Source organism: Deefgea chitinilytica (assembly GCF_016881405.1).
Classification (GTDB): Bacteria; Pseudomonadota; Gammaproteobacteria; order Burkholderiales; family Chitinibacteraceae; genus Deefgea; species Deefgea chitinilytica.
This window is the reverse complement of record NZ_WOFE01000001.1, coordinates 1-461,373: the sequence shown is the minus strand read 5'-3', so window position 1 is coordinate 461,373 and position 461,373 is coordinate 1. Positions and strand designations below refer to the sequence as shown.

The following is a 461,373-nucleotide window of genomic DNA, read 5'->3' as shown; positions in this document are numbered from 1 at the left end:
CTCATTACGTAATGATGAACATCGAATGCAGCCAAGCTACCTTGGACGAAATCGAGCACGCGTTCAAATTCAATGATGCAGTTTTACGTCACTTGACACTCAAAACTGATACCGCCGTAACCGAAGCTTCACCAATGATGAAAGAAGAAAAATCTAAATCATTGCCACAAGCAGCTGAAGGTATTGCCGCCTAATTCGGCCAAAATTGAACTTACGAAACCAAATTTTAATTGAAGGTACGTTGATAACGAATTCAGCGCTGCGTACAACACCGAGCGGGATAGCCGTGATTGATGGAACAATTGCCCATCTTTCATCGCAATTAGAGCTAGGGAAAGCACGAAAAGTTGAATTTGAAATTAGTTTTTTAGCCATGGGAAATGTAGCGCAAGCAATTGCTCAACTTCCATCGAATCCGTTGATTAAATGCAAAGGATTTCTTGCCGCCAAAAATCAACGTACACGTCATATATTGGTTTTGCATATTGATGCATTTGAACTTTTGAATTGAGGATTAACTCATGTCTCGCAATCTTTTCAAGCGGAAAAAATTCTGCCGCTTCTCAGCTGAAGGTATCGCACACGTTGACTACAAAGACGTTGCCTTACTAAAAGACTTTATCTCTGAAAACGGCAAGATCATTCCTGCACGTATCACTGGTACTAAAGCAAAATACCAACGCCAATTGTCGACTGCGATCAAAGTAGCACGCTTCTTGGCTTTGCTTCCATACACTGACCAACACTAATCGAGAAGGGAGAACTTTTCATGCAAATTATCCTACTCGAAAAAGTAGCAAACCTAGGCACTTTGGGCGATGTGGTTAAAGTTAAAGACGGTTACGCACGTAACTTCTTGATCCCACAAGGCAAAGCAAAACGGGCAAATGACGCTAACTTGGCTGAATTCGAAGCACGTCGTGCTGAGTTAGAAGCAAAACAAGCCGAAATCTTGGCGCAAGCACAAGCTCGTGCAGCTAAACTTGAAGGTTCAGAATTCACAATCAGCCAAAAAGCTGGCGTGGATGGTCGTTTATTCGGCTCTGTAACAACTCAAGATATTGCTGATGCAATCACTGCGACTGGTGTCGAAGTTAAGAAATTTGAAGTGCGCCTACCTGAAGGCCCTTTCAAAGCAATCGGCGAATACGAAGTGGCACTAGCATTACACCACGACGTTGTTAGCACAGTTAAATTGCAAGTTGTTGGCGAAACTGCTTAATTTGCACATGACTAAATAATAAAAGCCACGATTTTATCGTGGCTTTTTTATTGCCCAAAAATCAGCCTTTTACTGTGCCACCAAGCCCTTAAGCACTCGAGAAACTGCAACTAAACCAAAAGTAGCCGTCACCGTCATCGCTGCACCAAAACCACCTGCGCAGTCCAATCGAACGCCCTCACCCATCGCTGGTTTAGCCGCACAAACCGAACCATCTGCTTGCGGATACACCAATTGCTCGGTAGAAAACACACACTCAATATTAAATTTTTTACCCACTCTAGGAAATTGGTACTCTCTTCGCAGTAAAGCACGAACTTTTGAAGCCAAAGGATCTTGAATTGTCCGACTCAAATCATCGACCAAAATCTGCGTAGGGTCGATTTGTCCGCCGGCACCACCCACGGTAATAATCTTGAGCTTATTGCGACGACACCATGCAATTAATGCCGCCTTGGTTTTCACACTATCAATACAATCGATCACAAAATCGAAACGCCCCTGCAAATACGCAGCAAAATTATCTGGCGCGATAAAATCTTCAATCTGCTGAATCTGCAATTCTGGATTAATCGCCAGCATACGCTCAGCAAGCACAGCCACCTTCATGCGGCCATACTGCCCCTCCATCGCCGGCAATTGTCGGTTGGTATTGGATATGCAAACATCATCAAGATCAATTAACGTCACATGCCCAATACCTGATCGGGCAAGCGCCTCACCAGCCCATGAGCCAACCCCTCCCACGCCGATCACACAAACTCGCGCCTCACTAAAACGCGCCAAAGCCTCTGCACCATATAAACGTGAAATACCTGCAAAACGCTGCCGATACGCATCAGAAAAAGTCATACTCGAATTCCAAAATAATACAGCCCCAAAGGGGCTGCAAAACAACTAGGGGTATACACCGAAATCCAATACAAAATAGAAGCTACAAAGCAATACCCTCATTCAACCTTTGGCGAAGGTTTGCGACGAGTGGTACTCTTTTTAACCACGGCAGCAGTATTACCGTCAGGCACAACCTCCGCAGCATCTTTTTCAGCTTTTGGTGGTTCGGTAGGCCGCACACCATCAGCATCTGCACGCTGAGGACCACCAGGCATACCAAACCCAGTAAATAAATTCTTAGCTCTATCCTGCAATTGCTGCTGCATATCAACAAACATGCTAGTACTACTTTCTAAATAGTTACCCATCATATTTTGAATTGCGGGCCCCTGGAACTTCATGAACTCACCCCAGAGATTATTATTTGCAAAAATAGGATTATCACTGATGATCGTCGATTTAGCCTGATCCTGCAATCGACTCTGCATTTCAGCAAACAACTGCATGTTTTTCTCTAAATAATTCCCCATCAGACCCTGCATTGCATGGCCATAAAAACGAATAATCTGAGTCAACACATCGTAAGAAAACATCGGCATGCCGCCGGCTTCTTCTTCCAAAATAATTTGCAGCAAAACACTGCGTGTTAAATCTTCGTTGGTTTTTGCATCCAAAATCGAAATATTTATACCATCAAGCACCAATTGTTTTACATCCGTTAGCGTAATGTAGCTACTCGTATGCGTATCGTACAAACGACGATTGGGGTATTTTTTGATCACTCTTTTTTCAACACTCATTGCCTCAACCCCTCCCCAATTATTTAATCACGCGAACCATCTACTGAGGATAGCCCTGTGTGAGTCACGATGCAACATGACGCACCGCACAAATTTATATTGACAACACTAAAAAACACTTCCAAAATGACATCGGATTGTGCAATGCAACATTTAACCAGATTGAGTCTGATTCACCCAAACATCTTTCAGGAGTATTAGCATGACAACAGCACAGCAACAAATCAATGACTTCGCTACCGAACAACTCGAGACCGCTTTGCGTTTTGCTCGCATCTCAATCGATGCTGCCGAACGTATTGTAAAGCTTCAAGTTGAAACTGCAAAAAACACTTTCGAAGACTCTGCACGCAACGCAAAACAATTTGTGACCGTGAAAGATGCGCAAGCTGCTTTTGCTGCCCAACAAAAAATCTCTGAAGCGACATTAGAAAACTCTATGGCCTACAGCCGTAGCTTGTATGAAATCGCCTCGCAAGCACAAACTGAATTTAGCAAATTGATTGATGAGCGCAGCGTTTATTTTAATAAAAACGTTGTATCAGGCCTTGATCGTTTTGTTAAATCTGCACCAGCAGGTTCTGATGCGGCAGTTGCAGCGGTTAAATCTACCGTACAAGCTACCGCAGCAGCCGTAGATAGCATGACCAAAGCCGCAAAACAAGTCGCTGAATTTGCCGATGCATCTGTCAAAGCAGCCTCTACCGCTACGGCTGATGCAGTAAAAACTGCCGCCAAGAAAACCAACGGCACCAGCAGCACAGCACAATAAACCGAAACATCATCAAGCAAACAAACGGGCACTAAAAAGTGCCCGTTTTTTACTTACTCAAGAAAAGCATCATCACTGATGACTACTCTTCAACAACCTCTACAGGAGTAACAACTTCTGCAGGTGCGCTAGCAGCAGCCTCGTCGTTCAGCACCGCTTTGATTGACAAACGAATACGGCCTTTTTCATCTTGCTCAATCACTTTAACACGAACAATCTCACCTTCTTTCAGGTAATCGCCCACATTATTAATACGCTCATTTGCAATTTGGCTGATATGAACCAAGCCATCTTTACCAGGCATGATCGAAACGATAGCACCTACATTTTTATCCAAGATCTTAACAACTGGACCTTCATAGATACGACCAATTTCAACTTCAGCGGTAATTTCTTCGATACGGCGACGCGCTTCTGAAGCGCCTTCTGCAGATACCGAGGCAATCGTAATCGTGCCATCTTCAGTGATATCGATCTGTGTACCGGTTTCTTCGGTCAATGCGCGAATTACCGCTCCGCCTTTACCAATTACATCACGAATTTTTTCTGGATTGATTTTCATCGTGTAAAGACGTGGCGCATGCTCGCTCACTTCTTCACGCGCACCATCCAAAGCACCTTTCATGATACCGATAATATGCACACGACCTTCTTTTGCCTGATCAAGTGCTACTCGCATGATTTCTTTGGTAATACCAGTAATCTTGATATCCATTTGCAGCGCAGTGATACCATTTTCAGTACCTGCAACTTTAAAGTCCATATCACCAAGATGATCTTCATCACCCAAGATATCAGACAATACCGCAAACGAATTGCCTTCTTTAATCAACCCCATTGCAATACCTGCAACGTGGTTTTTCATTGGCACACCCGCATCCATCAACGCCAAGCAGCCGCCACACACCGAGGCCATAGAGGACGAACCGTTCGATTCGGTAATTTCGGAAACGACACGCATTGAATAGGCGAAGTCTTCTTTGCTTGGCAACATCGCAACCAAAGCACGCTTAGCCAAGCGGCCATGACCGATTTCGCGACGCTTTGGCACGCCAACACGACCTGTCTCACCCGTTGAGTACGGAGGGAAGTTGTAATGCAGCATGAAGCTATCGTTATACCCACCATGCAAAGCTTCGATTTTTTGCTCATCGAGCTTGGTGCCCAAGGTCGCAGTAGCGATTGCCTGCGTCTCGCCGCGCGTAAACAATACCGAACCGTGAACGCGTGGCAATACACCCGTACGAATCGAAATTGGACGCACAGTACGCGTATCACGACCATCAATGCGCGGCTCACCCGCTAGAATTTGACCACGAACGATTTCGCCCTCCAAACCTTTGAAGATGCCTTTAATTTCATTAGCCAATAAGGTATCGGTTTCTTCAGTAATCAATGCTGACTTTACTAACTCCCAAGTTTCATTGATTTTTTGAGTGCGAGCTTGCTTTTGGCGCAACTTAAAGCCTTGTGACAAACCTTCAGCCGCGATCTCACGAACTTGCGCAATTAAGGCATCGTTGGCAACTGGAGCAGTCCAATCAAACAATTCAGGATTTACTTCATCCGCCAATTCATTAATGGCGTTAATAGCCACTTGCATTTGCTCATGGCCGAAAACTACCGCGCCCAGCATAATACTTTCAGACAATTCGTTTGCTTCAGACTCAACCATCAATACTGCTTGGCTAGTACCCGCAACGACCAAATCCATTTGGCTGTCTTTCATTTCTGACATCGCAGGGCACAATACATACTCACCATTGATGTAACCAACGCGCGCCGCGCCGATTGGGCCATCAAACGGAACACCAGACAAAGTTAAGGCTGCAGAAGCGCCGATCATGGCAGGAATATCTGAATCAACTTCAGGGTTAATCGACATCACTGTTGCAATAATTTGGATGTCGTTAAAAAAACCTTCTGGGAATAATGGACGGATCGGACGATCAATCAAACGGCTTGTGAGCACTTCTTTTTCAGATGGTTTACCTTCGCGTTTGAAGAAACCACCAGGAATTTTACCTGCCGCATAGGTGCGTTCTTGATAATCAACAGTCAGCGGAAAAAAATCTTGACCCGGTTTAACCGAGCGAGCAGCTACGACAGTCACCAATACCGAGGTGCCATCCACATCAACCATAACTGCACCAGTGGCTTGGCGAGCGATTTCACCTGTTTCGAGGGTGACCGTATTTTTGCCATAAGCAAAAGTTTTAGTAAATTTATTGAACACTCGTTGTCCTTTTCACAATGTTTGCCAACGACCTTGGCGCTAATTTGCTTCCGCTGCGATTGGATCGTCAGGTTTATGCCTGCACATCGCCGATTCCGGCACAACCGAACTTTATTTCACCGCCGGAATCGCTATTGGGCAAAATAAAGCTTTAAAACAGGACGCTACATAGAAAAAAAGCCGCAATCGTTTGACTGCGACTTCTTTGATTGAGTCTTACTTACGTAGACCCAACTCAGCGATCAAATTGCGATAGCTATCGGCATTAGTACGTTTGAGGTAATCCAGCAAACGACGGCGGCGAGAAACCATAGCCAACAAACCACGACGTGAGTGGTGATCTTTCTTGTTCACTTTAAAATGTTCAGTCAAATCGTTGATGCGAGCAGTCAACAATGCAACTTGTACTTCAGAAGAACCAGTATCACCTTCCTTGTGTTGGAATTTTTTTACTAATTCAGCTTTTTGAGCAACAGAAACAGACATTCAAACTTCTCCAAAAAATCACCCAAAGGTGATTAGACAAGCATAGCTTGAGCTTTTAACACCCAAGCTAGCTCCATTAACCTTCTACGCCACATGCGTAGAAAGCAGTCGTTTGGGTCGCAGCACGCCATCAGCGCCCACCTCACCCAAACCGATGAACATGGGATTATCTAACTTTTCACCGCTGCCGTAAAGCCTTAACTCACCCAACGGAGGATGAATGGCATCTAATATTGGCATGCCGTTTTTCATCAGTGCGGTTTGCGCAGGATTCAGTACAAAGCTAGGCAATTCTGCAATCAATTGCTCTGCCGGCAACAACTTCGCCTCACGCTCCGGCATAGCAAGTTCAATATATTCATCCAGCGTAATAGCGTCTTCCAACTTAAAGCCGCCAGTCAACGTGCGTCGCAAGCCAGACAAATAGGCACCACATCCCAACGCTCGCCCCAGATCTTCAGCCAATACTCGGATGTAAGTGCCTTTCGAACAGAGCACATCCACAACAAGCACCGGAGCCTGATAAGACACAACCGTTAGTTCATAAATGGTGATTGACCTCGATTTGCGCTCCAGCACCACACCTTCACGGGCATATTCATACAAAGGTTTACCATCAACCTTTAGCGCTGAATACATTGGGGGGGTTTGCACAATTGAGCCTAAAAACTGCTGCAATACTGGCGCAATTTGCGCCAAATCAACTGGTGGTACACCACTATCGCTAATCTCACCTTCACCATCGAGCGTTGTCGAGACCTGACCAAATGTAATTGTGGCGCGATAACCCTTATCCGCATCCAGCATGCGCTGCGCAAACTTGGTCGCCTCACCGAAACACAAAGGCAATAATCCCGTAGCAAACGGATCAAGCACGCCAGTATGCCCGCCCTTTTCGGCCTGCAACAACCAACGGCATTTTGATAAAGCCCCATTACTTGAAAAACCAAATGGCTTATCCAGCAACAAAACTCCGTCAATTTTACGCTTGGCCATCGTCGTCAGGCGCTTTTGGCAATGCGTTTGCTTGCTGAATTTTTTGCGTCAAATCCATACCATACTCAATCGACTCATCATACTCGAAGTGCAATTCAGGCATTTTGTATAAAGAAAAACCTTGCGCGATTTGCGCACGCAAAAAACCTTTAGCACGCTCAAGTAAATGCGCGATTTCAGGACGATGACTTGCATCGCCCAAAAAGGTATAAAACACTTTCGCGTGGGAGTAATCACGCGACACTTCAACATCGGTCACCGTAATCAGCGATGCATGTGGATGATCGAGCTCAGCACGAATTACCGTCGCCAAGTCTCGTTGAATTTGCTGAGCTACGCGATCAGCACGAGTAAATTGTTTATTAGCCATTATCTTGTGAGGAGTGAGGCGCGAGGAGTGAGGTGAACAACCTCTCAGCACCTGATTAATTAAAAGCAAAAAGCGCAAGCTCCACAAAGGGCCTGCGCTATTGTGTCGGGATGAGAACACCTCACACCTCACCCCTGACACCTCACTTCATTACAGCGTACGAGCAACCTCGACCACTTCGAAGATTTCCAATTGGTCGCCCACTTGGATATCGTTGAAGTTTTTCAATTGCAAACCGCACTCGAAACCTGCTTTCACTTCTTTTGCTTCATCTTTAAAGCGTTTCAGATTTTCCAATTCGCCCTGATGGATAACCAAGTTATTACGCAAGACACGAACACCCGCCGAACGCTTAACCAGACCTTCCATCACCAAGCAACCTGCAATCGTACCGACTTTCGATACAGCAAAGACTTGGCGAATTTCAACCATACCAATAATGGTTTCACGACGTTCTGGTGCCAACATACCAGACAAGGCCGCTTTTACATCATCAACCGCATCGTAGATGATGTTGTAGTAACGCAAATCAACGCCTTCGGTTTCTGCCAGTTTACGCGCGGCAGCGTCTGCACGAGTATTAAAGCCAATAATGACCGCTTTCGAAGCTAAAGCCAAATTCACATCAGACTCAGAAATACCACCTACAGCACTATGCAAGATTTGTACGCGAACTTCTCCAGTCGACAACTTCTGCAGACTTTGAGAAAGCGCTTCCGAAGAACCTTGTACGTCGGCCTTGATGATGATCGGCAAGTTTTGCACATTGCCTTCAGCCATTTGCGCAAACATATTCTCGAGTTTCGATGCTTGCTGGCGAGCAAATTTCACATCACGGAATTTACCTTGACGGAACATCGCGATCTCACGCGCTTTCTTCTCATCCGCCAACACCATTGCATCCACACCAGCCGATGGCACTTCCGACAAGCCTAAAATCTCAACAGGCATTGATGGGCCTGCTTCTGTAATCGGCTTGCCGTTCTCGTCCAGCATCGCGCGGATACGGCCGTACACTTGACCAGCAAGGACGGTATCGCCTTTACGCAAAGTACCAGACTGAACCAACATCGAGGCCACAGGGCCGCGACCTTTATCCAAACGAGCTTCGATAATAATCCCTTTTGCAGGACCCTCTACCGGCGCAGTCAGCTCCAGCACCTCAGCCTGCAACAGAATCGCATCGAGCAACTCATCGATACCCAAGCCTTTTTTCGCTGAAACATGCACAAACTGAGTATCACCACCCCAATCTTCCGGCACAACCTCTTGCGCTACCATTTCTTGACGAATTCGCTCGAAATTAGCTTCTGGCTTATCGATTTTATTCACTGCAACGACAATCGGCACGCCTGCGGCTTTTGCATGGTGAATCGCCTCAATCGTTTGCGGCATCACACCGTCATCGGCAGCAACCACCAAAACCACGATATCGGTCAATTGCGCACCACGGGCACGCATTGATGTAAATGCCTCATGACCAGGGGTATCAAGGAAGGTAACAACACCCTTGCCGGTTTCAACGTGATACGCACCGATATGCTGAGTAATACCACCCGCTTCACCCGACGCCACTTTGGCGCGACGAATGTAATCCAGCAACGATGTTTTACCATGGTCAACGTGACCCATTACCGTTACCACCGGAGCGCGTGGCGTTAATGCGTGCTCAGTTTTATCGCCTTCTTCCAAATAAGTATCTGGGTCGTCTAATTTTGCAGCCACTGGCGTGTGGCCCATTTCTTCGACCACAATCATGGCGGTTTCTTGATCCAGCACCTGATTAATCGTAACCATCATGCCCATTTTCATCAGCGCTTTCACCACTTCAACGCCTTTAACCGCCATTTTGTGCGCCAAATCTGCGACTGAAATGGTTTCTGGCACTTCGACTTCACGGGTTACTGGCTCAGTAGGGGCAACAAAAGCATGAGCATTATCTTGCTGTGCAGCTGAATTATTACGTTTACCGACTTTTCTCGTCTTCCAATCATTACCAGTATCGCCACCGCGAGTTTTGATGCCTTTCTTTTGACGGCCATCATTCCAAGCGCCTTTCTCCTCTTTCTTCGCAGCAGAATTGCCTTTTTTATCGGCAGATTTTGCAGCGACTGGCGCGGGTGCCGCGGCTTTTTCCGGCGCATGAATTGGCGTTTCTTTCGGCCGACGGAAATCTACACGAGCCCCAACGCGCGGCGCTTCATGACCAGGTTTCAAATGCGGCTTCACAGCAGGTTTAGCGGTTTCAGTCGGCTTAGCTTGCGCGGGCTGCTGTTTCGGCTGTTGTGCTGACTGCTGCGGTTTTGCCGCCTGTGCCGACTGTTGTGGCTTAGCCGTTGCTGTATTTGCTGGTTTTACTGCCGCAGCAGCTTGCTCAACAGGTGTCACTGCTTCGGCAACGACAGCAGCAGCCTCTGGTGCGGCTTGCTCAGTCGATTTTTGCTCGCGATTTTTCTTTGCAGCCATTTCCGCAGCTTGGCGCGCGTACAACTCGCTTTGACGACGCGCTTCAGCTTCACGTGCTTGACGTTGCGATTCGTCGATCACCGTAGTAGCAGGAGCTGCTGGAGCTACTGGCTTAGCAGCAGGCGCAGCTTGGGCTTCAATAGGTTTCGCGACCGGTGCTTCTGGGGCTTCAAAAACCCGCTTCTTACGCACTTCAACCTGAATAGTCTTAGACTTACCTGTGGCATCTGTTTTACGAATCTCAGAAGTCTCTTTACGTGCCAGCGTCACTTTTGGCTTATCGCCTGCTTGACCATGCTTTTGTTTCAAATGACCTAATAAACGCTGCTTATCATCCGAGCTCAAAACATCATCGGCACTATTTTTATTCACGCCAGCCGCTTTCAATTGCTGGAGCAATTCTTGCGTTGGCATTTTTAATTCGGCAGCAAACTGGCTGACTTTGGGTTCACTCATAAATTACTCTCCCGCGCCTTAGGCGAACAAATGTTCGCGCGCTTTCATGATCAGTTGTTTAGCGGTGTCTGCGTCGATACCAGTCATTTCGGTTAATTCATCGACCGCCAAATCTGCTAGATCGTCACGGGTACGTATATCATTGTCAGCCAACTGTGCAGCCAACTCCGGAGTCATACCCTCAAGCGTCTTCAGGTCTTCGGACTGATGCTCTAATTTTTCTTCGCGCGCAATAGCTTGCGTTAACAAGGCATCACGAGCACGAGAGCGCAGTTCGTTCACGGTTTCTTCATCAAACGCTTCGATTTCCAGCATTTCATTCAGTGGCACATAGGCCACCTCTTCCAATGTATTAAAACCTTCTTGCACCAATACACTGGCTACATCTTCATCAATGTCCAACGCTTGAATAAACAATGCGCGGATTTTTGTGAATTCTTCTTCGTGCTTTTCTTCTGCTTCATCGACGGTCATGATGTTGAGCTTCCAACCAGTCAACTCCGCCGCCAACTTCACATTCTGACCGCCACGGCCAATGGCCATCGCCAGATTTTCTTCATCAACTACCACGTCCATGCTGTGCGCATCTTCGTCCAAAATAATTGAGCTGACTTCTGCTGGCGACAAAGCATTAATTGCAAATTGCGCCGCATCGGGCGACCACAATACAATATCAACACGCTCACCAGCCAGCTCATTACTCACAGCATTAACACGGGTGCCACGTACGCCGATGCAAGTGCCTTGTGGGTCAACCCGTTGGTCATTGGATTTCACCGCGATCTTGGCACGCATACCTGGATCACGTGCTACGCCTTTCAATTCGATCAAATTGTTTTCAATTTCAGGTACTTCCAACTCAAACAATTTGGCCATAAATTCCGGCGCTACGCGCGACAACACCAATTGCGGGCCACGACCATTGCGATCAACGCGCAATAAAAATGCCTTCACGCGATCACCGACGCGCAAATTTTCTTTCGGAATCATTTGATCACGCGGCAAGATGGCTTCTAGCTTACCCAATTCGAGAATCGCATTACCACGCTCAATGCGCTTGATACTGCCAGAAACAATATGCTCACGACGCTCCAAGAACTCATTCAAATTTTGCTCACGCTCAGCATCACGAATTTTTTGCAAAATCACTTGCTTGGCGGCTTGCGCGCCAATACGGCCAAATTCAATCGGCTCGAGCTCTACTTCCCAAACATCGCCTACTTTCAAATCGGCGCTGTAATCAGGCGCATCTGTAATGGCAATTTGACGCGATGGCTCTTCGTGGTCGTTGTCTTCAACCACATCCCACACACGAAAACTACGATGCGCGCCAGTATGGCGGTCAATTGAAACCCGAATTTCAACTTCTTCTTCGTAGCGTTTTTTAGTTGCAGAAGCGAGCGCAGATTCGAGTGCACCAAACACAACTTCTTTTTCTACATTTTTTTCGTGTGCAAGTGCTTCGACCAGCACTAGAATTTCACGATTCATAAATTAGTCCTCCGGCATCAAACAAAAGCCAAATTAACAGTATTTGCCAAATAGGTGACACAGCTTAAAACTGTGGTTCGATCCGTACCCGATCAATGCTAGACAGCGCCAGTTTTAATTCTTCGCCAGCCACATCAATCACCACGTGATCATCCACCAAACCCAACAGCTTGCCGATTAAATTACGGCGACGATCAGGCAAGGGCAACCGCAGTTTCACCTTCACCATCTCTCCGGCAAATCGCTCAAAATCCGCCGGTTTTTTGATGATGCGATCCAATCCCGGTGAGGACACCTCAAGACGCTCATGGGGAATGTTTTCCACCATGAATACGCGCAACAAGTGATTGCTCACCAATACGCAGTCATCAATGGTGACACCGCCTTCTTTATCGATAAAAATGCGCAATAAACCTTTCTCGCCCATTTCAAAATCGACTAATTCATACCCTAAACCCGGCAAGGTATTGTCCAACACGGATTGTAGATTGACCGCCATACTTCCCTTCTCAAAAACCACAAACAAAAAATGGGCTGCAAACTATTGCGCGCCCATTCGTTAAAACCCTTTGAAAGCACTCCCGCACGATTTTTTACGGGATTTTCCCGATTCTAACAGAAAAGATAAGCTGGCGAAATAGTCCTTTGAGAAAGATGCACTTGTCTCACCGATGCTTTTCCCCATAAAGTACATGAACGATTGGAGACAAATCATGACCTTTCCTTGGCTGGCCAACTACCAAAATGGTGTACCGCATACCGTTAATCTTGACGAATTTGCTTCTATCCCCGAAGTATTTGCACAAAGCGTTAGCAAATACCGCGATCGGGCAGCCTTTATTAACATGGGCAAAAGCATTAGCTACCGCGAACTAGATCAGTTATCAATTCAGTTTGCAACCTATCTGCAACAGACGCTCAAACTACCTGTAGGCTCGCGCGTTGCAGTGATGATGCCTAATTTATTGCAATATCCCGTCGCCATTTTTGGCATCCTTCGCGCTGGCTATGTAGTAGTAAACGTCAACCCGCTCTACACGCCCCGCGAACTAGAACACCAACTGAATGACTCAGGCGCAGAAACAATTCTGATCTTGGCCAACTTTGCCCATACACTTGAAAGCGTCATCCAAAACACCCCAATAAAACACACCATTGTGACCGAATTGGGCGATTTATTTGGCTTTCCAAAAAAACTGATTGTCAACAGCGTAGTACGCTACGTTAAAAAACTAGTTCCCAGCTATACCCTATCAGGGCATACAACACTAAGCCAAGCACTTCAAAGAGGAAGTAGCAATACCCTAAATCCAGTTACATTATCCCATGCCGATATTGCATTTTTGCAATACACCGGTGGCACCACCGGGGTCGCCAAAGGCGCAATGCTGACCCACGGCAATATCGTGGCTAATATGCAGCAAGCCCACGCTTGGATTAGCCCTGTTGTCACCGACGGCAAAGAAATGATCGTCACTGCATTGCCGCTCTACCATATCTTTTCACTGACCGCCAACTGCATGGTCTTTACCAAAATCGGCGCAACCAATTTACTAATTACCAATCCGCGCGACATACCTGATTTTGTAAACACACTAGCCAAGTACCCCGTTACCTGCCTCACTGGTGTGAACACCTTGTTTAATGCATTGCTGAATAATCCAGAATTTGCAAAACTAGATTTTTCCAACTGGAAATTGGCTCTTGGCGGCGGGATGGCCGTTCAACATGCCGTCGCCGATAAATGGAAAGAAATCACCCGAATTCCACTGGTTGAAGCCTACGGCCTAACCGAAACTTCTCCGGCGGCCATGATAAATCCAATGAACACCACGGAATTTAATGGCATGATTGGCCTTCCCATCCCACTCACCGATGCAGAAATTCGCGACGAAGCAGGCCATCAATTAGCCGCAGGCGAGCGCGGTGAGCTATTTATTCGCGGACCTCAAGTTATGAAAGGCTACTGGAATCGCCCCGATGAAACCGCGCAGATACTCGGCAAAGACGGTTTTCTAGCGACTGGCGACATTGCAATCATGAAACCGAGCGGTTTTTTCCAAATCGTCGACCGTAAAAAAGACATGATTTTAGTGTCTGGTTTTAATGTATATCCAAACGAAATCGAAGACGTCGCAGCCAACCATCCGGGTATTTTAGAAGTAGCCTGTATTGGGATTGCTGATGACAAAACTGGTGAAGCAGTCAAACTGGTCGTCGTCAAAAAAGACCCGCAACTCACGAGCGAACAAGTTATCGAATTTTGCCGCGGTCAACTGACCAATTACAAAATCCCACGCGTCATTGAATTTAGGGATAGCCTACCCAAATCGAATGTAGGTAAAATTTTGCGTAGAGAGCTTCGCAATTAAAAATTTCGCCCCAAGGATCAACAATGAATCTATTGCCGTTTTTTAAACTCATGGCTGAGCGCAGCGCATCGGATCTGTTTTTAGCCGCAGATTCGGCAATAGTCATTAAAATTCAAGGCACTTGCCATCCGGTCAACAATCAAATCCTCAGCGCGGATCACGTCAAGCAACTCGCCTATCAACTCATGGGCCCTACTCGCGTCGCCGACTTTGAGCGCGACCTTGAAATGAACTTTGCTTTTCCCGTCGCAGGAATTGGTAATTTTCGGATTAATGTATTTAAAAGCCGTGGCACTGTTGCATTAGTAGCACGCTTTATTAAACCGAAAGCCGATACACTCGAAGAACTCTTCATGCCCGAAATTCTCAAAGATTTGGTCATGGAAAAACGCGGCATTATTCTCGTCGTCGGTGCCACTGGCTCAGGCAAATCCTCCACCGTTTCGGCAATGCTCGAGCATCGCAACGAAAATCACAGCGGACACATTCTGACGATGGAAGACCCGATTGAATTTATCTACAGCCACAAAAAATCGCTGGTCAACCAACGCGAAGTCGGCACAGACACCCACAGCTACGATGACGCATTGCGTAACGCGATGCGCGAAGCACCCAATGTATTGATGATTGGCGAAATTCGCGACCGCGCCACGATGACCTACGCGATGCAATACGCCCAAGCCGGTCATCTGTGTATCTCTACCTTGCACGCAAATAATAGCTACCACTCGCTGAGCCGGATTGTGAACTTTTACCCACAAGAAGCCCGCGAATCGCTGCTGTACGATCTCTCCACCTCACTCAAAGCCATCATTTCGCAGCGCCTAGTGCGCTGCAAAACCACTGGCAAACTCAAGCCAGCGGTTGAAGTGATGCTCAACACCAATCGGATTGCCGAATTGATCAAAAACGGCGAGCTATCCGAGATCAAAGAAGCCATGGAGCAATCGCTATCTGAGGGCTCGCAAACCTTCGAGCAATCACTGTATCGAATGTACCGTGATGGTGAAATTGAACTGGACGAAGCATTGCGTAACGCCGATTCGGCCACCAATCTCTCGTGGATGGTCAATAACGCACAGTCGGTAGAAGAACAGGAAGCCGCTCGCCATGCCGCTAAGAACAAACCAGCAGAACCGGACATCTCATTCGATTTATCGCTACATTAAGCGTGAGGCGTGAGGCGTGAGGCGTGAGGCGTGAGGCGTGAGGCGTGAGGCGTGAGGCGTGAGGCGCTCAAATTGTCTCGCGCCATTTTTATTTTAAATGAGTTTGATATGAAATTATTTGGCATCCCCAACTGCGACACCGTTAAAAAAGCCCGCAACTGGCTGACCGAGAATGGCTTTGAGTACGAGTGGCATGATTTCAAAAAAAAAGGTCTTAGTGCCGAACAAGTCCAAGCCTGGATAACAGCGATGGGATGGGAGCCTTTAATTAATAAACAAGGTACCACATGGCGTAAATTGGACGACGCAACTAAAGCCAGCGTTATTGATGCAAACAGCGCGATCATCGTAATGATCGCCAATCCATCCGTCATTAAACGCCCAGTATTAGTCACAGATAGCCAGACGCAAGTAGGTTTTAAGCCGGAAATCTACCAAGCGATCCTTAATAAAAAATGAGATGTATATAGCGAAACACAAACAAGTTCATTGCCTACAGTGAGATACTGGAATTACCGTTTTCAGACAAGAGCAGACACTGATTTGTATTGTTCAGGTGCTAGAGAGATTTAACATGGGAAAGAGAAAAAGAGCACCTATAGCTATAGAGTCCAAAGAACCACCCGCTCGTTATCAAGAATGGGTTAGCTATATCTTTTCTTTTTCAGCTGATTCGTTTTGGGGCTTAGGTGCTGAATCCGAAATCTCAACATTTGACGCTACAGATGCAGAGCTGGTGGATTTGACTGCATACATGCTTGAAAATTGCGGTCGGGAGTTTGCTAGTTATTCAAATGAAAAAATAAGCACAGCTTTGGACTTCGTTTTTAACAATTCCTATTCTGACATTGCTTTCAGCCTTATAAGTGACTCCGTTCCATTGGAGAGTCGCATGCGCTTAATTAGGTCCATCTACTGCCTTTACCGCGATTGCTTTGATGTGAGGTGCGCCGAATTCTTGGGACACCTAAATGAAACGACGGACAATTCTTTAAACCAAGTCTGTTATATGCTGTGGGATATCTCCCCAATTGCATATTTAGGTGACAGAAAAAACAAGCAGCAGCTATACGACGCAATGATTGATATTCTTGAAGAATGCATGAGCTTGGCCAATCCCGCTTGCGTGGAAAGTGCACTTCATGGACTTGGACATTTGTATAGCGTAAGCGAGGACAGAATCGAAAATCTGATTGCATCAAAGCTTAAAAGCAGAGTTTTTATACCAACTAGCCTTAAATCATATGCTGAACTAGCAATGAAGGGACGTGTTCAATAACTTTGCGCTTCAAGGATACAATTCCGCTATGAGACGATTTCAGCCCTCAACAAAAAAGCCGACACAAAGTCGGCTTTTTGACTCTTCAAAACAGTAACAATTATTTCAAATGACCGCGAATTACCGATAGCATTTGACCAAATACACGTGGTGTACCGCAGAGTACGTCACCTGATTCAAGGAATTTTTCTTCGCCGTTCAGATCCGTCACCAAACCACCGGCTTCTTGCACCAAGAGCGTACCCGCAGCGATATCAACCAGCTTCAAGTCAAACTCAAAGAAACCATCAAAGCGACCACAAGCGACATAAGCCAAATCCAAGGCCGCTGCGCCCGGACGGCGAACGCCGGCGGCTTTTTGTGCCATATCGCGGAAAATATTCAGGTAGTTTTCTAGATTATTGAATTTGGTGTACGGGAAACCAGTACCGACGAGCGCATCGGACAATTCACGCACTTTCGATACGCGGATGCGGCGGTCATTCAAGAATGCGCCAACACCACGCGTCGCAGTGAACAAATCGTTGCGATTGGGGTCATACACCACAGCTTGAGTAATCACGCCTTTGTGTTCCAGCGCGATTGAGATGGCGTATTGTGGGAAGCCATGCAAGAAATTAGTCGTACCATCAAGCGGATCGATAATCCAAACGTAATCAGAATTACCGCGCTTGCCCGACTCCTCTGCTAAAATCGCATGATTCGGATAAGCTTCTAAAATCGTTTCGATGATGGCTTGTTCAGCAGCACGATCAACTTCAGTCACAAAATCGTTGTGACCTTTTTTTTCAGGTGTAATTAGGTCCAGATTATTCGACGCACGTTGAATGACGGTGGCGGCGCGACGCGCAGCGCGCACCGCAGTGTTCAGCATTGGATGCATGACTTCTCACTATTAAAAAAGATCAAAATGGTTGCTGCGTATTCTACCCGTCTCGCACGGACTAATAAACCCGATTATGAATAAAGAATCAAATCAAATAGTTAAAACTTGATATTTAACCCACATTCAGCTCGATTTACCCGCCACACCCAGCGAAAGACTCATGATGACCAATACTGAAACCGCCTGCCTCTCGAATATCCGCGTCGTACTCTCACATACTAGCCACCCCGGCAACATCGGCTCGACCGCCCGTGCGATGAAAACCATGGGGCTCACCCAACTCTATCTGATCAATCCAAAAGAATTTCCTTCCGAAGTAGCCGATGCGCTAGCCTCTAGCGCGCGCGATATTTTAGCGAACGCCAAAGTCGTTAGCTCGATGGAGGAAGCGCTGGTTGGTACGACGCTACAAGTCGCGCTCACCGCGCGCCGCCGCGAACTGTCGCAACCGCTGCAAACGCCGCGCCAGCTTGCGCCTGAGCTGGTACAAGCAGCAAGAACGGGAGCCGCGGTCGCCTTGGTGTTTGGCGCCGAAACCAGTGGTTTAACGATTGCCGAACTTGAGCAATGCAACCGCAGAGTCACGATCCCAACCAACCCTGATTATTCGAGCCTAAATTTATCACAAGCGGTGCAAGTACTGGTGTACGAGCTACGCACCGCCTGCTTTGAAAATGATTTTGATGATGTACGTTATTTGGAAGAAAACCGTGAGCGTGCGCCACATCAGGCAGTAGAGCTCTTTTTTGAGCATTTGGAAGAAGTACTACTTACGATTGGTTTTTTAAAACCAAATGCGCCAAAACGATTGATGCCGCGCCTACGCCGACTGTTTGTGCGCGCGCAAATGGAGCGCGAAGAACTCGACATCATGCGCGGCATTTTGCGCGCAGCGAGTGAATTTAAAGAGAAAAAGTGAGGTGTGAACACCCTACTTCTCACTCAAGAATAACAATAGGTATTTCATTGCAAGCTATACTAATCAATGAATACAATGAAATACCCTTTGATAATTATACTGGTGCTTTTTCACCACCGAACTCTTCATACGCCAGCAAAGCCTCAGCGCCCGTCATCACGCTGGGGCCACCGCCCATATACACCGCAACTTGTAGCATTTCCATAAATTCAGCGCGTGTCACGCCCAATTTGACGCAGGCCTGCGCATGAAAACCAATGCAGCCTTGGCAGCGCGCGGCAATTGCAATACTCATCGCCATTAATTCTTTTTGCTTTTTGCTCAAAGCACCATCACCGTGCGTGGCTTTAGCTATTTGCATAAAGCCTTGTTGGGTTTCCGGTATTTCTTTGGCAAATTCACGTAATTTACCGCTGATGTCTTGCACAAGTTCACGATAACTTTCAGTCATGCTTAAACTCCTTATTAAATATAAAAATATATAATATAATTATGAAATATAAAATAGACAAAAGCAAACAGGCTTCCGAAGAAGCCTGTTTTAAATCAAAAATAATCCGCAATTAAGTGCGCGGCAGCGTTACGCCTACTTGACCTTGATATTTACCATTACGATCACCGTAGCTGGTTTCGCAAACATCATCCGCATCCGCTTCAAAAAACAGCACTTGGGCCACACCTTCGTTAGCGTAAATCTTCGCTGGCAACGGCGTAGTATTCGAAAACTCCAACGTCACATAACCTTCCCACTCTGGCTCAAAAGGCGTCACGTTGACGATGATACCGCAGCGCGCATAAGTTGATTTGCCCAAACACACCGTAAGTGCATTACGCGGAATCCGGAAGTATTCTACCGTGCGCGCCAGTGCAAACGAGTTAGGCGGAATAATGCAGTAACCCTTACCCGATACATCGACGAAACTACCTTCATCGAAATTTTTTGGGTCAACAATCGTGCTATTGATGTTGGTGAACACTTTAAACTCATCCGCACAACGGATGTCGTAACCATAGCTGGATGTACCATACGACACAATCCGCTCACCGTTGACTTCTTTGACCTGCCCCGGCACAAACGGCTCGATCATGCCGTGCTCTTGCGCCATTCGGCGGATCCATTTATCTGATTTAATACTCATTACACTCTACTCTTTATCGTTTGGTTGAGGCACGGGAAGCTGACTGATCCGTATGCGCAGCACTCTTTGGTGCAAAGTATAAATGATTCCACCTTGAACCTAATGCATTTGTGCTCATATTAAAGTAGTTAACGCAATTGTCACACGCCTGTAAATATTCTTCCCGTATTGTAACGGTATTAGCTGCTCCCGCTAAGCCTGCAATACCAGAGAATGACAGCCTGTAATGATTTTGGATTTGTGACAAAGCAAACCTTGCCCATTTACCGCAGATTGTCGACAATCAATTAAGGCGACTTAAATAACAACGATTCGGAGCCCCTAATGAGTTTAACCCCTTGCCCAGCGCTGGTCTTATCTGGCACCGGCAACACCGTCCTAGATACCGCAGCATTGGCTGGCTCGATGTTTGTGTTGTATTTCTACCCCAAAGACAGCACCCCCGGCTGCACCACTGAAACCGGGGATTTCCGTGATCTATACCCGCAATTTTTAGCCGCTAACTGCCAAATTTTCGGCATTAGCCGTGACTCATTAAAAAGTCATGAAAACTTCAAGGCTAAATTGCAGCTGCCTTTTGAATTGATTTCCGATCCTGATGAAGTCGCTTGCGAAGCATTTGGGGTGATGAAATTGAAAAACATGTATGGAAAACAAGTAAGAGGTATCGAGCGCAGCACCTTTGTTATCAATGCTGCTGGCGAGATACTAAAAGAATGGCGCGGCGTTAAAGTGCCAAATCATGCAGCAGAAGTACTCAGCTTTGTGCAATCCCAGCAGTAACAACCGAGCGGCCTTTCAGCCGCTTTTTTATTGAATCCAAAGACCGCGTAAAAATAGATGGCCGATTGTTGTGCGAATCTATCGATGTATCCAAGCGCAGCCACAACAAAACGTCCGCTATTTTGCATTAAATACTAACAACAAGGAGTGCATCATGGCCGCCCGTAAACGTAAAGCCCCTAGTGACAGCAAACTTTTTGTGCTGGATACCAATGTATTGATGCATGACCCCACCTCGATTTTTCGCTTTCAAGAGCACGATGTGTTTGTGCCGATGATGACCTTGGAAGAGCTGGACTCCAATAAAAAAGGGATGACCGAAGTAGCCCGCAATGCTCGACAAGCCAGCCGCTTTATGGAGGAGCTCGTCGCAGGCATGGAGCATAACCTGCACGAGGGTGTGTCGCTGAGCAAAAGCAGCAAAGACCAAGCAACTGGGCACTTATTCCTGCAAACCGAAGCCATCACCAGTGCCCTACCCACCCAATTGCCGATGGGGAAAGCCGACAACCAAATCCTAGGCGTACTGCATCATCTGCAGCAGATGTTTCCAAAACGCGAAGTTATTCTCGTTTCCAAAGACATCAATATGCGGATTAAAGCCCGCACTTTAGGTCTATCTGCCGAAGACTACTTTAACGACAAAGTGCTCGAAGACACCGACCTGCTCTACACCGGCATGCGCGAAATCGACCAAGCCTTTTGGGAGCGTAACGGCAAAGACTTGCAAAGCTGGCAAGAAGGCGGGCGCAGCTATTGGAAAATTAAAGGGCCAGATGTACCCGAGCTCTATGTCAACCAACTGCTTTACCAAGCGGGTGACACGCCATTGCAAGCACGCGTCGTCAATATTGATGGCAAAACGGCCGTGTTTGAAAGCCTAAAAGATTACACCCACAGCAAAAATGCCATCTGGGGGATTACCGCCAGAAATCGGGAGCAAAATTTCGCACTCAATTTATTGATGAATCCTGACGTTGATTTTGTTTCCTTGCTCGGCCAAGCCGGTACGGGTAAAACGCTACTCACCCTCGCAGCCTGCTTAGTACAAACGCTAGAAAGCAAGATCTACACCGAAATCATCATGACCCGCGTCACCGTTCCCGTTGGTGAAGACATTGGCTTCTTGCCGGGCACTGAGGAAGAAAAAATGATGCCTTGGATGGGTGCACTCGAAGACAATCTGGATGTTTTAAATCAAACCGATGCCGAAGCCGGCGATTGGGGGCGCGCCGCCACGCGCGATTTGATTCGCTCGCGGATTAAAGTTAAATCACTGAATTTCATGCGGGGGCGCACTTTCCTGAAAAAATTCCTGATTATCGATGAGGCGCAAAATCTAACCTCGAAACAAATGAAAACACTGATCACCCGTGCCGGCCCTGGTACCAAGGTCGTCTGTTTGGGCAATATCAGCCAGATCGACACGCCCTACCTCACCGAAGGCTCATCGGGTCTAACTTATGTGGTAGATCGCTTTAAAGGTTGGAGTCATTCCGGCCATATCACGCTCACGCGCGGCGAGCGTTCACGTCTGGCAGATTACGCAGCGGAAGTACTCTGAGGTGTGAGGTGTGAGGTGTGAGGTGTGAGGTGTGAGGTGTGAGGTGTGAGGTGTGAGGTGTGAGAAATATTGCACATGTATTTGCATCGGCACCAAATTGTCGACATGAAAAAACCGAGCCTATGGCTCGGTTTTTTATCACAGGTATATCTATAAAGCCAATATTAAACAATAGCTATAGGGCAATACCTTAAATTAAGGCTAACAACAATACTGCGGCACGTGCTGGCAAACGGGCGTTGTCGGCCACTAACCATAGATTGACCGAACGTCCATCACTCGAAACAGACAATTGATTGAGCCAAACTTTATCACCACCAATCGCGTCTTGCGGCGTCGCAATGCCAGCGCTTCCTTCTGCTTTCATATGGTACAAGGTCGGTGTATCAGCGATAGCAGCCTCGACTTTCTCCAAGCTCACCGCCTCAGCCAGTTGCACACTCAAACTCACCGCATGACCAAAAAAGACCGGAACACGGCTAACCGTCAAGCAATTGACTTTCGCCCCTACAGCCGCCAATTCTTGCGCGATCCGTGCTTCTTCACCGCGTAAAGCCGTCGGCAGCACGTTAAACGCCAAACGTTTTGGATACCCTGCCAATTCAACCTCTTGCTGGGCAAACAATTGCCGCGTTTGCATCGCGAGCGCATCAATCGCAGCTTTGCCATCTTCTGATACAGAAACCATCGCAGTTGCCGCCGCAAAATCAATTTTTGCAATGCTTTGCAAAGCAGCCAGCGGAGCAGAAATCATCGAAGTCAATACATGCGGCAAGCCAATCACTTGACCGCGCTGTGGTTTACCCGTTTTGCTTGCAGTTGCCCCAGTCAAATCGATGACGGCAACCCCTGCATCGGCAGCGAGCTGCGCGTACTGTGTGGCTAACTCTGGCGCACCGACAAAGAGTGCAGCATCGACTTTGCTCCAATCAAATGTCGCAACGTCAATCATCGGCAAGCTCTGATTGCGTAACTCTACTGAGCTGGCATCTTCATCATCAGACAACGGGTAAAGTGCAGTTAAGGCCAAAGGCATTTCACCCAACACATCCAATACCGCTTGCGATGCAGGGGTATCGGCCCCAACGAGAGCAACTGAAATTGCTTTAGACATAAACCCACTCCAAGTATATAAAAACCAGCCCAACGCACCACAGGGCGCGTCGGCGAATCGGGCATTTTACTCGGTCTAGGCAGATAAAACGAGTTTCACTATTCGGTAAATTTCCTAATCCAACTCCACTTACGGGGTTTGCGCACTTTGGTAGATTTCTTCACGAGTTAATGCAAATAATTGCTGCAATTGACCCGATTTTTCCAATTTGGCCAAGCCCGCATTAAATGCCGCCACCCAACGTTCAGCGTTTGGATTTTTTTTATTAAACACCACATGCAACGGCGCTTCCCAATAGGCTTTTTTCTGGCAAGAAATTTTGGCGCGCTCCGCCTTAGTCAGGTGCATTGCCATTAAATACGGCGCGACTTCGGCATCAATCGGAAACAAATCAATATGACCCGCCAAGAGTTTTTTGAAATTGGCTTGATCACTGGCGGCCGCATCCACTTTCAACACGCCGCTGGTTTGTAACTGAGTAAAATCTTCTGAATAATAATTACCGGTGGTAATCCCAATCGCATGCGGCGCTAAATCGGCCATTTTTTTCCACGGATAGGCTTGGTTACTGCGATGACAAAAAACCATTTGTAATGAAATCACAGGGTTGGTGTACAACAAATCTTTCTCACGATCGGGGTTTTTAGCCCAGCCAAAACTACCGTCATATGCGCCGCGGCGAGCTCCTTCAATCGCTCGATTGTTGGGAACTGATTTCAAAATCACATCGATCCCTTGTGAATCAAATACCGCCAGCACTGCCCGAGTTAGTAGGCCTTGATAAGGAATTTTCTCGCCCATATACGGCGGATATTCCTGCAAAGTGAGTGTTACAGTCTCGGCGTTGGCTAGGCCAGCCAACATAGAACAGCTCATCACTAAAACTAGCTTAGCTTGCACGATACCCTCCTTTGCTCATAGCGATCAAACTGATACCTCAATTTAGCTGCCCAAAATAAAAAAGGCCGACATCTTTCAATGCCAGCCTCTTTTGCTATGACAAACGGTATTCAATACGATTACATCGCAGCGACCACCGCAGCGCCCATCGCAGAGCACGATACTTTGGTAGTGCCCTCTTCATAGATATCGGCGGTCCGTAAACCATCGGCCAATACTTTTTTCACTGCATTTTCAACTCGTTGCGCAGCGGCTTCGTTATTGAAGGTATAACGCAACATCATTGCCACTGACAAAATCGTTGCCAGAGGATTGGCCACGTCTTTACCCGCGATATCGGGTGCTGAACCGTGGCTAGGTTCGTATAAGCCTTTATTGTTCACATCGAGTGAGGCGCTTGGCAACATGCCGATAGAACCCGTCAACATCGATGCTTCGTCGGACAAGATATCACCAAAGATATTACCCGTTACGACCACGTCAAATTGTTTTGGCGCTTTGACCAATTGCATCGCCGCGTTATCAACCAACATATGGCTGAGTTCAACATCGGGATATTCTTTGGCCAGATCAGTCATGATCTCTTTCCAGAACTCAGTCGTTTCTAACACATTGGCTTTGTCGACCGAGCACAGTTTTTTGCCGCGTTTTTGCGCCGCTTGGAACGCCACGTGACCAATACGGCGGATTTCGCTTTCAGCGTACAGCATGGTGTTGAAGCCTTCGCGCTCGCCGGCTTCGTTGGTGCGAATACCGCGTGGCTGACCAAAATAAATGTCGCCAGTCAATTCACGGACAATCAAAATATCCAAACCAGAGACTACTTCAGGTTTCAGCGTTGAAGCATTGGCCAATTCTGGGTACAAAATTGCTGGGCGAAGGTTAGCAAAGAGATTCAAATCTTTGCGAATCGCCAGCAAGCCGCGCTCTGGACGCAACGGGCGATCGAGTTTGTCGTATTGCGGGCCGCCAACGGCGCCGAGCAAAATCGCATCAGCTGCACGCGCTAAATTTTGCGTAAACTCAGGATACGGCGAGCCGTACTGATCGTAAGCAGCGCCGCCCAAAGGCGCTTCTTGCAATTCCAAATCCAAACCGTCTTTTTTTAAAACTTCGAGCACTTTTTTAGCTTGTGCAACGATTTCAGGACCAATGCCATCGCCGGGCAGAATTAATACTTTCATGATGTTCTCGTGGGTTTAGTCAGTTAATTATTATTTAGCAACGAAAAGGTATATAAAAGTAAGTCATATAAATAAAGACTCACAGAGCAATACCCATTTAATACATCCCGATATTCAGATTTGATGTTGATGATTTTTCAGTGCCTACGGCACGTGTTTTACAGTCGCAATCCGCGACGGGGACTTACTTTCTTTGCTTCGCCAAAGAAAGTAAGCAAAGAAAGGCTACCCGGGCGCGCATCGGTCCCCGATGCCCTCGGTCAGTCGTGAGCCAAACGATAATACTGTTTGTCTCCCTCCCTCACTCGGTGCGCTTAGACGGGATTTTAAGCCCCCAGCTCAACCATCGCGGCACAGCATCAACACCTAATCTGAACATAGCCTAATACATCTAGATATTTACAATCGGCAAATGTAGAAAAAGAGGGGCGAGCCCCTCTTTTTGCCAAGACCATTCGCTTAGAACGATACTTTATAATCAACATCGCAATCGGTCATCACGATCACGCGTGGGTGCGTTTGCAGCAATGACGCAGGCACCAACGTAGTGATTGGGCCATTCAAGGTTGCATCCAAGATCGCTGCTTTTTCAGCGCCTTTCACCACCAGCAAAATGGCTTTGGCTTGCATAATCGTGCCCATACCCATCGTAACCGCGTGCGTTGGCACTTCGTCGATGTGGTTAAAGAAACGCTTGTTAGCTTCGCGAGTTTCTTGTTTCAAGGTGACTTTATAAGTACCACGAGACAATTGCGTGTCTGGCTCGTTAAAACCAATGTGGCCGTTGCCGCCAATCCCCAATAATTGCAAATCCACTGGACCTTGCTCAAACATCATGCGATCGTAGTTGCGGCACTCGGCATCAACGTCAGTTGCATTGCCATCTGGCACGTGGGTGTTTTCACGCTTGATATCGATATGATCAAAAAGATTGCGCTGCATAAAATTGCGATAGCTTTCTTGATGCGTTACTGGCAAACCAACGTATTCATCCAGATTGAAAGTTTTTGCGCTAGCAAAACTCACCAAGCCTGCTTTATACGTTTTTACAATTTCTTGATACAAACCGACAGGCGTACCGCCGGTGGCCATACCCAAAACGGCGTTCGGTTTCGCACGAACCATAGAAATAATAAGGTCCGCCGCTGCGCGGTCTAAATCAGCTGAATTTTTGAATTTATGCAGAATCATGCTTGTAGTTTCCAATAGTAGAATTCGACCGTAATAGAATACGACAAAATTCAGACAATAATATTGATACAGTCTAAAAAAACGGCCCAAATGAACGGGCCGTTTCATTTAATTGCTATTGCAAATAGTTTTATGGCAAGGCGTCGAAGCTGCAGACAGTACAAAACGTACGACAAAGCGAGACAACGATGCAAGAAAACTTTGCTTATTTCACAAATAACCACGGTTGAGCAGCTTGATGCTTGGCTTCAAAGGCTTTGATTTTGTCGCTATGCGCTAATGTCAAACCAATTTCATCCAAGCCATTCAATAGGCAATGCTTGCGATGCTCAGTGATTTCAAACGGAAATACTTGACCACTGGGTGTGGTAATCGTTTGTGCTGGCAAATTAATATTTAAACGATAACCTTCGGTTTTTGCTTCTTCAAATAATTGATCAATCACGGCAGCAGGTTGCACGATCGGCAATAAACCATTTTTGAAACAATTATTAAAGAAGATATCGGCAAAACTCGGCGCAATCAACGCACAAAAGCCATAATCTTCAATCGCCCACGGTGCATGCTCACGCGATGAACCACAACCAAAGTTATCCCGAGTCAGCAAGATTTGCGCGCCTTGATTGCGTGGCAAATTCAACTCGAACTCAGGATTGAGTTTGCGCTGGCTATTATCCATGCCAGGTTCACCATGATCGAGATAGCGCCACTCGTCAAATAAATTCGGGCCAAAACCAGAGCGTTTGATTGATTTTAAAAATTGCTTTGGAATGATCGCATCTGTATCCACATTCGCACGATCCATCGCGCAAACCAAACCATCCAACTCAGTAAATGCTTTCATTTCGCCGCCTTTTCGATGGCTTCGCCACCTTTTTTAATATCTTGCCCGATACCTGAAATGGTATTGCAGGCGCTCAGAGCGAGTACAAGACTACATAACAGTAATGAACGTAGCATGTTTAATCCTCAAGCAAAATTACGCACGTCAACGAAATGCCCCGCAATCGCGGCAGCGGCGGCCATTTCAGGGCTCACCAAATGCGTACGACCACCTTGCCCTTGGCGACCTTCAAAATTTCTATTCGACGTTGATGCACAACGCTCACCCGGCGCCAAACGATCAGCATTCATCGCCAAGCACATCGAACAGCCTGGCTCACGCCATTCAAAACCGGCTTCAATAAAGATTTTATCCAAACCTTCTGCCTCAGCTTGCGCTTTGACCAAACCAGAACCTGGGACGATCAGCACCAATTTCACGCTATCGGCTTTTTTCTTTCCTTTCACTACACCCGCCGCCGCACGCAAGTCTTCGATCCGGCTATTGGTACAGGAGCCGATAAATACTTTATCCAGTTTAATATCGACCAAAGGGGTATTGGCTTCTAGGCCCATATATTGCAAGGCACGTGTGTAGCTACCCTGCTTAGTTGGGTCAGACTCTTTAGCAGGATCAGGCACGGAGCCACTGACACCGAGCACTTGCTCTGGTGATGTACCCCAAGTGATTTGCGGTTCGATCTCGGCAGCATTCAGTACCACCACCGAATCAAACTCGGCACCTTCGTCAGAAACAAGGTTTTTCCAGTTTTCTACCGCGGCATCCCACTGAGCATCGGTCGGTGCAAAAGGACGGCCTTTCAGATAATCAAAGGTTTTTTGATCAGCCGCGACCATACCAGCACGCGCACCGGCTTCAATGGCCATATTGCATAAAGTCATCCGGCCTTCCATCGACAAGGCGCGAATCGCTTCACCGCCAAACTCAATCGCGAAGCCCGTACCACCCGCAGTACCAATTTTGCCGATAATCGCCAAAGCGATGTCTTTCGCCGTTATGCCACGACCAACTTGACCATCCACGCGTACCAGCATTGATTTCGATTTTTTAGCCACCAAAGTTTGCGTCGCGAGTACATGCTCAACTTCCGACGTACCAATACCATGTGCCAACGCAGCAAATGCGCCATGCGTTGAAGTATGGCTATCGCCGCACACTACAGTCATGCCAGGTAAAGTCGCCCCATTTTCTGGACCAACTACGTGCACGATGCCTTGACGGAGGTCTTTAAACGGGAAATAAGCCAGCGCGCCAAATTCTTTAATGTTCGCGTCGAGGGTTTCAACTTGCAAACGAGAAATAGGGTCTTGAATCCCTTTTTCCCATTCATTAGTTGGCGTATTGTGGTCAGCCGTCGCCACCACCGAAGAATTGCGCCAAGGTTGACGATTGGCCAACTTCAAGCCTTCAAAAGCTTGTGGGCTCGTCACTTCATGCACCAAGTGGCGATCAATATAGATCAAGCAAGTGCCGTCGGCTTCTTCATGCACAACGTGAGACTGCCAGAGTTTGTCGTAAAGCGTTTGAGCCATCATATCGTCGCAAATAAGGCTATCAGGGAACTGACAAAGTTAGCACAGAAGCACTTTTGCGACAACCCGCAATACCCTATTTACCCAACCTCAATCGCAACTTTTGACCGATTTCTCATGCTTGAATGATAATCAGCAGCGATGCAACAGGAGCAGTGAATGAAAGCCTTCATTTTCACCCTCGGTTTACTCTGTAGTGGTCTAAATTTTGCTGCGACCTGTCAACAGGTCGCACAAACAATGGCGCAGCAAAAACCGATATCCGCCGATGAATTGACCCGTATTCTCAATTCACTCAATCAAAAGCAGCGCTTACCCGAGCAATTCATCACCAAAAAACAAGCGCAAAGCGCGGGCTGGCAACCCGGTGACAGTTTGTGGAGTACATCGCCCGGTAAATCTATTGGCGGCGACCGATTTGGCAATCGAGAACAACGCCTACCAACGGGGCGCTATTTTGAAGCCGATCTTGACTATCAAGGCAAAAAACGCAATGCCAAGCGATTGGTCTACCAAATTAATGGCACTCGCTACATCACGACTGATCATTACGCTACTTTCACCGAGGTTCCTCAATGCCAGTAGTCCATATTCGATTTGAGCAAATTCAATCACTGCAAGATATCTATCAACAACTGGGTGAACAAGTTGAATTGCCCGTCGATTTCGGTCGCAATTTAGATGCTCTCTATGATTTTTTGGCAGCCAGTCTAGCAGGCCCCGTGCAGATTGATTGGCCAGATCAGCTCGCGTCTCGCGATCAACTTGGTCAAAAAAACCTGCAGGCATTATCAGATATTTTTGCGGATCTGACGGCAGAACGTGACGATTTTCAAATCTTTTTGAATGGGTATCCACCAATAAGCCATACAGAATAATAATTAGATCAACATACATTACTCCCTCGCTAAATAAGTCGACCCATATTGAATAGCGAGGGCACTAGCAGCATACCTAACAAAATTAGCTAGATTACGAAAGGGAATAAAGCACAATTAATCGCATGGAATAGTGCCGTGCCTCAATCAATCGCGGCTTATATGATGATTGGCACTGAACTCATCACGCCCTTTGACAGGAGCACCTCCATGACTAAAAAACTAAGCCCTCGCGATATTCGTAAACAACTTGGCATGAATCAACACGATTTCTGGAGCCAAATTGGCGTTACGCAAAGCGGCGGCTCTCGCTATGAAAGCGGTCGCAATATGCCAAAGCCCGTCGCCGAGCTATTACGCGTGGTGCACATTGAAGGGATTGATTTAGCGAGCTTACGCAAAGAAGAAATCAGGGCGCTCGAAATCTTGCGCAGTGAACGCCCTGAATTACTACACGAATTCATTCAAAAAGCAAAGCAAGCGCAAGTCAGCGCTTAAGCGCTGAGCTTAACAACCAAACCCAAGCCCTCAATCCGCGCAACGAGTTGCTGCATCCATGCCAACGGTGCAGCAGTCAGCCGTGGCGCTTCAGCTTGCAATGAGGGTCGCGCCAAACCGTACAAGAGTACGCCTTGCAAAACCACCCCCTGCGCTATTTGTTCGGCCAAAAAAGCAAGATAAGCCTCCACCTCGGCAGAATCAGGCAGCACGCCATCCACTGCAAACATGCAGGTTTGCACCCAAGTGGGACACAATGCCGCAGCGGTCGCCAAACGGCGCGCCACTTGCTCACGATTGAGCTTAATTTGATTTACAAACTCGAAACCATCCTGCGGCGCACGGTCAATCTTAAACCAGACTTCACCGTTGATTGTGGCCATTTTCTGCAAACCTGCTTGAACGCTAGCCTTATCCATTTGGCTGCCGTTGGTAATCAGCACAGTTTTAATTTGCTCACGCAAAGCAAAACGCGCAATGGCGCGCTCAACCACTTCAATGCACGCTAAAAACTGGGCTGATGTCGTCGGTTCGCCGTTACCCGAAAAGGCAATATCATTCAAACGGCGTGCCCCCTCGGGCACTGCGCGCTGCATAAAATCACCCTGTACGATATCGTGCAACATCAAATTAAGCTCGTGTTCAAGCTGCTCAACATGGGTATCTGGCGCTGAGCCGCGCTGCAAATCAGGCACCTGGCAATACACACAGCGCCAATTACAGGCATTATTCGGATTCAGATTAATCCCTAGCGATACACCACCCGCGCGCCGCGACACCACCGGATACACATAAGTTAATCCAGCGATATCGCGCGAATGATCATCAACGCGCAACGGTGTCACTACTGGTATTTCAAGCGCCATGTTCAGGCGCTCGCACCAATAAGACCGGCGTTTTGGTAATCCGCAATACGCCTTCAGCTACACTACCAAGTAAGAGATGCGTTAATCCACCATAGCCATGCGTTCCCATCACCAATAATTCAGCCTGCCATTTTTCGGCTTCATCTACCAAAGAGCGTGCAATTTGCCCACCCCAAATTTCGAGCAAATCCACCTCCACCGTCAACCCCACCTCGCGCAATTCCTCTGCACGCGAATCGAGCAAAGTCTGACCTCCTTGGCGCAAAGAGGCTTGCAGTTGTGGCACATCCAAAAACTCATTGGCGCTCCACGCAAATTGGGCCAAATCAATCACATGCACCAAACGAACCACTGCATGTTGCTCATTGGCAAGGCGCTTGGCCTCCTGTAAAGCCGCTGCACTGGTATCACTGTGATCAACTGGCACTAAGATTCGCTGATACATGATGAGGCTCCTTCCAGAATTGATAATTAAGTCTAGACTATTGCAGCTTAAGGGTGTCGAGCATACACTCAAATCAGAGACTTTGAATTAATACGACTATGCCACGGATTAAACTTGAATTACCAGCGTGCACGCTGTTTGAGTGCGAGATTGCGGTCAGAATTAGCGATATTAATTACGGCAATCATTTGGCTAATGATGCACTATTAGGTCTATTGCACGAAGCACGGCTTCAATGGTTACGTAGCCTAGGTTTTCAAAATGAACTCGACCTTGGCGGCGCAGGATTAATCCTCTGCGATGCATCACTGGTATTTTTACATGAGGCATTTTACGGTGATCTGTTGCATATTCGCCTAGCGGTTGACGAAATCAGCAGAGCTGGGTTTGAACTTTATTATGATGTGACTACACAAGATCGATCCATCGCTAAAGCAAAAACCTCGATGGCCAGTTTTAGCTATACCAAACGAAAAATAATCAGTTTGCCCGAATCTTTCCGGCAAATTTTAGTAAGCTCAGGAGCACTAGTGTCATGAAGAAATACCCAAACAATAGCCCAGAAGCAATGGCGCGCATTTTAGTCATGCAAATGATGTGTGATGGCAGCTTTGATCCTGAAGAAATCGACGAACTTGAACATTTAGATGCTTATAAAATCATCGGTATTACCCGCAAAGGTTTTATTCAAGTTCTACAAGCGTACTGCAATGACATCACTGATGAAGCCGATGAAAACGGCCAAATTCGTTTAATCGACAAACAGCGTATTGATGATTTGCTTGAAACCATCGACGATCCTCAAAAGCGCTTGCAATTGGCAGCCTTAGCACTCGACATCGCCAAATCGGATCAAGAAATTTGTGATGCAGAACTAGCCGTATTTAGTCGAATGCTTAAAAAATGGCATTTAACGCTCGATGATCTGGCGCTCGCATTTGGTGACTAAGCATGAGTAATGCTTGCCGATTGGCAAGCAATAGAACTACAACAATAACAAGAATTCTAAATACTCGGGTGCACCATGAGCATGATCGCCGAATTTCATAAATCCTTTGAGCGCAATTTTATTCCGAGCTTAGGCCGTAAATTTGCATTCATTGGATTGTTCTTTTTTTTTCCAGTCTGCATGCTGATTGCGGTCTATGGCGCCGAGTCAACCCTGCAAACTGCACTGAACAACGTTGACAATAGCAGTGCTCAAGTTATCTTAAATGAACTCAGCCAGCTTAAACGTTATGCTTGGATTAGCCTCGTTTTAACAAGCTTGCTATGTCTTATCCAAATAACCTATTTCCATTTCTGGATCACAAAACCGATACAGCTCATCAATCAAGTATTTGACGATGCTGCCAGCCACGAGGGCGATTTATCCAAAAACATCCCCGCCCCCTACTCCGACGAAATTAGCCAGCTCGCGCTGACTTGTAATCGCTTTTTAGGCAAGCAACGCGATATTGTTTCTAATGTACAAACCATGACCGTAGGCATGGCGCTAGAAGCGGCGAAATCACAAAAAGATATCAAAGACTCAGCATCGGCCACGACCCAGCAAGACCAACTGGCAAGAAAGGTCGTCGAGGCCAGCAATAGCACTACTGAGGGCATTAACCAAGTTTCTAATCGGACAGGCGAAATCTCGCAAACAACCGCGCAAAATTTAGTAATGGCTAGACAATCGTATGCGGAACTACAAGATGTCACCAACCGCATTAATGCCATTACCCAGAAAATAGGTAATTTCAATCAAACCGTAGACGGTCTAAATAAACGCTCTGCCAGCATCAAAACCATTGTCGATCTCATCAAAGAAATTGCTGGGCAAACTAATTTACTGGCGCTCAATGCCGCCATCGAAGCGGCACGGGCTGGTGAGCAAGGGCGCGGTTTTGCCGTGGTGGCCGATGAAGTACGCAAATTAGCGGAAAAAGTAGGCGTTGCCACCGATGAAATTTCCGGCGATATCGATAGTATGCTGGGTCAAGTGGCTGAAACCTTATCCGAAACCGTGATGATCACCAGTGATGCCAACCGTACGCAAGAAGTGGTTGATAAAGCATCGCAACAGTTTGCGCTACTGATGAGCGATTTTGAAATGACGGCACAAGCGCTATCTGGAATTGCTGCGACCCTGGAAGAATTTACCGTCTCCAACAATCTGGTCAACGCAAATGTTTCGGAAATTCATCAGCTCTCGCTCGGCGTGAACGAAAAAATGAATCGCTCCGCGCAATCATCAAAAGACGTCGCCGAAGCGGCAGAGAAAGTGCAAGCAATGATTGGCCGCTTTACCGTGGGACAAGGAGCACTAGATCAAACCATCACTCAAGTGTGTGAATACCGCGATCGCGTTGCCGAAAAAATTGAAGCACTAATGAATCGTGGCGTGAATGTGTTCGATCAAAACTATCAAGCCATCCCTCAAACGGCGCCACAAAAATACAAAACCAGCTACAACCAGTATTTTGTGCAAGAAATTCAGCCTATTTATGATGAGCTAGCCAAGCTGGCTTTAGGGGGGCGCTTCTCTTTGGCAGTGGATACCAACGGCTACGGACCGACTCATAATAGCTGGTACTCCAAGCCTTTAACCGGCGAGAAGGCCGTTGATTTGATCAACAGCCGTGACCAACGGATTTTCAATGATCCGGCAGGGTTACGTGCAGCGAGAAATACTGAACGATTTTTGCTGCAAACTTATCTGCGCGACACTGGCGAAATCATGACTGAAATCGATGTGCCGATTATGGTGGCAGGACGCCATTGGGGTGGTTTACGTTTAGGTTTTGATGGTGCTGCAATTTTAAGCAACACCTAAGCTCAAATGGAAAAAAGTAGTTTTGGCGCCATCCTGCGCACCGATTGCCGGATTTTAATTTTAGGTAGTTTGCCCGGAGATGCCTCGCTGAATGCGGGGCATTATTACGCCCATCCACGAAATGCTTTTTGGCTGATTATGAGCCAATTATTACAAATCGGGCTCAATACACTGCCTTTTGCACAGCGTTACGACATACTGCAAGATCATAGGATCGGTTTATGGGATGTCGTCGCACAAGCAAAACGGCAAGGTAGTCTGGATGCCGCGATTCAGCAAGCGACACTCAATCCAATTATGCAGCGCTGCGCATCTTTATCTGACCTGCAGTTAATTGCTTTTAATGGGCAAACCGCGGCCAAACTGGGCAAACGGCAAGTGCCTGAGTATATCCAGCAAGCTGTTTTACCCTCTAGCAGTCCGGCGCATACCCTGGCAATAGACAGCAAAACAGGCTATTGGTTACAGGTGTTAAGACCCTATCTGACAAATTAACGCTCATCCTTGCTCGAAATCCAGATTGCAAACATCAGCCAAATCGCATTCATTAGTGCCAACACAAAACCCAGAAATCCCAGCAAAGGCATGCCAAACAGCGTTGGTCCAGTTTTTATTGTCATCGCAATCGACGAACCAATAATCAAGGCCCCTGTCACAATACCCATCGTTAAGCGATTAGCACTTTTGGCAATTAAATTACCAAATCGATCGAGCCTTTTGAGGTCTAAATCTACTTTCAGATTGCCGCGCCGAGCTTGTTTAATCAGCTTACCAATATCACGCGGTAAACCGGACAACACGCCAAACGCTTCAAATAAATTGTCTTTGCCGTTTTTGAGCCAAGTTTTCGGACTGAGACGCTCCAAAATCACTTCTTTCACAAATGGTGTCAGATGCGGCACCATTTTAAATTCCGGATCAAGCTGACGGCCTAGTCCTTCCAAAGTAATCAAAGCCTTGAACAGCAACGTCAAATCTGATGGCAAAGTGATTTCATGCTCGCGCATCATCACTGCAACATCATTGAGCATATGGCCAAACGGCACGTCTTTAAGCGGTAGGTTTTCGTAATTGAACATAAAGTCGGCAATGTCGCTGGCAAGCTTGTCTTCATCCACCACCGTATCGCCCGTCCACTCCAGCAATACATTCAAAATGCCGTGCTCATCGCGCTGCGATAAAGCCGCGAGTAAATCCACAATCTGATCCCGGCGTGGATGCGGTAATCGCCCAACCATGCCAAAATCAAGAAAAGCGATGCGATTACCTGCGAGATACTTCACATTGCCAGGATGCGGATCAGCGTGAAAATAGCCATCAATCAGCACCATTTTCAACACCGCATCTGCGCCGCGAGCAGCTAATACTTTTCTATCCATCCCCGCCGCATCAGCCGCCTGTAAATCATTACCGGCAATACCACCAATGTAACTCTGAACATTTAAACTCTCACCAGTCCATTCCCACCAAATTTTGGGAATCTCAATCTCATCGTGACCAGCAAAGTTTTGTACAAAACGCTCTAAATTGCGCGCTTCCGTGGATAAATTCAGTTCACGGCGTAAAGACTTGGCAAACTCATCCACAATCCGTACCGGTTGATAGCGGCGCAAATCGGGGAATTCAAATTCAGCTAATGTGGCGATATGTCGCAAAATCCTCAAATCAGCTTCAATCTTCGAAATAATTCCGGGACGGCGGATTTTTAATACGACTTCAGTACCATCTTGTAACTGCGCACGATGCACTTGCGCAATCGATGCAGAGCCGATCGGCTGCGAATCGAGTGCTTTAAAAATATCATGTGGATCGGCACCTAATACCTGCTGCAACTCTGGCAAAATCACGGCAAAATCCAGCGGAGGAACGTCGTTTTGCAGCTTCTCAAACTCGGCAATCCACTCTGGTGTAAACATATCCACACGGGTGGCCAGCACTTGACCGAGTTTGATAAAGGTCGGCCCCAATTCTTCTAGTGCTTTGCGGACGCGAACCGAGGGATCCATTAACTGAATTTCATGATCTCCAGGTAAATGCAAAGCATCGCTAGCGCGCTCAATCCCTTTATTCAAGCCCAATTTTTGCACTAAATTACCAAGGCCATAACGAATCAAAATCGCTACAATCTCACGCACCCTTGGTAAATCGCGCATCACAGTGAACGTTTCTTTTAACATTGGGTCTCAAATTCCTTAAGCCGATCGATTAAATTTAGATTTTCTTGATTTTATGCTTTACAGCCCTATTCCACATACGTACAGTTCTTGCCCATGAAATGGATTGTCATTATCACCACACTTTTCTCTCTCACCGCGGCCAATAGCTTTGCGGATGAAGACATGCCGATTGGCGATACGTCACCCAGTGCGTGGTTGGGTAGCGGCGATGCAGCAGCCCCAACTACCGCAAAAACGCGCGCAAAAAAAACAGCTGCGCGCCCAACTGATAAAACCACCGACTACACCCCCGCGCAAGATTTATTACTATCAGCAATGAGCTTAATCGGCGTGAAATATACTTGGGGCGGCAACACGCCTGAGTCGGGTTTAGATTGCAGCGGTTTTATTCGCTACGTATTTCAAAACTCGATGAATATGACCTTGCCACGTACTGCGGTTGAAATGGCACAAACTGGTAAAACCATCGACAAAACTGAATTAAAGCCTGGCGATTTAGTTTTTTTTAATACCTTGGGCCGTACTTTTTCGCACGTAGGCATTTATCTAGGCGACAATCGATTTATCCATTCTCCCCGTGCAGGCCGCAGCGTCGAAGTGGCAAACATGGGGCAAAGCTACTGGACTAGCCGTTTTACAGGCGCTCGTCGTATTGCCGATAGTGGCGCAGAAGGTCTGAACGTCAATGCCATGCTCGCAAACTCGAGCAATGAAGCAAGACGCGTTTCTACTTCGTCACGCGTAGTGAATACCGCCACCGCGAGTTCTCGCACTGAGTGCAAAAAAGTCATTACTGGCAAAGGTAAAAACAAAAAAACGGCAATGAAATGTGCTCAAGTCAAAATTAACAACGCTGACACAAACGCAAAGCCCGCCAAAGCCAGCCGCGGAGCAAAGGCAACAACTTCAAGTGCGCGTAAAACTGCGGCAAAGGCACCTGCCAAAAAGAGCGTATCACAAGCCCCAAAAACGCCTAACAAACCAAATACGAAATCGAAAACTCCAGCGAAAAACACTGCCAAGAAATAAATAAAAAGCCATTCAAACATGAATGGCTTTTTATTTACCGCAATCTTTTTTAGCTGGACAATTGATGTGCAGGAACAATAATCAAACCCGCACGCTGCCCCGGTGGCACATCTGGATTTGGGAAAATAATCCGAGCATCCGCTTCGGTCACCACAAACTCCTCACCCTGATCGACCGCCAACACCATGCCGACTGGCAATGGCGTAAAGTTGTCAGTTTTTCCATCAATCGCAAATTGGAAATCATGGCTTTTTTTCGGTATTTCACGCGAGACACGGAAGATCTTCACATGAGCAGGAACCAGCTCAGGCATCGGCAACTCACCTTGTATCAAACCTTGCAAATAAGCCGCCATTTTGGACAAATCAATACCTTGATTATGCCCAAAAGGTCGCGCGCTACCTAATTCAACGGTAAACGACGCAGCATCGCATTGCCGACTCGTAAAGAAAGAAAATGTACTCGACGTCGTCGATTGCAATAACACTGTATCAACGCCAGCCAAAGACAAACGAGCAATTTCCGTTGCTGAAAATGGCTTATTCGCTTTGGGTAAGGGATAAATGGCAAACTTTTCTATCAAAGAGCCATGAATTGCAGTGTGTAAATCATAATGAAACCGAGGGCGGTTTTCTCCACCGGCTTGAAAAAAACGCATCACATGCATTTCTAGCATCGCAGCGCGGCGTTTTTCGACTCCATCATCCACGTCCGGTGTGCGACTAAACAGTCGATTCATATCTTCTTCAACAAATCGCTGACCTAGGCGCAACGCCGCCACATTACCAAAGATAAATAAAACCCGTGCCCGTACTTTGATCGCACCAGCACAAATTTGCTCAATCAATTGTTCAACCAACTCAACCGGTGCCGTTTCATTACCATGAATACCGCAGGAAATCACCACATCAAAAGTATGCTTAACCCCATCTTGTGGCTCAAACCGAATTACGCCCTCATCCATCACTTGAACGCTAGCGCCACTCTGCAAACAATACGGCAACGCAATCGCGGTATGACCAGCGAGGGTTTCTTGTAAAAAACTACTCATGCGCAAATTCCTCAACAAACATCTCAGTCGTCAGTTTTGATTTTAGCAGGCTAGCTAGCTTAAGTAATAACCTCAGCCCTTAAACTAGGCGCAGTCACCGCACGCACACCATCCTGCAAATACCAAACTACTCCTTATTCATCGCGCCCATGTAATTGAAATGGATAAATCGAGCCTAAGCGCATAATTTGCGTTAATTCATCCAAAGCAGTCCGAACTTCATTTAAAAGTTGCGGATCAAATAAATCACTTTCCAGTAAACGATCACGGTAATGGCGCTCAACCCAGCTGCATAGCTGCAAATACAGCGTGTCATTCATCCAAACGCCAGCATTCACTTGTGCTGCCTCTGACTCAGTCAGCGCAACCCGCAGCCGCAAACAAGCAGGGCCACCGCCATTTTGCATACTTTGCTTGAGGTCATAGACCAATAATTCATCAATTGGCCCACCACTGCTTTGCAAAGACTGCAAATAAGCCCAAACCGCAGGGGTATTTTTGCATTCCTCTGGCACCAGCAATCGCTGCTTGCCGTTCGGTTTCGCCAACAATTGGCTGTTAAACAAATACGATTTAACGGCATCAGCCACACTCACCGAATCACGCGCCACTTCGATCAGCTGCAATTGCCCTGCCATTTTTTCATTCAGCTCAGCATACACCTGCTCTGACCGCAAAAATGCGTCCTGATGGCAAAACAACACGTTCTGATTACCCACCGCAATCACATCGTTATGAAACACGCCCGCATCAATCACCGCCGGATTTTGCTGCGCCATCACCGTGTGACTTGCCGCCAGACCATGCCGCCGAATCACCGCTTCGCACGCTTCCCGCGTTTGCCGTGCCGGATACTTGCTCGGCTCGACTTGCCCACCCCAATGCTGCCGCCCGTACACAAAGAACTCGACTCCCGCCTGACCATAATCATGACAAAACCGAGTGTGATTTGCCGCCCCCTCATCACCCAAGGCCGCCATCATCGGCAAGGCTTCATGCACAGTAAAATGAGCGGGGTTTGAAAAGATAGCTTTTAAACTACGAAATGTTTGCCGATGCTCAATCGCACGATGAAATTTATTCTGCAAATTAGCGACGGTGAAATGTACCCGACCATCTTGCGTATCGGCCGAGGGGCTAACCGTCGCAGCATTAGCCGTCCACATCGACGATGCCGAACTCATCGCCGATAAAAACCCTGGCGAGGTATTGGCAAGAGACTTAATAATTTCTTGATCCGTACCCGTATACCCTAGGTCACGCATCAACCACAGCGCCGGACGTTCTTGCGGCGGCAACACGCCTTGCTGATAACCCAGATCGGCCAAGGCTTTCATTTTTGCCAAACCTTGCAAAGCCGCTTGGCGCGGATTGGCCGCTTGTTTTGCATTGCCCGTTGAAGCGACATTACCAAACGAGTGGCCACCATAATGATGTGTCGGCCCGACTAAGCCATCAAAATTGGCCTCAAAAGCGCGTTCATTGCTGCTCATAAGCTCATTCCTGCGGGTAATTGCGACGGTAAAATCAACTTCTCAGCTTCCAAAGAGGCCACCGGATAGGCGCAATAATCGGCGGCATAGTAAGCACTGGCGCGATGATTGCCCGAAGCACCAATACCACCAAATGGTGCAGCGCTTGAGGCACCTGTCAGTGGCTTATTCCAGTTTACGATGCCTGCCCGCGCTTCGCGCCAGAATATGTCGTATTGCTCACGCGAATCCGACAATAACCCCGCTGCCAAGCCAAACTGTGTTTGATTAGCCAACGCCAAGGCTTGCTTAAAATCGTCAAAGCGCAGCACTTGCAATAGCGGGCCGAAATACTCCTCGTCAGGCAAATTGTTCACCGCTGTGACATCTAAAATTCCTGGCGACAACAATGCCGTTCCTGACTGAATCCGCTCCATCGTCAGCAATGACACGGCGCCCATTTGGCGTAAACGCTCTTGTGCCGCCAATAAAATATTGGCAGCCGTCACCGAAATCACTGCGCCCATAAAGGGCTGCGGCTCAGCATCCCACGCGCCGACTTTTAACGCTGCAGTGACGCTGATTAAGCGCGCCAAAAAGGCATCGCCCCACGCACCATTGGGAATCAACAAGCGGCGCGCACAAGTGCAACGCTGCCCCGCCGAAATAAACGCCGATTGAATCACATGATGAATGGCCGCATCGACCTCAGCAACTTCCTCGACGATCAGCGGATTATTCCCGCCCATTTCAAGCGCCAAAATTTTCTGCGGCGCGCCGGCAAATTGCCGATGCAAGGCGTAGCCGGTATTCGCGCTGCCGGTAAAATACAAACCATCCAAATCAGGTTGCGCCGCCAAAGCGATCCCCGTTTCGCGGCCACCTTGCAGCACATTGAGCACGCCATGCGGTAACCCCGCCGCCATCCACAATTCAGCGGTTTTTTGTGCGGTCATTGGCGCCAGTTCAGACGGTTTAAACACCACGCAGTTACCCGCGATCAAGGCCGGAACAATATGTCCGTTGGGCAAATGACCAGGAAAATTATACGGACCAAACACCGCTACCACACCGTGTGGACGATGCCGCAATACCGCGTGTGCATCACCCTGCTGGGATTCTTTGGTGCCAGTGCGCTCATCAAAGCTTTTCAGTGAAATTTCGATTTTATTCACCATCGTGGTCACTTCGGTCAACGCTTCCCAACGCGGTTTACCAGTCTCAAGACCAATCACATCAGCAAGACTAGCCTGATTGGCTTTCAATAAATCGGCAAAATTGCGTACCAACGCAATCCGTTCCGATAAATCCAAGTCGCGCCAAGGCGCAAATGCCGCACGCGCAGCCTGCACCGCCGCACTCACGTCGTCCGCGCTAGCTGCTGGGCCTTGCCAAACAATGTCCTGCGTCACTGGATTACACGAAGAAAAAACTTCACCTTGGCCCAATTGCCATTGACCATTAATTAATTGCATAGGTATTACCCTCTAAGCTTTTGCTGACAATGGTACGGCACGAATACTATCGCCATTTTCCAAATTAAGACGTTGTAATACTTCACTCGTTAAAGGCAAAGCATCTTCCAGTGGACGGGTCATCGCCAAAGTCACTCGGAAATCGCCCAAGCGACGGTTACTCACTAACCATGGGGTGGCATTTTTGGGCTCGGCGGCCACGGCCAGCGATTGGTAGATGGTTGATTGCCGCACAGCACGAATGTCGGCCAAACTGCATTCCAAACTGGGGCCAGCATCAAAAATATCGACATAACCTTGATAACGAAAGCCCTCCGCCTCTAGCATCGCTCGTGCTGGCGCAGTGGCAGGATGCACATTGCCGAGCGCCGCTTGCGCTGCCTCTGACAAAAAGCAGGTATAAATCGGATGCTTAGGCATCAATTCAGCAATGAATGATTTACTGCCGACGTAGGATAAAAAATCCGCTTTAGCAAAATCCATCGTAAAGAAATGTCGGCCTAAACTTTCCCAAAACGGCGATTGCCCCGCCTCATCAGAAACGCCGCGCATTTCAGCGATGACTCGATCTGAAAACCGCTCAGGAAACTCAGCCATAAACAAAAACCGGCTTTTTGACAGCAAAGCGCCATTGCCATCTTTGCGATGTGAGCTCGCCAAAAACAGCGAGCACAACTCACTCGAACCGGTGAGATCTGAAGTTAAAAATAGCGTTGGAAGTTGCTTATAGATATTGAGTTCACGCGAAGCGTGCACCGATAAGCCAACACGATAGTTATACCAAGTGTCGTGCATGCCGAGCGCTGCCTCGATACCACAAATGCCTACAATTTCATGGGTGGCATCGTCTTCTAATACAAATAAATAACTGGCATCGGCCAATTCAGGGGTGGTGTTTAGGCTATGTAAACTGGTTTGGATTCGCTCATTTAAGCGCGCGGGATTGGGCTGCAAAGTGGTCACGCCAACGCCTGCCGTTTTTGCCAGCGCCAACAATGCGTCTCTATCATCAAGGCCAATCGGGCGTATCAACATGGTGTTCAACTTAATTAATCGTTAAATCAATGTAGCAAAGTGTGGAAAAAACGCGTATCGGGAGTTTCCCATGCAAAATAAAGAGTGCCACAGCGTTATTGCACAACTGCGAAATCAAGTCGGCTGAATGACTAATATCTAACAGCAACCGTATTTAATTGCGATGAATTAATCGGCCATTAAGGTGCGGCCACCTTCAAAACGCGGCGCAAAATAGCTGTTGGCTAAAGATTCGATCCTTACTTTGCCATTGGTGGAAGGCGCATGAATAAATTTATTGTCACCCAAATAAATTCCTACATGCGAAAAAGAACGGCTCGTCGTTTTAAAAAATACCAAATCGCCCGCTTGCAATTGTTCTTTGGGGACTGGCCGTGCGACTGAGGCGATTTCAGCGGCTGAGCGTGGCAAATTCACACCCAAAGCGTTTTTATACACCAGCAAAACGAGACCACTGCAATCAAGACCTGCCTCGGGATTGGTGCCGCCAAACTGATAATTAGTTTCCAATAAGCCCAAGGCGTACATCACAATTTCACGCCCTGCGCCATCGGCTTTAATGTTGGCTAAGGAGGGTATTGGCTTGGCAGGTTTGCTGGTAGCGGTTTTGGTTGAAGTACACCCAAGCATTACTAGGCTAAGCAGTAATACAGTGCAGATCGATTTAAGCATCCGACAGCACCTTGATGTGCTCTGTCACACTGCGCGCCAACGCCGATAGATCGTACCCCCCCTCCAGCATTGAAACGATGCGTCGTTCACTGTATTGCTCGGCAATAGTCATAATTTGCTTGGTGACCCAAGCATAATCGGCCTCGACCAAACCCATCGAACCCATATCGTCTTCCAAATGGGCGTCAAAACCAGCAGAAATCAAAATCAATTGCGGCTTGAATTCATGCAATGCAGGCAGCCACTGTTGCGTAACTACATCACGAAATTCAGCCCCTTTGCTGGCTCTAGGCATTGAAACATTCAACATATTCGGCCCTTTTGGCACCTCGCCCGAATACGGAAAAAACGGATGCTGAAAAATACTAACCATCAAAGCGCGTGGTTCATCAAATAAACAATCTTCAGTACCATTGCCGTGATGCACATCAAAATCAATAATGGCCACACGCTCCAAGCCATACACGGCCATCGCATGTTTGGCAGCAATCGCGACATTGCTTAAAAAACAAAAACCTAGCGCATTTTCACGCTCGGCATGATGTCCGGGCGGGCGCATAGCACAAAACACATTCTGTGCTTTGCCTTGCATCACCAGATCAACGCCTTGGATGCCCGCTCCCGCAGCGTGATAAGCTGCGTTGAGGGTATAGGGGTTCATCGCGGTATCGGGTTCCATATGCACATGACCTTGCGCAGGACTCGCGACTGCTAATCGATCTAAATATTGCGCGGTATGAACACGTAATAATTGTTCGCGCGTAGCAGGCTGCGCGGTAATATGTAACAAATAATCCCAAACTCCTGCGGCAATCAACCTATCCTGAATAGCAGCTAGGCGCTCAGGGCACTCGGGATGTCCCTTACCCATTTCATGCATCACACACGACGGATGACTAATAAATGCTGTTGCACCACAGGAACCTGACACAGACTTGCCCCTTACTCACGAATAATATTTATTGTTAAGCGTATGTTTGAAATGCAGCGAGCACCTCTCTCAGTCAAAAGCATTTAGATGCAGCACGCTCGCAAACACGCACTATCAGTTTACGCCGCACAGCAAAAGAGGGAAAGAATGAATCATTTAGGCCAACACAGCCTGTTGCAACAGGTGCACGAAGCCGAACAGCAACTCAACCGTATCATCCTTGGCAAAGCGCCGATTTTGCGTTTAGCTTTAAGCTGCATCCTCGCTCGCGGCCACTTACTGATTGAAGACGTACCTGGCGTTGGCAAAACCACTTTGGCGCACGCGATTGCAAATGTGTTAGGACTACAATTTGCGCGAATTCAATTTACCAGCGACTTGCTCCCAGCGGATTTGTTGGGAGTTTCGGTCTACGAGCGCAGTGAAGAGCGCTTTCGCTTTCATCCGGGACCGATTTTCACGCAAGTTTTGCTTGCGGATGAAATTAATCGCGCCACCGCCAAAACTCAATCGGCGCTGCTCGAAGCAATGGCTGAACAACAAGTCACCATTGATGGACAAACCAGTGCCTTACCGCATCCTTTTTTTGTGATTGCCACTCAAAATCCACAGCAGCAAATTGGTACTTTTCCTTTACCCGAGTCTCAATTAGACCGTTTTCTACTCCGAGTGCAGCTAGGCTACCCAGATCCCAAAGCCGAGCGAGATTTATTGCAAGGTATTGATCGGCGCGAATTATTGGCGCAAATCAAACCCGTTTTGAACGCCGAACAACTGATTGCGGCTCAAACCGCAATTCAATCCATTCAAGTTGCCCCCGCGCTACTTGACTACATTCAAGCATTATTGGCAGAAACACGGGAAAGCCAACAGTACACATGCGGATTATCGCCCCGCGCAGCCTTGGGTTTAGTCCAAGCCTGCAAAGCATATGCGTGGCTTGATGGGCGAAAAATGGTGATTCCCGATGATGTACAACAAATTTTTCCAGCTTTGGCAGGTCATCGACTGATATTGCGTCTGAGTGGCCGCAGTGACCCTGACTCAGCCAAGCAAATTCTTAAACATATTGCCATCCCATAAGATATTTCCATTTCATGATGACATTCAGATCGTCTTTCATCGGCCAATATCTTTATCCAATCTGGCTTCGATTTATCGACCATCGCCACCCGCCCAGCGAAGGGCGGCAGCGTATACGGCATCAAAGGCTGTATATTTTTCCGACTTGGTATGGTTTGGCTTATTTGATCACCATTCTGACGCTCTTGGTGGGATCGCTCAATTATCAACTCAGTCTTGGCTTTTTTTTCGCCTTTCTCATGATTGGTGTCGCACACGCCGTCATGTTACGCAGTTACGCTAATTTACTGGGTCTAGAATTCAGCACGAATTCGAGCCAAGCGGTTTTTGCCGGAGAAGACGCCTATTTTCCAATCACGCTACACAATCTAAAACCACAGTTTCGAGCTGGCATTGAAATCAATACTGGTAATGGCGAAGATGCCTTTGTATCTCAAGTGCCAGGTTTAGATCATCAAATAGTGTCCATAGCCATACCAAGCTGGCGACGTGGTCGACTCAAACTGCCACGCCTACGGATTGACTCTACGCAACCGCTCGGTCTTTTCCGCTGCTGGACTTATCTGAATCTTCAACAAGAAACGCTCATCTACCCTGCGCCAGAAAAAGATGCCCCCCCACTGCCTGAACATTTGCATGGGCAAGATGGCAAAGAATTTAATCTCATCGGAAATGACGATTTTTATGGCTTGCGTCCATTTCAACGCGGTGATGCTCGGCACGATATTGCTTGGAAACACAGCGCACACGGTGAGAACCTACTGATACGCCAATATCAATCACCTCTGGGCAAGTCCCTTTGGCTCAACTGGGATGAAATGCACGAGCTACAAACCGAACAACGCTTAAGCAGATTAACCGCATGGATTATTGCCGCTGAAGATGAACAACGTCCATATGGACTCAAATTAGGCCATAAAGAATTTGCGCCAGCACTGGGGAGCGAGCACCAATCAACATGCTTGCAAGCACTGGCGCTGTTTGGTCAAAGCGAGCCCCTATGAACATCAAAAAAACAGGCCGTACACTTCACCCACGTGAATTGCAACAAATCGGCCTTTTGATGGGGCTGGTTTGCTTCCCCCATTTATTGATGCAGCCAATCTGGCTGGCTGCCGTACTGACAATATGCCTGATTATTTTTTGCAGCTTAACACCGTTAATTCGCAGCAAAATCCCAGCTTGGCTGAGCATTTTTTTAGCCGTAATTAGCCTAGGCGTGGTGTTTAAAGCCCATGAAACACTGATAGGCCGCGAAGGTGGCGTTGCCATCTTGGTCGCGCTGAGCATCATTAAACTCTACGAAACACGAACTTTACGCGATGCGCATTCAATGTTTTTATTAGCGCTATTCACCACCGGCGTCGGATTTCTACAAGGACAAGCGCCATGGCAGGCGGCGATTGCCTTATTGGCTGTTTTTGCAATTTTTAGTATCGCGCTCAAACTAGAAAATCCTAATTTATCACTGGGTATATCAAGCAAGAAATCAATTCGACTAATTGCTGAGGCAATACCCATTGCACTTATCTTATTTGTTTTATTCCCCAGATTACCCGCCCCACTTTGGTCCACGCCCAGTGAAAAAATAGGCTTAAGTGGCCTCTCTGGCGAACAAATGAGCCCGGGCAGTCTCAGCCAACTCATTCAAGATGACAGTATTGCCTTTCGTGCAGAATTCAAAAGCCTAACCCCTAGTCAAGATCAATTGTACTGGCGCGGTCCCGTGTTTGATGTATTTGATGGCGAACGCTGGCTACCTGCCAAAAATAGCTATGGCGCAGTACCTAGCATCATTGCACAGGGCCCCAAGGTAGACTACCAAATCACGCTCGAGCCACATCAACAAAATTGGCTGCTCGCCCTAGATTTACCGACGACGACTCCCAGTGATGCCATTGTCGGACAACAATTGCAACTATTACGCAGCACACCAATTACACAACGACTGCGCTATCAAGCGACATCTACACTGAGTTGGCAAACCCAAGGCGATATCGGCGTCGCCGCCGCACTACAATTGCCAGCCAATCTCAATCCTAAAACCCGTGCCCTTGCCGCAACTTGGCTGAATTTGCCACCCGCCGAGCGAGTTCAAGCGGGATTAGATTGGCTCAAATCGAATGGATTTAGCTATACATTGAGCCCACCACTCCTGCGGCAGCGCGACCGAATTGACGAATTTTTATTTGCCAGCAAACAAGGCTACTGCGAACATTTTTCCAGTTCCTTCGCATTTTTAATGCGTGCAGCGAATGTTCCAGCCCGAGTCGTCACCGGCTACCAAGGAGGATTACTCAATCCCAGCAGCAATTACTACATCATCCGCCAAGCCGACGCGCATGCGTGGATTGAAGTTTGGCTGGCGGGACAAGGCTGGCAGCGGGTCGACCCTACTTTTGTGATCTCGCCAACCCGAATTGAACGCGGTCTTGGCACCAGCTTTCAGGGGGCAGGCTTACCCATGATGTTACGTAGCGATCATTTTTGGTTAAAAACATTGCGATTAAAACTAGATGTTTTCGTCAACAACTGGAATCAGTGGGTGATAGGCTACGACGATAAACGCCAACTAGATTTACTCAAACAACTCGGGATTGATGAATTTTTATCTCTGCGCTTTTTTCTATGGCTAGCGGGCGGAATTGCCCTAAGCTTGGGTGGTTTTGCGCTATGGCTGTTGCTCAGCAATCGGCCACCACCCGTTGATCTAGCTAGTTTACTCTATCAACGGTTTTGTACCAAAATGAGCAAATACCAGCTACACAAAGCGCCCTCTGAAACGGTCTTGCAATTTGCTCTGCGCTGCCAATTACAATGTCCAGCACAATCAACAGCAATCATGGAGATCACCCTGCTTTATCAAGAAGCGCGCTACGCCCAAAATACAGAAGCGCTACAGCAATTAAAACAAGCGATTGCTCGCTTTCCTTAAATCAGAATCAGTAAATTAATTTATGATTGAGGCTGAAACACGGCACACGTCCCTCCTACTCACTCAAACACCGACACCATCATGGCCCGATTTTTTATTGAACCAGCTTTTTCTCACCAAAATCCTGCCAAAATTGGCGTGTTATTAGTCAATCTGGGCACGCCAGAAGCGCCAACTGCCGCAGCCGTACGCCCTTACTTACGCCAGTTTTTATCGGATCCTCGCGTAGTGGAGATTCCAAAGCCGATCTGGTGGCTGATTCTAAATGGCATTATCTTGACAGTACGCCCCAAGAAAAGCGCCGAAAAATATGCCAGCATCTGGAGCAAAGAAGGCTCCCCACTCAAAGTATGGACTGAAAAACAAGCCAAATTGGTCAAGGGCTTGCTTGGGGAATCCTTTCCGGGACAATTAGTCGTCGATTATGCGATGCGCTACGGTAAGCCCTCGATCGAATCACAAATTGCCAAACTCAAAGCGGCCAACTGCCAAAAAATCATCATCGTGCCGCTTTACCCCCAATACGCCGCCAGCACCAGTGCCAGCGTTAATGACGAAGTGTACCGTGTACTGCAAAAAACGCGTTTTCAACCCGCCATTCGCACCGTTGCCCCATTTTTTGACCACCCTGAGTATATTGCAGCACTCGAACAGCAAGTGCGTCAGCACTGGCAAAGCAATGGCCGAGGCGATCACTTACTACTAAGCTTTCACGGCGTACCGCGCTATACACTCAACAAAGGCGATCCTTACCACTGCCATGCACTCAAAACGGGTCGATTATTGGCTGAAGCATTACAACTGAAACCTGAGCAATATACAGTCGCGTTTCAATCGCGCTTTGGTAAAGCAGAATGGCTCAAGCCCTATACCAGCCAAGTGATTACTGAGCTTGGTAAAAAACAAGTCGGTCAACTCGATGTGTTTTGCCCTGGATTTGTAGCGGATTGCCTCGAAACATTGGAAGAAATCGCTATCGAAGGACAGCATGATTTTGTCAGCGCAGGTGGCAAAAAATACAATTTCATCCCCTGCCTCAATGACAATCCACGCTGGATTTCGACATTAGAAACACTGATAAAAACTGAGCTGACAGGCTGGCTGACAAACGGTAAAGCTGACATCAGAAATAATAGTGAATTAAATCAATCACTTGACAAGGCAAAGGCTTTAGGCGCTGTAAATTAGGCTTGGGAAATTACAAAATTAACGCTAAACTCTGCGGTAAGCTTAATCTTACAAAAGAGGAACTACCCAATGACCACGAAACTGTTCTTAGCTGAAGACGACCTGATTCTCGCCGATGCACTGAAATCCAGCCTTTCACAAGCTGACTTCCAGTGCGACTGTGTCAATGATGGCGCCTTAGCTTTGCAAATTTTGTTGCACAATGACTACGACGCGGTCGTGCTGGACATTGGCCTACCCAATATGGACGGCCTGACCGTATTGCGTAATGTGCGCCAACACAAACCCTCGCTGCCAATCTTGATTTTGACCGCTTTAGACGGTTTGGAAGAGCGCGTTGCGGGTTTGGATGCCGGCGCAGACGACTATTTGGCCAAACCATTCGAGTTCTCTGAACTGGAAGCTCGCTTGCGTGCACTATTGCGCCGCAGCCAAATTCTGCCGCAATCAGTACAACAGCTCGGCAATTTGCGTTTAGATCGCGCAGGTCAACGCGCGTGGTGCAATGATACACCGCTTGATTTGTCAGCTCGTGAGCTCACCGTCCTTGAGATTCTGATGTCGAATATCGACCGTGTAGTGACCAAAGAGCAAATCGTCAGCGAATTGGGCAATGAAAACGCCGAAGTCGGCCTCAATGCGATTGAGGTTTATGTTCACCGCCTCCGTAAAAAATTAGACCCAGCTGGCGTTGTCATTCGTACCATCCGTGGCCTAGGTTATTTACTTGAAAAGCAACAAATTATTCCTGCAGATGCCAACAACTAAGACTTCCCTACGGCAGCAATTGCTGCTGTGGTTACTCCTGCCCCAACTGGTTTATTGCCTAGCTGGGGCAGTACTTTTTTTCACGGTGACATTGTTCTACGCCAATCGCGTAATCGACACGCGACTTGTCGAAACGGCGGAGTCATTAGCCAGACTAAGCCAAACTCATCATGCAGACATCCAACGCCTAGCGCCAATGGTCGTGCAGCAAACGGATCATCGTTTTTATGCAATTAGTCAACAAAGTGGCAACGTATTACACGGTAGCCCTGATTTTAAAAACACTGCAGCCCCATACCTAGCAGAAATCAATTCCAGGGCTGAACCATTACTGTTTGATGCCGTGCTCAACGCGAAGCAATTTAGAATCGCAGCCCTACGCGCCACGACGGCCAACGCAGAACCGATATTAATTCAAGTTGCGTTTGACTTAGACCAGCGCAATCGATATGCCAAGCAAATTTTAATTTCGACAGCCCTACCGCTTGCCTTATTAATTATCATCACCTGCTTACTGGTTTGGTGGGGAATTGGTCGTGGCTTACGCCCACTAGCGCAACTGCAATCGTTAATGGAACTTCGCAAGGCGCAAGATTTGTCGCCACTCTCACTACAAGATGCACCACGAGAACTGCAGGGACTTTCTAGTGCACTAAATCATTTACTATCGGGCACTGAAGAGAGCATCAATCGCCAACGCCGGTTTATTGCCGATGCCGCGCATCAACTACGCACGCCCTTGGCAGGCTTGAAATCGCAAACTGAACTCGCAATGCGGGAAAGCTCACCTGAAGGACTGCGTGAACGGCTTAATATGGTGCACACCAGTGCCACGCGCAGCATTCACTTAGTCAATCAATTATTAACACTGGCTCGCTCGGAACCCGGCAGCCAAACCGGCATTCCAAAAGTGCAAATGGATTTAGCCAAAATCATTCGTGATCTCACCGCAGAACTAGTGCCCCGCGCATTGGCGGCGCGGATTGATTTAGGCTGCGATTGCTTTGTCCCAACGGCGATGATGCACGGCAATTCGGCGCTATTACGCGAAATGTTTATCAACTTGGTGGAAAACGCGATTAAATACATTCCTCGCGATGGCAGCATCACCGTGCGCCTCACTGAAGATGCGCACAATTACATCGTGGATGTTGAAGACAACGGGCTAGGCATTCCTGACGAAGACAAAGCTCGCGTGTTTGAACGCTTCTATCGCCGCGAGCAAACCGGCAATGGCTGCGGCCTTGGGATGTCTATCGTCAAAGAAATTGTCGAGCGCCACGCAGGCACAGTTGAACTACTTGATGCCCAGCCACACGGCCTGATTGTGCATGTCGTACTCCCCAAAACAGAGCTACCAGCTTAAGTCATCCCTTGCAAAAAAATCGCCCCAATTTAATTGGGGCGACACGATAATTGCACTTAATCACCGGTCTGCATGAGCACAGTTGGCCGGCCACCGCGCGATGGCTTAAGCCAATACGACGGGTAAATCGGGCGTTAAAGCTTGTCGCTGTGCGGTCGCCGATCCCAGCAAGGCAAAGCCCAATAAACGTCCATCTGCAGCGCTAAACTTTGCCAGCATCCCTGTCTCACTAGGCTCCACATGCCATTCACCGACTGCGCCTAACGCCGGAGGTGCCACCACCGTTGGACAAGCAGGGGTTTTGACCATCACCGGCATTGCAGGGTATTTAACGCTAGTCTCGGTACCAGCTAGCGTAGCAGCCAATGCCCTTGCCTGCTGCATAATTGGGAAGACAAATGGCAAGTTCAAACCAAGCACCTCGGCACAATCGCCGACTGCATAAACATGGGGTTGGCTTGTTTGTAAATATTGATTCACCACCACACCACGATTGACCGACAGCCCCGCCGCCGCCGCGAGCTCAGTTCGTGCGCGCAAGCCTACCGCCGATAACACCAAATCAACGACGAGCGAGCTTTGGTCACTGAGCGTCACTTGCAATCCAGCATCCACTGTTTCAACGCTGTGTGCGGTGACACCCCAGTGGAACTGAACACCTGCGTCGCTTAATTTTTGTGCCAAGTACGCCCCGGCCTCTGGTGGTAATAAGCGCGACAAGGGCCAAGTCGCCGGATCAATCACAATCGGTGTAATATCACGCGCTAATAAGTCATTCGCAAACTCACAACCAATCAAACCCGCCCCCAAAATGGCGACTCGCCGAGCACCATCTAATTGACGATTAAATTGTGTGAAGTCGTCCAAATCATTCACGGACAACACCGCTGCTGCGGCCTGACCGTTCAGTGGCAAGCGAATTGGATCCGCGCCCAGTGCTAAAACCAAATCGCGATACGGCAATATCGTATCATCGCCAAGCACCACCTCTTGATGTTCGACATCAATTGAAACTACGGTGGTATGCGGCAGAATCGTTGCATTCAGTTCTTCGGCCATCTTATCAGCCGTTTTCATAATGAGTTGCTCAGCACTCTTGTTGGCAGACAAAGCATTAGACAGCATCGGTTTAGAATAAAACCCGGCATGATCACGAGACACCAGCATTAATGCGCTAGTTTTGTCTAATTTGCGAAATTCCCGCGCCAAATTGTATGCCGCAAGGCCGCTACCGATAATAATCACTGGCGCTGACATTCTAGTTTCCCTATCTAATTCAATCCATAAAAAAAGCCGACCCAAGCCGGCTTTTTTGACATTTTGCGCTGTTAAATCTGCACCATATCAAAGTCCGCTTTCGCCACGCCACAGTCAGGACAGGCCCAGTCTTCTGGAATATCAGCCCATGCCGTACCCGGCGCAATGCCTTCATCGGGCAAGCCCGCTGCTTCGTCATAGATAAAACCACATACCACACATTGCCATTGTTTCATTGTGCACTCCTAATTAGGTATAGCGCTAAGCGCCTTATTATTAAATTGCTTGGATAAGATACCCATCATTTATTTAAATTATCTAATGCTGCTTGATAATGATTAGCGTGGCGTTCTTCTACTTTGGCCAAAGCGGCAAATCGCTTAGCGGCTTTTTCCAGCACAGCTTTAAACATCTCTGCGTGCTCTTTTGATTCAGCGATTTGTTCGTCGATTTCTTTTACCGCAGCATGTTGGCCTTCTTCAACCGCAATATGGCGGAACTTTGGATACATCTCAGTGTATTCATACGTTTCGCCCTCAATCGCAAATTGCAAGGCTTTGGCCGGTGTCATCTTGGCTTTAGGGAACAACAGATCAAGGTGACCAAATGCATGCATGACTTCTTGATCAGCGGTCGCTTCGAACGCTTCTGCCGTTGCCACATCACCCATTTCGCGGCACAACTTCGCGAAGTAGCGATATTTAATATGCGCCATTGATTCACCGGCGAAAGCCGATTCAAGGTTTTGAATGGTCAAAGAATCTGGATTATGGAATGGTGATGCCATGAAATACCTCTTCGTTGAGATCAGAAAGCCAGCTGATGCTGACTCCTGATCCATATTAATTGCGAACGAAGACAAGAATACGACGACTCGATTGATATTTCCAATGACTTATTTACATTCAATAGTTAGCAAAAAACTATTGGCTGACCAGCGCAGCAGGCAAACGATGGATAGGCTCTAAATTCGACTGCAATATCGCTTGGCGTACCGCCTCAATCGCCGCGTGTCGCGGAAAGTTTCGTCGCCATGCCAAAATCACCCGCCGCGATGGAACTGGCTGAGCAAATGGCAGAACACTCAGCAAGCGCTCATCAGCCGCGCTGACCGAAGTGGCAGGTAACACGGTTACACCAATTCCGCCCGCGACCATATGCCGAATCGTCGTCAATGAAGATCCTTGTAAAGTCCGCTGCAAACTCCCCACCGACATGCTTTCTCGATTCAAATCGGAACAGGTTTGCAGTACTTGATCGCGAAAGCAATTTCCAGGCGACAATAGCAGCACATTTTCTTCGGACAATTGTCCAGAAGCGATCGATTCTAACTGCTCCCACGGGTGGCCTTTGGGGGTTGCAACCACAAAATCTTCGTCATACAAGGCTTGAGTGCTAATGCCGCCTTCGTGAAACGGTTCAGCCAAAATCGCCAAATCGATCTCACCTTGTTTAAGCATCTCGCTCAAGCGCGCTGTGTAGTTTTCTTCCAGCAATAATTGCATTTGCGGCGCCAGTTCGCGCAGCCGAGGAATTAAATGCGGTAATAAATAAGGTCCAATAGTGTAAATCACACCGAGGCGCAACGTGCCAGCTAGTGGATCTTTACCCTGCTCGGCCAATTGCTTCACCACCGAGACTTCTTCAAGCACGCGCTGCGCCTGCTCAATGATTAATGAGCCAGTTGGTGTGACAGTGACATCGCCAGCGGCACGCTCAAATAAGGCAACACCAAGCTCTTCTTCTAATTTTTTCACCGCCACCGATAATGTTGGCTGCGATACAAAACAGCTATTTGCAGCGCGGCCAAAATGACGTTCGCGCGCAACGGCAACGATATAGCGAAGTTCAGTCAGCGTCATTTAAAGCCCCCGACGGCGGATTTCAACCAATCGTGTCCGCGCCAACATCGACAACAGCAACAAAAAGCCAATAAACGCAACTAACAACCAAAATGGCATCGACATCCCAAACAAAGTGAAATCCGCGACCGAACAATCACCAACCGGACGAATGACGGCAGAAATCCAGCCAGGTAAAGCATTTAAATCGATCGGAAATGGCAAACTGGCAGCACAGCTAATCCCGCTTTCTTTCGGCCCAAACTGTAGCAGTAAATGCCACACCGTAATCGCTGCGCCCCAGAGCGCAACCAAAGCATATACCGAAGAAAAAATCATTACGCCACGCCGTGTGCTGGGCCGCCACAGCACGGCCAGTAAACTGAGTAAGCCCAAGGCAATCACAATCAGGCGCTCATACACACACAATAAACAAGGCATGAGCCATTGATAGAATTGGTGATAAAGCGCAAAAGCCATCATACCAACGCAAACCAAGAACAAAACAAAAAAGCCAACTCGCCACCGCAATAAAGCCATGCCCGAACTCCGGCAAGATAGAAAAAATCTATTCTACGCTGCTTGACTGGGAATTTGCAGCCAAAAAAACACTGAGTTCGGACTCTTTTGCCATTGCATCGCGATAGCCCAGCCGAATTAATTCCCGCAAGTACCTGCCACTAAACAATAAATAGCTCGCCAGCACCGAGCCTTGCCGGCGAAAAGCCCCTAAGCCACCCAATAAAAAACGCATCCCTAAAGAAAAATCACGACTAAAACCCAAAGTCAGGCGCTCCAAAGGTTGTGACGGCGAAATCGTCAGCACTTCAATCGGCCGCAATTCTAATCCTGACTGCAAGCGTATGGCCTCAGGGATATGAGACAAAGTGCGATTAATCCGCATCATTCGTTCCAAGTCGGTATCAAGGCTATCCAGAAAAACACTATTCATTAATTGCCCAGTCACTTGGGCCAATGTGGGATAAATCGTGCTGCGTTGCCGCGCTGGCCCGCCTTCAAAATTGGGCGCCACCCCAATCACCAGTACACGCTTCGCGCCCAAATGGATTGCTGGGCTTAAGGGCGCAATTTGCCGCACCGAGCCATCACCAAAATATTCGCGATGAATCCGTTCCGCAGGAAAAATCAAGGGTATTGCGCTAGAAGCCATTAAATGTGAGATATTCAGCTCGGTACGGACACCGATTCGCTTTGCTCTGGCCCAATCTTGCAAGTCCGGCGCGGCTTGAAAAAAAGATACCGATTGCCCGCTGGTATAGCCCAAGCCAGAAATAGATACTGCACGTAAGACGCCCGCGTCGATATTGTGCTGAATTTGCGAAAAATTCATCCGCGCCGACAAAAACGCCCGCAGTGGCTCATTATCCAAAAAAGCCCGTGGGTTATAACGGCCTAATCCACCTAGTAACAAAGCCCCCAGCCAATGCCCCGCGGCACCAGCAAGCCACGGCAAGCTGCCGCGGTAAATGTCTTCAGGATGCAAACCTTGCCACATCCGCGCCAACATAAATACCGTTTTGCGAAACTCCGCCGCGCCAGCCGCCATCGCCGCCGCATTGATTGCGCCAGCTGACGTACCGCAAATTATCGGAAAAGGATTAATCGCATGTTGTGGCAATAAATGCGCGATCGCCAACAAGACGCCAACTTGATACGCCGCACGCGCACCACCACCCGATAAAATCAGCGCCGTGTCGGGCGCCACAGAAAGTGCCTGCTTCATCTCGACCACCTCCTGCACCACTGAAATCAGGGCGGCACTTTGCTACCCTTACTTCACGTTAGTCTGAGATTGGCAATCTGCCCATCATGCAGCGCAACAATCAACAACAACTAATCTAACATGATCGGGATTGGATAATTGGCGGCACTAAACATCGGCCATGACACAGTTACGCCCACTCGATTTGGCGGCGTACAGTAGTTGATCGGCGCGTTGGAAAAACTCGATTTCAGTCTCGCCCGGCTGCAATTCCACCACGCCCAAGCTGACCGTCACTCGAAATGAGTCAGGCAATGCAAAATCAAAATGAGCCACCTTCAATCGCAGTCGCTCAGCTAATTCTAAAGCCTGCGCTTTCGGGCAATCATCTAGCAAGATCACAAACTCTTCTCCACCCCAACGCGCCACAGTATCGCCAGCCCGTGCGCTGGCTCGCAGCAGTTGCGCCACCTGCTGCAACACCGCATCACCAGTGGTATGGCCAAATTGATCATTGACCTGCTTAAAGTAATCGATATCAACCAAGATGCCCGACACGGGCCGTGGCCGTCTGCTCAGCTCACTGAGTTTTTGTGTCAAGACCACTTCAAAGGCACGTCGGTTCAACAGCCGAGTTAAACCATCGGTTCTAGCCAAGGTTTCTAAATAACGCTGACTACGATTGATACTATACATTGCGATACACAGCACCAATAAAGTCACGAGCGCTGAAATCAGCAGATTAAACTGAAACATTCTTTGCACTGGCCGCAAATCGGCGGTTTCATTTTGCTCCACAATCAAATACCAGCCTAATTCAGGAATAAAACGCGTATTGAGCAGTATCAATTGGTCATTCAAGCTATAGGTAACAGCAATTGGCTCGGTTTGATGATTAAGAATTTTTGCTGCAACTTGGCTAATTCCCGCTTGCTGCAAGATTGAGGCTCTGGTTTGCTGGGTATCTCCCGTCAGCATCACTTGCCCAGCTTGATCCACAAAATAAACCCGTCGCTGAAACCGCGCCTCGTAGTTTTGCAGCAAATGGCGCATGCTATCGAGCGTAATACCGACCCCAGTCACACCAATAAACTGACCGGCATAATCGAAAATCTTGTAATTAATAAAGATCGTCATTTTGTCGCGATTTGCTAAATCAGGATCCACATTGGTTTCAAATTCTTGAGGCATATTCGCCACGCGAAAAAACCAAGCGTCTCGCTGATCGTCTGGCGCGACGGATTTAAGAATGCCACCACCGTAGTAATAGCGCAGCGTTTTAGCCGACACCAAAAAGCTACTATAAGTGCCATTTTTGTGTTTGACTTCCTGCAAAAAGCGCGTCAATTGAGTCGGATCTTGCTCCCCTGCCAGCAACCAATCGCGCACAAAAGTATCGTGCGCCATTTGTGATGAGATAAAAACGGGACGCAACATGTCTTTTTGAATTTCAGAATAGATATTGTCGCCCGTTAAGGGCAAAGCACTACCGATCAGCCCATCACGCAATGCATCTCGCGAAACGACATAACTGGCAATGCTGGTACTTAAAAAGCCACCGACCAATAAGATCGCCACCAACAGTAATAAACGTATTCGCTTGGGGATTCTAGGCACAACCAGTCCTCTACTAACTTATAAAAAGGATGTTGACGCGCATAATCAGAGCCTCAACACTCACCGGGTTACTATAGGTGAAAGCAAAGTAGCGAATAATACCCAAATTTAACTGGGTACCTTGAAAAAAAATCGAGCGAGCACAGGCTTTCAGCACGCTAAAAAACTGGAATTATTACAATGCAATAGGCGTGTCATCGATGTTTCGGTATAATGCTTTTTTGGCGAAAAGGATTCTCTTCATGCGTATTGTGCAAAAAGCCCTAACGTTCGACGACGTTCTACTGGTACCCGCTCATTCAAATGTTATGCCACGCGATGTCTCGCTGGCTACACAGTTCACGCGCGGGATCCGCCTGAACCTCCCCCTCGTTTCTGCTGCAATGGACACAGTCACTGAAGCGCGCTTAGCCATAGCAATGGCACAAGAAGGCGGCATCGGTATCATTCACAAAAACATGACCCCTGCGATGCAGGCCAAAGAAGTAGCAAAAGTAAAACGCTACGAGTCAGGTATTGTGAAAGACCCCGTCACTGTAGCGCCGACTATGTTAGTTCGTGACGTGCTAACGTTAACACGTCAACACAAGATTTCTGGCTTACCCGTGATCGACAATGGTCAGTTAGTTGGTATTGTGACCAACCGCGACCTGCGTTTTGAAACTCGCCTTGATGTGCCAGTGTCATCGATCATGACGCCAAAAGAAAAACTGGTAACGGTAAAAGAAGGTACCAGCATCGAAGACGCTCGCACATTAATGCACGAGCACCGCCTAGAGCGTGTGCTGGTTGTCGACGATGCCTTCACCCTCAAAGGTCTGATCACCGTTAAAGACATTGTCAAAACCAGCGAACACCCACTGGCAGCCAAAGACGAGCAAGGCCGCTTGCGCGTTGGCGCCGCCGTTGGCGTTGGCGCAGGCACTGACGAGCGCGTGAAATTACTGGTTGAAGCCGGCGTTGACGTCATCGTCGTCGACACAGCGCACGGTCACAGCCAAGGCGTACTGGATCGCGTGAAATGGGTCAAAACCCACTTCCCACAAGTGCAAGTGATTGGTGGCAATATCGCCACTGGCGCAGCCGCTCTAGCCTTGGTTGAAGCTGGCGCGGACGCGGTCAAAGTCGGTATTGGCCCAGGCTCGATCTGCACCACGCGTATTGTTGCCGGTGTTGGTGTACCGCAAATTTCTGCCGTAGCCAATGTAGCCGAAGCACTCGCAGGCACTGGCGTGCCATTGATCGCTGATGGCGGTATCCGCTTCTCCGGCGATATTGCTAAAGCCATCGCCGCAGGCGCTCACATGGTGATGTTGGGTGGTTTGTTCGGTGGTACCGAAGAGGCTCCAGGCGAGGTTGAACTCTACCAAGGTCGTTCGTACAAGAGCTACCGCGGAATGGGCTCGCTCGGTGCAATGGCTGGCGCAAATGGCTCTTCAGATCGCTACTTCCAAGACAAAACCGCTGATGCAGATAAATTGGTACCAGAAGGCATCGAAGGCCGCGTACCATACAAAGGTCCTTTGACTGCGGTGATCCACCAATTAGTCGGTGGTTTGCGCTCATCAATGGGTTATTTGGGTTGCGCTACGATTGATGATGTTCACGCCAAAGCGGAATTCGTACAAATCACCGCAGCGGGTATTCGTGAATCACACGTTCATGACGTGCAAATCACCAAAGAAGCACCAAACTATCATCAAGATTAATATTATTAAATATTGAGTTTGACTTAAAAACCGCTGCGAGTCAGCGGTTTTTTTTGGCGGTGATAAACGTAGTCAATACTGTTCGAACAAAAACCAGAACTAAAAATTCCCCTTCCTAGCCTTATTGCCATACTCAATTCAAACAACCCACAAATCTAATGCGTATATAACCCAAAGCCTTTAGATAGAATAGATACAGCCAATTACCCCAGCTAAATACGATAACGATCCAAGGTTTGCTGCACCGAATCAGCTAAGGCACACAACTGATCAGCCGAAGTAGCCGCCAGCCTTGCCGCGCCACTGGTATCCCCTGCCATTTTAGCAATCTGCTCAACCTGCTGAGCGATAGCAGTACTAGCCGTACTTTGCTCACCAATCGCAATCGATATATCGGAGACATACCCCACCACCACCTCCGAAGCACCACGAATTCGCAAAATTGAATCCCCCGCGTCACGCGCGTAATTCACCCCTTGGCTAACCGAATTGACCACTTGATTCATTCGACTTACAGCACGATCAGCGCAATCGCTAATTTGATTCACCGTTTGCGTAATTTCCTGCGTTGAATTGCTAGTGCGTTCAGCCAATTTACGCACCTCATCGGCCACCACCGCAAAACCTCGACCTTGCTCACCGGCACGTGCAGCTTCAATCGCGGCGTTCAAAGCCAGTAAATTCGTCTGATCAGCAATATCTTTAATTACCCCTAACACAATTTGAATTTGCTGGCTTTGCTCACGCAAAGCACCGATTTCTAATGCGGCATCATTGACAGTACTCGAAATTCCATTAATTTCATCCACGGTGGCTCGTATTACTTTTTCACCCTCAACAGCCAACTGCCCAGACGACGTTGCGTTATGATCGGCGTCCCTCGCTCGTTCGGCCACATGCGAAATACTCACCGTCACCTGTTCAACTGTCGCGGCCATATGCTCAGCAGCCTCACTAGAATGCCCAGCTGTTCGCGACAAATCACCCGAAGCATCCACCATTTGATGCGCAGATCTGGTCATTTCACTGATATTGCGACTAATACTGGCAAAACTTTGCTGCACTGTGTCGAGCAAGCGGTTAAATGCCGTCACAAGCTCGCCAATTTCATCCTTGCCAGCGGCAGGCACACGGAAAGTAAAATCAAGTGAGGATTCAACATGACTGACCGCTCGCACCGTCTGCCGTAACGGCCCCCGTATAGCCCGCAAAATCCACAAGCCCAAGCCTAGCACCAGCATCGTTGCAACAATCGCTAAACTCACAAATAAAGTAATTGACTGGCTAGAACCCTGTCTAGCCGTAACCACACTCGCGCTAGCATGCTGCTGATTAAACTTCACCACAGCTTGCAAATCGGCCGCCAAGCGACGATTCAACGCCGCGCCCTGCCCATTAGCTAATGCAAATGCACTCGTGGCATCAAGTGCAGTCGAGCGCTGTATAACCTGTAAAAATACCGCCTGATACTGACCATAACTCGCCTGTAATTTGTCAAACAACAACCGCTCCTGCTCATTGAGTAAGAAGCCCTGATATTTTTTGAACAACTGTTCAATCTGCTGATTACGCAGCGTAATTTGTTCAGCCACCTCCGCCTTTTGTTGATCATTCGGTGCCAGAATATGAGCAAACATAGCTATACGATTTTCACGGATCGCAGCATCTAGCTCACTCATCAACACCAAGGTCGGAATAATATTGGTATCGAGCGACTCAAATTGATCCACATCCTGCTTCAGTTTATAACTGCCTAAACCGGCCAAAAACAGCAAAGCCATTAAGGTCACCGCAATCATTGCAATTAAGCGCTGGCTAATCGTCACTGCATGGCTCCTTATCATTAAGCTGAAGTAGGTTCAGCATAGTCAAACATGGCTAAAAACACATCGCCAACACCACAAGCCGGCCCAGGCAACAGACAAGCGCAATTGAATCTTGCAAGCTTTGCAAAACCTAACAAAACACTGACAATCAATTTATACTAGGCAAAATTCACTCCATCCGCACCACCATGCCCAAGATCTCACTCAGCCTGATCACACTCAGTCTCACTCTAATCAGCACAACCCAAGCACAAGTCCCTACCCACTGCACCGATAAAGAATACGCCATCATCGATGCATGGATGGGTAAAACCATCGCCACCGACTCAGGCTACAAAAACACGCGGCAAGGCAAAGTGCTGTCATTGTGCGCCGACCAAGCCCGTGAGCCATTTGGCCGCGTTAGCTATCGTTACGGTCTACCCGGCAAAGTAGAAATGAACGTCGACGCCACCACCCAAGCCCCGTTCACCATCGCCAACCTCAGCACCGGGCCACACACCGGCATGGATGTAGTTGGAATTTATCAAGGCGAATTTAGCTACTACGTCGCCATCAATGGCGGCCAAGCCAGCGGGATTGAGCTCACCGTGTTTAAAGGCCAGAAAAAACTAGTAGAACATTTTTCTGGTAATCACGAAGGGGAAGATTTTCAAGTGGGCGCAGCCGAGCTGGACTTGAGTGGCAATAAAGCGCGTTCACCCGTGTTGAAAATGGGGAAATTGAAGCATTCACTGTTTTAATCACTGGCGCATTGATGCCACCCTAAGCAAAGGCAAATAGCGCTTCTACGTCCGCATAGCCTGCTGCGCAGGCGGTGAACCGGCGGTTTCGCCCGCCGAACGAGCAAGGGGCAGTCTTGCCTTGCCCCTTGCAACCCCAGCGCGCCCGATCACCGCGAAACCCCGCTTGAAAAAGCCACGGCGAGGCGCCGCAAAACTCGCTGCGCGCTACCGTCGCGCAGCTCAAACAGGTTGCGGCTTAAAACCTCGCCGAGTCATTTTCAAACGGCGCGGCTCCACGGGCAATCCGTCCTAATTGCAACAGGGGTATATCAACCAAACCAAGTTCAAAATTCATCGCCAGAGCAACACCATCGCATGTATATGCCGCAATGATGGGTATGCATGAAATCCCCTGCAGCTGCGCCGAGCGAGGCATGCCGTAGCTTGGCGGTTTACCGCCTTAGCGAAGGCTGTGCCCTTGGGGTAAACAAGCGACAAGGGAATTCGGCGGGCTCTGTTTTGTTAAAACCCGACGCCTTGCCGATTGTCCGCAGCGAGGGCATCGGCGTAGCCGACGCAGATGCCGGGGGCTGCTTTGGGGGGCAGGGGTATTTGCAGAAGCAAATACCCCTGCCCGTCTGCGCGACGGAACGCGCATTGAAAACATCGCGCCAACGGCGCAAAAAAATATAAAAAATGCAAGTCAGACTAGCCGCGAGCGTAACCAGCGAATTAGATTATGGTAAGCTTTATGAAAATCAAATACGCACTCAATTCAAACAAATTAAACTTGGATTTAAAATATGCCCCCAGATTTACAGCAAAAGGAAAATACTGCAGAGGATCAAGTATCCATTACACATAGGAACACAATACACGATGGAGACTATACTCTTGTATCTTTTCTCAAGGAGCACTGGCTTCCTACAGTTGCCGCACTTCTATTAACCGGAGGTGTTTTCCTTGCATACGCTTGGAATTTTCACGCAAAAATATCCGATCAAAATGCTGATTGGGGTACCTTTGGCGATTTCATTGGCGGGACACTAAATCCTATTTTTGGCTTCATTTCTGTTATCTTGCTTTTTTATGCCGTAACACTTCAAAGAAAAGAGCTTAAAGGCACAAAAGAAGCGCTCGAATCTCAATCGAAATCAGCTGAAATGACAGCCGAATTACAACTATTAAAAACAATGCTAGAGTCTTATGAAACAGAGTCAAAAGCAACAGACGAAATTAGAAGTAGAAGTATAGCCACAATAAGTCAAATCGAGAAAGAAGTTAACATTTTGACTTTTGAGGTAGCCAATTTAGAAAAAGCCTCAGCACAAAGAGCAAAAGAAATGGAAGAGCTCAAAGAAAAAACAACCGAATTAACTGGATTTGATATTGACACGATCCAAGACATCCAAGAGGCATACAAAAAATCAGCTTCCTTAAAAGATCACAAAAACAAAGTTGAAGAAATTATTGAATCAGCAAAAAAAACCAACTCAACTTTACAAGACCTTACAATGCAACTCGAAGAGAAACACACACAGTTAAAGCAGCTAAGAGAATCAATAGATCAATCAACAGACAGTCAGATTTATTTAATCAAAAAGACTCGCTTCATTAACATCCGGATGGATTATTTATTTAATAGCTACCAGCAGCAGTTAGAAGAACAATCCAGAAACACTAGCACACATTAGCATCATAGATTCGCAGTCGCCAACGACACTACGCTGCACAAACCAACACCCTCCAGCATATTGCCGCTCCGTGTCGAATACGCACTACCCTTCACCTACCAAGCAATGTATATGCGCCCAGACCAATATCAGCAATAACTACAGCCACATATGCCACCAACAAAAAAGACCGCCATCGGCGGTCTTTTTTATCATCTCAAACTACAAACCCAATTACTCAATCACGGGCGGATTACGTAATTTGATGTGCAATTCGCGCAATTGCTTCTCGTCCACCGCATTCGGTGCATTGGTCAACAGCTCCGTAGGGCGTAGTCGCCAACGGCACTACGCCACAAGAATCACACCTTCCAGCGTATTACCGCTATGCATCGAATACACCCTACCTTTCGAGGTATTTGCTCATAGCCCTTGATTTACAATACTTATATGACAATACATCAATATTATTTCTTGATCGTTGATCTGGGGCTTAAAACCCCGTGTAGCGAAAACCGCAGCGAGGAGAGAGACAAATAGCTTCATCATTTGGCTCACGACGAAGCAAGGGCAGCGCGGAGCGCTTTTCGCCCGGGTCGCCTTTCTTTGGCCCACCTTTCTTTGGCGAAGCAAAGATAAGGTGGGTGCCGCGCGGCATCAGCGCGACTCAGCTCATTAAAATCACTAGAAATTCAGTCTAAAGCTAAAACCAAAAAGAACATTTCATAGGGTATATCACCACAGTCATTACCGAAAAACAGCTACATTGATATACCTAAGACAACAAAAAAGGCGACCTCAGTCGCCTTTTTTTTTAAAACTCAAACTCAATCAGCAATTACGCCAAATTAACCTGCGGTGCATTACGCAAACGAATATGCAATTCGCGCAATTGTTTCTCGTCCACTTCGTTCGGTGCATTGGTCAACAAACACTGCGCACGCTGCGTTTTCGGGAAGGCGATGACATCGCGGATTGATTCTGCGCCGGTCATCAGCGTCACCAAACGATCCAGACCGAAGGCCAAGCCGCCGTGTGGAGGCGCGCCGAATTTCAGGTTGTCGAGCAAGAAGCCAAATTTGTTTTGCGCTTCTTCTTCGCCGATACCGAGCGCGTCGAACACGGTTGATTGTACGTCAGCTTGGTGGATACGCACCGAGCCGCCGCCCATTTCCCAACCGTTCAAGACCATGTCGTAAGCGCGTGCTTTGCATGCGCCCGGATTGGTTTTCAGTAATGCAAGGTGTTCCACTTTGGGCGAAGTGAATGGGTGATGGCAGGCGTTCCAGCGTTTGCCGTCTTCGTCGTATTCAAACATTGGGAAGTCAACGACCCACAATGGTTTCCACGATTTGGTGAAGTAGCCGCCTTCTTCGCCGCGCTCGTGACCGATCTTGATACGCAGTGCGCCGATCGCTTCGTCAACGATTTTGCGTTTATCCGCACCAAAGAAGATGATGTCGCCGTTTTGCGCGCCAGTGCGTTCGATGATGGTTTTCAGCGCTTCGTTGCTGAGGAACTTCACGATCGGTGCTTTCAGACCAGAGTCTTCTGCGTTGCTAATGTTCGACACATCTTCCACTTTAATGTAGGCCAGACCTTTCGCGCCGTAGATGCCAACGAACTTGGTGTAGTCGTCGATGTCTTTACGGCTCAGTGTTGCGCCGCCCGGTACGCGCAAGCCGACTACGCGGCCACCGTCCATGTCGGCTGCGCCACGGAAGACTTTGAATTCTTCCGTTTTCATCACGTCGGTGAGTTCGGTGAATTTCAAGTCAACGCGCAGGTCCGGTTTGTCCGAACCGTAGTAGAACATCGCGTCGTCATACGCCATGCGTGGGAATTCGCCCAGGTCTACATTGATCGCTTGTTTGAAGACATGGCGCGCCATTTCTTCGGTGATATTCATGATTTCTTCTTCGTTCAAGAACGAAGTTTCAATATCGATCTGAGTAAATTCTGGCTGACGATCAGCGCGCAAGTCTTCGTCACGGAAGCATTTAGTAATTTGGTAGTAGCGATCGAAACCGGCCACCATCAACAATTGTTTAAATAGCTGTGGCGATTGTGGCAAGGCGAAGAATTGACCGTCGTGAACGCGGCTTGGCACGAGGTAATCGCGCGCGCCTTCTGGCGTAGAACGAGTCAGCATCGGGGTTTCGATGTCGATAAAGCCTTTGGTGTCGAGGAAGTTACGCACCAGCAGTGCCACTTGGTAACGCAAACGCAGATTGCGTTGCATCACTGGGCGACGCAGGTCGATGACGCGGTTGGTCAAACGCACGTTTTCAGAGAGATTTTCATCGTCGATCTGGAACGGTGGCGTTTCGGCTTTGTTCAACACGATGATGTCTTTGGCCAACACTTCGATTTGGCCAGAAATCATTTTAGCGTTGGTCGTACCTGCTGGACGTGCGCGGACGATGCCTTTGATTTCCAGCACGTATTCGCTGCGCGATGCATCAGCGGTGGCAAATGCATCTGGGGTATCTGGATCGACCACCACTTGCACGATGCCTTCGCGGTCGCGCAAGTCGATAAAAATAACGCCACCGTGGTCACGACGACGATGAGCCCAACCTTGCAAAGTCACAGTCTGGCCGAGGTATTGCTCGTTAATCAGACCACAGTAATTAGTACGCATCAAACACTTCCTTAAAATAAAACGCTGAATATTTCACGGGTTTGCTCCCCGTTTGCGGCATGACCGCAGGCATTAAATCACTTCAGTCAATCAGCCAAGGGGCGCTTCGCCCCTCGCTTTTAATTCTTGGCTTTCATTGGCTAGCGTATTGTACTGTCTAGCGCCGCTATGCCATACCCTAAAACCATTTCAAGCGCGGCAAATCACTTTTTTGCGACGTCACCCAGCGCTGGCGCAGCAACCGTATCTTTTGGCGTTGGCATCACTACCCCCAGCGAAATCACATACTTGAGGGCTTCATCGACTGACATATCCAGCTCTTTGACATCGGCGGTTTTGGCCATAAACAAAAAGCCCGAGGTTGGATTCGGCGTCGTAGGAACAAACACTGAAATCAGCTCGCCACCCAGCTTGTCATCAATTTCGCCGCTGGGCACGCCCGTCACAAAGCCGACAGACCAAGTACCTTGATGCGGGAACTGCACCAGTACCGCTTTGCGAAACGCATTGCCCGAATCCGAAAACAACGTATCGGAAACCTGCTTCACGCTCATATAAATCGAGCGCACGATAGGAATCCGTTTCACAATCGAGCCGCCCACTTGCAGCAAGCGTCGGCCCAAGATATTGGTGCCAACAACCCCAGTAATTAACAGCACCAGCGCAGTAAGAATAACCCCAAAGCCGGGGATATTATTCATCCCGGTAAATTGCGGAAAGAGCTTGGCGAGGCTTTGTAAAATCCAATAATCAGGACGAATTTGATTCGGTACATAAGCGCCCAGTTGATCCATCGTACCGATGAGCAAATTCAGAACCCACAAGGTAATCACCAAGGGGATCCAGATTAGTAAACCCGTCAACAGATAGCGCTTGAGTAAAGAAGTCACATTTTTCCTAATCAATTAAAACTAATCGGGACTTGCGGTGGATGAGCCACCCTTAAAGTCGGTTTGATACCAGCCAGAACCTTTTAGCTGAAAACCCGCTGCCGTCACGCACTTTTCATATTGAGGCGCATCACAAGCCGGGCATTGCGTTAAGGGATCAGCCGACATTTTTTGCAAATGTTCATCTTGGTGGCCGCAAGCGGCACAGCGATAAGCATAAATTGGCATAGCAATCTTCACCTGCAACAACAAAGTGGGCGATTATACCTTGTTCAAACGCGAAGGTCGAAATCGTCCATCAATCCGCTGAAACCAAACGATTTAGTCCGCCTCATCCAGCAATTGGCCACCCCACCCCCAGCCGGCCAACGGCGCTTCATCAATGGTCACAATCACATACTCAGCCGGTTTGTTCGCTACCCGTACCATGGTCTGGGTAAATTCAGCGACGATTTGCTGTTTTTGTTCACGGTTTAATTCACCCGCTACACGTAAATTAATATACGGCATCTCAATTCCTTACAAAGTTTTCACTAAAACGCAACACAAAAACACTAAGCTACTCGGCATTTGCAATACTCGGGAATTCCCTAATGTCTATTCGTCCTTTTCTCGCCGCGCTCTGCCTGATTGCAATCCCTAGTTACGCCGACATTACCGTCGGTTTGCTAACCACACGGGCCGATGAGCAAACCCTTGAAGACTGGCAACCGGTGCTGAATGATCTATCCGCTGCCATTGGCCAACCTGTAAAGGGCTGGGTAAGTAGTGACCGCGACGCCATGTTGAAGAAAATCCAAAACAATGAAATCCAAGTCGCTCGACTCGATAATAAACTGGCGCTCGACGCGGTTGAAAGCGGAAAAAGTGATGTGTTTGCCAGTTTAATTCAAAGCGGTAATCTTAAAACTTATCGCAGCGTGATGCTGGTGCCAAAAACAAGCCCAATACAAAATGCCGAGCAGCTATTAGATAAGCCAAAACAACTACGATATGCCTCGGGAAAACCATCGAGCACCGCTGATTTTTACATTCCACAATATCATCTGTTTATGAAACGCAATATTCTGCCGGAGCACTATTTCAAACAGATCATTGTTGGCACAGCAGAGCAATCGTTTGTAGCGCTGGCAAAAAAACAGGTCGATGTCGCTGTCAGTAATACATTCGACTTAGAGCAGCTCAAAGAGAAATACCCTCGCGATTTTGCGCAAATGAAAGTGGTTTGGCAATCGCCCGACTTCACCTTCGACCCCTTAGTAATGCGCCGCGACCTACCCGCTAATGTCAAAAGTAAAATCAGTCAGTTTTTCCTCGACTATGGCCGCACCGGTAACAATACCGCTTTAGCGAGACAACGCTTGTATTACGCCGACCAATTGGCTGGTTTTTCCCCAGCCGATAATCGTAGCTTGCGCCAAGTAACGGATTTGCAGTTATTCCATGATTTGTTCAAGCTCACGTTTAATACTAAGCTCGACCCCAAACTCAAAGCGGAACAAGAAAAAGCCTTTTATGGTCGCTACAATCAATTAGTTAGCGTACTGGGCGGCGCCAAGTAAGCTATTTAATTCAAGTGTATTGGCCTCTAGCCATTATTAATTAAAGGCTAGAGGCCAATACATCACAACAGATCCCAACCTCCACTTCCCTACTGCTAATTACGTTTAACTAAATACAAATTGCTCAAATTTTAAGCAAGCCAATTTTTCCGATACAGATCAAAACACTATCTCGGTTACCCACAGCTTATTCAAGCAATACACCTCACTATTGGGCATAACTCAAACCAAACGGCCTATTTTTTCACATCGGCGATACCCGCAAGCCGCTTCCTTGCTAAGTCAAAGACTTAGCTCAGTTACCCACAGCCAATGCCGTTTTTTATCCACGCCATCTGGGGATAACACGCTAATCGCCCAAATAGCTTGCGCCAAGCTCAATTAGCCAGAACGCAAATGAGTCGCTAAACTCTCAATCAATCACACTGCAAACGCCCATCGCATTTAAATAGGACGCACCATGAATTTAGAAAAAGTAATTTTTGGCTTCTTTATTTTGCTAGCATTTACGCTCAATTTTGGCTTTGTGATTGGCGAAATTGATGTCGCTCACCAGCATGATGTCAATGAGCTATTTGCCGCCATCGTGGTGAATTTGATTGCCACAGTGATTAAATTTGGCGACCGCACCCAAGTCGGTGCCTTGCATCTGGCGACCAGCTTGGTAGCCGATTTGCAACTCATCGCCGCTGCCTTGGTATGGTGGAATGCGCTATACATTACTCAACTGGGCATGACGCCAGCCACAACGACAACGATTGTTTCGCTATCCGCGGGTGCGCTCGCGGCCAATTTGGTGTCAGTGATTTTGCTGATTGGTGAAACACTGCAACACCGTCGCTAAACCGCACCATAGTCTGAAACCCACATGCCTAATATTTTCTTCCTGATGCTTCGGCGCTTACGCACGCCGATTATCACGCTCATCTTGATCTACGCCATCTCTGTCATGGGCTTAGTGATGATTCCGGGTGTCGATGACCAAGGCCAACCGTATCGGATGGATTTTTTCCACGCTTTTTATTTTATTAGCTACACCGCAACGACGATTGGTTTTGGTGAAATCCCGTTCCCATTTACCAACGCGCAACGCATGTGGGTGGTCATTTGTATTTATTTGGCTGTGGTTGGCTGGACGTATACGCTGGGCTCTATTTTTGCCTTATCACGCGACCAAGCATTCGCCAGAGCAATCCAATACACGCGCTTTATTAATAAAGTTAAAAACTTCACCGAGCCGTTTTATTTAATCTGTGGTTACGGCCAAACTGGGCGCTTATTGTGCAAAGTACTGGATGAGCAAAATATACGTTTTGTCGTCATCGATCTACGTGAGGAACGGATCAACGAAGTGGCGCTGGCCAATTATCATTTTGATGCGCCTTACCACGCTGGCGACGCAGCCAATCCAGAATTGCTTAAAGTGGCAGGGCTGAGCCATCCGATGTGTGTCGGCGTATTGGGCATCACCGGCGATGAAAATACCAATCTATCGATTGCAATCAGCGCCTACGTACTGCGGCCAAAAATGCTGTCGATTTGCCGCAGCAAAAATCAAGAAGTCAGCGACAATATGGCGTCGTTTGGCACCAATAAAGTCATCAATATGTTTGAAGCGGTCGGCGCTCAATTTCATTTGGCCTTACATGCCCCAGCGGCTTCACAACTAAAAACGATTTTATCTGACTTTCCTGGCAACCCAATTCCCACCCCCATCGTGCCACCGAAAGGCCATTGGGTCATTGTTGGCTACGGTCGTTTTGGCCGAGCAGTACATGCTGCGCTCAGCTTAGAAGCAGGAATTAGCGTGCACATCATCGATCCAGAACCGCAAGCTGAGCTTGACCCCGCCCAATTTCATCTGGCGCTCGGTGTTGATGCGGCGTCCTTACAAGCGGCAGGCATCGAGCGAGCCGTGGGCTTATTGGTCAGCCATGATCACGATGCGAACAATCTATCGGCGATTGCCACTGCGCGCATGCTCAACCCGAATTTATTTATCGTCGCGCGGCAGAACCTCGCCAGCAATCACCTGCTCTTTGAAGCCTTTAAACCCGATTTCACATCGATTCGCAGCGAAGTTGTCGCTCACGAAGCGCTACGCGCAATGGCGAGCCCAATGCTGTCTCGCTTTGTGAAGCACATCGAGGCTCAGGATGAAGCTTGGGCGGCGGCGCTCACCAAAAACATCGAAGTACTTTGTCAGCATTGCGTGCCCGAAAATTGGAGCATCAAACTCGACGCCAACAACATCGCGGCAGTGCACGCCTTTTTAGCGCGGCCAACGCCGCACTTACAACTAGCCCATTTTGCGCACAGTGTGCTCGAACACGGCGCGCCATTGCATTGCATCGCCCTGATGCGCTGCCACGCTGGCGAAGACATTTTATTACCGAGTGACGATACCGAATTAAACTTTGGCGACGAGATCTTATTTATCGGCGACGATGCCGCTTGGCAATCGCACGACGCAATGTGCAGCGAAGTGAGTTTGCTGGAATACGCCCGCACCGGAGTCGAGCAACCACAAAGCTGGTTATTCCGCAAAATTGCCACATGGCGCGAAAACCGTGCCTTGGAGCTCAACACCAACGCCGAAAATTTAGACTAAATGCCGCGGCTGACCGCGCAAGAACGCATCCACATTGCCAATCAATTGATCGGCTAGCGTTTGCATCGTTTCGACACTCGCCCATGCCACATGCGGTGTAATGATCAAATTGGGTAATTGCGCCTCGAGCAGTGGATTACCTGCCCGTGGAGGTTCAGCGACCAAGACGTCGATCCCCGCCCCAGCAATTTGCCCCGCTTGCAACGCAGCCAATAATGCCGCCTCATCAACCAAACCACCGCGCGCGGTATTGATTAAAATCGCTGATTTTTTCATCTGCGCCAGCTCAAACGAACCGATCAAGTTTTTCGTGTCTTCAGTCAACGGGCAATGCAGGCTCAGCACATCCGCAGTTGCCAAAGCCTCATCCCAAGCCAAATAGCCCTGCCGCACTTGCGCGGCACCTTTTCGCTCGACAAAAACTACCTCCATGCCAAACGCCCGCGCCAAGTTTGCCGTCGCTTGCCCCAATGCGCCCGAGCCCATGATCGCCATGCGGCTACCCGCCAAATCATGCAATGGCTCGGCAAACAGACAAAATCCAGCCGCAGATTGCCACTCACCCGCTGCCAATCGCTGCCGATACGCCAGTAATTGACGCCGTAAAGCCAGCATCAACATCAAGGTATGCTCCGCTACGCCATGAATAGCATAGTCTCTGATGTTACACACCCCTACTGTATATTCACGCGCCGCGACAATATCGATTTGGTTATAACCCGTAGCGGCAACCGCAATCAGCTTGAGATCAGGCAGTTGCGCCAGCATGTCTCGCGTGATCGGGACTTTGTTGCTGATTGCGACTGTCGCCCCCTGTAAGCGCTCAACGACTTCATGAGGCGACGTTTGGGCATATGAAATCCAGCGATGCGGGTTTGGGATCGTTTTCAGCGAAACCGGCAAGGTGGCAGCATCCAGAAATACAATCAAAGGTTCGATCATTAAATTGACTCAATCAGAATTTAAAACAGCATTAAAATATTCAGCAGCAAACTGGCACATGGCCTGCGTCAGCAATAGCGCGGGTCGCGTTTGCCGCGCCCAATGATGCCAATACAGCGGCACACTGGCGTGCAATTCGCGCAACGGGAGTACCCGCCCAGCCGCGATATCAGCTTCAGCTTGTGCACACGGCACGACGGCATAGGCCAATCCCGCCTGCGCAGCCGCATACAACGCATGGCTTTCGGGAATCACAAAACACGGATATTGATCTTCGAGTAAAGCAAATTGCTCGCGCAATAAGCGGCGATGCAAACTCTCTTTACGACTATCTATTCGGCCATAAACCGCGGCAGGTGCTGCCGCTAAACTGCTAGCATTGATGCCTTGGGAAAAATACTGCGCCACAAATGCTGGACTCGCCACGCCAATATAAGGCAATTCACCCAACGGTATCACCCCACAGCCAGCAAAAGGCAAGGGCTGCGTACTGATACATCCAATCACCTCACCAGAACGCAACAAATCCAGTGTGTAGGCTTCATCATCAATCACACATTCGAGCAATAAATTAGTCTGCACCAAACTCGGCGCGAGTGCCGGAATCAGGCCAATCGCCAAACTATCAGCGGTAATCCCCACCCGTAGCGTCGTTAAAGCGGCTGATGTCGCGTCACTTTCTTGGGCAAAATCGTTTTCCAGCAAGCGCACTTGGCGCACATGCGCGAGCAATTTCTCGCCCGTTGCAGTCGCACGCAGTGGGTTTTCGCGCCGCAGTAAAACCTCACCATGGCGCTCTTCCAATTGCCGAATCCGCTGCGAAATCGCCGATGGCGTTAAGTGCAAACGTTTGGCCGCGGCATCAAAGCTGCCACAACGCAAAATCATATCGAGTGCTTCAAGTAGTTTGTAATCAAACATAGCGTTTAGACCCAAGAATTCACAAGGCTTGGAGCCTTGCAAGTGCAATTAGGTACGGCTCCTTAAGCGAAATTGAGGGTGGAGCAGAATTTATTGTTTTACCACGATTTCACAATCTGTTTGAATAGCAAACTTAAGAATTATCCGCCGAGCATTGCCATGACCATACTGTCGATCAATATCAATAAAATTGCCTTACTGCGCAATTCTCGTGGCCGCAATTATCCCGATGTACGCGCATTTGCTGCGCGTTGCCTCGATTTGGGCGCGGGCGGTATTACGCTACACCCCCGCCCCGACCAACGCCACGCCCGCTATTCGGATGTCACCGAGCTGGGCGAGCTGTGCCAATCTCGTGGCGTTGAGCTCAATGTCGAAGGCTACCCAACGCCAGAATTTCTAGCTGTAGTCAAAGCCAATCGGCCTGCCCAATGCACACTGGTACCCGATGCGCCAGATCAAGTGACATCTGATCACGGCTGGGATTTACAAAAAGATGGCGAGTTTTTACGGCCAATTTTGGCTGAACTGAAAGCACTTGGCATTCGCAGCAGCCTATTTATCGATTACGACACGCAAGACATGGCGCTAGCGAAAGAACTCGGTGCTGATCGCGTTGAGCTCTATACCGAGCCCTACGCCGAAACCTTTGGCACGCCCGAGAACGACACCATTTTGGCTGGCTTTGCCGCCGCAGCCCAACGCGCACAAGACGCAGGGTTAGAAGTCAACGCAGGGCATGATTTGAATCTGCAAAATCTGGCGCAATTTTTGACTATCCCCAATATTGTCGAAGTCTCCATCGGCCACGCGGTCATTGTGGAATGCCTTGAGTTGGGCATCAACGACGTACTGCGCCAATACGTAGCAATCTGCCGACCTAACAGTAAATAAATGATTCAAATCCACTGTTACCGGGCTGCTCTCGTTGAGTTGGGGCTTAAATACCCCGTTCAAGCGTACCGAGTGAGGGAGAGAGACAAACAGCTTTACCGTTTGGCTCACGACGGATCGAGGGCATCGGGGACCGATGCGCGCCCGGGTCGCCTTTCTTTGCTTACTTTCTTTGGCGAAGCAAAGAAAGTGAGTCCCCGTCGCGGATTGCGACTGTAAATAGTCGTGCCGCAGGCGCAAAAAAAATCACAATCAATAATATCAATAGGACATCACTGTGAAACCATTGAATGCCACACAAACCCTCAGCATCGCCCAACAATTTGGTACACCAACTTGGATTTATGACGCCGCAACCATTCGCGAGCGCATCGGCCAATTGCAAATGTTCGACACGATTCGATTTGCGCAAAAAGCCAATTCAAATATCCACATTCTGAAATTGATGCGTGAGCAAGGAGTGAAAGTCGATTCAGTGTCGCTCGGTGAAATCGAACGCGCGATTGCAGCCGGCTTTGCCACGGGCAAAGACGCTGACGATATTGTGTTCACCGCCGACTTACTCGATCGTGCGACTTTAGCCCGCGTTGTTGAGTTAGACATTCAAGTCAATTGTGGTAGCCCGCAAATGTTAGAACAACTCGGGCAAGCGCATCCCGGCCACCGCGTTTGGTTACGCATCAATCCCGGTTTCGGCCACGGTCACAGCCAAAAAACCAATACTGGCGGCGAGCAAAGCAAACACGGCATTTGGCACGACCAATTGCCAGAAGCCTTAGCACTAATCGAGAAATACAATCTGGATTTAGTCGGCCTGCACATGCACATCGGCTCGGGCGTGGATTACAGCCATTTGCAAGAGGTCTGTGCCGCGATGGTGGCGCAAGTCAAACAATCGGGGCGCGATATTCGGGCGATTTCAGCGGGTGGCGGTTTGTCGATTCCTTACCGCGTGGGCGGCGAAACCATCGATACCGCGCATTATTTCAGCCTCTGGGATGCGGCGCGCAATGAAATTGCGGCGCATCTAGGGCATGCCGTACATTTGGAAATCGAACCTGGCCGTTTCCTTGTTGCCGAAAGCGGCAAATTGATTGCTGAAGTTCGCGCGAAAAAAGACGTTGGCAATAACCACTTCGTGCTGGTTGACGCTGGTTTTTCAGACCTGATGCGCCCTGCGATGTACGGCAGTTACCATGAAATCAGCCTGTTGCGAGCTAATGGCGTAGTTGCGGGCGGCGAAACGCGCCCTACCGTACTGGCTGGCCCACTGTGCGAATCGGGCGATGTGTTTACGCAAGAGGAAGGCGGCGTGGTCACGCCACGTGATTTGCCAGCGGCTGACATTGGTGATTTTGTCGTACTGCACGACACCGGCGCGTATGGCGCGAGTATGTCGAGCAATTACAATACCCGCCCACTGATTGCCGAGGTGTTAATCGACGACGGCACCGTGCGCCAAATCCGCCGCCGCCAGACGATTGCAGAACTCTTGGCGCTGGAGTTGTAAAGCAGAACAATTAACAGCGCATTTGATTGTCATTCACTCAAATAGGCGACACAATCTGTGTTGCCTATTTTTTTACTAGGATCGGCTGACGCGGGGTTTTCCGTCGCGCAGGCGCGAATGTTACGACACATCAAAGCGAGCGCGATCTTATTTAGTCCAGCCTTAAACACTCAATACTGAATACAGCAAAGCCAAGCAAGCTTTGCATCAATACCGATTACTAGAACCATCCCAAGGATTTTTATGATCTCCATCAGCGGATACGGCACGCTCGTTGCGGCTTCACTCGTCCTGCTATTTGGCCGAGTATTAGTCGAAAAAACGGCGCCACTGAAAGCATTTACCATCCCCGAGCCGGTTGCGGGTGGCTTGGTCGTCGCGCTATTGATGTTATTCGCGCAGCAAGTGGCAGGCGTCACCATTAAGTTTGATACCTCACTACAAACCCCATTGATGCTGGCCTTTTTTGCCACCATTGGACTATCGGCCAATCTGGCCACCCTCAAAGCGGGTGGCAATGTGATGCTCAAATTTCTTGGCGTAGTGCTTGGCCTCTTGGTGATGCAAAACGTCATCGGCATTAGCTTGGCAAGTTTGCTGGGGTTAGAACGGCATTTAGGTTTACTGGCAGGCTCAGTCACTTTGTCGGGCGGTCACGGCACGGGAGCGGCATGGAGCAGTGTATTTAGCGAACAATTTGGTATTCAAGGCGCCACCGAGCTAGCAATGGCATGTGCTACTTTTGGTCTGGTACTTGGGGGCTTAATCGGCGGGCCGGTTGCGAAATACTTAATCCGCAAAGTCACTATACCCAGCGCGTCACACCATCAGGATCAAGCGCCAGTCGGTTTTGAAGAGCCACAAGCCACACGCCTGATTACGGTTAATTCATTTATTGAATCTTTAGCGCTGATTGCCTTAAGTTTAGCAGGCGGACAGATGCTGGCAGAAGCCATAGCCGGTACGTCATTTGAACTACCCACTTTTGTGTGCGTGCTGTTTATTGGCGTATTGCTACGCAATGTGCTTAGTGGCTTGGGCTGGTACCAAGTCTTTGAACGCGAAATCTCAGTACTGGGCAACGTGAGTTTGGCGCTATTTTTAGCGATGGCCTTGATGAGTTTACGGTTGTGGGAATTAGCACACTTAGCACTGCCCATTTTACTCATCCTCAGTATCCAAGCCGTAGCAATGGCTGTCTATGCGATTGTTATTACCTTCCGTGTGATGGGTAAAAACTATGATGCAGCCGTACTCGCGGCTGGTCACTGCGGTTTTGGGCTGGGCGCAACGCCAACCGCGATTGCCAATATGCAAGCTGTGACGCATCGTTTTGGGCCTTCGCATTTGGCCTTCATTGTCGTACCGATGGTCGGTGCCTTTTTTATCGACATCGCCAACGCCTTGGTCATCAAACTGTTTATGGCGCTCCCGATTTATTGATGCCCCACGCTGACCTTGCTGTGCAACATAGAAGCAGGCTTGTCCACGAACGCAACCCGAATACGCAGAGCAATTGATTTTGTTAAGCGTGTATTCGCGGGCAAGCCTGCAGCAACGAAATTCATTTCGTTCTATGCTAAAGCAACGCACCCAATATCAACAAAGGTATATCACTGCAGGTAATAATAAATAAGGTGTATTGAGCAATACCCCAAGGCAAGGCAAATCAACTTACTCCATGCGGAGGCAATGTTATAATTGCAGTATTCTATTTCCTGCCCTGCCCCTACTTATGCCTACTCACCTCACCATCCCCGACCTTAGCCAAGCACTTGACCTTCTGCGCGCGGGAGAATTGGTCGGCATCCCCACCGAAACCGTCTACGGGCTCGCTGCCGATGCCAGCCAGCCGAACGCAGTGGCCAAGATTTTCACCGCTAAAGGTCGACCGAACGATCATCCAGTGATTGTGCATATCGCAGGGATTGAGCAACTCAAAGACTGGGCACAAAACATCCCAGAAGCTGCCTATCAACTGGCTCACGCTTTTTGGCCAGGCCCCCTCACGCTGATTTTGGAACGCCAAGCGCATGTGAGCGATTCAGTGACGGGCGGACAAAATACCGTCGGCTTGCGCGCGCCTGCGCATCCGATCACCCATGAATTATTGCGACAATTTGGCGGCGGTCTTGCTGCCCCCAGTGCCAATCAATTCGGCCACGTCAGCCCCACCACGGCTGAACATGTACGCCATGAATTCACGACTGATCAACTGAAATTGATTTTGGATGGGGGCGCCTGCCACGTTGGCGTTGAATCAACGATAGTCAGTTTAGTCGGCGGCGTTGCCAAATTATTGCGCCCCGGCGGCATTTCGCGCGCGGCAATTGAAAGTGTGCTTGGCACACCGATTGAACACCACACCGACCAAGCCAGCGCCCAGCAGCGCGTATCGGGCCTACTTGATTCACACTACGCACCGCGCACACCGCTGCTACTTGGCTCGCTAACGGCACTCTTACGAATCGCCGCTCAAGAACAAGCGGCAGGCAAAAAAGTGGTATTACTCACACAACAGGAAAATTCCGAAAATCACTATCCGCAGCACCAAATGCCCGCCAACCCCACCACCTATGCCCAAGAAATTTACGCAACTTTACGTCGCCTAGACCAAGATAAATTTGATCTCTTGCTGCTCGAAACCCCGCCGCAAGGCGCAGAATGGCTAGCAATTCACGACCGCCTCAATCGTGCAGCGCAGCAAAAATTAGATTAAATTTTTTCAATCCGTGTGCGCTGTCACACTTCCTTACCGCTCATCCTGTCAGCAAGACCGCTCCTCTTTCCTACGCAAAGTGGTCTTGCTCGCAGTAAGTAAATACCTTTACTATCCCAACTAAACAGACCAAACACCCAGCACAGGCTCGCCCATGAACCGCACACACAACGGCTTTACTCTGATCGAAATGATGATCGTCGTCGCCATCATCGGCATCTTGGCTGCAATTGCGATTCCAAACTACCAAGACTACGTCCGAAAATCCCGCCGCACAGATGCCACAATAGCTATTAGCAAAGTTCAACAAGCACAGGAAAAATGGCGGGCGAATAATACTAGCTATTCAAAAATTCTTGGAACCGATGAATTAAATCTTACTTCAGGCGCAACAACAGCAAGTATGTCCAGCGAAAATGGGTATTACACTCTCAGTATCGCCAAAGATGGAAGTGGCTGCACAGGAAATCCGGACGGCACAACCTATTGCATTAAGGCAACAGCAGTATCTGGAAAATCACAAACAGCCGACAAAGCAGGCACAACAGATTGCTCTACGATCTATATGCATATTCTGAATGGCAATGCTAAAGGCACTCCCGCCGCCTGCTGGAGTAAATAAGTGTCGCCTTTTAAAAATCACGGTTTTACTCTGATCGAATTGTTAATAACAATTGCGATCCTTGGAATTGTATTAGCAATTGCAATTCCTAATTTTAACGATTTTCTAGAGAAAAAAAGACTTGATGGTGCTGCAAATGAATACTTAGCAATTCTACAGTTCGCAAAATCAGAAGCGCTCAAACGGAATACTGCAATACATATCATTGCAACGCGTGTTTCAGCCAGTGACTGGCGTATTACAGCTGCGACGGCATCAACATGCGCTGTGGGTGATGCGTGCGACCTAAAAACTTTTAGTTCTGCCACTGCCAACTCGATTTTGACAGAAAGCGCAATGACTGGAATAAGCGGAACAACCATAGAGCCTGTTCGTTTGCTACCTTCATTTACCAGTACGCAGTCCGTTTTATTCAGCACCAACAACTATTCAATTCGTGCAGATTGGACAGTGACTGGATTAACTAGTCTATGCATTCCAACAGGGGCAGTTAGCTTTGGGGGGCATCCAGCATGCTAATGACAAAACAAAAAGGCATGTCGCTAATTGAATTGCTCGTATCTATGGCACTAGGGCTTTTATTGCTGGGTGCGGCATCAAGCATGGCCTTAAGCAGTTTATTCGCCAATAGAGATGGGCTGCGTAATATGGCATTAGAGCAAGAAATTCAGCCCATTATGTCTCTGATGGTTCGCGAGCTGCGCCGCTCTGGCTATAGCCAATTTGCAACCGATGATACGACCACACCAGCTAAATATTTTAGAAAAATAAACATGCCGGGTGCGGCTGTAACAACAGTGAGTGGTAAAAAAATATATACCGGTGAATGCATCATTTTCCGCTACGAACGCCCAGGCTCAATCAATAACACTTTAACCTCGAATGAAGTCAGTGGCTTCATGCTAAATAATGGCCAAGTATTAATGCTAAATTCGCCTACTAATTTATCAATTAATACTTGCGATGCATCCGACTCAGCTTGGGTACCGATGAATTCGATTGAACGTATTAATGTAACCGAACTAAAGTTTATAGCAACCACAGAAACCGTAGCAGGTGCTGATTTAATTAATCAACTTAACATCAGCATAACTGGATCAGCAAAGGGTGCGGAATTTTCTTCCACACTCAGCGAATCAATCCAACTGCGTAATTTGCCTAGAGTATATTAAATATGTTGATTAAACAAAACGGTATTGCAACGCTAGCCGTAACGCTGATTCTGGTATTAATTGCGACGGTTGCGACTTTATATGCCAATCGCCAAGCATTTATTTTCCAAAAAACCTCAGCGAATTATTATGCAAACAATAAAGCATTTGAAGCAGCAGAAGCTGGGGCAAATGAATTTGCCGCGCGGATTCAAAGTGATTTGAATATCATTTCAACTGGCGGCACTGGCACTGAGATCATCACGCCAACAGTTGCAACTGGCGCAACAGCTTGTCGCGACAATTTTTTTAATGCTTATAGCTTTGTAAGTGACTTTGCGGATTCGACATCGCCAAATCAGTTCGCTAGTGATCGATATTTTTCTAAACGTCTAAAAGAAAACGGCGCCCCAGACTCTTTAGGATTAGGTTTTAGAGTTCGGGCTGTAATGAATGGGCTTAGCATGACCATCACTAGCACAGGTTGCGCTGATGACTCCACTGCGACACCGAGCAATACCGCCCCCGCTTGCGTCACTGCAGGGCAACCTACGGCAACAGTTTCGGTAGTTCTACCACTGAAAGGTCGATTTAACCCAAATAAAGCTGGATTCTCGGTTAAAGGTTACGCAGACTCACGTGGCTCAATTACTAGTAATAATAGTAATCCACCTACCACTGGATTTTGCCCTATTGTCTCAGGAGACTCATTCACCCGTAATGGTGCAACCGATGGCACAATTACACCTTACAGTGACATTGCGGCTTTAACCCAAGACCAATATTTTGAAATGTATTTTGGCTCGCCCAAGAGTGAAGTGAAAGCAGCGGCCACGGCCGCAGGAACTGTCTTTAACTCGAGTGGCTGCCCTACTGTAACAGGGAATCCTCTGACTGTTTGGATCGAAGGTGACTTTAATCCGGGCTCATGTACCATTTCTGCTAAAAATGTGATCGTAAATGGAAACATTATTGGCAATAGCTTGAACTTACAAGTTAATGGCCTTCTTTATGCCAACAACCTTTACAGTAAAAGCGGCACCATTTCTGTGTTGGGTGCTTTAGCTATTGCTGGTGACCTTGATGCTGCTGCTTTAGGACAAACATTTTCTAATTTTGATGGCACACAACCAAACGCCGTTAATGGAAAAACAGATGCCACAAATGGAGCACTATTCTCAACCCACTCAATGAACGGTTCAACTCACGTTGTTTACGATCCAACCAAACTCGGCAACCCAATTCCCCCAGGCGGCTCGGCATCACAATTTAAAGCAGGACTATGGCGTGACTTCTAAATTCAAAAATAATGGCTTTAGCCTGATTGAAGTATTAATCACAGTAATCATTTTAGCTGGAGCAGGCATTGCGCTGACCAAGTTTCAAGCTATTCAAATGCAAGGCACCAGTGATGCACGTAATCGCAATGAAGCGTTGGCCTTGGCACAGGGCTTATTAGACGACTATCGAAAAGATTTTCAAACAGGGAATATTGCTGACAAGGCAGCTACCGACGTCACAGGCAAATCAGCCACTTTCTCTGTTAGTGGCGAAGTAACAGATTTATCGATTGTGACTGGAGAAACGATTCCAGGTCCAACGCCAGTTGCCGCACCTTTTCCAAAACAAGTAGTTGCCAACGTTAGCTGGGCGAATGCCCAAGGACAATCACAGGAAGTGGTACTTTCCACCATCCTTAGATATAACGCACAATCATTTGCAGTTCCAGTTGCTGCAACACCGACACCAACTGCAGGCCCCACGGCAACACCAACACCTACTCCTGCACCCGTTGCTGCATGGAGTTCATCCACATCGTATTCAAAGGATGATCAGGTTAGTTTTAATGGCCACACTTACAAGTGTGTGAATCCTACGGGATGCAAACCTCCTGCCGATCCAAACTGGACACCAGCAGTGGTCTGGAATGACTGGTCAAAGCAGTAGGTCATTTAATAAAATCCGACAAAAGTATTAAAACTATAATCCTACTGAGTTAACATACGCCCCTGCCCCCTGCATGGGGCGTTTTTACTTTTAGCGAAGGAATCACATGCGCTTTTACTTCCCCCTCGTCATCATCGACGAAGACTTCCGCACCGAGAACACCAGTGGTTCCGGTATTCGTGAACTGGCTGCGGCAATTGAGGCCGAGGGCATGGATGTGGTTGGCTATACCAGCTACGGTGACCTGACCTCCTTCGCCCAGCAACAAAGTCGTGCATCAGGTTTTATTTTGTCGATCGACGATGAAGAATTCGGCGCCGGCTCGCAAGAAGAAACGCATGAAGCCCTGACCAGTCTGCGCGATTTTGTGGCCGAAATCCGTCGCCGTAACCCTGATATTCCAATCTATATCTACGGTGAAACACGTACAGCACGCCACATTCCAAATGATATTTTGCGTGAACTGCATGGCTTTATTCATATGCACGAAGACACGCCAGAATTTGTTGCGCGCCATATTATCCGCGAAGCGAAATCGTATCTGGATACCCTCGCGCCGCCATTTTTCCGCGCGCTCACACATTACGCCAATGATGGTTCATATTCATGGCACTGCCCGGGTCATTCAGGTGGCGTAGCGTTCCTAAAATCACCCGTTGGGCAAATGTTTCACCAGTTTTTCGGTGAAAACATGTTGCGCGCCGACGTATGCAATGCGGTAGAAGAACTCGGTCAATTGCTCGATCATACTGGTCCGATTGCTGCGTCAGAGCGCAATGCTGCGCGTATTTTTAATGCTGACCATCTATTTTTTGTCACCAACGGCACATCTACGTCGAACAAAATTGTTTGGCACTCCACCGTAGCGCCGGGTGATGTCGTCGTCGTCGATCGTAACTGCCATAAATCGATTCTGCATTCGATCATGATGATGGGGGCGGTGCCTGTGTTCTTGATGCCAACGCGCAATCATTACGGCATTATTGGCCCAATCCCAAAAAGCGAATTCACCACCGAAAACATCCGTAAAAAGATGATGGAAAACCCATTTGCGCGCGAAAAACTCGCGGAAGATCCTGACTTTAAACCGCGTATTTTGACTATCACGCAATCAACGTATGACGGCATTATGTACAACGTTGAAGACATCAAAGGCATGCTCGACGGTGAAATCGACACGCTACATTTTGATGAAGCATGGTTACCACACGCGGCTTTTCACGAGTTTTATGGTGATTACCACGCGATTGGCGAAGATCGCCCGCGCTGTAAAGAATCGATGGTGTTTTCTACCCAATCCACACATAAATTGCTCGCGGGTTTGAGCCAAGCATCGCAAATCTTGGTGCAAGACCCAGAAAACCGCAAGCTCGACCGTGATTTGTTTAACGAAGCTTATTTGATGCACACCTCAACTAGCCCGCAATATTCAATTATTGCGTCGTGTGATGTGGCTGCGGCGATGATGGAAGCACCAGGCGGCACAGCACTGGTAGAAGAATCACTGATGGAAGCACTGGATTTTCGCCGTGCGATGCGCAAAGTGGACGAAGAGTATGGTGAAGATTGGTGGTTCTCAGTATGGGGCCCAGATGATTTAACCGACGAAGGTCTAGATCATCGCGACGCATGGATGCTCAAAGCTGGGGATAATTGGCACGGCTTTGGCGACATCGCCGATGGCTTTAATATGCTTGATCCAATCAAAGCCACCATTCTCACACCGGGTCTGGATTTGAATGGTGACTTTGACGCACAAGGTATTCCAGCCAGCATTGTAACGAAGTATCTGGCTGAACACGGCGTCGTTGTTGAGAAATGCGGCCTATACTCCTTCTTTATTATGTTCACCATCGGCATTACCAAAGGCCGCTGGAATACCCTATTGGCAGCCCTGCAACAATTTAAAGATGAATACGACCGCAATGCGCCGCTCTGGCGTGTATTGCCTGAATTTATCGCGCAATATCCGCAATATGAGCGTTTGGGCTTGCGCGATTTATGCCAACAAATTCACGGTATTTACAAAGAGCACGGCGTAGCTCGCCTGACGACCGAGATGTATTTATCCGATATGATTCCGGCGATGAAGCCAGCCAAAGCGTTCGCCAAAATGGCACACAAGCAAATTGATCGCGTCGCCATCGATGATCTTGAAGGCCGCGTCACCGCGGTCATGCTCACACCGTATCCACCGGGAATTCCGCTCTTGATTCCGGGTGAAGTATTCAACAAAACCATCGTTGATTACCTGAAGTTTGCCCGTGACTTCAACCAGAAATTCCCTGGCTTTGAAACCTATATTCACGGTTTAGTCGCCGTGACTGAAGGCGGCAAAACCAGCTACTTTATGGATTGTGTCCGAACATAAATTTACCGAGTCAAAATCAACTCAACCGCCAGCCTATCTGGCGGTTTTTTTATACTGATTTAAAACTTTGCTGACTATACTGCGCTAAAGCAATAGCAAAGGCTCAGCATGTTCAGTTGCGAAGCATTCGAGCAAGAGATAGCTCGACTTGACCATATTATTCATTTTGGGCAGGCAGAACAGGCCATCAGTTCGCTCAAACGCTTACTGCGTGAACATCGTGCCACACCCCAGCGTGCCAGCCAAATTCATTATTTATTAGCTCATACCGCCTGGGCGCGAAATGATTTTAGTAGTGCCAAACGTGAGATTCGGCGGAGCTTAAAAGTACCCGCAACGGAAAATCCCTTTTATTTCAAAGCAAAGATGCTATCTGCCGACATCATGAATGCGATGGGCAATTATGCAGGTGCACTCAAAGTGAGCCTTGAATTACTCGAACAAGCAGACCCCAAGCAAGAACCCCACCACTTTGCAATAGCGTATTTAGGCATTGGTGATTTTTATCTACTTAATAATGAAAATCAGCGTGCTTTAATTTGCCAGCGTTATGCGTATTCATTTGCCAAACAAAGCAACGATGTCAAAATCATATTAAAGTCCGCACTCCATTTACTTAATAATCTAACCTCCGGCAAAGAATTTGCCGAAAGTATTGATATTATTTCGTTTTGCTGGAGTATTATCCAAAATGGTTTTAATGATCCGGCGTGGATTGCTGAATTACATCATTACACTGGATTATCATTTATCGAAACTGGTGATTTTGAACGCGCAGCAGAATCTTTACACCAATCGCTCACCATTCATATTCGTGAAAACTTGCTGTGGGGACAAACTCAAAACCGAATTGCGCTAGCGACTCTATATCAACGCAGTGGCGATTTAAAACAAGCTTGCTCTATGTTGGAGTCAACTATTTTGCTCGCATCGAGTTTCGATCAAGGGTTTTTACAAAAAAAAATCTGTCTACAATTACGTGATGTGCGAATTATGCAGGGAGACTTTGCCGCCGCCTTAGCAGCGCAAGAAACCTATCATAAAATTGAAGTCAACTATCAAGCGAAGCTAGCAAAAAATATCAAATCATTGAGCCAAGCACAATTGAGTGAGCTGGACAAAAAACAAGAAATCATTATTTTGCAATTAGAAAATAAGTCATTACAACATGAGGTTAAACAACTGCAAGCCTTGCTTGATTTTAAAAATAATAACCTTGACCCACTCACACTACTTCCTGATCGCAAAGCATTTATTTCACATTTACCATCGCAAGCACATCAACCTATTTTTGGTTATTTATTTTCAATTGATAACTTAATGGAAATCAATGAAACCATTGCTTATGATGTAGGCGACGAAATCTTAATGCGCTGTAGCGAATTATTGCAATCATTGCGACCACAGCTCTCATTACAAATACTTACCTGGTTTCGATATAGTGGCCAACAGTTTATTTTACTAAGCCCAATTCAAGCGCCACAGAATCTCAGCGCTATTTTTGATGATGCATTCAATCAAGTAACATTCAACAGCCAAATCCAGCCGCAATTACGTTTAATTTATGCGCCGATTCAATTACACCATCAAGCGATAGCAACCCTAGTCAATACCACGCCTTGCTGGACTTTAAATTTAGCAACTCGGGGGCCAAATGCTCAATAGCAAAATCACGCCCCTGCAACTCGAAGCATTACTCGCCCTACTCGAGTCTGACCCGGCGCTAGCCAATCAAAAGCTAAAAGTTCTCGTCAAAGACAAAAATCATAAAGCCTATAAATTAGAGCTGCAGATTATGCTGGGTTTAAGTGAGGCTTATTTATGGCAATACGTCACCGCAGAGAAAATTCTGCGAATTGCACTACCGAAAGCGGCAAGCGAACACGTATTTTTTGCCGCAGGCCTAGCCTATGACGAACTTGCTTCAATTTACTTAATCAAAAGCCAAATTGACCTTGCGATGCGCACTTGGCTGAAAGGTTTACAGCTTGGACTACAGCAGCATGATATCAACACGCAATTACGCTGCAACCTTGGGCTAGGAAAAGTATTCTACGGCATGAACGATTTTCGTAATGCCAAACGCTACCATTTAGCGGCGACGGAGCTCTCCTATTTAACCAAGTCCAGTGAGCAAATTTGCGAAGTGTACCTCTGCCTCGGAGTTGATTTCATCCGCCTATACGAATTTGACAAAGCCTATGCGGCGCTCAAAATCGCAGAAGAAAATTTAAACACCGCCCAGCACCAGCAGCGCAATTTTTGTGAAATTCGAGCCTATCTTGGGATAGTGCATGCGGGTTTGGGGCAAATGAGCTTGGCACTCCAATGCTTTGAAGAAGCGACCCTATCCGCTCAACAACACAATTACACATGGGGACTTGCGCTAGCCCATATTGAACACGCAAAAGTACTGGTTTTATTGCAGCGCTATGAGCCAGCAATTGAATTAGCCCAACAGACCGTTGCCGCCGCCAAAGCGATGAACTCCATGGCTTTTTCTACCCAAGCCCATGAATTAATGTACCAAATCTACAAAGATCAGCATCAATTTGAATTGGCACTGCAGCAACATATTATTTTCACTGAACATTACTTAGAAAAAATTCATCGCAGCCAAGACCATCAACTGACCAGCACAACCATTGCCCTGCTCAAGCAAATTCATAATGTGCAAGAGCTAGAAGTGAGCCTGCAAGAGAATGTTCACTTAATCAATCGCTTAGAAAAGCATCAAGAACTGATTCGACTCCTCACATCAAAAGCCGAAACGGATGCACTCACCGGACTCTACAATCGGCGAGCACTTGATACACGGCTAGAGCGCGAAATCGAATTAGCGATTCAGTTGCAACAACCATTTTCAGTGCTTATGCTCGACCTTGACTTCTTTAAACGCATCAACGATCAATTTTCGCACCAAGCCGGAGATCGTGTTTTAAAAGAAGCAGCGCAAATCTTCACCCAAAGTTGTCGCCAAGGCGAATTTGTTGCTCGTTTTGGCGGAGAAGAATTCATCGTGTTACTGCCTGGTGCAGATCTTGCTGCAGCATTGCGAATTGCTGAACGCATTCGTGCTGCAATTGAATCCTGCATATGGTCGAAAATCGTCCCTGCCTTAAAGCAACAAACCGTCAGCATCGGCGCAGCTTGCCGCAGCAGCGATGAACTCGCTGATTCCTTACTCGCCCGAGCAGATGCCAAATTGTACGAAGCCAAACACAGCGGGCGTAATAAGGTGTGTGGCTAGTGACTCGCCGATTCCCACGCTCAGCCTTGCCTCAACCACTTGGCTCCAAAAAAGTTATTAATTCCAATCACTTGAAGAAAACGCACACCGCAGCCATGTAGTCTGTAACTGACTCAATTGGAGGAAAAAATGCGTTTTGACAAACTAACAACCAAATTCCAGCAAGCCTTGGCCGATGCCCAAAGCCTTGCCAATATGAATGACAATGCTTACATCGAGCCACAACATCTGCTATTAGCCTTACTCAATGATACCGATTCAGGTACCACAGCATTGCTGGCTCGGGCCGGTGTTAATGTTCAGCCCCTACGCAATGCGCTGGATCTGGCATTAGCGCGGATTGCTAAAATTTCTGGCTCAGACGCCGACATCACAGTTGGCAAAGATTTAGCTCGCCTATTGAATGCCACCGACAAAGCGGCGATGCAACGCGGCGATCAGTTTATTTCCAGCGATTTGTTTTTAGTCGCGCTGTGTGATGACAAAGGCGAAGCGGGCCGTTTACTCAAAGAAAACGGCGGTAATAAAGCAGCGCTACAAGCGGCTGTCGATGCGGTACGCGGTGGCAATGCCGTTGACAACCCAGAAGCCGATAGCCAACGTGAGGCGCTAGAGAAATACTGTCTGGATCTCACTGAGCGTGCGCGGCTAGGCAAGCTCGACCCCGTAATCGGCCGCGACGATGAAATTCGCCGTGCGATCCAAGTATTGCAGCGCCGCACCAAAAACAATCCGGTACTGATCGGTGAACCAGGCGTGGGTAAAACGGCGATTGTCGAAGGACTCGCACAGCGAATTATCAATGGTGAAGTACCTGAATCACTAAAAGGAAAGCGGGTATTGTCTTTAGACCTAGCATCTTTGTTGGCTGGCGCTAAATACCGCGGTGATTTTGAAGAACGTCTCAAAGCCGTGTTGACTGAGTTGGAAAAAGAAGCCGGTCAAGTGATCGTGTTTATCGATGAATTGCACACGCTGGTTGGCGCGGGCAAAGCCGAAGGCGCGATGGACGCGGGCAATATGTTGAAACCCGCTTTGGCGCGCGGCGAGCTGCATTGCTTGGGCGCAACGACGCTCGATGAATATCGTAAATACATCGAGAAAGATGCAGCGCTAGAGCGCCGCTTCCAAAAAGTAATGGTCGACGAACCGAGCGTGGAAGCAACGATTGCGATTTTGCGCGGTTTGCAAGAAAAATACGAAATCCATCATGGTGTCGAAATCACCGATCCGGCGATTGTGGCAGCGGCGGAACTCTCACACCGCTACATCACCGATCGATTCTTGCCTGATAAGGCCATCGATTTGATCGATGAGGCAGCAGCAAAAATCAAGATGGAAATCGATTCCAAGCCCGAAGTGATGGATAAACTCGATCGCCGAATGATTCAGCTCAAAATCGAACGCGAAGCGGTCAAACGCGAAAAAGACGAAGCCAGTAAAAAACGTCTCGCCTTGATCGAAGACGAAATCGAGCAATTGAGCAAAGAGTATTCGGATTTAGAGGAAATCTGGAAAGCCGAAAAAGCCAGCGTGCTCGGCAGCCAAGCGATTCGCGAGGAAATCGAGCAAGTCAAAATGGCAATGGACAGCGCACGCCGCGCCGGTGAATGGGATAAAGCATCCGAATTACAATACGGCCAGTTGCCGCAATTGGAGGCCAAACTCAAAGCGGCAGAGGCTTCCGAAACCACGGGTGGTACGAATAAACTCTTGCGCACGCAAGTGGGCGCCGAAGAAATCGCCGAAGTCGTCAGCCGCGCTACCGGCATTCCGGTGAGCAAAATGTTGCAAGGCGAACGTGAAAAATTACTGCATATGGAAGACGTTTTGCATCAACGCGTGGTCGGCCAAGATGAAGCGGTGCGCTTAGTATCTGACGCAATCCGCCGTTCGCGCGCAGGCTTGGGCGATCCAAATCGGCCTTATGGTTCGTTCCTGTTCTTGGGACCAACCGGGGTCGGCAAAACCGAGCTATGTAAAACATTGGCGAACTATTTGTTCGACTCGGAAGACCATATGATTCGCATCGATATGAGCGAATTTATGGAGAAACACTCGGTCGCTCGCTTGATTGGTGCGCCACCGGGCTACGTCGGGTTTGAGGAAGGCGGTTACTTAACCGAGTTGGTGCGCCGTAAACCGTACAGTGTGATTTTGCTTGATGAAGTCGAAAAAGCGCATCCGGATGTATTTAATGTGCTGTTGCAAGTGCTCGACGATGGTCGCCTCACCGACGGACAAGGGCGCACGGTCGACTTTAGAAATACCGTGGTGATTATGACGTCAAATCTCGGTAGTGATCACATTCAGCGCTTGGCCGATTCGGACTATCAAATCATCAAAATGGCGGTGATGGCCGAGGTCAAAACGCACTTCCGGCCGGAGTTTATCAACCGGATTGATGAAGTCGTCGTATTCCACGGTCTGGCGCAAGAGCAAATTCGCCACATTGCGCGAATTCAATTGGATAAATTGATGAATCGTTTGGCGAGCATGGAAATTGGCCTGACGGTTTCCGATGCGGCACTCGATCTGATCGCCGAAGCCGGTTTCGATCCAGTCTATGGCGCACGACCGCTAAAACGCGCAATCCAAAGCGAGCTGGAAAACGTATTGGCAAAACGCTTGTTAGCAGGTGAATTCGCCGCCAAAGACACCATTGCAGTCGATGCCAAAGACGGCGTGATGGTGTTTAGTCACTAATTCGGTCTAGCGTAAAATAAAATACGGCGCATTTGCGCCGTATTTTTTATGTATATGAATATAGCCTTTAATAAATAATGGCTACATTCAAATACCCACTAAGCTCGCGTATCGATATTTTGCCCAAGATTGGGTGGATTAACCGGTGCGGGTTGTGGGATCGCCTGCAACAAACTCAATGCGCCTTGCGCTTGAATATCCATGCTTTTTCGCAACATGATCAGAGCCGCAGAATTATTCACCGAGGCACTACTGGCCGCATTCACCATGCTATCGCTCATGCTTACTCCCCTTCTTGGTATTACCACCATATTATCGGCCTTTTTTCGACAAAATGAAGGGGTGAACGTTTGACTAATGATAAAATGCGCCCATGAACGCTCCAGCCTATATCCATCTTCGCCTCCATTCCGAATTTTCAGTTTCTGACGGTATTGTCCGTTTAGAAGACGCGGTCAAACGCGCCAAAGCCGATAAAATGCCCGCGCTGGGCATGTCCGACTTGATGAATTTATTTGGCCTAGTCAAACATTACAAAGCCTGCCGCAATGCGGGGATTAAGCCGATTATTGGCTTGGACGCTTGGATCGAAAATCCAGATAACCGCGATAAACCCTTTCGTGCCCTGCTGATTTGTAAAAATCGCGAAGGTTATGGCCGCTTGTGTGAGCTTATCACGATGGCGTTTCGCGATAATCAATATCGGGGGCGTGGCGAGCTGAAAAAAGAATGGTTCACCACAGGCGACAATAGCGGACTGATTGCTTTATCAGGGGCAGAGCTTGGTGAAATCGGCCAGCAATTTTTAGCCAATAATGCCGAACTGGCCAGCTCCGCCGCTGAGTGGTGGGCCGCACAGTTCCCCAATAGCTTTTATCTCGAAATCCAGCGCACCGGCACAGCAGCCAGTGAAAACAGCTTGCAGTGCCATATTGATTTAGCAGGTGAGCTTGGCCTGCCGGTCGTTGCGACACATCCAATCCAGTTTATGGATCCGGACGATTTCAAAGCGCATGAAGCGCGTACGTGCATTTCGGCTGGCTTTGTCATGAATGACAAACGTCGCCCCAGAGAATTTACCGAAGAGCAATATTTCAAAACCACGGCGCAAATGCAGGAATTGTTTGCCGACGTACCCGAAGCGCTGGCCAACACAGTGACGATTGCACAACGCTGCAATATCGAAATCGTATTGGGCAAAAATGTACTGCCCCCGTTCCCAACACCAGAAGGCATGACGCTGGATGATTTCTTGGTGTATGAGGCCAAACGCGGCTTAGAGAAAAGACTTGCGCAGCTATACCTAGACGAAGCTGAGCGTGAAGCTGAACGTCCGCGCTATTACGAGCGACTCAAGGTGGAAACCGATACCATTATTAATATGGGTTTCCCCGGCTACTTTTTGATCGTTGCCGACTTTATCGCATGGGGCAAAGTCAATGGCTGCCCAGTGGGGCCAGGTCGGGGTTCGGGCGCGGGTTCGCTAGTTGCGTATAGCCTTGGCATTACCGACATCGACCCCACCGCCTATGCCCTGCTGTTTGAGCGTTTTTTGAACCCAGAACGCGTATCAATGCCCGACTTTGATATTGACTTCTGTCAGGAAAACCGCTGGCGCGTGATTGAATACGTGCGCGAAAAATACGGCGCTGATGCGGTCAGTCAGATTGCGACTTTCGGTACGATGGCCGCCAAAGCAGTGGTGCGCGACGTCGGCCGCGTGCTTGATTTGCCGTATATGTTTTGCGATGGTGTTTCCAAACTGATTCCTGCTGCGCCCGGCAAGCAATACAGTTTGGATGACGCACTAGAAATGGTGCCAGAACTGGCTGAACGCGTTGAGCGCGAAGAAGAGCTCAAAGAACTGTGGGAGCTTGCCAAAAAACTCGAAGGTCTTACCCGTAATATCGGGATGCACGCCGGTGGCGTGTTAATTGCGCCGAATAAAATCACCGATTTTTGCCCTGTGTATCAAGCGGCTGGCGACGATGCCTCGCCCGTGTCGATGCTCGATAAAGACGACGTTGAAGCCGTGGGCTTGGTCAAATTCGACTTTTTAGGTTTGCGAAACCTAACGATTATCGAACTCGCACTGCAATACATCAAAAACCAAACGGGCGAATACCTCGACTTAATGAGTTTGGGTTTTAACGATCAAGCCGCGTATCAAGTATTCCGCGATGCCAATACCACCGGCGTATTTCAGGTCGAGTCGGACGGGATGAAGCGCTTGCTGGAAAAGCTCGCACCCGACCGTTTTGAAGACATTATTGCGGTATTGGCTTTGTACCGCCCAGGCCCGCTCGGCTCAGGCATGGTCGATACCTTTATTAATCGGAAAAAAGGTCTCGAAGCACCCGATTATTTCCACCCCGACTTGGAAAAATGCCTTGAACCGACTTACGGCGTGATCGTGTATCAAGAGCAGGTGATGCAGATTTCACAGATTATTGGTGGCTATACGCTCGGTGGCGCCGATATGCTACGCCGTGCGATGGGTAAGAAAAAGCCAGAGGAAATGGCTAAACACCGCACCACGATTGCCGAAGGTGCCGCCAAGCAAGGCTACGATCCCAAACTCGCCGAAACTTTATTCGACTTGATGACCAAGTTTGCTGAATATGGTTTTAATAAATCACATACAGCGGCCTATGCGGTGGTGTCGTATCACACGGCGTGGCTCAAAGCACATCACACTGCGGCGTTTATGGCCGCGACGATGTCATCCGAGCTGGATAATACCGAACAGCTCAAAGTCTTTTACGACGATTGCCTCGATAAAAAGAACAAACTGGTCATCTTACCGCCCGATTTAAATGAAAGTTTTTACCGCTTTGTCCCCGTTGGCAAAAAACAGATTCGCTATGCATTGGGCGCAATCAAAGGCGTTGGCGAGAGCGCAGTCAATATGATTGTGGCCGAGCGGGAAAAAAATGGCCCGTTCAAAGATTTGTACGATTTATGCAGCCGCACCGATAAAAAAGAAGTCAATAAACGCGTACTCGAAGCACTGATTCGCGGCGGAGCCTTGGATTCATTAGAGCCCAATCGCGCCAAATTGATGGCCAATGTCGAGCAAGCCATGGCTGTGGCCGAAGCAGAAGTCGCCAATGCCAATCAATGCAGCCTATTTGACATGCTAGAGCCCGCTGCCGCACCGCAAATTGAACACATCGAAGCCCAAGCGTGGGACGATAAAATCAAGCTCGCCGAGGAAAAAACGGCGATTGGATTTTATCTATCGGGCCACCCGTTTGATGCGCACGCCAAACCAATTAAAGGACTGATCAAAACCCGCCTTGATCGCCTGCAGAATCAGCGTGAACCGCAATTTATTGCGGGGATTGTGGCAGGGATGCGGATTAAAAATGGCGATCGTGGTCGGATGTGTTTTTTGCAGCTTGATGATGGTCACGCCAAAGTTGAAGTGTCTTTGTTCTCCGATTCTTTCGAAGCCAATCGCACCAAACTCAAAGAAGATACGCTGCTGGTGATTGAAGCCAAAGTTTCCGAAGACCGCTTTTCAGGCGGGCAGCGCATTATTGCCGACCGGGTGTTTGATTTAGCCGAAGCCCGCAGCCATTTCGCCCGCGCCTTGAAAATTACGCTGGATCATCAAGCCGACGCTGAAAGATTAAAACAAATCCTCGCCCCGCACACTGCCGAGCACGGCTGCGCGGTGGAAATCGATTACCAAAACACCAAAGCACGTTGTCAACTGACCTTAAATCACGCTTGGCGGATTATATTGCGTGATGAGCTGTTGGCTGATTTGCGTGAATGGTTAGGCCCACAAGCTGCCGAACCACGCTTTTAAATGTATTGCCCTCTAAGCCAGATTAAATGGCGTTTAGAAGGCAATACGTCTACTATTTCTGATCTTGCAATGCTCATTTCCTCACTACGGAATTGATCGCAATTCCTACCTTGATTTAAATCAATTTCTTACGCACCTTCTGCCACTTTTCACATTCCATTTTGCCAATTAAAGGCATAAGATATTGTCATGAAAGCGATATTTACCAACACAATTATTTTTAAAGCAGTTTGATTCTAAACAATTTTGTGTAGTGAGAAATATTGAAGAACATCTTCTGGAATATGATGTACATCAAATTTTAGAATGACAATATTGTTACGATGATTTAATGCGTATTAAAGAACACATTGCCCAATCCGGCAGTGAACTGATGTGCTTTCAATCGACCAATTGAAAGCTTCGGCCCAAAGATTGTCCAACAGACATCGCCCATAGGAGTCTCACCCAAATGAATGCCCCTCAAGAAAACCTGCAAATCAACGCTTGGCGTAATTTCACTGCAGGCGAATGGCAAGAAAAAGTACTGGTTCGCGAATTTATTCAAGCCAACTACACACCGTATTTGGGTGACGATACTTTCCTTGCTGGCCCGACCGAGCGCACCACCCAATTATGGACAGAACTGTCTGCGCTTCTTAAAGAAGAACGCAAACGTGGTGTTTTAGAAGTCTCAACTTCAGTGGGCTCTAGCATCACCGCACACGGCCCAGGTTATATCAATAAAGAACTCGAAACCATCGTTGGTTTGCAAACCGACGCCCCACTACGCCGCGCGATCATGCCAAACGGCGGCTTGAAAATGGTAGAGAATGGTCTAAAAGCCTACCACTTTGAAATGAATCCACAGATCAAAGATATTTTCACTAAATATCGTAAAGATCACAATAACGCCGTATTTGATGCCTATACCCCAGAAATCTTGGCCTGCCGTAGCTCAGGTGTGATCACTGGCTTGCCAGATGCCTATGGCCGTGGCCGTATCATTGGTGACTATCGCCGTGTGGCGCTGTACGGTGTAGATTTCCTGATTGCCGACAAAAAACGCGAAAAATCTGAAATCGACAACGTACCATTTACCGAAGCCATTATCCGCTTGCGTGAAGAATTGTCAGAGCAAATCAAAGCGCTGTCTGAACTGAAACAAATGGCGAAAAACTACGGCTTTGACATCAGCCGCCCTGCCGCAACTGCACAAGAAGCGGTGCAATGGCTGTACTTCGGTTACCTCGCGGCTGTTAAAGAACAAAACGGCGCAGCGATGTCGATTGGCCGTATTTCAACTTTCCTTGACGTGTACTTTGAGCGTGATTTGCGTGAAGGCACCATTACCGAATCACAAGCCCAAGAATTGATCGACCATCTGGTGATGAAATTACGTATCGTGCGTTTCTTGCGTACCCCAGAATACGATGATCTATTCTCTGGCGACCCAACTTGGGTTACTGAATCAATCGGCGGCATGGGCGAAGACGGTCGTACACTGGTCAGCAAAACTAGCTTCCGTGTATTAAACACGCTTTACAATCTTGGACCAGCACCAGAGCCAAACTTGACTGTGTTGTGGTCGACTTCATTCCCACAAGGCTTTAAAGAATTCTGCGCCAAAGTATCAATCGACACCTCGGCGATTCAGTACGAAAACGACGACTTGATGAAACCAAAATGGGGCGATGACTACGCAATTGCCTGCTGCGTTTCCGCAATGCGCGTCGGTAAGCAAATGCAATTCTTCGGTGCTCGTGTGAATTTGGCCAAAGCCATGCTCTACGCCATCAACGGCGGTGTGGACGAAAAAACTGGCAAATTGGTTGCTAAAGGCTTCGAACCGATTAAAGGCGACGTGCTTGAGTATGATGAATTGATGAGCAAGTACGACAAAATGCTCGACTGGCTCGCCAAAACCTATGTAACGGCACTCAATGCCATCCATTACATGCATGACAAATACGCATACGAACGCATCGAAATGGCACTGCATGATCGTGACATCTTGCGCACGATGGCCTGCGGTATCGCTGGTCTGTCAGTGGCTGCTGACTCACTATCAGCCGTTAAACACGCCAAAGTACACATCAAGCGTAACGAAGCAGGCTTAGCAGTCGATTACGTGATCGAAGGCGAATACCCAGCCTACGGTAATAACGATGATCGCGCTGATGATATCGCCGTTTGGTTATCAACTGCGTTTATGGAAAAAATCAAAGCACAACCGGTGTTCTACCGCGATTCAATGCCAACTCAATCGGTATTGACGATCACATCGAACGTGGTTTACGGCAAAAAAACCGGTAACACCCCAGACGGTCGCCGCTCAGGCGCGCCATTCTCTCCGGGCGCAAACCCGATGAATGGCCGTGATACCAACGGTTTTGTCGCTGCGGGCTTCTCAGTGTCGAAGATTCCATACGAATCAGCATTGGATGGCGTGTCTTGGACTGCGTCGATGACACCAGATGCATTAGGTCACAACGCCACCGACCGCGTGAAAACACTGGCTGCGTCAATTGATGGTTTGTTTGGCCCACACGGCGATGAATGCTCTGCTTGCATGACCTCAGATAAAGTGGATGAAAAATTGGCTGAAATCGAACAAGACGCCAACCAATTGTTCCACTTGAACATGAATGTGTTGAATAAAGATACCTTGATGGATGCGATGGAGCACCCAGAAAACTATCCACAATTAACGATACGTGTTTCAGGCTACGCCGTGAATTTTGTGAAATTGACTCGCGAACAACAGATGGACGTGATTAACCGCACTTTCCACGCGAAGTGTTAATTTGACTTAGCATGGCAATATCTCATAAGGGTATTGCCATCTAAGCAATAGTTTATAACTGCTACAACCACATACCCAAAAGGACAAATGATGGCACAGCTATTTCACTTGAACATGAATGTCTTAAACAAAGAAACACTCGAAGACGCGATGGAAAATCCAGACAAATACCCACAACTCACCGTGCGCGTATCGGGCTACGCCGTGAACTTTGTGAAACTAACCCGCGAACAACAACTCGACGTAATTAATCGCACTTTCCACGACAAGTGCTAATTGAATACGCCTCGCCCCAACGGATCGCTGGCATGCCTGCGGTCCGTTTTTACATCCCGCGTTTAGTTTATAAAATTGACGCTTGGAGTAACACGCATCAGTTAAAATCAAAAAAACCACTCTGGAATTCACATGCAGAACAACAAACCCGCTGGTGAAATCGTCCCTGCTGCTTTTGATGCCGATGGCAATCAAATTGGCTACGTCCATTCAATCGAAACCGGCGCCGCAGTCGATGGCCCTGGCATGCGCTTTGCGCTGTTTGTGAGTGGTTGCCAATTTCGCTGCCTGTATTGCCACAATCCCGACACTTGGAAGCTACACAACGGCAAGCAATACACGGTTGACGCCATCGTCGCCGAAATCGGCAAATACGCTAGCTTCCTGCGCATAGCCGGTGGGCTTACAATTTCGGGCGGCGAGCCATTAATGCAAGCGCATTTTGTCGGCGAAATTTTCCGCCGCGCCAAGCAGCAGCTCAAAATTCATACCGCACTCGATACCCAAGGCTTCTTGGCCGCGCATTTGCCCGATGAATACTTCGATAACATCGACTTGGTGCTGCTCGACATCAAGCAATTTAACCCCGAAAAATACGAAGCGCTGACAAGCAAACCGCTGCAACCGACGCTCGACTTTACCGAGCGACTGATTCGCCTGCAAAAGAAAATCTGGCTGCGCTATGTCTTGGTGCCCGGTATCAGCGACGACGAGCAAGACGTCGCCGGTTTGGCACAGTACTTAGGCGACTTGAACCGCCAAGCCCCAGATCTAATCGAGCGCGTAGAAGTGTTACCGTTTCATAAAATGGGCGAAGACAAATGGGCCGAGCTCGGCATGAAATACGAACTCACCGACACCCGCCCGCCCAGCCAAGAACTCGTCCACCGCGTCCGCGAGCAATTTCGCGCCCAAGGCCTGTTCTGTTGTTGACCCAATGCCCACGATGAAGTGGGCATTTTTATCTTGAAGCAAAATACCTACAGCGCTTCATCCACCTCAACAAATTCAAAACCTATTGTCCACGAAAAACACGAAAATAAAATTTAGATTCTGTTGAGGTTTGCTGTTTTGCCTTTATTCGTGCTGTTCGTGTCTTTCGTGGACTCTGTTTTTGACTTTATAAAATCAATAATCACACAAGCACCGATGCAGAATTTTTATCCGATTCGCGCTGACGCACAACGCTGGCCAGCAAACTTCAGGTATATTAACGCCCACATTACATTGCCCTGAATCAACAAGGATGAACCATGGCCGGAGCCAGCCTTTTAGTATTACTCGACGACATCGCCGCGGTACTTGACGACGTATCGGTCATGACCAAAGTGGCCGCCAAAAAAACCGCCGGCGTCCTCGGCGACGATTTGGCGCTCAACGCCCAGCAAGTCTCCGGCGTACGCGCCGAGCGCGAATTACCCGTCGTTTGGGCTGTCGCCAAAGGCTCATTTAAAAACAAACTGATTTTAGTCCCCGCCGCATTATTAATTAGCTTTATCGAAGACCAACTCAAAGCCTTTGGCTATCCCATCCCACTGATTATGCCGCTCTTAATGCTCGGCGGTTTGTATCTGTGTTTTGAAGGCTTTGAAAAAATCGCCCATCCTTTTTTGCACAGCCATGCAGAAGAAGAAGCCGAACATCAAGCGCTCAGCGAAGCAGTCAACGACAGCGAAGTCGATCTGGTCGCCTATGAGAAAGACAAAATCCAAGGTGCCATCCGCACCGATTTTGTACTCTCAGCCGAAATCATCGTCATCACGCTCGGCACCGTGGCCAGCATGGCATTTATGAGCAAACTCACCGTCTTAGCCGGCATCTCCGTCATTATGACCGTTGGCGTTTACGGTCTAGTGGCAGGCATTGTCAAAATGGACGACGCAGGGCTGTATCTGAATCAGCGCCCCAGCGCCTTCTTGCAAACCATTGGCCGTGGCCTCTTGGCTGGCGCGCCCAAATTGATGCGCCTCTTAGCGATTGTCGGCACCTTGGCGATGTTTATGGTCGGCGGCGGCATTATCACCCACGGCATTGATTACCTACACCACACCATCGAGCACCTTGGTCACGATGCCGAAACCATTCCGTATTTTGGCCACACGCTGGCGATCTTAACGCCCTCGTTGTTAAATACAATTGCAGGTGTGGTGGCGGGCGCGGCGACCTTGCTCGTGGTGACGGTGCTTGGGAAAATCATCGGCCTATTTAAAAAATAAGCCTCATCAGTAAAACGGCCTTCAGTGCGAAGGCCGTTTTTTACGGCTTAGTATTAATATTTTTGGAGGTATGACTTGAAAAGCATTCAAATTCATCAGCTACAAACAAATACTTCTAATCTAAAAGACACTCTACGGTCAATAATTTGCCCCACTACTCCCTGTGTTAAGTAACGGCTATTACAAGTTCACACAGTGCGAATACCTCACAACAAATCTAACGCCTTCCGAACCTGCCACCAATGAGCTTGGACTTCACACACGGTTTCTTTGCTGCAACTGGCATATTCACACCCACAAAAAAACCAGCATCAATGGGCTGGCTCAACATCCAATATCGACTGCACACCTTCAGTAGCAAGAGCGCACAACATCAACAACCATTCAAAAACAGTATATTCACGCAAACAAGCAACACACTTTCTTGAAACTGTCTCAAATTAATACAAAATATTAAAAAAATATTGCCGAATAAATTCAACAGCTTATAGAAAAATGAGAACGTAATCACAGCTGTATAAGAATAATCTGTTTTGAAACCAGAAGAAATTATTTTACGTTGCGCGATGTCAATTGCGGTTTTCTCCAATATGACACCACTTCATTAATGAAACGGGTAAAACATGTTCAAATCTAAAATTGCATCACTTGCTGTTTTCGCAACACTCACCGCAGCCTCGTCAATTGCATCAGCCACAGTCATTACATTTGACGAGCTAATTTCAGATACAAGCAATCAAATCAGCATTAGCTACCAAGGCTTCAACTGGGACAATGTATATGCGCTGAATGGCACTGTTGGCGGATATGAAAGCACAGGCTATGGTCATGGCGTGGTATCAGGCAACAACGTCGCCTATAACGGTTATGGCAGCCCAGCCTCATTTTCAAGCAACACAGCCTTCACGCTGAATGATCTGTTCATCACCAAAGCATAGAACGCAGGCATTACGCGCATCGAAGGCTACGTTGGTTCAACACTCACATACAGCCAAGACATTTTCTCGTCGACGACTGCACCAACCCTCGCCACCCTAAATTGGACTGGCCTGAACCGGGTAACCTTCTCAGATGGTAACTACACAAACCACTCCGTATTCGACAACATTCGCGTCAACGAAGCAGTAGCACCAGTACCAGAGCCAGAAACCTACGCCTTGATGGGCATGGGTTTGGTTGGCCTGCTGGCAGCACGTCGCCGCAAAGCAAAATAATTCGCAACACCCAAAGACCCGCTACGCGATACCAGTCGACAGCGGGGTTTTGCTCTTAGTTTGCTTTACCTCAGTAACCCCCCTCCAGTCGACTAAAACAAGCCAGTCCGCCGCCAAACGCGTAAAATAAGCCCGATTCAGGGCTGTGCCCTACACCACGATGAAATCAATACTGTAATGTCCGAAATCAAGACCCAAACTCCAAATCCCCCTTCCCACCGCTTCTGCATTGCCCCGATGCTCGACTGGACAGACCGTTTTTATCGGCGGTTCGCTCGTGAGTTGAGCCAGCACACTTGGTTGTATACCGAAATGGTCAATACCGGGGCGATTATTCATGGTGATCAGATGCGTCATTTGCGCTTTGATCCGGCGGAAAATCCGTTGGCGTTGCAATTGGGTGGCTCAGAACCCGCCGACTTGGCCAAATGCGCCAAAATCGCTGAGCAATGGGGCTATAACGAGGTCAATTTGAATGTGGGCTGCCCGAGTGAGCGCGTGCAATCGGGTTCGTTTGGTGCATGCTTAATGCTAGAACCCAACCTCGTCGCTGATGGCGTGAAAGCAATGCGTGACGCGTGCAATATCGATGTGACGGTGAAGCACCGCATCGGCATCGACAAAATTGAAGATTATAGTTTTGTCCGTGATTTTGTCGGCCATGTTGCTAAAGCTGGTTGCAATACCTTTATCGTGCATGCGCGCAATGCGATTTTGAAAGGCTTGAGCCCAAAAGAAAATCGCGATATTCCGCCGCTGAAATATGATTATGCCTACCAACTAAAGCGTGATTTTCCGCAACTCGAAATCATTATTAATGGTGGGATTACGACGATTGCCGATAGCCAAATACATTTACAACACGTCGATGGCGTGATGGTCGGGCGCGAGGCGTACCACAATCCGTGGATTTTAACTGAGGTCGATGCGGCAATTTATGGTGCAGCGCATATTGCCAAAACGCGCCGCGCTGCGATGGAGAACCTACGTGGGTTTGTCGATGCGGAACTGAGTGCAGGTACACCGCTGCGCTATGTGGCGCGGCATATTTTAGGCTTATACCAAGGCATTCATGGTGCACGACATTGGCGCAGAATGTTGTCAGATGCGTCACTGCTGAAGAACGCCGATTGGCGCTTAATCGAAGAAGCCCTTAATATTGTCGAATCCCGTCAGGAATCGTCCAATGTTAGCCAAAACGCTTAAAACTTGTTTACTCGCTTTACTGATCAGTTCTGCGGCACACGCCGACGAGATTACTTTGCTGGCCACGATGGGCAGCAAAGCGATTTTTCAAGTCAATGGCCAAAAGAAAACACTGCAAATTGGGCAAACCGTGGGCAGCGCAAAAATTATTTCGATTGCCGCTGATTCGGCGGTGATTGAAAACAGTAATGGCCGACAACGGCGGCTTGGCTTGGGCGAAGGGTATATCGCCTCGACACAAACGCAAAGCGATGGCGACAGCAGTTTAGTTTTGTCACCGAGCTACGGTGGGCATTATTTGGCGGATATCTCGATTAATGGGCAAACTCAGCGCGGCGTGATCGATACGGGGGCGACGCATTTATCGATGTCGAGTAAGGCCGCCGATCAACTCAATATTAAATATCGCAACGGAAAACCGATGCGTTCACAAACCGCCAACGGCGTGATTAATTCTTGGTTAGTGCAAATCCCTCAACTCAGAATCGGCACCGTTACGTTGTATAATATCGATTTGAGTGTACGCGACAGCAGCGATACAGGCCCAGTACTGATCGGGATGAGTACACTGAATCGTTTTCAAATGAAGCGCGAGCAAGATTTGATGATCTTAAGTAAAAAGGCATATTAAGAGTGGCAACAAAGCAAAAAATCGTATTGGCGAGCAATAATGCCGGTAAAGTCAAAGAATTCAACCACTTATTAGCGCCTTTTGATTTTGAAGTGATTCCACAAGGCGAACTAGGCGTTCCAGAATGCCCTGAGCCGTTTACAACCTTTGTTGAAAACGCGCTTGCCAAAGCACGTCACGCGGCACAAATCACAGGTTTACCCGCATTAGCCGATGATTCTGGCCTCTGTGTGCATGCGCTTAGTGGCGCACCAGGCGTGCTGTCAGCGCGCTTTGCAGGCGAGCCTAAATCCGATGCGCGCAATAATGAAAAATTACTGGCTGATATGCAAGGCCAAACTGATCGCCGCGCTTGGTACTACGCGGCTTTGGTCTTGGTGCGTGCCGCCAATGACCCGCAACCGTTGATTGCTGATGGCGTGTGCACAGGTGACATTTTGCTTACGCCACAAGGCGATGGCGGCTTTGGCTATGACCCGCTTTTTTGGCGCGCCGATTTACAAAAATCAGTGGCTCAACTGAGCGCGACGGAAAAAGCGACGATTTCGCATCGCGCCAAAGCACTGCAAAAACTAATCGAACAATTGAAAGAAACCGGGTTGTAACCGCGTAAATGCAAGGTTAAGCCAAAGGATTACACCATGAGCACCGCTGAAAGTCGCTGGGCGCGTTGGGTGCGAGACGACGGTTCCGTCGTTTCTTGCACCGAAAAAGTCAAAGTAATGAATGAAAACCTCGATGAACTACAGCAAATGGCGCAAGACTTGTTTGAAGATGGTTTACTAATGGAAGTCTCAGAAACACAAATGCGAGATGTGCTGCTGAACCTAGTCCAGCAACTGCACAATCCTTACCAAAAATAAGCACCAAAATGCAGCACCGACTTGAAACTGCAGCAATCAACTACAGTTAAGCAAAAACCAGACTTTATTCTGTCTTTCCTATTTCAACTACTTGTACAGAGCAAATTCCATGTTAAAACATAGCCTTCTTGCCATCGCGCTCATGCTCCCAATCGGCGCATACGCCGCGAGTGCCAAAAAACCAGAAACCGGCTCACCATTTACGAAAGCGCGCAATCAAGCTGCGGGCAATCTCAGCACTAATATTGTCACCATGCAAAAAATGGTGAACTTATGCCGCAACGACAAAAACGCAGACAACATCAAAACGTCGGTGAACAACTGGCAAACCCGTAACAAGGCTTTTTTACAAATGCACTTTGGTTATGTCTCTGCCTTGGTTGAATCAGTGCAAGAAAAAGCAACCCCAGAAGAACTAGCCAAATTCAAAGAAAATCTGGTGAAGGTCAATACTGAGAACGCCAATACCATCGTGAAAACCTTGGTTGATAAAGACGGTAAAGATTTAGCGTGTGAAAAATACTTCACTTACCTTGATGGCGGCGAAATGGACATCAAGCCAGGTAAACCTGACTACGCCACGCTGAAAGAAATGCTCGATTTTGCCAATAAAACCCCTAGCGATAGCAAAACCAAAAAATAAGCCGCCACCGCCAGCATGTGGGCTGGCGGCAAGCTGCACCAGTTTTAATCACGACTTTCAAGAGCCCCCAAGGGCTCTTGCGCCTTTTTAGCGACACTATGCAAACCGTATCTTTCTCGCAATCGGGCCTCACCGCCCTACCGCCACTCGCGCTCTACATTCACTTTCCATGGTGCGTGCGCAAATGCCCTTATTGCGATTTCAATTCGCACGCAGTCAAAGAAGGCATCCCAGAAAATGCCTACATCGATGCGCTGATTACTGATTTGGAATCCAATCTACCGCAAGTGTGGGGACGATCGGTGTCTAGCATCTTTATGGGCGGCGGCACACCGAGCCTGTTTTCTGCTGCCAGCATGGATCGATTGCTCGAAGCGATTCGGGCGCGCGTCAAGCTCAACCCTGATGCCGAAATCACGCTCGAAGCCAATCCTGGTACGTTTGAAATCGAGAAATTTGCTGGCTATGCCCAAGCCGGAATTAATCGACTCTCAATCGGCATTCAAAGCTTTAACGCTGAGCATTTAACCGCGCTAGGTCGAATTCACAATCGCGACGAAGCGTTGCGCGCGATTGAAATCGCCGCGAAGCATTTTGATAATTACAACCTCGACATCATGTACGCACTGCCCAATCAAACGCTGCTTGAGGCCGAAGCCGATATCGACCAAGCGATTGCCTGTGGTTCAACGCATCTATCAGCCTACCACCTGACGCTGGAACCCAACACGCTGTTTCATCGCTACCCACCCGCGCTGCCCGACGAGGACCTCGCCGCCGACATGCAAGAAATGATTGAAGCCAAACTCGCCGCCGCGGGCTTTGAGCATTATGAAACCAGCGCGTTTGCAAAATCAGGTCGCCGCAGCCAGCACAATTTAAATTACTGGCAATTTGGCGATTACCTCGGCATCGGCGCTGGCGCGCACGGCAAAATCAGTTTTCACGATAAAATCATCCGCCAAGCGCGCTTCAAACAACCGAGTGAATATCTAGCTAAAATGGCCGCGGGTTCAGCGATTCAAACTGAAGAAGTGATTGAAAAATCAGCACTACCGTTTGAGTTTATGCTCAATACTTTGCGCTTAATCGGCGGCTTTCCGATTGCGCTATTTACTGAGCGCACTGGTTTGCCGATGACCAAAATCATCCACGAAATTGAGCGCGCCTGTGCGGAAGGTTTATTAGAGCGCGATTTACATCACGTCAAACCGACACTCAAAGGCCAACGCTTTTTGAATGTGTTGATGGAGCGGTTTTTGCCAGATTGATTTTAGCCATATGATCGCCATATAAAAATATCGACTTAACATGCAGAGCCAAAATAAACTAGCTTTGTTTAGATTTGGTGTTGATGCTGTGCCGCGCTCGTTGAGCAGGGGCTTAACAAGCCCTCAATATCAAGCCGACGAAGTCGGTGCAGATATAGGGTCGCCTTTCTTTGCTTACTTTCTTTGGCGAAGCAAAGAAAGTAAGTCCCCGTCGCAGATTGCGACTGCAAAACATTGTGCCGCAGGCACATAAAACAAACAACATAAATTAGAAATGCATGTATATGCACCAATAAATTATAAAATAATGGCTATAGCCATATACCCACTGGATTAAATGATGGAATGGCCTGTTTCAGCACTCACAGCAAGTGAAAAATACACCCTAATCACCGATTGCGTCGTGCCGCGCCCGATTGCTTGGGTCAGTAGCGTCGATGTACTCGGCAAGGTCAATATTGCACCGTTTTCTTACTTTAATATTGTCTCCAGCGACCCGCTGATTGTATCGCTCAGTGTCAATCGCCGAATAGCAGACAATGGCTGCTGCGAACAAAAAGATACCGCGCTCAACCTACTCAGCGGTGGCGATTGTGTGATTCACATTCCATCGCACGACCACGCGCCTGCGGTGCACGCCACGGGTTCAAGCACGCCGCCGAGTGACGCGCAAATTGATGCGCTCGGTCTGCAGTTCTGCGCAGCACAAGCCGTCAAAACACCGCGCATTCAAAACTGCGCCGTCGCACTCGAAGGTCGTTTATTGCAAAATATCGAAGTCGGCAATCCAGTCGTTGCCGATCTGATCTTGGTTGAAATCGTCCACATCTTCGCCGCCGACGATCTGATGCATAACGGCCATGTTCATCCAGAACCGTATTCGATTAATGCGATGAAACGCCCTTGAGTGTTGAGCCGGAACGAAACTAGTGAGCAAAATTAATCGTTTATTTCTACGACTAAATCAGTCAATAAAAATACATCCAGGGTCAATTTTTGCATCTCTACAGGGGGCGGCATTCTTATTATTTAGTAGCCTCAACCTTTTGGCTGGAGTGTTGTTTTTAGTTTTGCCAGCGGAACAAACGACACACCTTTTTTTTGATTTTCAATATTTACTATTTTTTTGGCCAATTTTGCTGTTTATTGTGTTTATCAGACGCAGCCCACCCGACTTCACTAGTAGTTGGCGTGCTACATTTTCAGTGAGTATTTACGGCATCATGCCCTTTCTAATCCCAATGATTAGAAACTTTGAACTGACGTAAATAAATTCAATCATTTCTCTCACTTGGAGCTTGTTTATGTCGGCATCGCCGCTTACTTTCTCTACCCAATACAGCGATCAAGACTGGCCAAAAATCACCGCTTGGTTGGCTAATTGTTATTGGTCGCCGGGTATTGCACAGCAGCGTGTTGAACAAGCAGCCCAAGCCTCCACCTTAGTGATTGGTGCGTTTATCGATGATCAGCAAATTGGCTACGCCCGCATGATTAGCGATACAGTGAGATTTGCTTACTTGGCCGATGTTTATGTTGATGAAAATTATCGTGGTCGGGGTATTGCTCAGCAGCTCACACAGCGATTACTTGATCACCCGATACTTCAAGGTGTAACAAGAACTTTGCTACAGACGACTGATGCCCATAGCCTCTACGAAAAGTTGGGTTTTATCACTGTTCCATACCCAGAGAAACTAATGGTTCGCAACAATCCACAGCCACTTGATTTCACTCAAGCCGCAAATTAATTTACGATCTGACTTACTCTAAACGACTTATCACTAGGAAAAAACATGACCAAAGAAATCATCCATTCAGACAATGCCCCAAAAGCCGTTGGCACCTATTCGCAAGCGATTAAAGTCGGCAACACCGTGTATTTATCCGGCCAAATCGGTCTTGATCCAGTGAGCAATGTCTTGGTTGAAGGCTTTGAAGCGCAAACGCATCAAGTGTTCCAAAACCTACGCGCTGTGTGCCAAGCGGCGGGCGGCGATTTATCCGACATCGTGAAACTGGGCGTGTTTGTCGTGGATTTGGCCAACTTTGCCAAGCTTAATGAAATCATGGGCGAATACTTCACCGCGCCCTTCCCTGCGCGCGCAGCGGTACAAGCAGCGGCCTTGCCAAAAGGCGCGATTGTTGAAGCTGATGCGGTGATGGTGCTGGCGTAAACATGAATATCAGCGGCTATTTGATTGCCAAATACCTGATCACCGCCGCTTTAGTGGTCGGGATTTCTGAGATTGCCAGCCGCTATGAACGTATCGGCGGGCTACTGGCAGCGTTGCCGCTGGTGACCTGTTTAACGCTGATTTGGCTGTACGTCGAAAAACAGCCATCCGACAAAATCGCCGCACATGCGTGGTATACGTTTTGGTATGTACTACCGACTTTGCCAATGTTTTTAACTTTTCCGCTGTTACTCAACCGCTTGGGTTTTTGGCCTGCGCTGGGGATTTCAGCAATCGGCACTGTGGCGCTGTTTTTCATTTACGCGCAAGTGCTAGCGCGGTTTTTTCAGATTCAGTTGCTGTAAATTGGGTGGATTCAGATTTGGTATGAGTGCTGTGCCACGCTCGTTGAGCTGGGGCTTAAAAACCCGTCCAAGCGCACCGAGAGAGGGAGTGAGATAAACGTTTTATCGTTTGGCTCACAACTGACCGAGGCGACGCCAAAGCTTAGCGGCGCGGGGTGCAGAGCTCATCGGGGACCGATGCACGCCCGGGTCGCCGCTCGATGCTTCTTTCTTTGGCGACGCAAAGAAAGAAGTCCCCCTCGCGGATGGCGACACCAAAACACCGTGCCGCAGGCACTTAAAACCATCAACACACAATCTGAAAAAACTGTAAATAACGATGTATCTACCTCTAAACATTGAAATAAAAGACCTAGCTGGCAATACCCAAAGGACAGCCAATGACTTTTCAAAATCCATCAGATGCCGAAATCAAAAGCATACTTGAAGCAACCCATCGCATCGCCGTTGTCGGCTTATCGGATAAGCCCAATCGTGCCAGTCATGGCGTGAGCAAGTTGATGCAGCAATGGGGTTTTAAAATCGTACCGGTCACACCAAAGCCGCAAGCTGAGATTTTGGGTGAAACGGTCTATCCCGATTTGGCCAGCGTGCCGGGCGAAATTGATCTGGTCAATGTATTTCGCCGCAGCGAAGAAGCGGGAGAAGTCGTCGATCAGGCGATTGCCCGCGGTGCGAAATTCATCTGGCTGCAATTGGGTATCGTTGACGAAGCCGCCGCCGCTCGCGCCCAAGCGGCGGGGATTCCGATAGTGATGGATCGCTGCTTGATGGTGGAATACAGCCGACTGTTTACTGATTAAGGCATCGCCGCAGTAGCGATCAAAGTTTTGCCTGCCAATCAGTGATAAAACAGTCAAATTCGCGGCATTTTATCGACGCGAGCAAGACAGCACTTGCTCCGTTTTTACAGAGGCGTTAGCCTAGCTCTATCGTTTTTTTCAGCGACTCACGCCTGAACGTTATGACATAAGCAAAATCATTTCAGGCCTAAAATTTTTCGTTTTACCCCGCCGATGGACTCTGTTTCAATTGGCTCTCTTTTATTGTTAGATCGAACTATGAAACTCAATTTCAGCAAGATGCATGGCCTTGGTAATGATTTTATGGTGATCGATGGCGTGCGCCAAGCGGTTACACTGAGCAATGAAGCAATTGGTCAGCTCGGCCATCGCCAATTTGGGATCGGTTTTGATCAATTACTGCTGGTTGAAAAAAGCACTACGCCCGGCATCGATTTCCGTTATCGAATTTTTAATTGTGATGGCTCTGAAGTGGAGCAATGCGGCAATGGCTCACGCTGTTTTGCGCGTTTTGTATTCGATCAAGGCTTGACCGACAAAACCGAAATCGCCGTTGAAACGGCCAAAGGCGTCATTTATCCGCGCCTCGAAAGCAATGGTCTGGTCACCGTGAATATGGGCGCCCCGCGCTTTGCGCCGAGTGAAATTCCGTTTGAAGCGCCAAATGAAGCCATTATCGACCCACTGATTGTCGATGGTCAGGTCTACGATATTTCGGTCGTGTCGATGGGCAATCCACATGCAGTGCAAATCGTCGATGACGTTGAGACTGCGCCGGTCGCCTTGCACGGCACACTGATTGAAAATCACAAACGCTTTCCACAAAAAGTAAATGCTGGCTTTATGCAGATTGTTAGCCGCAGTGAAATCTGTTTACGCGTATTCGAACGTGCCGCGGGTGAAACGCTGGCTTGCGGTACCGGTGCTTGCGCGGCTGTGGTAGCAGGTATTCGTCGTGGCCTACTCGACGAGACGGTGCTGGTGCACACCCGCGGCGGTGATTTGACGATTTCATGGGCAGGTGGTGATTCTCCAGTGATGATGACCGGGCCAGCGGTTACGGTTTTTGAAGGCAGTATTGAATTATAAGCAATATTTAACAATGGCTAGGGCAATATACCCACACCATAACAAGAATCGAACCCAATAAAAAGGATAAGAAATGCAAGCCAGTGAAGTGGTGCAGTGGTTAAAGCAAAATCCAGAGTTTTTCGATGTGTTTGCCGATGATTTGGCGGAAATTTATGTGCCGCACAATCATCGTGGTCATGCCGTTTCCTTGGCGGAACGTCAATTACTAACCTTGCGCGATAAAAATCGTACCTTGGAAGCACGCTTGGGCGAACTGCTGCAATTTGGTGTCGACAATGACAATATTTCCGACATGCTGCACCAACTCACTGTTGATTTGATGAAAGCCGCCGATGTACCCAGCATTATCGGCACCTTGGAATACCACCTCAAAGAAAAATTTGCCGTCCCGCATATGGCCTTGCGCCTGTGGTTGCCCAATAGCCAATCAAATTTGCTGGAGTTTTCACCAGTGGATGAGAATATCCACAAACTCGCCGACAATCTGATTACGCCGTATTGTGGCCCCTACGTGACCGACGACGTACTGAACTGGTTTGCACTCGAAACTGGCACGCTCAATTCATTCGCACAGTTTGCATTGCGTACTGGCGGCGCACCATTTGGTATTTTGGTGTTGGCCAGCCCTGATGCCGAGCGTTTCTACCCTGATATGGGGACGCTGTATTTGCAACGACTATCTGAGCTCGTGTCTGCTGCTTTACGCCGCGTTGTGCCGCAAGTGCACGCTGAACTCGAATCCGAAACGGTGTAAAGACTCGCTTTGAAAACAGCAACAAAATCATCAGAGAAAAACAGCGCGAAAACGCCGCTCGACCCACAAACCGAGCAGCACTTCGCGCATTTTTTTCGCTATTTATCCGGTGAAAAAGCCAGTAGCGCTCACACACTGCTGGCGTATGAACGCGATCTGGCACTACTAGCCCAGTATGCCAAAGGTAGCGATTTAGCCACGCTGACCCCGTTAACCATTCGCGGTTTTGTGCGGCAATTGGCCAGCGCAGGCTTATCTGGTCGCTCAATTGCCCGAGTTTTATCGGCGTGGCGCGCGTTTTATCGCCTAATGTGCCGTGATTTGAAATGGCCGATCAATCCTGTTGAAGGTGTCAAAGCGCCTAAATCGATCAAAGCACTACCGGCTGCGCTCAATAGCGACGATGCCGTTGGTTTTTTAGAAAACATGCCCGACGCCGAAGCGCTGCAAGCGCGTGATAAAGCGATTTTTGAACTCGCTTATTCCTCTGGACTGCGGGTGAGTGAACTGGTCAGTTTGCAATTAATTGATTTAGATTTGCATCAAGGCTTGGCGACAGTCACGGGCAAAGGCAATAAATCCCGCATTGTGCCGATTGGTCATATGGCGCAAGAAGCGATTCGGCGCTGGTTATTGCTGCGTACGCAATTAGCGCATCCCAGTGCACATTCCGTATTTGTCAGCAATAAAGGTACGCCGCTGACGACCCGTGCGGTGCAGTTGCGCCTCAGGCAATGGCAAGAAACGCTCGGCATCACTGAGCCACTTTACCCGCACAAATTGCGGCATAGTTGTGCCAGCCATTTATTGCAATCTTCTAGTGATTTGCGCGCGGTACAAGAATTACTCGGCCACGCCAGCATTGCGACCACACAAGTGTATACACATTTAGACTTTCAGCATTTAGCCGCTACTTACGATAGAGCACATCCCAGAGCAAAAAAGCCTGACGTATAAGACGGCAGGCTTTTAGGATGAATGCTTTACAGGATATACCCATCAATCTGTTGTATATTCAAACAAGTCGTAACCCATTTGCTGCTCAATCAATTTGGCGCTGCGAATTTTGCTTTCATCACCACTACTGTGAACGACCGAAAACTCGCGTAATGGCGTGTAGCAGCCTTTGACAGCCACAACGCGTTGCGATTGTTTTAGCGCAGCAATACTCGGCAACAGCAATGCCGCTTGATATTGGGTTTCACCATTACCTAATGGCCGCACCAAGACCGGCTGCGCTTTGGCGCTCATCACTTGCAAGCCCATTTCGGTCGCACCATCATGACGCTGCTGTAGCCAACGAATAGAAGCCACCATCCAACCTGCGTCGCTAGCCGCACGAATCGCGACGATTTCACCGGGCCTAGCCTGCTCACTCGGTAAATCACGCGCCAAAATGGCATAGCCACCAGGGCTTTCATTGATGACCTGCCATGGAATAGGCTGCATTTCAGCCACATCAATCGCTGCAAACGCCGCACTCAGATGATGAGCACCTAAACTAGGCTGCAAAGGCATGCCGCCATTCAGGTGCAAGACCGAAATCGGCAAACCTAGCACCACTTCAACCGAGGATTGCGCCGGAATCCGCTGATACAAACGCTGCGGGGAAATACTCCATTGCCGAATAACACGCCGCAGTAACTCCAGCCACATTTGCACCTTTTGCCGGTCGTGCGCCAGTGGAACTTTGAGCTCGACATTACTCTCTGCTTTATGCAGTTTTTTCGCCAACTCAATCGTGTCAAATAACAGGCATTGACCCGTTAAATGATCCAAAGAACGATGACCGACAAACTGTGGTGGCCGATCAAGATCGAGCTCGATCAGAAAAAAGCCCGCCGATGAATTGAGCTTACTCACAGGCTGAAAATGCGCGTATAAAGCATAGCCTTCAATTATCTCAATAATTTTATCCAGCTCAGGCCCAGAAAAACGTTGCGGGTCGGCCAACGCCAATAAGAGAATTTGCTTGTAAATCGTTGCAATCGAGCGAGACGCCTTCTCTTTCGGATTATCGCTTTTGCGCTCATCCAGATATTTATTTTCCACCGCGTAGCGAAATACCTGATGAATTTCCCCCCACACCCCCATCGGTAAGGGCTGAAATAAACGAGTACACACTTGAAACGTACGCCAAAAACAGTACAGCACTGACTGCATTAAAATCGGGATCATTTTGGTCGAGGTGAAGAAAGAAAATTTCTTTTCCACCTTGTCCATCAAGGCCTGTTTCCAGCCTAATCCCATTTCCAACCATAAATTAAGCGCCAATTGCGCGGCTTGTCGTGCGCTGTCTTTCATCGGCAAACCGGGTGAAGCGTAGGCGGTTTCAAAAGCACCGGTCAGCATTTCTAATGAATTCTGATATTCATCGAGTAATTTGGCGCGATCTTCGGCCTCGAGCTTCACTCGATTTAAAGTAGCCAGCGCATCGAGCAGCAAGCGCCCCGCTTCCATCACATTACCAGTGGGCAAGCCGATCAGCCATTCGCGCAAGTGCAATGGATTGGTTTCAACCGAACGAGCTAAGTTCGGATCAGGTTCAGGTAGCGTAAGTTGTAAAGGCATCGGTTCTTAATTGAGTTACCAGCATTTCTCTAGGGCATTTAAAGTGCCAGCGAGCAAAAATTGCGCTTGCGCGTCAGTCATCGTATAGGGTGGCATAAAATAGAGCGTATTGCCGATGGGGCGCAATAAAATTTCTTCTTTGAGCGCCGCCACAAAACACTCGCTAGCAAAGTTTGGCGATACATCGCTGATTTCAAACGCCCAAATCATGCCGCACTGGCGCCAGTTTTGAATTCGTGGGTGTTGCGCCAAAGGTGCAAAAATTGCATTAAACCGAGCAGCTTTGGCTTGGTTTTGCGCAATCACCGCATCGTCTTTAAAGATCGCCAAGGTCGCCAACGCTGCGGCACACGCCAAGGCATTCCCGGTATACGAATGCGAATGCAAAAATGCCTTGACCGTTTCATCAGCATAAAAGGCAGTATAGACTGCATCGCTACACAATACAGCAGCCAAGGGCAAATACCCCCCGGTAATGCCTTTGGATAAACAAATCAAATCCGGTTTAATCGCCGCTTGTTCACAAGCAAACATCGTTCCAGTGCGGCCAAAACCGACCGCGATTTCATCCGCAATCAAGAGCACACTGTATTTGTCGCATAGTATCCGTGCCTGAGCTAGGTAAATCGGATGATACATCGCCATACCCGCCGCACCTTGCACGAGCGGCTCGACAATCAACGCTGCAATTTCATGGTGATGCGCAACCAGTACGCGCTCTAAATCTTGCAAGGCCCACAGTGCGACATCTTCAGCTGTTTGTTCACCCTGCGCTTGGCGTGAATCAGGGCTTTGCACTGAAAAATTTTCACGAACTAATGGCGCATACGCAGTGCGGAAAATGGGCACATCGGTGACCGATAGCGCACCCACGGTTTCACCGTGATAGCTGTCTTGCAAATACACAAAGCGGTTTTTTTCCGGCAACCCCAAGTTTCGCCAATAATGCGCTGCCATTTTGAGCGCAATTTCAGTCGCCGATGCGCCGTCTGAGCCGTAAAACGCGTGGCCAAGGCCGGTTAATTCAGCAAGCTGCTCAGAGAGTTCGACCACCGGCTGATGCGTAAATCCCGCCAACATCACATGCTCAAGTTGGTCCATTTGCGCGGTAATCGCCGTTTTAATACGCGGTTGATTATGGCCAAATAAATTCACCCACCAGCTCGATACCGCATCCAGATAGCGATGGCCATCCATGTCATACAACCAAACGCCATCACCGCGCGCTATCGGGATCAGCGGCAGCGTTTCGTGGCGTTTCATTTGCGTGCACGGATGCCAAACTGCGTCTTGACTGCGACGCAACCAGGCTTGATTTTGAAAGTTTTGATGCATCAACTGTTATCCATTGCGACAATCGGCTTATCTTACAGAACTTCGCGCCGCGGCTGTAGTCCGCATTTTTTCTAACTCAACCAACAAGCCAATCAGCAAAGCACCCACGCTAATCCACAGCCAATACACGGCAGCAAATGGACTTGAGCCAAATAAATGATTCATTGGTGCCCAATAAGTAAACAGGCCTTGCAGCACCAGCATCACAGCGCTACCGAGCCACACTGATGGATTACTGCACCAACCCAAAGACCAGCAACCGCCAGTTAAAGATCGACAAGTAAATAAATAGGCAATTTGCGCGACCACAAACGCATTCACTGCAATCGTTCTAGCCTGCCCAACGGGCACTTCCTGCGCTAACGCCCAGTGAAACAGGCCGAACACCAGCAGTAAAAACAAAAAACCCACCAAAACCATACGAAAAACCAAGGTTTTACTCAATAAGGCGGCACGTGGATTGCGAGGCAGTTGCTGCATCACCGTAGACTCAACCGGCTCAAACGCCAACATCATCCCCAACAGCAAAGCGGTACTCATATTGATCCACAAGATTTGCAGCGGCGTCACCGGCAGCAAGGTGCCGCTTAAAATCGCAACCAAAATCACGCAACCTTCGCCAATATTGGTCGGCAAGGTCCATGTGATGAATTTCTGCAAATTCGCGTAAACGCCGCGCCCCTGCCGCACAGCGGCGACCAAAGTGGCAAAATTATTGTCCGTCAGCACCATCGCAGCAGCTTCTTTGGCGACTTCGGTACCGCCCTGCCCCATTGCGATGCCAATCTCAGCAGCTTTCAGTGCCGGCGCGTCGTTCACGCCATCACCAGTCATCGCGACAATTTCACCATTGGCCTGTAATGCGCGCACTAATTGCAATTTTTGCTCGGGAGCGACACGCGCAAACACCGCCACATTACGCACAATCTCTTGCAATTGCTCAGGGCTATTTTTGGCTAACTCTTGGCCAGTAAGAACTGTCGTATTGGCTTGCATCAAGCCCAATTGCGTCGCAATCGCTGCGGCTGTCACCGGATGATCGCCAGTAATCATTTTGATGCGAATACCCGCGGCTTGGCATTGGAGAATCGCCGCTTTAACCTCTTGGCGTGGCGGATCGATCATGCCGATCAAGCCCAAAAAGCGCCAATCACAGCCAGAATTGGATGCGCTTAAATCAAGCTCAAGATCAAGCTTAGCTGCGTCATTACCTCGCGCCGCAAAAGCCAACACGCGCAAACCCATGGCAGCCATTTCGCTGACTTGAGCAGCAACCTCGTCACCCAAAGCGCACAAGGGCAAAATGACTTCCGGCGCGCCTTTGAGATAATGCTGGGCGATGCTCCCTTCAGCTGAGCAATGCAAGGTTTGCATGCTTTTGCGCTCGGCGCTAAACGACACCGCATCTCGCCGTGGGGCTTGTTGGCGAATTACAGCTACCTCGAGCCCAAATTGCTGCGCCATTACCAAGAGCGCTGTTTCGGTTGGATCGCCTGTGAATGTGCCATCAGAAAGCAACACAGCATCATTACACAGCACAGCAGCCTGGATTAATCTTGACGTATCTTGATCTAGATCTTGATTATCAAAGCCTCTATCAACATACATCAATTTCTCAACTTTTCCCGCCACGTACAATGCCGTCACCGTCATTCGGTTTTCAGTCAAGGTGCCAGTTTTGTCCGAGCAAATCACGGTGGTGCCGCCCAAGGTTTCTACGGCGGGTAAGTGGCGAATAATCGCGCCTTGCTGGGCCATTCGCGCCACACCAATTGCCAGCGTAATCGTCACCGCGGCAGGCAAGCCCTCGGGAATCGCGCCAATGGCCAGCGCGACTGCGGCCATAAACATGTCATAGGCACTTTCGCCGCGCACCATGCCGACGGCAAACGTCAGCACCGCCAAGGCGATGATAATCCACAGCAATTGATTGGCAAATTGCGTGATTTGCCGCGTCAACGGCGTGATCATCGCGTCGGTTTGCAATAAACTCGCCGCAATTTTGCCTGTTTCGGTATTGAGTCCGGTCGCAACGACCACGCCTTTCGCATTACCACGCAGCAGCATCGTGCCGCCAAACACCATATTGCCGCGCTCGGCTAATTGCGTTGCCGCATCCAGCGCTTTGATATGCTTATCAACGGGCAAAGATTCCCCGGTCAACATCGCCTCATGCGCAGCCAATTCATTAGCGTGAAATAATCGCAAGTCAGCAGGTACTTTGTCGCCAGCGCTCAAGTGCACCACATCGCCCGGCACCAATTCTTCGACCGCCAAACGCAATGCCTGACCATCGCGCACCGTATGCACGTCTTGCCCTAAATGCTCGGCCAAGGCCAGCAGCGCTTGCTCAGCGCGACCTTCTTGAATCAAACCCACTACCGCGTTGATTACAACCACACCCAAAATCACTGAAGCATCGACCCATTCGCCCAGCGCCAGCGTCACCGCGCCAGCGAAAATCAACACCAAGACCAAAGGCTGCGCTAGCTGATGCCAAATACGCTGCCACAATGATTGCGCAACGGCGGTCGGTAGCTGATTTTTGCCAAACTCTAGTTGCCGTGTTTGCGCCAAGGCATGACTTAAGCCATGTTCTGCATGCGATTGCCAGTGCGTCAAGACTTCATCCGAACTCATTTGATGCCAAATCTTCACAATTGGCCTCCATAGGCTGGAATGCTCTAGTTAGTTTAGACTGCAGCGATCTGAATGGAGATCAACAATGGACAAAATACTCGACCTACGTAGCGATACTGTGACTCATCCCACCCCAGCGATGCGTGCCGCCATGGCCAATGCCATTGTCGGCGATGATTGTTATGCTGATGACCCAACCGTGATCGAGCTTGAGCAGCAAGCGGCAAGCAAACTAGGTAAAGCGGCGGCACTGTTTGTTCCGACTGGTACGCTGGGCAATCAATTGGCGATTTTCACGCACTGCCAGCCTGGTAATGAAGTGATCGTTGGTGACGACAGCCATATTGTTTATCACGAAGTCGGCGCGGCGGCGGCGATTAGCGGCGTGCAATTGCGCACACTCGACAGCGACCATGGCACGCTCGATGCCGCAAAAATCAGCCGCAAAATTCGCCACGGTTTTGACATCCACGAGCCAAAAACCGGCTTGATTTGCATCGAAAATGCGCATTCAAATGGCCGCGTGATTCCACTGGCAACAATGCAAGCCATTTGGCAAGTGGCGCAAGCGGAAAACGTGCCGGTGCATTTAGATGGTGCGCGGGTGTTTAACGCCGCAGCGCACTTGAACGTCGACGTGCGTGAAATCACTCAATATTGCGATTCGCTGATGTTTTGCCTGAGTAAAGGCTTGGCCGCGCCAATTGGCTCGATGCTACTAGGTAGCGAAGCGTTTATTGCCAAAGCGCGCAAAAAACGTAAATTGCTCGGCGGCGGGCTGCGCCAAGCTGGCGTATTGGCGGCACCGGGCTTGATTGCACTCAATGACATGCCACAACGTTTAATTGAGGATCATCAGAATGCTCAAGCACTTGCTGTGCAATTAGCTGCGATTGAAGGAATCGAAATTGATTTATCTGCGGTGCACATCAATATGGTTTGGCTGCGTTTCACTCGCGAAATTGACGTTGATTTTCTGATGCAAACACTCGCGCAAGCGCACATCAAAGCTAATCCACCAGAACACGGCTGGATGCGACTGGTAACGCATTGGCAAATTACTAGCGCAGATTTATCAACTATCGTCAGCGCCTTGAAGACCGCTTTAAGCTAATTTTTTAAACGCTAATTGGGCGAGTTGCATGCATAAACTTGCCTTTTTAGCCAACCCCTTACTTTAATCTTTGTTTAGATTTTCATTTACTGACTTAGTTACAATTTTGATACGAGGCTAAGCTATTTTTTTGCACTGAATAAGCATTCAACTACAATAATAATGTCAACACAAAACCAACCAAAGGGCTTACACATCATGAAAAAACGTTCAGTTTTAGTTGCAGCGATTCTTTCACTTGCTAGCGTAACTGCCATGGCAGCGAATGCAAGCGCCCCACTTAAAGGGGAGGGTGGTAACGACAAAGCGGTTAAACCTCTGAAAGGCGAAGGCGGCAACGACAAAGCTGCTAAACCACTGAAAGGTGAAGGCGGTAACGACAAAGCTGCTAAACCACTGAAAGGCGAAGGCGGTAACGACAAAGCTGCTAAACCACTGAAAGGCGAAGGCGGTAACGACAAAGCTGCTAAACCACTGAAAGGCGAAGGCGGCAATGACAAAGCAGCGAAACCACTGAAAGGCGAAGGTGGCAACGACAAAGCAGCTAAACCGCTGAAAGGTGAAGGCGGCAACGACAAAGCCGTAGCCCCATCGAAATAAGACCAATGCAGCAAGCTGCAAAAACGATCGCTTGTATTTGCGGCATGCACAATTAAAGTAAAGGGTGACTTAAGTCACCCTTTTTTATTCGGAGTGAAAAATGCAAAAAATCATTCGGTTGCTTTCAATCTTGATGCTCAGCGCCGCATTCAATACAACTTTTGCTGCACCGCAAGTCATCGTCACTTACACCCCACCCGTGGATGAAAACTTAAAGCCTTACTATGAGTTTTTAAAATCACGGCAAGCACTGGAAGCTGCAGCCGGTACCGCAAAACTCCTGCAATGGCCAACACCGCTGACGCTGGAAGCCAAGCAATGCAATGAAGTCAATGCAATGTATGTGCCTGGCGAAGCGCGCGTGATTATGTGCTATGAAATTTTCAAGGACTTAGTCGAAAAAGTAGAAGCTCAGCTAGGCCATCACGACCAAAAATATCGTGATGATATTAAAAAACATGCCGCCGTTTTCTTATTCAGACATGAATTAAGCCATGCAATTTTTGATATTCTTAAAATTCCATTGATTGGCAATGAAGAAATTGCGGCAGATGCCGTAGCTTTCCATTATTCCCTAGAGCAAAAAGACATGGCCGAAGTCAAAAAGCTGCTACAAGGCGCCAAGTTCTATTTCATGCGCAGAAATGAAAATTTTGGCGACGATACACGCTACGATTTTGGTGCATTTTCAGATATTCACCCATTATCTGAACAACGCTACTTTAATATGCTTTGCTATACCTACGCCAAATTTCCAGAAGAAGCTGAATTCTTAGTGAAACAAGAACTACTGCCGCAAGGGCGAGCTGATTACTGCCCTCGGGAATGGAAACAACTGCAAGATGGGGTTCATCGCTTAATTCGCCCCTATGCTGTAAAAGCAAAAAAATAGTCTAAGGCAAGCTCAAAACGCTTGGGTGAAATAGAGATGATTTCACCCAAGCATTTCACCCAATTCCAGCAGAAAATTGAGCTGCGATTCACGCAATATTAAATGGCTTGATTCACCATTTGCACTAACTGCGCCTCACTCAGCTCACCCACTACTTTTTTCAGCAAACGACCATCTTTACCAATCACAAAAGAGGTCGGTGTCAGTTGCACCTCACCAAAAGCCTTAGCAATCGCGCCAGTTTGATCGTAAACCACCTCAAATGGCAGCGCGGATTTAGCTAAATAATTTTGAATATAATCCAGATTGTCGTAACTCATGGCCACTGCAATCGTCACCAATTTATCCGAGCCTAAGCTCTGCTGTGCTTTGACTAAGCCCGGCATTTCCGCCATACAACCGGTGCAGCTGGTTGCCCAAAAGTTAACCAAAACGACTTTACCTTTGTAGTCATCGATTTTGATCTGTTTACCAGCAAGCGTCGTCATCGCCTGCGCGGTGGGCAGCGGCGCGCCCGCAGCAAAATAATTCCAGCCCAGTGCTGCTATCGCCACCGTTGCACATCCCAAAATGACTTTCAAGTTTGTTTTCATTGCTCATGCCCTCGACAGCCGACAAAGATACCACAAGCGACTCGGTTCTGTTGACGTTAGCGAGTAATGGCACAGCGCATCGCATTTTTTTGTTACGTATTGTCCTTTAGTCAATGTAAATAATGGATTTGAAAGCAATACCCCTACACTATGATGAAGCAGTCAATTTTAATTAAAAAAAACACAATCAGCACTTGAAATACGTTGCGCTCGCCCTGACTATTTAGCACTCAAGCAAGTCGAGTGCTAAATGGTTCACAGATGAACTCACTCGTTAGCAACAATCTTTATATTTAACGACTGTTCAATACTCAGGAGTTTTAACCCATGAAAATTCGTCCATTGCATGACCGCGTAGTGATTAAACGTGTTGAAGCTGAAGTTAAAACCGCTTCTGGCATTCTCTTAGCGGGTAGCGCAGCTGAAAAACCAGATATGGGTGAAGTGATTGCTGTTGGCGCAGGCAAAGTGTTGGAAAACGGCACGGTTCAAGCGCTGTCAGTCAAAGTTGGCGATAAAGTTTTGCTCGGCAAATACGCACAAAGCGTCAAAATCGACGGTGAAGAATTAGTTGTTGTACGTGAAGAAGAAATCTTCGCGGTAATTGAATAATTGTTGGCAGTAAGCCTGTGAGCTTGGCGAATTGATCTTGGCCTATCCAAGACTAATTCGCGCTACATATACAAATTATTGGAGAAAAATCAAATGGCTGCAAAAGAAGTAATGTTTGGCGATAGCGCTCGCGCAAAAATGGTTGCTGGTGTGAATGTATTGGCGAATGCCGTTAAAGTAACTTTAGGCCCGAAAGGCCGTAACGTAGTTCTCGAACGCTCTTACGGCGCACCAACGATCACCAAAGACGGTGTATCAGTTGCTAAAGAAGTCGAATTAAAAGACAAATTCGAAAACATGGGCGCACAAATGGTCAAAGAAGTTGCGTCCAAAACTTCTGACATCGCAGGTGACGGTACAACGACTGCGACTGTGCTAGCACAAGCCATCGTGCAAGAAGGCATGAAATACGTTGCTGCTGGCATGAACCCAATGGATTTGAAACGCGGTATCGACAAAGCCGTAGTGACTTTGGTGAGCGAATTGAAAAACATCGCTAAACCATGCACAACCAGCAAAGAAATCGCTCAAGTTGGCTCGATCTCTGCCAACTCAGACGAAGTGATTGGCGAGAAAATCGCTGCTGCGATGGAAAAAGTAGGTAAAGAAGGCGTGATCACCGTTGAAGACGGCTCAGGTCTGGAAGACGAATTGGATGTAGTTGAAGGTATGCAATTCGATCGCGGCTACTTGAGCCCGTACTTCATCAACAATCCAGAAAAACAAATCGCCTTGCTCGACAACCCATTCGTGTTGTTGTACGACAAAAAAATCAGCAACATCCGTGACTTGTTGCCAGTTCTCGAAGGCGTAGCCAAAGCGGGCCGCCCATTGCTGATCATCGCTGAAGACGTTGATGGCGAAGCGCTGGCAACATTGGTAGTGAACAACATCCGCGGCATCTTGAAAACAGTTGCAGTTAAAGCGCCAGGCTTTGGTGATCGCCGTAAAGCGATGCTCGAAGACATCGCTATCTTGACTGGCGGTACTGTGATTGCCGAAGAAGTTGGCTTGTCACTGGAAAAAGCTGAATTGTCAATGCTCGGTCAAGCGAAACGCATCGAAGTGGGCAAAGAAAACACCACGATCATCGACGGCGCAGGTGATGAATCAGCTATCAAAGCACGCGTTGCGACGATTCGCCAGCAAGTTGAAACTTCAACCAGCGACTACGACAAAGAAAAACTGCAAGAACGCGTTGCTAAATTGGCTGGCGGTGTAGCGGTAATTAAAGTCGGCGCAGCGACTGAAGTTGAAATGAAAGAGAAAAAAGCCCGCGTAGAAGATGCATTGCACGCAACACGCGCTGCGGTGGAAGAAGGTATCGTGGCTGGCGGCGGCGTAGCATTGCTCCGCGCACGCTCTACGATCACTGAATTGAAAGGCTCTAACGCTGATCAAGACGCAGGTATCAAAATCGTTCTGCGTGCGATTGAAGCGCCATTGCGCCAAATCGTTCAAAACGCTGGCGACGAGCCAAGCGTAGTCGTAGCGAAAGTGCTGGAAGGCAAAGGTAACTTTGGTTATAACGCAGCGACTGGCGAATACGGCGACATGGTTGAAATGGGTGTTCTCGACCCAGCTAAAGTAACACGCTCAGCGTTGCAACACGCTGCTTCGGTAGCTGGCTTGTTGTTGACCACCGATTGCATGATCGCTGAATTGCCAAAAGAAGATGCTCCAGCAATGCCAGATATGGGCGGCATGGGTGGTATGGGCGGCATGGGCATGTAATTAGCGGCATAAGCCGATATACTGCTTAATTTTAAAAACGCCATCGCAAGATGGCGTTTTTTGTTTTACATCACAAACAATGCAGCTGATCGAGAAGCAAAAGCAGAAATTCAATTGCCTCATTTCTCACCATCCTGTAAGCTTTTCCACTTGTTGGCAAAACATAGTCGATTTTCAAATTATTGGACCATGCAGTGAATCCGCAGCTTCTCAACCTCGTCAATGGCGATGAATCACGCTATCCGCATCAGCTCGCACAGCAGCATCCACGTGTGCTCGAGCTCATCATCGCGTCAAGCCACAGTGATAGCTTTAGCAGCTACCTGCAAACTTTGCTGCTTGATGACAGAGGCAACCGGCAAGGTTTTTCCTCGGCGGTCATTAATGAAATTTCTTATCTGATCGAGGCCAACGAAGAGCGCCAGCTAGGCTACAGGCGCGCCGATGCCGATGTTTGGGGTCACGTGAAAGAAGCACGTGAACACTTAGAAGAAAGTGGAATTGCGTTCGATAAAAAAAGCTTCTTTGCCGCCGCCGAACGCGGCGACACGATGAAATTGGTCTTATTTCTAAAAGCAGGAATGAAGATCAATTCAACCGACCACCATGGAAAAACCCCACTGATTTGGTCTTCCTCATTTGGTCAATTGCCCTGTGTCGGCTTATTACTGGCCAATCAAGCAGCAACAGAAATCCAAGACTCTGGCGGCTATACTGCCCTGCACTGGGCTGCTGCCAATGGTCATGCCGAAGTGATGCAGTTATTACTCGAGCATGCCGCCGATGTAAATAGCCTTAGCAAAACCGGACGCTCACCGCTCATTCAAGCTGCTGCACGCGGGCAGCGCGATGCAGTCATGGTGTTGATGGAAGCAGGCGCCAATATCAATCACCAAGACAATGAGGGCGAAACCGCCTTGCACAAAGCGCTACAACAAGGCCATGTCCATGTATCGCAAGCACTTATCAATCATCATGCTGATCTAGAACTGTGCAATAAAGCCAATCTGAACGCCTACAGCATTGGTTTGCAGCATCCGAATTTAGCAATCCGTAAATTATTTAGCGAAAAACGTTTGATCAAGCAAAAATAACTCGCGTTATTTTTTCAGCATCAAACGAATATCTCGACGCGCTTCTGCTTGCACCCAACGAATAACTGAATCTTCATCCTGTGGTGTCAGCGGCTCAACTTGCAGCGGTTTTCCTTCTTCGGTCATTGCCACCATGGTGAAATAGCAACTATTGGTATGTCGCTCGGTTTGTTCGCGAATGTTCTCAGCAACGACCCGAATGCCAATTTCCATCGAAGTACGGCCAGTGTAATTAACGCTGGCGAAAAAATGCACTAATTCACCGACAAAAATCGGCTGCTTGAACGTCACCTGATCCACCGATAAAGTCACCGCATACGCGCCCGCATAGCGACTAGCGCAGGCATAGGCCACTTGATCCAGCTGCTTTAACAAAGCACCACCATGCACTTTGCCAGAAAAGTTAGCCATATCAGGCGTCATCAGCACCGTCATTGTTAACTGATGTTTAGGTAAGTCACGCATCAAAGCCACCCTATGTATATGTACAAAGTCCTTTACAATTAAAGGCCAGAAATACATACCCAATAAAAAAACGGAGCACACTGGCTCCGTTTTTTTCAATCACTAAAAATCAAACGCCAGCATTATGCGCTTGCTGGTCAGCATGGTATGAACTGCGTACCATCGCGCCAACGGCGGCATGTTTAAAGCCTAGCTCATAAGCACGCTTTTCAAAGACTTTGAATTGATCCGGATGCACATAGCGCAACACTGGCAAATGCCCGTTCGATGGCTGTAAATACTGGCCAATCGTAATCATATCGATATCGTGCGCGCGCATGTCTTCCATGACTTGGAACACTTCTTCATCCGTTTCACCCAAACCGACCATAATGCCGGACTTGGTGTTCACGTGTGGATACAAACGCTTAAACTCTTTAAGTAAGTCGAGCGAATGCTGGTAATCCGAGCCCGGGCGCGCTTGCTTGTAAAGGCGTGGCGCGGTTTCCAAATTATGGTTGAGTACGTCAGGCAATGCGTCTTTAAAAATCGACAACGCCAATTCCATCCGACCGCGGAAATCGGGCACCAACACTTCAATCTGTGTCGCCGGGCTCAATTCACGGGTTTTTTGGATGCACTCAGCAAAGTGCGCTGCACCGCCATCACGCAAATCATCACGATCCACCGAGGTAATCACCACGTACTTCAATTTCAACGCGGCAATGGTTTCACCCAAATGGCGTGGCTCGTTTGCATCGAGTGGATTCGGACGACCATGCCCCACATCACAGAACGGACAACGACGGGTACAGATGTCGCCCATAATCATGAAAGTTGCCGTGCCCTTTCCAAAGCACTCGCCAATATTTGGGCAAGTTGCTTCTTCGCAGACAGTATGCAATTTTTGTTCACGCAGAATTTCTTTGATTTCGTAAAAGCGGCTATTATGGCTGGCAGCTTGTACGCGAATCCATTCCGGTTTTTTGATTTTGGTTTCGAGCTGAACAATTTTAATCGGGATGCGGGCGGTTTTAGCTTCGCCTTTGAGTTTCACACCAACTTCTTTTGAAGCGGGTTTTGCCGCCGGCGTCGCGCCAGCAGCCACGTCTTTGATTTGATCTGTGATTTGTTCTGTCATAGCGTCCGAATTACCGCACTATTTATACGGGTAATTGCTTGATTTGTTGAAGAATTTTGTCCGCCATTTTACCGAACAAATCGGCAGGTGTCTTGTTAATCCCTAAATCCACCATCCGTGTGACTTGTAAACCTTGGTAACCACAGGGATTAATCAAGGAAAATGGAGCCAAATCCATGCTTACATTCAAGGCCAAGCCGTGATAGCAGCAGCCGTTTTTAATCCGTAAGCCCAAGCTGGCAATTTTAGCTTCGTATTCACCCCATTCATTCTTGAGCTGAACGTACACGCCCGGCGCATCCACTTTGCCATACGCATCTATGCCGTCTTCAGCGAGCACACCAATCACGCTATTTTCCAGCAAACGCACCAAATCACGCACACCCAATTTATGCCGCCGTAAATCAAGCAACAAATACGCAACCAATTGCCCCGGCCCGTGATAAGTGACTTGCCCTCCACGATCAATCTGCACAATCGGTATATCACTAGTTTGCAGAATATGCTCCGGTTTGCCCGCCAAACCTTGCGTAAACACGGGCGGATGCTCCAGCAACCACAATTCATCGGGCGTGCTGGCATCACGATTTACGGTAAACGCTTGCATCGCTTCAAACGTTGGTAAATAGTCAACCTGCCCTAGCTGTTTGACGATCACATTTGTAATCACATCAGCCACTTAAAGCACCATACGAACCATAGGATGCGCGCGCAGTGCAGCATCAAGCGCGTGCACTTGATCGACATGCTCAAACGTAACCATCAAAGTTAATGCGTGGTAGTTGCCGCTACTTGAGGCGCGGATTTCAATTTTTTCTTCCTCAAAATCAGGCACATGCAAAATAGTTACTTGCAATATTTCTTGCACAAACGTGTCTTGCGCAATGTTTTTGTGGCTGACTGCTTTAACGGGAATCAACACCGGAAACGTCACTAAATCTTCGAGCTTTTGACTCGGAATATCGGTAAATCCAACCATGCCTAATTACTCCAATCGATTATTCATACTACTTAGGGCAGCGCAACGCAGCCCCGCAGCGGTTGCCCGCTGTACTATGTTGGGCTTGACGGCCTTGCTGGCATACGCTATACCTGCAACTTATTTAATCAATGCGACGGCGCATGACCGTCCGCTTAAATTCCTGATAAAACCCAAGCATTTTTTTATATATGGGGCCAACTTGCCCATTTCCTACTGGCTGACCATCGAGTAACACAATTGCGAGAATTTCTTTCGATGACGATGTCAGCCACACTTCATCGGCTTGCCGCAACATCGCTTCCGTCACATCACCTAATTGCAAAGGTAAGCCATATTGCCCCGCCAGCTCGATCAACAAATCATAGGTTATCCCAGTCAGCATCAACTCAGATGGCGCGGGGGCATAGATTATGCCTGTTTTTACGATAAAAATATTGCTTGCCGCACCTTCGATCAGCAAGCCATCCCGCAATAAAATCGTTTCTGCAACGCCTGCATCGGCTGCTTGCTGCTTGGCGAGTACATTCGCAAGTAAGGAGATGGCTTTAATATTGCAGCGCAGCCATCGCACATCAGTGGCAGTAACCGCACTCACGCCTTGCTCGGTCAAGACCGTGGCAGGCGCTTCTAGTTGATCGGCAAATATAAAAACAGTCGGTGACACTTCCGCTGGAAAAGCATGATTACGCGGAAAAGCCGGCCCGCGTGAAACTTGCAAATAGATCGATTGATCATCAAAAGTTTGCTGCGCCACTAAAGATAAAACCAACTCCCGCCATGCTTCTCGCGAATGTGGATTTGGAATACCAATCGCGGCTAAATTTTGCTCAAGCCGAGATAAATGCTCATCCAAACGAAAGACCACCCGGCTATAAACCGGAATCATTTCATAGACGCCATCACCAAATAAAAAACCACGATCCAAAACAGATATTTTTAATTGATCCAGCGGTGCAAACTCGCCATTCAAATACGCAAGATATTGCGGTACATGCATGATGGACTCTCCGATGTAATGTGAGCGCTGCTCTCAGCATAGTTGGAAAATTAGCTGTTCTCAGTCTATACTAAACGCGCAATTTCAAACGATCGTTTCAAAAGGAAGAATCATGAGTGATTTAGCTACACGGTTTAAAACCGCACAAGATGAAGTAGTAAATTTAAATGATGCACCCGATGTACAAACCAAGCTCAAGCTATACGCCTTATATAAACAAGGAAGTGAGGGCGATGTATCGGGCGAACGCCCTTCGGCCATTCAATTTGTTGCCCAAGCAAAATATGATGCTTGGGCCAAACTAGCAGGAATGAGCAATCAAGATGCTATGCAGGGGTATATTGCTCTAGTTGAAGAATTAAAAGCTAACGATGAATAAACTGGTGAGGGGTATTCCCCTCACTGAGGATGAAGTAGCAAAGTTTTATTTTGTTCTTGCATCAACTGAAATGCCGCAGCGGTGATCGGTCGGCTAAATAAATACCCCTGAATCGAATCGGTGCCCGCCGCAGATAAAAACTCTAGCTGTGGCTGCATTTCTACCCCTTCAGCCAATACCGACATTCCCAAAGTTTTACCTAAACCAATAATCGCCATCACAATCGCGGCGTCATTAGCGTCGGTACTAATATCTCGTACAAAACTTTGATCGACCTTTAGCTTGTCAAACGCAAATCGTTTTAGGTACGCCAAGCTTGAATATCCAGTCCCAAAATCATCTAGGGACAACTTCACCCCCAATCGCTTAATGCCTTGCAAAGTCAGCATGACCTGCTCAACTTCTTGCATCACCACCGACTCGGTCACTTCAATTTCTAGATATTTCGCAGGTAAACCAGCATTATCAAGCGCACTTTGAATCAGCTCGAGTAAATTGGCTTGATGCAATTGCAATGGAGAAACATTCACCGCAATTGTAATGGGCGGCAACCCTGCTTGCTGCCAGCCAGCAGCGATCCGACAAGCCTCTTGCATCACCCAATTCCCTATCGGCACAATTAAGCGTGATTCTTCAGCAATTGGAATAAATTTAGATGGCGAAATCAGACCTTTCTCAGGGTGATTCCATCGAATCAGCGCTTCCGCACCAATAATACAGCCAGTTTTTAGGCTCACCTGAGGTTGGAAATACACCTCAAACTCGTTATTTTCCAGAGCCCTGCGCATACTGGTTTCTAAAATCAAGCGCTCTGACGCTCGTGCGTTCATATCTGCCGTAAAAAATTGATAGTTATTACGGCCACTCGCCTTGGCCTGATACATCGCCACATCAGCGTTTTTAATTAAAACGTCTGGATCTCGGCCATCATCAGGAAACACGCTGATACCAATCGAAGTCGACGTCGCAAAATTGCCCGCATCCAATGAAAACGAATCATGAAAAGACGATAAAATTCGGTCGGCAATATTTCCTGCGACCAAGGGATTTGGCAAATCAGCCAACACCAAGACAAATTCATCACCGCCTAAGCGGGATAATATATCTTGCTTACCGACAATTTGCCGTAAACGCCCAGCTACTTGCGCCAACACCATATCACCAGCCGAATGACCTAATGAATCATTGATGGTTTTAAAACGATCCAAATCTAAAAATAACACAGCCAATTGCGTATTATGTTTTTCAGCATTGGCAACCGCTAGCCGCAACTCATCCCGCAATAAATTGCGATTAGCTAAACCCGTTACCGTATCAAAATTAGCAAGTTCAGTAATCCGATCTTGCGCCTCTTTACGCTCGGTAATATCGGTCATCGTACCAATTAAACGGCTTGGTTTACCACGGGCATCAAAATCAACAAATTTACCGCGTGTTTGAAACCAACGAAAATCGCCTAATTTTATCTTGCGACGAAACTCAACAGCAAATTGCGCTGAATTACCAACATAATAATCTCGATATGCAGAAACAGCCTGCTCTCTATCATTCGGGTGCAGTTGGTCTTTCCATTTATCAAATGTTTCAACTAGCTCTCCGGGCTGATAACCCAGCAATCGATCATACTCAGGGCTGGTAATTGCAGTACGGCGACCATCTAATGGCATATCGAATAAACCGGTGCTAGATGCTTCAAGCGCTAAACGAAGTTGCTGTTCTGATTTAACAATTGCCTCTTCTTGCATGCGACGTTCAGAAATATCGCGAACAACAGCACAATTGTATTCTTGGCCTTTAAATAAAATATAATTGGAATGAACTTCACACGGAAATTCTTCACCAGTTCTGGTTTTTAAAATAATTTCATCAAATAAATGTCGATGTTGGCGTAATAAATTCCAGAATTTCGGCCAGCTTTCCGGCTTAAAGTTAGGATTAATATCACGAAAGCGCATCGACATTAAATCTTGCTCGGAATACCCGAAACGATGACAAGTCGTGGCATTGATATAGCGAATATGTCCGGCCGGATCGAGCCAGATTGCCATATCTGCACCATTCTCAATCGCAACTTTAGTCAAATATAAATCAGCTTCCGTTCTTTCTAAACGGCGAAGCTGGCGCAAAACATAAATTAATAAAGCAGATCCGCCCAACAGCAAAGTAAACGCCATGCCTATGGTGATAAATGTTTCTTTCCACCATGGGGCTAAAACATCATCGCGATTAATGCCAACCGAAACACCTAATGGCCAGCCTTCTACACGTCGCCAACCATAAATCCTTGTGATATTGTCGATCTTGCTGGTTTCATAAAACACACCACTTTCCGTGCCACTGGAAACGCGGTCAAAAAATTCTTTATGAGAAATATCTCGACCGATTTCTTCATCTAATCGTGGATAGCGCGCCAAGGAAATACCATCATCGCGAAATAAGCGAATAACCAGATCTCGGTTTTGATTAATCGATGAATAAAACTTATGAAAATAAGCCGGATTTAGACCCGCAATGATCGCCCCAGAGAAAATTGAATTTTTATCAAGAACGCCAGTGACAAATGGAATGATCGAATCGGTTCCGGTTGGATCGGCTTGTTGCTCCGCGATATAAAATGGCGCTTGCGGCCGAGAGCGAATTACTCGGAAAAACTGGCTGCTTGATAAGTTGTGAGTTTTCACAGGGTACATCAAGCTAGACGCTGTCAACACACCACTACTATTTGCCAATCCCATGCTACTCAGTTGGGAGTACTGGCCGACAAAGCGCAGCATAAAAGCATGCAAACAGGCTGAATCTTGCACCGCCAAACAAGATTGAAAAATTTCATCCTGCTCGATTGTATTTAACGCTGACAACGTCCCTTCCATCGTGCGACCAACATGCTGATCAAACGCACGCGCTAGCAACAGCATCTCCTGCTCAGCCTTCGCAAGCGTAGCCTGATAACTACGCCAGGTTGACACGCCTTGAATCACCAAGGCAGCAACAAACACGCAGATAAACAAGAAAACGAGGACTTTACGAATCCAGCCAAAAGAGTCACCTGACTCTTCATAATGCTGCTTAGAAAGGTTATTTGACACGCAGTCTTTCTCTATATGATCGATTCAGTTAGTTTTTCTAACAGCAGTATATTCACTTTATCATAATGCAAAATACTCACGACATATCAAACCAACTTAATAGCGTGCCCATCATCGCAACAAAGCAATAATTTGTGAAATGAATTGTCATTTACAACATGCAAGTTTGAGAGCCTCAATCAAAACAAAGATAGTAGCTTAGTTATGCCGGGCACGGAACTCAGAAACACAGCCAAACCCAGCAACAAATTATAAGCTAAAGTTACAATTTGCCACAAAAGCATTTACCCACAAAAAAACCGCCACATCGATGGCGGTTTTAAGCGCTCAAGCTCGCTTACTTGCGAGTAGTTGATGCCGCAATTCGATTGCGCTCATCCAAATTAATAGGCTCCTTGTCCCACAACAAAGCACGGCCGTCAATTTGACCTTGTTTGAGCTCTGGATTTTTTGCCAAAACACCTTCAATAAATTGCGTGTACTCTGAAACGTAAGTCGTATCTTTACCAAACATGTGCATCTCCTCAGTGCAATCTTAATTTCCCGTATTATAACCGAGGGCTGTCGCAGGCGGCGGACTTGTTTAACAATCCGCTTCGTTACCAGCAATCCGGATGATGAAATATCCACTCGATACTACGCGCAAGCGGCTATTTTTACCGAGAAACCTGGGTATATAACCCAGGGCTTTATTCTTTAATGACTACGTGGCAATACATCAGTCCGCCATCGCTTCTTCTAAAACTTCAATAAACCGCGCATTTTCAGACGGTAAGCCGATCGATACTCGCAAACTATTATTCATGCCGTAGCCTGCCAATGGCCGCACAATCACACCGCGTTCCAGCATAAATTGATTGAGCAGCTTCGCATCGCCGCAATGGAAGGTGACAAAATTACCGCTCGACTCAATAAAACTAATCCCAAGACGGCGAAAAGCCGCGGTAATTTGCTGCATCCCTTCATTATTCACGCGTACCGATTCTTGCAAAAACTCCAGATCATCCAAGGCAGCACACGCAGCCGCTTGCGCCAGACTATTGACATTAAACGCTTGGCGTACGCGATTGAGCATGTCGATGATTTCGTTACTGGCCAGCGCAAAGCCCACCCGTAGCCCCGCCAAACCATACGCTTTGGAGAACGTCCGCACGACGATTAGGTTTGGAAATTGTTTCAACCAAGCAATTGAATCACTACGTTTTGCTGCTGGTAAAAACTCGGTATACGCCTCATCAAGCACCACGATCACGTTCTTTGGGCACAACTCCATAAACTCAATCAAATCGCCCGGCCGTGCCAACGTGCCGGTTGGATTATTCGGATTAGCAATCCAAACAATTTTGGTCGACGGCAAAATCGCCGCGCGCATCGCCTCTAAATCGTGACCATAATCAACCGCCTTCACGCTGATGCCCGTCGCACCCATCGCTTGCGTCGCCAATGGATACACCGCAAACGCGTATTCGGAATACACCGCCGAATCACCCGCTTGTAAAAACGCATGGGAAATCAATTCGAGCACATCATTCGAGCCATTGCCCAAGACGATTTGATTGAGCTCAACGCCAAATTTCTGTGCAATTTTGGCTTTCAGCTCAAAACCATTCCCATCCGGATAACGCGCCAATTCAGCAATTTCTGCCTCAAGCGCCGCACGCGCTTTTGGCCCCATGCCGAGTGGATTTTCATTGGATGCCAATTTAACGATATCAGCTGGATTTAAACCCATTTCGCGCGCCAATTCGGAAACTGGTTTACCGGGTTGATACGGCGCAATCGCACGGATGTGTTCGGGGGCAAGCGTACTCAGTGACATGATCTTTCCTATTCTTTTTCGAATGAAATTAGCGTGGTGAATTAAGTAGGGATAATTTGATTCAGGACTTTTACCAAACGCAAACTGGCCGGCAAGGCAAACTGCGCGAGCTGACGTACTTCGGATTCAACTAAAATCTCAAATCCATTCCGTAAATAAAACCGTACCGCGGCGGGGTTACCGCTATCGACGTCCACGTGCAGACTGGCATAACCCGCTTCGCGCGCGGCGTAACACACTTGCGCCAGCATACGCTCACCCAGTTTCTGACCACGATGCGCAGCATCCACAGCAATCGTGCGTAAATACCAAGCATTTTTGGGTACGTGTGGAAATAAAAAATCAAGCTGATACTGCCGTTCACGCAAGATCGTAAGATCTAATGCCAGAGTACCTAGCTCAAACTCATCATTTAATTGAAGTTGCGCGCCATACCCTGCTGCATAATGAAAAACTAAGGCAATCAGCTCTTCATCGGCATTACGTAGCACCTGCGCGTTACGATAGCTATAACTGCCGGCCTCGGCTTGCCAAAGCTGCGCCAAGTTAAGCAAGATCAGTTCTGGCGGTAATGCAAACCAATAATCATAAAAAGGGGCGTCAGACTGATAAATCAGCGCCGCCGCCCTCTTTGCATCAGTTGCCAAGGCTAAACCTAAGTTTTCCACCACTCACCTACATTGCTGGTCGGTTTTTGCTGCAACAAATCCAACAAATCAGCAGACTCATCGGCACTCAATAACTTATCGGCATCGCTGTCTTTAACAAAGCCTTCATTCACTGCCTGCGCGACCATGGCACGTAGTGGCACAAAATAATCTGCGGTATTGAGCAGGCCAACTGGTTTTTCATGTAAGCCAATTTGCCCCCAAGTCAGGATCTCAAATAGCTCATCAAATGTGCCAAAACCACCGGGCATCGCAATAAACGCATCACCCAGTTCAGCCATTCGTGCCTTACGGGTATGCATCGAATCAACAACCTCTAATTGGCTGCAAGCGCCATACCCCAGCTCACGCTCAACCATAAATTGCGGAATCACACCAATCACTTTGCCACCGGCATCGAGACAAGCCTCAGCGACCGCGCCCATTAAACCAACGTGACCGCCGCCATAAACCAAAGTAATGTCACGCTCGGCCAATTCGCGGCCAAGCTTTTGTGCTGCATGGCGGTAGACTTCTTTATTACCGAAACGTGAACCACAAAATACCACGACTGATTTCATTGAGTTTTCCACATTTTAAAGTGCTATTTTTTGTCCACGAAAAACATGCTCCGCAGGAAAGTCCCTTGCGGATGCGACAATCACGAAAAAGTCCAAATGCAAAATAAATGCTGCATACACTTTGCATACCACTGGCGGGCATAAAAATGGAACTTAACTGATAAAACAGTAATGCCTTTTCTTGCCTTTCGTGTTTTTCGTAGACTCCCGTTTAATACTTGTGCTGTTATGAAGCTGCAAAGCCATTAAACGGGGTGAACATCACAATCAAATGACAGCTTGTGGGTAAGAGCCCAAAACCTTTACAAATGCCGCAACATCTTGCAATTCTTTCAGCGCTTTTTGTAAATGCGCGTCTTCAACAAAGCCATCAACATCGGCAAAAAACACATATTCCCACAAACCAGTTCGACTTGGTCGCGATTCGAATTTGCTCATTGAAACGCCATTACGTGCTAGCGGCTCAACCAAAGCATGCAATGCGCCCGGACGATTCGGCGCTGAAATCACCAGCGAAGTTTTATCTTTCCCCGAACGCGCCGCATTTTGATAGCCAAGTACCAAGAAGCGCGTTGTGTTGTTTGGCTCGTCTTCGATGTTTTCGGCCAATTTAACTAAACCAAATTTCTCAGCCGCTGAATCGCCAGCAATCGCCGCACTACTTGGATCAAGGCTAGCTAAACGCGCCGCTTCGGCATTACTCGCTACCGAAATTCGCTCTACCCCTTCAGGTAAGTTTTTATTCAACCATTCATGGCATTGCGCCAAGCTTTGCGCGTGTGAATAAACACGTTTGACATCGCTCAATCCAGCAACTGCACGCAAAAAATGATGATGAATTCGCAATACGACTTCGCCACACACTTGTAGTGGCGTGGTCACCATGAGATCTAAAGTTCGACCAACTGCACCTTCAGTTGAATTCTCAACGGGAGCAACCACATAATCTGCGCCACGCGCTTCCACCACTCGGAACGCTTCATCAATTGACGCGCAAGCCTGCATCGCCGCCGCATGACCGAAATGCTTGACTGCTGCCGCTTGGCTAAAGGTGCCTTCAGGCCCCAAAAATGCGATTGTGAGTGGGCGCTCCAGCGCCAAACACGCCGACATAATTTCACGGAACAAGCGCGCACAAGTTTCGCCCGACAGCGGTCCAGGATTCAGTTCTTTAATCCGCGTCAGCACTTGTGCTTCGCGCTCAGGGCGATAAACGACGCCACCGCCCTTGATTTCACCAATGGTGCGCGCGTGTTCGGCGCGTTGATTAATCAGTTGCAATACCTGTAAATCAATCGCATCAATCGCATCGCGATGCTGTTTTAACAAATCATCAGACATGAATAAACTCAATGATTGGGTTTGAATAAGGCGGCGTCAACAATCGACCACAAATGAATAATCCAGCCGAGTAGAATCCACCACAACACAGCGGCAGCAACAAACATCAGCGCCGCTTTTAGCACACGGCCTTGCAGCAATTGCCCCAAGCCAGGAATGAAAAAACTCGCCAATGCGGCAATCACATTACCGCCAGAACCTTGTCCCGCCATGATGTTAGCCCTTCGTTTTTGCAAATTCGTTCATATACGCTGCCAGTGCTTGGCAACCTTCGAGTGGCATCGCGTTATAAATTGAAGCGCGCATACCGCCCACCGAGCGATGGCCTTTTAATTGCAATAAATGCCGCGCTTCAGCGCCAGCCAGGAATTCTTTATCGAGATTGCTATCAGCGAGTGTGAATGGGATATTCATCCGTGAGCGATTGGCCAACGCCACCGGGCAATGATAGAAACCATTGGAAGCATCAATCGCGGAGTACAAGACATTGGCTTTGGCGATATTTTTTTGCTCCATCACCGCCAAACCGCCATTTTTCAATAACCATTTGAAAACTAAACCAGCCACATAAATACCAAATGTTGGCGGGGTGTTGTACATTGAGCCGTTATCTGCAAAAGTTTTATAATTCATTAAAGTGGGTATATCACTACGAGCCTTACCCAACATATCCTCTCGAACAATACTAAGAGCAACGCCAGATGGACCAATATTTTTTTGCGCACCTGCGTAAATAACTGCAAATTGGCTAACATCAATTGGGCGCGACAAAATATTAGAAGACATATCGCAAATCAGCGGTACACCATCGCTTTGCGGAATGTGATTGAATTCAACGCCGCCGATGGTTTCATTGCTGCAATAATGCAAATAAGCCGCATCTGGTGTGCGTTGCCAAGTTGACTCTTCTGGCACATAGCTAAAGTTTTTATCTTCACTGCTGGCGACAATATTCACTTTGGCATAGCGTTTTGCCTCAGCAATTGCGCCTTTTGACCAATGGCCTGTGTGAACAAAATCAATCGTGCTATCCGTTTGCGCAAAATTAAGTGGCAACATTGAAAACTGCAACATCGCGCCACCTTGCAAAAACAGCACTTTATAGTTATCGGGAATTGCCATTAACGCGCGCAAATCGGCTTCGGCTTCACTCAAAATTTGCCCAAACTCAATACCGCGATGGCTCATTTCCATCACGCTCATGCCCGAACCATGCCAATCAAGCAATTCAGCTTGCACTTGGCGCAACACTTCAGACGGTAAAACGGCAGGACCAGCAGAAAAATTAAACACTTGGGTCATAAAGCGATTCTCTTAAAACAATATTTTGAATTGACAGCGAATTAGCTGAGTAAAAAATGCGCGCGTGCTGTTGCTACCGGTTTGCTTTCATCATCTTGCCACGCCGTCATCAATACATTGGCAACACGTTTGCCTTGGCGAACAATTTCACAGCGACCATACAAATCCTGCGCCCGCGCCGAGCGGAGATAATCGATAGAAAAATCAACAATGCGCGGGATTCCCGCTGATTCTTGTGCCCACATCAGATGGAGTACCGCTGCGTTTTCTAAGAAGCCACCAATCACACCACCATGAATCGCGGGCAATAACACATTGCCAATATTGTGTTCAGCAAAAGGTAATAAAAATTGTGGCTGACCATCTCGCTCAAGCGCTTGAATCCCTAATAATCTTGCATAGGGTATTTTCTCCAAGGCATCAGCCAGATTAGCGAAGCAAGCAATACCCTCACTCATGATACAGACTCCTTATTCGAAGCCATTCGCGCAAATGTCGAGACTGAATGCGCGACCGGTTTTTCTGGATCATCTTGATAAGCCGTCGCGCGCATAAAGGCGATCGCCTCAGTAAGCCGATAGCATTCAGCGGTGCAATACAAGGGCAAATCGGGTTTGGCGGGGCGTAAATAATCAATCCGAAGATCAAGCGTTGCGGCAGCTTCGGGGGCAGACAATAAGGTATACAGTGAAATACCACTTGCAGTATCAATCAGGGAAGTCACCACACCGCCATGCAAAACCCGCGTTGCGGGATTGCCGATCAGCGCGTTTTGAAATGGTAACTTCAAGGTGACCTTACCGCGTTCCGCGGTCACCAATTCCAGACCTAATGTTTTGCAATGCGGCAGCGCCATAAACCATGGCGCGACTTGAGCAAAGAATTCAGGGTGTGCAACCGGTAACCACAGTCCGCTCATAAATCGCCTTTATTCTTCGCTAGGATTGGCTTCTTCTGCGACATCAGGAGCGACGACTGTCGCATCACTCGCAACCCCCGCTTCGCTAAATTCAGCGTCTTCTGGCTCATCAACCTCAGCTACTTTTTGCAAGCCAGATAAGTGCTCGCCTTCGTCCAGATTAATTAAGCGCACACCTTGTGCAGAACGACCCGTTTCGCGAATTTGATTCACCTTGGTGCGAATCAATACACCGCCGGTGGTAATCAGCATCACGTCGTCCGATTCTTCAACCAAGCTTGCCGCAACTAATTTCAAGCCGGTTTTATCAGTCAAGTCCATCGCGATCACGCCTTGCGTGCCACGGCTGGTATGGCGGAAATCGCCCACCGGCGTACGTTTGCCATAACCGCCGTCGCTGGCGGTCAATACCATTTGCTCGTCCGAATTGGCGACCAGCAGCGAAATAACTTTTTGACCTTCGCCCAACTTCATGCCACGCACACCTGCGGCAGTACGACCCATGGCACGGACGTCATCTTCGGCGAAACGCACTGATTTACCGGCATCAGAGAACAACATCACTTGATCAGTACCATTGGTGAGCGCCACGCCAACCAAGTAGTTACCTTCATCTAGATTGATCGCGATAATACCGTTGCGTTTTGGCCGCGAGAAATCAGCCAGTGAGGTTTTCTTCACGGTGCCATCGGCGGTCGCCATAAAGATGAAGTGATCTTCAACAAACTCGGCCACCGGTAAAATCGCGTTGATTTTCTCGCCCTCTTCCAAAGGCAACAGATTCACAATCGGTTTGCCACGGCTAGTGCGGCCACCTTGTGGCAATTCATAGACTTTCAGCCAGTACACCCGACCGCGCGAGCTAAAGCACAAGATGTAGTTATGCGTATTGGCCACAAACAGGCTGTCGATAAAGTCATCGTCCTTAGTCGCTGCCGCTTGCTTACCGCGCCCGCCGCGTTTTTGCGCGCGATATTCTTCGACCGCAGTGGCTTTCATATAGCCGCCATGCGTTAAGGTCACCACCATATCTTGCGGCGTAATCAGATCTTCGAGGCATAGGTCTTCACCATGCGCGATGATTTCTGAACGACGTTCATCACCAAAGTTCGCTTTCACTTCCAGCATTTCATTGCGGATGATTTCAGTCACACGCTCTTCACGCGCCAAGATATCGAGCAAATCGAGGATTTTCTCAACGACTTCTTTGTATTCAGCAATAATTTTATCTTGCTCAAGCCCGGTCAAACGTTGCAAACGCAATTCCAAAATCGCCTGCGCTTGCACATCAGACAGACGATAGCCCTCATCGGATAAGCCATAAATTTCCGGCAAACCTTCTGGGCGCGAAGCATCCGCGTCGCTTCGTGCCAGCATTTCACCGACCAAGCCGGATTTCCACACGCGACTCATCAGGCCAGTTTTGGCATCGCTCGGTGTAGGCGCAGCCTTAATCAAGGCTATGATTTCATCAACATTCGACAGCGCAACCGCCAAGCCTTCCAACACATGACCGCGATCGCGCGCTTTACGCAACTCAAACACGGTGCGGCGAGTAACAACTTCACGACGGTGTTTCAAGAAGCATTCTAAAACTTGCTTCAGATTCAACAGGCGGGGCTGACCATCCACCAAGGCGACCATATTGATACCGAAACTATCTTGCAGTTGCGTGTGCTTATAAAGATTGTTTAGAACCACGTCAGCCATTTCGCCGCGTTTCAGTTCAATGGCCACGCGCATACCGGATTTATCCGATTCATCGCGTAAGTCAGAAATACCTTCGATGGTTTTCTCACGCACCAACTCTGCGATACGCTCTAAAAGACGGGCTTTATTCACTTGGTACGGCAACTCATCGACGATAATCGCTTGGCGATCACCATTTTTACCACACTCTTCAAAGTGGGTCCGCGCACGCATTACGACACGGCCACGGCCTGTGCGGTAGCCTTCACGCACGCCATGAATGCCATAAATAATACCCGCCGTTGGGAAATCAGGCGCAGGGATGTAATCAATCAACTCATCGATGGTCAGCTCGCTATTATCCAATAGCGCTAAGCTAGCATTGATCACTTCACCTAAATTATGTGGCGGAATATTGGTCGCCATACCGACAGCGATACCTGATGATCCATTCACCAATAAATTTGGAATCCGCGTTGGTAAAACGGTAGGCTCAAGTTCTTTCTCGTCATAGTTCGGTGTGAAATCGACCGTTTCTTTGTCGATATCAGCCAACAACTCGCTGGAAATCTTTTGTAAACGACACTCGGTATAACGGTAAGCAGCAGCGCGATCGCCATCGATTGAACCAAAGTTACCTTGACCATCAATCAAGGTGTAACGCAGCGAAAAGCCTTGCGCCATCCGGACCAAGGCTTCGTAAGCGGCAAAGTCGCCGTGTGGGTGGTATTTACCCAACACATCACCAATCACACGCGCGCATTTGACGTAAGGTCGATTCCAGACGTTACTGCTTTCATGCATCGCAAATAAAATACGGCGGTGAACGGGTTTTAAACCATCGCGCACATCAGGTAGCGCACGGCCTACAATCACGCTCATAGCGTAATCTAAATAGGAATGGCGCATTTCCTCTTCGAGGCTGACAGGGATCGTTTCTTTGGCAAAACTGAATTGTTCGAGCATTGATAAGGCCGATTAGTGAAAAACGTAAGGACTATCAAAACCAGGACTGAAACTAACTTTCAGAACTAGCGGATTTTTAGGCTTTTTGAAACTTTGTTACAAAAAATACAGACTAGTCAGATTCAAATAATCTATAGTGATGTTCAAGTTTACCACGCAGAAGCAATCGAACCAATTATTGCGTCATCGATATGCCTTGGCGTTGTGTGCTGTTACAATTTTGTTAAGTTGCGACTAAGCAAGCTTTTTATTTGCGCCAAATTTGCCTAAGACAGTAGAATACGGCTTGGGACATATTTATGTGTTTATGTAACGCCCATTCGCTTACATTTATTTGATTTAATAAAACGGGGAATTCACATGCTGACTATCAAGCAAACTCTGACATCATTCGCTATCGTTGCTGCTTTTGCTGCGACTGGCGCACAAGCTGCTACAGAGATTTACGTAACAAACAGCACTAACGTGTCTGAAGCTAATCCAGAAGGCGCAGTTAAGATTTCTGATGGTACTTGTGTACAAACTGGTTCATGGACTGCAGAAGCTGCTAAGTCAGTTAAAGGTTGCCAAGGCTATGTAGCTCCAGCAGCTGCTCCAGCTCCTGTTGTTGAAGCTAAACCAGCTCCTGTTGTACCTGCACCACAAAAAACTGCTAAAAAATTCGAATTGCGCGCAGACACTCTGTTTGCATTCGACAAAGCTGACTTGAAACCAGCTGGTAAAGATGCATTGGATGCATTGTATGTTGAAGTTCAAAACATGAACCCAACTGATGGCGTTGCTGCAGTTGTTGGTTTCACTGACCGTATCGGTAGCTTGAAACACAACCAAGGTCTTTCTGAGCGTCGTGCAAACACTGTACGTAACTACTTGATCAGCAAAGGCGCACCAGCTGACAAGATCACTGCTGAAGGCCGCGGCCCAGCTGATCCAGTAACTGGCGACACTTGCAAAAACGTGAAACCACGCGCTAAATTGATCGAATGCTTGGCTCCAGATCGTCGCGTTGAAGTAACTGTTTCTGGTTCTGCAGTTGTTGTTAAGCAATAATTTGCTGCACTAAGTATCGAAAGCCCCGCCATGGCGGGGCTTTTTGTTTACATTTGTAATATTGAGGATGAATAGATGAGCAAGTTTACCCATCATTTTTTGAGTATTTTTGCGTCGATGCTCCTTACATCTCCGACAGTATTTGCTAGCAATGTTGCAAAATTACAACAACAATTAAGCGAAACCAAAACACTGCAAGCCAACTTTACCCAACAAGTCAGCGGTAAAAATAACAAAATACAGTCCTCCGCTGGTCAAGTTAGTTTGGTACGTCCGGGTAAGTTTCGTTGGGTATATAGCAAGCCCTACCCTCAAGAAATTGTCAGTGATGGCAAACAAGTCTGGCTATATGACATTGACCTAGCCCAAGTCACAATTAAGCCAGTTGGAAAAGCACTGGATGCCAGCCCTGCCGCGGTTTTAGCGGGCAATAACAAACTCGACACCAGTTTTAATACCGCAGAACTCCCCAATAAAGATGGCCTGTATTGGGTCGAATTAACGCCAAAACAAAAAGAAAGCAGCTTTGCCCGTATTCGAATTGGCTTTAATGAAAATACGCTATCGCGCATGGAATTAGACGATCAATTTGGGCAAACAACCCAGATTCAATTTACCCAATTAATTCGCAACAAAGCCATCGAAGACAAAGTATTTACTTTTACTCCTCCTGCAGGCACAGACATTATCCGTGAGTGATCTATTTTCCAGTCGACCAGTGCAGCCGCTTGCCGAGCGCTTACGCCCGCAGTCGATTGCTGACGTTATCGGCCAACAGCATTTACTCGCAGCGGGCAAGCCATTAGCGCTTGCCTTAGCGAGCGGCAAGGCTCACTCGATGATTTTCTGGGGGCCGCCTGGTGTTGGTAAAACCACGCTGGCACGCCTGCTTGCTGCGGCGTTTGATTGTGAATTAATTGCACTCTCAGCGGTATTTTCTGGAGTCAAAGATATTCGGCTCGCGATGGATCAAGCCGAACGCAATTTACAGCTCAATCGGCGCAGTATTTTATTTGTTGATGAAGTGCATCGTTTTAATAAAGCGCAGCAAGATGCTTTTCTGCCTTTTGTTGAATCAGGACTAATTACCTTTATTGGTGCAACGACCGAAAACCCGTCTTTCGAAGTCAATGCTGCTCTTTTATCACGTGCACAAGTCTACGTACTGCATTCACTCAGCCACGCCGACTTAAGCCAACTGATTCAACGCGCAGAAAGCCAGCTAGATTCTGCTATCAAAATTGCTGCCGACGCCATTCCGGCGCTGATCGACCTTGCCGACGGCGATGGCCGGCGATTGCTCAATCTGATTGAACAGGCCAGCCAAGCCGCCATCGCCAGTCATCGCAACGAAATCAATGCTGAATTTCTCGCCAATGCACTCAGCATCAGTAGCCGACGCTTTGATAAAGGAGGAGATTATTTTTACGATCAAATTTCGGCACTCCATAAGTCGGTACGTGGCTCTAACCCTGATGGCGCTTTATATTGGCTAGTGCGCATGCTCGATGGCGGAGCTGACGCACGCTACTTAGCACGGCGGATTGTGCGCATGGCGTGGGAAGACATTGGTTTAGCCGATCCGCGCGCGATGCAAATCGCGAATGATGCGGCAACCACCTATGAGCGACTCGGCTCGCCCGAAGGCGAATTAGCTCTTGCCCAAGCAGTCATTTATCTCGCGGTCGCCCCGAAATCTAACGCAGGATACCTAGCTTATAAAGCGGCCAAAGCGTTGGTTAAACAAGACAAATCACGCGAGGTTCCGCTCCATCTACGCAATGCGCCGACCAAATTAATGGCTGAGCTTGGGCATGGTCACGATTATCGCTACGCCCACGACGAGCCCGAAGCATACGCAGCCGGGGAAACCTACCTGCCCGACGGCCTTGCTGTGCAATTTTATCAACCAACACCGCGCGGATTGGAGCAGAAAATTGCACAAAAAATGGCACACTTGGCCGAGCTCGATGCTGAGTGGCAAAAACAACAAAGCAAAAAATAAACAAAACAAATAGGTATATTGAGCAAATCATTACTAAACAATAATTAGATCAATATACCCCTAAAATTGTATTTTTAACTCAATAGATACCGAGCTAGCACAGCCTTGGTGTAAAATCTCTGCATCCATTAAGTATCAATTCAAAAGACACTCATATGCTCGATATTCAACTGCTTCGTACCGACCTCGCTGCGGTAACCCAACGCTTAGCTGAACGTAAATTTGTTCTCGATGCTGCCGCATTCCAAGCACTGGAAGACGAGCGCAAAATACTACAAACCCAGATGCAAGATTTGCAAGCCAAGCGTAACTCCACTTCAAAGCAAATTGGCGCCGCCAAAGCCAAAGGTGAAGACGTTAGCGCGATCATGGCCGAAGTGGCCAACTTAGGTGACGAACTCAAAGCCGCTGAAAGCGCCTTCGCTCAATTGGATGAGCGCATCAAAACGCTGTTGCAACACATCCCTAATCTGCCCGCTGCTGATGTTCCTTTCGGTAGCGATGAATCTGGCAATCTTGAAGTGAGCCGTTGGGGCACGCCACGTGAATTTGATTTTGACATTAAAGACCACGTCGATTTAGGCGCACCATTGGGTTTGGATTTTGAAACCGGCGCTAAACTGTCCGGTAGCCGCTTTAGTGTATTGCGTGGCCCAGTAGCAAAACTACACCGTGCTTTGGCTCAGTTTATGCTTAATGTGCACAGCAATGAGCACGGCTACGAAGAAATGTACACGCCCTATATCGTCAACGACAGCGCCCTATTCGGCACCGGCCAGTTACCCAAATTCGCTGAAGATATGTTCAAAGTGACGCGTGGCGGTGAAGAAGGCAACGTTGATCAATACCTAATTTCAACCTCTGAAATCACGCTTACCAACACCGTTGCTGGCGATTTACTCAAACTTGAGCAACTGCCGATCAAACTTACCGCACATTCACCGTGCTTCCGCTCTGAAGCTGGCTCATACGGTCGTGACGTGCGCGGCATGATTCGTCAGCATCAGTTCGATAAAGTTGAAATGGTGCAAATTGTTCACCCAGAACAATCCGAGGCCGCGCTCGAAGAACTGGTTGGCCACGCAGAAAAAATCCTGCAATTGCTTGAATTGCCATATCGCAAAGTCTTGCTCTGCACCGGCGATATGGGCTTTAGCAGCCAAAAGACTTACGATCTCGAAGTATGGCTACCAGCACAAAACACCTTCCGCGAGATTTCGAGCTGCTCGAATATGGGCGCTTTCCAAGCGCGTCGTATGCAAGCGCGATTTAAAAACGAAGCCGGTAAAAATGAATTAGTGCACACACTGAATGGCTCAGGCCTCGCCGTCGGCCGTACTTTGGTTGCGGTGTTGGAAAACTATCAAAACGCCGATGGTTCCGTTACCGTACCGAACGTATTACGTCCATATCTGGGTGGTTTGGAAAAATTAAGCGTTTAATTATTTGATCACCCACGCCAAAAGCGCACGATGACGTGCGCTTTTTTTGCGCCTACAGCTTGAGTCAGCTAGTCTAGGTGGGATCTATTCATTCCAAGGTAACGATATGACTGCTACCAGCTTCTGGCTCATCCTAGCGGCACTGATGATTGACTGCGAAATATTCACAACGACTTTTTATTTACTCGCAATTGCGCTGGGCTTTTTGATTGCCGCGATTGCCGCCAGCCTAAATCTAAGCATTGCAATGCAAATAGGCTTATCTGGTCTCTTTGCATTGTTGGCGGTATTCGGTGTGCGACAGTGGAAAATCAAGCATCCACGCGTCGATACGCCGATTGATGCCGATGATATTGGTCAGCGTGTTGAAATTGAATCTTGGATTGATGAACAACACGCCCGCGTGAAATACCGTGGTAGTTATTGGAATGCTGTACTAGCCCCCAATACCGAGCAAACAGACCATAGTTACTGGACTATCACCGCTCGCCACGGCGCAGTCCTAGAAATCAGCCCTCAATCACTCAAATAATCTTTTGGAGCACGCCATGCCCTATGAATTTATGCTAGCTTTTCTTGTTGTGGTCATTATTTTTGTCGCTAAAACCTTCAAAATCGTCCCTCAACAAAGTGCACTAGTGATTGAACGGTTAGGTCGTTTTCATGCGGTACTTGCACCAGGCTTAAGTATCGTCATTCCATTTATTGATCGTGTTGCCTACAAGCACTCGCTCAAAGAAATTCCGCTCGATATCCCAAGCCAAGTCTGCATTACGCGTGACAATACCCAGCTGCAAGTCGATGGAATTTTATATTTCCAAGTGATTGATCCACGCATGGCCTCCTATGGTAGCTCTGACTATGTACTAGCAATCAGCCAGCTTGCACAAACCACTTTGCGTTCGGTCATCGGTAAACTAGAGCTAGACAAAACCTTTGAAGAACGTGATGAGATCAATCGCTCAATTGTGGCTGCACTCGATGAAGCAGCGGCAAGCTGGGGCGTAAAAGTACTGCGTTATGAAATTAAAGACCTGACGCCACCGCAAGCCATTTTACATTCGATGCAGCAACAAATCACCGCAGAACGTGAAAAACGCGCCTTGATCGCGCAATCAGAAGGCGTTAAACAACAACAAATTAACTTAGCAACTGGGCAGCGCGAGGCGGCAATTCAACAGTCGCAAGGCGAAATGCAAGCCAATATCAACCAATCCGAGGGCGAACGCCAAGCGCAAATCAACCGTGCTACCGGTGAAGCCGAAGCGCTACGTTTGGTTGCTCACGCGACTGCTGAAGCCGTGCAAGTCGTGGCGTCAGCCATTCAAACCCCTGGCGGCATTGAAGCCATTAACCTCAAAGTCGCCGAACAATATGTCGCCGCCTTTAGCAATATCGCCAAAACTGGCAATACCATGCTACTACCGAGCAACGCTGCTGATGTCGCAGGAATGGTCGCAACTGCGATGAATGTCGTGAAATCTGCAAACTTGCAAAAAACCAACTAAAGTAAATGCACTAACGCAGGAGCTTTCCCATGGCAGATCAAAAATACCGTTTGGTGACCCGCAGTGATTTTGATGGTTTAGTGTGCGCAGTACTACTGAATGAACTCGACCTGATTGATGATATTCTGTTTGTACACCCCAAAGACATGCAAGATGGGAAAGTGCCGATTACCGATCGCGACATCACCACCAACCTCCCCTATGTGGCTGGCGCCCATTTAGCATTCGATCATCATTTATCCGAAACCATCCGTAATCAAGGCCATAAAAATCACATTATTGATCCCAAAGCGCCCTCTGCTGCGCGCGTTGTCTATGATTATTACGGTGGTAAAGAGCGCTTTAGCGACATCAGCGACGATATGATGCTGGCGGTAGATAAAGCCGATTCAGCCGAATTTACCCGCGATGAAATTCTCAACCCCAAAGAATGGGTGCTGCTCAATTACCTAATGGATGCGCGCACTGGGTTGGGTCGCTTTAGAAGCTTTAGGATTTCAAACTATCAATTGATGATGGATTTGATCAAATACTGCCGCCATCATGGCATTGATGAAATCCTAAAATTACCCGATGTCATCGAGCGCATCGAGCTGTACATGGAACACGCGCCATTAGCTAAAGAGCAAATCCAGCGCTGCAGCCGAATTTATGACAATCTCGTCGTTTTAGATCTACGCGAAGAAGAAACGATCTACGCCACCAATCGTTTTATGATTTACGCACTGTACCCACAATGCAATATCTCGATTCATGTAATGTGGGGATTGCAAAAACAAAACACCGTATTTGCCACCGGCAAATCGATTATTAACCGCTCCTCACAAACCAATATTGGCGAACTGATGCTGCAGTACGGCGGCGGCGGCCATGAAAACGCGGGGACTTGCCAAATTGCCAATCATAAAGTCGATGAAGCGCTGCGAGAACTCGCACTTAAAATCACGTCCGATGGTTAATCGTCACGACGTTTCCACATAAAAAATGCCGCAAAACGCGGCATTTTTTATTCACTCGGATAACGCCGCCCCTGCGTCGCCAGCAAACCTTGCCGGCCTTCACAAGGAAAATATTCCACTTCATGATAAGCCACATCAGCCACTTTAATTTGGCGATACATCTCACCTAAACTAACTATTTGATAACCCTGTGCCAACCAACCATCTAATAGCCGCGCAAAATCATCAATCGCTTGCACACCTTCAAAATCAGCCGCCACATTATAAACATGACCAAACGTTGCCTGCTGGCTCGTTAACGCCAAAATCACATCAACACGATCAGCACCAGAAAATGGCTGAATCTCTTCAAGCATTGGCAAGGTCACAGGCAACTGCATACACCGAGACACTTCAGCATTTGAAACTGGGAAAAAAGGTGTTGCACCACGGGTATCACTTGAAAACTCAAACTCAGCAAACTGCTCAGCCCTATACACCCCACGATTTCCTTGCCAAGACTTGGTAGAAAACGCAACCGGCTGCCCACCAGTTAATCGGGAAAACTGTGCAATATCATCTTGCAGCACCTGAGCCGTCGCAGTTGGCGACCAATTAGCAATCTGCTGCTGCCATTGATACTGCTGAGCTGGCCGCACACCATGCTCAAATGACGAAGACTGCAATGCTTTCATGGCGTTCAACGCTGCTTTTTTTAACGCCGCCGAGGGCAAAAAACTGCCGCGTAATAAAGAACGCCAACCAAAACGCGCTTTTAGCGCTTGAAGCCCCGCGCCAGGAAAGCGTCTTAAGCCACGCGCCGGACGCAAAAAAGTACCATTTTTTTCACAGCCTAAAGACCAGAAAAAAGTCGCACCACACTCACGTTCTAACAGTAATTGGTTCAAGCGAGGCACACCAAGCTCAATAGCTGATAAATTATCAACATCAATTTTTAAAGCAATTAGTTTCATTTGAAATTCGAAAATTGGCGGGAGCATTGATTAGGCGCCATGACTGCAGCACCTATCATTCGGACGCTAGTGTACTACGAGTCGCTGCCAGATTTCTTGTAAAGACCATCGAGCCGCCGCTATATGCAGCACAAAGCAACACCACAAAGCCAAGCTAGCCTGTGCTTTTAAGCAAAAGACACATCCAATCCATCTACTTAGCTGTGAACTTGAACAATCTCCAAACCTAACTCAAACAATGTCGAAGACTCAAGTTTGTGACTGCGTTTAACGCGCACGCGAGCGGAAAAAGGCTCACTGCGTAATATATGGGATCGTGCTGGCATTAAAAAAATATCAAATTCTTCCTCTGGGCGAGGCACATAGCTGGTTCGCACGGTCATACCCGTCACACTCAAATCAGTGCAATCCCCATAAAACGGCAAACCCAAATCCATAGGGCGAATTTTTACCTTATAAGAGACCTGCATCCGCAAGGCACCACGCTGATCTTGTTCGCGCATCCCAACTTTCATAAGCACACCTTATTGCAGGCCATCACACTAAGCCAATCAAATCACAAAGAGGTTTGCAGCTTAAATTGAGTCTGGAAAAATGCAAAGTGCCGACCATCAGCCAAAACCAAACTCATCGCAAACCACAGTCGGTATTTCGCACCGTACCAATTGAGAAGCATTCTGCAACAGAGTTCACCAAGCCATACCCCCTAGCATGAACGACAAACAGGCCACTAGAAAAAAAACTGCAAAAAACAACACCGTTTTAATCTACTGATTCATATAGATTTTCAGAAAAAACCAGCCAACACCAGCAACAAATATCCGATTTTTGTCGCAAAATGAGTTGACGCCCGAATCGAGAAATGATTTAATTCGGCCTCTCTCGAACGAGGGGTCGTTAGCTCAGTTGGTAGAGCGTCTGCCTTACAAGCAGAATGTCGGCGGTTCGATCCCGTCACGACCCACCACTTTTTCAAAGTGTAGCTCGGGAAAAATTGCAGCGGAGTGGTAGTTCAGTTGGTTAGAATACCGGCCTGTCACGCCGGGGGTCGCGGGTTCGAGTCCCGTCCACTCCGCCAGCAAAACAAATAAGTAATTTGGGTCGTTAGCTCAGTTGGTAGAGCGTCTGCCTTACAAGCAGAATGTCGGCGGTTCGATCCCGTCACGACCCACCAAGTTTCAAAATTAATTGTCCATCAGATTAATATTTGAAACAGCTAAATAAAAGTTAAGTACCACTGCGGAGTGGTAGTTCAGTTGGTTAGAATACCGGCCTGTCACGCCGGGGGTCGCGGGTTCGAGTCCCGTCCACTCCGCCACCCTTTCAAGGGTCGTTAGCTCAGTTGGTAGAGCGTCTGCCTTACAAGCAGAATGTCGGCGGTTCGATCCCGTCACGACCCACCAAGTTTCAAAATTAGTTGTCCATCAAATTAAGTTTAGATACAACTAAGCAAAGTTATGCACCACTGCGGAGTGGTAGTTCAGTTGGTTAGAATACCGGCCTGTCACGCCGGGGGTCGCGGGTTCGAGTCCCGTCCACTCCGCCAATTTCCTTGTTGTTTCCTATCTTCAAATCAAAAAATTGATACCTAATTTTTAGCATTCACGTTAAGATTGCTAGTATTAACAATAATACCAGTAGCATTCTCTGATTGCTTATGACTCATAAAATTGCATCATCCAACTGGGCTGCCACAAGCAAAAACAAGCAAGTGCGTACGCTTGTTTATATTGCACTGGCGCTTAATGCATTCATTTTATTGATTTTTTCTATTTCAGAAAGTCAATTAAATGTATTTAGTCAGATTTGCATCGCTATTTCGCTATTTTTACTATTTGCTACTCTTGCTTACGCCCAAGTGGTATTAAAGTCCAAGAAAGAAAAGCCCACTCTTGAACAACACACCACCATCGTCCCTCCCGCTGAAGCAGCCGAAGCCTTACAGGCTTTACCGGATTTAATTTGGAGGATTGACTACGCTAGTCGTCGAGTGACCGCACAAAATCAAGCGCTCGGAACAACGCACCCCGATGGGATTGAACATACTAAATTAGCCTCCCTATTTCCTGCCCGTGTTTCACGCCAGTTTTTAGAGAGCTTAATTAAAATCCAAAATACGCAAACACCGCAGCATTTCGAATACCAACTCGATAATACCGATATTACATTTGAAGCCCGTTTATCACCACTAACAACACGCAGCTGCGTGGTCATTATTCGTGATATTTCGAGTACCAAGGCCATCGAGACGGCACTATTTCAGCAACAGATGTTTACCCAACAAATCTTGGACGCCAATCCAAGCCTGATTTTCGTTCGCGATCAACATAAGCGCTTCTTATTGGTCAACCAAGCAACTCAGGCATTACTGGGGCATGAGCTGCTAGTTCAATCCCATATGGGGCTAGACGAAGATACCTCTATCTTAGCCAAGGGTGACGATGAGGTTTTACGCAATGGCAGCACCATTCGCCTCGAAGATCACTGCACCCTTAGCAATGGTCGTACCCACTGGTTTGATCTCACCAAGATTCCACTTGAGCGCGAGGGGCAAGTCTATATTTTGACCATCGCCATCGATATCACCCATCTAAAAGAAGCCGAACAAGCGCAAGCTGGCACCAGCCATCTGGTGCGTGCCATGGCCGATGTATTACCACAGCCATTTTTATTGGTTGAAGACGAAATTATTCAATTTGCCAATATGGCCGCCTGCCATCGCTTGGGCGTTACGCCGGAAAATTTAATTGGTGAATGTTTAAGCCAATTTGCCCAAGGCGAACATCAATACGCCAACCTCACCCACCTAAAAAATATTGCAGGTGAAGCCATTCATTGCTCACTGCATAAAGTAGACCGCGGCAATCAAAACACGCACCTCGTCACCCTGCAATAATATCGTTTCTGCTATAGCCCACGGTGTGCGTGCTAAAATTGCGCCTTTAGTGCCTTTTAAGCCCCCGCCGCAATGAATCTGGACTTTCGCGCCCTGCGCGCACAACTCGCTGACTGCCAATCTGCCGACTATCACTCGCTTTCTCGCCTGTTGCTGCAATGCCATGAGCGGCAAAAAAAGCAGCAAGACTTTGCCCAGCAACATGCTGACTTGCTCGCAGGTATCGCCAAATCACAAGCCAAAACCGCATTGCGGCGCGAAAAGCTCCCAATTCCCGATTACGACGACAATCTGCCGGTTAATCAACGCCGCGATGAACTAAAAGCCGCCATCGCCAAGCACCAAGTCGTCATCGTCTGTGGTGAAACCGGCTCAGGTAAGACCACCCAGCTGCCCAAAATTTGCTTGGAACTCGGTCGTGGTGTGCATGGCTTGATTGGTCACACGCAACCGCGCCGCTTGGCAGCACGCTCAGTCGCCAGCCGGATTGCACAAGAACTCAAAACCGAAATGGGCAGCGCCGTTGGCTACAAGGTGCGTTTTACCGAAAAAAGCTCACCAGCGAGCTATATCAAATTGATGACCGATGGGATTTTGCTCGCCGAAACGCTATCAGATCGTTTTTTAAATCAATACGACACCATCATCATCGACGAAGCGCACGAGCGCAGCCTAAATATCGATTTCTTGCTCGGTTACCTCAAGCAACTGTTACCGCGCCGCCCCGACCTCAAAGTCATCGTCACCTCGGCAACGATTGATTCGGATCGCTTCAGCAAGCATTTCAATAATGCGCCGGTGCTAGAAGTTTCTGGCCGCACCTTCCCGGTTGAAGTGCGTTACAAAGAACTATCAAGCAGCGACGAAGACGACCAAGAAATCGAGATGGAAGAAGCCATCGCCCAAGCGGTTGATGAGCTGTGGCGCAAAGACGGTAGTGGTGACGTTTTAGTGTTTTTGCCCGGCGAGCGCGAAATTCGCGAAACTGCCGAAGAACTCAGAAAAGCCAAACTGCGTGATGCTGAAATCCTGCCACTGTTTGCACGATTATCCAATGAAGATCAGCAGCGCATTTTCCGCCCAAGCAGCACTGGGCGACGTATCGTGCTGGCAACCAATGTAGCCGAGACTTCGCTGACGGTACCCGGCATTCGTTATGTGATCGATAGTGGTCAAGCACGAATTAACCGCTACAGCCCCCGCGCGAAAGTCGAGCAATTGTTGATTGAGAAAATCTCAAAAGCCTCAGCGCGACAACGAGCTGGGCGTTGCGGCCGCGTAGCTAGCGGGATTTGCGTGCGCCTGTATTCGGAACAAGATTTTAATTTGCGCGCAGAGTTTACCGACCCCGAAATCACGCGTTCGAGTTTAGCCGGTGTCATTTTACGGATGGCAGCGCTCAAACTGGGCAACGTCAATGATTTTCCATTTTTAGAAGCGCCATCGAGCAAACTCATTTCCGACGGGTATCAGCAGCTACGTGAATTAGGTGCTGTTAATGACAACGATACCCTCACTGATATCGGCAGGCAACTCGCTCGACTGCCCGTTGACCCGCGTGTGGGCCGGATGTTGATTGCGGGGCGTGACGAAGGCTGTTTGAAGGAAATGCTGATTATTACTTCAGGGCTATCGCTACAAGACCCACGCGAACGCCCGTATGAAGCGCGCGCGGCGGCCGATCAAGCGCACGCCAAATTTAATGAAGAAAAATCCGACTTCCTCTCTTATCTGCGGCTGTGGGAATTCTTTGAAAAACTGTTAGCCGATAAAACGAGCAATCGCCAATTAGTACAAGACTGCCACCGCAATTTTCTATCCTACTTGCGTCTGCGCGAATGGCGCGAATTACATAAACAGCTTTCCGATATGGTGATTAGCGAAGAAGCGGCCGATTCGCGGCACCGTCATGCGCCCTTCCGCTTGAATGAAAAACCGGCGACGTTTGAGCAAATTCATAAAGCATTGATTACGGGTCTGCTGGGTAATTTGGGCTTCAAACAGCCCGAAAATGACGAATACCTCGGCGCGCGTGGCATTAAATTTAATGTATTTCCCGGCTCTAGCTTGAAAAAAGCGCGGCCAAAATGGATCGTCGCGGCGGAACTCGTCGAAACCAGCAAGCTCTACGCACGCTGTGTGGCCGCGATTGAACCTGAGTGGATAGAAAAAATCGCGCCGCACCTGATCAAAAAACAGTACTTTGACCCGCATTGGAGCAAAGACAACGCGCAGGTCAATGCATCGCTACGTATAACGCTGTACGGCTTACCAATTGTGGCACGCAGAACCGTACACTACGGGAGTATCAATCCCGCCGAAGCGCGCGAGATGTTTATCCGCGAAGCCTTGGTGCGCTTTAACTACAATAGCAAAGCCAAGTTTTTCGAGCACAACTTTGCGATGTTGCTCGATGTGGAAGAGCTCGAGCACAAAACGCGCCGCCAAGACGTCTTGGTCGATGAAAACGCCCTGTTCGCCTTTTTTGACGCGATCATTCCACACGACATCGTCAACGGCGCAGGCTTTGAAGCTTGGCGCAAAGGCGCAGAAAAACTCAAACCACAGCTGCTGTTCTTACAAAAAGACGACCTGATGCAGCACAACGCCGCAGCCGTCACCGAAGAGCAATACCCAGAATTCATCCGCGTCCACGACATCAAACTGCCGCTGTCGTACCGCTTTGAACCGGGACATGTACTCGATGGCGTCACGATGACGCTGCCGCTGCATTTGCTCAATCGCGTCAATCACGCGACATTTGATTGGCTGGTGCCGGGCCTCATCCGTGAAAAAATTACGCTACTGATTAAATCGCTACCCAAATCGATTCGTCGCCTCTGCGTACCAGTGCCTGAATTTGCCACCAAAATGCTGATCGCGCTCGACACAGCCAGCCGTGAAGAACCCCTATTGCCGCAACTGGCGCAAGCCACCACGCGCGGCGTTGGCCAACCTGTCAGTGCCGATGAATTTAGTCAAACTGATTTACCGCTGCATTTACGGATGAACTTCCGCGTCGTCGATGACGCAGGCCAAGAACTCGCCCAAGGCCGCGATTTGATCGCGATTCGCGCCCAGCTCGGCGAAGCGGCGCAACTCACCTTCCGCGATACCGCTGATGAAACCACGGGCATCGAAAAATCAGGCATTACAAAATGGGACTTTGGTGACCTCCCCGCCAAGATCAATTTCAAGCGCCACGGCAAGTCGATGACCGGCTACCCCGGCCTCGTTCCTGATGAAGATGAAGCAGGTAAAGAATGCGTAGCGATTCGTCTGTTTGACACCGAACACGCCGCCAACGAAGCCCACCGCGCTGGTGTCGTCCGTCTGCTGCAATTTGAATTGAAAGAGCATCTGAAGCAATTACCGAAGGCGCTGCCGAACTTTAACCAGCTCGCAATTCATTATCGTTCGCTCGGCAATAGTGACGAGCTGATGGCGGACGTCATCGCCTGCATCTGTAACCGCGCCTTTTTGGGCGACGACGAAGCGCCGCGTAAAAAGAAAGACTTTGACGAGCAAAAAAGCCGCGCCAAAGTACGCCTACCCTCGGTACGAGACGCGGTGCTACGCACACTGAACGACATCGCGCCCGATTTTGTCGCACTCGGCACGCTGCTCGCCAAAGGCGGCAATATCCAGAATGAGCTGAAAGCGCAGCTCGGCGAGCTGATCTATAAAGGCTTTCTCACCGCCACGCCATGGGAGCAATTACCGCGCGTTCCCGTTTACATCAAAGCCATGAAAGTCCGTCTAGAGAAACGCGCCCAAAACCCGAACCGCGACGGCCAACGTGGCGCAGAAGTGGCTGAATTGATGCAGAGGTATCTGACTGAAATCGATAAATGGCAAAGAGAAGGACGAGATACCTCGACGCTATTGCCATTTAGATGGATGATCGAGGAATTGCGAGTTGGCTTGTTTGCGCAAGAATTACGAACGCCATATCCGGTGTCGGTGAAGCGATTGGATAAGATTTGGGGTGAGATTACGAAGCGGTGATCTTTCTTACTGCGCAGTGACAAGACTAGGGAATAGCGAATCGTGGAAAAATATCCTGTTACATCAAAAAGATGCCCTTGCTGTCAATCAGCTAGTGTTGAGATTATTGATAACAACGTTAGCTTCAAGCGGAGGCCTTCACACCAATGCGGTCAGTGTGGAGCAAAACTGAGGGTGCACATGACAATCAAAGTGCTGTGGTCAATTCCTGCCCTAGCTGTATCGCTCTTATCCATCTGGATCTTTATTCCTATGCTTCAGTCACAAGAAATGTCAGGGGCAATCCGAGCTGCACTGATAGGAGGACTAGGCGGCATATGCTTTTGGTTGCCTATGCATGTATTAATACGCGGAATGGTTTTTCGGTTATGGCAAAAATAGAGCCGTTGGTTGGGCTAAGCCTACGCAGCCCAACATTTACCGCAAAAGACCGCCAAGCATGGCGGTTTTTCTTTACCTGCATCAATTGATCACACTCGGATTAGCGGCTATGCGCCGCGGCACTTAATTTTCTTGCTTCGCCAAGGAAAGTAAGCAAAAGAAGGCGACCCGGGCGAAAAGCGCTCCGCGCTGCCCTTGCTTCGTCGTGAGCCAAACGATAAAACTGTTCGTCTCCCTCCTCGCCGCGGTTTTCGCTACACGGGAATTAAAGCCCCAGACCAATCATCGCGATATATACCTGCTGTAGTCTTACTCAAAAAATTGATCGCAAAAACCCGGCTTCCCCTTGTTCCTCGCTAGGCTTGGTACAAGAGATTTCACGTAGCTCAACGAAGTTTGAAATTAAGTCGATGTATTGCCTTCTAAACATTGAAATTCAATGCCTACAATTAAATACATCAACATCCAATTCGATTCGTCATTCCGGCGCAGGCCGGAATCCAGCGTCAATGCCACCCGCAACGAAGCTCTGGATACCGGCCTGCGCCGGTATGACGACAAATACAAAATCCAGTTCTGATTGGACAGCACCAACCCGATACCAAGTAGCGACGTAGATACCGTCTTGCCAGTCAAGCATTTTGGTACTCAGCTTGATACTTTTTTTGCGTTTTCAGCACGCCGAAGCACAGGTGAACCAGTTTACGCATGCAAGCACCGAGCGCCGACATTTTACTCTTGCCTCGGGCAAGCAAGCGCTCAAATAAGGCTTTGACGTGCGGGTTGTGCTTGGTCGCCACAATGGCCGCCATGTAGAGCACTGCACGAACCTTTGCAGGGCCAGCTTTAGACAGTTTGGCGCGTCCAAAAATCGATGAACCCGATTGCCGTTCCACGGGGGCCAAGCCCAAATACGCCGATAATTGTTCCGCCGTATTGAACTGATGTGTGTGCATCACCGACAGTAATTGCGTGCCACTTTGTGGGCCGACTGCGGGGATGCTTTGCAGCAAATCGAGGTCGTTTTTCAGGCTAGGATGACGGTCGATGTGATCGTCAATTTGGCTTTGTAGCTTTTTAAGTTGTGCGTTTAAAAAGGCAATACTGTCGTGAATCGACTGATGAATTAACTCGGGCGTAACGGTCGATTCGGCCTTTTCTTGGCGGTTTTGCTCGCGGAGCAAGTCTTGCAGAATCGCTTCGCGGCGAGCCAGAAGTCCTTTTAGAATGCGGGCTTCAGGCGGTGGTGGCATCCACGCAGTGGGTTTAATCATCGCACAGTAACGCGCCAACACTTGACTATCTACACCATCGGTTTTGGTGCGCACCGCGAGGCCTTGGCCGAAGTGTTTAACCTGAGCAGGGTTAGCAATCGAGACGCAGGCGCCAGCGTCATGTAGTAGCGTAGCGGCCAGTTCGTGATATACGCCAGTGGCTTCCATCGTAACGTGCAGCAGATCGTGCGGAATATGATTTTTAGTGAGCCAACTGAGTAAATCGGCGAGTCCTTTGGTGGTGTTAGCAACCACTTTGGCTTTGCCTTTGAGTGGTTCAAGTTGGGTCAGTAAATAGCAATCGATTTTGGCTTTAGCGACATCAATACCGAGATAAAACATAACAATTCTTCCTGTGAAAAGCCTAATTCGCCCACTTGCCTTGTGCATGCAGGGTCAACGCCCTTGGCTACCGTTCAGTGTCTGATTTGGCGAAAGAAGTGAGGCAAAGGGTTTAATCTACGCAGCAAGGTCGATGCCTTCAGGGTGGGCTCAAACTCACTTCGCCTCATGTGGTAGTAGCTAACCACCACGGAGAGAAAGATACAAGGTTGGGCTAAGCTTGCGCAGCCCAACGTTTACCGCGACAAACCGCCAAACATGGCGGTTTTTTTACCTGCATCAATTAATCACACATGGATTAGCGGCTATGCGCCGCGGCACTTACTTTTCTTGCTTCGCCAAGAAAAGTAAGCAAAAGAAGGCGACCCGAGGCGAAGTCGGCTCCGCCGTTCCCTCTCTCGTCGCGAGCCTAGGTCTCGCTCCTCGCTCGGCCTTCGCTTTAACGGGATTTAAAAACCATCGCCCAACCATTGCGATAAATACCTGCCTTGGTATTGCCCTGCATCTCATTCTAATAATTGCCCACGCCGATATACCCCGCCGCTCATTAGAACGGATTGCCCGTGGAGTCGCGCCGTTCGGGAGGCTGTTGGCGAGGTCTTAAGACGCGACTGTTTGAGCTGCGCGACGCTAGCGCGCAGCGAGTTTTCGCGTCGCCTTGCCAATTGCTGGACGGACGGGGTTTCGTGGCGATCGGGCGCGCGCGGGTTGCAAGGGGCGGCGCAAGACCCGCTCCTTGCTCGTCCGGCGGGCGAAACCGCCGGTTTACCGCTTGCGCCAGCAAGCCAGCCTTGTAGAGCAGGATACAGCTCACGCTGATTTCCAGTTGAAAAATGAAAACAGATTGGCGGGTTACGCCTTCGGCTAACCACGCCCTACGCTATGAAATTCACACCGTTTCAATCCATCCCCAAAGCCCCATTTCACACCGAAAAATAAGTGTTATCCCTTACTCCAAACCCCATTCACTGTGCCCCACTTCACACAATCCAACACAGTAAGAAAAGCTTGCAAGAAACATTTGTTAATTCAATCCACTGCATGATAAATTACGCGCGCTTAGTGCCAAGATAAATCAATATTATCAGAAACTTATAAGCAAATTTGTGCTGCAACCGCACATCAAATTGCCTAAAGCTAAGCCACCAAACCACAAAAACTCGGAGCAGACGACATGAAGAAAAAACATATATCTAGCCTGATTGCCACTAGCCTTTTCGCTGCCAGCGGCGCGCTGGTGATGCCACAAATGGTATCCGCCCACGGTTCAATGGAAGTGCCGGTAAGCCGCGGGTTAAGCTGCTTTAACGAAGGCCCAGAAACCCTCAAGTCTGCTGCCTGCCAAGCGGCCGCAGCGACTTCTGGCAAGCAAATGTTGTACGACTGGCCCGGTGTGAATCAACTACCGAATGGCGATCACAAAGCATTTGTGCCGGATGGCCAATTGTGTGGCGGTGGTAAACCGGATTACGCAGGTCTGAATTTGCCGCGTAACGACTGGGCGACCACGCCGATTGCTCCGGATGCGAATGGTAACTTTGATTTTATTTTTTACGGCACTGCACCACACCAAACTCGCGACTGGCAGCTTTATGTGACGCGCGATGGTTGGAATCAAAATCAACCACTGAAATGGTCTGATTTAGAAAATTTCTGCACATTGGGTAATCTTCCAGTTGATAGCAATAAGCGTTACAAACTGACTTGCAAGTTGCCGAAAAAAACCGGCCAACACATCATTTATCTGACTTGGCAACGTAGCGACAGCACCGAAGCTTTCTATTCTTGCTCAGACGTGAACTTCACTGGCGGCGTGAATACATTTAAAGAAATCGGTCAAATTCGTGCGGCACAAGATTTGACTGCGGGCACGAAAGTGTCATTCCGTCTGTTTGATAACAAAGGCTTTGACGTTGAAAACATCCAAGTGACTTTGGGTTTTGACAATGTGACTGGTCTAGAAACCAATTTGATGGCGAATTGGCCGTATGCTTTAGCTCAAAAAGTGAATGAAACTTCACGCAATGTGAGTATCGGTGTCTTGCAAACCAATGGCACGATCAATCCGGTGAAAAGCGCGCAAGATAACCGCGTTTACAACCGCAGCGGTTTGGAATTGACTTACCAAATTGATATTGCTTCACCGGGCGGCACTACACCGACACCAAAACCAACCGTGGCACCAACAGCAACGCCAAAACCAACGATTGCACCAACGGCAACACCAGTGGTTACCGCTACGCCGAAGCCCACTGTCGCACCAACAGCAACACCAGTGGTAACAGCAACGCCAAAACCAACCTTGGCACCAACGGCAACGCCAGTTGCGACTGCGACACCGAAACCAACGCTAGCGCCAACTGCAACACCAGCACCAACGGCAACAACGCCACCAGACAGCACTGTTTGCGCAGCAGCCTGGAGCTCTAGCAAGCAATACACTACACCGAATATCAAAGTTTCATACAACGGTAAAAACTACAGCAATAAGTGGTGGACCGTCGGTGAAGTGCCATCGGCTTCTGGCCAATGGGGCGTTTGGAAAGATGAAGGCGCTTGCAAGTAATACAGTGCAGATTGGGCACTGATGCACTCAGTGCCATTGTGTAGTCGTAAAAATAGCCCGCAGGTATCGCGGGCTATTTTTATGCTTTCGATTTGATTAAGCAGTTTGCATCGCAGCCAAGGCCAATTGATGCAATTGCGGATTTGCCGCAGCAATCACCCGCCCAACCGAGCCTTTGACTAAGGCTTGGCCTTGCCAATCCGTCATCACGCCACCTGCCGCAATCACAACGGGCGCAACGGCAGCAAAATCATGCAGTTTCAGACCTTCTTCAATCACGATATCCAAACCTGCGGTCGCGACCAAGGCATATTGATAGCCATCGCCACCATAAACGGTGAAGCGGCCACCTTGCTGCAGGCTATTAAAAGCGCGTAGGCCTGACTCAGAAAAATATTGCGGCCCAGTCGTGCCAATCCGCGCACGCGCCAGCTCGGTAATTTGGCTGACCGTGATGGTTTCCCCGTTCAAAGTACAACCCTGCCCGACCACGCCCACCCAGCGTTCATTGGCAATCGGCTGATTGACCACGCCCAACACCGGCTGACCACGGTATAAAAGACCGATTAAGGTCACAAACAATGGCCGACCCGTAATAAAGGCTTTGGTACCATCGACCGGATCAAGTACCCAAACCCAATCTGCGTCTTCACGCTCGGCACCAAACTCTTCACCAATAATGCCTTCATCAGCTCGTTCGGCGTTAATCAAGGCGCGCATCACTTGCTCAGCTTCACGGTCGGCTTGCGTCACTGGGCTAGCATCGAGTTTATCGTCGATGGCTAAGCCGGTACGGTAATATTGACGAATCACTGCCGCGCTAGCATCGGCCAATTTTTGTGCAAATTCAATTTGCGCCTGACTTGGTTTCACAAAATTCTCCTTAATTAAAATTGCGTACTGATTTTGCTATTTTACGGGGAATTGATGACAGTCTGTAGCGCGTTTTAACTGTGTTATTTTACTTCGTGCTCTGCATATTTCTTACTCAATAAGAATCAATATTATTAGTATTTTTATTCATTACGCTTGTCGTAATATATTGTTGATAATTGTCAATATCCGCGTAAAATCATTGAACAATCAGTGTTGCCAACCCCCGAACTCATCGCAAGGAGATCAGCATGCAAGGCGATAAAAAAGTCATCAAAGCGTTGAATACCGTTTTAGCCAACGAGCTAATTGCCATCAATCAAACTTTTTTACATGCACGAATTTACAAAAATTGGGGTTATAAAGCACTCAATGATAAGGCCTACCACGAATCGATTGACTCGATGAAACGGGCGGACAAATTGATCGAGCGCGTTCTATTTTTAGAAGGCCTGCCTAATTTGCAAGATTTGGGCAAATTGTTGATCGGTGAAGACGTTGCTGAAATGTTGGCCTGTGATTTGAAATTATTTAGCGGATTTCTTGGCACACTGAAAGACGCCATCAAAACCTGCGAAACAGCGCAAGACTACGTCAGCCGAGATTTGCTTGAAGACTTGCTCGAAGATGAAGAAGAATACATTGATTGGCTAGAAACGCAGCAAACACTGATTAAAGACATGACATTGGCGAACTATCTGCAATCACAAGCGTTTGGTGAGTAAAGACCAATACAAAAATTTCCAGCAAGGCGCGCCGTCGATGACAGTACATGCAGTACGGCAAGACGTAGCAACGCAGCCGGGAAGTTTTTGATTACATTTGAAGGAGAATCATCATGAAAGGTAGTCCAAAAGTCATTGCCGCTTTAAGCGAACTACTCGCTGCGGAGCTGACCTCGGTCGATCAATATTTTGTTCATAGCCAGATGTATCATAACTGGGGCTACGATAAACTATTTGAGCGGATTGACCACGAACGCCAAGATGAAATCGGTCATGCCACTCTACTGATCAAGCGTATTTTATTTTTGGAAGGCATCCCGAATGTGGCAGCACGCACGCCGCTACGCATCGGTAGCAATGTGCCAGAAATGCTGCAATTTGATTTATTGACCGAATACGAAGTGGCCGCCGCGCTGAAAAAAACCATTGCGCTCTGTGAAAAAGAGCAAGATTACGTCACCCGCGATATGTTGATGACCTTGCTCGAAGATACCGAACAAGATCACGCGCACTGGCTAGAACAGCAATTGTTCCTGATTAAACAAATCACGCTCGAAAATTACTTACAATCACAAGCTTTTTAATCAAAGGTATCAAGCTGTAGCCATTATTAAGCAATGGCTACAGCTTGATACTACAGCAATCCAACAGTTTTACCCAAATTCAATATTTCAGCTGCACCAACAAAGCATTCCCACTACACTGCGTTTTTTGATTTCAGTTAGTTTATTTTTATGACCAGCAGCGTCATCCTAAAAACCATCTTCAGTAGTTTTTTGTTACCCCCCGGCCTTTTTATCCTCTTATTAATGCTGGCTTTTGCCCTGCGCCACCGAGCCCCGAAGTGGAGTCCACGGCTATTTTGGAGCACATTAGCTGCGATGTATTTACTCAGTACACCGCTAGTTGGCAATCAAATTTCACAATTAGTGGAATCACAAATTCAAAATCAAGCCAATCCTGGCATCACCGCCAGTGCGATTGTCGTCTTGGGGGGCGGCTCTCGATTTGGCGCCAAAGACATGCTGGAAGGGCAAACCATCAATAATATAACGCTGGCACGCGTCCGCTATGCGGCCAAAGTCCACAAATTCAATCACCTACCGATTTTAGTCTCTGGTGGCGCACCTCAAGGCGGTATCCCAGAAGCGCAATTGATGCGACAAAGCTTGCAGAAAGATTTTGGGGTAACAACAACTTGGCTGGAATCTGCGTCAAACGACACCGATGACAATGCCAAAGAGAGCGCGAAATTATTACTGCCGCAGTATGCGGAGATTATTTTAATCACTTCCGCCGAGCATATGCTGCGTGCCAGCCGCAGTTTTGAACAAGCGGGCTTCATCGTCCACGCTGCGCCGACTGATTTTCATAATCACGAGCCATTCAGTGTGATGAGCTTTTTTCCCAGCGCTAAAGTGCTCGCAAGCAGTAGTAGCGCCAGCCGTGAATTGCTCGGGCAAATTTGGTATCGAATTTTAGGGCATTAAGGGTATATGAATGCAGCCAATATTTAACATTGGCCACATTCATATACGTCATAGATGTGGAAAATCAGGGTTCCAAGCCACTTCCCACAAGTGGCCATCAGGGTCGGCAAAGTAACCAGTGTAGCCGCCCCAAAAAGCGGTGTGGCCTGCTTTGACTAAGCGCCCACCGCCTTGCGCGCCAATCGCCAATAATTGATCAACTTCTTCAGGGCTACGCACATTGTGCGCTAGGGTAACACCACGAAAACCACCACCAGCACTAGGTACGCCAGCATCTTCTGCCAGTAATTCATGGGGATACAAGGCTAACCAAGTCACCCCCATTTCAAAAAAAACCACGTTCTCGAGTACCGTGCGTGGTTTCAGACCAAGAATGTCGCGGTAATACACCAATGAGCGCGCTAAATCAGTGACGCCTAAGGTGATAAAACTAACCCTAGGCTCCATTTAAACACCACCTGTGCTGCGCTTAGCCAATTCGTAGACCGTTTTACCCTGCAATTTGAAATACTCTGCAGCGTGGTAGAGGTTTTCAGAATGCCCAACAAACAGCAATCCGTCATTTTTCAAGAGCGGCGCAAACCGTTGTAGGATTTTAAGCTGCGTGGGTTTATCAAAATAAATCATCACATTGCGGCAGAAAATCGCATCAAACGGCCCACGCAGCATCCAATTTGCTTCAATCAAATTAAGTTTGCGAAACACAATCATATTGCGCAATTCGCTCTTAAGTTGGTATCGGCCATCGGCTTGCTTATCAAAAAATTTACTGACGCGCTGCGGCCCCAATTTTTGCACTTCAAGGGCTGGATAAATACCCTGCCGTGCCACATCCAGTACATTGGTATCTAAATCAGTCGCGATGATTTTAACGGGCGGGCGTAAGGAATCAAACGCTTCACAAGCCGTAATCGCAATCGAATACGGCTCTTCACCAGTACTCGATGCGGAGCACCAAATATTGATCGTACCAACACTACGCCAGTTTTTCAGCTGTTGGTTCAAAATCTCAAAATGATGCGCTTCACGAAAAAATGAGGTGAGATTGGTGGTCAGTGAGTTAGTAAACAACTCAAATTCTTTCTGATCACCGCGCTCTAGTACCTGCAAATATTCATTAAATGTCTTTAGATTGAGCGCACGCAAGCGTTTAGCCAAACGGCCATACACCATATCGTGCTTTGAGGTGGCCAAAGAAATACCTGCGTAGTTGTAAATCTTGACACGAATTTTTTCAAAATCCGCTTCAGTAAATTGAAATTCACGATTACTACCTAGCATGGCGCTGATTCCTAATAAAGATCACTGAATACAAACAGCATAGCTGATTTACAGGCCGAGTTCGCCCCAAATTGCATCGATTCGCGCCACCGAAGCCGGATCACGCTCAATCACCCGCCCCCACTCACGATTTGTTTCACCTGGCATTTTATTAGTGGCATCGAGCCCCATCTTGCCACCCAAACCAGAAATCGGGCTGGCAAAGTCCAGATAATCAATCGGCGTATGTTCGACCAAAGTCGTATCACGCACAGGGTCCATCCGCGTAGTGATCGCCCAAATGACTTCTTTCCAATCGCGGCAATCAACATCATCGTCAACGATGATGATGTACTTGGTATACATAAACTGACGTAAGAACGACCACACACCAAACATCACCCGTTTGGCATGCCCAGGATATTGCTTTTTAATCGATACAATCGCCATCCGGTAACTACATCCCTCTGGCGGCAAATAGAAATCTACAATTTCTGGAAACTGCTTTTGCAAAATCGGGACAAACACTTCATTCAGTGCCACCCCCAAAATAGCCGGTTCATCTGGCGGTTTGCCCGTGTAGGTGCTGTGATAGATCGGATCGGGGCGCGAGGTAATCCGCTCCACCTCAAAGACCGGAAACCAATCTTGCTCATTGTAATAACCGGTATGGTCGCCGTAGGGGCCTTCTAAGGCGTGCAAAAAGCCATTGAGCTCTTTGAGCGGCACACCGTGCTCTGATACGCCGCGATAGCCCGTCTCGCATGGTTTAAGCACGCCTTCGAGAATAATTTCGGCAGTCGCAGGCACTTGTAAATCAGAGCCAATACATTGCACTAGTTCTGTTTTACTACCACGTAGCAGCCCAGCAAATTGATATTCACTCAAAGTATCTGGCACCGGCGTTACCGCACCGAGAATGGTAGCGGGGTCACAACCCAGCACCACGGCCACCGGATAAGGTTGCCCAGGGTTTTGTTTGGCATGTTCACGAAAATCAAGTGCGCCACCACGATGCGCCAACCAGCGCATAATCACTTGATTGCGGCCAATCACCTGCTGGCGATAAATCCCCAAATTTTGGCGTTTTTTATTCGGGCCTCGCGTAACTACTAAGCCCCAAGTAATCAACGGTGCCACATCGCCCGGCCAGCAATGTTGAATCGGTAGTGTACTTAAATCGACATCTGAGCCTTCGAGTATATTCTCTTGGCAAATTCCTTTACGAATCTCTTTCGGTGCCATATTGAGCACTTGTTTAAGCAAAGGCAGCTTTTCCCAAGCATCTTTAAAGCCTTTTGGCGGCTCAGGTTCTTTCAAATAGGCGAGCGTCTGGCCAATTTCCCGTAATGCAGACACATTTTGTGCGCCCATGCCCAACGCAACACGCTGCGGCGTACCAAACAAATTACCCAAAACCGGCATGCTGAAACCGGGTACATTCTCAAACAAGACCGCAGGCCCCGCCGCGCGCAATAAGCGATCACAGACCTCGGTCATTTCTAGCTTGGGTGAAATCGGTGTTTGTATCCGTTTCAATTCACCTTGGGCTTCCAATTGCGCCATAAAATCGCGTAAATCACGGTATTTCATGCTGACTCCAGCCAAAAAAATGCCCGGCATAAACCGGGCTGGTTTTGATACTGCGGAAATTTATGCAGAAAGTGTCATTGTTGCAGTGTGGCTCGCTCCAGCAGCCAAAGTCAGCGCATTATCAAAAACATCGCCGCGTTCAACACAAACAAACTGTCGATAAGCATCACTGCCAATATCGGCAATATTTTTTGCATGCTCACCTGGATTCCAAACGACAGCACTATGTGCAGAACTTGCAATACGAATGCTGCGCGTACCATCAACGATGGTTTGCACTTCGGGTACGTCAAGATAAACCCGATCCGTTGAGCCAGTAAAAACAACATCCCCTTGCTGCACTAGGCGACGTTCCACACCGATCGTATCGATGTAATTCAAATCCGCCAATCCAGTGACCACGACTTGGGTATAGTCTGAAATGGCAAAGTAAGTATGGAACGCGTAGGTATACGGTACTGATGTATCGCTCAAATTCTGAGTCGTCATGCTCAAATCAAGTGCTGTACCCACTACAATCGTAAACTCAAAATTGAACGCATAAGGCCACATTGCACGAGTCTGCTCGCTGTCTTGCAAACTCAGTACGATTTCCGTTCGGCCATCGGCCAAATTACGCGCTGACTGCAAGGTCCAATCCGTGCTGCGCGCAAAGCCATGCGATGGCAGCCCCTCTGGATGACCACCAAACCACGGCATGCAAAGCGGAATACCGCCACGAACAGCTTTAGCCGGCTCAAAAATCGCATTAGGTGATAGCCATAGCAAATCCTGGCCGCCCGCTGGAACAAATGAAAGAAGATGAGCGCCTTGAATGGCAATCACAGCCGAACCCAATTGATTTTCCACCACCAGCAGCGGCAATCCCTCACCTACTTGCTTAAAATGAGCGCCTGAAGTCGTTAAGTGGACGCCATTTACATTGGCCAATACCGTAGAAAAATCTTGTTGAGTCATTCAAAAAAGCTCCATCGTTAAGCGCTCATTTTAAAGTAAAGCCAACAAAGCGGCTATGATTCTTTGTTTGGCACCCAGACCAACGCATCGCCCGTTAACACGACAACGCCGCGCACGATGCACTCGGTCAGTAATTTAACGCGCTGTTTTTCGGGGTAAATCTCGATAATCGTAGCTCGGGCTGTGACGGTTTCACCGATGTGGACAGGTTTCAAAAATTTGATGTTCTGCCCCATATAAATGCAGCCGGGACCCGGCATTTTCATCCCAATCACGCTGGATAAAAAACTAGCGGTTAGCATGCCGTGAATAATTCGACTACCAAAACGAGTTTGACTCGCAAACTCTTCATCAATATGCATCGGATTGTTGTCACCCGTTAGGCCGGCAAACAGCACAACGTCGGTTTCGGTGACCGTTTTCCGGTACTCTTCAAAATCACCCACAGATAATTCATTAAAATAACGAGCCATGCCAAACTCCTCTAATGATCACATTCCAAACGGAATCATGACATCCTATAGGAGTTTGTGGCTCAATTTATTAAGACAACACAATCACTTAGGGCAAATTACTCGGTGGTATACCTTGGATGCTTCGCTCGGGATCGAACCAACGTGAAATCCACTTAAATGAACGACGCCATGCATCTTGTGCTGCAGCTGAATTCGATTGTGAAACGGCTTTCGCACCAGAGGAATTACTTGATTTTTTAATCGGAGCGATATCTGCGCTGGCAAAGTCATGCTCGGCATCGGAGTAGCTGACTTTATGAAATAGATCTTGACCCGACTTGAGGCCCAATTCACGACAGTATTCAGCAGCCGCAGTTTCACCCTCTTCGCCAATCAACAACAAAGTTGGTGCAGCAACTCGATAGTTTTTCAAACCTAAAAACAAGCGGCAATTCGGATAAAAAGCCACTGCTGATTTTACGCCTGGATTGCTTCTGTTCATCAATGACAATACTGTAGATGCACCTTCTGCCCAGCCAATCACAGCAATTTTGCTCGCATCAACTTCATTGCGAGCTTTTAACCATGCAATTGCAATCTGTGCATCATTGGCACGTAATCCAATACTTTTTTTATTGGTACGCCCGACACAACCTTGCCGTTTACCTTTTGGACCCAATACATCCAGCATCAAAACACCAAAGCCCATCTCTTGCAGTAGTGACGCCATTTTCATGGTTCGTTCATAGCTAGGCGTTTGCTGTTTCGCCAAGCGATTACAGCCATGCAGCAACAAAACGGCAGGGCCAATCGGCTTATTAGGCGCTAAATAGACGCCCGACAGAGAAACTCTGCCAGAATTAATTGTGACTGTTTTAGCCGCGACATGAGATGTCACGCATGTAAAAACGATAAACAGCAGAAATTTCATTTATACAATCAATCGGAAGGCAACAGGGAATCGGTACAGCAAGCCTTTGCTAGTACTTATTGCGGCCAAGATACAGCACACAATATGAGTAATAAACAACAAACCAGCCACTATCGAGCCGAGCAAGGGAATCCACCCAAGCACGCATGACAAAAGCAAAATATTAATCGACCAGTTTAGCGCTTCTTTACCCGCTAAATAAACAAACTGGTCTTCTTTCTTCAACAAAACAGCAAGTAAGCCAGGAAAAAAACTAAAAAACAACGTGAAAACATACACCAGAGTCGCCCAATTTTTGGCGTCAGTTGATACAGGCAAAGTCAATTTAAAATCTGAGTGCTGCATTAATCTATCAACGGCAAAATTCGGAGGGTGACTTTACCACAGCGGCGATCTTCATAAAAGTTCATCCAAGCCCAATCCAAGCGCTTTCGAATATTTATCAATAAATCCACAGCCCGATGGTAAAAACACTGGCAGAAATTCAGTTTGTACACTAAACCAATTATGAACCTAGTGCACTGCAACAATTTCAATCAATGAGGTCAATAGCATGAGCGATACCACCCAATACTCAATTGATCAGCGTGGGGTTGCTACTGTGACATTGAATCGACCGGAACGTTGTAATGCTGTCGATGAAATAATGGTTGCTGAATTAACCGCAATATTGACCGCATTACGCCTCAATAGCGAAGTACGGATGCTAATTTTGGAAGCCAGTGGCAATTGTTTTTGCAGTGGCACAGACTTAGCTTGGATGAAGCGAGGATCGCTTTCGGATCCAAATCACAATTTTGAAGATGCACTTCGTTTTGCGCGCTTACTTCGTACCCTTGATAGACTACCTATCCCAACCATTGCTCGAGTACATGGTCCAGCACTTGGCGTTGGGCTTGGCATTATCTCATGCTGCGATTTAGCCATTTGTACTGAAGATGCCTGGTTCTCGATACCAGAAACAAGACTAGGCTTAATTCCTGCGGTGGTCGGCCCATATATCATCAGTCGTATAGGCAGTAGCGCAGCACGACGATATTTCTTAACTACTGAAAAATTTACCAGTTCAACCGCGCATAAAATAGGCTTAGTCCACGAAATAGCGGCTGATGTGCTCAGCATGGATGTACAAATTCAAAACTGGATCAGCGATATATGCCAAAACAGCCCTCATGCATTAGCCGCTGCGAAAAGATTAATTACTTCTGTCGATCATCGACCAATCGATGATGCAATGATTTCAGACACGGCTCACCGAATAGCACATATTCGGACGCATGAGGAAGCTCAAGAAGGCGTCAATGCGTATCTTGAGCAACGCTCACCCTATTGGGTATCAGCTATAAGCTCGGTGGCATAATCCAAGGACGTGGTCGCGGTATAGGCCGTTGCTCTTCTGATTCTGCAACTGAGAGCAAACGCAAGGCTAACTCAGATTGAGGATAGCTTGAGCTGCTTTTATTCAACAAAATTTGTGCTTGGTCTGACAAATTTTGTCCAGAAGACATATCAAAAATATTCGACATTTTATGCTCCTCCATTCGAAAGTTATTGCGTTGAGGAACCTTACAAAAACAAGCTTACAATTACAATATCGGAGCATTTGCACAAAAATACAATCTTTTTTTCAATAAAAAACGGCTGCTTAAATTCGCAGCCGTTTAAATTGAAAATGAGCGTTTTTTACTGAGCTTGGGGGGCTTTTAAGTGATACTTCACTTTAGTCTCTTTTTTAATCGCATCAATAAAAGCATTCAACTCAACTTGACCATACATTTTGGCTAGACTCTCTTGCATCTTAAACTGACTTTCGGCGGATAATTCTGGGGCAGGCAGTGCAGCAGTCACTTTATAGATAGCATAACCACGGCCAGGAACTGCAGAACCAACGTAAGCGGGTAATTTTGCAGGGTCGGCTTTAAAGATCGCTTTCAAATCAGCATCTGACACACCTTGCTGGGCAATCCGGGTAAACCCTTTTGTCTCACCCCAAGTCAAAGGCACAGCAGCGCCAGTTTTTAGGCTAGCAAGTTTCTTCTCACCGTCAGCCAAAGCTAAAGCAAGTGCTTTTTCCTGTTTTAATTTCTGAGAGATTAAAGCGGATACTTCTGCTAAAGTTTGTGTGCTTGCCGGCTTATGCTCTAACACGCGCGCGGAAATGAATTGACCTGGTGCAATCTCGATGGCTTCAGTATTATGCTTCGCTTTTAAGACATCATCTGAATACACAGCTTCAATCAATTTTGGATTATTCAATATCGAATCAGCAGTTCCTGTACGCGTTACCCAATCACTCTGCTTTAACGTTAGTTTCAATGCATCGGCAGTCGGCTTTAAACTATCAGACTGCTGATAAACTAATTCTGTAAATTTCTCTACTTGCGCTGGAAATGCCGTTTGAATTTTTTGCAATTTGAGCTTTTCCACAATAGCCGGTTTTACGTCAGCCAAGCTTGCAGATTTAATTTCATTTAGTTGCAAAATATGAAAACCATATTCTGTTTCTACAATGCCACTGATCTCACCTTTTTTCAGGCTAAATGCAGCTTGATCAAAGGCTTTAACCATTGCGCCACGAGCAAAAAAGCCTAAATCACCGCCATTCACTGCCGAACCTGGATCCTGAGATTTTTGCTTTGCAAGTTCAGCAAAACGCGCGGGAGCCGCTTTGACCTCTGCCAAAATAGCTTCAGCTTGCTTACGAATGGCAGCTCGGTCAGCCGGTTTTGCTGCTTTATCAACAGTCAGTAAAATATGACTAACACGGCGTTCTTCTTTTACCAGCTCTTGCTGATGCTCGGCAAAATACTGGGCAACTTCTTCATCTTTGATTGTTTGTGCCGCAGCTAAATCAGCTTGCGACAACAATACATATTCCAATTTAACCATTTCTGGTTTTTTAAAGTTGGCTTGATTTTCATCGAAGTATTTTTTGATTTCAGCATCAGAAATCGTGACCTGAGATAAATACGGCTCAGGAGAAACAATCGTAGTAGCAACCTCACGCTTTTCAGCCATCAGTTGATTGAGTTGCTGCATCGACGCTTTCGAAACAAAACCGGTTTGCACAGTCCCATCCATCAATTGTCGCATGACAATATCCTGGCGAACTTTTTGTTCAAAAATTGCCGGCGTCATTTGCTGTGCGGCCAATAACTCTTGATAACGTTGCTGATTAAATTTGCCATCAACCTGAAACGCAGGGATTTGTGCGATCGCATTAAATACCATGGCATCTGGCGCTGCTAATTTCAGCTGAGTTGCTCGCTCTTGCAGGAGTTTCTGGCGAATCAATTGCTCAACCACCATTGGCTTCATTTCGTCAGAAATTGTTTGATTGCCAATCGCTTCCGCAACATCACGATCCGTAATAGTGTGGGCACCTACCTTAGCAAGATAGGGCTGATTTGCATCACTCATGGCCTCATATCCAGTGAGCCCCACCCCAACGATCAAGCCCAGAGAAACCAATCCCAATACTACGGTTACTGCTGTTCTATTCTTTTCGACAATATCAAACATACTTGGAAAACTCCTGCTATTTGTGCGCGTTATCATGCCATATTGCGGCGGTGCTGTCTGTAAGCAAGATGCTTTAAACAACAAAAAGGGCAAACTGACGTTTGCCCTTTTGAATTTTTTGGCGGAGTGGACGGGACTCGAACCCGCGACCCCCGGCGTGACAGGCCGGTATTCTAACCAACTGAACTACCACTCCCTTGACAATCTACATAGCAAAGACGTTGCCACGTAATTCGTCATTTCATTCTACCGACGCACAAAAACTTATTGAACTGCGTCTTTTAAAGATTTGCCAGCACGGAATTTTGGCTGTTTTGCAGCTGCGATAGTGATGCTTTCGCCTGTACGTGGATTACGGCCTGCGCGCTCTTCACGCTCAGAAACATAGAAAGAACCAAAGCCAACCAAAGTCACTTCATCGCCATTTTTAAGGGCACCAGAGATGGCTTCAATAGTTGCATCTAATGCTTTACCCGCAGCGGCTTTAGAGAGACCAGCAGATTCAGCGATAGCGTCGATGAGTTCAGATTTATTCACTTACATCCCCTTTCAATTGATTGGACTACACAGTATTCTTTTTGCTATAAGCTTTATATCAAGCCGCAAAAATACATGTCAACCTGACTTGATACTTTGTTGGGTAGTTTCGACGTAATTGCTTGTTTTCTACTACACCAACATAAGTATGACTAATGTTTAGTACTGGTTTGGGTCACTTCAGTACTATCTGCAACCGGCACTTCTACAACAATGGCAGCAGCCGCTTCCGGCATATGTTCCAGAGCGTGCGCCAATACATCATCAAACCATTTGACGGAATGAATAGCAAGTCCTCGTTTCACATTGTCGGGAATATCTGCCAAATCTTTGACATTTCCCTCAGGAATCAACACGTGCTTGATCCCACCACGGTGTGCGGCAAGTAATTTTTCTTTCAAACCGCCAATGGGTAACACTTCACCTCGCAAGGTAATTTCACCCGTCATAGCAACATCACAGCGTACAGGTATACCTGTCAACACAGATGTTAGCGCGGTTGCCAAGCCAATACCTGCCGATGGACCATCTTTCGGTGTTGCGCCTTCCGGCAAGTGAATATGCATGTCATTTTTTTGGTAAAACTCAGGATCAATCCCAAGACTCACCGCCCGCGTGCGAACGACCGACAAAGCCGCTTGAATCGATTCTTGCATTACATCGCCCAGTTGACCTGTCTGAATCATTTTGCCCTTACCAGGCAGCTTCACAGCCTCAATGGTGAGCAATTCACCACCAACTTCGGTCCAAGCCAACCCTGTAACTTGCCCCACTTGGTTTTTTAACTCTGCCACACCGTATTCATAACGATGCACACCGAGGTACTTATCCAAGTTTTTGTTAGTCACGCTCAGCTTTTTATCGCTCGGTTTCATCAACAAGGCTTTCACTACTTTGCGGCAAATTTTCGCAATTTCGCGATCTAAACTACGCACGCCAGCTTCACGCGTGTAGTAGCGAATAATATCGCGAACAGCAGAATCGGCAATCAGTAATTCCCCTTCTGCAACGCCGTTATTTTTCATTTGCTTAGGTACGAGATATTTGAGCGCGATATTCACTTTTTCATCTTCGGTGTAACCCGAAAGACGAATAATCTCCATCCGATCCAATAGTGGCGCTGGAATATTCAGTGAATTCGCGGTTGCGACAAACATCACGTCCGACAAATCGTAATCAACTTCTAAGTAATGATCGCTAAACGCATGATTTTGTTCAGGATCCAAAACTTCCAATAGCGCTGAAGAAGGATCGCCACGCATATCGCTGCCAAGCTTATCCACTTCATCTAGTAAAAACAGTGGGTTTTTCACGCCAACTTTGCTCATACTCTGCAAAATTTTACCCGGCATCGAACCAATATAGGTACGACGGTGACCGCGAATTTCAGCTTCATCGCGCACACCACCTAAAGCCATCCGTACAAATTTACGATTCGTAGCGCGAGCAATACTCTCACCCAACGAAGTTTTACCGACACCTGGAGGGCCAACTAGGCACAAAATAGGCGCTTTGAGCTTTTCTACGCGTGTTTGCACCGCAAGATACTCAACAATCCGCTCTTTCACTTTATCCAAGCCGTAATGATCTGCGTCGAGAACAGTTTCCGCTGCGGCCAAATCTTTACTAATCTTGGTTTTTTTCTTCCAAGGCAAACCCAACATCGTTTCTACATAATTGCGAACGACAGTTGATTCAGCTGACATCGGCGACATCATGCGCAGTTTTTTCAATTCAGCTTCGGTTTTTTCCTTCGCTTCTTTGCTCATTCCTGCATTTTTAATTTTCTTTTCTAATTCATCCAGATCTGCGTTTTCATCTAATTCGCCGAGCTCTTTCTGAATCGCTTTCACTTGCTCATTTAAATAATATTCGCGCTGGCTTTTTTCCATTTGGCGTTTTACACGGCCACGGATACGCTTTTCAACCTGCAAAATATCGAGTTCAGATTCTAGTTGCTTGAGCAAATGATCCATTCTTGCCGCAGCGTCTTCCATTTCAAGAACGGCTTGTTTTTGTTCCAACTTGAGCGGCAGATGCGCTGCGACTGTATCGGCCAAACGACCTGCAGTATCAATACCGGCCAAAGAAGTCAAAATTTCTGGCGGGATTTTTTTATTCAGTTTGACGTACTGATCGAACTGAGACAGCAAAGCTCGGCGCATGCCTTCGGCTTCGTGATTGCTTTCATCAGCCAGCGGTTGTGGTGTTGCGATGGCTTGATAAAAGCCATCTTCGTCTTGCAAAGACTCAACCAGCGCCCGTTGCACGCCCTCAACCAAAACTTTAACCGTACCATCTGGCAACTTTAAAAGTTGCAGTACGGTGGCGACGGTACCAACAGGGTACAAATCCGCCATCGTCGGTTCATCTTTGGACGCATTCTTTTGAGCGACCAACAGAATATGCTTACCACCTTCCATTGCTGCTTCGAGCGCTTTGATCGACTTGGGGCGGCCAACAAAAAGAGGAATAACCATGTGTGGGAATACCACAACGTCTCGCAATGGCAACATTGGGAACGAAGTAGATTCAACCGCGAGTAATTGATGCTCAGACATATTGGGATGACCTGATCGAGAGTATGTTCACAATATGTGGTCATTGCGATTAAATTCAATCGCAACGCCATAAACAATCACGCCCGCATTCAGCTTCCTAGACTGAGGAAACCGCTGCGGGCGATTTAAAGGCAAGTATTACTTACTTGCGACAATCGTTTCAGCAACGACAGGAACAAATTCAGGTTTTGCTGTACCTGTAATAACTTCTTTATTCACGACGACTTTGGCAATACCCTCCATCGCGGGCAACTCAAACATTGTATCTAGCAAGGTTTGCTCAACGATAGAACGCAAACCACGCGCCCCCGTTTTACGCTCCATCGCTTTATGCGCAATTGCCGCCAACGCTTCAGAACCAATTTCTAGCTCAACTTCTTCCATTTCAAACAGTTTTTGGTACTGTTTAATCAGCGCATTTTTTGGCTCGGTTAGAATCGTCACAAGTGCCGCTTCATCGAGTTCAGCCAAAGTAGCCACCACCGGCAAGCGGCCAACAAACTCAGGAATCAAACCGAAACGAATTAAATCATCCGGTTCAACTTCATGTAGTAACTCACCAATATTCTTGCGCTCATCTTTGCTTTTTACTTCAGCACCAAAACCAATGCCGCCTTTAACTGAACGATTGCGAATAATTTTATCCAAACCTTCAAAGGCACCACCACAAATAAACAAGATATTCGTCGTATCTACTTTTGGCAAATCTTGATTTGGATGTTTACGGCCACCACTTGGTGGCACTGAAGCTACGGTGCCTTCAATCAATTTCAGCAGAGCTTGTTGTACACCCTCACCCGATACATCGCGAGTAATGGAAGGATTCTCCGACTTACGAGCGATTTTATCGACTTCATCGAGATAAACGATACCACGCTGTGCTTTTTCAACATCGTTATCGCATTGCGCTAGCAATTTAGCAATAATATGCTCAACATCTTCCCCAACATAACCTGCTTCGGTTAATGTCGTTGCATCAGCAATCACAAATGGCACATCTAGCAATTTAGCCATGGTTTGTGCAAGCAATGTCTTACCAGAACCCGTTGGGCCAATCAGCAAGATATTCGACTTTGCTAATTCAACCTCATTACCCGCTGCGCCCTTCGTAGAAAGACGCTTGTAGTGGTTATACACCGCGACTGACAAAATTTTCTTGGCGCGCTCTTGGCCAACCACGTATTGATTGAGTTCATCACGAATTTCGGTCGGCTTGGGCAATCGCTTACCTTCACTGGTCGTAATTGGACCAGCCGCTAACTCGGCGACTTCTTCTTTAATCACATCATTGCACAAATCAATACATTCGTTACAAATAAAGACCTGTGGGCCTGCAATCAGTTTTTTCACTTCATGCTGACTTTTGCCGCAGAAGGAACAATACAATAATTTTTCTTTATCTGACATGAACAGCCATTCCGAATAAAACGCGCCGAGGAAAGAAAAGCCGCCAGACTAGCTGGCGGCTACGAGAGTTTCGGCGAGAGATTAACCTGCCAAAGCCGCCCGAGAAGCTAATACTTCATCGACGAGTCCGTAAGCTTTTGCTTCTTCGGCGTTCATGAAGTTATCGCGATCGGTGTCACGCTCAACTGTTTCAATATCTTGACCAGTGTGCTTTGCGAGCAGCTCATTCAAAGTGCGCTTGGTCTTAATCAATTCACGAGCATGAATCTCAATATCCGATGCTTGGCCTTGCAAACCACCAATTAACGGTTGATGAATCATAATACGAGAATTTGGTAAGCTAAAACGTTTCCCTTTAGCACCACCCGACAACAAGAAAGCGCCCATCGATGCTGCCATGCCAATGCACAAAGTAGAGACATCGGGCTTGATAAACTGCATCGTATCGTAAATCGCCATCCCCGCTGTGACAGAGCCACCCGGTGAGTTGATATACAGCGAAATGTCCTTATCTGGGTTTTCTGATTCCAGAAACAGCAACTGGGCCACCACAAGGTTCGCCATTTGATCATTCACTGGACCAACCAGAAAAATAACCCGCTCTTTCAGCAAGCGTGAATAAATATCATACGCACGCTCACCGCGGCCGCTTTGCTCAACGACCATAGGTACTAAACCGATATTTTGCGGATCAAATTCCATATGGGACATTCCAACCTCTCAGTTTTAATTAAGTACTAAGTAGATAGGCAAAAGTTTTCTCGTTTTAACTCAAAAACTTTTGCTGCACTAACTTATTGACCTTGCTGACCCATCAATTCATCAAAAGCTATAGCTTGTTCGGTTACTTTAGCTTTTGAAAGTACAAACTCAACCACATTGTCTTCAAGTGCCATATTGGTTGGGCCTGACAAACGATCTGGGCTTTCGTAGTACCAAGCCACAACTTCGCTCGGATCTTCATAGTTTTGTGCCAAATCTTCAATAATGGCTTTAATTTGCTCTGGTTGAGTAGACAATTTTTCTGCTTCAACCAATTCAGACAATACCAGACCCAGATGAACGCGGCGACGTGCTTGTGCTTCGAACAATGCAGGTTGGAATGGTACAGTTTTCGGATCAATACCGCGCTGTTGCAAATCAGCTTGTGCGCCTTCTACCAAACGACCGATTTCCAATGAAATCAATGAACGTGGCAATTCGATTGGTGTTGCTTCAATCACAGCGCTCATCGCATTTTCTTTAACGCGAGATTTCAAGCGGAAACGAACTTCACGCTCTAGATTACCTTTGACTTCAGCGCGCATTTTTTCTACATCGCCATCAACAATGCCTAGGCTTTTCGCAAAGTCAGCATCAAGCGCTGGTAAGTTGGCTGCGGCAACATTTTTAACTGTGATAGCAAATACGGCTGTTTTACCCGCTACATCTTTGCCATGATATTCAGCAGGGAATGCAACAGTTACGTCTTTAGTTTCATCTTCTTTCATACCAACTACACCAGCTTCAAACTCTGGCAGCATTTGGCCGTTGCCGATAACGAAAGCGTAGTTGTCTGATGAGCCACCAGCAAAGGCTACACCATCAATCGTGCCTTTAAAGTCGATAATCACTCGGTCGCCCGCTGCAGCGGCACGCTCTACACGCTCAAAGCGAGTACGTTGGCTACGCAAGATGTCGATAGTTTTGTTAACTTCAGCATCGCCCACCACCAAAGTTGGCTTTTGAACTTCAACAGCGCTCAAATCACCTAGTTTGATTTCTGGATAAACTTCAAATGTCGCCACAAATTCAAACGGGCCGTTTTCAGCAGCGTCTTGTTTAGCTTCAAAGCGTGGATAGCCAGCAACTTGGAGCTTTTGCTCAACAACCGCTTCACCAAAACTACGCTCAACCGTTTCACCCAACACTTCTTCCTGAATGCGGAAGCCGTGGCTTTGGAAAACGACATTCAATGGTGCTTTACCAGGACGGAAACCGTCGATTTTAGCGGTCTTAGCTACGCGCTTGAGGCGGGCATCAACTTGCTTAGCGATTTCTTCGCGTGGTACCGCAATGGACAAACGACGCTCTAGCGCGCTCAGGGTTTCCAGTTGTGCTTGCATTACCAGTATTCCTCAAACGTATCCGAGTGATCTTACTCGGAAGAAAATTAATCAATATAAATTAATAAGAAGTGATCTGCTAAACCGAGATTTTTACGCCAACGTTTCTGACAAACACTTCAAAACCAACTGAGAAAGCGCCAATCTGACAACCTTACTCAACGAAGCTGAGCATTATAGCAAAATCTATAACCAATGACCATCTACCGCCCAGCGTGAAATCGATACACAACAGTACTAATCAAATCCACATTGCTTGCAATGTTTGGTTTGACGTTCATTTTTCAAGCGATAAAACCATATTTTTAATCGACGCAAAAAAGCCACTTGCTTTCGCTAAGTGGCTCTTCAGTTTGATGCATTGCATCTTTGTTCTGGTGGGGGATAAGAGACTCGAACTCTTACACCTTGCGGCGCTGGAACCTAAATCCAGTGCGTCTACCAATTCCGCCAACCCCCCCCAACAAGACCCGCATCTTACAGAACAACCTTCAGCTCGTCTAGCTATTTTCAAATAAAAATCAGCAAAAACCTAATAAGTTGATGAATTCAATCAGCATTCAATATTATCCAAGTCAAGCGACGTGATGCAGCGCAATCCATATTATGTTCTGTTCAGACGCTATTTACTCAACACATCTTGGCGCAATTTGACTGGCAAAGCTATACTCGCGCAACGCTCATCAACACCTAGACGGGACTTTTATGAAAAAAATCGAAGCCATCATCAAACCCTTTAAACTTGACGAAGTGCGCGAAGCACTATCCGAGCTGGGGATCTCTGGTCTAACAGTGACTGAAGTAAAAGGCTTCGGTCGCCAAAAAGGACATACCGAATTGTACCGCGGCGCTGAGTACGTGGTTGATTTCTTGCCAAAAGTAAAAATCGAAGTCGTATTATCCGATGAACAAGTCGATACCGCCATCGAAGGCATTATTAAAGCTGCCCACACTGGCAAAATCGGCGATGGTAAGATTTTCGTGAGCCCCGTTGAGCATGTGGTGCGAATTCGTACTGGCGAGACCAACGATCAAGCAGTTTAATTTGTGAGGTGGCAGGAGTTAGAGGTGAGGCGTAAAAGCTAGGGCAGGTATATTAATGCAGCCATTTATAAATATGGCTTGTATTAATATACCCAAACCATAAAATCACCTCACACCTCACACCTCACACCTCACACCTCACACCTCAACCGGATCCACATCCAGAGTCCAACGCACTTTTCCCAGTTTTAAAGCCTGTATCGTCGGCAAAGCCTCACCTAACACCGCCTGCAATTGCGCCTTCGACTTTGCCGCAATTAAGAGTTGCGCCCGCTCAACGCCTGCCTTTTTCAACATCGTTGCTGCCACCGGCTGATTCAGCACCAAATCCGGCTCTGGCGAAATACATTTGCGAATGTCGGATAGCGCCGCCAAGGCTTGTTCCAACTCTGGCGCATCGGCGCGAAACAAAGCCCAAGCATTGGCTGGCGGCAAGAGCAACATATTTCGCTCAGCCAATGTTCGATCGGCAAATGGCGCATAATCGCGCGCCAGGAGTTGGTGGTAAAACGGATGATCAGAAAACGCGGTTTGGATAAAGACTTCGCCCGGATTTTCCCGCCGCCCTGCTCGTCCTGCAACTTGCGTCAGCAGCGCAAACAAGCGCTCCTCCGCCCGAAAATCAACGCTATAGAGCCCCGTATCGGCATTCAGTACAACGACGCAGTTTAATTGGTCAAAATCATGGCCTTTGGCCAGCATTTGCGTGCCGATCAAAATATCCGCGTCTCCGGAATGCACCTGCGCCAGCGCAGCGTCAAGCTCACCTTTTTTGCAGGTTGAATCACGGTCAATCCGCAGGATCTTTTTACCCGGAAAATGCTGCGGCAAAGCGTCCTCCAATCGCTGCGTACCCTGCCCGACTGGTTTCAAATCATGATTGCCGCAATCTGGGCAAGCTGCGGTGATCGCTTCTTCATGACCGCAATGATGACAACGCAACCGTCGCTCTTTCAAATGCAGCACCAGTCGCGCCGAGCAATGCGAACAACTCGCCATCCAGCCACATTCGCCACATTGCAGCACCGGTGAAAATCCACGACGATTTAAAAAAATCAGCACTTGCTCGCCACGCTCAAGCGCAGCATGCATTGCCGCCAGCGCCATCACATGCAAGCCATCAACTAAGCTAACGTTTTTAGTTGGTAATAAGACGATTTTGGGCAACACCGCACCGGGCACCGCGCGCTGGGTGAGCGGCAGCAATCGATAGCGTTTGGCTTTCGCATTAGCCCAGCTTTCGATGCTCGGCGTTGCTGAACCGAGTACAATCGGCACATTCGCTTGCCGCGCCCGATACACCGCCACATCGCGCGCCGAATAACGTAGCCCTTCTTGCTGCTTAAACGACGGATCGTGCTCTTCATCGACGATAATCATGCCCAGCTTGGGTAGCGGCGTAAACACCGCTAAGCGAGTCCCCAACACGATTTGCGCTTCGCCGCGCAGCGCTGCCAACCAATTAACCGCCCGCTCGGTATTATTTAAACCGCTATGCAATGCCGCCATCCGCACACCGGGAAAGCGGGCGCGAAAACGACCTTCGAGCTGCGGCGTGAGATTGATTTCTGGAATTAAAACTAAGACTTGCAAACCACGCGCCAACACTTGAGCAATCGTCTGCAAATAAACCTCAGTCTTACCGCTGCCGGTAATGCCATACAGTAAAAAAGGACTAAAGCCACTGGCTTGCACCAGTTCAGCCACCGCAGCACTTTGCTCGACGTTGAGCGGTAATGCCGCGCTGGCGAGTCCCACGCATTTTTCCTCAGCGGCAGACTGCACCCAACCTGCCTCATGCCAAGCTTTCACCCAACGCCAAGCGCTATCGTGTAAGCGGCGCAGTGCTGCTGGCGTATGCGGCACCAATAAAGCTTCTGCAACACGCCGCTGTGCAGGTGCACGCTTGGAAATTTGACTTAGTAAAGATTCCAGCGCCTCCACAAAATACACCGTAGATGCCGCTGGCTCGGAAAACAGCGAATTCGCACGAAATACCGTAGGCAGTGCTGCTGAAATTACCGCGCCAATTGGGTAGTGATAATAATCAGCAACAAACTGGCAAAGTTGCAAAGTATTTTGAGGTAAAGCAGGTAAATCATTGAATACAGCAAGAATTGACTTTGGGGTGCCTGTAAAATCGGCGGCGTCAGCACGCAATTGCATCACCACACCCGATAAGCGCCGCGGGCCAAATGGCACCAGTACCCGTGAGCCTACAGCCACCGTAAAGTTTGCCACCTCATATGCGAACAGTTTTTTCAGTGGCACGTCAAGCGCAACAAGGGCAAAACTCGCCACTTTTTCTCTCTTTTTCACGAAAAAATATTAACACAGGGTTATGCACAGTTTCTGTGGATAATTTTGTGAACAACTTGTCAAAAAACCGAAAATCCTCAATAAAAATGGGGTTACGGTTAAGTTGCACAAAAATTAAACAACAAAATTAAATCAATAAAATCAACAACTTAACTTTGTCAACGTTTTACATCATTTTTTTAAAAGGGGATTGACAAGTCAAAAACCCAGTCAATCCTTAATGTGTATAACTTACTGTAATTTCGCAATCTAAGACTACATAAATCATCGATAAATCATTGATTTTCATGTTCATTACAGTTTAAATACAAGCTGTAAGTTTTACTTTTTACCTGAAAATCGATGCACTGCGGCAACCAAGGCTGCCGCATGATCAGGATTGGTAAATTGCGAAATACCGTGTCCTAAATTAAACACATGTCCGGTACCGCCACCGTAACTCGTGAGAATGCGTTCGACTTCTGCTTCAATCGCAGCCGGCGGTGCAAACAGCGCCACCGGATCAAAATTACCCTGCAATGCGACTTTATCACCCACACGACGGCGCGCTGCGCCGATGTCGGTCGTCCAATCCAAGCCAATCGCATCGCAACCGGTTTCAGCAATATCTTCCAGCCACTGACCACCACCCTTGGTAAACACAATCACTGGCACGCGACGGCCGTCGTGTTCACGTTTGAGGCCAGCCACAATCCGCGCCATGTATTGCAATGAGAACTCTTGATATTTGCCGAATGGCAATGAACCGCCCCAGCTATCAAAAATCTGCACCGCTTGCGCACCGGCTTCGATTTGCGCATTCAAGTAATCAATCACCGTCAGGGTATTGACCTCTAGAATACGATGTAAAAGATCTGGACGCGCATACATCATGGTTTTGATCGTGCGGTAATCGCTCGATGAGCCACCTTCAACCATATAACACGCTAGCGTATATGGGCTACCCGAGAAACCAATCAAAGGCACACGATTATCGAGCGCCTTACGAATCGAGCTCACCGCGTCGGTCACGTATTTCAACTCGGTGCCAACATCTGGCACGAACAGTTTGGCAACGTCTTCTTCGGTACGCACCGTGCGCTCAAATTTCGGGCCTTCGCCTTCAGCAAAATACAGCCCCAAGCCCATCGCATCGGGCACAGTCAAAATATCCGAAAACAAAATCGCTGCATCAAGCGGGAAACGATCCAGCGGCTGCAAAGTCACTTCAGTAGCCAACTCGGTGTTTTTGCAAAGCTGCAAAAATGAACCTGCGTTTTTGCGCGTAGCGCAATATTCAGGCAAATAACGTCCTGCTTGGCGCATCATCCACACCGGCGTGTATTCAACAGGCTCACGCAATAAAGCGCGCAGGAAAGTATCGTTTTTTAACATGGTTTACTCTTTTTCAAATTCATAAAACTGTGCGCCTAAGATCCAGCATCTCATCTGAACGGCGAATCAGCCTAAAAAACCGCCAGTTTGGATTTCAATCGTGGCAAATCAATGCATACGCAATCTCGCCATCATCAATTCAACGCCGCTAAAGCCCACTTGCCCTGCCCTTGGCATTCGAGCACTTGTTGGTGATATTCAACAAGACCTGAGCGATGTCCAACACTAATCATCACGCCGTCTTTCATCGTCTCGGCAACTGCACGATAAAGTCGCGCTTCACCATCGGCATCGAGCGCCGACGTCGACTCATCCATTAAAAGGAAGTCCGGTTTGACCAAAATCGCCCGCAGTAAAGCAATCCTTTGTTGCTCACCCAAACTAAGGACATGTGACCACGAATCGACTTCATCTAGCCGCGACATCAAATGACTTAAGCCGGCCAATGCAAATAAATCGGCTATTTGGGCATCATCTTGCTGAACATCATTTGGGTAATAAAGAGCAGCGCGCAAGCTACCCAGCGGCATATACGGTTTTTGCGACAAAAACAAACTGGTAGTATTGCTTTGAACAGCATACTCACCTTGAGCATAAGGCCATATACCTGCCAAAGCACGTAATAAAGTAGATTTGCCAGAGCCTGATTTACCGCGAATTAACAGCGAATCACCCGGTTTGAGCGAAAAATTGAGTTGTTCCAATAGCACTTCGCCGTTCGGTTTGCTCACCGATAGGTTGCTCAGTTGCAATCCATTCGCAATCGGTTTTGGTGTAATACGTGGCAGCGCATTCGCACTGTTAATACTGCTTTCAAAAGTCGTTAAACGATCAATCACTGCCTTCCAATTAGCTAACGTGCTAAAGCTGCCAATAATAAAATCCAGAGCACCATAGACTTGGCCAAACGCTGAATTAATTTGCATCAAATCACCCAGCTGGATTTCTTTGGAAAAAAAACGCGGCGCAGCAACAATCAGCGGAAAGATGATCGCTAATTGCCCCCAAAATGAAGTAAACCAAGTCAGTCGTTTATTCATTCGCATCAGCGACCAAAAATTGCTGACCACATTGACAAAGCGATAACCCAAGCGCTCTTGTTCATCTTTTGCGCCGCCATAAATCGCAATCGACTCGGCATTTTCACGCACTCGCACTAAACCAAAGCGAAAATCGGCTTCGTAGCGTTGTTGCATAAAATTGAGACCAACCAAAGGGCTACCCAGCAAAATCGTGATGATTGTACCAATCAAGGCATAAATAATCGCAATCCAAACCATATAGCCAGGAATCGTCACCGCCGTATCACCCAGCATGAATTTCAACGGGCCAGAGAGGGTCCACAAAATACCAACAAATGACACCAAGGTGACTACCGAGCGCAATAAACCCAACGAGAGCGACAAGGAAATCGATACAAACTGCCCTACGTCTTCAGCTATTCGTTGGTCTGGGTTATCCGTGTCTTTATCGGTCAATTGCAAACGGTAAAAATTGTTCTCTTTTAACCATTTTTGGGTGTAATGCAGAGTTGCCCATTTGCGCCAGCGGATTTCCAGCATTTGCTGAAACCAAATCGCGTGCACCGCAATCACAATATAAGCAAAGGCCAAGTAGGCAAACTTAATCAGCGCCGCCTTAAAAGCCACGGCATCGACGTTTTGTAGCGTGTTATAAAACTCACGATTCCAGCTATTAAACTGGACATTCATATACACAATGCCCAGTGACAAGCCAATCACCAGCGCGAGCAAACCCCAAGCATAGAGTTTATCTTCAGAAACCCAATATGGTTTGGCGATGCGCCAGAAATTACGAAATAAATGCCGCACAGTCGGTGCTTTGTCTTTCATAAAGCTCATTGATTTTCATCCAAACACAAAATTCACTTTAAAAAAACAGGGGCTAAGCCCCTATTTTCCGACGCATTATTTACACGGCTTCTGAGTCCAAGCTCGGCTATTGCCACGGCGGCATTGCCAGTCTTGCTTGACTGAATCAATCAGCCAAACTGATGTTGCATCATTAAAGCTCATACTTAACTGAAAACGCTGGGTACGTACTGAATCGTCCAGCAAGCCTTGCAATTGCGTTTCGATCTGCACTTGCTTAAAGTTTTCTGGCCCCGCAGCAGTTTGCTTAATGACTAATTGCTGATACTCGCCAATGCCCAATTCATTCGAAATGCGGTTTTGCAAGTATTCATACATTACCTGCACAGGGGCAGAACCGACTTGCCCAGTAAAAATCGGTTTACGTACTTCTTCAGCCAACACTGAGCCAGCCAAAACGACCATCATTGTTGCAAGTATCAGTTTCATTAGATCAACCTCATGACTTCAATCAAGTTTCAAATAGTCGGCCTTAGCCACAAAGCCGACTCACTATTATTTTGCCCAACTGTCTTTCAAAGTGACTGTGCGGTTAAATACCGGGGTACCACCTGCTTGATGATTGTAGCGATCGGTAATGAAGTAACCTAAACGCTCAAACTGGAACCGCGTTTCTGGCGCAGCACTCACGACGCAGCTTTCCACATAGGCAGTGATGGTTTTCAGCGATTCTGGATTGATGAATTGGGTGAAATCGACATACTGTCCGTCTGCACCGCGCACTGCATCTGGGCGCGGCTCAGTAAACAGGCGTTCGTACAAATTCACCGTCGCAGCCACCGCGTGTTCGGCAGAAATCCAGTGGATCACGCCTTTTACTTTGCGGCCTTCTGGATTTTTACCCAAGGTTTCGGTATCCAAACTGCAACGCAATTCAATCACTTTGCCGTCAGCGTCTTTCACCACTTCATCGCACTTAATCACGTAGGAATAACGCAAACGCACTTCCGCGCCCAAAGTCAGGCGTTGCCAGCCTTTAGGTGGTTCTTCGGCAAAGTCGTCTTGCTCAATCCAGATTTCACGGGCAATCGGGATTTCACGCTCGCCCATTTCTTCGTGGTGCGGATGGAATGGCGCGCTACGTGAACCGGTGACGCCTGCTTCAAAGTTAGTCAGTGTGACTTTAAGTGGGTTTAACACCGCCATCACGCGTGGGCTGCTACCTTCCAGTTGCTCGCGCACCGCGCCTTCGAGGATGGCAAAATCGATAATATTTTCGCCTTTGCTCACACCAATACGCTGTGCGAAAAGCTTAATCCCTTCGGGACTATAACCACGACGGCGCATCCCGCTAATGGTCGTCATGCGTGGATCGTCCCAGCCCGACACGTAGTTGCCAGTGACGAGTTGATTGAGTTTGCGTTTCGACGTTATCGAATACAACAGTTCAAGTCGCGAAAATTCAATCTGCTGTGGATGGCATGGGATAGTGATGTTATCCAAAACCCAGTCATACAAGGGGCGATGGTCTTCAAACTCCAGCGTACACAGACTATGGGTAATGCCCTCTAGCGCATCAGAGATGCAGTGTGTGTAGTCATACATCGGGTAAATGCACCACGTGTCGCCAGTTTTAATGTGTGTGGAGCGTTTGATACGGTAAATCACTGGATCGCGCATATTCAAATTCGGCGACTGCATATCGATTTTAAGGCGCAGCGTTTTGCTGCCGTCTTCAAACTCGCCAGCACGCATGCGCGTGAACAAATCGAGATTTTCCGCCGGCGTGCGATCTCGGAACGGGCTGTTGCGGCCTGGCTTTTGGAAGTCGCCACGGTAGTCGCGCATTTCTTCGGCGTTTAATTCGCAGACATAGGCTTTGCCTGCGTTGATCAATTCAACGGCGTAACCATACAGCAATTCAAAATAATCTGAAGAATGGCGCACATCGCCATTCCATTCAAAACCCAACCAGCGTACGTCGTCTTCGATCGCTTTGGCGTATTCGTCGTTTTCTTTTTCCGGGTTGGTGTCGTCCATGCGCAGATTGCACAGACCGTTATAATCTTGGGCGATGCCGAAATTCAGGCAAATCGACTTAGCATGGCCGATATGCAAGTAGCCATTTGGCTCAGGCGGAAAACGCGTCTGCACCGCAGTGTGTTTGCCGCTCGCAAGGTCGGCATCAATAATTTGGCGGATAAAATTACTGGTCACAGGGGCATTTTCTGCATGGACTGCGGGGCTGTTTTTTTCACTCATCGCGGCTCAAACTCATGGGATTTTTACTCAAGGCAACGATTCTACCAAAACAGCGACCAAATCGCCCTGCCAATCTGAAATCTAATGCTTTTCAATGCAAAAAATCGCGCAATTTTGCAGCTCAATTTGCGAGAAAACACTTCTGCGTGATTGCCTACCGTACAGATCAAAAATCCACCCACTGCACTCACCGCATAAGGTGCTGTATGTGTCTATTTGGCAGGGTTTGTTCGGCATAAACTAGAGTTACAAATTCACGGAGCAATATCATGAATGCCGACTATCGCAATGCCCCGCAAGGCCATGGTTCGATTTCATTATCCGATGGCTCAATCTTTACCCTCGATCCGTATCCCAGTACAGAACTCAATGACCGCTATATTGATTGCCACCTAACTCCAGCATGCTCAATCTGTAGCCAATTGCATGCTTACTGGCATACATGTAGTCATTGGACTAGCAAGCTAGGTTCGCGGTTGATGCAGCACAAGACATAAATATCAGCCATAAAAAATGGCGGAGAATTTCTCCGCCATTACATGTATCAACCGATAAGCCTTATCAATTAAAGCCTACAAAGCAATACCTTAAATATCCTGCCCTTCTACAATCCCATCATGATGCTGATCGGCTGGTAGCAATAAATTCAAAACAATCGCCAATACGCTCACTAGCCCGACGCCGACTAAGTTGAAATTACCGACTTGCACCATCAAGCCACCAATACCGCAAGTGAGCACAACAGAAACAATCACTAAATTACGGGGCAACATTAAGTCAACTTTGCTATCGATTAGCGTTTTCAAGCCAATTGAGGCAATCGTACCAAATAGCAAGACCATAATCCCCCCCATGACCGGCATTGGGATCGACACCAAAATGGCGTTGAACTTACCAAAAAACGCCAAAATCACCGCCAAAATCGCCGCATAAGTCATAATGACCGGATTGAAATTACGCGTAATCATCAAGGCGCCAGTCACTTCGGCATACGTTGTAATGGGAGGTCCACCGATCAAACCAGCAAAACACACCCCCATGCCATCACCACTCAAAGTTCGATGCAAGCCTGGGTTCACGGTGTAATCTTGCCCCGTCACTTTGCCCAAAGCCATTACGCCACCAATATGCTCAATGGTCGGCGCAATCGCCACCGGTAACATAAACAGCGCCGCCGCCCAATTGACTTCTGGAGCCACAAAATGCGGCATCGCAAACCACGGAGCATTAGCAACCCCAGACAAGTCGATCACGCCGAGGAATACCGCCGCAATATAACCCGCAACGACACCCGACAAAATCGGCACTAAACGCAACATACCGCCAGCGAATACCGAGACGATAATCGTCGTCGTCAAAGAAATTGTAGCCAGCAATAATGACACCCCATACGGCACCAACTGCTTACCACCACCCTGCCCCATCGCCATGCCTGAAGCAGCCACTGCTACCGACAAACCAATCACCATAATCACTGGGCCAATGACCACCGGCGGCAATAATTTATGGATAAATCCCATGCCGCGCCATTTGATTAAACCCGCAATAATAAAATACATAAAGCCCGCAAAAAAAAGGCCAAACTGCGTGGCGGCTTGGCCCCATGTTTGCATCGCGAAAATAATCGGTCCGATAAAGGCAAATGACGAGCCCAAAAAAATCGGCACTTGCCGACGAGTAATCAATTGAAACATCAAAGTACCGACGCCAGCTCCAAGCAACGCCATGGCCGGATTAAGGCCAGTCAGTAGCGGCACCAGCACCAGCGCACCAAAGGCGACAAATAAAATTTGCGCGCCGGATATAAATTGTTTTACTTCAGAAAACATAAGCCCTCCCAATTGCAGCGCTAACTGGGAACAGACCCAGTAGCGCCATTCTAATTATTTATTAATCGTGCCAAAAATCTTGTCGCCCGCATCACCCAAGCCCGGAATGATGTAGCCTTGCTCATTCAAATGTGAATCGAGCGACGCAGTCACGATCTGCACATCGGGATGTTTTTCATTCATCAGCTTCACGCCTTCAGGCGCTGCGACCATCACAATCGCGATAATTTCTTTGCAACCATTGCGTTTGAGCATATCCACCGTCGCAACCAAAGAGCCGCCAGTGGCCAGCATCGGATCGATAATCAACGCAAGGCGGTCTTCTAAATCGCCGACGAATTTTTCAAAATACGGTACGGGTTGCAAGGTTTCTTCATCCCGCGCTAAGCCCACCACGCTGATTTTGGCCGACGGAACCAAGTCGAGCACGCCGTTGAGCATCCCCAAACCCGCGCGCAAAATCGGCACAACGGTGAGTTTTTTACCTTTGATTTTTTGCACTTGCACATCACCACACCAACCTTGGATCGTTACATCCTCCAGCGGCAAATCACGCGTTGCCTCATACGCCAACAAACGAGCCAGTTCTTCGGTGAGTAAGCGAAATTTATTGGTCGAGACTTCGGCTTCGCGCAGCAAAGCCAATTTATGTTGAACCAAAGGGTGATGAACGATGGTGATTTGCATGATGATTCTCGCAGATAGGAATGCAGACATTGTAGGCATTCCTAGCGAAACCGCTATTGCGGAAAATACGACGAATGGCTTTTTGTTGATTTAGGTCGAATCAATTGAGCGATGATTTCAATTAGATAATGCGGCGCAGATTAATAAATCCGCTTTACCCAAAGCACCGTGGGCATTTCAGCTTGAGAGCGATCAAGCAAAGCGCGGTGTTGCAAGAACACATTGCCAAAACGCGCACCCATATCCGCCCAGAAAAACTGACTATTCACCGCCAACATCGCTGTTGGAATGTCAGCTTGCATCTCTTTGGGTAATTGCTGCACAAAGTCAGCAGGATTAGAGAAGTATTTACTTCTACGCTTTACCAATGCTTGCTCAGCAGCCGATACAGTCACTTTCGGCCCCCAGGCGGATAAGACTTCAGCCGACACAAAATTTAAATTCAAGGTCGTCGGCACTGGCAACGCCACAATACTTGGCTCAATCTGCCGTACTAATTCAATACTAAAACCGTCAACTTGAGTCAATTCATTCACATCGACCAAGGGCAAAATTTTGCTTTTGCCTGCCACTAAAATCGCTTTGCTTTGCAAATGTTTCACTAGTGCATCAGCCAGCACCACGGGCTGACCTAAATTGAGCAGGAACTTTTTAAACGCGGCGACCCCTGCTGGATTGAGCTGACCGTCTTTATCGAGCAAATTTGCGAGATTAAATCGGCCATTGAGTTCAGTCAGCCGACCACTCATGGCGCCGTTTTCGATTTTGATTTCGGGAATCGGCACCGCCCACGGTTTGAGCAAATGGTCAGGCTGACCCGCTCTAGCATCGTCGCGCAGCGTGAGCCGGACTAATTGCAGTACCGACCACGTGGCCGCACGCGCTTCGGCGGTTTCTTTGCGGATTTCGAGTTGCTGCAAAGCTCGCTGCTGCCTCAGCATCAACAATCCAGCCACCGAGGCCACCAAAGCCGCGACCATGAGCGCAGCAATCATCGCCACGCCGCGCTGTTTGAATTGAACTGGGATCATGGGATTAAAAACACGCGTTCGTACTCACCCAAATGCTGCTGAGTGGCAAGCCGCACCCGAATCGCCCGTGGTCGACTGGCTGACTCGCCCCATTGCTGACGCCATTGATTTTTGTCGTCTAAAAAATCAAATTCACAGCGACTGAGGTTTTTGAGTAATTCATGCGAAACCGCCTGATCCGCTTTAGCCACATCGGGCTGCGCAAACAGTCGCAAGGTGAGTGATTGAGGACGGCATTCATACACACCATGCAAGGGCGCACGGTCGCCGTCAAAGCGAATAAATTCCAAACTGCTTGGCACTTCTACTAAACTGAAACTGCGCAGCGGCGGTTGAGATTGACCTGCACTATCAGTCCACGGGCGAGGCGCAATTTGGCTTAAATCACTTTCGATGCGCTCAAAGGCTAGCGTCAACTCGCGCCAATGGGCGGTTTCGGCAACAACCGCGGTACGCGTATCAACCACCATATTGACGCCGCGATAGGTGATCAAACTCATGATGGCAAAAATCGCCAAAGCCACTAACACTTCGAGCAAAGTAAATCCACGTGACATCGGCTTAGTCCACTCGGGCAGCATAAAATACCTGCTGTGCCAGTATATGCTCAGGACGCTCTGCTAGTGCTACGCTCAGCTCGATACGTCGGAAACTATAATTAGGTGTCGGGCTAATATTCATCGTGTAGACAAAATTTTCTCCGCCCTGAGTGATCTTTCCACTGGTCGAGCCTGTTTCAGGATAAGCACGCATCGCCAGCATTTGATTAACCTGATTACTCGCCACCCAACTGGCCAAGGTTCGGCTGCGATAAGTGATTAAGGTATCGGTCGAACCCATTACCAATTTAGCGGCTGCCGCAAGGGTAATCCCCAGCACCGCCAAGGCAACTAAAACTTCAACCAAGGTAAAACCCTGCGTTTTTGTCCGCATCAGCGTTGAACCTGCTGCACCGCAAAGCGCCCCATCACGTCACCGCTGATGCGCCACTGCGTTTGACTGCCATTGAGGAAGACTTCAAATGATTCAATCACGCCATCAGCCGGCAGGATAATTTTTTCACCTAAGGGGCGATTTTGTTGATTAATGGTCTGCGCGCTCACTTGGACACCATCAGCCAACTGAGTGGCGCGCAAGCCTTCGCCCGCGTTGAGCACTTCCCATTCTTGACGCTCATTTTTCATCCAAAACTGATAGCCTGCGCCGTCCGACGTCCAAGCCACGGCGCGCCCTCTGGCTATCGCCTCATCGCGCGCACTTTCAAATTGCAACATCAAACGATCCGCCGCCGCTTGCGCCCCATCACCACGATTGAAATGAAACACCGTAAAGCTGGTCGCAATTAAAATAATTGCAGTGACGACAAGGATTTCAAGCAAGGTGAAGCCGGATTGTGATCGCACAGAATTCTTCATTTTAAGTGCCTGCGGCACAATGTTTTACTGTCGCAATCCGCGACGGGGACTTACTTTCTTTGCTTCGTCAAAGAAAGTAAGCAAAGAAAGACGACCCTATATCTACACCGACTTCGTCGGCTTGATATGGAGGGATTTTAAAACCCCAACCAGACGAGTGCGGAACAATACCAACACCCAATCTAAACATCGCCATAAAAAAGCTAGATTTTGCATAGCGAGAACCGCAAAGACAAGGCATTGCGAGGAGAAAAACCGGAGTTTACATTTCGTAAATGAGGATTTTTCCCCGCAGTAATAACGCAGGATTTGCGATTCGCAGTAGCAAAAATCATTGCTGCCAAGAACCAATCAGATTTTCAGGCTTATCCGCCCCCGCTTGGCCTTCTGGCCCATAACTCAACACATCCACTTCGCCATGGGCGCCGGGATTGAGGTACACATAATCCTGCCCCCATGGATCTTTCGGCGCTTTTTCGAGGTACCCCCCCGATTTCCAATTCATCGGCACCGGATCAGTCGTTGGTTTTTCCACCAAGGCTTTCAGGCCTTGCTCAGTCGTTGGCATGCGACCGTTATCTAATTTATACAGTTTCAGTGCCGACATAATCGCCGACACGTCTTGTTTAGCGGCAACAATCCGCGCTTCGTTCGGCCTATCCATAATTTTCGGTACAATCAATGCGCCCAAAATCGCCAAGATCGAAACCACGACCAAAATTTCAATTAAAGTAAAACCACGACTTTTTCTCACACAAACTCCACGAAGGTATACAAATAAGAACTAATAAAAATAAGGATCACACTCATATACTGCCAAGCATTTGCTAGTGAATTATTTCACTAACTGGTTCATCTCAAAGACTGGTAGTAATATCGCCAACACAATCACCATCACCACGCCGCCCATCACTAGTACCATCAAAGGGCCAAGCAAACTGGTAAATGCAGTCACTTTACGATCAAGTTCTTTAGTTTGCTCAATTGACGCACGATCCAGCATCTGCGCTAAGCGTCCGGTCGCTTCGCCACTGGCGACCAAATGCAGTAGCAGCGGTGGAAATTCATCGGCTGCTTTCATCGCGCGTGCTAGGCTCACGCCTTCGCGCACTTCGGCGGCCACTTCACCCACCGCACTTTGTAATTTCAAATTGCTCATTACGCCTTCGGCAGCGTCTAATGATTTAAGCAGCGGCACGCCGCTCCCCACCAAAATCGCTAAGGTACTGGCAAAACGCGCCGTGTTTGCCAATCGATCCAGATAACCAAGGACCGGCCATGTTAAGCGCCAAATATGAAAGCGCAATTTCAATTCGGGCTTTTTCAAGGCGTAAAAGCCAGCCACACTCGCGAACAAGCCGATCAACAACACCCAGCCGCCAGCGCTTTTGATCGCGGCACTGGTCCACAATAAGGCACGTGTTAGTAGCGGCAGCGTTTGTTTGACCGATTCAAACACCTGCACCATTTGCGGCACCACCCAAGTCAGCATCCCTAAAATCACCAAGGCCGACACCAACATCACCACTGCAGGATATATAAAGGCAATCGCAATTTTGCTATTAAGCTCGCCACGCGCCTCAAGGTAATCGGCCAAACGCTGCATCACGCCCGCCAATTTACCTGACTCTTCACCAGCCTTGACCAAGGTACGATACAGCGTCGGGAACACCCGAGGAAATTGGGCCATCCCGCTCGACAACGGCAAGCCCGACATCACATCAGCACGCAGTCCAGCCAGCACTTGCCGAGTTTTTTCTTGATCAGTTTGCTCAGCCAATACAATCAACAGTTCATCAATCGTTAGACCCGCATCCAGCAGAGCAGAGAATTGCCGCGTCAGCGTCGCTAATTGTTGCCCCGACAAACTCAACTTTGCTGATTGGTTCTGGGCGGCAGCTAATTCAGTCAGTTGTGTCGCCAGCAAACCTTGCTCACGTAATAAATTACGCGCGTGGCGAGGTGTATCAGCGTCGATTTGCCCAGACTTTGTTTTACCACCGGAGATTGGAACTGCTTGATATTGGAATGCCGTCACAAAAATGTCGCTCGAAAGACAAGCTTGCGCCTTTCATGTCTAAAATATTTTAATTAAAAATGGATGAATGCCATATTACATTCATCTACATGTGTTTCAATACTGAATTGCTCCTGAATATTTCAAGGATAGATAAAACTGAAATCCCCGCATTTTCTATTCTGGACTTTTGAACAACACTCAATTGGCTCAAGGTTTACATCGAAAGACAATGATTCCAGCCTGCATTCAGACTCTACATCGCATCGAGTACCGCAGTTTACCGCGCAATAATGACGAACATAAGTAAATCAAATGCTTCTACAGGGAATTTAAGGCGGCCGCGCCACTTCACTATGCCTTTTTCAATTAAACATCTGGCGCTTGCAGTTCAATACCTTGCCATCGCCCTCTTTATCTGGATCGCTGTCGGTTTGTTTTGGCAAATGCTCACGCCCAATCAAACCAGCTCAGTGCTACGCTTAGCACAGCCAGCCCCCAACACACAGTCGTTCAACCCTGAAGCGGTGTTACGTTTATTTAAAACAGGCAGTGCCGTCAGCAATGACAGTCATGGGTTAAGCTTAAAAGCGCTGATTTCGGGGCGGGATGGGATTGCGATTATTGAGGGGCTTGAAGCCAGCGCAGTGGCCGTCAAAGTGGGCGCAGAAGTCGGTCAATATGGCAAATTAGTGGCGGCAATGAAAGACCACATCGTACTTGAGCGCAGCGGTGTACAAAGCAAAGTCTATTTACCCGCATCAGCACCCACTTCGCTCAATCCAGCCGCGATCAGTACTGCAGCGCCAATTCAAGCCAATACACCCACAAACAATACCGAGGCAGCAACGATCACTCTAAGCCGTGGCCAACTTACGGGCATTTTGCAAGGTGGCAATCTAGCCAACTGGAGCAAAGGCTTGGGTACGAGCCAAGCTGGCGGTATCTTGGTGGAACAAGCCAATCAACAACAACTCGCACAAGTCTTGCAACTCCGCGACGGCGATATTCTAAAAGCCATCAATGGCCGACCGCTAAACAAACTCGACGACCTTTCTTTACTTTATGGCGCTTTTAGCCAGCAAACTAATCTGTCTTTGCTCATCCAACGCCAAGATAAACCGCAAACCATTAGCTATACCGTCAATCCTTAAACCCATGAAAAAAATATTAATTGCCGCACTTCTTTGTAGCCAGATTGCTTTTGCTGCTGACGATAACGAAAAAATCATGCTGAATTTCGTCAATTCAGACATTGAAACCACGATTAAAGCGATTAGCCTGATTACGGGTAAAAATTTCATTATTGATCCGCGCGTCAAAGGCACCATCAATATTGTTTCTACGCAACCTGTAGCTAAAGATCTGGTTTATCCGATTTTACAATCCGCACTTCGCCAAGCAGGATTTTCCACTGTGCAAGGTAATGGCGCGATCAAAATCCAACCCGAAGCTGACAGCAAAGCGTTGAGCAATAAAACACTCGTTCGTGGTGAGCTTGCCTCTGGTGAGCAAGTGATTACGCAAATTTTTTCGCTCAATAATGAAAGCGCCAATCAAATGGCAACGATGCTGCGCCCCTTGGCGACGCCATCTAGTCTAATTAGCGCCTATCAATCCGGTACTAGCAACACTTTAGTTATCACTGACTACGCCGATAATATTCGCCGCTTGGCAAGGATTATCGACAACATCGACCAGCCCAAAAATACTGACGTATTTACAGTCAAACTGATCAATGCATCAGCCTTGGATGTAGCACAAAATATTGCCCGCTTAATGCCAGAGGTTTCGGTGCAAGTCGGTGGCGCACCAATTCCACCACCGGACGGCGTGCGCCGCTCGATTGTGGTGCCTGATCCACGCGGCAATCGCCTGATGATCCGCGCCTTGCATGCGCCACAAGCCAGCCAGTTACGGCAATTGATCAAAAGTCTGGATGAAGCGGCCACCACCGACAGTGCGATCAATGTCATTTATTTGCGTAACGCAGATGCAGTGAAGCTCGCTAGCACGCTCAAAGGTATCTTGACAGGTCAAGATGATGCCGCCAGTACAGCCAACAGCAATAATTCGATGAGCAATACCAACAGCAGCACCCCATCGAACAATGTGCAAACCAATACCGCCACCAATGTGCAAATTTCTGGCGCAAGCGTGCGTATTCAAGCAGACAGCACTACCAATTCGCTGATCATTACGGCACCACAAAATATCTACAATAATCTGCGCGCGGTGATCGAAAAACTCGATGTACGTCGCTCACAGATTTATGTCGAAGCGATGATTGCGGAAGTGAATTTATCCAAACTCTCTGAGTTTGGCTTCCAATGGCTGGTTGCTGGCGGCAATGACAAATTTGGCGCAGGCGGGGTGACCAATCTCAATTCAGGTCCCGGCGGTCTTGGCAATATCATCAGTAATATTCTGGCCAAAACACCAGCAGGGATTCCGGCGGGAATGACGCTGGGCTTATTCAATGGAGATCCGCGTGATGGCACTGCATCGCTGGGTTTATTGGCTAGTGCTTTACAAGGCAGCGGTAATGGCAATGTGCTTTCGACGCCCAATTTGCTGATGCTCGATAATGAAGAAGCCAAAATTACAGTAGGGCAAAATATTCCAATTATCACCGGCTCGCAAAATGGCACTGGCGCGAATGCGAATCCTTTTGTGACCGTTGAGCGTAAAGACGTCGGCATTAAGCTACGCGTTCGCCCGCAAGTGTCTGAAGGCGGCGTGATCACGCTGAATGTATTCCAAGAAGTCTCTAGCGTTGATTCCTCGCTCAATACCAACGGCGCCGGATTGGCCACCAAAGTGCGTACGATTGAAACCAAAGTGCTCGTCGATGATGGTCAAATCGTCGTTCTGGGTGGCTTGATTGAAGATCGCGTCAGCAATAATGACAGTCAAGTACCCGGCTTGGGCGACCTGCCCTATTTAGGCCATCTATTCCGCTTTGAAAATCGAAAGTATGAAAAAGTTAATTTAATGATTTTCTTACGCCCAGTAGTCATTCGCGATAGCGCGGCCAATAGCCAATTGGCGGATGATCGCTATCAATATCTGCGTCAGCAACAAGGTGATTTCAAAATCGGCGAACATTGGTTTTTACAAGATATGCCAAAGATTCAGCTGCCAGAGCGACTTCCTGAAGCAGGTAAATCGGTCTATTCACCGCAACCGAAAGCGTCATCCAACGACACAGCACCAACGACCAGCACGAGCCCACAATAATGAAGTCGATTGTTTCTTATGCTTATGCTCGTGAGTTCGGTGTTTTTGATGCCGAAATCACGGACGGCACAACGTCGATTGTCATGCGCCAAGGCGGCAGCATCGCCGCGCTGGGTGAATTGCGGCGCCAATTGGGGCAAAGTCGTCTGGTAGTGCTGACCGAAGCCGAGTTTAATGCCAAGCTCACGCAACACTTCAATAATCATCATGACGGTAAAGCCAGCGCGATGAATATGGTCGACGACATTGAAGAATCGGCTGACTTAGCGCGACTGATTCAAGACATGCCCGAAGTCTCTGATTTGATGGAGGCCGAAGAATCATCGCCCGTCATTCGACTGATTAATGCGATTTTTACCGAGGCATTGCGAGAAAACGCGTCCGACATTCACATCGAGCCCTTTGAAACGCGTTCGGTGGTTCGTTACCGTGTCGATGGAGCGCTCCGCGACGTGGTCGAACCCAACCGTGCCCTGCATGCGGCCTTAGTTTCACGAATTAAAGTGATGGCGGCGCTCGATATTGCCGAAAAACGGATTCCACAAGATGGTCGCATCAATTTACGCATCGCGGGTCGGCCAGTCGATATTCGCGTGTCAACCTTGCCCACCGGGCATGGCGAACGTGCGGTGCTGCGTTTACTCGATAAATCGGCGGGTCGCCTACAATTGGCCAAACTCGGCATGGCGCAAAAAACGCTGCAGTCACTAACTCAATTACTCGCCTCGCCGCACGGCATTGTTTTGGTGACAGGCCCAACAGGTTCGGGAAAAACGACAACGTTGTACGCCGCGCTAGGTAGTATGGATGCCAAAAATAGCAATATCATGACGGTAGAAGACCCGATCGAATACGACCTCGACGGCATCGGCCAAACACAAGTCAACCCACGTATCGATATGAGTTTTGCGCGAGCACTGCGCGCCATATTGCGGCAAGACCCTGATGTGATCATGATCGGTGAGATTCGCGATTTAGAAACCGCGCAAATCGCGGTGCAAGCCTCACTCACAGGGCATTTGGTATTGGCCACCTTGCACACCAATGACGCCAGTAGCGCGATTACGCGGCTAGTCGATATGGGGATTGAGCCCTTCTTACTCGCTTCATCGACAATTGGCGTGTTGGCGCAAAGGCTAGTTCGCACCTTATGCAATGAATGCAAGCAACCGTATACACCAACAGACGATGATTTAAAAGAGCTTGGAGAGCATACCCCTGCAATATTATATCGTCCTAGCGGTTGCCCGCATTGCGCACAAACCGGCTATCGCGGCCGCACCGGCATTCACGAATTGCTCGTCGTTGACGAAGCGATGCGCACCCTAATCCATAATGCCGCCAATGAACAAACCATTCGGAGCTATGCCGAAAGCTTAGGAATGACCAGTTTGCGCCATGATGCGATTGAGCGTGTTGTTGAAGGCGTGACCAGCATCGAAGAAATGCTACGAATTACCCGTCATCAATAGGTGCAAGCGAACAACTGTTGGCAAGCCAACCGTGAGCATGCCATTTGCAATTAGATTTGACTGAATGTGCAATTTTAAATACCCTACACTATTGATTATTGGTAATCCACCATCTGAATTGATCATGATTTTCTAGTTGGTCAATCCATTTCAAATTCCAAGAGGACACATCATGCGTTACGTTTATATTGCGCTCATTGTTATTCTGACTGCCGTTGTTGTGCTATTTCAATTTCAAAATCTCACCGCGGTGACGATTTCTTTATTTACGCTTAGCATTACCATGCCCGCCTCACTGCTCGTTTTTGCCGTGTATGCACTAGGGATGGTCACTGGTGGTGCGCTACTTTCTTTATTACGCACCTGGATTAACCGAGCAACACGCAAACCGTATTAATCCAATTGGGTTTTACGCTTTTTATTTATTAATAGGAATTAAATTACCATGAGTAATATTTGGGATTTCGCTTGGCTCATCATTGAAGCGTTTATGTTTATTGTTTACTTATTCGTGCTATTTCATATTTTTGGCGACTTATTCCGCAATCAAGAAATGAGCGGAATTCGTAAGGCCATTTGGGTCATTGGTTTAATCCTGCCTGTTCCTTTCGTTGCTCTGATTTATATTTTGTGCCACGGCCGCGGTATGGCACAACGCCAACAACAAATGCTGGAACGGATGAAATCAGATACTGATAGCTATATTCGCCAAGTAGCCGCTAAGTCGCCAGCTGAACAAATCAGCGATGCAAAAGCATTGCTGGATGCGGGCACGATTTCAGCCGATGAGTTTGCAAAACTCAAAGCCAAAGCACTGGCTTAAACCCAAGCAATCAATTTCATCCTCAACACAAAAAGCCACCGACATGTGCGGTGGCTTTTGTTTGCACAGGCTTTTTGCTCAGCATCAGCGCCAAGACAGTACGCGCCCTAAAATTGAATCTGATAACCCTCTGCTGTAGCCGGTACTTGCAGCAACAACGGAGCGAGTTGTTGCCGAACTTGTTCATCGGGTTTCAAATTAATGCGGCCTTGCGCCGCGCCTGACCATTGCAGATTGCCATTCCCAGTAACCGCAATTGCGCTGGCACCAGCGGGAGCAATCTGCCAGTTGGCTCCGCCATCAATCACATTCAAATTAAGCCGCAGCACGGTAATCGGCGTCAGCGCTGGCACTAGCTGACTAAACACTGGATCAAGCACCAATTCAGCCTGATCACCGGGCTGCCGTGACAGCCGTGCACTGCGTAATTGCGCGCGTCCGCCTAAACCCCAGTTAGCCACTTTCGGCATCGCTCGAAAGACGCCCTCTAGCGGAAATGTGACGTCAACATTTTCAAGCGCTGCTCCACTTAGCCCCAACACCAACCGAGCTTGATTGCTCATGCCCAACGCTTCAGCTCGAAGTTGCCACGCCAAGCGAGCACTCAATAACGCTTTAGGTTCAAATTGCCACGACAGATTTTGTTGCAGCACCACACCTTGCAAACCCAAAGCACTGGCTCGACCACCCCAAATACTGCCATTGGCCTGCACCAAGCTCACCGAATTGGGTAAAAACCAACCGACGATACTCATCGGCATTCTGGCAAGCAAGACCAAAAGACTGAAGATCACGAGCAGCGCGATGATGGCCTTGCGATGAATATGCATCTTTGTTTTTACAGGTTTCATGTCCGCTCCAACACTAACACTAAAGCGGCAGCGCCATTATCTTGCTTAATTTGAATTGAAATCACTTTCGCAGCCAATTCGGTTTTCAAACTATTGGCCAATTGCAAAGCTTCATTGACTGAAGAGTGCGAACTACGTAACTCTAGCTGCGTCGTGGAAATCGAGCGGACATCCGCGCTGATTTTTTTGGCTGATAAAGCAGCAAATACTGCGCTGCGTAAATCACCAGTCGCCGTCTTACTGCGAACGGCATCCGGCTTACTACCGCGCATCGCAAACAAATACCCTTCCAAACGTGGCACGTTGCTAGATAATTTGGCAATCTGTGTGTTCAACGGCGAATAAATGGCGAAATACATCAGCGCAAATAGCACAGCAAGCAACCATACCGTTAACATCAACCGTTCACGTGGCTGACGTTGCTGCCAATACGCTTGCGCTTGCCGCTGCCAAACCTGCATCACCGCGCTCATGGTTGAACCTCAATCGTTACTCGTCCATCCGGCATTGCGTTGCGCTGTACTTTTGCCCCTTGCGCTGTCAATTTAGCCAACAACGCCGCGGCTTTGTCTTCATCTAGCAGCATACTCACCTTGCCCGCTTTCACTTCCACGCTATCGATGCCCAAGTCCAAATCAATCTGTCCAGCTGTTTTATACAATAAATCCAAAGCATCGCCTGACGCGTTTGACCCTCCGCGATTGGCCGCATTTTGCAGACTTTGCCATTGCAAAATCGGATCAACCACAGGCACCCCTGGAAAAATACTGGCAAAGGTCTGCCGAATTTCTTGGCGCAAAGCCAGCTCCTGTTGCGCCAAACTACGCCATTGAATCAACAAACTCAGTAAATAAATAAACGCACACCCAATCAAGACGTATACCGCCATACGCCAATCATTCCAATTACTAGAGAGCGATACCTTTGCAGGTTGATAAAATGACACTGCATTTTGCTTGGGCAAAGCCAATTCGGATACCGCGATGCATTGAAACGATTGCTCAGGGTATAGCGCCAATAATTCGGCCTCATTGTCTAGCCATGCAGACTCTTGCTCAGAGCAAAAAACGATGCCTACACTCGACTGCGTATAGCTCAAGCGATGCGGCAATAAGTAATGCTCTGGTAAATAGCGCTCAACCTGCAAGCCCGATTGCGCCACCCATTCAGTGATTGCAGCCAAGCGTGTTTTTTCAATCAGCCAAACTGTCGTCGCACCATCCTCAGCTGCACCAGCCACCCAGTGCAAATCACTAAATGCACCTAACACGCGATCTTCCAGCGCTTGGCTAATCAATAACTCACGCTGCTTTTTATTCACCGCGGGCAAATTCAAGCGATGTGATGTCAACCATACGGCAGGAATGGTCAAATCAATACTGATGGCGGCAGGCAAGCTGCGTAAATCGTGCCCCGAAGCCACTACGGTCGCATTCGCATCAAACCCCAGCCAATCGTGAATTAGCTTTTCTCCTGCTCCCATCCGAATGATTAATCGCTCTAGCCGATCCAAAATAACAACCTCAATAAAAAAAGCGGCTAAGCCGCGAGCAAATTAATTGTACGCAACTTTTATGTCAGGAAAATGCGAAGCGCAAAAATCAGCTGCAATTTGTCACGGACATTAAATCAAGCAAGATGATGTGCACTTTGCCTAGCGCTCTAATTCAATCTGTTCGCAACAAACTCAGATTGCGATACGAATGAATTTTTTTTGACAGTTTTAATAAGTTTTTAAGTCAATCTTTATAGCTAGCAATCAAAATAGCATGCCAAGCAAAGGCAGCTTTACAGTCAAAAATATTAAAGTATAAAGCCCAAAACCATTCAAATTAATACCTACAAGCAAATACCCAATAGGTTCCTTCAAAATCGAGCACCATCAAGCGAACAGATACGCCAAGTAGCACAATCTTTCATATCCGAGTGTGGATGCACTCAACCTTCACTGACTACAGAAAATTTAAGTTTGTAAAACAAGAAGGGCTTATCTAAGTTTTTTAAATAGACCCGCAGTACACCTTTAAACCGCAGCAAGAAAGGCGTCATATTGAAACTCAAAACCATCATCCCCGTCGCGATTGTGACCCTGCTGTGCCATATTGGACTGAGCCATGCTCAAGAAAACGAGCTCAGCAGCACCCAAGCTTTTGGTGAACTGACACCGGATTTTATTACCAGGATGAATACGCATAATGACTGGCGAACTTGGATTACCAGCCCAGTTTGGACACACCATTACAACCGTGACATGGTTCATGATGGTGATTTATCAGAAAACAATCCCGGAATTGGCATCGAACGGAGCAACGGTTTATGGCATTGGATGCTTGGCGGCTATCGCAATTCAATTCGACAAAATTCGCTATACGCCCAATTGGCTTGGACCCCCTTGCAGTTGGAATTTTGTCAAAATGGGAATCTATCACTAGGCGCCACAGCAGGCTTATTGACTGGATACAAAACGAAAGTAAACAAATACGATGTCATTCCAGCTGGCGGATTATTTATCTCACTGGAAACACCCTACCACTTTGGCGTAAATTTAGTAGTTGTTCCCACGATCAAATCCGTCGATCTCGAAGGATTTGTTGCGGCACAAATCAAAATTCATTTTTGAGCGCCGCGCACCTTTACGACGATGCCAGCAGAGTTAAGCGATCAAGTACCAAGTTTTCCCAATCAGCCGGCATCAAGCGCCGCTAAGAGACCGCCTGAATCCGTTTAGCGATCCAAATCGCCAACAAACCAGCCACACAACTCAAAACACCAATCCAGCCATAATGATGCAAATGGCCTTGCGCGTCTTGCGTCAGCAGCAGTCCAGCGAAAAGTGAGGCCGCGCCAGAGGCAAAATTTTGCATCGCAGAGTTAAATGCCATCAATCGTCCCCGCAATTGCGGCTGCGTTGCGGCAGTCACCATGGTGGTCGCAGGAATAAAACGCCCACTGACAAAGATAAAAAATAACACCGAAATAGCCAAATGCCATGGCAAGCCAATTTTAAAATTTTGCGTGACGAGCAAAATCGGTACAAAACTCGCAACAATCAAGCACGGCAACACGGTTTTGGCCGAGTAACGATCAGTAAAACGACCAATCATCGGGCGACTAAAAATGGTCGCCGCGCCGCCCACGAGGTAGAAATACATTAAATCACTTGCCGGCAAACCCACATTGGCAACCATAGTAGGCGCAATAAATGGAATCACCATAAAGCCCGAAATCATCAGCATCGCCGTCAAGCCAACCGCCCACCAGTGGTTCCGCACGGTCAATAATTCGCGGTAATTATCCAACCAATTTGCATCATGATTCAGCGCTGCCAAGTGCGCCCGAACCGGAGGAACATAACCTACCATCGCGATCGCGACCAAGGCACAAATTCCCGTTAAAGCAAAAAACGGCATCCGCCAGCCACTTTGCGCCGCCAACCACAAGCCCAAAGGCACGCCAGCCACGGCTGAAATCGAAAAGCCCAGCATCACCCAACTCATCGCTTGGCCTCGGCGCTCAGGCGGAATCAAATCGCCGACAATCGCCATCGCAATTGAGCCGATCACCCCACCAAATATTCCGGCCAACACCCGTGCCGCCAATAAAGTATAAAAACCATTACTGAGGCCGCAGGCCAGCGTTGCCAACATTAAACCAGCATAACAAAACAGCAAGGCATGGCGTCGATCGAAGCGATCCGCTTGTGAAGAGGCGAGCAAGGCTGAACATCCCGCCGCCAATGAATAAGCCGAAACCAATAAACCGAAATGCGCGGTATTAATCTGAAATTCAGCCATCAGATAAGAAGCCAACGGCATCATGATCATAAAATCAGCGATGGTGGTAAACATCACCAGCATCAGCGTAATCAGCATGGCGAGTTCTTGACGGGAAGAAAGTGGCATCGGGTAAACCTACAAACAGTGTTTTTGCAGTCTACCCGAATCGAAAACTATGACAATGGAGAATTACACAAAAGAAGTATCTATACAAAACCATTATTTAATAATGGTTTTATCAATATACCCCTATCCTTAGCTAAGAGATTTATAGAGGTTAAACACGCTCAGCAATGAAATCAAGAAGCCAACCATCCACAGCAATGTGCGAGCATGCAATTTATGGCACAGCCAAGCCGCAAACGGCGCAGCAAACAAGCCGCCAACAATCAAACCTGCCACCAGCAACCAGTGATCCATTTCCGCCCAGAGCAAAAACGCACCCGCAGTTGAAAAAGCGATAAAAAACTCAGCCGCATTCACCGTGCCAATTGTTTTACGCGGATCATTGCCACGTCCAACTAAAGTCGACGTCACCACAGGACCCCAGCCACCACCGCCGACCGCATCAACAAAACCACCCAACAACGCTAAAGGGCCAACGTGTTTAATTTCATTTGAATGTGGTTTTGGGTGCGTAGCCAACCACGCTTTACGCAGAATATATAGCCCCATCACTAATAAATAGGCAGCGATATAGGGCTTAATCAGTTTGCCATCAATGCTGGTGAGCAAATATGCGCCGACCACGCCGCCTGCCACCCCGGGAAACACCAAACGCTTAAACAGCGCCTTGTCCACATTTCCGAACTTCAAATGCGACAGACCCGAAAACCCCGTCGTAAAGACCTCAGCCACGTGCACTGCCGCTGACGCCGAAGCAGGGCTGGCACCAATCCCAATCAAAAAAGTATTCGAGCTAATTCCATACGCCATCCCGAGCGCGCCATCAATCGCCTGTGCCGCAAAGCCCACGCCTACCGCCAGCCAAAACATCGGCGAAGTCAGCACATAATGTACCGCGCTGAAGGTACTTTGCTGCAATGGCTCGTTCACGTGTTGCAAGGCATAACCTAGCGTTGTCACGATGACCAATAAGACCAAACCAATAAAACGTTTTCGCTGCCAAAATTGTCGTTGGCTACCTATGGCCTCATCCAGTGGCGGGATGCCAATCGCCTGATGCTCGATGTTTTCTGGCGTAGCCGATAAATCAGGATGACGAATTTTCATGATGCAACTCGAATAAAAATTGATTCGAGAGTGTAAGCGAAATACAAATTCCAAATTAGAACAATTAATTGCCTGCTTATAATCATTTAAACTATAAAAAAACCGAGCAAAGCTCGGTTTCATCGATATCACATTCAAGCAACTTATCTTTTTAGACTCTCATCTGATACTGCCTGTTTCACGCTCGCAATCCCCTGCTGGACGTGCTCGCCAGCTTTACTGGCTAACTCAGCCGCTTTTACCTTGGCTTGGTCACCCAAATCGGCAGCCTGCAGCAACGCTTGATCGGCAACCAAACCTACTTTATCAGCCAATTCAGCTGTTTTTAACGCAGCTTGATCTGCCAAAACTTCAGTCTTGCTCGCCACTTCGCTCGCCGTCTCCTTAGTCGCATCCCACGCTTGGTCGACAGCAATCACCGCTTGGTCGCCCAAATCCGCAGCTTTAAGCACCACCTCATCAGCCACTTGGCCAACTTTATCCGCGAGCTCCGCGCCTTTCAAAGCAGCCTGATCGGCCAGTAGCTCGGCTTTTTCGGCTAGCTCCACCGATTTGTCCTTAACCGAATCCAAAGCCTGCTCAGCAGCGATGGTGGCTTGATCGCCCAACTCAGCCGCTTTAAATGCAAGTTCATCAGTGAATTGGCCTGCTTGATCGGCCAATTGCGCGGCTTTAACTGCAGCTTGCTCAGCCGCCACTTCAATTGCTTGCTCTGCAGTTCCTAATACTTCTTTTACCTTATCAAAAATGCCAGTCATTGAAACACCTCATCAGATTGAAAAAACACTGCAGCCCAGAGCACAGAATATCTCGAAACTAGCCACCTTAAATTAAATTTTCACGAACTCCAACTCACACGCATTTTTAATGCACAGCACAAAAAATAACTTGCAGCGATATCAATTTAGGTATTTAATTTCTGTAAAGACAGAAACAAAGGAAAATCATGAAACTCAGCCCGACTATGCAAAAATATATCGTCCATTGGGGTGAAATGGGCACGCGCTGGGGGGTGAATCGGACGGTCGCGCAAATTCATGCGCTGCTTTTTTTAGTCAATCATCCGATGACCGCCGATGACATCATGGAAACGCTCAACGTCGCGCGCTCCAACGTCAGCAACAGTCTCAAAGAGCTGCAAAGCTGGGGTTTGGTCAAAGTTCAACACGAACTGGGCGATCGGCGTGACCACTTTGTGGCCTTGCAAGATGTGTGGGAAATCTTTCGCGTAATTACCGAAGAACGCAAAAAACGTGAACTCGACCCTACACTCACCGTGCTGCGCGAATGCGCGATTGAAGCTGAAACCGACTTTGAAATCGAAGCCGCCACCCGAAAAAAAATGGATGAAGTGCTGGAGTTTTTAGAAGTGCTGATGTACGGCTACGATGACTTCAAAAAATTACCCCCCAGCACCGTGATCAAACTGCTCAAAATGGGGAGCAAACTGGGTCAATTGGCATCGCTGTTTGGCAAAGACGATACGTAATTCAGTCATTCAACTGAGGAGACTTACCATGCCGCACTATGAGATCTTTTATGATGATGCTTGCCCGATGTGCCGCTTTGAAGTGCTGCGCTTACTTCGCAAAGATGTCAATCGCCACTTTACTGCGATTGATATTAGCCACCCGCAGTTTGCAGCAAGCCAATATGGCGAAGGCTTGGAGATGAACAAGATGCAGCAATTGCTGCACGTTCGTCGCGATGATGGCGTAATGCTGATTGGAGTTGATACCATTGCTGCACTGTATCGCAGCATTGGCAGTCGCTGGTGGACTGGGCCGCTCACTTGGCGGCTGACTCGCCCTACTGTTGCACGATTGTACGCCTGGGTTGCGCGGCATCGCTATCGGATTAGCGCCCTGCTCGGCTTTGCACCACGTTGCCATGATGGAATCTGTCGGCTGTAAACATTTGCCCAGATATTTCTCTCTAAACAGAAATAAAGGAAATAAGCATGCATATCCTTATTCTCGGCGGCCGTGGACTAATTGGAGCGGCATTAGCCACTGCACTACGACTGCGCGGTCATCAAGTTGCAATCTTGAGTCGTCACGCCAGCAATTCCGACGAGATTTCCGCCAATTTTGCTGACTTAATACAGCCGCAAGATTGGCTGCCACATCTTAACAATGTCGATGTGCTGGTCAATGCGGTGGGGATTTTTTGTGAAAGCGCGACACAAACATTTGCTGATCTCCATGTGAAAGCCCCGCTCGCTTTGTTTGCCGCTTGCGAGCAATTGGGCTTAAAGCGCGTTATTCAAATCTCGGCACTCGGCGCGGCCAGTACGGCCATTACGCCGTATTGGCGTAGCAAAGGTGAAGCGGATGAAGCTTTGATGAAAAGCCAGCTGGACTGGACTATCGTGCGTCCTTCCTTAATCTACTCCCCCAACGGCACGAGCAGCCAAGTGTTTTGCCAAATCGCCAGCTTGCCGCTATTACCCGATTTACAGGGACTGAGCCAAGTTCAGCCGGTACATTTAGATGATGTGATTGCGCTGTTAGTCAAATTAATTGAAGCACGTGCCGCCAACCATCAAATCGTCGAAGCCGTTGGAGCAACAGCGATGCCCTTGCATCAATGGTGGCAAGCATTACGCAGTGCAATGAACATGAAAAACACAATCAGCATCAAGGTATATCCTTGGCAGCAATATTTAGCAATGCGTGTGTGTCAATACATGGGTTTTTCTTTACTCAACGCCGATAGTTTAGCGATGCTCAAAGCGGATAATACCGGCGACGAGAATCCAATGCGCGAATTACTCGGGCGTAGTCCCAAAGCCGCCGTACCCGATGCGGCACAGAGCGAAACACAACGGCAAGCTGCATTACTCGCCTGGCTTTTACCCCTTTTGCGCTGGTCTTTAGCCGCCGTATGGTTGCTCACTGCCGTGGTGAGTTGGCACTTTCCGCGCGCCGATAGTTTCGCCTTGCTTGGCCAAGCCGGAATGAGCGCGACATGGCAGCCACTGCTGTTTTATGGCTCGGTCGCTCTGGATGTGGCTTTTGGTATTGCTTGCCTACTCAATCGCTATTGGCGCTGGCAAATCGTTCTAGTGCTGTTTTACAGCGTCATCATTGCGATTCAAATCCCTGAATTTCTGTGGCATCCCTTTGGGCCGCTACTGAAAAATCTACCAATTTTGGCTTTACTACTGATGCTTGATCAACTCAAAACACCGCGCCACAGATAAGGAGCACAACATGGAACACTATTTACTGATTAAATGGCTGCATATTTTGTCGGCCACGCTGATGTTTGGAACTGGCTTGGGTACGGCGTTTTATATGTTTGTCACCAATCGCAGTGGTAATGTACAAGCGATTGCCGTGATTACGCGCTGGGTAGCGCGCGCTGACTGGTGGTTCACCACGCCGTCGGTCATCTTTCAGCCGATTTCTGGCCTATTGATGGTGTATTGGCTGGCTTATCCACTGAACTCGCCTTGGTTGTTGTGGTCTATGCTGCTGTATGCGCTGGCTGGTGCATGCTGGCTGCCCGTCGTGTGGCTGCAACTGCAAATGCGCGATATGGCGCAAATCGCAGCGCGCGATCATACCGCGCTACCGGCACGTTATTGGCGCTTTGAGCGTATGTGGACTGTACTGGGGTTTCCCGCATTTATTAGCTTAATCGTGGTGTATTGGCTGATGGTCAACAAACCGATCTAAGATTTCACGCAAACATGTTTTAATCTTTTTACCAATTCTCAGGAAGCAGGCCATGCACTCAGCACAACATAGCAAAACAGCACTCATCACTGGCGGCACTGGATTTATTGGCAGTGAGCTAGTCAAGCAAATGCTTGCGGCGGGTTACAGCGTCCATCTCTATAGCCGCCAAGCTGCCGCAGCCATTAAAAAGTTCAACGGCAAAGTCAGTGCTTTTGAGCGCTGGGATGAATTAACCAACGACACGCAGTTTGATGTCGTCGTCAATTTAGCGGGTAGCCCGGTAGTTGGGCCACGCTGGTCGGCGGCGCGCAAGCAAGTTTTACTCGATAGCCGCGTTGGCACGACCGAGGGACTAATGTCATGGATTGCCCGAGCAACTGTTAAGCCGAGCGTTTTGGTGAATGGCTCAGCGATTGGTTATTACGGCTGCCGTGGCGATGAAGCGCTCGACGAATCTGCGCCGCCGCAAGACGAATTTATGTCTGAACTGTGCCAAAAATGGGAAGCCGCGGCACAAAAGGCTGAAAATTTCAGCGTACGCGTCGTGCGATTGCGGCTAGGTTTGGTGTTTTGCTCACATGATGACAAAGGCGGCGCGCTACCTAAACTGATCACGCCGTATTATTTTGGCCTTGGCGGTCGTATGGGCGACGGGCAACAAGTGATGAGCTGGGTGCATCGTGATGATGTGATCGCCGTGATTTTGCGTGCGATGAGCGACGCCAGCATGAGCGGCGCATACAATCTCACTGCCCCAGAAGCACCGACGCAAGCGCAATTTGCCACAGCGGTCGGTCAAGCCTTGCACCGCCCGACTTTTCTGGTCACCCCAGCGTGTATCATTGATATGCTGGCTGGCGAAATGGGGGCACTATTTACCAAAGGTCAGCGCGTCGTACCTAAGAGGTTACTTGACGAGGGGTATAAGTTTAAATATCCAACATTAATAAGTGCTTTAGACTCATACCTAGGAAAATAATATTATCTATTTGGCCCGAGTTTGGATCAATTGTACGCAGAGCTGTTTGCAAAACCACGCCGAGTAAAAACACTGATCACAAAAAAGCCGCCTGAAACGAAGGCGGCTTTTCTGCTGTCAGCGGCTTAATTACAAAGCAGCACGATAAATCGCGCAGACTTCTTCAAACGTCGGCTGTTTAGGATTGGTCAAACCGCAGGCGTCTTTCAGGGCGTTGGTTGCCAAAGTCGGGATGTCTTCTTCTTTCGCGCCCAATTGCGCCACACCAGTAGGAATACCGACATCCACCGAAAGCTTGCGAATCGCCGCCAAGCACACATCAGCCGCGGCATCGTCGGTCAAACCTGTCGTTGTTTCACCCATCGCACGGGCAATGTCGCCAAGTCGTTTGGCAGCCACTTGTTTGTTGTACGCCTGAACATGCGGCAACAAGATGGCGTTACAAACACCGTGCGGTAAATCATAAAAACCGCCCAACTGATGCGCCATCGCGTGTACATAGCCGAGCGACGCATTATTAAACGCCATGCCTGCCAAGAATTGCGCGTAGGCCATTTGCTCACGCGCCACGATGTCGTCGCCATTTTTTACTGCTTGGCGCAGTGATTGGCTGATGATTTCAACGGCTTTCAGTGCACAGGCATCGGTAATCGGCGTCGCGGCGGTGGAAACATAGGCTTCCACGGCATGAGTGAGCGCATCCATACCCGTTGCCGCAGTGAGGCCAGCGGGTTTGAGCAACATTAGTTCAGGGTCGTTCACTGATAAAATCGGCGTGGTGTGTTTATCGACAATCGCCATTTTCACGTGGCGCGCTTCATCGGTGATAATACAGAAACGCGTCATTTCACTGGCGGTGCCCGCGGTGGTGTTAATGGCAATCAGCGGCAATTGAGGCTTAGCTGATTTATCTAGCCCTTCGTAATCTTTAATCTCACCGCCATTGACCGCCACCAGCGCAATGCCTTTGGCGCAATCATGCGGCGAGCCGCCGCCCAATGAAATCACGCAATCACAACCATTGGCTTGCAATAGCGCCAAACCTGCTGCCACATTCGCCGTGGTTGGATTAGGTTGCACGGCGTCAAACACAACGGTGGCGATACCTTGGGTGGCGAGTAGATCAGTCACGCGTTGGACAACGCCGATTTTGACCAAGGGCGCGTCGGTCACGACCAAGGCCTTTTTATAGCCATAGCCTTGCATCGTTTTGGCCGCATCAGCCAAACAGCCAGCGCCCATCAAATTCACACTGGGAATAAAAAAAGCAGTCGTAGTCATGATCTTGCCTTCATCAAAATTGAAATGGTGTAGGCACAGACTACGCTGATTTTTTACGTAAGAATTTGCGCTAAATCATGCTTAATAGTAAGCAAAATGGCTCTGTAAACTAATACACATTCAGCTTGATTTGCTCAATACCAGCCTCATTTGGCGGGTCAAAATCTAAACAAAATGCTGCTTAGCCCAATCCACAATCAGGGGTAAAAATGCTGGAGCAAATGCATCTTCAGCCGCGATGAAATAGCGCACTGTCATCCACCACGTCCACTCGCTAGGTAATTGCATATTGAACCTTGCTGAATCCAGCATCGTATGATCTGCTTGCGGAACAACGACAACTTGGTGTTTTGAATTGTTCTTAACATTGAGCAAGCTTGAAAACGCTTGCGCATTGTCCTTTGCATCTACATTTAAATCATCCTGCCCCCAAATCGCCAATAAGGGAATCTGCAGCGCGGTCAGCTGCTGGCTTGAGTTGGCATCGATATTGAGCGCGATAAAATGATAGCGTTCAGCAGACAGCGGTACTGTATTGGCACCATTGGGGGCAGGAAATGTGGCTAAGTACTGTTGAAATTGTTGGCTATATTCTGCAAAACTGAGCGAAATGGATGGTTGCGGCGCAGCACGCTGCCATTGAATGACCTTATCAATTTCTAACGCATTTAATCCCGCGCGTCTTAGGCGCTGTCGAGTAAAAAACTCACCTTGCGCCCGCCAATCCAGTGCCGCCCCGACGGTAATTAAAAACACGGGAGCTGGATTCATCGCGGCCACCTTGGGTAAAACCCAGCCGCCTTGTGAAAATCCCAGCAAGCCGATGTTTTGCGCTTGAACATCCGCTCGCTGCGCCAACATTTGCATCGCGGCGTGGGTTTCCTGCGCCCTTTGCTGTATCGATTGTTGCAACCAATCACCAGTTGAGTCGCCAGTGCCCGGTTTATCCCAAGTAAAACAAGCAATACCGGCCGCTAAATACGCATTGATAATTTGCGTGTAGCGATCCACTCCCCTTGTTTGCGGCCCATCGCCGTGAACCAACACCACCACAGGAAATGGCCCCTGCCCCGCAGGCAATAATAGTGTGCCAACGAGCTGATTTTGATCGTGCTTAAAACTAAGCTCAATCTGCTGCTGCGCTTTGACTTCATGCCGCTCAGCCAAAAACAACAAACCAAGCAGCAATAAGCAAATAAAAACACATACTCCCCAAAACCGCTTGCTCAATTTAATTTTCAATTTAATCCGTACCCATACAATAAAACCCGATGTATATCACTATAAAGCTTGCCAATGATTATCTACGTAGCAATACCCACAAGCTTGGATTACTTTTTTGGCGCTAAGCCTAGATCATCTAGCCGCATCAGTATTTCAGTTTTTCGTTCCGCTTTGATGACTTGCCAATGAATGTTTTCTTGCGCGCCCAGCATCGCATACAGCATATTGAGGGATAAATTGGGTATCGTGGCGTGCAGTTGCGCGTAAATCTGAAATGGATCAGCCGCCATAAATTGCTCGACACTGACAATGCCCACTTTCGCCAACATGGCTTGGCTTTTCGGACCAAGGCCTTTGAGGTGCTGCAATTGAGTCATTGTGTCCTCCATACTGGACAGCAAGGCAGCAACGATGGGATTTAAAAGTAAGACAGCACTTCAAGCGGCATCCCCTGACGTAGCTCCCCTTCTCCCAACGCGAGTAAGTTTTGCCCAAACACCACCGCGCCTTGGATTTTTCTAAATTTTGCTAAGCTGCGTAAGGGCTCTGAGTCAGGTGATTTAGCCGCGGTATCTGGGTCTAAGGTCGTTAAAATACAGCGCTCGCACGGTTTGCCGAGCTGAAACTCCACATCGCCAATTCGAATCCGCTGCCATCTGTCCTCGGCAAACGGCTCGGTATTGGCAATCACCAAATTTGGCCGAAAACGCAACATCGACATTTCACGCCCGATACGGTGATTGAGCTCACGCAACGAGCCTTCGCCAATCAACAGCAAGGGATAGGTATCGGCAAAGCCAACTGGAATTTCAGGATGATGCTTCACGCGGCGATGGCTCTCTGGCCCAGTCCACATCAAATGCACTTGCTGCCCCAAATACGCCGACAACCAAGCATCCGCATCCAGCGCCCCCCGCCGCGCTAAAAATTCGTTTTCCCAAACATCGGCGATGTGGGTTTCGCTAAAGTGACCAAGTGGCACAAATAAATCAACGCAGTTAGGCGCTTTCAGCCATAGCCCATCACCTGTTGGTTCGGCACGAATCAGTAATAAGCGGGGCTCAGTCCGGCCCGTGATGTATTTGCCCTCGTTCGTTGCCACCATCCATTCACGGTCAAACTGCAAACCGCGCATCGTTAACAAACTATTAGTCAACGCTTGTGCGCGGCAAGATTTAAGGGGATAGCGGTAGATTGCAGACAACGTCATCGTCATGGCGTGATTCCAGTAAGGGCAGATGTGGTCGCAGTGTACCAATATCGCGGCGCAATGGCGCGTTGTTGCTGTACTTCAATACGCTCACCAACAGTAAAACCAATTGCGCCCATTTGATCAGTACGCAGCAATTGAGTCCCCGCCGCGGCATAGCGTGCTTCCACATCGGGATGAGGATGGCGAAAGTGATTCAAAAATCCTGCTGAGAACACCGTGTATTTGGGCTGCAAGGCTTGGATGAACAGCTCAGATGATGAGTTTTTACTACCGTGGTGCGGTGCAATCACAATATCGGTTGGCGGCAAACCCGCCGCGACCAGCTCGCCTTCTTCAAGACGGCCAATGTCAGCCGGAATCAACAAGCTGTGGTGAGCATTATTGATCCGCAATACACAGCCTTTGGCATTATCATCCCGCGCCGGATATTTTGGCCGCAACCACAGCATCGAAAACTGCACGCCATCCCATCGCCATGATTGACCCGTTTGGCACGCCTGCTGGACAATCGGCGTTGCTAATATAGGATGCAAAGGCGGCAAACTATGCACAATTTGAGCAATCGGCACAGCGCGCCCGCCGTCTTGTCCCAGCAACACCGGCGCAGCGCCGATGTGATCCAAATCGTTATGCGATAAGATGAGTTTATCAAGAGCGTGAATGCCCGCCTGCCGCAATACGGGCAACAGCACTCGTTCGCCATTTGCAAATTGGCCAGTATCAAACAATAAAGCGTGATTTTGGGTTTGCACCAGCACGCTTAAACCCTGCCCGACATCCAAAACGTGAGCCGTAAATTGATTCACTGGCAGCGTTGGTTTAGGCGTAAAAAATAGCGGTAATAGCATCACCCAACCCAGCCAACGTGCAGGCATGCCACGGGGTAATAGCAGCAAGGCAATACCCAGCATAGCGATTGGCAATATACTCATCGATGGCGTATTGATTTTCAAATCAATCATAGTCCAGCTTAAACACCATTGCAGCATGACATCGACCCAAGCAAAAATTCGCTCGGCCCAATGTAATAATGTCCCCGTCGGCTCCAACAAACCCAACAAAGCCAGCGGCGTGACCAACATACTGACCAGCGGAATCGCCACCGCGTTGGCCACGGGCGATACCATTGGAAATTGCCCAAATGCCACCAGTAAAATCGGCAGCGAAGCCACCGTTGCTGCCCACTGCGTGCCGACCCAGACTTGCCATTGCTTCACATCGCCAATCCGATTGGCTCCCGCCCAAATCAAAAAACCAACCACCAGAAACGACAGCCAAAACCCCACTGACAGCACCGCAAATGGATCAAACACCACCACAGCCAGTAATGCAGCCGCCCAGATACCACTGACCGCCATCGGTTTCGCGCGCCACAAACACAGTGCCGCCACCAAGAGCATTAACACGGTGCGCTGCGTCGGCACCGCCATGCCAGCCAGCAGGCTATAGATCAGCGCGGTGATGACACCCGCAATCAACGCCGCACGTTGCGCCGCAAAGCGCTGCGCTAGGCGCGGTATTCGCCGCCACGCAAACAGCACAACTGATGCTGAAATCGCCGCCAGCAAAGTGATATGCAGGCCAGAAATCGAAATAAGATGGGTAATTCCTGTCTGCGCAAAGCGCTGCCATTGTTCTTTTGGAATGCCGCTTTGATCGCCAATCGTCAAAGCGACAATCACGCCTTGATACGACGCATCGGGCAAAGCTTGCACAATCCGCTCACGCAATGCGGCGCGTATCCGCAGTAACCAAGCAGCTCCCGCCAATTCATTGATCCGCTCGGCGGATTTGATGCTGCCAATCGCTGCGATATTTTGTTGCAAAAACCAACTTTCCAAATCAAAGCCAGCGGGATTGACGCTGCCATGAATCGGTTTGAGTTTCAACTGCAAACGCCAGCGCTCGCCAGCTAAAAATGGGCCGTGCTTATCACTGGCATTCACTTGAATGCGTTGCGGTAGCCAGCCATTCGCAATTAGGGCTTCAGGTGTAAATACAAATCGCGGACCAAAACGACTCGCCTGCGGCAAATCACTGATATAGCCTGTCACCCAAAGCGTTTGGCCGACTAGATTGCTTGGAATTCGCTGCGCCATCCGGATTTCAGCGCGCCAATGCGCCCAGGCAAATCCCAAACTGATTGCGAGTAAAGCAATTGCGACCCATTGAATGACGCAATGCCGCGCACGCAACATCACTAGCGCAGTACCCACGCCCACAGCCGCCCACCACCACGGCGGTAGGCTGGCTTGTTGCTGCAAAACAATCACGCCCGGCACAAAGCTGGCGATAAATAGTAGATAGCGGCTCAACATTGTTTTAGCTTAGCCGTCAAAGCTACAAATCGCCTTGCAACAATATGGCGGGGTGATAAACTCATTGCCATGAAAAATTATGACGCTGATTTGATTATTGTCGGTGGTGGCTTGGTAGGCGCGGCGCTAGCTCTGGCGCTAAAAAACACCTCGCTATCGATTATTTTGCTCGAAGGCCGCGAGCCTGTCCTCGATTTTGATCTGGCGACATGGGATCAGCGAGTCTACGCCATTAGCCGCGCTAGCCGAAAATTACTCACGCAAATTGGCGCGTGGGAGCGCATGCGTGCCGAGCGACTGTCACCAATCTCTGCAATGAAAATTCGCGGCGATGAGCCCAACGCAAAACTCGAGTTTAATGCGCTAGAAAGTGGCGTTGACGAGCTGGCCTACATCGTCGAAAACCGCGAACTGCAACGCGCTTTATGGCTCGAATTAGCGAGCAGCCCCAACGTCGAAATTATTACGCCCACTGAGCCTGAATCACTGGTCATCGACCACGACGGCGCGACACTCACGCTCAGCAACAATCGTGCACTGCAGGCTCGTTTGGTCGTGGGTGCCGATGGTGCCAACTCATGGGTGCGCCGCCATATGAAGATCGACGCCAATAGCAAGCCGTATGAGCAATTTGGCGTCGTCGCCAATTTTGCCTGCGAAAAACCGCACTACGGCGCGGCACAGCAATGGTTTAAATCCGACAGTATTTTGGCGTGGCTGCCGTTACCGCAACAACAAATGTCGATGGTCTGGTCGTGTAGCGAAAACCAAAAAGACGAATTACTCAGGCTCAGCGCCGAGCAACTTGCCGCCAAAATCGCTCAAGCAGGCAGCAAAGCACTCGGTGAACTCACACTAGTGACACCACCAGCGGCCTTTCCACTCAAGCTCACCCATGTCGCAAGCTGCGTTGCAGCGCGCGTGGCCTTAGTCGGTGACGCCGCTCACACCGTGCACCCGCTCGCTGGTCAGGGCGTTAACCTTGGCTTTGGCGATGTGGCAGAATTAGCTAACTTACTGACAAACACGCATCCGGAACGAATCGGCGATGTACTGGTCTTACGTCGATACGAGCGCGCACGGCGTGAATCGGTGCTGTTAATGCAAACAGTGTGCGATGGTTTGCAAAAACTATTTAATAACCAAAATTCAATTTTAAAAAGCCTGCGTAATTTCGGGCTAGGTTTCACCGACTCATTACCATGGATCAAGCGACAACTGATTCGCCACGCCATGGATTCTTAATTTGTGAGGTGTGAGGTGTGAGGTGTTATTCGAGAGTATATTCACCTAGATCTTATAGTAAAAAGCCTTCATGCATATACATATGACACATATCAAACAGCGAGCAGACTTGTACCCCTAACTCCTCACACCTCACTCCTCACTCCTCACTTAGATAACAAGGATTAGCATGAAACATTTTACTCGTACCCTGATTGCCGCAGGCATGATTGCAATGACGGCTTGCAGCGCACAAGCAGATGCGCCACCGAAAGATTTAAAAGCCAATTTAGCCAAAAAGCTCGGCCAACCAGTTGATACCGTGCGCGAAACGCCGATCAAAGGGCTGTACGAAGTCGTACTAAACAAACGCCATATTGTGTATTCAGATGCCAAAGGCGAATACGTGGTTGTGGGTGATTTAGTCAACGTAGCGTCGAAAAAAAGCCTGACCGAAGCGCGCATGGCTGAATTGAACAAAGTCGACTTTGCCAAACTGCCGCTCGCCGATGCGATCAAAGAAGTTCGTGGTGATGGCAAACGTCAACTGGTGGTGTTTTCTGATCCAGACTGCCCATTTTGCAAACGCCTTGAACAACAAAGCCTTGCTGGCATCGACAACATCACGATTTACACTTTCCTAATGCCACTGGCTAGCTTGCATCCTGATGCGGCACGTAAATCAGAATTGATCTGGTGCGCAGAAAACCCAACCAAAGCTTGGCAAGAATTTATGCATCAAGGCAACCTGCCGACTGGCGGCAAAGCCACTTGCGACAATCCAGTCGCTCGCAATGTGAAACTCGGTGAATCACTCGGCATCAATGGCACACCGGCTTTGATTTTTGCTGATGGCCAAATCGTGTCTGGTGCGCAACCGAAAGAAGAAATCGAAAAACTGCTCGCGAAACAAAAATAAGCGGAAATCATCATGAAAAAGCCACCGAACTCGGTGGCTTTTTTAATCTTTGCAGTAATTCGCAACTAATTTTTGGTCAAAAAATCCAACTGCGCCGCCAAAAAATCATCCCGATGCGATAAAAATGGCGCATGGGCCGCGCCTTGATGCACGAACAATTGCGCATCAGACAATTGCGACTTCAACCAATGTCCCGCGGGTAGCGGCGTTAGCGTGTCGCGGTCGCCGTATTGCAGTAATACAGGGCACAAAATCTGGCTGATTTGCTCACGCAAATCGGTATCACGCAAAATCACCAAGCCCTCACTCAACGCAGCTACACTCGGCTCGCCATGCTTGAACAAATCGGCGAGTAACTCCTTGGTTACCGCGCGCGCGCTGGCGTCGCCCATCGCTTGCAAACTAATAAATCGTTTCAAGGTACCTTGCCAGTCAGATTGCAAGGCTTCGGCAAACTGCGCCAACACCGTCGACGGCATCGCGGCGCGCCAATCATCCCGTTGCATAAAACATGGGCTGGAGGCGACCAAGGTCAATGATTTTACTTTCTCGGGCTGCTGCAGCGCCCACTGCGCCGCCACTGCGCCCCCCAAAGACCAGCCAATCACTTGAGCGCCCCACGGAAACGCCGCATCGACCGCATCAACCATCATCTGCAAACTCAAGGGCGATGCAGCAGGCGAAGCACCATGTCCGGGTAAATCGACCAAATGCACGCAAAAATGCTGCGCCAATTCATCGACAATCCCATTCCACACAGTACTATTCATCGCCCAACCGTGCAGCAACACCACATCCGGCCCACGGCCCCGCGTTTCAATCCACATTCATTTATGTCCAAAAAACCAAGGCGTGCAGTTTACCGCATTCAATTGATCATGATCACCGTCAGATTGGTGATGACACTTGCAAAGTCGTCATCAAACTGGTGCGCTGAATTTCAGACAAACGCTCACCCGCCAAAGCCACCGTCGCCTCGCCCATGGCGCGATATGCGGCTTGATGTGATTCTGGCAACACCGACAAATGCTGGGCGACGGTTGCTGCATCGCCGCGAACAATTGGCCCCGTCAACGCGCTTGCAGGGCTCAGAACTTGAACATTACTTAATGTCTGCTGCATCAGCCCCAACACCAAGCGATTAGCCGTCTCTGGCGCAATACCTGCCTGATTTGCTGTTTGCAATGACAAATCAGCTAATGTCACAAGGTAATTGGCCGCCATTGAGAGCGCTGCGTGATAAGCGACTTTGCCGCCTTCAGCCAAGGCAAACGGCACGCCGCCGATGTCCAGCGCAAATTGTTGCAGCACATCACATGCCGCCACGTCCCCCTCAATCGCACACGGTGTCCCTGCAAAGGTCACTACAGCCCGCGCTGGATCGGCAAAAGAAAATGCGGGATGCAAGCTAGCGATGTGCGCGCCTTGCACTTGCAGCGGCGCAAGGATTTTCGCCTCTAGCGCCCCGCTGGCATGAAACACCACATCACCTGGTTTGACCACCTTTGCAGTAGCCAACTGCTGCGCCACTTCAGAAATCGACGAATCGGGCACGGCCAGCAGCCACAAATCGGCGGCAGGAAAATCAGTCAGTTGCAAACACACCTGCCCCGCACCAATAAAATCCAGCGCCTTGGCTGCCGACGATGCAGAACGCACCAACACGCCACCGATTTGATACAGCCCAGAATCCACCGCCAAACGCGCCACACTTTGCCCCAAGCGGCCGGGGCCAATCACATTCAGAGTTATCATATCAAACCTTATCTATGTATTGCCTTCTAGACATTACTAAACAATGATTGCAGAGGCATACCCATTTAATAACTCAAAACCAGCTGTAGCATATTACACAGCGCCGCGACTTCTTTATCGGTATGCGCCGCGTTCAAAACAAGCCTTAGGCGCGGCGTTGGCACGGTTGGTGGGCGGATGGCAGCGACCCAGAATCCAGCGTCGAATAGCGCTTGCGATACTTTTACTGCAGTTTCAACATCGGGCAGAATAATCGGCTGAATGGCGGTGCGTGATGGCAATAATTCGCAGCTATTCGCCAACGCAGCGCGGAACTGCGCGATATGCCGATGCAAGGTTTCGCGGCGCGCGGTGTCTGACTCAATCACATCCAAACTGGCGAGCATCGCGGCGGCAATCAGTGGTGGTGCGGCGGTGGTATAAATATAGGGCTTAGCCGTATTGATCAAATAGTCAATCACCACCTGCTCTGCAGCGATATACGCCCCTGCAACGCCCGCCGCTTTTCCCAGCGTTGCCATGTAAATAATGCGCGGCGACGCCAAACCCAACTCCGCCAAAGTGCCGCGCCCGTCGCCCAAGACGCCAAAACCATGCGCGTCGTCGATATAGAGCAGCGCATCGTAAGTTTCAGCCAGCGCCAGCATTTCCGCCAGCGGCGCGATATCGCCGTCCATGCTAAATACGGCGTCGACGATGATCAGTTTGCGTTTGGCGGTGCTTGCTGCAAGCAAGCGTTCCAGCGCTGCCACATCGCTATGCGCAAAGCGTTTAACCTCGGCGCGCGATAAAGCCATCGCATCGTTCAGCGAAGCATGATTGATTTTATCGGCAAACACCGCGTCACCACGACCAACTAAGCCCGTCACTACGGCTAGATTGGCCATATAGCCGGTTGATAAAGTGATCGCTGCAGGTTTACCCGCCCACGCCGCAAGACGCTCTTCCAGTGCTTGTTCCACCGCAAAATGCCCCGCCACCAAATGCGATGCGCCACTGCCAACGCCCCAGCGCGCGGCGCCCGCCTGTGCGGCAGCAACAACGCTAGGGTGATTAGCCAAGCCAAGATAATCATTACTACAAAAATTAAGTAATTCGCGCCCCGCCACCGTCACCCGCGCGCCTTGCGGGGAATCGAGCACTCGCCGACTACGATATAAATGATTATTTTTACGCTCCGCCAAATCAACGGCGAATTCTTGAAACAGACTCGGCGTGCTCATGCCCTGCATCCCAAAAAATGATGGCTACCATTCTAATTGGATTTAAGCACTACGGTGAAAAACCAGCCTAGACTTACCAATACAGTCATAGTCGGATGTCATTTCACTGCTAATTTGAAAGTCATGGTGAAATTCACACCGCTACATCGGGATTTTATTGCTTATTATCATCATTGACACAAGCCAAAAGCCCCCTTTCCAAGTTATCATTCGGCATTCAAAAATTTACTAATCATTGAATCTGCATAAGCCAGATTTATGAATGGATTGATCTAATGAAGCGTGTTGATGATTTTCGTGTGAAGTTTTCTACAGCAAGTGATGCAGCAGAATATGTTCCTATCATGATTGGTGGTATGGGCGTGGATATTTCGACCGCCGATTTGGCGCTCGAAGCTTGCCGCTTGGGCGGCATCGGGCATATTTCCGATGCAATGATTAATACTGTTACTGATCGCCGTTACAATACCAAACACGTCAAAGACAAGCTCAAGCAATACAAATTCAACGTTGCTAATTCGGATAAATCAGTCGTGCAATTTGATTTGGCTCAGCTCGAAGAAGCCACTCGCCTGCACGTTGAAGCCACCATGCAGCGCAAGCAAGGCAGCGGGCTGATTTTCATCAATTGCATGGAAAAACTCACGATGAACGCGCCGAAAGACACGCTGCGAGTGCGTATGCGTGCGGCGCTCGATGCCGGCATCGACGGGATTACGCTGGCAGCCGGTCTGCATCTAGGTTCATTTTCACTGATTGAAGACCATCCACGTTTCCGCGAAGCCAAACTCGGCATCATCGTCTCGTCAGTGCGTGCACTGCAATTGTTTATCAAAAAATCAGCACGTAGCAATCGCCTACCTGATTATGTGGTGGTCGAAGGTCCATTGGCTGGCGGCCATTTGGGTTTTGGCATGGACTGGGCCGAATACAAGCTCGAAGACATCGTCGCTGAAGTCATCGCGTGGATTAAAGAGCAAGGTTACGACAATATGCCGGTGTTTGCCGCGGGTGGCGTATTTACTGGCTCTGATGCGGTCAAATATCTTGAAATGGGTTGCGGCGGCGTGCAAGTGGCCACGCGCTTTACCGTAACCAAAGAATGCGGTTTACCGGATAATGTAAAGCAAGAGTATTACAAAGCCTCGGAAGACATTATCGAAGTCAATCAAATTTCGCCAACGGGCTACCCGATGCGAATGATGAAAAACACGCCAGCGATTGGCTCAGGCATTCGCCCGAACTGCGAAGCCTACGGCTACTTGCTCGATGCCAACGGCAGCTGCTCTTACATTCAGGCCTACAACAAAGTTATCGAAGAAAATCCAAACGCGAAAAAGATTTCTGAGATTCATGTGTATGAAAAAACCTGTCTGTGCACACACATGCGTAACTTTGATTGCTGGACTTGCGGCCACTACACCTATCGCCTGAAAGACACCACCAATGTGTTGCCAGACGGCCGTTACCAGTTGTTGACTGCTGAGCACGTGTTTAAAGACTACCAATTCAGCACCGATAACCAAATCGCGCTGCCAGAACTGGATGAAACTGCCGTTTAAACACCTCAAAATCAATAAACCCGCTTTTGAGCGGGTTTATTTTTGTCTAAACACTATATTTTAATAATAAAAGCTTTATCTAAAAAAACAAACAAGTATTGCCATCTAGCCATTGTTAATTAAAGGCTAGATGGCAATACCTACAAGATTAAGCGAGCTTAGCAAGTTGCTGATCTTGTTCCAAAATTGGCAAAAGCGACAGCAAATCTTCAGCGCACAGCGGCAAGCGCAATTCATTCGATGCAATTCGGCCCTGATGATGCATGATCGCTTTGGTCGGAATCGGGCTTGGTGCGATAAACAGCGTTTCCGATGCCAAGCGCAGTGCATCGCCAATCGCTTCGCCAGCCAAACCCTGCTTCACCCAATTGGCCACTTGCTGCGGCCACACATTGCTCGCCACCGACACCAAACCCGCAGCCCCCAGCACTGCGTGCTCGGCAAACAACACATCGTCACCCGAATACCACGCAATTTGCGGATATGCCGCTTTCAATTCTGCAAAGCGCGCCGCGTTGCCGCCCGATTCTTTCACTGCCCAAAGATTAGTGTGCCCAAGCAAGCCTGCAATCGCGCCCTCAGCCAGCGGCACGCCAGCGCGCGATGGGATGTTGTACAACATGCAAGGTTTGCTGACTGCATTCAGTAGTGCTTCAAACCAGCGGCGCTGGCCATTCACACCGGGTTTGGCGTAAATCGGCGTCACCAGCAGGTAACTCGATACGGGCTGCGTTTCACAGAAAGCCAACCACTCAAGCTGACTCGGCAAGTCCAAGCCGCCGACGCCGACCATCAGCGGGATTGCCAAGTTCAAACTACAGGCGTGCTGCACCACAGCTTGGCGCTCGGCGATGCTGAGATTGCTGCCTTCGCCGGTTGAGCCGAGCAATACCACGCCATTGCCCACAGATTCTTGTTCACGCAGTAGCTTGGTAAATGTAGCAAAGTCGATTGCGCCATCAGCGAGCATCGGCGTAATTATCGCGGTCCACAAAGCAGTATTTTGAGGGGTCAGTACAGAAGTCATGCAGTTCTCCAATTTAAAGACGATTGGAGAGAGGAAAAGTGCGGTAATGATGCGGCTGCAAAAGGCAGGCCTAGGGAAAAATCATCACCAAGAGCACTCCAGTGGCCGATGATTTGGCTACTGACAGTCCAGAGGATTCAGCCTCTGCAACCAGCATTGAGCGCATCACAACGCCCAACACTTCGGCCTTGCACCCCCTAGTACTGCGTCGGCGGAATGTGATTTCCTCGGCAATACAACCTGGGCAAGGCGCCTCTCTTGTCGTTCAGACCTCTATTGCAACCGATTCATCACGCAGTGTCAACCGCCGCCCTCGCCTTTCTAGCGTACATCGATAATACTCATGACTATGCAAAGTAAACCGAAACTCCCTTGGCCAGTTCGCGCCGAGCTTTTTTCGCAGCTGGCGACTTTAGAGCGTGCAGGTCTGTCGGCTGCACATGCGCTCGCCTCGATCAATTTGCCCACGCGCTATCAAACTAATTTGGAAATGATGCGCAAAGCGCTCAAGCGCGGCAAAACGATTGCGCAAGCGGGCGCGCAAGCAGGAATATTTAATTCACTGGAAACCGCGCTGATTGCCGCCGCCTGCCAAGCTGGCAGCCCCGCCGCGACCTACACGCGCTTGGCCGAACAAGCGGCACTGCACGCGCGACTCGCCAAACAAATCCGCGCCAAACTGGCGCTGCCTGCGTTGATGCTACTGCTGGGCTTACTGATCAATCCACTGCCCGCGCTTATCATGGGTACGCTCAGCGTTGGCGGCTATTTATTCGGCATCTTGATGCCACTCATATTGATTGCTGCGATGTATATGCTGGGAAGAAGCGTATTGAATGCTATTGAACAAGACACCCACTCCAGCATGGCTCGCCTGCTATTACAGCTACCGCTCTTTGGCGCTTGGTACAGACGCAGCAAACAACGCAATTTTGTCGATAGCTTAGCGCTGCTACTGCATGCAGGCGTATCGATGTTTGCAGCGATTCCGATTGCGCAATCGACGATCCACTGCGGGTATTTAGAAGCACAGTGCAAGCCACTGCTGCGGCAATTACAACGCGGGCAGAGCCTCACCGAAGCGCTGACTTTCGTGCCGTGGCTAACGGATGCTACGCTGATCGCGATGGTTAAAACTGGCGAAACCAGCGGTACGCTACCCGAAATGCTGCAGCGCTTCGCCACGCAGCTCAACGCCGATCTCGAACACACCGCCACGCAATTCGCTGCATGGCTGCCGCGAATTATTTATGCGCTAATCGCAGCTTGGATCGCATGGGGAATCCTTGCTAGCGGGGCTTTTATGCCACAAGTACCATCCGACTTATAAAGAGAACAATTTGCTGTTTTAGCGAAAAAGAATAATCAACTTGCTTCACAGCAGCCGAAACGCATAGTAAACCGCCATCCCAGCAACAATACCCAGCATCAATTTTTTGCTGCGCCAGACCACCACGCCCGTGCTAATGGCTCCGGCGAGTTGCGGGCTGAGTACTTGCCATTCCCCGTGCGCAATAAAAATCTCAGGAACGATAATCGCCGTTAATACGGCGACCGGCACATACGCTGCGGCTTGGCGCAATTTGGATGGAAAACGCTCGCCAACGCCGGGCAGAAAGAACGACACGCGCAGGCCGTAAGTCACCAGCGCCATGCCAAGCAGCAAGAGTAAACTCCTCAGTATATCCATCAAGCCTTTTCCTTAATGTGCATAGCAGCAAATACCCCTGCAAATACCGCCAGCAATAAGCCCAATTTATACGGCAAGCCGTGCGCCAGCAAAGCCGTTACGCCCGCCACCAGCGCACAGGCGACTTGCGCGCGCGTCACCAATAAGGGCACCACAATTCCAGTAAATGTCGCAACCATCGCAAATTCCAAACCCCAGTGTTGTAGCGCGGGAATATTCTGCCCCAGCACAATACCGAGCGCGGTAAAACTCACCCAAGTCGAAAAATTAACCACGCCAGAGCCGAACATCACCGCATCCAGCGGCGCAATCTGGCGGCTGGCGGCGCTTTGCACCACGGCAAAAGTTTCGTCGGTCAGAAAAAACGCCAAGGCCGCACGGCATAAAAAAGGCAGATGCGCAAACGGCAATTGCAAGGTGGCGCTGTAGAGCGCGTGGCGCAGATTCACAATCAGCGTGGTCAACACAATCACCGGCAGCGCCGCGCCAGCGGCAAGCAAACTCAGTGCCAAAAACTGGCTGGATCCGGCATACACAAACACCGACATCGCCAGCGTCGCCCACGGAGACAAACCTGCCGGCCCAGCGAGCGTGCCAAAAATCAAAGCAAACGGTGCAACGCCCATTTGCAGCGGCAAAGTGTCTAACATGCCGATTTTAAAGGCTTGCCGAGCAGAAAAAGTGGCTGTCAATATTGTCATCTAGGCATCGTATTGGAAATCAGCGTAGCTGACTAGATACAAACTAAAAACTGACAATAAAAAAATGGGCGCTATTGCGCCCATCTTAGATAGCGAAAAATAACAAAACTATTTTTTGCCTTTCAAATTTTGATTCACACTATTGAGCAAAGTGAAATCAGCATCATCCTGAGTGATTTCCCAAATCATCACGCCACCGAGTTGGTTGGCTTTCACAAATTTAACCTTTTCAGCCAAAGAAATCGGATCGTCGTAAGTGAGTAACTCTTTTTTCCCCGCATGGTACATATAGGGTGCATTGCCCGCTTCTTTGCTTCGATACGCTTTCCAGCCGCTGGCTTTAGCGTAACGCAACTGGAAATCACCCCACGTTGCCACGCCCTGCTCGGCTTCATCTTTTAAGCCGGGTCCGGACATCGGCTGTGCTAAACCATCGCCTTTCTCACCTGCTGCTACGCCCCCCAAACCACGAACATAAAATGGTACGCCAAGTACTAATTGTGCGGGTTTCGCGCCTTGCGCGAGGAAATATTCCACCGCCTTGCTAGTCGACAGCACATTACCATCAGGATCGCCCGGCACGGCGTGCAAACTGGCTTGCAAAGTCGATGTTTTACTCCAAGCGCCCGCGCGGTCATACGCCATCAAATTGACCCAATCGAGCAGCGGCAGCGCCGATTTCATATCGTACCCGCCCATGACCCAGCCACCATTATTGGCGGGAACTGCAACGGTCAAGAAATACGTTTTTTTATCCGCCTTGCCTGCTGCATCCAAGCCCTTGCGTAAATCACGCAATAAACTTACCCAGTTTTGCAAATCAGCCGGCGACGCATCTGCCGCGTAATCACCGCCAGTTACTGGATGCTCCCAATCCAAATCCAAACCCACGCATTGCGAATCGCGCATGATGCCAATCGCCGATTGCACTAACTTATTACGCCCCGCTTCAGTGCGTGCGACTTTGGCGATATTACGTGACCCAGTCCAACCACCAATCGCCCACATGCAATTAAAATTAGGGTTAGTTTTTCTGGCACTCGCAAACTGAGCCTTCCATAAATCAGCACCCGCTTTAGTCGTCGCAGGAATAAACGCCGAGCCATCAGCAGCGACTTCGATAAACGATAAAATACCCACATCTAGTTTGGCCAACTGCGGACCAACTTTGCTCACGACGCTAGCATCGCGCCAAGTTGGTAAATAAGAAATGAGTTTTTCTGCACTGATTGCAATCGGACTCATTACACAGAGAAATAATAAAGCAGTAATCCGACTTGCAATAATATAGTTATTTTTTTTCAAAATCACTCCTAAATAAATCAACCAAATAACGCATCCAGCATATTAATTTGGGAGTCATCCACAGCGCCAGTTAGCAGCCCAATTTGCAACCAAGACAAAACATACTGCAAATAGCTTTGTGCCAGATCCCGTCGAGCTTGATAAAGCTGTCGATCGGCATCTAAAGAATCAATTAAAGTACGAACACCAGCCTCATAGCTTTTCTTAGATGCAAACGCATAATGTTCACTCGATTGCAAAGCTAAACGAAGTGCTTTGATTTTTCTTTCTGCATTTGCGTAAAGAAAATACTGATTCTCAAGTTCATTATTCAAATCACTCGTTGCAGCTTGAAAATCATATTTGCTTTTTTCTCTCAATTCGGCAACTTGTCTCTCGCGATAAAAATCACGACCGCCACTAAACAATGGAAAGCTAAGTTCAATCCCTAATCGATTGGTCTGACTGCCATCATCAAAAGAATTAAAATATCGATTGTAATTTTCGCGTAAAGCCACGAAATCTAATTTAGGAAGAAAATTAGCTCTCGACTTTTTTAATTCATACTCTGTTTGCTCAAACTCACTCTTCTTCAAGGCCAAATTTGGGTTATTAAGACTCGCTCTACTTTTCAACTCATCCAGAGGTAAAACAGGCAAAAGTGCAGAATCAAATCGCTTTATTTTTTTCAAACCAACGAAATTCAACCCTGATAAAAGTTTTAACTTGCGCAAAGATGTTTCTTTTCGATTGATCGCCTCCAGTAAATCAACTTCAGCAATATCTTTCTTGGACTGTGCTGAATAGACATCGGTAACAGTACCAACTCCAGCAGCTAATTGTCGTTCAGCACTTAATTGCTGAGCTTCTAAGGTTTTAATCAACGCTTTTGATAAGCTAATGTTTTCATCTTCATAAATTGATACAACGTAGGCTCTAACTACATCTAGCAAAAGTTGATTTTTGTTCGCTTGCAAGCTTTGACTAGCTGAGTCTGCACGCTCAATTTCTTGTTGATAGTTATACCATGCTGGTAAGTTGATTAATGGCTGCCTTAATGTGGCTTGATAATACTGGCGTTCATATTTGACTAATGTCTCCGTGCTTCTGCCATTACGATGTGAGCTTTGAGTATCACGATCACTATCAATGTTTGCGACTAAATTAATTGATGGCAATAAACCAGCCCTCGCGATCCCAACTCCTTTTTGCTCAGCTTGATATTGATGAACTGCTGCTTGATAATTAGGCTCGAAATTTAATGCTGCTTGAAAAGCTTCTTTCGGTCCTATTTCTGCTGCCATAGCTGAATAGCAAACACAAAACAAGCACAACAAAAAAAATTTTTCAAACAAAGAATAACTAGGCATTTTACTCTTCCTTCATCGCCGAGCTAATTCTATTTTGCAATGGCTTTAAAAAATAATTCATTAAGCTACGCTCACCCGTTTTAATTATAACATCAACAGGCATCCCAGGAATAATTTTGTTATTTTTTAACACCTCCAATCCATCTGGATTAATTGCAATTTGTGCAGAGTAAAATGCTAATTTAGTCTGTGGGTCAATTACACTATCTGCAGAAACTAAAATCAAACGCCCATTCACAGTAGGAGTTGAAACATGATTAAATGCTGAAAATCTCAATTGCACCTCATTACCAAGTTTGACTTTATCAATTAGATGAACTGGAATTTGAGCTTCAATAATCAACGGTTCCTCTGATGGAACTAAATCTAAAATTGGACTACCACTTTGTAAAACTGCACCTATTGTGTGGACCGTTAGTTGAACCACTGTTCCTTCTAGAGGCGCAACAATCACTGCATTATCTAATTCAAATTGCAAACTACGCATTCGATCTGTTGAGACGGCAACATCCTGCACAATTTGCGCTAATTGAGTTTCGACTTCTTTCTGATAATCTTGAGTACGACGAATAATCTGTAAACGACGTTCAGCAAGATCTTGCTCCAATCTAGCAATTTGCCCGATATCATCCGAAATACCAGCATTGATTGCAGAGACACTTCGTTCTAATTCAAACATCCTCGTTTTTGGCACGAAACCATCTTTCGCTAAATCTCGAATACTTTCTAATTCAACTTTCAATGTTTTTAATTGCTCCTCTTTACTGCTTTTGACATCCTTAAGGCTACGCTGCTGTGCAAGTAAACCTTCAATATTCTTATGTAAAATATCGACTTCAGCTTTCAAAGATTGGCGCCGTGTATTGAATAACTGTCGCTGTAAAGACATCGCATCACGTGCAATCGGATTAGATGCGCTTAACTCTTTAGGGAAAAGCACTTCATTTTTTTGTTCTCGCTCAGCGCGTAAGCGAGCCTCTATTGCTAACGAAGTCAGAAACTGAGTTTCTACAATACCTAGCTGGGCTCTAGCATTCGTATCATCGAGTTTAATCAAAGGATCATTTTTTTTAACCCGCTGACCATCTTTAACCAAAATCTGGGCCACTTTGCCTGGCACTAAAGCCTGAACGGTTTTACGACTTCCCGTCACTTTTACTACACCCTGGGAAACAACCCCTTGGTCTAAAGGTGCGTATATTGCCCAAACAAACAATGCAACCACTGTAACTAAAACTGCAGATACTCCATATCTCAATGGATGACGCACTAAATCTGACCAAAGCATTGCCAACATCAACCGACTCCACAACATTTACAGCACAAGAACCAATTCGATAAGAATCAAAAAGAAAGCGAAACGATATAGTACAATCTGCATGAGAACAAAACAAACTAATAATCGCAACATGCCGCTTGGTTTTAAATTCGTCAAAAAAACACAACAAAATTAAATTCAGCAAGTATGTACGAAAGACTTTTTCGACTTATGTTTGTTCATTTAAATTAAAACTAATATTATAATTTTAGATCTCAGAACAGGCTCAAACACGTTATGAATATAATTTTTATCCATCAAAATTTCCCTGGTCAATATAAAAATATTGCTGCTTTTTTATCAGCATCTCCAAATAACCAAGTACTAGCGATTGGCGATAGAAAAAATATACATACTCAAGATCCCCGCTTGCAATACGGCTTATATGGCACTCCCAGCCCGGTTCATAATGACATTCATCCTTGGCTAGCGCCATTAGCCAATCACACCCAGCGAGGAATTGCAGCGGCCCGTGTTTTAAGAACAATCAAAACAAAAGGCTTCAAACCTGATCTGATTTTTGGTCATCTCGGATGGGGTGATTGTATGTTTGTAAAAGATGAATTTCCTGATGTGCCATTTATTGGATTTCTGGAGTTCTTTTACAATGCTCAAGGAGCAGATTGCAATTTTGACCCAGAATTTCCTTCATCATCTGAATTAAGTCATAATTTACGGTTAAAAAATGCCACCCAATTAGTCAGTCTTCCTTTAATGGATAGTGCAATTAGCCCAACACATTGGCAAGCAAAACAGTACCCACACTTTATTCGCGAGCAAATAAATATTATTCACGAAGGAATCAATACAACTATCATTAAACCTGCCGAACAGCCAGTTAGCCTGCAAATCCTTAGCAAAGGGCTGCAACTGACACAAGACAACGAGATTGTTACATTTGTAAATCGGAATATGGAGCCTTATCGGGGTTTTCATACTTTTATGCGTGCTTTACCTGATTTTTTGCAGCAAAGACCTAATGCTCATGTACTCATCGTTGGCGGGGATAATGTCAGTTATGGGACTCCACCTAAAAATGCGAAAACGTGGCGAGAAGCACTTTTGAATGAAGTAGGAAATCAAATTGATAGTTCTCGAGTTCACTTTCTAGGCAAAATACCCTATGCAGATTACTTAAAAATTTTACAGCTCAGCACTGTTCACGTTTATCTTACCTATCCATTTGTACTATCGTGGTCAATGCTAGAAGCAATGTCAGCAGGATGCTTCGTGATTGGGTCAAACACAGGCCCTGTTACAGAAGTGATTCAAGACGGTATCAACGGGTGGCTTACTGACTTCTTTGACAGCCAAACGTTAGCAAAAAAAATGGCGCATGCAATTGAATATCGCCGAGAGTTACAACCACTCAGACAAGCAGCAAGACAAACCATTATTGAAAAATATGACTTGCACACGCGCTGCCTACCTCAATATATTGAATTAATCAATAAAACAATAAAAAAATAATTTATCTACAATTAAAGCCAAAATAAAAAACCCACTTACGTGGGTTTTTTATTTTCCAGAGATTTAATCGATTAAGCCAAGATTAAATCTGTTGCTGCCAAATTAGTCACGTCATGCACCACACCTAATAGATGTAATTCATTTCCTTGAATCCATTTATCGGCCACATTACCCTGCACTTGATTTGTGAATTGATATACGAAGCTATCATTTCCATTATCAACCACAAAAATACGTTGTTCACCAGCAGTAAACAGGCCACTTGCTTTATTACTTAACGTATTTGCAACTTGTCCAGCATCTCCTGCATTCCAAATGTCTTGATGGAATACCACGACTTCACTAGCTTCATTGAACAAATAACCCGAAGTAACTGTTTGCTGTTGGAAAACACCATCGCCGCTGGCAATTTTGCCTAGCCCTTCACCACCGGCATCCGCACCGGCAATTTTACTAAATTGCTGGAATTGCAATTTATCGGAACCTTTGGCAAAGAAGTAAATATCATCGGTACCTACTGTAGTATTGAAACGGAAAGTATCTGCGGCATTATTGATATTGTTGATATTGCTATCACCAAATAACACGTCATTGCCTTTATAACCAATCAGCGTATCCGCACCACTACCGCCCACCAAGGTATCATTACCTTCAGCACCACCCAAGATATTTACGGCGGCATTACCAGTAATCATGTCGTTACCTTCGCCACCAACACCTTTGACTGCGGTACCTAACAGATTGAGTTTCAATGGGCCATTATCTTCATTATTACCCGCAATAATGGCGTCACTTTCCAAACGTTCTTCTACATCGTAATTCACAAATGAATTGATCGTCACACCCCATGAACCGGTTACGTTGATCACATCATCCATCGAATCGACAACGAAGGTGTTATTGCCACTGCCCCCCACCATCGTATCGGCACCAGTGCCACCATCGAGCGTATCATTACCCTCGCCACCTTCCAGCACATCATTACCGACATCACCGCGTAAAACGTCGTTACCACCTAAACCAACTAGAATATCTTGACCTGCACCACCACTTAAAGTGTCGTTACCAAGCAAAGTACCAGAGATATAGTTATCAAGTGCATTACCAACAGCAGAACGGCTCACGTTGTCTTGCGAGATAAAGACCAGGTTTTCAACATTTGCGGCATCAAGCGCCATATTGTAATTCACGATACCTGCACCAGCCAAAATGGTATCGTCACCCACTGTATCGGCTACTTTCACGCCGTTATGCATGATCAAATACATATCGTTACCGGCATTAACACCCGTGCTACCGTCATCACGAATGTAATTGGCGTCACCACCGGACATCGTCGTATTGGCACCGCTCGACACACGCAATTCAATATCGTCGTCTTTGGCACCCCAAGTATGATTATCAAAGCGAATCACTTCGATACTCTGCAGGGTAGTGACTGTTTCACCCTCAGTGAATACCGGAACTAAAACAGCCTCCATTCTAGGCTGCATGACAGCTTGCATTACGGGATTACCATTAGCATCCAGAACAGGAATCCAGTTGTTACCCATGATTGGATTACCATTAGGATCCAACGCTGGAACTTGTGTAAAACCCCCATCACCATCAGGAATTGAAACCATAACGGGAACAAGTACAGGAATCCCATTCGCATCCAGCTCAATAGTCATTTGTTGGTTAAACATCGGGTTCCCATTTTGGTCCAACACAGGATCCATAATAGGATGACCATTCGAATCAAGGACTGGTCGCATAACAGGATTGTTATTGTTATCCAATTGCTGCTGCATCAACTGCTGACCATTTGGATCAAGAACAGGTTTCTGCACAACTTGACTCACACTCTCGAACCCATTACCCGCAGCATTGAGTGTAATGTTCATCGTGTTATACAGCTCTAAAATTTGACGGCCATCTGCAGAGGTCTGTTTCCAACCACCAGTACCACTTGCATTACCATTAAACAACGCCGAATCATTCCCTGCACCACCATTCAAGGTATCGTTACCATACTGGCGCGCATCAAAACCACGACCATAGCCAGCATAAACTTGGCCAGACAGCATATCGTTACCGGCACCGCCATTGATGTTATCGGAACCACTACCGCCGGTAATCAACTCATCACGGGCACTACCAATCGCAGTAAAACCAGCCATGTCTTGACCATTAAAATCATCAAAGGCATTGTTTTGACCCATATAGATCAAATCAACGGCTTTACCGATTACTTTTGGCGAACTCATATCAAAAAACGCAGTGTGGGTCGCGATACCAAAAATCCCATCGTTGCCAGCAATGGTATCTTGACTATTAAAGCCAATAATCGTGTCGTCACCACCATCAACAATCGCCAGATTGTAGCCATTACCCAAGAAGATTTTATCTGCACCAGTATTAACGACTTGGCCATTCGCGGTATGACCGCTGTAGACTTCGCGATAACCTGAAGTGGCACGCATATCAATGGTGTCATTACCTAGCGTACCATTCAGATGACGGGTATCGGCAACAGCGGTCAAGTTAACGCCTGTTTCCAATTTATTACCATTCCAATCAACCGCAAAGCCCCAATCTTCGATATTTTTAACCTCGGTTTGAACAGGATTATTTCCGTCTTTCCATTGAAACTTGATTTTCTCAATGTTGTAGAGCGTATCAGTTGCATCGAAAATAGGGTCGCCATTGCCATCTAATTGCTGAATATGTTTGACCAAGGTAATCGTGCCATAACGCTCAACGACGTATTCTGAAGACGGGCCTTTATAAAACGCTACATCACCACCACCTTGGTAGGTTGGAGTGTTATTACCACCAAACAGTAAATCACTACCCAAGCCGCCCTCTAACTCATCGTCACCATCTAAGCCACGCAAAGTATCGTTGCCATTGGTGCCAGTAATGGTGTTATCTAATGCATTGCCAGTACCGTTCGCGCCATTCAGAGTGGCTTTAAATTGCAGGTCTTCGATATTAGCACCTAGGGTATAGCTAGCTAAGCTCGTAATAACTGTGTCATAGCCATATACCTGACCCGCCTTTTCTTGAATTACAACGCCTGCGTGGTCAATCACGTAAATATCATTCGGGGCATCAATTGACTGCCCAACACCGTATTTATAATTTACGACCCCATCCCCACCCGAAATCGTAGTGTTCGCTGCTGTGCTAAAACGAACTTGAGCATCATCCCAAACTTGGCGCTCATTCCAATCGTTACTACGCCATGTACCCGCATCAAACTGGATTTGCTCAATATTTTTCAACGTATCAACGCGACCTGTAGCAATCTCTGTTACCGAAATAACACCGGTCGTCGTATTACGCACATACGTGTAATCCCAAGCGTTGCCCGCATAATAAACCGTGTCAGTACCAGCTCCGCCATCAAGCGTATCGCCGCCAGGCGCAATCGAAGTTAATTGGCCATTCGCTCCTTTGCCATTAAAACCACCTTTACCATTCAAGCCGCCGCCAAAACCAGAGAAATTTTGACCAATCAAAATATCATTGCCCGAACCGCCGATAATGCTGTCATTGCCAGTACTACCAGCCAATAAGAGCCCCGTCGTAATCGCTGCGCCGGTGATAGTGATATCTTGGCTACCTTGATAGCTAAAATTATTCACACCTTCGTATTTTTGCCCAACGCCGTTTGCAACAACAAAAGTACCAGCACCAGCAGTGCCACCATTCGTATCAAAATTAGCAGCAATGAAGATATCATCAACGCCACCGCCGCCTTTCACTGAATCAGCGATGTTATCAACGAAGAATAAATTGGCTCCCTTGCCGCCGATCATCGTGTCGGCACCAAGGCCACCATTCAACTCAACATAACCATCACTAAGAGTGCTAATTCGGTCGTTGCCTTCACCACCATCAAGATGGACTACATTTTGCAAACCTAAAATGGTGTCATTACCTGCCCCACCATGGGCATCAAATACCGTGCCCGTTGCAGAAGACTCACCATTCGGAACGGTATAAACCTGACCACCAACAACAATATTGTCATCACCTGTAGTCCCATCAAGACGAACTGGGCGATTCGGATCCCAGCTCATCTCTGACTTACTCGGCGTAACGCCAGCATTAAACTGGCTCGATGTAAATACATCGGCAGTCGGCTCTTCTACATTATCTAAGCCATTAGCGAAACGGATTTGTTCAATACTGGTAAACGTATCAACACCGCCATTCACTTTGTGTGTAACAGTCCAATTACCTGCTGCATTTTCAACAATGTTATAGTCATCACTAGAGCCGTTGTACCAAACGACATCAAAACCATCACCACCATTAACCGTATCGTTCACTGTGGTGTCTGAATTCTCAGAATGCTGGGTCATAAAGGTATCATTACCTAGACCACCGCTTAAACTATCAGCACCATCGCCACCCGCAATAAAGTTATCTAGCGCATTACCTGTTACAGTGGCATTTTTATTCGTATTGACCATCACATTTTCAATACCGACACCTTGAGTCAACATATTGAATGTGACAGTCGCAGCACCTGCTCCGCCACGCAATTCAACGGTATCATCCCCACCCACCGTATCGTTGATCAACACCCCCGTGTGGTTGACAATGTAATAGTCATTCGGCGCATCGTCTTGTGGCGCACCAAAAATCAATGCATCGGTTGTTGGATCAATCCCAACGAGTACTTGCCCCGTTTTAGAATCGGTGTTTTGCAAAGCACCTGCCACAGTTGAAGCGCCACTGGTGATGGTTTGACCGTTGGCCGTACTAAACCACGCTTGCTCATCATCGAATCTAACGTGATCAAATTGAGCGGGATCAGACCAAGTGTTATTATCAAATTGAATGCGCTCAACATTTTTTAGAATATCGACACGACCGGTTTCTTTGTGTTTAACTTCTACATCGCCGTTATTCAGACGAGTTAATTCGTAATCCCAACTGTCACCATGGAAGAATGCCGTGTCAACACCTGCACCACCATCTAAGGTGTCATCGTAACCATTCTCACCACCAGTTCCTACTCCATCAACTGGCATGCCTTCATTCGCGAGCCCAGCACCAAAATTCTGATATTTAGTACTTACCAAGGTGTCATTGCCAGCACCACCCACAATCAAATCTCGGCCCAAACCACCGCTCAAAAAATTATCGGCAGCATTACCATAGACTGTGAAGTCGCCATTACCCTTGTACATCACCTCGTCAATGCCTTTCCATTGACCGCTGGCTTCTTTATCAGCCAAGTCCACCGTATTCAGAGTTGTGCCAACAGTATCCCATTTAACTCGCGCAGCAGAAGTATCGCCACCATCAACAACATCGCCTGCATCATCAACAAAGAAAAAATCACCCGATTGGGCGGCACCAATCATCGTATCGGCACCAACGCCACCATCAAAGTCAATCCAGCGAGTGGAATTAGGGTTTGCGACCAATAGATCGTCACCCTCACCTCCATACAAGAATCTAGTTTGCTGTATCAAGCCAGTCATTGGATTAAGTTCACGACCACCTAAAATCGTGTCGTTACCAGCTTCCCCTTCCTGCCAAACATTATTACCTGTTAGCAATTGACCTTTAAACGGATTTGCCATGACTCTCTCCTGTGATGTGTGTTATTTCGTTATGCTAAGCAAAGTTATACGCATACTATGTTTCAAGCGATATATGCAGGGGTTATACTCTAAATAAAAAAAACGCCTCTTCCAAGACCGTCAGTCAAAAAATAGCGTTCAACAGCAGCAAGCCAACAAAAGTCAGCAATTTGAAAGGATTATTCCATGACAATCTGTTCATGTAAAATGTAAGTTGACTAAAGCAAAAATTCAGCTCATCACTCAACACCAATTCTTCTATACCCTTTAGAGCGAAACAGCTTCCCGATATAATTTAAAGAATACGAGCCCTTTGTCATGAAATTTTCGGCCCTTAAACCGCATAGCAATATCTGGCCTTACATTGCAAAACACAAAAGAAAATTTGCCGTTTTAGGTGTTTTTGGCTTTTTTATTCACTTGCTGATGTTGAGTCCTTCGCTTTACATGATGCAAGTCTATGATCGCGTCCTGAACAGCCGTAACGAAACCACTTTGCTTTTGCTTACATTACTCGTTGCTGGACTCTATTTTCTAAACAGCCTACTAGAAATGTTTCGATCGATGACTTTAGTTCGCATCAGTGAAGAATTTGATGCCGATTTAGCAGAGCGCGTATTTACAGCGAGTTTTGAACGCAATTTAAGTAGTGGCAGCATCAACCCAAGCTTTGCATTAGGTGACTTAACGAGCTTAAGACAATTCCTAACTGGACCAGGATTAGTTACTTTTCTAGACATTCCATGGATTCCGATTTATTTAATCGTGCTATGGATTATCGATCCCTCTCTCGCTTGGTTATGCATTATTGGCGGCGCTGTTCTTTTTGGTTTAGCGTGGCTAAATGAAAAACTCACTCATGGCCATCTCAATGACGCGAATCAAAGTAATCAACAAGCGGCGCAATACGCCAATACAAATTTACGAAATCCAGAGGTGATTCATGCGCTTGGCATGCTGCCTTCTTTACAAGCACGTTGGCTAGGGATTCAGCAGAAAGCGATCACCCACCAAGCAAAAGCTTCTGATAAATCAGCGCTGATTAGCTGCTTTACTAAGTTTATTCGAATCTTTCTACAGTCTCTTACGCTATGTGTTGGCGCGTATTTAGTTTTAGAGGGCAAAGCCACTGGCGGCGTGATGATCGCAGCTTCTATCTTGGTTGGTCGTGCTTTAGCGCCGATTGAACAGGTAATTGGCAGCTGGAAAAGCTGGCTAACCGCGCGAAGTGCTTTTGAACGCCTAGATGAAATGCTCAAGCAATACCCTCCTCGCGAAGTCGGTATGCCAATTGGTCGCCCACAAGGTACATTAAGTGTAGAAGGCGCATTTGTGACGCCGCCTGGCGGACAGCACCAAGTTATTCGAAACCTCAGTTTTAATTTATCTCCGGGTGAAGTTCTCGCTGTTATCGGCCCGAGTGGTTCAGGAAAGACTAGTTTAGCGAAAGTGATGGCAGGTATTTGGCCATGCCAGCAAGGAAAAGTGAGGCTCGATGGGGCTGATGTTTATGTGTGGAATAAAGCGGAGCTGGGTCAATACATTGGCTATTTACCACAAGACATCGAACTCTTTGTAGGAAGTATCAGTGACAATATCGCGCGATTTGGTGAAGTGAACCCAGAAGCGGTGATTGAAGCGGCCAAAGCGGCTGGGGTACATGAACTTATTCTGCGGCTACCGAAAGGCTACGACACCGTCATTGGCGAAGCTGGTAGTAATTTATCCGGTGGACAACGGCAACGCGTCGCGTTAGCAAGGGCGCTTTACAAGCAACCTAGTTTAATTATTCTCGACGAACCAAACTCTAATCTTGATGATGAAGGTGAACAAGCGTTACTCAAAGCGGTTCTTGCTGCCAAGCAGGCTGGAAGTACGATTGTCCTTATCACACATCGCCCTGCCTCATTAGCAGTGGCTGACAAAACATTGTTAATCAAAGAGGGGCAATTACAAATGTTTGGCCCTACAAATAAAGTGTTAGAAAAACTGCGTGAACAAAGCACACCAAAACAAGTTTGAATCTAATGCTTAAAATAAAGAAATAAAAAACGCCACCGCAATCGGTGGCGTTTTAGCATTTGCAGCTAGTGATCAACAGCTTAGTCGCGGCTATTGCCGGTAAAGGCCATAATGATGTTCAACAAGCTAACGAAGATGTTGTAAATATTAAGATAAAGACTCAACGTCGCGCTGATGTAATTGGTTTCACCACCGTTGACGATACGGCTCACATCATACAAAACGTAAGCCGAACAGATCATCAATACGACAGCGGAAATAGCCAATGACAAAGCAGGAATTGCAAAGAAAATATTCGCAACTGCCGCCAATAATGCAATCACCAAACCGATAAATAAGAATTTACCCATAAAGGAAAAGTCTTTTTTGGTTACCGTTGCGATGGTCGCTAGCGTAAAGAAAATCGCCGCAGTGCCAATCGCAGCCATGCCGATCATTTCTGCGCCATTGCTAAACTTCATCGCTGATTGCAAGATTTGGCTGAGCCACAAGCCCATAAAGCCAGTGTAACCCAACAGCAAAAACACACCTGCGCTGCTTTCTTTGGTTTTTTCAATCGCGTAAAACGCAGCAAAACTCACCAACATAAACAAGCCAAAGCCCATGAAACCGCTGACGCGGAAATTGAGCGACATACCTAGCAATGCGCCTGCTGCCGTTGGCAACATCGTCAATGCCAATAAGAAATAGGTATTACGTAGAACTTGATTACGTTCTGCAGCTAATGCGTCGCTGTTATACATCGTCGCATTTTGATTAAATTGATTAAACGATTGCATCATGAACCTCCCTTGTCTGATTCGTGGTGGTACTGTATCACCAGCTATGAGAGTATCAAAGCAAAAAAGTTTCCTGCTTTCAATTAAATTCAGTTAAAAAAGCATCGGGAAAGCCTCAGCCAACTGCATCTGATCCAATTGCATGAGGTCAGTCTGTTGCCAACGCGGCTTGCTGCTGCGATCAATCAGCGTCGCATAAATGCCAGCGCTAAAATCACCATAACGCAAACATGCCGCGCTAACTTGCGTTTCTAATTGTACTGTTGCAGGAAAACTCAATGTTTTGCAGCGCTGCTGCAAAGTCGACGCTAGCCAAAGTGAAGTCGGTGATGCTTTATAAATGCGTTCTACAGCATGCGCCAACCAAGGGTCAGCCGATTGAGAGAAGTTTCGTAATTCAACACAGCGCTGTGAAACCTCAATTCCATCACGATCTTGCAGGGCATCATGATGCGCCGTCAAATGCGGCGCAGCCAGTGACGGGGAGATCTGCTGCGACAAAAAATCATCCAACAAGGCCGCATCGCTAACGTCACCTTGCCAAGGTAGCCCCGCCAATTCTGCGAGCACACTATGCCGCTTAGCATCGGGCAAGGCCCATTGCGCTGCGCCCGTCAGTAGCGCATCGGCCGCATTGATCGCCGCACCAGACAGCGCTAAAAATTGCCCGTAGCCCGCCAATTCGGGCAACCAACGACTCGCCGCCACATCTGGAAACAGGCCAATTGCGGTTTCTGGCATCGCCAATTTGCTCGACTCTGTGACAACCCGATGACTCGCAGCGGCAAATAAGCCCCAACCGCCCCCCATCACGATGCCATGCCCCCACGCGAGTACCGGTTTCTTGTAATCACGAATCATTTGGCACAGCGCGTATTCTTCGGCAAAAAAAGCATCGCCTTGCGCGATTTGCTCTGGCTGCATCATCGCTTCATACAGCGCTTTTAGATCGCCACCTGCGCAAAAGCCGCGCTCGCCAGCGCCAATCAATACCACCGCAACGACATCATCCTGCGCCTGCCATTGCAACAAAGCCTGCGTCATTTGCCGCACCATACTCAAGTTTTGCGCATTGATTCGCTCGGGGGCCGACAAGGCCAAAATCCCAATCTGCATCTGGTGCAGTGTAGGCATCAGTCGAACATGCACTGTCATTCAAGCTCCTGCCTTTAATCAGGCGAATTGTCTGCTTTATCCAATTGAGCCTATGCTGAAAATGGCTGTTTAGCCATTAGGAAAAGCGCCATGCTGACGATGCTGTTCAGTGCCACTCTCACGCTCTCAACCACAGCAATTAGCCCAGATTACGCCGCACAATGGCCGACGCAGTTGGCTAATGCCGCCAAACAAGAAGCTCATAATCCATGGACGGCGGCGGTGTTGTATTGCCAAGCCGCCAGACAGGGCGTTACCGAGGCGCAATATCGCCTAGCGATGCTGTATGCATTTGGCTTGGGAGTTCCAGAAGATCGAGTAGCAGCGGCAACTTTGTTTTCAGTTGCGGCCGAACAAGGTCATTATGAAGCCCAGAAAATGCTCGAAACGATTCGCATCAGTGCCCATCGTTTACCGGCCTGCGTGGAATCGAACACCGATCCAGCTCGCGCGCAGCTTCCCCCGCCGCCTGACATCAAGTTAATGAATGCGAATCAAAAAATGGTCGCCAAAATTATCAGCAAGGTTGCCAGTTGGCACGGCGTCGATCCTCACTTTGCATTGACAATTGCCAAAGTAGAATCAGGGCTCAACGCCACTGCCGTGTCGCCCAAATCAGCGATGGGAGTGATGCAACTGATCCCCGATACCGCCGAGCGATTTAATGTTAAGGACGTATTTAATGTGAGTCAGAATGTCAAAGGTGGCGTACGCTATCTACGCTGGTTACTTGATCGTTACCAAGGCAATGTTGCGCTGGTGGCGGCGAGTTATAACGCAGGGGAAGGTAAAGTCGATCGTTATCGCGGCATTCCACCCTATCCGGAAACGCGACAGTACGTAAAACGCGTGATGGCGTTGTATCCCTATGCAGTTCATCAAACCGAGGGCGACCGCTATCGCGATATCAATGTTTTTCCAGAACAGCAAGCAACAAAGAAAAAAAACCCGTAGGTATATGGATATAGTCATTGATTTTAAATGACCAAATCAAGATACCTACTCAATTCTCATCCTGATCCCAAGCATCTTGTACGGCCTCGGCGTCGGCTTGCGCTTTGGCGATTTCTTTGCGCTTGCGGCTTGCATCGCCCAAAACAGTATCGTAATGCAGACGCTGCTCGTCGGTCATTTCATGCTTCATTTTGTCCAACTGCTCTGCACCTTGATACGCAGCCAGCGGCTCTAAACTTTGAATTTTCTCAATCAATGAGGCAAATAATTCAGGACTAATCGGCATCGCATGAGCTCCTTGAGGTGATTAACAATTTTCCAGATTTAATCAAAACAAAAAATGACAACGCAACACCGCTAGACCTTATTTTTCGCAAACAATACCCGCTTGCGCGGCAGAACGGCTATGAGCTAAAGGCAAGTTGTCACTGGCATGGTAGCTCATCACCAGTGAATATTTGGTGGCATTGGTTTTATTTCGACTGGCGGCATGAAAGGTACGGGCGTCAAACAGCACCACATCACCGGCGGCCAAAGTAGGAAACTCGGCTTGACTAACCCACGGTACTGCCTCGGGATGCGTTGCCAGCAAGAATTCGCGCTCATCAAATGCGTCTTCCGGCAATTGCGCCATGTGCGAATGCGGAATAAAGCCCAATCCACCATTTTCAGGACTTTCTACCCCCAAGGCGAGCCAGCATGACACGAGCTCGGGCCGAGTAAAACGCCAATAGCGCAAATCACGATGCCACAAGGTATCGCTACTAAAACTCGGTTGTTTAGTCATTAAGCTATTGTGATGCACTTGCGTCAACGTCACGCTATCGCTCGACAATAAAGCACGCATCAATTTGCTCAGAGCAGCATCGGTTGCCCACTCCATAAAAATCGGTGAGCGTGCCACCATGCCGCGTAAACGCCTGATCGTTTGTCCCCCTTGCGCCTCAGTTGACGCTGGCGCGCCCGGATAGGCCAAACTCGCTTCCAACTCAAATGGCGCTTCACGCGCTTGCAAACATTGCATTGCGCAATCGCGAATGGCATTCACTTGTTCAGCAGACGCAAATGCGCGCAGCACGACGACACCTTGCTCGGCAAAAGCAATACGGAGTGCGTTCAAATCAATGGGGTGTGAAAATTCAAGCAAGGCAGGCGCTCAATTAAAGATCAGCAAGGCTAGGATTGTACTGGAAGTTGCCCTAAGTAGAGCTAATGGATTTTGCTAATCTCTCGGCAGCGTAATCATCGCCTGCAAGCCACCATCGGGATGATTGCTTAATACCAATTCGCCGCCATGCGCCTGAATAATATTTCGCGCAATCCCCAAGCCCAGTCCATGACCGTGGCTATTGCTATGGCGCCCATGCTCTAAGCGAACATAAGGATCGAACAAGGTCGAGAGCGCATCTTCGGGAACACCAGGGCCGTGATCGCGCACAATAATCACCACTTTGCCGACGCCTTCCAACACTGAAATCTGGACTTGCTGCCCGTAGAACAAAGCATTATCAATCAAATTGCTGAGCGCACGTTTCAGCGCTAAGGGCTTGGCCATGACCCATAAGCCACAGCGGCTAAACGCAATGGCATGGCCGGCCATTTTAGCGTCTTTGACCATCCGCCCTATCATCGCATCGAGCCTGATGCGCGTGCGATTTTCATGAATATCGCTGTCTTTCACGCTTTGCAGTGCGCCTTTGACCATCATATCGAGTTCATCGAGGTCTTCATGAAACTCTAGCCGTAAATCTTCGTCGTCGAGCATTTCGGTACGCAGCTTTAAGCGCGTAATCGGCGTGCGTAAATCATGCGAAATCGCGGTGAACAACTTTTCACGGTCTTCCAAATAGCGCTGGATTCGTTCCCGCATCGCACCAAACGCATTAGCGGTACGAATAAATTCCTCGCTCCCTTCGGCGGGCAAATGCGGTGACTCCCCTTTGCCAAATGCTTCGGCCGCTTCAGACAGCGCGGCCAATGGCCGAGTAATCCAGCGCACCACCACCCAGCTCAGCAACATCACAGTAATTAAGGTCGCAAATTGCAACAGCCAGCGCTCGGGCGGCATCGGATTACTATTATCCAAAAAATACGGATCTGGCATCAGCGTGGCAAGATACAGCCAATGACCAGGCTCTATTTCGGTTTGAATAACCAAAACCGGTGCCGGACGCGCTTCCATCAATAAGGTGTTTTTGACCCAGTGATCAGGCAATTGCGCCACGGTCATGCCATCACTAGCCACCACCAACTCATTGGGCCAAGCAAAATCAATTTTTACGCTACCTAAACGGGGTAGCTCCTGCTCAAAAACATGACGTATTACTGTAAAGACCTTATCAGGCAATGGGTTTGATGAGATACCCTTAATACCAACAGGGCTATCGTTGACATTAACAAAAAATCGTGTGCCGCCCATTTCACGCAATTGCTGAATGACCAAGGGCCGATAATTCGGTGGCAAGCTTTGAAAGTATTCCACCGCACTCACCGCACCGCGCGCGATGTGATCGGCGGCTGCCGAGACTTCTTGCTCTGATTTATTCTGTAGATAGTTGGCCCAAATCGCATTACCAATCAATTGCGAAGTCAGTACACCAATCGTCATCACCCACAGCAAGCGAGACAATAACCGCGATGGCAAAATCCGCTCTAGCCAATGCGGCGTGCTCATTGCACGTGCACGCTGGCCGAATAAGCGAATCGATTGCCATACTGCATTAAACATGGCTAATCGTTACCTCAGCAGACAGTACATAGCCCGCACCGCGTACGGTTTTGATTAAATTTGGATGCTTGCCGTCGTCTTCCAAACGTTGTCGTAGACGACTCACCTGCACATCCAGTGAACGATCAAGCGGACCAGCATCGCGACCGCGCGTCTCTTCAGCCAACTGGCTACGATCCAAAATTTGCCCTGGATGCTCCAAGAACATTTTGAGTAGCTGGAAATCCAAACCCGTCAGTTTCACGACTTCGCCATCGGGAGAAATTAACACACGCTCAACCGTATCTAAGGTAAAACCAACAAATCGATAATAACGGCCGCCCGATGCGGTGCCGTCGATGCCAGTGCGACGATGAATTGCTTTAATTCGTGCTAACAATTCGCGTGGATTATACGGTTTAGCAATGTAATCATCGGCACCCAGTTCTAGCCCTACAATGCGGTCCGTTTCATCAGAGCTGGCAGTCAACATCACAATCGGCACATTGCTATTTTTACGTACCGTTTGGCACAGCGCAAAGCCGTCGGTGTCGGGCAGCATCACGTCCAAAATCACCAAGCTGAGTTCATCTTTATAGCGCTCAAACTCACTTAAAAAAGTTTCGCCATCCGGCGCTAAGCGCACATCGTATTGATTGCGCTCTAGGTAGGCCTTCAGCAAGGTGCGCGTTTTTAAGTCATCATCAACAACCAATATTTTCCGGCTCATTCATTAATCCTCTTTACGGTTCAAAGCGCGCACCATCGCAGCTAAGCGCTGCTGCGTCTCTGCCACTGAAATCTTTTCATCTAAGTAAAATACTTGAATCTGTTTCACAATCGCATCTTTAAAAGTATCATCCGTGGCCATTCGGTGCACCAAACTTGGCGCCTGATAAGTTGCACCACGGGCAAAAGTCCGCCACGAATTCCGACCACAGCTGTCTAAGCTTGCGATGTCGACATCTTTGCGCACTGGCACCGAGCCTTTTAATTTGCTATAGCCCAGTTGCGCAGTAGGCGAGACAATAATTTGTGCAAAGCGCTCTTGATTTAACTGCCGACTGTAATCCCCTGCAAACATCACCATCGTATCAATACTATATAAATGGGTATTATCCGTATTCGGTACGGTGGCACACGCAAAGTCGACATCAACGCTCAAGCCTTGCGCAGCTAACTCACCTTTCATCCAATCCCCCATAATCACCATCGCCGCATTGCCACTGGCAAATTGCCGAGAGACATCGGTCCAAGATAACTCTGGCCCCGTTTTAACGGTGTAACTACGTAATTGCCGCAAACGTGTTAACGCTTGCGCAAACCGTGGGTCTAAGTACGCTTGCGGATTACGAGCCACAAATAAATCGCGATAAAATTTCACATCCGATTCAGCCAGCACCAGCGTTTCAAATAGTGTTGCCACTTGCCAGGCTTCATGACTTTGCGCCAACGGCGTAATTCCCGCCGCCTGCAATTGCAACGCTATACGCTTAAATTCAGTAAAATTACTCGGTGGTGCCAAGCCCATTCGATCAAAAACTTTTTTGTTATAAAACAAAGTGTTAATGCGATGAATCCCCAATGGCACGGCCACTGTATGCTGCCGATGCGTCACCAGTTGCCACACTGTTGGAAACATTTGGCTTTGCCAGCGGCCCGCTGCATTGTCTAATTCCAAAATCAAGCCTAACTCAGCCCATTCACTGACGGCAGGGCCAATCAACTGGGCGACCGAAGGCGGATTGCCAGAAAGTACTCGACTTTTGAGTACTTTGACTGCACCAATACCTGCACCACCCGGAATCGCCGCATCACGCCATTCGATATTCTCTTCGGCTAATTTAGTGCGTAAAAAATCAGCCGCACGCCGCTCGCTGAGCGACGTCCACCAATGCAATACATCCAGCGATTCACTGGCATGTAGTGCGTTTGACAACAGCAACAGAATCAAGCCAATCCATACGCTCTGTCGATTTTTTACTTTTGATTCAAACACCTGTCGCTATTCTCCATGAATTAACCCGACTATATCGTAAGCATGCTTCGGAAATTGTAATAAATCATTTCATTTTATCGCGTTCTACCGATTACCCCTATTAGGGCGTTACACAGCATACGCCTGATGAAATGGGTATTGCAGCGTATTTTTAAGCGCTCGCCCGTGACTATTTGTAACAGGCAAATCAACAGAAAAATTGATGTAGCTCAATAAATTCAACAACATATGCCCAAAGCATAGGCAATTTTGTAGTCGCTAGTGTCACACATACAGCGGTGATAATTTACTTGCACCGAGACACAGATCCCGGCATAGCAAGCACATTCACTTGAGGATATATCGAAATGCAGACTGTACTAAGCGCACGTCATCTCTTACTCGCCTCGCTACTGGCAGCAGGCACCGCCCAAGCAGGCACCGTCACGATTGAATCTTGGCGCGTTGATGACAAAACACTGTGGGAAGAAGTATTGATTCCAGCTTTCCAAAAAAAGAATCCTGGCATCCAAGTTAAATTCGCCCCGACCGCACCGACTGAATACGACTCGAGCTTGACCGCACGCCTCACTGGCGGCACTGCAGGCGATTTGATTACCTGCCGCCCATTCGATGTATCACTCAATTTATTCAAAAAAGGCCATCTAGAAAAACTCGATGGCAAAGCGGGCATGGAACACTTCCCTGCTTCAGCCAAAGTGGCATGGCAAACGGATGATGGCAAAACCGCATTCTGCATGCCAATGGCTTCCGTGATTCATGGCTTTTTCTACAACAAAAAGATGTTCAAAGAGTTAGGCATTCAAGTGCCAAAAACACAGCCAGAATTTTATGCCGCAATGGAAAAAATCAAAGCGGCAGGCAAAACACCAATCGCTTTAGGTACAGCGGATCAATGGGAATCGAATCAAACCGTCTTTACCAATATTGGCCCGAATGACTGGAAAGGCGAAGAAGGCCGTAAAGCTTTAATCGCGGGCAAAGCCAAATTTACCGACCCGCAATTTGTAGCGGCATGGACACAAATGAGCAAATGGACACCGTTGATGAGCAAAGGCGCATCGGCACAAACCTACGCCGACAGCCAAAATATGTTCGCAATGGGTAAAGCCGGTGTGTATCCAGCCGGTAGCTGGGACATTGCCTACTTCAACAAAGAAGGCATGGACTTCGGTGCATTCCCTCCCCCCGTGGCTAAAGCTGGCGACCAATGCTACATCTCTGACCACACCGATATCGGCATGGGCGTGAATCCAAAAGCGAAGAACAAAGCCGATGCATATAAATTCTTGGCTTGGTTGGGTTCCCAAGAGTTTGCCGATTTGTACACCAATAAAGTGACCGGCTTCTTCTCATTGTCGAATCATTTGATTTCAGTTCAAGACCCAGTGGCCAAACAAATGCTCGATTGGCGCAAAACCTGCAAATCAACGATTCGTTTGAACGCGCAAATTCTGAACCGTGGTGAGCCAGCCATGGAAAACGCTCTGTGGAATGTGAGCTCGCAAGTCTTGAACGGCAAAATGACGCCAAAAGATGCTGCAGCGCAAATCCAAGCTGGCTTTGAAAAATCACGCGCCAACGCCGCCAAATAAGTTCTCCCTCCACTCACAGATGTGAGTTTGACCGGCGGCATGCCGCCGGTTTTTTTCGGCCTGAAGCGCCCACTTCGGTCATTAGAATAATGCAATGCAGGGCGCGCTAAAGCCCTCCCTGCGTATTGATTTTTGGAGTCGCGATGAAACGCCTACCTTGGCATATCGTCCTTTTTTTAGCGCCTGCAGTGCTGATTTACTCAGTCTTTAGCGCATTACCGTTGTTGGATACTTTGCGTCTTGGTTTTTACACCAGCAACGATGCAGGCCACACCACATTTGCCGGTCTTAGCAATTACCTCACCATTTTGACCGATCCGGCTTGGTCGGCGGCGTTTTGGAATGCGATGGCGAATAATTTCAAGTTTTTCTTGATTCATTTATTGGTACAAAACCCAATAGGTTTGATCTTGGCGACTTTTTTATCGCTCAAAGGGCTTAAATTTGCGCGGCAATATCGCACCTTTATTTTCCTGCCAACGCTACTTTCAGTCGTCATTATTGGTTTTATCTGGCAATTGATCTTATCGCCCTTGTGGGGCGTGTCAGAAGGCCTCATGGCGAAAGTCGGTTTGGCAGAGTATTTCTCGCCATGGCTTGGTGAAGAAGGCTCAGCGCTGATTACCCTCGCTTTAATTTCAGTTTGGCAATTCGTCGGTATCCCGATGATGCTGATTTACGCCGCACTACTGGCGGTCCCAGAAGACATCATCGAAGCAGCTCACGTCGAGGGTGCCAGCGCATGGCGCATCTTTTGGGAAATCAAACTACCGCTAATTCTGCCAACACTGGGCTTAGTGACGATTCTGACTTATGTCGGCAACTTTAATGCCTTTGATTTGATTTACTCGGTAAAAGGCGCGATTGCTGGGCCGAACTACAGTACCGATATTTTGGGGACTTTGTTCTACCGCACCTTCTTTGGCTACCAAAGCCAGATCGGCAGCCCAACGATGGGCGCAGCGGTGGCGACCTTGATGTTCCTCGTGATTCTCTGTGGCGTGGGTGTTTATTTTTACTTCGTGCAGCGCAAGCTGACGCGTTACGAACTTTAAGGGATTGATGATGAAAAAAGTCACCAAACCACTCTCCGCCGCTGGCGTGCATGCGATGCTCGGCGGCTACACCTTGTTGGCCTTGTTTCCGATTGTGTTAATTTTAATTAACTCATTCAAAACCAAAGCGGCTATTTTTGATAATCCGCTGGCGTTTCCGACTGCTGAAACTTTCTTTATCGGCGGCTTTGAGCGCGTCATCGCCAAATCGCATTTTATGCTGTATTTCGGCAATAGCTTAACCGTCACGCTGGTGTCTCTGGCCTTGATCTTGCTATTTGGCGCGATGGCGGCGTGGGCGCTGTCGGAATACAAATTCCGCGGCAATCGCTTGCTGGCGATTTACATGATGATTGGCATTATGGTGCCAATTCGCTTGGGCACCGTATCGATTCTGGAATTGATTGTGCAGTTGAATCTGATCAATACGCTCACCGCATTGATTCTGGTTTACACCGCGCAAGGCTTACCGCTGGCCATCATGATTCTGAGCGAATTTATCGCGCAGATTCCGAAAGAGCTCAAAGAAGCCGCCCGCTGCGATGGCGTCGGCGAATTCAAAATTTTCTTCCAAGTGATCTTGCCGCTGATCCGCCCAGCGGTGGCCACCGTCGCCGTGTTTACGATGATTCCGGTGTGGAACGATCTATGGTTCCCGCTGATTTTAGCGCCGAGCGAAGAAACCCAAACCGTCACCTTGGGTGTGCAGCAATTTATCGGGCAATACGTGACTGATTGGAATTCAGTCCTTGCCGCGCTCAGCCTCGCGGTGATTCCAGTACTGATTTTATACACCTTCTTCTCGCGTCAACTGATTCGCGGCCTGACTTCGGGCGCGGTGAAGTAAACGATGTGAGGTGTGAGGGGTAAACCCCACCCATCCCGACCTTAACAACATCAATTAATTTTCGAGTGTGTGATGAAGATAGAAGGTTTTACACCTCACTCCTCACGCCTCACACCTAAACAGGAACATCCCATGGCTAATGTTTGCCTCAATAATTTATCGAAATCCTACGATGGCAAAGCCAAAGTTTTGGATAGCATCAATTTAGATATTCAACACGGCGAATTTGTCGTTTTGGTTGGCCCATCGGGCTGCGGTAAATCAACACTACTGCGAATGATTTGCGGCCTGGAATCGATCACTGGCGGTGAATTGTCAATTGGTGACACCGTCGTCAATGATCTGTCGCCCGCGGAGCGGGGTATCGCGATGGTGTTCCAAAGCTATGCGCTGTACCCGCATATGACAGTGTACAAAAACATGGCATTTGGCCTGAAAATCGCTGGTGAAAACAAAGCGCAAATCGATGTTCGCATTAAAAACGCCGCCAAAATCCTCAAAATTGATCATTTACTCGAACGCCTACCACGTGAACTCTCCGGCGGTCAGCGCCAGCGCGTCGCAATTGGTCGCGCGATTGTGCGTGAGCCAAAATTGTTTTTGTTCGATGAACCGCTGTCGAATCTCGACGCCGCATTGCGGGTACAAACTAGGCTGGAAATCGCCAAATTGCATCGCGATTTGAACGCAACGATGGTGTACGTAACACACGATCAAATCGAAGCGATGACGCTTGGCGATAAAATCGTCGTGATGGAAGGTGGCCATATTCAGCAAGCAGGCACACCGCTTGAGTTATACCAACAGCCAGCCAATTTATTTGTCGCGGGCTTTATTGGTTCACCGAAAATGAACTTGCTCAAAGGCGTTGTTCAGCACGTTAACGCAGATAGCTTGGACATCAACTTGGCTGGTGGCACCATGATTCAAGCTTTGGTCGACAGCAGCACCGCGAAAGTGGGCGACACGGTTACAGTAGGTATTCGTGCTGAGCACTTGATTGAAAATAGCTACAGCGGTATACCCTTAGATGGCATAGTCAATTTGGTCGAGCATTTAGGTGAAGCCAATTACTTGTATCTCACGCTGAATAATGGCTGCGATATTGTCGTGCGTGGCGATGGCGAACGGGAAGTCAAACTGGGCACGCCGATCACCGTGAGCGCGCCAAGCAATGCGTTCCATGTCTTCAACGCCGCTGGGCAAGCGCTACGCCGTCTAAAACCGGGCAATATGCAATCGTCACGCCACAAAGCTTAACGATCTGCTGAACTAAGAAAAGGGGCTAAGCCCCTTTTCAGCGCACGTTAAAAAACAAGGATGATCTCGATTTTTTGTGCCATTCTGATGCATGTGCCAGCCAAAAATCGACTATGACCGACATAAGCCCGATCCCCGCTGATTTTGCCGAGCAACTGGCTCAAATCGAAGCGACTTGGTCGCAAACTCCTGATGCCTCCGCCGCGGCTTGTGCAGCGATAATTTTTAACGCACGCGAGCGACGCGAACCGCTCGCGCAAATTTATGCGACCGAGCTATACGGCTTAATTATGAATCACAAAGGGCAATCGCTCGCCGCCCGCGACTTGCTCTATGAAGCTGTGCAACAAGCGCAGGCACTGCACAACTTCCCACTCGAAGCGCGCGTGCATGAACAAATTGCCCGCTCTTATTACACGCTCGGGGATTATCGAACCGCGCTGAATCATTGGTTACGCAGTATCGAATTGGCTGAGCTCGCTCAAGCAGAGCCAATGACTTGGATTTTGGCCAAAATTGGTATTGGGCAAATTTACGATGCCCTCAATGACCCGACTACAGCAGTCACTTTTTTCGAAACGGCTGCACAAAGAATCACCGAAGTCAACGATCCGTATCTAGATGCAAAAATTAAAATTAATCTGGGTGTGGTGCTATTTAAATCCCAACACAATTTCGCCGCCAAACAAGCACTCTACGCGGCCATCGCGATCTGCTTGCGCGAAAATTATTATGATTACACCGCAGAATCACAATTTAGACTGGCCGAAATACTCATCAGTGAGGGTGAGCTGGATACCGCCTTGGACTTATTAGAGCGCGGCTTGGACTACTCGCTCAAAGCCGAGCATCGCTGGAGCGAGGCCAATATCTACACCGCAATGGCCGAAATCTACGCTTTGCAAGCAAACTGGCAGCAAGCAATGAGCGCTATCGGGCAGGGTCAAGCCGTCTCTCGCAGCAATAACTTTACGCATGTGCTAATGCGCCAGCATTTTGCCGCAGCCCACTACGCCGAACATTTGCAACAAGCCACGCTGGCTTTGGCGGAATTCAAAGCAGGTTTTGCACTACAACAGCAAATCAACGCCGCAGCCTTGCCCGATCAACACCAAGAATTAGAACAAAAAACAGGTTTACGCCCTAATGCAAGCCACCTGCTACTCGATTTAGCCAACCATCCCGCCATTGAAAAAGGAAAAATAGAGCAATTCCCGAGTGTCATCTGCCAAGCAGCCGCTCAGATTTTATCGCTAGAGCGCGTAATCCTGTGGCAAAGACGAACCGATCGTTTAGGTATACTCACCGCTTATACTGACCAAACCACCAATGAAACGACTGAGCTGCTCGCCGCTGAGCTTAGTGCGTTTTTTAATTGGCTCAATGAGCACAAATCACTGATTGCCCACGATGCACTCCATCATCCGGATGCTTGGGATTTAGCAGAACACTATCTGCAACCACGCGGCATATTTTCGATTCTGGCGTTTCCTATTCTCAGCGGAACCGACCAATATGTGTTGATGTTTGAACACGTTGGCGCGCAAAGAAACTGGCTACCCGATGAAGTACAACACGCCAGCCAATTGGCAGACATCACCAGCCGCGCGTTTGCCAACCATGAACGACATCGTTTTCAAGGAGAAATTCATTTACTGAATGCCCGCCTGGCCGAGGCCAATGAAGCGTTGGAATCTCGCGTGGCTGAACGCACACAAACGCTCGAATTGGCGATGGAAAAATTGGTTCAATCGGAAAAACTCGCCGCTTTAGGAAGCCTAGTGGCAGGCATAGCGCATGAACTGAATACGCCGCTGGGCGCAGCCCTGACCTGCAGCACAACTTTAAGCGCTGAAAGCCGAGAATTGATTCAAATGCTGCACAGTAATACTTTAAAAAAATCCAGCTTAGATAATTTCGGCAATACGCTGATTGAAGCCAGCCAACTCATTGAGCGCAACCTCAATCGGGCCATTGAACTAGTGTCTGACTTTAAGCAAGTTGCAGTCGACACCACGAGTTCACGTCGGCGCGCATTCAACCTGCTCGACACGGTGAATGACGTTGTCAAGATGTTCAACAGCCAAATCCGCCACTCGCAGCATCAAATTCAAATCCATATCCCAAGCAGCATTCAACTCGATAGCTATCCAGGTCCATTCGAACAAGTGCTCACCAACTTAATTAATAATTCTTTGCTCCACGGCTTTGAATCAATTAATGCCGGAATCATCCAGATCTCGGCGACTCTCAACGAGCACAATAGCATCGATTTTTGCTACGAAGACAATGGTTGTGGAATCAAAGCTGCGCTACACAAAAAAGTATTTGAGCCGTTTTACACCACCAAACTAGGTCAAGGCGGTAGTGGGCTTGGCATGTACATCACCTACAATATTGTTACTGGGGTATTGGGTGGAGAGCTAATACTAGAAAGCGAATCAGGGCAATACACTCGGTTTAAAATCAAACTACCGCTAATTGCGCCGTGAAAAAATAGCCCAGAGCAAGCTCCCAAGCAAACCTCAATCGCACTTAGGGAAAAAAGTCGGTATTTTTTACAAGTTGTGCCAATCTAAACACATGCTCATACGGTAACTGACCATGCCTGAATCGATTGAACCAGCTGCATTTGCACAAGAAATATCACGGATAGAACAATGCTGGCATCAATCGCCAGCACAAGCGCGGGCAGAGTGTGAAGTTTTAATCCACCAAGCCCGCGAGCAAAGAGATCCACTTAGCCAAATCTACGCCGCCGAGCTCTACGGCAAAATCATGGATCATGAAGGCAAGGCACTGGAGGCTCGCAACTTACTGTATGAAGCGATTCAGCAAGCGCAAGCCATTCACAATTTCCCGCTCGAAGCACGAATCCATGAGCAAATTGCGCGCTCACATTACAGCGTCGGAGACTATCGCACCGCGCTACAAAACTGGCTGCGCTGTATTGAACTATCGGAGCGTGCTCAGTTTGAACCCACCATCTGGATGTTAGCCAAAGTAGGATTAGGGCAAATCTATGACGCCTTAGGTGATTCAGAGACCGCGGTGATTTTTCATCAAGCCGCCGCAGATCGAATTCACGAAGTGAACGATCCTTATCTTGATGCAAAAATTCAAATAAATTTAGGCGTCAACTTACAAAAATGTGGCCGTAGCAGCGAAGCGGCCACAGTGCTCCATCGCGCATTAACGATCTGCCTGCAACACAATTACCATGATTACACGGCGGAATCGTATTTTCGCTTAGCCGAGGTCGCGATTGCACAAGACGAGCTCGAGCCAGCAATGAAAGAGCTAGAACAAGCTTTGTTTTTTGCCCGTAAAGTCAATTATCGCTGGGGCGAGGCCAATATTTTAAGCGCGATGGCCGACGTTTATGCCCGTCGTCAAGATTGGCTCAAAGCGCTCGAAACACTACACCACGGCCAAGATATCTCGATTCAAAATGACTTCTCGCACATCTTGATGCGACAACACATTGCCGCGGCCAACTATGCGGAACAAATGTTCAACTTGCCGCTGGCTTTGGCTGAACTCAAGGCCGGGTTTGAGTTCCAGCAAAAACTCAACGCCAGCAATCAACCCAGTCAACGCAAAGCACTCGAACAACAAACAGGATTGCGCATCAGTGTCAGTAATATGATTATTGACCTAGCCAATCATCCGGCGATTGAAGAAGGCGAACTCAGCACATTCCCGCCAATTATCTGCCAAGCTGCCAGCCAAATTTTAGAAGTCGCACGGGTCGGGTTCTGGCAATTCGATGAGCAAACTCAGCAATTACGCTGTCTTTATTTATTTGATCAAACTCAGCCTTGCTCCAGTACGGCCCCGCTACAGTCAAGTCAAATGCCGCATTTTTTTGATTGGCTAGCACAACATAAATCGCTGATTGCCCACGATGCACAGCATCACCCTGACGCATGGGATTTGAGTGAGCATTATTTACAAGCACACGGTGTTCAATCTGTGCTGGCGTTTCCGATACAAAGTGATTTTGGTCGCCACATCATGATGTTCGAACACCGCGGCGAGCAAAGAAATTGGTTACCCGATGAGATTCAACACGCCAGCCAGGTGACAGATATCGCTAGTCGCGCACTCGCTAACAACGAACGACACGCCTTCCAAAATGAAATTCATGTGCTCAACGCCAAATTACTCGACACCAATGATGCACTCGAAGCAAGGGTGTTAGAGCGCACCCAAGCGCTGGCACAGAGTAACCAAGAATTACATCAAGCCATGAATAAATTGGTGCAATCAGAAAAACTAGCGGCACTAGGTGGCTTGGTCGCGGGGATTGCGCATGAACTAAATACCCCGCTCGGCGCGGCACTCACCTGTAGCACGACACTCAGTGCCGAAAGCAAAGAACTCGCGCAGCACCTACAAAACAACACATTAAAAAAATCAATTTTGGACAACTTTGTTAACACCAGTATCAGTGCAAGCCAATTGATTGAACGCAATCTGCGGCGCGCCAGCGAATTAGTCAGCGACTTTAAGCAAGTCGCCGTAGATACCACCAGCGCACGGCGGCGCAATTTTGATTTATTAGAAACTGTTGATGATGTCGTGCATATGCTGCACAGCCAAATGCGCCACACACAGCATCGGCTTACACTCGATATCCCAGTTGGCTTGATGATGGATAGCTTTCCCGGCGCTTTTGAGCAAGTCATTGCCAATTTAATTAATAATTCATTGCTACATGGTTTTGAGCATCGAACAGAAGGCCAGATGACGCTCAAAGCGCGCGCAGATGAGACCGACAAAGTAACGCTGATTTATGAAGACAATGGCTGTGGCATTCCCGATGAATTACAACGCCGCGTATTTGATCCGTTTTACACCACCAAGCTAGGCCAAGGCGGTAGCGGCCTTGGGCTCTATATCACTTACAACTTGATAACCGGGGTATTAGGCGGAGAGCTAACTTTAGAAAGCGCTGTAGGCCAATACACCCGATTTATTATGAAGCTACCCTTCGTTGCACCACCGTCCAGCAGTGAACCACCATTAAACCCATTACCAGCTTAAGGCGGTCTGTCTCCGTGGCATGAATTGCGCTGAGCGCCTGTTCAGGCGCTTAGCCTTACGAAAGCACACTAAAGCTGGCTAAACTCAATTTCACCGACATGATTAAACACATAGTCGGGGCGATATGGAAACTCATCTAACATCGACAACGTTGAAACGCCCGACAGCACCAGCGCCGTTGTCATTCCCGCTTCCATACCTCCGACAATATCAGTATCCATTCGATCACCAACCATGACGCATTCCTCCGGATGGACGCCCAATTTACGACTGGCCAGCATCATCATCAGTGCATTGGGTTTACCGACAATATACGGCTTTTTGCCGGTCGCCGCCGAAATCGCCGCGAGTATCGTGCCCGCCGCAGGTTCATTGCCACCTTCCACCGGATCAATCATATCGGGGTTGGTACCGATAAACTTTGCTCCTTGATCGATGAAACGAACGGCTTTTTTCAGCTGTTCAAAGCTAAACGTCGACGATTTAGCCACCACAACATAATCAGGATTCGACTCCGAAATCGAAAACCCTACCTTATACAATTCATTAATCAAGCCACCACCACCGACCACATAGACTTTAGCGCGCTCTTTTTGCCCGCGCAAAAACATCGCCGTGGCCATCGCGCTGGTGATGAAATTGTCTTCCGTCAGTCCATGAATCCCTAAGCTTTCTAGTTTGAGCTTTAAATCCAGCGGCGTTTGCTCGGCGTTATTCGTCAAAAATAAAAATGGAATTTTGGCGGCCAGCAGTTTTTGCACAAACTCATTGGCGCCCGGAATCAATTGTTTACCTCGGTAAATCACGCCGTCCATATCAGAAATAATACTTTTGATCATCCACCTACCCCAAAGAAATAAACCATTCTGACAAGACTACACCAAGCTTGCAGTTGCCGCAGTCAAAAAACCACCCAATCTTGATCTACATTCGTAATCTACACAAGAAGGCAGGAGAGCGTAAAATGATGCAATGAGTACAACTTTAGCCACTGCAGTGTCTGCAGAAATCATCATCAAGAAAAGCCGCTTTATCGGGCATATTATTCCCGTAAGCAATCGCGCAGCAGCGATGCTCTTGGTTCAAGAATTCAAACAACAGCATCCTGAAGCACGTCATGTCTGCTGGGCGCTGCTGGCGGGTGGTGAATCGGGCATGTCGGATGACGGGGAGCCCTCTGGGACAGCAGGACGGCCGATGATGCAAGTGTTGCAGCATAAACATCTGGACAATGTACTCGCGGTAGTGATTCGTTACTTTGGCGGCATCAAACTCGGTGCCGGCGGCCTTACCCGTGCGTATACCGACGCGATTGCTAGCCCACTACTTGCAGCGCAGTACATTGAGCAAATTCGCTACGAGCACTGCTTGCTGGCGCTGCCGTTTGCCGATGAAAACAAAGTGCGGCACTACTTACAGCAGCATGGTGGTGAAATTTTAAGTCTGGACTACACCGAACACGAAGTGGTACTCAGCTTGTCAATTCAAGCCGACGATTACCTAAGCACACTGAACCAACTGCACCAACTTTGCCGTGGCCAAACTCGCTTACTCGAAATTGAAGCTAAAACACATGCAGATTCAATCAATCTGTAAAAAAGTTTGAGCATTGATACGGCAATGCGTATCCTTATCGCTTGATCTGTGCAGGTGCAATATGAACGATCCAGAAGCACGTATTCGCGAACTTTTAGCCTTAAGCAAATCACTCACGTACATCGATCCAACAACGTCGATTGCGCACGCTATTGCCGCCAGTGAATTAGCCAAATCGGGCTGTGAGCCCCGATTACATATCGCCGTATTGCACCAATACATGTGCATGCTATTTGGACTCGGGCAAATTCATGAAGGCTGCCATGTTCTCTTTAGCGCGCTGGTGATTGCCGAAACCCATAACTTTGAGCTTGAGCGCGGCGATCTCTTGCATCATCTTGGCGTAGCCCACTACACGCTGGGTGAATACATTACCGCGATTGACTATTGGTCAGATTGCCTCAACCTTGGTAATGCTCAATTTTCAGCCGCAACACGGATACATGCCCATATTGGCGTGGGACAAATTTACTATGCCTGCGGCCAATTTTCTGATGCACTACGCCATCATCAAGCAGCAGAGCGCTGGCTCACCGACGAGACCGACGCTGAATTACGCGCGCGTTTATTAATTAATATCGCCGCTGATTTATATGAATTAGCCGACTACGAAGCGGCTCAATCTATTTTGCATCAAGCCGAGCAAATTACGCTCGAGCTGAACCATAGGGAATATCTTGGTGAAATTTATTCCTATAAAACGTTGATTGCGATGCTGACAAATCAATTCGCAGCCGCACATCAATTCATCGAGCAAGGACAACGCCTAGTACGAGTTTGGGCTTGGGGTGAAATTAGCTGGTATATCGTTAAAGGCAGAATATTGTTCTCCGAAGGTAAATTCACCGACTCCCTGAGTGAATTTACCCGTGCGCTAGAAATGGCCACACAAATGGGTTGCGGACACAAAGTATTTATCATTCATCAGTTCCTCGCCCAAGTATTCAATACGCTAGGACAAACCAAGGCATCGGAATACCATCACAAGCTCTATCAAGAACATTTCCATCGCTTGCTTGACCCTAATTTGTTTCAACGACTAGCTCAACTCGAGTCTGAAATTCAACGATTAAGCAAGGTATAGCGCCAAAACTATTAAATTTGAATCATTTCAAAGCAATACATCAAGAAATATCAAGCCCCCATCAACATGACACACGGCCTTCAGCAGATACGAGATAAACTCAGCCGCAGCATCCATCCCTCTTCTAATCGAGAAAACCTTCAATCATCGAGGCCGCCATGCAAAATTTTAGTTTCCATAATCCATGCCAAATTGAGTTTGGAGCGGGCCAAATCAGCAAGCTAAGCACCCTGATTGCAGCCGATGCACGAATCCTGTTGCTGTATGGTGGCGGTAGTATCAAACATAATGGGGTGTATGATGCAGTAGCCGCGGCGCTCAGTCAGCATCATTGGCAAGCTTTTTCAGGCATTGAACCCAATCCTGAATATGAAACACTAATGCGCGCGGTTCGATTTGCCCGCGAACAACAACTCGATTTTGTCTTGGCCGTAGGCGGTGGTTCAGTAATTGACGGTGCCAAATTCGTTGCTGCAGCCATCCCGCACGAAGGCGATTGCTGGCAAATTATCGGTAATCGCGTCGCGCTAAAAACCGCGCTACCAATTGGGGTTGTACTCACTTTACCAGCGACCGGCTCAGAGAGTAATTTCGCCGCGGTGATTTCGCGTCGGGAAACCAACGATAAACTCTCTTTCAAAAATCCACTGGTTTTCCCGCAATTTGCCATCCTCGATCCGAAAACGACAATGACTTTACCCGCGCGACAAATCGGCAACGGCGTTGTCGATGCGTTTGTGCACACGACAGAACAATATCTAAGCTACCCCGCTGACGCACGCGTACAAGATCGGCTCGCCGAAGGGATTTTGCAAACACTGATCGAGGTGGGTCCGCAAACGCTCGCCGAGCCGAATGACTACCCCGCTCGCGCCAATTTGATGTGGGCGGCCAATCAAGCGTTATTTGGCATGGTCGGTTTGGGGCAGCCACAAGACTGGGCTACCCACGCAATGGGGCATGAATTAACCATGCTACATGGACTCGACCACGCACAAACCTTGGCGATTATTTTACCGGCGCTGTGGCGTTATCGTTTTGCAGCCAAACAAGCCAAACTCGCACAATACGGACGCCGTGTTTGGCAGCTCAGCGGCAGCGATAAGGTGATTGCACAGGCGGCCATTGAAAAAACAGAGGATTTCTTTCAGCGCATGGGTTTGCCAACCCGATTATCGGCGTATCAGCTTGATGCTCACCTTGTCGCCGATGGCGTTGCGGCACAACTGACGCGACATGGGCGGGTGAAACTGGGAGAACATTTAGATCTCACTCCCGACGATTGTCGTGCCATTTTACTCACAGCAGATTAATCTCGCTGGGGGCTTGCTGCGCAGTAGTGGTATGCTGCGCATCCTGTACTCTGTATTGCATAAACATGACGCTTGCTGAACTTGAGCATAATCTAAATCGCGCACAAAAATTCATCCACACCCAAAGTGGCGAAGCGCTTAACCTTGCCTTTAGCGCAAGGGATTTAGCACGCGGTTTTGCTCAACCCAAACTCGAAGCCAAAGCGCTCTCGATTTGTGCAATCGCAACGTTTAATTTTGGCAATAACGACGATACACTGGCCTACCTGAGCGAATTAAGCACGCTGGCTGAACAGCATGATATCGGGGAGTATGAGGGCAAAGCCATTTGCTTATATGCCCAAACTCAATATACCCTTGGTGCTTACCACCTATCGCGTGATAGTTGGAATCGCTGCCTCACCCTCCCCGACAGCGCGATTGATCTAGAAACGCGCGTGCAAGCGCATGTTGGCCTTGGTCAGCTGTACTACGCCCACGAGCATTTTCAAACCGCACTTGCCCACCATCGTAAAGCGGAAGATCTAGCGGCAGGCTCGGAAGACTATCATTTACAAGGCGCGATTTTAATTAATATTGCCGCCGATTTAATTGCCTGCGGGCAATTAGATGAAGCTTATGCCGTACTCAAAGGCGCCTTACCCTTGGTACGCGCCGATCAAAGCTACCGCAATGAAGCCGAGATTTATATGCATATGGGGCGAATTCAATTACTACGTGGCGAGTTAGAACTGGCCAAAATGAGCTTAATGGTTGCGCTCAAAATCAATCGCCTGCACATCCATCAATGGAGCGAAGCCAATACGCTGTTAACACTCGGTGAATGTCATATTGCCAAGGGCGATTACTCTCATGCCATTGAAGAACTCACCACTGCCTTAACAACCGCAACCGCATTAGGCGCTCGTCACTTGCAATCTTCGATTCATTTAATCTTGGCTCAGGCATGCGCCGCGATTGGCGAGCCTGCTTTAGCTGAGCAGCACCAAACGGCTTACCTCAATTTACGTCAGCAAATCTTAGCCGAACGGCACGAAACACAACTTGAGACAATGGAACTCAACTTAGTCTAAATCCAAATGTCGCGAGCAATGCAGTCTTTATCAGACTGCACTGATACCCCCTGTTTCACCGTGACACAGCCCCCAATCAGGCTCCAATTTGCCCGTCCCACACGTCGACGCACCGCCATTAGATCAAAATTCATCCAATTTTTAAGATTGAATTGAGATTTCTTTACATACCCACACTAAATTTGCGAGTTTCAGTACGCGTTTTTCCGTTAAAATTCACTCTTTAGCCGTAATGCCTGCTGGAGACGCCCTTCATGATGGATCCCACCGCCGCGACTTTGCTTGTAACGCCTGAACGTTTACGCGAAATTCCATATAACTACACCTCGTTTTCTGACCGCGAAATTGTCATTCGCTTGATGGGAGAAGACGCTTGGCGTGTATTAGATGAATTACGCCAAGAGCGCAAAACAGGTCGTTCGGCGCGCATGTTGTTTGAAGTGTTGGGCGACATCTGGGTGGTGAAGCGCAATCCTTACGTGCAAGACGATTTACTCGAAAACCACAAACGCCTGCAATTGCTGGTTGAGGCGATGCATCATCGTCTCTCCGAAATCGAAAAACGCCGCCAAGAAAACGAACGCGTCAATATTCTACTGGCGCGTACTCGCCAAGCGGTGGATGCCTTCGAACGTGAATTCCGCGATGTCGCGATTTTGCGGAAAAAAACGCTGAAAAAAATGGGCGGTCTAACCAAACGCGACAATATTCAGTTTGACGGTTTAGCCCGTGTTAGCCACGTCACTGACGCTACCGACTGGCGCGTTGAATACCCATTCGTTGTGCTTTGCCCTGATACCGAAGCGGAAATGGCGCCACTCGTTGCAGCCTGTATTGAGCTTGGTTTGACCATCATTCCACGTGGCGGTGGCACAGGCTACACTGGTGGCGCAGTACCACTCACCCCGCTTTCTGCTGTAATTAACACTGAAAAACTCGACCGCCATCAAGGCGTTGAGAAAATGCGCATTCCTGGCGTCGATCACGAAGTCAGCACCATCCAATGTGGCGCCGGTGTCGTTACCCGCCGTGTGATGGAAGCTGCCGAAGACGCTGGCCTCGTATTTGCCGTTGACCCAACCTCAGCCGACGCCTCCTGTATTGGTGGTAATGTCGCGATGAATGCCGGCGGTAAAAAAGCCGTCTTGTGGGGTACTGCGCTTGATAATTTGGTCAGCTGGAAAATGGTTGATCCCGACGGCAATTGGCTATTTATCGAGCGTATGGATCACAATCTAGGCAAAATCCACGACGCAGCACAAGCCACATTTAAAATCTCTAAATACAAACCGAATGGCAGTACCAAGATTGGCGAAGAAACCCTCGTCATTCCTGGCGCTAAATTCAGAAAAGAAGGCCTCGGTAAAGACGTTACCGACAAATTCTTGGCGGGTTTACCTGGCATTCAAAAAGAAGGCTGTGATGGTCTGATTACTAGCGCCCGCTTTATTCTGCACCGGATGCCAAGTCATGTGCGTACGGTTTGCTTGGAATTTTTTGGCGAAGTCAGCCGCGCCGTACCATCGATTGTTGAAATCAAAGACTATCTCGATGCGCACAAAACCGTGCAACTGGCGGGTTTAGAGCATTTAGATTGGCGTTATGTCCGTGCAGTCGGTTATTCAACCAAGGCCAAGTCAAAAGGCCGCCCCAAAATGGTACTGATTGCGGATATTGTTTCCGATGATGAAAAAGCCTTGGGTGAAGCCACCAGTCATGTGGTGCAATTGGCCAATGCCCGTGGCGGCGAAGGGTTTATCGCAGTACTACCAGAACAACGCAAAAAATTCTGGCTTGATCGCGCGCGCACTGCGGCGATTGCCAAACACACTAATGCCTTCAAAATTAACGAAGACGTTGTAATTCCATTGCATCGTTTAGGCGATTATTCCGATGCGATTGAGCGCATCAATATCGAGTTGTCGATCCATAACAAAATGGAATTACTCGATAAATTTACCGAGTTTTTCCAGCAAGGTCGTCTACCGTTTGATGCCAGCGAATCGCCCGTGAGCCATGACGTATTGATTGGTGACCGCCGCGAAACTGCACTGGCCTTGATCGACAAAGCACGCACACACTGGACTTGGCTCAGCCGCAATTTGGACGATGCGTTTGAACTCTATCAAACCGCGTTCCCAACCATGCCGCTGGAAAAAACGCTAGGGCCTGATGAATTGCCACAAAGCGTATTTCATGCGATTCGCGACTCCATCCTGCGGATTTCGTATAAACGCGAATTGCTCACCGACCTCGAAGTACTGTTTGGAGGTCGCGCGGATAAATTAATTCTGGATGCGATTCATGCCATCCAGCAAAAGGTATTGAAAAGCCGCACTTGGGTCGCGCTGCATATGCACGCAGGAGACGGCAATGTGCACACCAATATTCCGGTCAATTCTGACGACTATGAAATGCTGCAACGCGCGCACCATGCGGTAGCGCGAATTATGCAGGTAGCGCGTGAACTCAACGGCGTTATTTCGGGTGAGCACGGTATTGGTATTACCAAGTATGAGTTCTTAACGCGCGAAGAACTGGCACCATTTGAAGCGTATAAACAAAAAATCGATCCAAACGGGCATTTCAATAAAGGCAAACTGATGCCAGGCGCTGATTTGCGCGATGCCTATACGCCATCGTTTAGCTTGCTTGGCACTGAATCGTTGATTCTGGAGCAATCGGACATCGGCAATATCAGCAATATGGTCAAAGATTGCTTGCGTTGCGGCAAGTGCAAACCTGTGTGCTCAACGCATGTACCGCGCGCGAATTTGCTCTATAGCCCACGCAATAAAATCTTGGCAACGGGCTTACTGACTGAAGCCTTCCTGTACGAAGAGCAAACCCGCCGTGGCATTTCATTGAAACACTTTGAGGAACTGGGTGATGTGGCTGACCATTGCACCGTTTGCCATCGCTGCGTCAATCCTTGCCCTGTTGACATCGATTTTGGCGATGTGACCATTGCGATGCGTAATTTCTTGCGTAAAGAAGGCAAGAAGAAATTTAACCCCGGCTCTGCACTGGGGATGGCGTTCTTGACGATGAAAGACCCGGCAACGATCAAATTGATGCGTAAAGCGATGATCGAATGGGGTTATCAAGGCCAACGTGTCGCGCATACCCTCGCTAAACGTTTTGGCTTGATTAAAGGTGTGACCAAAGCGCCACCAGCCACATTGGGCACAGCTTCGCTCAAAGCACAAGTGATTCACTTCGTGAACAAACCAATGCCGGGTGGATTGCCGAAGAAAACCGCGCGAGCCTTGCTCGATGTGGAAGACAGCAATGTGGTGCCAGTGATTCGCGATCCAAAACGCCTGAATGAAGACACTGAAGCGGTATTTTACTTCCCGGGTTGCGGCTCTGAGCGTTTGTTTAGCCAAGTTGGTTTGGCAACACAAGCCATGCTGTGGCACGTTGGCGCGACCACCGTATTGCCGCCAGGCTATTTGTGCTGCGGCTATCCGCAAACCTCGAGCGGCCAGCAGGATAAAGGCGACAAAATCACGATGGATAACCGCGTGTTATTCCACCGTTTAGCCAATACACTCAATTATCTGGATATCAAAACGGTACTCGTTTCATGCGGTACGTGTATGGATCAGCTGCAGAAATATCGCTTTGAAGAAATTTTCCCTGGCTGCCGCTTACTTGACATTCATGAGTATCTGCTTGAAAAAGGCGTCAAGCTTGAAGGTCTGAGCGGTACCCAGTATATGTATCATGAGCCATGCCATACCCCGATGAAAACGTATAAAGGCATCGACGTAGCCAATCAATTGATGGGGCAACGTGTTGATCTAAATGATCGCTGCTGCGGTGAATCAGGTACCTTTGCTGTAGCTCGCCCAGATATCTCAACCCAAGTTCGCTTCCGCAAGCAAGAGGAAATGGAAAAAGGCGCAGCTAAACTGCGAGCTGATTCGGGTGATGATAAAACACCGGTTAAGATCCTGACTTCTTGCCCTTCTTGCATGCAAGGCTTGAGCCGTTATGATGATGACGCAGGCACAACGGCTGATTACATCGTGGTCGAAATCGCCAAGAGCGTATTAGGCCAAAACTGGATGCCGGAATACGTCAAACAAGCTAGCAGCGGTGGTATCGAGCGCGTGCTTTTGTAATAAATTGTTAAGCTCTACACAATAGGGTGCAGCTTATCGTTGCACCCTATTTTTTTGTACTCAATTCTGTTTATAATCAAATCATAATGGTTATAAATTTACGGAAGAAAGCATGCCACTCGATTGCCCCCTTTGCACTGCCGCTGGTGGCGAACTCATTTGGCAAAATGACTTTGCACGAATCATTTTTGTGATGGAACACGGTTATCCGATTTTTCGCGTAGTGGTGCAACAGCATGTGGCAGAACTCACCGACTTAAGTATCAGCGAACGCAGCCAATTGATGCAGCTGGTATGCAAGGTTGAGACTGCTGTGCGCGCCCACTTACAACCCGATAAAATTAACTTAGCCAGTCTCGGTAATATGGTGCCCCATTTGCATTGGCATATGATTCCTCGCTGGGTGGATGATACTCACTTCCCAGCCCCAATTTGGGCAACAGCAGTTCGCCCAGTCGGCCACCTTGTCAACGACATTGCATTAGTGCAATTGAAACAACAACTCGGGCAGTTACAGCCATGAGTATTGATCTGTTCCGGCAACGACTACCCGCCATTTCCGGCAGCAAAGCATCGCCATTTCAAGACGCAAGAAGCGCTCGTGATTGGCTTAAATTATTGCCACTCATTAATGTCCCCACCGCTCATGCAGAAATGCTCGAAGCCATCGAGGAGCTCAATCACAGCAATGTGTCCGGCTTAGATAGCTTAAAAATCATCGAGCAATTTCGAGAATCTGCGCATGTATTGCAAGAAGGATTACTTAGCCGCTATACCCAAAAAGCCATTCCATTAGCAGAGATCGAATTACAAACATGGCAAAATGCGCAGCAACTATGGCAGGCCTTCGAACATGCGTACGCCCGTTGCTGGCACGCCGCACTCTCTGGGCAAACCGATGTAGCAGAATACATGCCGCTATTGGCTGAGCGGACTTTGTATTACAGCTTAAAAGTCAATACATCGTATTACCTCATCCACAGCACAATACCCAGCGAGCAGTGGGCGCAACAATTTAATTATTACCAACTGGCTCAAACACTGGGTGTGGCGCAAAAAAAAGCCAAGGATAGCCTCATCCGTATTGGCGGCTCTGCAACCCCTGAACATGTCTTTATCCATAGTTTACTGCTGAACGCAGCAAATCCATTTCAATACAACCTACGCTATTTCTTGTGGATTAATGATTGTCTTGAAGTGTTTGCCAGCCGTTGCTCACTGGATCATATTGCAGAAACGCTGCCAAATCGGCCTGCTTATACGATTGATTTTGCCGCACCAGATGCGCCAGAGCGTTTAGACAAACCAGTCAAAGACAGTCAAACTTCAATTAGCACCTTATTCCTCGCTCAGGCACTGAGTAAACGAATCAAATTGCTACGTAGCGGTGAAATGCCAGAAAAAATAGGTCTTGGCACCACACTAAGTCCCCAAGCGGCTGAGGCACTGCTGACTGACTTATATCGCCAGTGGTGCGATCACCCGCTTGAGCGAAATCTAACTAGACGTGAAACTCAAAATCCAGTCGCGGTCGGTTTTGGGCTGACGAATTTACATCGCTGGATGGCAGAAGGTCGTTTTGCACCACCGCCGCAAGATGAATCGCAGCTCAGCAGCCAAGAACTAATGCAAATTCGTTTATTTGGCCAAACCAGCGCAATGAATGCCCCCATCGTTTTACCGCAGGTGCTAACCAATCCATGGCAAACCATCGACGAAACTGCAACTGGGCTTCGCCTACAACGCACGCACGATGGAGAGCGCATCAGCTTGCAGCAATTGCTCATCATCAAAGATCAGCAACAATTTTTAATTGGCAGCATTCGGTGGCTTTGCGATCACGGCAATGACCTACAAATCGGCGTTAAATTATTAGCAGGGCAACCGCAAGCGGCCACGATCCGCGCGCAAGACGCCGCGCGCTTCGGACAAACAGACCATACCGAAGTGCTGTTAATCCCTGCGATTGTCGCGTTACAAGTGCCTAATTCATTGATTTTACCGGCAGGCTGGTTTCGCCAAGGCAGGCTGCTTGAATTGTGGGATGGTCATCGGCAAACACGGATTCGTTTGGTCAGCATTTTAAGCCGAGGCTTAGATTTTGAACGCATTCACTTTGTGGCTTCAGGCGGAATGAATCAATAAAACTAGGGGTATTACCCTAAAGGCATTTTTATACAATGACTACAAGGCAATACCCTTTATTTTTTCAAGCAACTGCGAAATATCAACCGTGTCACATTGACTAGGCTCCAAAAACTGCTCGGCGTAATTGAGCCATACTTTTTCCCGCAAAAAAACTTCAAGTAAATCGTGGTCAACGTGCTGCTCACACGCCATTCGCGTCAAGATGCCCAGCGCTACTGATAATTTCATCCCTTCTTTATACGGGCGATCACGCGCAGTCAAGGCCTCAAACACATCGGCAATCCCCATAATACGTGCCTGAACACTCATCTGATCACGTCTTAAGCCTTTTGGGTATCCCTTACCATCCATTCGCTCGTGATGACCGCCGGCGTATTCTGGTACATTCAATAAATGCTTAGGCCAAGGTAAAGCCTCTAACATTTGAATCGTCACGTCGATATGATGATTAATAATTTTTCGCTCGGCCGGGGTTAGCGTACCTTTACGAATGGCTAAATTTTCAAACTCGTCAGCAGTCAAGAAATCTTGCTGTTCGCCGCCACTGGGCGCCCACTGGCGTTTGGCAATTCGTGCGATTTGCGCAACATCATCATCACTCATCATTTCACCGCCTAAATTAGCTTGGCGAAGAAAGGCTCGATCAGCAAGCAGCTGTTGGCGCTCGAGCTCGTATTCAGCCAGGGTCATTGCCCCACGTAGCGATCGAATTTCAATATCGCGCAGCAGCACCTCAAATCGCGTATCAATCAGCTCAATCCGATCTGAAATCGTCTGTAATTTAGTCGCCTTATCCACCACGTGCACTGGCGTAGTGATTTTTCCGCAGTCATGCAGTAAGCCTGCAATTTTAAGCTCGTAGCGATCTCGCTCGGTCAGGGTAAAGTGCGCCAAAGCACCTTCAGTCGTTCGGTGCGCAGCTTCTGCGAGCATCATGGTCAGCTCAGGAACGCGCTGACAATGCCCGCTGGTATAAGGCGATTTGTCATCAATCGCCAGATTGATCAAATTAATAAACCCTTCAAACAGTTTCTGCAGCGAATTAATCAGCATGCGATTGGTAATCGCAATCGCCGCTTGCGAAGCCAGAGACTCAACCAAATGCTGATCGCTACTGGAAAACGCGATAATTTCATGCAAGGGCGTAGTGGCATTAATCAGTTGTAAAGCGCCAATCACTTCGCCCTCGTGATTGCGCATTGGTACCGAAAGAAATGATTTGGAATGGTAACCAGAACTCTGATCAAAGCGGCGTGTACCAGAAAAGTCATATTCATCATCGGTCGCGTAGGCGTCAGGAACATTAATCGTCTTATTCTGATTCACCGCGCAAGCAACCACATTGGCCAAATTGGGCGTGCCATCCTGATTGACTAAAGGAATACTCGGAAAAGTAATCGCAACGCCACTTGTCCCCCCCATCGCGATGCCTAATGAGGTATTCAATACAATTTCAAAGTGCAGTTGCTGATCTCGAATTAAATACAGCGTACCCGCATCGGCCTGCACTAAATCGGTCGCAGCAACCAAGATGCTTTCAACCAAACGGTGAATATGTGTTTCACCCGAGAGCGCAATCCCAATTGAATTAAGCTTCTCTAATCGCTCATGAAATTCTGCGGCATTCATGATATACCCCCTGTGGGTTATTTAATGCAAACCGCTCTAATCTGAGCCATGTCGGTAATACCCTGCATCACTTTTTCAATGCCATCTTGTTTCAAGGTGCGCATCCCCTCTTGCAAAGCACAAGATAACAAGGCAGCCACACGCGCATGTTCCTGAATTAATTTTTTAGCCGCATCAGTACCGATCATTAATTCATGCAAACCCACGCGACCGTGATAGCCGGTATTGTGGCATTCAGCACAACCCACAGCGCGATACAAACGATAATGGCCATTTTGATCCGCAAAATTGGTTTGCCACTCTTGTCGTAGCGCTAATAACTCAGCATCCGGATCACGTAGCCAAGCCGGAGTATGTCTTAACTCATCGGCGTATTCATTAAGCAGTTGCTCCAACTCATCCGCCTCTGGCACATAAGCCTCACGGCATTTCGGGCACAAGCGACGCGCCAATCGCTGCGCCAAAATCCCCAATAATGCATCGGAAAAATTAAACGGATCCATCCCCATGTCCAATAGACGAATAATCGATTCCGGTGCGCTATTAGTATGTAAGGTAGAGAGCACTAAATGCCCAGTCAACGAAGCTTCCACCCCCATTGCAGTAGTTTCAATATCGCGCATTTCGCCAACCATAATCACATCAGGATCGGCCCGCAAAAAGGAACGCATCACTGTCGCAAAGGTCAGGCCAGCTTTGACGTTGACTTGCACTTGGCGCAGACCTTTTTGGGTAATCTCAACCGGATCTTCAGCAGTCCAAATTTTAGTTTCAGCGCGATTAAGGTATTTCAGCACCGAATGCAAAGTGGTGGTCTTTCCGGAACCTGTTGGCCCGCAAACAAAAAACAAACCATACGGTTTGGCAATTACTGTTTTTAAGCGAGCCAAGTTACGCTGCGACAAGGCCAATTTCTCTAGCGGCATCGGTTCACCTGCGGCCAAAATCCGCATTACCACGTCCTCCAAGCCTCCGGCGGTAGGTATCGTAGCAACCCGTAATTCAATATCTAAAGTCGGCACAAACTTCTTCAATTTAATTTTGCCATCTTGCGGCTTACGCCGTTCGCTGATATCCAAATCACACATGATTTTGATCCGCGTCACCAACGGGTTGCGGTAAGCCGACGGAACTTCGCGGTATTGAACCAAATCACCATCGCGCCGAAAGCGAATTTGCGTCTTAGCCGAGCCAGGATAAGGCTCAATATGAATGTCCGATGCACCTTGACGGTGCGCATCACAAATAATTTGATTAACGAGTTTTACTACCTCGTTATCTTGAGCGGCACTCACTTCTTCGGCGCTCAGCGTTTGCACTTCATCTTCGTCGTGCATCGTTCCTAATAAAACATCGATGCTGCCATCAGCTAAAGCGCCGAAAAACTGGTCGACCGTACGGATAAATTCTTGCCGCGTCGTAATTTTGATGTGCAATTTTTTATCGGCAAACAACTGGCTAGCATGGCTTAAGCGCAAACGTTCTGGATCTGTCGTTAAGATGAGTACGCCATCTTTTGTGTCATCAATGGGTAGCCATTGCTGCTCCAGCGCATACTCTCGTTTGATATTTTTTAATAAATCCAGCGGTTTAATCCGTTCATTCAGATATGGCTCGTACGGATGTCCATAAAACGCAGCCAGAGAGGCGCCGATTTGCTCCAGAGAGACAGAAAAACCAGTTTGCAAGACTTGCTCAATATCTTGCTGGAGTTTTTGCGACTCTTTAAGCGCAACTTGCCATGCCGCAGGTGACAAAACGCCGCTGACAATCAATTGGTGATATTTGTGCTGGGGAACAAAAGGATTTGCAGCCGTTTTACGTTGCTTCAACGCGACGGCCAGCGTTTTGGCAAGCAACTGAGCACCATGACACAAATCAGCGCTAAACGGCTGTTTTTCACGGCGATTCATCAATTGCAACACCCCCACTAAGGTGCCATCTGCGTCATTGAGAATCGGCAAAACCAACATTTCTCTGGAACGAAAACCCGTTTTTTGATCGACTACGTTCAAAAATTGCAGATTTGGTCCATACTGCTTTAACTCCGCATCATCATACACATCCGCAATATTCAGTAATTGTTTATGATTGGCGGCAAAACCAGCTAAGCTGCGGTCATTGATCGTAATGCGCAACTCACGAACGCCTTCCATCCCCGTTTTGACTTTAGCAATCAAATCGCGACCATCTTCACTCACGATATACATGGTAAAACGCTCGCAGCCAAAAACACGGCAAACATCAGGGCTTATCTCTGTCAATAACTCATCTAAACGAACCGTGGCATGAATTTGGGTTGTTAAGACCTGCAAATCATGCATGAAGGTTACATGAGAGCCTGATGCGGCATTGGGCATTTTAGAACTCCAATATTTCACCCTGCAAAAGTCGACGAATTGGGTGAACGTGGTCTAAATTGAGCACTTCAGCGATCGTTAAATCGCTATCAGCGGGTTTTAAATGAGTAATTAGAACTTCGACATGACTCGCTAAATTTTGTAATTCAGTGGCTAAAGTACTAGGGCAAAGATGTTTGGCCAACAAAGCCAACGGCAATTCTCGTTCAGCAAACGCCGTTTCAATAATCAATGTCTTTAGATTAGTAATTTGATTAACCACTTGCCAAAATTGCTGGCCACCAACGGTATCACCACTAAAAACAATCGATGAACGGTCGTTATCAATCTGAAACGCAACCGCAGGTACGGTGTGTTCAGCAGGCAAAGGCGTGATTGTGAGCCCATCAACCCGGTAAGGCTCGCCAAGTTCGTGCGGTGAGTAGCGCAAAAACGCCTCCTCCGCAGAAGGAATCACACTAAAATCAGGCCAAACGTGCCAGTTAAAAATATGGTTTTTTAAGACCTGAATCGTCTCAGCAGAGGCATGTACAGTGACTGGCGCGGTACGTGCGCCGATGGTTGAATCAATCAACAGTGGCAAACAAGCAATGTGATCTAAATGTGCGTGAGTAATAAATACATGCTCGATTTGCAGCAATTGGTCCATGCTCAAATCACCAACGCCGGTACCTGCGTCGATTAAGATCGTTTGATTAAGCAAAAATGAAGTCGTGCGATTGGCGCCGCCAATACCACCGCTACAACCTAAAACACGCAATGTACTCATCGCATTACCGATAGAAAAAAGCCATTCGGATTCCTAAAATCTCAATTAAATCTTCTTCGATTAATTGATGCGGCTGCTCACCAATTTCACGACCATTCACCACAGGTCGCTTTGCTCCCTCAATATGAGCCAAAAAATAATCTAAACCGCGACGATTAATTACCGCGACTTGCACTCCGGCCTTACCTAAGGTCGTCGTATTTTTAGTCAAAACTAATTCGCGCCCAGCATTCGCACCAGTTAATACCCGCACCACCGCAGTTTGCTCAGCGCCGGCTTTAAATTGTGGCTGCGCAGCGGCGTGTAGAATCATGGTGCGTTCAAAATCTGTGCCGTTCGCTTCTGCGCCCGCTTCACGCCAAAACTTTAAGCTATATTTGCCAATTTTGATTTCATCACCATCGCGCAATGGATGACGCTGGATTTTCTCGCCGTTCACCGAAGTACCGTTGGTGCTTTTTTGATCTTCAATAAAATAGATTTGGCCCACTAACTCAAGGATCGCATGCTCACCCGACACCGCCAAATTATCAATCTGGATGTCGTTTGTTGAGCGTCGGCCAATCGATGTACGATGCCGAGTTAGTCGGAACTCTTTAACAGGATTACCTTCCAGACTTAAAAATAATTTTGCCATGAGTTATTGATTCCAAAACTTTAATTACCGGCGCCAAACCATCCGCCTACTTTTTTCCAAATTCCGTCATCAACGCCAAAATCTCGCCGAATTCGCACTAAAATCACGGAAATATTGTCTTTCCCGCCCATCGCATTCGCTTGCTCAACCAAGGTTTGCGTGGCTAACACTAAATTATGAGCTTGCACCGACAAAATAGCTTGGATCGACTCATCATCGAGCATATCGCTTAAACCATCTGAGCAAAACAGATAGATATCATCGGGCTCAACAGCATATTCATGTAGCTCGGTTTGCACCATCGGTGCAATACCTACTGCGCGGGTAACTAAATTCTTATGCGGCGCATAACGCGCCTCTTCTACTGTCAATAAGCCCGCATCAATCTGTTCTTGCAAAAACGAATGGTCGCGAGACAATTGCGTTAATTCTTGCTGCCGAAACCGATAGGCACGTGAATCACCGACATGCGCCACTGCCAAATGATTATCGTAAAACAAGGCGCCGACTAAAGTTGTCCCCATCCCGGCACACTGAGGATGTTGCTCCGCCGTCTGAAAAATTAGCGAATTTGATCGATCTACAGCGATCAACAACATTTCATGCGCTACTGGCCACAAACTACCTGCAGTTTTAATGTGCGCTGGCATCGCAGCCAATTGTGCCCGCATCACTTCAGTCATCACCTGTGTGGCAATGCCGCTGGCGACTTCACCTGCATTGTAACCGCCCATCCCATCGGCAAGTATGACTAAGCCAATATCTGTGTCAAAACTGATTGCATCTTCATTATGGTCACGCAGTTTACCTACGTCAGTCAGACCACAAATTTCAAGAGCCGTTGCTAGACTGCGCATCCGCAACTCCTTTTATCGCCACCTCTAATTTTGCTAAAACTTGCGCAAAATGAGCCCCCGTTTGAAAACGTTGGCTGAGATCTTTGTCCATTGATTTCAATAAAATTTTCACCAAAATAGCTGGCATCTTAGGGGTATATTTCCGTGGATCAGTCGGTGGTTGCTGCGTAATCCGATACATCAGCTCAGCCATCGAGCTCCCCACAAAAGGCAGATGCCCTGTTAATAATTGATACAACATTACACCCAAGGAAAACAAATCCGATCGGCCATCAATTCGATGGCCAGCTAATTGTTCAGGCGACATAAAAGACGGCGTTCCCAGCACCATTCCTGTTTTGGTTTTACTCGAATCAGTAATCCGCGCGATCCCAAAATCTGTGACCTTCGCCACACCGAGGGCGCGATCATACATCACATTGGCAGGCTTAATATCCCGATGCACCACTCCAGCTTGATGCGCGTAATCCAAAGCCAAGGCAATTTGCTTCACCAAGGTAATCACTTCCAACATCGGCAGCAACTGTTCCGGCCGCGTATACGGCGTGAGGTCTTCACCATGTAGAAATTCCATCGCAATATAGGCCAAATCGTGTTCTTCGCCGGCATCAAAAATCGTCACAATATTCGGGTGATTGAGCTTACCCGCGGTTTCCGCCTCACGGAAAAAACGTTGCCGTGCTTCGTCTAACAAATCAGCCTCAAATTCTTGCGACAAAGCGAGGGTTTTAATCGCAACTTCTCGGCCAATTTTAGGATCTTTACCTAAATACACGACGCCCATCGCGCCTTTACCCAACTCCTTTTCCAGCTGATAGCGACCCAACATGGGTTTTTCAACATCGCCACCCGCCAATATCATTGTACCGCCCGCGGCACCGGCGCCTAGAATCACCGTCTCCGACATCTGCTGCGCCATTTTAAGTTTTTCTGGCAAATCTCTAAACTTAGCATCGTGTTTGGCCATCAGGCGATACACCGATTCGGCCTTGTTAAATTGACGCTTACGCTCAAAATCAAGGCCAAGGTTGTACATCACCTCCATCATGCCGTCATCCAACGGTACACGGCGCAATTTATCAAACGCCATATCCAATTGGCCTTGACCTTGGAATGCCAAGCCTAGCATCCGATTCGATTCGGCAGACTCATTGGCCGATTGATCGCCCTTTGCTTCCGTCCATAAATAGCGCTTGGTCGTCAATGCCAAATGCCCCAGTAGCAATAAACTCGCTGGCGCCATCAGAGGCAGCCAAATCATCAAACTACTCATCAAAACATAGTGCATGAGCATTAGGGTCAACAGCATCACACCAGTAGAAATCGCCCCTGCTTTAGCGCGTAAACGCGGCAAAATCAAAGCCAAATACAAAGCAACAAAGAGCACCAAACTCAAGGTGATCGCAAAACCCCAGCGCATTGGCGTGTAATAGTGTTGCGACAGCATCGCCGATAAATTATGCGCAAACAGCTCAACAGGTGCATTGTTAGCCAGTACAGGTGATGTCAAAGCCGCGCCAATTCCAGGCGCAGTCGCTCCGATTAAAACAATTTGATCGCGATATTTGTTCGCCGGAATTTTGCCTGCCAGCACATCATAAAAAGAGTCGACTTGAAAAGCCGGTTTACCATGTTGATTGGCATAAAAATGCGGCAAAAAGGTGCTATCTGGCTCAGTGGCAAAGCGCATTGGCCCGATTGATAACGAACGAGCGAAATTCACATTCACTTGGCGGTTTGGAATATTGAGACTTTTGGCGGCGGTGAGGGTCAAAAATGAAGGGAAAATCGCATCATAATAACGCAGTGCCAGCGGGATACGGCGCACAACGCCATCGGCGTCGGGATCTAAATTCAGTGAAGCGACGCCTTTGGCGCGCTCACCGATGTCTGCAATCGGTAAAACTGGATTGATGACCGATTGCGGCATACCGAGCGTGGCATCACCACTGCCCTCAATTTCTTGGCGCATCACAAACTCTGGTAGCTCATGCGTGGCTTCACCCGCTTGCTCACCCAAGCTGAACATCATCGGCAATAACACATTCCCTGCGGCACCAATCTGCTCCGCCAACAGACGATCAACATTCAGATTTTGTAGCGCAACTTGTACATTGTCATTGAGCAGGGCGGGATAGGCTTCTGGATTGGCAGCAATTTGTTGCGCAAGTTTTTCAATGAAATCCAAACCGCGATCGCGTTGCGGTTCGGTAAAAAAAACCGTCGGTACAATCAATTGCGCGCCACCTTGCCGCAATTGCGCAATCATTTTGGCGTGAATTTCGCGCGACCATGGCCAACGGCCCAAGTTATCTAAACTTTGCTGATCGATGGCAATCACTGAAATTTTAGGAGATGGGCTGCGCTCAATCTGGCTCATTGCCACATCATAAGCTTGCGATTCCAAGCTGCGAATCATTGGAGTGGCGAGCCAAAAGATAAAAAATAGAATCAAAACCATGGCAGCAACTGCTGCATCGCTTCGCCACCATTTTAAATGCATGCATCACCTCATTTTTTATTGTTTGATGCTATCAGTAAATTCAGTTGATACAGCGATTTAATATGATCGCTGTCGTCAATTTATGGAATATCGGCATACGGCATACGGCGCTGGATAATCGCAGCTTTACGCAGTAAACGTCGATCGCTGCGGTTTTTATCATAATAGCGAGGATTGGTAACCATTGAAGCCAGTTTTGCCGATTGCGCAACGCTGAGCTTTTTAGCGCTGGTTTTATAGTAATGCTCAGCCGCGGCTTGCGCGCCAAACACACCGTCACCCCACTCAATCACATTCAAATAAATTTCAAAAATCCGCTGTTTATCTAAAATCAGCTCAATCATCACCGTCAAAAACGCCTCTTCGAGTTTGCGTAACGGATTTTTGCTGCCAGATAAAAAGAGATTTTTTGCCAACTGCTGGGTGATGGTCGAGCCGCCCGCCACGATGCGGCCTTTCTTGATATTTTTTTCCCACGCTGTTTGCATACCTTCCCAATCAAAACCTTCATGATCAAGGAATTTGGCGTCTTCCGAAGCCACCAACGCTCGCTTTAAATTCGGCGAAATTTGCTCGTAATCCACCCATTCATGCTTTAACTCAGCAGCGGGATTGCTCGCCTGCAATCGATCCAATTGCACTGACATAAAGGCCGTATTGCTGGGGTGCACCCAACGCCATGCGACGATATGCAGCACCATCCAGATATTCCACAACAAAATCAATGCCAACAAGACAGCAAAACCACGCCCTATCCAGCCCAGAACCCCAACTTTATTCATCACTTCTCTACTCAAGTATGCGACTGTAGCCATTATTTATTAATGGTTACAGTCATATACATCATATTTTATTCAATCAACTGATTAGAGCTGTTCGCGCATCCATTGCAAAACTGGCTCGACATCAGGGCGTAAACTAGTCCACAACTCAAACGCCTCCGCCGCTTGCCCCACCAGCATACCCAAACCATCAACACGCAGCGTAACACCAGCTTCCCGCGCTTGCGCCAAAAACGGCGTTTCTACTTTGCCATACATCATGTCGTAGGCCAGTGCATTGGGCGCAAAAACAGAATTGGTAATCGGTAAGCGCTCGCCACCGAGGCTGGCTGAAGTCGCATTAATAATTAAATCGTAATCTGAATTCAAATGGCTGAATTCATGCGCCAACAAAGGAATGGTGCTCATTGTAGAAAATTGGTTTAACAATCCTTCTGCTTTACTGAGTGTTCGATTCGCCAATGAAAGACTTGCCGGCTGCTGTGCCAGTAAGGGTAGTATTACGCCGCGTGCCGCCCCTCCTGCGCCAAGCAGCAAGATACGTCGGTCTTTAATCTCAACGTGCCGCAAAACATCAGCGACCAAGCCCGCGCCATCGGTGTTATCACCCAACCAGTTACCACTCGACAAGCGTTTCAAAGTGTTCACTGCACCCGCAGCTTGCGCCCGTGTAGTTAACTCTGCCGCAAAGCGATATGCGTCTTCTTTAAACGGCACCGTCACATTGGCACCACGCCCGCCAGCAACAGCAAAATCATGAACCGCAGCGGCAAAACCATCTAAAGGGGCAAGCAGTCGATCATAAAAAAAGTCTGTAACAGCAGGATGACCTGGAAATTGGGCCGCGAACAAAGCATGGATTTGCGGAGATTTGGAGTGGGCAATCGGATTGCCAATAACAACATAAGTCGGCTGAGTCATTTGAAGTCGCGGCGCAAATAAAAAGTGAGGCGTAGTTTACACTGCACGCCTCACTCCTCACACCTCAGTCAACACAAATCAGCCTTGGGTCCACGGCAAACCCGCCGCTTGCCAACCATTTTTACTACCGCGATGACCTGCCGCATCTTTATCGCCTTCAAAGCCTTCCAAGATATTCATCGCAGCGGTATAGCCATGCTGTGCAGCCAGAGCCGCCGCATCGTGCGACCGCGCACCAGAACGGCACAAAAATAAAACGATTGCCTCACTATCGACCGCGGCTTTCAATTGCGTCACAAAATGAGGATTGGCCACCATGCCTGGATAAGACTTCCACTCAATTAACTCAGCTCCCGGCACCACGCCGACCCATTGCCACTCAGCATGCGTACGAACATCAACTATTTTTGCGCTGGGTACTGCTTGTACTAGTGCCCATGCTTCAGCCGGCGTCACTTCGCCAGCATAAGCAAGTCCTTTGCTAACCGCCCTACCACGTGCATTTTCTAAGATTTGGTTAAATTGACTCATCTGGATTCGCTCGCTTTATTCTTTTATCAATCGATAGCGTTATTTTAGCCACAGACGCGGCAATACGCCCGATATTTAAACGCACCAATAAAGTGCAAAAACCCTATTAATGCACCAAAAAAATACCAGCAAAAGGAGGTTACGCGCCAGCAATTAGATGTGGCACAATAGCCTGCAAGCAGTAATTGCATTGGCACAGTTTGTGCTTTAGTTGATGCAGCACGTTTTTTCATTATTATTTTTGTGTTTTTATTCGTCCCTCAGGAGCGACAACATGGCGGTAGCAGACGTTCTCAAGCTTATTAAAGAAAACGACATTCGTTTCGTTGACTTGCGTTTCACCGATACCATCGGTAAAGAGCAGCACGTAACTGTTCCTTCTCACGTAGTTGACGAAGAATGGTTTGAAGCAGGTCACGCATTTGATGGTTCTTCAATCGCAGGTTGGAAAGGCATTCAAGCCTCTGACATGTTGTTGTTGCCAGATCCATCAACTGCCAACATCGATCCATTCTTTGATGAGCCAACATTGATCTTGACTTGCGATGTGATCGAGCCAGCAACAGGCAAAGGTTACGACCGCGATCCACGTTCTTTGGCACGTCGTGCTGAAGCCTACTTGAAAACTTCAGGTATCGGTGACACTGCTTACTTCGGTCCAGAGCCAGAATTCTTCATTTTTGACAACATCCGTTGGAACACGGACATGTCAGGCACTTTCGTTAAAATCGGTTCAGACGAAGGCGCATGGGCTACTGCTGATGAAACTCAAGGCGGCAACCTCGGTCACCGTCCACGTGTAAAAGGCGGCTACTTCCCAGTTCCACCAGTAGACAGCCATCAAGACATCCGCGCTTCAATGGTATTGATCCTTGAAGAAATGGGCGTACCTGTTGAAGTATTCCACCACGAAGTGGCAAATGCGGGTCAAAATGAGATCGGTACTAAATTCTCTACTTTGACTAAACGTGCTGACTGGACTCAAATCCTGAAATACGTGGTTCACAACGTAGCAAACCAATACGGCAAAACTGCAACGTTCATGCCAAAACCAGTGGTTGGCGATAACGGCTCAGGTATGCACGTTCACCAATCTATCTGGAAAGATGGTAAGAACTTGTTTGCTGGTAACGAATACGCAGGCTTGTCTGAAACTGCCTTGTTCTACATCGGCGGTATCATCAAGCACGCTAAAGCTTTGAACGCAATCACCAACCCAGGTACTAACTCATACCGTCGTTTGGTTCCTCACTTCGAAGCACCAGTGAAGTTGGCTTACTCTGCGAAAAACCGTTCTGCATCGATCCGTATTCCACACGTTGCCAGCGAAAAAGGCCGTCGTATCGAAGCGCGCTTCCCAGATCCATTGGCAAATCCATACCTCTGCTTCGCAGCATTGTTGATGGCTGGTTTGGATGGTATCCAAAACAAGATTCACCCAGGCGATCCAGCAGACAAAAACTTGTATGACTTGCCACCAGAAGAAGACAAATTGATCCCTACAGTTTGCGCATCTTTGGACGAAGCATTGGCAGCATTGGATGCAGACCGTGAGTTCTTGACTCGTGGCGGCGTATTCACTAACGAGTGGATTGACGCTTACATCGAATTGAAAATGAACGATGTAAACCGCACTCGTATGAACGTGCATCCAGTTGAATTTGATATGTACTACTCTCTGTAATTTATAAGCCTGTTTCATACAGGCTCATAAGTTCCCGCAAACCCGCATACAGCCTAGCTTGTGCGGGTTTTTTATTGACCCTCACTAGGGAAAACACCAATACTCGATTTAATTCAAGCACTTAGTCAGAAATTATTTGCTTTTCTAGTTTCACTGTTTTTTAAAAAAGCTATAATTAAGAAAATACTTAATTAAAAAGTAAGCTTGATGAAAAAAGAGAATAATTCACACCCTATCCAAGCGGGCCTATTTTTAGTGCTCTACGTGCTGGCGGGTGAATTATCGATTCAGCTGGGCACGATCAATCCCGGCAATATGGCCATTGTTTGGCTCGCAGCAGGGATCGGGCTATTTAGTGTGCTGCGTTTCCAAAAATTAGGCATTGCCCTCGTTTTTATTGGTAGTTTTATTATCAATACACCGCACTTGTTTCAGGGCGATTGGCGAGCACAAATTGGTCTGATTGCCCTATCAGGACTGCTCTTTGCTTCTATTGACACGCTTCAATCAAGTTTCGCAGCACAATCTTATCTACGTCTAGAAAAAGAATATTCTACAAAATTATGGACGCAACCTAGTCTCTTACCCAAAGTCTGGCTCCATGTGTGTTTTATCCCTGCACTCATTTCCATGCCATTATTTATTATTTTCATGCTGGCTAGAGGCTTAATTCCAAGCGACATTAACTCCATCATTTTACGCGCTACTATTTTATTACTAGCCGATACCTCCGGCTTACTATTGCTCACACCGCTATATCCCTACCTCAAAGCCGGCACTTTATTCGCTGAATTTCGTCGATCATTTTGGTATTTGCTCGCCATCATTCCACCCATCCTACTGAATTTTTTTGTATTAGATCGCGTACTAGCGTTGATTTTGCCGCTGATGATCGTGATTGCGGTGCAGTTTCGGATGGCTGCAACCAACTTGGGCTTGCTTATTATTACGCAGCTTTGTATTTTTTTTACCGTACAAGGCTATGGCGACTGGGCGAAGCAAAATCTAGTCGTTTCATTATTGCAAATTCAGATCTTTGTTTTTTCTGTCAGTTTAGCCTTGCAATACCTAGCGCAAGCGCAAACACAAATTATGTTGCATCGAGAGCAACTAGAAACCGAAGTTCAGTCACGCACCGAGTCTCTGGCAGCACTCAATGCTGAATTAACAACGCTAGCCACCACAGATGAGCTAACTCGTCTCCCCAACCGCCGCGAATGGCAAGTCAAAGCCAGCCAAGCCATCTTGCAAGCACGTCGCTATCAACAAGCGCTCAGTGTCATGATGATCGATGTCGATCACTTCAAACACATTAATGATCGCTATGGACACCTTACCGGAGACTCGGTACTCAAAACCATTGCCCAAATTTGCCAACAAAATATTCGTGGTCCAGATAGCGCCGCACGCTGGGGGGGAGAAGAATTTGTGATTTTACTGCCCGAAACAGATCAAACTCAGGCATTGATTGTGGCCGAAAAAGTCCGGCTGGCTGTGGCTCAATACGTACACAGTAGCCTTGAACATGAAACCTTCCATGTCACGGTCAGCCTTGGTATCACATCGCTATTACCGGGCGACACAACATTGGATAATTTAATCAGTCGTGCCGATCAAGCCATGTATCAAGCGAAAGCAGCAGGCAGAAATTGCATCAAAAGCTCTGAAACACTCAGCACCAACTATCTGCAGCGTAACAAGACCAGCTAAACTCGACGTCGCTCGATCAGTGCTTGCGCCAACGTGCCTGGATCCACATGCTCCAGCTCGCCGCCAACGGGCAAACCACGCGCAATCCGGCTCACTTGTAGCCCACGAGCACGCAGCATTTCCGCTACATAATGCGCGGTGGCTTCGCCTTCAGTCGTGAAATTGGTCGCCAAAACGACTTCGGTTACGATGCCATTACTCGCTCGCTCCAACAATTGTTTCAGCGCGATATCATTCGGACCGATGCCATCTAAAGGACTTAAGCGCCCCATCAGCACAAAGTACAAGCCCTCATAACTACGCGTTTGCTCGATCGACATTAAGTCAGTCGGCATTTCAACGACACACAATTGCGCATGATTACGTTGCTCGTCGAGGCAAATTTCACAGATATCGAGTTCGGTAAAGGTATTACACTGGCGACAATGCTTGAGCGTACCAAGCGCATTTTCCAATGCGTGCGCCAATTGCAGCGCCCCGCGCTGATCACGTTGCACCAAATGAAATGCCATCCTGGCAGCTGATTTTGGCCCAACACCGGGCAAAATGCGCAAGGCATCAATCAGATGATTAAGCGAAGCGGGTATTGGCATGGGTATTGCCCTTTAGATCTTGTGAAATAATACCTACAAAGCAATACCCACAAGGAGCGAATGATAATGAATGCAGTCCACGAACGGCACAAAAACCACCAACGAAAAATCTGAAGCTCAGAATGAGCTTTGGTCTTTTATATGCTTTTTCCTGTGTTTCGTGGACCAATCGCTTATTGTACTAACCCTCAGCAATTAAAACGGCAGCTTAAAACCGGGTGGCAATTGCATGCCGGCTGTGAAGCCGCTCATTTTCGCTTGGCTGGTCGCTTCTGCTTTACGGAGCGCATCGTTAAAGGCGGCGGCGATCAAGTCTTCTAGCATGTCTTTGTCATCCGACAGCAGGCTATCGTCAATCGCAACGCGGCGCACCACATTGCTGCAGGTGATGGTGATTTTAACCATGCCAGCGCCAGATTGACCTTCAACCTCAACGGATGCCAATTCTTCTTGTGCTTTCGCCATATTTTCTTGCATTTGCTGCGCTTGTTTCATCAAACCAGCCATACCGCCTTTACCACCAAACATACAATTTCCTTTAAATTAAAAACAAAAAGAAGGTGCCCAAGAAACACACGAAAAACGCAAAAATGAGCTCATCCTCAGCACTGATTTTCCTGCTTTGCAGCAAATGTAAACGCATGCTACACCAAGAAATCTACGACTTTCATACCGCCATTTTGGCCTTATTTCGTGGCTTTCGTGTTTTTCGTGAACTAAGGATTTTTTAAATGGGTTTAATTGAATCGATTGCAATACTAGCACCGCATTCTTTCACCAAAGTTTGCACAAAAGGATCGGCGTTAATCGCGGCCACCGCCTGATCTTGCCGCTCTTGTTTTTCACGGTAATGAATATCCGCCGGTGTTTCAGTTTGCACTTCGCCAATTTGTACGCTCAACGTGATATTGCGGCCAAAATGCTCGCTAAGCGCTAAACGTAGTTTTTCTTGATAATCGCGGGTCGCCACGCTGCGATACTCTTCCTCAACCTTAAGTCTGAACTGTATATCGTCATAACCCAATAGTTCAGCGTGCTGCGCCAGCATACCCGCCTGCCCCAATTTCAGATGCACCACCAAAGCGCGCCAATCACCATTAAAAACCGCAGGCGCTGATGATGCAGGAACACTAGGCGTATCCGCTTGCGCTGGTGTAACGGGCACTTGAACTGGGCTAGTTTGTGGCGCAGCAGGTCTAGTTGCTACAGTCACATCATCTTGCCGCCAAGGCGGCGTGTCGTCATCTTTTGCGACAGACTCTTGCAATCCTGAAGTTGCTTGCACGGGCGGTATCGCTTGCAATGGCGCGACTGGTGTTACCGCCGTTTGAACTTGCGAAGCAGCCACTGATTGCTGAGGTGCAGCAGTCGCTGAAGGATTAACTGGCACAACATACCCCGCATCGCTCGGCGCAAACGCCAGCATCCGCAAAATGGTCATCGTAAAACCAGCATATTCATCCGGTGCCAGTGGCAAATCACGGCGGCCATGCAAAGCAATTTGATAATACAGTTGGGTGTCTTCTGGCGTGAGTGCCTGTGCGATGGCAATGATTTGCTCGCGTAATGGCAAATCGTCGGCCAAGGCGTTCGGTACTGCTTGCACCAAAGCAATTTGTTGCAACAAGGAGGCCAGTTCATGCAAAGCCGCTTCATACGACAAACCCCGCTCGGCAATCGCATCGGCGGTTTTGAGTAATGCGGGGCCGTCTTTCTGAATCAGCGCCGTCAACAGTTCAAATAAATAACTTTGATCGACCGCGCCGAGCATCGCCCGCACACCAGCCTCTTCGACTTTGCCCGCGCCGTAGGCAATCGCTTGGTCGAGCAACGATAAACCATCGCGCATGGAACCACTTGCCGCATGGCCAATCAAATTAAGTGCGAGTGCTTCATATTCGATTTGCTCGGCTTGCAATACATTATTCAAGTGGCCCGTCACTTGTTGCGGCGTCATTTGGCGCAGTGAAAACTGCAAGCAACGGCTCAATACCGTGATCGGTACTTTTTGTGGATCAGTGGTGGCAAGGATAAATTTGACGTGGCTTGGTGGCTCTTCCAGTGTTTTCAGCATCGCATTAAATGCCGACTTGGAGAGCATGTGCACTTCGTCGATAATGTAGACTTTAAAACGGCCAGCGGTCGGTGCATACTGCGCGTTGTCCAAGACTTCGCGGATATTGTCGATACCGGTATTGGATGCCGCGTCGATTTCGAGCAGGTCAACAAAGCGCCCCGAATCAATTTGCGTACACGCCGAGCAAACGCCGCATGGCTCAGACGTAATGCCGGTTTCGCAATTGAGCGCCTTGGCCATAATACGAGCGATGGTGGTTTTACCCACGCCGCGCGTACCGGTGAGCAAATACGCGTGATGCAAGCGCTCGGACGCAAACGCGTTGGCCAGCGCTTTAATCACGTGTTCCTGCCCGACCAATTGGGCAAATGTTTTTGGTCGCCACTTACGGGCTAGTACTTGGTAGCTCATGGCGACATTCTAACAGATGCGATTGCCGAAATGATGACGAATACAATGCAAAGCTGAGTGCTGTGGATTCATGTGCAAATCAGTTCACAAACGAGATCAATCAATGAATGAAGTGACAAACAATATGACTGAGCCGCAGCCGAAAGACCCCAAGCCCGAAGCACCAGTTGAACCGCCACTGGAAGCCTGTTGCACCAGTGGCTGCTTTCCATGCATCTTGGATTTATACACCGAAGAATTGCAACAATATCGAATCGACCTCGCTGCGTGGCAAGCCCGGCAAGAGTCGAACACAGACCGAACTCAGGATGATGTATGCAAAGACTAATGCCCCTAATCGCTTTCGCCCTATCAAGCAGTATTGCCTTGGCCGCAGAAACGCTGCCCAGCAGCGTCAATGCCGCACTGAAAGCCGCTAAAATACCCAGTGATGCCCTTTCGGTAGCGATGATTCCATTGGACAGCAACGCAAAAGCGCAATTTTATCGTGCCGATGTGCCATCCAACCCAGCATCGACGATGAAAATCGTCACCACTTGGGCCGGCCTTGAGATCCTTGGCCCAGCATGGCAGTGGCAAACCGAACTGCGCGCGAATGCTCTCCCTAAAAATGGCGTGTTGGATGGCGATATTTACCTGAAAGGCTCGGGCGACCCCAAGCTGACCTTGGAGCGGATGTGGTTACTAGTGCGCGATTTAAAGGCTGCGGGCGTCGATGACATCCGTGGCAATGTGGTACTTGATCGCAGTGCCTTTATTCTTGATCCTAACGAAGCAGCATTTGATGACGATGGCGAGGCCAGTGATCGCCCCTTTATGGTCAAACCTGATGCGCTGCTGACTAATTTTAAATCACTACGACTACGAATTCGCGCCGATGGCGAGCGCGTTAAAGCCAGCGCAGAGCCCGATTGGCCTGAAGTTCGCTTGAGCAATCAACTCGCTATTGGTGCTGCTGCGCCGTGTGAAACGTGGCAAAAGCGCGTGCAATTTCGCATGGGCCAAGCGACACCACAATTGATGATCCAACTAGTGGGCGAAGTACCTGCAGGGTGTATAGGCGAGAAATACATTGCTGCGTTTGATGCACCGACCTATACCTACCAATTATTTCGAAACTTATGGCTAGCCGAAGGTGGCAAGCTCGGTGGCAAAATGCAACACGGCATCACACCTGCCAATAGTGTACTGCTGGCCAGTACGCAATCATCCGATATGGTTAGCACCATTCGCGACATCAATAAATTCAGCAATAATATGATGGCAAGGCAATTATTTTTAACCTTGGGCGCAACTCAAGGTTCTGCTGCCGATGGTTCAACCACCGCCAGCCGCTCCGCTGCGGTGATTCATCGTTGGTTGCAAAGTAAGGGAATGCGTTTTGATGAATTGGTGCTTGAAAACGGCGCTGGTCTTTCCCGCAAAGAACAAATCAGTGCACGACACTTAGCCGAACTTTTGCAAGACGCGTGGAATTCGCCGCTTGCCGCTGAATTTGTCTCATCACTACCGATTGTCGGTATTGATGGCACAATGAAAAAACGCCTCAAAGACAACGCGAGCATAGGTCAAGCCCACATCAAAACCGGCACCCTCAAAGACGTGCGCGCAGTGGCAGGTTATGTGCGTGATGCCAATGGAAAAACTTGGGCGGTCGTTGGCATCATCAATCATGCCAATGCACCAGCAGGCATGGCGACGCTCGATGAGTTAGTCAAATCCATCCGCAAACCATAAATTTTGACCAAGACGTGTTCAGTTCAAATCAATTGCTCTCTGGGCTGAATTGAACACGTCCAAAACGATCAGCGACCGAACTTATGAACAAAAAACCCCGCATCACGATTCACTACTGCACCCAATGCAATTGGCTCTTGCGTAGCGCTTGGTTAGCGCAAGAATTATTGACTACGTTTGCTTTTGAATTAGGTGAAGTGGCGCTGCAACCGGGAACGGGTGGTGTTTTTTTAATCCATTGCGATGATGCTTTGGTTTGGGATAGAAAAATCGACAACGGTTTTCCCGAAGCCAAAATACTCAAACAGCGCGTTCGCGACATAATCGCCCCCGAAAAACCACTCGGCCACGCCGATGCGCCACAACCTGTAAGTTAAATTAGAACAATCGACCAAGCGATTAGGCAGCAATGCCACTGCTGTGATACCTTTCAATTATGTACGCAAAAATTTTTTTTAGTGCGCTCTTGATCAGTAGCTGCGCCATGGCCGACATCTATAAATACACCGATGAAAACGGCAATGTGACCTTTACCAACTCGCCCATCAAAGGTGCGGTGCGCATCATGTCGGAATCCAATCCGACCACCAATGCACGCCGCCCTGGCGGTGATAGCAGCAACGTTGGTAAATCACCCCGCGTAGCAGCGCCTTCACCGCTCAATTTCCCGAAAGTGGACGCTGCCACACAAAAAAGTCGTGATAGCAATCGCAAAGTCATTTTAACCGAAGAACTCAACAACGAACGCACGCTGCTGAGTAAAGCGCAGCGCAGCCTACAAGAAGCCGAAACGACAAAAACCGCGGCTGAACAGGCTAACCCCAGACTCTACCTTGAGCGGATCGCTCGCCTACGCGAAACGATTATGATGCACGAAAAGAATGTCGCCGCATTGCAATCGGAAATCAACAGAGTGCGTTAAAACCACGCCAAGAACAAAAACGCACCATTACAGTGCAAAAATCGCTTATTCTGCTCCTGTGCCACAGGGCATGTTGATGTTTGGTTTCCCGCCGCGCAGGAGCGATTCTCGCGGTGAATCAAAGCCTAATCAACTTCAACAGCCCCTAACTTAAAGCTGGCCTAGTTTTTGCTAATGATGCATAGCAAAGCCTTAGCACTTTTAGCCAAGGAAAAGCGCAACTGAACGCGGGTATTTAGTTTACACACTCGCGCAGCGCATAATGGAGCAGCGCCATGAGCCACCCCGCCTTTGCTGGCCTTGAGTATCTCGATGCCGCCGTATTAGCTATCGACAATGACGGCTATATCGTCTTTGCCAATCCAGCCGCCAATAGCTTATTCAATTTACGCGACACCGAGCACCAAACGCTTGAACATTGTTTTGGAATCAATTCTCCCTTGGTGTTCGCCGCGCACACTGCGCTTGAAAAACGCATTTCAATTACTGAACACGAACTCATTGTGTTTGGTGTTGAAGGTGAAATGTACGTCACGCTAGACGTCACACCGATAGAATGCCCTGCGGCAGTTTTATTATTGGAAGTACGGCGAATCGATCAACAACGCCGCATTGTCAATGAAGAGCGCCTGCAAGCACAGCAACAAGCCAATCGCGAACTGATTCGCAATTTAGCGCATGAAATCAAAAACCCGCTCGGCGGCATTCGTGGTGCAGCGCAATTATTGGCTTTTGAATTACCCGATCCGCAACTGAAAGAATATACCGACGTGATTGTCGATGAAGTCTCGCGCCTGCAAAGCCTGCTTGATCGCCTACTCACGCCGCATCGTTTGCCACAAATTAAAGAAATCAATATTCATGAAGTCTTAGAGCGCGTGCGTAGCCTCGTACTCGCCGAAACGCCCAGCGGCCTATCAGTGAAGCGTGATTACGACATCAGCATGCCATTATTGATTGCCGATAAAGAACAGCTGATTCAATCCGTACTTAATATCGTTCGCAATGCGATTCAAGCGATGTCCAATATTGGTGAAGTGATTTTGCGCACCCGAATTGCACGCCAAGTCACGCTCAACCGCCGCCGGCATCCACTCGCACTGCGAATTGATATTTCGGATAATGGCCCCGGCATTCCCGAACATTTAAAAGAAACACTGTTTTATCCACTCGTGTCTGGTCGTGAAGGCGGCACCGGGATTGGTTTGCACTTAGCACATACTTATGTTGCGCAACACCACGGGGTGATTGAATTTGAAAGCCGCCCCGGCCACACAATGTTTAGTATTTTTCTGCCACTGAATGCGTGGCAAGACTCAGGAACGCCACTATGAAGCCAGTTTGGGTGATTGACGACGACCGCTCAATTCGTTGGGTATTTGAAAAAGCACTTGCGCGCGAGCACATCGCACATGCGACTTTTCCATCAGCAACCGAAGCACTGCAAAAAATTCAAACCGAACGCCCACAAGCCGTAGTGTGCGACATCCGGATGCCGGGCGAATCAGGTCTGACGTTTTTAGAGATCGTCAAACGTGATTGGCCAGAAATTCCCGTCATCATCATGACGGCTCATTCGGATTTAGATAGCGCCGTTTCGGCGTTTCAAGGCGGAGCGTTTGAATACTTGCCCAAGCCGTTTGACGTCGAGCAAGCGATTGCACTGATTCGCCGCGCCATCGTCGAAAGCGAACAACTCGCGCCCGCCAGCGCCGTCAGCGACGCCGTGCCGGAAATGCTTGGTCAAGCGCCTGCGATGCAAGACGTATTTCGCGCGATTGGTCGCCTTTCCCATTCGGCAGCCACGGTGATGATTACTGGCGAATCAGGTAGCGGTAAAGAACTGGTTGCCCGCGCCCTGCACCGCCACAGCCCACGCGCCAACAAGCCTTTTGTAGCAATTAATAGCGCTGCAATTCCGAAGGATTTATTAGAGTCTGAATTATTCGGCCATGAGCGCGGCGCATTTACCGGTGCCGATGCCAAACGCGTTGGCCGTTTCGAGCAAGCCGAAGGCGGCACCTTATTTTTAGATGAAATCGGCGATATGCCGTTTGATTTGCAAACGCGTTTGCTTCGCGTCCTTTCCGATGGCTTCTTTTATCGTGTAGGTGGACATCAACCGATCAAAGCCAACGTTCGCGTCATTGCCGCAACACATCAAAATCTCGAAGACCGCGTAAAAGATCATCAATTTCGCGAAGATTTATTTCATCGCCTGAATGTGATTCGCCTGCGTCTGCCGCCCTTACGTGAGCGCAGCCAAGATATTCCGCTGCTGGCCAAGCATTTCTTACTCAAGTCGGCGCAAGAATTAGGCATTGAAGCCAAACGCCTGACTGAAGCGGCGATGAATGCGCTAACGCAATTTAGTTTTCCCGGCAATGTGCGCCAACTGGAAAATGTCTGCCATTGGATTACCGTGATGGCGCCAGGGCAACTCGTCGATTGCGCCGATTTACCGCCCGAATTGTCAGAAAATCCTAATCTAATCAGCGGGCAAATTGGCGATTGGCGCGCATCGCTCGCGGCAGAATTAGCGCAACGCCTGCAACGCGGCGATAGCCGAATTCTAGATTTAATCGTACCCGAGTTTGAACGCACAGTGATTGAGCAAGCACTGGCCCATACAGGGGGTAAGCGGATAGAAGCCTCAGAATTACTTGGCTGGGGACGAAATACCCTAACCAGAAAAATTCAAGAGCTCGGAATGGAAGAATCTTAATCAACAATCCGCACGTAAAAAAACCGGCTTATTGCCGGTTTTTTTAACTTTTAAATCGACTCAGCGAATTTCGAAAATTTTGCCAAAATTGGCAATATCGAGCACCGATTTCACTGTGCCTTTGCAATTAATCAAAGTAATTTTCTTACCCGCCGCACGCTCATTAAACAGTAACAACATCCCAAGGGCCGCTGAATCCATATAATCAACTGCAGAAAAATCCACCTCGATTTCACTCACACCCGGATGCTCCAACACGGTAGTCGTGGCTTGTTTGAATTCACGGTGAAATTCAAACGTGAAATTGCCGTTCAAACCCAAAAAGGCACGGTTATTATCAAAGCGAACATTCACTTGCATTGGCTTCACTCCAAAACTGATTTATTTTACGACCACCTAAACAGTCTAGTGAGCCCAAAGCAAGGTTGCAAATCAGCACGCCAAAATAGGCGCGCTACACCACATTATTTCTCTACAAACGCGCGTTCAATGACGTAATCACCGGGCTCGCCAATCCGTTTCGACACTTGAAAGCCCAAATCATCCAGCATTTTGCAAGTATCTTCGAGCATCGCTGGGCTACCACACAGCATCGCACGGTCGGTTTCTGGGTTCAACGGTGGCAAACCAATGTCATCCGTCAATTTGCCTGACGCAAACAAATCAGTCAGGCGACCTTGATTACGAAACGGCTCACGCGTCACAGTTGGGTAATAAATCAATTTTTGGCGAACTTCTTCACCAAAAAACTCATTATTCGGCAACTCATTTTGAATGTAATCAGCGTAAGCCAACTCGCTCACGGTGCGAACACCATGCACCAAAATGATTTTGTCAAAACGCTCATAAGCTTCTGGATCTTTAATCAGACTCATAAATGGCGCTAGACCCGTACCAGTACTGAGGTAGTACAAATGCTTACCCGGTTTCAAATCTGACAACACCAAAGTCCCGGTTGGCTTGCGGCTCACCAGTAATTGATCGCCTTCTTTCAAGTGCTGTAAACGCGACGTCAACGGGCCATTCGGTACTTTAATACTGAAAAACTCGAGTTCTTCTTCGTAATTGGCGCTAGCAATCGAGTAAGCGCGCACCAGCGGCTTGCCATCGACTTCCAAGCCTATCATTACAAACTGGCCATTTTCAAAACGCAGTGATTCATCACGCGTGGTGGTAAAACTAAACAGCGTATCATTCCAATGACGCACGCTTAACACTGTTTCATGGGCAAACTTAGACATTACTTAACCTTTTAATGCAGCAGTGAGTTCAGGAATCACTGTAAATAAATCAGCCACCAGACCATAATCGGCGACTTGGAAAATCGGTGCATCGGCATCATGATTCACCGCCACAATCACCTTACTATCTTTAATTCCGCCCACGTGCTGCGCAGCGCCCGACACACCAAATGCGATATACAGCTCAGGCGCAACCACCGTGCCGGTCTGGCCGACTTGGCTATCATTCGGTGCCATGCCAGCATCGACTGCCGCGCGCGTTGCGCCAATCGCGGCACCGAGCACATCAGCCAGTGGCGTCAATGTCGCGCTAAAGCCTTCAGCACTACCGAGTGAACGGCCACCACTAATCACTACACGAGCGGTTGCCAATTCAGGGCGATCCAATTGCACCAAATCACGGCTCACCCATGTGGCCTTGCCTGTGTCGCCTTCATAAGCAGCCGCGGCGATGTTTTCTACGACAGCCGAACCACCTTCAGCGGCCGCAGCTTCAAATACGGTTGGGCGAATCGTCAAAATGCGTAAACCCGCTGGTGCTTTCACTGTCGCATTCAGATTGCCAGCGTACATCGGGCGAACAAACGTCGTTGCGTCGATGATTTGAATCACTTCCGACACCATTGCCACGTCGAGCAAAGCCGCTGCGCGTGGCAATAGATTTTTACCAAAGCTGGTTGCCGCAGCGACGATGGCTGAATAGCTAGGTGCAAGCTGCACCAGCAATGGCGTCAAATTTTCAGCGATACCGTGCGCGTACTCAGCCGCATCAGCAAGGAGTATCTTGCTCAAGCCATTGATACTAGCTACTTGTGCAGCAATACCCTCAACACCACTTCCTGCCAGCAATAAATGAACTTCTTCGCCTAATTGGCTCGCTGCCGTAATGGCAGAACGAGTAGCGGCTTTGACGCCATGACTGTCTAGTTCAGCAATAACGAGAATACTCATGACACCACCTTTTCAGCACGCAGCGCAGCAACGAGCTCCGCCACAGAATTCAAAATCTTGCCCGGTTTACGTGCAGGCGGTTCAGCGATATTGAGGATCTCAAGCGCTGGCGCAGCAATAGCAAACTCAGCCGCAGGCAGCGTTTCGATTGGCTTTTTCTTCGCCATCATCAGCGCTGGCAATTTAATAAAGCGCGGCTCGTTCAAGCGCAAATCAACCGATACCACGGCTGGTAATGATAAAGACAGCGTTTCTTGGCCGCCGTCGATTTCACGCACCACCAGCGCTTTGCCATCAGCAATATCGATTTTCGACGCGAACGTCGCTTGCGGCCAATTCAGTAGAGCCGACACCATTTGCGCAGTTTCTGCCGCGTCGTCATCAATCGCTTGCTTACCCGTGAGCACTAATTGTGGCGCTTCGCGCTCAACAATCGCTTTAAGGTATTTCGCTGCCGCCAAGGGCTGCACCACCGCTGGCGTTTCGACCAAAATCGCCCGATCAGCACCCATTGCCAAGGCATGTCGCAACACATCTTGGTTTGCCGCAGTACCAACTGCCACTACAACGACCTCAGTCGCCACGCCCGCTTCTTTCAAGCGTACCGCGCCTTCGACGGCATTTTCATCAAATGGGTTGATGCTCATTTTTACGTTGGTCAGTTCAACGTCTTTGCCATCCTGCGTGGGACGTGGACGGATTTGATAATCAACGACCCGTTTAATGTGCACTAAGATTTTCATCACAATTCCTTCTATTGCTCGCCATGGCCGCTGGCGTGATTTAGGTCAAGACCTACTCTTTGCAGACGATTATATTTGTCGGTAGAATATATGTAAAACCCATTGTAATTATAAAGATTATCTATTCTATAGATATAAAACCGCCCCAAAATACTCTGCCAAACTTAGTAATTTGAGTGTAACTTGGCCAACTACGTAAACGAGGTAGCGATGCAAGAGCGCGATGTAATGGAATACGACGTACTGATTATTGGTGCTGGCCCAGCGGGTTTGGCAGCAGCAATTCGGCTCAAACAAGTCAACGCGGAGCTCAGCGTCTGCATCCTCGAAAAAGGCGCGCAAGTCGGTGCACATACTTTATCGGGCGCGGTGATCGACCCGATTGCGCTCAATCAACTGATTCCTGATTGGCAACGGCGCGCGCCGCAACTGGCCACTGCAGTGACCGCCGATGAATTTCTCGTGCTCGATGCCGACATTGGTTTCAAAATCCCGCAGATGTTGCTGCCGCCGCAATTGCACAATGACGGCTGTTTTATCGTCAAACTCGGTGAAGTCTGCGCTTGGCTGGCCACAGAAGCCGAAAACCTTGGCGTTGAAATTTACCCCGGCTTTGCTGCCGCCGAAGTACTTTATGACGACAATGGCGCAGTCAAAGGCGTCGCCGTTGGCGATATGGGCATCAACAAACAGGGCGAACACAAAGCCGATTACGCACTCGGCATGGCGATTTACGCCAAATACACACTGTTTTGCGAAGGCGCGCGCGGCTCGCTGGCGGGCCAATTGGAACAGCAATTCAATCTACGCGAAGGCCGCGACCCACAGCATTACGGCCTGGGTGTGAAAGAAGTATGGCAAGTGAAGCCCGAAAATCACCAGCTCGGCCTCGTGCAACACGCACAAGGCTGGCCGCTCGATAACAGCACCAGCGGTGGTGCGTTTATTTATCACTTGCCCGATTACCAAGTGGCGGTCGGCTATGTAGTGCATTTGAATTACCAAAATCCAACGCTGTCGCCGTTTGATGAATTGCAACGCTTTAAAACACATCCGAAAATTCGCGGCACATTCGCTGGTGCCACCCGCATCGGTTACGGTGCGCGCGCGATTGCCGAAGGCGGTTTGCAATCCTTACCCAAAATAGTGTTTGCTGGCGGCGCGCTGCTCGGCTGTTCGGCTGGATTACTCAACTTCCCACGGATTAAAGGCACGCACAATGCGATGCTATCGGGAATGCTGGCTGCTGAAGCAACCGCAGCCGCAATAAGCGCAGGCCGCGCTCAAGATGAACTCACTGAATTGGTGAGCACACTACAAGCATCGACTGTGTGGCAAGAGCTAGAACAAGTGCGCAATATCAAACCTGCGCTTTCCAAGCTCGGCGTACTCGGTGGAACGCTGTATGCGGGTTTAGAGCTTTGGTTATCTAAGCTAGGACTAAATACCCCGTGGACATTGCGACACAGCACGCCCGATCACGAGCGACTGTTGCCGCAAGGTCAGTACACACCAATCAAATATCCTAAACCCGACGGTGTACTAACGTTTAATAAACTCGATTCACTGGCGCTAGCGAATGTATCGCACGAACACGACCAACCGGTGCATTTAAAATTGCGCGACCCAAGCCTGATTACCCCCGTACATTTAAGCAATGAAATCAAAGCGGAATGCCACTACTGCCCTGCTGGGGTGTATGAAATTATCGAGGTCGCTGGTCAGCCCAAATATCAAATCAACGCACAAAACTGCTTGCACTGTAAAACCTGTGATATTAAAGACGCGAAGCAGAATATTCACTGGGTGACACCCGAAGGCGGCGGTGGGCCGATGTATACAGGGATGTAGTATTAGCCGCAAGGCATTATTCTTTAATTGCTACAAGCAGATACCCAATAGCTCAATCTTGATTGATTGAGCTATTTTTACATCAGAATTGAGATTTTGCAGTTTCTGACGATAATAAAGAACGCGTTGGCGCTTTGGAGCAAATCATGATTCAAGAAAAACAAACCGTACAAATCCGGCGCGATCAAATTCAATTTCTCAAGCCCGAAATGGGACGCTTACTCGATCGGCGCAAAGGCAAAGTCATCGATGTTTTTGTACCACTCGGCGCCAAAGAAGCGGTCGTCAAAGTACGCTGGATCGCCCGCCGCCCAAGCGAAAATGATGTCACGCTCGAGCACCCAGAGAAAGATTTAGAAGTCATTCCTTCCTGATCGTTTTAAAGAAAAGGCTCTATCGACCCCGAGCAGAAGGTTTTTGTAGGTTGGCACTGAGCTTACGAAGCCCAACAATCGCGGTGAACGTTGGGCTGCATTTCATTTAGCTCAACCTACCGTGCTAATTGACATAAGTATTTTATTGTGTATTTTCAATATCTAATTGGTAGGTTCGAAACATGGTAATTAGTATCAAACGCCCTACATCATTGTATGTGTTTTTTTTGGTATTGCTGCTCTTATCTGTTTTTTACGCAGGGTACTCTATATTTGTTGCCAATAAATTTCCAAAAGATGATGAGGTGATAAAATTTTTCAATAAAAATAGGAGTGATCTTGAATATTTGATTAAATTATATTATGCACATCCGGAGCCGTCTGTTCGTGATGGAAGTAATTTGTGGGATTCTTCGCCTGCAGTTAAAGAGCTAAAGAAGAAGGTTGGGGTTAGATATGTTAATCCGCACGGTGGATATTGGCCGCCTGATTTGTATGGGCAAAGTGGTGCTAATTTAATAGATGATTTAATTAAAGATCAGAGTCCTAAAGGACGGTTTAATTTACGGCAGTATGAAGCCCTGAATGTCATATTTTTAGATGAGCGTTATGGGTTTTATGAAAAAACAAAGTCGCTGCTTTACATTCCTGCGGTAGTAGATGTCAGTCATGGAGTGTTAAAAAGTCCATTTCTATCTGGAAGGCACGAACTGCTTAAAAAGAAATATGGTGTGAGAGATGATGTGATATTGCCCGATCTGACAGAGCTTCCTGAGGGGTGGGAAAAAGGAAAATGCTTTTATAGGGTATTGGATGTGCATTGGTTTATAGAGATGTGTTACGGCTTTTTGTGATCAATTAGTTAAAATAAAGGCTGGGGAAATATGAACTTATTTTATTTAGAAAAAGCAGTTAATCAACAATACTACCAAAACTCATTTGCATGGCTGTCAAGTCAGAATCAGCAGAGAGCTGTTCTTGATACTGAAAATATACTCTCAATTTCTGCAGCTGCAATCATAGGAGTGCAATTGGTGTAGCTAATGCAGGTACATAAAAGTACCAAAATGCTCTCCAAAGTTTTTCTTTTCCAGCTAGCATGTTTGCCAGCATACATCCTCCAACTTGGCTACGTTCGTCTTCGATCATAAGGTCAGCGGACACTCATTCGGGCATGAACAAGCGCAGTATTACTTCCGCTTCTGGCCGACAACCGACCTTTCAATAAGTTTAACCGAATCCCAATAAGTTAAATAATCAAACCTAATCAACGTTGTCGCAGTGCCACCCAATAAAAAAGCGCCCGAAGGCGCTTTTTTATTGAGGCGGAAAAACTTATTTCACCAATGCTTTCGCACGAGCGACTACGTTTTCGACCGTGAAACCAAAGTGTTTGAACAACAACGGCGCTGGTGCTGATTCGCCGAAGGTGTCGATACCGATCACGTCGCCTTCCAGACCCACATATTTGCGCCAGAAGTCGCTGGTTGCAGCTTCGACTGCCAAACGTGGTACGCCAGCTGGCAATACCGATGCTTTGTATGCTGCGTCTTGTTTGTCGAACACATTGGTGCTTGGCATTGACACCACGCGCACTGCGGTACCTGCGGCATTGAGTTCTGCGGCTGCTTTCACTGCGAGATCCACTTCAGAACCCGTTGCGATAATCACCACTTTTGGATTTGCTGCATCGACGAGTACGTAGCCACCTTTAGCGATATCGGCCAATTGTTGCTCAGTACGCGTTTGGAACGCCAAGTTTTGGCGTGTAAACACCAATGATGATGGCGTGGTGCGCTCGCCAATTGCAGCAGCCCAAGCGACTACCGATTCAACGGTGTCGGCAGGACGCCATGTGTTCATATTCGGGATGCAGCGCAAGGTTTGCAATTGCTCAACAGGCTGATGCGTTGGACCGTCTTCACCCAAACCAATCGAATCGTGCGTGTAAACGAAGATGTTATTAGTTTTCATCAACGCAGCCATACGCAATGCATTGAGTGCATACTCGCAGAACATCAAGAACGTGCCGCCGTACGGACGGAAACCACCATGCAACACGATACCGTTCATGATGTGGCTCATACCAAATTCACGCACGCCGTAGCTGATGTGATTGCCGGAGATTTGGCCGTTTTCCACTTTCAAGCTCGTCGAGCCTTTCCAGTTGGTCAAGTTAGAGCCAGTCAAGTCAGCCGAGCCGCCGAGCATTTCTGGCAATTGTGGGCATAGTGCCGACAATGCGTTTTGGCTGGCTTTACGTGTTGCAATTGTTTCGGCTTTGCTGTTGGCGTCCGCAACGGCCGCCTTGACGATGTCGTTCCAGTTGGCTGGCAAATCGCCTTTCATACGGCGAGTGAATTCAGCGGCTTCAGCGGGGTATTGCGCGCTGTATTTAGCGAACAAAGCGTTCCATTCGGCTTCTGCTGCAGCACCCGCTGCTTTGCGATCCCAACCCGCGTACACATCAGCAGGGATTTCAAACGGTGCATGTGGCCAGCCAATAGCTTCGCGAGTTGCAGCGATTTCTGCTTCGCCCAATGGCGCGCCGTGGCAATCGTGGCTAGCGGCTTTGTTTGGCGAACCTTTACCGATGATGGTTTTGCAGCAGATCAGCGTTGGTTTGTTGGTTTCCGCTTTGGCGGCATCGATGGCGGCTTCAAGCGCGTCAACGTCATGACCATCCACGCCCGCAATCACATGCCAGCCGTAGGATTCAAAGCGTTTTGGCGTGTCATCGGTGAACCAGCCTTCAACATGGCCGTCGATAGAGATGCCGTTATCGTCCCAGAATGCAATCAATTTACCCAAGCCCAAAGTGCCAGCGAGTGAGCAAGCTTCGTGCGAAATGCCTTCCATCAAGCAGCCATCACCCATGAATACATAAGTGTGGTGATCAACGATCTCTAAACCGGGTTTGTTAAATTGGGCTGCAAGCAGTTTTTCTGCCAACGCAAAACCCACTGCATTGGTGATACCTTGACCCAGCGGGCCAGTCGTCGTTTCTACACCTGGCGTGTAATGAACTTCTGGGTGACCTGGAGTTTTTGAATGAAATTGACGGAAATTTTTGATGTCTTCAATTGATACATCAAAGCCTGTGAGGTGCAATAGCGCGTATTGCAGCATCGAGCCGTGGCCGTTTGACAATACGAAACGGTCGCGATTCGCCCAAGCGGTGTTTTGTGGATTGAAGCGCATTTTTCCGCCCCACAAAGCCAAACCAATTTCAGCCATGCCCATCGGCGCGCCTGGGTGGCCTGAATTGGCTTTTTGCACAGCATCCATTGCCAGTGCACGAATTGCATTTGCTAAATCAGTACGCGTTGCTGCCATCACAGTTTCCTCAGATTTAATGTTGAGCGCATTTGCGCAAACTAAATGAAAAACGACCCACTGTAGCGGTAAACCATATCTTTATCGCTACAGCAAAAAAGCTTGCTGCTATTGCTTCTTGCTGAAAACGCAAGCGGCATAAAATAAACAGACACGTCCGCATTGTACTCATGCTGGCGTGTCTATGATATTGCTTTGGCGCAAAGCTCAGTGCTTCAGACCAAATATTGTTGCTTTATCTTATTCCAAGACATATGTACCCGGTGCTGGGCACAGCTTAGGATGGGCGCGGCTCGATAATTTAGGCTTCACTTGCGCGCCTGAATACGGTTTGAGCCATTCAATCCAGTTCGGCCACCATGAACCAGCGACCTGCGTTTTACTAGCCAGCCAATCTTCGGGCGACTCGTTGGCATTCGGTGTACCTTGCCAAAAGCTACGTTTTGATTTGGGCCCCGGCGGATTAATAATGCCGATGATGTGACCTGACGTCGATAAGGTAAATGTGACGGGCGATGCGACACGATCGACTAAAGTGTAGGTTTGCTTCCACGGCGCGATATGGTCTTCTTCGGCGCTGACCATATAAATCGGCTGGGTGATTTTGCCTAGATCAATCGGCTGCCCAGCAATCGTCAGTGCATCGGGCTGGATCATTTTATTGTGCCAATACAATTCGCGCAGATAGGTGTGGTGCATTTTCTTCGGCATCCGCGTCGTATCCATATTCCAATACAACACATCAAACGCCATCGGTGTTTCGCCCATCAAGTAATTACTCGCCCAGTAGTTCCACACCAAGCTATTACTGCGCAACATACGGAAACTCGCGGCCATCTCTTTACCATCCAGATAGCCTTTGCGGTCCATAATCGTATCGATATAATCAAGACCGTCTTCGTCGATAAAGACTTCAATGTCGCCGGGACGCGCAAAATCAGTCAGCGTGGTCAGTAAAGTCGTCGAGGCCACTGGTACTTGATCTGGATTTTTCCGGTTCGCCCATGCCAAATACAAACTGACCAAAGTACCGCCGATGCAATACCCCAACAGGTTCACTTTATCGCTGCCCGATATTTCGCGGGCGACATCGATGATTTTCACGATGCCCTCGGTCAAGTAATCGTCCATACCGACCTCAGCCATCGAAGCATCTGGATTTTTCCAACTGGTCACAAACACCGAAAAACCTTGATCGACTAAATATTGGATGATGCTTTTTTGTGGATTTAAATCGAGCACGTAATATTTGTTAATCCACGGCGAAATCAAAACCAAAGGCACTTTATGTACTGTAGGGGTATTAGCCTCAAAGTGAATTACTTCAAGGAGTTTACCCCGATACACCACAGAACCAGCGGTTGTAGCTAGATTTTCACCTACGGTAAATGCGGACAAATCGGTCATCGCGATATCGCCAGCAGCTTGATCACGTTTAAAATTTTCCCAGCCCAGCAACAGGCTCTCGCCGTGGGTCTGCATCGCTTTGGCAATCGCCGTTGGATTCGTAAGCAAGAAATTAGTCGGGGCTAAGGCATTCAAGTATTGGCGCAGCCAAAATGCTGCTTTGCTGCACTCTTGTTCGGTCAAACCGGGTGTGGCGTATAAGGAATTTTGTAACCAGCGCGTGTTGAGTAAGTAAAACTCTTTCATTCCATCCCAAAATGGAGAGTCACACCAAATCGGGTCGGTAAACCGTGGGTCTTCTGGATGGGGTGGAATGCAATCACTATCAGGCTCGCCCAAGTAGCGACGTAAGGTACACCCTTGCACTCGTATCAAGTCATTCAAGTACTGACTGAGCGCATCATTGAGATCTTGCGGATGCATCAGCCAAGCTTGGTAAGCCTTGCCGGTGGTGGCCAATAAACCAAATGGATCAAAGGTTTGGCGCAGTTGATGCTTCAGTGCTTGGTTGCGCTCGGCCTGACCCTGATAAAATTGTTCAAACACTGATGAATCAGACATAAGACTTCCCCAATCGTGATGACCAAGCTTTAATTTACGTTGCAATGCAACAAAAAACAAGCATCGTTTTCCCCATTTCACACAGGAAAATACATTGGAAATTGACTCATTCTTTCATTCAGTCAATCCAAGCCAAATTAGACGGGTTATGTCTGCACAAAGGCCGATTTAATCGGCAAGCGTTGAACGCGCAGCCACCAGGCGACGGGCAAATTCAAGGCGCTCTACCGTACCCACATCAAGCCATTCACCCGCATAGCACTCACCTGTCACCTGCCCTGCTGCCATCGCTTTGAGCAAGCACGGCAGCAAAGGCATCGGCGCGTCGCTTGGCACGTCGGCAAAAAATGCGGGGTGATACGCAGCTAAACCACAGAACGTGTACGGCGTATCATTTTCACCGCATGGCTGCACACGGCCATCGCGCAAAGTCAAATCGCGTCCCGTTGGATAACCCGCCTTCGGCACAACAATCAAATGCGCCAACGCGCCATCGGCACGCAATGAATTGGCAGCAGTTGCTAAACGTGCAAAATCAAAATCGGTAAATACATCGCCATTGACGACCAAAAATGACGCATCACCTAATAACGGCAAGGCGCGCGCAATGCCAGCCGCCGTTTCGAGTGCGGCAGTTTCGGCTGAATACTGGATACGTACGCCGTACGCAGCACCATCTTGGAGCTCAGCTTCAATTTGCGCGCCCAGCCAAGCATGATTGATCACAATCTCTGTCAAACCAGCAGCGGCTAAGCGGCGCAAATGCCAACCGATCAACGGCGTGCCGCCCACATCGAGCAAAGGTTTGGGCGTGACATCCGTTAAAGGCCGCATTCGCTCGCCACGGCCAGCGGCCAGAATCATTGCTTTCATAGTTTATGTAAGGAGTAAGGGGTTAGGCGTGAGGAGTAAAAGCGCGTAGGCGTATCGGGAGATCCCCCTTACACCTCACTCCTTACACATTAAAACGAATATCCCGTTTCGACTTTTTCGCCATTCAAATTCACCAACAAGCGACCGAGCGGGGTAAGCTCGCTGTAGCGCAAGCAAACTTGGCGTACATATTGAAACACGCGTGGGATGTCAGCTTGGTACTGCGGTTTGTTGTCGCGGAATTTCAAACGCGCAAACAAGCCGAGGATTTTAAGGTGACGCTGCAGACCCGCCATTTCAAACGCGAGATAAAAATCACCAAAATCTTCGTGCACCGGCAAACCCGCAGCGCGGGCTTGCTCCCAGTAACGAATCACCAAATCCAACACAAAGGTTTCGCCCCATTCAACATAAGCGTCGCGCAGTAGCGACACTAAATCGTACGCAATCGGACCTTTGACGGCATCTTGAAAGTCGATCAATCGTAACGTGTCGTTTTGCACCAACAGATTGCGCGAATGGAAGTCGCGATGCATAAACAAAGTCGGCTGTTTGAGAATTTCCTGCGTAATTAAGGCACAAGCGCGCTCCCACGTAGCTAATTCTTTGCCTGCCAAAGTCACCCCAAATTGCTGACCAAAATACCATTCCAGGCAAATATTCAGTTCGCGCTGAATAAACTCAGCATCAAATCGCGGCAACTCATCATCCGAGGTATTCGCTTGCAGCTCAACCAACAACTTGATTGCACGCAAATACCACTCTTTTGCCGTTTCTTCGCTCAACAAACTGGCTAAAGTGACATCACCTAAATCTTCCAGCACCACAAAACCTAACCCGAGATCTTGCTCATAAACGGCAGGCACTGGCATAGCGGCACCAGCCAATTGCTGCTGCCTCGCTAAAAATGGCGCACAATCAAATACTACGGGGTCAAAGTCCATCACGATGACACTACAATCGGCCCACGTTGCACGCCAATATTGGCGTACGCTCGCATCTGCAGCCGCTAAAACGAGAGAGTGTGGCGCACTACCACGGACTTGCTGCAACCAATTAGAAAGCTGTTCACTGCGATTCATCTGATGTTTAGGCCTTATTTACAACGTTTGTTAAGAATAATTCGGGCGTTTACTGCTAGAATCACCGGATTCTATCAAAGTAATGACAAAAGCCACATGCAGGTGAGCAATTCTCCTCCTTATCGAATCAATATCGTCGCCCTCTCATTGGCTATTTTGCCTATGTTTACTGTGGCTGCCCCTCCTGCTACGCCAGTTGAACCGCCTGTGTTCATTGAATCGGACGAAGCCAGTGTGCAAGAAGGCCAATTTGCCGAAGCACGCGGCAATGTCGTGATCAAACGTGGTGATGTCACCGTTGATGCCGATTGGGTCAAAAATGACTTTACAACCGATCAAATCCTCGCGGGTGACAAAGTCAAAATGGTGCAAGAGGGCGATACGCTACAAGGCACCACCCTTAATATGACGATGCAAACACGCATCGGGGATATGGACAATCCGATTTATCACATGGCCGAAGGTCGGGTGCGCGGTGACGGCGTCAAAGTATTATTTGGTGGCAAAGATAAATACAAAATTCAAGATGGCCGTTTAACGACCTGCATCGATGGCAATGACGATTGGTATCTGCATGCCAAAGAGCTTGATCTAGATTACACCACCAATTACGGTCAAGCTTGGCATGGTTGGGCCGAATTCAAAGGCGTACCGTTTTTCTACTACCCGTGGGTCGATTTTCCACTCGATGGCGGGCGAAAAACCGGTTTCTTAATGCCTTCATTTGGCTATAGCAACAAAAATGGTCTGCAATTCACGCAGCCGTTTTATTGGAATATTGCCCCCAATTACGATGCAACGATTATCCCAAGCTATTACGGTCATCGTGGTGTGATGTTGGGCGGAGAATTTCGCTACTTGCAACCCGACTATGCTGGCACTATTCGTGCGTCAGGGATTCGGGATAATGAAACAGAAACAGATCGTTTCGGCGTCTTTTTCCAACACAATCAAGCATTAAGCGACCGTCTTTCGCTGAATTTGAACTACCAGCGCGTGTCCGATGCCAATTATTTCATTGATTTTTCAGATTCTTTAGCGGGCGCATCGCAAGTCAATTTACCCCAAGAGGCGCTACTGAATTACAACGGTAATTTTTGGTCAACGCACTTGCGCGTGCAGCGGTATCAAACCTTGCAAACCCCAAGCAATCCTGTCGACACGCCTTATTGGCGGATGCCGCAGTGGTATTTTAGCGCAGCACCTCAAATCGGCTACGGGCTAGAAACACGGATTAGCGGTGAAATCACTCGCTTTGAGAACGAAACCAAAGTTCAAGGTGAACGCGCTTGGATTAATCCAAGTATCAGCCTACCGCTCGCCAATAGCTATGCGTTTATTACCCCGCGATTGAGTTTACAAGCCAATACCTATCGTTCAGAAACGGCAAGCGGACAAAGCCTAGGAAATGAATCGCTCGTTGTACCGATGGCCAGTATTGATTCGGGTTTGTTTTTTGAGCGTGAAGGCGATTTTTTTGGCACCGGTATCACCCAAACACTCGAGCCACGCATTTATTATCTTTACGCGCCATACAAATCACAAACCAATATCCCGAATTATGATTCAGCGGTAGCGGCTCTGTCTTGGTCACAACTGTTTGCTGAAAATAAATTCACTGGACGCGACCGTATCAATGACGCCAACAATTTAACGCTGGCGGTCAGTTCACGTATTTTTGATAACGCCACGGGTGCGGAACGCTTGTCACTGGGGATTGGACAACAGTTTTATCTAACCTCACCGAAAGTCACTTTATCCGGCCAAGACAATGCAGAAGAAGAAAAAAATTCTAATCTATTTGTCACCGTGGGCAGTCAGCTGCCTAATCATGTAAACATCAATTATGTATTGCAACAAGATTTGAATGCTGGCAATACCATCAACTCGGAAGTGAATATCAATTGGACGCCTAGCGAATTTAAAACGCTGAATCTGCGCTACGTGAGCAATCAATCGTCAGCGATTGAGCAAGTTTCAACATCGGGGCAATGGCCGCTGGGTAATGGCTGGTTCGCAGTAGGCCGTTACAACTATTCATTGAAAGACAGCAAATCACTAGAGACGATTGCTGGCCTTGAATATAATGCCGGCTGCTGGGCGTTTCGTATCGCGGCTCAACGCTACATCACGACCGATAACACTTTTAAAACAAACTATTTTGCCATCTTAGAATTAGGTGGTTTAGCGGGCATCGGTATCAACCCGATTAATTTATTGAAGCAATCCATTCCTGGTTATGCCGACACATACCGCTCTCCAAAACTTCGTTAAAGGCACGACCGTATGAAGACTATGCATTTGCTGCGCGCAGCAACCCTCACATTATCTCTGCTGAGCAGCAGCTTGATGGCTGAAATTATTACGGCAGACCGCGTTGTTGCCGTGGTCAACCGCAATGCCATCACCCAAGTTGAGCTACAGAAAAAAATCAATACGGTGCGCGAGAATCTAGCCAAACAAAATATCAAAGCACCACCATATGAGGTGCTGCAACAGCAAGTGCTAGATCGGATGATTATCGATCAGATTCAAATTCAATACGCCCAGCAAACAGGGATTCGTATTGATGACAATCAACTTGAAAATGCAATTAATCGTATTGCGGCACAAAATCAATTGTCACTACCCGAATTTCGCAAGCGACTCGAAGAAACCGGCATTGGCTGGCGTGAATTTCGCGACCAAATTCGCCAAGATATGCTGCTCGCACGCTTAAAAGAGCGCGAAATCGACAACAAAGTGGTCGTGACTGAATCAGAGATTGATGATTACTTAAAGCTCTCGGCTAACAAAGCACAGATGGAATACGATTTGGCGCAGATTTTTATTCCAGTGCCAGAAAATGCAAATCCAGATCAAATTCAAGAACGCCGCATCAAAATTCAATCGGCTCGAAAAGAGCTGGAAACTGGCGCGACATTCGCCAGTGTCGCTGCGAGCTTCTCGACGGATAAAAATGCCAACAATGGCGGCTCGCTCGGTTGGCGTCCGGCAGGTTCTTTGCCACCCGCATTTACCTCACTGCTTGATAAATTACAGCCAGGCGAGCTAACCGATATTGTTCGTAGCCCTGCTGGTTTTCATATTTTTAAACTGATCGACAAACGCAGCCAGCAAGAACAAGTGGTCGTTGAGCAAACAAATGCGCGCCATATTCTGATTCGTAGCAATGAAATTGTATCGACAACCGATGCCAAGCAAAAATTAAGTCAACTTCGAATTCGAATCCTCAATGGCGAGAAGTTTGAAGATCTAGCGAAAGCCTTTTCTGACGATGCCACCGCCACCAAAGGCGGCGATCTAGGCTGGCTCAATCCGGGCGAGACCGTACCCGAATTTGAAAAAGCGATGGATGCACTCAAAATTGGCGAAATCAGCAGCGTCGTGCAAAGCCCGTTTGGTTTTCATCTGATTCGTGTTGACGGTCGCCGCAAACAAGACGTGACCTTAGAGCGTGCGCGCTTCAAATTGCGTAATGAACTCAAACAACGTAAAGCCGAAGAACAATACGATGATTGGTTACGCCAATTACGTGATCGTGCTCACGTTGAAATTCGTCTGAAGGACGAATAATGCAAAAACCTTTGGCGATCACCACCGGAGAACCTGCAGGTATTGGCCCAGAGTTATCGCTCAGACTAACTCAGAGCCAGATACCCTGCCCGATTGTTTTATTGGCTGATCGCCAAATGCTGCTGGAGCGCGCTAGTTGTGTCGGAATCAATCCGGCCGATGTTGCGGCCTGGCCCGACTACGACCTTGCCAACCCAGCGCCAATTTCGGTTTGCCATTTACCCTTAGCCAAACCAAGCCAAGCTGGGCAGCTCGATCCAGCCAATGCAGCCTATGTGCTAGCATTACTTGATCGTGCAATTGCAGGCTGCGTCAGCGGTGAGTTTGCCGCGATGGTCACGGCCCCGCTACATAAAGGCGTGATTAACGATGCGAAGCTAGGTGGGTATTTCTCTGGACATACTGAATACCTTGCCCAAAAAACCAATACCCCGCAAGTTGTAATGATGCTAGCTGGCCAATACGGCGCAGACCAAAAAATGATGCGCGTCGCGCTTGCCACTACGCATTTGCCACTCAAAGATGTGGCGAACGCGCTAACGGCAGAATCACTTGCAACTACGATCACGATTTTGCATCGCGATTTACAGCAAAAATTTGGCCTCGCCGAGCCTAAAATCATCGTCGCTGGGCTCAACCCACACGCCGGTGAAAGCGGTCATATGGGGCGAGAAGAAATCGACGTCATCATCCCCGTACTCAACTCACTGCGCGCCCAAGGTATGCACCTGATCGGCCCGCTGCCTGCTGATACCTTGTTCAATCCGCCGATTCTGGCGCAAGGCGATGCCGTGCTGGCGATGTATCACGATCAAGGTTTACCCGTACTCAAATTTGCCACCTTTGGCGCGGGCATCAATATCACGCTGGGCTTACCGATTATTCGCACCTCCGTTGATCATGGCACCGCTCTAGATTTAGCTGGCACTGGGCTAGCCGATTTCGGCAGTTTGATCTCGGCCACCCAATTGGCCGCCTTACTCGCCACCCACGCATAAGTCTGCTAGCCGCCTAAATTTCGACCAACGGAAAAATCAGGCTGCGCGACTGCTTTACAATGTAGAGCAAAGTGCTCATAACGTATTGATGGCGTTATACCAAACATCGATGCAGTTAACTTACTTCACTCGCTTTATTATTTGCTCGTATTAGGATTCAGGATTTTCATGGCACACATTCCACGCAAACGTTTTGGCCAAAACTTTTTGCAAGACCAAGGCGTCATCGCTGGCATTATTAACGCTGTCGACCCACAAGCGGATGACGTGATTGTTGAAATTGGCCCCGGCTTAGCGGCATTAACCACACCGTTATTGGCTAGGGTTCCGCAATTGAATGTCGTTGAGATCGACCGTGACATCGTTAGCCACCTCTCAAGTATTTATCCGCCAGAGCGTTTAGTAATTCACAACGCTGATGCACTCAATTTTGATTTTGGCGCACTCGCGCGTGAAATTGCGCCCGATGGCCGCATCAAACTAGTTGGTAATCTGCCATACAATATTTCTACGCCACTGCTATTTCATCTGGCCAGCTTTGCCGATGTGATTTACGACATGCACTTCATGCTGCAAAAAGAAGTGGTTGAACGAATGGTGGCTGAACCGAGCACCACCGATTACGGCCGACTATCGATCATGCTGCAGTATCGCTACCTGATGGATCACATCATCGATGTACCACCAGAGGCGTTTGATCCGCCACCGAAAGTCGATTCGGCGGTGGTACGGATGGTGCCGTACGATGTCCTACCCTATCCGGCTAACAATGAAGAGCACCTACGTAAACTGGTTGTGGCCGCCTTTGCCCAACGCCGAAAAACGCTGCGCAACAACCTCAAAGGCATTGCAAACGATCAAGTGCTGGCCGATCTAGGGATTGATCCAAGCTGCCGCCCAGAGAATGTCAGTGTCGCGCAATACGTGGCGCTCAGTAATGCGTTAGCGAGTTAGGAACACGACCGAGCTAGCAGGCCGTTGAAAAAGTAGCGAGAGGCTCAAAGGCAAGGCAAAAAATAGCGAAAAACCGGAGTTTACGGGTAGTAAATGAGGATTTTAAGCTATTTTTTAATTCAGAATTTGAGTCTCGTCGTCGTTTTTCAACGGCTTGCTAGGGATTTCCCCGCTAGGCTGATGCACATTCTCGACACAAAATAACAGGCTCCAAAATGAATGCTAATGTGACCATGATTCGCTTCCAAAACGTCAATAAATGGTATGGCCGCGACCACCATGTTTTAAAAAACCTCAACCTTGAGGTCAAACAAGGCGAAGTTGTGGTCGTCTGTGGCCCATCTGGTTCGGGAAAATCAACGCTGATTCGTACCATTAATCAGCTCGAACCGATCAATGATGGCGAAATTTGGGTCGATGGCATTCAAGCCAACAGCACCAAAACCAATATCAATAAATTGCGCGAAGAAGTCGGTTTTGTTTTCCAGCATTTCAATCTGTACCCGCATTTATCAGTACTGGAAAACATTACGCTGGCACCGATTAATGTCAAAAAAATCGCGCCCGTAGAAGCGAATAAACAAGCCATCGAACTACTTGAACGCGTTGGTTTAGCCAATAAAAAAGATGCTTACCCGAGCAATCTTTCCGGTGGTCAACAACAGCGCGTTGCCATTGCCCGTGGCCTCGCGATGAATCCACGAGTAATGCTGTTTGATGAGCCGACCAGCGCGCTCGATCCAGAAATGATTGGCGAAGTACTGAGCGTGATGAAGCAGTTGGCCGAATCTGGCATGACAATGATGGTGGTAACCCATGAAATGGGCTTTGCCCGCGAAGTCGCTGACCGAGTGATCTTCCTCGATCACGGTGAAATTGTGGAAGACACCGTGCCAGAGAGCTTCTTTACCAATCCGCAAACCGATCGAGCGAAGCAATTTTTACGGCAAATTCTGGCTCCGATGCATCAATAAATGGCAGGATTGCTTCAGACAATAAAAAAGATGACCTTGCGTCATCTTTTTTATTTGGGTAGCGCATAATGATACGGACTGACTTTCTTTTGCCAATCGGCGTCATTTCGCAAACTTTCCACCGTTCGCTGCACATACTGTGTGAGTTGCAGATTTTTAGGGCTAATTAATAACTTTCGCTCAAACACATTTCTTGGTTTTTTTGCTACGAAAATTCCTTTAGACAGCGATGGATTTTCAGCCAAAATAGCGATCCAATTGCTATTTGAGATAAACACAACATCAACCCGCTTAGCCTGTAGCTTTTTTAAGTTACCAATCTCACTTAAGGCATCATCCCGCTGAATTTTCCCCTCAGCAATCCACTGCTCAAGTTCAGCATAACGATGCCCGAGTACGCCACCAAAACGCATGCCAAACAAACTTTCAGGCCCAGCATAAGTAAACGGCTGATGACTCAAAACTAGGTCGGCATCATTAAACAGCGATGCACTCCAAGCATATTTGGTTTGTGCCTCATCCCGAAACCATACGCTGGTCACCCAAGGCACAATACCTTGCCAGTTAGGATCGCTCAGAATAAAGTCAATGCGCTTTCTTGGAGTAGGCTGAACCACAAATTCATAACGCCCTACGCTACGTTTCGTGAGTTCATTCGCTAAATCAACAGTTAGCCCATGATGCTGAGCATTTAAAAAAGGAGCCGCTTCATAATGCGTATATACCATAACTTTTTCTGCTGCCGATGCAGAAACCGAAATGCAATAGCAAAATATTAGAAACCATTTCATTGCCGCAGGCCAGAAAGTTGATTACATCTTAGCCAATAATCCCAAGCGCATCCATAATTCCGCCACGCCAGCAGGAACCGCCTCACTAAAATAGAAACCCTGCATATAATTCACGCCCAAGCCCTGCAAAAAGCGTGCGGTTTCTAAATTTTCTACCCCTTCAATCACCAAATCTAACTGCAAACCTTGCGCCATTTGCGCGATGGCTTGCATCACACGCCGACCTTCTTCGGTATGCAAACGCTGCGCAAAGGAAACATCCACTTTTAACATTTGCGCCGGCATCTCATGCAATTGCGACAGTGATGAATAACCCGTGCCAAAATCATCAATCGCCAACTCAAATCCCGCCAAACGCAGCTGTCGCAAATGTCGCATCTGCCGCGAATAATCCGTTAAGGCAACGCTCTCGGTAATTTCTAAAATAATATCGGAAGGACGTAAGCGGAATTGGCTGAGTCGCTCAACCAGTTGCGTAACAAAATTTGGCAAAAAGAGCTGGCTACGTGAAATATTAATCATCACTTTTTGTGCCAATCCGCTATCACGCCAATCGCGCAATTTCGCAAACGCAATCAGCATAATTTGCTCAGACAACTCTTGAATCAGTCCAACTTTCTCTGCCATTGGAATAAATAGCTCAGGACTAATCCAGCCGCTCTTATCATCCAGCCAACGAGCCAGCGCTTCAACCGCAATCACTTCACCAGTACGAGAGTTAACAATCGGCTGATAAAAGACCTGCAAGCCACCGTGTTTAATCGCGCTCGACAATCGAGATTGAATCGCTACGTGTTCACGACCCAGCGCTTTGAGATGCACGATGTCGCTATAAAAACACGCCGTATTACGACCTGCGTGCTTGGCATGGTACATCGTATGATCCGCCGCAGAGAGCAGTTCTTCACCGCTTTCTGCATTGTCTGGATAAATAGCAAAGCCAACCGAGATGGTCGGCTGCGTCTCCATGCCATTGATACTAATCGATTCCCGTGCCGCACCGCGAAGCTGTTCGGCTACTTGCTTTAACTGAATGATGTCGCTCAGATTTGGAATCAGCGCAATAAACTCATCCCCCCCCCAGCGTGCCAACACCGCGTCTTCTGGCAAAACAGCTTTCAAACGCTTGGATAAACTGATCAATAGCTCATCACCCGTCTTGTGACCAAAAGCATCATTAATTTGCTTAAAATGATCTAAATCGATAAAGCCAAGACCAACTTTACAATTTTGCACCCTCGCCTGATCAATTGCGCGGTGCAGTTCATCGTCAAGCAACAAACGATTAGGTAAATTAGTTAAGCCATCGTACAAAGCCAATTGGGTGATATGTTGCTCATTCAAATGCGCCACAGTTACATCGCGCAAAACGCCGCGCAAGCCAGCCACTTTTCCATCGGCAGCCTTATGAGCGATCAGCCTAGCCTCCACCCAAACAAACTCACCATCCTCCCGCATTAAGCGAAAACGCACAGTAGCGGCTTCGGCCGTTTTGACCATTTGAGCGATAATGCCACCAACCAGACCGTTATCTTCAGGGTAAACCCAAGTTAACAAGGAACGGCCAAGATCTTGACTTAAGTGGCGCGGATCGATACCACGTAAACGTGGCCAAACTGATGTGGTTTCAACAAGTTGCCCTGCCGGCGACAAATCAATAATGGCCTCTTCCAGCAGGTTTAAAGTTTCCAGCATGGTTTTTTTGCGTGCAGCGTCCTGCATCAACACCGTCACATCTTGCATTAAAACCACAGCATGCAATTTGCTCCCCGCACTAACAGGCTGCAAACGCACCAAAAAGCAGACATTCTCAGTACTCAGAGTGCAGTGAAACTGCATACTGGCTTGTCCTGCCAACAATTTTGGCAAACGATGCACTAGCTCGTTAGCTAATTCAAAAGGCAGCGCAACAGTCAATGGTCGCCCTAATAGATGTTCGACCGATGGCAAGCTTGGATGCCCTGACCAAACTTGGCAAATGACACCATTCGGTTCCAATTCGAACACCATGTCTTGCGTGCCCCCCACCAGCGCACGTAAACGCTGCTGATTCGCCAATGACTCGGCTTCAATTTTGGCTTTAAGCAAGGCTTGTGCAACGTGATTAGCTAGCATTGACAATAAACGCAACTCCATACTGTCGCGCGGTGGCCGTTCGTCATCATTTAGAAAAATCAAAAATCCAAACAAACTGCCGTTATCTAGCAAGGGAATACAGAGTAATTGCCGAACCCCAACTTGCGCGAGCAGCATTTGCTCTGCTAGCGGTAACTCTAATAATGATTTATTCAATACCATACCAACAGCAAGGGTATCGGCCAGAAGTGGATATTGAGCATATTCTAGCGAAACAAACGGCTGGGGGGTATTTCTCGCTAAATGACAATCTTGATCACGCCAAGCAGCGACTAAACGTGCCGTCTTACCATTTCCTTCGTTTAAGTACAAACCACTCATGCTACTGTGCGAAGCTTCTGCCAGCGTACGCAGCATCTCAATGATTGACTCGGGATCATCGGCGTTGGCAAGCAAGCTCACCACATTATCAAACGCAGTAAAATAGGTTTGATAAAGCGCCAAAGCCTCATGCATATGAAATTGCTTTGAGTTAAACGAATTATTCTCTGGCAACACAACAGCCCCAAGTAATTTTCATGTTAGCTTGCAAAACTTAAACGAAAAACGGGAACCAATCCGATTCCCGTTCTAGGTCATCTTCGATATAAAGGCGACCCCAATTTGCTGTAAGACCCAGCACCTATGATTTAGGTTCTTTTTCTGGTGGCGGTATCAATACCTCACTGTAACCGCATTCCTTCTGTGGGCAAACTTTTTCCGTCCCGCGGCGTTTAGTGACTTTAATCGTCATAATTGGCCATTTACACTGCGGGCAAGCCTCGGCAACTGGCGGATTCCACGTGGCATATTTACAATCGGGATAGGTATTGCACGAATAAAATAGCTTGCCGTAGCGGCTCTTGCGTTCAATCAAGCTACCTTTATGGCACTCAGGGCATTCAATTCCCGTGTCTTTCGGTTTTTCTAAAGGCTCGATGTGCTTGCATTTTGGATAAGCTGAGCAGCCAATAAATTTACCGTAACGGCCTAACTTAATATGCAACGGCGATTCGCATTTTGGGCACGTTCGATCTGGCACCACTTCTGGCTCAAGCGGCGCGGCATTTGGATCGTCGCCAATATTGCGGGTGTAATCGCATTCTGGATACGAACTGCAGCTAATAAAGCGGCCACGACGACCCAAACGAATCGACAGCTTATGTTTGCCACATTTCGGGCAATCTTCATCCATCGCTTCATGCGTTGCTTCTGCGCGTGATAAAGCTTGTTTTTCTTCGACTAGCTTATGAAATTTGTTCCAAAACTCTTCTAAGACCGGAATCCATTCACGACTGCCATTGGAAATTTCATCAAGTTTGTCTTCTAGTTTCGCGGTGAAATTGTAATCGACGTACTGCGTAAAGTGTTCGGACAAAAACTTATTCACGACTTCGCCAGTATCCGTTGGCGTGAAGCGTTTTTTATCCAAAATCACGTATTCGCGATCTTTTAACGTGAAAATAATCGACGCATACGTCGATGGGCGACCAATACCGAACTCTTCAAGCGACTTTACCAAACTCGCCTCTGTAAAACGAGGTGGAGGCTGAGTGAAGTGCTGTTCGCCAAAGATTTTTTCCACTGGAAGCACATCGCCCTCAAGCATCACGGGCAGACGTGCTTCATCTTCGTCGTCATCGACATCATCGGCATCTTCTTGGTAGACGGCGATAAAGCCAGGAAATACTAAGGTTTGCCCTGTTGCGCGGAACAGATTCTCTGGGCCACCGACTGCGATATCCACCGCAACCGTATCAAACTTAGCCGGAGTCATTTGGCAAGATAGCGTGCGCTTCCAAATCATTTGATACAACTTGAATTGTTCAGGCGACAAAAACGTTTTAACGGACTCTGGCGTGCGCAGAATCGAGGTAGGTCGAATAGCCTCATGAGCCTCTTGCGCATTTTTAGCTTTATTTTTATAAGCTATCGGGTCTTTCGGTAAATACTCTTTTTCAAAATGCTCGCTGATATAGCCACGAATTTCAGCCAAAGCATCATTCGATAAAGCGACCGAGTCCGTACGCATATAAGTGATCAGACCGACCGTTTCTCCGCCAAGATTAATCCCTTCATACAATTGCTGTGCCGTGCGCATTGCACGATCAGTGGTAAAGCCAAGTTTACGCACTGCTTCTTGCTGCAAGGTCGAGGTCGTAAATGGCGCAGCAGGGCTGCGTGATTTCTTTTTCTTTTCAACCGAGTGAACAACCGCATCTTTGCCCGCTAAACCAGCCAAAATTGCGGTCTGCTCAGTTTCATTTGGAATATCGAATTGATCGAGCTTCTTACCCTGCCAAGTGGTTAACTTGGCTGCGACTTTGCTGCGGCCTTTCTTGGTGTCGAGATGAATCGACCAATATTCTTGCGGATTAAACGCACGGATTTCAATCTCGCGTTCGCAAATCAAACGCAGCGCAGGACTCTGTACGCGCCCTGCTGAGAGACCAGTACGAACCTTGCGCCACAAGAGCGGTGATAGGTTAAAGCCAACCAGATAATCCAAAGCACTACGCGCTTGCTGAGCATTTACCAAGTTGAAATCAATATCACGGGGATTAGCAACTGCATGCAAAACAGCCGTTTCAGTAATTTCGTGAAACACCACCCGTTTGAACGTTTTTTCTGGGTTGAGTAATTTTTTGGCTTTCAAAATTTCCATGATGTGCCAAGAAATTGCCTCACCTTCGCGGTCCGGATCGGAAGCGAGATAAACATGATCAGCAGCTTCAACGGCATCACAGATCGCATCTACGTGCTTTTTATTTTTATCGATCACCTGATACTTCATTTTGAAGTCTTTTTCAGGATCAACTGAGCCCGATTTACGGACTAATCCACGGACGTGACCATAGGAGGCAAGAATTTGAAAGTCTTTGCCTAAATATTTTTGTAGAGTTTTCGCTTTCGAAGGCGACTCAACGATAAGTAGATTGGCCGGCATGGTTCCCCAAGGCAGCAGAGATTCGAAAACTGGAGTGTGTGGTGCAAATAGCTCTTAATGTAAGGCAAAACCTTCACGACCAAACAACAACTCCTCGATCAGTAGATTGGACAAAGCATCACGCTTTTGCCAAATTACCATTAATACAATTAATTTAATCCGCTCCAACACGACCTCACCATCGGGCTCGCGCCAAAGCCGATCCAGCACTAATTCACGCTCACCCGCGCTCAAAACGCGAGTGGCATCTAAAGCATGCAAAAAGAGCGCCGCTTCTTCACTCAAGCGCTCCAACTCAATAGGGTGTAAAGAACGAAAACCCAGCTCTTTACTATCAAGTAACTGATACGGCGCAATATCGATTTGTTTCAGTTCAGACAACCATGTCAAAGCATCATGGATATCTTCACCCTCAAAGCCAGCCAAAGATAACTTTTTGGCGAGCTGAGACATATCTGGCAAGCCATCTGCGTTATAAAACTGCTCAAAAAGGTAAGCAAGGACTTCTAACATAATTTAATTTAAACCCCACCGCCAATGCGTTGATAGCGTCCGCCAGGCAAAGAAGCCAGCTTCCCTTCTAATTCCAAACCCAACAGAATCTCGCACAGCGCGGAATTCGTCAAGCTAGTCCGTTCAATTAATGTTTCTAAATCGATCGGATCCCAACCCAAAATATCTAAAATTGAGGTCTCAGATTCGGTACTCGTCGTTGTATCTTTTACCTGAACGGGTGTCGAAAATAGATCATTGCCAAAACACAGTTCAGCCAAGATATCATCTGCAGACTCAACTAACTTCGCACCATTTTTAATTAGTGAATGACAACCTTTTGCAAGTGGTGAATGGATGGAACCTGGGATAGCAAATACCTCACGCCCAATATCAACCGCTTGTCGCGCGGTGATCAGTGAGCCACTACCAAGAGCAGCCTCGACGACCAAACATCCCAAACCTAAAGCAGCAATAATTCTATTTCGTTGTGGGAAATGACTAGCAATCGGTGGTGAACCAAGAGCAAACTCAGACAAGATCAATCCATTTTGCGCCAACTGATGCGCTAAATCACGATTGCTGGCAGGATAGATTCTATCAATACCTGTACCAATCACCGCAATACTCGACCCAACACCCAACAAACCACCTCGATGCGCTGCCGCATCAACTCCACTGGCTAAACCACTCACGATACATAAGCCGCTATTGGATAAATGCTGTGCAAAAGCTTCAGCATTACAAATCCCCTGCTGTGTGGAATTACGACTACCCACAATACTGAGTGCGGGCTTTTGCAATAATTTCAAGTTTCCTTTGGCATATAAAAGCGTCGGCGGATCTGGCAAAGACAATAATTGTGAGGGATAGGCAGGATGATCTAAGGTGAGTAAGGCGTGATTTTGCCCCGCTAGCCAGTCTTCTATTAATTGACGCTCAGGATAATTTTCTATTTGCGCCATATGAATGATGCCATCGACCAATGCAGGCGAAACTAAGCCCTTTAATTCGGCGCGTGAAGCAGAAAAGATCGCAGCAGGTTCGCCAAAGTGGCGCAATAAAAGCAATTGGCTACGAACTCCCAACCCAGAAACCAGGGAAAGTCGTAGCCAATTTTCAAGATCAGAATCTAACAAATTTATTCCGCCGAAACCACAGCCTCTGCTTTCGCGTCGTCACCCACATTAACTGGCAGGGTGCTGTCTAATACCAATGCGTAAGAGACTTTTGGAAACACTCGGTAAACAAACAAATTGCCACTTTTCAACTTCGGCGTAAATCGAGTTGGTTCAGAATCTACCTCTTTTTTAATTTCGCGAGGTGCTTTGTACGAGAACAACACAGTACCGACATCAACGCCATCAAGTGCGCCGCGATTGAGTACCACTGTAGTCAATGAACCCGCCTCAGCAACACCGCCGTAAGTTGAAATCACTTTGCCAGAGATTTCTTGTGCAGGTAAGTGTGGCACGTAATTAATAAACGGTTTTTCAGGGGCACGGATTAAGCGGTCACCGACGGTAATTTCTTCACGGCTGTTCACGACAACGAGAGTTGAAACATCACCTTCGCGCCGCACGCGGATGTCGCCTAAATAGTTAACTTCAATTCCAATGACTTCGTTTGGATCCTCTGGATTAGTGAGTTGCTTGCCTTTACGGAAGGCCTGCCAAATTTCACCTTCCTGAGCACCAACTAAATCAACCGAGTAAATTTGTTCACCAGGGCCAAACAACAAGCGATTATCAGGACCGGCTGCGATACGTGGTGCGGCAGTAAAGTCTTCCACGCTCATCACTAAGGGTCTAGACAAGAATGGCTCAATCGATTTATGCGGGATGCTAGTGATCGCATCGCTAGACAATGGTGTTTCACGAACTCGCGGACTGAGCTTGCCGTTGCCACCACGACTATCTACTTTTTGATTTTTCAATAATTTCAAGCGTGGCTGACCACTTGAGGTATCTAAAACAATCACATCACCAGGATAAATCCAATGCGGATTTTTGATTTCTTCTTTATTCAGCTGCCAAATCTCTGGCCAACGCCAAGGCTGGCTTAAAAACTTACCTGAAATGCCCCATAAAGTATCACCTTTCACCACAACATAACGGTCAGGCGCATTTTTGGCTAATTTGAGTTCATCAGCCAGCAGCGGTGCAGAGACAAAACCCGCGACGAGAAGCAAAGAGATAATGGATTTACGCATAATAATTTGAGCCCAGTTCTTGCAGATTTTCGAGCCGCAAGCAAAATTCAAAAGAAGTTCATCAAATAGAGGCTTGATTTAGCAACCAAACAACCCATATCCAATATAATATAATCTATAGCTTATCTATTATTAATTCTGCATATAAACTTTTGGTCTAGCAAGCAAACATGGCAATTTTAAACATTCTGCACTATCCCGACGAGCGCTTACACACAATTGCGAAGCCTGTGACGGTTTTTGACACAGTCCTGCAACGCCAAATCGATGACATGGCAGAAACCATGTACGCCGCACCAGGTATTGGCCTGGCAGCAACACAAGTAAATTTTCATCAGCGTTTAATCGTGATCGACATCTCAGAAAACAAAGATGACTTGCTCGTTTTAATCAACCCAGAAATTATAAACGCCGATGGACACACGACCTATGAAGAAGGTTGCTTGTCAGTGCCTGGAATTTATGAAGAGGTTGAACGTGCCGAAACGCTGACTGTGAAAGCCTTAGATCGTCATGGCCAACCATTCACACTTGATGCTGACGGTCTGCTGGCCATCTGCATTCAGCATGAAATTGACCATCTTGATGGCAAAGTGTTTGTGGAAAAACTATCTCGACTTAAACTCAATCGAATTGTGCAAAAATTAAAAAAAAATCAGAAAAAAACCATGTAAAGCGTGCGAAGTGAGGCAACTGGGGTAACCCACAGCAGCACTTCAGCCCCATCCTCCCTTCCAACTCACGCCTCTCTCACATGAAAATTATTTTTGCAGGTACCCCCGATTTTGCAGCAGAAGCACTGAAAACGCTGATCACAGCAGGTCACGAGATTGTCATGGTATTAACGCAGCCAGACCGCCCCAGTGGTCGTGGCATGAAATTGACGCCTTCTGCCGTCAAGCAAGTCGCGCTTGAACACAACTTGCCGATTTACCAGCCAGAGAAATTACGCACTAGCGATCAACAAGCACCATTAATCGGTATTGCTGCAGATGTTATGGTTGTTGCTGCCTACGGCCTAATACTACCTCAAATCATTTTGGATTTACCGCGCTTTGGCTGCTTGAATATCCATGCGTCCCTATTGCCACGCTGGCGTGGTGCGGCGCCGATTCAACGGGCGATTTTGGCAGGTGACCCAGCGACAGGGATCACAATTATGCAAATGGACGCCGGGCTAGATACCGGTGACATGCTCTCAATTCATACCACGCCAATTACCTTGGACGATAATGCACAAACATTGCACGACAAATTAGCCGTGCAAGGGGCGCAAGCAATTGTGCACGCACTGGCTCATTTGAGCGATTTACCACGACAAGTTCAACCAACAGAAGGCGTAACTTACGCCGCCAAACTCAGTAAAGAAGAAGCAATGATTGATTGGTCACAGTCCGCCAAACAACTTGATTTAAAAATCCGCGCTTTCAATCCTTTCCCGAGCGCGCAATCAGTACTGAATGGCAATATGATAAAAATCTGGCGCGCCAACCCAGTTGAAAATCACGGCACAGCAGGCACTATTATTGCCATTGATAAAGACGCCATCACCGTGGCTTGCGGCAGTGGCGCATTACGAATTACCGAGCTACAAAAATCAGGGGGCAAACGCCTGAGCACAGCAGCATTTTTGGCAGGCTCGCCACTTGAAGTCGGGATGCAATTTGATATCGCATAGTCTGATTGGCAATCAAACTAGGAGACAGCAACATGGATAATTGGTTTAAAACCACGCTATTTATGGCCGCTATTTTGGCCTTGTTTATGATGATGGGCGGCATGATTGGTGGTCAAAGCGGGATGTTGATGGCTTTAATTATCGGTGGCGGGATGAATATCTTCGCCTACTGGAACTCCGACAAAATGGTGCTCAAGATGTATAACGCGCAACAAGTTGATGCGCGTACCGCACCCGAACTCTACGGCATGGTCGAAGAACTGGCGCGTAATGCAGGCTTGCCGATGCCCAAAGTCTATGTCATTGATGAAGACCAACCCAATGCCTTTGCCACTGGACGCAACCCAGAACATGCAGCGGTGGCCGCGACAACCGGTATTATGCGCGTTTTGTCTTACCGTGAATTGCGCGGCGTGATGGCGCATGAACTAGCCCACGTGCAACACCGAGATATTTTAATTTCGACGATTTCCGCAACAATGGCCGGTGCGATCTCGGCCTTAGCTAATTTTGCGATGTTTTTCGGCGGTCGTGATAGCAACGCCAATCCAATAGCCAGAATCGCACTTGCGCTATTGGCTCCGCTGGCGGCCAGTGTCATACAAATGGCGATTTCTCGCTCGCGTGAATTTGAAGCGGATGCGGGCGGCGCTCGGATCTCTGGCGACCCACAGGCACTGGCTGATGCCTTGTTAAAAATCGAAGCTTATGCGCGCGGCATTCCACTCCACACCGCCGAAACACATCCAGCCACCGCGCAGATGATGATCATTAACCCCTTACACGGTGGTGGCTTACAAGATTTATTTCGCACCCACCCCCGTACCGAAGAACGCGTAGCGCGTCTTAGAAACATGAGCATGGTTCGGCGATAATATTCGCAGGTATTTAGCTCAAAGCCATATAAATCAAAATCTACACACCAATACCTAGTAGCCCGACTTTTAGTCGGGCTCATTATTTGGAAATAATGACCTATGTTTTTAACGCAAAAATTAGCCGGTCAAACCGTGACACACGTTTTAGCAGGCCAAAATCTCACCGAAGCACTCAATGCGGTTTGGCGCAGCAATCCAGCACTTGAATCCGGCCAACGCGGTGCAATTCAGGATATTAGCTATGGCACTTTGCGCCAACTTGGGCTAATAGAGGCCATTCTGAAACAATTGCTGCGTAGCCCTTTGCATGAACCAGAACTGAAATCACTATTACTGATTAGCCTGTATCAACTGCAATTTTCTCGCACCGCGCCGCACACCATCGTTGACCATGCAGTCAAAGTCGCAGCGCAAACCGGTAGTGGCTTTGGTAAAGGCTTGGTAAATGGCGTATTGCGTAGCTTTCTGCGCGGTAAAGACGAGTTAGTTCGTCGCGCCAAAACCACTGAAATGGGGCAATACTCGCATCCAGCTTGGTGGATAAAAACGATGAAATCGGCGTATCCAGAGCAGTGGCAAAGCATTCTGGAGGCCAATAACCAACATCCACCGATGACCTTGCGCATCAATCCAGAGCACACCAACGTTGCGGCCTATCTGAACTTGCTCGATGAGGCCAATATCGCGGCAAAAGCACTCGATGATTTTGCAATTTGTATCAATCGCCCGACAAGTGTTGATTTTTTACCACACTTTTTCGACGGATGGGTATCAGTACAAGATTGGGGTGCACAAGCCGCGGCAAAGTTACTAGACGTGAAAGATGGCATGACGGTTTTGGATGCTTGTGCGGCCCCCGGCGGCAAAACAGGGCATATTTTAGAGTTAGCTAATGTACATTTAACGGCGCTGGATAACGATGCCAGCCGCCTAAAACGAGTCGAAGATAATCTAAAACGTCTAAATAAATCAGCCACCTTGCTAGTCGGTGACGCTGCCACACCAAGTGCTTGGTGGAATGGGCAACAATATGACCGTATCTTAGCTGACGTCCCTTGCTCGGCAACAGGGGTAACGCGACGCCATCCTGACATTAAATGGCTACGTCGCAATGAAGACATGGCCAAATTTGCTCAGCAACAAGCCAAAATAATGGATGCACTCTGGGCACTCGTAGCGCCAAAAGGCAAACTGCTGTACGCTACATGCTCAGTTTTTCCTATAGAAAATGCGGCTTCAGCCGAGGCATTTGCCGAGCGGCATCCAGATGCACAGCGCCTGGACTTACCATCGCAAGCATTACCTCATGGCCAATCTATAGGTGGTCAGCTTTTACCCACTGCGGAACATGATGGTTTTTATTACGCGCTTTTTTCAAAAACGTGATTGGCAATATTTTATTGCCACATTGCTGCTGCTGTGCACCGTTTATGTGCATGCCGGCAGCATCAAAACCTTAAAATCCGAAGTCGAATTTAACAACAATCGCATTGAACTTTCCGCCCGCTACGCTGTTGTACTGTCACCTGAAATTGAATCAGCATTAAAAAACGGTCTTTCACTACCATTTACTTATGACTTTAAACTAACCAGACCTTTGCTCTATTCATGGTATCGCAGTATGGCCGATGGTTTTACGCCGAATGCCAGCATTACCTACCGCTTAAGTTATCAACCACTCACACGCCAATATCGACTCAACACCAATGGTTTAAGTCGTAATTTTAATACTGCAGAAGAAGCACTACTGGCTTTATCGATTTTAAGAAACTGGTCGGTACTAGAAGGAAGCGAGATTTCTGCTGATGATTTTGCTGGCAAAATTCGGTTTCGCTTAGATCACACCCAACTTCCTAAGTCTTATCAACTCACCGCTTTAGGTGATGAAAAATGGCTGTTGGATTCCGGCTGGCAAGAGCTACAACGCGGCGCTAATAATGAGGCCGCCCAATGAAAAAGCTACTGGTTTTCCTGGGCATTTTAGGCACTATCCTGCTGTTTTTGTTGGCCTCAGCGTCGGGTAACGCATCAACGCTATCTGAGTATTACAAACTCATTCTAACCCTCAATGGCGTATTGCTATTGGCACTTGCCGCATTGGTCGGCTCTCGACTCACTCAATTATTAAAACGCGTTAAAAATAAAGTCTTTGGTTCTCGCCTAACCATCCGCATGGTGTTGATGTTCTCTTTGGTTGCCATTTTACCGGGTGCCTTGGTTTACACTCTTTCGGTACAGTTCTTAAATCGCTCGATCGAAACGTGGTTTGACGTCCGTGTTGATAATGCACTTGAGCGTGGTTTGAACCTAGGCCGCAATGCCATCGACTATCAACTGTATGATCTGCAACGCAAAGCGAATGTGATTGCTTGGGATATTCACGATAACAGCATGAGTTTGCTCTTAGAGCGTCTCTCGAAACTGCGTGAACAAACCGGCGTGCAAGAAATCACACTGTTTGATAAAAACAGCCAAGTTCACGCCCATATCGGTAATGAGTACGCTGGCTTAGTCCCCAATCTACCCGACCGGAAAATCATTACTGAAGCCGAACGCAGTAACTACAAAGGCATAGAAAGTGATGCCAATCATGGTCTGATCATGCGGGTCATTGTGCAACTGCCGGGCAGCGAGTTATCAAACCGGGTCAAGTTGCTGCAACTGATTCAGCCAGTACCGAAACAACTGGCACAAGATGCTGAACTGGTTGAACAGGTTCGCAGCGAATACAAACAGCTGTCTCAATCGCGATCCGGTTTAAAACTCATTTTTAGTCTGACACTGACTATGGCATTAACGATGGCGCTACTGGGTGCCTTAGCATTGGCAATTTATCTGTCGGACAAACTCGCTGCGCCGCTATCAGTGTTGGCCGCAGGGACGCGCGCCGTAGCACAGGGTGACTTTACCCAACAACATCCAGTAATCAGCCGCGATGAGCTCGGCATTTTGACCCATTCATTTAACCGAATGACTCGACAACTGTCCGATGCCCGCGATACCTTGGAAAAAAATCAAGCCGAACAAGCGGAAGCGAAAGCGTATGTCGAAGCGATTTTAGGTTCACTCTCGGCCGGGGTGTTATCGCTCGATGAAGATTGGCACTTACAATCGGCCAATCACAGCGCATTACGTATTTTAGGACTAGATCCAAGCCGGATTGGCAATCTGCCGCTATCGCAGTGGAATGAAGCCTACCCTAGCCTCACTGCATTTTTTGCGCACACGATTCACGGCTTCTTATCCGATGATGAAATATGGCAACGGCAAATCGAACTCGATACAGAAAAACGAGTGCTATTGGTGCGCGGCACTCGATTGACGCAAAAAATTGATGGGGCTGAAGATTTACACGGCTATGTGATGGTATTTGATGACATCACTGAGCTACTCTCTGCTCAACGTGATGCTGCTTGGGGCGAAGTAGCGCGCCGTCTGGCGCATGAGATTAAAAATCCGCTCACGCCGATCCAACTCTCAGCAGAACGTATGGAAATGAAGCTGCTTGATAAGCTTGATGAATCCGGCGCTGAGTTTTTAAAACGCAATACCCAAACCATCGTCAAGCAAGTGGCTGCACTGAAGCAGATGGTCGATGCATTCCGCGATTACGCCAGAAAGCCATCGGGCAAGAAGCGGCCGCTGGATCTGATGCAATTATTAAAAGAAATTCTCGTGCTTTACGAGGCTGCGCCGATTGTGTGCGATTTCAAAGAACACGGATCATTGATGGTCAATGGTGATCCAACTCATTTGCGGCAAGTGATTCATAACTTGCTGCAAAATGCCCAAGATGCAATTGCCGATGCTCAAGAGCAAAGGATTTGCCTTTTGGTAGAAAAAGACGAAAAATGGGCGCGTCTTTATATTGAAGATAGCGGCAAAGGCTTTCCCGCTGAGCTCCTGCCCCGTGTTTTTGAGCCTTATGTCACCTCCAAGGCCAAAGGAACGGGATTGGGTTTAGCGATCGTGAAAAAGATCATCGAAGAACATCACGGACGCGTTCAGGTGGGCAATGCCACCGGTGCTTACGTTAGGATCGAGCTGCCGCTCTGGGAGGAAACAACAAGTGGCTAATCAAGAGATTTTAATCGTCGACGACGAAATCGGCATCCGCGAGCTTTTATCTGAAATCTTGCTGGATGAAGGGTATAGCGTTGCACTCGCTGAAAATGCAGAAGCTGCACGCCAATACCGCAACCAAGGCGAGCCCCGCCTCGTGTTATTAGATATTTGGATGCCAGATACTGATGGCGTGACACTGCTCAAGGAATGGGCAAGAAATGGTCAGCTAACAATGCCAGTGGTTATGATGTCTGGTCATGCGACGGTCGATACCGCTGTCGAAGCAACTCGTATCGGTGCACTAGACTTCCTCGAAAAACCAATTGGTTTACAAAAACTATTGGCCACCGTCAAACGCGCTTTTTCCCAGCCAGCCAATGCGGTAAAGCCAGCACAGGGTTTGCAGAGCCTCGGCAATAGCACAGCGATTAACGCGCTGCGTGAGGCGCTTGACCAGGTTTCAAGCCAAACCCTGCCCATCACCCTCACCGGCGAACCAGGATCCGGTTTTGAAACATGCGCGCGGCATTTAACTCGGCCCAATACACCGTTCATTTCGCCAAGCTCAAATGAAGAACTGGCGTTGCCGCCGCAAGATATTCTCAATCGCGCCACTGGTGGTACGATTTTTGTCCGCGATATCGCTTGGCTCGATCGGAAAGCGCAAGCTGGCTTGCTCAATCTGCTGCCCAAGCTGGAAAAATATAAAATCCGCTTGGTGACGGCCTCCAGCCGCCCACTCGACCAATTGATCAGCCAGTGCGAACCTGAGCTGGTGCGCCAGCTCACACAAGTAATTATTGCGGTTCCTCCGCTACGCCAGCACGCAGAAGATATCGCGGCACTGGCAGAAACCTTGCTCGCACAGACGGTTAGCAGCAATAAATTAGGACCGCGCCGTTTTTCTAAATCCGCGCTGCAATTGCTCAGCCAGCAAGAATGGCCCGGCAATATTGATCAGCTGGCCAATGTAGTCAAAAGTTTGGCCATCACCGGCCGCGATGGTGATATTGACATCTTGCCAGTGAGCCGCCTACTGACACAGCTATCGCCTAATTCACAAGAAGCTACCCTTGGCGTAGCACCACAAGCGATGCCTTTGCCGCAAATCGATCTGGATTTGCCACTTCGCGAAGCAAGAGATCAATTTGAGCGTTTTTACTTAGAGCGACAAATTGAGCTTTCCAATGGCAATATGAGCCGTGTCGCCGAGCGCATCGGTCTAGAGCGTACGCACCTCTATCGCAAACTGAAGCAGCTCGGAATACAAATGCCACGCAAACAGCGTGCGTCCGAAGAGCAATAAGCGATTGGAGTGCGTAAAATTTAAATCGGCTATCACGTATAGCCGATTTTTTATTCGTTGCAAAAATTACTGAGAGGTTTATCTTGGCCAATATTTTAATTTTAGGTGCGGGTCGGGTTGGCTCTTCAGTTGCCGAACAGCTCGTGCATGAGCGGTACAACGTTACCATCGTCGATAACGATGCCAATTTACTCAAACCGCTCGCCGATCGTTTAGACCTACGCACCTTAGTTGGCTCAGCCAGCAACCCCAAAACACTCATCGCCGCAGGAGTTAGAGACACCGATCTACTACTTGCGGTGACCCCATTTGATGAACTCAATATCGCCGCCTGCAAAATTGCGCATGATTTATTCAATGTACCAACACGGTTAGCGCGGATTCGTGATCAAGATATTCTGGAGTACCCAAGCCTATTCACCGAAGGTGGCTTTGCCGTCAATCACATCATCACTCCCGCGCAAATTGTGACTGATTATTTGGTCAGTCTGATTGAAATTCCAGAAGCGCTGCAAGTTCTTGAATTCGCGGCCGGCAAGGCCAAAATGATTGCGGTTCGCGTCGAAGCTGGCGCGCATATGGATGGTAAAGATTTGGCAACACTCGCTCTTTACCTCGATAAAATTGAATGCCGAGTCGTATCAATTTATCGCAAAAATAAACGTATTCGCCCTGATGGTCTCGTCGAATTGCAAGTCGGCGATGAAGTATTTTTCCTAGCGGCCTCCGAACACATTCAACGGGTCATCAACGAATTTTGCAGCCACGAAAAGCCCGTCAAACGCATTACCATTTGTGGCGGAGGCAATGTGGGTTATCGTCTTGCCAAACAAATCGAAAAACGCTTTCAAACTAAATTAATCGAAAATAATAAAGCACGAGCCAACTGGCTGGCAGAACATTTGCCCAACACACTGGTCTTGCACGGCGAAGCCACTGACGAAGACCTTCTCGAGAACGAGCAAATTGACCGCTGCGATTTAATGCTAGCGCTCACTTCGGACGACGAAGACAACATTATGTCTTCACTATTAGCCAAACAAATGGGCGCGCGACGCGTGGTATCGATTATTAATCGTTCCCGCTATGTCGATTTATTACAGGGTGGCAAAATTGATGTCGCCTTGTCGCCCGCACAAGTCACGATTGGAGCCTTGCTAGCCCATGTGCGCCAAGGCGACATCGTCGCGGTGCACAGTTTACGCCGTGGCGAAGCTGAAGCGATTGAATTAATTGCGCATGGCACGCGAGATACGTCGAAAGTGGTCGGACGGCAGCTCGATGAGATTAAACTACCACAGGGTGCGGATTTGGCAGCGATCGTTCGCGGTGATCAAGTGATGATGGCGCATCATGACACGGTGATTCAAAGTGATGACCACGTGATTGTCTTTATCGACAATAAAAGCCATATTCGCGATGTTGAAAAATTATTTGCCGTATCGGTGGGATTTTTCTAAATGCAACTCACGCAAAAACTTCTCCCCACTGTCAATGTCGTCGCACGCGTTTCGATGCTGTTTTCGCTCAGCATTATCGTGCCAATTATCGTGGCGTGGTGGAACAATGACGCAGGGCTATGGCCGTTTATCGATGCCTTGATTGGACTGCAGATTTTTAGTGCAGCGCTCTGGCTACTCACCCGTAATTACCGCCGCGAATTACTACCGCGCGATGGTTTTATTTTAGTAGTGGGCTTATGGACGGCATTACCCGCCGTCGCGGCGGTGCCGTTGATGCTGTATGACCCGACGATGTCGTTCACCAATGCGTATTTTGAAACGATGTCGGCGCTGTCGACCACCGGCGCAACGGTGATGACAGGGCTGGATCATCTGCCTGCCTCGATCAATCTGTGGCGGCACCTACTGAATTGGCTAGGGGGTATGGGTATCATTGTCTTGGCTGTTGCTATCTTCCCGCTATTAGGTGTAGGGGGTATGCAGTTATTCAAAGCGGAAACACCAGGTCCAATCAAAGACAGCAAACTCACACCACGGATTCATGAAACGGCGCGCAATTTATGGCTGATTTACGCAGGCCTCACCGCAATATGTACTTTATTGCTGCGCTGGGTCGGTGAAATGTCTTGGCTCGACGCAGTTTGTCACGCCTTTGCCGCGATGTGCCTGGGCGGTTTTTCAACGCATGATGCCAGCGTAGGATTTTTTAATTCGCCATTAATTGAAGTAATTTTAATGATCTTTATGCTACTGGCCGCGACCAATTTTGCGACGCATTACTTCGCATTATCCGGACGTAAGCTGTCAGTCTATTGGCGTGACACCGAATTCAAAGCAATGCTGCTGCTGATTGTAAGTAGTACCATTGGTCTTAGTTTTTTCTTGCTCTGGCAAAAAACCTATCCTGACTTTTTGACCTCGCTCCGTCACGTCTCATTTAATCTGATTTCAATTGCGACTGACTGTGGTTTTGCCAGCGTCGATTTTGGGCAATGGCCGATTTTTGCGCCCTTGGTCATGCTATTGCTCTCATGTATTACTGCCTGTGCCGGCTCGACTGGCGGCGGGATTAAGATGATTCGCACCATTATTCAAACGCGTGAAGTGGGACGACAAATGTCACTGTTATTGCACCCCCAAGGGATTCATCCCTTGCGCGTGAATGGACAAATCATTCCTGCTCCCATTTTAGCCTCGGTGATGGGATTCATCTTTTTATACTTCAGCAGCATCGTTGTCCTCACTTTTACTTTATTAGTATCAGGGATGGATTTCATTTCTAGCTTTAGCGCGATTATTGCCTGCATTAATAATGCAGGTCCTGGCTTAGGTGAAGTCGGCCCAGCAAGCAATTACAGCGGTTTAACTGATTTTCAAACTTGGGTTTGTAGTTTTACGATGCTATTAGGGCGCTTGGAGATCTTCTCAGTACTAATTTTATTTACAACGGCATTTTGGCGAAACTAAGTTAACGCTGTACTTGAGAACTGCCAACTTCCCCAATGTAAGCTGCAAGCGCTTCCGCTTAAAATCCGGTCATGGAAACTTTCATTACCGGATTTTTACTTTCGCTCTCACTTTGCCTAGATATTGGCATGGTCAATGTAGCCATGATTGATGTCACTATGAAACATGGTCGTCGAGCAGGATTTTTACTCGGCTTTGGCTCTTGCTTTGGCGACCTGATCTACGCTGTACTTGCGCTGCTGGGCATGCGCTACCTGCTGCAATTTCCCAGTGTGCAATGGATTACTTGGCTCGGCGGTGGTAGCCTATTAGTTTGGCTAGCGTGGAAAATGGCGCGTGAAGCATGGCAAGACGCGCAACGTGCAGAATCAACGCATCCCCCTTTGCCTGCCAAGCATCATTTATTTGGCCGCGGCCTCATTTTAGCGATGGCATCGCCAACGTCGATTCTATGGTTTGCCGCTGTCGGTGGCTCACTGATCGCACAAGCAACAGATGGCTCATGGCTCAGCACCAGCGAATTTCTAATCGGATTTTTTGCTGGCGGTCTGGCTTGGACTCTCAGTATTGTTTGCGCCAGCCATCAAGGGGGCAAGACGATGGGCAATCGTTTTAAACAAGCCTGCCATGTAGTTTCGGCGCTGCTCTACCTTTACTTTGCAGGCTTGGTGCTCAGTAATGGTTATCACGCGCTTTGGGTGAAAACGGCAGTATAAAAAAACCGCCTCTTTAGGCGGTTTTTTGACTAATGCAATTTATTCTGCAATCTCTGTTTTACCACGTCCGCCCTGCTTGGCGCGATATAGTGCTTCATCTGCACGCAGCAATAAAGCTCGACCATTTTCATCGTCTTTAAGCTGAGCAATCCCAGCAGAGAAACGTACCTCAATCCGCTGATTGTGATGAATAAATGGCGTACGGCCAGCAACGAGTTTGAGCCGATCAATCACATAACTCGCGCCACGCACATCAGTATCAACCAGCAATAGCAAAAATTCCTCACCACCGTAGCGAACCAGAATATCGCTTTCACGCAATACCGCCTTGGTCAAATTGGTCATGTGAATCAAGACTTGATCACCCACCAAATGCGTAAATTTATCGTTAATCTGCTTAAAGTCGTCAAGGTCAATAATGGCGGCGGTTAAACGACCATCGATACGCTGCGCGCGTTTGACTTCACGCATTAATAAATGATCCAAGCCTTGACGATTGAGCGCGCCCGTCAGCGCATCTTGTTCGAGCACTTTACGGTTAAAGGCAAGGTCTTCTTCAATATGGCGAATTGAATCACGAATCGTTTGCAAATCGCTGTGCGAGGTCGTGACGGTAGAATGCACATTATGCGTGGTGCTAATCACCACATTGAGCATGTCTTCAAGTGAAGCATGTGTCTCTTCTGGGCTGACACTCTTTTCTGCATGCGCTTGCCGAACTTGCTGTAAATCACCAAGTTTCTGCTCGAAAACCGAACTTGAGCTTGCCAAGTTGTCTAATAAACTGGAAGTCAACTCTGCCGTATCCGAGACCGCATCGTCCAGCTTGTACAAAACTTGCCACGCCAATTGCATCTCGGTGGCGGTTTTGGTTTCTGGCGCTTTGATGGTCAGAATCGCATTATAAAACTGGGTGTAATTGTCAGGTGTCGGTGGTAAACCACGTTCAGTAAGCCGCTTCAGCGCAATACGGGCAATTTCCACCGGATTCACAGGGGTGGACATAGTCATGGAATTCAAGCCTAATTGTTAGTTATACTATTTGGCTCAATTGTAAGGACATGCGAATATTTCGCAAGTCACTTGGTCAAATAAGCAGTAAATTTAATAATTATTGTGTTCTCTACACTCGACAAATCGGTCAAATTTATCTATGCACATTCATATTCTTGGTATTTGCGGCACATTCATGGGCGGTATCGCTGCGCTAGCACGCGCCGCAGGTCACACGGTTACTGGCTGCGATGCCAATGTTTACCCCCCGATGTCCACGCAACTGGAAGCGCTAGGAATTGAATTGATTGAGGGCTTTGGCGCAGAACAACTTAGCCTCAAGCCGGATTTGTTCGTGATTGGCAATGTTGTTAAGCGGGGTATGCCGCTAATGGAAGCGATTCTAAATGCCGGACTACCCTATACCTCTGGCCCGCAGTGGCTAGGCGAACAGATATTACACGACAAATGGGTGTTGGCGATTGCGGGTACACACGGTAAAACGACGACAACCGGGATGCTGGCATGGATTTTAGAATATGCAGGGCTCGCGCCGGGATTTTTAGTGGGTGGGATTCCTGAAAACTTCGGTGTGTCAGCAAGACTACCGCAAACACCACGGCAAGACGCGAATAGTACATCACCGTTTTTTGTCATCGAAGCTGACGAATACGACACGGCCTTTTTTGATAAACGCAGTAAATTTGTCCATTATCGCCCCCGCACTGCCGTCCTCAACAATCTTGAATTTGATCACGCCGATATTTTTGCCGATTTATCCGCGATTGAAACGCAATTTCACCACCTCGTTCGCACGGTGCCAGGGCAAGGTCGCGTCGTTACGAACGGCCGTGAAGCCAGTTTGCAGCGCGTCTTAGAGCGTGGCTGCTGGAGCGAAGTGGAATACTTCGCGGGCAATGAGACTGGCTGGCAAGTCAGCACGACATATGCCGACGGTTTTGACGTACTACTGAATGGACAACAGCAAGGACGGTTAACGTGGTCACTGCTGGGTGAACACAATGCGCATAATGCGCTGGCCGCGATTGCTGCCGCACGTCACGTCGGCGTTGCGCCTGCCGTCGCGATTGAAGCGCTCGGGCAATTTGCCAATGTGAAACGGCGAATGGAAATCAAAGGCTGCGTCAACAACATCACCGTTTATGACGACTTTGCCCACCATCCAACTGCAATCGCAACCACCGTCGCCGGATTGCGTGCCAAAGTAGGCCAAGCTCGCATTCTGGCCGTGCTTGAGCCGCGCTCCAATACCATGAAGCTAGGTACGATGAAAGCGGCGTTGGCTGGCAGCTTGGTCGATGCGGATTTGGTATTTTGTTTCGGTGCCAATTTAGGCTGGGATCCAGCAGAGGCACTCGCTGATTTAGGTGATAAAGCGCGCAGCTTTACCCTACTAGAAGACTTAATTGGCGCATTAACGACAACCGCGCAAAACGGCGACCATATCTTGATTATGAGTAATGGCGGCTTTGGTGGTATTCACGATAAATTACTTGCTGCACTCGCTTAATACATTAACAGTATATACCGCTAGCTATTAATCAGTAATGGCTAGCGGTATATACCTACCACTTCACAGGTTCAGCTTCTAGCTCAACACCAAATTGGGCCAACACGTCCGCTTGTACAGCTCGCTCAAGGGCTAACACATCGGCTGCGGTTGCGCCGCCATGATTTACCAATACCAAAGCCTGCTTCTCATACATGCCTACTGGGCCTAAGCGCCGGCCTTTCCAACCCGCTTGCTCAATCAGCCAACCAGCCGCCAATTTGTATCGGCCATCTTCTAGCGCATAAGCGACGGCATTCGGATGCGCTGCCATCACAGCTTGATAAATTGCTGGACTAACAATTGGATTTTTGAAATAGCTACCGGCATTGCCAATCTGCGCTGGATCGGGCAATTTTCGTTGCCGTACATTGATCACCGCCTGTGCTACTGCCGAGGGCGTACAGCCAAGGTTTAAACTGAGCAATTCACGCTCAATATCGCCATACTGAGTCTGTACTTGGTAGTTTTTTAATAATCGAAACACCACTTCCACAATCAGCCACTGCCCTGCCTCAGCTTGCTTAAACACGCTATCACGGTAAGCAAATTGGCAATCGGCCAATGTAAAAACGCGCGACTCACCCGTTTGCAAATGGATCGCGGTCAATTGCTCAAACACATCTTTAATTTCCACGCCATAGGCACCGATATTTTGCACCGGTGCGGCACCGACAGTACCCGGAATCAAAGATAGGTTTTCCAGCCCTGCCCAGCCCTGCGCTAACGTCCATTGCACAAACGGATGCCACGCTTCACCGCCCGCCGCGGCGACATACCAAGCCGCATCATCCTCGCGCAATAGTCTTTTTCCTTGCAAGCCGACATGAATCACGGTTTGCTCGATGCATTCGGACATCACCACATTACTGCCGCCCCCCAGCACCAACCATGTAGTCTGTGCAAAGCGCGGATCAGCGCGCCATTGGATAATTTGAGCTGGCTCAGTGAGGTGCAAGATGTGCCGAGCAACCGCTTTTAAGCCCAAGGTATTTAAAGCGGTTAAAGATGAACTAGAAAATGTAGAAACAGACATGGAAGTTCGCAACAAAGCAAAACGCGATTATCCTCCAAATTATCGGGACTAGAAAATAAAAAGCCCTTCCATAATCGGAAGGGCTGATGGTCATCAATTCGATACTGAATGATGCCAAGGTTTAGTACCGAGCATCGTCGAGCTACTTAGGCTCGGCACTTTATTGGGGCACTACGGTATTACGTCTCTCTCCTACGCTAATTATTACCATCCAATCAGCGCTTTTTTTGGGTGCTACATTTGCTACGTCATCCTCTCAACCCTAATCATAACAATCCGTTAGGGTTTATTTACTGCATTTACTGCACGCCTTGCGGCGCTAGTCTCCATCCTCTTTATTTTTGGCTTTACCCGCGCAGCGCGACTGGTCTTGCCCCAGCATTTCAAAAGTAAGTTAAAAGAAAGAAAACTATTTTTTGCTTTGCTGTAACAGCCCGAAATTATTTTTTCGATCCCGTTGAACTCTATTAATCAGCATCGCAATTTTATTGTCAAGCATCTTTTTTATAAAAAAAAAGTGAATTCAGACAGTCTTATGTAGTCAAAATTTTTCCTACATCAAACTGTAAAAATCATAGCCTTGCATTGCAACATACGGCTCAATTTACTAATCGTTACTCAGCAATTTAAAGAAACAGCAATTGCTGCATCGCAATATAAGGCAATAATTATGTAGTTGCGCTCCAAAATTTTTAGTAATATTTTGTGAAGCACTACACAAAAAAAACGCTAGCTAGCATCAAGCTCCCCAGTCACTAGGAATACGTAAGCCCATTAAAATTACATGGAAATAACAATAAAATTTCACATCTGAAATTTACAAATACGCCTCAAAATAGCCAAAAAGGGAATACCTCAGCTTGCCAGTCGTCAGCAACTGGTATTAATCGCGAACAAATATTGAATAAACGTTAAGGACGATTACCCAAGTTCCAGCGTGCGCAGTACCATTTCGTTTGCTCTTCAGAGACACGCACCAGCACACTACCTAACTTAGATAAATAACGCGGATAAGGACCAGGTAACTCGACAAAACTGAAACCCATTTTTGTTTCAATATTTTTGCGTACCGTAGCCACGGGAGAATTAATTAAGACCCCCACCATAAGTGCACCTGATTCTGGGGTATTGACAAAGACTTCTTGCGCTCGATTTCCTGCTAACTCTGCATTTTTACCATTAAACCACTCAGCCTCACCCCATACTCGAATAGGTGCTTCTAAATGCTGGCGAAAATAACTCCGCCACCATTCGGTTGACCATTCACTACGGCAGGCCAAAGCAGCTTCGACTTTATCGCCAAAATGACTGGGTAAAGCCGCATGAAGCTGCGGTGCATACAACAACGCCATCACGACCACCTTTGCAATATTTTGCTTCAATGGACTCATGATGGCGTTTTCCTTCGTATGACTGAGAATGTTAGCCGCTATTACGCAAACCGGCTGAAACCCCGTTAATCGTCAAATGCACCGCATGGCGCAGCTCTTCTGAATCATCGCCGCCACGAATACGCTTGAGTAATTCAACTTGCAAATGATTGAGCGGGTCAAGGTATGGCAAACGATTATCCAGACTACGTGCCAACGTTGGGTTGTCGCCCAGCAATTGCGAGTGACCAGTAATTGCTAAAACCGCATCCACTGAACGCTGCCATTCTGATTTAATACGGCCAAAAATACGCTCAGCCACAGCTTGATCCTGCACCAACTCTGAGTAGCGCTCTGCAATCGCGATATCCGATTTTGCCAATACCATTTCCATATTGGAGATCGTTACTTGTAGGAATGACCAATTTGCATACAAATCACGCAGCAAACTTAAGCCTTCATCACCTGTCTCGGCCAAATACTCAGCAATCGCAGTACCAAAACCATACCAACCCGGCAACATCAAACGACATTGCGACCAAGAGAATACCCAAGGAATCGCGCGCAAATCACCGATGCTGGTGGTGTTTTTACGTGCGGCTGGGCGCGAACCGATATTCAGATTTGGAATTTCTTTAATCGGCGTTGCTTCTAGGAAGTAGGTAATAAAATCAGGCGTTGCATACACCAAATCACGATAGAACTGATAGGCGCGCGATGATAAACGTTCCATCAAGGCACGGCGAGCAACGACGTCGTCAGTCTCTACAATCGCAGGTTGGAAACTTGCATCTAAAGTAGCGGCAACCAGAATCTCAAGATTACGGCGACCAACTTCTCGATCTGCGTATTTGGCAGTAATCACCTCACCTTGTTCGGTAATCCGAATTTGTCCGTTCACTGAGCCTGGGGGCTGTGCCAGAATCGCATCATACGCTGGACCACCACCACGACCTACAGTACCGCCGCGGCCATGGAATAGACGCAACTTAATACCGGCAGCAGTAAAGACATCCACCAAGTTCAATTCAGCTTTATAAAGCTCCCAGTTCGACGTGAGGTAACCGCCCTCTTTATTCGAATCGGAATAACCCAGCATTACTTCTTGCACATGATTACGGCAATTGAGTAACTGACGCCATTGGCTCAAGGCAAACATTTCAGCCATGATCTTGCCACTATTGCGCAAGTCAGGTGTCGTCTCAAACAATGGGATGATATTCACTTTGCTACGCACTTGCGGTGCCAAAGACACCAGACCCACATCGTTGAGCAAGACCGCCACTTCCAACATATCCGAAACGGATTCACAGTTAGAAATAATATAGTTTGGCAATACCGCCTCACCGTAGCGCGCTTGCAATTCAGCCGCTGCGTGGAGAATATCTAACTCTTGCTGAACTTCAGGGCTGTACGACACATCATACGGACAGATTAAAGGACGCGGACTGGCCAATTCGCGCAATAGCACCGTACGACGAGATTGCTCATCGAGTTTGCTATATTCCTCAAGCCCAGCTTGTTGGAATAACTCATTGATCATTTTTTCATGAATCGCTGAGTTTTGGCGCATATCTACAGGAGCCAAGAAGAAACCAAAGACTGAAACCGCACGTTGCAAACGACGTAAACGGCCGTTCGCGATTTTTGCCGCGCCGTGCGCTTTCAATGAATTCGCAATAATTGCTAAATCAGCTGTCAATTCTTCCGCATTTTTATACGCTGGCGCATGGGCTACATCATGTAATTCATGGTGGAATGTGCCAATTTCTAACGCCGTAGCAAAAATACGCGAGGCAATCGCTGACACAGCTAAACGATATGGCTCGCCGTCTTTACGTGCTTGATCTTCAACCGCAGTTGCGGCAAGTTCAGACAATGCTTGGTCAACCGCGACCAAACGAGTCGACATCGACAACTCGCCTTCAAGTTTCAAGCACTGTTGATAGTAGTAATCTAGAGCAACGCCAGCTTGACGAGAAACCGCGTAGCGCATCACCTCAGCAGTCACATTCGGATTGCCGTCACGATCGCCACCAATCCAACTACCGACTTGAATAAAATTAGGCAGTTGAATGGCTTCACCATTCATCTCAGAGAATTTGTCTTCTAAATCTTGGTATAAGCGAGGAATTTCGTGCAAGAAGGTATTGCGGAAAAACGTTGAGCCGTTCTCGATTTCATCTTGCACCGTCAATTTCACAGTACGCACTTCACGCGTTTGCCATAGCGTCAGCATCACGCGCTCCATCGCCTCTTGATTGGCGCGAGTTTCTTCTGGCGTCATTTGGCTACGATCACGTTCGGTCAACAAAGCCGCCAGCGCATTATGGCAATTCAGAATTGTCTTGCGTTTTACTTCGGTTGGATGAGCCGTCATCACGGGTGCAATTAGCGTATCACCCAATAATGCCAACATCTCCGATGGTTTAACATTTCTGGCAATCAAATCATCAATCACTGCCGCAATGCTACCGCGTTGTGGCGCAGACCCAGCGATTTTATGCACGCGACGGCGACGGTTATGATGCAAATCCTCTGCTATATTGGATAAGTGCGAAAAATAGCTAAACGCCCGCACCAGAGCCATCGTAGTTGGCATGTCCAAAACAGCTAAAGAACGAGCCAGCGCTTTACCTGCATCAGGCTCATGGCCTTGGACATAACGAAAAGCCAACTGGCGAATCGCTTCAATTTGTTCAGCAGTCGCAGCACCTGCCTGTTCACGAATCGTGTCAGACAACAAGGCAGCAAGGAGATCAAGATCCCGCTTTAAGGGCTGGTCTTTCTCAGCAATAGGTAAGTTCACAGGCATGGGGCAGTCCAACAAATAGAAGTTCAAGACAATATATTGCTGGCATTTTACCAAACAATGCCATTTTCTGCCCCATTATGTGGCAGCAACCTTTTCTTTCTGGGCGATTGCGAAATGCCACAATTTAACTTTCATATTTTTAATATTTTCGCAGAGAAACCGCGCTCTGGTGATCCACTATTTATATTTAGTTGCGATGAATTACCGCATCCTGATGAATGTCAGGCATTGGCTTATCAAATGGGCGGGGTTGAAGTGGCTTTTTATAGTACGTTTCACCATCAATTAATGTGTTTCACCCCCCAGTACCAATTGCCCACTTCGGGGCGTGCATTGCTCGGTGTAGCGGCTTTACTTCATCAGCAAGATCCGAACTTTAAAACAACCCTTATTCACACCGATGCAGGCACTACCACCGTAGAGTATCTTAATGAAAGCAGCACCCTGATTTGCCCAGCGGGTAGTACCCGCCCCTGTGATCGTGGACATCTCGAAATCGCACAAGCGCTCGACATCAGCGCCAAAGACATCATTAATCCGATTTTATTTGTCGACAGCGGGCTTGAACAATTGATGATTCAAGTTCGTTCAAGACAAAGTGTACTCCAAGCCAAGCCTCACCCGGCACTGCTAACCCATTGTTTAGCCAGCCCAAAATCACTAGTCCAAGCAACGATTTGGAGTATCGATCACGATCTTGTGACCCTACGCTGCTTTAGCGCCGATCCATTTCAAATCATCGAAGATTTTGGTTCTGGGATTGCTGCTGCCAACATAGCGAGTTACTTAATTGCAACGGGTGCAAAAACCCCGATCAATTTCAAAATTGAACAAGGCCATACAATCCAGAAATTAATCAGCCGCCTGTCTATTATTAATGTCAAAGTTGATCTACAACTACAAGTGCATGTGAGCGGGAAAGTGAATTACCTAGGAAATGGTATAATTGAACTCTAATATTCAAGGCATAATACCAAGAGCTATATACCCCTTGAAGTTTGATATCTGGAGCAAGCAATGACATTAAAATTTAAAGCATGGACGCTTTCCATCGCGGTGCTGATTTCACTAATTGGCGTTATGCTCGTTGGTCTTAGCACGATGCGTGATATGAGCGCCTCAGACAATCAAGCTCGGATTGAGCAGTTATTACGCAGCACCTATCTCAGTATCGCGCAGTTAGAAAATTTAGCTGCCAGTGGCAAGCTCACCGACGAACAAGCCAAAGAAATCGCAACGCAAATTCTGCGCGAGAATAAATATCATAAGTCAGAATATGTTTACGTCACCGACGAAAAACTCAACTTCATCGCCACACCACTCGACCCACAACTACATGGCACCAGCTTTAATGAATTTAAAGATGCCAAAGGTGGCAGCGTTGGCGCGATTGCCGTAGCGGCACTCGAAAAATCAGGTGGCGCTCTGACTTCCTACCCTTGGACTTCTGAGCGAGATGGGAAAGTTGTTGAGCTACTGTCAGTCGCACAGAAAACACCACGCTGGGGCTGGATTGTTGGTAACGGCGTTAGTTTTGCCGAAGCAGACGCTCGTTTTTGGAGTAATGCGCGCTGGCAAGTCATCGTGTGCTTGATCGTCGCCGGTATCGTCGGATTCTTTATGCTGACCACCGTACGTCGAATTTTGAACGATCTCGGTGGCGAACCCGCTGATGTTCTCAAATTAGTCCAAAGCGTCGCAGATGGTAATTTACAAGACACGACCCAAATTGGTTCAGCGTCTCCACACAGTATTTTCGGCTCGGTTATCCGTATGCGTGAGTCATTGCGTACCGTGATGTCGCAACTCTCGCAAGCCGTTAATACCTTACATCACACCAGCGATGATATCGTTGCACGAGCACAAGACAGCAATCGCCTCATTGAAGCACAAGGCAATGCCGCGAGCCGAATTGCCCACACCGCCGAAGTGTTTGCCGATCAAACCCGCGCAGCAGAAGAACAAGCCAATACCGCACGTCAGCAAAGTGAATCCGCGACAGAGATTTCTGCAAAAGGCTTGAATGTACTTTCATCTGCCGTGAAACGCTTTGCCGATATTGAACAAGCAGTGGGTGACACTCAAAGCAGCATTGATGATTTAGCACAGCGTGTGACCAGCATCTCTGCTGTTATTGCAGTGATTCGTGATGTGGCAGACCAAACCAACTTGCTGGCACTTAATGCCGCAATTGAAGCCGCTCGCGCCGGTGATATGGGTCGTGGCTTTGCGGTCGTCGCCGATGAAGTACGTAAATTGGCAGAACGAACCAGCTCAGCCACGCAAGAAATTGGCCTGACCATCACCGCCGTACAAGGCAGCGGCCAAAACGCGAAAACGCGCATGGATGAAATGGTCGTTCAGCTCAAAGAAGGGATTCGCCAAGCCAAAGAAGGTGGCGAAGCCGTGAAAGCAATTCGCCAAGAAACTGAAGCGACCGCAGCAGTCGTCGGCCAGATTGGCAACTCTCTGTCAGAACAAGTCACCTCAAGCATGGCCATTCGCAATGACGTTGATGAAGTCGCCCAGTCCTCCAATGGCACTATGTCTGCAGCTCAAGGCACTGTGGGTGCGGCTCAATCAATTAAAGTGGTATCTGATCAACTTGCATCTCTGGTGCATAAATTTAAGCTTTAAGCTCTACTCGCAAAAACACCAACAGCCCAAGCGTAATGCTTGGGCTTTTTCATTTCGACCAACATTCTGGATTGAATCACGCCACAAAAAAGCCGCTATGAATTACATAGCGGCAAAGCAAACTCAGTTCGTAAAAGCACAATCAATCTGCACGATCAGCCTGATTGCTTGAAGCGGCTGGCGGCAATGATTTAGGAAAGAAAATCCAGCTACGTGCCAGCTCATAAAAGACAGTTAACAACACAGGGCCAATAAACACCCCTAACATGCCAAAAGCCAGCGCGCCGCCTAGTACCCCGAATAAAATTAAAATAAACGGTAAACGACTGCCTTTACCAATTAACAAAGGCTTAATCACATTATCAGCCGAACTCACCACCACTAACATCCACAACACCATAAAGATGGACCAGCCCACTTCCCCTTGATGGTATAACCACGCCGCAGCCGGCAAGCCTAACAGAACCGGGCCACCTGGCAATAAAGCCAGCAGGAAACTAGCAAAGCCTAATGAAGTCGCATTGGGCACGCCAGCCACTAAATAGGCAAACCAAGATAACACTGCCTGCGCCAGCGCAGTACCAATAAAACCATACACGACACCTTTAGTTGAGCTAAGGGACACAGCCAATAGCTCGGTACTCCGCTCACCAGCCACTCGCTCCATAAAACCGCGAATCCATGCCAGCAGCTCTTCGCCATCCAAATAAATAAAAAACGCAATAAACAAACTCATCGCCAACAACATCATGCCACTGCCAATTTCAGTCACCAACATCAGCAATAACTGTGACGCTGGCGAAACATAGCTACGTATTGTTTGCAAAGTTTCCGCGTCACGATCTCCTAATTTCAACCAGAACTGCTCAATATTCGAGCCAACAAGAGGAATCCCAGCCATCCAATCAGGTATCTTTGGCCAACCATTGCTAAAAGCGCTCTTTACCTGTATACCCCACTCAGTTGCTACAGAGGCAAAATCACTTGCCGCAAAAATAACGGGGAGTAAGAAAAACCCGCCAAACGCGACCATCATGGTCACGGCAGCAATCGCTCGTCGCCCTTGATACAACTTCACTAGTTTCAAGTAAGGCTTCCAAGTCGACAAGACCAAAATACCCGCCCACAAAGTGGCGGCCAAAAATGGCTTCATAATCGCATATATGGTCAGCGACAATAGACATATCGCAGCCAATGCAATCAGTGGCTCAATCAGATCTGCAGTTTTATTTTTCATAGCTGGCTTACTCTAGACAAAAGTTTCGCTAGCATAAGCCAAAACATGCATTTTCTGTATTGCAAGCCAATAAACCAATTAAAACTGCACAAAAAAATCGCCCAACTACTCAGGGCGACATGGCAAACATTTCAATTTAACTAGCCAACTAGCGACTTTGATTAGCAGTCATCCGCGCACGATAAATCAACAAGCCCATCAAATTAGCAATGTCTCGCCTGACTTGCAAAGAATCTACGCGCCCAAATCGATCACTCAATGCCTCATGGACTTCACAGGCTAAATGAAATAGCAGCGGTTTTTCGCTCAAAGGCGCTTTCACCAAATAGTGATTGATTTCATTCACAATTTGATCTGCCAGTTCATCTGGATAGGTCGCATTCGATGTCAAAATACAATCCAGCAATCGCACACCGATTACTCCCATAGAAAGCAACTGAATTGTCATCATGAACTCCTACACAGAAGTGGCACCTTGCTTCACTTTAGTGAGCAACCACAAGCTTAGAAGCGGAATCCGTCAAACGGTAATGCGGGTATTTAAGTAGCGACAAGGGGCAGTATTTCTTCTACATTTCGATGATGCAATGCACCATTATGAGGAATCAATTTTATGTGCGGAATTGTTGGCGCAGTATCAGATCGCAATGTAGTACCGATGTTATTAGCTGGATTAGCTCGCCTTGAATATCGGGGTTACGATTCAAGCGGAATCGCCCTCAATCATCAGCAGCAACTAGAGCGAATCCGTGTTGCAGGCCGTGTTGCCGATTTAGCATTGCGCTGCAAAAACAGCCAAGGCAACAGTGGCATCGCACATACTCGTTGGGCTACCCACGGCATTCCTTCAGAAGCCAACGCGCACCCCCATCAAGGTGGCGACTCAATCATGGTGGTGCACAACGGCATCATCGAAAATCATGCTGAATTAAAACAAGAACTGCAGGCCGCTGGTTATACATTTAGTTCAGAAACCGATACCGAAGTCATTGCGCACTTAATTCATCTCGAATATCAACAATGCGCCAATTTACAAACCGCAGTACAAGCCGCAATTCCACGCCTACGTGGCGCATTTGCGATTGGTGTCAGTTGCCTGCATGAGCCAAATTTATTGATTTGCGCCCGCCAAGGTAGCCCTTTGGTATTAGGCCTAGGATTTGGAGAGCAGTTCTTTGCCTCTGATATTGCCGCATTACTCCCTTTGACTCAGCGCATGATTTACCTCGAAGAAGGTGACCTTGCGGTCGTGCAACGCGAAACCATTGAGATTTTTGATCTCAATAGCCACCCTGTCACACGTACGGCTCGCACCTTAGACGTAGTCACCGATTCAGCCGATCTGGGTCCCTATCGCCACTACATGCAAAAAGAGATTTTTGCTCAAGCAACCGCTCTGGCCGACACCCTCGCGCCAGCGCTTAAACAAGGCTTCTCACCAGCACTGTTTGGCAGCAATGCAAACGAGATATTTACCAATACGACCGCCGTTCGCATCGTGGCGTGCGGCTCAAGCTACCACGCCGGACTGGTCGCTCGATACTGGATTGAGGAATACACAGGCTTACCCGTTAGTGTTGATATTGCCAGTGAATACCGTTATCGCAGTGGACGAGAACAAGACGGCACACTAATCGTGGCGATTTCACAATCTGGCGAAACTGCGGATCTATTAGCCGCGCTTCGCTCCGCCAAAGAGCGCGGTCAAGTCAATGTATTGGCGTTGTGCAATGTTGCTCACTCCACACTCACCCGCGAAGCCGACCTCGTGATTTTGACGCATGCAGGCATTGAAATCGGGGTCGCCTCGACCAAAGCATTCACCACCCAACTCGCCGCGCTATTTACACTGGCAGGCGCACTCGCGCAACATCGCCAAACATTAACCCCAGACGTGCTCGCCCAATTGGCCAATTGCTTGCCACGCTTACCAGCCATGTTCAACGATGCCTTTGCGGTTGAAACACAGATTGAAGAATGGTCACATCTACTGAGCCACTACAATCACGCCCTATTTCTTGGCCGACACACCCTCTTCCCGATTGCACTAGAAGGGGCACTCAAACTCAAAGAAATTGCCTATATTCATGCCGAAGGTTACGCCGCAGGCGAACTCAAGCATGGGCCCCTCGCGCTTGTTGATGAAGACATGCCCGTCATTGTCTGCGCCGCCAACGACGAGTTATTTGATAAATTACTATCGAATCTGCGTGAAGTTGAAGCGCGCGGCGGTAAGATTTTCTTAATTGCCGAGCCCGGTTGCGAAGCGGCATTCCCCTACTGTTACCGCACTATCACACTACCAAGCCAAACGGGTCCATTAGCACCGATTGTCTTCACGCTGCCTTTGCAATTTCTGGCCTACCACACAGCTTACAAAAAAGGAACAGATATTGACAAGCCTCGTAATTTAGCCAAAAGCGTGACCGTTGAATAAGCCACTTTTAAGATTTTTAAAAATCAAAGGGGTCAGACTCGATTGATTATGACCCCGTTGATTATACTTCCGCAGCTAAGCGCAAACCGTCTGACCATTAAATACAGATTGCCTATTTGCGACTTGCCGTTGTTGCAGTGTGCTCTTCGGTGCTAGCGACGCTAACAAATTAAGCCCAATTTTTCAGCGCTTCACCATAATTTTTCAAGGTATAGCCACCAAGCCAAAGTAAAATATAACACTAATTAATATACCTATCCAAACTACATAACTATTGTGAATCCCTGCACGAGATGAACGAGTTGATACACGGCTTTGGTAATTAATTCGCTTGCAGCGACGTCCAAATTTCGTCCCAATCATCGTCTTTGATCACGCCTTCGCGCTTAAGCGTGATCTCACCGTTTTTGCTAATCACAAACACCGTTGAATCATTTTTTAGCTCACCAAAACCATCCCGGTGGGTCGCCCCCAAACGCCATAGCAGCGGAAATTGCTCATCTTTGGGCGTGGTGGCGCGCACCAGCTCGGCGTAACTGCGAAATAGCCCAGGTTTACTGTCAAGGCCAACACCGATCACGCCAAAATGGCTGGCTCGATTGGCTTTATAAAATTCACGGATCAGCTTGAAGTTATACACACAGGTGGTGCAGCCGGCGCTAAAAAATACCAACAGCACGGTCTGGTTTTTATACTGAGCAAGGCTAATCGGCTTGCCACTCACAATGTCATTTCCAGTCAGTAACGGCGCAGCGATACTCTGCGCCATACTCAAAGTCAGCACGAGACTCAGCCAGAATTTGCTCATGAGTTGCGCCTTTCAGTCGAATCACAACGGCGGAACAATACGGCATCCAAACTCCAGCGCGACAGTGGCCTAGCAGCTAACACCAGTAGCATCAAAGCCCATTCCTGATGGTCTTGCAGCGCCGCGGGGATATCTTTGAGCACATGATAGTACGAGAGTACGGCCACCAGATTAAGCGCAAACAGCCCTACCGCCGACAGGCGCGTAAACAGGCCAAACACCAGCAACACGGGCAGCACCAGCTCGCCCACTGTGCCACCTATTGCTGCCCAGTATGGCGACAACAACGGCACATGATATTCGTCGCTAAACAGCGCAAGGGTCGTTTCCCAATCAGCGATTTTAGTCAGCCCCGAGAGAAAGAAAGCTTTGGCGAGATACAAGCGCAGCAGCAAATCGGCCAGTGGGGCAAGTAAATCGAGTGATTGTGCCTTCGCAAGGCGCTGAAACCAAGAACATCGAGACATCATCATTTCCTTGAGGAATATTTGCTGCTTTAGTCGGGTGAGCAGCCAACGGCTTACACCTAATACTAAAAAATCCTTCAATGAAGACGGCCAATCCCAAATTAAAGACGAAAACATTCACAGGATAGACAAGAAAACTGTGACTAACAGCAGCAACAGCTCATCGTACTACGCAGACAAACGCTGACAGGAAAGCAAGACGTCCGCATTTCATGCACGGTCGCCGCCCGAGGAAAAAGTAATAAAATTACATGATTTTGAACAATCAATGCCATTGATTGACATGATGTTGACCGTGCCCATGGCGATCCGATAAGTATGCGCACTTCATCGATTCAATCGAAAGAAGTCACCCTTCGCTTGATGCTGATCAATGCTGCATCGCAACAAAAAGAGGATGTTGACATCGTTCAACCTCACTTTTGGAATCATCATGAACTTACATGAAACAGACAATTTAGCCCTAACCCAACATTTCATTCCGGAGCAACCCATCTGGATTCAGCTATGGCTTGAACATCTCAACGCTGACGTTGCATAAATAGACAGAGGCAAACGCCTCTATTCGCTCAAACCACGCCAAGCAAAGTCGTGATCGCGCAGGCACTCTAACTGCAAATGCACCAGAAGATGAGCCATCAAAACAATCTATGCCGACTATTCTGATTCCCTATGCCAGCCATGATGGGCAGGCGCAACGAATTGCAACCCTGCTTGCCGAGCATTTATCAAACGCTGATTTGCACTGCGTGCTACTCGATCTGCATCAAGCAGCCCCAGAGCAAAACGCGCTCCAGCAAGCGAGTTTAATCGTGCTCGTGGCGGCAGTGCGTTATGGCAAACACTTGCCCGCCGCGACTCGGTGGCTACAGCGTCATCGCTCGATACTCAATACGCTCGCTTTGGCGGTAATCTCGGTCAACTTGACCGCGCGCAACAGGGAAAAGTGCGATCTCAATCGCAATACCTACCTCAAAAAATTGCTGAATCAATATGCAATTAAGCCAATCGCCGCCTGTGCGATCGCTGGCAAGCTTGATTATCCAAGGTATCGCTGGATAGATCGGCAAATGATCCGGCTGATTATGCTGCTAACTGGCGGGCCAACTAATCCCAGTGTTAGCACTGAGTTTACTGACTGGCATGCAGTTCAATCTTTTGCTGAGCAGCTGGCAGAATTAGCGACACAGCGCCGCTGATTGATGCAGCGCAGGCTATTTTGCCAACACAGATCAATAGACGAAAAAAAACGGGGTGAAATCACCCCGTTTTTTAAATCAATACGAATTACTTCGCCAACAAAATCCGCAACATGCGGCGCAGCGGCTCAGCAGCGCCCCACAGCAATTGGTCGCCAATAACAAACGCGCTGATGTATTCCGGGCCCATATTGAGTTTACGTACGCGGCCTACACCGATATCGAGCTTGCCAGTGATTTGCGCTGGGATCAGCTCTTTGACCGTGATTTCACGGTCGTTAGGCACCCATTTCACCCAATCGTTGCCCGATTTGATGATTGATTCGATCTCAGCCAATGGCAGGTCTTTTTTGAGTTTGATCGTCAACGCCAAGCTGTGGCAACGCATTGCACCGATACGTACGCATAAACCATCGACTGGAATCGTCGCATCAGTACCGAGGATTTTGTTTACTTCGGCTTGGCCTTTCCATTCTTCTTTCGATTGGCCGTTATCAAGTTGTTTGTCGATCCATGGGATCAAGCCGCCCGCCAATGGCGCGCCAAAGTAATCAGTTGGCACGTCATTAGAAATCGTGTGTGCCACTTTTTTATCGATTTCTAAAATTGCAGATGCAGGCGTTGCCAATTCATCAGCTACCGCGCCATACACTACGCCCATGCCCTTCAACAATTCGCGCATATGGTTTGCGCCGCCGCCTGAAGCAGCTTGGTAAGTCATTGACGAAACCCAATCGACCAAACCTGCTTTAAACAAACCGCCCATACCCATCAGCATGATCGAATTGGTACAGTTGCCGCCGATGTAGTTTTTCACGCCTTTGGCCAACGCGCCTTGGATCACGTCGTCATTAACTGGATCTAAAACGATCACCGCGTTGTCTTCCATACGCAATGTAGATGCCGCATCGATCCAGTAGCCTTCCCAACCTGCTGCGCGCAGTTTTGGGAATACCTCAGTCGTATAATCGCCACCTTGGCAAGAAATAATCACGTCCATAGCCGCCAATTGGGTGATGTCGTTGGCGTCTTGCAAGGTGCCCGCATCTTTACCGAAATTCGGTGCAGCTTGACCCGCTTGCGACGTGGTGAAGAATACAGGATCGATCACATCGAAATCCTTTTCTTCTTGCATACGTTGCATCAGAACCGAACCCACCATACCGCGCCAACCGACTAAACCAACCCGTTTCATGATTACTTCCTTTAGCGACAACTCAAATTAAATTCAGAACATAGATATTAGTGAAATTCCGTATGCCTGACTAGTCCACAGAGCGTATCGATTGCTGCAAACCAGTCACAGCCATGAATGCCTTTTCCTACGCACAAAAAACAAACAAAAGCAGAAAGAAAATGGAAAGTTTTCTTGCACTTACTATTTACATAATATTACAATGAAAAAAGTTACATATCAGCAAAAGGTAATATTGCATGCTAGGAAAATTTCTCAACATTGCCCAAAATGTTATTTATCGAAAAGCACGCCACCCCGAACTGATTACCACGATACAAGCGCCCAAGCAGCAACATAAAACAACTAAAAAGTTAAGCGCGCGTAGTCATGCGGAACTCAGCTTTCGCATTCAAATGTGTGTTGCAAGCGAACAAGCGCATGCTTTTGAATATCGCAGCAATGATTTAGCGCCTATTCCCCCCTTAATGCGCTCCATCATTCGTGACCTCAATCGCTTGCGAGAATTTGCCCCCGAAGAAGAACTCAAATTTCGCTACATGCTCAGCCAAGTCAACGCGCCAGTCACCCCTGCGGCGAGCAATCAATTTGCCAGCTTGGCGCAAAAAGCCAAATCACATGACAGCCTTTACAACGAAACCATTGCAGTTGAATAATCGCGACATCTGATATTGAGCAGCAAGGAAACCAGTTGTGCGGGTATTAATTCAAAGAGTGAGCCAAGCCAAAGTGACGGTCGCGGCACAGACAGTCGGGGAAATTAACTCTGGTTTATTATTATTGGTCGGTGTAGGCCATGACGACAACGAGGCTGATATCACATGGCTGGTGAATAAGATTTGCAATCTACGGCTATTTTCTGATGAAAAAGGCGTGATGAATTGCTCACTACTCGATGTTGGTGGTGAAGCCTTAGCGGTCAGCCAATTTACGCTGTTTGCCCAAGTCAAAAAGGGCAATCGCCCAAGCTGGGGCGATGCGGCGCCGGGCCCAATCAGCCAGCCTCTGTTTGATGAATTTGTGCGGCAACTAAGCTTCAAGCTGAACAAACCCGTACCAACAGGGCAATTTGGCGCTGATATGCAAGTCTCGCTCACCAACGATGGGCCAGTCACGGTGTTCATTGATAGTAAAGACTAGAGTCTGTTGAGATTCGGTTTGCGAATCTCAACAGACCTAGGATAAACCCGTACTTGACGAGCTAGTCGTGCCCAGCGCACAATGATTTCAGCGCCGATTTGAAACCCAGCTTGCAGGGCGCTTTATAAATGTTGCTAAAGCGTGCGAACCCACTGCACGTGGGTTTTTTGTTTTTCTAAGTTTTGATGCGAAAGTTTTCACGCAAGCCACACGCAACGCCAGCACCAGTAGTACGGCAAAGCACGGCAACGATACGTGGGAATTTTCGACTTATTCAATACTGCGCCAATTAATCGACAACTTGCGGGGCGCAATCGAAATTCCGCTAAAGCGTCGGTGATTGGAACAAAAAATCAATCACCGGCGAGTTTCTCAGGAGCTTGCCATGTACGACTGTTTAGAACTCGACCTACAACAAAACCAAAAATCAACCCGCAAATCACCCGCCGTGATTAAAAACAAACGACTTAATTTTGATACGTATCGCGAGCATAATGCTTTACAGCTTCGCGCAGCGCCCTATACCGGCCCGCAGTCTTTATTGCGTGCCTTTGCTGCGGCACACAGCCTGAGCTTGGCAACCCACAATTTACCCGATGGCAGTTTATTAATCCTCGGACTGAGTTGCGATGAAGCCCTGCTATTTCAACGCCGATTCCCGGAATTACTTGCAACTTTCGAGCCAGCGCGCCCGATACCCAAAGGATAAAATGCCTCGTTTACAAGACGCCAAAGCAACATGGATTTTAGCTTGGCCGATTATGGTCGGTCAGCTCGCGCAAACGGGAACTGGCTTTGTCGATGCCGTGATGGCGGGGCATTTGTCCGCGGGTGATTTGGCGGCTGTTTCAGTCGGTACATCGATCTGGAGCGTGATGATTGTAACGATGTTTGGCCTACTAATTGCGATTAGCCCAATGGCATCGCAAAAAGTCGGTGCCAAAGCGTTTCATGAAATCCCTGCACTCACGCAGCAAGCCTTGTACCAAAGCGTGCTGGTCGCCGCGGTGATGATGCTAATTGCCCATAGCTTGCTGCCGATATTTGCTCATATCGGCCTCACCTCCGATGTCGCGGCCAAGGCAAGTGACTTTTTAGCAGTCATTTCTTGGGGCTTTCCGGCCGTCGCGATTGCCCGCGTGCTATATGGCTATAGCTCAAGCTTGAATCAAACCAAGCCTATGATGATGATTTCGATCTTGGCGCTACTGCTGAATATTCCAGCCAACTATGTACTAATTTATGGCGTTTGGGGATTTCCAGCGCTGGGCGCAGTCGGTTGCGCATGGGCGACGGCCTTGTGTATGTGGTTTAGTGCGCTGCTATGGATCATCTGGATTTGGGTATCGCCGATTTATCGTGAAACTCATCCATTCAGAAAATTGCAGGGTATTCAGCTACAAACTCAAAAACAATTGGCTAAGCTGGCAATACCTATTGGGATCATGTTTTTTGTCGAAGCCAGCGCATTTAGCTTGATTGCGCTGATTATCGCCAAACTCGGCACCACCACCGTCGCCTCGCACCAAATCGCACTTAATTTTGCCTCATTAACCTTTATGATTCCACTCGCCATCAGTACCGCCCTCACCGTTCGTGTTGGCCAAGCGATTGGCGCGGGTGACTACACTCTGGCACGCTTTATCGGTCAAACTGGGATTTACCTCGGTTTTATCCTTGCTGTCGTTTCGGGAAGTATGATTATTTTGTTCCGCAACACGATTGCGACATGGTACACAGCCGATCCTGCGGTGATATTGCTTTCGGCGCAGCTCTTATTGTTGGCGGGAATTTTTCAATTTTCGGATGCCACGCAGATTGTCGTGGCGGGCGTATTGCGCGGCTATAAATCAACGCGCATGCCGCTGGCGATTCATCTGACTGCGTTTTGGGTGATTGGGATTCCACTGGGCTATGCACTGACTTTTGGCGTTGGACCATTTAGCGCACAAGGTCCGGCTGGCTATTGGCTAGCGTTAGTGATTGCACTGACCTTCGCGGCAATTGCGCTGTACGTCTTTTTCCAGCGCATCAGCAAACGAGCACTAACTCAGGGTATATCCAACTAGCTTTTGATTATGAATGGCTAGATAATCATACCCCTACTCACCCCAGCGTTGCATCAACTGATGCGGCACATTCACTTGATCTAAAATCCGCGCCACGACGAAATCAACCAAGTCTTCAATCGTTTTGGGGTGGTGATAAAAGCCGGGGTTCGGCGGCAAAATGACAACGCCGAGGCGCGAGAGTTTCAGCATATGCTCTAAATGAATCGCCGAAAACGGCGTTTCACGCGGCACTAAAATCAGCGTTTTACGCTCTTTGATCATCACATCAGCAGCGCGTTCGAGCAAATTATCCGATGCACCATTAGCAATCGCCGACAGCGCGCCCATCGTGCACGGTACGACGATCATGCCATCCCCCGGATTTGAGCCTGACGCCATCGGCGCGAACCATTCACTTTGTCCATACACCTGCAATTGCTCAGCGTCACTCACACCATATTGCGCGCGCAGCAATTCCGCCAAATCTGCCGCACGACTCGGCCATGTTAAATCCAGCTCTTGCTTGGCCACAATTTGCGCCACTTGCGTATACACCAAACGCACCTTGCAACCCGCCGCGAGCAAGCATTCCAAAGTACGCAAACCATACGGCAAGCCAGAAGCGCCAGTAAAAGCCAGAGTAATGGTTTTCATTATTAAATCCTCAAGAAACCGCGATAATTGAACGAATACTCAGCTCTGACTCTCCGGTGGAGCACTCGGTTCAGCATCACGCAATAATCGCGTCGCAATCAAACCATTGATCAAGCCAAACACAATCGACATCGCCGCTAACACGGGAATCAACACAACAATACCGTTATGCGGAATCAGCCATAAGCGTGCAATGATGAGTTGTCCGCCCAAATGCCCGAGCGCAGAGAGCATCGACAGTGACACTAAGCCAAACCAGCGGCGCGGCAAATATTGCGCCAAGCCCAGCACCAGCAAACTCACAATGCCGCCACCCAAACTCATTACAAATCCGGGCGAGAAAAATCCCCCCAAAACCAGCCCAGCCCCCAGTATCCGCAGCAAAGAAACCCAAACTGCCGCATTCCAACCCATACGTTGCAATGCGATTAAGGTGACAATATTCGCCAAACCGGGTTTAAAGCCAGGAATTGGCGAAGGAATGGCGGCCTCAACCACCGCCAAAGCGATGGCACAAGCAGCCAAGCGTGCAATCCATTCATCCTCAGCAGTGACTTTAAAGGTGCGCTTAATAGGTGAGACTGTCATACGCGAGAGGCTGATTGCCAATGAGTTGAATACTGGTGCGATTGGGTAGGCAAATGGCACTTTGCCCTGCTTGGGTAAGCCAACCGGCGCGCACGCAATACTGACGCGGACTAGGATCGCTAACAATCCGAACGCGACCCGCTGCGACTTCAACAACGGTATCGCCAAGCGGCCCAGCAATCGCCAAAGTCCGAGCCGCAGCCAAATCAAGCTCGGCAAACAATTGACCATCTTGAAATACTTTGACGCGCGTAGCGCTGCCCTGCGACCAACACGAGGGCGTAATGACCAACCACAGCGCAATGCAACAAAACAACATTAGATAATCACCGGGCTGCATCATTTGCAGCCATTGCCGCCAAGCAGTGTTAGGCACGATGATGCTGTTCGCGATGACGCACCAACACTTGGCGATTGCGCGCAAAGTGGCGGCGTAATTCTTCGGCTAAATAGACTGAGCGATGCTGCCCACCCGTGCAACCAATCGCCACCGTCACATAACTACGCTGATCGCGTTCGAACTCCGGCAACCAGCGCTCTAAAAAACCTAAAATATGCGTGAAATAGCTGCCAACCGTCGGTTGGCGCATTAAGAAATCCGCCACTGGTTGATCCATGCCGGTGAGCGGACGCAATACAGGATCGTAATAAGGATTCGGCAAACAACGCGCATCAAACACAAAATCAGCATCGAGCGGCAAGCCGTGTTTAAAACCAAATGACTCAAAAATCAGGGTCAATTTGGCACGATCCGAATCAATAAAATCACGCACCCAAACGCGCAGTTGCGCAGCAGATAAACCCGAGGTATCCATCGCATGCGACATTTCGCGGATGGTTTCCAGCATTTCACGCTCTAAGGCCACCGACTCCGTGACGGTTAACTCGCCTTTGGACAATGGATGGCTGCGGCGGCTTTCTGAATAGCGTTTGACCAACACTTCATTATTCGCTTCAAGGTAAATCATGCGCACGTCTAAACCCAAATCCATCAGCGCAGCCAAATGATCGGGAAAAGTGGCCAGATTATGGGCGCTACGCGCATCGATACCAATCGCCACTTTCGGATAGCCATCGCGATCTAACATCGAAACCGCTTGCGGCAATAAAGGAGCGGGTAAATTATCGAGGCAATAAAAACCCAAATCTTCCAGCGCCCGCAATGCGACACTTTTACCTGCGCCCGATAAACCCGACAAAATCACCAACTGTTGATTGCGATGCATTACTCACCCATTTCCATGAATTTTTGGTGGCGCTCAATAAACTCACGCGTCGAATCAATTCCGCGCAGCTGCAAAATATAGTTGCGCACGGCAGACTCGACCAAGACAGCCAAATTGCGCCCCGCCGCCACCGGAATCACTAGCTTGCGAACGGGAACATCCAAAATCGCCTGTGTGGCAGCCTGCATTTGCAATCGATCAACGGGCGCCACAGCTTCACCGCCGGCTTTGGCCAGATGCACAATCAACTTGAGCGTTTTTTTCGGGCGAACTGCGGTTTCACCAAAAATCGTCCGAATATTCAACACACCAATTCCGCGCACTTCCAAAAAGTCACGCAACATTGGCGGGCAGCGGCCTTCTAAGGTTTCTGGATTGGTGCGATAGACTTCAACAACGTCGTCCGCAACAAGACCGTGACCGCGTGAAATGAGCTCTAGCGCCAATTCAGATTTACCCATTGACGATTCACCGGTTAACAAAACACCGACTTCGAGTACATCCAAAAATACCCCGTGCAGGTGTGTCGACACAGCCAATGCTTTACTTAGGTAATAGCGCAATACCTCCATCAAATAAGGTGATTGCTCTGGGCTCGTCAGCAAAGGCACATGATGTCGCTCAGCAGCTTCACGCAATGAATCAGGTACCACTTGCCCATTGGCAACAATCATCGCCGACATATCATTGGCAAACAGCTGATTCAAACTCGAATGCTGAATATCGGCCGAGAGGCCATTCAGATAGGCGACTTCAGCAATACCCAGCACTTGAATTCGGTTTGGATGCACAAAATTCAAATGCCCCACCAAAGACAACGAGGGCTTTTGCTCCGACGCGTCATTAGACAGCAAATTATTCGCCCCCGACTGCCCAGCCACCCAAGTCAGGCGCAATTTCTCGGCATTATCGATAAAAAGTTGTCGGGCAGTGATTTGAGGCATGCTGGCTCGCGTTGATCAATTTTGGAAATGATTGAATAATAAATTTTACTACAGACTTTGAATGCTAAGGCAAAAGTTCCGGTGCACCACTGTTCCAGCTGACGCACGCACTATGACTTGCTCTGCCAAACAGACTGAGTGCCCAACAGGCCACCCCAAATAAGAAGCCCTCAGGCAAAAGCTGAGGGCTGTGTTGGCTTAAAACTCTGAAGCGTAGGGTTCCCATTGGGAAATTTGCTCCCACACTGCCGTCGCCTCAGGCAATCCAAGTAATTCTTCACGCAATTGCTTATCAGAAAACAACTGCGCCAATTCTGACAAAATTTGCAAATGCAGATCGGTCGCGTTGGCAGGAACCAACAACACAAAAATCAATGAAACTGGCTTGCTATCGGGGGCATCGAACTGAATAGGCTCTTTGAGACGGACAAAAGCGCCAACTGCTTCTTTCAAACCTTTAATCCGGCCATGCGGAATCGCGACGCCTTGCCCCAAGCCTGTTGAACCTAGCTTTTCTCGGGCAAATAAACTATCAAAAATTACGCTACGCGCAATACCGTGGCTATTTTCAAACACAATACCGACATGTTCAAAAACGCGTTTTTTACTACCCACGTCCAAATCAAGAAATACATTGGCAACGGGGAGGATTTTGCTAATCAGGCTCATGTTCAAACTTATGTCCTTAAAGGAGCCGCCATTGTAACCTGCGCTCCGAGAAACAAAAACGGGAACGACTCGCGGCGTTCCCGTTGTGTTGCTTGCGCAACGGATTATTCTTCGATCACCGCTTGGTGCTTGATGGCTTCATTACGATGGCCAGATTGCTTTTCTTTGTATTTAATAATCTGACGATCCAGTTTATCAGCAAGGCTATCAATTGCAGCATACATATCCGCATCGATTGACTCAACATGAAGATCTTTGCCGACAACATGAATCGTTGCTTCGGCTTTATGTTCCAGCTTATCCACCGACAAAATGACGGCAACATCAATCACATTATCAAAATGACGTGTCGTACGTTCAATTTTGCTTGTCACGTATTCACGAATCGCTGGTGTAACTTCCAGATGATGACCACTAATGTTGAGGTTCATATACTACTCCTTCGGTTTTTGTGCTTTTGTATAAGGCGATGTGCTTTTACAAACACTTGCGCTGATTAACGGGAGGAATCATTAACGCCTCCCTGTACTTAGCAACGGTGCGTCGCGCAACCACCACACCTTGCCGTGCGAGTTCTTCAGTTATAGCACTATCCGATAAAGGTTTGTGCGTATTTTCCTGCTGTACTAGTTGTTTGATCAAAGCTTTGATCGATGTGGCGGAGTTTTCACCACCACTTTCACTTTCAACGTGACTACCAAAAAAGTATTTATACTCAAATACACCGCGTGGCGTCAGCATATATTTTTGAGTTGTTACACGAGAGATGGTCGACTCATGGAGTTCCAATTCATCAGCAATATCCCGTAATACCAAAGGTCGCATTGCAACCTCGCCATACTCAAAAAATGCTTTTTGCCGCGCGACAATTGCTTCAGCAACCCGCAAAATCGTACTACCACGCTGCTCAACACTTTTAATCAACCAGCGTGCTTCTTGTAGCTTACCACTTAAGCCAAGTGCTGAATCACCCTGCAGCAACTTTGCATACATCTCATTAACTCTAAGTTTAGGCTGCGCCGCCGAATTCAAGCGTACCTGCCATTGGCCACGAACTTTATTCACAATCACATCAGGCAATACATAGCGCGTCGTTTCTGCAGACCAATTGGCACCGGGTCTTGGCGTTAAGCCACGCACTAAAGTTTGTGCCTCGCGAAGTGTTGCTTCGTCGCATTGCAGTTGACGTTTAAGTCTAGTGTAATCCCGCTGCGCCAATAAATCGAGACCTTCATTCACCAATCGCATGGCAATATTACGCACTGGATTATCTGGTAAAACACGCAATTGCAGGCTAAGTGACTCAGCCAAATCTCTTGCCCCAACTCCAAGTGGCTCAAGCTGCTGCAAATGCTGCAAAGCAATTTGCAATTCTTCTGGCTCTAATTCTAATTCCGCAATCAGCTCGGCAGGTATTTGTGCGTAAATCTCATCTAAACTTTGGCTTAATAAACCATCATCATCTAGCGCATCAATCAGTAAAGTAATCAAAGCCCTATCACGCTCTGGCAGCACCAACCAACCACTTTGCTCTAGCAAATAATCACGGAGTGAATCGGTTTTCGGTACTCGTAAAGCAGGGTCATTTTCATCATCTTCATCAAACGATTGGCCTGACCTGACCTCGTCCCAACGCAAGCTATCGCCCTCTTCCACCACCTCGCTAGCCTCAAGTGGCGCCGCTTCTTCACCGGCATCAGTCACGCCATCCTCACGCTCTAGCATGGGGTTTTCCGCTAAGAATTGTTCAATTTCTTGCTGAAAATCAAGCGTGGAAAGTTGCAACAGTTTAATCGACTGCTGAAGTTGGGGAGTCAAATTGAGCTGCTGCGACATTCGCAGCTGCAAGGTTTGCTTCATGACACGTGTGGCCTAAATAATGCGGTTTAATACCACTACATTTTGAAATGCTCGCCCAAGTACACTTGGCGAACATCTTCATTATTCACAATTTCAGTGGGTTTACCAGCGGCAATCACCGCGCCTTCCGAGATGATATAAGCGCGATCACAAATCCCGAGTGTCTCCCGCACATTGTGATCGGTAATTAAAACACCAATCCCGCGGCCTTTCAGAAAACCAATAATCCGCTGAATATCAATCACCGCAATGGGGTCTACGCCAGCAAACGGTTCATCAAGCAAAATAAACTGCGGATTCGATGCCAAAGCACGGGCAATTTCAACACGACGACGCTCACCACCCGATAAACTGAGTGCGCCACTGTCACGCAAGTGCCCAATATGCAAATCATGCAACAACTCATCCAAACGAGTATTGATTTCTTCTTTGCTTGAGTAGTGCAATTCAAGTACCGCTTGAATATTTTCTGCCACGGTCATTTTGCGAAAAATCGAAGCCTCTTGCGGCAAATAACCCAAGCCCAGACGAGCTCGTTTATGAATAGGCTGCTGACTTACATCTACACCATCGAGCTCAATCAAGCCAGAATCCATCCGGACTAAACCCACAATCATATAAAAACTGGTGGTTTTACCGGCGCCATTTGGCCCCAAAAGACCAACGACCTCGCCACTGGCGACTTCAATCGAAACATCGCGGACGACAGTGCGTTTTTTATACGATTTTTGTAAATGCTGCGCTTTCAACACACTCATTTGGCGGCGTCTTTCTTTTTCGGGTTGATCGTAATATTGACGCGATTACCAGGTTTACTTTGTGCTTGATAAAATTCAGTGTTCAAATTGTAATTAATCGTGTCACCCATAACGACATCCTGACCTTTTTTGACCCAGGCTTTATCAATCAGCACCATTTCACCTTTGACTTCATCGTAATCAAAGCTCAAAGATTCAGCATCGAGCATTTCACCGCTATCTAATTTTTGTTTAAAACGCACAGGACGGCCTTCGCCCTTGGCAAATTGTTTACCATCGGCGTCTTGGCGCATCACTACTTTATCAGCACGCATCACCATCGTGCCTTGAGTCACAATCACGTTGCCAGTACACACGGTTTGCTGGGTTTTCTGCTCAGCCAAACAATGATCAGCAACGATGTTCATCGGTTTTTCACGATCTGCCTTTTCGGCAAATGATGGAGAACTAAGGATTAGCGCGAGGAGCGGCAGAACGAGGTATCGGGACATAGGTCATCTTTACTTTAGATTTAAGTTCTAGGGTTTCTAATGGATTATTCAAGACAAATCCCACGGCTTCAGCATGGCTTTGTCCCATTTTAGCGGTCACAAACTGTGTTGACTTAGCAATCTGCGCATGGCCATCAATCCAAATATCACGGCCATCAATGATTAACTCGGCATGATTATCATAGGGCGCACGCCGTAATTGTGTTGCGTCGTAAAACCAAGTTTCTGACGCTTTACGAATTGAGCGTGCTCGGGTACCAATCACCACCACCGTCGGCTTACTGGCTTGAGTATGCGTCAATACCGGCGACTCATACAACATCGTATCTTCAGCAGGCACATGGGTAACCCGACTTGCCACAAGGTGCGAGCGCTTTAAGCCCGCTTCATCAAAGCGTACAAGAGTCCCTTCATTAGCAATCAGATCCGGCGCATTTAAATCAACTCGATTAGGTAGGGCCAAATTCGTCGCGACACGACTAAGTACCCAGATCAGGCTACCGACGATCACTAAGAGTAACAGGGGTAATACCCATGTAGTTAAACTGCGCAAGACCACCCCCTAACTCAAATAGGGCGCCAACGCGGCATCCAAGGTGTTTTGCGATTGCATAATCAGCTCACACACTTCACGCACCGCCCCCGCTCCGCCTTGGCTACCCGTTACATAATGGGCATATTGGCGTACCAAGGCCGGAGAATCCGGCACCGCAGCTGCAAACGCCACGCGGCGCATCACCGGCAAATCAATTACGTCATCGCCCATATACCCACACTGTTCTGCGCTCACGCCGACTTCGCGAATAAGTTCTTCAAACGAAGCGCGTTTATCATGCGCGCCTTGATAAACATACTCGATACCTAAATTTCGCGCGCGGTGCAGCACTAAGTTGGATGTGCGGCCTGTAATAATGGCCAATTTCACGCCACTGTTTTGCAGCATTTTTAAGCCATGCCCATCTAAAGAATTGAAGGCCTTCATTTCTTCACCGGCGTCGTTAAAGTACAAACGGCCATCGGTCATCACACCGTCAACATCAAAAATCATCAATCGAACTTGCTTTGCCTGCTCAAGCATTGAGCTTCCTTCTTCTATCTAAATAATCTTAGGTATCACATTAAAATCCAAGCTTAACAATGCCTAGATAAATATACCCTCTAAACCACTCTAGCACGGAGTAGATCATGCATATTCAAAGCGCCGACTAAACGACCCTGATCTTGAACCAATAGGCCATTAATACGGCGTGATTCCATTACTTGCACCGCTTCCGCGGCAAGGCGCGAAGCCTCAATAGTAGCAGGGTTTGGCGTCATCACGGCACTCACCGCGGTGGTACGAAGATCGATATCACGATCCAAAGTGCGTCTCAAATCACCATCGGTGTACACACCGACCAACTCGCCACTTGAATTGACTACGGCGGTCATTCCTAAACCTTTACGGCTAATCTCGAGCAAGGCATCGCGCAAAGGGACATCATCTTGCACCACCGGCAAGCGCTCGCCATGGTGCATTAGATCACGGACATGAACCAATAAGCGACGCCCTAAAGTGCCCCCCGGGTGTGACAACGCGAAATCTTCTGCCTGAAAACCTCTGGCCTCTAGTAAAGCCACCGCTAAGGCATCGCCCAATGCCAAGGCCACCGTGGTACTCGCCGTCGGAGCCAAATTGAGTGGACAGGCCTCTTCGGCGACTGCGACATCCAAATGCACATTGGATTCCAAAGCCAGTGTCGACTTAAGATTACCCGTCATCGCGACCAGCGCGACCCCCAGGCGTTTTAAACTTGGTAATAAGGCAACCAGTTCATCACTTTCACCCGAGTTAGATAAGGCCAACACGATATCGGCCGATGTAATCATACCCAAATCGCCATGCGCGGCTTCACCGGGATGAACAAAGAACGCTGGCGTTCCGGTGCTGGCCATAGTAGCGGCGATTTTACGCGCAACATGTCCTGATTTGCCCATGCCCATAATAATCACGCGACCATGACAGGCCAGCAACAATTGGCAGGCTCGATCAAATTGAGTATCCAATCGTGATGCAACCGCTGAGATGGCTTCTGCTTCAATCTGCATCACACGACGCGCGACTTCACTTGCCGACCATGCCAACTCAAATCCCGCTTCTATCGCTTTCATAAAGAGGTTATTTCCAAGCCAATCCAACGCGCAGTATAAAAGACCTTGCGAGTTGATGACAGCACCAAGTGCACCGTTCACCGTGTCAGAATTTACACAACTGGCGACTCACGCAGGCTTGGCGACCGTAAACGCAACGTCAACAACAGCGAGCTCGGCTATAATCGAGCGACACTTCGTCCTCTGAACAACTATGCCCATTAATCTGCACTCTTTTGTTCTTCTGCTGGCGGCTGCCGTAATTACGGTTGTGGTATGCCGCAAATTCAAACTTCCTGCGATGCTGGGCTACTTACTCGTCGGAATGCTAATTGGCCCATATGCGCTTGGCTTTATTCAATCGAGTGAACAAGCCAGCCATCTAGCCGAGTATGGGATTGTGTTTTTGATGTTTACGCTCGGGCTAGAATTTAACCTAGCGAAGCTCAATGCCATGAAGCGCATTGTATTCGGACTAGGCACGGCTCAAGTTGGCGCGGTGCTGGTCTTTATTGCGGCGGCGGTAATGCTAGCAGGACTAGACTGGCGAGCAGGTCTAGTATTGGGTGCGGCAGCAGCGATGTCGTCGACCGCCATGGTTTCCAAGCTCTTATCCGATCGGGGCGAACTCAATGCGCCACACGGCCAAAATGCAATCGGTATTTTACTGTTTCAAGATTTAGCGGTCGTTCCATTTCTGATTATTATTCCGGCACTAAGCCTACCAGACGGCAGTATCACCATCCCACTGATCAATTTAGAAGTCGATCAACTGCTGTTCGCTCTCTTTCTGGCTTCTCTAAAAATTGTGTTTGTGCTGGTTGTGCTGCTCTCGCTAGGGCAAAAAATTATGCGGCCTTGGTTTAATTTGGTCGCCAAACAACATGCTAGCGAGCTTTTTATGATCAATATTTTATTGGTCACACTAGGCACCGCATGGCTCACCGAAGAAGCAGGTTTATCTCTGGCTTTGGGCGCATTTTTAGCGGGTATGCTGATCGCGGAAACCGAATACCGCTATCAGGTTGAGGACGACATCCGCCCTTTCCGTGATTTATTACTTGGGCTCTTTTTTGTTACCGTCGGCATGAATTTGAATTTCAGTATTTTGCTCTCTGAATGGGGCATGGTGCTGACAAGCTTACTGCTTTTAGGGCCGGTCAAAATCGCTCTCATTGCCGCTTTAGCCAAGCTTTTTGGCAGCTCACCTGGGAGCGCACTGCGTACCGGATTTGCGCTGGGCCAGGGCGGTGAGTTTGCCTTTGTTTTATTAGCACTTATCGGGCAAGGTGGGCTCGTTCCCAGCCCGATCTTACAAGCCGCCACTGCAGGGGTCATTTTGTCGATGCTGATTACGCCAATGCTAATCCAGCACTCCGATAAAATTGTCTTACGCTTGGCTAGCTCCGAGTGGATGAGCTTGGCCGCCAATTTGCACAATATTGCAGTACGCAGCATGGCAGCCAATGGCCACGTGATTTTGTGTGGTTTTGGCCGTAGCGGGCAGTCCTTAGCGCGGATTTTAAGCCAAGAAGACATCCATTTTTTTGCGCTCGATCTTGACCCAGAAAAAGTACGCGAAGCTGCCAGCGCTGGTGAATCGGTCGTATACGGCGATGCAGCCAAACGTGAGGTACTAATTGCCGCCGGCCTCATGCGAGCCCGCGCCATCATTGTGACCTATTCCGATACGCATTCAGCGATGAAAATTTTAGAGCTTGCTCATCAGTTGCGCCCAGAAATCCCTGTCATTGTGCGTACCCAAGACGATAGCGACATTGACCTACTGAAAAATGCCGGTGCTGCAGAGGTTGTGTCAGAAATCATGGAGGGTAGTCTGATGCTTGCTTCGCACACGATGATGCTATTGGGCGTGCCACTGAATAAAGTCATCCGGCGAATTCGCGAAGTGCGTGAAACCCGCTACCAATTAATTCGTGGTTTTTATCGTGGTCTCAACGAAGACACCGACGAAACAGATCGCCAGCAGCCGCGGTTACATACACTGCAACTGACACAAAATGCTTACGCAAATGGCTACACGATTGCCGAACTGAAACTCGACAAATTACAAGTCGAAATTCGCAGCATTCGCCGCCGCAATACCCCACCATTCCAACCCGAGCAAGACTTCCAACTCAGCACCGGCGATGTCTTGGTGCTGTTGGGCGAACAAGAAAACTTAGCGGCGGCAGAAATGCTAATCCTGCAAGGCAAGTAACAGGTATAACTGGCTAGCAATTAAAAATACTAGCCCACAACGCAATACCCAACAAAAAAAGGAGCTAAAGCTCCTTTTTTTTATTTCAATCTCTAAATGTTTTAATGCCGATCAAACTTAGGACGTTTGCCGACCGTGGCTTCAATCTGCACCGGACTACCTTGCCGCATTACCACCATCGGCGTCACCCGCTCTGGTGGCAATGCAGAAATCAAATCCAACATCTGCGACGAATTAGTCACTTCTTTACCATCGATTTGCACCAAGATATCGCCAGGACGAATGCCAGAACGTGCAGCAGGGCCATTACGTACCACGCCAGCAATCAACGAGCCCTTGGTTGACTCAAGACGGAACGACGCCGCCATTTCTGGCGTGACATCCTGCACTTCAATCCCCAACCAGCCACGCGTTACGCCGCCTTCTTTGATAATAGCTTCCATCACTTGCTTCACTGTCGTTGCCGGAATCGCAAAACCAATCCCCAGTGAACCGCCAGTCTTCGAGTAAATTGCCGTATTAATACCCAGCAAATTACCTTGCGTATCAACCAAAGCGCCGCCTGAATTACCCGGATTAATCGCTGCATCAGTTTGAATAAAATTCTCAAACGTATTAATCCCTAATTCGCTACGTCCCAATGCCGAAATAATCCCCATAGTCACTGTTTGACCAACGCCAAATGGATTACCAATCGCGAGCACCACATCACCGATAGCAATTTTTTCCAAATCGGCAAATTGAATCGCGGGTAAATCGGTCAAATCAATCTTGATCACCGCAAGGTCAGTTTCAGGATCGCTGCCAATCAAACGCGCCATCGCCCGACGACCATCAGCTAATGCCACTTGGATTTCGTCAGCAGATTCAACCACGTGATTGTTGGTAATAATGTATCCATCAGTTGAAACTAAAACCCCCGAGCCAAGACTTGAGGTTTTTGCTCCGCCCTCGGCCTCTTCTCTATCACCAAAAAAACGCCGAAATTGGGGATCATTCAAAGGCATGCGACGATTTTGTTTGATCGCTTGTGACGTAAAAATATTCACCACCGCCGGCTTAGCACGTTTTGCCGCATCACGATAAGATGAATCCGCTGGCACTGCGCTAGCGCTCGCAGGCGCTTCCTTGGTGACGGTGACTACTTCAGGTTGCGAATGTTGACGCCAGTCAGGTTTAAATACCGTTACTAAAAACCAGATGGCTAAACCGATCGTGGCGGTTTGTGCGAAAATCAGCCAAAGTTTTTTTATCATTTTGCAGATCTCTTATGCCTATACAACGTCAAGAATTAGAAAATCATCTCGCACAATTGCTATCCGTTGCGCGATTTAAGGATTATGCACCAAACGGCTTACAAGTCGAAGGTCGCCAACATATTCAACACATTGTAACTGGCGTCACGGCATCATTAGCACTGATTGAAGCCGCTATCGAACTGAATGCCGATGCATTATTGGTCCATCATGGTTTCTTTTGGAAAAACGAAAATCCAACGATTGTACGCACGAAAAAACAAAGAATTGCGGCTTTATTGGGCGCAGATTTAAATCTTTTCGGCTATCACCTGCCTTTAGATGCGCACGAAGAGCTGGGTAACAATGCCCAACTCGCAAAAAAATTAGGCCTCATTCCAACAGGACGTTGCTCAGATCAAGATTTAGTTTGGTTGGGTGAATTACCGGTTCCAATGTCATTTGATACTTTTTCGCGACACATTGGCATTTCACTCAATCGCGATCCATTAGCAATCGGAACAGCAGAACAAATCGTGCGCAAAGTCGCTTGGTGCACTGGCGGCGCACAAAGTTATTTCCACGAAGTTGCAACACTGGATGTGGATTGTTTTATCACCGGTGAGGCCTCTGAATTTGTGACACATTTGACCAACGAAAGTGGGGTCGGCTTTATTGCCGCGGGTCACCACGCAACAGAGCGTTATGGGATTGCGGCTCTGGGCCAACACTTGGCCAACGAATTTGGATTACAACACACGCATCTCGACTTGGATAACCCAGTATGATGATTGCTCAATCAGTACGTTTTTTACAAAAATCTGCGGCAATCTTAGTCACGGCAATCGTCTGCACGCTGAGCGCTTGTAGCAGCAATCCAGCGACAAACAACAACAAGCCTGTTGCGACCAGCGATCCGGTACAAAAAGAAAATCAAATCGCGCCCAGCATCATCATCAAAGCACGCAGTAGCAAGGCAATCACCGAAGATATTATTCGGTATCGTACCGGCAAAGGCATGAAAATTCGGAGCAAATCGAATTTACGCCTTGAATTTATGATGACGATGAGCAACACCACAGTGCCAACCGAAGCACGGATGCTGTATGTTTTAAACCAAACCGAGCAAGGTTGGCGAGTAACGGCGCGGGTGTACCAAATCACTCACCCTGGTAGCCAACAAGAAAAAGTGCAAGAGATCACTGCGGCAGTGAGTGACAAATTAGCCGAAGAATTGGCCACTTACGCGAAAATCTCGAGCAAACCTTAACTATTTTTCCAAAATGCAGCCTCAGACGCATGAAGCTGCTTTAAGTTCCGGCCGTCTTTCAGGTAGAATTTCATACTTTGAAGATATTACGTTCAGTCAATCAGGGATTGGGTTATGAGTGACCAACAATTAGATAATAGTAAACGGCGATTTTTATTAATCGCCACCAGTGCAGTCGGTGGGGCTGCAGTGGCGGGGATTGCGGCGCCGTTTATCGCTAGCTTTTTCCCATCCGAGCGCGCGAAAGCCGCTGGGGCATCAGTTGAAGTTGATATTAGCAAGCTAGAACCAGGACAAAAAATCACGGTTGAATGGCGTGGAAAACCTGTCTGGGTCGTAAAACGAACCCCAGAAATGCTCTCGCTACTGCCTAAAAATGATCCAAAATTGGCTGATCCAACGTCAACAGTTGATCACCAACCTGAATATGCAAAAAATGCGACACGTTCGATCAAACCAGAAATCTGGGTTGCACAAGGCGTCTGTACGCATCTGGGCTGTTCGCCAACCTTCCGTCCTGATCTGGCTCCTGCAGATCTCGGGCCAGATTGGGTCGGCGGTTTTTATTGCCCATGTCATGGCTCTAAATTTGATTTGGCTGGCCGCGTTTTCTCAGGTGTTCCTGCGCCGACCAACTTAATTATCCCCGAACACAAATACCTATCCGACACAGTGCTGTTGGTTGGTGAATCCTAAGACAGGGAAAAGACATGAGCAAACTAGAACAAGTCCCCGAAAAAGTACTCGGTTGGGTTGATGAGCGTTTTCCGCTGACATCTACGTGGAAAGCACACGTTTCTGAGTATTACGCACCAAAAAACTTTAATTTTTGGTATTTCTTTGGTTCATTGGCGATGATGGTCTTGGTGATTCAGATTGTCACTGGCATTTTCCTCACCATGAACTACAAACCGGATGGTAATTTGATTCCGGGCACGAATATCTCTGTCGCCTTTGCTTCCGTTGAATACATCATGCGCGATGTGGCAGGCGGCTGGGTGATTCGTTATATGCACTCAACCGGCGCTTCGATGTTCTTCGTAGTCGTCTACCTACACATGTTCCGCGGTTTGATTTACGGCTCATACCAAAAACCACGTGAATTGATCTGGATCTTCGGTGTAATGATTTTCTTGTGCTTGATGGCAGAAGCCTTCCTTGGCTACTTATTGCCATGGGGTCAAATGTCATTCTGGGGCGCACAAGTTATCGTTAACTTGTTCGCATCTGTACCTGTGATTGGTCCTGACTTAGCTGAATTGATTCGTGGTGACTTCGTCGTTTCTGACGCCACGCTAAATCGCTTTTTTGCTTTACATGTGATTGCAGTGCCATTGGTATTAATCGCCTTGGTTGTTGCACACTTAGTTGCATTACATGAAGTAGGATCAAACAACCCAGACGGGATCGAAATCAAGAAAAACAAAGATCCAAAAACTGGCATTCCACTGGATGGCATTCCATTCCACCCTTATTACACAGTAAAAGACATTTTTGGTGTTTCAGTATTTTTGGTGGTATTCACATCCATCATGTTCTTCCTACCAGAAATGGGCGGCTACTTCTTAGAGCATCCAAACTTTGATCCAGCTGACGCACTCAAAACACCAGCACACATTGCACCAGTATGGTATTTCACTCCGTTCTATGCCATCTTGCGTGCGGTACCGTCATTCTTTGGGATGCAAGTTTGGGGCGTTTTAGCAATGGGTGCAGCGACCTTGATTATCGGTGCATTACCGTGGCTTGATCGCTCACCGGTTAAATCAATTCGTTATCGCGGTCCGATCTACAAAGCAGCATTAACGCTGTTTGTTATTTCGTTCTTGGGCTTGGGTTACTTAGGCACTCAAGCACCAACAGATATGGGCACTTTCTTATCACGTGTCTTATCAATTATTTACTTCCTCTTCTTCATTTTGATGCCTTGGTACACCAAGATTGATAAAACGAAACCGGTTCCTGACCGCGTAACGATGAAGTAATGGGGAGAAATATATGAAAAAACTAATTAATTCATTGCTATTTGCGCTATTAGCCAGCACGGCAGTGAGCAGCATTGCGGCGAGTGGCAATGTGCATTTAGACAAAGCACCGATTGACTTGCGTAATGCAGAAAGCTTGCAACGCGGCGCGCAAACCTTTGTGAATTATTGCTTGTCTTGCCATGGCGCGATTGCAATGCGCTATAACCGCTTGAAAGACATTGGCTTAACTGAGGCGCAAATCAAAGACAACTTGATGTTCACCACAGATAAAGTCGGCAATCCGATGAAAGTCGCGATGGATGCAAAAGAGGCTAAAGTATGGTTTGGTGCCACCCCACCTGACCTATCTTTAATTGCACGCTCACGCGGTTCAGATTGGCTCTACACTTACCTACGTACTTTTTACCGCGATGAAACCCGCCCAACAGGCTGGAACAACTTGGTTTTTGATAAAGTAGGTATGCCACACGTGCTTTGGCAACTGCAAGGCGAACAAGTACTGGAAACCAAAAAAGAAGGTGAGCATGAAGTGCATACCTTAAAACTGGTAAAACCAGGTCTGTTAACCCGCGGCGCTGAAAACGGGGGTTTTGACAACAGTGAATTTGATCACCGCGTTGCCGACCTAGTTAACTACATGACCTATATGTCTGAACCAGCACAAGTAAAACGCGAACAAATTGGCTATGCCGTTGTATTGTTCCTCTTGTTTATCTTGGTGCCACTGACCTACCTGCTGAAAAAAGAATATTGGAAAGATGTTCACTAATCAGTGCAATCACAAAAAGGGCGGATCACCGCCCTTTTTTTTCGTCCATTTTCTTTTTAATTACAAGCACTTATCAGACAATTTATAGATATTACGGCGCAAAAATAGTAAAATCCCATTCATTCCAAAAAGTCGATAGGTATATCCATCATGATGAAATTGTATTCTGGCACGTCATGTCCATTTAGCCACCGCTGCCGGATTGTGCTATTTGAAAAAGGAATGGATTTTGAAATCCTTGATGTGGATATTCACAGCAAACCAGAAGATCTCGCTATCATGAATCCGTACAATGAAGTACCTGTACTGGTTGAGCGTGAGCTACAACTATATGAATCAAACATCATTAATGAATACATTGATGAACGTTTCCCACACCCGCAATTAATGCCCGCAGATCCAGTTATGCGCGCTCGTGCTCGCTTGATGTTATTTAATTTGGAGCGCGAATTATTTGTCCACGTAAAAACACTGGAAGACAGCAGCGCAACAAAGAAAGCGCAAGAAACCGCCCGCATTACCATTCGCGATAATCTAACGCAAATTGCCCCGCTGTTCACCAAACAAAAATTCATTTTAGGTGAAGAATTTTCTATGCTAGACGTAGCGATTGCACCTTTGCTATGGCGCTTTGAACACTACGGCATCGAAGTCACTAAAGGTTTGGCACCCGTGATGAAATACGCTGAACGCTTATTTAGCCGCGAAGCATTTATCGACTCATTAACGGCCAACGAAAAAGCAATGCGCAAATAAGACGTGAAGAGTGAGGTGTAAGGCGTCAAGCAAGCATCTGCACGCACGTCTCGCTAACTCCGAACACCTCGCACCTTGGAGAGATTATGCAAACCGTTTCTACCAAACCTTACCTACTTCGTGCCATACACGAATGGTGCTCAGACCAAGGATTCACACCTTATCTGGTCGTCGCGGTACGTGGAAAAATGCAAGTGCCGATGGAATATGTAAAAAATGGCGAAATTGTGCTCAACACCAGCTATAGCGCTTGCCGTAATCTACTGATCGCGAATGATTTCATCACTTTCTCCGCGCGATTCAATGGTGTATCGCGTGATATCGTGATTCCTGTTGGTGCCGTGGTATCCATTTTTTCTCGTGAGAACGGTGAAGGCATGGGCTTTGAATACGAAGAGAGCTTTGCTGATGCAGATGGTGCACCTGAAACTTCACCTGAAACACAAGGCAGCGGTGATGGCCCACAAGAACCACCACCCCGCCCAACGGGAAAACCAACGCTACGCGTTGTGAAATAAAACGACCAATAATTGCATTGAATAAAAAAGACCCGCTGAGCGGGTCTTTTTTATTCACTAATCAAGTTTACTCTGCCTACTCTGGGTTTTGCTCAGTTACTACCGAGGGGACTGAGCGCTGCAATACCGCAGCAAAGAAAGCATCGGTTTGATGTTGGTATGGCGTCAATTGCAGATATTCATTCACCAACTCAATCTCAACCCGCTCTTTTTTCAACAAGTCACGTGCATCCAGCAATTTAAACTCAGGATGCGCCGCCAAAAATGCTTCCACAATCGCTTCATTTTCACTCGCCAAAAAGCTGCATGTTGCATATACCAAGCGCCCACCCTGCTTCACCATTCGTGCAGCCGAATTCAAGATCGCCATTTGCTTCTCATTCAACTCCCGCACGCTTTGCAATGTTTGACGGGCTTTCAAATCGGGATTGCGACGCAAGGTGCCCATGCCTGAACAAGGCGCATCAACCAAAACGACATCCATCTTACCTGCAAGCCGTTTAATTTTCTGATCCGACTCGCTAGCGATCAATTGTGGATGCACATTCGATAAACCTGAGCGCGCCAAACGCGGTTTTAGATTCGACAGGCGTTTTTCAGAAATATCAAATGCATACAAACGACCCGTATTTTGCATCATCGACCCCAGTAGCAAAGTCTTGCCACCTGCGCCCGCGCAAAAATCAGCAACCATCTGGCCACGTTTCACACCGCACAACAGGCCAAGCAATTGACTACCTTCGTCTTGCACCTCAACGCGCCCTTCCAAAAAGGCTTTGTACTTATTGATGGCGGGCTTACCTTCAACACGCAAACCCCATGGTGAAAATGGGGTCAACGTCGTATTGATATCACCCACGGCTTTCAATTCGGCAGCTACGGCATCACGTTTGGCTTTAATGCCATTCACACGTAAATCAAGCGGTGCGGCTTGTAGCATTGATTGGCCTAACTCGAGGATCTGCGCTTCTGTTTTGCCATCTGCGAGCAATTCATCAATAACCCACTGAGGTAATGCCGCACGCACGTTCAATGGTGCGTCACGTAAGGCCATACCCTTCATACCTGCTGCACGCTCTTTATCATTATCGCCAAAAACGGCAGGTAATTCACGCAAGTTCAGATGCTTAATCCGCGTAAAGAAAGCCAATAATAAATCGCGAGTGCTCGGTAATTTGCTCCCTTCAACACCACCGGCCAACCAATCGAGCTGCGGCAAATGACGCAACACACCAAATACCGTTTCTGCCACCACAGCACGATCTTTCGGACCTAGGCTTTTATTCTCACGAAAATGGCGTGACACGACGGCATCAGCGGGGGCATTAAAGCTTAGCGCTGAATTGAGCACATCCAGCGTGGCAGAAAGTTGAATTGGCGTCATTATTAGTTCTCTTGTCTAGTTTGAATATTCGGATTAGGGCGGCTTAAAACGGTTTGACCATCGATGCTAATTTCATTCGCAGAGACATCAAACACGCCCTCTTTGCCCAAAGTAAAAATCATCCGCACTGGAATGTGGTGCCAACGGGGGGCAAGCCAATACTCAACTTGCCGATTCTCCCATTGCGCGGTCAGCACGACCGTTTCGATCTCTTGATTACCGAGCTTGAGTTTCGTTTTTTCTTTTAACACAAACTCAACCTCGGGATAGCGTTTGCGGCCATTGAATAAGGCCAAAGTTCTACCCTGCTTTGGCTGCAAGGCAAATTGCAAAGCGGCCGATAATAAATCTTGATCGCCCAAGGCAATCGGCTCGGTCTGGCCTGAATCTGCTGCACCTACCGTAGCCAGCCCACTCGCCCAATCAAATTGAGCCATATTTCGAGCAACAGTGAGATCATTACGAAACTCGGCAAAACGCAGCGGCATGACCGTGTTTTTCTTAATTTGTCCTTCACTCAGCCAAATCATTTTTTTGCCTAAAGGCTGAGTAGCCAATTGCAAAACATAGTGATCATTTGCGATTTCCCACGTCATCTTGGCATTAAAAATGCTCAAAAAATAGTTAATCTCAACTTTTTTCGGATAATCTGGTGGTGCTGCTTTGACCACTCGCGGTGCAGCAAATGACAACGTCGCAAGTGCCCAAAGCACAAGAGCGGCAATCCATTTCATTTATGGTCTACGCTGCTGTTGATCACGCGGCGCGATCCATTCCAAGACTTTCTTTCCATCGAGCGAGACCTCTTTTGCAAGTACTTCAAAACTGTTGCCGTCTTTTCCCAAATTGATACTGATCTTGACCGGTAAATTATTCCACTCTGGAGCCAACCAGAAATCCACCTGCCTATCATCCCATTTAGCGCGCATCAACACCGCATCAACCTTAGTCGTTCCCAAGGTCAATGTCGCCTCGCCTTTTAATTCAAAAACCACATTCGGATAACGTTTTTTCCCACTAAATAAAGCCATCTCATAGCTTGGGTGCTTACTCCCCATCAGAGCCAAATGCAAACCAGCCGAGAGCAAATCCTGATCGCCTGGCTCAATTGGCTCGATTTTTTGCTGATGAGGCGGACCAACTCGCGCCGTATCGTGCTCCCAATCGAAAACCGCTTCATTTTTCGGTGGCTTATCGATCCCCAAACTTAAGTCAGCAAAATGCTGTGGCTTTATGCCATTACGCGCGTTGATTTTTCCTTCACTTTGATAGTGAATTTTTCGTCCCGCCGGATTCGCTTTCAGTTGCAAATCATAATGATCTTTTTCAATCGTCCATGTCATTCGCGCATCAAACACGGTCCAGTAATAGCCAATCTCCACGACACGAGGAAAACGTTGACTAGCCTCCCGGTCAATTTGAGTCGCGGTTCGCGATGCGGCAACCGCAACTTTGGAGGCCGTCACGCTCGGTACACTCGCCACAGCAACTTCTGCCACCTTTTGATTGGTAGCCGAGGCAACGATACTTGCACTCACCACTTGAGTAGCGGCCACTGCCGACGCAGCCTCGTTCGCCACAATCACGGTGCTGGCCACTACTTTGGGCTGAACCGCGCTGGCAACCTGCAGTGGTTTAAGCTGTTTCGGCTTGGGTTTTACTGGCGCGGCTTGAGGTTGCATAGTTTGCAAAAAAACCACCTGCTTTTCTGCCGGCTTCACATTGGCTAACTCAGTAGGTTTCTCTGCCTCATCAGCCAAACTTTGTGCATCTAATTTACGCGTTGTTTTTCTCAATTCAGTCTGGGCAAACTCCGGCTGAGTAAACCAAGCATACAAAGGCTCTGCGAGTAAGAGCACCAAATGCATCGCAATGGATGCAAACAGCGCAAACCAAAAGAACCAACGCAAATATTTCATCGGCTTAGCAACTCGGTGCTTGCAAAAAGCCCGCCGCACTCGCCGGCGCAGTGACACGGACTTGTTTACCCACAACGCTCAGTTGCCCAGCAACAAACCATTGCACCACTTTTGGATACAACTGATGTTCCTGTACTAAAATTCGCTGCGCCAAAGTCTCGGCCGTATCGTCCAACATCACCGGCACAGCCGCTTGGGCAATAATCGGCCCGCTATCGAGCTCTGCCGTCACAAAATGCACCGTGCAACCCGCCAATTTCACGCCCTCATCAATCGCCCGCTGATGCGTATTCACCCCAATAAATGCAGGTAGCAATGACGGATGTACATTGATCAAACGATTTACATAATGATTCACAAAATCAGCGGTTAAAATCCGCATAAAACCAGCCAGCACGACCAAATCTGGAGTGTAGCCATCAATCAACTTGGCCAAAGCCACATCAAATGCAGCGCGATCGGCAAATTGTTTATGATCCAGCACAGCAGTACGAATACCACGTTCAGCAGCCCACGCCAATCCCGCTGCGTCGGGGCGATTCGAAATCACTGCTGCGATATTGGCACCAGCAATTTGCGCATTCACGATGGACTGCATATTGCTGCCACGACCCGAAATCAAAATAACAATATTTTTTTGCATAAACATAAAAAAGAGTGATGTATATCCATATAACCATTATTAATAAATGGCCACATGGATATACATACCAAACAAAAACGATTAAACAAGAGCACAATAAAAAAAGCGAGACCGACAGGCCTCGCCTTACACAATACCTTAGGTAAAGTAGCGAGCGCCGCTCAGAGCGAGAAGCACGGAACGCAGGAACCGGAATGTACTCAGATGCATGAGGATTCCGAGTACCGCGTGACTCGCTATCAGCGGATGCTGCGCACTTTACGCAACTTGAGTTTGATGCTCTTCACCAACACGCGCACGTACTGTTCCGAGTTGATATACCGTTTCGCCTTCCGCTTCGAGCAATGCAGTCGCAGCAGCTGCGTCTTCAGCGGCCATAATCACCACCATACCCACGCCACAGTTAAACGTTTTGTACATTTCTTGTGGAGCGACATTGCCTTGCTCTTGCAACCATTGGAACAATTTTGGCATCGTCCAGCTCTTGGCATCGATTTGCGCCACAACATTCGCTGGCAATACACGCGGTACATTTTCAGTAATGCCACCGCCCGTAATGTGTGCCATGCCTTTGACGGTCATTTCAGACATTAGTTTCAACAGTGGTTTTACATAAATGCGCGTTGGTGCCATCACCACGTCGCCCAAGCTCTTACCATTGTCAAACTCAGCCGCGTAATCGGCATCAGCTAGATGCAAAATTTTACGGATGAGCGAGTAACCGTTGGAATGCGCGCCGTTCGAAGCCAAGCCCAACACCACGTCGCCCGCAGCAATGGTTTCGCCAGTAATAATTTTGCTTTTTTCAACTACGCCAACCGCAAAGCCAGCCAAATCATATTCGCCAACTGGGTACATGCCAGGCATTTCAGCGGTTTCACCACCCGTCAAAGCACAACCAGCTTGCTCGCAACCTGCCGCAATACCTTTAATCACTTCAGTCGCGCTATCCACGTCGAGTTTGCCGCAAGCAAAGTAATCAAGGAAAAACAATGGCTCAGCGCCTTGGACCAAAATATCGTTGACGCTCATGCCGACCAAGTCGATGCCGACGGTGTCATGGCGATTCAATTCAAACGCCAGCTTTAATTTGGTGCCAACACCATCAGTGCCAGAAACCAACACAGGCTCTTGGTATTTTTTGCTAATTTCAACGAGCGCGCCAAAACCACCAATACCACCCAATACTTCAGGGCGCATCGTGCGTTTAGCAAACGGTTTAATGTTTTCAACGAGCTGGTCACCAGCGTCGATATCTACACCGGCATCGCGGTAACTCAGACTTTGTTTGGACATGGATTAGGCCTCGTACTTAGGTGATCTGGGCTGAAGGCGGTAGCCGCGACTAAGGAAACACATCGCTTCGCTGTCAAAATACCCGCCGTGTGCGTTAGAATAGACGGCACATTCAGCAAACCACGCATTTTATATCAAAATTGCCACTTCGCCTGCCCCCATTATCGGGAAGAATGCGTTTTCAACGCATAAATTACCATCGTTTACCTCTGGGACTGCCTGAATGAACCAGCTCGTCCTTGATTTGCAACTTCCGCAACCCAAAAGTTTTGACAATTTTGTGCGCGGAGAAAACGCTGAACTACTGTTTCAACTTGCACAATGGGCTAGCGGCGATAGTTCGGTGCGTGCTTTGTATTTATGGGGCGAGCATGGCGCAGGTAAAAGTTATCTGCTCGCTGCCGCACAAGAGCGCTTGGCCAAGCAACAAACGGCCTACCTCATCAACGCACAAGACAATATGTTGCCGCAGGAACTCGCCAGTGATGCGGCATTGATTGTGGATAATGTAGAAAGCTTAGACGCCGAGCAGCAAATTGTATTATTCGATCATTACAATACATTACGCGAAGGCAATGGGCGGATTTTGGTCAGTGGCCGTTTACCTCCGATGTTACTGCCACTACGAATTGATCTAACAACCCGCTTGGGCTGGGGATTAATATATCAGCTCAAAACACTTTCTGATATTGACAAGGCCGCCGCACTGCAACGTCATGCACGCAGCCTTGGATTTGAACTCAGCGAAGAACTTGTTGATTATCTAATGCGCCACGCCGAACGCGATTTGCCGAGTTTGTATCGGCAAATCGAATGCATCAATACCTTATCTTTATCCAAACAACGTCCGGTGACACTATCTTTGCTACGCGAAGCGCTCAAGACCAGCTAGCCTGAACCGACTGTTGTGCTACGGTAGCAGTAAAAGATGAAAATTACTCTGCCCTGATAAGGCCCAGCAATCCGTATTATTGTTGTAATTCAGTGCTACTGGATCGCCATTAGTTCTCATTTTTCCGGTATTCCAAACGCCATCATCCATCAAACGATCAGCAGAACAAACAATACGCGGGTCTGATTGCGGCACGCCAGGTAAGTCAAGCCAAGAGCCCGCCAAGCCAGCAGCGCCACCCGCTTGCAAAGTGCCATCCCAAATGCCCCAATCCTGCCCAAAAACACTGCGTCGATCAGTCGATTGCAAAATGCCAGTACGGTCAATTAAAAGCACCCAAAATGCCTGCTGTTCATTCCCCGTCAAACGCCCATTGCGTGCCGCAGCATTAAACCCACCGCCCCCCTGCATACAATCCGCAACCGTAGCGGGATTGACCTGCGTACAACCATCCCCGGGATAAAACCCATAACGCTCATAAAAGATGTTCGTTGCAGCGATAATCTTATTGTATTGCGCTTGCAAACTTTTTACTTTTGCACCGTCGATTAAATCCTTGCCTTTAAATGCCATTCCCAAAATTAAGCCAATAATCACTAAAACGATGGCTAACTCAACTAAAGTAAATCCGCGTTGACGCATACTCTTCATCCACTTAAATGCCCCATTGAAGGGGCATTGATTCGCCAAATGTCACGGTAAGATACGCATACCAATCGTCGCCTGACCATTAAGTGCCCAACAATCGGCAGCAGCATTATATGCGGTCGCGCTCCGTACAATACCCGTTGTATTAACTGCATCATCCATTAAACGGTCAAGAGCACACACAAAACGCAAATCAGCTGCAGCCTGAGCAGCACCGGTGTTATCGACTAAACTGATGTAGTTTGTATTTGCGTCAAAATTACCTGCAGCAGCACCAGCAACCGTAACACCCCATGCTTGGCCAAATACACTCTGGATATCTGCATTGGTTAAAATATTGGTATTTAACAAAAGATTAATTGCAGATTGTGTTTCATTTGCATTATTTAAAATGCCATTTCGATTCCCCGCAGGGCAAACAGTGCCACCGCCAATCGCTATCACAGCGGCAGTGCAACCATCACCAGGGTAAGCGCCGTATTTTTCATAATAAATATTAAAGCCCGCTACAATCTTATTGTATTGAGCCTGCATATTCTTTACTTTGGCCCCATCAATCAGATCTTTACCCTTAAAAGCCATCCCTAGAATGAGGCCAATAATGACCAATACGATGGCCAATTCAACTAATGTAAAACCGCGTTGTTGTTTCATTACCAAGCCCCTATTTAAATTTGTCAGCACCGTATTCAAAACATAGGCAAGAAATGAGCCCTATGCCAAGTTTTCGTCCACAACACAGAAATGTTGAGCATTCTGCCGCTGGACGGTAGCTCAGGTATAATCGACGTTTCGAATATTTTGACCCTGCTGCCAACCATGCAAGAACAATACTCACCGATTGAAGTCGAAGCCGCTGCTCAGCAGCATTGGGACAACGCGCGCGCGTTTGAAGTGACTGAAGATACCAGCCGCCCGAAATATTACGCCTGCTCAATGCTGCCGTATCCATCCGGCAAACTGCATATGGGCCACGTGCGCAACTACACCATCAATGACATGCTGGCGCGCCATCTGCGGATGAAGGGTTTTAATGTCTTAATGCCAATGGGTTGGGATGCCTTTGGCTTGCCCGCTGAAAACGCGGCGATTGCGTACAATAAATCTCCTGCAGAATGGACTTATGCCAATATCGCCGATATGAAATCGCAAATGAAACCGCTGGGTTTATCATTTGACTGGTCGCGCGAGATCGCTACTTGCGACCCTGAATACTATAAGTGGAACCAATGGTTCTTCTTGAAAATGCTCGAAAAAGGCGTTGCCTACAAAAAAACCCAAGTCGTAAATTGGGATCCAATTGATCAAACCGTTTTAGCCAATGAGCAAGTCGTTGATGGCCGCGGCTGGCGCTCGGGCGCTTTAGTTGAGAAGCGGGAAATCCCTGGCTACTACTTTGGCATCACACAATACGCTGAAGAATTATTGAGCGACATCGATCAACTCGAAGGTTGGCCCGATATGGTGCGCGCGATGCAGCGCAACTGGATCGGCAAATCCGAAGGCGTACGATTTGCTTTCGAGCACGACATCAAAGATGCACAAGGCAAGCTCATTGCCGATGGTAAATTGTGGGTATTCACCACCCGCGCTGACACCATCATGGGTGTAACGTTCTGCGCAGTGGCCGCTGAGCACCCAATCGCTACACGAGCCGCCGAACTGAAACCCGAATTACTCTCGTTCATCGAAGAGTGCAAACAAGGCGGCGTTTCAGAAGCAGAAATCGCCAGCCAAGAAAAATTGGGCCGCGCCACGGGCTTGTTTGTTACACACCCACTGACGGGCGAGCAAGTCGAAATCTGGATCGGCAATTATGTATTAATGGGCTACGGTGATGGTGCGGTGATGGCCGTTCCTGCGCACGACGAACGCGATTTTGGCTTTGCGAAAAAATACAATTTACCGATCAAACAAGTGATTGCCGTTGAAGGTGAAACGTTCTCAACTGACGCTTGGGCAGAAAGCTACGGCGACAAATCACGCGGTGTCACAATTAACTCTGGCAAGTACGATGGGCTGAGCTTTAAAGCCGCCGTCGATGCCGTTGCCGCTGACTTAGCCGCCAAAGAAGCAGGCGAGAAAAAAACCACTTGGCGTTTACGCGACTGGGGTATTAGCCGCCAACGTTATTGGGGCACGCCAATTCCTATCATCCACTGCCCATGCTGCGGCGATGTGCCAGTACCCTACGATCAACTACCGGTTGTGCTGCCGACCGACTGCATCCCCGATGGCTCAGGCAATCCACTGAAACAGCGCGCGGACTTCTTGAACGTTGATTGCCCGAAATGTGGCGCAGCTGCGCAGCGTGAAACGGACACGATGGATACCTTCGTCGATTCGAGCTGGTACTTCATGCGTTATTGCGATCCGAAAAATGCAGAGGCAATGGTTGCAGATGGCACCAAATACTGGATGAACTCGGGCATGGATCAGTATATCGGCGGCATCGAACACGCCGTCTTGCATTTGCTATATGCGCGGTTCTGGACCAAAGCGATGCGCGATGAGGGCTTGATTAACTTTGACGAGCCATTCAAAAACTTGTTTACGCAAGGCATGTTGCTGCGCGATTGCTACTACCGTGAAGACGCGAGCGGCAAAAAACGCTGGTTCTACCCTGCCGAAGTATCGGTACAACACGATGAAAAAGGCCGCCCGATTTCTGCGATTTGCGTCGAAGATGGCCTGCCTGTCGTCATGGGTGGCATCGAGAAAATGTCGAAATCGAAAAACAACGTCGTTGAGCCAAAAGACATTATCGAAAAATTCGGTGCCGATACGGCGCGTCTGTTCACAATGTTTGCGGGCCCACCAGAGCAAAGTGCGGCGTGGAGTGATTCAGGCGTTGAAGGCGCGTATCGCTACTTACGCCGTTTGTGGGCGTATAGCGCTAAACACGTTGGTGCAATTAAGTCAGCAAGCAATACCCTTGATGGCATTGAGCTCAGTAAAGAAGACAAAGCACTGCGCTTTGAAATTCACAGCACGCTCAAACAAATCAATAATGACTACGAACGCTTGCAATACAACACCATCGTGTCCGGCGTGATGAAAATGCTCAATGCGCTCGATGGATACAATGGTGGCAACGCTGCTGTTTTGCGTGAATGCGTTGGCATCTTGCTGCGTGCGATTTACCCTGCCGCGCCACATATTGCCCACACTTTGTGGCTAGACCTTGGCTTTGCGGGTGAAATAGCGAATGCTGCATGGCCTGAACCAGCGGCAGATGCCTTAACGCAAGACGAAATCAAGCTGATGGTGCAAGTGAATGGTAAAGTCCGTGGTGAAATTCATGTCGCCAAAGATGCTAGCAAAGACATCATCGAAGCGACTGCGCTCGCCGATGAAACGGTACAAAAGCACATTACAGGCACACCAAAGAAAATCATCGTCGTGCCAAATAAGCTAGTGAGTATTGTAGTCTAAGCAGACATTGCCCAAACGTTTTCACGCTAGCCACAGGCGATGCAACGAAATTTTTGTCTCAACACGAAGCAGCAACGATGCCAAGGCAACCACCTTGGCATCTTTTTAAATATTTTGGAGTCCCCATGCCATTACGGTTGAAAACTTTATTCCTCCTTGGGCTCAGCCTTAGTCTAATGGCATGCGGCTTTCATTTGCGTGGGCAAGGGCCCAGTGCTCAATTGCTATTCAAGACGGTACAAGTCTCTGGCACGGGCGCGACGGCGCAAGAATTGCGCAAAGCCTTGGTGCTACAGCCCAGCGTTCAGCTGGTAGACAAACAAGCCGAAGCCACGATCAACATCACCCAAGAAGGCTCAGACAAACAAATTCTTTCGGTGAATAGCCAAGGCCAAGTGGTGCAATACCGCGTGTTTTATCGAGTGCATTTTGATGCGCTTGCCAATGGCGACGTACTACTTCCTGATACGACGATCTCACTGATGCGCACATTGCAGTGGGATGAAAATGTATTGCTTTCTAACGAAAATGAAGAAGGCAAACTTGTTACCGAAATGCAGCGCGATGCAGCCCAGCAAATCATCCGCCGCGTCAATGCTGCCGCCAGAAAAACACCGGCGATGAGTAAAGCAGCCTCGGCAGCCTATACTGCTGAAACGGCGAAATAAATGCGCACCGATGAGCTGGCTGCCGCAGTAAAACGCAAGCTTGCCCCACTTTATACGATACACGGTGACGAAAGCTTGCTGTGTCTCGAAGCAGTGCAAACCTTGCGCGACGCTGCGCGGCAGCAAGGGTATTCTGAGCGCGAAGTGCTTACCGTTGAAAATGCCGCCCATTTTCAGTGGAGCCAATTAACGCAAGGACAATCCTTATCGCTATTTGCCGAACAACGGATTCTCGAACTACGTATCCCCAATGGCAAGCCAGGCACTGAAGGGGGTAAAGCGCTAGAAGCCTTTGCCCAGAACTTACCCAGCGATACACTCTCGATTATTACACTACCTAAGCTGGACAAAACCGCACTTAATAGTAAATGGATGACCGCACTGAGCAAAGCAGGTGAAGTGATTGAAGCCAAACAAATCGATAGGCTAGCCCTGCCACAGTGGATTGCAACTCGATTGGCAAAACAACAACAAAGTCTTAGCCCTGAAGCGATGGACTGGCTGATTGACCGAGTAGAAGGTAATCTACTCGCTGCTTTACAAGAGATTCAAAAACTCGCCTTGCTGCATCCAGCAGGCACACTGAGCTTGCACGATTTAGAAGCTGCCGTAGCCCATGTGGCGCGCTACGATGTGTTTCAACTGGGCGAAGCGGTATTAATTGGCAACGCCGAACGCTTAGTGCATATGCTCGACGGACTCAAAGCCGAAGGCGAATCGCCAGTACTAGTCTTATGGGCGCTCACCGAAGAAACCCGAAATTTGTACCGATTCGCGCAAGGCCGTCAACGCAACATCCCTAGCGCGCAACTCATCAAAGAATTACGCCTCTGGGGCAGCAAACAACGTTTGATTGAGCCCGCTGTCGAGCGAATGAATCGACGCATTTTGACCCAAGCACTGCACAAAGCAGCGCTGATTGATGGTCTAATAAAAGGCATTGGTACCGGCGACGTATGGCATGAATTAAGCGCACTCGCTGTCTCGCTCAGCAAAACTCCACCTACAACACCAAGATAAAAAGTGGCTATGAAAGAACAAATCCTCGTCAATATCACTCCGCAAGAAACACGTGTCGCCACCATCGACGAGGGTGTAGTTCATGACATTCACATCGAACGCACCGCACACCGTGGGCTAGTTGGAAATATCTATTTAGGGATGGTAAAGCGGGTTTTACCTGGCATGCAGTCGGCTTTCGTCGAAATTGGCCTTGAACGCGCAGCTTTTTTACACATTGCCGATGTCATCGAGCAGCGGCAAAACCCAACCGAAGTGCAACGTATCGAGCGCCTACTGCACGAAGGCCAAGCGGTGATGGTGCAAGTGATCAAAGACCCCATCGGCACTAAAGGTGCTCGACTGTCTACGCAAATCAGCATCGCTGGACGCTTTCTGGTGTTTTTACCGCAAGATAAGCACATTGGTATTTCGCAACGCATTGGCGACGACAGTGAACGTGATCGCTTGCGCCAACGAATGGAAGCCCTGCTCCCAGAAACTCACCTTGGCTATATCGTCCGCACCAGTGCCGATCATGCATCAGATGAAGAGCTACTCGCCGACATTGAATATCTGAGCCTGATCTGGGCCGATATTAAAAAAAGTTCCATTACGCTGCCAGCCAGATCGCTACTATTTCAAGATTTATCGCTACAATTGCGCGCATTACGCGATATGGTGACCACTGAAACGGATAGCGTTTGGGTCGATAGTCGCGAAAACTTTGCCAAAATGACGGCATTTGCAGGGCGCTTTGTATCTGATGTTTTGCCACGAATTAATCTGTACTCAGGCGAACGCCCATTGTTTGAGTTACATGGTGTTGAAGCCGAAATCGAGCGCGCCATGAGCCGCCGTGTGAACCTCAAATTTGGCGGCTACCTCATCATCGACCAAACCGAAGCAATGACTACCGTCGACGTCAATACCGGCGGCTTTGTCGGTACGCGCTCTTTTGACGATACGATTTTTAAAACCAATCTTGAAGCCACCCAAGTCATCGCCCGCCAATTACGATTACGCAATCTGGGTGGCATTATCATCGTCGATTTTATCGATATGGATAATGAGGAACACAAGACGGCGGTCCTCAGCGAACTCAACAAAGCACTCGAAAAAGACCGCACCAAGATTACCGTATCGAATTTCACCAGCCTAGGCTTAGTCGAAATCACAAGAAAACGCACCCGCGAATCACTCGCGCACGTGCTGTGTGAGCCCTGCCCAACCTGCCAAGGACGCGGTGAAATCAAAACGGCACAAACGATTTGTTATGAAATTTTGCGAGAGATTTTACGAGAAGCGCGGCAATTTAATGCCAAAGAATACCGAATCCTTGCGTCACAATCCGTCATCGATATGTTTCTCGATGAAGAATCAGCCAACTTAGCGCAGCTAGCTGATTTCATCAAAAAACCGATTTATCTACAGGTAGAAACTGCGTACACGCAGGAACAGTTTGATGTGGTGCTAGTATAAACTTGATCATTAAATATTTAACTCCATACACTACACAAAACATTTCATGAATAATCTAGAACTACTCAATGCAGTTAAAAATATTGCAATTAATACTGGTTCACTGATATTAAAACACTTTGACACCCGAATTGCATTTAAACTAAAAGATGACTCTTCACCTGTTACACTTGCTGATCTTGAAGCTGAACAGTACATCATTGATGAATTAAAAATTCTAACACCAAACTTGCCAATTATTTCAGAAGAAGCAGCAACTATCTATAATTCAAGCAGTATTAAAGATTGTTTATTTTGGCTAGTAGATCCTATAGATGGAACAAAAGAATTTATATCTGGAACGGGCGAATTCACAGTCAATATTGCTCTAATCAAAAATGGAGATCCCATAATAGGTGTTGTTTTTGCTCCAGCACTTCAGCAGCTATTTTATGCAGCTAAAAATCAAGGGGCATGGCTCATTGAGTCCGGTGTGACAAAAAAAATCGCCTGTCGCCAAACTCCAAATATTGGTTTAACAGTCGTAGGTAGCCGCTCACATGGCGATGCGACAGCTATGTCATACTTTCTAAAGAATTTAACAATTAATGAACAAATATCAGCAGGTTCTTCATTAAAATTTTGCTTAATCGCAAATGGTAAAGCTGATTTATACCCTAGGCTAGGAAGAACCATGGAGTGGGATATCGCTGCGGCACACGCGATACTTAATGAAGCTGGGGGTCAAATTTTTACTGTGGACAAAAAAATTATGACGTATGGCAAGAATAACTTTGAAAATCCACATTTCGTAGCAAACAATTGCAAGACCGCAACCTGGTAAAATGGAACTATACAATTTAATTGCTGGTCTACTTGTCGGAATAATAATTGGTGCAACTGGCATGGGTGGTGGGTCATTAATGACTCCTTTGTTAATCTGGCTATTCGGCGTTGCACCTACAACTGCAATTGGTACCAATTTATGCTTCGCTGCGATAACTAAAACGTTTGGCAGCTTTATTCATATTAAAAACAAAACAGTTGACTGGATGATTGTACAAAGAATGGCAAAAGGAAGCATACCTAGCGCCATTATAACATTGACAATAGTCTATCTATTAGGTTTTAATTCAGAAACAAGCTCAGAATTAACAAAGCCATTAAGTATTATTTTATTTACAACAGCACTTATAATACTATTAAAACCATGGCTTTTTCAATTAGGACGGAACAAACGTCTACAAACACCAGAAAAATTTAAGGTATATCAACCAATTCTAACCATATTAATGGGAGGGGCACTTGGTATTATAGTAAGCCTGACCTCAATTGGTGCAGGCACTATAGGTACTGTTATGTTGGTGTATTTATACCCACTGCGGATGAATGGCATAAAGCTTGTCGGCACTGATATAGCACACGCAACCCCCCTTGCATATGTCGCTGCGATAGGCTACATAGCAATGGGAAATGTAGATTTTATTGTATTATTTAGCATGCTTATGGGCTCTGTACCTGGAATTATAATCGGTAGCAAGCTAGGTATAAAACTACCAGACTCACTATTAAGATACGCCATTGCTTTGACTCTAATTTTTATTAGTCTAAAAATGTTTAATAAAATTTAAATTAAAAAGAAAACAAATGCCATCCATGCACACCCCAAGAATCAACTCAATACAAAATTCGACTCTTGAAAAAAACAATTCCGTTAGCATTATTATAGTCAACTGGAATGCCGGCAAATTACTATCAGAATGCATTGAACACCTATCCAGACAGACAATAAAACCTAAAACTATTTATGTAGTTGACAATGCAAGTACAGATAACAGCCTAGATAACATTCGTAATCAATACTCAATAGAATTAATCGAATTAACAGAAAATACTGGTTTCGCAAAAGCTAATAATATTGCTCTACAAAAAATAGACACAACTTATGTTGCACTCCTCAATCCAGATGCTTTTCCAGCGCCAGATTGGCTCAAAAATCTACTAGAGGCAGCAGAGCGACACCCTGAGGCAGCTTCATTTGGCTCTTTGCAATTAATGGATACAGTAGAGCCTAAAATCGATGGAATTGGTGATTGCTACCATATTTCAGGGCTCGCTTGGCGGGAGCTACACAACCACAAATACCCAATTGAACCCTTACTAGAAAAAGAAATTTTTTCCCCATGTGCCGCAGCTGCCTTATACAGAATGGATGCTTTACGAAACGTTGGTGAGTTTGAAGAGAGCTTCTTCTGCTATATGGAAGATATAGATCTAGGATTTCGTCTACGACTCGCTGGCTATAATAGTTGGTTTGTACCCTCAGCGGTCGTCACCCATGTTGGATCAGCAACATCAGGTGGTAAACACAGCGACTTCGCGGTATACCATGGCCATCGCAATCTAGTATGGGTTTTCATTCGAAATATGCCCACACCTTTACTACTATTATTTTTGCCAGTTCATATAATGCTAAATATTGTGACCTTGCTTGTTTTTTATACTAGAAGGCAATATATTATTGGAAAATCAAAAAGAGACGCTTTTTTTGGAATACATATTGCATTTGCACAGCGACGCAAGATTCAAAAAAACAGAATCGCCAGCAGCTGGAAAATTTTATCCCTATTAAGATTCTTGAAGTGAATTTCTAAAAATGAAAAAATCAGAAAATATAGTTAAAACAATCGGGCAAGTAAACCAAGAGCAGCGAGAGTCGCTAATTAAACAAAAAGCCTGCACTTTTTGGTTTACTGGCTTGAGCGCATCAGGGAAAACCACGCTAGCCTATGCTTTAGAAAAAAAATTATTTGATGATGGAAAGCTTTGTTATGTATTAGATGGCGATAATATCCGCCATGGATTGAACAGCAACCTCGGGTTTTCTGCTGAAGATCGTTCAGAAAATATTAGAAGAATTGCTGAAGTTAGTAAATTAATGAATGATGCAGGTATTATTGTATTAACTTCTTTTATTTCGCCATTCATTAGCGATCGTGAACTCGCAAAAAAGATTATTGGAGAAGAAAACTACAAAGAAATTTATGTGAGCACGTCGCTGCACGATTGCGAACAGAGAGACCCCAAAGGCCTATATAAAAAAGCGAGATGTGGTGAGATTATTGAGTTCACGGGTATTTCATCACCATACGAACCACCTTCACACCCCTACTTAAAGATAAATACTGCAAATACAGCAATACAGGATGCTCTACAATTGATCATTACAGTATTAAAGTAGTTTCGCCTCCATGAAACTCAGCTGTTCTTTAAATATTTACCGTTCGACTCCTTGGTGTCTTGCACCTTCAACCTCGGAGCCGGGGCGCTATAGCGCTCAACCCTGCTGCAGAAGGCGAACCGTGGGGACATGTTCAGATTAGGTGTTGATATGATTGAAAATTAGCTGACGTAGCCCTTCCCCCTTGATGGGGGAAGGTTGGGATAGGGGTGGAAACGCTTGATTTAACGATAAATTCAAAGTTTCACCCTCACCCTAGCCCTCTCCCGTCAAGGGAGAGGGGACAAAAGCGACTCCACGGAGCAAAAACCATCAACACCAAATCTGAATATCACCAACCTTGGCGAACACGAAGGCGTCCCCGCGGAGTTAATCAAGTGGGTATGGGCGGCCGGGAAAAGGCTGCCAGGTCTGGTTCGCCTGAGGAAAGCGGAGGCCTTAGCCTACTCCTACGGGGCGCCTGTGGACGCAGAGGAGCGCCAAGATAATGGTGAAAGCATGCAGAAAAGGTGACGCCCCCCCCCCCCCCCGTAGGCTAAAATGGAACGATTTACACATACTTTAGCGAATAAAGTCTTCGATGGGTGGAAAAATCTTAGTCACAGGTGGTACGGGATATATTGGCTCACATACTGTGGTGCAGCTAATTGTAGCTGGTTTTTCTGTCGTGCTTTTCGACAATCTTTCCAACAGTAGTCGCTCGGTACTCGATCGAATCGTCAAACTTACAGGAAAGCATCCCACATTCATTAAAAGCGACATTCGAGATCGAGCCGCCCTTCAAAATATGTTCAAAAATCATTCAATTAGTTCGGTCATCCATTTTGCCGGCCTGAAGGCAGCTGTCGAATCAGAAGCGCACCCGCTCAAATATTACGATAGCAATGTGTCTGGCAGTGTTGTTCTCTTCGAAAAAATGGCTCGGGCAGATGTTCAGACCGTAGTCTTCTCGTCTTCAGCCACAGTTTACGGGGACCCTGGTTATGAGCAGTATCGCGAAGATACGCCTCTGGCGCCCATCAACTTTTATGGTCGAGCCAAACTCATCGTTGAGGACATTCTTCAGAATATCAAGAAGTCGCAGCCCTATTGGGGAATAGCCCTGCTGCGTTACTTTAATCCTGTGGGAGCGCATGTGTCGGGGATGATCAGCGAAGTTCCTTCAGGCGTACCGAATAACCTGATGCCCTTTATTGCTCAAGTTGCGGTCAGGAAGCGAACAAAGCTGTCCGTGTTTGGAGGCGACTATACAACCCCAGATTGTACTGGCCGAAGAGACTACATTCATGTTGAAGACCTGGCTGCTGGCCACTTGGCAACGCTAAATAGGCTTATTGATAGCGATGATGATTCGCTGATAACCGTCAACTTGGGGACTAGTCTGCCATACAGAGTTCTCGAGAGGGTTCGTGCTTTAGAGACAGCATCAGGGAAGCTAGTCCACTATAAATTGTAAGCAGAGGCGTAGGAGATTTAGCGGAATACTACGCAGATTCGACTCTAGCCAAAAACATGCTCGGCTGGGAGGCGCAACTAGGCATCAACAGGATGTGTGAAGACACATGGCGCTGGCAAAAAAATAAACCTAACAGATATCGGTAACTACCATGCAAATTCCTGAAAACAAGAAACTTCTTTCAATTGTAGTTCCGTGCTTCAACGAAGAAGAAGTAATTTCAGAAACTTTTAAACGCCTCAATATCTTTTGTCAAGAACTAAAAGACTTAAATTTTGAAATAATATTTATTGACGATGGTAGTAAAGATAAAACTCGAGAGTTGCTTAAAAAGTTTGCGGCTGACGATGCCAGAGTCAAAGTGATATTTTTTGCACGCAACTTTGGTCATCAGATAGCAGTAACTGCGGGTATTGATGCAGCACTTGGTGACGCCGTTGTTCTGATAGACGCTGATCTACAAGATCCTCCAGAGGTGGTTCACCAGATGATTGATAAATGGAGAGACGGTTACGATGTAGTATATGGTACACGTACCGAAAGACCCGGGGAATCCGCGTTCAAGCTAGCCACAGCGCGTAGTTTCTATCGACTGCTAAACAAACTTTCCGACGTGCCAATTCCTCTAGACACTGGTGACTTTCGTTTGATGAGCCGCTCAGTCGTCGATACATTGCGAGCAATGCCGGAGCGTGATCGGTTTGTTCGCGGGATGGTTAGCTGGGTAGGTTTCAAACAAACTGCTTTGCCATATAAAAGAGCAGAGCGTTTCGCTGGGCAGTCTAAATATCCGCTAAAAAAAATGCTTCGCTTTGCCACTGATGGCGTTTTATCATTTTCTACAAAGCCGCTACAAATGTCTGTTGGTGTAGGGATGATTTCAGCGGTAATAGCATTGATGGGAATTGCATACGCTCTATTTTTAAGGGTATTTACAAGCACTTGGGTAGAAGGTTGGACGGCGCTAATGATCGCCGTGCTGTTTATAGGCGGGGTTCAGCTGGTATGTATTGGTATTCTTGGGGAGTACATCGGGCGAATATATAATGAAATAAAAAATAGGCCGTTGTATGTAGTTCAGGAGTACGTAGGATTTCATGAAAATGGCCCAGCCATCTCTCGCAGTCCAGTAGTGTATAAAACGCCGCGATGAAAAAAATATCAAGAACATTAATCGGCGCTGTGGTTGCCGTATTTTTTGTCTGGCTAATTTTTAAAAATGTCAACTTTCACGATCTGATCGTTAGTTTTAAGCAGGTAAAGATTCCATATATCGCAGGGGTGATATTTGTTTTCTTTGCTGGCTATTGCTGCAGACTCGAGAGGTGGCGTTTAATGCTGCTGCAAGAAAACCCTCGGCTTCAATGGAAAAACTGCTCTGGACCTTTAATGGCGAGTGTTGCGGCTAACAATATTTTACCGTTCAGAGCGGGCGATATCCTCCGTGCCTTTGCTTTCAACAGCCGTTTGGAAATTAGCGCTTCTACTTCGCTTACTTCGTTATTTGTCGAGCGGCTCTTAGATCTGCTAATGGTTGTCTCGTCTCTTGGAATTGCCTTGACCTATTTTGGAATGGACTCCTCGGCCCTAGTTGGTGTTGAAGGTAGCGTATTGATATTCGCAGCAATTGCGATTTTATTCTTACTGTTTTTTCCAGGGACTTTCAAGAAGCCTGCTTTCTTCATCGCAGATTTAATTTATAAACTAAATACTAGATTAGGCACAAAATTCAAAGAAGAATTGTTAAAAATTTTTGTTGCTCTAGGCCACACATCACAAAGGACAACAATTATTAAACTGGTTCTCTGGTCATTTATTGCCTGGATTAGTGAAGGATTGGTTTTTTGGTTCGTGGCTCTATCGCTGCCTGATATATCAAATGACCTTGCCTCTTGGGTTGCGCTACCAGTTGGCACCCTTGCTACCGTGATACCTAGTACGCCAGGTTATGTAGGAACATTCGATTATTTCACGGCACAATCGATGATCGCCATGGGCAACTCAACAACTAGCTCGGTGGCTTTTGCATTTATTGTTCATGCGGTTTTGTGGCTGCCTCCTAGCCTCGCTGGGGGCATCTATTTAATTGCAAATCCAATAAAAATTCCAAAGAACTGAGAAAAAATTATGACTGACTATACAAAAACACATGTATCAATTGTTGGCGCAGGATTTACCGGACTATCTGCAGCCTACGAACTCGCAAGAAAAGGGGTCAAAGTAACTGTACTTGAATCAGAGGGTGAGGTTGGCGGGCTTGCAGCTGCCTTCGATGTGGAAGGTGAAAAGCTTGATAGATTCTATCATCACTGGTTTACCAATGATTTGGATGTGATGACATTGATAGCGGAGCTGGGTCTAAAAGATAGAGTTGAAATTAATCCAACAAATACCGGGGTGTACTATGCGAATAATTTTTTTAGACTTTCAACTCCATGGGATTTGCTAAACTTTAAACCCCTTTCTTTTACAGATCGAATCCGTTTAGGACTGCTAGCGTTGAGAGCAAGACGCGTTAAAGATTGGAAGGCACTTGAAAGTAAGACTGCTCACGAATGGCTTAATGAGTTAGGTGGAGAGAATGTTTACAGGGTCATCTGGCAGCCCCTATTAAAGGGAAAATTCGGCCCATACGCAGAAGATGTATCTGCTGTTTGGTTCTGGAACAAGCTGAAGCTACGTGGAGGTAGCCGAGGAAAAGGTGGAGAAGAGCGGTTAGCTTACTTTAAGGGCGGCTTTGTTGCACTGGCTGAGGCCCTTGCACAAAAGATTCGAGATCTCGGTGGGACAATTTTGCTAAATTCGGCTGTGGTCGCAGCTAAGCGGCATGAGGATAAATGGCTAGTTGAAACGTCATCCGGGTCAATTACTTCCGATAGGATTCTTTTCACAACTTCATTGCCTATAACAGCTAAGATGATTGAAAGCTGGGCGCCCCCTGAATACCTTCAGGCTCTTAACAGGATTCAATACATTGGTAATATATGTCTGGTATTGGAGCTCGATGAGCCATTATCAAAGACATATTGGTTGAATGTTAATGATCCAACCTTCCCTTTTGTTGGCGTCATCGAGCATACCAATTTTGAACGGCCGGAAACATATGGTGGGCGCCACATTGTATATTTATCAAAATACTTACCTCACACCGACAAGCTTTACTCAATGGCTGCGGACCAATTTTTGGAGTATGCAATTCCATACCTCCAAAAAATGTTCCCTAGTTTTAAAAAATCTTTGGTGCATAAGCACCATCTTTGGAAAGCTCGCTGGTCCCAGCCAGTCGTTGAAAAATATTATGGTTCATTAATTCCAAGTGAGGATGGACCCGAAGGCATGCATCTTTGTTCGATGGCGCAGATCTATCCTGAAGATCGAGGGACAAACTATGCTATCAGAGAAGGTAGAAGAATTGGTGTAAGGATTTCAGAGATGATTTGCAATGGTGGTAATTAAAATGTTTCAGGCGATAGTTAAAAAAAGTAGCTATTGGGATTTTATTAATAGCCGTAGATCTATTCTGTTTGTTGCATTTGTTTTTGCTTTATTTGGACTCTTTGTCTTTCTAACCAAGGCGAAACAGGGGATTAACACTTTTGAGTTTGGTGATGAGTCCGAAAAGTTTGTTGCTGCGCAAATGATAAATGAGGGGATGAGGCTGTATTTGGACATATTCGCCCATCATGGTCCGGTTCCTTATATTATTTCTCATGCCTACTCGGTGTTGATTAGTGCAAGTGATTTTTCTCAAATCCGCTGGTTCATGGTGGTCTTGGCACTCGTCTCAGCGGTTTCTATTTATTTGTCACCAGTCTTCAAGTCGACCTCAGTTAAATTGATTGGAACGGGGATATTTTTGACCCTTCTATCAGTAATTTGGGTGCTCCAAGGCACTCACATGATTCTTTATCACCAAATAGGTGGGTTTTTATTCGTCATAGTTTTCTCGCAGCTCTTTTTGCCTTTAGTGCTGGGTGAGCGTGCAACGAACTGGGGAATAGTGATTTCAGGTTTTTCTGCGGTAACAATGTGTTTTACAGCTTACGCATTTGGTCTGTCAGTTATATTCGTTTCTACTGCGTCTGTCTTATTGGCGTATCGGTTAGCCGGCATTTCATATGCAAAATCCAGTCTATTATTATTTTTTCTGGGTGCATCCTTTGCGCTGGCAATAATATTGCTCTGGCTTTATAGCTTTGCTGATTTAAAGGGTTTTCTTGTTTATCATTTTTATTTTAACCAAGAAGTCTATTCTCAATTTATAGGATTTTCATTGAGTTCATTGAGGAATCTTTTTGTTTTTAGATTTAATCCTGATCGAATTTTGCATTCTTTCATTCTTATAATGCTGATCGCCTCTGCCTTTATGGCCTTGAGTGTCGTCGGTTTTGCAGATCAAAATAAAAACACATTGCTTCTCTGGTTGAGCGTTTTTCTTTTTGCGCTCTCTATCGTATTTCTTAGTCCTCGCGGTGGAACTGGGTTTCATGGGGTCGGTTTTATGATTGCCGGCCTAGGTATTTTTTCTGCTACGTCATCACTTTTCTTGCAGAAATATATTTGTAAATCAGGTCCCAATGCCTTCTTCCGATTTTTATTTGGTTTTTTAATTGTTCTATTCATATTTAACAAGGCGAGCTCTGATGCAATTTCAAGTCCGCATGGTGTGAAGTCGGAAGATTTCCCTAAGTATATTAGTTACATGAGGCCTGATTTTGACACTGGCCTTGTAAGTTTGATAGCAAATAGTAAAAATGACTTCTTGGCCTTGATTTTTAATCCGAGTATATATATTAAAAATGGAGTGCTGCCCGTTTCAGGTCATTACTACTACCTTCCTTGGCAGGCTGCATATAATAGAAATCCGATTGATGGATACAAAATCGATTTGTGCGGTGACATCAAAGAACGTAAGCCATCCTTGATTTGGTTTGATAATTGGAAAGTATGGGACAAATACGCAATGACGGATTATGAGCCTTGCGTAATTGATTTAATCAATTCAAATTACACTCGTACTAGTGATTCAAGTCCACTATATGTAAGATCGGATCGTCTTATTAACTCATCTGAAGCTATATTTTTACGGGAAAGAAGAATGGTCCCAAGTAAGCAGTTGGAGGTTGCCGACCCGATAAAATTGCATTTAGTTTTCGATGGACGGAAAAATCCTCAAAGCTTGGAAAACATTGGCATTATGTTTGGAACGCATATGCGCAAAAACGCTGGCGAAGCTGAGCTCGTTGTTTTTTCAAGTGACGGATCTAAATTTTCAAAAAAATTCTCACTGCCTGATCTGACGGATAATCATTATAGATATTTTGATTTAGGGGTTTCGGAAGTAGTTTCTGCTGAAATACATTTCTTTTCAGGTGGTGGAGTCAGTACGTGGGAAAGCCATGATGATTCTGGAAATATTTTAACTTGCATCAACTATAAATACTCTAACAAGAGCGTTTCATTCACACCTGGGTGTCCCTAGTCCCCTAGGGCTCCACATTATCGCAATGTGGACTTTGTCGCGCGCATTAGATTCTTTGGTTTCACAGTTGATGAACCTTTCGCATCAGCTCGCAAGAGTACCTGCAGGCTGTTTTGCGTACGTTCATGCTACTGTCGGAGGCGGGCGAGTACCCCGCCACCAACATTAAAAACTAAAACCCTGATTATTCAGGGCTTTATTCATTTTCATCTATAATATTACCACCATTTTCCCACCACTTAGATTGAGTCGTAGCGATTGACTGTAAGCATCCGACCGATCCACGTTGAACAGGAGCTGCGATTCTTGGGAGCATAGTGATGGTGAGACAGAATTGGATGGCAGCGTCGCTGAAAGTGGGGTTTCGCCCGCGCTTGCCACTGGGTTCGGCAGTCCATTTCAGCGTTGGGTCGAGCCAAATCATCAATGCGCCACGCGATTTCAACGCGGCGTGATAGCCTTGGCCAGTTGGTAGTTTTGTAATTGTTGGGTGCTGGTTTGCTCATGCCGCTATTCTAACAGCGGCACTATGCTGCAGATTTGTGCAACAAAGCCCATCAAAGTATAAATGTCTTTTCGGTTTCACTTTTAATCCAATTAATCGTAAGCGCTAACCCATCATGCAAGCTAATCGCAGCCTCCCAACCAAATTCTCGCCATATTTTTTCAACACTTAAAATATTGCAAGGAACATCAAAAGATCTAGAAGGATAGTAGCGCACGTTAAGTGATCGACCGATCAATAGAGATAAATCTGCAACTATTTCATTCAAAGAGACACCATGACCTGAGCCAAGATTAAAGAGAATTTCTCCTCCTGTATAATCAATTGCACGCACGAAGGCATCCGCTACATCAGAAATATAAATGTAATCTCGGATCACCGAACCATCGCCCCAAATTGATATTTCTTGCTCCGTCAAAGCTTTTTGAATAAATGCCGCGATTACGCCCTGTGGACGATCAACCCTCTGGCCCGCACCATAAGGATTTGAAACGCGAAAAATAATTGGCTCTAAACCATACAACCTTTTAAACAGGTATAGATAATTTTCAATTGCAAGCTTGGTAATTCCATACGAACAAATCGGTTTCGTTTGATGATTTTCATCAAGCATAGGAGTTTGTGGTAAACCATATACTGTTCCGCCTGACGAAGAAAAAATGATTCTCTTAATATTTTTTGCAACCATGAGTTCAAGCAGTTTCAATGTTGAAATCACATTACTATTCACGTCAAACTGCATGTCTTCATTCGAAGACTGAGGTAATGTCGTTGATATCAAATGGTATACAACTTCAATCCCATCCAATGCTTTTTCAATATCAACACTATCGGTAAAATCGCCAGAAACGTATTCAACGAGTTCACTTACTTCAATCACACTCAAGTTTTCAATTGCTGTTGCTCTATCAAAAACACGCACCCCATGACCAGCAGCCAACAAGCTGTTTACTAAAGAAGAACCTAGAAAACCAGCACCACCCAATACAAGACATTTTTTCATTTTTATTTAGCTTCATACTTCTTGATAACGGTGCAGAGCTTATCAGTCTCCACATCCCAATTAGTAGATGCGGCAAACTTCATTCCAGCATCTACAATTGTTTTATGCAATTTTTCATCACTCAAAATTGAAACTAAACCAGCACTCAAACCCTCAACGGTTGCATCTGTCAATATGCAATTCTCTTTATTGAGTAACCATTCAACCCAAGGTCCCGAATTACTAATAACAGGCACCCCACTCGCCATTAATTCCAATGGCAATAACGAAAGATTAGTAAATGATAATACGAGTGCCACATCACACCGCGAATACAAATCAGGTAACTCAGCCAATGACAAAGTTCCTGCATTTAAATGCTCGTAAGGAATGTGGTAGTTAGATACATCCCATCCCGCAAAAATTACTTTCACATTTGGCAATACTTTAACGACCTGATCGAGCACCAACAAGCCAAGCTCAAACGCACGCCTCGCCGTAGGAGGGCGTGCGTAGAAAAAAATACACTTAACATCAGCATCTAATCTAGGTCTCGGATAATACATATCTTTTTCGTATGAGAAACCAACCGAGGTAGTCTCCATTTCATACTCAATACGCAATTTATCTTTCAACCAATCACCCGCAGTTACACCTACAAAACCAAATTTGTATGTATTTTCAGCTAAAATAGCCTCACTACCTACAGCATAAAACCATGGTTCAAAATCTTGCACAAAATATAATTTATGCTTAGTTGATTTAAAATTTCTCACGTAATATGCAGTTTGCCATGACGTAGCAAACGCAATATGGCATTCAGGTAATTTATTTAAATCGGTATAAACCTCAGCCTTTAATTCAACAAACCATTCGCAAATTTGTCTTTTTCTAGTTGCCGAGTCAGATTTCTCATCATTAACAATCGCTATCCTGCATTCAATTCCATTCTTTTCAAGCCCAGCAATAAACCTGAATATATTTAAATGCCCACCAGAGCCATATCCAAACGCAGGAATAAACCAAGTAACACTCTTTACATCCCCACCTGTGTATTGAGAGCCAAAAGGGTTAATCTTCACGAAATCGTAGAACTCAACAACATTCGTCTTTTGAAGCGCACGAAGAAAACCACCCGACCTTAATTTCCCCTTCACCAGATCAAAGGATGATTTAAACCCATATCGCCGAAAATGGCTGGATAAAGTCCTAATTTTTCGATAAATCACATTAATTGCCTTATTTTTTCTTCAACAAGCCGGCCTGCAACCGTTTGTCACGCGAAATGATAGATATAATTCTCGGCGAGAGTTTGTCGCCAAAGTAACCAAGGTGGTGCCCAAACAAACGTGCAAAATTATCAAAAAGCGCTCTAGTGCCGCGAATCACACCACCAATAAAACCATACTTCTTTAAAAGAAATCTTGTATCTCTCACTGTCATTCTTATGCAATTACCAAATAAATGAGCAAGGGTTGGACAGAGGCGGTAACCAAACAAGCGGAAAAGGGCATAAGATTCATCAAAGCTACGTTGAAAACGCTCAAATATCGTGTAATCATGCGAATGAAAAACAACCGCGTTCTCCGCATATCCCTTACTCCAGCCAGCCTCAATAATCTCTTTTGCCCACAACTGATCTTCAGCAAAATCAACATCAGGGTACGGATGCAACAGCCATGCCGACTTTCTAATTAGCGAGTTGTTGTCCGAAAAAAAGTGAAGAAATTGACGCCACCCCAAATCATTTTCATAACGCTCAATATCATCATTTTTATTAACTACTTTAAACCCAGAAAACCCGCTAAAATGACACTCCAACTCCTGAACAGTCAATGCATCGGCAGTTGGGTAGGCGATATGGCGACCGAATACACCTGCAATATTAGAATCAACATCTGCAACAGAAACAAGATTGGCTAACCAAAGTGAATCCATAGGCTTAGCATCATGCGTTAGCATTGCTACATATTCGCTATTTGCCATTTCAATCGCTTTGTTGCGCGTTTTGCCATGACCAAATTCAGCCGATGAAATTTCAAGCAAGCGAACTTGCGGATATTTTTTTACAAACTCAACCGTCCCATCAACTGAGCCAGAATCAATTACAATTACTTCAAATGGCCAAGGGGTTTCCTGCTTAAGAACAGCATCAAAGACATCATAAAATATCTGCCCTGGATTTTTTGTTAAAATCGCAACGCTAACTTTATACTCATTCTCCACTACGTTTTCCTTGTTTTATAAACCCAGACAAGTAACGCATCGGTGCTGTAACTTTCCACGATGTTGAATTCTGTAATCGTTCTATGGTAACTTTTAGGCTTGCAACTTCATTCTTAGAACTAAAAACGAGTTCATCCAATTCATCCACTTTCTTATTTAACTCAACTACCAAATCTTCACGATATTGAATCTGGGCATTTGCATTACTGTTAACGTCACTAATTAATTTCATTTTGTAACGTGATGATCCAGCACAAATATTCGCAAGAACGGAGGGCAAAAATTCATTATTCTCCAATGTTTTAATATCATAGATTTCTTTTGCAGGCAAACAAATTCGTCCAAGCTCACTCCAGCTATCTTTATCAAGAGCAATTAAAGTTGCAGACGACAATAAATTTTCTTCAATATTTCGCGAACAACTTAACCCAAGATAGATAATATCCTTATCAATACAAATCCCGCGAGTGTATGCCTGAAACGTCTGGCTCCGAATTAAAACACCGTACTGGTCATACTCTTGCAATTCTTTCATTTCAGAATTAGCAACTAACAATCGACCATTGCACTCCGCAATGCTATGAGGCTGAGACAATCCAGTAATAAATCTCTCACCCGATAATAAATTCTGTATATATCCAGCTGACTTTGTGTTTCCTTTGTATTCTCGTTTACAATAAAAATCACCAAATGCAGAAAAATATACTTCATCACGAAAGACACCTAAACAATTAATGTGAGAAGAATCAGGTTCACCTGAAATCTGCCACTTTTCTACGACTTCACCACTTCGCCCATATTTCGTAACCGAGTTATCCGTTGTACTCACGGCATAAAGATAATCATCTCTAAAAAGTACATCGTGCACATCGCCAACTCCCTCTAATGAGAGCCAATCAATACTGGCAACAGAGCCACAACTCATAATTTCATCAGGTTGTATGCCTCGAAACATGCAACCATTTTTAATATCAAATCCAGTTGTATTTATATCATCAAGCTGAAATACAAGACCATTATGAATATAAAAAAGGCCCCCTGAATTTGGACAAGAGACAAATAGAGAACTAAATAAATTATGCATTTATACTAACCACAGGAAAAAACTTAAAACACACAGGTTCAGTTTCATAACAATCAGAAAGAGGCAGCACCCTAAAAGCAATAATATCTGTTTTCCGATGCAAGATCGTCTCATCCAAATCTTCCTGCATGCAACCAAAAACGCCTGCATTCATAAAAAAGGTACCCGCGTTCAAATTGCAATCAAATTCAAATGCCACTTGAATACGACTTCCTAGTTCAACTTTTGAAATCGCTTTACCTGCACTAAACGCACTCAACGCACCACCAATTGAAAATCCAGTCAATGTTTTTATTGACATACCAAAACGCACAAGAAAAGCTACTTTCATAAAATCGACATCATACTTAAAAACATACCGTCTTCCACTAACTAAAGAATTAACTTTTACTCCTTCCAAGTTATATATCCCAGCATCTCCAATCAGTGGGCCACTTGATTCATACTCAATTGTACTTAGCGGCTTCAAATTCTCATCAAAGCACTCTTCAAGATCACACTCCTTAAAATCTGTTCCGTTTTCTATTTCTAGATTATTACTAGCTTTTATTTTTTTATATACATGCGCATCTTTAATATCTTCTCTAGTATCGAAATATTTATCACTTGGTGCATATAATAATTTCTGATACGATCCAACAACTGGCTTCGCCCGATCAATAACAAGAAGTTCACCAGCATCAATCAAAATTGCCCTATCGCACAATTCAACAATTGTACCACCTGAATGCGATACAAATAGAATTGTTGCTCCTTTTGCCCTTATTGCTTCAATTCTAGAAAAACATTTCCGCTGAAATAATTCATCTCCTACAGAGAGCGCCTCATCTACAATTAAAATCTGCGGATCGACATTAATGGCGACAGCAAATGCCAATCGTACCCCCATCCCGCTTGAATAATTTTTTACAGGTTGATCTATAAAATCCCCAATATCGGCAAATTCAACAATGGAATCAAAACGCTCTTCAATTTCTTCACGAGACAGGCCTAAAATTGCACCATTCATGTAGACATTTTCACGACCGGAAAACTCTGGATTAAAACCTGCCCCAAGCTCCAACAACGCAGCAACCCGACCGTTGGTCTTAATTTCACCCTGCGTTGGATTAAGCGTTCCACAAATTAGCTGCAATAACGTTGATTTACCAGAACCATTTCGTCCGATGATACCAACCGTTTCTCCTTTTTTGATTTCAAAAGAGACATCCTTCAGCGCCCAAAACTCGCGAAAATATTTCCTTTTTCCGCGTAATAGCATCTGCATAAGACGATCACGTGGCTTATCATAGATATGGTAACACTTACTTAAATTTTCGACTTTGATTGCAAAATCAGAGGACATCCGCAAATCCTTTTCTTGATTTTTGAAACCACGCAAATCCCAACCAAGCAATCATTGAACTACTAAGCAAATAAACAACATACATTTTTAAATCGAACATTTTGCCCCAATACAGAATGTCACGAATCTGCTCGATTGCAGGCGAGAGCGGGTTCATCAGCATGAATTTTTGGTAATTCAACGGCAGGGCATCGATCGGAAAAAAAATCGGAGACAAAAACATTAGTACCGTAATTAAAATACCCACAATCTGTCCCACATCCCTTAAATAAACTCCCAACGATGCCAACATCCAACTCAGCCCCATAATCAAAATTAGAATGGGCAACAACACAATGGGTAAGAGAAAAATCGTCGGATGTGGCAGTCCAACTTCAATCATATAAAATATTAACCACACAAAAACACTAATCGATAGATGAAATAGCGCAGAGCCAATAGATACCCAAGGCAATATTTCAAGAGGAAACACAACTTTCTTCACATAATTGATATTTCCCAATATCAATCCGGGTGCTCGGCTCACACACTCAGCAAACAGATTAAATACAATTAAACCGGCAAACAGTACTAAAGCAAATTCGGTGCGTGACTCGCTTCCACCACTCCAGCGCGCTTTAAAAACTACGCTAAATACAAAGGTGTACACGACCAACATAAAAATGGGATTAAAAAATGACCATAAAATACCCAAGGCCGAGCCTCGGTAGCGACCAATGACTTCTCGCTGAACTAAAGCCTTGATCAAGCTTCGATTGCGCCAAAAACTATTAAAAATTTCAACTGGGGCACATGTAAAAGACTGCATCAGGCAAACACCTCAGCGTTAAAAAATTGACTGGCAGTCATATCTTTTATCGACAATACCGGTTCACAATCCAGTGACCAATCAATCTTCAAATCAGTATCCCTCCAAAGTAAACTCCGCTCAAACTCCGGAAACCAATAATCCGTCGTTTTGTACAGAAACTCCGCAACCTCACTGACCACCACAAAGCCATGGGCAAAGCCTTCTGGGATCCACAGCTGTCGTTTGTTTTCTTCACTCAGCGTTACACCAACCCATTTACCAAAGTTCAGTGATGACTTACGCAGATCGACGGCGACATCAAACACTTCGCCCCGTGTACAGCGAACCAATTTTCCTTGTGGGTGCTGAATTTGGTAGTGCAATCCACGCAAAACCCCCTTCACGGACTTCGAATGATTGTCTTGTACAAACTGAACTTCACGGCCAATCGCAGCTTCAAATTTGGCGTGATTAAAGCTTTCATAAAAAAATCCACGCTCATCACCAAACACTGCAGGTTCAATGATCTTTACATCTGGAATGTCGGTATCAATGATATTCATAATTCGGGGAGTAGGGAGTGGGGGATAGGGATTAAGACTAAGTCCTTAATTACCTATTCACCCCCTTACTCATAACTCCTATTAATAAATCTGTTCTTTAATCATGCGCAATAGATACTGTCCATAGGCATTTTTCTTCAACGACTGGGCGAGTTTTTCTACCTGCTCAGTATCAATCCAGCCCTGCCGATACGCGATTTCCTCTGGGCAACACACTTTTAAGCCTTGTCTTGCTTCGATGGTTTGGATGAACTGGCTCGCTTCAAGCATTGATTCGTGCGTGCCAGTATCAAGCCAAGCGTAGCCACGGCCCATGGTTTGCACATCCAACTTTCCTTGCGCCAAATACACACCGTTTACATCGGTAATTTCTAATTCACCGCGCGGTGATGGTTTGATATTTTTGGCAATTTCAATGACGCTGTTGTCATAGAAATACAGCCCCGTCACAGCATAGTTTGATTTCGGCTTAGCGGGTTTTTCTTCAATCGAAAGTGCTTTGCCACTTGCATCAAAATCTACGACACCGTAGCGCTCTGGATCATTCACATGATATGCAAATACACTGGCACCACTTTCTTTAGCTGATGCGGCTTGCAATAAGCCAGCAAATTCATGGCCGTAGAAAATATTGTCGCCCAGCACGAGTGCAACATCATCTTGGCCAATAAAGTCTTCACCGATGATAAATGCTTGGGCGAGTCCATCAGGGCTAGGTTGCACAGCGTATTGCAGCTTGATACCCCATTGGCTACCATCGCCGAGCAGTTGCTCAAAACGTGGCGTATCTTGCGGTGTAGAGATAATCAAGATGTCACGAATACCCGCCAGCAATAAAGTGCTAAGCGGATAATAAATCATCGGTTTATCATAAATCGGGAGTAATTGCTTAGAGACTGCAATAGTGGCTGGATACAGGCGAGTACCCGAGCCACCCGCCAAAATTATGCCTTTACGATTAGCCATGCTCGGCTCCTAAACTTGTTTCAATAATGTCATGACGTTGTGTACACCAGCTTGCCACTCCGGTAATACTAGACCAAACGTCGTTTCTAATTTTTGCGTATTAAGACGTGAATTCGCAGGGCGAGGTGCAGGAACTGGGTAATCACTGGCAGGAATTGGCTTAATATCTGAGCCTCTAATTTTAAGTGTATAGCCCTGAGCAACAGCAATATCATTGATTAGTGAAGCATACCCATGCCAACTGGTTTCGCCATCGGCAACCAAATTATACGTCCCAAATGCAAACTGAGCTTGATCTGCTGACCGTAAATACTGCGCAATAATCTGTGCCGTTGCATCGGCAATCATACTAGCAGAAGTAGGCGCTCCAATTTGATCGGCGACTACACTCAGCGTGTCCCGTTGCTGCATTAAACGCAGCATGGTCTTGAGAAAATTACCGCCATGCGCGCCAAACACCCAGCTCGTGCGAAAAATCAAATGTCGTGGATTGGCTGCGGCAACAGCCAACTCCCCCGCTAATTTGGTCTTGCCATAGACCGATTGCGGATTAGTCGCATCACTTTCTAAATATTCACCGTCTTTCGTGCCATCAAACACATAGTCAGTCGAATAATGAACGAGCAAGGCACCGAGTTTCGCCGCTTCTTCAGCGAAGACTTGCGGCGCAGTAACATTCAGCAATGTGGCAAGCTCTACTTCAGACTCGGCCTTATCAACGGCCGTATGCGCGGCAGGATTAACGATGATGTCAGGGCGGATCCGTTGCACTAACTCACAAATCGCTGCAGGATTAGATAAATCGCAATCGTTGCGATCTACGGCAATCACCTCGCCCAGTATGGCGAGGCTGCGTTGCAGCTCAAACCCAACTTGGCCATTTTTACCAGTGACGAGTATCTTAGGTATTGCCTTCAATGACATGCTCAAGCACCGTATTGGGTTGATACCCACTCACGGTATGCTCCGCTAGTTACATTACTCACCCAATCTTGATTAGCCAAATACCACTCTACCGTCTTGCGAATGCCCGATTCGAAAGTCTCGGCCGGTTTCCAACCCAATTCGCGCTCTAACTTGCGGGCGTCAATCGCGTAGCGGCGATCATGGCCAGGGCGATCAGTTACATAAGTAATTTGCTCAACATACGGTTTGCCATCAGCTTTGGGCTGCAATTCGTCCAATAGACTACAAATTGTTTTGACGACATCAAGGTTAGCTTTTTCGTTCCAACCACCGACATTGTAGGTTTCACCCACTTGACCCGCTTCCAAGACGCGGCGGATGGCCGAACAGTGGTCCTTCACAAACAACCAATCACGGATTTGTTGTCCATCACCATAAATCGGCAAAGCTTTACCAGCTAGTGCATTCAAAATGACCAGAGGAATTAATTTCTCAGGGAAATGATACGGGCCATAGTTATTTGAACAATTGGTCGTCAGTACAGGCAAGCCATAGGTATGGTGCCAAGCACGCACTAAATGATCCGATGCGGCTTTTGAAGCTGAATAAGGACTATTGGGCTCGTAGGTATTGGTTTCAGAGAAAGGCGGATCGTTGACTTCCAACGTACCATAGACCTCATCAGTTGACACATGCAGAAAACGAAACGACGATTTGGCTTCCGTTGCTAGTTCGTTCCAATAGCCACGTACCGATTCCAGTAAATTAAATGTGCCCACTACATTGGTCTGAATAAATTCACCCGGCCCCGTAATTGAGCGATCAACATGCGACTCGGCGGCAAAATTAATCACAGCACGCGGTTGATGTTCAGCCAATAGCTTGCTGATGATTTCACGATCACCGATATCGGAGCGAACAAAAACATGACGGGTATCGCCATCCAAGCCTTTTAGCGTGTCTAGATTACCGGCATACGTCAACTTATCAACATTAATCACGGTCTCATCAGAGTTGGCTAACCAATCTAAAACAAAATTGCCACCAATAAAACCCGCACCACCCGTTACTAAAATTGTCATCTCTTACTCTTCTTTCTTTTTGATTTATAAATAAGCCACTTTGGCGAACGAAATTGCGCAATGCTTCGATACAACCACACGTAGCCAATCACAAAACACAATGCTGTCAGTTGCAACCACACCGTCTGCGACCAGAATAATGTCGCCGGGATCACAGCCAACGATGATAAAAACCATAAATACGGCGAAGTCATGCTATTGCGAATCATTTTATCGCGCGGTAATCGGCTACCGACTGCCCAGCGCATCATTCGCTTATAAATGAGTTGGTGCAAATGCGCAGCATCCGGCAAGCTAGGATTATCTTGCCGATGTAGGCGACGATTAATCGTGAACACGGTTTCAACAATCGGATACAGCATCAATACCAATGCATACCAAGGCGACACATTCGGATTTCTATAAACAATCGCAATCGACAATGACGCAATCATAAAGCCAATAAAATAAGCCCCACCATCACCTAAAAAAATCAGCCCACGTGGCCAATTCCATAATAAAAACCCGAAAATTGCCCCAATCATTGTGATTGAGGTAATTAAAATAATTCTGTCATTAATTTTTAAGGCCACATAAGCCAACGACGCCAACATAATGATAGATACAGCTGCGGATAATCCATTGTATCCATCAATAAAATTAAATGAATTGACTACTCCAGCTAATGCAAAAATAGTCAGCAAGTACATCACAATAGGCACCAGCACCAAATGCTCGTAGGGGATATCTAAGCGAGATACGACCCAGCCATTACAGAAAATAAGAAGAATAGCAGAGACCACCATCGCGGCTAAACGCGTTTTGACTAGACCAATTTTTAAAATATCTTCCAGCAGACCGCCAATAAATAATGGCAGGGCCGCTACAAACAGCAGCAGCACACCATGAATATCAGTGCGACTCTCAAACCAATAGCCGGGCAAGATACCAATAACAAAAGCCAAGGAAATCGCTAAACCACCAACTCGGGGAACAGGATGAATATGGATTTTTTGCGGACCAGTCAAATCATGATCGGCCGTTAAATGAGCGTGCGTGTGCTCATACCGAACAATCAGCAAACAGGCCAAAAATGACAGCACGAACGATAATGTGAGATAGAGAGCGGACACTCAGAATTTTCTACAGGCAAAATTAAGTTGCGATATTACTACATTTAATGACAAGCAACAAAAGCAAAACCTTACAAACACATCACCCTCTTGGGCGTCGATCTGCATCTATAAACCAGCCCCATTTGCTAAAATACTTACAGGCTGAACGAATATGCAACCATAAAGCCCTACCGAATTGATACGATGCTCGTCCATGTCCATGATTTACTTGAACACTAGGTAGCACAACCAGACGATAACCAGCCCGCCAAACCTTACGGCACAAGTCATAATCTTCCAGATATAAGAAATACCGCTCATCAAAACCTTGAACTTCACGCAACACTGCTTGACGCGTAAAGAAACAGCAGCCAGAAATCAGAGCCGGCTCGAATGGCGCGCTATAGGATTGATCACGCATTTCATAGCGGTGAACTTTGGCTTGCATTTTTTTAGAATTGCCAAGAAAACGTCTACCCAACAAAATTAACGGTGTGGGTAAGGATTTTGCTAAAAATTGCCTTGAGCCATCTAAATTAAGCACATCCGGCATTACTGCGCCGCAGTCTGGATTCGCTATTAAATAGTCCATCATCGCCAAGGTCGGTGATACCTCCCACGCCAAGTCTGGATTCACGATCCAGTGAAACTCACCATGTTCGGTATTCAATTGAGCCAGAATACGATTATGGGCGGCACCGAAACCGATATTCTCACCGCAACTGAGATAGCACCAACCACGCTTTTGAACTTCACTTTTTAATTGCTCATCACCACCATTATCAAAAACAAACATTTGCGATAAAAATTGCTCTTGAGCAAGTGAATCAAACAGTCCTACTAACTCGGAAACATCCGTCTTATACACGACCAAGCCGACTGAAAATTTTGACATAAAGCGATGCAATCCAAAGCAATTCTGCAAAATAAGAATGGGGCACGTTAGGCGTGCCCCATTAATTTAATTATTGTGACGAATAAAAATTAAAATTCAAACACAGCAGCTTCACGCTGCAAGCGCGGCAAATTGTAATCGAACACTTGGCGCTCGCTAGCATCAGTTGTGACTAGTGTTGCGTGCATCATCGGCTCCTCGCCCACCACCACGATCAATCGGCCGTTCGCAGCAAGTTGCTCTTTCAATTCATTCGGCACCGTAGCAAATGAGCCAGTGGCGATAATCGCATCAAATGGGCCGCTCGCGTGCTTAGCTAATACATCACCCACTTCAACGCGGGCATTTTTGATGCCAGCGGCTTTCAATTGTGAGTTAGTCAATTCAGCTTGCGTTGCATCACTCTCAACGGCAACCACTTGCGAACAGAGACCCGCTGCAAGCGCAACAAGGTAAGCCGCACCTGCGCCAACCACCAAGAGTTTATCCGTTGCTTTCAAATCAATTTCTTGCAAGAAACGCGCTTCTACTTTGGGAGCCAACATCACTGCACCATTAGCCAATGGCAGCTCGACATCGACAAAAGCCAGCTCTTTTTTATCCTGTGGCACAAAGTCTTCACGACGCGTTTTTAGGATGCGATCAAGTACTACAGGATTCAGCACATTCCACGGGCGGATTTGTTGTTCGACTAAAAGATAACGCGCGTTTTCCCAATCCATGTTTGTTTTACCTCAAAACAAGCCGACTACGGCTGTTGGTTATTCGAATTTATCTTGCAATTATCCCACAACTCTTTTAGTTTCACATTCATGAATCGCTAGGGGTTCTAATTTAAGTCATTTTTCTTGTGTTAAATCGTCTTTTGGGGCGAATGCACTACCGGAAAACGGCTGAAATTGGATGAGAGATACCCTTGGAACCTGACCCGGTTAATACCGGCGTAGGAAAGCGAGCAGCTGCACTCTCCTGCCCTTCTCCTGCGCCAAACCCTTTTTAATATGAATTGCGCCAGCGAGCGCAACTTACTCATCACCTGATGCGTAAGGGTACTGGAGAAATCAGAATGAACGCCAAAGCAGAATTTTCCGCCGATTCGGCCGTCGTCGACGAAGCCGCGATCAAACCGCTCCCTAATTCACGCAAAATCTATGTGCAAGGCTCGCGCGCCGATATTCAAGTACCGATGCGTGAAATCAGCCAAGCGGATACGCCGCTGCAAATGAGCATCAGCGGTGCAGTTGAAAAAAACCCACCGATTTATGTATACGACTGTTCTGGCCCCTACACCGACCCTGCAGCCAAAATTGACGTGCGTAAAGGTCTAGAGCCAATTCGCGCTGCTTGGATTGCCGAGCGTAACGACACCGAAGTGTTGCCAGAACTCACTAGCGAATACGGCCGCATGCGCGAAGCTGATAAAAGCCTTGATATTTTGCGCTTTGAACTGCAACGCAAACCCCGCAAAGCGATTGCTGGTAAAAATGTGTCGCAAATGCATTACGCCCGTCAAGGCATCATCACACCAGAAATGGAATACGTGGCGATTCGTGAGAATATGAACCGTGCGGCATACTTGCAAAGCTTGCGTGAGAGCAGCCCAACGGGCGAAAAAATGCTGGCGATGATGAACCGCCAACACAAGGGGGAAAACTACGGCGCGAATATGCCCGATGAAATCACGCCAGAATTCGTGCGTAGCGAAATTGCGTGCGGTCGTGCCATCATCCCTAACAATATCAATCACCCAGAATCAGAGCCGATGATTATTGGCCGTAATTTCCTAGTGAAAATCAACGGCAATATCGGTAACTCAGCAGTCACTTCATCGATCACCGAAGAAGTCGACAAAATGACGTGGGGTATCCGTTGGGGTGCCGACACGATTATGGATTTGTCGACTGGTAAAAACATCCACGAAACCCGCGAATGGATTTTGCGCAACTCACCAGTGCCAATCGGCACCGTGCCAATCTACCAAGCGCTCGAAAAAGTAAACGGCAAGGCCGAAGACCTCACTTGGGAATTGTTCCGCGACACCTTGATCGAGCAAGCTGAGCAAGGCGTTGACTACTTTACGATTCACGCTGGCGTATTGCTGCAATATGTACCCATGACCGCCAACCGAATGACCGGCATCGTGTCACGCGGCGGCTCGATCATGGCCAAATGGTGCTTAGCGCATCACAAAGAAAACTTCTTGTACACGCACTTCGAAGAGATTTGCGAAATCATGAAAACCTACGACGTTGCCTTTAGTTTGGGTGACGGCTTGCGCCCTGGCTCGATCTGGGATGCCAACGACGAAGCGCAATTGGGCGAGCTCAAAACACTGGGCGAATTGACGCAAATCGCGTGGAAACACGATGTACAAGTGATGATCGAAGGCCCTGGTCATGTACCAATGCAATTGATTAAAGAGAATATGGATAAAGAATTGGAATGGTGCCACGAAGCGCCGTTCTACACGCTGGGCCCATTGACGACCGATATTGCCCCAGGCTACGACCACATCACCTCAGCAATCGGCGCGGCGCAAATCGGCTGGTATGGTTGCGCGATGCTCTGCTACGTGACGCCAAAAGAGCATTTGGGCTTGCCAAATAAAGCCGACGTGAAAGAAGGTATCATCACCTATAAATTAGCAGCCCATGCTGCTGATTTGGCCAAAGGTCATCCGGGCGCGCAAATTCGCGATAACGCATTGTCAAAAGCACGTTTCGAATTCCGCTGGGAAGATCAGTTCAATCTCGGTCTCGACCCCGATCGTGCACGTGATTTCCACGATGAAACCTTGCCGAAAGACAGCGCGAAAGTCGCGCATTTCTGCTCAATGTGCGGCCCGCATTTCTGCTCGATGAAAATCACCCAAGACGTGCGCGAATTCGCCGCCAATCAAGGCATCAGCGAAATCGAAGCCTTGAAGAAAGGCATGGAAACCAAATCAATCGAATTCGTCAAAACGGGTGCAGAGGTATATCACAAACAGTAATAATAAATAAGAGCTAGATAGCAATACCCCATGAAAAACGCAGCACCCAGTAATTGGATGCTGCGTTTTTTATTGGCCTTTCGGCTGTGCGCCATTTGTGATTCAACTGAAGTTTTTAATTTCACCAAGTATGCGAAAACACCACGGAAATTTCCTTGCTTTCACTCGCCCCCTTGGCGGTGCTTATTGGCCACTCTCCGACTAGACGTAGACTATTTTGCCCCGGTAAACGGAAGTTTATCGCAGCACCAGCCAACCAATTATTTAGACGGTCACCATCCTTGCGACCACCGCGAGTCACCTCGCCGCCATTTTGGTATTCCAGTGTTGCCGCCACCCAAGTCGCAGGCGTTACGCTGTAGCTAGCCATTGCCTTGGCTTTGTAGATATTTTCCTGCTCGAACGTGCCAGTTTGATAGTCGGTATTATCCGAGAACCAATTCATGCCCAGCGTGCCTTCGAGTACCCACTGATCTTGCGTCCAGCCCAATTGACACTCAGGCATCACCATCCAGCGATTATTAGTGATATTGGTCGATTGTTTTTTCTGATAAGACGCCGTCGGAATATTTACCGCAAGCGCACAACCACTACTTAAGCCGTTGCGATCATACGTTTTGAGCGCTTCTTGGCTCAAAGCAGACATCCGATAAACGCCGATACCAAAACCCAGCATCACGTCACCAATCCCATCAGCCTCTGAGCTAGGGCGGCGTGAATTTCGATATGACTCGTCGACCGTCACATAGGGCAACTGTATCGATGCATAGGCAAGGCGATCTGCTATTGAAAAATACTGTGCGTGCCGAATACTCAAACTCTCTTTTTCTTCAACCTCAATCACGCGTGGCCCGCGGGGTGATTCCTTTTCTTGCAGGCGATAACGCAAAGAAGTTCGGCTCGTATCGTCAGCCACCACGCCGTATTGGCGCGGATCAACCGCATGGGCTGCTAAACTCGACACCAGCCCCGCGACTGCGAGTACTACATTCAATTGCTTCATTTGCCGACGATCCACTCAAATACTTAATAAACCAGATGAAATAGAATAAGTACTTTACCTTATATCAGATCAAATACAGCATATAAATTGCTTTTTTCATTTTGATTCACTATGGCAAAAGTCAAAAAACGGCAATGACGAGCCCCCTGATAAATTCACCTTCACCAATAGCACCGCTAAGCCATTGAATACGTTATACTTCCGCCCCTTCGCTTACCTGTTTTGGATTGCCCCATGCTTTTGCCGCATCAACTCGAATTGCTTGCCCCCGCTAAAACCGCCGACATCGCACGCGAAGCGATTTTGCACGGCGCGGATGCGGTGTATATCGGCGGTCCGAGCTTTGGCGCGCGGCACAATGCCAGCAATCCCATCGAAGACATTGCGAGCCTCGTGCAATTTGCGCATTGCTACCACTCACGCGTATTCGTTACGCTCAATACCATCCTGCACGACAACGAACTAGAACCAGCCCGGCAGCAAATTATTCAGCTTTATGAAGCGGGTGTGGATGCGCTGATCGTGCAAGACATGGGCGTGCTGAAACTCGATATTCCACCGATTCAACTACACGCCAGTACACAGTGCGATATTCGCAATCCAGCTAAAGCGAAGTTTTTATCCGATGCAGGCTTTTCACAAATCGTATTGGCGCGTGAATTGGGCGTGAAGCAAATCCGCGAAATCAGCGCGACGATTGGCGATACCGCAACGATTGAATACTTCATCCACGGCGCGCTGTGCGTCGCGTTTTCAGGCCAATGCAATATCAGTCACGCCGCGACCAATCGTAGTGCCAACCGCGGCGACTGCTCACAAGCTTGCCGCCTTCCGTATACACTGACCGACCACAAAGGCCAAGTCGTCGCGTTCGACAAGCATTTGCTGTCGATGAAAGACAACGATCAGACCGACAATCTGGCGCTGCTCGTTGATGCCGGCGTGCGCTCGTTCAAAATCGAAGGCCGTTATAAAGACGCGCAGTATGTCAAAAACATCACTGCGCATTATCGCCAGCACCTCGACAAAATCCTCGAGCAACGGCCTGATCTCGCGCCCGCCTCAAGTGGCCGTAGCGAGATTTTCTTTACACCGAACGTCGATAAAACCTTCCACCGTGGTCATACCGATTATTTCGCAACGGAACGCAAAACCGACATTGGCGCATTTGATTCGCCGAAATACGTGGGCTTGCCGATTGGTACAGTGACACGCGTGGCCGATAAGTTCTTTGAAATTCAAATCATTGATCCGGCCGAGCCGCTATCGAACGGCGATGGTCTGAACTACATGAAAAAGCGCGAAGTGGTCGGCGTGCAAGCCAACACAGTGGAAGCCATCGATAAAGCAACAGGGTTATTTCGCGTATTCCCGAACGAACCGATAAGCGAATTGAGCGGCCTGAAAGCAGGTATTGGCATGAACCGCAATCGTGATCATGCTTGGGAGCAGATACTTAACAAAAAATCCGCTGAGCGTAAAATCGGCGTCTGGCTCAATTTGTCGGAAACCACCGATGGCTTAGCACTCACGATAACCGATGCAGACGGCTGTACGGTAACTGTTAACGCCACTATGGCGCTAGAAATCTCCAACAATCCCGATAAAGCGTGGAGTGGTCTGATTGGGGCCTTAGGCAAATTGGGCAATACGATGTTTTACGCGGAAGATGTGTCGCTCAACCTAAGCCAGCCGTGGCATGTGGCGGCCTCGGCGATCAACGCACTGCGCCGCGAAGCGGTTGAGCAACTCGAACTCGCCCGCGTTGCAGCATGGCCACGGCAAGAACGCAAAGCACCGGTCGAGCCTCCGGCGATTTACCCGGATGAAACACTGTCGTTCTTAGGCAATGTGTATAACAAAAAAGCCCGCGAGTTTTACCACGAGCACGGCGTAAAACTGATCGCCGCAGCTTATGAAGCGCACGAAGAAGCGGGTGAAGTGCCGCTGATGATTACCAAGCATTGCCTGCGGTTTTCGTTTGAACTGTGCCCGAAACAGGCCAAAGGTGTGATTGGGGTGAAAGGCCAAATCAAAGCCGAACCGATGACCTTGGCGAACGACAAAGAAAGCTACACGCTGGTATTTGATTGCAAACCGTGCGAAATGCACGTGATGGGCAAAATGAAACCGCACATTCTAAAATCACCGCCGCCGTCGATTATTCCAACACAAACGATCACTTTCCACAAAGCCAAGCCTGAGCCAGAAGGTTATAGCCACTAAATATCAAAACCGCGCCATCCACGAAAGGCAGACACACAGGCAAAAACCTCACAAGCCTTGTTAGTCTTTTCGTGCCTTTCGTGTTTTTGTAGGCTACTGGTTTTCTGTGAAACCGCGCTGCCGCCACGGCGGCAGCGGATATTTTTCGAGTAACTCTCGCACCATCTCGGTTCCTTCAGGGCGCCCGACCCAATACGCAGGAGGCGAGCCATTCAGTTCGGCGTGCGGGCAGCTGAGCCACTTCGCCACCAACTCCAAACTACCCAATTTTTGCTCAGCCATATTCAGCACCCCCAGCCACGGCAATAAAACTTGTGGCTCAAATTGCACGACGGCCAGCAAATCAGCATGCAAGTCAGGCTGACCTGCCAGCTCGCGCTCTAACAATTCAAAAAATTGACCGATTCGAGTTAAATCCATATTTCTCATTCAATATGGTATATCAATCTAAATCATTAAAATCAATGTCTCTACTGATATACCTTGATGATTAATAACGCGCCATACTCGGATCCACCACATCTGCCCACGCCGCGACCCCACCATCTAGATTAATCATATTGTCAAAACCTTGTCGCTCCAGAAACCCTGCCACTTGATAGCTGCGTACACCGTGATGACAAATCACGACATACGTTGCATCCGGATCTAAGCGCGTTTGCTCGTTCGGAATATGATTCATCGGGATATTTTGGCTGCCAGCGATATGGCACAGCGCAACCTCCCACGGCTCGCGTACATCAAGTAACAGCGGCGCGGCGCGATGGCTATCTTGTAACCACGCATGTAAATCGCTCGGGCTGATGTGTTGCATGTTTTTCCTTTGTCTAAATGAGTGTAGTTCGAATCAGAGAGAAATTCTGCTATCAAGTTCAAACATCGTAGCAAAATGAATAGGGTGATTTCACGGTAAATGAGATTAACCAGCAGTGCAAATGAATTTGTAAGCCGATTGTTTGCACATTTCCAGCTCGTTTCTCATGCCGCGAATCGGAATGATTGCAGTACCATAGCGACACCTTCCCTTTTTGAGTCTTTGCTATGACTTATTTTTACAGCCTGCTTGCACTCACGATTGGTCTGGTCGTGCCATTGCAAGCCGCGATCAATCATCAACTCAAAGCCGTGATCGGCCACAGCACCGTGCTGGCGGCGCTGGTTTCTTTTTCAGTCGGCACACTGGCCTTGTTCTGCATCGCACTGGCGACCGGACAAAAACTCACGGCCTTATTCGAGCTACCGAAAGCAGAGCCGTGGATGCTGATGGGCGGCCTATTAGGCGCGCTGTTTGTATTTGGTACGACATTGTTAGCGCCAAAACTCGGTGCGGCCACCATGCTGTCGCTGATTATCACCGGACAAATTATCGCCTCGATGTTGTTTGATCGCTTTGGCTGGCTGGCGATGCCGATTAAAGAAATCAGCTGGCCACGCCTATTGGGCGCGGCACTGGTGATTATCGGCGTGCTGCTGGTCAATTTTGGTCATGAGTGGTTCAAAGCGAAATGACGACCTCGATTCCCATTTTGGCCTTGACCGACGATTTTGTCCTGATTGATAAACCTGCCGGACTCGATTTTCATCAGAATGATGAGCAGGTCAGTCTAATTGAGCTGGTGCGCCAACAAACGGGAATAGACACGCTGCTGAGCGTGCATCGCCTCGATAAAATGACGTCCGGCTTGCTGCTGTTTGCCCGCAATCCCGAAACCGCGCGCAGCTTGGGTGAGCAATTTGCTGAACATCGGATTGAAAAATTTTACCTCGCGATCTCTGACGCCAAACCCAACAAAAAACAAGGCAAGATTCAAGGCGGGATGGAAAAAGGCCGTGGCGGCAATTGGAAATTCGTTCGTTCTGGCGGGCAATTGGCAACCACGCAGTTTTTTAGTTATGGGCTTGGCGAAGGTTTGCGATTGTTTTTGCTCCGCCCGCGCACAGGGCGCACACATCAATTACGCGTGGCGCTGAAAAGTTTGGGAAGCCCGATTTTAGGCGATAGCCGGTATGCTAGCAGCAATGCAGATCGTGGGTATCTGCATGCATACGCTATTGAATTTAACTTAGCTGGCAATACCCACAGGTATATTTGCCAACCGACTTTTGGCACGCAATTTCAATCACCAGAATGTCAAGCACAATTGCAGCAATTGCCTGCACCTTGGGATTTAGCGTGGCCCAAATAAGCTCAAATACGGGTTTTCCCGTAGCAAATTCTATCATCAAATCAAGCACTTCTAGCGCAAAGCCAACTCAGAACTTACGCCATTTTTAATGTGTGATTTTTAATACTTTTCTCGACAAAAAATCAGCTGCGAGGCTAGTCAATTTCCCTGACGCGGATTAGTATGCTGTTTGCTTACAAAGCATGCCTTTGCTAAAGCAAACCCATAACAGCACCAGCGGTGTGAACTGACCTCGGTGCCACAAAAAGGATGGAGACGTTATGTCACAGTTAAATCGTTGGATGCTCGCCGCAATTCCTGCGGCGATCTGCTCAATTCAAGTCATGGCTGCCCCTGCGTGGAATAGCAGCACAGCCTACACCGGTGGTCAAATCGTGACCTACGCCGGTCAAGATTACAAAGCCAAATGGTGGACACAAAACAATGTGCCAGGCGCCGAGCAATGGGGTCCGTGGGAACTCATCAGCAGTGGCACACCTGCACCGACGGCAACAGCTAAACCCGCCCTCGTGGCGACGGCAACCCCTGCCGCCACCTTAGCACCGACTTTAGCGCCGACCGCGGCACCAACTGCCACCTTAGCTCCGACTACTGCACCAACAACGCCACCCACAGCAGGCTGCGCCGCGACTTGGAACAGCAGCACAGCCTATCAAGGCGGCCAGCAAGTGGTCTACAACGGCAATACATTTGAAGCTAAATGGTGGGTACAAGGCACTGCACCATCGACTACCGATCAATGGGGTCCTTGGAAAAACCTCGGCGCATGCACTGGTGGCGGCGTTCAACCGACTGCAACGACTAAGCCAACTGCAACGCCAACGATTGCGCCAACCGCTACGGTTACACCAACAGCCACCAGCAAACCAACGGCAACACCTGTCGTAACGATTGCACCGACTGCAACGACCAAACCAACAGCGACACCCGTTGTGACTGTCGCACCAACACCAACATCAACACCTGTTGTAACTACAGCACCGACAGTGACGCCTGTGGTCGCCGCTTACAAACCACAAATCACCTATATCGCAGCACCAGCAGGCTACCCAACAGACGCGCAATTTACCGCCGCAGAGCAAGCGCTATACAGCCAAGCAGGCGCTGACAGCAGCACCATCGATCGGATTCGTGAGGCACTGCAAGTTCGTCCTGATAGCGTCGTCAATGCAGTTGCCGTGGGCGCAGCTACAAATCCAGACAACGTCAAACGCGTTGAGCGCGTGCTGAGCCAAGCGAAGTTTGATTACTTCTTCCCAGTGCGCAATGTGAAATACACCTACGAGAATCTGCTCAAAGGCGTGGCGAAATTCCCTGCATATTGCGCGACCTACACCGATGGCCGTGATTCGGATCTGATTTGTAAAAAACTGCTAGCAACATCATTTGCACACTTCGCGCAAGAAACGGGCGCGAACTGGCCAGCATTAACACCAGCCACCGCCCGTGGCTATGCCGATCAGAACAACGCCGTGTTGGCCACAATGGAGCAAAACACCGCGATTCCAACCTTCCGCCAAGGTCTTTGGTTCTTACGTGAACAAGGCATGCAAGAAGGTAGCGGCGTAGGTGGTTACCAAGATTGCTTTAACGGCGCAGGCGGTTCGATCTTCTCGATCTTCTACCCTTGCGGCAAAAACACCAAAGGCGAGTATTTTAGCTACTTCGGTCGTGGCTCTAAACAATTGTCGTGGAACTACAACTACGGCCCATTCAGCAAATCACTGTATGGTGACGTGAATGTACTGCTCGACAATCCAGGTCTGGTTGCCGATAGCTGGATGAACTTTGCTTCTGCCATCTGGTTTGCGGTTTACCCACAATCACCAAAACCACCGATGACTTGGGTCGTTGATGGTACTTGGAAACCGAATCAAGTCGATATCGCCAACGGCATGGCTCCTGGCTTTGGCGCGACCACTTACATCATTAACGGTGGTATCGAGTGTGGTAAAGGCTCTGAAGCATCGCAATCACTGAACCGTATTGCAGCCTACAAAGAATTCAGCAAAGAACTCGGCGTGGACATTTCCGGTGAACAGCTCACTTGCGGTACATCGAAAGGCTTTACCAATGGTTCAGCGGCAGCAACCAAAACCTATCTGGATAAAGGTTGGAATTACAACCCGAATAATCCAGGTGGCGTTTCTTGGTCTTGCCAATTGGCGACTTACCAAACGCCATTTAGCCTAGCGAATCCGGGCGACTATAAAGCGTGCGTAGACTATTTCTTCCGCGGCCAAGTGAAATTTAATGGTCAGGTGGTGGTAGACAATACCAAATAACAGCAGCGCAATTCGCCAGCAAAAACGCCGTTCTAATGAACGGCGTTTTTATTTGGGTATATCTTGCAAAGCCAGATGAATAAATAGCTACAACTACATACCGTCTAATACACAGACGAATTCTTGCTCTGGCAAATACTGCGCAATGATTCCTTTGAGTTTCACCAGCTCCAATGGTTTAGCTAAAAATCCGTCCATCCCTGCGGCAAGGCATTCATTTTCACTATGCTCAAATGCATTAGCAGTCAACGCGATTATCGGTAAGGCGCGTGTTTTGGCTTGGCTACGCAAAATCCGCGTCGCAGTCAGCCCGTCCATTTCTGGCATTTGCCAATCCATCAACACCAAATCAAATGCTTGCTCGTTCGCCGCGGCAACTGCGGCATGACCGTTGGTCACCAGCACCACATCACAACCCAACTTAGTTAAAAACGCGGCGACAACGCGCTGATTAATCAAATTATCTTCGGCAACCAACACTTTCCCGCTATAGCGGGTGCCGGCCGATACGTTTTCCGGCGGCTTAGACAGATGCGCTCCAACCCCAAGCAAACTCGCCACGGCGTTGAGTAACTGCCGTTCAGACAAAGCCACTTTGCATAAGAATTTTTGTTTGGCAGTCAAAACTAAATCTTCAGGCTGCTGCCATGCCAAGAGCAATATCGGCAGATTACGCTGCGCTAGCTCGGCGCTAATTTGATCTTCGCAAATGATTAAATCAGGCTGCTGCTCCGCTGCTCGCCATTCGGTGCTGATGTGCAAACCAGCTGCATTCAAGCAGGGCAAGACCATTTTAGCCACCCCATCTTGCGGCCCTGACCACAACACACGCTGCTGATCCAACCCGGCTTGCGCCAAAACACGCGGCTTGGTGAAATGTTGGCGCGGCAAACTGACGACAAATTTGGAACCTTTGCCAAGTTCAGAGCGAACTTCAATCTCTCCTTGCATCAATTCCAACAACGATTTGGTAATCGCAAGACCTAAGCCGGTGCCCCCATAGCGACGTGTCGCGCCAGTTTCGGCCTGATAAAAACGCTGAAATAAGTGCTGTGAACTGCCACGATCCAACCCTATCCCAGTATCTTCTACCGAAATGCGAATATGCTCGGCATCGCAATCGGCCACAATGTGCACACCGCCCACTTCGGTAAACTTGATCGCATTCGAAATCAAATTAATCAATACCTGCTTGAGCCGTAAAGCATCACCAATATACCAAGCAGGCAAATCAGCCGCTAATTCCAGTACCAAATTCAAACGTGCCTCAACCGCCTTGGACGCCATCACCGAAGCCGCTTCCTCGATCAAATGCGCCAACTCAAACGGCGCTTTAATCAACTCGAGCTTGCCTGCTTCAATCTTCGAAAAATCCAGTAAATCATTGACTAGCAGCACCAGCGAATCACCAGACTTGCGCACATTGCTGACGTATTCGCTTTGCTCGGCATTGAGTGGTGTATTACCCAACAATTGTACAAAACCCAAAATCCCATTCAGCGGCGTGCGGATTTCGTGGCTCATCGTCGCCAAGAAATTGGATTTGGCGTAGCTCGCTGCTTCCGCGGCATCACGCGCCATCGCCAATGAATTACTTTGCTGCAAGAGGCGCTCATTGGCTTGCCGCAGTTCTTCTTGAACTTGCTTGGCACGAATCAACTGCGACACAATCGCCGCAAACAGTTTCATCACTTCACGTTGATACGGCATTAAACTGCGACGATGCAAGAAGTTATCCGCCGCCATCCAACCGAGCAAAGTATTATCAGCATACAAAGCCACCAAGGAATTCCAACCGCGACCGACAACGACCTTATTGTAATAAATCGCCGCGTCTTCTTTGACCATCACCTCGCCGGGCTTCGCTAAGGCATCGCGAAAAATTTGATGCGGTGGCGTCACGGTGCGATACCAATACTCATTGGTCAGATCACCATTCACATCCGTACCGTAGGTGCCGCACATTTCATTGGTGTTTAAATCAGCAGTAAACAAGCCTAAGCGATCAATCCCCAAATCGGTAATCGCCGACTGAACCACATCATGGTACAGCGCATCTAAGCTCGTTGTTTGTGTTAAGCGTAAGGTGACCTGATGCAGTTTTTGCAATAACTCGCGGTATTCTTCGGCACGCTGCAAACTTTGTTGCATCCGGCGTGTCATTTCATCACGCTCGATATCGTGGCCATACAATAAAGCGCCGATCCGTTCTTTTAGCATTCCCGACAGCGCTTCGCATTCAATGCGAAAGGCTGCAGTATCCAAATAGGCTTGCAGGCGCTGCACATCGCTCAACTCTACATACAGCATCGCTTGCGTGCAGTCTTGGTCGAGCAAAGGCAAAATCAAACGGTATAAAGGAACCACATCCTCATCAGGCACATCCCAGATTTCCTGCATTTGGTAGCTAACAGGACGCACCGACACCGCTGGCTCGCGCATTTGCCAAGCGAGTTCTTCCACTGGTACGCCAAAAAATCCTGACGGGTGTTGTGGCTCGGCAAATGCAAGTGCCCGCTGCCCCACCACCGCTTCGGCATAAATCGCAACGGATGCCGGGCTCTCACTGGGTAAAACCAAGTACGCTCTTTTTGCGGCAAAGGAATCTCGAACTGCAGCCACTAAGGTCGATGCAAATTGGTCCCAAGTCTCGGCGTCGAGCAAAGCGGGCAAACACAACACGGAATCTAATTGCATATATTAAAACCTTGTTTTGAATTACTTAGACCAACAACGAGCACAACGAGCGAGTGAGTTATAATGAACAACTATTTTTTTGAATTTTTTTGCCATGACCAAACCTGCTGCTCGCCCCAACCCGATTACCACCATAGAATCACTCGACCACGAGGGGCACGGTGTTGCCCGTTTCGAAGGGAAAACCATCTTTATCGATGGCGCACTTCCCTTTGAAACCGTTTCATTTAGCAGTTATCGCAAAAAACCGACCTTTGAGAATGCGCAAGCTATCATAATCCATAATGAAAGCTTTATGCGTGTGAAGCCCAAATGTCCGCATTTTGGTGTCTGTGGTGGGTGCTCAATGCAACACATGGAGTTCGGCGCGCAGGTGGCCGCCAAACAGCGAATTTTAGAAGACAATCTACAGCGCATTGGCAAGGTCACTGCCCAAGCGATGTTGCCTGCGATTTACGGCACACCTTGGGGCTATCGCTCACGTGGGCGACTCTCGGCGCGCTACGTAGCGAAAAAAGAAAAAGTTCTGGTTGGCTTTCATGAGCGCCGCTCGGGCTTTATTGCCGACATGAGCGAATGCCATGTGCTGCCGAAATCGATGTCGGATCAATTGCTACCTCTACGAGAATTAATTTCGTCACTGTCGATTGTGAATGACATGCCGCAAATTGAGCTCGCAGTCGGAGAAAACATCACCGTATTGGTGTTCCGTATCATGACCGAGATTAGCGACAACGATGCTGCGCTATTCAAAGCGTATGCCGATCAGTGGAAAGTCCAAATTTGGCTACAGCCGAAAGGCCCGGACAGCGCCTATCCGTTCTACCCGCTCGACGCCCCGGCACTCACCTATTCCCTACCGGAATTTGGCATCGAAATGCCATTCAAGCCAACCGAATTCACCCAAGTCAATTACGGCATCAACCGAGTAATGGTCGAGCGCGCGATGAAATTACTCGACCCACAAGAAGGTGAAATCATCGCCGACATGTTCTGTGGTCTCGGTAATTTCACGCTACCGATTGCACGTAGCGGCGCCAAAGTACTCGGTATGGAAGGCAGTCAACAATTGGTCGAACGCGCTTTAGAAGGCGCAAAACACAATAAACTCGATCACCTAACCAGCTACGAAATCGCCAACCTGTTTGAAATGACCGAAGAGTGGCTCAATAAACTCGGCAAATTCGACAAAATGCTAATCGACCCACCGCGTGATGGTGCAATGGCTTTGTGTAATTCGATCAGCATTGAACATGGCCCCAAACGGATTGTGTATGTGTCCTGTAGCCCAGCCACCTTGGCGCGCGACGCGGATATCCTGGTCAACATTAAGGGGTATACACTCAAAAACGCCGGTGTGATTAACATGTTCCCACATACTGCCCATGTAGAAAGCATTGCTTGGTTTGAAAAAGAATAAAACACAATTGAACAAGTCAACAAAAAAGCGCCAGTTTGATGCTGGCGCTTTTTTCTTTTATTCCGACCCAATTTACAAATGATAATCGCCCATCGCTTCAGGCTGGCGTAACACATCCACAATCCGCAACCGAATCAGGCGCCCTCCTGGCACTTGCCAATCAATCGACTGACCAATCGATAAGCCCAGCAGCGCGCTACCTACCGGCAGCAAAATCGAAATCGTGCCCGTTTCTCCAGCTCGATCCGGATAGACCAAGGTCAATTCGTAATCGGCCTGTGTGGCCTCTTCGACGAAACGCACCGTTGAATTCATCGTTACCAAATCGGCAGGAATTTGCGTTGGTTCAACGACATCAGCGCGATCTAACTCACGCCGCAACGCATCAATGTGGGGCAGGTTTTGGTTTTCAATCTGCGCGATGATTTGCTCTAAGCGCGATAAATCCAAGCTTGAAATCGTGATTCTGGGTAAGTTTTCCATCCCTATTCCTTTTTGTATGCCCAAGAAATTCAATCCACATCAGCAGCTTAACAAAACCAAAGGTGTTGAATCTGCGACACATTCCTAAGCCGTGATCGTTACTATTTCACTTGGGCAACATCGCAAACGATGCTATGTCTCTAGCATTTTTCTGCTGCGGGTGTTGTATTTGCCAAATCAAAGTGATTTCAGCTAAGCTGACAGACGAAGTCTGGCCCACGGCAGGCCACTGCGCTCGCCGTGTTTAAGCCACTAGTTTGCTGAGGTTCATCATGAATTTACAACGATTTTTTTGTGCTGCTGGCTTAGCATTGCTCAGTCAACTTACCAACGCCAGTGCCACCGCCCCAGCAGATGCTAGACAATTCCCCGCCAAAGATGCTTATGGCTGCGTCGGTGAAGAAGGCTATTCGTGGTGCGTCAAGCTAAAACAATGCGTACGGCCTAGCAAAGTATTAATTGAAAATAATCTGGAACTAACAGCAGAAAATTTTCATGAATTTTGCCAAAATAAACCGCAGTAAATCACCCCACCTGATTAGTTGATTAATCCTATGAAAAACTTAATTGCAACAGCCTTATTACTTTTCTCTGCTGTGGCGTTTGCCCACAGCGATACACCGCTCAAAGCAGAACACGGCGGCACGATCAAAGAAGCCGCGGCGGGTCACCAGCTTGAAATTGCCTACTCAGCGACTGCCCTCTCGCTCTATATCAAAGATCATGACGGCAATAAACTCAGTAGCGACGGCGCAACGGCAGAACTCATCATTCAACAGAATAATGCCAATACCCGCGTCCAGCTCAAACCCAGCGGTGGTAATGCATTGAGCCTGAAAGGGGATTTTGCCAATTTATCGGGTGCAGTGGTTATTGTGAAATACACGCTGAAAGGCGAAAAACTTGAACAAGCACGCCTCACGCTAAAATAAACACTTCGTTTCAATTTCAAGATTGATAAGCGAACTCAGTCCCCCACTTTGGGGGCTGAGTTCAGTTTTATTTGCTGCGGCTTTAAGTAACAAATTACGCTTCTCAACACTTCTTGCCACCCCAAATCCTTTCAAACTCAATCTGCACAGCATAGCCAGCAACTCTCGATTTTCGGTTACAATCGTGAACTTTATCGAACCATAAAATTCAGGCAGGAGAACATCGATGTCAATGGCAGATCGCGACGGCGTTATTTGGTATGACGGCAAATTGGTACCTTGGCGCGAAGCCACGACCCACGTGCTCACGCATACTTTGCATTATGGTATGGGTGTTTTTGAAGGCGTTCGCGCTTACGAAACCAGCACTGGCCCAGCGATTTTCCGCCTGCAAGACCACACTAATCGTTTGTTCAACTCTGCCAAAATTTTGAATATGGTATTGCCATTTTCAAAAGAAGAAATCAACGCGGCGCACGTTGCGGTGATCAAAGAAAACGGCCTGAAATCATGCTATATGCGCCCAATGGCGTTTTATGGTTCGGAAAAACTCGGTATCGCACCACCGAAAAAAGACGTGCACATCATCGTTGCCGCTTGGCCGTGGGGCGCTTACCTTGGCGAAGACGGTTTGGCCAAAGGCATTCGCGTGAAAACGTCGAGCTTCTCACGTCACCACGTCAACGTGACAATGTGCAAAGCCAAAGCCAACGGCAATTACATGAACTCGATCATGGCGCACGACGAAGCCGCCGCTGACGGCTACGACGAAGCGCTATTACTTGACGTCGATGGTTTTGTCGCAGAAGGCTCAGGCGAAAATATTTTCGTCGTTCGCAATGGCAAAATCTACACGCCTGATTTGACCTCATGCTTGGACGGGATTACCCGCAACACGATTTTCCAAATCGCCACTGAAATGGGCTTGCAAGTGATCGAAAAACGCATCACGCGTGATGAAGTGTATTTGGCTGATGAGGCATTCTTCACGGGTACTGCTGCAGAAGTCACGCCAATTCGCGAACTGGACAACCGCACCATCGGTTGCGGCAGCCGCGGTGTGATTACCACTGAAATCCAAAAACGCTACTTCGACATCGTGCAAGGCCGCGATGCGAGCCGCGCAGCTTGGTTGACCGCCTGCTAATTGAGAATGAATGTCGGGTTGTGCGCTGCTCAACCCGAGCTATCTATTTTATTTGGAGTTGAAACATGAGCTCAAAAGACGCACAAAAAGAAATCAACGTTGGCGCCAAAGACATGCCTTTGCACTGTCCAATGCCAGACATGGTGAGCTGGAATTCACATCCACGCGTATTTTTAGACGTTGCCAAAACTGGTTCAGCGCAATGTCCCTACTGCGGCACGGTGTATAAGCTGAAAGCCGGCGAAGTAATTAAGGGACATTAATATACCCCTTTAAAATAAAGCGGCCTATGCGCCGCTTTTGTCGTTTTTTGCTGATTAAAAATCGCTACAGATTACAGCGCTGTATTGAGAGATTGATTTGAAACGCATTCTGATTGTCGCGCCCGCTTGGGTCGGCGACGCCATCATGGCGCAACCCTTGTATGCACGAATCAAAGCCCGCCATCCTGATGCGATCATTGATGTGTTGGCGCCAGCATGGACTCGCCCACTGCACGCGCGGATGGCGGAAATCAACGAGCTGATCGACGCACCGTTTGCGCATGGACAATTGAAATTGCGCGAACGCTGGAAGCTTGGCCGCCAGCTCAAAGCGCGCGGCTACGATCAAGTGATTGTACTGCCCAATTCGCTCAAATCCGCGCTGGTACCGCTTTTTGCAGGCATTCCACAGCGTACGGGCTGGCTCGGCGAAATGCGTTACGGCCTACTGAATGACGCACGCATTCTCGATCCAATTGCACTACCGCAAATGGCGCAACGCTTTTATGCACTGGGCGCTGATGACGGCGTGCCATTAACGCAAGCAATGCCATTTCCAGTCTTGACGATCAATCCAAATGAGCGCGCCGCGACAGTTAATAAATTAGGTTTATCAACCGACACGCCGATTGTGGCGATTTGCCCCGGCGCCGAATACGGCCCCGCCAAGCGCTGGCCTGCCAAACATGTGGCAACATTGGCCAATGAATTGATTGATGAAGGCAAGCAGGTTTGGTTGTTCGGCTCGAATAAAGACGCTGAAATCTGCGCCGAAATTCGCGAACTGGCACCACAGGTGCTCGATCTGGCCGGGAAAACCAGCCTCGCCGAAGCAATTGACTTAATGTCGCTCGCAGCCAATGTGGTGTGCAATGATTCAGGCTTGATGCACGTCGCCGCAGCGCTGCAGCGTCCACTAGTCGCCGTGTTTGGCTCTAGCTCGCCAACATTTACACCGCCGCTGGCGATCAAAGCCAAAATTGTCACGCTGGATTTGGAGTGTAGCCCTTGTTTTGAGCGCGTCTGCCCGCTCGGCCATATGAATTGCCTGAACAAACTCGATCCAGAACGCGTTTATACCGCACTCAATAAATTAAATACCTAGGAAACCATGATGGAATTTCTTGATCTTGCCCCGATTGCTGGCGTCAATGGCAGCGTCGCCCTGCCCGGCTCAAAAAGCATTTCAAATCGTACCTTGCTATTGGCTGCACTTTGCAGCGGCTCAACCAAAGTACTCGGACTATTAGCATCGGACGACACACAGCGCATGCTCGAAGCACTCGATGCGCTCGGCGTCAAAGTCGAGCAAATCGGCGACAGCCGTGATTTTATCGTGCACGGCTGCGGCGGTGAATTCCCCGTCAAGCAAGCCGATTTATTCCTCGGCAATGCGGGAACGGCTTTCCGTCCACTCACTGCTGCGCTGGCTTTTGCTGGCGGCAATTACCGCCTTTCTGGCGTACCTCGCATGCACGAGCGCCCGATTGGCGATTTGGTGACTGGCCTGCAGCAAGCCGGTTGCGAAATTGAATACTTGGGCAACGATGGCTTCCCGCCGCTGCGCATTCGCCCCGGCAGCATCAAGAGCGACCGCATTGCAGTGAAGGGTAATGTCTCCAGCCAATTCCTAACTGGGCTATTGATGGCAATACCCCTGACTCAACGTGATATGACGATTGATGTCGTTGGCGAATTGATCTCAAAACCCTATATCGAAATCACGCTCAACCTGATGGCGAAATTTGGCCTGAAAGTCGAGCGCAAAAGCTGGAACGAGTTTTTCATCCCCGGCGGCCAAAGCTACACCAGCCCAGCAGAAATCCACGTTGAAGGCGACGCATCAAGCGCATCGTACTTCCTAGCCGCAGGCGCAATCGGCGGCGGCGTGGTGCGCGTTGAAGGCGTTGGCGCTGCCAGTATTCAGGGCGACAAACGCTTTGCCGACACGCTCGAGCAAATGGGCGCGCAAATCACCTGGGGTGACAACTGGATTGAAGCTGCCCCACCGGCCAGCGGCCAACTCACCGCGATTGACGTCGATCTGAACCACATTCCCGATGCGGCAATGACGATTGCGATTGCCGCGCTTTACGCTAACGGTACGACAACGATTCGCAATATCGAAAGCTGGCGTGTCAAAGAAACCGACCGTCTTTCGGCGATGGCCACCGAATTGCGCAAAGTTGGCGCAACAGTCGTTGAAGGCCAAGATTGGATTTCGGTCACGCCGCCAGCAACGCTCACCGCCAACGCCGAAATCGACACCTACGACGACCACCGCATGGCGATGTGTTTTTCACTCGTGGCGATCAAAGGCGTACCCGTACGCATCAACGATCCAAAATGCACCGCTAAAACTTTCCCAACGTATTTTGAAGAATTGGCACGGATTGCGGTTTAAACATCGCGCGTCAAAACAAAAAAGCCGCACATTGTGCGGCTTTATTTTTAAATACATAGCAATGTATAGCCATGCAAGCAATGTTCTTTATGATCTACAATCAAATACATAGAGCCGTAGGATGGATTAGCCTTTAGGCGTAACCCGCCAATCAAATTCGCAATAACTGCCAAATCCGCGCGGGTTGATAAAACTAACCCGCCCAACTAGGCTAATTTGCACAAATAAGAGCATTCGTGAACGGTAAAAAATGAAAAAAATAATTGTTTTTATTGGCTCTATTTTTATTATTGTTTTTTGCCTAGCTACATGTGGCAATACAGAGAAAAAATGGCAAGAAGAAGTTTTACTTGGAAATGGTCAGAAAATGTGGGTTGAACGCACAGCAAAATTTTCCTCGGGCGGCGAGCTGGGAGGTCCTGGGAGCCTAGATGATTTAATGTCCACGCTCACCGTGATTTCTAAGCTTGATGTCCAGCCTCCACCTGTGTGGAGAGGGTCTGAGCTCTCGCCAATATTGCTTGATTATGACCGTGACGAAAAATCATGGGTGCTATTGGCGACTTACTACATGTGTGATGTTTGGGAAAAAATTGGTAAACCTGTTCCACCTTATGTGCAATACAAGTCAGTGAATAATAGCTGGGTCAGAATACCATTTGATAAAAAATGGCTGGGTACGTCAGCAAATTTGACTGCGGGCATAGTTAGAAACGAGCGGGATGTAGTGACGGCTGAGTACAAGGTTTTGTTTGATGCAGGGTCTGGCGAAAAATACAGGAAAATTGTTGATTTTAGTAAATGTGAATAACTTTTTCTGTATCACGCGTTAAAAAGCATGCCAATCTTTATTGCGCACGCGAACCACGTGCCCATCCCTCCCAATAGTACGAACCACATTCTATGCACAAATCCCTGCGGGATTCTCACCACTACTCCGCCTCAAAATCCAACGCCACCGAATTAATACAATAACGCTCACCCGTCGGCTCAGGGCCATCAGGGAAGACGTGACCGAGATGCGCGTCGCATTGCGTACAGCGCACTTCAACGCGTTCCATGCCGTGGCTGCGGTCAACAATACGCGTGATGCCTGATTCATCGGCAGCAAGGAAAAAACTCGGCCAGCCGCAGCCAGCGTCAAATTGCGTGGATGATTCAAACAACAGACTACCGCAGCAAATGCAGTGGTATTTGCCTGCTGCGCGGTTTTGATAATATTGACCGGTAAACGGCCGCTCTGTGCCACTTTGTCGTGTCACATAGTAGGCTTCAGGTGACAGCATCGCACGCCACTCTGCATCGGTTTTAACGATTTTATCCATCATTCATTCCTCAAAATCATCTACAGCCTTTACTGAAGCTGCTACCATCAAAGTATCCGAGCCCTTGATGAGCTAGCCATCATGTTTTATATACAACGCAATGCTGCGGGTGAAATTTTATCGCTCGCCAAAGAGTCTAACCCTGAGCATATCGAAGCCATCGACCCCAATCATCCCGAAGTACTACATTTCTTGTCGCAATCGGGTGAGGTCTTTAACCAGCTCGATACCAGCTTAATTCGCGTAATTGAAGATTTGGTTGATGTCTTGATCGATAAAAATCTGCTGCGCCTAACCGATCTGCCGCTACCCGCACAAGAAAAACTGCTCTCGCGTAAAAAGGTACGTAGCTCGCTGAAAAATTCGCTCAATATTTTAGTAGATAACGATCAGGGCCTGATTTAGGCCCCGATGGTTTATTTTTTTTCGCTGCTGGTACTGAATTGATAGCGATCATGCACCAGTGGCTCATCCAAATTCGCATCGCTTAAAGTCACGCCTTGCTTGGCTGCGCGCGCTTTAACATCCTCACGGCACTTCGCGTCCGTTGGTGCTGCTGCACCATACAAGACCTTGCCACACTCAGCCAAAACCTCAGCGAATTGCGCTGGCGGCATATTCAACAGTGGATTTTGATACTTTGGGTCGGTCGACGCTGATTCCACCTGTGGTGCGCTGGTTTGCTGCGGAGTTGACTCACCACAGGCGACCAAAAGCACACTCAAGCCCAATGCCACACAACGCATTCCGTATTTCATCGCCTCATCCTTTTTTATTTAATTTGAGACGATAATGTACCTGAATTTTCAGTGCGCAGGCAGCCTTGCACAGGTGATGTGATTCACCAGCTACAGCAAAAAGAACAGGATTAGATTACATTTTTGATAGGCAATAAAAAACGACTTGGCTTACGCGAAGTCGTCATCTATTTATTTTTGGCGTCCCCACGGGGAATCGAACCCCGGCCGCCGCCGTGAAAGGGCAGTGTTCTAACCGCTAAACTATAGGGACTGTGTATTACAAAGTACAGTGTGAAATTGGTGCGCCCGGAGCGATTCGAACGCCCGACCCTCTGGTTCGTAGCCAGATACTCTATCCAACTGAGCTACGGGCGCACTGTATTTCAAACTTTAAAACTGACCAACTCGACAGCTGGCGTCTCCACGGGGATTCGAACCCCGGTCGCCGCCGTGAAAGGGCAGTGTCCTAGGCCTCTAGACGATGGAGACTTTAGGTATTACGCTTTATTTGTATGGTGCGCCCGGAGCGATTCGAACGCCCGACCCTCTGGTTCGTAGCCAGATACTCTATCCAACTGAGCTACGGGCGCATCTTACAAAAAAAGTTCCTGGCGGAGACGAAGGGATTCGAACCCTTGATACAGATTACTCCGTATGTCGCCTTAGCAGGGCGGTGATTTCAGCCACTCATCCACGTCTCCGTTCAGGGAGACCGAATAATATACACACTATCGGCCTCCGTCAACACCTTAATTTCAATAAATCTGACAAGGTGTTGATTTAAAACTACTGATTCGCTTAGGCAACGCGGTCGAGGCCGAATGCTTTGTGCAACACACGTACTGCCAACTCCAAGTACTTCTCATCCAATACCACTGAAATTTTGATTTCAGAGGTTGAGATCATTTGGATGTTAATCCCTTCTTCGGCCAAAGTACGGAACATCGTCGCTGCAACACCCACATGCGAGCGCATGCCAACACCAACAATCGATACTTTACAAATCTTGTCGTCGCCAGATACTGACTTGCCACCGATTTGTGCTTGTACGCCTTCTAATACTTTCACAGTCCGCGCTAATTCGCCTTTCGGTACGGTGAACGAGAAGTCGGTCGTGCCGTCTTGACCCACATTCTGGATAATCATATCAACATCGATATTCGCATCCGCAATTGGACCGAGGATTTGGTAAGCGATACCTGGCTTATCAGGTACACCAATCACATTAACACGGGCTTCATCGCGATTAAATGCGATGCCGGAGATGACGGGTTTTTCCACGGTAGAGTCTTCCTCAAAAGTAATCAAGGTGCCCTCGCCTTCTTCTTGGAAGGACGACAACACGCGCAATTTCACATTGTATTTACCTGCAAACTCAACCGAGCGAATTTGCAAAATTTTCGAACCCAAGCTGGCCATTTCCAGCATTTCTTCGAAGGTAATCGTTTTTAGCTTTTTCGCTTCCGGCACAACACGAGGGTCGGTCGTATAAACGCCATCCACATCGGTGTAAATTTGACATTCATCGGCTTTTAAAGCCGCCGCCAACGCTACGCCTGAAGTATCTGAGCCACCACGTCCCAAGGTGGTGATATTGCCATTGGCATCAACCCCTTGGAAACCTGCAACGACCACCACTTTACCCGCGCTCAAATCAGCGCGCATATTCGCGTCATCGATATGTTGAATACGTGCTTTGGTATGCGAACTGTCAGTCAGAATTTTGACTTGACCACCGGTATACGATACAGCTTCAATACCGAGTTCTTTCAGTGCCATCACCAGCAAGCCAATCGTGACTTGCTCGCCCGTTGAGACGATGACGTCCAACTCACGCGGATCTGGATTTGCTTGAATTTCTTTAGCGAGGCCAATCAAACGATTGGTTTCACCCGACATAGCAGACAACACAACCACGAGGTCATGTCCTTGCGCTTTATGTTTGGCGACGCGGCGAGCCACATTTTTAATTCGGTCGGTACTACCCACCGATGTGCCACCGTATTTCTGGACGATCAATGCCATGATTCAACCTGCAGGGCGGGATTAAAATAAACGGAGTAATTGTAAATGAAGCCCTCCTACTTGGGGAGAGTCAATTGAATTGATTTATGAAGATTTTATTTTAAGTGCGATGATAATTACAATTTCACCATCAAATACAACAAGCTAAAGAAATCAGACAAGTCAATAATCAGGTATTTCAATACACAAATGGCGAGATAATCCAGACTGCACTTTATACCAGTTGAACCGGCACTCTGGTGGCTAGAGCGCACATCAATTCATAGCTAATCGTACCTGCTGCTTTCGCCACATCATCAATAGATAATTGTGAACCCCATAATTCAACCTGACTACCTAGCCGCGCTGCTGGACAGTCAGTTAAATCGATACACAACATATCCATCGAAACACGCCCTACTAAGCGAGAACGTTGTCCATCAACCACGACGGGCGTACCCGTCGGGGCATGCCGTGGATATCCATCGGCATAACCACACGCCACGACCCCTACCCGCATCGGATGCGGAGCAAGAAACGTCGCTCCGTAGCCCACGGCGTCACCAGCTTGTAACTCTTGGATAGCGATCACTTCAGAACGTAAAGTCATCACTGGGTGTAAACCAAGGCTTTCCGCAGTTCGATCAGCAAATGGAGATGATCCATACAGCGCAATCCCCGGTCTTACCCAGTCACCGTTCGTTTCGGGATAGGCAAAGATAGCGGCGGAATTAGCCGTCGAGATGGGCAGATTTAAGCCTTGCGCAGCGGCACAAAAGCGCGCCCACTGACTGTTAATACCGACTGCAGGCTCATCGGCCGTCGCAAAATGCGTCATTAGGGTCACATCAACGACATTCGCGCAGCGGCTTAATCGTTCAACCCATTGCGCTGCGGATTCTGCCGCAAAGCCCAAACGATTCATGCCTGTATTAAGTTTGAGAAAAACATGCAATGGCCGCACCAGCTGCGCTTGCTCTAACCATTGAATATGCTCAGGGCTGTGTACGGCAATACTCAGATTATGCTGCGCACAATCGAGCAATTCATCAGGACAAAATACCCCTTCTAGTAACAAAATGGTTTGTTGCAAACCACTGGCTCGCATTGCAATCGCAGCGTCTAATTCAAGAATCGCAAACCCGTCTGCCGCAGGCAGCGCAGCGATCACTCGTTGCAAACCATGCCCGTAACCATTGGCTTTTACTACCGCAAAAACCCGCGCCCCCAGAGCGCGCTGCTGAATTAATTGGTAATTGTGCGCCAATGCTGCGGCATTGACTAAGGCTTCGATTGGACGAGACATTGCTGGAATCTACTAAGAAATGACAAGGGCTTATTTCGACTTCCGACGATTACGGAAATACCACACAACCACACACAATACGACAAGCGCAGCAAAGACAAAAATCGCCGTTTGACCACGCGATAACCACGTAATCATCCATTCGTGATTTTCCGCGCCGTAATAACCCAAATAAATCCAGACTGGCACACTAATTAAGGCAGCCAAACCATCTAGCAATAAAAAGCGCACATAAGTCACGCGCCGCGACATGCCTGCGCTCATATAAATCGGGGCGCGTAAACCTGGCAAAAACCGCGCCACAAATAAAACGCGATTGCCATACCGCTCAAATTTATCCTGTACTGCGACATAACGTTCTGGGGTCATCATGCGCGCAAAATAACGGTGCTCCAGTAAGCGCGGCCCATAATAACGCCCTGCCAAGAACATACAACTATCGCCGATCAGTACACCCAACATCCCAACCAGCACCATCGTATGCACGTGCGCATAGCCCAAACCAGAAATGACGCCACCCGCCACCAACGTAATATCTTCTGGAATCGGTACACCAAAACCACAAATCAATAGCACGAAAAATACGGCTGCATAACCGTAGTCAGTAAATATCGATATCAGAAAATCCAGAATATCCATTGCAGCACTCGGGCTTTTGAATTTTGACGCGAGGATAATACCACGCAAAACATTGTGCTTATGCGTCACGATCACGCCAAGCCATGTAGTTTTGTCATATTTTGGTGATATAAATTCAAAATCAATGCAATAAAGTGCTGGTGCAAAGCTTTAGGGCAGGCGTGCCACGGCAGAGCTTGCCAATATGTACAGCACGACAACACTTGTTAGAACATATTTGCTGATCGACTTCACAACTCAAAGGCAGGCGGAATGGACAGGGGGTTTTTTAGAATTTTAGGGGCGCAATTTTTTTCCGCCCTAGCAGATAATGCTTTGTTTTTCGCCGCTTTTGCCCTATTGAAAGAGCGCCAAGCTCCCGAATGGCATTTATCAATGCTGCTCTGGTGCTTCACCGTCTCGTATGTTGTGATTGCCCCTTATGCCGGATCATTTGCCGATTCAATGCACAAAGGTCAAGCCATGATGCTGTGTAATGGCATCAAACTCATCGGCTGTCTGGGTATGTTATTTGGCCTGCCACCCATCTTAGCGTATGCGATTGTTGGCTTTGGCGCTGCCGCCTATTCACCTGCGAAATACGGCATCATCACTGAATATCTACCGCACGAAAAGCTAGTCGAAGCCAACGGTTGGCTCGAAGGCGCAACTGTTTTTGCAATTATCCTTGGCACGATAATCGGAGGGTATCTCTCTGGAGAATCTGTAAAAAATTGGCTAGAAAGCAATACCCATCAATATCAAATCGGTAGTGCACAATTTGCGATTGTGATCATTACGCTGTTCTACATTCTTGCCGCCATCATCAATAGTCAAATCCCCAAACTAAACACTCGACTAAAACCTTTCCACCTAAATCCGATTCATCAAGCAAAAGAATTTTCTTGGTGCTTAAAGCGACTCTGGCGCGATCCGCAAGGCCAAGCCTCATTAGCCATCACCACCCTGTTTTGGGGAGCGGGGGCGACGATGCGCTTAGTCGTTTTGAATTGGGCGATTTTATGGTTGGCGATTGATTTAGAAACGGCAACGCGATTGATTGCGATTGTGGCAGTAGGAATTGCCATCGGTGCGGTTATCGCAGGGCGTTGGATTCCGCTGACTAAGGCTTTTTCGGTCATGCCAGCCGGCATCGGCATGGGCATGCTAGTTATTTGTATGTTGTGGGTCAACCAAATCTCGGTTGCTGCGTTATTGATGCTATTGATTGGAGCGCTATCGGGCTTTTTCGTCGTACCACTGAACGCCATCTTGCAACATCGCGGTCATCAATTGATGGGCGCTGGGCATTCGATTGCAGTGCAGAACTTTAACGAAAATTTAGGTATTTTAATCATGGTCGGCATCCATGCTTTAATGGTTAAATACTTTAGTACGCCCTTACCCGCCAATAGTAGTGCATTATTAGAAATACAATACGCCGCGCACGGCATTCCTCCGATGCATTCGATTATTGTTGGGTTTGGCCTCGTTGTTGTTGTCTGTATGGCCACCATCATGCTGCGCTACCACTGCCAGTTAAAGCATCAAATTATGCCCGGCGACAAAATTTAAAAATTTAAGTTTGTCGTAACACGGTCACTTGCAGCCAATTTTACTGAACTTGAGCGCTATTGCTGCTTCGTTTTTTATTGAGTCAATGAATGAATAGATTAACCATCGCTAGTTTCACGTGCATTTGCCTAATGAGCTTAGTCGCTTGTAGCAAACCTTCTGACAGCAAAAAACCAAGCGCTGAAAAACGCCCAAGCAATGTGATTAGCACCCAAGTCAAAATGGGCGCTTTGCCGCATGAAATTAACGCCGTTGGCCATGCCGAAGCACTACAAACCGTGGAAGTGCGCCCACAAATTACCGCGCAAATTGCACAAATCCACTTCAAAGAAGGTGATCAAGTCAACGCAGGGCAATTGCTGTTTACGCTAGATGCCGATAAAGCCAAAAGCCAAGCCAGCCGTAGCTTAGCGCTCACTGAAAAAAGCAAGGCTGAATACGCCGAAGCGGTACGCAATCTCAAACGCACCGAAGAGCTCGCCGAAGCGGGTTTCGTCTCGCAATCGGCTGTTGACACGGCGCGCGCCAAAATGGGTAGCCTCCAAGCGCAAGTCGCCGCCGCCAAAGCCGATGAAAGCGCCAACGCGGTTGAACTCGCTTACACACAAATCAAAGCCCCGATTACTGGCCGCACCGGTACAGTCAGCCTCAAGCGCGGCAGCCTAGCGCAAGCGAATTCCAGCACGCCCTTAGTCGTCATCAGCCAAACGAATCCAATCCAAATCAGCTTTAACATCAATCAAAGTGACTTACCCGCCGTGCTCGCTGCGCAAAACCAAGGTCCAATCAAAGTAAGCAGCCAACTCCCTAATGGCGAGCTACGCACAGGTGAATTACTGTTCCTCGACAATACGGTGGATAAAGCCAGCGGTACTTTGCTCGCCAAAGCCAAGTTTGCTAACCAAGATCAGCAACTTTGGCCGGGGCTAAGCAGCAGCGTGACGATCAAACTTGCGGAACAAAAAGGATTAGTCGTGCCATTGCAAGCGGTACAAACTGGCCCAGAGCAACGTTTTGTCTACGTCATCGATCATAACCAGCAAGTCAAAGTGCAACCAATTACACTGATTCGCAGCCAAAACGATTTGGCCTTGATTGAAGGCGTCGCCGAAGGCACTCGGATTGTCAAAGAAGGCGGACAAAATCTTCGCCCTGGCGACAAGGTGGCGGAAGCGAGCAAAGCCAGTGCTGTGCAAGGATCGAAATAATGAGCCACGGGATTTCTTGGTGGGCGATTCATCGCCCAGTGGCGACGCTATTGCTGTGGATCGCCGTGATGGTCGCTGGCACGATTGCTTGGTTTCACTTGCCGATTGCCGCCCTGCCTACTTATGACACACCGACGATTAGTGTTTCTGCCAATTTAAGCGGGGCATCGCCCGAAACCATGGCCAATGCTGTTGCCACACCACTGGAGAAACAATTTTCGACGATTCCGGGCTTGGCGATGATGACATCGACCAGCCGATTGGGTAACACCAATATCACTTTGGAATTTTCGCCCAGCCGCGATATCGAGTCCGCCGCGGTCGATGTGCAAGCCGCGCTGTACCGCGCCAATCGTAGCTTACCATCGGATATGAAAAGTCCGCCCAGCTACCGCAAAGTGAATCCTTCGGATGCGCCAATTTTGATGCTCAGCATCAATTCACCTTCGTTGTCGCTATCAGAACTGAATGATTATTCTGACAACCTCATCGGCCCAGCACTATCGACCATTGATGGTGTTGCCCAAGTCACAGTGTACGGGCAAAAACGCTTTGCCGTTCGTGTCTCGGTTGACCCTGATCTACTCGCTGCGCGCGATTTATCTTTGCCCGAACTAGCCGCTGCGCTCAAAACAGCCAATGCCAATTCGCCTGTCGGTCAGCTCGAAGGTGAGCGACAAACTTTGATGCTGCAAGCCAATGAGCAGCTCAAAAATGCCGCCGAATTTAGCCGCTTGGTGATTGCCAATCGCAATGGGTTGCCCGTGCGCTTAGGCGATGTGGCCACAGTCGAAGATAGCGTAGAAAACATCAAGTCAGGCAGCTGGATCGACGGGCAACGCTCGATCATTTTGGCCATTTTGCGCCAACCTGGCGCCAATACGGTAGCAACGGTCGATGCGATAAACGCGATGCTGCCACGACTGATTGCACAGATGCCTGAATCAGTCGAAGTCAAAAAACTCAACGATAGATCAACCTCAATTCGCGAATCGATTCACGACGTCACGCTAACGCTCATTTTGACGATGGGCTTGGTCGTACTATCGGTCATGCTATTTTTGCGCCGCGCCGCCGCGACACTCATCCCCTCGGTATCGCTCCCTATCTCAATGCTGGCAACGTTTGCATTGATGTACTGGCTGGGGTATAGCCTTGATAATATCTCGCTGATGGGTTTAACCGTTGCCCTCGGTTTAGTCGTTGACGATGCAATTGTGGTGCTCGAAAACATCGTGCGCCATATCGAAGAAGGGATGAAACCATGGGATGCGGCGATTAAAGGCGCGGGCGAAGTCGCATTTACGGTTGTTTCAATTTCAATCTCATTGATCGCCGTTTTTATTCCCATTTTCTTTATGCCAGGAACAATAGGGCTGCTGTTTCACGAATTTGCCGTCGTCGTATCGTTGGCCGTATTGGTCTCGATGGCAGTGTCACTGACATTGATTCCACTGTTTGCCTCACGATTTTTAAAGCCAGAACCCGAAGCGCACACCCAAGCCGCTTGGAGCCGCTGGTTTGAAGCTGGATTTAATCGATTACTGAATGGCTATCAACGCAGCTTGGCGGTGGCTTTACGCCACCAACGTTGGATGCTATTGCTGACAATTGCGACTTTTGCTGCCACAGCGGCGCTCTATATCAACGCACCAAAAGGCTTTTTTCCGCAAGAAGACATCGGGCAAATTCAGGCGACAGTTGAAGCGGCACCCGATATTAGTTACCCCGCGCTCTTAGTGCTGCAGCAAAAAGTAGCGAAAGCAGTATTGGAAAATCCCAACGTGGCTACGGTGGCATCCAGCCTAGGTAGTAGTGGTAATGGCGGACGCTTGTTTATCACGCTCAAACCACGCAGCGAGCGCAAAAATATGGCGAAAACACTCGCAAGTTTGCGGCAAACCACCGGGAAAATCGCTGGCGTGAGTGTGTTTTATCGACCCACACAAAACTTGCAAATTGGTGGCCGCAGCGGGAAAAGTAGCTATCAATACACCCTGCAAGCAGTGAACTCGGATGACCTCGAAGCTTGGGCTGATAAATTGAAAGCAAACTTAGCCGCGCAGCCAATCTTTCGTGATGTGACATCGGATTCCGAGCAAAAAACACTGCAAGCCAAAATCAATATTGATCGCGATCGCGCCAGCGAGCTCGGCATCAATATGCAAAATCTGCGTGAAACGCTGTATGCCGCTTACGGAGAGCGTGAAGTCGCCACCATTTATGCGCCACAAGACAGTTATTCCGTACTGATGCAACTGAAAGACAGCGCACGTAGCGATGAAAACGCCCTCGCCCAGCTCAAAGTTCGTAGCAGCTCTGGCAATCTCGTTCCTTTGACTAGCTTTGCCAGCGTTGAACGCACGGCGGTCACGACCGCGATCAATCACCAAGGCCAATTACCCGCAATTACTTTGTCATTTAATTTGGCTGAAGGAGCGTCTTTGTCAGATGCAGCGCGTGAAATCAAGGCGGCAGAAAGCGCTATTAATTTACCCGGCTCCATTTTTGGCGCATTTGCCGGCGATGCGGCGCTGTATCAACAAACGCAAACTAGCCAGTTGTGGCTGATTTTAATCGCTGTTGCCGTCATTTATGTGGTGCTGGGCGTGCTTTATGAAAGCTGGATTCATCCAATTACGATTCTGGCTGGGATTCCATCGGCGGCGATTGGCGCACTACTGGCGCTGCAAATCACCGGCCTTGAGCTGACTTTTATTGCGATGATTGGGATTTTGCTACTGGTTGGCATCGTCAAGAAAAATGCAATTATGATGATTGACTTTGCACTTGAAGCACAGCGCAATCAAAACGTTAGCGCTCTTGAGGCAATCCGTGACGCCAGTGCGAAACGTTTTCGACCGATTATGATGACAACGCTCGCCGCATTAATGGGCGCTCTACCTTTGGCGCTGGGTTTGGGTGCAGGCGCAGAGCTAAGACAGCCACTCGGCGTGTCAATTGTCGGCGGGCTGATTTTCTCTCAATTAATTACACTGTACATCACACCGGTACTTTTTCTGACACTGGAAAAACTAGAAAACAGGGGTATATCCATAAAGCCAATACATTAAAAAGGCTATACAGACATACCTAAAGGACAATCACTTGATTTCGGCCTTTATCTTTAGCAACATACAGCGCTTTATCAGCGGCCATCAGTAGATTTGCATGCAAGCTGCGATTGCTACTGGTGGAGCTGGCGACCCCAATGCTCACCGTCACAATCGGCAAAACCATGCTGTGCAAATGTGGAATGTGCAGCGTTTCAATATTGGCGCGAATCCGTTCGGCAATTTGCAAAGCCAAATCCTGATCGGCATTTTCCAGCACGCAGCAAAACTCCTCACCACCATAGCGAGCCCCCATATCCGTCACCGAGCGCAGTGAAGATTGAATCGTACCCGCCACCCGCTGCAAGCAAACATCGCCAGCAATATGGCCATATAAGTCGTTATACGGTTTAAACGAATCGACATCGATCAATAACACCGACAAAGGCTGATCTAAGCGCAGCGCCTTATCTTGCACCGTATCCAAATGCTCAAACAGTCGGCGCCGATTCGCCAAACCCGTTAATGCATCGGTTTGTGACAACACGCGTAATAAATCTTTGGTTCGCTTGAGCTCTAAATGATTATGCACGCGCGCACGCACAATCGAGGCATTAAACGGCTTGACGATGTAATCAACCGCCCCTGCTTCTAAGCCTCGTGTTTCTTGATCTGGGGTAGAAAGCGAGGTAATAAAAATAATTGGAATGTCCCGAGTTTCAACCTTAGCCTTCAAAATCTCACATAACTGAAATCCATCCATTTCAGGCATCATAATATCGAGCAAAATCAGCTCTGGCAGGTGTTGGGCAATTTGCACCAAAGCTTGTTCGGCGCTGAGCGCAAAATGCACATCGTACTCATCCCCCAACACTTCACCCAAAGTCTCGATATTGTTCATCTGGTCGTCAACAACCAAAATGTAGCGATCAGCCATGTGTTGATCCCTCGGTCACCTTAGGCATTCGTTGATTCAGTGCAAGCAAAGCGGCAGGGTAATCCAACACCTCGAGCTTCGTGGCTACTTCATTTAATAAATTTTTTTGTTCGTCAGACAATTCTTGCAACACTAAACTGAGCATTTTTCTTGCGCGTAAACTATTACTTTGCAAAGCAGTTTGTAAATTAATAAGTGATGGCAAACTGCTCGTCGGCAATAATCCCTGTATTGGCTTAGGTGGCTCATCCTGCGGTGCAATGCTCACTAACGGCAAAATAAATCGTTTCGCACTACGCCAAGCAAGCTCTAGCTCAGAAAAATCCGGCAGCTCTGTCGCGCCTTGCTTTTGTGCCATAAACAGGTTTTGTTCCAAATCACTGGCTAGCGTATAAAAATCCATCAATCCTAATGTGCCAGAGACTCCCCGCATGGCATGAACTTGTGCGATGTACTGATCCAATTGTTCGATTGATTTCTGCTGGGCTAAGGCATCAAAAAAGGCGCTATTTTCAATGAAAAAATGATGCAACCACCGTTGATACCGCTGCTCATTGCCATTAAGCCGATCCAAAGCATCTTCGACCGCCACTCCCCGATCGGATAATTGCGTAATCCACGCTTTCTCGATAGAGGTAGTTTTCGCTTGCTTTACTGCATTAAACTGAAACGAGGTGGGCATCACTGGCAAATCAGCACCTCGCGCCAATTGAAAGCGTATCGCTTTACTTAATGCGTCGTGTAATTCACGCACCGACACGGGTTTGGTTAAATAATCATTCATACCTGCTGCGGCGCCTTCTTGTTTTTCTTTTTCGGTCGCATTCGCAGTTAATGCAATCACGTAGACTTCTGAATCTAGCACTTTATATTGCAAATTTCCGCCTGCTCGAATTAAACGAGTGGCAGTCATTCCATCCATGATAGGCATTCGCCAATCCATTAACACCACATCAAACGGCGTTTTTGCTAAGGCTTCTAGTGCTTCCAAACCATTTTCAACAATGTGCAAAGAAAGATTCATTTCCTCAAGCAGCGCACCAACAATTAGCTGGTTCGTTTGAATATCTTCGGCATACAGTACCCGAATTTGATGACTCAAGCTTTGAATAGGCAATTCACTCGGTGCCACTTCAGCAGGCACCTCAGCCACAGGCAATGGAATCTCAATCCGAAAATGACTCCCCTCGCCTGGCGCGCTCGTCACCCCTAATGAACCATGCATTAATTCAACCAAGCCACGGCTAATCGAAAGTCCTAAGCCAGTACCACCATACTTGCGCGTGGTTGACGTATCGGCTTGTTCAAATTTTTGAAATAAGCGACCTATGGTTTGATCGTCCATCCCAATCCCTGTATCACTAATCAAAATTTTGACTTGCTCGCTATCACGATAGGCCGTAATTGTGACGCAGCCATGCTCGGTAAATTTAATTGAATTACCGATTAAATTGAACAAGATTTGCCGAATACGCATCGGATCACCGAGGCAACCGGTTGGTGAAAAGTGATCTAGCTTTAAAACAAAGGAAATGCCTTTTTCTTCAGCGCGCACCGCAAAAAAATCGACAACCTGATGCAATAATTTAAGTAAATCAAATGGAATCGACTCAATAGAGAGTTTGCCTGCCTCTATTTTTGAGACATCTAAAATATCATTAATAATATCAAGTAATAACTCTGCATTCTCTAACCCCATCCGCACTTGAGAACGAGTTGCCGGCCGTAAATCTTTTTGACTACTAGCCAAACGAAGCATGCCAATCACGCCAGAAAGCGGCGTCCGAATTTCATGGCTAATCAAAGCGAGAAAATCACTCTTAGCTTGATTAATAGCAATCAGCGTGTTTTTTTCCGCTAAATGCTCCGCTTGTTGCCGAATGCTCTCATCGAGAATATTCTTTTTTTGCTGCTCTGCTTTTAATAATTTCAGCCGCATTTCCATCCGCGAAATTTTGCGCATCGTACTACTTTCGATCTGAGTAAATGTACGCTCCTTCGCTAACTGGATGGATAATTCAGTGTGTCGCTCATATAAATTCAGAGCCAATTCAAATTGCCCCATACTTTCATAAACAGCAGACTGAATTTTGCAGGCTTTCATTTCTTGGTGCTGTGAGCCACCATGTCGCGCCAACTCAAGTGCTTTTTGCGATTCAATTAATGCCGCTTGCATTTCCCCTTGCATTAATAACACTTCTGCCAAGCCCAATTGCGCCATTGTTATCGACCAAGAATGGTGGTGGCGTTGCGATAAAGTAATGGTTTGATAAAAATATTGTTTAGCCTCGGAATATTGCCCCAGCCCAAGATAAGCAAAGCCAGAATGCATAATGGCTTCGCTCATTACGCCCACGTCATTGGTCTGTGAGTACAAGGCACGGCACTGAGCAAGATGGTGCAACGCTTGTTGATGCTGCCCTAATTGCTGATAATCACTGCCTAGCCATAAATGCAGCATCATTAGTAATTGAGGATCATCCAGTTCCTGCACATACTCATAGGCAATTTGATGATGCCGCAGCGATTCTTCCACCATACCAAAATACAAATAAACACCACCAATCCCGACGTATGCTTTAATGTAATGAACAATCGAATGCTGATCTAATGCTAATTCAAGACAGTGCCCCCAAGTACTGAGTGCAGAATTCAAATCGCCCAAGGTGTAATACGCTTTGCCTAAACATTCATAAATATCAAGCAAAATACTCACTAAATTTAATTTTTTCGCCTGTGCCTCGGCTTGCTCTAATATTTCTCGAGCCAAGATAAACTCACCCGTTTTTTCTAGTGACTCCCCCAATAAAAATAAAGCTTGTGCCAGTACTTCTTCATTTTGTTCTTGCTGAGCAAACGCCACCAAACGCTCAGCCAATTGTCGCGCTTGGTCAAAATTATGCCGACGATAATGCGCCAGTTGAGTCAGCAAACTGTCTAAAGTTTCAGGCACTCTCAAGTTCCTTTTTCAGCAACAAATCAACCTGCTTGATCATTGCTTCACTCGCTAATTGTAGTTTTACTTTAACCCGCACTGCGGGTACGCCATAACGCAACCAAGACTGTCTCTCAATTGCGGCCGCCACCCGATTTGCAAAGTCCATTAAGATAGACTGAGCCTCTCCGGGGTAAATCACGTAGCGATTAGGTGGGATAAAAATCCATAAATCATTTAATGTGCAGTAATCATTTAAAATTGTAGCCATACGCAACTCAATCACTGGCTCAACGGGCGTATTCAAACTCAATTCAATGACTCGATCAGTTGAGGCAGCACACTCACAGCGTAGACGAAATTGCCGCAAATGCTGTAAAGAAACACCTGGCATCACCCAGCCTGCCAATTTTTCAAACTTTAAATGCGTTCGAATCAACATACTCCGCGCTTTCTCGAGCCGACTCAGATTCAGCTTGTAGCCCTTAATACCTAACTCACTGGCTAAATGCTGCACAGCCTGATGCTCATAAATGCGTAAAATATATAAAGCCGAGCGAAAATCACCTTGTTCTTTATGAGCTAGGTAAAACAACTGATTTAATTTCTCCTCTAGATTTCCAATATTGGTTGATTTTAATAATGTACTTGCATACTGCAACAATGAAAATGCATCGGCAATTTGATTTCTTTGCTGCAAAAATTCACTGTAAGCAACTACAGTTACACAATACGCCCATGACAAATTGCATTTTCTTGCAATACAGAGTGAATACTCAAAATACTCAACAGCCAAATCCACATCATTTAAATGCCAATAGCACTGAGCATAGCCATTGCAAATTTGAACCAGCCACGTTAAATCACCATGAGCTACGGCATGCGGCTCAATCCGAACTAACAAAGCGAGCGCCAAATCATATTTACCAGAATTTAAAAAACTCTCCATTAGAAAAATACCGCTTTTTGCAATTAACTTTTTATTATTAATTGATTCGGCAAGTTTCAGTCCATTTTTCATGAGTAGATCAGCGGTCGCATACTGCTCAACCTGATAATAAACTAATGCAACATTCAGATAAGCTTCAACCCCATATTCAATCTGATTCAACTCTAAAGCAGACTCAATCGTTTTAACCCACATCTCCACCGCAGGAATATGTTTTTTGTTACGCAATAAAGCACTAGCTAACCATAGCATCGCCAATGGACGACGCTCTAAATCTTGCGACTCATCGAGCAGTCGCTTTCCTTTTGTTAACACATGTAATGCTTTTTCATCCTCACCAAAGGCCAGTAATATTCGGCCATAAAGCACATAAGCATAGCCGAGCATCGGATGGTGATATTTTTTACAATTTTCAATTAATTGAAAACACAAATCCCTACTATCCTCACCCGCCCTCCAATACGCAGACTCGACTTGCTCAAATTGATATTCAATCATTGGAAAATGAACTGAATTAGATAAGGAGTTCAATTTCAATTCCTCCTTTTTTTATTGGCTGCAGCAGCTCAGATGCTTGCTGTGAAGTTATTTCTGTTACTTCAATTTGTGGTGCACTCAAACCATGCCAAGCCCATGGAAAGTCAATAATCATTTCTTTTAACTTACTGATTAATTCATCAGTCGAATCATTGGAATCTTCAAGAATCAGTAAATACGCTAGATTGGGGAGTTTGGTCCACGTCGAATCGCCAAGACAGAACTCTCGCAGTAAAGCACTGATTTTTTGTAAAAACTGCCCTTGCACCACAGAGACGCCAGAAAACTGTAAATGAAGAATAGGAATATCAATCGATGCATTAGCACAGCGATACTGAAACTGCTGATAACGAGAGCGCGACTCGCCTGGGGAAATTAAATCAAGCATCTGCTCAAAGTCTTGTCGCGTTTTTGATATTTTTTTACGCGATCGATCTAATCTAGATAAATTTAACCCTTTACCTTTCAAATCACTTAACAAATCACTAGAGAAAATAGCATCAGAAAACCTCTTGTATTTCTTCATTTCTAACAGAGCACTTTTAAAGTCTTTATCTGCTTTATAAGCCAGCACTTTAAGATATGCTATTTTCTGCTGCAAGTATCCATTATCAAAGTGGTTAACTCCTTCATCGGCTTTTAACAAGCAATCGACGCCTTCTGCATAGCGGGATTGCTGAATTAAAAAATCACCATAACTTAGCAAGGTAATTGCTTTTGCCCATAGTGCATTATTAAAATCCGCAATCGCCAACATTGATTCAAAATACAATTCAGCTAGTTCAAAACGACCTAACGCAACATAAGAAATTGCTATTGTTTTACCAACCTCAACAACCCAAGTCATATCACCATGCTGTAAAGCACTTGCCTCAATCTGCCGCAATAAGTACAGTGCATTTTCATAATCACCTATATCATTAAGGGTGTTCGCTAAGAAAATGCCACTTTTTGTTATTTGCTTATGGTCATTTAATAATACGGCCAAGCGATAGCCAATAATTAATATCTCTTTTGCCGTATCTAACTGCCCGGCAAAAAAATAAATTTGACTAATATTGACATATGCTTCAATCGCAATACTAATTTGAGAATACTCTAGCGCCAACTCGACAGCGTAAGTAAAATCTTCGACAGCGACCACATGACGCTTCAAACTTAAATTACACAATCCACGCCATAAAAAAGCCTCTGACTTCAATTCAAATGTCGACGATTCTCGAATTTTCTTCAAAGTTAATACGACAGAATAAAAAGCCGCGTGATATTGCCCTTTTCCCCATAACATTTTGCTATGAATCAGCAGCATCTTTGCCATCGTTGCATCTGGCACTTTCAGCTGTTTACAACGAGCCAATACCGCACTGCTGGCAATGTAAGCTTGTTCAATATCGAGCAAGAATAAAGCTTCAAGCCGGGCAAATACTGCCGGCAACTGCTCAATACTCAGTGAAGAAAACTCCTGCAACGGGCACTCCCTAACAGCGACAACAGCAAGTATGCTGAACACTTAAGAGTAGATGCTGAACACAGAAATTGCGAGAAAAGGAATTTGAACGTGACGAAAGAACTAAAATCAGACCCGACAGTAAAAATCAGATGTATTACTTCAAAAGCATTACAAATCAATCGCTTTAGATATATACCATTAAGAATAGATGCCAATTGTTTCAGCTAATAACTCCGAACGAATCGGCTTAGTTAAAAAGCAATCCATGCCAGCTGCCATACAAGCTTCACGGTCGCGATCCAGTGCATTCGCTGTTAATGCAATAATTGGCAAACGCGGCGCGCCGGACTGTGCCTCAAGTTGCCGAATTGTTTTGGTCGCTAATAAGCCATCCATCACTGGCATTTGCATATCCATTAACACCAAATCAAATTGATGTTGTTGGTACAAAGTGACCGCGATTTCCCCATTTTCAGCACAGATGACCTGATGCCCCATTTTTTCTAGTAGGCGTAAGGCCACCAAACGGTTGGTCGGATTATCTTCAGCCAGTAAAATATGCAATGAGCGTGGTTCAAAAGGCTCATGGATTTCTTCGGGGTGAAACAAATAGGAATTATTCAATAACAATTCAAACGAGAAAATACTACCTCCGTCTGGATTAGCAGCCACAGTAATGCTGCCGCCTAAAGCATTTGCTAAATGTTGTGAAATCGTTAAGCCAAGGCCTGTGCCACCATACTGCCTAGTTAGAGAGCCATCCGCCTGAATAAACGCATCAAATACGTGTGGCATTCGGTCTGGTGCAATTCCGATGCCACTATCAATAATAGAAAACCCAATTCGCCAGCCCAGACTTTCTTGCTCGGTTTTAATGCAGACCGACACTCCGCCTTGATGGGTAAATTTCAAAGCATTACCGATTAAATTAACGAGAATTTGTCGTAATCGTAATGGGTCACTTTCCACCGGCCCCGGTAATTGACCATCCCACACTAAATTTAAATACAAGCCCTTATTGTGTGCAGCGACTTGAAACATTTGCACAAGGCCATCTAGCAAGTCTTTTAAATCAAAAGCTTGAATATCCAGATGCAAATATCCTGCTTCAATCTTAGATACATCGAGCACATCATTAATCAAAGCGAGCAATAAATCGGAAGATGAACGAATAATTTCCACTTCTTCACGCTGCTGTGGGCTTAACTCACCTTGAGCCAATAAATGAGCCATCCCGACAATCCCATTCATCGGTGTGCGAATTTCATGACTCACGTTGGCAATAAATTCAGTTTTGGCTTGGCTTGCCGCCTCCGCGGCATTTCGAGCAATGACTAATTGCTCTACAAGATTGGCTTGTTTTTGCTCGAGTAAAATACTATCGACCAAGGCGTCATTAAATAATTTGGAACTCTTTAGCATGACACCTAAATAGATCACGCTGAGCAAGCCAAGAAAAAGGTCTACTCGAGTCTGCCCAAAACAAGCCGCGATCAAAATCGGGGTCAACATCAAGACAGCAAAAATCCGCATCGCCGATAACATCGCGCCAAGAACGGGAACCGCCCCCGCGACCATCCCTGCCAAAATAAATGCAGTGAGTAGCTTTAAGGACTCGGGTGAGGTTGTCATTAAAAAAACACCACCTATGCCCCAAACCAAGCCCGTCAGACCGACGCCGAAATTCACGCGTTTTCGCCACAACCTAGCGTGCGGATTATCGGTATTTTGGTACGCGCGGGTACACCATAGCCGATACACCGCAACACCACTGGCAATACACCACCACATTAATAGTGAAGCTAATTCATGCGCGCCACTCTGCGCGACCACTAAAATAGTCGCAGTAATAATACAAATGAATTGACCAGCGGCCGAGTTACGGTAAATTAGCTCGGTGGTTCGGTGAAGGACAAGAGGGTCGGAAGAATTCATATTGCACAGCACGGTGGGTGAGTTGGCAATATAGATGGCATAAACAGAATTTGACTAGCGATTATTGCCCATTTGGCAAAATCGCAACTTCATCTTTATTATCTGCCAAGATATTTAGAGTCACGCGGCGATTTTTGGCTCGACCTTGGGCTTGATCATTCGTATCCATGGGCCGAAACTCACCAAAGCCAATCGCAGCCATGCGCTGTGGTGCAACGCCCGCCTGTTCAAACAAACGCACTACACTAGCAGCTCTAGCGGCTGAAAGCTCCCAATTACTCGGAAACTGGCCGGCGCGTATGGGTTGATTATCAGTATGGCCTTCGACCTGAATTAAGTTATCGCTGTTTTGTACCAAGCTCGCAATTGCTAACAGCGCTTCTTGTGAACTACTTTGCAAATCGGCGCGCCCAGTATCAAATAAAATCGAATCGCTAATTTCGACTGCAATACCTCGCTTTGATTGTGTAACTTTGACTTTACCTTGATCAATCAGATTACCCAAAGACTGACGTAAGTCCCCCGCCATCCCCCGCATTTTTTGCGCCTGCTCATCTAATTTTGGATTGCTAGGCAAAGCGCTTGGCGCAGGAATCACCATCAGTTTTGGGGGGGCGCCTTTAATCGTTTGATTATCAAGCTGAACTTTCGGTGCAGAGGTTTGTGGCTGTTGAAACGCATCAACAAGAGCATTGGATAACACTTTATACTTGCCCTCGTTAACCGATGAAATGGCATACATCACGACAAAGAACGCAAACAATAGCGTAATAAAGTCCGCATAAGACACCAGCCAGCGCTCGTGATTTTCATGCTCTTCATGCCGTTGTTTGCGTGCCATTGTCTTGCTCTTTACTTAATTTGCATTCGTAGCTGCGAGCTCAACGTAGTTGCAGCAGCCACGCCCAATTGACGAGCAATTCGATCCGAGAAACTTGGTTGCGGCGTGAAATCAACGATATTTTCAACCTTCACAATATCACGCGCCACGCTATCGACCGAACCAAACGCATCGACCAAACCCAACTTTATCCCCGTTTCACCCGACCACACTAAACCAGAAAATACATCTGGATTATCCGCCAATTTCTTGCCACGCCCAGCTTTCACAACGCCAATAAATTGCTGGTGAATTTCATTGAGCATCCCGATTGCTCGGTCTTTTTGCTCAGGGCTTTGTGGTGAAAATGGATCTAAAAAGCCTTTATTAGCACCAGCAGTGAGCAAACGACGCTCAACGCCGACTTTTTCCATCACACCAGTAAAACCAAAGCCATCCATCAGCACGCCAATCGAACCCACAATCGATGCTTTATCCGCAAAAATTTTGTTCCCCGTCACTGCCGCATAATAGCAACCCGAAGCACAAATATCCTCGATCACGACATAAAACGGCGTTTGTGGGTATTGTTTTTTCAAACGCTCAATCTCATCGCGCATCATGCCTGCTTGCACCGGACTGCCGCCAGGACTATTAGCTCGCAAAATCACCGCTTTGGTATTTTTATCTTCAAAAGCGGCTTTTAATCCATCCACCACTAATGCACTATTGGTTTCACCACCAGCGGCAATTGTTCCTTGCAAATCAACCACCGCGGTATGTGCTTGATTAGCGAGTTTGTCGCCATCTCGATTACCAATCCAGCCCATTACTAAAGCTAAAATGATAAATAAATAACTAAACGTCAGTAGTTTAAAGAAAATCCCCCAACGACGTGCGCGACGCTGCTCTTTAATCGATGCCGTTAACACATCTTGCAAGACGCTACGTTCATAAGCTTCATTCATACTTGGTTTTCCTCTATCTGCCAAATGGCATTATCATGTTCTACTACTGCAATTGCTTGTAATCGCCGCCCCGTACACGGGCCACCCAAACACAATCCATTACGAGGATTGTAGTATGCACCGTGGGTCGAGCAGATTAAATATTCACGGCTTAGATCAAAAACGTCGCCTAAATTGTAATCCAGCTCGATAGGCACATGGGCACATTCATTGATATAACCATAAACACGGTCGGCAAAACGTATCACGATTGCATTGCGTTGCCGCCCCTGCTGTTGTACAACAAAACGAAACGCCAAGCCACGCTCAAGCACGGAATCTGATCGACAAAGCCAGCGCTCAGCCATGCACCAAAATCCAATCAGTCAATGCAGAAAAATCATCAAAATGCGCTAGTGGATTGAGTGGCAACAAGTCTATCAGCGGATGAGCACCATAACTCATCGCTAAACTGGCAGTACCCGCATTGATCGCTAACTGTAAATCATGCGTAGTATCACCAATCATCACCGCACGCTCAGCAGGCACATCAGTCACATCCAAAATATACTCGAGCATCGCGGGGTGGGGTTTTGAAAAGGCTTCATCCGCCGTGCGCGTCGCTTCAAAGTAAGGCGCTAATTCAGTGGCAGCCAAAACACGGTTTAAACCAGCTCGCGACTTACCGGTTGCTACCGCCAAACGAAAACCAGCTGCTTGCAAACGCGGCAGACACTCTTTAACCCCTGCATACAATTGCAACTCGTGATCTTTAGCTAAAAAATGCCCACGGTACGCATCGACGACTTGTTGTATTTTTGACTGCTCCAATTCGGGGGCAAGATACTGCATCGCCTCGTGCAAACCGTAACCAATCACAAACCGCGCCGCTTCATCACTTGGTTCGGGTAAACCCACATCAGCAAATGAGCGTTGAATCGAACGTGCAATCATCCCGGTACTGTCCATCAAGGTACCGTCCCAATCAAAAACGAGTAAGTCAAACTGACGACTCATACTGTTCCTTGTGCATTTAATTTATCAATATAAGACTGCAGCTCTGGTGGCAATGGTGCCTCCAACTCCATTCGCACGCCAGTCAATGGATGATCTAGCCCTAAGCGCCACGCATGTAAAAACATCCGCTTTAGCCCGTCACGCGAAAACGCTTTATTCACCGACGCTTCACCGTATTTATCGTCGCCCAAAATCGGATGACCACTTTCAGATAAATGCACCCGAATTTGATGCGTACGACCCGTTTTCAACTCACACTCAAGCAAGCTCGCTTTACCAGGCCAAACTTGTTTCAAATTCACCGTCGTGTGCGAAGTGAGTCCATCGCTATGCACCTTCACGCGACGTTCACCATCGGGCAACTCATATTTCAGTAATTTAAATTTAATGTGCGAGCGCGGATGGGGCCACACGCCTTGCACCAAGGCCAAATAACGTTTATCAATCCGATGATTATCTCGTAGCACTTCGTGCAACTTAACCAAAGCACTGCGTTTTTTCGCCACCAACAATAAGCCCGATGTATCACGATCAAGTCGATGCACTAGTTCTAAAAATTTGGCTTGCGGGCGCTGTGCACGCAATAATTCAATCACCCCAAAACTGATTCCTGAGCCGCCATGTACCGCCATGCCAGATGGTTTATTGAGTACAATCAAAGCTTCATCTTCAAACACAATCGGAATCTGCACTAAATCGGCTGCGTTTGACACCGTACTTGGTATCGCTACTTTTTCAGCAACTCGCACTGGCGGAATCCGCAACACATCGCCCTCAATCAGACGATAAGTCACATCAACGCGCCCTTTATTAACACGAATTTCACCCGACCGAACGATGCGATAGATGTGACTTTTTGGCACGCCTTTGAGCATTTTTAATAAAAAATTATCGAGCCGCTGACCCGCATCCTCACTATCGACCGTCACGAAAGTGACAGACGCTTTGCTTGTCTCGGACATATTGACATATACTCTGTGACGCGCTGCAATTATGCAGCAGGTTGTAGCCACTTTAAGCCTCGTAAAAACGACTTAAAGATAGGGGTGCAACGCAATTTAGGTGTTTTTATCGCGATCAAAAACAAAAAAACCCTCGCTTCGAGGCTGGTTCTAACCGTACAGCTCGTACAATCTTGAACGATGCGTCTTGCGAAGTTTTTTGTGTCGATAACGAAACATAAAAAAATACTGCTAAATTGCCCGTGGCGATGCTAACAGCGCACCACCGACTGATTATATCTCCGTTCTTTTTCTGTTTGCTCAGCTTCACACCTGACGAATTCTTTCCCGCCGTAGATAAACACATTATCTACCTACTCCTTTTAGGAGCTGCTGCGCGGGGCTCGTTAGTTCAGAGAAGCGACTCCAGAAACCGAAACGGAAAAACGGTTATAACGCTCACCGTAGTTTCAAGCAGCGATGGTAATTGATTTATTACATTAGTGCACTGACCGGATTGATTTACCCTGAGTTGTCTAAACGAAAGAAACTTGGGGTATAGCTAGACAGACCTTATTTAGATTATTGCGGAGAACGATACCCAGTTCCTAAGTCGCAACACGTAACCATTTAATTTATCTCCCGCTGATGCCCTTTCTTCTGCGCCGGATAACATGGCTATGGTCACGCCGAACTGACGTCTTCATCCCCCTGTCGATTCAAAATCGATCCGTCCAGTGTGCGCCGGAGTACTACATGAAGCGCATGCTATTTAATGCGACACAAGCCGAAGAGCTACGCGTCGCCATCGTTGATGGTCAGAAACTGATCGACCTCGACATCGAAACTGTTGGCCGTGAACAACGTAAATCCAACATCTACAAAGGCGTTATTACCCGCATCGAGCCATCGCTCGAAGCGTGTTTCGTCGACTACGGCTGCGACCGCCACGGTTTCTTGCCATTCAAAGAAATCGCACGCTCCTATATGGGCGACGGCGAAGGTGGCCGTGGCCGCGTTGCGGGCAACCTCACTGAAGGCCAAGAAGTCATCGTTCAAGTCGAAAAAGACGAACGTGGCAACAAAGGTGCCGCACTAACCACCTACATTAGTTTGGCTGGCCGTTATTTGGTCTTGATGCCAAACAATCCACGCGGAGGTGGTGTTTCTCGCCGCATCGAAGGCGAAGAACGCAATGAATTGCGCGCCGCAATGGACCAGCTTGACACACCAGCAGGCACTAGCCTGATCGCGCGCACCGCTGCGATTGGCCGCAATGCCGAAGAACTGCAATGGGATTTGTCTTATCTATTACAACTCTGGCGCGCCATCGAAAATGCCGCGGCAGGTGAAAAAGATGCTGATGGCAAACCGAAAGGTAAAACTGGCGCGTTTTTGATTTATCAAGAATCAAGCTTGGTGATCCGCGCTATTCGCGATTATTTCCAACCTGATATCGGTGAATTACTAATCGATAAACGCGATATTTACGAGCAAGCACAACAATTCATGGCGCATGTGATGCCAGGCAGCGTGCACAAAGTGAAGTTCTACCAAGATGACGTGCCGCTGTTTTCACGTTTTCAAATCGAACACCAAATCGAAACAGCGTATTCACGCGAAGTCAGCTTGCCATCGGGCGGCGCAATCGTACTCGACCGCACCGAAGCACTATGGTCAATCGATGTGAACTCGGCGAAAGCAACTCGCGGTGGCGACATCGAAGAAACAGCCGTCCGCACTAACCTTGAAGCGGCCGATGAAATCGCTCGCCAGATGCGTTTGCGTGATGTCGGTGGTTTGATCGTGATCGACTTCATCGACATGGAAAACCCAAAAAACCAACGCGACGTTGAAAATCGTGTGCGCGAAGCCTTGCACCACGACCGTGCCCGTGTGCAAACAGGCAAAATCAGCCGCTTTGGTCTGCTCGAATTATCCCGCCAACGCTTACAACCGTCATTGGAAGAAACCAGCCACATGGCCTGCCCACGCTGCCACGGCACTGGTTTTATTCGTGGTATCGAATCGTCAGCATTACACATCTTGCGCATCATCCAAGAAGAAGCAATGAAAGAAAACACCGGCGCCATCCACGCACAAGTGCCGGTTGATGTTGCAACATTCTTGCTCAATGAAAAACGTGCCGAATTGTTTGCCGTCGAAGATCGCCTGAAAGTAGGCGTGATTCTGATTCCAAATACCAATTTGGAAACACCGAATTACAGCATTACTCGCCTTCGCCATGATGATGTCAATCAGATGGAAGAAATTGTTCCTTCATATCGCATGGTCGAGCCTGCCACAGATGAAGGCTACAAACTCGCCAAAACCAAAGAAGAGCAAGTAAAACGTCCAGAAGCTGCGGTAAAAGGCATTACGCCATCACTACCAGCACCAGCAAGCTCTGAGCGTAGTGCACGCCCTGCTGCAACCTCAAAATCACCTTCTCTATGGCAAAAAATTGTTTCTTGGTTTAGCGCAACACCTGAGGAAGCAAAAGTTGAGGAAGCAAAACCAGCGCCCCGCCCACAACGTAACCGCAGCGACAACCGCCGTGGCCGCAATGAAGGACGCGCAGAAGGCAGCAATCGTGAACGCGGAGACCGTAGCGAGCGCAATGGCCGCGGGGGAAAACCACGTATCGAAGAAGATTTGCAAAAACGTGAAGCAACACCTCGCCCAGAAAAAGCCGAACGCAGCGAACGCGCTGAACGGCCGGAACGTCAACCTCGCGCAGAACGACAAGCACGTGCCGAACGTACACCACGCAACGAACAGCGCAGCGATACACTCAAAGCCGACTTGTCTGCAGTGAGCACGGCACCGGAAAGCATTACGGCCACCGCTGAAAACAGCAGCGAAACTCGTAGTCGTCGCCGTCGCGGCCGTCGTGATCGCCGTGACCGCAATGATGTCGAAACAACAGTTGTAGCCGAAAACATCGCAGCCGAAACCGTCATTACCAACACGGATACTGAAGTAGCTACGGTCGTGGTTGAGACCATTGTGACAGCAAGTGCAAGCACAGCAGTAGATCATTCTGCTAGCGCCGATGTTACTGTGGCTCAAGCTAAAGTAACACCAATCGAGCAAGCCTCCGTTGCGGCAGCAATCAGCACAACGGCGATTATTGAACCAACCCCAGTCGCAGCGCCAAGTCCTACCATAGCAATTAGTGCAGAACCGGTAACAACTGAAGCGGATACGGCTGCTACAGTTGTTGAGCCAATCGCATTGGTGCCTGAAACTACGGCAGCAGTGACTGAACCGATCGCACCGGCACTTGAAACCCCCATCGTGGAAGCAGAAAGCGCCGCAGCGACCCTCCCCCCGGTCATTGAAGTAGCTACGCCAGAAAGTGTTGGATTGCAACAAGTAGCGACCCGTCAACTTGAATCAGCCTCCGTTGCTGCAGTAGCTCCAGCAGCAACGACTGACAGCAATACACCACGTCGACGTCGTGACAGCCAAACCAAACCGGTGGTCAATAGCGAAGTGGTCGCCTTGCAAATGGTAGAAACGATTAGCAAATCAGTCGTAACGCCAGAGCAAATCGCATCACCTGTTCACACTGTGCGCCGCCGAAAGGATGTGGTAACAAACACAGCAACAACAGGTACAGATGCTGCACCGCTAGCGCAAGTGGAAACCAAGCAACAATAAGCTCAACAGCTCCAATAAAATTAAAACCGCCCTCAGCAATGAGCGCGGTTTTTTTTATGCTTTGGCTGGCATAGTGAAATAGCGTGTTCTAGTATGACTTAGGCTTGGCCGATAATAAAATGCTCTGGGAGTAAACCAATGAAACTCGAAGAAGTCTTTGAACAAACACACAAGCTACCAACTATCCCTAAAGTAGTTCAAGAACTGATTGATAGTTTTAGTAATGATGATATCGATATTGATACCATCGGCAAAAAAATCGCACAAGATCAAGTCATTACCGCCAAAGTACTCCGGCTGGCTAATTCTGCACATTTTGGTGCTAGCCGACAAATTGGTTCTGTTCAAGAAGCAGTGGTTGTCCTGGGATTTAACACGGTTCGCACCTTAGTCGTTGCCTCTGGAATTACCGGCGCATTTGTCGCAACCCCAGGATTTGATCGTAAAGCATTTTGGAAACACAGTCTTGCAGTGGCAACAATCAGTAAATGGCTAGCCAAACAAGCCAAAACCAACGGAGAAGTCGCCTTCACCTGCGGCATGGTGCACAATATTGGCGAAATGCTGATCCACATCGTCGCGCCAGAAATCGCGGTTAAAATTGATAAATTCGTCGAAAGTGGTGGCGACCGAGTAGCACTCGAAGACAATAATATTGGTTTTGACTACGTCATGGTCGGTGAAGAGCTGGCTCGACGTTGGAATTTCCCAACTGAAATTCAACAAGCGATCAAATTTCAAAATACCCCCACCACCCAAGAACCAAGCGACAAACTCACCGCGGTGCTGGCGTTGGCCAAATGCATTAGCAACTTACAAGCAGATCAACCCAGCCCAGAAGAGCTCGCAGCTCAAATTCCTGAAGATATTCTCAGTTTGTCAGGGATAAGCAAAGAAGGACTTAATTCAAAACTAGCCGAACTTGCAGATCTATCTAGTGGCATGGAAGAAATTATTGGCTAATCATAAAACCGATCAAAATCAAACAATCGCTAGGCTAAACTAGGGAAATACCTGATTATCTTACGGATTAAAGCTTACTAGCATCAGGGGCAGTGTGAGGTTGTATGTACTGAATATACAAACTTCATTTCTGCCCTTTTTTCTTTCCCAAACTGGAGACGATAATGAATTCAAAAAAACTAGGTCTCATTGCCAGTGTTTTATTTGCTGGACTACTCTTTAATAGCAATGCACACGCAGCCAAAACTTACCAAGTAGCCACTGATGCGGCCTATGCACCTTTTGAATCTCTCAATAATAAAAAAGAAGTTGTCGGCTTCAGTGTTGATATTCTTGAAGCGATTGCGAAAAAAAGTGGCATGACAATTAAATTCATCAACACCCCTTGGGAAGGAATTTTCGCCACATTATCCACTGGCGATCGTGATATGGTGATTTCATCAGTCACCATTACACCAGAGCGTAAACAGTCGATGGACTTCTCTGATCCCTACTTTGAAGCCAAACAACTGATTGCAGTTGGCAAAAATAGCAAGGTCAGTAAATTCACCGATTTAAAAACACTCAAAGTTGGCGTGCAAACCGGCACAACCGGCGATGAAGTCATTCAAAAATTACAAGGCAAAACCAGCCCCAATATCAAACGTTTTGAATCAACACCTTTAGCAATCAAAGAACTGGAAAATGGCGGAGTTGATGCGGTTGTCGCAGACAATGGTGTCGTGGTCAACTTTGTAGCCAACAACCCAAATTCAAAACTAAAAATGATTGATGACGCAACTTTTGCCAAAGAATACTACGGAATTGCCGTTAAAAAAGGCAATAAAGCATTGCTTGAACAAATCAACAAAGGACTCGCTGCAATTAAAGCAGACGGCACTTACGACAAAATTTATAATAAGTATTTTGGTAAATAAGCCAAGATCCAGTCCCAACACAACTTCAATTGCGATTGAATGCACCGAAGTGTGTTAGAGCCCAGAAGAAGCGCATCGAAATTTGACGCGCTTCTTTTTTCTTGAGCTTCAAATAGGTAAGCACATGGATTTCATTACGTTCTGGACACAAATCCAGCAAGCAATTCCCTTGCTAGAAAATTTCCAGCTACAGATTGTTTGGGAATACCGCGATTTATTCATCGACGGTATCAAAATGACACTCGGAATTACCCTGGTCGCCGTTACAGTGGGAACACTCATCGGCTTATTTGCGGGCATGGCGCGCCTAGCTGAAGTAAAACATGGGATCTGGAAATACCCAGTCAAACTTCTATTGCGCTGGCCAGCCACTGCTTACGTCACTTTTTTCCGTGGCACACCGCTATTCGTACAAATTTTACTCACGCACTTTGCTGTCATGCCTTTATTGGTGCACCCCGATAATGGCCTATTACTCAGTGGTGAAATGGCATCCACACTGCGGCAAGATTACGGCGCATTTTTATCTGGCTTAGTTGCCCTCACCCTCAATGCCGGCGCTTATATCACCGAAATCTTTCGCGCAGGGATTCAATCAATCGCCAAAGGGCAGTTTGAAGCTTCACGTTCGCTCGGCATGTCTTACGGCCAAACAATGCGCTTTGTGATTATTCCGCAAGCGTTCCGCCGCATGCTGCCGCCACTCGGCAATGAAGCGATTATGTTGGTCAAAGACAGCTCACTCGTTTCGGCAATTGGTCTAGCCGAGTTGGCCTATGCCGCCCGCACCGTAGCCGGCGCGTACTCACGCTACTGGGAGCCCTACCTTACCATCTCCTTCATCTATCTAATTATGACCTTGGTGCTCGCAGCTGGCGTCAGCCATCTTGAAAAACGCTACCAACAAAGCGGCGGCGTATAAACGCCTAACTGCTGCAAGCACAAAAAAACCACCGGAATTTTTCGGTGGTTTTTCTTTTTAAGCATTTAAACCATTCAAGAAATAAATACATGTATATCGCCAAAACCCATACTTTAAAAGGCAAAGCGACATATACATGAATCACTCATGCAAAACCAAAGCCAATACCCGGCGATCTTCGGCGGTGAGCACATTAAACGTGCGGCACAATGCCCCAGTATCCATCGTATCAAGCCCTATTCGCTTGCTAGACAATGCGGCAAATAGCTGTGGATGCGGAAATTGAATCTGGCGACCCGTTCCCAACAACACCAGTTCCGGATCAAACTCGAGCAACGCCGCAAAATCATCCGCTTGCAAATCCGCAAATGACTTAGGCCGCCATGAATGCACCGCATTCGGTAACACCAACACGCTTCCTTCAAAACGTTCGTCATTCACTTTGACGCCGCTGGCGTCATAGCCGGTAAATTGATTTACATTTTTTACTTTTGATTGATGCAGCTTCATAAGGGATGACCTTTACAGATATTTTGCAGCGATTCTACCAAAGCCCATTCACTTGAAAGCGCAAAATTGCGTATTTAATGTGCATTTCATGCACAAGACTGCCCATTTTTCCCGTTCTTACCTTAGAATACGGGGTTTCCCCTGAAAATTGCTGCGCAGGCCAAACCGATGGAAGCCATCCTCAAATCCAATAAATTATTGAACGTCTGTTACGAAATTCGCGGGCCGATTCCAGAGCGAGCGCGGCAGATGGAAGAAGAAGGCCATCGCATTATTAAATTGAATATTGGCAACTTGGCTAATTTTGGTTTCGATGCGCCCGAAGAAGTCGTCCAAGACGTGATTCGCAACCTCGCCAACTCGGCAGGCTATGTGGATTCAAAAGGCTTGTTCCAAGCGCGTAAAGCGATCATGCATTACACGCAGCAAAAACACATTGCCGACGTGACCGTTGATGATATCTACATCGGTAATGGTGCATCTGAATTGATCGTGATGAGTATGCAAGGCTTGCTCAATGATGGCGACGAAGTATTGGTGCCGATGCCGGACTATCCACTGTGGACAGCGGCAGTCAGCTTATCGGGCGGCACGCCAAGACATTATTTATGCGATGAAGCCGACGGCTGGTTGCCATCGATTAGCGATATGCGCGCCAAAATCACCGCCAAAACCAAGGCGATTGTCGTTATCAATCCAAACAACCCGACTGGCGCACTCTACCCAGATTCAGTGTTGCTCGACATCATTGCGCTTGCGCGTGAATTTGGCCTGATTATCTGTGCCGATGAAATCTACGACAAAGTCCTCTACGACGGTGCTAAGCACACCTCGATTGCTTCGCTCGCCGATGATGTGCTGTTTTTAACCTTTAACGGTCTTTCCAAAAACTACCGCGCTTGTGGCTATCGTTCAGGCTGGATGATTGTGTCGGGCGATAAAAAATCGGCCAAAGATTACATCGAAGGCCTCAATACGCTCGCCACAATGCGCCTGTGTGCCAATGTGCCGTCGATGTACGCCATTCAAACAGCACTCGGTGGCTATCAAAGCATCGATGATTTGGTCTGCCCTGGCGGTCGTTTAGCCAAGCAGCGCGATTTAGCCTATGAAATGCTCAGTGCAATGCCCGGGGTTTCAGTGATCAAGCCCAAAGCTGCGCTGTATATGTTCCCTAAGCTCGATCCAGCAATTTATCCAATCAGTGACGACCAGCAATTAATGCTGGAATTACTGAATGAAGAAAAAGTGCTTTTGGTACAAGGCACCGGCTTTAATTGGAAAGATCACGACCATTTCCGCGTGGTCTTCCTGCCCAATTTGGATGATCTAACCGATGCACTGAATCGCTTAGCGCGCTTTTTAACGCAATGGCGCAAACGGCATGGCACGGGCGAATTTGCGCCTAAATAAACCGTAGGGTGGTTTAGCCGAAGGCGTAACCCACCAATATCAATTTGCAAATAATATTAATCATTTGTCGGGTGACGCTTCGCTAACCCGACCTACGAGGAAAAACAAATGAAAGCAATCAACGTAGGCCTATGTGGCGTGGGGACTGTCGGTGGCGGTACTGCCACCGTTTTGAAGCGTAATGGCGAAGAAATCGCTCGCCGTGCGGGTCGTCCGATTGTGGTGACGATGGCTGCCAATCGTGATCTTGACCGCGCGCGTGAACTGGTTGGTGAAGGCGTCGCCCTAACCGATAACGCGATGGATGTGGTCAACAACCCAGACATCGATATCGTGGTTGAATTGATCGGTGGCACGACGATTGCCAAAGATTTGGTGCTAGCTGCGATTGCCAATGGCAAACACGTGGTCACTGCGAACAAAAAATTGATCGCCGAATACGGCAATGAAATTTTCGCTAAAGCGCAAGAAAAAGGCGTGATGGTTGCATTTGAAGCGGCTGTTGCTGGCGGCATCCCTGTGATCAAAGCGCTACGTGAAGGCTTAACGGCCAACAAAATCGAATGGGTCGCTGGCATCATCAACGGCACATCGAACTTTATCCTGACCGAAATGCGCGACAAAGGCTCGGCGTTTGCCGACGTGCTCGCAGAAGCACAACGTTTGGGTTACGCCGAAGCCGATCCAACCTTTGATATCGAAGGCCACGACGCAGCACACAAACTGACCATCATGAGCGCGATTGCGTTTGGTATTCCAGTGCAATTTGATAAAGCCTACTTAGAAGGCATCAGCAAACTCGATGCTGCCGATATCAAATACGCCGCGGAATTGGGCTACCGCATCAAATTACTCGGCATGACCCGCCGCCGCCCAAACGGCATTGAATTGCGCGTTTCACCAACGCTGATCCCGGCTGGCCGCTTGATCGCCAATGTCGATGGTGTAATGAACGCCGTGCTGGTGAAAGGCGATGCCGTTGGCGCAACGATGTATTACGGCCCAGGTGCTGGCGCTGAGCCTACTGCGTCTTCAGTGATTGCTGACCTCGTTGACATCACTCGCTTGCACACCGCAGATCCAGAACACCGCGTACCGCATTTGGCATTCCAACCAAGCGCGATGGCGAATCTACCGATTCTGCCAATCGAAGAAGTGGAAACCTGCTACTACCTGCGCCTGTCTGCCAAAGACTTACCAGGGGTATTGGCCGATGTAACGGGTATCTTGGCTGAAGGCCAAATTTCTGTCGATGCGATGCTGCAAAAACCAGCCAGCGCAGCCGGCTCAACTGCTGAAATCGTCATCGTGACGCACACAGCAATTGAGAAAAACATCAATGTTGCGATTGCCAAAATCGAGGCATTGACCAGCACGGCAGGTAAAGTCGTGAAATTGCGTTTGGAACATTTAAACGGCTAAAACAGCGGCTGCGAGGCGCGGATGCTGCTTCATAAGAGCCTCTCAAAATCCTCATGTACACAAACGTACATTCCGGTTTTTCGAAGCTCTTATTCATTGCCTGCGCACCTCTCGCTCGCTGTTTCAATCTCTACCTAGGCCATGGACGTAGAATCTGATGAATCCGATTGAGCAAGTCGAAGCTGAAAAACTAGCCCAAAATGTAGTTACGCGCACCGAAGCACTCGCGGTCTTCGCTAACCGAAGTAAAGTGTCTAAGTGGGATTGGCTTGTTGCACTCAGTGGCTGCGGCATTGGACTTCTCCAATCAGGCGGAATTGAATGGATTGGTAGCGGTGAAATCTGGAAATCCAGCCATCTAAATCATGCATTGGTTTACATAATGGCGTGGGGCGGATTTTTTTTAGCGGTAGCGGCGTACATTCGATCAAGAGAAAACACAAAACGGCTAGAAGCGGCAATTTTACTTCTAAATCAGAAATAGCCAACTAGGTATACAACCCTAAGCATTATATAAATTAACCTACAAGCAGATACCCATGAACTATATTTCAACTCGTGGTGGCGTTGCGCCACAGCAATTTAGCGATATCCTGCTCGGTGGCCTGATGGCCGATGGCGGATTGTCGATTCCGCAGCAATACCCGCAGCTCACACAAGCTGATTTAGAAAGCATGGCGCCGCTGAACTATCGCGACTTGGCATTCGCAGTGATCAGTCGTTTTGTCGATGATATTCCTGCCGATGACCTCAAAGCGCTGATCGACAAAACCTACACCGCGGAAGTGTATTGCAACGGTCGCTCAAAAAACCAAGCCAGCCACATCACGCCGCTGATTAAGCTCGACACCAATCTCTACATCCAAGAGCTCTCGAACGGCCCAACGTTGGCGTTCAAAGATATGGCGATGCAATTGCTCGGCAATTTGTTTGAATACGTGCTCGACAAGAAAGGCGAACAAATCAATATTCTGGGCGCGACTTCGGGTGATACCGGCTCGGCCGCCGAATACGCGATGCGCGGCAAAAAGGGCGTCAACGTATTTATGCTCAGCCCATTTGGCAAAATGAGCCCGTTCCAACGCGCGCAAATGTTTAGTCTGCAAGACGAAAACATCTTCAATTTATCTGTTCATGGCTTTTTTGACGCCTGCCAAGACATCGTTAAAGACGTGAATAAAGACGCGGAATTTAAAGCGAAATACAAAATCGGCGCAGTCAATTCAATCAACTGGGGTCGTATCGTCGCCCAAGTGGTGTATTACTTCAAAGGCTATTTCGCGATGATTTTGGCCAGCGGCAAACAAGTTGGCGACAAAGTCGATTTTTGCGTGCCATCGGGCAACTTCGGTAATATCTGCGCCGGTCATATCGCGCGTCAAATGGGTTTGCCGATTGGCCAATTAATTGTCGCAACCAATGAAAACGACGTGCTCGACGAGTTCTTCAAAACTGGCGGTTATCACCCACGTGGTCTGGATCGCACTTATGAAACCACCAGCCCGTCGATGGACATTACCAAAGCGTCAAACTTGGAGCGTTTTGTATTTGACCTAGTTGGTCGTGATGCGGAACGTTTAGCAGCAATGTGGAAGTCCGTTGAATCAGGTAGCGGTTTCGAGTTGAGCGCCGAAGAATTCGCGACGATGCGCGACACCTACGGCTTTAAGTCTGAAGCCAGCAATCACGCCGACCGCATCGCGCATATTCGTGAAGTGTTCGAGAAATACGGCGTACAAATTGATCCACATACCGCAGATGGTTTCAAAGCCGCCAAAGCGCACCGCAATCCAGACGTGCCGATGGTGATTATGGAAACCGCACTGCCAGCCAAGTTTGAAGACACGATGCAAGAAGCGCTCAAACAAGCGCCGTTCCGCCCGAAAGGCTTGGCTGATCTGGAAACCTTGCCACAGCGATTTGATGCGATTGAAGCAGATGCGGCCTTGATCAAGCAATATTTGGTCGAACGGATTAAATAATTGTCATCCGTGAAAATCAAAAAGCCCGCTAAATTCTAGCGGGCTTTTTTAATGTATATTGTTGTAGTCTATTATTTTCGCAGCACGCGAACCAATACCTCGTTGCCATTACCTTGATATTCCAAACTATCAAACGACATCATCCGCGCCATTGAGATACCACGCCCATGCGGATCAAACGCGCGATCAGGTGAAAACTCCAAATACGGCTGCCAGTCAAAACCTGCACCTTCATCACTAATGTGCAATTGAATGTAATCATCCTCTGCCAGAAATTTCACCCTTGCCTTCCGTTCGGCGTAGAGCGGATTTTCTAAGCGCGCTTCGACTTCCTCTTGCCAGCGCCCAGCTTG

At 47.8% G+C, this 461,373-nt stretch carries 414 protein-coding genes, 13 tRNA genes, 5 pseudogenes and 2 riboswitches (1 of these 434 only partly in view); of the genes and pseudogenes, 209 read left to right on the top strand and 223 right to left on the bottom strand.

Annotated features, from left to right (window positions below; all coding sequences use genetic code 11):
• The 4 genes in view from rpsF to rplI are tightly spaced (at most 20 nt apart) and all read left to right on the top strand, a layout consistent with a single transcriptional unit that may run on beyond the window.
• A protein-coding gene (gene rpsF, locus GM173_RS02155) for a 30S ribosomal protein S6 (protein ID WP_203569678.1) crosses the window boundary here: on the top strand, nucleotides 1-194 show its 3' portion. 169 nt of this gene lie to the left of the window's left edge; the window shows 194 of its 363 coding nt (coding positions 170-363); its start codon lies beyond the left edge, outside the window; its stop codon occupies nucleotides 192-194.
• Between the two features lie 11 nt (nucleotides 195-205).
• Entirely contained in the window at nucleotides 206-511 is a 306-nt protein-coding gene (priB, locus tag GM173_RS02150) for a primosomal replication protein N (protein ID WP_275412317.1), read from the top strand.
• Between the two features lie 10 nt (nucleotides 512-521).
• Nucleotides 522-749, top strand: a complete 228-nt coding sequence (rpsR, locus tag GM173_RS02145) for a 30S ribosomal protein S18 (protein WP_203569676.1) — start codon at nucleotides 522-524, stop codon at nucleotides 747-749.
• A 20-nt stretch (nucleotides 750-769) separates the two neighbouring features.
• Nucleotides 770-1,222, top strand: coding sequence for a 50S ribosomal protein L9 (gene rplI / locus GM173_RS02140; RefSeq protein WP_203569675.1), 453 nt, complete (start codon nucleotides 770-772; stop codon nucleotides 1,220-1,222).
• A 69-nt stretch (nucleotides 1,223-1,291) separates the two neighbouring features.
• Here the strand turns inward: rplI and tcdA are convergent, their stop codons facing one another.
• Nucleotides 1,292-2,074 (bottom strand): tRNA cyclic N6-threonylcarbamoyladenosine(37) synthase TcdA, encoded by a 783-nt coding sequence (gene tcdA, locus GM173_RS02135; protein ID WP_203569674.1) that lies wholly within the window; start codon nucleotides 2,072-2,074, stop codon nucleotides 1,292-1,294.
• A gap of 98 nt (nucleotides 2,075-2,172) precedes the next feature.
• Nucleotides 2,173-2,856 (bottom strand): polyhydroxyalkanoate synthesis repressor PhaR, encoded by a 684-nt coding sequence (gene phaR / locus GM173_RS02130; RefSeq protein WP_203569673.1) that lies wholly within the window; start codon nucleotides 2,854-2,856, stop codon nucleotides 2,173-2,175.
• A 202-nt stretch (nucleotides 2,857-3,058) separates the two neighbouring features.
• Here phaR and GM173_RS02125 point away from each other — a divergent pair, with 202 nt between their 5' ends.
• Complete coding sequence (locus tag GM173_RS02125; RefSeq protein ID WP_203569672.1) at nucleotides 3,059-3,628, top strand: phasin family protein; 570 nt, start codon at nucleotides 3,059-3,061, stop codon at nucleotides 3,626-3,628.
• 82 nt (nucleotides 3,629-3,710) lie between these two features.
• Here the strand turns inward: GM173_RS02125 and pnp are convergent, their stop codons facing one another.
• The 7 genes from pnp to rimP all read right to left on the bottom strand — a co-directional run bounded on the left by pnp (nucleotide 3,711) and on the right by rimP (nucleotide 12,628).
• Nucleotides 3,711-5,864 carry a polyribonucleotide nucleotidyltransferase gene (pnp, locus tag GM173_RS02120; RefSeq protein ID WP_203569671.1) on the bottom strand — a complete coding sequence of 718 codons (2,154 nt, stop codon included), beginning with the start codon at nucleotides 5,862-5,864 and terminating at the stop codon, nucleotides 3,711-3,713.
• Between the two features lie 216 nt (nucleotides 5,865-6,080).
• On the bottom strand, nucleotides 6,081-6,350 hold the full coding sequence (gene rpsO, locus GM173_RS02115; RefSeq protein WP_203569670.1) for a 30S ribosomal protein S15: 270 nt from the start codon (nucleotides 6,348-6,350) through the stop codon (nucleotides 6,081-6,083).
• A gap of 84 nt (nucleotides 6,351-6,434) precedes the next feature.
• Entirely contained in the window at nucleotides 6,435-7,346 is a 912-nt protein-coding gene (truB, locus tag GM173_RS02110; RefSeq protein ID WP_203569669.1) for a tRNA pseudouridine(55) synthase TruB, read from the bottom strand.
• Nucleotides 7,333-7,716, bottom strand: coding sequence for a 30S ribosome-binding factor RbfA (gene rbfA / locus GM173_RS02105; RefSeq protein WP_203569668.1), 384 nt, complete (start codon nucleotides 7,714-7,716; stop codon nucleotides 7,333-7,335). The genes truB and rbfA overlap by 14 nt, the downstream gene beginning before the upstream one ends.
• Before the next feature lie 150 nt (nucleotides 7,717-7,866).
• Nucleotides 7,867-10,638, bottom strand: a complete 2,772-nt coding sequence (gene infB, locus GM173_RS02100; protein ID WP_203569667.1) for a translation initiation factor IF-2 — start codon at nucleotides 10,636-10,638, stop codon at nucleotides 7,867-7,869.
• 18 nt (nucleotides 10,639-10,656) lie between these two features.
• Entirely contained in the window at nucleotides 10,657-12,129 is a 1,473-nt protein-coding gene (nusA, locus tag GM173_RS02095) for a transcription termination factor NusA (protein ID WP_203569666.1), read from the bottom strand.
• Between the two features lie 64 nt (nucleotides 12,130-12,193).
• Nucleotides 12,194-12,628 carry a ribosome maturation factor RimP gene (gene rimP, locus GM173_RS02090; RefSeq protein ID WP_203569665.1) on the bottom strand — a complete coding sequence of 145 codons (435 nt, stop codon included), beginning with the start codon at nucleotides 12,626-12,628 and terminating at the stop codon, nucleotides 12,194-12,196.
• Between the two features lie 214 nt (nucleotides 12,629-12,842).
• Between rimP and GM173_RS02085 the strand changes: the two genes are divergently transcribed.
• The 4 genes from GM173_RS02085 (at nucleotide 12,843) to GM173_RS02070 (ending at nucleotide 16,949) form a co-directional block, all read left to right on the top strand.
• Nucleotides 12,843-14,501 carry an AMP-binding protein gene (locus GM173_RS02085; RefSeq protein ID WP_203569664.1) on the top strand — a complete coding sequence of 553 codons (1,659 nt, stop codon included), beginning with the start codon at nucleotides 12,843-12,845 and terminating at the stop codon, nucleotides 14,499-14,501.
• A 23-nt stretch (nucleotides 14,502-14,524) separates the two neighbouring features.
• Nucleotides 14,525-15,670 carry a PilT/PilU family type 4a pilus ATPase gene (locus GM173_RS02080; protein WP_203569663.1) on the top strand — a complete coding sequence of 382 codons (1,146 nt, stop codon included), beginning with the start codon at nucleotides 14,525-14,527 and terminating at the stop codon, nucleotides 15,668-15,670.
• A gap of 72 nt (nucleotides 15,671-15,742) precedes the next feature.
• A complete protein-coding gene (locus GM173_RS02075) occupies nucleotides 15,743-16,129 on the top strand; it encodes an ArsC family reductase (RefSeq protein ID WP_308439566.1) in 387 nt (128 codons plus the stop codon).
• A 115-nt stretch (nucleotides 16,130-16,244) separates the two neighbouring features.
• Complete coding sequence (locus tag GM173_RS02070; protein ID WP_203569662.1) at nucleotides 16,245-16,949, top strand: hypothetical protein; 705 nt, start codon at nucleotides 16,245-16,247, stop codon at nucleotides 16,947-16,949.
• 100 nt (nucleotides 16,950-17,049) lie between these two features.
• Here the strand turns inward: GM173_RS02070 and GM173_RS02065 are convergent, their stop codons facing one another.
• Nucleotides 17,050-17,832, bottom strand: a complete 783-nt coding sequence (locus GM173_RS02065) for an inositol monophosphatase family protein (protein WP_203569661.1) — start codon at nucleotides 17,830-17,832, stop codon at nucleotides 17,050-17,052.
• 163 nt (nucleotides 17,833-17,995) lie between these two features.
• Here GM173_RS02065 and GM173_RS02060 point away from each other — a divergent pair, with 163 nt between their 5' ends.
• A complete protein-coding gene (locus GM173_RS02060) occupies nucleotides 17,996-18,754 on the top strand; it encodes an RNA methyltransferase (RefSeq protein ID WP_203569660.1) in 759 nt (252 codons plus the stop codon).
• Between the two features lie 94 nt (nucleotides 18,755-18,848).
• Here GM173_RS02060 and GM173_RS02055 read toward each other — a convergent pair whose 3' ends face one another.
• Entirely contained in the window at nucleotides 18,849-19,205 is a 357-nt protein-coding gene (locus tag GM173_RS02055) for a carboxymuconolactone decarboxylase family protein (protein ID WP_203569659.1), read from the bottom strand.
• Nucleotides 19,206-19,317: 112 nt separating this feature from the next.
• Nucleotides 19,318-19,893: a dCTP deaminase gene (gene dcd, locus GM173_RS02050; RefSeq protein WP_203569658.1), complete on the bottom strand. Its 576-nt coding sequence runs from the start codon at nucleotides 19,891-19,893 to the stop codon at nucleotides 19,318-19,320.
• Nucleotides 19,894-20,217: 324 nt separating this feature from the next.
• On the opposite strand from dcd, the gene GM173_RS02045 reads away from it, so the two are divergent.
• A complete protein-coding gene (locus GM173_RS02045) occupies nucleotides 20,218-20,676 on the top strand; it encodes a peroxiredoxin (RefSeq protein WP_203569657.1) in 459 nt (152 codons plus the stop codon).
• Nucleotides 20,677-20,830: 154 nt separating this feature from the next.
• Nucleotides 20,831-22,240: a PhoH family protein gene (locus GM173_RS02040; RefSeq protein WP_203569656.1), complete on the top strand. Its 1,410-nt coding sequence runs from the start codon at nucleotides 20,831-20,833 to the stop codon at nucleotides 22,238-22,240.
• 190 nt (nucleotides 22,241-22,430) lie between these two features.
• On the opposite strand, the gene GM173_RS02035 is transcribed toward GM173_RS02040, so the two are convergent.
• From GM173_RS02035 to leuC, 7 genes are all read right to left on the bottom strand, one after another.
• Nucleotides 22,431-23,354, bottom strand: a complete 924-nt coding sequence (locus GM173_RS02035) for an Asd/ArgC dimerization domain-containing protein (RefSeq protein ID WP_203569655.1) — start codon at nucleotides 23,352-23,354, stop codon at nucleotides 22,431-22,433.
• Nucleotides 23,355-23,483: 129 nt separating this feature from the next.
• Entirely contained in the window at nucleotides 23,484-24,254 is a 771-nt protein-coding gene (locus tag GM173_RS02030; protein ID WP_203569654.1) for a substrate-binding periplasmic protein, read from the bottom strand.
• Between the two features lie 119 nt (nucleotides 24,255-24,373).
• Entirely contained in the window at nucleotides 24,374-25,438 is a 1,065-nt protein-coding gene (leuB, locus tag GM173_RS02025; protein ID WP_203569653.1) for a 3-isopropylmalate dehydrogenase, read from the bottom strand.
• Nucleotides 25,439-25,897: 459 nt separating this feature from the next.
• Nucleotides 25,898-26,629: a glucosamine-6-phosphate deaminase gene (gene nagB, locus GM173_RS02020; RefSeq protein WP_203569652.1), complete on the bottom strand. Its 732-nt coding sequence runs from the start codon at nucleotides 26,627-26,629 to the stop codon at nucleotides 25,898-25,900.
• A gap of 205 nt (nucleotides 26,630-26,834) precedes the next feature.
• Nucleotides 26,835-27,473, bottom strand: coding sequence for a 3-isopropylmalate dehydratase small subunit (gene leuD / locus GM173_RS02015; protein WP_203569651.1), 639 nt, complete (start codon nucleotides 27,471-27,473; stop codon nucleotides 26,835-26,837).
• Entirely contained in the window at nucleotides 27,470-27,589 is a 120-nt protein-coding gene (locus GM173_RS02010; protein ID WP_203569650.1) for an entericidin A/B family lipoprotein, read from the bottom strand. Before GM173_RS02010 ends, leuD begins: the two co-directional genes overlap by 4 nt.
• Nucleotides 27,590-27,598: 9 nt before the next feature.
• The gene (gene leuC, locus GM173_RS02005) at nucleotides 27,599-29,008 is read right to left on the bottom strand and encodes a 3-isopropylmalate dehydratase large subunit (RefSeq protein WP_203569649.1); all 1,410 of its coding nucleotides are present in this window, start codon (nucleotides 29,006-29,008) and stop codon (nucleotides 27,599-27,601) included.
• 156 nt (nucleotides 29,009-29,164) lie between these two features.
• Here leuC and GM173_RS02000 point away from each other — a divergent pair, with 156 nt between their 5' ends.
• The 3 genes from GM173_RS02000 (at nucleotide 29,165) to GM173_RS01990 (ending at nucleotide 30,381) form a co-directional block, all read left to right on the top strand.
• Nucleotides 29,165-29,590: a ribonuclease domain-containing protein gene (locus tag GM173_RS02000; RefSeq protein WP_203569648.1), complete on the top strand. Its 426-nt coding sequence runs from the start codon at nucleotides 29,165-29,167 to the stop codon at nucleotides 29,588-29,590.
• Nucleotides 29,581-29,883 (top strand): barstar family protein, encoded by a 303-nt coding sequence (locus GM173_RS01995; protein WP_203569647.1) that lies wholly within the window; start codon nucleotides 29,581-29,583, stop codon nucleotides 29,881-29,883. Before GM173_RS02000 ends, GM173_RS01995 begins: the two co-directional genes overlap by 10 nt.
• A gap of 210 nt (nucleotides 29,884-30,093) precedes the next feature.
• Nucleotides 30,094-30,381: a helix-turn-helix domain-containing protein gene (locus GM173_RS01990; protein ID WP_203569646.1), complete on the top strand. Its 288-nt coding sequence runs from the start codon at nucleotides 30,094-30,096 to the stop codon at nucleotides 30,379-30,381.
• Here GM173_RS01990 and GM173_RS01985 read toward each other — a convergent pair.
• Together GM173_RS01985 and GM173_RS01980 are read right to left on the bottom strand one after the other, a co-directional pair.
• Entirely contained in the window at nucleotides 30,378-31,247 is an 870-nt protein-coding gene (locus GM173_RS01985) for a radical SAM protein (protein WP_203569645.1), read from the bottom strand. The two genes, GM173_RS01990 and GM173_RS01985, sit on opposite strands and share 4 nt — an antisense overlap.
• A complete protein-coding gene (locus tag GM173_RS01980) occupies nucleotides 31,237-31,692 on the bottom strand; it encodes a universal stress protein (protein ID WP_203569644.1) in 456 nt (151 codons plus the stop codon). Before GM173_RS01980 ends, GM173_RS01985 begins: the two co-directional genes overlap by 11 nt.
• A 98-nt stretch (nucleotides 31,693-31,790) precedes the next feature.
• Between GM173_RS01980 and GM173_RS01975 the strand changes: the two genes are divergently transcribed.
• The 4 genes from GM173_RS01975 (at nucleotide 31,791) to GM173_RS01960 (ending at nucleotide 35,005) form a co-directional block, all read left to right on the top strand.
• Nucleotides 31,791-32,231 (top strand): acyl-CoA thioesterase, encoded by a 441-nt coding sequence (locus GM173_RS01975; RefSeq protein ID WP_203569643.1) that lies wholly within the window; start codon nucleotides 31,791-31,793, stop codon nucleotides 32,229-32,231.
• The gene (locus GM173_RS01970) at nucleotides 32,228-32,641 is read left to right on the top strand and encodes a tellurite resistance TerB family protein (protein ID WP_203569642.1); all 414 of its coding nucleotides are present in this window, start codon (nucleotides 32,228-32,230) and stop codon (nucleotides 32,639-32,641) included. Before GM173_RS01975 ends, GM173_RS01970 begins: the two co-directional genes overlap by 4 nt.
• A gap of 75 nt (nucleotides 32,642-32,716) precedes the next feature.
• Nucleotides 32,717-34,510, top strand: a complete 1,794-nt coding sequence (locus tag GM173_RS01965; RefSeq protein ID WP_203569641.1) for a methyl-accepting chemotaxis protein — start codon at nucleotides 32,717-32,719, stop codon at nucleotides 34,508-34,510.
• Nucleotides 34,511-34,516: 6 nt separating this feature from the next.
• Nucleotides 34,517-35,005, top strand: coding sequence for a DNA-deoxyinosine glycosylase (locus GM173_RS01960; protein ID WP_203569640.1), 489 nt, complete (start codon nucleotides 34,517-34,519; stop codon nucleotides 35,003-35,005).
• On the opposite strand, the gene GM173_RS01955 is transcribed toward GM173_RS01960, so the two are convergent.
• Nucleotides 35,002-36,687 carry an ABC1 kinase family protein gene (locus GM173_RS01955; protein WP_203569639.1) on the bottom strand — a complete coding sequence of 562 codons (1,686 nt, stop codon included), beginning with the start codon at nucleotides 36,685-36,687 and terminating at the stop codon, nucleotides 35,002-35,004. The two genes, GM173_RS01960 and GM173_RS01955, sit on opposite strands and share 4 nt — an antisense overlap.
• Before the next feature lie 93 nt (nucleotides 36,688-36,780).
• Here GM173_RS01955 and GM173_RS01950 point away from each other — a divergent pair, with 93 nt between their 5' ends.
• Nucleotides 36,781-37,716: a C40 family peptidase gene (locus tag GM173_RS01950; RefSeq protein WP_239078202.1), complete on the top strand. Its 936-nt coding sequence runs from the start codon at nucleotides 36,781-36,783 to the stop codon at nucleotides 37,714-37,716.
• Nucleotides 37,717-37,765: 49 nt separating this feature from the next.
• On the opposite strand, the gene astE is transcribed toward GM173_RS01950, so the two are convergent.
• The 6 genes from astE to GM173_RS01920 all read right to left on the bottom strand — a co-directional run bounded on the left by astE (nucleotide 37,766) and on the right by GM173_RS01920 (nucleotide 44,352).
• Nucleotides 37,766-38,767 (bottom strand): succinylglutamate desuccinylase, encoded by a 1,002-nt coding sequence (astE, locus tag GM173_RS01945; protein WP_203569638.1) that lies wholly within the window; start codon nucleotides 38,765-38,767, stop codon nucleotides 37,766-37,768.
• A 134-nt stretch (nucleotides 38,768-38,901) separates the two neighbouring features.
• The gene (gene astB / locus GM173_RS01940) at nucleotides 38,902-40,260 is read right to left on the bottom strand and encodes an N-succinylarginine dihydrolase (protein ID WP_203569637.1); all 1,359 of its coding nucleotides are present in this window, start codon (nucleotides 40,258-40,260) and stop codon (nucleotides 38,902-38,904) included.
• Nucleotides 40,257-41,714, bottom strand: coding sequence for a succinylglutamate-semialdehyde dehydrogenase (gene astD, locus GM173_RS01935; protein ID WP_203569636.1), 1,458 nt, complete (start codon nucleotides 41,712-41,714; stop codon nucleotides 40,257-40,259). Before astD ends, astB begins: the two co-directional genes overlap by 4 nt.
• Nucleotides 41,715-41,726: 12 nt before the next feature.
• Nucleotides 41,727-42,749: an arginine N-succinyltransferase gene (gene astA, locus GM173_RS01930; protein ID WP_203569635.1), complete on the bottom strand. Its 1,023-nt coding sequence runs from the start codon at nucleotides 42,747-42,749 to the stop codon at nucleotides 41,727-41,729.
• Between the two features lie 168 nt (nucleotides 42,750-42,917).
• Entirely contained in the window at nucleotides 42,918-43,421 is a 504-nt protein-coding gene (locus GM173_RS01925) for a C40 family peptidase (RefSeq protein WP_203569634.1), read from the bottom strand.
• Nucleotides 43,414-44,352, bottom strand: a complete 939-nt coding sequence (locus GM173_RS01920; protein ID WP_308439565.1) for a histone deacetylase family protein — start codon at nucleotides 44,350-44,352, stop codon at nucleotides 43,414-43,416. The genes GM173_RS01925 and GM173_RS01920 overlap by 8 nt, the downstream gene beginning before the upstream one ends.
• Nucleotides 44,353-44,499: 147 nt before the next feature.
• On the opposite strand from GM173_RS01920, the gene GM173_RS01915 reads away from it, so the two are divergent.
• From GM173_RS01915 to GM173_RS01890, 6 genes are all read left to right on the top strand, one after another.
• Entirely contained in the window at nucleotides 44,500-45,435 is a 936-nt protein-coding gene (locus GM173_RS01915; protein WP_203569633.1) for an AAA family ATPase, read from the top strand.
• Nucleotides 45,436-45,449: 14 nt separating this feature from the next.
• A complete protein-coding gene (locus GM173_RS01910) occupies nucleotides 45,450-46,439 on the top strand; it encodes a DUF58 domain-containing protein (protein ID WP_203569632.1) in 990 nt (329 codons plus the stop codon).
• Complete coding sequence (locus GM173_RS01905) at nucleotides 46,436-48,370, top strand: transglutaminase TgpA family protein (RefSeq protein WP_203569631.1); 1,935 nt, start codon at nucleotides 46,436-46,438, stop codon at nucleotides 48,368-48,370. Before GM173_RS01910 ends, GM173_RS01905 begins: the two co-directional genes overlap by 4 nt.
• An 81-nt stretch (nucleotides 48,371-48,451) precedes the next feature.
• Nucleotides 48,452-49,558, top strand: a complete 1,107-nt coding sequence (gene hemH, locus GM173_RS01900; RefSeq protein ID WP_203569630.1) for a ferrochelatase — start codon at nucleotides 48,452-48,454, stop codon at nucleotides 49,556-49,558.
• Nucleotides 49,559-49,627: 69 nt separating this feature from the next.
• Entirely contained in the window at nucleotides 49,628-50,326 is a 699-nt protein-coding gene (locus GM173_RS01895) for a response regulator transcription factor (RefSeq protein WP_203569629.1), read from the top strand.
• Nucleotides 50,286-51,692: a sensor histidine kinase gene (locus GM173_RS01890; protein WP_239078201.1), complete on the top strand. Its 1,407-nt coding sequence runs from the start codon at nucleotides 50,286-50,288 to the stop codon at nucleotides 51,690-51,692. The genes GM173_RS01895 and GM173_RS01890 overlap by 41 nt, the downstream gene beginning before the upstream one ends.
• A 105-nt stretch (nucleotides 51,693-51,797) precedes the next feature.
• Here GM173_RS01890 and GM173_RS01885 read toward each other — a convergent pair whose 3' ends face one another.
• The 7 genes from GM173_RS01885 to GM173_RS16270 form a co-directional block, all read right to left on the bottom strand.
• Nucleotides 51,798-52,949, bottom strand: a complete 1,152-nt coding sequence (locus GM173_RS01885; protein ID WP_203569628.1) for an NAD(P)/FAD-dependent oxidoreductase — start codon at nucleotides 52,947-52,949, stop codon at nucleotides 51,798-51,800.
• 71 nt (nucleotides 52,950-53,020) lie between these two features.
• Entirely contained in the window at nucleotides 53,021-53,185 is a 165-nt protein-coding gene (locus tag GM173_RS01880; RefSeq protein WP_203569627.1) for a rubredoxin, read from the bottom strand.
• Nucleotides 53,186-53,250: 65 nt separating this feature from the next.
• A complete protein-coding gene (locus GM173_RS01875; RefSeq protein ID WP_203569626.1) occupies nucleotides 53,251-53,736 on the bottom strand; it encodes a rubrerythrin family protein in 486 nt (161 codons plus the stop codon).
• A 136-nt stretch (nucleotides 53,737-53,872) separates the two neighbouring features.
• Nucleotides 53,873-54,811 (bottom strand): LysR substrate-binding domain-containing protein, encoded by a 939-nt coding sequence (locus GM173_RS01870; protein WP_203569625.1) that lies wholly within the window; start codon nucleotides 54,809-54,811, stop codon nucleotides 53,873-53,875.
• On the bottom strand, nucleotides 54,812-55,330 hold the full coding sequence (locus GM173_RS01865; protein ID WP_203569624.1) for a disulfide bond formation protein B: 519 nt from the start codon (nucleotides 55,328-55,330) through the stop codon (nucleotides 54,812-54,814).
• Nucleotides 55,331-55,358: 28 nt separating this feature from the next.
• The gene (locus tag GM173_RS01860) at nucleotides 55,359-56,534 is read right to left on the bottom strand and encodes a patatin-like phospholipase family protein (protein WP_203569623.1); all 1,176 of its coding nucleotides are present in this window, start codon (nucleotides 56,532-56,534) and stop codon (nucleotides 55,359-55,361) included.
• Between the two features lie 147 nt (nucleotides 56,535-56,681).
• The gene (locus tag GM173_RS16270; RefSeq protein WP_203569622.1) at nucleotides 56,682-58,130 is read right to left on the bottom strand and encodes a sensor domain-containing diguanylate cyclase; all 1,449 of its coding nucleotides are present in this window, start codon (nucleotides 58,128-58,130) and stop codon (nucleotides 56,682-56,684) included.
• A gap of 242 nt (nucleotides 58,131-58,372) precedes the next feature.
• Between GM173_RS16270 and guaB the strand changes: the two genes are divergently transcribed.
• Nucleotides 58,373-59,839 carry an IMP dehydrogenase gene (gene guaB / locus GM173_RS01850; RefSeq protein ID WP_203569621.1) on the top strand — a complete coding sequence of 489 codons (1,467 nt, stop codon included), beginning with the start codon at nucleotides 58,373-58,375 and terminating at the stop codon, nucleotides 59,837-59,839.
• Nucleotides 59,840-60,051: 212 nt separating this feature from the next.
• Here guaB and GM173_RS01845 read toward each other — a convergent pair whose 3' ends face one another.
• Nucleotides 60,052-61,665 (bottom strand): methyl-accepting chemotaxis protein, encoded by a 1,614-nt coding sequence (locus tag GM173_RS01845; protein WP_203569620.1) that lies wholly within the window; start codon nucleotides 61,663-61,665, stop codon nucleotides 60,052-60,054.
• Between the two features lie 188 nt (nucleotides 61,666-61,853).
• On the opposite strand from GM173_RS01845, the gene GM173_RS01840 reads away from it, so the two are divergent.
• The 3 genes from GM173_RS01840 to GM173_RS01830 all read left to right on the top strand — a co-directional run bounded on the left by GM173_RS01840 (nucleotide 61,854) and on the right by GM173_RS01830 (nucleotide 64,084).
• Nucleotides 61,854-62,408, top strand: a complete 555-nt coding sequence (locus tag GM173_RS01840; protein WP_203569619.1) for a hypothetical protein — start codon at nucleotides 61,854-61,856, stop codon at nucleotides 62,406-62,408.
• A 384-nt stretch (nucleotides 62,409-62,792) separates the two neighbouring features.
• Complete coding sequence (locus GM173_RS01835) at nucleotides 62,793-63,083, top strand: hypothetical protein (protein WP_203569618.1); 291 nt, start codon at nucleotides 62,793-62,795, stop codon at nucleotides 63,081-63,083.
• 110 nt (nucleotides 63,084-63,193) lie between these two features.
• On the top strand, nucleotides 63,194-64,084 hold the full coding sequence (locus GM173_RS01830; RefSeq protein WP_203569617.1) for a coiled-coil domain-containing protein: 891 nt from the start codon (nucleotides 63,194-63,196) through the stop codon (nucleotides 64,082-64,084).
• 817 nt (nucleotides 64,085-64,901) lie between these two features.
• Here the strand turns inward: GM173_RS01830 and aspS are convergent.
• The 4 genes from aspS to GM173_RS01810 all read right to left on the bottom strand — a co-directional run bounded on the left by aspS (nucleotide 64,902) and on the right by GM173_RS01810 (nucleotide 68,107).
• Nucleotides 64,902-66,707 carry an aspartate--tRNA ligase gene (gene aspS, locus GM173_RS01825; protein WP_203569616.1) on the bottom strand — a complete coding sequence of 602 codons (1,806 nt, stop codon included), beginning with the start codon at nucleotides 66,705-66,707 and terminating at the stop codon, nucleotides 64,902-64,904.
• 203 nt (nucleotides 66,708-66,910) lie between these two features.
• The gene (locus tag GM173_RS01820) at nucleotides 66,911-67,597 is read right to left on the bottom strand and encodes a DUF502 domain-containing protein (protein WP_373309321.1); all 687 of its coding nucleotides are present in this window, start codon (nucleotides 67,595-67,597) and stop codon (nucleotides 66,911-66,913) included.
• 21 nt (nucleotides 67,598-67,618) lie between these two features.
• The gene (locus tag GM173_RS01815) at nucleotides 67,619-67,825 is read right to left on the bottom strand and encodes an FmdB family zinc ribbon protein (protein ID WP_203569615.1); all 207 of its coding nucleotides are present in this window, start codon (nucleotides 67,823-67,825) and stop codon (nucleotides 67,619-67,621) included.
• A 93-nt stretch (nucleotides 67,826-67,918) separates the two neighbouring features.
• Nucleotides 67,919-68,107: a tautomerase family protein gene (locus tag GM173_RS01810; RefSeq protein ID WP_203569614.1), complete on the bottom strand. Its 189-nt coding sequence runs from the start codon at nucleotides 68,105-68,107 to the stop codon at nucleotides 67,919-67,921.
• 83 nt (nucleotides 68,108-68,190) lie between these two features.
• On the opposite strand from GM173_RS01810, the gene phnD reads away from it, so the two are divergent.
• The 3 genes from phnD (at nucleotide 68,191) to GM173_RS01795 (ending at nucleotide 71,770) form a co-directional block, all read left to right on the top strand.
• On the top strand, nucleotides 68,191-69,159 hold the full coding sequence (gene phnD / locus GM173_RS01805) for a phosphate/phosphite/phosphonate ABC transporter substrate-binding protein (protein ID WP_203569613.1): 969 nt from the start codon (nucleotides 68,191-68,193) through the stop codon (nucleotides 69,157-69,159).
• A 460-nt stretch (nucleotides 69,160-69,619) separates the two neighbouring features.
• The gene (locus tag GM173_RS01800) at nucleotides 69,620-70,003 is read left to right on the top strand and encodes a DUF6394 family protein (RefSeq protein WP_203569612.1); all 384 of its coding nucleotides are present in this window, start codon (nucleotides 69,620-69,622) and stop codon (nucleotides 70,001-70,003) included.
• Nucleotides 70,004-70,027: 24 nt separating this feature from the next.
• The gene (locus GM173_RS01795) at nucleotides 70,028-71,770 is read left to right on the top strand and encodes a potassium channel family protein (protein ID WP_203569611.1); all 1,743 of its coding nucleotides are present in this window, start codon (nucleotides 70,028-70,030) and stop codon (nucleotides 71,768-71,770) included.
• Here GM173_RS01795 and GM173_RS01790 read toward each other — a convergent pair.
• Together GM173_RS01790 and GM173_RS01785 are read right to left on the bottom strand one after the other, a co-directional pair.
• A complete protein-coding gene (locus GM173_RS01790; RefSeq protein WP_203569610.1) occupies nucleotides 71,762-72,712 on the bottom strand; it encodes a D-2-hydroxyacid dehydrogenase in 951 nt (316 codons plus the stop codon). The genes GM173_RS01795 and GM173_RS01790 overlap by 9 nt on opposite strands.
• A gap of 9 nt (nucleotides 72,713-72,721) precedes the next feature.
• Nucleotides 72,722-73,633 carry an ArgP/LysG family DNA-binding transcriptional regulator gene (locus GM173_RS01785; RefSeq protein ID WP_203569609.1) on the bottom strand — a complete coding sequence of 304 codons (912 nt, stop codon included), beginning with the start codon at nucleotides 73,631-73,633 and terminating at the stop codon, nucleotides 72,722-72,724.
• Between the two features lie 159 nt (nucleotides 73,634-73,792).
• Between GM173_RS01785 and GM173_RS01780 the strand changes: the two genes are divergently transcribed.
• The 13 genes from GM173_RS01780 to clpB all read left to right on the top strand — a co-directional run bounded on the left by GM173_RS01780 (nucleotide 73,793) and on the right by clpB (nucleotide 90,803).
• Entirely contained in the window at nucleotides 73,793-74,527 is a 735-nt protein-coding gene (locus tag GM173_RS01780) for a pyridoxine 5'-phosphate synthase (RefSeq protein ID WP_203569608.1), read from the top strand.
• A gap of 277 nt (nucleotides 74,528-74,804) precedes the next feature.
• Nucleotides 74,805-76,037: a diaminopimelate decarboxylase gene (gene lysA / locus GM173_RS01775; protein ID WP_203569607.1), complete on the top strand. Its 1,233-nt coding sequence runs from the start codon at nucleotides 74,805-74,807 to the stop codon at nucleotides 76,035-76,037.
• 243 nt (nucleotides 76,038-76,280) lie between these two features.
• Nucleotides 76,281-77,480, top strand: a complete 1,200-nt coding sequence (gene gltS, locus GM173_RS01770) for a sodium/glutamate symporter (RefSeq protein ID WP_203569606.1) — start codon at nucleotides 76,281-76,283, stop codon at nucleotides 77,478-77,480.
• A 292-nt stretch (nucleotides 77,481-77,772) separates the two neighbouring features.
• Nucleotides 77,773-78,756, top strand: coding sequence for an L-threonylcarbamoyladenylate synthase (locus GM173_RS01765; protein ID WP_203569605.1), 984 nt, complete (start codon nucleotides 77,773-77,775; stop codon nucleotides 78,754-78,756).
• A gap of 154 nt (nucleotides 78,757-78,910) precedes the next feature.
• Nucleotides 78,911-79,378: a type IV pilin protein gene (locus GM173_RS15875; RefSeq protein ID WP_275412315.1), complete on the top strand. Its 468-nt coding sequence runs from the start codon at nucleotides 78,911-78,913 to the stop codon at nucleotides 79,376-79,378.
• Nucleotides 79,379-79,897 (top strand): GspH/FimT family pseudopilin, encoded by a 519-nt coding sequence (locus GM173_RS01755; RefSeq protein ID WP_203570340.1) that lies wholly within the window; start codon nucleotides 79,379-79,381, stop codon nucleotides 79,895-79,897. It abuts the gene before it with no gap.
• Nucleotides 79,897-80,550, top strand: coding sequence for a PilW family protein (locus tag GM173_RS01750; protein WP_203569604.1), 654 nt, complete (start codon nucleotides 79,897-79,899; stop codon nucleotides 80,548-80,550). The genes GM173_RS01755 and GM173_RS01750 overlap by 1 nt, the downstream gene beginning before the upstream one ends.
• Nucleotides 80,551-80,552: 2 nt before the next feature.
• Entirely contained in the window at nucleotides 80,553-81,827 is a 1,275-nt protein-coding gene (locus GM173_RS01745) for a pilus assembly PilX family protein (RefSeq protein WP_203569603.1), read from the top strand.
• Entirely contained in the window at nucleotides 81,817-82,476 is a 660-nt protein-coding gene (locus GM173_RS01740; RefSeq protein WP_203569602.1) for a carbohydrate-binding protein, read from the top strand. The genes GM173_RS01745 and GM173_RS01740 overlap by 11 nt, the downstream gene beginning before the upstream one ends.
• Before the next feature lie 106 nt (nucleotides 82,477-82,582).
• Nucleotides 82,583-84,847 carry an arginine/lysine/ornithine decarboxylase gene (locus tag GM173_RS01735; protein ID WP_203569601.1) on the top strand — a complete coding sequence of 755 codons (2,265 nt, stop codon included), beginning with the start codon at nucleotides 82,583-82,585 and terminating at the stop codon, nucleotides 84,845-84,847.
• Between the two features lie 108 nt (nucleotides 84,848-84,955).
• Nucleotides 84,956-86,512 (top strand): tetratricopeptide repeat protein, encoded by a 1,557-nt coding sequence (locus GM173_RS01730; protein WP_203569600.1) that lies wholly within the window; start codon nucleotides 84,956-84,958, stop codon nucleotides 86,510-86,512.
• Nucleotides 86,502-88,097 carry a GGDEF domain-containing protein gene (locus GM173_RS01725; RefSeq protein WP_203569599.1) on the top strand — a complete coding sequence of 532 codons (1,596 nt, stop codon included), beginning with the start codon at nucleotides 86,502-86,504 and terminating at the stop codon, nucleotides 88,095-88,097. The genes GM173_RS01730 and GM173_RS01725 overlap by 11 nt, the downstream gene beginning before the upstream one ends.
• 129 nt (nucleotides 88,098-88,226) lie before the next feature.
• Nucleotides 88,227-90,803 (top strand): ATP-dependent chaperone ClpB, encoded by a 2,577-nt coding sequence (gene clpB / locus GM173_RS01720; protein ID WP_203569598.1) that lies wholly within the window; start codon nucleotides 88,227-88,229, stop codon nucleotides 90,801-90,803.
• Nucleotides 90,804-90,901: 98 nt separating this feature from the next.
• Here clpB and GM173_RS01715 read toward each other — a convergent pair whose 3' ends face one another.
• Entirely contained in the window at nucleotides 90,902-91,084 is a 183-nt protein-coding gene (locus GM173_RS01715; RefSeq protein ID WP_203569597.1) for a YjfB family protein, read from the bottom strand.
• Between the two features lie 92 nt (nucleotides 91,085-91,176).
• Between GM173_RS01715 and dnaE the strand changes: the two genes are divergently transcribed.
• From dnaE to GM173_RS01610, 21 genes and pseudogenes are all read left to right on the top strand, one after another.
• The gene (dnaE, locus tag GM173_RS01710) at nucleotides 91,177-94,620 is read left to right on the top strand and encodes a DNA polymerase III subunit alpha (RefSeq protein ID WP_203569596.1); all 3,444 of its coding nucleotides are present in this window, start codon (nucleotides 91,177-91,179) and stop codon (nucleotides 94,618-94,620) included.
• A gap of 451 nt (nucleotides 94,621-95,071) precedes the next feature.
• Nucleotides 95,072-97,405 carry a formate C-acetyltransferase gene (gene pflB / locus GM173_RS01705; protein ID WP_203569595.1) on the top strand — a complete coding sequence of 778 codons (2,334 nt, stop codon included), beginning with the start codon at nucleotides 95,072-95,074 and terminating at the stop codon, nucleotides 97,403-97,405.
• A gap of 54 nt (nucleotides 97,406-97,459) precedes the next feature.
• A complete protein-coding gene (locus tag GM173_RS01700) occupies nucleotides 97,460-97,681 on the top strand; it encodes a glycine radical domain-containing protein (RefSeq protein WP_373309338.1) in 222 nt (73 codons plus the stop codon).
• A 132-nt stretch (nucleotides 97,682-97,813) separates the two neighbouring features.
• A complete protein-coding gene (pflA, locus tag GM173_RS01695; protein ID WP_203569593.1) occupies nucleotides 97,814-98,614 on the top strand; it encodes a pyruvate formate-lyase-activating protein in 801 nt (266 codons plus the stop codon).
• A 320-nt stretch (nucleotides 98,615-98,934) separates the two neighbouring features.
• Nucleotides 98,935-99,897, top strand: coding sequence for a DUF808 domain-containing protein (locus GM173_RS01690; RefSeq protein ID WP_203569592.1), 963 nt, complete (start codon nucleotides 98,935-98,937; stop codon nucleotides 99,895-99,897).
• A gap of 623 nt (nucleotides 99,898-100,520) precedes the next feature.
• On the top strand, nucleotides 100,521-100,835 hold the full coding sequence (locus tag GM173_RS01685; RefSeq protein WP_203569591.1) for a hypothetical protein: 315 nt from the start codon (nucleotides 100,521-100,523) through the stop codon (nucleotides 100,833-100,835).
• A gap of 186 nt (nucleotides 100,836-101,021) precedes the next feature.
• Nucleotides 101,022-101,111, top strand: a pseudogene (locus GM173_RS16340) (PEP-CTERM sorting domain-containing protein); the annotation flags it as partial.
• Between the two features lie 177 nt (nucleotides 101,112-101,288).
• On the top strand, nucleotides 101,289-102,317 hold the full coding sequence (gene dusA, locus GM173_RS01675) for a tRNA dihydrouridine(20/20a) synthase DusA (RefSeq protein ID WP_203569590.1): 1,029 nt from the start codon (nucleotides 101,289-101,291) through the stop codon (nucleotides 102,315-102,317).
• A complete protein-coding gene (locus GM173_RS01670) occupies nucleotides 102,298-102,948 on the top strand; it encodes a retropepsin-like aspartic protease family protein (protein ID WP_203569589.1) in 651 nt (216 codons plus the stop codon). The genes dusA and GM173_RS01670 overlap by 20 nt, the downstream gene beginning before the upstream one ends.
• A gap of 2 nt (nucleotides 102,949-102,950) precedes the next feature.
• Nucleotides 102,951-103,553: an RdgB/HAM1 family non-canonical purine NTP pyrophosphatase gene (gene rdgB / locus GM173_RS01665; protein WP_203569588.1), complete on the top strand. Its 603-nt coding sequence runs from the start codon at nucleotides 102,951-102,953 to the stop codon at nucleotides 103,551-103,553.
• Between the two features lie 36 nt (nucleotides 103,554-103,589).
• Entirely contained in the window at nucleotides 103,590-103,811 is a 222-nt protein-coding gene (locus GM173_RS01660; RefSeq protein ID WP_203569587.1) for a hypothetical protein, read from the top strand.
• A gap of 109 nt (nucleotides 103,812-103,920) precedes the next feature.
• The gene (locus GM173_RS01655) at nucleotides 103,921-104,454 is read left to right on the top strand and encodes a hypothetical protein (protein ID WP_203569586.1); all 534 of its coding nucleotides are present in this window, start codon (nucleotides 103,921-103,923) and stop codon (nucleotides 104,452-104,454) included.
• A 98-nt stretch (nucleotides 104,455-104,552) separates the two neighbouring features.
• On the top strand, nucleotides 104,553-105,725 hold the full coding sequence (hemW, locus tag GM173_RS01650) for a radical SAM family heme chaperone HemW (protein ID WP_203569585.1): 1,173 nt from the start codon (nucleotides 104,553-104,555) through the stop codon (nucleotides 105,723-105,725).
• Nucleotides 105,726-106,065: 340 nt separating this feature from the next.
• Complete coding sequence (locus GM173_RS01645) at nucleotides 106,066-106,632, top strand: flavin reductase family protein (protein WP_203569584.1); 567 nt, start codon at nucleotides 106,066-106,068, stop codon at nucleotides 106,630-106,632.
• Nucleotides 106,633-107,029: 397 nt separating this feature from the next.
• Nucleotides 107,030-107,476: a GNAT family N-acetyltransferase gene (locus GM173_RS01640; protein WP_203569583.1), complete on the top strand. Its 447-nt coding sequence runs from the start codon at nucleotides 107,030-107,032 to the stop codon at nucleotides 107,474-107,476.
• Nucleotides 107,477-107,521: 45 nt separating this feature from the next.
• Complete coding sequence (locus GM173_RS01635; RefSeq protein WP_203569582.1) at nucleotides 107,522-107,902, top strand: Rid family detoxifying hydrolase; 381 nt, start codon at nucleotides 107,522-107,524, stop codon at nucleotides 107,900-107,902.
• Between the two features lie 2 nt (nucleotides 107,903-107,904).
• Nucleotides 107,905-108,267, top strand: a complete 363-nt coding sequence (locus GM173_RS01630) for a DUF3147 family protein (protein WP_203569581.1) — start codon at nucleotides 107,905-107,907, stop codon at nucleotides 108,265-108,267.
• Between the two features lie 380 nt (nucleotides 108,268-108,647).
• Entirely contained in the window at nucleotides 108,648-109,070 is a 423-nt protein-coding gene (locus GM173_RS01625) for a CoA-binding protein (protein WP_203569580.1), read from the top strand.
• A gap of 213 nt (nucleotides 109,071-109,283) precedes the next feature.
• Nucleotides 109,284-110,159, top strand: a complete 876-nt coding sequence (gene dapF, locus GM173_RS01620; protein ID WP_373309320.1) for a diaminopimelate epimerase — start codon at nucleotides 109,284-109,286, stop codon at nucleotides 110,157-110,159.
• Nucleotides 110,160-110,232: 73 nt separating this feature from the next.
• Nucleotides 110,233-110,916, top strand: coding sequence for a DUF484 family protein (locus GM173_RS01615; protein WP_203569578.1), 684 nt, complete (start codon nucleotides 110,233-110,235; stop codon nucleotides 110,914-110,916).
• Between the two features lie 9 nt (nucleotides 110,917-110,925).
• Nucleotides 110,926-111,873 carry a tyrosine recombinase XerC gene (locus GM173_RS01610; RefSeq protein ID WP_203569577.1) on the top strand — a complete coding sequence of 316 codons (948 nt, stop codon included), beginning with the start codon at nucleotides 110,926-110,928 and terminating at the stop codon, nucleotides 111,871-111,873.
• A 42-nt stretch (nucleotides 111,874-111,915) separates the two neighbouring features.
• On the opposite strand, the gene GM173_RS01605 is transcribed toward GM173_RS01610, so the two are convergent.
• From GM173_RS01605 to GM173_RS01595, 3 genes are read right to left on the bottom strand one after another with little or no spacing between them, the layout of a single operon-like run.
• Complete coding sequence (locus GM173_RS01605; RefSeq protein WP_203569576.1) at nucleotides 111,916-113,487, bottom strand: cyclic-di-GMP receptor FimW-related protein; 1,572 nt, start codon at nucleotides 113,485-113,487, stop codon at nucleotides 111,916-111,918.
• Nucleotides 113,488-113,502: 15 nt separating this feature from the next.
• Nucleotides 113,503-114,822: an adenosylmethionine--8-amino-7-oxononanoate transaminase gene (bioA, locus tag GM173_RS01600; RefSeq protein WP_203569575.1), complete on the bottom strand. Its 1,320-nt coding sequence runs from the start codon at nucleotides 114,820-114,822 to the stop codon at nucleotides 113,503-113,505.
• Between the two features lie 27 nt (nucleotides 114,823-114,849).
• Nucleotides 114,850-117,480 (bottom strand): cation-translocating P-type ATPase, encoded by a 2,631-nt coding sequence (locus GM173_RS01595; protein ID WP_203569574.1) that lies wholly within the window; start codon nucleotides 117,478-117,480, stop codon nucleotides 114,850-114,852.
• 67 nt (nucleotides 117,481-117,547) lie between these two features.
• On the opposite strand from GM173_RS01595, the gene ltaE reads away from it, so the two are divergent.
• From ltaE to GM173_RS01580, 3 genes are all read left to right on the top strand, one after another.
• A complete protein-coding gene (gene ltaE / locus GM173_RS01590; RefSeq protein ID WP_203569573.1) occupies nucleotides 117,548-118,576 on the top strand; it encodes a low-specificity L-threonine aldolase in 1,029 nt (342 codons plus the stop codon).
• A gap of 198 nt (nucleotides 118,577-118,774) precedes the next feature.
• A complete protein-coding gene (locus tag GM173_RS01585) occupies nucleotides 118,775-119,176 on the top strand; it encodes a hypothetical protein (protein WP_203569572.1) in 402 nt (133 codons plus the stop codon).
• A 100-nt stretch (nucleotides 119,177-119,276) separates the two neighbouring features.
• Entirely contained in the window at nucleotides 119,277-120,068 is a 792-nt protein-coding gene (locus tag GM173_RS01580) for a DUF4344 domain-containing metallopeptidase (RefSeq protein ID WP_203569571.1), read from the top strand.
• A gap of 98 nt (nucleotides 120,069-120,166) precedes the next feature.
• Here GM173_RS01580 and GM173_RS01575 read toward each other — a convergent pair whose 3' ends face one another.
• A complete protein-coding gene (locus GM173_RS01575; protein WP_203569570.1) occupies nucleotides 120,167-120,661 on the bottom strand; it encodes a TlpA disulfide reductase family protein in 495 nt (164 codons plus the stop codon).
• A 327-nt stretch (nucleotides 120,662-120,988) separates the two neighbouring features.
• Here GM173_RS01575 and GM173_RS01570 point away from each other — a divergent pair, with 327 nt between their 5' ends.
• The 3 genes from GM173_RS01570 to GM173_RS15870 all read left to right on the top strand — a co-directional run bounded on the left by GM173_RS01570 (nucleotide 120,989) and on the right by GM173_RS15870 (nucleotide 124,101).
• Nucleotides 120,989-121,273 (top strand): co-chaperone GroES, encoded by a 285-nt coding sequence (locus GM173_RS01570; RefSeq protein ID WP_203569569.1) that lies wholly within the window; start codon nucleotides 120,989-120,991, stop codon nucleotides 121,271-121,273.
• Between the two features lie 93 nt (nucleotides 121,274-121,366).
• The gene (gene groL / locus GM173_RS01565) at nucleotides 121,367-123,007 is read left to right on the top strand and encodes a chaperonin GroEL (RefSeq protein WP_203569568.1); all 1,641 of its coding nucleotides are present in this window, start codon (nucleotides 121,367-121,369) and stop codon (nucleotides 123,005-123,007) included.
• Nucleotides 123,008-123,201: 194 nt separating this feature from the next.
• Nucleotides 123,202-124,101 carry an ankyrin repeat domain-containing protein gene (locus GM173_RS15870; protein ID WP_203569567.1) on the top strand — a complete coding sequence of 300 codons (900 nt, stop codon included), beginning with the start codon at nucleotides 123,202-123,204 and terminating at the stop codon, nucleotides 124,099-124,101.
• Nucleotides 124,102-124,107: 6 nt separating this feature from the next.
• On the opposite strand, the gene GM173_RS01555 is transcribed toward GM173_RS15870, so the two are convergent.
• The 5 genes from GM173_RS01555 to GM173_RS01535 form a co-directional block, all read right to left on the bottom strand.
• A complete protein-coding gene (locus GM173_RS01555) occupies nucleotides 124,108-124,566 on the bottom strand; it encodes an acyl-CoA thioesterase (RefSeq protein ID WP_203569566.1) in 459 nt (152 codons plus the stop codon).
• Nucleotides 124,567-124,675: 109 nt separating this feature from the next.
• Nucleotides 124,676-125,686 carry a lipoyl synthase gene (gene lipA, locus GM173_RS01550; RefSeq protein WP_203569565.1) on the bottom strand — a complete coding sequence of 337 codons (1,011 nt, stop codon included), beginning with the start codon at nucleotides 125,684-125,686 and terminating at the stop codon, nucleotides 124,676-124,678.
• 22 nt (nucleotides 125,687-125,708) lie between these two features.
• Nucleotides 125,709-126,344 (bottom strand): lipoyl(octanoyl) transferase LipB, encoded by a 636-nt coding sequence (gene lipB / locus GM173_RS01545; RefSeq protein WP_203570338.1) that lies wholly within the window; start codon nucleotides 126,342-126,344, stop codon nucleotides 125,709-125,711.
• 21 nt (nucleotides 126,345-126,365) lie between these two features.
• Nucleotides 126,366-126,665: a YbeD family protein gene (locus GM173_RS01540; protein ID WP_203569564.1), complete on the bottom strand. Its 300-nt coding sequence runs from the start codon at nucleotides 126,663-126,665 to the stop codon at nucleotides 126,366-126,368.
• Between the two features lie 124 nt (nucleotides 126,666-126,789).
• Entirely contained in the window at nucleotides 126,790-127,665 is an 876-nt protein-coding gene (locus tag GM173_RS01535) for a D-amino acid aminotransferase (protein ID WP_203569563.1), read from the bottom strand.
• 112 nt (nucleotides 127,666-127,777) lie between these two features.
• On the opposite strand from GM173_RS01535, the gene GM173_RS01530 reads away from it, so the two are divergent.
• The gene (locus GM173_RS01530) at nucleotides 127,778-128,044 is read left to right on the top strand and encodes an acyl-CoA-binding protein (RefSeq protein WP_203569562.1); all 267 of its coding nucleotides are present in this window, start codon (nucleotides 127,778-127,780) and stop codon (nucleotides 128,042-128,044) included.
• 20 nt (nucleotides 128,045-128,064) lie between these two features.
• On the opposite strand, the gene GM173_RS01525 is transcribed toward GM173_RS01530, so the two are convergent.
• From GM173_RS01525 to gyrA, 11 genes are all read right to left on the bottom strand, one after another.
• A complete protein-coding gene (locus GM173_RS01525; RefSeq protein ID WP_203569561.1) occupies nucleotides 128,065-131,130 on the bottom strand; it encodes a bifunctional diguanylate cyclase/phosphodiesterase in 3,066 nt (1,021 codons plus the stop codon).
• Between the two features lie 337 nt (nucleotides 131,131-131,467).
• Nucleotides 131,468-131,644, bottom strand: a complete 177-nt coding sequence (locus tag GM173_RS01520; protein WP_203569560.1) for a DUF3460 family protein — start codon at nucleotides 131,642-131,644, stop codon at nucleotides 131,468-131,470.
• Between the two features lie 204 nt (nucleotides 131,645-131,848).
• A complete protein-coding gene (hisC, locus tag GM173_RS01515; protein ID WP_203569559.1) occupies nucleotides 131,849-132,949 on the bottom strand; it encodes a histidinol-phosphate transaminase in 1,101 nt (366 codons plus the stop codon).
• 41 nt (nucleotides 132,950-132,990) lie between these two features.
• Entirely contained in the window at nucleotides 132,991-133,617 is a 627-nt protein-coding gene (locus tag GM173_RS16265) for a GNAT family N-acetyltransferase (protein ID WP_203569558.1), read from the bottom strand.
• A complete protein-coding gene (locus GM173_RS01505) occupies nucleotides 133,605-134,177 on the bottom strand; it encodes an LOG family protein (RefSeq protein WP_203569557.1) in 573 nt (190 codons plus the stop codon). The genes GM173_RS16265 and GM173_RS01505 overlap by 13 nt, the downstream gene beginning before the upstream one ends.
• 267 nt (nucleotides 134,178-134,444) lie before the next feature.
• Complete coding sequence (pheA, locus tag GM173_RS01500; protein WP_203569556.1) at nucleotides 134,445-135,518, bottom strand: prephenate dehydratase; 1,074 nt, start codon at nucleotides 135,516-135,518, stop codon at nucleotides 134,445-134,447.
• Nucleotides 135,519-135,526: 8 nt separating this feature from the next.
• On the bottom strand, nucleotides 135,527-135,730 hold the full coding sequence (locus tag GM173_RS01495) for a DUF6677 family protein (protein ID WP_203569555.1): 204 nt from the start codon (nucleotides 135,728-135,730) through the stop codon (nucleotides 135,527-135,529).
• A 4-nt stretch (nucleotides 135,731-135,734) separates the two neighbouring features.
• Nucleotides 135,735-136,820 carry a 3-phosphoserine/phosphohydroxythreonine transaminase gene (serC, locus tag GM173_RS01490; RefSeq protein ID WP_203569554.1) on the bottom strand — a complete coding sequence of 362 codons (1,086 nt, stop codon included), beginning with the start codon at nucleotides 136,818-136,820 and terminating at the stop codon, nucleotides 135,735-135,737.
• Nucleotides 136,821-136,861: 41 nt separating this feature from the next.
• Nucleotides 136,862-137,278, bottom strand: a complete 417-nt coding sequence (locus GM173_RS01485) for a PaaI family thioesterase (RefSeq protein ID WP_203569553.1) — start codon at nucleotides 137,276-137,278, stop codon at nucleotides 136,862-136,864.
• Complete coding sequence (locus GM173_RS01480) at nucleotides 137,275-137,739, bottom strand: PaaI family thioesterase (protein ID WP_203569552.1); 465 nt, start codon at nucleotides 137,737-137,739, stop codon at nucleotides 137,275-137,277. Before GM173_RS01480 ends, GM173_RS01485 begins: the two co-directional genes overlap by 4 nt.
• Before the next feature lie 9 nt (nucleotides 137,740-137,748).
• A complete protein-coding gene (gene gyrA / locus GM173_RS01475; RefSeq protein WP_203569551.1) occupies nucleotides 137,749-140,394 on the bottom strand; it encodes a DNA gyrase subunit A in 2,646 nt (881 codons plus the stop codon).
• Between the two features lie 360 nt (nucleotides 140,395-140,754).
• On the opposite strand from gyrA, the gene GM173_RS16155 reads away from it, so the two are divergent.
• The 7 genes from GM173_RS16155 (at nucleotide 140,755) to GM173_RS01440 (ending at nucleotide 147,358) form a co-directional block, all read left to right on the top strand.
• Complete coding sequence (locus GM173_RS16155; RefSeq protein ID WP_203569550.1) at nucleotides 140,755-141,444, top strand: OmpA family protein; 690 nt, start codon at nucleotides 140,755-140,757, stop codon at nucleotides 141,442-141,444.
• Nucleotides 141,445-141,519: 75 nt separating this feature from the next.
• Entirely contained in the window at nucleotides 141,520-142,143 is a 624-nt protein-coding gene (lolA, locus tag GM173_RS01465) for an outer membrane lipoprotein periplasmic chaperone LolA (protein ID WP_203569549.1), read from the top strand.
• Nucleotides 142,136-143,449, top strand: coding sequence for a replication-associated recombination protein A (locus tag GM173_RS01460; protein ID WP_203569548.1), 1,314 nt, complete (start codon nucleotides 142,136-142,138; stop codon nucleotides 143,447-143,449). Before lolA ends, GM173_RS01460 begins: the two co-directional genes overlap by 8 nt.
• A 155-nt stretch (nucleotides 143,450-143,604) precedes the next feature.
• Nucleotides 143,605-144,891 carry a serine--tRNA ligase gene (gene serS / locus GM173_RS01455; RefSeq protein WP_203569547.1) on the top strand — a complete coding sequence of 429 codons (1,287 nt, stop codon included), beginning with the start codon at nucleotides 143,605-143,607 and terminating at the stop codon, nucleotides 144,889-144,891.
• A gap of 106 nt (nucleotides 144,892-144,997) precedes the next feature.
• Entirely contained in the window at nucleotides 144,998-145,423 is a 426-nt protein-coding gene (locus GM173_RS01450) for an NfeD family protein (protein WP_203569546.1), read from the top strand.
• A gap of 16 nt (nucleotides 145,424-145,439) precedes the next feature.
• The gene (locus tag GM173_RS01445; RefSeq protein WP_239078194.1) at nucleotides 145,440-146,399 is read left to right on the top strand and encodes an SPFH domain-containing protein; all 960 of its coding nucleotides are present in this window, start codon (nucleotides 145,440-145,442) and stop codon (nucleotides 146,397-146,399) included.
• 29 nt (nucleotides 146,400-146,428) lie between these two features.
• Complete coding sequence (locus GM173_RS01440) at nucleotides 146,429-147,358, top strand: DHH family phosphoesterase (protein ID WP_203569545.1); 930 nt, start codon at nucleotides 146,429-146,431, stop codon at nucleotides 147,356-147,358.
• 47 nt (nucleotides 147,359-147,405) lie between these two features.
• On the opposite strand, the gene GM173_RS01435 is transcribed toward GM173_RS01440, so the two are convergent.
• A complete protein-coding gene (locus GM173_RS01435) occupies nucleotides 147,406-148,311 on the bottom strand; it encodes a polysaccharide deacetylase family protein (RefSeq protein WP_203569544.1) in 906 nt (301 codons plus the stop codon).
• A 197-nt stretch (nucleotides 148,312-148,508) separates the two neighbouring features.
• On the bottom strand, nucleotides 148,509-148,826 hold the full coding sequence (locus GM173_RS01430; RefSeq protein WP_203569543.1) for a PilZ domain-containing protein: 318 nt from the start codon (nucleotides 148,824-148,826) through the stop codon (nucleotides 148,509-148,511).
• A 376-nt stretch (nucleotides 148,827-149,202) separates the two neighbouring features.
• Here GM173_RS01430 and GM173_RS01425 point away from each other — a divergent pair.
• From GM173_RS01425 to hrpA, 8 genes are all read left to right on the top strand, one after another.
• Nucleotides 149,203-149,278, top strand: a tRNA-Val gene (locus tag GM173_RS01425).
• 34 nt (nucleotides 149,279-149,312) lie between these two features.
• Nucleotides 149,313-149,389: transfer RNA gene (locus GM173_RS01420), tRNA-Asp, on the top strand.
• A 20-nt stretch (nucleotides 149,390-149,409) separates the two neighbouring features.
• Nucleotides 149,410-149,485 (top strand) — tRNA-Val (locus tag GM173_RS01415).
• Between the two features lie 67 nt (nucleotides 149,486-149,552).
• Nucleotides 149,553-149,629 (top strand) — tRNA-Asp (locus tag GM173_RS01410).
• Nucleotides 149,630-149,638: 9 nt separating this feature from the next.
• Nucleotides 149,639-149,714, top strand: a tRNA-Val gene (locus tag GM173_RS01405).
• Nucleotides 149,715-149,780: 66 nt separating this feature from the next.
• Nucleotides 149,781-149,857: transfer RNA gene (locus GM173_RS01400), tRNA-Asp, on the top strand.
• A gap of 111 nt (nucleotides 149,858-149,968) precedes the next feature.
• Nucleotides 149,969-151,207, top strand: coding sequence for a PAS domain-containing protein (locus tag GM173_RS01395; RefSeq protein ID WP_203569542.1), 1,239 nt, complete (start codon nucleotides 149,969-149,971; stop codon nucleotides 151,205-151,207).
• A 72-nt stretch (nucleotides 151,208-151,279) separates the two neighbouring features.
• A complete protein-coding gene (gene hrpA, locus GM173_RS01390) occupies nucleotides 151,280-155,215 on the top strand; it encodes an ATP-dependent RNA helicase HrpA (RefSeq protein ID WP_203569541.1) in 3,936 nt (1,311 codons plus the stop codon).
• 1,013 nt (nucleotides 155,216-156,228) lie between these two features.
• Here hrpA and GM173_RS01385 read toward each other — a convergent pair.
• Nucleotides 156,229-157,212, bottom strand: a complete 984-nt coding sequence (locus GM173_RS01385) for an IS110 family RNA-guided transposase (RefSeq protein WP_203569540.1) — start codon at nucleotides 157,210-157,212, stop codon at nucleotides 156,229-156,231.
• Nucleotides 157,213-158,386: 1,174 nt separating this feature from the next.
• Here GM173_RS01385 and GM173_RS01380 point away from each other — a divergent pair.
• Entirely contained in the window at nucleotides 158,387-159,778 is a 1,392-nt protein-coding gene (locus tag GM173_RS01380; protein ID WP_203569539.1) for a lytic polysaccharide monooxygenase, read from the top strand.
• Between the two features lie 96 nt (nucleotides 159,779-159,874).
• Here the strand turns inward: GM173_RS01380 and GM173_RS01375 are convergent, their stop codons facing one another.
• Nucleotides 159,875-160,651, bottom strand: a complete 777-nt coding sequence (locus GM173_RS01375) for an inositol monophosphatase family protein (RefSeq protein WP_203569538.1) — start codon at nucleotides 160,649-160,651, stop codon at nucleotides 159,875-159,877.
• Between the two features lie 251 nt (nucleotides 160,652-160,902).
• Here GM173_RS01375 and bfr (GM173_RS01370) point away from each other — a divergent pair, with 251 nt between their 5' ends.
• The 3 genes from bfr (GM173_RS01370) to GM173_RS01360 all read left to right on the top strand — a co-directional run bounded on the left by bfr (GM173_RS01370) (nucleotide 160,903) and on the right by GM173_RS01360 (nucleotide 162,866).
• Nucleotides 160,903-161,376 carry a bacterioferritin gene (gene bfr, locus GM173_RS01370; protein WP_203569537.1) on the top strand — a complete coding sequence of 158 codons (474 nt, stop codon included), beginning with the start codon at nucleotides 160,903-160,905 and terminating at the stop codon, nucleotides 161,374-161,376.
• Nucleotides 161,377-161,489: 113 nt separating this feature from the next.
• The gene (gene bfr, locus GM173_RS01365) at nucleotides 161,490-161,960 is read left to right on the top strand and encodes a bacterioferritin (protein ID WP_203569536.1); all 471 of its coding nucleotides are present in this window, start codon (nucleotides 161,490-161,492) and stop codon (nucleotides 161,958-161,960) included.
• A gap of 297 nt (nucleotides 161,961-162,257) precedes the next feature.
• Nucleotides 162,258-162,866 carry a YdcF family protein gene (locus GM173_RS01360; protein WP_203569535.1) on the top strand — a complete coding sequence of 203 codons (609 nt, stop codon included), beginning with the start codon at nucleotides 162,258-162,260 and terminating at the stop codon, nucleotides 162,864-162,866.
• 48 nt (nucleotides 162,867-162,914) lie between these two features.
• Here GM173_RS01360 and GM173_RS01355 read toward each other — a convergent pair whose 3' ends face one another.
• From GM173_RS01355 to GM173_RS01325, 7 genes are all read right to left on the bottom strand, one after another.
• On the bottom strand, nucleotides 162,915-163,313 hold the full coding sequence (locus GM173_RS01355) for a VOC family protein (protein WP_203569534.1): 399 nt from the start codon (nucleotides 163,311-163,313) through the stop codon (nucleotides 162,915-162,917).
• Nucleotides 163,314-164,147, bottom strand: a complete 834-nt coding sequence (locus GM173_RS01350) for a CheR family methyltransferase (RefSeq protein ID WP_203569533.1) — start codon at nucleotides 164,145-164,147, stop codon at nucleotides 163,314-163,316. It abuts the gene before it with no gap.
• 48 nt (nucleotides 164,148-164,195) lie between these two features.
• Entirely contained in the window at nucleotides 164,196-165,719 is a 1,524-nt protein-coding gene (gene ubiD / locus GM173_RS01345; RefSeq protein ID WP_203569532.1) for a 4-hydroxy-3-polyprenylbenzoate decarboxylase, read from the bottom strand.
• A gap of 60 nt (nucleotides 165,720-165,779) precedes the next feature.
• On the bottom strand, nucleotides 165,780-166,676 hold the full coding sequence (locus GM173_RS01340) for a D-hexose-6-phosphate mutarotase (RefSeq protein ID WP_203569531.1): 897 nt from the start codon (nucleotides 166,674-166,676) through the stop codon (nucleotides 165,780-165,782).
• Between the two features lie 53 nt (nucleotides 166,677-166,729).
• On the bottom strand, nucleotides 166,730-167,149 hold the full coding sequence (locus tag GM173_RS01335; RefSeq protein ID WP_203569530.1) for a MaoC family dehydratase: 420 nt from the start codon (nucleotides 167,147-167,149) through the stop codon (nucleotides 166,730-166,732).
• 88 nt (nucleotides 167,150-167,237) lie between these two features.
• Entirely contained in the window at nucleotides 167,238-168,062 is an 825-nt protein-coding gene (locus tag GM173_RS01330) for a dienelactone hydrolase family protein (protein ID WP_203569529.1), read from the bottom strand.
• On the bottom strand, nucleotides 168,063-168,407 hold the full coding sequence (locus tag GM173_RS01325) for a DUF4870 domain-containing protein (RefSeq protein WP_203569528.1): 345 nt from the start codon (nucleotides 168,405-168,407) through the stop codon (nucleotides 168,063-168,065).
• Between the two features lie 208 nt (nucleotides 168,408-168,615).
• Between GM173_RS01325 and GM173_RS01320 the strand changes: the two genes are divergently transcribed.
• Nucleotides 168,616-169,422 carry an enoyl-CoA hydratase-related protein gene (locus GM173_RS01320; RefSeq protein ID WP_275412314.1) on the top strand — a complete coding sequence of 269 codons (807 nt, stop codon included), beginning with the start codon at nucleotides 168,616-168,618 and terminating at the stop codon, nucleotides 169,420-169,422.
• Here the strand turns inward: GM173_RS01320 and GM173_RS01315 are convergent.
• The 10 genes and pseudogenes from GM173_RS01315 to GM173_RS01275 all read right to left on the bottom strand — a co-directional run bounded on the left by GM173_RS01315 (nucleotide 169,403) and on the right by GM173_RS01275 (nucleotide 178,654).
• A complete protein-coding gene (locus tag GM173_RS01315) occupies nucleotides 169,403-169,588 on the bottom strand; it encodes a hypothetical protein (protein ID WP_203569526.1) in 186 nt (61 codons plus the stop codon). The two genes, GM173_RS01320 and GM173_RS01315, sit on opposite strands and share 20 nt — an antisense overlap.
• A 157-nt stretch (nucleotides 169,589-169,745) precedes the next feature.
• On the bottom strand, nucleotides 169,746-171,101 hold the full coding sequence (locus GM173_RS01310; RefSeq protein WP_239078192.1) for a peptidylprolyl isomerase: 1,356 nt from the start codon (nucleotides 171,099-171,101) through the stop codon (nucleotides 169,746-169,748).
• A 51-nt stretch (nucleotides 171,102-171,152) separates the two neighbouring features.
• Nucleotides 171,153-171,584, bottom strand: a pseudogene (locus tag GM173_RS16335) (SurA N-terminal domain-containing protein); the annotation flags it as partial.
• Between the two features lie 119 nt (nucleotides 171,585-171,703).
• A tRNA-Asp gene (locus tag GM173_RS01305) sits at nucleotides 171,704-171,780 on the bottom strand.
• Nucleotides 171,781-171,848: 68 nt separating this feature from the next.
• Nucleotides 171,849-172,121, bottom strand: coding sequence for an HU family DNA-binding protein (locus GM173_RS01300; protein ID WP_203569524.1), 273 nt, complete (start codon nucleotides 172,119-172,121; stop codon nucleotides 171,849-171,851).
• A gap of 152 nt (nucleotides 172,122-172,273) precedes the next feature.
• Nucleotides 172,274-174,682, bottom strand: coding sequence for an endopeptidase La (gene lon, locus GM173_RS01295; protein ID WP_203569523.1), 2,409 nt, complete (start codon nucleotides 174,680-174,682; stop codon nucleotides 172,274-172,276).
• A gap of 138 nt (nucleotides 174,683-174,820) precedes the next feature.
• Nucleotides 174,821-176,089 carry an ATP-dependent Clp protease ATP-binding subunit ClpX gene (gene clpX, locus GM173_RS01290; protein ID WP_203569522.1) on the bottom strand — a complete coding sequence of 423 codons (1,269 nt, stop codon included), beginning with the start codon at nucleotides 176,087-176,089 and terminating at the stop codon, nucleotides 174,821-174,823.
• Nucleotides 176,090-176,170: 81 nt separating this feature from the next.
• Nucleotides 176,171-176,791 carry an ATP-dependent Clp endopeptidase proteolytic subunit ClpP gene (clpP, locus tag GM173_RS01285; protein ID WP_373309318.1) on the bottom strand — a complete coding sequence of 207 codons (621 nt, stop codon included), beginning with the start codon at nucleotides 176,789-176,791 and terminating at the stop codon, nucleotides 176,171-176,173.
• Nucleotides 176,792-176,883: 92 nt separating this feature from the next.
• Entirely contained in the window at nucleotides 176,884-178,194 is a 1,311-nt protein-coding gene (gene tig, locus GM173_RS01280) for a trigger factor (protein ID WP_203569520.1), read from the bottom strand.
• Between the two features lie 375 nt (nucleotides 178,195-178,569).
• A tRNA-Leu gene (locus tag GM173_RS01275) sits at nucleotides 178,570-178,654 on the bottom strand.
• Nucleotides 178,655-178,899: 245 nt separating this feature from the next.
• On the opposite strand from GM173_RS01275, the gene GM173_RS01270 reads away from it, so the two are divergent.
• Entirely contained in the window at nucleotides 178,900-179,238 is a 339-nt protein-coding gene (locus GM173_RS01270) for a P-II family nitrogen regulator (RefSeq protein WP_203569519.1), read from the top strand.
• 138 nt (nucleotides 179,239-179,376) lie between these two features.
• On the opposite strand, the gene GM173_RS01265 is transcribed toward GM173_RS01270, so the two are convergent.
• The 5 genes from GM173_RS01265 to GM173_RS01245 all read right to left on the bottom strand — a co-directional run bounded on the left by GM173_RS01265 (nucleotide 179,377) and on the right by GM173_RS01245 (nucleotide 187,025).
• Entirely contained in the window at nucleotides 179,377-181,539 is a 2,163-nt protein-coding gene (locus GM173_RS01265) for a primosomal protein N' (protein WP_203569518.1), read from the bottom strand.
• 339 nt (nucleotides 181,540-181,878) lie between these two features.
• Nucleotides 181,879-182,931 carry a uroporphyrinogen decarboxylase gene (hemE, locus tag GM173_RS01260; RefSeq protein ID WP_203569517.1) on the bottom strand — a complete coding sequence of 351 codons (1,053 nt, stop codon included), beginning with the start codon at nucleotides 182,929-182,931 and terminating at the stop codon, nucleotides 181,879-181,881.
• A 134-nt stretch (nucleotides 182,932-183,065) separates the two neighbouring features.
• Nucleotides 183,066-184,793, bottom strand: a complete 1,728-nt coding sequence (locus tag GM173_RS01255; RefSeq protein WP_239078191.1) for an ABC transporter ATP-binding protein/permease — start codon at nucleotides 184,791-184,793, stop codon at nucleotides 183,066-183,068.
• A 66-nt stretch (nucleotides 184,794-184,859) separates the two neighbouring features.
• The gene (locus GM173_RS01250) at nucleotides 184,860-185,252 is read right to left on the bottom strand and encodes a hypothetical protein (RefSeq protein ID WP_203569516.1); all 393 of its coding nucleotides are present in this window, start codon (nucleotides 185,250-185,252) and stop codon (nucleotides 184,860-184,862) included.
• Between the two features lie 66 nt (nucleotides 185,253-185,318).
• A complete protein-coding gene (locus GM173_RS01245) occupies nucleotides 185,319-187,025 on the bottom strand; it encodes a glutamine--tRNA ligase/YqeY domain fusion protein (RefSeq protein WP_203569515.1) in 1,707 nt (568 codons plus the stop codon).
• Nucleotides 187,026-187,294: 269 nt separating this feature from the next.
• Here GM173_RS01245 and GM173_RS01240 point away from each other — a divergent pair, with 269 nt between their 5' ends.
• Nucleotides 187,295-187,522, top strand: coding sequence for a hypothetical protein (locus GM173_RS01240; RefSeq protein ID WP_203569514.1), 228 nt, complete (start codon nucleotides 187,295-187,297; stop codon nucleotides 187,520-187,522).
• Between the two features lie 90 nt (nucleotides 187,523-187,612).
• On the opposite strand, the gene GM173_RS01235 is transcribed toward GM173_RS01240, so the two are convergent.
• The 8 genes from GM173_RS01235 to gspF all read right to left on the bottom strand — a co-directional run bounded on the left by GM173_RS01235 (nucleotide 187,613) and on the right by gspF (nucleotide 194,025).
• Nucleotides 187,613-188,854: a uracil-xanthine permease family protein gene (locus GM173_RS01235; protein WP_203569513.1), complete on the bottom strand. Its 1,242-nt coding sequence runs from the start codon at nucleotides 188,852-188,854 to the stop codon at nucleotides 187,613-187,615.
• Between the two features lie 54 nt (nucleotides 188,855-188,908).
• Nucleotides 188,909-189,541, bottom strand: a complete 633-nt coding sequence (gene upp / locus GM173_RS01230) for a uracil phosphoribosyltransferase (RefSeq protein ID WP_203570335.1) — start codon at nucleotides 189,539-189,541, stop codon at nucleotides 188,909-188,911.
• A gap of 140 nt (nucleotides 189,542-189,681) precedes the next feature.
• On the bottom strand, nucleotides 189,682-190,572 hold the full coding sequence (gspK, locus tag GM173_RS01225; RefSeq protein WP_203569512.1) for a type II secretion system minor pseudopilin GspK: 891 nt from the start codon (nucleotides 190,570-190,572) through the stop codon (nucleotides 189,682-189,684).
• Nucleotides 190,569-191,153, bottom strand: a complete 585-nt coding sequence (gspJ, locus tag GM173_RS01220) for a type II secretion system minor pseudopilin GspJ (RefSeq protein WP_203569511.1) — start codon at nucleotides 191,151-191,153, stop codon at nucleotides 190,569-190,571. The genes gspK and gspJ overlap by 4 nt, the downstream gene beginning before the upstream one ends.
• Nucleotides 191,134-191,505, bottom strand: coding sequence for a type II secretion system minor pseudopilin GspI (gene gspI / locus GM173_RS01215; RefSeq protein WP_203569510.1), 372 nt, complete (start codon nucleotides 191,503-191,505; stop codon nucleotides 191,134-191,136). Before gspI ends, gspJ begins: the two co-directional genes overlap by 20 nt.
• A complete protein-coding gene (locus tag GM173_RS01210; RefSeq protein WP_203569509.1) occupies nucleotides 191,505-191,987 on the bottom strand; it encodes a GspH/FimT family pseudopilin in 483 nt (160 codons plus the stop codon). Before GM173_RS01210 ends, gspI begins: the two co-directional genes overlap by 1 nt.
• 331 nt (nucleotides 191,988-192,318) lie before the next feature.
• Nucleotides 192,319-192,741, bottom strand: coding sequence for a type II secretion system major pseudopilin GspG (gspG, locus tag GM173_RS01205; RefSeq protein WP_203569508.1), 423 nt, complete (start codon nucleotides 192,739-192,741; stop codon nucleotides 192,319-192,321).
• An 81-nt stretch (nucleotides 192,742-192,822) separates the two neighbouring features.
• On the bottom strand, nucleotides 192,823-194,025 hold the full coding sequence (gspF, locus tag GM173_RS01200) for a type II secretion system inner membrane protein GspF (protein ID WP_203569507.1): 1,203 nt from the start codon (nucleotides 194,023-194,025) through the stop codon (nucleotides 192,823-192,825).
• 335 nt (nucleotides 194,026-194,360) lie between these two features.
• Between gspF and GM173_RS01195 the strand changes: the two genes are divergently transcribed.
• The 5 genes from GM173_RS01195 (at nucleotide 194,361) to GM173_RS01175 (ending at nucleotide 199,539) form a co-directional block, all read left to right on the top strand.
• Nucleotides 194,361-195,158, top strand: a complete 798-nt coding sequence (locus GM173_RS01195) for a hypothetical protein (RefSeq protein WP_203569506.1) — start codon at nucleotides 194,361-194,363, stop codon at nucleotides 195,156-195,158.
• A 76-nt stretch (nucleotides 195,159-195,234) separates the two neighbouring features.
• Entirely contained in the window at nucleotides 195,235-197,244 is a 2,010-nt protein-coding gene (gene gspD, locus GM173_RS01190; protein WP_203569505.1) for a type II secretion system secretin GspD, read from the top strand.
• Entirely contained in the window at nucleotides 197,244-198,716 is a 1,473-nt protein-coding gene (gene gspE / locus GM173_RS01185) for a type II secretion system ATPase GspE (protein WP_203569504.1), read from the top strand. Before gspD ends, gspE begins: the two co-directional genes overlap by 1 nt.
• 172 nt (nucleotides 198,717-198,888) lie before the next feature.
• Nucleotides 198,889-199,113 (top strand): LapA family protein, encoded by a 225-nt coding sequence (locus GM173_RS01180; RefSeq protein ID WP_203569503.1) that lies wholly within the window; start codon nucleotides 198,889-198,891, stop codon nucleotides 199,111-199,113.
• Nucleotides 199,114-199,161: 48 nt separating this feature from the next.
• Entirely contained in the window at nucleotides 199,162-199,539 is a 378-nt protein-coding gene (locus GM173_RS01175; RefSeq protein WP_203569502.1) for an SHOCT domain-containing protein, read from the top strand.
• Between the two features lie 107 nt (nucleotides 199,540-199,646).
• Here the strand turns inward: GM173_RS01175 and gspN are convergent, their stop codons facing one another.
• The 3 genes from gspN to gspL are packed head-to-tail and all read right to left on the bottom strand — an operon-like array spanning nucleotide 199,647 to nucleotide 201,903.
• Complete coding sequence (gene gspN, locus GM173_RS01170; protein ID WP_203569501.1) at nucleotides 199,647-200,390, bottom strand: type II secretion system protein N; 744 nt, start codon at nucleotides 200,388-200,390, stop codon at nucleotides 199,647-199,649.
• Complete coding sequence (locus tag GM173_RS01165; RefSeq protein ID WP_203569500.1) at nucleotides 200,387-200,863, bottom strand: type II secretion system protein M; 477 nt, start codon at nucleotides 200,861-200,863, stop codon at nucleotides 200,387-200,389. Before GM173_RS01165 ends, gspN begins: the two co-directional genes overlap by 4 nt.
• Nucleotides 200,860-201,903, bottom strand: a complete 1,044-nt coding sequence (gspL, locus tag GM173_RS01160; RefSeq protein WP_203569499.1) for a type II secretion system protein GspL — start codon at nucleotides 201,901-201,903, stop codon at nucleotides 200,860-200,862. The genes GM173_RS01165 and gspL overlap by 4 nt, the downstream gene beginning before the upstream one ends.
• 537 nt (nucleotides 201,904-202,440) lie before the next feature.
• Here gspL and GM173_RS01155 point away from each other — a divergent pair.
• Nucleotides 202,441-203,010, top strand: a complete 570-nt coding sequence (locus GM173_RS01155) for a hypothetical protein (protein ID WP_203569498.1) — start codon at nucleotides 202,441-202,443, stop codon at nucleotides 203,008-203,010.
• Between the two features lie 82 nt (nucleotides 203,011-203,092).
• On the opposite strand, the gene GM173_RS01150 is transcribed toward GM173_RS01155, so the two are convergent.
• From GM173_RS01150 to GM173_RS01140, 3 genes are all read right to left on the bottom strand, one after another.
• Nucleotides 203,093-204,292: an MFS transporter gene (locus GM173_RS01150; protein WP_203569497.1), complete on the bottom strand. Its 1,200-nt coding sequence runs from the start codon at nucleotides 204,290-204,292 to the stop codon at nucleotides 203,093-203,095.
• A gap of 129 nt (nucleotides 204,293-204,421) precedes the next feature.
• Complete coding sequence (locus tag GM173_RS01145; RefSeq protein WP_203569496.1) at nucleotides 204,422-205,399, bottom strand: sulfite exporter TauE/SafE family protein; 978 nt, start codon at nucleotides 205,397-205,399, stop codon at nucleotides 204,422-204,424.
• A gap of 143 nt (nucleotides 205,400-205,542) precedes the next feature.
• Nucleotides 205,543-206,157 carry a hypothetical protein gene (locus tag GM173_RS01140; protein WP_203569495.1) on the bottom strand — a complete coding sequence of 205 codons (615 nt, stop codon included), beginning with the start codon at nucleotides 206,155-206,157 and terminating at the stop codon, nucleotides 205,543-205,545.
• A gap of 188 nt (nucleotides 206,158-206,345) precedes the next feature.
• Between GM173_RS01140 and GM173_RS01135 the strand changes: the two genes are divergently transcribed.
• Genes GM173_RS01135 through GM173_RS01115 form a run of 5 tightly spaced genes read left to right on the top strand, consistent with a single transcriptional unit; the run spans nucleotide 206,346 to nucleotide 210,064 of the window.
• Complete coding sequence (locus GM173_RS01135) at nucleotides 206,346-206,888, top strand: GbsR/MarR family transcriptional regulator (protein WP_203569494.1); 543 nt, start codon at nucleotides 206,346-206,348, stop codon at nucleotides 206,886-206,888.
• 28 nt (nucleotides 206,889-206,916) lie between these two features.
• A complete protein-coding gene (locus GM173_RS01130) occupies nucleotides 206,917-207,312 on the top strand; it encodes a thiol-disulfide oxidoreductase DCC family protein (RefSeq protein WP_203569493.1) in 396 nt (131 codons plus the stop codon).
• A 47-nt stretch (nucleotides 207,313-207,359) separates the two neighbouring features.
• Nucleotides 207,360-208,604, top strand: coding sequence for an SDR family oxidoreductase (locus GM173_RS01125; RefSeq protein WP_203569492.1), 1,245 nt, complete (start codon nucleotides 207,360-207,362; stop codon nucleotides 208,602-208,604).
• Between the two features lie 10 nt (nucleotides 208,605-208,614).
• A complete protein-coding gene (locus tag GM173_RS01120) occupies nucleotides 208,615-209,082 on the top strand; it encodes a DUF2269 family protein (protein WP_203569491.1) in 468 nt (155 codons plus the stop codon).
• A gap of 52 nt (nucleotides 209,083-209,134) precedes the next feature.
• Nucleotides 209,135-210,064, top strand: coding sequence for a TIGR01777 family oxidoreductase (locus GM173_RS01115; protein WP_203569490.1), 930 nt, complete (start codon nucleotides 209,135-209,137; stop codon nucleotides 210,062-210,064).
• Between the two features lie 129 nt (nucleotides 210,065-210,193).
• Here the strand turns inward: GM173_RS01115 and yiaY are convergent, their stop codons facing one another.
• From yiaY to GM173_RS01090, 5 genes are all read right to left on the bottom strand, one after another.
• On the bottom strand, nucleotides 210,194-211,345 hold the full coding sequence (gene yiaY, locus GM173_RS01110) for an L-threonine dehydrogenase (protein WP_203569489.1): 1,152 nt from the start codon (nucleotides 211,343-211,345) through the stop codon (nucleotides 210,194-210,196).
• A 165-nt stretch (nucleotides 211,346-211,510) separates the two neighbouring features.
• The gene (locus tag GM173_RS01105; RefSeq protein WP_203569488.1) at nucleotides 211,511-212,575 is read right to left on the bottom strand and encodes an alpha/beta hydrolase family protein; all 1,065 of its coding nucleotides are present in this window, start codon (nucleotides 212,573-212,575) and stop codon (nucleotides 211,511-211,513) included.
• A 101-nt stretch (nucleotides 212,576-212,676) separates the two neighbouring features.
• A complete protein-coding gene (locus GM173_RS01100) occupies nucleotides 212,677-212,946 on the bottom strand; it encodes a TfoX/Sxy family DNA transformation protein (RefSeq protein ID WP_203569487.1) in 270 nt (89 codons plus the stop codon).
• Between the two features lie 41 nt (nucleotides 212,947-212,987).
• Nucleotides 212,988-213,785 carry an MOSC domain-containing protein gene (locus tag GM173_RS01095; protein WP_203569486.1) on the bottom strand — a complete coding sequence of 266 codons (798 nt, stop codon included), beginning with the start codon at nucleotides 213,783-213,785 and terminating at the stop codon, nucleotides 212,988-212,990.
• The gene (locus GM173_RS01090; protein ID WP_203569485.1) at nucleotides 213,782-216,100 is read right to left on the bottom strand and encodes a DNA internalization-related competence protein ComEC/Rec2; all 2,319 of its coding nucleotides are present in this window, start codon (nucleotides 216,098-216,100) and stop codon (nucleotides 213,782-213,784) included. The genes GM173_RS01095 and GM173_RS01090 overlap by 4 nt, the downstream gene beginning before the upstream one ends.
• A gap of 69 nt (nucleotides 216,101-216,169) precedes the next feature.
• On the opposite strand from GM173_RS01090, the gene GM173_RS01085 reads away from it, so the two are divergent.
• Entirely contained in the window at nucleotides 216,170-217,345 is a 1,176-nt protein-coding gene (locus GM173_RS01085) for a UbiH/UbiF family hydroxylase (protein ID WP_203569484.1), read from the top strand.
• 169 nt (nucleotides 217,346-217,514) lie between these two features.
• A complete protein-coding gene (locus GM173_RS01080; RefSeq protein WP_203569483.1) occupies nucleotides 217,515-218,243 on the top strand; it encodes a DsbC family protein in 729 nt (242 codons plus the stop codon).
• 65 nt (nucleotides 218,244-218,308) lie between these two features.
• On the opposite strand, the gene bioH is transcribed toward GM173_RS01080, so the two are convergent.
• From bioH to bioF, 3 genes are all read right to left on the bottom strand, one after another.
• Nucleotides 218,309-219,070: a pimeloyl-ACP methyl ester esterase BioH gene (gene bioH, locus GM173_RS01075; protein ID WP_203569482.1), complete on the bottom strand. Its 762-nt coding sequence runs from the start codon at nucleotides 219,068-219,070 to the stop codon at nucleotides 218,309-218,311.
• Between the two features lie 61 nt (nucleotides 219,071-219,131).
• Nucleotides 219,132-219,998, bottom strand: coding sequence for a Rossmann-like and DUF2520 domain-containing protein (locus GM173_RS01070; protein ID WP_203569481.1), 867 nt, complete (start codon nucleotides 219,996-219,998; stop codon nucleotides 219,132-219,134).
• A gap of 65 nt (nucleotides 219,999-220,063) precedes the next feature.
• Nucleotides 220,064-221,221: an 8-amino-7-oxononanoate synthase gene (bioF, locus tag GM173_RS01065; protein WP_203569480.1), complete on the bottom strand. Its 1,158-nt coding sequence runs from the start codon at nucleotides 221,219-221,221 to the stop codon at nucleotides 220,064-220,066.
• Between the two features lie 275 nt (nucleotides 221,222-221,496).
• On the opposite strand from bioF, the gene GM173_RS01060 reads away from it, so the two are divergent.
• Nucleotides 221,497-222,783 carry a nitronate monooxygenase gene (locus tag GM173_RS01060; protein WP_203569479.1) on the top strand — a complete coding sequence of 429 codons (1,287 nt, stop codon included), beginning with the start codon at nucleotides 221,497-221,499 and terminating at the stop codon, nucleotides 222,781-222,783.
• Between the two features lie 148 nt (nucleotides 222,784-222,931).
• Here GM173_RS01060 and dapA read toward each other — a convergent pair whose 3' ends face one another.
• Nucleotides 222,932-223,810, bottom strand: a complete 879-nt coding sequence (dapA, locus tag GM173_RS01055; RefSeq protein WP_203569478.1) for a 4-hydroxy-tetrahydrodipicolinate synthase — start codon at nucleotides 223,808-223,810, stop codon at nucleotides 222,932-222,934.
• Between the two features lie 83 nt (nucleotides 223,811-223,893).
• Nucleotides 223,894-224,076: riboswitch (Lysine riboswitch) on the bottom strand.
• 77 nt (nucleotides 224,077-224,153) lie between these two features.
• On the opposite strand from dapA, the gene GM173_RS01050 reads away from it, so the two are divergent.
• Entirely contained in the window at nucleotides 224,154-225,140 is a 987-nt protein-coding gene (locus GM173_RS01050) for a type II secretion system F family protein (protein ID WP_203569477.1), read from the top strand.
• Between the two features lie 45 nt (nucleotides 225,141-225,185).
• On the opposite strand, the gene GM173_RS01045 is transcribed toward GM173_RS01050, so the two are convergent.
• The 5 genes from GM173_RS01045 to GM173_RS01025 form a co-directional block, all read right to left on the bottom strand.
• Complete coding sequence (locus GM173_RS01045; RefSeq protein ID WP_203569476.1) at nucleotides 225,186-225,500, bottom strand: AzlD domain-containing protein; 315 nt, start codon at nucleotides 225,498-225,500, stop codon at nucleotides 225,186-225,188.
• Complete coding sequence (locus tag GM173_RS01040; protein ID WP_239078189.1) at nucleotides 225,500-226,201, bottom strand: AzlC family ABC transporter permease; 702 nt, start codon at nucleotides 226,199-226,201, stop codon at nucleotides 225,500-225,502. Before GM173_RS01040 ends, GM173_RS01045 begins: the two co-directional genes overlap by 1 nt.
• A gap of 108 nt (nucleotides 226,202-226,309) precedes the next feature.
• On the bottom strand, nucleotides 226,310-227,506 hold the full coding sequence (locus GM173_RS01035) for a glycoside hydrolase family 18 protein (RefSeq protein WP_203569475.1): 1,197 nt from the start codon (nucleotides 227,504-227,506) through the stop codon (nucleotides 226,310-226,312).
• 17 nt (nucleotides 227,507-227,523) lie between these two features.
• Entirely contained in the window at nucleotides 227,524-228,855 is a 1,332-nt protein-coding gene (locus GM173_RS01030) for a TolC family protein (RefSeq protein WP_203569474.1), read from the bottom strand.
• Between the two features lies 1 nt (nucleotide 228,856).
• Nucleotides 228,857-230,152, bottom strand: coding sequence for an HlyD family type I secretion periplasmic adaptor subunit (locus GM173_RS01025; RefSeq protein WP_203569473.1), 1,296 nt, complete (start codon nucleotides 230,150-230,152; stop codon nucleotides 228,857-228,859).
• A 258-nt stretch (nucleotides 230,153-230,410) separates the two neighbouring features.
• Between GM173_RS01025 and GM173_RS01020 the strand changes: the two genes are divergently transcribed.
• Entirely contained in the window at nucleotides 230,411-231,643 is a 1,233-nt protein-coding gene (locus GM173_RS01020) for a glycosyltransferase family 4 protein (protein WP_203569472.1), read from the top strand.
• Nucleotides 231,644-231,714: 71 nt separating this feature from the next.
• On the opposite strand, the gene GM173_RS01015 is transcribed toward GM173_RS01020, so the two are convergent.
• On the bottom strand, nucleotides 231,715-237,231 hold the full coding sequence (locus tag GM173_RS01015) for a beta strand repeat-containing protein (protein ID WP_203569471.1): 5,517 nt from the start codon (nucleotides 237,229-237,231) through the stop codon (nucleotides 231,715-231,717).
• A gap of 318 nt (nucleotides 237,232-237,549) precedes the next feature.
• On the opposite strand from GM173_RS01015, the gene GM173_RS01010 reads away from it, so the two are divergent.
• Entirely contained in the window at nucleotides 237,550-239,253 is a 1,704-nt protein-coding gene (locus GM173_RS01010; protein ID WP_203569470.1) for a type I secretion system permease/ATPase, read from the top strand.
• Between the two features lie 80 nt (nucleotides 239,254-239,333).
• Here the strand turns inward: GM173_RS01010 and GM173_RS01005 are convergent, their stop codons facing one another.
• Entirely contained in the window at nucleotides 239,334-240,035 is a 702-nt protein-coding gene (locus tag GM173_RS01005; RefSeq protein WP_239078187.1) for a Bax inhibitor-1/YccA family protein, read from the bottom strand.
• 90 nt (nucleotides 240,036-240,125) lie between these two features.
• Nucleotides 240,126-241,187, bottom strand: a complete 1,062-nt coding sequence (locus GM173_RS01000; RefSeq protein ID WP_203569469.1) for an enoyl-CoA hydratase/isomerase family protein — start codon at nucleotides 241,185-241,187, stop codon at nucleotides 240,126-240,128.
• 90 nt (nucleotides 241,188-241,277) lie between these two features.
• On the opposite strand from GM173_RS01000, the gene GM173_RS00995 reads away from it, so the two are divergent.
• Complete coding sequence (locus tag GM173_RS00995) at nucleotides 241,278-242,141, top strand: lytic transglycosylase domain-containing protein (protein WP_203569468.1); 864 nt, start codon at nucleotides 241,278-241,280, stop codon at nucleotides 242,139-242,141.
• 49 nt (nucleotides 242,142-242,190) lie between these two features.
• On the opposite strand, the gene GM173_RS00990 is transcribed toward GM173_RS00995, so the two are convergent.
• From GM173_RS00990 to GM173_RS00970, 5 genes are all read right to left on the bottom strand, one after another.
• Nucleotides 242,191-242,427, bottom strand: a complete 237-nt coding sequence (locus tag GM173_RS00990) for a hypothetical protein (protein ID WP_203569467.1) — start codon at nucleotides 242,425-242,427, stop codon at nucleotides 242,191-242,193.
• A 78-nt stretch (nucleotides 242,428-242,505) separates the two neighbouring features.
• Nucleotides 242,506-243,288: a phytanoyl-CoA dioxygenase family protein gene (locus tag GM173_RS00985; protein ID WP_203569466.1), complete on the bottom strand. Its 783-nt coding sequence runs from the start codon at nucleotides 243,286-243,288 to the stop codon at nucleotides 242,506-242,508.
• Nucleotides 243,289-243,363: 75 nt separating this feature from the next.
• Nucleotides 243,364-244,869, bottom strand: coding sequence for an ATP-binding protein (locus tag GM173_RS00980; RefSeq protein ID WP_239078186.1), 1,506 nt, complete (start codon nucleotides 244,867-244,869; stop codon nucleotides 243,364-243,366).
• The gene (locus tag GM173_RS00975) at nucleotides 244,862-245,578 is read right to left on the bottom strand and encodes a response regulator (protein WP_203569465.1); all 717 of its coding nucleotides are present in this window, start codon (nucleotides 245,576-245,578) and stop codon (nucleotides 244,862-244,864) included. The genes GM173_RS00980 and GM173_RS00975 overlap by 8 nt, the downstream gene beginning before the upstream one ends.
• Nucleotides 245,579-245,581: 3 nt before the next feature.
• On the bottom strand, nucleotides 245,582-246,847 hold the full coding sequence (locus GM173_RS00970) for an ABC transporter substrate-binding protein (protein WP_308439564.1): 1,266 nt from the start codon (nucleotides 246,845-246,847) through the stop codon (nucleotides 245,582-245,584).
• 347 nt (nucleotides 246,848-247,194) lie between these two features.
• Between GM173_RS00970 and GM173_RS00965 the strand changes: the two genes are divergently transcribed.
• From GM173_RS00965 to GM173_RS00940, 6 genes are all read left to right on the top strand, one after another.
• Complete coding sequence (locus GM173_RS00965; RefSeq protein ID WP_203569464.1) at nucleotides 247,195-248,442, top strand: ABC transporter substrate-binding protein; 1,248 nt, start codon at nucleotides 247,195-247,197, stop codon at nucleotides 248,440-248,442.
• A 143-nt stretch (nucleotides 248,443-248,585) separates the two neighbouring features.
• On the top strand, nucleotides 248,586-249,497 hold the full coding sequence (locus GM173_RS00960) for a carbohydrate ABC transporter permease (protein WP_203569463.1): 912 nt from the start codon (nucleotides 248,586-248,588) through the stop codon (nucleotides 249,495-249,497).
• A gap of 10 nt (nucleotides 249,498-249,507) precedes the next feature.
• A complete protein-coding gene (locus GM173_RS00955; RefSeq protein WP_239078184.1) occupies nucleotides 249,508-250,344 on the top strand; it encodes a carbohydrate ABC transporter permease in 837 nt (278 codons plus the stop codon).
• 132 nt (nucleotides 250,345-250,476) lie between these two features.
• Entirely contained in the window at nucleotides 250,477-251,604 is a 1,128-nt protein-coding gene (locus GM173_RS00950; protein ID WP_203569461.1) for an ABC transporter ATP-binding protein, read from the top strand.
• Nucleotides 251,605-251,717: 113 nt separating this feature from the next.
• Nucleotides 251,718-254,096, top strand: a complete 2,379-nt coding sequence (locus GM173_RS00945) for an ATP-binding protein (protein WP_203569460.1) — start codon at nucleotides 251,718-251,720, stop codon at nucleotides 254,094-254,096.
• Between the two features lie 112 nt (nucleotides 254,097-254,208).
• Nucleotides 254,209-256,653 carry an ATP-binding protein gene (locus GM173_RS00940; RefSeq protein WP_203569459.1) on the top strand — a complete coding sequence of 815 codons (2,445 nt, stop codon included), beginning with the start codon at nucleotides 254,209-254,211 and terminating at the stop codon, nucleotides 256,651-256,653.
• Nucleotides 256,654-256,721: 68 nt separating this feature from the next.
• Here GM173_RS00940 and GM173_RS00935 read toward each other — a convergent pair whose 3' ends face one another.
• On the bottom strand, nucleotides 256,722-257,492 hold the full coding sequence (locus GM173_RS00935) for an HAD-IIA family hydrolase (protein ID WP_239078182.1): 771 nt from the start codon (nucleotides 257,490-257,492) through the stop codon (nucleotides 256,722-256,724).
• A gap of 133 nt (nucleotides 257,493-257,625) precedes the next feature.
• On the opposite strand from GM173_RS00935, the gene GM173_RS00930 reads away from it, so the two are divergent.
• From GM173_RS00930 to GM173_RS00900, 7 genes are all read left to right on the top strand, one after another.
• On the top strand, nucleotides 257,626-258,249 hold the full coding sequence (locus GM173_RS00930) for an IMPACT family protein (RefSeq protein ID WP_203569458.1): 624 nt from the start codon (nucleotides 257,626-257,628) through the stop codon (nucleotides 258,247-258,249).
• A gap of 61 nt (nucleotides 258,250-258,310) precedes the next feature.
• Complete coding sequence (locus tag GM173_RS00925; protein ID WP_203569457.1) at nucleotides 258,311-259,333, top strand: tetratricopeptide repeat protein; 1,023 nt, start codon at nucleotides 258,311-258,313, stop codon at nucleotides 259,331-259,333.
• Between the two features lie 158 nt (nucleotides 259,334-259,491).
• Complete coding sequence (locus tag GM173_RS00920) at nucleotides 259,492-260,646, top strand: iron-containing alcohol dehydrogenase (RefSeq protein ID WP_203569456.1); 1,155 nt, start codon at nucleotides 259,492-259,494, stop codon at nucleotides 260,644-260,646.
• A 65-nt stretch (nucleotides 260,647-260,711) separates the two neighbouring features.
• Nucleotides 260,712-261,719: a tetratricopeptide repeat protein gene (locus tag GM173_RS00915; RefSeq protein WP_203569455.1), complete on the top strand. Its 1,008-nt coding sequence runs from the start codon at nucleotides 260,712-260,714 to the stop codon at nucleotides 261,717-261,719.
• A 254-nt stretch (nucleotides 261,720-261,973) separates the two neighbouring features.
• Nucleotides 261,974-265,849, top strand: coding sequence for a DUF3683 domain-containing protein (locus GM173_RS00910; RefSeq protein WP_239078181.1), 3,876 nt, complete (start codon nucleotides 261,974-261,976; stop codon nucleotides 265,847-265,849).
• A gap of 112 nt (nucleotides 265,850-265,961) precedes the next feature.
• On the top strand, nucleotides 265,962-266,372 hold the full coding sequence (locus tag GM173_RS00905) for an HIT family protein (protein WP_203569454.1): 411 nt from the start codon (nucleotides 265,962-265,964) through the stop codon (nucleotides 266,370-266,372).
• Complete coding sequence (locus tag GM173_RS00900; protein WP_203569453.1) at nucleotides 266,369-267,994, top strand: cyclic-di-GMP receptor FimW-related protein; 1,626 nt, start codon at nucleotides 266,369-266,371, stop codon at nucleotides 267,992-267,994. The genes GM173_RS00905 and GM173_RS00900 overlap by 4 nt, the downstream gene beginning before the upstream one ends.
• Nucleotides 267,995-268,033: 39 nt before the next feature.
• Here GM173_RS00900 and GM173_RS00895 read toward each other — a convergent pair whose 3' ends face one another.
• From GM173_RS00895 to GM173_RS00855, 9 genes are all read right to left on the bottom strand, one after another.
• The gene (locus GM173_RS00895; RefSeq protein ID WP_203569452.1) at nucleotides 268,034-269,626 is read right to left on the bottom strand and encodes an HD domain-containing phosphohydrolase; all 1,593 of its coding nucleotides are present in this window, start codon (nucleotides 269,624-269,626) and stop codon (nucleotides 268,034-268,036) included.
• Between the two features lie 17 nt (nucleotides 269,627-269,643).
• Entirely contained in the window at nucleotides 269,644-271,986 is a 2,343-nt protein-coding gene (locus GM173_RS00890; protein WP_203569451.1) for a GspE/PulE family protein, read from the bottom strand.
• 1 nt (nucleotide 271,987) lies between these two features.
• On the bottom strand, nucleotides 271,988-272,755 hold the full coding sequence (locus GM173_RS00885) for an MBL fold metallo-hydrolase (protein WP_203569450.1): 768 nt from the start codon (nucleotides 272,753-272,755) through the stop codon (nucleotides 271,988-271,990).
• 4 nt (nucleotides 272,756-272,759) lie between these two features.
• Nucleotides 272,760-273,392: an FHA domain-containing protein gene (locus GM173_RS00880; protein ID WP_203569449.1), complete on the bottom strand. Its 633-nt coding sequence runs from the start codon at nucleotides 273,390-273,392 to the stop codon at nucleotides 272,760-272,762.
• A gap of 20 nt (nucleotides 273,393-273,412) precedes the next feature.
• Nucleotides 273,413-274,249, bottom strand: coding sequence for a Stp1/IreP family PP2C-type Ser/Thr phosphatase (locus GM173_RS00875; protein WP_203569448.1), 837 nt, complete (start codon nucleotides 274,247-274,249; stop codon nucleotides 273,413-273,415).
• A complete protein-coding gene (locus tag GM173_RS00870) occupies nucleotides 274,224-276,710 on the bottom strand; it encodes a CHASE2 domain-containing serine/threonine-protein kinase (protein WP_239078179.1) in 2,487 nt (828 codons plus the stop codon). The genes GM173_RS00875 and GM173_RS00870 overlap by 26 nt, the downstream gene beginning before the upstream one ends.
• 122 nt (nucleotides 276,711-276,832) lie before the next feature.
• Complete coding sequence (mtgA, locus tag GM173_RS00865; RefSeq protein ID WP_203569446.1) at nucleotides 276,833-277,534, bottom strand: monofunctional biosynthetic peptidoglycan transglycosylase; 702 nt, start codon at nucleotides 277,532-277,534, stop codon at nucleotides 276,833-276,835.
• An 84-nt stretch (nucleotides 277,535-277,618) separates the two neighbouring features.
• Complete coding sequence (gene aroE / locus GM173_RS00860) at nucleotides 277,619-278,455, bottom strand: shikimate dehydrogenase (RefSeq protein ID WP_203569445.1); 837 nt, start codon at nucleotides 278,453-278,455, stop codon at nucleotides 277,619-277,621.
• Between the two features lie 78 nt (nucleotides 278,456-278,533).
• Nucleotides 278,534-278,986, bottom strand: a complete 453-nt coding sequence (locus GM173_RS00855; RefSeq protein WP_203569444.1) for a rhodanese-like domain-containing protein — start codon at nucleotides 278,984-278,986, stop codon at nucleotides 278,534-278,536.
• Between the two features lie 274 nt (nucleotides 278,987-279,260).
• Between GM173_RS00855 and glnA the strand changes: the two genes are divergently transcribed.
• Both glnA and GM173_RS00845 read left to right on the top strand, forming a co-directional pair.
• Nucleotides 279,261-280,670: a type I glutamate--ammonia ligase gene (gene glnA, locus GM173_RS00850; protein ID WP_203569443.1), complete on the top strand. Its 1,410-nt coding sequence runs from the start codon at nucleotides 279,261-279,263 to the stop codon at nucleotides 280,668-280,670.
• A gap of 207 nt (nucleotides 280,671-280,877) precedes the next feature.
• Nucleotides 280,878-282,380, top strand: coding sequence for a GGDEF domain-containing protein (locus GM173_RS00845; RefSeq protein ID WP_203569442.1), 1,503 nt, complete (start codon nucleotides 280,878-280,880; stop codon nucleotides 282,378-282,380).
• Here GM173_RS00845 and recR read toward each other — a convergent pair.
• The 3 genes from recR to dnaX all read right to left on the bottom strand — a co-directional run bounded on the left by recR (nucleotide 282,377) and on the right by dnaX (nucleotide 285,461).
• The gene (recR, locus tag GM173_RS00840) at nucleotides 282,377-282,973 is read right to left on the bottom strand and encodes a recombination mediator RecR (RefSeq protein WP_203569441.1); all 597 of its coding nucleotides are present in this window, start codon (nucleotides 282,971-282,973) and stop codon (nucleotides 282,377-282,379) included. The genes GM173_RS00845 and recR overlap by 4 nt on opposite strands.
• 195 nt (nucleotides 282,974-283,168) lie before the next feature.
• The gene (locus GM173_RS00835; protein WP_203569440.1) at nucleotides 283,169-283,501 is read right to left on the bottom strand and encodes a YbaB/EbfC family nucleoid-associated protein; all 333 of its coding nucleotides are present in this window, start codon (nucleotides 283,499-283,501) and stop codon (nucleotides 283,169-283,171) included.
• A 199-nt stretch (nucleotides 283,502-283,700) separates the two neighbouring features.
• Complete coding sequence (gene dnaX, locus GM173_RS00830) at nucleotides 283,701-285,461, bottom strand: DNA polymerase III subunit gamma/tau (protein WP_203569439.1); 1,761 nt, start codon at nucleotides 285,459-285,461, stop codon at nucleotides 283,701-283,703.
• A gap of 103 nt (nucleotides 285,462-285,564) precedes the next feature.
• Between dnaX and GM173_RS00825 the strand changes: the two genes are divergently transcribed.
• The 6 genes from GM173_RS00825 (at nucleotide 285,565) to ntrC (ending at nucleotide 290,845) form a co-directional block, all read left to right on the top strand.
• Complete coding sequence (locus GM173_RS00825; RefSeq protein ID WP_239078176.1) at nucleotides 285,565-285,789, top strand: oxidoreductase-like domain-containing protein; 225 nt, start codon at nucleotides 285,565-285,567, stop codon at nucleotides 285,787-285,789.
• On the top strand, nucleotides 285,789-287,198 hold the full coding sequence (gene dacB / locus GM173_RS00820) for a D-alanyl-D-alanine carboxypeptidase/D-alanyl-D-alanine endopeptidase (protein ID WP_203569438.1): 1,410 nt from the start codon (nucleotides 285,789-285,791) through the stop codon (nucleotides 287,196-287,198). Before GM173_RS00825 ends, dacB begins: the two co-directional genes overlap by 1 nt.
• Nucleotides 287,199-287,281: 83 nt before the next feature.
• Complete coding sequence (locus GM173_RS00815; RefSeq protein ID WP_203569437.1) at nucleotides 287,282-287,575, top strand: Rdx family protein; 294 nt, start codon at nucleotides 287,282-287,284, stop codon at nucleotides 287,573-287,575.
• A gap of 59 nt (nucleotides 287,576-287,634) precedes the next feature.
• Nucleotides 287,635-288,120 (top strand): DUF4124 domain-containing protein, encoded by a 486-nt coding sequence (locus GM173_RS00810; RefSeq protein WP_275412313.1) that lies wholly within the window; start codon nucleotides 287,635-287,637, stop codon nucleotides 288,118-288,120.
• Between the two features lie 275 nt (nucleotides 288,121-288,395).
• Nucleotides 288,396-289,454 carry a nitrogen regulation protein NR(II) gene (gene glnL / locus GM173_RS00805; protein ID WP_203569435.1) on the top strand — a complete coding sequence of 353 codons (1,059 nt, stop codon included), beginning with the start codon at nucleotides 288,396-288,398 and terminating at the stop codon, nucleotides 289,452-289,454.
• Entirely contained in the window at nucleotides 289,451-290,845 is a 1,395-nt protein-coding gene (ntrC, locus tag GM173_RS00800) for a nitrogen regulation protein NR(I) (protein WP_203569434.1), read from the top strand. The genes glnL and ntrC overlap by 4 nt, the downstream gene beginning before the upstream one ends.
• Before the next feature lie 60 nt (nucleotides 290,846-290,905).
• Here the strand turns inward: ntrC and GM173_RS00795 are convergent, their stop codons facing one another.
• The 4 genes from GM173_RS00795 to GM173_RS00780 all read right to left on the bottom strand — a co-directional run bounded on the left by GM173_RS00795 (nucleotide 290,906) and on the right by GM173_RS00780 (nucleotide 293,780).
• The gene (locus GM173_RS00795) at nucleotides 290,906-291,205 is read right to left on the bottom strand and encodes an STAS domain-containing protein (RefSeq protein ID WP_203569433.1); all 300 of its coding nucleotides are present in this window, start codon (nucleotides 291,203-291,205) and stop codon (nucleotides 290,906-290,908) included.
• A 104-nt stretch (nucleotides 291,206-291,309) separates the two neighbouring features.
• A complete protein-coding gene (locus GM173_RS00790; RefSeq protein ID WP_203569432.1) occupies nucleotides 291,310-292,086 on the bottom strand; it encodes a ferredoxin--NADP reductase in 777 nt (258 codons plus the stop codon).
• Between the two features lie 3 nt (nucleotides 292,087-292,089).
• Complete coding sequence (locus GM173_RS00785; protein ID WP_203569431.1) at nucleotides 292,090-293,037, bottom strand: FAD-binding protein; 948 nt, start codon at nucleotides 293,035-293,037, stop codon at nucleotides 292,090-292,092.
• Complete coding sequence (locus GM173_RS00780) at nucleotides 293,034-293,780, bottom strand: electron transfer flavoprotein subunit beta/FixA family protein (protein ID WP_203569430.1); 747 nt, start codon at nucleotides 293,778-293,780, stop codon at nucleotides 293,034-293,036. Before GM173_RS00780 ends, GM173_RS00785 begins: the two co-directional genes overlap by 4 nt.
• A gap of 183 nt (nucleotides 293,781-293,963) precedes the next feature.
• Here GM173_RS00780 and GM173_RS00775 point away from each other — a divergent pair, with 183 nt between their 5' ends.
• The 3 genes from GM173_RS00775 (at nucleotide 293,964) to GM173_RS00765 (ending at nucleotide 296,859) form a co-directional block, all read left to right on the top strand.
• Nucleotides 293,964-295,631 (top strand): electron transfer flavoprotein-ubiquinone oxidoreductase, encoded by a 1,668-nt coding sequence (locus GM173_RS00775; protein WP_308439563.1) that lies wholly within the window; start codon nucleotides 293,964-293,966, stop codon nucleotides 295,629-295,631.
• Nucleotides 295,632-295,777: 146 nt separating this feature from the next.
• Nucleotides 295,778-296,005 carry a hypothetical protein gene (locus tag GM173_RS00770; protein ID WP_203569429.1) on the top strand — a complete coding sequence of 76 codons (228 nt, stop codon included), beginning with the start codon at nucleotides 295,778-295,780 and terminating at the stop codon, nucleotides 296,003-296,005.
• 182 nt (nucleotides 296,006-296,187) lie between these two features.
• Nucleotides 296,188-296,859, top strand: a complete 672-nt coding sequence (locus GM173_RS00765; protein WP_203569428.1) for a hypothetical protein — start codon at nucleotides 296,188-296,190, stop codon at nucleotides 296,857-296,859.
• Between the two features lie 481 nt (nucleotides 296,860-297,340).
• On the opposite strand, the gene tkt is transcribed toward GM173_RS00765, so the two are convergent.
• The 4 genes from tkt to GM173_RS00745 all read right to left on the bottom strand — a co-directional run bounded on the left by tkt (nucleotide 297,341) and on the right by GM173_RS00745 (nucleotide 303,264).
• Nucleotides 297,341-299,341: a transketolase gene (tkt, locus tag GM173_RS00760; RefSeq protein WP_203569427.1), complete on the bottom strand. Its 2,001-nt coding sequence runs from the start codon at nucleotides 299,339-299,341 to the stop codon at nucleotides 297,341-297,343.
• Between the two features lie 240 nt (nucleotides 299,342-299,581).
• Entirely contained in the window at nucleotides 299,582-301,309 is a 1,728-nt protein-coding gene (locus tag GM173_RS00755) for a PHA/PHB synthase family protein (protein ID WP_203569426.1), read from the bottom strand.
• Between the two features lie 168 nt (nucleotides 301,310-301,477).
• Nucleotides 301,478-302,182 (bottom strand): N-acetylmuramate alpha-1-phosphate uridylyltransferase MurU, encoded by a 705-nt coding sequence (gene murU / locus GM173_RS00750; RefSeq protein WP_203569425.1) that lies wholly within the window; start codon nucleotides 302,180-302,182, stop codon nucleotides 301,478-301,480.
• Nucleotides 302,183-302,271: 89 nt separating this feature from the next.
• Complete coding sequence (locus tag GM173_RS00745; protein WP_203569424.1) at nucleotides 302,272-303,264, bottom strand: aminoglycoside phosphotransferase family protein; 993 nt, start codon at nucleotides 303,262-303,264, stop codon at nucleotides 302,272-302,274.
• A gap of 102 nt (nucleotides 303,265-303,366) precedes the next feature.
• Here GM173_RS00745 and GM173_RS00740 point away from each other — a divergent pair, with 102 nt between their 5' ends.
• From GM173_RS00740 to GM173_RS00720, 5 genes are all read left to right on the top strand, one after another.
• Complete coding sequence (locus tag GM173_RS00740; RefSeq protein WP_203569423.1) at nucleotides 303,367-305,538, top strand: LPS-assembly protein LptD; 2,172 nt, start codon at nucleotides 303,367-303,369, stop codon at nucleotides 305,536-305,538.
• Between the two features lie 12 nt (nucleotides 305,539-305,550).
• Nucleotides 305,551-306,840, top strand: coding sequence for a peptidylprolyl isomerase (locus GM173_RS00735; protein ID WP_239078174.1), 1,290 nt, complete (start codon nucleotides 305,551-305,553; stop codon nucleotides 306,838-306,840).
• Nucleotides 306,840-307,838, top strand: coding sequence for a 4-hydroxythreonine-4-phosphate dehydrogenase PdxA (gene pdxA / locus GM173_RS00730; RefSeq protein ID WP_203569422.1), 999 nt, complete (start codon nucleotides 306,840-306,842; stop codon nucleotides 307,836-307,838). Before GM173_RS00735 ends, pdxA begins: the two co-directional genes overlap by 1 nt.
• A 168-nt stretch (nucleotides 307,839-308,006) precedes the next feature.
• On the top strand, nucleotides 308,007-308,792 hold the full coding sequence (rsmA, locus tag GM173_RS00725) for a 16S rRNA (adenine(1518)-N(6)/adenine(1519)-N(6))-dimethyltransferase RsmA (RefSeq protein WP_203569421.1): 786 nt from the start codon (nucleotides 308,007-308,009) through the stop codon (nucleotides 308,790-308,792).
• Nucleotides 308,793-309,025: 233 nt separating this feature from the next.
• Nucleotides 309,026-309,766 carry an amino acid ABC transporter ATP-binding protein gene (locus tag GM173_RS00720; protein WP_203570325.1) on the top strand — a complete coding sequence of 247 codons (741 nt, stop codon included), beginning with the start codon at nucleotides 309,026-309,028 and terminating at the stop codon, nucleotides 309,764-309,766.
• Nucleotides 309,767-309,816: 50 nt separating this feature from the next.
• Here the strand turns inward: GM173_RS00720 and GM173_RS00715 are convergent, their stop codons facing one another.
• From GM173_RS00715 to GM173_RS00690, 6 genes are all read right to left on the bottom strand, one after another.
• Nucleotides 309,817-310,557, bottom strand: coding sequence for a substrate-binding periplasmic protein (locus GM173_RS00715; protein WP_203569420.1), 741 nt, complete (start codon nucleotides 310,555-310,557; stop codon nucleotides 309,817-309,819).
• 21 nt (nucleotides 310,558-310,578) lie between these two features.
• On the bottom strand, nucleotides 310,579-313,188 hold the full coding sequence (locus tag GM173_RS00710; protein WP_203569419.1) for a sensor domain-containing phosphodiesterase: 2,610 nt from the start codon (nucleotides 313,186-313,188) through the stop codon (nucleotides 310,579-310,581).
• Nucleotides 313,189-313,315: 127 nt separating this feature from the next.
• Nucleotides 313,316-315,619 carry a type I DNA topoisomerase gene (gene topA / locus GM173_RS00705; RefSeq protein WP_203569418.1) on the bottom strand — a complete coding sequence of 768 codons (2,304 nt, stop codon included), beginning with the start codon at nucleotides 315,617-315,619 and terminating at the stop codon, nucleotides 313,316-313,318.
• A 54-nt stretch (nucleotides 315,620-315,673) separates the two neighbouring features.
• Nucleotides 315,674-316,132 (bottom strand): DUF494 family protein, encoded by a 459-nt coding sequence (locus GM173_RS00700; RefSeq protein ID WP_203569417.1) that lies wholly within the window; start codon nucleotides 316,130-316,132, stop codon nucleotides 315,674-315,676.
• A gap of 8 nt (nucleotides 316,133-316,140) precedes the next feature.
• Nucleotides 316,141-317,250 (bottom strand): DNA-processing protein DprA, encoded by a 1,110-nt coding sequence (dprA, locus tag GM173_RS00695; protein WP_203569416.1) that lies wholly within the window; start codon nucleotides 317,248-317,250, stop codon nucleotides 316,141-316,143.
• 2 nt (nucleotides 317,251-317,252) lie between these two features.
• A complete protein-coding gene (locus tag GM173_RS00690; protein WP_203569415.1) occupies nucleotides 317,253-318,323 on the bottom strand; it encodes a LysM peptidoglycan-binding domain-containing protein in 1,071 nt (356 codons plus the stop codon).
• Nucleotides 318,324-318,493: 170 nt separating this feature from the next.
• Here GM173_RS00690 and def point away from each other — a divergent pair, with 170 nt between their 5' ends.
• The 10 genes from def (at nucleotide 318,494) to GM173_RS00640 (ending at nucleotide 329,896) form a co-directional block, all read left to right on the top strand.
• Nucleotides 318,494-318,997 (top strand): peptide deformylase, encoded by a 504-nt coding sequence (gene def, locus GM173_RS00685; RefSeq protein ID WP_203569414.1) that lies wholly within the window; start codon nucleotides 318,494-318,496, stop codon nucleotides 318,995-318,997.
• Between the two features lie 80 nt (nucleotides 318,998-319,077).
• Nucleotides 319,078-320,001 carry a methionyl-tRNA formyltransferase gene (gene fmt / locus GM173_RS00680; protein ID WP_203569413.1) on the top strand — a complete coding sequence of 308 codons (924 nt, stop codon included), beginning with the start codon at nucleotides 319,078-319,080 and terminating at the stop codon, nucleotides 319,999-320,001.
• 32 nt (nucleotides 320,002-320,033) lie between these two features.
• A complete protein-coding gene (htpX, locus tag GM173_RS00675) occupies nucleotides 320,034-320,876 on the top strand; it encodes a zinc metalloprotease HtpX (protein WP_203569412.1) in 843 nt (280 codons plus the stop codon).
• A 102-nt stretch (nucleotides 320,877-320,978) separates the two neighbouring features.
• Nucleotides 320,979-322,265 (top strand): 16S rRNA (cytosine(967)-C(5))-methyltransferase RsmB, encoded by a 1,287-nt coding sequence (gene rsmB, locus GM173_RS00670; protein WP_203569411.1) that lies wholly within the window; start codon nucleotides 320,979-320,981, stop codon nucleotides 322,263-322,265.
• Nucleotides 322,231-322,833: a DUF4390 domain-containing protein gene (locus GM173_RS00665; protein ID WP_203569410.1), complete on the top strand. Its 603-nt coding sequence runs from the start codon at nucleotides 322,231-322,233 to the stop codon at nucleotides 322,831-322,833. Before rsmB ends, GM173_RS00665 begins: the two co-directional genes overlap by 35 nt.
• Nucleotides 322,830-324,956, top strand: coding sequence for a sensor histidine kinase (locus tag GM173_RS00660; RefSeq protein WP_203569409.1), 2,127 nt, complete (start codon nucleotides 322,830-322,832; stop codon nucleotides 324,954-324,956). Before GM173_RS00665 ends, GM173_RS00660 begins: the two co-directional genes overlap by 4 nt.
• Entirely contained in the window at nucleotides 324,949-326,250 is a 1,302-nt protein-coding gene (locus tag GM173_RS16150; RefSeq protein WP_308439562.1) for a sigma-54-dependent transcriptional regulator, read from the top strand. The genes GM173_RS00660 and GM173_RS16150 overlap by 8 nt, the downstream gene beginning before the upstream one ends.
• Nucleotides 326,251-326,333: 83 nt before the next feature.
• Nucleotides 326,334-327,710 carry a Trk system potassium transporter TrkA gene (trkA, locus tag GM173_RS00650; RefSeq protein ID WP_203569407.1) on the top strand — a complete coding sequence of 459 codons (1,377 nt, stop codon included), beginning with the start codon at nucleotides 326,334-326,336 and terminating at the stop codon, nucleotides 327,708-327,710.
• Nucleotides 327,711-329,180, top strand: coding sequence for a TrkH family potassium uptake protein (locus GM173_RS00645; protein ID WP_203569406.1), 1,470 nt, complete (start codon nucleotides 327,711-327,713; stop codon nucleotides 329,178-329,180). It abuts the gene before it with no gap.
• A gap of 71 nt (nucleotides 329,181-329,251) precedes the next feature.
• Entirely contained in the window at nucleotides 329,252-329,896 is a 645-nt protein-coding gene (locus GM173_RS00640) for a LysE family translocator (protein ID WP_203569405.1), read from the top strand.
• Between the two features lie 39 nt (nucleotides 329,897-329,935).
• On the opposite strand, the gene GM173_RS00635 is transcribed toward GM173_RS00640, so the two are convergent.
• Nucleotides 329,936-330,907 carry a GGDEF domain-containing protein gene (locus GM173_RS00635; RefSeq protein WP_203569404.1) on the bottom strand — a complete coding sequence of 324 codons (972 nt, stop codon included), beginning with the start codon at nucleotides 330,905-330,907 and terminating at the stop codon, nucleotides 329,936-329,938.
• Between the two features lie 142 nt (nucleotides 330,908-331,049).
• Between GM173_RS00635 and mpl the strand changes: the two genes are divergently transcribed.
• Complete coding sequence (gene mpl / locus GM173_RS00630; RefSeq protein ID WP_203569403.1) at nucleotides 331,050-332,420, top strand: UDP-N-acetylmuramate:L-alanyl-gamma-D-glutamyl-meso-diaminopimelate ligase; 1,371 nt, start codon at nucleotides 331,050-331,052, stop codon at nucleotides 332,418-332,420.
• Between the two features lie 55 nt (nucleotides 332,421-332,475).
• On the opposite strand, the gene murB is transcribed toward mpl, so the two are convergent.
• The 3 genes from murB to ppc all read right to left on the bottom strand — a co-directional run bounded on the left by murB (nucleotide 332,476) and on the right by ppc (nucleotide 337,680).
• Nucleotides 332,476-333,495: a UDP-N-acetylmuramate dehydrogenase gene (murB, locus tag GM173_RS00625; protein WP_203569402.1), complete on the bottom strand. Its 1,020-nt coding sequence runs from the start codon at nucleotides 333,493-333,495 to the stop codon at nucleotides 332,476-332,478.
• 911 nt (nucleotides 333,496-334,406) lie between these two features.
• On the bottom strand, nucleotides 334,407-334,886 hold the full coding sequence (locus GM173_RS00620) for a hypothetical protein (protein WP_203569401.1): 480 nt from the start codon (nucleotides 334,884-334,886) through the stop codon (nucleotides 334,407-334,409).
• Nucleotides 334,887-334,917: 31 nt separating this feature from the next.
• Nucleotides 334,918-337,680: a phosphoenolpyruvate carboxylase gene (gene ppc / locus GM173_RS00615; protein WP_203569400.1), complete on the bottom strand. Its 2,763-nt coding sequence runs from the start codon at nucleotides 337,678-337,680 to the stop codon at nucleotides 334,918-334,920.
• Nucleotides 337,681-337,794: 114 nt separating this feature from the next.
• Here ppc and GM173_RS00610 point away from each other — a divergent pair, with 114 nt between their 5' ends.
• A complete protein-coding gene (locus tag GM173_RS00610; protein WP_203569399.1) occupies nucleotides 337,795-338,637 on the top strand; it encodes a PhzF family phenazine biosynthesis protein in 843 nt (280 codons plus the stop codon).
• 60 nt (nucleotides 338,638-338,697) lie between these two features.
• Nucleotides 338,698-340,317 (top strand): methyl-accepting chemotaxis protein, encoded by a 1,620-nt coding sequence (locus tag GM173_RS00605; protein WP_203569398.1) that lies wholly within the window; start codon nucleotides 338,698-338,700, stop codon nucleotides 340,315-340,317.
• Between the two features lie 142 nt (nucleotides 340,318-340,459).
• On the opposite strand, the gene GM173_RS00600 is transcribed toward GM173_RS00605, so the two are convergent.
• Together GM173_RS00600 and GM173_RS00595 are read right to left on the bottom strand one after the other, a co-directional pair.
• Entirely contained in the window at nucleotides 340,460-341,554 is a 1,095-nt protein-coding gene (locus tag GM173_RS00600) for an AI-2E family transporter (RefSeq protein ID WP_203569397.1), read from the bottom strand.
• 148 nt (nucleotides 341,555-341,702) lie between these two features.
• The gene (locus GM173_RS00595; protein WP_203569396.1) at nucleotides 341,703-342,002 is read right to left on the bottom strand and encodes a hypothetical protein; all 300 of its coding nucleotides are present in this window, start codon (nucleotides 342,000-342,002) and stop codon (nucleotides 341,703-341,705) included.
• A 165-nt stretch (nucleotides 342,003-342,167) separates the two neighbouring features.
• Here GM173_RS00595 and glmS point away from each other — a divergent pair, with 165 nt between their 5' ends.
• Nucleotides 342,168-343,991 (top strand): glutamine--fructose-6-phosphate transaminase (isomerizing), encoded by a 1,824-nt coding sequence (gene glmS / locus GM173_RS00590; RefSeq protein WP_203569395.1) that lies wholly within the window; start codon nucleotides 342,168-342,170, stop codon nucleotides 343,989-343,991.
• A gap of 322 nt (nucleotides 343,992-344,313) precedes the next feature.
• Here glmS and GM173_RS00585 read toward each other — a convergent pair whose 3' ends face one another.
• Nucleotides 344,314-344,799 carry a peroxiredoxin family protein gene (locus GM173_RS00585; protein WP_203569394.1) on the bottom strand — a complete coding sequence of 162 codons (486 nt, stop codon included), beginning with the start codon at nucleotides 344,797-344,799 and terminating at the stop codon, nucleotides 344,314-344,316.
• A complete protein-coding gene (locus GM173_RS00580; protein ID WP_203569393.1) occupies nucleotides 344,796-345,266 on the bottom strand; it encodes a DoxX family protein in 471 nt (156 codons plus the stop codon). Before GM173_RS00580 ends, GM173_RS00585 begins: the two co-directional genes overlap by 4 nt.
• 650 nt (nucleotides 345,267-345,916) lie before the next feature.
• On the opposite strand from GM173_RS00580, the gene hemG reads away from it, so the two are divergent.
• A complete protein-coding gene (gene hemG, locus GM173_RS00575) occupies nucleotides 345,917-346,465 on the top strand; it encodes a menaquinone-dependent protoporphyrinogen IX dehydrogenase (RefSeq protein ID WP_203569392.1) in 549 nt (182 codons plus the stop codon).
• Nucleotides 346,466-346,553: 88 nt separating this feature from the next.
• Here the strand turns inward: hemG and asd are convergent, their stop codons facing one another.
• Nucleotides 346,554-347,660 carry an aspartate-semialdehyde dehydrogenase gene (asd, locus tag GM173_RS00570; protein ID WP_203569391.1) on the bottom strand — a complete coding sequence of 369 codons (1,107 nt, stop codon included), beginning with the start codon at nucleotides 347,658-347,660 and terminating at the stop codon, nucleotides 346,554-346,556.
• Nucleotides 347,661-347,899: 239 nt separating this feature from the next.
• Between asd and GM173_RS00565 the strand changes: the two genes are divergently transcribed.
• From GM173_RS00565 to GM173_RS00550, 4 genes are all read left to right on the top strand, one after another.
• Nucleotides 347,900-348,316 (top strand): hypothetical protein, encoded by a 417-nt coding sequence (locus GM173_RS00565; protein WP_203569390.1) that lies wholly within the window; start codon nucleotides 347,900-347,902, stop codon nucleotides 348,314-348,316.
• Nucleotides 348,317-348,353: 37 nt separating this feature from the next.
• The gene (gene dtd / locus GM173_RS00560; protein ID WP_203569389.1) at nucleotides 348,354-348,800 is read left to right on the top strand and encodes a D-aminoacyl-tRNA deacylase; all 447 of its coding nucleotides are present in this window, start codon (nucleotides 348,354-348,356) and stop codon (nucleotides 348,798-348,800) included.
• Between the two features lie 385 nt (nucleotides 348,801-349,185).
• The gene (locus GM173_RS00555; RefSeq protein ID WP_203569388.1) at nucleotides 349,186-349,509 is read left to right on the top strand and encodes a hypothetical protein; all 324 of its coding nucleotides are present in this window, start codon (nucleotides 349,186-349,188) and stop codon (nucleotides 349,507-349,509) included.
• A 1-nt stretch (nucleotide 349,510) separates the two neighbouring features.
• Nucleotides 349,511-350,869 carry an MATE family efflux transporter gene (locus tag GM173_RS00550; RefSeq protein WP_203569387.1) on the top strand — a complete coding sequence of 453 codons (1,359 nt, stop codon included), beginning with the start codon at nucleotides 349,511-349,513 and terminating at the stop codon, nucleotides 350,867-350,869.
• Nucleotides 350,870-350,902: 33 nt separating this feature from the next.
• Here the strand turns inward: GM173_RS00550 and GM173_RS00545 are convergent, their stop codons facing one another.
• From GM173_RS00545 to GM173_RS00485, 13 genes are all read right to left on the bottom strand, one after another.
• On the bottom strand, nucleotides 350,903-351,505 hold the full coding sequence (locus GM173_RS00545; RefSeq protein WP_203569386.1) for a flavin prenyltransferase UbiX: 603 nt from the start codon (nucleotides 351,503-351,505) through the stop codon (nucleotides 350,903-350,905).
• A gap of 39 nt (nucleotides 351,506-351,544) precedes the next feature.
• A complete protein-coding gene (locus GM173_RS00540; RefSeq protein ID WP_203569385.1) occupies nucleotides 351,545-352,093 on the bottom strand; it encodes a Gx transporter family protein in 549 nt (182 codons plus the stop codon).
• Nucleotides 352,074-352,469 (bottom strand): NusG domain II-containing protein, encoded by a 396-nt coding sequence (locus tag GM173_RS00535; protein ID WP_308439561.1) that lies wholly within the window; start codon nucleotides 352,467-352,469, stop codon nucleotides 352,074-352,076. Before GM173_RS00535 ends, GM173_RS00540 begins: the two co-directional genes overlap by 20 nt.
• The gene (rapZ, locus tag GM173_RS00530; RefSeq protein WP_203569384.1) at nucleotides 352,462-353,319 is read right to left on the bottom strand and encodes an RNase adapter RapZ; all 858 of its coding nucleotides are present in this window, start codon (nucleotides 353,317-353,319) and stop codon (nucleotides 352,462-352,464) included. The genes GM173_RS00535 and rapZ overlap by 8 nt, the downstream gene beginning before the upstream one ends.
• Entirely contained in the window at nucleotides 353,319-354,263 is a 945-nt protein-coding gene (gene hprK / locus GM173_RS00525; RefSeq protein ID WP_203569383.1) for an HPr(Ser) kinase/phosphatase, read from the bottom strand. Before hprK ends, rapZ begins: the two co-directional genes overlap by 1 nt.
• A 198-nt stretch (nucleotides 354,264-354,461) precedes the next feature.
• Nucleotides 354,462-354,932, bottom strand: a complete 471-nt coding sequence (locus GM173_RS00520; protein WP_203569382.1) for a PTS sugar transporter subunit IIA — start codon at nucleotides 354,930-354,932, stop codon at nucleotides 354,462-354,464.
• A 104-nt stretch (nucleotides 354,933-355,036) separates the two neighbouring features.
• A complete protein-coding gene (hpf, locus tag GM173_RS00515; protein ID WP_203569381.1) occupies nucleotides 355,037-355,363 on the bottom strand; it encodes a ribosome hibernation-promoting factor, HPF/YfiA family in 327 nt (108 codons plus the stop codon).
• Between the two features lie 46 nt (nucleotides 355,364-355,409).
• Nucleotides 355,410-356,792, bottom strand: a complete 1,383-nt coding sequence (locus GM173_RS00510) for an RNA polymerase factor sigma-54 (protein ID WP_203569380.1) — start codon at nucleotides 356,790-356,792, stop codon at nucleotides 355,410-355,412.
• A 35-nt stretch (nucleotides 356,793-356,827) separates the two neighbouring features.
• Nucleotides 356,828-357,550, bottom strand: coding sequence for an LPS export ABC transporter ATP-binding protein (lptB, locus tag GM173_RS00505; RefSeq protein WP_203569379.1), 723 nt, complete (start codon nucleotides 357,548-357,550; stop codon nucleotides 356,828-356,830).
• Nucleotides 357,547-358,041, bottom strand: coding sequence for a lipopolysaccharide transport periplasmic protein LptA (gene lptA, locus GM173_RS00500; protein ID WP_275412312.1), 495 nt, complete (start codon nucleotides 358,039-358,041; stop codon nucleotides 357,547-357,549). Before lptA ends, lptB begins: the two co-directional genes overlap by 4 nt.
• Nucleotides 357,998-358,594 carry an LPS export ABC transporter periplasmic protein LptC gene (gene lptC / locus GM173_RS00495; protein ID WP_203569377.1) on the bottom strand — a complete coding sequence of 199 codons (597 nt, stop codon included), beginning with the start codon at nucleotides 358,592-358,594 and terminating at the stop codon, nucleotides 357,998-358,000. The genes lptA and lptC overlap by 44 nt, the downstream gene beginning before the upstream one ends.
• 9 nt (nucleotides 358,595-358,603) lie before the next feature.
• Nucleotides 358,604-359,119, bottom strand: a complete 516-nt coding sequence (gene kdsC, locus GM173_RS00490; protein WP_203569376.1) for a 3-deoxy-manno-octulosonate-8-phosphatase KdsC — start codon at nucleotides 359,117-359,119, stop codon at nucleotides 358,604-358,606.
• Between the two features lie 80 nt (nucleotides 359,120-359,199).
• Nucleotides 359,200-360,192 (bottom strand): KpsF/GutQ family sugar-phosphate isomerase, encoded by a 993-nt coding sequence (locus tag GM173_RS00485; protein WP_203569375.1) that lies wholly within the window; start codon nucleotides 360,190-360,192, stop codon nucleotides 359,200-359,202.
• A 193-nt stretch (nucleotides 360,193-360,385) separates the two neighbouring features.
• On the opposite strand from GM173_RS00485, the gene GM173_RS00480 reads away from it, so the two are divergent.
• Entirely contained in the window at nucleotides 360,386-362,392 is a 2,007-nt protein-coding gene (locus tag GM173_RS00480; protein ID WP_203569374.1) for a monovalent cation:proton antiporter family protein, read from the top strand.
• 101 nt (nucleotides 362,393-362,493) lie between these two features.
• Here GM173_RS00480 and GM173_RS00475 read toward each other — a convergent pair whose 3' ends face one another.
• Entirely contained in the window at nucleotides 362,494-363,648 is a 1,155-nt protein-coding gene (locus GM173_RS00475) for a Do family serine endopeptidase (protein WP_239078171.1), read from the bottom strand.
• A gap of 14 nt (nucleotides 363,649-363,662) precedes the next feature.
• On the opposite strand from GM173_RS00475, the gene GM173_RS00470 reads away from it, so the two are divergent.
• From GM173_RS00470 to GM173_RS00440, 7 genes and pseudogenes are all read left to right on the top strand, one after another.
• Nucleotides 363,663-364,415 (top strand): Nif3-like dinuclear metal center hexameric protein, encoded by a 753-nt coding sequence (locus tag GM173_RS00470; RefSeq protein ID WP_239078170.1) that lies wholly within the window; start codon nucleotides 363,663-363,665, stop codon nucleotides 364,413-364,415.
• Complete coding sequence (locus GM173_RS00465; protein WP_203569373.1) at nucleotides 364,412-364,897, top strand: hypothetical protein; 486 nt, start codon at nucleotides 364,412-364,414, stop codon at nucleotides 364,895-364,897. The genes GM173_RS00470 and GM173_RS00465 overlap by 4 nt, the downstream gene beginning before the upstream one ends.
• A gap of 114 nt (nucleotides 364,898-365,011) precedes the next feature.
• Nucleotides 365,012-365,593: a ubiquinol-cytochrome c reductase iron-sulfur subunit gene (gene petA, locus GM173_RS00460; RefSeq protein WP_203569372.1), complete on the top strand. Its 582-nt coding sequence runs from the start codon at nucleotides 365,012-365,014 to the stop codon at nucleotides 365,591-365,593.
• Between the two features lie 14 nt (nucleotides 365,594-365,607).
• Nucleotides 365,608-366,876 (top strand): annotated as a pseudogene (locus GM173_RS00455) (cytochrome b); the annotation flags it as partial.
• A gap of 19 nt (nucleotides 366,877-366,895) precedes the next feature.
• Nucleotides 366,896-367,654, top strand: coding sequence for a cytochrome c1 (locus tag GM173_RS00450; protein ID WP_203569370.1), 759 nt, complete (start codon nucleotides 366,896-366,898; stop codon nucleotides 367,652-367,654).
• Between the two features lie 150 nt (nucleotides 367,655-367,804).
• A complete protein-coding gene (locus GM173_RS00445) occupies nucleotides 367,805-368,410 on the top strand; it encodes a glutathione S-transferase N-terminal domain-containing protein (RefSeq protein WP_203569369.1) in 606 nt (201 codons plus the stop codon).
• An 86-nt stretch (nucleotides 368,411-368,496) separates the two neighbouring features.
• Nucleotides 368,497-368,928: a ClpXP protease specificity-enhancing factor gene (locus GM173_RS00440; protein ID WP_203569368.1), complete on the top strand. Its 432-nt coding sequence runs from the start codon at nucleotides 368,497-368,499 to the stop codon at nucleotides 368,926-368,928.
• A 76-nt stretch (nucleotides 368,929-369,004) separates the two neighbouring features.
• Here GM173_RS00440 and GM173_RS00435 read toward each other — a convergent pair whose 3' ends face one another.
• From GM173_RS00435 to purM, 5 genes are all read right to left on the bottom strand, one after another.
• Nucleotides 369,005-370,312, bottom strand: coding sequence for an RsmB/NOP family class I SAM-dependent RNA methyltransferase (locus tag GM173_RS00435; RefSeq protein WP_203569367.1), 1,308 nt, complete (start codon nucleotides 370,310-370,312; stop codon nucleotides 369,005-369,007).
• Between the two features lie 2 nt (nucleotides 370,313-370,314).
• Nucleotides 370,315-371,046 (bottom strand): DUF3108 domain-containing protein, encoded by a 732-nt coding sequence (locus tag GM173_RS00430; protein WP_203569366.1) that lies wholly within the window; start codon nucleotides 371,044-371,046, stop codon nucleotides 370,315-370,317.
• On the bottom strand, nucleotides 371,047-372,231 hold the full coding sequence (locus GM173_RS00425) for a DUF3108 domain-containing protein (protein ID WP_203569365.1): 1,185 nt from the start codon (nucleotides 372,229-372,231) through the stop codon (nucleotides 371,047-371,049). It lies immediately after the preceding gene.
• Between the two features lie 4 nt (nucleotides 372,232-372,235).
• Nucleotides 372,236-372,874 carry a phosphoribosylglycinamide formyltransferase gene (gene purN / locus GM173_RS00420; protein WP_203570321.1) on the bottom strand — a complete coding sequence of 213 codons (639 nt, stop codon included), beginning with the start codon at nucleotides 372,872-372,874 and terminating at the stop codon, nucleotides 372,236-372,238.
• 258 nt (nucleotides 372,875-373,132) lie between these two features.
• Complete coding sequence (gene purM / locus GM173_RS00415; protein ID WP_203569364.1) at nucleotides 373,133-374,170, bottom strand: phosphoribosylformylglycinamidine cyclo-ligase; 1,038 nt, start codon at nucleotides 374,168-374,170, stop codon at nucleotides 373,133-373,135.
• 223 nt (nucleotides 374,171-374,393) lie between these two features.
• Between purM and hda the strand changes: the two genes are divergently transcribed.
• The gene (gene hda, locus GM173_RS00410) at nucleotides 374,394-375,062 is read left to right on the top strand and encodes a DnaA regulatory inactivator Hda (RefSeq protein ID WP_203569363.1); all 669 of its coding nucleotides are present in this window, start codon (nucleotides 374,394-374,396) and stop codon (nucleotides 375,060-375,062) included.
• An 18-nt stretch (nucleotides 375,063-375,080) separates the two neighbouring features.
• Here the strand turns inward: hda and GM173_RS00405 are convergent, their stop codons facing one another.
• Nucleotides 375,081-375,704, bottom strand: coding sequence for a type II secretion system protein (locus tag GM173_RS00405; protein WP_203569362.1), 624 nt, complete (start codon nucleotides 375,702-375,704; stop codon nucleotides 375,081-375,083).
• 51 nt (nucleotides 375,705-375,755) lie between these two features.
• On the bottom strand, nucleotides 375,756-376,364 hold the full coding sequence (locus GM173_RS00400; protein ID WP_203569361.1) for a type II secretion system protein: 609 nt from the start codon (nucleotides 376,362-376,364) through the stop codon (nucleotides 375,756-375,758).
• A 165-nt stretch (nucleotides 376,365-376,529) separates the two neighbouring features.
• On the opposite strand from GM173_RS00400, the gene leuS reads away from it, so the two are divergent.
• From leuS to GM173_RS00335, 13 genes and pseudogenes are all read left to right on the top strand, one after another.
• Nucleotides 376,530-379,145, top strand: coding sequence for a leucine--tRNA ligase (gene leuS, locus GM173_RS00395; RefSeq protein ID WP_203570320.1), 2,616 nt, complete (start codon nucleotides 376,530-376,532; stop codon nucleotides 379,143-379,145).
• 125 nt (nucleotides 379,146-379,270) lie between these two features.
• Nucleotides 379,271-379,813: an LPS-assembly lipoprotein LptE gene (locus tag GM173_RS00390; RefSeq protein WP_203569360.1), complete on the top strand. Its 543-nt coding sequence runs from the start codon at nucleotides 379,271-379,273 to the stop codon at nucleotides 379,811-379,813.
• Nucleotides 379,814-380,833 (top strand): DNA polymerase III subunit delta, encoded by a 1,020-nt coding sequence (gene holA, locus GM173_RS00385; RefSeq protein WP_203569359.1) that lies wholly within the window; start codon nucleotides 379,814-379,816, stop codon nucleotides 380,831-380,833.
• Between the two features lie 9 nt (nucleotides 380,834-380,842).
• Nucleotides 380,843-382,294, top strand: coding sequence for a ribonuclease G (gene rng, locus GM173_RS00380; protein WP_203569358.1), 1,452 nt, complete (start codon nucleotides 380,843-380,845; stop codon nucleotides 382,292-382,294).
• Nucleotides 382,295-382,340: 46 nt separating this feature from the next.
• Nucleotides 382,341-383,117 carry a 3'(2'),5'-bisphosphate nucleotidase CysQ gene (gene cysQ, locus GM173_RS00375; protein WP_203569357.1) on the top strand — a complete coding sequence of 259 codons (777 nt, stop codon included), beginning with the start codon at nucleotides 382,341-382,343 and terminating at the stop codon, nucleotides 383,115-383,117.
• Between the two features lies 1 nt (nucleotide 383,118).
• Complete coding sequence (locus GM173_RS00370; RefSeq protein ID WP_203569356.1) at nucleotides 383,119-383,904, top strand: sulfite exporter TauE/SafE family protein; 786 nt, start codon at nucleotides 383,119-383,121, stop codon at nucleotides 383,902-383,904.
• A gap of 16 nt (nucleotides 383,905-383,920) precedes the next feature.
• Nucleotides 383,921-384,919, top strand: coding sequence for a glycosyltransferase family 2 protein (locus GM173_RS00365; protein ID WP_203569355.1), 999 nt, complete (start codon nucleotides 383,921-383,923; stop codon nucleotides 384,917-384,919).
• Between the two features lie 10 nt (nucleotides 384,920-384,929).
• A complete protein-coding gene (gene cysC / locus GM173_RS00360; protein ID WP_203569354.1) occupies nucleotides 384,930-385,514 on the top strand; it encodes an adenylyl-sulfate kinase in 585 nt (194 codons plus the stop codon).
• A gap of 580 nt (nucleotides 385,515-386,094) precedes the next feature.
• Nucleotides 386,095-387,116, top strand: a pseudogene (gene galE / locus GM173_RS00355) (UDP-glucose 4-epimerase GalE).
• A gap of 5 nt (nucleotides 387,117-387,121) precedes the next feature.
• Complete coding sequence (locus tag GM173_RS00350) at nucleotides 387,122-388,123, top strand: glycosyltransferase family 2 protein (RefSeq protein WP_203569353.1); 1,002 nt, start codon at nucleotides 387,122-387,124, stop codon at nucleotides 388,121-388,123.
• Nucleotides 388,120-389,088, top strand: a complete 969-nt coding sequence (locus GM173_RS00345; protein WP_203569352.1) for a lysylphosphatidylglycerol synthase transmembrane domain-containing protein — start codon at nucleotides 388,120-388,122, stop codon at nucleotides 389,086-389,088. Before GM173_RS00350 ends, GM173_RS00345 begins: the two co-directional genes overlap by 4 nt.
• Before the next feature lie 9 nt (nucleotides 389,089-389,097).
• On the top strand, nucleotides 389,098-390,426 hold the full coding sequence (locus GM173_RS00340) for an NAD(P)/FAD-dependent oxidoreductase (RefSeq protein WP_203569351.1): 1,329 nt from the start codon (nucleotides 389,098-389,100) through the stop codon (nucleotides 390,424-390,426).
• Between the two features lies 1 nt (nucleotide 390,427).
• A complete protein-coding gene (locus GM173_RS00335; protein ID WP_203569350.1) occupies nucleotides 390,428-392,452 on the top strand; it encodes an ArnT family glycosyltransferase in 2,025 nt (674 codons plus the stop codon).
• Nucleotides 392,453-392,762: 310 nt separating this feature from the next.
• Here the strand turns inward: GM173_RS00335 and GM173_RS00330 are convergent.
• The 14 genes and pseudogenes from GM173_RS00330 to GM173_RS00265 form a co-directional block, all read right to left on the bottom strand.
• A pseudogene (locus GM173_RS00330) lies at nucleotides 392,763-392,958 on the bottom strand (transposase); the annotation flags it as partial.
• A gap of 51 nt (nucleotides 392,959-393,009) precedes the next feature.
• Nucleotides 393,010-393,960 carry an NAD-dependent epimerase/dehydratase family protein gene (locus GM173_RS00325; protein ID WP_203569348.1) on the bottom strand — a complete coding sequence of 317 codons (951 nt, stop codon included), beginning with the start codon at nucleotides 393,958-393,960 and terminating at the stop codon, nucleotides 393,010-393,012.
• Nucleotides 393,961-393,962: 2 nt separating this feature from the next.
• Nucleotides 393,963-395,168, bottom strand: a complete 1,206-nt coding sequence (locus tag GM173_RS00320) for a glycosyltransferase family 4 protein (protein ID WP_203569347.1) — start codon at nucleotides 395,166-395,168, stop codon at nucleotides 393,963-393,965.
• Between the two features lie 10 nt (nucleotides 395,169-395,178).
• The gene (locus GM173_RS00315) at nucleotides 395,179-396,165 is read right to left on the bottom strand and encodes a glycosyltransferase family 2 protein (protein ID WP_203569346.1); all 987 of its coding nucleotides are present in this window, start codon (nucleotides 396,163-396,165) and stop codon (nucleotides 395,179-395,181) included.
• Entirely contained in the window at nucleotides 396,155-397,249 is a 1,095-nt protein-coding gene (locus GM173_RS00310) for a DUF4915 domain-containing protein (protein ID WP_203569345.1), read from the bottom strand. The genes GM173_RS00315 and GM173_RS00310 overlap by 11 nt, the downstream gene beginning before the upstream one ends.
• Nucleotides 397,242-398,594, bottom strand: coding sequence for an ABC transporter ATP-binding protein (locus GM173_RS00305; protein ID WP_203569344.1), 1,353 nt, complete (start codon nucleotides 398,592-398,594; stop codon nucleotides 397,242-397,244). Before GM173_RS00305 ends, GM173_RS00310 begins: the two co-directional genes overlap by 8 nt.
• On the bottom strand, nucleotides 398,584-399,402 hold the full coding sequence (locus GM173_RS00300; RefSeq protein ID WP_203569343.1) for an ABC transporter permease: 819 nt from the start codon (nucleotides 399,400-399,402) through the stop codon (nucleotides 398,584-398,586). The genes GM173_RS00305 and GM173_RS00300 overlap by 11 nt, the downstream gene beginning before the upstream one ends.
• Nucleotides 399,402-399,947, bottom strand: a complete 546-nt coding sequence (rfbC, locus tag GM173_RS00295; protein WP_203569342.1) for a dTDP-4-dehydrorhamnose 3,5-epimerase — start codon at nucleotides 399,945-399,947, stop codon at nucleotides 399,402-399,404. Before rfbC ends, GM173_RS00300 begins: the two co-directional genes overlap by 1 nt.
• Nucleotides 399,948-400,028: 81 nt before the next feature.
• The gene (gene rfbA / locus GM173_RS00290) at nucleotides 400,029-400,913 is read right to left on the bottom strand and encodes a glucose-1-phosphate thymidylyltransferase RfbA (RefSeq protein WP_203569341.1); all 885 of its coding nucleotides are present in this window, start codon (nucleotides 400,911-400,913) and stop codon (nucleotides 400,029-400,031) included.
• Nucleotides 400,914-400,922: 9 nt separating this feature from the next.
• Entirely contained in the window at nucleotides 400,923-401,837 is a 915-nt protein-coding gene (gene rfbD / locus GM173_RS00285) for a dTDP-4-dehydrorhamnose reductase (protein WP_203569340.1), read from the bottom strand.
• 2 nt (nucleotides 401,838-401,839) lie between these two features.
• Nucleotides 401,840-402,901 (bottom strand): dTDP-glucose 4,6-dehydratase, encoded by a 1,062-nt coding sequence (rfbB, locus tag GM173_RS00280; protein ID WP_203569339.1) that lies wholly within the window; start codon nucleotides 402,899-402,901, stop codon nucleotides 401,840-401,842.
• Nucleotides 402,898-404,013, bottom strand: a complete 1,116-nt coding sequence (locus GM173_RS00275) for a glycosyltransferase family 4 protein (protein ID WP_203569338.1) — start codon at nucleotides 404,011-404,013, stop codon at nucleotides 402,898-402,900. The genes rfbB and GM173_RS00275 overlap by 4 nt, the downstream gene beginning before the upstream one ends.
• Nucleotides 404,014-404,095: 82 nt before the next feature.
• Complete coding sequence (locus tag GM173_RS00270) at nucleotides 404,096-404,890, bottom strand: glycosyltransferase family 2 protein (RefSeq protein WP_203569337.1); 795 nt, start codon at nucleotides 404,888-404,890, stop codon at nucleotides 404,096-404,098.
• A gap of 89 nt (nucleotides 404,891-404,979) precedes the next feature.
• The gene (locus tag GM173_RS00265) at nucleotides 404,980-405,612 is read right to left on the bottom strand and encodes a protein-L-isoaspartate O-methyltransferase family protein (RefSeq protein WP_203569336.1); all 633 of its coding nucleotides are present in this window, start codon (nucleotides 405,610-405,612) and stop codon (nucleotides 404,980-404,982) included.
• 90 nt (nucleotides 405,613-405,702) lie between these two features.
• Nucleotides 405,703-405,857, top strand: a riboswitch (TPP riboswitch).
• 99 nt (nucleotides 405,858-405,956) lie between these two features.
• Between GM173_RS00265 and thiC the strand changes: the two genes are divergently transcribed.
• Nucleotides 405,957-407,882, top strand: a complete 1,926-nt coding sequence (thiC, locus tag GM173_RS00260) for a phosphomethylpyrimidine synthase ThiC (protein WP_203569335.1) — start codon at nucleotides 405,957-405,959, stop codon at nucleotides 407,880-407,882.
• A 121-nt stretch (nucleotides 407,883-408,003) separates the two neighbouring features.
• On the opposite strand, the gene GM173_RS00255 is transcribed toward thiC, so the two are convergent.
• A complete protein-coding gene (locus GM173_RS00255) occupies nucleotides 408,004-408,885 on the bottom strand; it encodes a transporter (protein ID WP_203569334.1) in 882 nt (293 codons plus the stop codon).
• Nucleotides 408,886-409,119: 234 nt separating this feature from the next.
• Between GM173_RS00255 and GM173_RS00250 the strand changes: the two genes are divergently transcribed.
• Complete coding sequence (locus tag GM173_RS00250) at nucleotides 409,120-411,111, top strand: peptidase U32 family protein (protein WP_203569333.1); 1,992 nt, start codon at nucleotides 409,120-409,122, stop codon at nucleotides 411,109-411,111.
• A 93-nt stretch (nucleotides 411,112-411,204) separates the two neighbouring features.
• Here GM173_RS00250 and GM173_RS00245 read toward each other — a convergent pair whose 3' ends face one another.
• Both GM173_RS00245 and GM173_RS00240 read right to left on the bottom strand, forming a co-directional pair.
• Entirely contained in the window at nucleotides 411,205-411,531 is a 327-nt protein-coding gene (locus GM173_RS00245) for an antitoxin Xre/MbcA/ParS toxin-binding domain-containing protein (protein WP_203569332.1), read from the bottom strand.
• Nucleotides 411,532-411,601: 70 nt separating this feature from the next.
• On the bottom strand, nucleotides 411,602-411,925 hold the full coding sequence (locus GM173_RS00240; RefSeq protein WP_203569331.1) for a rhodanese-like domain-containing protein: 324 nt from the start codon (nucleotides 411,923-411,925) through the stop codon (nucleotides 411,602-411,604).
• A gap of 227 nt (nucleotides 411,926-412,152) precedes the next feature.
• Here GM173_RS00240 and GM173_RS00235 point away from each other — a divergent pair, with 227 nt between their 5' ends.
• The 3 genes from GM173_RS00235 to GM173_RS16145 all read left to right on the top strand — a co-directional run bounded on the left by GM173_RS00235 (nucleotide 412,153) and on the right by GM173_RS16145 (nucleotide 415,582).
• Nucleotides 412,153-412,620, top strand: coding sequence for a DMT family transporter (locus tag GM173_RS00235; protein ID WP_203569330.1), 468 nt, complete (start codon nucleotides 412,153-412,155; stop codon nucleotides 412,618-412,620).
• Entirely contained in the window at nucleotides 412,617-413,297 is a 681-nt protein-coding gene (locus tag GM173_RS00230; RefSeq protein WP_203569329.1) for a TIGR01621 family pseudouridine synthase, read from the top strand. Before GM173_RS00235 ends, GM173_RS00230 begins: the two co-directional genes overlap by 4 nt.
• 260 nt (nucleotides 413,298-413,557) lie before the next feature.
• Nucleotides 413,558-415,582: a glycoside hydrolase family 19 protein gene (locus GM173_RS16145; protein ID WP_203569328.1), complete on the top strand. Its 2,025-nt coding sequence runs from the start codon at nucleotides 413,558-413,560 to the stop codon at nucleotides 415,580-415,582.
• A 93-nt stretch (nucleotides 415,583-415,675) separates the two neighbouring features.
• On the opposite strand, the gene GM173_RS00220 is transcribed toward GM173_RS16145, so the two are convergent.
• Nucleotides 415,676-418,279: a hybrid sensor histidine kinase/response regulator gene (locus GM173_RS00220; RefSeq protein ID WP_203569327.1), complete on the bottom strand. Its 2,604-nt coding sequence runs from the start codon at nucleotides 418,277-418,279 to the stop codon at nucleotides 415,676-415,678.
• Nucleotides 418,280-418,373: 94 nt separating this feature from the next.
• Here GM173_RS00220 and rlmD point away from each other — a divergent pair, with 94 nt between their 5' ends.
• Complete coding sequence (gene rlmD, locus GM173_RS00215; protein WP_203569326.1) at nucleotides 418,374-419,699, top strand: 23S rRNA (uracil(1939)-C(5))-methyltransferase RlmD; 1,326 nt, start codon at nucleotides 418,374-418,376, stop codon at nucleotides 419,697-419,699.
• A gap of 72 nt (nucleotides 419,700-419,771) precedes the next feature.
• On the opposite strand, the gene rnk is transcribed toward rlmD, so the two are convergent.
• Nucleotides 419,772-420,182 (bottom strand): nucleoside diphosphate kinase regulator, encoded by a 411-nt coding sequence (rnk, locus tag GM173_RS00210; RefSeq protein WP_203569325.1) that lies wholly within the window; start codon nucleotides 420,180-420,182, stop codon nucleotides 419,772-419,774.
• A gap of 272 nt (nucleotides 420,183-420,454) precedes the next feature.
• Between rnk and GM173_RS00205 the strand changes: the two genes are divergently transcribed.
• The 7 genes from GM173_RS00205 to GM173_RS00175 all read left to right on the top strand — a co-directional run bounded on the left by GM173_RS00205 (nucleotide 420,455) and on the right by GM173_RS00175 (nucleotide 425,739).
• On the top strand, nucleotides 420,455-420,706 hold the full coding sequence (locus GM173_RS00205) for a hypothetical protein (protein ID WP_203569324.1): 252 nt from the start codon (nucleotides 420,455-420,457) through the stop codon (nucleotides 420,704-420,706).
• 30 nt (nucleotides 420,707-420,736) lie between these two features.
• Nucleotides 420,737-421,114, top strand: coding sequence for a hypothetical protein (locus tag GM173_RS00200; protein WP_203569323.1), 378 nt, complete (start codon nucleotides 420,737-420,739; stop codon nucleotides 421,112-421,114).
• Between the two features lie 226 nt (nucleotides 421,115-421,340).
• Nucleotides 421,341-422,261, top strand: coding sequence for a branched-chain amino acid transaminase (locus tag GM173_RS00195; protein ID WP_203569322.1), 921 nt, complete (start codon nucleotides 421,341-421,343; stop codon nucleotides 422,259-422,261).
• A 65-nt stretch (nucleotides 422,262-422,326) separates the two neighbouring features.
• Complete coding sequence (locus GM173_RS00190) at nucleotides 422,327-422,524, top strand: zinc-finger domain-containing protein (RefSeq protein ID WP_203569321.1); 198 nt, start codon at nucleotides 422,327-422,329, stop codon at nucleotides 422,522-422,524.
• Nucleotides 422,525-422,621: 97 nt separating this feature from the next.
• A complete protein-coding gene (waaF, locus tag GM173_RS00185) occupies nucleotides 422,622-423,629 on the top strand; it encodes a lipopolysaccharide heptosyltransferase II (protein WP_203569320.1) in 1,008 nt (335 codons plus the stop codon).
• 9 nt (nucleotides 423,630-423,638) lie between these two features.
• Nucleotides 423,639-424,928, top strand: coding sequence for a 3-phosphoshikimate 1-carboxyvinyltransferase (aroA, locus tag GM173_RS00180; protein WP_203569319.1), 1,290 nt, complete (start codon nucleotides 423,639-423,641; stop codon nucleotides 424,926-424,928).
• A 250-nt stretch (nucleotides 424,929-425,178) separates the two neighbouring features.
• Nucleotides 425,179-425,739, top strand: coding sequence for a hypothetical protein (locus tag GM173_RS00175; RefSeq protein ID WP_203569318.1), 561 nt, complete (start codon nucleotides 425,179-425,181; stop codon nucleotides 425,737-425,739).
• Between the two features lie 121 nt (nucleotides 425,740-425,860).
• Here GM173_RS00175 and msrB read toward each other — a convergent pair whose 3' ends face one another.
• Nucleotides 425,861-426,253, bottom strand: a complete 393-nt coding sequence (gene msrB, locus GM173_RS00170; RefSeq protein WP_308439560.1) for a peptide-methionine (R)-S-oxide reductase MsrB — start codon at nucleotides 426,251-426,253, stop codon at nucleotides 425,861-425,863.
• Between the two features lie 81 nt (nucleotides 426,254-426,334).
• Here msrB and GM173_RS00165 point away from each other — a divergent pair, with 81 nt between their 5' ends.
• Nucleotides 426,335-426,658 carry a hypothetical protein gene (locus GM173_RS00165; RefSeq protein ID WP_203569316.1) on the top strand — a complete coding sequence of 108 codons (324 nt, stop codon included), beginning with the start codon at nucleotides 426,335-426,337 and terminating at the stop codon, nucleotides 426,656-426,658.
• Between the two features lie 11 nt (nucleotides 426,659-426,669).
• On the opposite strand, the gene GM173_RS00160 is transcribed toward GM173_RS00165, so the two are convergent.
• The 9 genes from GM173_RS00160 to GM173_RS00120 form a co-directional block, all read right to left on the bottom strand.
• The gene (locus GM173_RS00160) at nucleotides 426,670-427,011 is read right to left on the bottom strand and encodes a hypothetical protein (protein WP_203569315.1); all 342 of its coding nucleotides are present in this window, start codon (nucleotides 427,009-427,011) and stop codon (nucleotides 426,670-426,672) included.
• Between the two features lie 178 nt (nucleotides 427,012-427,189).
• Nucleotides 427,190-427,264 (bottom strand) — tRNA-Glu (locus GM173_RS00155).
• A 27-nt stretch (nucleotides 427,265-427,291) separates the two neighbouring features.
• Nucleotides 427,292-427,368: transfer RNA gene (locus GM173_RS00150), tRNA-Arg, on the bottom strand.
• A gap of 38 nt (nucleotides 427,369-427,406) precedes the next feature.
• Nucleotides 427,407-427,482: transfer RNA gene (locus GM173_RS00145), tRNA-Glu, on the bottom strand.
• Between the two features lie 24 nt (nucleotides 427,483-427,506).
• Nucleotides 427,507-427,583 (bottom strand) — tRNA-Arg (locus tag GM173_RS00140).
• Nucleotides 427,584-427,602: 19 nt separating this feature from the next.
• A tRNA-Ser gene (locus GM173_RS00135) sits at nucleotides 427,603-427,694 on the bottom strand.
• A 97-nt stretch (nucleotides 427,695-427,791) separates the two neighbouring features.
• Nucleotides 427,792-429,018, bottom strand: coding sequence for an aspartate kinase (locus tag GM173_RS00130; protein ID WP_203569314.1), 1,227 nt, complete (start codon nucleotides 429,016-429,018; stop codon nucleotides 427,792-427,794).
• Between the two features lie 214 nt (nucleotides 429,019-429,232).
• Nucleotides 429,233-430,303: an alanine racemase gene (gene alr / locus GM173_RS00125; protein WP_203569313.1), complete on the bottom strand. Its 1,071-nt coding sequence runs from the start codon at nucleotides 430,301-430,303 to the stop codon at nucleotides 429,233-429,235.
• Between the two features lie 30 nt (nucleotides 430,304-430,333).
• Nucleotides 430,334-430,942, bottom strand: a complete 609-nt coding sequence (locus GM173_RS00120) for a DedA family protein (protein ID WP_203570319.1) — start codon at nucleotides 430,940-430,942, stop codon at nucleotides 430,334-430,336.
• A 252-nt stretch (nucleotides 430,943-431,194) separates the two neighbouring features.
• On the opposite strand from GM173_RS00120, the gene lplT reads away from it, so the two are divergent.
• The 3 genes from lplT (at nucleotide 431,195) to GM173_RS00105 (ending at nucleotide 436,778) form a co-directional block, all read left to right on the top strand.
• Nucleotides 431,195-432,496, top strand: a complete 1,302-nt coding sequence (lplT, locus tag GM173_RS00115; RefSeq protein ID WP_203569312.1) for a lysophospholipid transporter LplT — start codon at nucleotides 431,195-431,197, stop codon at nucleotides 432,494-432,496.
• Nucleotides 432,497-432,585: 89 nt separating this feature from the next.
• A complete protein-coding gene (locus GM173_RS00110) occupies nucleotides 432,586-433,704 on the top strand; it encodes an efflux RND transporter periplasmic adaptor subunit (protein WP_203569311.1) in 1,119 nt (372 codons plus the stop codon).
• Entirely contained in the window at nucleotides 433,704-436,778 is a 3,075-nt protein-coding gene (locus GM173_RS00105; protein WP_203569310.1) for an efflux RND transporter permease subunit, read from the top strand. The genes GM173_RS00110 and GM173_RS00105 overlap by 1 nt, the downstream gene beginning before the upstream one ends.
• 19 nt (nucleotides 436,779-436,797) lie before the next feature.
• Here GM173_RS00105 and GM173_RS00100 read toward each other — a convergent pair whose 3' ends face one another.
• From GM173_RS00100 to GM173_RS00055, 10 genes are all read right to left on the bottom strand, one after another.
• Nucleotides 436,798-437,694 carry a diguanylate cyclase gene (locus GM173_RS00100; protein ID WP_203569309.1) on the bottom strand — a complete coding sequence of 299 codons (897 nt, stop codon included), beginning with the start codon at nucleotides 437,692-437,694 and terminating at the stop codon, nucleotides 436,798-436,800.
• Entirely contained in the window at nucleotides 437,687-440,647 is a 2,961-nt protein-coding gene (locus GM173_RS00095) for an ATP-binding protein (RefSeq protein WP_203569308.1), read from the bottom strand. The genes GM173_RS00100 and GM173_RS00095 overlap by 8 nt, the downstream gene beginning before the upstream one ends.
• A complete protein-coding gene (locus tag GM173_RS00090; protein WP_203569307.1) occupies nucleotides 440,640-442,109 on the bottom strand; it encodes a tetratricopeptide repeat protein in 1,470 nt (489 codons plus the stop codon). The genes GM173_RS00095 and GM173_RS00090 overlap by 8 nt, the downstream gene beginning before the upstream one ends.
• The gene (locus GM173_RS00085; RefSeq protein WP_203569306.1) at nucleotides 442,093-443,583 is read right to left on the bottom strand and encodes a tetratricopeptide repeat protein; all 1,491 of its coding nucleotides are present in this window, start codon (nucleotides 443,581-443,583) and stop codon (nucleotides 442,093-442,095) included. Before GM173_RS00085 ends, GM173_RS00090 begins: the two co-directional genes overlap by 17 nt.
• Before the next feature lie 180 nt (nucleotides 443,584-443,763).
• On the bottom strand, nucleotides 443,764-445,500 hold the full coding sequence (locus tag GM173_RS00080) for a response regulator (RefSeq protein WP_203569305.1): 1,737 nt from the start codon (nucleotides 445,498-445,500) through the stop codon (nucleotides 443,764-443,766).
• A gap of 61 nt (nucleotides 445,501-445,561) precedes the next feature.
• Nucleotides 445,562-446,341 carry a flagellar motor protein MotD gene (gene motD / locus GM173_RS00075; RefSeq protein ID WP_203569304.1) on the bottom strand — a complete coding sequence of 260 codons (780 nt, stop codon included), beginning with the start codon at nucleotides 446,339-446,341 and terminating at the stop codon, nucleotides 445,562-445,564.
• Nucleotides 446,342-446,352: 11 nt separating this feature from the next.
• The gene (locus GM173_RS00070; protein ID WP_203569303.1) at nucleotides 446,353-447,288 is read right to left on the bottom strand and encodes a S49 family peptidase; all 936 of its coding nucleotides are present in this window, start codon (nucleotides 447,286-447,288) and stop codon (nucleotides 446,353-446,355) included.
• Nucleotides 447,285-447,635 carry a Rieske (2Fe-2S) protein gene (locus GM173_RS00065; RefSeq protein ID WP_203569302.1) on the bottom strand — a complete coding sequence of 117 codons (351 nt, stop codon included), beginning with the start codon at nucleotides 447,633-447,635 and terminating at the stop codon, nucleotides 447,285-447,287. Before GM173_RS00065 ends, GM173_RS00070 begins: the two co-directional genes overlap by 4 nt.
• On the bottom strand, nucleotides 447,628-448,284 hold the full coding sequence (locus GM173_RS00060) for an HAD-IA family hydrolase (RefSeq protein WP_203569301.1): 657 nt from the start codon (nucleotides 448,282-448,284) through the stop codon (nucleotides 447,628-447,630). The genes GM173_RS00065 and GM173_RS00060 overlap by 8 nt, the downstream gene beginning before the upstream one ends.
• Nucleotides 448,281-449,246: an RluA family pseudouridine synthase gene (locus tag GM173_RS00055; protein ID WP_203569300.1), complete on the bottom strand. Its 966-nt coding sequence runs from the start codon at nucleotides 449,244-449,246 to the stop codon at nucleotides 448,281-448,283. Before GM173_RS00055 ends, GM173_RS00060 begins: the two co-directional genes overlap by 4 nt.
• A 735-nt stretch (nucleotides 449,247-449,981) precedes the next feature.
• Between GM173_RS00055 and GM173_RS00050 the strand changes: the two genes are divergently transcribed.
• The 4 genes from GM173_RS00050 (at nucleotide 449,982) to GM173_RS00035 (ending at nucleotide 455,693) form a co-directional block, all read left to right on the top strand.
• The gene (locus GM173_RS00050; protein ID WP_203569299.1) at nucleotides 449,982-452,891 is read left to right on the top strand and encodes an Rne/Rng family ribonuclease; all 2,910 of its coding nucleotides are present in this window, start codon (nucleotides 449,982-449,984) and stop codon (nucleotides 452,889-452,891) included.
• A gap of 138 nt (nucleotides 452,892-453,029) precedes the next feature.
• Nucleotides 453,030-453,854 carry an HDOD domain-containing protein gene (locus GM173_RS00045; protein WP_203569298.1) on the top strand — a complete coding sequence of 275 codons (825 nt, stop codon included), beginning with the start codon at nucleotides 453,030-453,032 and terminating at the stop codon, nucleotides 453,852-453,854.
• A 164-nt stretch (nucleotides 453,855-454,018) separates the two neighbouring features.
• The gene (locus GM173_RS00040) at nucleotides 454,019-454,771 is read left to right on the top strand and encodes a basic amino acid ABC transporter substrate-binding protein (protein WP_203569297.1); all 753 of its coding nucleotides are present in this window, start codon (nucleotides 454,019-454,021) and stop codon (nucleotides 454,769-454,771) included.
• A 124-nt stretch (nucleotides 454,772-454,895) separates the two neighbouring features.
• Nucleotides 454,896-455,693, top strand: a complete 798-nt coding sequence (locus GM173_RS00035; RefSeq protein WP_203569296.1) for an amino acid ABC transporter permease — start codon at nucleotides 454,896-454,898, stop codon at nucleotides 455,691-455,693.
• Nucleotides 455,694-455,834: 141 nt separating this feature from the next.
• On the opposite strand, the gene GM173_RS00030 is transcribed toward GM173_RS00035, so the two are convergent.
• Nucleotides 455,835-456,203 (bottom strand): Mth938-like domain-containing protein, encoded by a 369-nt coding sequence (locus GM173_RS00030; protein WP_203569295.1) that lies wholly within the window; start codon nucleotides 456,201-456,203, stop codon nucleotides 455,835-455,837.
• A 168-nt stretch (nucleotides 456,204-456,371) separates the two neighbouring features.
• On the opposite strand from GM173_RS00030, the gene GM173_RS00025 reads away from it, so the two are divergent.
• From GM173_RS00025 to thrC, 4 genes are all read left to right on the top strand, one after another.
• Entirely contained in the window at nucleotides 456,372-457,616 is a 1,245-nt protein-coding gene (locus GM173_RS00025; protein WP_203569294.1) for a pyridoxal phosphate-dependent aminotransferase, read from the top strand.
• A gap of 108 nt (nucleotides 457,617-457,724) precedes the next feature.
• Complete coding sequence (locus tag GM173_RS00020) at nucleotides 457,725-459,038, top strand: homoserine dehydrogenase (protein WP_203569293.1); 1,314 nt, start codon at nucleotides 457,725-457,727, stop codon at nucleotides 459,036-459,038.
• Nucleotides 459,039-459,195: 157 nt separating this feature from the next.
• Nucleotides 459,196-459,522 carry a hypothetical protein gene (locus tag GM173_RS00015; protein WP_203569292.1) on the top strand — a complete coding sequence of 109 codons (327 nt, stop codon included), beginning with the start codon at nucleotides 459,196-459,198 and terminating at the stop codon, nucleotides 459,520-459,522.
• A 55-nt stretch (nucleotides 459,523-459,577) separates the two neighbouring features.
• Entirely contained in the window at nucleotides 459,578-461,020 is a 1,443-nt protein-coding gene (thrC, locus tag GM173_RS00010) for a threonine synthase (protein ID WP_203569291.1), read from the top strand.
• Between the two features lie 71 nt (nucleotides 461,021-461,091).
• Here thrC and GM173_RS00005 read toward each other — a convergent pair.
• A partial coding sequence (locus GM173_RS00005) for an ATP-binding protein (protein WP_203569290.1) occupies nucleotides 461,092-461,373 on the bottom strand: 282 nt, incomplete at its 5' end.

Excerpts from the sequence above, each read along its gene's own strand:
- rpsR (WP_203569676.1), top strand. The coding sequence starts at position 522 with ATGTCTCGCAATCTTTTCAAGCGGAAAAAATTCTGCCGCTTCTCAGCT.
- rplI (WP_203569675.1), top strand. The coding sequence starts at position 770 with ATGCAAATTATCCTACTCGAAAAAGTAGCAAACCTAGGCACTTTGGGC.
- tcdA (WP_203569674.1), bottom strand. The coding sequence starts at position 2,074 with ATGACTTTTTCTGATGCGTATCGGCAGCGTTTTGCAGGTATTTCACGT.
- phaR (WP_203569673.1), bottom strand. The coding sequence starts at position 2,856 with ATGAGTGTTGAAAAAAGAGTGATCAAAAAATACCCCAATCGTCGTTTG.
- GM173_RS02125 (WP_203569672.1), top strand. The coding sequence starts at position 3,059 with ATGACAACAGCACAGCAACAAATCAATGACTTCGCTACCGAACAACTC.
- rpsO (WP_203569670.1), bottom strand. The coding sequence starts at position 6,350 with ATGTCTGTTTCTGTTGCTCAAAAAGCTGAATTAGTAAAAAAATTCCAA.
- truB (WP_203569669.1), bottom strand. The coding sequence starts at position 7,346 with ATGGCCAAGCGTAAAATTGACGGAGTTTTGTTGCTGGATAAGCCATTT.
- rbfA (WP_203569668.1), bottom strand. The coding sequence starts at position 7,716 with ATGGCTAATAAACAATTTACTCGTGCTGATCGCGTAGCTCAGCAAATT.
- infB (WP_203569667.1), bottom strand. The coding sequence starts at position 10,638 with ATGAGTGAACCCAAAGTCAGCCAGTTTGCTGCCGAATTAAAAATGCCA.
- nusA (WP_203569666.1), bottom strand. The coding sequence starts at position 12,129 with ATGAATCGTGAAATTCTAGTGCTGGTCGAAGCACTTGCACACGAAAAA.
- rimP (WP_203569665.1), bottom strand. The coding sequence starts at position 12,628 with ATGGCGGTCAATCTACAATCCGTGTTGGACAATACCTTGCCGGGTTTA.
- GM173_RS02085 (WP_203569664.1), top strand. The coding sequence starts at position 12,843 with ATGACCTTTCCTTGGCTGGCCAACTACCAAAATGGTGTACCGCATACC.
- GM173_RS02080 (WP_203569663.1), top strand. The coding sequence starts at position 14,525 with ATGAATCTATTGCCGTTTTTTAAACTCATGGCTGAGCGCAGCGCATCG.
- GM173_RS02070 (WP_203569662.1), top strand. The coding sequence starts at position 16,245 with ATGGGAAAGAGAAAAAGAGCACCTATAGCTATAGAGTCCAAAGAACCA.
- GM173_RS02065 (WP_203569661.1), bottom strand. The coding sequence starts at position 17,832 with ATGCATCCAATGCTGAACACTGCGGTGCGCGCTGCGCGTCGCGCCGCC.
- GM173_RS02060 (WP_203569660.1), top strand. The coding sequence starts at position 17,996 with ATGATGACCAATACTGAAACCGCCTGCCTCTCGAATATCCGCGTCGTA.
- GM173_RS02055 (WP_203569659.1), bottom strand. The coding sequence starts at position 19,205 with ATGACTGAAAGTTATCGTGAACTTGTGCAAGACATCAGCGGTAAATTA.
- dcd (WP_203569658.1), bottom strand. The coding sequence starts at position 19,893 with ATGAGTATTAAATCAGATAAATGGATCCGCCGAATGGCGCAAGAGCAC.
- GM173_RS02045 (WP_203569657.1), top strand. The coding sequence starts at position 20,218 with ATGAGTTTAACCCCTTGCCCAGCGCTGGTCTTATCTGGCACCGGCAAC.
- GM173_RS02040 (WP_203569656.1), top strand. The coding sequence starts at position 20,831 with ATGGCCGCCCGTAAACGTAAAGCCCCTAGTGACAGCAAACTTTTTGTG.
- GM173_RS02035 (WP_203569655.1), bottom strand. The coding sequence starts at position 23,354 with ATGTCTAAAGCAATTTCAGTTGCTCTCGTTGGGGCCGATACCCCTGCA.
- leuB (WP_203569653.1), bottom strand. The coding sequence starts at position 25,438 with ATGAAAGTATTAATTCTGCCCGGCGATGGCATTGGTCCTGAAATCGTT.
- nagB (WP_203569652.1), bottom strand. The coding sequence starts at position 26,629 with ATGATTCTGCATAAATTCAAAAATTCAGCTGATTTAGACCGCGCAGCG.
- leuD (WP_203569651.1), bottom strand. The coding sequence starts at position 27,473 with ATGAAAGCATTTACTGAGTTGGATGGTTTGGTTTGCGCGATGGATCGT.
- GM173_RS02010 (WP_203569650.1), bottom strand. The coding sequence starts at position 27,589 with ATGCTACGTTCATTACTGTTATGTAGTCTTGTACTCGCTCTGAGCGCC.
- leuC (WP_203569649.1), bottom strand. The coding sequence starts at position 29,008 with ATGATGGCTCAAACGCTTTACGACAAACTCTGGCAGTCTCACGTTGTG.
- GM173_RS02000 (WP_203569648.1), top strand. The coding sequence starts at position 29,165 with ATGAAAGCCTTCATTTTCACCCTCGGTTTACTCTGTAGTGGTCTAAAT.
- GM173_RS01995 (WP_203569647.1), top strand. The coding sequence starts at position 29,581 with ATGCCAGTAGTCCATATTCGATTTGAGCAAATTCAATCACTGCAAGAT.
- GM173_RS01990 (WP_203569646.1), top strand. The coding sequence starts at position 30,094 with ATGACTAAAAAACTAAGCCCTCGCGATATTCGTAAACAACTTGGCATG.
- GM173_RS01985 (WP_203569645.1), bottom strand. The coding sequence starts at position 31,247 with ATGGCGCTTGAAATACCAGTAGTGACACCGTTGCGCGTTGATGATCAT.
- GM173_RS01980 (WP_203569644.1), bottom strand. The coding sequence starts at position 31,692 with ATGTATCAGCGAATCTTAGTGCCAGTTGATCACAGTGATACCAGTGCA.
- GM173_RS01975 (WP_203569643.1), top strand. The coding sequence starts at position 31,791 with ATGCCACGGATTAAACTTGAATTACCAGCGTGCACGCTGTTTGAGTGC.
- GM173_RS01970 (WP_203569642.1), top strand. The coding sequence starts at position 32,228 with ATGAAGAAATACCCAAACAATAGCCCAGAAGCAATGGCGCGCATTTTA.
- GM173_RS01965 (WP_203569641.1), top strand. The coding sequence starts at position 32,717 with ATGAGCATGATCGCCGAATTTCATAAATCCTTTGAGCGCAATTTTATT.
- GM173_RS01960 (WP_203569640.1), top strand. The coding sequence starts at position 34,517 with ATGGAAAAAAGTAGTTTTGGCGCCATCCTGCGCACCGATTGCCGGATT.
- GM173_RS01955 (WP_203569639.1), bottom strand. The coding sequence starts at position 36,687 with ATGTTAAAAGAAACGTTCACTGTGATGCGCGATTTACCAAGGGTGCGT.
- GM173_RS01950 (WP_239078202.1), top strand. The coding sequence starts at position 36,781 with ATGAAATGGATTGTCATTATCACCACACTTTTCTCTCTCACCGCGGCC.
- astE (WP_203569638.1), bottom strand. The coding sequence starts at position 38,767 with ATGAGTAGTTTTTTACAAGAAACCCTCGCTGGTCATACCGCGATTGCG.
- astB (WP_203569637.1), bottom strand. The coding sequence starts at position 40,260 with ATGAGCAGCAATGAACGCGCTTTTGAGGCCAATTTTGATGGCTTAGTC.
- astD (WP_203569636.1), bottom strand. The coding sequence starts at position 41,714 with ATGCAATTAATTAATGGTCAATGGCAATTGGGCCAAGGTGAAGTTTTT.
- astA (WP_203569635.1), bottom strand. The coding sequence starts at position 42,749 with ATGTTGATACGCCCGATTGGCCTTGATGATAGAGACGCATTGTTGGCG.
- GM173_RS01925 (WP_203569634.1), bottom strand. The coding sequence starts at position 43,421 with ATGCTTAAATCGATCTGCACTGTATTACTGCTTAGCCTAGTAATGCTT.
- GM173_RS01915 (WP_203569633.1), top strand. The coding sequence starts at position 44,500 with ATGAATCATTTAGGCCAACACAGCCTGTTGCAACAGGTGCACGAAGCC.
- GM173_RS01910 (WP_203569632.1), top strand. The coding sequence starts at position 45,450 with ATGATGACATTCAGATCGTCTTTCATCGGCCAATATCTTTATCCAATC.
- GM173_RS01905 (WP_203569631.1), top strand. The coding sequence starts at position 46,436 with ATGAACATCAAAAAAACAGGCCGTACACTTCACCCACGTGAATTGCAA.
- hemH (WP_203569630.1), top strand. The coding sequence starts at position 48,452 with ATGGCCCGATTTTTTATTGAACCAGCTTTTTCTCACCAAAATCCTGCC.
- GM173_RS01895 (WP_203569629.1), top strand. The coding sequence starts at position 49,628 with ATGACCACGAAACTGTTCTTAGCTGAAGACGACCTGATTCTCGCCGAT.
- GM173_RS01885 (WP_203569628.1), bottom strand. The coding sequence starts at position 52,949 with ATGTCAGCGCCAGTGATTATTATCGGTAGCGGCCTTGCGGCATACAAT.
- GM173_RS01880 (WP_203569627.1), bottom strand. The coding sequence starts at position 53,185 with ATGAAACAATGGCAATGTGTGGTATGTGGTTTTATCTATGACGAAGCA.
- GM173_RS01875 (WP_203569626.1), bottom strand. The coding sequence starts at position 53,736 with ATGGCATCACCATTCCATAATCCAGATTCTTTGACCATTCAAAACCTT.
- GM173_RS01870 (WP_203569625.1), bottom strand. The coding sequence starts at position 54,811 with ATGACGCTGACTGAACTTCGCTATATCGTTGCCGTTGCGCGCGAACGT.
- GM173_RS01865 (WP_203569624.1), bottom strand. The coding sequence starts at position 55,330 with ATGGCTTTATTGCGGTGGCGAGTTGGCTTTTTTGTTTTGTTCTTGGTT.
- GM173_RS01860 (WP_203569623.1), bottom strand. The coding sequence starts at position 56,534 with ATGAAGCAGGCACTTTCTGTGGCGCCCGACACGGCGCTGATTTTATCG.
- guaB (WP_203569621.1), top strand. The coding sequence starts at position 58,373 with ATGCGTATTGTGCAAAAAGCCCTAACGTTCGACGACGTTCTACTGGTA.
- GM173_RS01840 (WP_203569619.1), top strand. The coding sequence starts at position 61,854 with ATGCCCAAGATCTCACTCAGCCTGATCACACTCAGTCTCACTCTAATC.
- GM173_RS01835 (WP_203569618.1), top strand. The coding sequence starts at position 62,793 with ATGAAATCCCCTGCAGCTGCGCCGAGCGAGGCATGCCGTAGCTTGGCG.
- GM173_RS01830 (WP_203569617.1), top strand. The coding sequence starts at position 63,194 with ATGCCCCCAGATTTACAGCAAAAGGAAAATACTGCAGAGGATCAAGTA.
- aspS (WP_203569616.1), bottom strand. The coding sequence starts at position 66,707 with ATGCGTACTAATTACTGTGGTCTGATTAACGAGCAATACCTCGGCCAG.
- GM173_RS01815 (WP_203569615.1), bottom strand. The coding sequence starts at position 67,825 with ATGCCAATTTATGCTTATCGCTGTGCCGCTTGCGGCCACCAAGATGAA.
- GM173_RS01810 (WP_203569614.1), bottom strand. The coding sequence starts at position 68,107 with ATGCCGTATATTAATTTACGTGTAGCGGGTGAATTAAACCGTGAACAA.
- phnD (WP_203569613.1), top strand. The coding sequence starts at position 68,191 with ATGTCTATTCGTCCTTTTCTCGCCGCGCTCTGCCTGATTGCAATCCCT.
- GM173_RS01800 (WP_203569612.1), top strand. The coding sequence starts at position 69,620 with ATGAATTTAGAAAAAGTAATTTTTGGCTTCTTTATTTTGCTAGCATTT.
- GM173_RS01795 (WP_203569611.1), top strand. The coding sequence starts at position 70,028 with ATGCCTAATATTTTCTTCCTGATGCTTCGGCGCTTACGCACGCCGATT.
- GM173_RS01790 (WP_203569610.1), bottom strand. The coding sequence starts at position 72,712 with ATGATCGAACCTTTGATTGTATTTCTGGATGCTGCCACCTTGCCGGTT.
- GM173_RS01785 (WP_203569609.1), bottom strand. The coding sequence starts at position 73,633 with ATGTTTGATTACAAACTACTTGAAGCACTCGATATGATTTTGCGTTGT.
- GM173_RS01780 (WP_203569608.1), top strand. The coding sequence starts at position 73,793 with ATGACCATACTGTCGATCAATATCAATAAAATTGCCTTACTGCGCAAT.
- gltS (WP_203569606.1), top strand. The coding sequence starts at position 76,281 with ATGATCTCCATCAGCGGATACGGCACGCTCGTTGCGGCTTCACTCGTC.
- GM173_RS01765 (WP_203569605.1), top strand. The coding sequence starts at position 77,773 with ATGCCTACTCACCTCACCATCCCCGACCTTAGCCAAGCACTTGACCTT.
- GM173_RS15875 (WP_275412315.1), top strand. The coding sequence starts at position 78,911 with ATGAACCGCACACACAACGGCTTTACTCTGATCGAAATGATGATCGTC.
- GM173_RS01750 (WP_203569604.1), top strand. The coding sequence starts at position 79,897 with ATGACAAAACAAAAAGGCATGTCGCTAATTGAATTGCTCGTATCTATG.
- GM173_RS01745 (WP_203569603.1), top strand. The coding sequence starts at position 80,553 with ATGTTGATTAAACAAAACGGTATTGCAACGCTAGCCGTAACGCTGATT.
- GM173_RS01735 (WP_203569601.1), top strand. The coding sequence starts at position 82,583 with ATGCGCTTTTACTTCCCCCTCGTCATCATCGACGAAGACTTCCGCACC.
- GM173_RS01730 (WP_203569600.1), top strand. The coding sequence starts at position 84,956 with ATGTTCAGTTGCGAAGCATTCGAGCAAGAGATAGCTCGACTTGACCAT.
- GM173_RS01725 (WP_203569599.1), top strand. The coding sequence starts at position 86,502 with ATGCTCAATAGCAAAATCACGCCCCTGCAACTCGAAGCATTACTCGCC.
- clpB (WP_203569598.1), top strand. The coding sequence starts at position 88,227 with ATGCGTTTTGACAAACTAACAACCAAATTCCAGCAAGCCTTGGCCGAT.
- GM173_RS01715 (WP_203569597.1), bottom strand. The coding sequence starts at position 91,084 with ATGAGCGATAGCATGGTGAATGCGGCCAGTAGTGCCTCGGTGAATAAT.
- dnaE (WP_203569596.1), top strand. The coding sequence starts at position 91,177 with ATGAACGCTCCAGCCTATATCCATCTTCGCCTCCATTCCGAATTTTCA.
- pflB (WP_203569595.1), top strand. The coding sequence starts at position 95,072 with ATGAATGCCCCTCAAGAAAACCTGCAAATCAACGCTTGGCGTAATTTC.
- pflA (WP_203569593.1), top strand. The coding sequence starts at position 97,814 with ATGCAGAACAACAAACCCGCTGGTGAAATCGTCCCTGCTGCTTTTGAT.
- GM173_RS01690 (WP_203569592.1), top strand. The coding sequence starts at position 98,935 with ATGGCCGGAGCCAGCCTTTTAGTATTACTCGACGACATCGCCGCGGTA.
- GM173_RS01685 (WP_203569591.1), top strand. The coding sequence starts at position 100,521 with ATGTTCAAATCTAAAATTGCATCACTTGCTGTTTTCGCAACACTCACC.
- dusA (WP_203569590.1), top strand. The coding sequence starts at position 101,289 with ATGTCCGAAATCAAGACCCAAACTCCAAATCCCCCTTCCCACCGCTTC.
- GM173_RS01670 (WP_203569589.1), top strand. The coding sequence starts at position 102,298 with ATGTTAGCCAAAACGCTTAAAACTTGTTTACTCGCTTTACTGATCAGT.
- GM173_RS01660 (WP_203569587.1), top strand. The coding sequence starts at position 103,590 with ATGAGCACCGCTGAAAGTCGCTGGGCGCGTTGGGTGCGAGACGACGGT.
- GM173_RS01655 (WP_203569586.1), top strand. The coding sequence starts at position 103,921 with ATGTTAAAACATAGCCTTCTTGCCATCGCGCTCATGCTCCCAATCGGC.
- hemW (WP_203569585.1), top strand. The coding sequence starts at position 104,553 with ATGCAAACCGTATCTTTCTCGCAATCGGGCCTCACCGCCCTACCGCCA.
- GM173_RS01645 (WP_203569584.1), top strand. The coding sequence starts at position 106,066 with ATGGAATGGCCTGTTTCAGCACTCACAGCAAGTGAAAAATACACCCTA.
- GM173_RS01640 (WP_203569583.1), top strand. The coding sequence starts at position 107,030 with ATGTCGGCATCGCCGCTTACTTTCTCTACCCAATACAGCGATCAAGAC.
- GM173_RS01635 (WP_203569582.1), top strand. The coding sequence starts at position 107,522 with ATGACCAAAGAAATCATCCATTCAGACAATGCCCCAAAAGCCGTTGGC.
- GM173_RS01630 (WP_203569581.1), top strand. The coding sequence starts at position 107,905 with ATGAATATCAGCGGCTATTTGATTGCCAAATACCTGATCACCGCCGCT.
- GM173_RS01625 (WP_203569580.1), top strand. The coding sequence starts at position 108,648 with ATGACTTTTCAAAATCCATCAGATGCCGAAATCAAAAGCATACTTGAA.
- dapF (WP_373309320.1), top strand. The coding sequence starts at position 109,284 with ATGGACTCTGTTTCAATTGGCTCTCTTTTATTGTTAGATCGAACTATG.
- GM173_RS01615 (WP_203569578.1), top strand. The coding sequence starts at position 110,233 with ATGCAAGCCAGTGAAGTGGTGCAGTGGTTAAAGCAAAATCCAGAGTTT.
- GM173_RS01605 (WP_203569576.1), bottom strand. The coding sequence starts at position 113,487 with ATGCCTTTACAACTTACGCTACCTGAACCTGATCCGAACTTAGCTCGT.
- bioA (WP_203569575.1), bottom strand. The coding sequence starts at position 114,822 with ATGCATCAAAACTTTCAAAATCAAGCCTGGTTGCGTCGCAGTCAAGAC.
- ltaE (WP_203569573.1), top strand. The coding sequence starts at position 117,548 with ATGGACAAAATACTCGACCTACGTAGCGATACTGTGACTCATCCCACC.
- GM173_RS01585 (WP_203569572.1), top strand. The coding sequence starts at position 118,775 with ATGAAAAAACGTTCAGTTTTAGTTGCAGCGATTCTTTCACTTGCTAGC.
- GM173_RS01580 (WP_203569571.1), top strand. The coding sequence starts at position 119,277 with ATGCAAAAAATCATTCGGTTGCTTTCAATCTTGATGCTCAGCGCCGCA.
- GM173_RS01575 (WP_203569570.1), bottom strand. The coding sequence starts at position 120,661 with ATGAAAACAAACTTGAAAGTCATTTTGGGATGTGCAACGGTGGCGATA.
- GM173_RS01570 (WP_203569569.1), top strand. The coding sequence starts at position 120,989 with ATGAAAATTCGTCCATTGCATGACCGCGTAGTGATTAAACGTGTTGAA.
- groL (WP_203569568.1), top strand. The coding sequence starts at position 121,367 with ATGGCTGCAAAAGAAGTAATGTTTGGCGATAGCGCTCGCGCAAAAATG.
- GM173_RS01555 (WP_203569566.1), bottom strand. The coding sequence starts at position 124,566 with ATGCGTGACTTACCTAAACATCAGTTAACAATGACGGTGCTGATGACG.
- lipA (WP_203569565.1), bottom strand. The coding sequence starts at position 125,686 with ATGACAGAACAAATCACAGATCAAATCAAAGACGTGGCTGCTGGCGCG.
- GM173_RS01540 (WP_203569564.1), bottom strand. The coding sequence starts at position 126,665 with ATGGTTGGATTTACCGATATTCCGAGTCAAAAGCTCGAAGATTTAGTG.
- GM173_RS01535 (WP_203569563.1), bottom strand. The coding sequence starts at position 127,665 with ATGCATGTACCGCAATATCTTGCGTATTTGAATGGCGAGTTTGCACCG.
- GM173_RS01530 (WP_203569562.1), top strand. The coding sequence starts at position 127,778 with ATGAGTGATTTAGCTACACGGTTTAAAACCGCACAAGATGAAGTAGTA.
- GM173_RS01520 (WP_203569560.1), bottom strand. The coding sequence starts at position 131,644 with ATGTTTGGTAAAGATACGACTTACGTTTCAGAGTACACGCAATTTATT.
- hisC (WP_203569559.1), bottom strand. The coding sequence starts at position 132,949 with ATGTCACTGAGTACGCTTGCCCCCGAACACATCCGTGCGATTGCGCCG.
- GM173_RS01505 (WP_203569557.1), bottom strand. The coding sequence starts at position 134,177 with ATGAAATCAGTCGTGGTATTTTGTGGTTCACGTTTCGGTAATAAAGAA.
- pheA (WP_203569556.1), bottom strand. The coding sequence starts at position 135,518 with ATGTCTGATGATTTGTTAAAACAGCATCGCGATGCGATTGATGCGATT.
- GM173_RS01495 (WP_203569555.1), bottom strand. The coding sequence starts at position 135,730 with ATGGCGGGACAAGGTTCTGGCGGTAATGTGATTGCCGCATTGGCGAGT.
- serC (WP_203569554.1), bottom strand. The coding sequence starts at position 136,820 with ATGACCCAAGTGTTTAATTTTTCTGCTGGTCCTGCCGTTTTACCGTCT.
- GM173_RS01485 (WP_203569553.1), bottom strand. The coding sequence starts at position 137,278 with ATGAGTGAGGGTATTGCTTGCTTCGCTAATCTGGCTGATGCCTTGGAG.
- GM173_RS01480 (WP_203569552.1), bottom strand. The coding sequence starts at position 137,739 with ATGAGCGGACTGTGGTTACCGGTTGCACACCCTGAATTCTTTGCTCAA.
- gyrA (WP_203569551.1), bottom strand. The coding sequence starts at position 140,394 with ATGCTCGAACAATTCAGTTTTGCCAAAGAAACGATCCCTGTCAGCCTC.
- GM173_RS16155 (WP_203569550.1), top strand. The coding sequence starts at position 140,755 with ATGCTGACTATCAAGCAAACTCTGACATCATTCGCTATCGTTGCTGCT.
- lolA (WP_203569549.1), top strand. The coding sequence starts at position 141,520 with ATGAGCAAGTTTACCCATCATTTTTTGAGTATTTTTGCGTCGATGCTC.
- serS (WP_203569547.1), top strand. The coding sequence starts at position 143,605 with ATGCTCGATATTCAACTGCTTCGTACCGACCTCGCTGCGGTAACCCAA.
- GM173_RS01450 (WP_203569546.1), top strand. The coding sequence starts at position 144,998 with ATGACTGCTACCAGCTTCTGGCTCATCCTAGCGGCACTGATGATTGAC.
- GM173_RS01445 (WP_239078194.1), top strand. The coding sequence starts at position 145,440 with ATGCCCTATGAATTTATGCTAGCTTTTCTTGTTGTGGTCATTATTTTT.
- GM173_RS01440 (WP_203569545.1), top strand. The coding sequence starts at position 146,429 with ATGGCAGATCAAAAATACCGTTTGGTGACCCGCAGTGATTTTGATGGT.
- GM173_RS01435 (WP_203569544.1), bottom strand. The coding sequence starts at position 148,311 with ATGAAACTAATTGCTTTAAAAATTGATGTTGATAATTTATCAGCTATT.
- GM173_RS01430 (WP_203569543.1), bottom strand. The coding sequence starts at position 148,826 with ATGAAAGTTGGGATGCGCGAACAAGATCAGCGTGGTGCCTTGCGGATG.
- GM173_RS01395 (WP_203569542.1), top strand. The coding sequence starts at position 149,969 with ATGACTCATAAAATTGCATCATCCAACTGGGCTGCCACAAGCAAAAAC.
- hrpA (WP_203569541.1), top strand. The coding sequence starts at position 151,280 with ATGAATCTGGACTTTCGCGCCCTGCGCGCACAACTCGCTGACTGCCAA.
- GM173_RS01385 (WP_203569540.1), bottom strand. The coding sequence starts at position 157,212 with ATGTTTTATCTCGGTATTGATGTCGCTAAAGCCAAAATCGATTGCTAT.
- GM173_RS01380 (WP_203569539.1), top strand. The coding sequence starts at position 158,387 with ATGAAGAAAAAACATATATCTAGCCTGATTGCCACTAGCCTTTTCGCT.
- bfr (WP_203569537.1), top strand. The coding sequence starts at position 160,903 with ATGCAAGGCGATAAAAAAGTCATCAAAGCGTTGAATACCGTTTTAGCC.
- bfr (WP_203569536.1), top strand. The coding sequence starts at position 161,490 with ATGAAAGGTAGTCCAAAAGTCATTGCCGCTTTAAGCGAACTACTCGCT.
- GM173_RS01360 (WP_203569535.1), top strand. The coding sequence starts at position 162,258 with ATGTATTTACTCAGTACACCGCTAGTTGGCAATCAAATTTCACAATTA.
- GM173_RS01355 (WP_203569534.1), bottom strand. The coding sequence starts at position 163,313 with ATGGAGCCTAGGGTTAGTTTTATCACCTTAGGCGTCACTGATTTAGCG.
- GM173_RS01350 (WP_203569533.1), bottom strand. The coding sequence starts at position 164,147 with ATGCTAGGTAGTAATCGTGAATTTCAATTTACTGAAGCGGATTTTGAA.
- ubiD (WP_203569532.1), bottom strand. The coding sequence starts at position 165,719 with ATGAAATACCGTGATTTACGCGATTTTATGGCGCAATTGGAAGCCCAA.
- GM173_RS01340 (WP_203569531.1), bottom strand. The coding sequence starts at position 166,676 with ATGACTCAACAAGATTTTTCTACGGTATTGGCCAATGTAAATGGCGTC.
- GM173_RS01335 (WP_203569530.1), bottom strand. The coding sequence starts at position 167,149 with ATGGCTCGTTATTTTAATGAATTATCTGTGGGTGATTTTGAAGAGTAC.
- GM173_RS01330 (WP_203569529.1), bottom strand. The coding sequence starts at position 168,062 with ATGAAATTTCTGCTGTTTATCGTTTTTACATGCGTGACATCTCATGTC.
- GM173_RS01325 (WP_203569528.1), bottom strand. The coding sequence starts at position 168,407 with ATGCAGCACTCAGATTTTAAATTGACTTTGCCTGTATCAACTGACGCC.
- GM173_RS01320 (WP_275412314.1), top strand. The coding sequence starts at position 168,616 with ATGAGCGATACCACCCAATACTCAATTGATCAGCGTGGGGTTGCTACT.
- GM173_RS01315 (WP_203569526.1), bottom strand. The coding sequence starts at position 169,588 with ATGTCGAATATTTTTGATATGTCTTCTGGACAAAATTTGTCAGACCAA.
- GM173_RS01310 (WP_239078192.1), bottom strand. The coding sequence starts at position 171,101 with ATGCAGCAACTCAATCAACTGATGGCTGAAAAGCGTGAGGTTGCTACT.
- lon (WP_203569523.1), bottom strand. The coding sequence starts at position 174,682 with ATGTCTGAGCATCAATTACTCGCGGTTGAATCTACTTCGTTCCCAATG.
- clpX (WP_203569522.1), bottom strand. The coding sequence starts at position 176,089 with ATGTCAGATAAAGAAAAATTATTGTATTGTTCCTTCTGCGGCAAAAGT.
- clpP (WP_373309318.1), bottom strand. The coding sequence starts at position 176,791 with ATGGAATTTGATCCGCAAAATATCGGTTTAGTACCTATGGTCGTTGAG.
- tig (WP_203569520.1), bottom strand. The coding sequence starts at position 178,194 with ATGCAAGCACAACTGGAAACCCTGAGCGCGCTAGAGCGTCGTTTGTCC.
- GM173_RS01270 (WP_203569519.1), top strand. The coding sequence starts at position 178,900 with ATGAAAAAAATCGAAGCCATCATCAAACCCTTTAAACTTGACGAAGTG.
- hemE (WP_203569517.1), bottom strand. The coding sequence starts at position 182,931 with ATGTTAAAAAACGATACTTTCCTGCGCGCTTTATTGCGTGAGCCTGTT.
- GM173_RS01255 (WP_239078191.1), bottom strand. The coding sequence starts at position 184,793 with ATGAGCTTTATGAAAGACAAAGCACCGACTGTGCGGCATTTATTTCGT.
- GM173_RS01250 (WP_203569516.1), bottom strand. The coding sequence starts at position 185,252 with ATGAAACTGATACTTGCAACAATGATGGTCGTTTTGGCTGGCTCAGTG.
- GM173_RS01245 (WP_203569515.1), bottom strand. The coding sequence starts at position 187,025 with ATGAGTGAAAAAAACAGCCCCGCAGTCCATGCAGAAAATGCCCCTGTG.
- GM173_RS01240 (WP_203569514.1), top strand. The coding sequence starts at position 187,295 with ATGAATGCCGACTATCGCAATGCCCCGCAAGGCCATGGTTCGATTTCA.
- GM173_RS01235 (WP_203569513.1), bottom strand. The coding sequence starts at position 188,854 with ATGTTTTCTGAAGTAAAACAATTTATATCCGGCGCGCAAATTTTATTT.
- upp (WP_203570335.1), bottom strand. The coding sequence starts at position 189,541 with ATGCAAATCACCATCGTTCATCACCCTTTGGTTCAACATAAATTGGCT.
- gspK (WP_203569512.1), bottom strand. The coding sequence starts at position 190,572 with ATGATCCCAGTTCAATTCAAACAGCGCGGCGTGGCGATGATTGCTGCG.
- gspJ (WP_203569511.1), bottom strand. The coding sequence starts at position 191,153 with ATGCTGCCCGAGTGGACTAAGCCGATGTCACGTGGATTTACTTTGCTC.
- gspI (WP_203569510.1), bottom strand. The coding sequence starts at position 191,505 with ATGCGGACAAAAACGCAGGGTTTTACCTTGGTTGAAGTTTTAGTTGCC.
- GM173_RS01210 (WP_203569509.1), bottom strand. The coding sequence starts at position 191,987 with ATGAAGAATTCTGTGCGATCACAATCCGGCTTCACCTTGCTTGAAATC.
- GM173_RS01195 (WP_203569506.1), top strand. The coding sequence starts at position 194,361 with ATGCCTTTTTCAATTAAACATCTGGCGCTTGCAGTTCAATACCTTGCC.
- gspD (WP_203569505.1), top strand. The coding sequence starts at position 195,235 with ATGCTGAATTTCGTCAATTCAGACATTGAAACCACGATTAAAGCGATT.
- gspE (WP_203569504.1), top strand. The coding sequence starts at position 197,244 with ATGAAGTCGATTGTTTCTTATGCTTATGCTCGTGAGTTCGGTGTTTTT.
- GM173_RS01180 (WP_203569503.1), top strand. The coding sequence starts at position 198,889 with ATGCGTTACGTTTATATTGCGCTCATTGTTATTCTGACTGCCGTTGTT.
- GM173_RS01175 (WP_203569502.1), top strand. The coding sequence starts at position 199,162 with ATGAGTAATATTTGGGATTTCGCTTGGCTCATCATTGAAGCGTTTATG.
- gspN (WP_203569501.1), bottom strand. The coding sequence starts at position 200,390 with ATGAAACCTGTAAAAACAAAGATGCATATTCATCGCAAGGCCATCATC.
- GM173_RS01165 (WP_203569500.1), bottom strand. The coding sequence starts at position 200,863 with ATGAGCGCGGTGATGCAGGTTTGGCAGCGGCAAGCGCAAGCGTATTGG.
- GM173_RS01150 (WP_203569497.1), bottom strand. The coding sequence starts at position 204,292 with ATGCCACTTTCTTCCCGTCAAGAACTCGCCATGCTGATTACGCTGATG.
- GM173_RS01145 (WP_203569496.1), bottom strand. The coding sequence starts at position 205,399 with ATGAAAATTCGTCATCCTGATTTATCGGCTACGCCAGAAAACATCGAG.
- GM173_RS01140 (WP_203569495.1), bottom strand. The coding sequence starts at position 206,157 with ATGACTGGCATTTTTGATAAGGTAAAAGAAGTATTAGGAACTGCAGAG.
- GM173_RS01135 (WP_203569494.1), top strand. The coding sequence starts at position 206,346 with ATGAAACTCAGCCCGACTATGCAAAAATATATCGTCCATTGGGGTGAA.
- GM173_RS01130 (WP_203569493.1), top strand. The coding sequence starts at position 206,917 with ATGCCGCACTATGAGATCTTTTATGATGATGCTTGCCCGATGTGCCGC.
- GM173_RS01125 (WP_203569492.1), top strand. The coding sequence starts at position 207,360 with ATGCATATCCTTATTCTCGGCGGCCGTGGACTAATTGGAGCGGCATTA.
- GM173_RS01120 (WP_203569491.1), top strand. The coding sequence starts at position 208,615 with ATGGAACACTATTTACTGATTAAATGGCTGCATATTTTGTCGGCCACG.
- GM173_RS01115 (WP_203569490.1), top strand. The coding sequence starts at position 209,135 with ATGCACTCAGCACAACATAGCAAAACAGCACTCATCACTGGCGGCACT.
- yiaY (WP_203569489.1), bottom strand. The coding sequence starts at position 211,345 with ATGACTACGACTGCTTTTTTTATTCCCAGTGTGAATTTGATGGGCGCT.
- GM173_RS01100 (WP_203569487.1), bottom strand. The coding sequence starts at position 212,946 with ATGACTCAATTGCAGCACCTCAAAGGCCTTGGTCCGAAAAGCCAAGCC.
- GM173_RS01095 (WP_203569486.1), bottom strand. The coding sequence starts at position 213,785 with ATGACGATGACGTTGTCTGCAATCTACCGCTATCCCCTTAAATCTTGC.
- GM173_RS01090 (WP_203569485.1), bottom strand. The coding sequence starts at position 216,100 with ATGTTGAGCCGCTATCTACTATTTATCGCCAGCTTTGTGCCGGGCGTG.
- GM173_RS01085 (WP_203569484.1), top strand. The coding sequence starts at position 216,170 with ATGAAAAATTATGACGCTGATTTGATTATTGTCGGTGGTGGCTTGGTA.
- GM173_RS01080 (WP_203569483.1), top strand. The coding sequence starts at position 217,515 with ATGAAACATTTTACTCGTACCCTGATTGCCGCAGGCATGATTGCAATG.
- bioH (WP_203569482.1), bottom strand. The coding sequence starts at position 219,070 with ATGTGGATTGAAACGCGGGGCCGTGGGCCGGATGTGGTGTTGCTGCAC.
- GM173_RS01070 (WP_203569481.1), bottom strand. The coding sequence starts at position 219,998 with ATGATAACTCTGAATGTGATTGGCCCCGGCCGCTTGGGGCAAAGTGTG.
- bioF (WP_203569480.1), bottom strand. The coding sequence starts at position 221,221 with ATGAGCACGCCGAGTCTGTTTCAAGAATTCGCCGTTGATTTGGCGGAG.
- GM173_RS01060 (WP_203569479.1), top strand. The coding sequence starts at position 221,497 with ATGAAGCGTGTTGATGATTTTCGTGTGAAGTTTTCTACAGCAAGTGAT.
- dapA (WP_203569478.1), bottom strand. The coding sequence starts at position 223,810 with ATGACTTCTGTACTGACCCCTCAAAATACTGCTTTGTGGACCGCGATA.
- GM173_RS01050 (WP_203569477.1), top strand. The coding sequence starts at position 224,154 with ATGACTATGCAAAGTAAACCGAAACTCCCTTGGCCAGTTCGCGCCGAG.
- GM173_RS01045 (WP_203569476.1), bottom strand. The coding sequence starts at position 225,500 with ATGGATATACTGAGGAGTTTACTCTTGCTGCTTGGCATGGCGCTGGTG.
- GM173_RS01040 (WP_239078189.1), bottom strand. The coding sequence starts at position 226,201 with ATGACAATATTGACAGCCACTTTTTCTGCTCGGCAAGCCTTTAAAATC.
- GM173_RS01030 (WP_203569474.1), bottom strand. The coding sequence starts at position 228,855 with ATGCCTAGTTATTCTTTGTTTGAAAAATTTTTTTTGTTGTGCTTGTTT.
- GM173_RS01025 (WP_203569473.1), bottom strand. The coding sequence starts at position 230,152 with ATGTTGGCAATGCTTTGGTCAGATTTAGTGCGTCATCCATTGAGATAT.
- GM173_RS01020 (WP_203569472.1), top strand. The coding sequence starts at position 230,411 with ATGAATATAATTTTTATCCATCAAAATTTCCCTGGTCAATATAAAAAT.
- GM173_RS01015 (WP_203569471.1), bottom strand. The coding sequence starts at position 237,231 with ATGGCAAATCCGTTTAAAGGTCAATTGCTAACAGGTAATAATGTTTGG.
- GM173_RS01010 (WP_203569470.1), top strand. The coding sequence starts at position 237,550 with ATGAAATTTTCGGCCCTTAAACCGCATAGCAATATCTGGCCTTACATT.
- GM173_RS01005 (WP_239078187.1), bottom strand. The coding sequence starts at position 240,035 with ATGATGCAATCGTTTAATCAATTTAATCAAAATGCGACGATGTATAAC.
- GM173_RS01000 (WP_203569469.1), bottom strand. The coding sequence starts at position 241,187 with ATGACAGTGCATGTTCGACTGATGCCTACACTGCACCAGATGCAGATT.
- GM173_RS00995 (WP_203569468.1), top strand. The coding sequence starts at position 241,278 with ATGCTGACGATGCTGTTCAGTGCCACTCTCACGCTCTCAACCACAGCA.
- GM173_RS00990 (WP_203569467.1), bottom strand. The coding sequence starts at position 242,427 with ATGCCGATTAGTCCTGAATTATTTGCCTCATTGATTGAGAAAATTCAA.
- GM173_RS00980 (WP_239078186.1), bottom strand. The coding sequence starts at position 244,869 with ATGTTTAATGCAGTATGGCAATCGATTCGCTTATTCGGCCAGCGTGCA.
- GM173_RS00975 (WP_203569465.1), bottom strand. The coding sequence starts at position 245,578 with ATGAGCCGGAAAATATTGGTTGTTGATGATGACTTAAAAACGCGCACC.
- GM173_RS00965 (WP_203569464.1), top strand. The coding sequence starts at position 247,195 with ATGCAGACTGTACTAAGCGCACGTCATCTCTTACTCGCCTCGCTACTG.
- GM173_RS00960 (WP_203569463.1), top strand. The coding sequence starts at position 248,586 with ATGAAACGCCTACCTTGGCATATCGTCCTTTTTTTAGCGCCTGCAGTG.
- GM173_RS00955 (WP_239078184.1), top strand. The coding sequence starts at position 249,508 with ATGAAAAAAGTCACCAAACCACTCTCCGCCGCTGGCGTGCATGCGATG.
- GM173_RS00950 (WP_203569461.1), top strand. The coding sequence starts at position 250,477 with ATGGCTAATGTTTGCCTCAATAATTTATCGAAATCCTACGATGGCAAA.
- GM173_RS00945 (WP_203569460.1), top strand. The coding sequence starts at position 251,718 with ATGACCGACATAAGCCCGATCCCCGCTGATTTTGCCGAGCAACTGGCT.
- GM173_RS00940 (WP_203569459.1), top strand. The coding sequence starts at position 254,209 with ATGCCTGAATCGATTGAACCAGCTGCATTTGCACAAGAAATATCACGG.
- GM173_RS00935 (WP_239078182.1), bottom strand. The coding sequence starts at position 257,492 with ATGATCAAAAGTATTATTTCTGATATGGACGGCGTGATTTACCGAGGT.
- GM173_RS00930 (WP_203569458.1), top strand. The coding sequence starts at position 257,626 with ATGAGTACAACTTTAGCCACTGCAGTGTCTGCAGAAATCATCATCAAG.
- GM173_RS00925 (WP_203569457.1), top strand. The coding sequence starts at position 258,311 with ATGAACGATCCAGAAGCACGTATTCGCGAACTTTTAGCCTTAAGCAAA.
- GM173_RS00920 (WP_203569456.1), top strand. The coding sequence starts at position 259,492 with ATGCAAAATTTTAGTTTCCATAATCCATGCCAAATTGAGTTTGGAGCG.
- GM173_RS00915 (WP_203569455.1), top strand. The coding sequence starts at position 260,712 with ATGACGCTTGCTGAACTTGAGCATAATCTAAATCGCGCACAAAAATTC.
- GM173_RS00910 (WP_239078181.1), top strand. The coding sequence starts at position 261,974 with ATGATGGATCCCACCGCCGCGACTTTGCTTGTAACGCCTGAACGTTTA.
- GM173_RS00905 (WP_203569454.1), top strand. The coding sequence starts at position 265,962 with ATGCCACTCGATTGCCCCCTTTGCACTGCCGCTGGTGGCGAACTCATT.
- GM173_RS00900 (WP_203569453.1), top strand. The coding sequence starts at position 266,369 with ATGAGTATTGATCTGTTCCGGCAACGACTACCCGCCATTTCCGGCAGC.
- GM173_RS00895 (WP_203569452.1), bottom strand. The coding sequence starts at position 269,626 with ATGAATGCCGCAGAATTTCATGAGCGATTAGAGAAGCTTAATTCAATT.
- GM173_RS00890 (WP_203569451.1), bottom strand. The coding sequence starts at position 271,986 with ATGCCCAATGCCGCATCAGGCTCTCATGTAACCTTCATGCATGATTTG.
- GM173_RS00885 (WP_203569450.1), bottom strand. The coding sequence starts at position 272,755 with ATGAGTACATTGCGTGTTTTAGGTTGTAGCGGTGGTATTGGCGGCGCC.
- GM173_RS00880 (WP_203569449.1), bottom strand. The coding sequence starts at position 273,392 with ATGGCAAAATTATTTTTAAGTCTGGAAGGTAATCCTGTTAAAGAGTTC.
- GM173_RS00875 (WP_203569448.1), bottom strand. The coding sequence starts at position 274,249 with ATGCGCAGTCTAGCAACGGCTCTTGAAATTTGTGGTCTGACTGACGTA.
- GM173_RS00870 (WP_239078179.1), bottom strand. The coding sequence starts at position 276,710 with ATGGTTTTGATTCTATTTTTTATCTTTTGGCTCGCCACTCCAATGATT.
- mtgA (WP_203569446.1), bottom strand. The coding sequence starts at position 277,534 with ATGAATAAAGTTGGGGTTCTGGGCTGGATAGGGCGTGGTTTTGCTGTC.
- aroE (WP_203569445.1), bottom strand. The coding sequence starts at position 278,455 with ATGACTCAGCCGACTTATGTTGTTATTGGCAATCCGATTGCCCACTCC.
- GM173_RS00855 (WP_203569444.1), bottom strand. The coding sequence starts at position 278,986 with ATGAGTCAATTTAACCAAATCTTAGAAAATGCACGTGGTAGGGCGGTT.
- glnA (WP_203569443.1), top strand. The coding sequence starts at position 279,261 with ATGGCGGTAGCAGACGTTCTCAAGCTTATTAAAGAAAACGACATTCGT.
- GM173_RS00845 (WP_203569442.1), top strand. The coding sequence starts at position 280,878 with ATGAAAAAAGAGAATAATTCACACCCTATCCAAGCGGGCCTATTTTTA.
- recR (WP_203569441.1), bottom strand. The coding sequence starts at position 282,973 with ATGCCAATACCCGCTTCGCTTAATCATCTGATTGATGCCTTGCGCATT.
- GM173_RS00835 (WP_203569440.1), bottom strand. The coding sequence starts at position 283,501 with ATGTTTGGTGGTAAAGGCGGTATGGCTGGTTTGATGAAACAAGCGCAG.
- dnaX (WP_203569439.1), bottom strand. The coding sequence starts at position 285,461 with ATGAGCTACCAAGTACTAGCCCGTAAGTGGCGACCAAAAACATTTGCC.
- GM173_RS00825 (WP_239078176.1), top strand. The coding sequence starts at position 285,565 with ATGAATGAAGTGACAAACAATATGACTGAGCCGCAGCCGAAAGACCCC.
- dacB (WP_203569438.1), top strand. The coding sequence starts at position 285,789 with ATGCCCCTAATCGCTTTCGCCCTATCAAGCAGTATTGCCTTGGCCGCA.
- GM173_RS00815 (WP_203569437.1), top strand. The coding sequence starts at position 287,282 with ATGAACAAAAAACCCCGCATCACGATTCACTACTGCACCCAATGCAAT.
- GM173_RS00810 (WP_275412313.1), top strand. The coding sequence starts at position 287,635 with ATGTACGCAAAAATTTTTTTTAGTGCGCTCTTGATCAGTAGCTGCGCC.
- glnL (WP_203569435.1), top strand. The coding sequence starts at position 288,396 with ATGAGCCACCCCGCCTTTGCTGGCCTTGAGTATCTCGATGCCGCCGTA.
- ntrC (WP_203569434.1), top strand. The coding sequence starts at position 289,451 with ATGAAGCCAGTTTGGGTGATTGACGACGACCGCTCAATTCGTTGGGTA.
- GM173_RS00795 (WP_203569433.1), bottom strand. The coding sequence starts at position 291,205 with ATGCAAGTGAATGTTCGCTTTGATAATAACCGTGCCTTTTTGGGTTTG.
- GM173_RS00790 (WP_203569432.1), bottom strand. The coding sequence starts at position 292,086 with ATGTCTAAGTTTGCCCATGAAACAGTGTTAAGCGTGCGTCATTGGAAT.
- GM173_RS00785 (WP_203569431.1), bottom strand. The coding sequence starts at position 293,037 with ATGAGTATTCTCGTTATTGCTGAACTAGACAGTCATGGCGTCAAAGCC.
- GM173_RS00780 (WP_203569430.1), bottom strand. The coding sequence starts at position 293,780 with ATGAAAATCTTAGTGCACATTAAACGGGTCGTTGATTATCAAATCCGT.
- GM173_RS00770 (WP_203569429.1), top strand. The coding sequence starts at position 295,778 with ATGATTCAAGAAAAACAAACCGTACAAATCCGGCGCGATCAAATTCAA.
- GM173_RS00765 (WP_203569428.1), top strand. The coding sequence starts at position 296,188 with ATGGTAATTAGTATCAAACGCCCTACATCATTGTATGTGTTTTTTTTG.
- tkt (WP_203569427.1), bottom strand. The coding sequence starts at position 299,341 with ATGGCAGCAACGCGTACTGATTTAGCAAATGCAATTCGTGCACTGGCA.
- GM173_RS00755 (WP_203569426.1), bottom strand. The coding sequence starts at position 301,309 with ATGTCTGATTCATCAGTGTTTGAACAATTTTATCAGGGTCAGGCCGAG.
- murU (WP_203569425.1), bottom strand. The coding sequence starts at position 302,182 with ATGAAAGCAATGATTCTGGCCGCTGGCCGTGGCGAGCGAATGCGGCCT.
- GM173_RS00745 (WP_203569424.1), bottom strand. The coding sequence starts at position 303,264 with ATGAATCGCAGTGAACAGCTTTCTAATTGGTTGCAGCAAGTCCGTGGT.
- GM173_RS00735 (WP_239078174.1), top strand. The coding sequence starts at position 305,551 with ATGAAGACTATGCATTTGCTGCGCGCAGCAACCCTCACATTATCTCTG.
- pdxA (WP_203569422.1), top strand. The coding sequence starts at position 306,840 with ATGCAAAAACCTTTGGCGATCACCACCGGAGAACCTGCAGGTATTGGC.
- rsmA (WP_203569421.1), top strand. The coding sequence starts at position 308,007 with ATGGCACACATTCCACGCAAACGTTTTGGCCAAAACTTTTTGCAAGAC.
- GM173_RS00720 (WP_203570325.1), top strand. The coding sequence starts at position 309,026 with ATGATTCGCTTCCAAAACGTCAATAAATGGTATGGCCGCGACCACCAT.
- GM173_RS00715 (WP_203569420.1), bottom strand. The coding sequence starts at position 310,557 with ATGAAATGGTTTCTAATATTTTGCTATTGCATTTCGGTTTCTGCATCG.
- topA (WP_203569418.1), bottom strand. The coding sequence starts at position 315,619 with ATGCCGGCCAATCTACTTATCGTTGAGTCGCCTTCGAAAGCGAAAACT.
- GM173_RS00700 (WP_203569417.1), bottom strand. The coding sequence starts at position 316,132 with ATGTTAGAAGTCCTTGCTTACCTTTTTGAGCAGTTTTATAACGCAGAT.
- GM173_RS00690 (WP_203569415.1), bottom strand. The coding sequence starts at position 318,323 with ATGCGTAAATCCATTATCTCTTTGCTTCTCGTCGCGGGTTTTGTCTCT.
- def (WP_203569414.1), top strand. The coding sequence starts at position 318,494 with ATGGCAATTTTAAACATTCTGCACTATCCCGACGAGCGCTTACACACA.
- fmt (WP_203569413.1), top strand. The coding sequence starts at position 319,078 with ATGAAAATTATTTTTGCAGGTACCCCCGATTTTGCAGCAGAAGCACTG.
- htpX (WP_203569412.1), top strand. The coding sequence starts at position 320,034 with ATGGATAATTGGTTTAAAACCACGCTATTTATGGCCGCTATTTTGGCC.
- rsmB (WP_203569411.1), top strand. The coding sequence starts at position 320,979 with ATGTTTTTAACGCAAAAATTAGCCGGTCAAACCGTGACACACGTTTTA.
- GM173_RS00665 (WP_203569410.1), top strand. The coding sequence starts at position 322,231 with ATGGTTTTTATTACGCGCTTTTTTCAAAAACGTGATTGGCAATATTTT.
- GM173_RS00660 (WP_203569409.1), top strand. The coding sequence starts at position 322,830 with ATGAAAAAGCTACTGGTTTTCCTGGGCATTTTAGGCACTATCCTGCTG.
- GM173_RS00645 (WP_203569406.1), top strand. The coding sequence starts at position 327,711 with ATGCAACTCACGCAAAAACTTCTCCCCACTGTCAATGTCGTCGCACGC.
- GM173_RS00640 (WP_203569405.1), top strand. The coding sequence starts at position 329,252 with ATGGAAACTTTCATTACCGGATTTTTACTTTCGCTCTCACTTTGCCTA.
- GM173_RS00635 (WP_203569404.1), bottom strand. The coding sequence starts at position 330,907 with ATGACTATGTCCACCCCTGTGAATCCGGTGGAAATTGCCCGTATTGCG.
- mpl (WP_203569403.1), top strand. The coding sequence starts at position 331,050 with ATGCACATTCATATTCTTGGTATTTGCGGCACATTCATGGGCGGTATC.
- murB (WP_203569402.1), bottom strand. The coding sequence starts at position 333,495 with ATGTCTGTTTCTACATTTTCTAGTTCATCTTTAACCGCTTTAAATACC.
- GM173_RS00620 (WP_203569401.1), bottom strand. The coding sequence starts at position 334,886 with ATGAGTCCATTGAAGCAAAATATTGCAAAGGTGGTCGTGATGGCGTTG.
- ppc (WP_203569400.1), bottom strand. The coding sequence starts at position 337,680 with ATGCCTGTGAACTTACCTATTGCTGAGAAAGACCAGCCCTTAAAGCGG.
- GM173_RS00610 (WP_203569399.1), top strand. The coding sequence starts at position 337,795 with ATGCCACAATTTAACTTTCATATTTTTAATATTTTCGCAGAGAAACCG.
- GM173_RS00605 (WP_203569398.1), top strand. The coding sequence starts at position 338,698 with ATGACATTAAAATTTAAAGCATGGACGCTTTCCATCGCGGTGCTGATT.
- GM173_RS00600 (WP_203569397.1), bottom strand. The coding sequence starts at position 341,554 with ATGAAAAATAAAACTGCAGATCTGATTGAGCCACTGATTGCATTGGCT.
- GM173_RS00595 (WP_203569396.1), bottom strand. The coding sequence starts at position 342,002 with ATGACAATTCAGTTGCTTTCTATGGGAGTAATCGGTGTGCGATTGCTG.
- glmS (WP_203569395.1), top strand. The coding sequence starts at position 342,168 with ATGTGCGGAATTGTTGGCGCAGTATCAGATCGCAATGTAGTACCGATG.
- GM173_RS00585 (WP_203569394.1), bottom strand. The coding sequence starts at position 344,799 with ATGAGCAAATTCTGGCTGAGTCTCGTGCTGACTTTGAGTATGGCGCAG.
- GM173_RS00580 (WP_203569393.1), bottom strand. The coding sequence starts at position 345,266 with ATGTCTCGATGTTCTTGGTTTCAGCGCCTTGCGAAGGCACAATCACTC.
- hemG (WP_203569392.1), top strand. The coding sequence starts at position 345,917 with ATGCCGACTATTCTGATTCCCTATGCCAGCCATGATGGGCAGGCGCAA.
- asd (WP_203569391.1), bottom strand. The coding sequence starts at position 347,660 with ATGAAACGGGTTGGTTTAGTCGGTTGGCGCGGTATGGTGGGTTCGGTT.
- GM173_RS00565 (WP_203569390.1), top strand. The coding sequence starts at position 347,900 with ATGCTAGGAAAATTTCTCAACATTGCCCAAAATGTTATTTATCGAAAA.
- GM173_RS00555 (WP_203569388.1), top strand. The coding sequence starts at position 349,186 with ATGTACGACTGTTTAGAACTCGACCTACAACAAAACCAAAAATCAACC.
- GM173_RS00550 (WP_203569387.1), top strand. The coding sequence starts at position 349,511 with ATGCCTCGTTTACAAGACGCCAAAGCAACATGGATTTTAGCTTGGCCG.
- GM173_RS00545 (WP_203569386.1), bottom strand. The coding sequence starts at position 351,505 with ATGAAAACCATTACTCTGGCTTTTACTGGCGCTTCTGGCTTGCCGTAT.
- GM173_RS00540 (WP_203569385.1), bottom strand. The coding sequence starts at position 352,093 with ATGACAGTCTCACCTATTAAGCGCACCTTTAAAGTCACTGCTGAGGAT.
- rapZ (WP_203569384.1), bottom strand. The coding sequence starts at position 353,319 with ATGCATCGCAATCAACAGTTGGTGATTTTGTCGGGTTTATCGGGCGCA.
- hprK (WP_203569383.1), bottom strand. The coding sequence starts at position 354,263 with ATGCCTCAAATCACTGCCCGACAACTTTTTATCGATAATGCCGAGAAA.
- GM173_RS00520 (WP_203569382.1), bottom strand. The coding sequence starts at position 354,932 with ATGAGCCTGATTAGCAAAATCCTCCCCGTTGCCAATGTATTTCTTGAT.
- hpf (WP_203569381.1), bottom strand. The coding sequence starts at position 355,363 with ATGAACCTCAACATTAGTGGTCATCATCTGGAAGTTACACCAGCGATT.
- GM173_RS00510 (WP_203569380.1), bottom strand. The coding sequence starts at position 356,792 with ATGAAGCAAACCTTGCAGCTGCGAATGTCGCAGCAGCTCAATTTGACT.
- lptB (WP_203569379.1), bottom strand. The coding sequence starts at position 357,550 with ATGAGTGTGTTGAAAGCGCAGCATTTACAAAAATCGTATAAAAAACGC.
- lptA (WP_275412312.1), bottom strand. The coding sequence starts at position 358,041 with ATGTCCCGATACCTCGTTCTGCCGCTCCTCGCGCTAATCCTTAGTTCT.
- kdsC (WP_203569376.1), bottom strand. The coding sequence starts at position 359,119 with ATGCTTGAGCAGGCAAAGCAAGTTCGATTGATGATTTTTGATGTTGAC.
- GM173_RS00485 (WP_203569375.1), bottom strand. The coding sequence starts at position 360,192 with ATGAAAGCGATAGAAGCGGGATTTGAGTTGGCATGGTCGGCAAGTGAA.
- GM173_RS00480 (WP_203569374.1), top strand. The coding sequence starts at position 360,386 with ATGCCCATTAATCTGCACTCTTTTGTTCTTCTGCTGGCGGCTGCCGTA.
- GM173_RS00475 (WP_239078171.1), bottom strand. The coding sequence starts at position 363,648 with ATGATAAAAAAACTTTGGCTGATTTTCGCACAAACCGCCACGATCGGT.
- GM173_RS00470 (WP_239078170.1), top strand. The coding sequence starts at position 363,663 with ATGCCTATACAACGTCAAGAATTAGAAAATCATCTCGCACAATTGCTA.
- GM173_RS00465 (WP_203569373.1), top strand. The coding sequence starts at position 364,412 with ATGATGATTGCTCAATCAGTACGTTTTTTACAAAAATCTGCGGCAATC.
- petA (WP_203569372.1), top strand. The coding sequence starts at position 365,012 with ATGAGTGACCAACAATTAGATAATAGTAAACGGCGATTTTTATTAATC.
- GM173_RS00450 (WP_203569370.1), top strand. The coding sequence starts at position 366,896 with ATGAAAAAACTAATTAATTCATTGCTATTTGCGCTATTAGCCAGCACG.
- GM173_RS00445 (WP_203569369.1), top strand. The coding sequence starts at position 367,805 with ATGATGAAATTGTATTCTGGCACGTCATGTCCATTTAGCCACCGCTGC.
- GM173_RS00440 (WP_203569368.1), top strand. The coding sequence starts at position 368,497 with ATGCAAACCGTTTCTACCAAACCTTACCTACTTCGTGCCATACACGAA.
- GM173_RS00435 (WP_203569367.1), bottom strand. The coding sequence starts at position 370,312 with ATGACGCCAATTCAACTTTCTGCCACGCTGGATGTGCTCAATTCAGCG.
- GM173_RS00430 (WP_203569366.1), bottom strand. The coding sequence starts at position 371,046 with ATGAAATGGATTGCCGCTCTTGTGCTTTGGGCACTTGCGACGTTGTCA.
- GM173_RS00425 (WP_203569365.1), bottom strand. The coding sequence starts at position 372,231 with ATGAAATATTTGCGTTGGTTCTTTTGGTTTGCGCTGTTTGCATCCATT.
- purN (WP_203570321.1), bottom strand. The coding sequence starts at position 372,874 with ATGCAAAAAAATATTGTTATTTTGATTTCGGGTCGTGGCAGCAATATG.
- purM (WP_203569364.1), bottom strand. The coding sequence starts at position 374,170 with ATGTCCAAACAAAGTCTGAGTTACCGCGATGCCGGTGTAGATATCGAC.
- hda (WP_203569363.1), top strand. The coding sequence starts at position 374,394 with ATGAACCAGCTCGTCCTTGATTTGCAACTTCCGCAACCCAAAAGTTTT.
- GM173_RS00405 (WP_203569362.1), bottom strand. The coding sequence starts at position 375,704 with ATGCGTCAACGCGGATTTACTTTAGTTGAGTTAGCCATCGTTTTAGTG.
- GM173_RS00400 (WP_203569361.1), bottom strand. The coding sequence starts at position 376,364 with ATGAAACAACAACGCGGTTTTACATTAGTTGAATTGGCCATCGTATTG.
- leuS (WP_203570320.1), top strand. The coding sequence starts at position 376,530 with ATGCAAGAACAATACTCACCGATTGAAGTCGAAGCCGCTGCTCAGCAG.
- GM173_RS00390 (WP_203569360.1), top strand. The coding sequence starts at position 379,271 with ATGCCATTACGGTTGAAAACTTTATTCCTCCTTGGGCTCAGCCTTAGT.
- holA (WP_203569359.1), top strand. The coding sequence starts at position 379,814 with ATGCGCACCGATGAGCTGGCTGCCGCAGTAAAACGCAAGCTTGCCCCA.
- rng (WP_203569358.1), top strand. The coding sequence starts at position 380,843 with ATGAAAGAACAAATCCTCGTCAATATCACTCCGCAAGAAACACGTGTC.
- cysQ (WP_203569357.1), top strand. The coding sequence starts at position 382,341 with ATGAATAATCTAGAACTACTCAATGCAGTTAAAAATATTGCAATTAAT.
- GM173_RS00370 (WP_203569356.1), top strand. The coding sequence starts at position 383,119 with ATGGAACTATACAATTTAATTGCTGGTCTACTTGTCGGAATAATAATT.
- GM173_RS00365 (WP_203569355.1), top strand. The coding sequence starts at position 383,921 with ATGCCATCCATGCACACCCCAAGAATCAACTCAATACAAAATTCGACT.
- cysC (WP_203569354.1), top strand. The coding sequence starts at position 384,930 with ATGAAAAAATCAGAAAATATAGTTAAAACAATCGGGCAAGTAAACCAA.
- GM173_RS00350 (WP_203569353.1), top strand. The coding sequence starts at position 387,122 with ATGCAAATTCCTGAAAACAAGAAACTTCTTTCAATTGTAGTTCCGTGC.
- GM173_RS00345 (WP_203569352.1), top strand. The coding sequence starts at position 388,120 with ATGAAAAAAATATCAAGAACATTAATCGGCGCTGTGGTTGCCGTATTT.
- GM173_RS00340 (WP_203569351.1), top strand. The coding sequence starts at position 389,098 with ATGACTGACTATACAAAAACACATGTATCAATTGTTGGCGCAGGATTT.
- GM173_RS00335 (WP_203569350.1), top strand. The coding sequence starts at position 390,428 with ATGTTTCAGGCGATAGTTAAAAAAAGTAGCTATTGGGATTTTATTAAT.
- GM173_RS00325 (WP_203569348.1), bottom strand. The coding sequence starts at position 393,960 with ATGAAAAAATGTCTTGTATTGGGTGGTGCTGGTTTTCTAGGTTCTTCT.
- GM173_RS00310 (WP_203569345.1), bottom strand. The coding sequence starts at position 397,249 with ATGCATAATTTATTTAGTTCTCTATTTGTCTCTTGTCCAAATTCAGGG.
- GM173_RS00305 (WP_203569344.1), bottom strand. The coding sequence starts at position 398,594 with ATGTCCTCTGATTTTGCAATCAAAGTCGAAAATTTAAGTAAGTGTTAC.
- GM173_RS00300 (WP_203569343.1), bottom strand. The coding sequence starts at position 399,402 with ATGCAGTCTTTTACATGTGCCCCAGTTGAAATTTTTAATAGTTTTTGG.
- rfbC (WP_203569342.1), bottom strand. The coding sequence starts at position 399,947 with ATGAATATCATTGATACCGACATTCCAGATGTAAAGATCATTGAACCT.
- rfbA (WP_203569341.1), bottom strand. The coding sequence starts at position 400,913 with ATGGCTAATCGTAAAGGCATAATTTTGGCGGGTGGCTCGGGTACTCGC.
- rfbD (WP_203569340.1), bottom strand. The coding sequence starts at position 401,837 with ATGTCATTGAAGGCAATACCTAAGATACTCGTCACTGGTAAAAATGGC.
- rfbB (WP_203569339.1), bottom strand. The coding sequence starts at position 402,901 with ATGACAATTTTAGTAACGGGTGGTGCGGGTTTTATTGGTGGCAATTTT.
- GM173_RS00270 (WP_203569337.1), bottom strand. The coding sequence starts at position 404,890 with ATGTCAAAATTTTCAGTCGGCTTGGTCGTGTATAAGACGGATGTTTCC.
- GM173_RS00265 (WP_203569336.1), bottom strand. The coding sequence starts at position 405,612 with ATGGATTGGGAAAACGCGCGTTATCTTTTAGTCGAACAACAAATCCGC.
- thiC (WP_203569335.1), top strand. The coding sequence starts at position 405,957 with ATGAACGCCAAAGCAGAATTTTCCGCCGATTCGGCCGTCGTCGACGAA.
- GM173_RS00255 (WP_203569334.1), bottom strand. The coding sequence starts at position 408,885 with ATGAAGCAATTGAATGTAGTACTCGCAGTCGCGGGGCTGGTGTCGAGT.
- GM173_RS00250 (WP_203569333.1), top strand. The coding sequence starts at position 409,120 with ATGCTTTTGCCGCATCAACTCGAATTGCTTGCCCCCGCTAAAACCGCC.
- GM173_RS00245 (WP_203569332.1), bottom strand. The coding sequence starts at position 411,531 with ATGGATTTAACTCGAATCGGTCAATTTTTTGAATTGTTAGAGCGCGAG.
- GM173_RS00240 (WP_203569331.1), bottom strand. The coding sequence starts at position 411,925 with ATGCAACACATCAGCCCGAGCGATTTACATGCGTGGTTACAAGATAGC.
- GM173_RS00235 (WP_203569330.1), top strand. The coding sequence starts at position 412,153 with ATGACTTATTTTTACAGCCTGCTTGCACTCACGATTGGTCTGGTCGTG.
- GM173_RS00230 (WP_203569329.1), top strand. The coding sequence starts at position 412,617 with ATGACGACCTCGATTCCCATTTTGGCCTTGACCGACGATTTTGTCCTG.
- GM173_RS16145 (WP_203569328.1), top strand. The coding sequence starts at position 413,558 with ATGTCACAGTTAAATCGTTGGATGCTCGCCGCAATTCCTGCGGCGATC.
- GM173_RS00220 (WP_203569327.1), bottom strand. The coding sequence starts at position 418,279 with ATGCAATTAGATTCCGTGTTGTGTTTGCCCGCTTTGCTCGACGCCGAG.
- rlmD (WP_203569326.1), top strand. The coding sequence starts at position 418,374 with ATGACCAAACCTGCTGCTCGCCCCAACCCGATTACCACCATAGAATCA.
- rnk (WP_203569325.1), bottom strand. The coding sequence starts at position 420,182 with ATGGAAAACTTACCCAGAATCACGATTTCAAGCTTGGATTTATCGCGC.
- GM173_RS00205 (WP_203569324.1), top strand. The coding sequence starts at position 420,455 with ATGAATTTACAACGATTTTTTTGTGCTGCTGGCTTAGCATTGCTCAGT.
- GM173_RS00200 (WP_203569323.1), top strand. The coding sequence starts at position 420,737 with ATGAAAAACTTAATTGCAACAGCCTTATTACTTTTCTCTGCTGTGGCG.
- GM173_RS00195 (WP_203569322.1), top strand. The coding sequence starts at position 421,341 with ATGTCAATGGCAGATCGCGACGGCGTTATTTGGTATGACGGCAAATTG.
- GM173_RS00190 (WP_203569321.1), top strand. The coding sequence starts at position 422,327 with ATGAGCTCAAAAGACGCACAAAAAGAAATCAACGTTGGCGCCAAAGAC.
- aroA (WP_203569319.1), top strand. The coding sequence starts at position 423,639 with ATGGAATTTCTTGATCTTGCCCCGATTGCTGGCGTCAATGGCAGCGTC.
- GM173_RS00175 (WP_203569318.1), top strand. The coding sequence starts at position 425,179 with ATGAAAAAAATAATTGTTTTTATTGGCTCTATTTTTATTATTGTTTTT.
- msrB (WP_308439560.1), bottom strand. The coding sequence starts at position 426,253 with ATGGATAAAATCGTTAAAACCGATGCAGAGTGGCGTGCGATGCTGTCA.
- GM173_RS00165 (WP_203569316.1), top strand. The coding sequence starts at position 426,335 with ATGTTTTATATACAACGCAATGCTGCGGGTGAAATTTTATCGCTCGCC.
- GM173_RS00160 (WP_203569315.1), bottom strand. The coding sequence starts at position 427,011 with ATGAAATACGGAATGCGTTGTGTGGCATTGGGCTTGAGTGTGCTTTTG.
- GM173_RS00130 (WP_203569314.1), bottom strand. The coding sequence starts at position 429,018 with ATGGCATTGATCGTCCAGAAATACGGTGGCACATCGGTGGGTAGTACC.
- alr (WP_203569313.1), bottom strand. The coding sequence starts at position 430,303 with ATGTCTCGTCCAATCGAAGCCTTAGTCAATGCCGCAGCATTGGCGCAC.
- GM173_RS00120 (WP_203570319.1), bottom strand. The coding sequence starts at position 430,942 with ATGGATATTCTGGATTTTCTGATATCGATATTTACTGACTACGGTTAT.
- lplT (WP_203569312.1), top strand. The coding sequence starts at position 431,195 with ATGGACAGGGGGTTTTTTAGAATTTTAGGGGCGCAATTTTTTTCCGCC.
- GM173_RS00110 (WP_203569311.1), top strand. The coding sequence starts at position 432,586 with ATGAATAGATTAACCATCGCTAGTTTCACGTGCATTTGCCTAATGAGC.
- GM173_RS00105 (WP_203569310.1), top strand. The coding sequence starts at position 433,704 with ATGAGCCACGGGATTTCTTGGTGGGCGATTCATCGCCCAGTGGCGACG.
- GM173_RS00100 (WP_203569309.1), bottom strand. The coding sequence starts at position 437,694 with ATGGCTGATCGCTACATTTTGGTTGTTGACGACCAGATGAACAATATC.
- GM173_RS00080 (WP_203569305.1), bottom strand. The coding sequence starts at position 445,500 with ATGAATTCTTCCGACCCTCTTGTCCTTCACCGAACCACCGAGCTAATT.
- motD (WP_203569304.1), bottom strand. The coding sequence starts at position 446,341 with ATGGCACGCAAACAACGGCATGAAGAGCATGAAAATCACGAGCGCTGG.
- GM173_RS00070 (WP_203569303.1), bottom strand. The coding sequence starts at position 447,288 with ATGAATGAAGCTTATGAACGTAGCGTCTTGCAAGATGTGTTAACGGCA.
- GM173_RS00065 (WP_203569302.1), bottom strand. The coding sequence starts at position 447,635 with ATGGCTGAGCGCTGGCTTTGTCGATCAGATTCCGTGCTTGAGCGTGGC.
- GM173_RS00060 (WP_203569301.1), bottom strand. The coding sequence starts at position 448,284 with ATGAGTCGTCAGTTTGACTTACTCGTTTTTGATTGGGACGGTACCTTG.
- GM173_RS00055 (WP_203569300.1), bottom strand. The coding sequence starts at position 449,246 with ATGTCCGAGACAAGCAAAGCGTCTGTCACTTTCGTGACGGTCGATAGT.
- GM173_RS00050 (WP_203569299.1), top strand. The coding sequence starts at position 449,982 with ATGAAGCGCATGCTATTTAATGCGACACAAGCCGAAGAGCTACGCGTC.
- GM173_RS00045 (WP_203569298.1), top strand. The coding sequence starts at position 453,030 with ATGAAACTCGAAGAAGTCTTTGAACAAACACACAAGCTACCAACTATC.
- GM173_RS00040 (WP_203569297.1), top strand. The coding sequence starts at position 454,019 with ATGAATTCAAAAAAACTAGGTCTCATTGCCAGTGTTTTATTTGCTGGA.
- GM173_RS00035 (WP_203569296.1), top strand. The coding sequence starts at position 454,896 with ATGGATTTCATTACGTTCTGGACACAAATCCAGCAAGCAATTCCCTTG.
- GM173_RS00030 (WP_203569295.1), bottom strand. The coding sequence starts at position 456,203 with ATGAAGCTGCATCAATCAAAAGTAAAAAATGTAAATCAATTTACCGGC.
- GM173_RS00025 (WP_203569294.1), top strand. The coding sequence starts at position 456,372 with ATGGAAGCCATCCTCAAATCCAATAAATTATTGAACGTCTGTTACGAA.
- GM173_RS00020 (WP_203569293.1), top strand. The coding sequence starts at position 457,725 with ATGAAAGCAATCAACGTAGGCCTATGTGGCGTGGGGACTGTCGGTGGC.
- GM173_RS00015 (WP_203569292.1), top strand. The coding sequence starts at position 459,196 with ATGAATCCGATTGAGCAAGTCGAAGCTGAAAAACTAGCCCAAAATGTA.
- thrC (WP_203569291.1), top strand. The coding sequence starts at position 459,578 with ATGAACTATATTTCAACTCGTGGTGGCGTTGCGCCACAGCAATTTAGC.